Raw genomic sequence first — 329,953 nt, 5'->3', positions numbered from 1 at the left:
GCGTCCTTAGCTCAGCTGGATAGAGTACCTGGCTACGAACCAGGCGGTCGGAGGTTCGAATCCTCCAGGACGCGCCACTTATTAAAGGGTAATGCCCTGATGTTGACGAAAGTCGATATCGAAAACTTGCGCGTCCTTAGCTCAGCTGGATAGAGTACCTGGCTACGAACCAGGCGGTCGGAGGTTCGAATCCTCCAGGACGCGCCACTCATTGAAACAGCCTCGCAATTGCGAGGCTTTTTTGTATCTAGACATCTGAAATATGGCGTAGGGTCACTAGAGCCTATGTTCCTCTTTTTTAAAAGCGAATATGTGCGTATCTAAGCAATTTGCTATCAAGCTTCTGTCGCATCGTGTGAAATCATCCTGATTATCCCTCCTATACACTAACTTCCATTTTTCATTTCAATTACTCTCATGTAGTCACTTTGTTTGTTATTTGTTTATTTATTGTTAATCTTGTTCATCTTTTTGTTTTTGTTGGTTTTTACTGCGTGAGTCCCGATTTGATTTTGAAATCTAAATCGCAGTTTTTATTTATGTCCTCCTTTACTCTGTTCGTAAGGTGATAGCGATTTGAAGTGATTATTTTGTCATGAACTGTGATCTGGGTAGTGAATAAATAATCATTTATCAGGATTACTACAAACCTTCCTTAAACAAAATTGACAAAATTTAACCAATCGAGATAATCCATGGGTCGGGATTTGACACTATTAAAGTCCTGCACGTTGTCAGGATGACAAAGAAAGGAAGCAACATGACTAATATAGGAAGCCTGCTAGTAGATGCGGCCACCCTGATGCTAACGGGGATGGCGGTCGTATTTATTTTCCTCACTATTCTTGTTTATCTCGTTCGGTTAATGTCGAAATTGGTACCAGAAGAAGTACCAGAGCCGATCGCAGCACCAAAAACAAACACTAATATTCAATCAACCTCTTCAGCTGTTAGTCCACAAGTAGTGGCGGCGATCTCGGCTGCGATTCATAAACATCGCGCCTCATTCGCGAAGTAGCCGAACTAGGATTAAAAAGGAGTTTAAGAGCATGTCTAAACCACTAGCTATTACTGATGTGGTCCTTCGTGATGCCCATCAATCACTATTTGCTACGCGTATGCGTATTGAGGATATGCTGCCTATCGCAGCTGAGTTGGATAAGGTTGGTTACTGGTCTCTAGAGACTTGGGGTGGTGCAACATTTGATTCTTGTATTCGATTCTTAGGGGAAGACCCTTGGGAGCGTTTACGTGAACTAAAAAAAGCGATGCCTAATACACCAATGCAAATGCTACTGCGTGGTCAAAACCTTTTAGGATACCGCCATTATGCCGACGACGTAGTAGAAAAGTTTGTTGAACGCGCGCATGCTAACGGCATGGATGTATTCCGTATTTTTGATGCAATGAATGACGTGCGAAACTTCCAGAAAGCCGTGAAAGAAACGGTTGATGTTGGTGCGCATGCTCAAGGTACGTTGTCTTACACAACGAGCCCAGTGCATAACGCAGACACTTGGGTTGACTTGGCAAAACGCCTAGAGGATTTAGGTTGTCATTCGCTGTGTATTAAAGATATGTCTGGCTTACTTAAGCCTTATGAAGCGGAAGAGCTTATCACGCGTATCAAAGCGTCTTGTGATGTGCCATTGGCACTTCATTGTCATGCAACAACGGGGCTGTCTACAGCAACAGCGGTAAAAGCAGTAGAAGCCGGTATTGATATTCTCGATACTGCGATTTCTTCAATGAGTTGTACTTACGGTCATACACCGACTGAAACGGTAGTCGCTATGCTAGAAGGCACCGAGCGAGATACCAATTTGAAACTCGAGCAACTGGAACCTATCGCCGCATATTTCCGTGAGGTACGTAAGAAGTATGCGAAGTGGGAAGGCCAATTAAAAGGAGTCGATTCACGCATCCTGATTGCTCAAGTGCCTGGTGGTATGCTGACCAATATGGAAGGCCAGTTGAAAGAGCAGGGCGCTGCGGATCGCATTGATGAAGTATTAGAAGAGATCCCTCGTGTACGTGAAGATCTTGGTTTCATTCCATTGGTGACTCCAACTTCACAGATCGTCGGTACGCAAGCGGTGATTAACGTTCTTACTGGCGAGCGCTATAAGAGTATTACCAAGGAAACCGCTGGCCTATTGAAAGGTGAGTACGGTCAAGCGCCAGCCGAGTTAAATGCAGAACTGCAAGCGAAAGTGCTTGATGGTAAAGAGCCAATTACCTGTCGTCCTGCCGATTTACTTGAGCCTGAAATGGAGACGCTTACGGTTGATCTGATGGAGAAAGCGAAATCAGAAGGCATTAAGCTAGCAAGTGAGCGTGTTGATGACGTACTCACTTATGCACTTTTCCCTCAAGTTGGGCTTAAGTTCCTTAAGAATCGTGAAAACCCAGAAGCATTTGAGCCTGCACCAACGCTAGAAGCTGCAAAGCCTGCTGTACCTGCGGCTCAACCAGCAACTGGCGGTGTAGAAACTTATAGTGTACGTGTTGACGGGCAGGTGTATGAGGTGGAAGTTGGTCCTCAAGGTGAACTGACATCTGTTGCTCCTTCTAGTGCACCAGCAAAATCGGCTACACCTAGCACACCTTCTAATGCTTCAGCTGAAGCGGTGCCTGCTCCTCTTGCAGGTAACATCTTCAAAGTGAATGTTCAGCCTGGTGCTGAGGTAGCTGAAGGCGATGTATTGCTCATCCTTGAAGCGATGAAAATGGAAACTGAAGTTCGAGCGGCGCGTGGTGGTGTGGTTCAAGAGCTGAACGTTAAAGAAGGCGATGCTGTCACAGTAGGTGCGCCTCTGTTGAGCCTGGCGTAAGGGAGTATCATGGACGGATTGTTAACCCTTTGGGCAGAAACAGGGATCGCTAACTTCGAGTTCGGCCAAATCTGTATGATGCTGGTTGGTTGTACTTTGCTGTTTTTGGCAATTAAAAAAGGATTTGAACCTTTACTGTTATTGCCGATTGGTTTCGGTGCTATTTTGGCGAATATTCCAAATGCTGGCTTTACTGAGCCTGGTGGCTTGCTCTACTACGTTTACTACATTGGGATTGAATCGGGTGTGTTCCCGCTATTGATCTTCATGGGTGTGGGCGCGATGACCGACTTTGGTGCTTTGATCGCAAACCCAAAAACGTTGTGGTTAGGTGCGGCTGCGCAGTTTGGTATTTTTGCAACACTGTTTGGCGCTATTTTGCTCAACTATGTACCTGGCATGGAGTTTTCCATGGCGGATGCATCGTCTATCGCGATCATCGGTGGTGCTGATGGGCCGACAGCGATTTTCTTAGCGAGTAAGCTCTCTCCAGATCTGCTAGGTGCGATTGCAGTCGCGGCATACAGCTATATGGCATTGGTGCCGATTATCCAGCCACCAATCATGAAAGCACTGACAACCAAGGAAGAGCGTCAAATTAAGATGGCTCAGCTTCGTCATGTTGGTAAATGGGAGAAAGTCATCTTCCCGCTTGCTGTATTACTGATGACGATTCTGTTCTTACCTTCAGCTACGCCATTGGTTGGTATGTTCTGTTTGGGTAACTTGATGCGTGAAGCTGGTGTGGTCGATCGTTTATCGAAAACTGCTCAAAATGAATTGATCAACATAGTGACTATCTTTTTAGGTCTTGGTGTTGGTTCTAAGCTGCAAGCTGAGCAGTTCTTGAACCTAGAAACGTTAGGTATCTTGGGGTTAGGCGCAGTTGCATTTAGTATCGGTACTGGTGCGGGCGTCCTGATGGCGAAACTGCTTAACAAGTTCTCGAAAGAAGACATCAACCCACTTATTGGTGCGGCTGGCGTTTCTGCGGTACCAATGGCCGCGCGAGTCGTAAACAAAGTTGGTTTACAAGCTAACCCGCAAAACTTCTTGTTAATGCATGCGATGGGACCAAACGTTGCTGGTGTGCTGGGTTCAGCCGTTGCGGCTGGTATATTGTTAGCACTTGTTGGTTAGACATTATTGAAAATGGAATGATCAACCAATTTACAAAATCACGATTAACTTAGGTTAACAAAATGGTTTATAGTCAAAGGGATGCTTTCGCATCCCTTTTTGTTTTCTTGCAGGGAATGGTTTATGGAACACAAACAGATCGTTATCACTGAGTTTGGTGATGCCAACGTACTCGCGATTCAACATGCTTCTACACCATCACCACAGCCTGGTGAAGTCTTAGTAAAAGTCGCTTTTTCAGGCGTAAATCCTATTGATGTCAAAACTCGAGCTGGGCTCGGTTGGGCGGCAGCGCAGAATAAGGATAATTTACCTTGGGTGCCAGGTTACGACATCTCAGGAAAAGTGATGTCTTGTGGAGAGGGGGTATCACGTTTTAATGAAGGTGATGAGGTGGCTGGATTTATTGGTTTCCCAGTTCGAGGCGGTGGTTACAGTCAATACATATGTGTTCCAGAAACTGAGTTAAGTCATGTTCCTAGCTCTGTCACTTTAGAGGCAGCTGCTGCATTACCGTTGGCGGGACAAACTGCGGCACAAGCTCTCAGTAAGGCTAATGTGAATGAAAACGATCGCGTACTTATCCTCGCTGGAGCCGGTGGTGTTGGACACCTCGCGGTACAAATTGCGATCGCGACGAAAGCGGAAGTCTTTACAACCTGCAGTGAACGAAATCTAGACTACCTTGCGACACTCGGTGCTCATGCAGTGAACTATCAATTTGCACCAGTGTCAGAACGTGTTGAAGATGTTGATGTTTTGATTGATTTAGTAGGCGGAGATGCTGCGTTAGATGCGCTTAAATGCCTGAAAGACAATGCGAGAGTCATCACCGTTCCAACCATAACTGCTGAGCTGATTTGTGAAAAAGCCAAACTCCTAGGCTTTGAGGCTAGTGGCATGTTGGTTGAACCAGACCCTGCGCAGTTAGATACCTTGTTGTACATGGTCGGCGTTGGCTTACTGAAGACTGAAATTCAACAGGTTTATCCTATGAGTGATGTCATTGGTGCTCACCAGCAGGTCGAATCAGGAAGAACCAGAGGCAAGGTGTTGCTTGATATGACATGCTAGAAGCATTTAACACGAGTTTTGAAAGTTTAGCGCTTTGGTTTTCAGATTCAGCATTATGGGTGCTTTTCATGACCGGTTTTCTCAGTGCCACGTTGTTGCCTGGTGGTTCTGAGGCGGGCTTAGTTGCCACTCTCTCATTAAATCAATACTCCGTTTCTTCAATTGTTATGGTCGCTACTATCGGTAATACGCTTGGTGGCTTAACAAATTATTGGCTTGGCTTGTGGATTCCCAACAAAGCACAAGAGGAAAAGCACGGTCATACCGCATTAAAGTGGCTCTCTAAGTATGGCTATTGGGGATTATTTTTTAGCTGGTTACCTGTAATAGGAGACCCGCTGTGTTTAGCCGCAGGGTGGCTAAGAATGAAGTTTCTGCCTTGCGTGATTTTAATATTTTTAGGAAAGGCTGCTAGGTATAGCTTACTTGCGGCCATCTATCTCGGATTATTTTAAGGAAAGTACATGAAGATGTTTTGGGTTGGCGCGTGTTCACTGTTGGTGATCACGGGCTGTGCATCAAATACGCCAGTTTCATCACTGCCGAAAGGGGTAACTTTCGTTGAGTCATCGAAAGCTGAAGAAGGCAAAGTTAAGATTCCATACCAAAAGTATAAACTCGATAATGGTTTAACGGTGATCTTAGCTCCTGAAGATTCTGACCCATTGGTCCATGTGGATGTGACTTACCATGTTGGTTCAGCTCGTGAAGAAGTGGGTAAGTCTGGTTTTGCGCATTTCTTTGAGCACATGATGTTCCAAGGTTCAGAGAACGTTGGTGACCAAGAGCACTTCAGAATCATCACAGAGGCTGGCGGCACGTTAAATGGTACAACAAACCGCGATCGTACTAACTACTTTGAAACTGTCCCTGCTAACCAGCTCGAGAAAATGCTGTGGTTAGAGTCTGACCGTATGGGCTTTTTGTTGGATGCGGTTTCTCAACGCAAATTTGAAATTCAGCGTTCGACTGTAAAAAATGAGCGAGCTCAGCGTTACGATAATCGTCCTTATGGCTTAATTTGGGAGCGCATGTCCGAAGCGCTATATCCTGAAGGTCATCCGTATTCGTGGCAAACCATTGGTTATGTTGAAGATCTTGATCGTGTTGATGTGAACGACCTCAAAGCGTTTTTCTTGCGTTGGTATGGCCCAAACAATGCGACTATCACGATCGGTGGTGACTTAGACGTTGAACAAACTCTAGAGTGGGTAAATAAGTACTTCGGTTCGATTCCTCGTGGTCCTGAGGTTGAAAATGCGCCGAAACAACCTGCAAAACTGCAAGAAGATAAATACATCACTCTAGAAGATCGTATTCAACAACCTATGGTGATGATCGCGTGGCCAACAACCTACAACGGCGAAGAAAGCCAAGCGTCTCTCGATACATTATCGGAAGTATTGGGTGGCGGTACCAACAGCGTGCTCTATCAAGACCTAGTGAAGACTCAAAAAGCGGTCGATGCTGGTTCATTCCATGACTGTGCTGAACTGGCGTGTAACTTTTACGTTTACGCAATGGGTGATTCTGGAGACAAAGGCGACCTATCAAAACTGTACGACGAGCTTTTACAATCACTGAATCAGTTTGCGGAAAAAGGCGTGACAGAAGATCGCCTTGAGCAGTTGAAGGGTAAAGCGGAAGCGGATGCTATTTTTGCTCTAGAAAGCGTTAAAGGTAAAGTGACTCAGTTGGCTTCCAACGAGACATTTTTCGGCGATCCTGATCGTCTTGAGCAACAGCTTGAACAAATCCGTGCAGTTACGCCGACTTCGGTAGAAAAAGCGTATACGGACTTTATCCAAGGTAAGAACAAAGTGACCCTAAGCGTGGTCCCAAAAGGAAAAACAGACCTTGTCGTAAAACCTGCGACCTTTGTGACACCAAAGCGGACGCTGCCAGAATATGAGAAGATTTCCGATGACCAATTGGCGTATCGTCGTGCGACCGATAACTTCGATCGCTCAGTGCAACCGCCAGTAGGAGAACCAGTGAAAGCGACGATGCCAGAGCTGTACGAGTTACATTTCAAGAATGGTTCAGAGCTGCTTGGTGCAGTTAGCGATGAAACGCCGACGGTGATGATGCAATTTAGTCTACCTGCCGGGACACGTTTTGTTGAAAAGGGTAAAGAAGGTCTTGCCCAATTGACCGCTGCGATGTTGCAAGAAGGTACAACGAAACGCAGTGTCGAAGAGATTCAAGCTGAGCTTGATAAACTGGGTAGTGTTATCTCTGTTAATGCCACAGGTTATACAACAAACATCAGTGTTTCTGCTCTTGAAAAGAACTTAGAGCCGACGTTAAAAATTGTCGAAGAGATGTTGCTGTCTCCTGCATTTAATCAAGATGATTTCGAGCGTGTAAAAATGCAAGCGCTAGAAGGCCTGGTATATGAGCACCAAAATCCAAGTTGGATGGCGTCACAAGCGAGTCGCCAGGTGCTCTATGGGGATTCGGTTTTTGCTCGACCAAAAGACGGCACGCAAGCAGGTGTCAGTGCATTAACGTTGGATGATGTCCGTGAATTCTACTCGAAGCATTACACGCCACAAAGTGCGCAAATCGTCGTTGTTGGTGACATTGATCAACAGGAAATTGAACAGCAACTGAAGTTCTGGAAAAACTGGCAGGATGAAGCTGCGCCATTGTATGCACCGCAAAGCATTGCTGCATTAGGTGAGCAAAAGATCCATCTTGTTGATAAACCAGGAGCGCCGCAAAGTGTGGTCATGATGGTTCGTCAAGGTATGCCTTACGACGCAACGGGCGATTTTTACCTAAGCCAACTGGCAAACTTCAACTTAGCTGGGAACTTCAATAGCCGCATTAACCAAAATCTACGTGAAGACAAGGGTTACACATACGGTGCTTACGGCTACTTCTCTGGTAATCCAGAAACAGGCTCGGTGGTTTTCACCGCGCAAGTACGAGCGGATGCAACGGTTGCTTCGATCATTGAGATGGAAAATGAGCTAAATGAATACTCGCAGTCAGGTATTACTGATGAAGAGATGAAATTTATGCGTCAAGCGGTCGGTCAAAAAGATGCACTGAAATATGAAACGCCAACACAAAAAGCGGAGCTCATCAGTGATATTCTTAAGTACAACCTCGATCATGATTACTTGCAGCAAAGAAACGCTATCGTAGAAAAAGTCGATAAGCAGACGTTGAATGCGCTGGCTCAGAAATGGTTTGATCCAAATGACTATCAAATTATCGTCGTTGGTGATGCTAAATCGTTGCGTCCTCAATTAGAAAAGTTGGGGAAAGACGTAGAAGAGCTTGAAATCATTCGATAGAGTACACATTTAATAGCGGAGAAACGTTTCTCCGCTATTCATCTAGATAAGCAACTTTTCGTGGGTTATTTATCTAGATGCATTAACTATCAATAACTTAGCTTACACTTGTGTTATGTAACAAGTGTCCTGCTCCCAATATAAGCGAACCTCATTTTGACTGATTTTGCTGCGCGACTAAAAAAAGTTGCATCAAACCCCGAAGTATTTAAGCAGTTTGGACGCGGTGTTGAGCGAGAAACTTTGCGCTATCGTCAGGATGGACATCTAGCTACAACTCCTCATCCTGAAGGGTTAGGCTCTGCGTTCACAAATCAATGGATCACAACGGATTTTTCGGAATCATTGTTAGAGTTCATTACGCCTGTGTCACATGAAATTCCAGAACTGATGGCACAGCTGAAAGATATCCATCATTTCACTCAAACCAAAATGGGTGAAGAGAAAATGTGGCCACTATCAATGCCTTGCTACGTAGGCTCAGAGGATGATATTCAGTTAGCCCAGTATGGCTCTTCGAATGCAGCGAAAATGAAAACGCTGTACCGAGAAGGCCTAAAGCGTCGCTATGGCAGCCTGATGCAAATTATTTCAGGTGTCCATTTTAACTTCTCGTTTCCTGAAACATTTTGGGATGCGCTCTATGGCGAGCAAGATGAACAAGCCCGCCAAGATGCTAAGTCTGATGCGTACTTTGCGTTGATCCGTAATTACTACCGCTTTGGCTGGATGATTCCCTACTTCTTTGGTGCATCACCAGCGTTATGTGGCTCTTTTATTCAAGGTCGTGAAACCGATCTGCCATTCGAGAAGATTGGCGGGACATTATATTTGCCGAAGTCGACGTCTTTGCGTTTGAGCGATCTTGGCTATACCAATAGTGCTCAAAGTGTGCTGAAAATTGGTTTTAACAGCATTGACCAATACCTCGATGGTTTGAGTGATGCGATTCGCCACCCATCAGAAGAGTTTGCGAAAATTGGGGTAAAAGTGGATGGTGAATACCGCCAGCTTAATTCCAATATCTTACAAATTGAGAATGAACTGTACGCTCCGATTCGTCCAAAACGTGTATCGAAAAGTGGTGAGAAGCCTTCAGATGCGTTACGACGCGGTGGTGTCGAATACATTGAAGTTCGTTCTCTAGATGTTAACCCATTCAGCGCAGTGGGCTTAAATGAAGAGCAAGTACGATTCTTGGATCTCTTCCTTACCTGGGCGGCCTTGTCAGACTCAGACCCTATGGATAACTGTGAATTAGAGTGTTGGCGCGATAACTGGAATAAAGTCATTGTTTCTGGCCGTGAAAAAGGTCTAATGCTGCAAATTGGTTGCCAAGGTGAGCGTCTATCTCTACAAGATTGGGCACACCGAGTTTTCGTCGAGTTACGTCAAATAGCACAGCAAATGGATATGACCGCTGGTGGCAGTGCATACCAAGATGTGTGTAATCAACTCGAGACATGGATTGATAACCCAGAACTAACGATCTCTGGTCAACTATTAGAGCTAACGAAAGAGCTGGGTGGGCTAGGTAAAGTTGGTTGTACTCTTGGTATGAAGTACCGTGATGAAAACCTAGCTCACGGTTATCAGTACTATTCACAAGATACGATGGAAACGGAAGTAGTGTCGTCCGTGGAAAAACAAAAGCAAGCAGAGCAGAGTGACACGCTTTCTTTTGATGATTTTTTGGAAGATTACTTTGCTTACCTGAAGCAGTAATGACTAACTAAGGATTGGTGCGGTTGAACATTAAGTCGTCAGTAGTAGCGGTACTTGGAAGCGTGTTACTTGCAGGTTGTGCTACGGCACCGCCAAAGCTGCAGAATAACTTATGCGAGATATTCCGAGAGAAATCCGGTTGGTACGATGATGCCAAAGATATGGAAGATGAATGGGGGACCCCTATTCATGTCGCTATGGCCATCATTAAACAAGAAAGCAGCTTTCGGCACGATGCAAAACCACCTAAAGATTATTTGCTAGGGTTTATTCCTTGGGGACGAGTCAGCAGTGCGTATGGTTACGCTCAAGCTCAAGACCCTGCTTGGGAAGACTTCCAAGATGCCACAGGTCAGGGTGGCTCTCGTACCAACTTCGATGATTCTATGATGTTTGTCGGTTGGTATACTCATGAAACACGGCGTCAGCTAGGGATTTCATTATGGGATCCCTATAACCAGTATCTGGCTTATCATGAAGGGCGAGGTGGGTATAAGCGAGGTACTTATAATCGAAAGCCTAGTTTAATCAAAGTCGCTCGACGTGTTGAACAAACAGCGAAAACTTATGGCTGGCAGCTGAAGCAATGTCGTCAGGAATTAGAAGACAACAGCAGCTGGTTCTTTTAGCCCACAGTCAGTTCATGTGCTGTAGGGATGAATGACATTTATCCATTACCGAAAGGTACTGGAGTTACAATCAGGAGAGATGTAATGCCTTTACTCGATAGTTTTACCGTGGACCACACTCGTATGAATGCACCCGCTGTACGAGTGGCGAAAACCATGCAGACCCCAAAAGGGGATACGATTACTGTTTTCGACTTACGCTTTACTGCGCCAAACAAAGACATTCTTTCTGAAAAAGGTATTCACACCCTAGAGCACCTTTATGCAGGCTTTATGCGTAGTCACCTAAACGGTGATTCTGTTGAGATCATCGATATTTCGCCTATGGGTTGCCGCACAGGTTTTTACATGAGCCTGATTGGCACACCATCAGAGCAGCAAGTCGCAGATGCTTGGATTGCAGCGATGGAAGATGTGCTGAAGGTAGAAAGTCAGAATAAGATCCCTGAACTTAACGAATACCAATGCGGCACGGCAGCAATGCACTCTTTAAAAGAAGCACAACAGATCGCAAAGAACATTTTGGATGCTGGTGTTTCGGTGAACAAAAATGATGAACTTGCTTTGCCTGAGTCGATGTTAAAAGAGTTGCGCATCGACTAGGTGCTCATTAAGAAGCATATTGCCCCAATAAGTAAAAAAAAGCCTGACATGAGTCAGGCTTTTCTTTTGGTTATTTGGATGTCGATTTTTTCTTCTTCGGATAAACACGAACGAGCTTGATTCGGTTCTCTTCAATCTCAACAAGTTCCATTGGGTGACCCGCTACTCTCACACTTAGATGGCTCTCAGGAATATCTTCCAAGTGTTCTAAAATGAGCCCGTTTAGCGTTCTCGGGCCATCCGTTGGTAAATCCCATTTCAGGCCTTTGTTGATATCTCGGATATTGGTGCTGCCTTCAATAAGAAAGCTTCCGTCACCTTGAGGACTGATTTCATCAGAGAGGCTTGGAGAAATGGACGTCGTGAACTCACCAATGATCTCTTCCAGAATATCTTCAAGAGTGATTAGACCGATGATATCACCGTACTCATCCACGATCAGACCGATACGTTGCTTGTTACGTTGGAATTTCAACATTTGCACGTTCAGTGGTGTGCCTTCTGGGATGTAATAGACCTCATCAGCAGCACGTAATAGCGTTTCTTTGTTGAATTCGTTCTTTTCCAACATCAGACGATAAGCCTCGCGCAAGCGCAGCATGCCAACCACTTCATCAATTTGGTCACGATAGAAAACTATGCGTCCATGTGGCGAGTGGGTTAGCTGACGAACAATGGATTTCCAGTCGTCGTTAATATCGATACCAGTAATTTCATTGCGTGGGACCATAATGTCGTTCACGGTGACGTGCTCAAGATCCAAAATCGACACCAGCATGTCTTGGTGTCGGCGAGGAATCAAACCGCCAGCTTCATTTACCACCGTACGCAGCTCATCGGAGCTAAGATGATCTTCTGCTGAGTGATCCGCTCTTACGCCAAGTAAGCGGATAAAGCCATTAGTAATAAAGTTAACAAGCATCACTAAAGGCGACAGTAACTTCATCAGTATGGTCAATAATATACTGCTCGCGTAGGACACGCGTTCAGGGTAAAGCGCTGCAATTGTTTTAGGGGTAACCTCGGCAAAAACCAGTATAACCATAGTTAGTGCACCGGTTGCGATAGCGACACCTAAATCACCATACAAACGCATACCAATAATGGTCGCGATAGCAGACGCGAGAATATTAACGAGGTTGTTGCCGATAAGAATAAGACCAATCAAACGATCTGGACGGTCTAATAGTCTTTCGACTCGCTTAGCACCCTTATGCCCGTTTTTGGCTAAGTGTTTTAAGCGATAACGATTCAGAGACATCATCCCTGTTTCTGAACCGGAAAAGTAACCTGATATGACGATAAGACACGCGAGTAGCGCAAACAAGATACCCGTAGAGATGTCGTCCAAAACGTTGCTGTTCCTTGTAAGTATTGGGTTATATAACGGTTGAGTAAGTCCGTTAAGTCAAAGAGTTAAGGCGTACTGTATTTTATCTAGCCTAAAATATAAAGGATAGGAGCCCTAGAGCTCCTTAATTCAAGATGATTTCTTTTACAAAGCGACTGCCAAAATATGCCAGAGTCAACAGTGTTGCTCCTGCAACAGCGAACCATGTGACTTTTCTACCACGCCAGCCTTTTTGATAGTGACCCCAAAGCAGTATTGAGTACACCACCCAAGCGATGAAAGAAAGAATGCCCTTATGTGCCTTACCTTGGGCAAACATATCCTGCACAAAGACAAAGCCAGTAATGAGCGTGGCAGTTAACAATAAGTTACCGATCAAAATAATTTTGAAGAGTTGACGCTCCACCATTAATAGAGGCGGCAGGTTTGGGTTAATCGCCAAAGATTTTTTTGCTTTCAGTTTGTGATCCAGCCAAGCCAACTGAAGCGCATAGAGTGCCCCGATAGTTAAAGTCGCGTATGAGAAGAGCGCAAATGAAATATGAATGAGTAGCTTAGGGTCATTCTCTAGGTGCTTTATAAACGTGCTTGGCAAAAATGTGGCAGCAGATAAATTGATGGCAGCAAAGCTATAAACGACAGGCAATAAAAACCACAGTCGGTTTTTCAACATAGCAAGGCTCATGACCAGAGAAATAATAAAACTGATCAAAGAAGCCACGTTGAGAATACTCAGGTTTTGACCTGAACCATCAAAGATCAGATCACTCAAAATCCACGCATGAAAAACAAGCGCACAGGCAGCACTAGCAAACACTGTTTTTGCTTTGATTCCTGACTGTTGTGAGAGTCCGGGTATGATGGTCGCAATCGCCAAGACATAAAGTATGGCGGCCGCGATGGCTATTAAGCTATCCATGAATCCTAAATATTATTGTGCACGATGGAGAAATTATACCTTGCATTACACTTTGGGGCTACGTTATATCCGACATCAATCGTGAGAGATGAGATATTGAAATTAATAAGTTACCGCACCATATATAAATAGAGACAAGAATAGGACAGCGGTACGGGTATGACTCAGACCTTGGCTAATGTATACTCACACTAATTAATCGCCATTTTAGCGAAGAGACAAAGATGTTTGAGAATTTAACGGATCGATTATCCAAAACGCTGAAAAATATCAGTGGTAAAGGTCGTCTGACCGAAGACAACATTAAAGAAACCCTACGTGAAGTCCGAATGGCTCTACTTGAAGCTGACGTTGCGCTTCCGGTCGTTCGTGAATTTGTGAACCGCGTTAAAGAAAAAGCGGTGGGCGTAGAAGTTTCTAAATCTCTGACTCCAGGTCAGGAATTTATCAAGATCGTTCAAACAGAACTTGAAGCCGTAATGGGTGAGTCGAATGAGGCGCTAAACCTTGCTGCTCAACCACCTGCTGTGCTTCTTATGGCTGGTCTACAAGGTGCGGGTAAAACCACATCGGTAGGTAAGTTATCTAAGCTTCTAAAAGAACGTGACAAGAAGAAAGTTTTGGTTGTGTCTGCCGACGTTTACCGTCCTGCGGCAATCAAGCAGCTTGAAACACTGGCATCAGACATCGGTGTTGACTTCTTCCCATCATCACCAGACCAAAAGCCTATTGATATCGCCAATGCAGCGATTGACCATGCGAAGAAAAAATTCTACGACGTATTGATTGTCGATACCGCAGGTCGTTTGGCAATTGATGAAGAGATGATGGGGGAGATCAAAGATCTTCACGCAGCTATCAACCCAGTAGAAACGCTATTTGTTGTTGACGCCATGACGGGTCAAGACGCAGCAAATACAGCAAAAGCCTTTGGCGATGCGCTACCTCTTACCGGTGTAGTTCTAACTAAGGTTGATGGTGATGCTCGTGGTGGTGCGGCACTTTCAGTACGCCATGTCACGGGCAAGCCAATCAAATTCTTGGGTGTCGGTGAAAAAACTGACGCGCTAGAACCGTTCCACCCAGATCGTGTTGCTTCACGTATTCTTGGCATGGGTGACGTTTTGTCTTTGATTGAAGACCTACAACGCAACGTTGACCAAGAAAAGGCAGAAAAGTTAGCGAAGAAGTTCAAAGAGAAGAAAGGTTTCGACCTTGAAGATTTCCGTGAACAGCTAGGCCAGATGCAAAACATGGGCGGCATGATGGGGATGATGGATAAGCTTCCAGGAATGTCCCAGCTACCAGACAATGTAAAAGACAAAGTCGATGACAAGATGTTCAAACAGATGGAAGCGATCATCAGCTCCATGACAATGAAAGAACGTCAACGCCCAGAAATTATCAAGGGCTCGCGCAAGAAGCGTATCGCGGCTGGTTCTGGTGTGCAGGTTCAAGATGTAAACCGCTTACTAAAACAGTTCACCCAAATGCAGAAAATGATGAAAAAGATGCAAAAAGGTGGCATGAAAGGCATGATGCGCAACATGCAAGGCATGATGGGCGGCATGGGTGGTGGCGGTGGCTTCAACCCATTTGGTCGTTAATTAATCGATCACGCATAGATTCAGGGTGTTAGGTACGTCACAAACTTTAAATTCAATTTATGTTGGTGAAAAAGTAACTAAACTCCTTGCATTGCTCCGGGAGAAGAGTAAAATTCCGGAGCTTTATTTTGGCACGAGACCCCAAACTGTTTAATTTCTTGAATGGTTTTTGGGGTTAATTTTATTTTTGAGAAAGCAAAGAGGACGACATGGTAACCATTCGTTTGGCACGTCACGGCGCTAAAAAGCGTCCATTTTATCAAATCGTAGTAGCGGACAGCCGCAACGCTGCAACTGGCCGTTTCATCGAGAAAGTTGGTTTCTTCAACCCAACTGCTAAAGGTCAAGAAGAAGGTCTACGTCTAGACCTAGACCGCGTTAACCACTGGGTTGGTCAAGGCGCGTCAGTATCTGACCGTGTTGCTAAGCTAGTTAAAGACGCTCAAAAAGCGGCTTAATTTTTTACTTGAAAAGTAGAAACTAGTTTATGTCGATGAAAGGTAAAGAAACAATGAGCAACGAAAAGATTGTTGTAGGCAAGTTTGGTGCTACTTACGGCATTCGTGGTTGGCTTAAAGTTTTTTCCTACACAGACAATGCTGAAAGCATTTTCGATTACAGCCCTTGGTACATTAACCAAAAGGGCAAGTGGGTTGAGTACAAAGTAGAAAGCTGGAAGCGCCATAACAAAGGTATGGTGGCTAAGCTGGAAGGCATGGATGTTCGTGAAGACGCGCATCTAATGACGAACTTTGAAATTGCTATTGACCCTGCGGTACTTCCTGAATTGTCAGAAGATGAGTTCTACTGGCGCGAATTGTTTGGGATGCAAGTTGTAACTACTAAAGGTTACGATCTAGGTGTCGTTACTGACATGCTAGAAACTGGCTCAAACGATGTTCTGGTTGTTAAAGCAAATCTTAAAGATGCTTTCGGGCAGAAGGAACGATTAATCCCGTTCCTTGAAGAGCAAGTGATCATTAATGTTGATCGCGAAGCTCAACGGATCGAAGTTGACTGGGATCCTGGATTCTAATCTCCAAAATTACAGAGCGAGATAAACATGTGGGTTGGCGTTATTAGCCTTTTTCCAGAAATGTTCCGTTCTGTTACTGATTTTGGAGTAACAGGTCAAGCGGTTAAAAAAGGTCTTTTGTCGATTGAGACTTGGAATCCTAGAGATTTCACTCACGACAAACATCGCACAGTCGATGACCGACCTTACGGTGGTGGCCCTGGTATGTTAATGATGGTTCAGCCTTTGCGCGATGCCATTTATACCGCGAAAGCAGCCTCACCGGGCAAGACGAAAGTCATCTACCTTTCTCCTCAAGGTCGCAAGCTCGACCAGAAAGGAGTGGAAGAACTGGCAACGAATGAGAACTTGCTTCTGATTTGTGGTCGTTATGAAGGGGTAGATGAGCGCATCATTCAATCTGAAGTCGACGAAGAATGGTCGATTGGTGATTTTGTGATGACGGGTGGTGAGATACCAGCCATGACGTTAATCGACGCTGTCTCTCGGTTTGTTCCGGGTGTACTAGGGGATTTCGCGTCAGCAGAAGAAGACTCTTTTGCAAATGGCTTGTTAGATTGCCCTCACTATACGCGTCCAGAAGTATTGGATGACAAAGAGGTACCAGCGGTACTGATGTCAGGCAATCACAAGGACATTCGTCAATGGCGACTCAAGCAGTCGTTGGGCCGTACTTGGCTAAGAAGACCAGAGCTCCTGGAAAACCTAGCTCTGACTGACGAACAGGAACAATTACTTGCTGAGTTTGTTAATGAGCATAAAGCCATTAAAGAACATAACGCAAAGTAACCTAATTTATTTAGTATCAGTTTATTCTAGGAATTTAAAAAATGAGTAACATCATCAAAGCTCTTGAAGAAGAGCAAATGAAATCAGACCTACCTAAATTTGCACCAGGTGACACTGTTGTAGTTCAAGTTAAGGTAAAAGAAGGTGACCGTGAGCGTCTACAGGCTTTCGAAGGCGTTGTAATCGCAATCCGTAACCGTGGTCTACACTCTGCTTTCACTGTACGTAAGATCTCTAACGGTGAAGGTGTTGAGCGTACGTTCCAAACACACTCTCCAATCGTTGATAGCATCGAAGTTAAACGCCGTGGTGCAGTACGTCGTGCCAAGTTGTACTACCTACGTGAGCGTTCTGGTAAGTCTGCTCGTATCAAAGAGAAACTTGCTAAGAAGTAATGCTATAACTAGCGTTCTCATCTTAAACGGAGTCCTTTTAGGGCTCCGTTTTTTTATTTGTGTAATTAGCTTGCTCGTTTCTTTTCATCCGCCTGCACTGACGTACACTCCACGCCTCTACCTTGCTGTGAATAGATTCCTGATGTCGCTATGGCTTCTCTGAATAACGGGAAATGATGGCCAAAGATTATATAGCACCGAGGTTAAAATTCGTCATTTTGAAGGCGACGAAGGAGCGTGATTCAGAATCTACTAGTCGAGAATGCAATTGTTTAAGTTGTTAGCTTCATCTTTGCTGTTAGTAGATTCTTAATGCCGCTATGGCTCCTCTGAATGACGGGAATTGATGGTCAAAGATTATATAGCACCGAGGTTCAAATTCGTCATTCTGGACAGCGACGAAGGAGCGTGATTCAGATTCCCCAAGAAGGAACCTAGGGTATTCCTTTACCCTAGGTCTCAATTTAATACTGGTCTTCAGACCAACCATCACTATCGGACATATCGGGTGCGCCTGGGATGGTGTTTTCTTCATCTGCCCATTCACCAAAATCAATCATTTGGCATTGTTTACTGCAGAAAGGGCGATGAGGACTTTGTTCTCCCCATTCTACGTCGGCGCCACATTGTGGACATTGAACGATGGTAACTTTAGACATAGTTGAGCGTCCCATTACTAATTGGTGTTAAAGGGTAGTATACCTAAACGAATTAAAGATGGCTTATTCAACGCGCTATTGCTGCTACGAAATTTTATCAAATATAAGCGCAATAAAGCGTTGAATTTTAGATTATGGAGGCGAGGCGTAGTGTCGTCTTAGCTGCACACAGCAAGTTCAAATTCAATATCTTGTGTGCACGCTTGACCGTTTTCAAACGACATAAACTTGATCGCAAAGCGGTTTTTATGGCCTGAAATCATAGGATACACGCCATATTCCATTGGGATGTGAAGTCTTAGAATGTTGGCTTCATCAGCGTCACTTTGGAAGAAACCTGCACGACCGATTTGAGCTTTGAAATGTCCGGTCTCTCTAGTGAGCTTTAACCATAACGAAAGCGCATCAGATAAGGGCTTTAAGCTTGCTTGCCACTGTTGTGCATCACGCTTTTTACGTTCAATAGGTAGATGAAGCCAGTAGTGTAATGCTGGCAGATCAAAACAGCATGAACCACCCGGTAGATTAAAGCGTTGACGGATAGAGCTTAGGAAGCGATCTTCTTTTAATGCTTGGCCAAAACGTTCAGCACCCATTAGTTGGCTATGAACGACATCTATCTCTTGTAGTAGGGTATTTAATGCGTCTTGATCGACACCATCAACATTGAGCCAATGGCGGTACGACAGCCGCTGCTTCTCAAGATCTTTAGCCAGTTCACTTTTCAGTTGGATTTGTTCGAAGATCTCAACCATATCGAATAACGCACGGAAAAACAGTTGATACTGATGATTTTCGCTAAACCCAGAGGCCAAGTGAGCCTGACGCAGCAGAGACTCCACTCTTAGATAAATACGAGTTTTCTCATTTAACGGATGTTCAAATTTGTGCGTGGTCATCGACATAAGCCTTTGTGAGTTTCGTTCCTATTTTCGCAGATTTTTCTTACACATGGCTAGGTACTTTTCGTGCAAATCTGTGATTTGAAGCAAAAGATCAGGGTCACTTGGATTATTCTTAACCACATCGTCTGCAAGCGCGAGCCTTTGCTCTCTTGATGCTTGAGAGGCAAGGATGGCGCGAACTTGATCTTCACTCACATTGTCTCGTTTCATCGTGCGAGATATCTGTGTATTCGGTTCTACATCGACGACAAGAACGCGATCACACAAACTATCTAGCTTGTTTTCTACGAGCAACGGCACCACAAGTAACGCATACTCTGAAGTGACTTGCTGCAAATCTTCGATCATCTTTTCACGAATTATCGGGTGCAACAGTGCGTTGAGCCATGCTTTTTCATCTGAATTCGAAAAGATTTTTTCTCTCAGCTTTGCGCGATCTAAAGTTTGGTCTTCACGAACGATATCGTGACCAAAGTGTTCAATAATCGCGTTTAGGCCGGGAGTACCTGGCTCGACAACTTCTCTTGCGACAATGTCGGCATCGACGATATCGATTTTAAATTGTTGTTTGAACAGATTCGCGACGGTTGTTTTTCCACTAGCGATACCACCTGTTAAACCAATAACCAAAGCCATTTACACTCCTAGAACTGAAGTAAAGTACCAGTTTAAAATCTGGTCGCCCCAAATTAAGCTTATCCAACCAGCAATTGCTAAGTAAGGACCGAAAGGGAAAGCTTTTTCAATTCCCTGCTTTTGCAAGCGTAGTTGAATGATGCCAAATACGATGCCAACCACAGAAGAAAGTAGAATGATCATCGGCAGTGACTGCCAACCTAGCCAAGCTCCTAGTGCCGCTAGTAGTTTAAAATCACCATACCCCATTCCTTCTTTACCGGTAAGTAACTTAAAGCCCCAGTAAACGGACCAGAGACATAGGTAACCAGCAATAGCACCAATGACAGAATCTTGTAGAGTAACAGGACTTATTTCGACTAATGCTAAGGCAATGCCAGCCCAAGTTAATGGTAATGTTAATTGGTCAGGTAACAACATAGTATCGAGATCGATAAATGTTGCGGCGATTAAGATAAAAGTAAAAAAGAGTAGGGCAACGGTAAAGTAACTAAAACCAAAGTAATAAGCTATAAAGCCTGAACAGAACGCGGTGAGCAGTTCAATCAGTGGATAGCGTGCACTAATGGTTGCCTGACAGTTGTGACATTTGCCTTTTAAAAGCAGCCAGCTAATCACAGGAATGTTGTCGCGAATACGTATCGGTGTTGCGCATTTCTGGCAGGAGGAGCGTGGGACGCTCAAGGTCAGCACTTCTTTAGGAGGTTCTATTTTGTATTCAGGAAATGACTCGGCACATTCGCGTCGCCATTCTAGTTCCATGATTTTAGGTAGTCGATAAATAACCACATTGAGGAAGCTACCCACGATCAGACCGAAGATGGTGGCAAACACAACGAATAGCCAAGGGTAGTACTGGAATACTTCCATATTTGTCTCTTGAGCGATGAGTGAAATCAGCAAGATGCTGTTTTAAAGGAGTTAACAGCTCATTCTAGCCCAATACACTCATTAAGTTAAAGATTGGCAAGTACATTGCTGTCACTAATCCGCCAACAACGATACCTAAAAATACGATAATTAGTGGCTCTAGAATTTTACTAAGGTTGTCGACGGTGTTGTCGACTTCAAACTCGTAGATTGTTGCAACTTTATTGAGCATATCGTCAAGTCGACCAGACTCTTCACCGATCATAACCATTTGTAACACCAATTCAGGGAACACATTACAGTTGCGCATGGCTACATACATTGGCATACCTGCGGCGGTATTACGGTAAACTTCTTCTATGGCGAGTTGATAGTGCAAGTTTCCTGATGTTTTTGATGTGGTTTTTAAACTGGTTAGAATTGGAATGCCCGCTGTAAAGCTTGTGGCGAGTGTTCGACTAAATTTGGCGATCGCTGCTTTTGATAATACAGGCCCAAGGACCGGAAATTTAAGCACAGATCGATTGAGCGTTAAGCGAAAAGAATCTGAACGCTTAGAGAGGATTCTCGCCGAGATGAATAAACTAATGGAGCCTAGTGTGATAAACGGACTCCAGTTTTGTGTCCAGGCGGAAAGATCTAATACTTGCCTGGTAAACCAAGGTAAGTCAGCACCAAAACCAACAAACATTTTTTCAAACTCGGGAATGACTTTGGTGAGCATGATAAACGACACGCCCAACGCGACTAGCACAACCATCGCTGGGTAGATCAGTGCTTTGATCACTTTCGCACGGAGTTGTTCATTTTTTTCTCGGTAGGTGGCTAAGCGCTCGAACACTTCTGCTAAGTTACCGGATTGCTCACCTGTGGCGATAAGATCGGTATAGAGTGGGTCAAAGTGTTCACTTGCAGTGCGCATGGCTTTTGACATGGGCGTCCCCGCTTCAACGGCGCGTGTCACGCTCATCAAAATGGATTTCATCTCTGCTTTTTTATGATTTTCTGAGACCAATTTTAAAGCCTGAACTAAGGGTACACCGGTTATCAACATCGTCGAAATCTGACGGGTAAACACCGTGATGTCTCTGCCTTTCACGCGATGGCTGAGTTTAGTGAGAAACGAGATACTGCTTTTCTTTAACTTCTTGATCTTGATGTGCTGTGCGTCTAGACGCTCGCGTACTTCAATTTCTGTCATCGCGAGGGTTTGTCCAGACGTCTTTTTGCCAGAACTGTTGATGCCTTTCCAGCGGAAGTTTTTAAGTTGTGGTGTAGTGCTTTTCATAGAGGTGACTGCTGATTAAAGGATTAAAAATAAAGTACGCGCTGTAGTTCACTAAAACTTGTGATCCCTTGTTTGAGTTTTTCTATGCCCGACATTTGTAACGTGCTCATACCATTTGCGATGGCGAGTTTTTCTAGTTCATGTACTGAGGCGCCTTTAATAAGCGCTTCGGAAAGAAATTCATCAAAGCGCATCACTTCATAAATTCCCGTTCGGCCGGAATAACCATGGGTACACTCATTACATCCATCGGGATTGGCTTTAAAAATGTTGTCGCTTGCTTGAATTCCAAGATGTTGTAGCTGAACGGTAAGCTCTTGTGATTGTTTACAGTGCGAGCACAGTTTACGGGCCAAGCGCTGGGCAATAATCAAATTAAGAGATGAGGCCAAGTTAAAGCTTTCTACGCCCATGTTTGATAAACGAATAACCGTTTCAGCCGCAGAATTGGTATGTAAGGTTGAAAGTACTAAGTGACCGGTTTGCGATGCTTTTATAGCGATTTCGGCGGTGTCTAAGTCACGAATCTCACCGACCATTACCACATCCGGGTCTTGACGTAAGAAAGAGCGCAGGGCTTCGGCAAAACCAAAACCAATCTTAGGCTGAACTTGAACTTGGTTAATGCCCGATAAGTTAATTTCTACTGGGTCTTCTGCCGTGGAAATGTTGATTTCTGGCTTATTGAGGATACTCAGCCCAGTGTACAGAGAAACGGTTTTTCCGCTCCCGGTTGGGCCTGTCATCAGAATCATGCCTTGTGGGCGACGCAGCGCATCCAAGTACAATTGTTTTTGTTGTTCGCTATAACCAAGCTTGTCGATATCCAATGACGCAGAGCTGCTGTCGAGCAGTCGTAGTACAATTTTCTCTCCGAATAGAGTCGGTAGCGTGGATACACGCATATCAATTGCGGTGTCTTGATTCAACTTGAGCTTAATACGCCCATCTTGTGGTAAACGTCGCTCTGCAATATCAAGTTTAGAGAGGATTTTGATACGAGCGGATAAGCGGCGACTTAAGTGGCTTGGTGGCTGCTGTGTTTCAATTAAGATGCCATCACAGCGTAGGCGCACACGGTACATCTTTTCATAAGGCTCAAAGTGGATATCGGATGCGCCTTTGCGCACAGCGTCCAACAGAATTTGGTTGATGTAACGGCTAACAGGAGACTCATCTTGGCTCAAGTCTTCAATGTTGTCGATTTCATCTGCGCCCACATCAACCAGATTGGCTAACTCTTCTTGGTTGATCTCTTTTAACCCGGACTTCTCATGACTCAATGAACGACCATATAAGCGTCGAATTGCCGCGCTGAGTTGACGAAAATCCGCCAACACCAATTCAATCTGTAAACCAGTGGCAAAGCGGAAATCGTCTTCTGCTTGTTGGTTCGTGGGGTCGGCAACGGCTAATAATAACGTTGAAGGTGTACGCTGGAGTGGGAGTGCGTTATGCCGTGTGATTAATTCCCTAAGGCCAAGTTGCTGACAAAGCGAGGCGTACTCGTACTGAGATAACTCGGGCTGATTTAATCCAAAAATAGAATTTAAATGTTCAGTGAGTTCGCGTGATGTAAATAACCCTGAACTGAGCAAAGCTTCCGGCATCGAAATGCCAGAAGCTTTGACTTGCTCAAGCAACGATTCTTCTTGGGAAAAAGCCAATAGTCCTTTTTGACGAAGAATCGTGGAGAGGTTGGTTTGCATTATGGGCAGCTATCAATAGATACTTTTGGGTTAGTATTATTTGTACAGCCCCAGGGTGTGTTTGGTGTCCTAGCATATTCGATGTCACCTGCTGCAGCATTGCCAGTATTAAATACAAATTTGAGTGTAGATTTTGCGTTTGAGGCTGCTCCAGCACCTTCAATTGATGCGGTAATATTGCCAAGGGCGTTCATAGTAGCGTTCCCACCGATGTCTCCTAAGTCGGAAGTAGCTGTGGTGTTGTTCTGAGTATATAAATCAGCATTAGTAAGTAATGACTTTAAAGTACCCACAGCAGAGGTTACAGCTGACTTTGCGACATAGTCTTTATATGCAGGGATTGCGACTGCTGATAACACACCAATAATTGCTACCACAATCATCAATTCAATTAACGTAAAGCCTTGCTGTTTTTTCTGTTTACTGTGTTTCATTTTCTTTCCTTCTTAATGAAATAAATAATGCCCTTGCATTAGCGAAGGATTATGGAGACTTCATAAAGGTTGAAAATGGGGAAGGGATGGGCTCTCGAGTGAGATAAAACTCTTTGGTGAAAAGTTGCATATCGCATGCAGAGTTTTGCGAGTAGTACTATTTTTTTAGTGGATAAAAAGAAAGGGCCAATTGGCCCTTTTAAATGATGAATTACTCACAACTCACTGAGTTAGTTGAAGTAATTTCAGATTTGTTGCTTTTATTATTTGAAGCGCATCGAAAGATCCATCGCTTTTAAATGCTTAGTCAACGCGCCTACCGAAATGTAATCGACACCGGTTTCTGCGTATTCTGCGATGGTCTCTAGCGTAATGTTGCCGGAGTTCTCTAAAGCGGCACGACCTGCGTTAATCGCTACGGCTTCACGCATCATTTCTTTTGTGAAGTTATCGAGCATGATGATGTCGGCACCAGCCTCTATCGCTTGTTTCAACTCTTCTAAGCTTTCCGTTTCTACTTCTACCGGTTTGCCTGGGTTAAGCTCTTTCGCTTTTTGGATGGCTTGAGTGATGCCACCACAAGCAATAATGTGGTTTTCTTTAATGAGGTAAGCGTCGAACACGCCGATGCGATGGTTAAAGCCACCACCACACGTCACGGCGTATTTTAGTGCGCTACGCAGACCAGGAATGGTTTTGCGTGTGTCTAGTAGACGACACTCAGTATGCGCGATTTTTTCAGCGTACTCTGCGGTAACTGTTGCGCAGCCAGACAACGTTTGGATGAAGTTCATTGCGTTACGCTCACCAGTCAACAAGTCACGAGCAGGGCCTGTCAGCGTGCAAAGGGTTTGGTTAGGTTCGACTTTATCTCCGTCCTTTACGTGCCATTCAATGCTGACCTTGCCACCGAGCTGTTTAAAAACTTCATCAGCCCATGCTTGACCACAGAACACACCATGCTCACGAGTAATAATAGTTGCGGTATTAACCGCTTCGGCAGGGATCAAAGATGCAGTAATGTCATTATCTGCGTCGACACTGCCACCTAGATCTTCTTTTAAGGTATCAGCGACAGAGCGAGTGATCTCTAAAGGGAGTTGTTGTTTAAGGTATTCTAGGCGTTCTTGAATGTTGTGTGTGTTCTTCATCGCAAATCTTGTCTTGAAAGGGAGATGGCAACGAATGATACTCTCCGGTGTCAATAATTTCAGCAGTTAATTTGCAAAGTAGAGAGGTTGATATGCGCCCAATTATCGAGAATGGCTGGCTGACACAAGCAAAGCATGTTCCGTCACCATTTTTTGATGCTCGCTCTGATACAAACGACATCTCTCTGCTGGTGGTACACAACATCAGTTTGCCTCCTGGGCAGTTTGGTGGACCGTATATTGAGGACTTCTTCACTGGCAAGCTAGACCCAAATGCACATCCATTTTTTGAAGTTATTCACAAAATGGGCGTTTCTGCACATTGCTTGATTAAAAGAAACGGCGAGGTTGTTCAATTTGTTTCTTTTCTCGATAGAGCATGGCATGCCGGTCAATCCAGTTTCGCGGGCAGGAAGCGTTGTAATGATTATTCCATTGGTATCGAGCTTGAAGGGACAGAATTTACTGCCTACACAGAAGCGCAATATCAATCACTTGCAGAGATCACTGAGGTGATTATGCAATCTTATCCTCAAATCACCCCGCCACGAATTACCGGTCATCAATATATTGCGCCCTTGAGAAAAAGCGATCCTGGTCTAAGCTTTGATTGGGTGAAATACAGACAGCTTATACAGCGTTGATTTGTAGCGAAAGTGTAAATTCAAAAAAGCGAAATAAATAAGGCATACGATCAGGTATGCCTTTTTTTGATACCAGAAATATTAATGATTGTTAAAAGTTAACTACATTTTTACGCTCGCACATGCCGTTTTGGTGAATAAATAGACTGATAATTTTGTCATTTTCTGTATTTCTTTTCCAAAACTGCTAGCACGTCGACTTCCCATTTGTATGCTTTATGTAATTGGTCATACCAATTCTATTGCTGTTTTAACAGTCGATTGTTATCAGAGTGTTGGAAGTAAGCTCGTTCTATGATTTAGGTCAATTTTCGGCTGGACAGTGGCGTTTTAATTATGTTAATTTCTGCACCAACTTAAAATTGGTATTACCAATTACCTGCAAGAGTAGAAGAACAATAAATTATGGCTTATCAAAGGATTCGTCAGCCAAAACTCTCTGATGTTATAGAACAAGAGTTAGAAAGGTTGATAGTGGAAGGAACATTGTCTCCGGGGCAACAACTGCCTCCAGAGCGTGAACTGGCAAAACAGTTCGATGTGTCTCGTCCTTCAGTCCGAGAAGCCATTCAACGCTTGGAAGCGAAGCGTTTGTTGACTCGTCGCCAAGGTGGCGGAACATTCGTAAGTGAGAATATCTGGAAGAGCTTTTCAGATCCCTTGTTGAATTTGTTGTCTAGTCATTCTGAAACCCAGCTTGATGTGCTTGAGTCTCGTCATGCGATGGAAGGAATTTCAGCCTACTTTGCAGCTTTACGTGGTACCGAAGAAGATTTTGCGCGTATTCAAGGTTGCCTTGAGCGCATTAGCCAAGAGCAAGCAAACAACGATATTGAAGCTGAATCTGCGGAAGTAATGCAATTTTTGATCGCTTTGACAGAGGCCGCGCACAACGTGGTTTTGTTGCACATTGTTCGAAGCTTAGCACCTTTGCTTGAGCAAAATATTCTACAAAATTTTAAATTACTACGTCGCCGCCCAGAAGCGGTCGAGAAAGTCAGTAAACACCGAGCCAATATCGTGGATGCGATTGTTTCTGGTCAGCCTGAAAAGGCGCGAGAAATGTCCCACTCGCACTTGGCTTACATCGAAGAAACATTGTTGGATTTGACTCGAGAAGAGTCTCGACGAGAGCGTTCTCTACGTCGAATTCAGCAGGGTAATGACTCGTAAGAGCGTTACTTAAATAAGTAGATCCAACCAACAGAAGGATAGATCGCCATGTCTGATATGAAGCATGACGTAGATGCACTGGAAACTCAAGAATGGCTACAAGCGCTTGAGTCAGTTGTACGTGAAGAAGGTCTAGAGCGTGCTCAATTCCTATTAGAGCAAGTTCTAGATAAAGCACGTCTAGACGGTGTTGATATGCCAACAGGTATCACAACTAACTACATCAACACGATTCCTGCAGACCAAGAACCAGCATACCCAGGTGACACAACACTTGAGCGTCGTATTCGCTCAATTATTCGTTGGAACGCTATCATGATCGTTCTACGTGCATCTAAGAAAGACCTAGAGCTAGGCGGCCACATGGCGTCTTTCCAGTCTTCTGCTGCGTTCTACGAGACATGTTTCAACCACTTCTTCCGTGCACCAAACGAGAAGGATGGTGGCGACCTAGTTTACTACCAAGGTCACATTTCACCAGGTATCTACTCACGTGCATTCGTTGAAGGTCGTCTAACTGAAGAGCAGCTAGACAACTTCCGTCAAGAAGTAGACGGAAAAGGTATTCCTTCATACCCGCACCCTAAACTGATGCCTGAATTCTGGCAGTTCCCGACAGTATCGATGGGCCTAGGTCCAATCGCTTCTATCTACCAAGCTCGTTTCCTTAAGTACCTAGAAGGCCGTGGTCTTAAAGATACTTCAGAGCAGCGCGTTTACGCGTTCCTAGGTGACGGTGAGATGGATGAGCCAGAATCACGTGGTGCTATCTCTTTCGCTGCGCGTGAGAAACTAGACAACCTATGTTTCCTAATCAACTGTAACCTACAGCGTCTAGATGGCCCTGTAATGGGTAACGGTAAGATCATTCAAGAACTTGAAGGTCTGTTCAAAGGTGCTGGTTGGAACGTAGTGAAGGTAATCTGGGGTAACAACTGGGATTCACTACTAGCTAAAGATACGACTGGTAAGCTTCTACAGCTTATGAATGAAACGATCGACGGCGACTACCAAACATTCAAATCAAAAGATGGCGCGTACGTACGTGAGCACTTCTTTGGTAAGTACCCAGAGACAGCTGCACTTGTTGCTGACATGACTGATGACGAAATCTTCGCACTTAAGCGTGGTGGTCACGAGTCTTCTAAGCTATACGCGGCATACAAAAACGCGGCAGAAACTAAAGGTCGTCCAACAGTAATCCTAGCTAAGACTGTTAAAGGTTACGGCATGGGTGAAGCGGCTGAAGGTAAGAACATCGCGCACCAAGTTAAGAAGATGGACATGACTCACGTACTACACCTACGTGACCGTCTAGGTCTTCAAGACATCCTAACTGACGAAGCAGTGAAAGAACTTCCGTACCTGAAACTTGAAGAAGGTTCAAAAGAGTACGAATACCTACACGCTCGTCGTAAAGCGCTACACGGCTACACGCCACAGCGTCTACCAAAATTCACTCAAGAATTCATCGTTCCTGAGCTAGAAGAATTCAAGCCACTACTAGAAGAACAGAAGCGTGATATCTCTTCTACTATGGCATTCGTACGTGCGCTAAACGTTCTACTTAAGAACAAGAACATTGGTAAGAACATCGTTCCTATCATTGCTGACGAAGCACGTACATTCGGTATGGAAGGTCTGTTCCGTCAAATCGGTATCTACAACCCGCACGGCCAAACTTACACACCAGAAGACCGTGGCGTTGTTTCTTACTACAAAGAAGCGACTTCAGGTCAGGTTCTACAAGAAGGTATCAACGAGCTAGGTGCTATGTCTTCATGGGTTGCTGCTGCGACTTCATACTCGACAAACGACCTACCAATGATCCCGTTCTACATCTACTACTCAATGTTCGGCTTCCAACGTGTTGGCGACATGGCGTGGATGGCTGGTGACCAACAAGCACGTGGTTTCCTACTAGGTGCAACTGCGGGTCGTACAACGTTGAACGGTGAAGGTCTACAGCACGAAGACGGCCACTCGCACATTTTGGCGGGTACGGTTCCTAACTGTATTTCTTACGACCCAACATTCGCGTACGAAGTAGCAGTAATCATGCAAGACGGTATCCGTCGCATGTACGGTCCAGAACAAGAAAACGTGTTCTACTACCTAACGCTAATGAACGAAAACTACGCAATGCCAGCAATGCCAGAAGGCGCTGAAGAAGGCATCCGTAAAGGTATCTACAAGCTAGAAACTTACACGGGCGACAAAGCGAAAGTTCAGCTAATGAGCTCTGGTACTATCATGAATGAAGTACGTAAAGCAGCTCAAATCCTAAGCGAAGATTACGGTGTTGCTTCTGATGTTTACTCTGTAACGTCATTCAACGAACTGACTCGCGATGGCCAAGATGCAGAGCGTTTCAACATGCTTCACCCAGAAGCGGAAGCGAAAGTACCTTACATCCAAACAGTAATGGGTACTGAACCTGCTATCGCAGCAACTGACTACATGAAGAACTACGCAGAGCAGGTTCGTGCATACATTCCTGCTGAGTCTTTCAAAGTTCTTGGTACTGATGGCTTCGGTCGTTCAGACAGCCGTGAAAACCTACGTCGTCACTTCGAAGTGAACGCAGGTTACGTAGTAGTAGCAGCGCTAACTGAACTAGCGAAACGTGGCGAAGTTGAGAAATCTGTAGTTGCAGAAGCAATTAAGAAATTCGACATCGACACAGAGAAAACAAACCCGCTATACGCTTAATTAAGAAGGTAGATAAGAAATGGCAATCGAAATTAATGTACCAGACATCGGTGCGGATGAGGTTGAAGTTACTGAGATTCTTGTAAGCGTTGGCGACAAGGTTGAAGAAGAGCAGTCTCTGATCACAGTTGAAGGCGATAAAGCTTCTATGGAAGTTCCTGCTTCTCAAGCGGGTATCGTTAAAGAAATCAAAGTTGCAGAAGGCGACAAGGTTTCTACTGGTTCTCTAATCATGATTTTCGAAGCCGAGGGTGCAGCTGACGCTGCACCTGCTCCTGCGGCAGAAGCAGCTCCAGCAGCAGCTCCAGCTCCAGCAGCAGCGGCAGAACTAAAAGAAGTTCACGTACCAGACATCGGTGGTGATGAAGTAGAAGTTACTGAAATCATGGTTGCCGTTGGCGACAGCATCGAAGAAGAGCAATCTCTTCTAACTGTTGAAGGCGACAAAGCTTCTATGGAAGTTCCAGCGCCATTCGCAGGTACTCTAAAAGAGATCAAAGTTGCAGCAGGCGATAAAGTATCGACTGGCTCACTTATCATGGTGTTCGAAACAGCAGGTTCAGGCGCTCCAGCAGCACCAGCGGCTGCTGAAGCTCCTGCGGCAGCAGCTCCAGCAGCGTCTGCGGCAAAAGAAGTGAACGTTCCAGATATCGGCGGCGACGAAGTTGAAGTTACTGAGATCATGGTTGCTGTTGGCGACACAGTGGAAGAAGAGCAATCTCTAATCACTGTTGAAGGTGACAAAGCTTCTATGGAAGTTCCTGCACCATTCGCTGGCACAGTTAAAGAAATCAAGATTGCAGCTGGCGACAAAGTGTCTACTGGCTCACTAATCATGGTATTCGAAGTGGCGGGTGCAGCACCTGCTCCTGCAGCAGCTCCAGCTCAAGCGGCAGCACCTGCAGCTCCGGCTCCTAAAGCAGAAGCTCCAGCGGCAGCAGCTCCAGCAGCGACTGGCGATTTCAAAGAAAACGATGAGTACGCTCACGCGTCTCCAGTTGTTCGTCGTCTAGCGCGTGAATTTGGCGTTAATCTTTCTAAGGTTAAAGGTTCTGGTCGTAAGAGCCGTATCCTAAAAGAAGACGTTCAAGCTTACGTGAAAGATGCACTTAAGCGTCTTGAGTCTGGCGCAGGTGCAGCAGCATCTGGCAAAGGCGACGGCGCGGCTCTTGGTCTACTACCATGGCCAAAAGTGGACTTCAGCAAGTTTGGTGAGACAGAAGTTCAACCGCTATCTCGCATTAAGAAGATCTCTGGCGCAAACCTACACCGTAACTGGGTAATGATCCCGCACGTTACACAGTGGGATAACGCAGACATCACTGCTCTTGAAGCATTCCGTAAAGAGCAAAACGCGATTGAAGCGAAGAAAGACACTGGCATGAAGATCACACCACTTGTGTTCATCATGAAAGCGGTAGCTAAAGCGCTTGAAGCGTTCCCAGCGTTCAACTCTTCTCTATCAGAAGACGGTGAGAGCCTAATTCTGAAGAAATACGTGAATGTTGGTATCGCGGTAGATACACCAAACGGTCTAGTTGTTCCTGTATTTAAAGACGTGAACAAGAAAGGCATCTACGAGCTATCTGAAGAGCTAATGGTGGTTTCTAAGAAAGCACGTGCTGGTAAGCTAACTGCGGCTGACATGCAAGGTGGCTGTTTCACTATCTCTAGCCTAGGCGGTATCGGCGGTACAGCGTTTACTCCAATCGTAAACGCACCAGAAGTTGGTATCCTAGGTGTGTCTAAGTCAGAAATGAAACCGGTATGGAACGGTAAAGAGTTCGAACCGCGTCTACAACTTCCACTGTCTCTATCATACGACCACCGTGTGATCGATGGTGCTGAAGGTGCGCGCTTCATCACTTACCTAAACTCATGTCTATCTGACATTCGTCGTCTAGTTCTGTAATAGAAATTAGATGAATGAGAGGCGGCAACTTAGCCGCCTCTGCTAATCATAATTACCGACAATTTGGTTATCAGCCTTGCTTCGTTCAGGGTTTTCACAATCGAATTGTTGTCTAGCTCACAGGCTAAATTGATTTACTTTTCACACCATTAACATCTCTGTAAACTGTTAGCGGTCTGAAAATAACTGTTTAAAACAAATCTCTCTTAAACATAAAAAATCGATACCCACTCAGCCTGTTAGGGATAATGACTACAAGAGGTCAAAATGAGCAAAGAAATTAAAGCCCAAGTTGTTGTACTTGGTTCTGGTCCTGCTGGTTACTCCGCTGCATTCCGTTGTGCGGACTTAGGTCTTGAAACTGTACTAGTTGAACGTTACAGCACGCTTGGCGGTGTATGTCTGAACGTGGGTTGTATCCCATCTAAAGCACTGCTTCACGTTTCTAAAGTAATTGAAGAAGCGAAAGCGATGGCTGACCACGGCGTTGTGTTCGGTGAGCCTCAAACAGACATCAGCAAAATCCGCATCTGGAAAGAAAAAGTTGTTAACCAACTAACTGGCGGCCTAAGCGGTATGGCTAAGATGCGTAACGTAACAGTAGTTAACGGTTACGGTAAGTTCACTGGCCCTAACTCTATCCTTGTAGAAGGCGAAGGTGAGCCAACAGTTGTTAACTTTGACAACGCAATCGTTGCGGCTGGTTCTCGTCCAATCAAACTGCCATTTATCCCGCATGAAGACCCACGTATTTGGGACTCTACTGACGCTCTAGAACTAAAAGAAGTGCCAGAAAAACTGCTTATCATGGGCGGTGGTATCATCGGTCTAGAAATGGGTACGGTTTACCACTCTCTAGGTTCTAAAGTTGAAGTTGTTGAAATGTTTGACCAGGTAATTCCTGCAGCAGACAAAGATATCGTGAAAGTATTTACTAAGCGTATCAAAGACAAGTTCAAGCTAATGCTAGAAACGAAAGTAACAGCAGTTGAAGCAAAAGAAGACGGTATCTACGTTTCAATGGAAGGCAAGAAAGCGCCAGCTGAAGCTGAGCGTTACGATGCGGTTCTAGTTGCTATCGGTCGTGTACCAAATGGTAAGCTAATCGACGGTGAAAAAGCGGGTCTAGAAATTGACGAGCGCGGCTTCATCAACGTTGATAAGCAAATGCGTACTAACGTTCCTCACATCTTCGCGATCGGTGATATCGTTGGTCAACCAATGCTTGCTCACAAAGGTGTGCATGAAGGTCACGTAGCTGCTGAAGTTATCTCTGGTAAGAAGCACTACTTCGACCCTAAAGTTATCCCTTCAATTGCGTACACTGAGCCAGAAGTGGCTTGGGTTGGTAAGACTGAAAAAGAAGCGAAAGAAGAAGGCATCAAGTACGAAGTAGCAACATTCCCATGGGCAGCATCAGGTCGTGCAATCGCATCTGACTGTGCAGACGGTATGACTAAGCTAATCTTCGACAAAGAAACTCACCGCGTAATCGGTGGTGCTATCGTTGGTACTAACGGTGGTGAACTACTTGGTGAAATCGGCCTTGCGATCGAGATGGGCTGTGATGCAGAAGATATCGCTCTGACTATCCACGCTCACCCAACTCTACACGAGTCTGTAGGTCTAGCTGCTGAAGTATTTGAAGGTTCAATCACTGACCTGCCAAACAAAAAAGCAGTTAAGAAGAAGTAAGCTTTTTCTGACTGAATGATAGAAGCCGCTGCATTGCAGCGGTTTTTTTATGCTTGTTATATAGGAATATAAATGTGTGCTTAGCAGACAATAAAAAGCCCACCAAACGGTGGGCTGACATATATTACGAGCTAAGCTTTAGTGTTCACGGTTGTAAATGCAAAGCATATCTAAGTATGAATTCACTAGATGTTTCAGCTCCGCTTCACCTTTAGCGCGGTTCGCTTGGACAAACAGTGAGTAACAAATACCGTGGAACAGGTTTGCCAAGTGTTCTGAATCGTGCTGGTCACACACCTCACCGCGTTCAATTGCTTTAATGAACATGTTTTGTACCAGCAACTGGTTAGTACGGTTAGTTGAAACAAACAATGGCCATACTTCATCACGTGTTGAAGCACTCCACTCGAACCATACTTTTAGCCAGTGACAGTCTTGGCTGACAAGCTCGATCATCGCATTAGTAATATTGGCGATGTTTTCACGTGCATGTAAGTCTAGGTCTATGTTATCCGATAGGAAGTTTGAGAACTGACGTACGACGTGATTGAGAACTTCATCCACCAAGTCTTCGCGTGTAGGGAAGTAGTTAAAAACAGTCGCTACAGAAACTTGAGCAATTTCTGCGATATCTGCGTGACCACCACGACCGATGCCGCGGCGCGCAAATACTTCCAATGCGATTTCCATTAACTGTTGCTTACGCTTAATTGGAGAAAGCCTAGTTCTAGGTCTCTTTGCAATTGAGTCCATATCCATTTTCCTTGCCATTTGAGTTGATATTGGGGGTAACCCCCTAATTGATTATTTTAATAGTTGCTTAAAGCAGTGATGAGTGTAATGGTGCATATGCACAAGGTCAACATCTGTAGAACAATTTATATACAGTAATGTCATTATTATTGATAAATTTAGCTATGAACTTTATAAAACTAAGACCTTCTTCCAAGATTTTTTGGCAACAGGATGCGACTTTCAACCCAATGAACGTGGTGATACACTACACGCCGTAAGATTAGGTGATCGTTTGCGTGCGACTTACCTCAACCCACAAATTTAGATTGAGCACAGTATGAAACATACAATAGAAGTCATGATTTCTGAGCAAGAAGTTCAGGAGCGAGTTCGTGAATTAGGCAAACAAATTACAGAGCGTTATCAAGGTAGTGAAGATCTTGTGTTGGTAGGCTTATTGCGTGGCTCATTTGTATTTATGGCAGACTTGGCACGTGCTATCGAACTGACTCACCAAGTTGATTTTATGACTGCGTCAAGCTACGGCAATACGATGGAAAGCTCACGTGACGTTCGTATCTTGAAAGATTTGGATGATGACATCAAAGGTAAAGACATTCTGCTTGTTGAAGACATCATTGACACTGGTAACACACTAAATAAAATCCGTGAGATTCTTTCGCTACGTGAGCCGAAGTCTATCGCTATTTGTACGCTCCTAGATAAGCCATCTCGTCGTGAAGTGAATGTTCCTGTGGATTGGATTGGTTTCGAAATTCCAGATGAATTTGTCGTTGGGGTGGGTATTGATTACGCGCAGAAATACCGCCACTTACCATACATCGGTAAAGTTGTACCTCAAGAATAATCATTGAGAGCAGCATTAAAAATATAAAAAAAACGCCCATCTAAGATGGGCGTTTTTTGTTCAACTTTTAGATATGACTTAGCGACAAAGCAGCTTGTTATCTGTATTTAGAATCGTCGAAAGAGCTTTCTGGTAAGACGCTTCTACGGTTTCCTTAGAGTTAGAACGAATGCCTAAGTACTCTAAGCGACCATCTTCAATTCCGTATACCACACCATGAATTTCAACATCTTGTCCACGCTCCCAAGCGTTTTGCAGGATGGTTGAGTTACCCAAGTTGTACACTTGCTCTGCAACATTAAGCTCGCCTAGTTTATCCGCTCGATCTTGTTGCGGCATTTGATCTAGGTAAGTGCGGTGTTTGAAATAGATATCTCTGATATGTAACAGCCAATTATTAATAAGACCTAGCTTAGGGTTATCAATGGCTGCATTTACGCCACCACATCCATAGTGTCCACAGACAATGATGTGTTTAACCTTAAGAACGTCTACGGCGTACTGGACGACGGATAGACAGTTGAGATCAGTATGGATAACTTGGTTTGCAACATTCCGATGAACAAAGAGTTCACCTGAGTATAGTCCGGTTAGTCGCTCGGCAGGGACGCGGCTATCAGAGCAGCCAATCCAAAGAAAATCAGGCTTTTGCCCCTCAGCGAGTTTTGCGAAGTATTCAGGTCGATCAGATTTGATCTCTTGAGACCATTTCGAATTGTTTTCAAATAACTGTTTTATTTCCGGCATTTTGCAAACTACTTCCCTTAAAAGACAAAATCGCTGCCGCTGTTTGTGTGCACATGCAAGCGATCAGTGTTGTAACTATACACAATGTTACAATTTCGATCTCGTTAAATATTCGTCAGATAGGACTCATCTGACTAGTTTTCATTAAGAAAAAAGTAAAATCTGGTGAAACTATTTGTGGTGTGAATTTAGCCTTAATCTATTTATGGTTTAAATTTTCGCCTAGCTCGTTAAAGTAGTGATATTTTACTTTTTAAAATTGAATGCAGGGAAAATCAGCAGTGTTCGGTAGTCGTTTTGAAGATATCAATTTCAAAGGGGATGTATTTGGCGGGGTAACCACGGCGATTATCTCTCTCCCTCTGGCGTTAGCGTTTGGTGTTGCATCCGGAGCCGGTGCTGAGGCCGGCCTTTGGGGGGCAATAATGGTCGGTTTGTTTGCCTCGTTATTTGGTGGTTCTAATACGTTAATATCAGAACCGACAGGGCCAATGACGGTAATCATGACCGCAGTATTAACCAGTATGATGGCGAAATACCCAGAAACGGGCATGGCTATGACTTTCACGGTTGTCATGATGGCTGGAGCGTTCCAAATCCTATTGGGGACGTTAAAACTGGGTAAATACGTTACCTTGATGCCTTACAGCGTTATTTCTGGGTTTATGTCTGGCATAGGTGTGATTCTTATCATTCTGCAGTTATCGCCTTTGATGGGGCATGCTGCGCCTTCAGGGGGAGTACTCGGAACGTTATCTGCTTTGCCGGAGACCATTTCTAACCTTAAGTTCAGTGAGTTGTTTTTGGGACTACTGACTTTGGGGATTCTTTTTTTCTTCCCTAAGCAATATCGTAAATACGTTCCTGCACAGCTCGTGGCATTGGTCGCGGTGACTTTATTGTCTGTGATTCTCTTTGATACAGAAGATATTCGTCGTATCGGTGAAATTCCTGCTGGGTTACCTTCTCTCGTCGCCCCTTATATTGACACAGATATGTTTGTCGAGATGGTCATTGATGCATTAGTGCTCGGCACGTTAGGTTGTATTGATACTTTGTTAACGGCGGTTATCGGTGACTCATTAACTCGTAAAGAACACGACTCAGATAAAGAGCTGCGAGGTCAAGGGTTAGCTAACATGATCTCTGGCTTGTTTGGTGCGCTGCCGGGGGCGGGAGCTACCATGGGGACGGTAACGAATATCCAAGTTGGGGCTCGTTCGCCATTATCTGGTGTGATTCGCGCACTAATGTTGGCGTTTGTTGTACTGGTTGCTGGTGGGCTAACAGAGCCAATCCCGATGGCTGTGTTAGCAGGCATTGCGGTGTATGTTGGCTTTAACATCCTAGACTGGAGCTTTATTCAGAGGGCACATAAGGTAAGCTTTTCCGGAATGGCGGTGATGTATGGCGTTATGTTGCTTACAGTATTCGTTGATCTTATCGTTGCGGTGGGTTTAGGCGTCTTTATCTCGAACATTATCATCATCGAGCGTTTGAGCCGAGAGCAGGCGCGACAAGTAAAAGCGATCAGCGACGCGGATGAAGATGATGTGCCGCTGACTGACAGCGAGCGTGGTTTGTTGGATCGTGCTAATGGTAAAGTGCTGTTCTTTTATCTTTCCGGTCCGATGATCTTTAGTGTTTCTAAAGCCATTTCACGTCAGCACTCTAGTATTTCGGACTATGACGTGATGATTCTCGATCTTACGGATGTACCAATGATTGATGTAACCGTCGGTTTGGCGTTAGAGAATGCGATTAAGGATGCTCTCGATGCCAATTGTGCCGTGTATTTATTATGCCCGAATGAGCGAACACGAGAACAGCTAGAGAAATTCCATGTGATTGACCTTGTCCCGGATGAAAATATGTACCAATTCCGTTACGAAGCATTGAATGCGGCGGTGGCACATGTTGAGGCAGACCAGTATCAGCGCATAACGGCGTAATCATTCTGACAGTTAAAAACGCAACAGTTTCCTGTTGCGTTTTTTTATGCTCTATTTTGTCTTACTTAGAGATAACCTTTACGAGGTAAGGGTTATATTTCCAATATTATCGAAAGGTTTATTTGTAATCATCGTTATTCAACGATAAACTGATGGACCTCCAGTACGATACCCAAGGCGATTTTGTAGTAAACCGCTGCTGAATATGAGTCGGTATTAGTAATCACAAACAAACGGCAATCAAGACCTTATGTACGCATTAGAAATTGAACAATTGCGCAAGACGTATGCAGGTGGCTTTGAGGCGTTAAAAGGTATAAGTCTCCAAGTGAAAAAGGGTGACTTCTACGCGCTTCTGGGTCCCAATGGTGCAGGAAAATCGACCACGATTGGCATCATTTCCTCCTTAGTGAATAAAACCTCCGGAACGACGAAAGTTTTCGGTTATGACATTGATACCGACCTCGAATTGGCCAAGCAGAATTTAGGCTTGGTGCCACAGGAGTTCAACTTCAACCAGTTTGAAACCGTTGAGCAAATTGTGATGCAGCAAGCTGGCTATTACGGTGTGTCTAAAGTATTAGCCAAAGAAAGAGCAGAAAAATACCTGAAAAAATTGGATTTATGGGAAAAACGCCAAGAGCGTGCTCGTAACCTATCCGGTGGGATGAAGCGTCGTTTAATGATCGCAAGAGCTTTGATGCACGAGCCGCAATTACTCATTTTAGATGAACCAACGGCTGGAGTGGATATTGAACTACGCCGCTCAATGTGGGGGTTTCTGAAAGAGATCAACCAAGAGCAAGGAATTACGATTATTTTAACGACACACTACCTAGAAGAAGCGGAGATGCTGTGTCGAAATATCGGCATTATTAATCGTGGTGAGCTGATTGAAAATACCACCATGAAGGCGTTACTAGGTAAGCTAAGCGTCGAGACATTTATCTTGGATATTGAGTCAGAAGTCGAGGTGCCTGAGCTTGAAGGTGTTAATCGACAAAGTATTGTTGATGGCTCTTTAGAGATAGAACTAGATAAGAGCCAAGGATTGAATTCGGTATTCAGTCAGTTAACAGAGCATGGCATTAAAGTTCTCTCAATGCGTAACAAAGCCAACCGACTTGAAGAGTTGTTTGTCAGCATTGTAAGAGAGGGGAGTAATTAAATGTACGGTTTATATTGGACGGCATTTCGCAGCTTGCTGAGCAAAGAAGTCACTCGTTTTACACGTATTTGGGTGCAAACCTTAGTGCCGCCAGCCATTACGATGACGTTGTACTTCATCATTTTCGGCAATCTTATTGGCTCTCGAATTGGTGAGATGAGCGGCTTTAGTTACATGGAGTACATTGTTCCAGGTTTGATCATGATGTCGGTGATCACTAACTCATACTCGAACGTGGCGTCGTCATTCTTTAGTGCAAAGCTACAGAAGAATATTGAAGAACTGCTGGTGGCACCGGTACCAAACTATGTGATTATTGCTGGCTATGTGATGGGCGGCGTGACTCGAGGTTTGTTGGTCGGTGCAATTGTTACTTGTGTGTCACTTTTGTTCGTTGATTTGCAAGTGGAGCACTGGGGCATTATTGTCGCGACTGTCTTCATGACGTCGGTGGTATTTGCTCTCGGTGGCTTGATCAATGCGGTTTACGCAAAAACGTTTGATGATATTTCGATCATCCCTACGTTTGTATTGACTCCTTTAACTTACTTGGGAGGAGTCTTTTATTCGATCAGTCTGCTGCCTGAATTTTGGCAAGGCGTTTCTAAGATCAACCCAATCGTCTACATGGTGAATGCGTTCCGCTACGGCTTTTTAGGTGTCTCGGATGTGGGCATTGTCACTTCATTTAGTGTACTTGCAGTGTTTGTTGTTGCACTGTATGCCATTGCGCATTATCTAGTAACCAAAGGGATTGGGCTAAGAAGCTAAGCCATTCTCATAAAGCAAAGAGCGGCGATTCACGCTGCTCTTTCGCATGCATAACAATACATACCCATACAATTTTTCGGTTTTTATCATGGTAGGTTTCAATCATTTGTAATAAATGAGTGATCCTATGAATATTGTCCCGCCGCCGCCTTTCTCCTATCAGTTACTTAAGCCCAAATATTGGTCTGTATGGCTGGCATTTGGATCTTTAGCGATTCTTGTTAATGTACTGCCATACGTAGTATTGCGAATCTTAGGTAGAAGCATCGGCTGTATTGCGATGCATGTAATGAAGCGCCGACACAAGATCGCTCTGCGTAATCTCCAGCTGTGTTTCCCTGATTTTACGGATTGGCAATGTAAGGACGTAGTACGAAAAAACTTTCAATATACTGGAATGGCGATCATCGAAACCGGTATCGCTTGGTTTTGGCCAGATTGGCGGATACGTCGGATAACCTCTATTGTTGGAAAAGATCGTTTACTCGCTGAGGAAAAGAATGGACGTGGTGTGTTGGTGGTGTGCAGTCACCATTTAAACTTGGAGATAACCGCTCGTATTTTTAGCCAGTTTGCCCAAGGTTATGGCGTTTATCGCCCAAATTCGAATCCTGCTTATGAGTTTATTCAACATCGAGGTCGAACTCGTTTTGGACATCAAATGATTGATCGAAAAGACGTGAAATCAATGCTCAAAGTTCTGAAAAAGGGTCATCGACTTTGGTATTTGCCCGACCATGATTATGGCGTTAGCCATTCTGTTTTTGCGCCGTTTTTTGCTGTTGAACAAGCGGCGAGTACCGTCGGGTCTAGTGTTCTCATTGATGCAACAAAGTGCGCTGTTATATCTGGCGTTACAGTGAGTAAAAATCACCATTACACGCTGTACATTGGAAAAGACATTAGCGAGCGTTTCGAGAGACGTAATGCGGTTAAAGCGGCAAGCATCTTGAACCAAGAGCTTGAGAAAATGATAAAACGTGATATTCCAGCGTGGATGTGGCTGCACAAGCGGTTTAAAACTCGCCCTGAAGGGTTAGATTGCGTCTATACGTAGAGTATAAAAAAGGTCGACTAAGAGTCGACCTTTTTACTTTTATGACTCAGAGCTTACTCTGCGCTCTCTGAGTTTGTATTGTTAGATTCAGCTTCTTCCTTCGCTTCGACAACCATATCTACCGTTTGGTTATCGATAAGACGAGCCTTGCCTAGGAACGCAGACATCAGAATGACAGCTTGTGTCGTTTCTGGTGTGATCACTTGTAATGTACGAGCATCACGAATGAAGATCTCATCAGGGTGCAGACCTGCAGCTCGAAGTTGGTCGCTTGCATCTTCGATGATCGATGCGTAGTCATCGCGGCCACCGCGAATGGCACTACTGATCCAACGCATTGTACGAGCAAGTACAGGAGCACGTTGACGCTCGTCCAGCGTAAGCAAGCCATTGCGTGAACTCATTGCTAAACCGTCCATTTCACGTACGGTTGGTACACCGATGATTTCAATGTCCATTGCTAGGTCATCAACCATCTTGCGGATAACAGCAAGTTGTTGGAAGTCCTTCTCGCCGAAGCACGCGACATCCGGTTGTACGATGTTAAACAGCTTATTCACAATCGTCGTCACGCCACGGAAATGACCTGGTCGAGACGCGCCTTCGAGAATTGTTGATAGGCCAGGGACATCGACGAAGGTTTGCTTATCCAGACCTTCTGGGTAGATAACTTCTGGTGTTGGCGTAAATACCACATCGACCCCTTCAGAGGTTAACTTGCTTAAGTCTTCCTCTAGCGTGCGTGGGTAATTATTTAAATCGTCAGCACGATCAAACTGCATCGGATTAACAAAGATGCTTACGACAACGATATCAGCGTATTCGCGTGCTTTACGCACTAAAGTTAAGTGGCCTTCGTGAAGGTTGCCCATGGTAGGGACAAACGCCACTTTACGACCTTCACGTTTAAAGGTTTTAAGGTGTTCACGAACTGCTGAGATTTCCGCAAAAGTTTGCATGCATTTATCCTCTAGGCAATGGTATGAGCGTCGTCTGGGAATACACCGTTGGCTACATCTTCAATGTATTTAGTAACGGCTTTGCGCATATCACCTGTTTCAGCAAGAAAGTTTTTGGAGAATTTCGGCATGTAGTTGGCAGAAATACCGAACATATCATGCATTACGAGAATTTGACCATCTGTTACGTTACCTGCACCAATACCGATAACAGGAACGTCAAGCACTTGCGTAATACGTTCAGCAAGCTCAGCTGGTACGCATTCTAGTAAGACGATTTGAGCGCCTGCTTCTTGCAGCGCTAATGCGTCTTTTACCATGCGGTCTGCTTTTTCTTGATCGCGACCTTGGATTTTGTAACCACCAAAAATATTAACAGCTTGAGGAGTTAAACCAAGATGAGCACAAACTGGAACTGATCGTTCAGTGAGCATTTTCACCGTGTCGACAAGCCAGTCACCACCTTCAATTTTTACCATATTGGCACCAGCACGCATCAGTTTAGCCGCATTTTCGCAAGCTTGCTCTGGCGTGGTGTAGCTCATGAATGGCATGTCTGCCATCAACAAACAATTTGGGCTACCAGCACGTACGCAACGAGTATGGTAAGCGATATCATCGACCGTTACTGGCAGAGTATCGTTGTGACCTTGCAAAACCATACCTAGAGAATCACCAACAAGAAGTACTGGCATTTCTTGGCTTTCAAACAGTTGGGCAAAGCTCGCATCATAAGCGGTTGAAGTAGCAAATTTACGACCTTCTTGCTTCCACTTGATTAGGTCGTTGATGGTCATTTTTTTCATGGTTTTATCCTTACTAGGAGTTGGCTATGACTGCCAGATACTGAGGCCGTTTCTATCTACTTGTTCCAGTAGTTCAGAGACCTCGGTCCCATCAGGGAGTTGTAAACTTGGTGCAATTTCCGCAAGAGGGTAGAGTACGAATTCACGCTCTTTCATTCCATAATGAGGAACGATCAGCCTCTCGGAATTAATCACCTCATTGCCATAAAGCACAATGTCGAGGTCCAAGGTTCTTGGTCCCCAGCGTTCGTCTTTACGGACACGCCCTTGTTCTTGCTCTATAGCTTGTGTGCAATTGAGCAATTCAATAGGCGTCAAACTGGTGTTAATAGACACAACCGCATTGATGTAATCCGGTTGGTTTTGTGGCCCCATTGGCGTGCTGCTGTATAGCGAAGAAGCTTGAACAAACTCTGATTTAGGCAGCGTTTTTAATGCTTCAATCGCTTGCTTCGCTTGGCTGACAGGATCCGCCAAGTTACTGCCTACCGCAATGTACGCTGTAATCATGATTTGGGCTTACTCTTTTTCTTGCGATAAGTTTTACGGCGGCGCTGGCCTGTTTTCGGTGATTGACCGTCTAAGTCGGCAGCCATTGCTTGACGCATTTCTCGGCCTGCATTTTGAAAAGTTTCCCACCACTTGGCAAGCTTCTGAGTGTCACCACCTTCAATTTCACCGCGCATTTCAAGAAAATCAAAGCCAGCTCTAAATTTATTGAGCTCCATAAGACGGAATGCACGTTTACCGTTACGTCGTGGAAGACGAAGCTGTAACTGCCAAATCTCGCGAATGGTTGCGGTGTGGCGTCTTGGAATGGCAATTGTGCGAACTTGCTCGTCAAGAATGATGTTGCTCGCTTCCATAATGGCGTCGTAATGGCCTAAGTTGCGCTCTTCCATCAGTTCATCGGCTTTCGCACACAGTGGGTACCACAGCATTGCAGCAAACATAAATGCTGGATTGATGCGTTTCCCATCTTCGATGCGCATGTCGGTAGAATCTAGGACAAGATCCAACATCTGCTCAGTATGAGAGGAGTAATCTTCTGTAAAGTGCGCTGCAATCGTCGGGAATAGTTGCTGGAGTAGGTTGTACTCACGCAGTAGGTGGTAGGTTTCTAAGCCATGACCGGATTGCAATAATTTGAGTGACTCTTCAAAAAGACGCGCTGACGGAATGTCACCGAGCAACGGTGCCATGTGTTCGATTGGCGCTGCGGTGTCTTCTTCAATATCAAAGTCTAGTTTTACCGCGAAACGAACCGCACGCAGCATGCGCACAGGGTCTTCACGGTAGCGTGTTTCTGGATCACCAATCAGTCGAATTAGGCGATCTTCTAAATCTTCAATACCACGTGCGTAGTCGTGAATCGAGTAATCTGCGATGTTGTAGTACATCGAGTTAATCGTGAAATCACGGCGCTCAGCATCTTCATCGATGGTGCCGTAGACGTTGTCACGCAGCAGCATACCCTCTTTTGATTGCTGAGAAATGCTCTTATTCTTTTGCTCTTGGTGGTGACCACGGAATGTCGCAACCTCAATGATGTCTCGGCCAAACATAATATGAGCCAAGCGGAAGCGGCGACCAATCAAACGGCAGTTACGAAATAGCTGTTTGATCTGTTCCGGAGTTGCGTTGGTCGCAATGTCAAAATCTTTTGGTTTTTGTCCAAGCAGTAAGTCTCGAACCCCGCCACCCACAAGAAAAGCATCGAAACCAGCACCATTTAGGCGGTACAGTACCTTCAGCGCATTATCACTGATCTGCTTACGCGAAATGTTGTGCTCTTCACGAGTTATTACATTGAGAGCGAGCTCTGGAATTGTGGCAGGTTCGCTTGGTGTATAGTCGTTTGTATTCATGTGCATCTGGCAATAACTGGGTTTAATCCAATCTTGCTTTGGTTAGTTTTATACGCCTCTAGGGCCTAATTTGCGGCTAATGATAGCCTACACAATGCCATTTGAGAATCACGGTGTGATCTCGATCTCTGCTGGAAGCTGTTCCAAGCGCCAGTTTTCGCAGCCCCAACGAAGAATATCTTCTATGTTGGCCGCCCTTACGGTTTCAGGTATCTCGAAACCTAAAAATGTCATGGCGCGCAATAGAGTAGGTTTTGGTGTATCTATATCAATAGCCGTCGCGTGATTTTGTTTCGACAATTTATTGCCGTTGTTGTCCATCGCCAATGGTAAATGCAAGTAGCTAACTTCAGGCTGACCAAGTATTTGGTACAGGCTAATTTGACGCCCAGTCGGCTCGATTAAGTCTGCACCTCGCACGACTTCTGTGACGCCTTGGTCGATGTCGTCCAATACTACCGCAAGATTATAAGCAAATAATCCATCTCGACGTTTAATAATGAAATCTTCATTAACGAGTTGCTCTGGAATAGTAATGGTTCCCCGCTTTTGGTCGAGGAAATGAGCGACAGGCTTGGTCATTTTTAGGCGAATCGCGCCGTCTTTCAAGTTTTTATCGCGGCAAGTGCCAGGATAAAAACCGCCATGCTCTTTAATTTGCTTACGAGTACATTGGCAATAATAGGCTTCTCCATTTTCGAGCCATTTGTTTATTTGAGCTTGGTAAAGGTCGTGACGTTCGCTCTGGTATACCACTTCTCCATCCCAATGCAGCTGATAGGCCTTGAGTGCCTCTAGGATAAGTTGCGCTGCACCTGGCATTTCTCTTGGTGGGTCTAAGTCCTCAATACGTACTAACCAAGCTCCGTTTTGTGCTTTCGCTTGAAAATAACTGCCAAGAGCGGCAATCAGTGAACCAAAATGCAGTGGACCAGAAGGAGACGGGGCGAATCGACCTACATAGCGTGTCATGCGTGTATCTCGAATTTAGTAAACAAATAGGGTGCGAAGATAGCCAAAACAAAAAGGGAGCCTGAGCTCCCTTCAACAATCATAATGCTGGGTGATTAACCTTGCATTTGCTTCTCTTTGATTTCTGCAAGTGTTTTACAGTCAATACAAAGGTCAGCGGTTGGACGTGCTTCAAGACGGCGAACGCCAATCTCTACGCCACAAGACTCACAGAAGCCAAAATCGTCTTCTTTGATTTTATCCAAAGTCTTTTCAATCTTCTTGATCAAACGGCGTTCGCGGTCACGGTTACGCAGTTCTAGGCTGAACTCTTCCTCTTGAGAGGCGCGGTCAACTGGATCTGGGAAGTTTGCTGCTTCGTCCTGCATGTGGTGAACAGTACGATCCACTTCAGCTCTTAGCTGGTCGCGCCAAGCTGTTAAGATTTTCGTAAAGTGTTCAACCTGCTCTGGTGACATGTACTCTTCACCAGGTTTTTCCTGATATGGCTCCACGCCGGCAATGGCTAGGATGCCTATCGTTTTCTTCTTTGATTCTGGCATACAGCATCTCCTACTTACACCTAGTCAACTGCTACGCAGTCAATTTAAGGCGGGTATCTATAGCAAAAAGAGGCGGTGCAAGCAAATACTGAATCGCAAAGTTATCGTCAATGTGAAGACGACATCATTTTTTCTCTTAATTGATAAAATCAATAGCGGAAATCAGCTTCATTCCAGTATCGCTCAGTTCAGCTTTGTAGCAGAGAACTTCCACTCCAGCGTCTTGTGCTTGTTTGAGTAATAGTGAATATTTCGCGTCTATATGGTGCGCCGCGGATACTTTTTCAATACCTGAATGTAAAACAGTGAATAAAAGTATGGCTCTACTTCCATTTTGTGCCATTTCTGTGAGCTCTCTCAGGTGTTTTTGTCCCCGAGTCGTGACCGCATCTGGGAAGTATCCTTGTCCAGTAGAGTCGGTCTCATCAAGAAGAGTGACGCTTTTCACTTCTATATAGCACTTTGGCTTGTCGTCTGCGCTGAGCAAGATATCAATTCGGCTATTTTCATTGCCGTATTTCACCTCAGTTTGAAGTGTGTCATAACCACAAAGCTCTGAAATGACATTATTTTCAATAGCCTCTACGGCTAATTGATTGGCACGCGCGGTGTTGATACAAATACGGTGGCCTTGTTCGGTCTCACTCAACTCCCAACTATTGGGGTATTTTCGTTTCGGGTTGTCGGAAGTAGAAAACCAAACCTTGTTTCCGGGCGTTGCACAACCCGTCATTGCACCTGTATTTGCGCAGTGGATTGTACGGGTTTCACCAGTATCGAGCTCGATATCGGCAAGAAAGCGTTTATAACGTTTGAGTAGAGTGGCGGACTCTAAAGCGGGTGTGAAATGCATTTGCTTATTTAGACAAAAAATTTTTTATGTACAATGTTGCCACCATTACACCATAAGGTATTTCCTTTGTCACAATTGCCGATTGAAGCCGTGATGCCTGAGTTGCTGACGGCGGTCAAAAATCAACATCAAGTGATCTTAAAAGCGGCGCCTGGTTCCGGTAAGTCGACTTACTTCCCTTTGCAGTTACTCTTAAATCATTCGGTTGCTGGAAAAATCATCATGCTTGAGCCAAGACGACTCGCGGCGCGTAACATTGCCCGTTATCTTGCTGAGCAATTGGGAGAACAAGTTGGTCAACGCGTGGGTTATCGAGTTCGTGGCGAGGCAAAGGTAAGTTCTGCAACGCAGCTGGAGATCGTGACCGAAGGGATCATGACTCGGATGATTCAAACTGACCCAGAACTGGATGGGGTTGATCTACTGATCTTTGATGAGTTTCATGAACGCAGCATTCATGCCGATACCGCTTTGGCATTCAGTTTAGAAGTTCAAGAGGCATTGCGAGACGATCTCAAGCTGGTGGTAATGTCGGCAACGCTTGACCAACAAGCATTACAATCGTTGTTGCCGGAAGCCAGTTACATTGAATCTGAAGGGCGCAGCTTTGATGTGGCAATGCGCTACCAGCCGTTAGGTGTGAACGAGCATTTACCTACGAGTATGGCAAAAACAATAGAAAGTCTTATGAACAAAGAGTCTGGATCTTTGTTAGCTTTCCTACCGGGTGTTGGTGCCATAAAACAAGTTGAAGAGCGGTTGTCTCATTTAGCGGATGATATCGACGTATGCCCACTTTATGGTCAACTGAGCTTTGCAGATCAACAAAAAGCGATTACGCCAGCAGAACAAGGTAAGCGTAAAGTCGTTCTAGCGACCAACATTGCAGAAACTTCACTAACGATTGAAGGCATTCGCCTCGTCGTTGATTCTGGGTTAGAGCGTATTGCCCGCTTTGATTTGAAAAACGGTTTAACACGCTTAGAGCAAACATGCATTGCACAGTCTTCAGCGATTCAGCGTGCAGGACGAGCGGGACGAATAGAAGAGGGCATTTGTGTTCGTCTTTATTCTGAAAACCAGTTCAAGCAGCAACCGCTGGTTCCCCAACCCGAAATTTTGCATTCCGATTTGGCTAGTTTAGTTATGGAGCTTGCCTTTTGGGGAACGGGTGATATCCACGATCTAAAGTGGCTTGATGTTCCCGCTAATGCGTCATTGGAACAAGCGAAGCAGCTATTGGTGTCATTGGGACTACTGACGGAAAAAGGGCAATTAACGTCCGAAGGAAAACAGGCGCATGAACTAGGCGTTGAGCCTCGTGCGGCTGCGATGCTAATTAAAGCGCAATCTTACAGTGATAAGATGTTAAATGCTGCTTTGGCGGCGGTCGCACTGATTGAAGAGCCAGAGAGAAATGCTACCAATATCTCTTATAGCTTGCATCGTTGGCTTGTTGGTACTCATCCAAAAAAGTCGATGTTGTTCAAGCGTGCTCAATCTCTGGCATACAAATTGGATACGGTATTTGACCTGAAAGGCGTGGATGAAGATGCATTACCGCTGGTGTTAAGTTTGGCATTTCCAGATCGCATTGCACAGCAGCGCACAAATCAATTTGGGCGATTTACTTTGGCTAATGGTCATGGTGCAGAATGTCGTCAGGAAGACATGCTAGGTGGCTGTGAGTATTTGGTTGCCGTTGACTTAATGCGTTCTCATTCTAATTCAAGTCAAATTCATTCGGCATGTGAATTGGATGTCAATATATTGCGAACGACCTTTGATACGCTATTTTCGTCTGAAGAAGTAGTGGACTGGGATGAAAAAAGAGGCCGTCTAATAGCTGAGCGACAAACAAAACTCGGTCTGCTGGTCGTTGAACGCGAGCCGTTGCCAAGCCCGGACAAAGAAAAAATGACACAAGCTTTACTCACGTATGTCCGCCGCCAGGGCTTACAGAGTCTAAACTGGACACCGGCAGCGGAGAGCTTGTTAGCTCGGATTCGTTGTGCGGTGGAATGGTTACCTGAGCAGTCATGGCCAATGTTTGATGAAGTCAGTTTGCTGGATTCATTAGGGGAGTGGTTAGAACCATACATGACGTCTGTCAGTTCGGTTAAAGACCTGAGCAAGATAAACTTGGTCGAAGCGCTTAATGCTCGATTAGGTTGGCCACTCAATCAACAACTGGATGAATGGTTACCTGAGCATTACCAACTGCCCACAGGTTCAAAGAAGCGTATCCGTTACCAATATGGCCATGAGCCGATATTATCGGTGCGTATGCAAGAAGTATTTGGGGAGAGTGGTTCCCCAACGGTGGCTCTTGGCCGCAAGCGTTTGGTGCTTGAACTGCTTTCACCGGCACAACGTCCATTGCAAGTAACGTCGGACTTGGCGGCTTTCTGGAACGGAAGCTACAAAGACGTTCAAAAAGAGATGAAAGGGCGCTACCCAAAACACGTTTGGCCAGATGATCCTGCCAATCATGTAGCAACAACGAAAACAAAAAGACAATTGAATAATGACTGACAGCAAGAAGCCTAGCGCGAAAAAAGCGCCAGCGAAGAAAAGTACAACCAATAAAGGAGCCGCAAAACAGACTCGACGTACGCCGAGTAAAAAGCCGACTAACGAGAAACGTTCGTGGTTGAAAGTTCTGTGGTCGTTTAGCTGGAAAGCTGGCGTTGCACTTGCCGCTGTTTTGCTGTTTGTTGGGATTTACTTAGATAGTGTGGTGAAAGAACGCTTTGAAGGCCAGCTGTTTGAGCTGCCAACGGTGGTTTATGCCCGTATCTTGAATCTAAGCCCTGGTGAGAATATCACCATCCAAGAACTGCGCAACGAGCTAGATGTGTTGAATTACCGTAAAGTGAGTCAACCTCGTTACCCAGGCGAATATTCCTCTTCTTCCACTCGGATTGAATTGATTCGTCGTCCATTCGAGTTTGCCGATGGTCCCGAGCCGGATCGTCACATTATGCTGCATTTTTCTGATTCTGGCTTGCAACGTATTCAGTCTTTAGAATCTCGAGGAGACCTTGGTTACTTGCGCCTAGAACCGAAGATGTTGGGCATGCTGGAGAAAGACCGTGATGAACAGCGCCTTTTCTTACGTCGTGATCAGTTCCCTGAAATTTTAGTGGATGCGCTGCTTGCGACCGAAGACCGTGATTTTTATCAACATGACGGGGTGTCACCGCTCGCGATTGCACGTGCATTGGTTGCGAACATTAAGGCCGGTCGTACTGTTCAAGGCGGTAGTACGTTGACTCAGCAACTGGCAAAAAACCTATTTTTGACTCGTGATAAAACACTGTGGCGTAAAGTTCGAGAAGCGTATATCGCGCTAATTTTGGATTACCGTTACAGCAAAGATCGTATCTTAGAAGCCTACCTAAACGAAGTGTACCTAGGTCAAAGTGGAGGTGAAGCGATCCACGGGTTTGGCTTGGCGTCGCGTTACTATTTTGGGCAGCCAATCCAGGAGTTGCGAATCGATCAGCTGGCGATGTTAGTTGGGATGGTAAAAGGACCGTCTTACTACAACCCAATTCGTTACCCTGAGAGAACGAAAGAGCGTCGTGATCTCGTTCTGCGCCTGTTAATGCAGCAAAACATGTTGACTTCAGAGCAGTATGAACAAGCTGTAAGTCGTCCACTCGATACGCAAAGCAAGCCACGTATTGCGAGCCGTCAGCCAGCTTATTTCCAACAATTGAGTATTGAATTAAAAGAAAAAGTTGGGGAGCGATTTAAGGCAGAGACCGGACTGCGCGTATTTACGTCTCTGGACCCAGTATCGCAAAGCAAAATGGAACAAGCTATCGCGAAAAAGATCCCAGAACTAGCTAAACGGGGTGGTAAAGAGTTAGAAGCCGCTGCTGTGGCCGTTGATCGCCATAGTGGTGAAATCCGTGCGATGGTTGGTGGTAAACGTGTCGGTTATGAAGGCTTTAACCGCGCGCTCAATGCCAGTCGTCCGATTGGTTCTTTAGTGAAACCAGCGATTTACTTAACGGCTCTAGAACAACCGGATAAATACAACCTAGGCACGACGCTACACGACACGCCGTTAAGTCTGAAGAGCAGTAAAGGTAACGTGTGGACGCCGCGCAACTACGATAGAAAATATCGTGGTGATGTGCCACTTTACATTGCTTTAGCGAAATCACTTAACGTACCAACCGTGCGCTTAGGTATGGCACTTGGCATTCCTGAAGTCTCCAATACTTTAGAGCGTTTGGGCGTGAACAAAGACGAAATTCGCCCAGTGCCTTCGATGTTTTTGGGTTCGTTTTCTTTGACGCCATTCGAAGTCGCACAGATGTATCAGACTCTGACGAATTCAGGTAAGCGTGCAAAACTGACCGCTCTGCGCTCAGTCATGGATATGGAAGGTAATGTGCTGTATCAATCCTTGCCTCGTTCATCAAGAGCCGTGGATGAACAAGCAGCATGGCTAACGACCTACGCGATGAAACAAGGGGTTGCTCAAGGCACTGGCCGCTTCTTACAAAGCCAGTTTGGTTGGGCTGCATTGGCAGGAAAAACGGGTACCAGTAATGATAACCGCGATAGTTGGTTTGTCGGTGTTGATGGTCGTGAGGTGACGACAATTTGGCTAGGCCGCGACGATAATAAACCCGTGAATCTAACGGGGTCGAGTGGTGCATTACGAGTATACGCAGAGTACTTGAAGCAGCGTATTCCTGAGCGTTTAGAGCTCCCATGGCCAAGAGAAATCACCACATTAGGGTTCAAGCCTACATCTGATGGAGGTTTAGAAATGAACTGCCGTAGTGATTACAAACTGCCGGTTTGGGATAAAACCGGTCAGATAAAGCAACAGTGTGAGAAGAAATCAAACTGGTTAAATAGCATATTTGATTGGTAGCATCGCCAAATCAACAACATTAGCTTGTTTATCTGATTAATTCTTAGTACATATTAGGGCGTGTTAGTACAGTACTGCTAGCACGCCCTACTTGATCAGATATTCAATAAAGGAAGAAGTGAATGTTCAAAAAGCTGTTATCAAGCCCATCGGTTCGCAACTTTGCGCTTTGGGTTAGTACCTTTTTGATGATCACTCCTTCTGTTTCCCTCGCCAACTCTCTAACAAAAACGGATGACTTGGAACCTCGACCAAAGGTGGCGGTTGTGCTCGCTGGTGGCGGAGCGAAAGGGGCGGCACACATTGGAGTTTTAAAAGCATTGGAAGAAATGCAGATTCCTGTGGATATTGTGACCGGTACCAGTATGGGCGCCTATGTGGGTGGGCTTTATGCCACGGGGATGAGTGCTGATGAAATCGAGAGTTTTATCTACACCGTCGATTGGGGCAGCGGTTATCGAGATCGTGTTGACCGTAGCCAACGTAGAGTTCGTGACAAAGAGTATGAAGACCGCTATCAAATTAATACCGACCTCGGCTTAAGATTCGGTGAGGTACGAGCACCAACGGGTGTGGTGCAAGGCCAGAACATGTTGCGAGTATTGCGTGAGACTACAGGGAACTTAGGGCGATTCGATTCTTTTGATGATCTTGCCATTCCCTATCGTTCTGTTGCGACAGATATTCTTGCCCTAGAAGAAGTCGTACTGGGCAATGGTTACCTTGTTGATGCAATGATGGCTAGCATGTCTGTACCAGGAGCGCTTCCTCCTTATAAGCTCAATGGCCATATGCTTGTTGATGGCGGCGTCGTCAATAACATGCCTGTCGATGTGGCTCGCGCCATGGGGGCTGATGTCGTTATTGCCGTCGATATTAGCACCGATTACAAAACCGAAGATGAATTTACGGGGCTGTTTACTGTCGCGGACCAACTCTCTAACTATCTCGTTCGTCGTAGTACACAACAGCAAGTGGACGAGCTTGAACCTCAAGATATCTATATTCGTCCCAATGTGGGCACCATGGAAACCGTCGAGTTCGACAAAATGCCTTGGGCTTTTCAAGCTGGGTACGATATTACCAAGCAGTTAAAAGACAAGCTGAAAGGGTTGCGCTTGTCCAATGCGGACTATCAAAAATACATCGATCGCAAACAAGAAGTTCGTAAAACTTTGATTTATGGCGATCAGCGTGTGGTTGATGACATAGTGATTGTTAATAACACGCACTACAGCGATGTGTTGTTGACGAATCGTATTGAATTAGAAACCGGACGTCGTATTTCAACGGCCGAAATTGAGAAAGCCGTTGAAAACCTCTACGCGTTAGATCGGTTCGAGCTCATCACTTATCACTTTGAAGAGGTTGATGGTGAGACATTGTTGGTTTTTGATGTTAACGAGAAGTCGTGGGGGCCTAATTATCTCAACTTCCGATTTTTTCTTGAAGATGACTTCGATACAGATAGCCAGTACGGCATAGGAATATCGACCAACTTTACCAATTTAAACTCTCATGGCGCGGAGTTGGCGTTCAACGTAGAAATGGGCACGGATAAGCTGATTGAAGCTGAGTTGTATTCCCCTGTTTTATCTAGCCAAGAACTTTTTGTTTCGGGGCGAATTTCCTATGGTAGTGAGAGCCGAAACTTACCTTTAACAGAGCCTCAAGCACCAGATTTAGAGTCAGTAAATGACTTTTTTCCGGTCACTTACGATGATTTTACAACAGAGTTAGCGATAGGTATCCAACCCACATTGTGGCAAGAACTTCGATTTGGCGCTCGCTACTCAACCGGAGATATTGAGCTTTCTACTTTGGCTTCTGCTGGTAAATTGGATTTTGAACGTCGTGGTCTGTTTGCCAATTATCGCCTAGACACACTTGATGATTTCGCATTTCCGACTCGTGGGCTTTTAGTCGATCTCGAATATTTAGTGTCTCATGATCAAAGTCCTCAGGGCGTTAGCCTTTTAGAAACTGACAAAATTATTGAAGATACCGTTTATGAAATCTCTGCACGATTTAAAGGTGCAGTGAGTCATCAGCGTCATACTTTAGTCGGACATGCTGAATATAGTTTTGTAGAGAGTAAAAACTCATCTTTACCGCTTGATCCCAGAGAGTTGGGCGGCTTCTTAAGCCTATCGGGAATCCCAAGAAATAGCCTGATCGGACAGAACTTATTTTTCAGCAGTTTGGTGTACCGATATAAGTGGTTTGATAATGATTTCGGATTGTTTGAAGCTCCAGTCTACCTGGGCGCATCGGTCGAATATGGCGGTGTTTGGTCTGATAATGATCTGAAACTAAACGAAGCGCCGCTTTACAATGCTGGTTCCATCTTCTTTGGTGTTGACTCACCAATAGGACCAATAATGTTGGCATACGGTCGTACCGAGCAAGATTTGGATGCTGTGTATTTGATCGTAGGAACATCGTTTAATTAACCGGGTATGAGAAAGCAAAAACTTGGCATATTTGGTCAAAATTAGCAGAACTTTAGTCGTAAGTTGCTATGTTGGTCAAAATGATAAGATTTTAATTTAAGGTTAAATTTGCTATTATTTTGCCCACAGTTTGGCCTCTACGGCGCTGTTTCTCAATCATAATTGAATGAAAACAAGGGCAATGGAGAGCCAAGTTTCCAAGGATGTTCACTCCTTTACTTTAACAATAGTAATAATAGAGGAGGAACCGCAATGAGAGGAAAAAGTCGTGCTTGAAGCCTACCGTAAACACGTCGAAGAGCGTGCTGCTGAAGGAGTTGTTCCTAAACCGCTAGACGCAGAACAAGTTGCTGGACTTGTAGAACTTCTGAAAAATCCCCCGCAAGGTGAAGAAGAAGTCATTCTTGACCTACTTGAAAACCGTATCCCTCCAGGTGTTGATGAAGCTGCTTATGTAAAAGCGGGTTTCCTAACAGCAGTAGCAAAAGGTGAAGTTAAATCACCATTAGTGAGTCGTGAAAAAGCGGCTGAACTGCTAGGCACTATGCAAGGTGGTTACAACATCGAACCGCTAGTTGAGCTATTGGATGATGAAGCACTGGCAGAGATCGCAGTAAAAGCGCTGTCTCATACGCTGCTGATGTTTGATGCTTTCTATGACGTAGAAGAGAAAGCGAAAGCTGGCAATGCGCATGCACAGAAAGTACTTCAATCATGGGCTGATGCTGAGTGGTTCCTTTCTAAGCCTAAGCTTGAAGAAAAAGTCACTCTAACCGTATTTAAAGTAACAGGTGAAACGAACACGGATGACCTTTCACCTGCACCTGACGCTTGGTCTCGCCCTGATATTCCAGTACACGCACTGGCGATGCTTAAAAACGAGCGTGAAGGAATAAACCCTGATCAACCGGGTACTATTGGCCCGATCAAGCAAATTGAAGAGTTAAAAGACAAAGGTCATCAATTGGTTTACGTTGGTGATGTTGTTGGTACTGGCTCTTCACGTAAATCGGCAACAAACTCAGTGCTTTGGTTTATGGGTGATGATATCCCTTACGTTCCAAACAAACGAGCTGGTGGGTATGTGCTTGGTGGCAAAATTGCCCCTATCTTCTTTAACACAATGGAAGATGCTGGCGCACTACCAATCGAAGTTGACGTAACTAAGCTCAACATGGGCGATGTTATCGATGTTTACCCATATGAAGGTAAAGTTTGCAACCACGAAACTGGTGAGGTTCTAGCTGAGTTCTCGCTAAAAACAGAAGTACTGATTGATGAAGTTCGTGCTGGTGGTCGTATCCCATTGATCATCGGTCGTGGTTTGACAGACAAAGCGCGTCAATCGCTAGGTCTTGAGCCTTCGGATGTATTCCGTAAACCTGGTGAAATCGCAGATTCTGGCAAGGGTTACACGCTTGCACAGAAAATGGTTGGTAAAGCATGTGGCGTAGAAGGCATCCGTCCTGGAACCTACTGTGAGCCGAAGATGACGACAGTAGGCTCGCAAGATACTACTGGCCCTATGACTCGTGATGAACTTAAAGACTTGGCGTGTCTCGGCTTCTCTGCTGATCTTGTCATGCAGTCTTTCTGTCACACATCGGCTTATCCAAAACCAGTAGACGTTAACACTCACCATACACTTCCGGACTTTATTATGAACCGCGGTGGTGTATCTCTTCGTCCTGGTGACGGTATTATCCACTCATGGCTAAACCGTATGCTACTACCGGATACTGTCGGTACGGGTGGTGACTCACATACTCGTTTCCCTCTGGGTATTTCATTCCCAGCTGGCTCGGGCTTGGTTGCCTTTGCAGCTGCGACAGGCGTTATGCCGCTAGACATGCCAGAGTCAATCTTGGTTCGTTTTAAAGGTGAAATGCAACCGGGTATTACACTGCGTGATCTTGTTCATGCCATCCCTTACTACGCGATTCAGCAAGGGCTACTAACGGTAGAAAAAGCGGGCAAGATCAACGAATTTTCTGGCCGTATCCTTGAGATTGAAGGCTTAGAAACGCTAACGGTTGAGCAAGCATTTGAGCTTTCTGATGCATCTGCAGAGCGTTCGGCGGCAGGTTGTACTGTGAAATTGTCCCAAGAGTCGATCGAAGAGTACTTAAACTCTAACATCGTGATGCTGAAGTGGATGATCTCTGAAGGTTACGGTGATCGCCGTACTATCGAGCGCCGCATTACTGCAATGCAAGAGTGGCTAGCAAACCCTGAGCTGATGCAAGCAGATAAAGACGCTGAATACGCACATGTGATTGAAATCGATATGGCTGAAATCAATGAGCCAGTACTATGTGCACCGAATGATCCAGATGACGCTCGTTTGTTGTCTGAAGTACAAGGCACAGCGATTGATGAAGTGTTCATCGGTTCTTGTATGACGAACATCGGTCACTTCCGCGCAGCAGGTAAATTGCTTGATAAGTTCAATGGCCAGTTAGCAACGCGCCTTTGGGTAGCGCCACCAACAAAAATGGATAAAGACCAACTGATTGAAGAAGGCTACTACGGTATCTTCGGACGTGCAGGGGTGCGTATTGAAACGCCAGGGTGTTCACTTTGTATGGGTAACCAAGCGCGTGTTGCAGATAAATCAACAGTAATGTCGACTTCAACGCGTAACTTCCCGAACCGTCTGGGTACTGGTGCGAATGTTTACCTGTCGTCAGCTGAGCTAGCTGCAGTAGGTGCAATTCTAGGTAAGATTCCAACCAAAGAAGAATACCTAGAATACGCGAAGCAAATCGACGCTACGGCAACGGATACGTACCGCTACTTGAACTTCCATAAAATGGATCAATACACCAAGAAAGCGGACGAAGTGATCTTCCAAGAGCCGGCATAATCAGAAATGCACAATTCAAAAGCACCTCACATGAGGTGCTTTTTTTATGGGAGCAATTCGCTATACTCGCACCAAATTGATACGAAATAGGCAATCTCGGTGGAATTTGAATTCATTCGTAACACGTTGATGGGCGAGTACTACGTAAAATGTAGCATGGGACATGAGATTGTAGGGCGCTGGTTGCAAGAAGAAATTGGTAAAGATCCGATGAAGATTGCACAGGTTGAAAAGCTAATTGAGCGGTCATTTTCAGCGCCTTCTCAGGAGCATAACCTTACAGGCACGGAAATTAGCTTGATGATTCAGGGCGACGAAGTTCTTGTACAAGAAAACGCATTAGCCCATGAATATGATGTCGAGATGGAAAGTGAGTTCGACTTCTACAATGCAGAAAGTACAGCAAGTTGTGGGATAGAGGATTTCATGGCACTTATCGAACAGTGGAAAGACTTTTTGAACATTTAATGCACAGTTTTGGGTAACTTCTCTGCCGTTGCTTTAAATTTGTGAAAAGGGCGCACCGATATGGTGCGCCCTTTTTGTTTATAGATATGTAAATTGAGGTTAGTTTTTATTATTCAATAACTTAAAAACTTGGCACGTAGATTGGATTATAAGAAGTGTTTCAGGATGAAAGCTTCGGAGATAACTCAATGAAAATAATCAATGCCATTATTAAGCCGTTTAAATTAGACGATGTACGAGAAGCATTGGCTGATGTCGGTATCGAAGGGATGACAGTATCAGAAGTTAAAGGGTTCGGTCGTCAAAAAGGTCACACGGAATTGTATCGCGGTGCAGAGTATCAAGTCGATTTTCTACCAAAGGTGAAAATTGAAATCGCGACTCACGCAGACAATGTAGATCGCGTTGTTGAAGCAATTACAAAAGCTGCGCAAACCGGAAAAATCGGCGACGGTAAAATTTTTGTTTACGATCTGAACCAAGCGGTGCGTATCCGAACTGGCGAAATGGACGCAGAAGCACTTTAAGAATTCAAAGGATTGGAGATACTTATTATGGAATTAACAACAACAGTAACCGAGTTACGTTACGCACTTGACACCTTTTTCTTCCTCATTTCCGGTGCGTTGGTAATGTGGATGGCAGCAGGCTTTGCGATGCTAGAGGCTGGCCTTGTGCGCTCTAAAAACACAACAGAAATTCTTACGAAGAACATCTGTTTGTACGCCATCGCATGCACGATGTTTCTGATTGTCGGTTATAACATCATGTATGTCGATAATGGAGAAGGAGGCTGGTTACCTTCATTTGGTACGCTAATTGGTACTCAAGGTGAAGGGGCCGACCACTCTTTAGAGTCTGACTTCTTCTTCCAAGTTGTCTTCGTTGCAACTGCTATGTCCGTCGTTTCTGGTGCGGTAGCTGAGCGCATGAAGCTTTGGTCTTTCTTGATTTTCTCTGCGATTTTAACTGCGTTTATCTATCCAATGGAAGGTTACTGGACATGGGGTGGAGGCTTCCTAGCAGAAGCTGGATTTAGTGACTTTGCGGGGTCTGGTATCGTACATATGGCAGGTGCTTCTGCTGCTCTTGCTGGTGTGTTACTGCTTGGCGCGCGTAAGGGTAAGTACGGTAAAAATGGTGAAATCTATCCGATTCCAGGTTCTAACATGCCTTTGGCAACGTTGGGTACTTTTATCCTTTGGTTTGGTTGGTTTGGATTTAACGGTGGTTCTCAGTTGATGGTTTCAGATTTTGAGAATGCTACAGCGGTAGGTCAGATCTTTCTAAACACTAACGCAGCAGCGGCTGCTGGTGCAATTGCGGCGCTATTCGTTTGTAAAACTACTTGGGGTAAAGCCGATTTAACGATGATCCTCAATGGCGCGCTAGCTGGCTTGGTTGCCATCACTGCAGACCCTCTATCGCCATCACCACTGTACGCGGTTGCGATTGGTGCGGTGTCGGGTGCACTAGTAGTATTCAGTATCATTGCTCTAGATAAACTTAAAATTGACGATCCAGTAGGTGCTATCTCAGTTCACGGTGTGTGTGGTTTCTTCGGCCTAATGGTAGTGCCACTGAGCAACGGTGATGCAACGTTTGGTGCACAGCTTTTAGGTGCCGTAGTTATCTTTGCTTGGGTATTTGGTGCTAGCCTAGTTGTGTGGGCAATCTTGAAAGCGACCGTTGGGATTCGCGTTACAGAAGATGAAGAAATGGAAGGTATGGACATGCATGATTGTGGTGTTGGTGCTTACCCAGAGTTTGTTACGGTGAAATAATCATTAGCTTGTAATAAATGGTTACACACTTAACACAATAAAACCTGCTCCAATGAGCAGGTTTTTTAATATTCGTCATTGTCTTCTTATTGAACATACATATAATAACGCAACTGATAAAAGTTATCATTAGCATGGTAAAGGATTAAACAATGAAAAAACTGCTAACTCTTTCAGCACTAACTTGCGCTACTCTAGCTCCAACAGCAATGGCTGCTGAAGAAGTGAACGTCTACTCTTACCGTCAACCTTTCCTAGTTGAACCTATGTTCAATGAGTTCACTAAAGAAACTGGTATCAAAGTAAACGTAAAATTTGCTAAAAAAGGCTTAGCAGAAAAGCTAGCTCAAGAAGGTGAGTACAGCCCTGCTGACGTTATTCTTACGACAGACATCAGCCGTCTAGCTGAACTGACAAACAAAGGTTTAGTTCAGAAAGTCGATAGCAAAATCATTGAAGAAAACGTACCTGCTCAATACCAAGATAAAGAGAATGAGTGGTTTGCTCTAACTCTACGTTCTCGTAGCGTTTATTCATCACGTGATCGCGTAGGTAAACTAGGCGCAGATTTCAACTACGCAGACTTAGCTAAGCCAGAGTTCAAAGGTAAAATTTGTACTCGTAGCGGTAAGCACCCGTACAACGTTTCTCTAGTTTCAGCAATGATTGCTCACAATGGCGAAGCAGAGACCAAAGAGTGGTTAGAAGGCGTGAAAGCAAACCTTGCTCGCAAACCACAAGGCAACGATCGTGCACAAGTTAAAGCGATCAAAGAAGGCCTATGTGATGTTTCTCTAGGTAACAGCTACTACCTAGGTAAAATGGTTAACGACAAAGAGCAAAAAGCTTGGGCTGATGCAGTTTACATCAACTTCCCTAACCAAGAGACTACAGGCACTCACGTGAATATCTCTGGTATGGCGATGGCTAAGTACTCTCCAAACAAAGACAATGCTGTGAAGCTAATGGAATTCCTAACGGGTGACAAAGCGCAGCAAATGTACGCAGAAGTTAACTACGAGTACCCAGTTAAAGAAGGCGTGAAGCGTTCTGAGCTTGTGGAATCTTGGGGTGACTTTAAAGCAGACAAGCTTTCTCTAGACGATATTGCAGCCAACCACGAAGCGGCAATTAAGCTATTAGATGAAGTGAAATTTGACCTTTAATTCCTTGTGGGGGTATAACAGTACCCCCATTTGATTAAAGGATATGAGATGTATTTGCAACAGCATTTGTATTTCATACAGCCTTGCAGTAATTAGGCGATGAAAGATAAACACTCTTTATGGAAAACCAGTAGTGGGGTAATAACTCTGCTACTGGTTTTGCCGATCTTAGCGATCTTCTACACCGCAATTGGTGAAACGGATGATTTGTTTGCTCATTTAATGGCAACGGTCATGCCGACTTATATTTTTAACACGGTTGCGCTAACTGTTGGCGTAATGGTGCTGTCCTTAATTCTTGGTATTCCAAGCGCTTGGATAATGGCCATGTGTAAACTGCCGACCGAAAAATGGTTGCAGTGGGCATTGGTGCTACCTCTTGCAATGCCAGGTTATATCATTGGTTATATTTTTACTGATTGGTTTGATTTTGCAGGCCCGATTCAGATCTTTTTGCGTGATGTAACCGGATGGGGACCTGGCGAGTATTGGTTCCCTGACATTCGTACGTTGCCTGGTGCGACCTTTGTGTTGGCTTTGGTGTTGTATCCTTACGTGTATTTATTGTGCCGGGCTGCGTTTATGGAGCAAAATGTCTCTTTATTGCAAAGCGCGCGTTTGCTCAAGTGCTCTCCATGGGAAAGCTTTTGGCGCATCTCGATGCCGTTAGTAAGACCCTCTATCGCAGTAGGTTTATCATTGGTCGCAATGGAGACCATCGGTGACTTTGGTACGGTAAGTTACTTCGCGGTGAATACGTTAACCACAGCGGTCTACGATACTTGGTTGGGGTACTCTAATCTTAATGCGGCAGCCAAGATTTCTGCCATGATGCTCGTCATTGTAGTACTGCTTCTTAGTGCCGAACGATACAGCCGCCGTAAACAAAAGCTTTTTCAAAGCCAATTTAACAGTCACGAAGATTTTCGTTACGAGTTGACGGGCTGGAAAAAGTGGACCGCACTGGTTTGGTGTTGGGGCTTGGTTTCAGTCGCTTTTATTTTGCCGCTACTACAGCTGATTGATTATGCGATCACTTATTTTGCGCAGAGTTGGACCTCAGAGTTTCGTGAATACGCATGGAATAGCTTAGTTGTGTCTGTTATTGCTGCGATTATTGGTGTTGCTGTCGCACTGATCGTTAACTTTACCCATCGAGTCAGTGGTAAACGAGAAAGCTTGGCATTTATGCGTCTTTCTTCTATGGGCTATGCAGTACCAGGAACGGTACTAGCCATCGGTGTGATGGTCGCTGTGCTGTTTATGGATCATCGTGTCAACGATGTTGCTAAAGCCATGGAGTGGGGAAGGCCGGGACTTATCTTTTCTGGTTCCATGTTCGCACTAGTATTTGCCATGGTTGTGCGCTTTTCCGCGGTAGCGATTGGTAGTATCGAAAGTAATTTAAATAAAATTTCTCCGTCGTTAGATATGGCATCGCGCACTATGGGTTGTAAGCCCAATGCCATGCTGTGGCGCGTGCACTTTCCGCTGGTTAAGCGCGGTGCACTGATTGCGGCTTTATTAGTGTTTATCGAGTCGATGAAAGAGCTTAATGCGGCTTTGTTACTTCGTCCGTTTAACTTTGAAACACTAGCCACATACGTTTATAACTTCGCCTCGGATGAGCATTTAGAATTGGCCGCTTTGCCAGCGGTTCTGTTGGTTCTTGTTGGGTTGATCCCGCTTGTTGTTGTTAACCGTTCACTGGAGCAAAATCACTGATGAGCTGTGCATTATCAATTAAAAACCTAACGTGCCAATATGACGATCAAACTGTACTCGAATCATTGTCTCTTGAGGTAGAACAAGGGCAGATTGTCTGTTTGCTAGGAGCCAGTGGCTGTGGGAAAACAACACTATTAAAGGCCGTTGCGGGATTATTGCCGTTAACGTCAGGCGAAATGAGTCTAAATTGCGTCACAATTGATGATGGGGAAAACTGGTTGCCGCCAGAACAGCGTAATATCGGGATGATTTTCCAAGATTACGCACTTTTTCCTCACTTGACGGTGGAGCAAAACATTGCCTTTGGCTTAAAGCAGTGCTCGACAAAAGAGAAAAATGCCAAAGTTCAAGAGATGTTAGAACTCGTGCATCTTCAAGGTTATGGCGATCGTTATCCTCATCAATTGTCTGGTGGACAGCAGCAGCGTGTTGCGATTGCTCGCTCATTAGCTTACAGCCCAGACTTATTGTTACTTGATGAACCGTTTTCTAATATTGATACGCAAGTTCGCCATGAGTTGATAAGTGAGATCCGTAAGATTTTTAAGGCCCAAGGTGTGACTGCCATTTTTGTTACGCATAGCCGTGAAGAGGCTTTTGCTTTCGCCGATAAAATGGCAGTGATGAACAATGGAGTCATCGAGCAATATGGCACAGCATCTGAGCTTTACTACCAGCCTTCAAGTAAATTTGTCGCTGATTTCTTAGGTGGTGGCAGTTACCTTGCTGCTAAACGGGTTTCGAATTCAGAATATGAAACCCACTTGGGCGTGGTTGAAGCCACGGCTCAACAAGATATTCCAGTACAGGCGGAGTGCTCTTTACTGCTAAGACCGCAGCATGTGCAAATTCAATCCGATGAAGATAGTTCGGTAACCGTATTGGAACAGCATTTTATGGGTGATCACTGCCGTTATGTGATTAACGCGAATGGTGACCGTTTGTTAGCTACAGCTTCGCAAGCATTAAATATAGGTGAGTCCGTCGCGGTGAAAATTGAAACGCAAGGCGTCCTGGCATTTGCTTAACGCTCCTGAGTATCTTTTCTATCTCGTTTACGACTTCCCAACATACAATAAAAAAGCCCGGCTGTGGAGCCGGGCAAGTGCTCTTCTCCTGTTGATGAGCGCCTTTTCAGACAGCGTTGACTCTCATCATAGTGCTCGAAGCGGGCACAAGGTTCAGTTATAAAGACAAGAAGTCTTTAAACTGTTGAAGAACACGTTCCGCAGTGTCCTTATCTTGCATCTCTGCAAAAATTCGTAGCAGTGGCTCAGTGCCAGAGAAGCGAGCGATGATCCAACCGCCGTTCTTGAAGTAGACTTTCGCACCATCTTCATAGCTGACTTTTTCGATTTCAAACTCGAACTCAGGCAACTGCTTTTCAACATAAATCTTGTTGAACAGTACGTCTTTTTGCGCTGGTTTGAACTTGCAATCGCCTTCTGCCATGTAGGCATAGCCGTACTTGCCGTAGATTTCATCCAGCAACTCAGACAGCTTCTTGCCGGTTACTGAAATCATTTCTACCAATAGGCTTGATGCGAATACGCCGTCTTTACCTTTGATGTGGCCGCGAATGGTTAGGCCACCAGAGCTTTCCCCGCCAATCAGTGAGTCATCCGCTTCCATTTGGGAGCTGATGTGCTTAAAGCCTACAGGAACCTCAAAGCATTTCTCGCCATGATCTTCGGCGACTTTATCGAGAAGGTGGGTGGTTGCGATGTTACGTACCACGGAGCCTTTCCAGCCTTTGTATTCAAGTAGGTAGTAGTAAAGCAGCAGTAGCACTTCATTTGGATGAATGAAGTTACCTTTTTCGTCGATAATACCAAGACGGTCCGCATCGCCATCAGTACCGATGCCAATATCGTAACCTTGCTCTTTCACTAGGTGCATCAAACGGTAGAGTGTTGCAGCGCTTGGCGAAGGCATTAACCCACCGAAATCTGGGTTTTTGCCATCGTTAATCACATCAACGTCACAGCGGCCGTTGATTAATACGGTTTGCAGTGCGTTTTTCGCGACACCAAACATTGGGTCGATCAAAACACGTAAATTCGCCTTCTTGATCGCTTCGATGTCGATAAAGTCGATGATTGAGTCAACGAATTCGTTCATCGGATTGATGATTTCAATCAGCTTATCTTCAACCGCTTGTTCAAAGTCGACGCTTTTTACATCGTGCGCAGTGAGCGCGTCTATTTGTGATTCGATTTTTTGGGTGATGATTTCATCTGCGTCACGACCGCCTTCAATGAAGACTTTAATGCCGTTGTAATCGGCAGGGTTGTGTGATGCGGTAATACATGCCGAGTATGCGCAGCCCATTTCTTTCGCTTTAAACATTACGATAGGTGTTGGGACAAATTTGTCGATAAAGCTAACCACAATGCCGTTTGCTGCTAGAACTTCAGCGAACCAACGACCTGCTTTATCGGAAAGAAAACGACGGTCATAGCCAATCACAAAACCGCGATCAGCAACCGATTCGTTATTCGTGATGTTTGCAACTGCTTGAGCGACCAAACGTACATTATCTTTGGTGAACTCCTCACCGATAAATGCACGCCAACCGCCTGTACCAAATTTGATCATGATTCGATCCTCGATAAGAGCGGCATCCCACCGCCTCTTAAATCTTTGCTAGCGAACCGATGCACACATCAAACTCAAGTGCATCGGATAAATCAAAAGGGGAAAAGCTCTCCCTCAAAAGATGATTAACCTAGAGTAACGATAACTTCGTTTACTGAACCTTCCGCTTGAACTGGTACAGAGGCACCATTCACTGCTTCACCGTTCACAGTAATCGACTTAACGCCTTTGCTTACTAAGTCTGGGTTAACGACTTTGATGTTGTACGTTGCACCTAGCCATTGACGAGTCACTTCGAAACCAGGCCAGTTCGTTGGGATACATGGATCGATAGTTAGGCCATCGAAGCCTGTACGCACACCAAGGATAAAGTTGGTAACAGCGAAGTAAGCCCAGCCAGATGTACCTGTTAACCATGGGTGGTTTGCACGACCGTGGTCTTGGTGGTCACGACCCATGATGAACTGCACATAGGAGTACGGTTCTGCGATACGTTTTTCGATGATGTCGTTCTGGTTGTATGGGTTTAGCGCATCGTAGAACTTCATTGCACGATCACCACGACCCAGTTTCGCTTCAGCTACCCAAGCCCATGGGTTTGGATGCGAGAATATCGCACCGTTCTCTTTTACGCCTTGGTAAACACGAGTTACGAAGCCGATATCATCATTCGGTGTTGCAAAAGATGGTGAGTTTAGGTGGAGGCCGTATTCAGAGAATAGGTTCTCATCGACAGCGTCCATCGCTTTTTCGCCGCGCTCTTGAGATACCGCACCAGAAAGTACCGCAAGTGTGTTTGACTCTAGGTGTACACGACCTTCTTTTTGTTGCGCTGTACCGATCTTTTCGCCGTTTTTCGTTAGACCACGGATATACCAGCCGCCTTCTTCGTCCCAAAGGTGTGTTTCACACGCTTCACGCACGTTTGCTGCCATCTCGGTGTATTTTTCAACGTCGGCTTCCTTACCTAGGTATTTCGCTAGGTCGATGAACTCCTGCAGTGCCCAGAAATGTAGGAACGACACCATTGAAGATTCGCCGCCACCTAGGTTCAGACAGTCGTTCCAGTCTGCACGCAGACCTTTACAGATACCGGTTTGACCTACGTATTCAGCCGAGAAGTCTAGCGCGGCTTTCATGTGGTCATAAACCGTTGCATCGCCACCGTCGGCGTAAGGGATCACTTCGTCGAAGAAGCTGTGCTCACCGGTTTCCATCACGTACTTACAGATGGTTGGAACTAGCCATAGGTGATCATCAGAACAGGTGTCTTCGATGCCGTGAATTTTGTCTTCATCAGAAGGTGTTGGAACTACGGTTGGAGATTTAGATGGTTTAACATCCGCTTTTTCTGGATCAAACCAATCTGGATCGAATAGGTGTAGACCGTAGCCCGCTTTTACTTGGCCGCGCAGTAGGTCAACGATACGTTTGCGCGTCATTGCTGGGTTAGCGTGAGGAACTGAGATTGCATCTTGCGCTGTATCGCGGTAACCAAGACCAGTACGGCCTCCCACCTCGATGAATGAAGCAAAGCGAGACCACACCACACACGTTTCCGCTTGGTATAACGTCCAAGCGTTGATCATGGTATCTAGACCTTCGTTTGGTGATTTCACTTGGAACTTGCCACAACGCTCATCCCAGTGTGCTTTGATACCCGCAAATGCGTTGTCGACTTCTGCAAGGTCTTGGTACTTAGCACGCAGACGCTCTCCGTTGCCTTTACCGATACCGAGAATGTAAGCAAAGCGAACTTCTTCACCCGGCTGAATAGTAAATTGCTTATGCAAAGAGCCACAGTGGTTGTAACAAGTTTGCGCTGTATTGAAACACTTACCTTGTTCTACCGCTAACGGGTTTGCTTCGTCACGGTATAGGCCTAGGAAGCTGTCACGTTGGCCGTCGTATGAATCTGGGGCAAATGTTGAAGCTAGGTAGTAGAAGCCTTCGAAATCGTTGGTGTTGTAGTACAGGTCGTACTCGATCACGCCTTCGTTGTAAGCCGTACCTGCCGAGTACAGAGACATCTGATGGTTTTGGTTATCAGATTGAATGTGGCTGAATGAGAACTCAACAAATGAGAATGCACTGATCGTACGTGGTTTGTCAGAGGTGTTTTTAATCACTACATCCCAGATTTCAGCGTCTTCGCCTTTTGGCACGAACAGAGTTTTTGTTGCGGTAATACCGCTGTATTCACATTTGAACTTAGAGTAAGACAAGCCGTGACGAACTTCGTAGTTTGCTTCGTCTAGGCTCTTCGCAACTGGTTGCCAAGAGATTGACCAGTAATCACCTGTCTCATCATCACGCAAGTAAACGTAGTGTCCTGGGCGATCGAATGTCGCATTTGGACGGAATTTAGTAACACGGTTGTATTCTGGAGAGTTGTAGAACGAGTAGCCACCCGCGTTGTGCGAGATAACCGTACAGAACTTCTCAGTACCTAGGTAGTTGGTCCATGGTGCTGGTACGTCAGGGCGAGTGATGACGTATTCGCGATTCTCGTTATCGAAATAGCCGTATTTCATTTGTGTCTTTCCTTTTTACGAAGCTGCATCAGCAGCCAAAATTTAAAAACTCTTCAAGCGTGATGTTTCGACATCAGTTTTGTATTACTTCCACGGTTTACGGTAATTCACTCCCTGCAAATCAAGCAGAGGTAGATGGCCTTTCAAGCGTGATAAATAGTCGGTCCAATCTCGGTGTTGTTTGTCTGTCCAACATGCTTCTGCCATTGCAGTTAAACGAGGGAAGATCATGTAGTCCATGCGAGGTTGGTTATTGATAATTTCGCACCATAATGCTGTTTGAATGCCCCAAATGCGCTTACGTATTGGGTCGTCAGCAGGCACTTCAGCGAGCGGCTCGTAGTTGTAAGCTTTTTCTAGTGGCAGTGGGTTTGCCCAGTCCACGCCCGGTTCTTCAGGTGCGTAGTCTTGGGTCATATCTAGGTAAGTGGTTTGTGCTGGTTGCAGCACCACATCAAAGCCTTGGCGAGCACAGTTCAAGGCCGCTTCTTCGCTTAGCCATGAGTAGATCACCGTATCTTTACTGACTTTGTCGCCGTGTTGAGCTTCTTCCCAGCCCAGCATGCGTTTGCCCAATTTACGAAGTTTGTCTTCGGCATAACGCAAGAAGTGTCCTTGCAAATCTTTGTAGTCGCTGTAACCCAGTTGTTCCATTAGTGCTTGGCATGCTGGGCTTTTTGACCATACGCCGTTAGGTACTTCGTCGGCACCAATATGAACGTAAGGCGCAGGAAAAAGCGCAGAGACTTCTTCTAGCACTTTGTCGATAAATTCATAGCTCCCCGGCAGAGCTGGGTTAATGACGTTGTCGTTGTAATGCTGAATACTGCGGTATTCGGTGGTATCTTCCGCTTCTACCAATAGGTGTGGTAACGACTTGATGGCGGCTCGGCAATGACCAGGTACATCAATTTCAGGAATGATGGTGATGCCGCGTTGCGATGCAAATTCGATAACGTCTTTGATGTCTTCTTGTGTGTAGAAGCCGCCGTAACGTTCATCAAAGTGCGTGTACTGTGGTTCATTGATCTCATCCAATCCGCGCCAAGCACCAATATCGGTCAGTTGAGGCAGTGATTTGATTTCAATTCGCCACCCCTCATCGTCGGTAAGATGCCAATGGAACGTATTGAACTTGTAATGAGCCAGTTGGTTGATCAAGCGTTTGACTTGCTTAACGGAGTGAAAATGACGAGCACAATCCAGCATCATACCGCGGTAACGAAAACGTGGCCTGTCCTTGATTGAACAGCAAACTACTTCCACTGAGTTAGGTTGATCGCCAACTTTGATTAGTTGTAATAACGTTGCACAAGCATGGGTAAAACCAGACGAAGATCCTGCTTCAATTTTGATTGACTCTTCGGCTACTTTCAGTTTGTAAGCGCCTTCATCCAAGGTTGGGTTGCCTTTGAAGATGATCTGACTGCCATTGTCTGATGCGAACTCAAATTGGTGAATGCGCTTAAGCTCATCAAGTAGCCATTCTTTAGCTGAATTGGCCAGGCTTGAATAAACCGCGACGCCAGCATGATGATCAAAGCTAAAATAGTGATCGCTGACCTCAATATGGTTTGGTTTTGGCAGCAAGGGCTGTGCATGGGTTAAACTTGCAGGAATCTCACTGCGTTCACGGTATGGTGAAGCTAATACGATAGGCGTGACATCCACTTGTGCGCGCTGTGGGTTTCCATCAACGACAAAGTTGATCATCGCTTCGTTAAAGCCATCCGAGTAATAACGGAATGGGTTCGAACCAATACTGAATTCACAGTAATAGTGATGGTTGGCAGCCAGTACCACCCCTTCTGGCTTAAGTGTGCAAAAACTACCAATTTGAGTCAGTTGACCATTTGAAACGCTGTCTGGAAGAATGTAACGATCGAAAGCGAAAGTTAAGCTCCAGCTGTTTAGGTCTTGGTCGCTCAAGTTATGAAAGGTGAGGCCAAAGCGGCAGTTTTGTTTCTGCTCAGAAAGGACTACGAGATCAACACGATATTCCATATCTACTCCTACGCCGCACTGAGCGAGTAAAGGTTATGTTCTGGTTTGCCAGCAAACATAATTGCGCCTTCAATCGCGTCAAACTGTGGCTCAACAATCCATTGCTGAACTGGTGGTGAAAGCCAACGTACAATGCGTTCAGCTATGCTGCCCATTAAACAAATACGTGTTGCGCCGCGCTTGTTTAATGCCACGAGAAACATTTCTATATCCGCTGCGGTTTGCTTCAGCATTTCAATGGCCAGTGCATCGCCTTGTTCCGCATGTTGGAAAATAGCCGGAGAAAACTGCCCATAATCACGAGGAAGCGCCTGTTTTGACCACGCCACCACGTTGTCGACCTCATTTTCGAAATGCGTCATAACGTGTTGTGCTAGGGGCGTTTTTTCTCTGATGCCATCTTCAGCTAACAAAACTTGCTGAACTAGGCGTAGCCCCATCACTGCGCCGCCACCTTGATCCGAAATAGGGAACTCACGACCACCGACAACGTGTTGCTCCAATCCGTTAAGGTAGATGCCACAAGAACCGGTTCCCGCAATCATGATTGCGCCATCTTCGCCATTGTGCGCACCAACGCACGCACCGTAGGCATCGGTATTCAGAGTCATACTGGCAAATGGATGAGGAAGAGACATGAAGGCTTGCCAAGATGCTTTGTGCTCTGCGCCAGCAAGGGCTAAGCCGACGTGCATCGACGCGAAATCTTGTTGTGTCAGACCGCCTTGCTCGGTAGCCGAAGTGATGGATTCAAGAATCGAAGCCATTGCTATTTCAGCACCTAGCATGATGTTGGCACTGCCGCTTTTGGCCTCGCCAAGAAAATTACCTTGTGAATCTTTAATCCTGGCTCGACATGACGTGCCGCCACCATCGATACCGACAAAATACATTCCCATGATTATTCTTCCTTCATATTTTTAGAGGTCGCCAACTGAGAAACATGCTGAGCTTGACTCATTATCGCGAGTAAGTACCAAGCGCCATGCGGGATCCACTGTTCGCCCCAGCGCCAGTTTTGTAACACGTCTTCTTTTTGTGCTGGTGGGTTAAATGCAATGTCTTCCTCGTCTTCAAAGCCGCCAGTGATTCCGTTACACACGCCACCTTTTGCGTTGAAGAAACCATATTGAGGGAGGTAATCAGGGTTGTTACGACCATGGCCATCTAGCATGCACATGTCGTATGGGTTTAAGCCTACAATCCAGTTCAATGCATCTTGAGCAAACACAGAAAGTTGTTGCTGTACGTCTTGCGACGCTATATGCGGTTGAGCAAGGTACGCCATGGTCGCGAGTGAGCCCAGTCGAGCATTCTCGCCTTGCCACCAATAGCCAGATTCATTGTTGTGTGCGACAAAAAATGCCTCGCGTTTTGACTCATTTACGCCTTTAACATATTGGCGAGGGTAACCGAATGGGTTGATCACTTTATTCGATATTGTGATCTCAAACTCACACGCTAGGTTGACGATACGTTTTACCGATTCCGCTCGTGCTGAGTCGTCTTCAATTGATAGATATTCGCATAGGGCAATAACTGGTAGACCAGCTTCGGCTGCGTGAAAATATGGACGGCTGCCGTCTTGGTTTGCTGACCAAAAGTGTTGAATCTGCTCGTCGCTCATTTGGCGTGCAACTAAACGTTGCGCCCACAAACGGCTCTCTTCCAAGTAGCGAGTTTCTTTGGTTGCTTTAAACAGTTCTACACAAGCCAGTAGCGCACAGTATTCGTCGATAATGTTTTCTTCCCCATCATTGAGGTACTGCGTATTGTGCTCTTTTAAGTGCCAGTAACCATTTTCGGCAGCGTTGCGGTATTTTTGTTGATCGTATTCACCGTGAACACTTAAACGCGATGCTGCCGCTAGCGCTGCAATGGCGACACCGCCACCTTGTCGAAAGCCTGCTTGATAGTCGTCAAATTTGTGACCAAGTTGAGTTTCGTACGCGCAAATCTCGCGTTGCGCAGTATCTTTGCTCCACTTGTCAAAGACCGTCATGTAGAAAAAGCCTTTTTCGTTTTGCATACGCACAAGAAAGTCTGCACCGAACAGGGCTTCTTCAATCAGACGTGTACGTGTGAAAGCTGCAATGTCTTCGCTTCCTTCAAGCAATGAAACCCCTTTTAGGATGTTCCAAACCACCATTGGGGTTTGTTGAGGATTCAAATAATTCGCGTATGAAAGGTGACTTAAATACTTGCTAACGTCTCCTGATGCGTCGTACCAGCCGCCGTGTACATCAACCTTTTTATTGGAGTTTAGTACTGGAAGTTGTCGATCTTGTTGATCGAAGATCCCGCCGCAACGTTGCGATTTGAAGTAGTGGATCACATCTGACAAAGTTTGATCCAACAGAATGTGTTCGCCAACGATGAAAGAGGAAGAGCGCGTATCTTCTACTTGCAAGAAATAGTCACCTGACGTTGTGAAAGAGGAAAAGTCGATGAGGTAGAAATAGCCCTGATGCCAGTTCGCCACTTTACCTTGTTCTTCAACCGCAAAAGTTGCCACGGTTTGCTCGCTAGTGGCACAAATCAATTGAGCAGTGTAAGAAGACAAGTGTGGTTGTTCGGTCTGGATAATGGCTTTCTTTGGGCCCAGACGTTCATAACCAATGTGGTTAGTCAGTAGCAGCATTCAATGTCTCCGGGAAACGATAAAAACAGGAATGGGCCAGGCTGAACCTGACCCTCGTTATGATTAATCTTCAAATAAGTAACAGCGGACAAAGTGGTTGTCGGACAGTTGAGTGACGCCCGGTAGTCGTTCGCGACATTTGTCGGTAGCGTGTACACAACGTCCAGCAAATGGACAGCCGACAGATTCTGGTGTCCAAAGTGGGATTTCCCCTTTGTTGCCTTTCAGTTTCTCGTGAATAGACTTCGATGGATCTGGAACCGCAGATACCAACAGTTGCGTATATGGGTGTTGAGGATCGTGAATGATTTCTTCAGTATCGCCCCATTCAACCATGTGACCTACGTACATGACCGCGAGATCTTCAGCAATGTAACGCGCTGTTGCGATGTCGTGAGTGATGTAAAGCAGAGACATTTGTTTCTCGAACTTCATCTCTTCCATCAAGTTCAGAACACCGGCACGGATTGATACATCGAGCATCGATGTTGGCTCATCCGCCAATACCACTTCTGCACCAACTGCGATGTTACGAGCTAGGTTTACACGTTGACGCTGACCGCCAGATAGCTGGTGCGGGAACTTTTGCGCCGTTTCTTTTGGTGGAATAAGACCAACTTGTTCAAGTAGGTCGTACACACGCTCTTCCAGTTCTTTCTTGTTGCCCGGTGCTACTTTCTTATGAATCAGCAGCGGGCGCGCAATATGGTGGAAAATGTTGTGTGTTGGGTTTAGCGAGCCGAATGGGTCTTGCCACACCATTTGTACACCTTCACGGTAGGTCATTAAATCGTGACGAGAGGTGATGTCTTGGATATCACGACCTTTGTATTCAATGATGCCATCGGTTGGTGCGTACATTTTTGCAATCATTTTTGCAGTAGTAGACTTACCTGAACCAGATTCACCTACCACTGACAAGCCGCGGCTCTTGTACATTTTGAAAGAGACGTCGTTGATTGCGCGCATCTTAGATTGTTTGATTGAGTTACTGTTTAAAGGGAAGTCCTTAACGACATTTTTACCCTCAATCAGCAGTTCGCCGAATTGTTTGCTCATAATTCTCTCCAGTGTAATTTTTGTTCTTAGCTAGCGTTTTTTTGTTGTTAAACCTTAGCTTGAGCAATGGTGTCGCCGTACAAATGGCAATTTGAGAGGCGACCTGGTTCAATTTGACGTAATTGGGTTGGTACACGTGTACATGCTTCATGTACGCGATCGCAACGAGCTTGGAAGCGGCAGCCTTGTGGAACTTCTAGCAAGTTCAACGGGTTACCTGGAATACCAGTCAATTTGGTCTTTGGTCCAGTTAGTGGAGGGAAAGAGCTACCCAAACCTTTGGTGTAAGGGTGGTAAGGACTTTCCAGAATTTGCTTAGAAGGCGCGACTTCAATCAACTCACCTGAGTACATGATGCCGATACGATCCGAGAACTCGACCATCAATGACAAGTCATGTGTGATGAATAGAATTGAGAAACCAAACTCTTCTTTAAGCGCGTAAATTTTTTGTAGAATTTCACGTTGAACCACTACATCCAATGCGGTAGTCGGTTCGTCCATGATGATCATTTTTGGGTTCAGAGCCAAAGCGATTGCGATTACTAGACGTTGACGCATACCACCAGAGAACTGGTGCGGGTAATCACTCAATCGGCTAGGGTGGATATCAACGATTTCCAGCAGACCTTCAGCGCGTGTTTTTGCTTGAGCGCGAGTCATATTGGTATGACGCATGATGACGTCACAGAACTGCTCTTCCATGGTTAGAACAGGGTTCAAAGCGTTCATCGCACTCTGGAATACCATCGACATTTCACTCCAGCGGAACGCTTGCATGCGATCATCGCTGTACTGAAGGATATCTTCACCGTTGAAGATAACCTCACCACCTGTGATAAACGCTGGCGGCTTATGAAGGCGCATTAGTGAGAAGGCAACAGTGGATTTACCACAGCCAGATTCACCAGCCAGACCGAATACTTCACCGGGTGCAATGTCGAAGCTCACGTTGTTACAGGCGCGGACATCGCCCGCGTCTGTGATGTAGTCTACGCATAGGTTACGGATGGAAATTAGTGGTGCAGTCATGATTATTTATCTCCGCTCCATAGTGCATTTTGTGGTGCCAGTTCAGGCTCACGCTCTTTCTTGTCTTTTGCTGCTAGTTTTTTCCAGCGTTTCATGCCTTTGTGAGAACGAAGTTGAGGGTTCGCAATTTCGTCAACGGCAAAGTTCAACAGAGCAAGACCAGTAACCAGTAATGTTAGGGCAATACAAGGTGCTAGTACTTCCCACCATGCGCCAATCAGCATGGCTGATGAGGTTTGCACGTTGTAAAGCATGATGCCCCAACTGATCGTGTTGGCATCACCCAAACCTAGGAACGAAATGACCGCTTCAGTGTTGATCGCCAGCATTACTGAGCCAATGAAGCTCGCACCGACAATTGGGATAAGGTTTGGTAAAATCTCAACAAAGATGATGCGGAATGAAGACTCTCCCAATACTTCGGCGGCTTTAACGAACTCTTTCTCGCGTAGTGCCATAGTTTGAGAGCGGACAACACGTGCACCCCATGCCCAAGAAGTACCAGCGATAATCAAGGCAATAGTGAGTGGGCCTGCTTCACCGATAAAGGCCGCCAACACGAATAGCAATGGATACTGCGGAATTACTAACATGATGTTCATTGCGGCACTCAATACGTCATCCACTTTGCCGCCGAAGTAACCTGCCGATATACCAATGACTGTTGCTAAGAAGCACACGATGATGCCAGCGCCAAAGCCTACACCCAGTGATACTCGTGCACCGTAAGCCACTTGCGACCAGATATCGCGACCCATTCGGCTAGTACCTAATACGTGGTCGGCCTTTTTAGACATAATCAGTGTACGACGATCGTCTGCTAGGTTTTTAGCGACCCAACCATCAGGATTGTTTTGTGCCTGTTTTACAACAAAGCTTGGGTATTCGTGTGGGTTACCGGTTCGCTTGTCTGGCGCATGCTTTGTAAGTAAAGGAGCGGCAATCGCAACGAACACGAACAGCGTAACAATGCCAAGACCAATGCGAGCAAATGCGTTACCTAAAATAAGTTTGAATAGTTCTTTCATGATTATTTGCCTCCCGTACGTAGGCGAGGGTCTAGAATCATGTACAGCATGTCAGCCATTAAGTTGAAGCACAGCATGAACATCGTCATGATAATTAACTGACCTTGAAGTACTTGGTAGTCACGAGCGTGAATTGCGTTCAATAGAACAGTACCTAGGCCTGGGTAGTTGAAAATCATCTCGATGATTAATTGACCTCCAATGGCCATACCTAAAGACATAGACAGTGCGGTAACACTTGGAAGTAGTGCGTTACGTGCGGCGTAATTAAAGACGACGCGGTTTTCACTCAGCCCTTTACCTTTAGCCATCGTGATATAGTCTTCGGCGAGAAGGTTGATCATGTTGTTACGCATGTTAACTAGGAAGCCACCAATTTGAACGATGGTTGCACAGAATAGAGGTAGTACAGCGTGGTAACCCACGTTCTTGATGAACTCCCAGCTTGTCCAATCAGGAATAGTACCTGGCTTGTAAGCATAGCCAGATGGGAACCATTTCAGGCCAATCGCAAAGGTAAACAGCGCTAACATTGCGATAACCATTTGTGGAATAGCTTGAATGATCAATGTGCCAGGCGTTACGAATGCATCGTACTTACTACCGCGCTTCCAGGCGGCAAAAATACCAAGGACAGAAGCGATGGAGAAAGAAAGTACAACCGCAGTACCAGCTAGAAATAGTGACCAGCCAAATGCACTACCTAGTAAAGAATTAACTGAAAGTGGGTAGAACTGGATTGAGGTGCCCAATTCCCAACTTAGAATGTTTTTAATGTACGAGAAGTACTGAATGTAAATTGGCCCATCAACGAAACCGAGCAGTTCTTTCATTGCTGCGATTCGTTCTGGAGTCACCTGTACTGAAGCATTAGCAAACATCATGGTAACTGGGTCACCAGGCATTGCTCGCGGAATAATAAAGTTTAACGTCGCTGCAACTAAGAGCGCGACAAGATAGAACGACAAACGTCTTAAAAAATAACCCATAACTCACACCTTACTCACCCAGATTTTTTCCCTGTTTCTGGTTTCAGGTCGCTCCTAGCGAAATTTAGAGCGAAAAATCCCCTGACGACGAGCGCCACATATTGGTTTCGTTAACAAGGGATTTTTATAGGCGGCACACGGGATGTATGCCGCTTGAAATGAACTTCTACTTATTTAACTGGTTTTAGGTCCAGTACGTGAAGTAGACGCTCTGGGATACCTGCCCAAATGTTTGGACGGCCCTTAGGGTTTTCTTCGTTCCACCAACCAGTGAAGCGAGTTGTGTTGTATTGGTACATGTACGCGCCAGATAGCACAGGAATAGTTACTTGGTCCTGAGCAATGATCTTCTGAATGCCATGAGCGATCTCTAGCTGTTCTTGCTTATCTGCTGTCTTGTAGAAGCTGTTAAGAAGACCGTCTAGCTTATCGTTTTTGTAGAAGTGCATTGCAAAGCGAGGCATGCCGTCACCAGCTTGTAGCTTCGAGTTGTAGCCACTATCCCAGTACAAGTGTGGATCTGCACCGTGGAAGTAGTTGGTGTAAGCAACGTCGTAAGTACCTTCTAGCATTGCTTGGTTGTATACCGAGAAGTCCGGTGTACGAGCACGAGCTTTAATGCCCACTTCTGCTAGTTGCTCAACGGCTAGTTGTACTGTGTTGTTGAAGTCAGTCCAACCGTTTGGTGATTGAATTAGAAGCTCGAAAGACTTGCCAGATGGTGTATCCACAAAGCCATCTTTGTTTACATCTTTGAAGCCAGCTTTAGCTAGAAGCTTTTTCGCACCTTCCGCGTTGTATGTGTTGTAGCCTTTGTACTTGTTGTGCGTCTCTTCATCAGACCAAGCTTCGAATGCGTAGCCAAGGCCAGATGCGAAGTCGTTCACTGTACCGCCGCCGTAGAAAGCGATATCAATGATAGTTTGACGGTCTAGCGCCATAGAGAACGCACGACGGAAGTCAACGTTAGTTAGTGCTTCGTTTTTCGCAGCGTCTGGGTTTTTGAAGTTCACTACAAATGCTTGAGTACCCGCTGGTGGGTACCAGTAGTGGTGATTCGGACTTGCTGCAGCGTACGTACGGTCGATGTCTGGTACGAATGAAGACGTCCAGTCCATTTCGCCGTTAACGATTTTGCCCAAGAATTGGTCGTTGTTCGCGATTTGTGGCACACGCAGACAATCTACATCTAGGTTGTCAGCATCCCAATAATTCGGGTTCTCACACTGGATATATAGCTGCGGTGTGAAAGTGTCGATTTCAGTAAATGGACCACTGCCTACTGGATTTTCGTTTGTGAATGTTGCTGGATCTTTTACTTTGCTCCATACGTGCTTAGGTACGACTGGTACTTTCGCAATTTCGTAAGGAACGTTTGAGTTTGCTTCGCTTAGACGGAATTTAACTTGGTAGTCGTTAACTTTTTCTACGCCAGTCACCCAAGAGTTGATACCAGATTGGTCTAGCTCTGGCTTCTCTTTAACTAGGTTGAAAGAATAAACAACATCATCAGCGGTAAACGCTTTGCCATCAGACCATTTTACGCCCTTACGGATATCGAAGGTTACGCTCATCAGGTCATCAGCCATGGTAAAGTTTTCTGCTAGACGAAATACAGGCGTGTTACCGTGCATTTCGTTAAAAACAACGAGCGGCTCGTAAATAAAGTCGGTTGTTGTGTGCAGGTTAGTTGCACCCAAGAAAGGGTTAAAGTTACGAACGAAAGTTGTAAACTCTTTAGGGTGGATAGTCAGTTCACTGCGTTCAGCCGCAGTAGCTACCGATGCAAAACCTGTAGTAGCCGTTGCAATAATTGCTGTTGCTAGTGCTGTTTTTTTAATATTGGCAAGCATAGCTGTTCCTTACTATTTGCTTTCATTTCACTAAATGGAATTGAATGTCATCAATTGATAAACACTCTCTAAGACCTACCTCTTGTACATGCCTTACTCATTACAACATTGAGTTTCGCCAAGAGTGGCCTGTAGGCCTTAGGTAGGAGTAAGAAAACACCTTATCCATAAAATAATCAAACTTGATTCCCGTTAAAAACGTTAAAATCTCTGAGCTCTCCGTTATAAACGTTATTTTGGCTAATTTTAACCAGCATTGGGCCAAAAAATAAACGTTGATATGCGTCGCAGTTTATATCCTTGTTAATAATAAGTGTTGGTGATTACTAACCTGCTGGTCCTTTTTAAATATACGTTTCCTGCTTGTTTTCTAGGTTCGGAGATCTCGCTCACATGCAGAAATGGTGTTAATTAATCAGCTAAAAATTAATCTGCCGTTCTGTTGTGATTAAGTTCGCAATCTCTATCAATAGTTCGTCAAAATCCGCTTGTTATCTGAAAAATGGCCTTTTTTATCGACAGTTTTCTTCCGTTTGTTGTCCTTTTTTTATTATATGAATGAAGTTTTTTCGGTTGCTCGAACTTACCTAGTTAAGACAAGTTAAATGGATAAGGTCGTACGTTTTGAAGACCAACAATAGATAGCGTTGTCTAACCGAATGTTCGTTATTGGAAATATGTTAATGAGGTAGGAAGAGGCGGTCTCTTTTATCTCAAGGAAGGGAATACTCGAATAACAAAAAAGCCCAGCATGCACGCTGGGCTAGTTTTTTTGATAAATATTAGCTGGTCAATAGTCGCTGTAGTTTATCTCGTTGTGCTTCTATGTATGCTCTCTCGGGGCTCTGTTCTTTGCAGTGTTCGAGAATGAACTCTATCGAGCTTAGCACCGTTCTCCAACGTGGTGTTTTGGGTAATGTTTCTATACGCATGTATTTATCTAAGGTGCGTGTTTGTAAAGTACTTCGGTCTAGATAAACGCGCCACAAGCCACTTTGCTCTGCAAATGCGAATTTACTTTCACCCGTTACAGATTCCCAATACTCTAAAGCATGTGTCATTGCGTCGACTAGAACTTCCCGCATAAGTTCTTGCTTGTCCTTTTTATTACCGAGTGCTTTGTCTGCAAGGCGCGTAAATTCTCCGCCAAGCTCTTTTAGCTTTTGCAATTGGTCTTTGTCACCATCAAATGCATAACTTGAAAGCACTTCTACGGCGGTTTCTAGATTATGTATGCGAGCGGCACTGGCTCCACCGCCGACATTAAAGATGTACATGATATCTAACCCTGAACCTTCAGGGAGCTTAAGAATGTCTGCTTCGATGTTCTGACGAATATCTTCAATATAGATATCAATCTTGCCACAGTAATGAGGTTGTTTGACGGTTAGATATTTAGGGGCAATCAGCTCATCAGCAGATGAGCGCTTTAGCTGTTCTAAGCTGCGCTTGAATAGCTTACAAGCAGCTTCGTTAGCAAAGCGAATACGCTTGTCTTCACGTAGACAGATGATAGCTTCAGGAGCCGATTCTAGCTGTTCCAACAAACGACCTTGAGTCTCAAGTAAGCTTGCTTCAACGACTGCTCGCTGTCTAAGTTCAGACTCTAGCACTTTGTTTTCCATATGGCGCATTTCTGCTTTACTTGCCGTTAAATGCGCTTGGATACGTGCCGCCAACTCTTGTTTATTAAATGGTTTCGATAAATAGTCGTTGGCTCCTGCTTCAAAACCTCTTACACGATCTTCTGTTTGACTGAGTGCGGTGAGCATAATGATTGGCAACTCGGCATGATCATAGGTTTCACGTAGTTCACTACAAACTTGGTAGCCGCTCATGCCTGGCATCATGATATCCAATAACAGAAGTTCCGGCTTCTCTTGCTCGACGAGCGCTAACGTTTCTGGCCCATCGGAGACGGTACGCACACGATAGCCCTCTAAACGTAAAAAGCTTTCAAGCACGCGTAAGTTTACTGGTTCATCGTCAGCAACATACAGTAACGGGCCGTCTGGGTTCTCTGGAAGTGATAAGTCTTCGCTGTTCTCTACATTAACTTCAGGAATTTGGAAGTGCCCGTGCGCAGCTAGAGTCTGGGTTGCTTGGATTTCTTCTTCACTGGCGAGCGGTAAAGTGAAACTGAAGGTAGTTCCGACCATTGGTTGGCTACTGACGTATAACGAGCCTCCCATTAATTCGATCAATTGCCGGCTAATGGAGAGCCCAAGCCCTGCACCTTGACGATAACGGCTCGCGTCTTGCCCTGCTTGGATAAGTGGTTCAAAAATATGTTCAAGTTGTTCTGCGGGAATTCCTTGTCCAGTATCCACGACTTGTACGCGTACATGATCATCTACCACATTAGCGGAGATAACAATTTTACCTTCTGAGGTGTATTTAATCGCATTGCCAATCAGGTTATATAGCACTTGTTCAAGGCGTTGCGGGTCAGCTGACACTGCTTTTAAATCCGCTGGGACTTGGTTGATGATGCGGATGGTTTTACTTCCAAGTAAATGGCTAGAAAGCTCTAAAACCAATCGTGTTGCACTGCCCAAACTCACTGCTGATTTCTGGATATCCATGCTTCCATAACGCATTTTATGATAATCCAACAAGTCATCGACTAGATTAGCGAGACGCTGACCACTTTTAATGATGATATCAAGCTGATATTTCTGGCTAGCGGGGATCGCGCCATTGGCGCCGGACGCTAAGGTTTCAGCAATCCCGACCATGCCGTGTAACGGTGTACGAAGTTCATGAGAAGTCGTGGCTAAGAATTCATCTTTTAATTTATCGGCCAATTGCAGTTCTTCATTCTGTTTTTGAATGATCTGTATGTTGCTTTCTAGTTCTTCATTTTGCTTCTTAATGGTTTGAATCTTCTCTCGAATAGAGCGTTGCATTCGTTCAAAGCTTAACGCAAGCCGACCAATTTCATCTTTACGAACCGTATTAAAAGACGTGTCATCAAGATCACCTGCAGAGACCTTTTCGGCAACCCAAGTCAATTTCAGCAACGGAGAAGTGATAAAGTTTGATAAATAGTGAGAAGCGATCACCACAAGGATAATGGCGATCAACATAGCGATAACGAATAGTTTTTCGAGTTGATGGATACGAGCGAAAGCTTCGTTTTCTGGTAACTGTACGACGAGCGCCCAAATCACACCACGAGTTTCAATCGGTGCATAAGCCGCGATGATCTCTTCACCTAAACCGTTTGTGTAAGTGCCGACACCAAACGCACCAGAGAGTGCTTTATCGATCACTTCTAAACTGTTCTTAATGTCGTCTTGTTTCGTGTTGATTGTGCGAGGTTGGTGATCATTTCCAACCAGCAAGGTGTTAATGGATGACTCTCGATTAGCGTCTGCGGCTAACTTAGTGATGCCATTATTTGGCAAGCGGAACATGGCATAGCTGTGTAGATAACCTTGCTGAACAATTGGTGCACCTAGCCAAGCGACTGATTTACCCCCTTCCAGCTCGAAGTCAGACACAATCACAGGAGTGTAGTCTTCGTTTACTTTTCGACGTTCAGTCACATCATCGGCGAGACGCTTGAAAGTTTTGCCAAGTGCCGAGTCTTTGTAGGGGCCTGATAACAAGTTCGTTCCGTAGTTATCGTCTTTGTTGATCGAGTAGGTGACGTTACCATTGATGTCGACCAGCAAAATGTCATTAAAATCAGAGCGCTTGAGGAGCTCCAAGTAGGCCCAATGATAGCGTTTATGCAAAAGTCGGTAACGTTCACTTCCTACATAGTTGGATGACTCGGGTAACGTTGAGGTTTTGATTTGGTCTCCGCTGCCCTCGATGTAGCGCTGTTGGGCGTTTTTACGAGACTCTTCAATATCATTGCCTAAACGACTAAAAGCATTGACGAGACCGTAGAATCGGCCACCACTGGCGTAAGCCAACTCTGAGCGCACAAAGCCCATGACTTCGGTTTCTCGTGCCTCAAAGTAGTCGATGATTTGCTGCTGTTTTGTATCTCGAACAGACAGTAAGTGCGAGGTGCTTTGTTCTTGCAGATCTTTACTGTGGGACTGCAAGAAAAAGATCGCAGTAATGGTAAGAGGTGTGATACTGAGCACCAGAAATGCGGTCATCAGTGTACTCTGAAGGCGCTTAAATTTCTGTTTTTTGTAGAATTTAAACATGGATAAGATTACAACTCATAATGGGCAGTTCTAAAACATACTTCGCTGCCGAGGTTCTCGTTAAAAACGGATAAGATGTTCAACTAGATAGAATTAACAAAATTAACGAGTTTTTTTTCTTTGACAAGAAAGTTAGTTGTAAAGCGTGCAGGGTGACGCAGTTTTTCTTATGAGTGTTGAATTTATGAGAAAAAATCGCGCAGGTTTGTGCCTGCGCGGGGGGAAGTTATGATTTTTTCGCGTAGTAGATAGAAAATTTATTGGTCTTATTTAGCGTCTCGCAATTATTAAACGCCCGCTCGATAATTGGTGGGTATTTTAAGAAGCTATTCGCGACAATCACCATTTCGCCGTCTTTGGTTAGATATTGTGGTGCCTGACCCAACAAGGTTTCCGCTGCGTTGTAATTTGTGTCTAAACCACTGTGGAATGGCGGGTTGCTGACGATAAAGCGGTAGTCTTTTGCGGTATCCGAGTATATATCTGATGCAAATACGCGTCCGGATAAACCATTCGCTTCTAATGTGGCTTGGCTAGAAGTGATCGCATAAGCATTAATGTCACACATCTCAATCGCGATCTCTGGATTCGCTTTCGACATAAACGCACCGAGTACACCTGCACCACAACCAAAGTCGAGCACTTTGCCCGACAGCTTAGGTAAGGTTTCAAGCAGCAATCGGCTACCTAAGTCGAACTCGCCATGGCTGAATACGCCAGGTAGGCTCTTAACCGCTAGCGACTGCTCACCGAGCGTAACAGTGTAAGACTTAAACCAATCTGCTTGGTTGAAAGGTTTTGGTTCATTGAGGCAATTACCCCAGTAAAATGAGCAGCGACGAGCAGAGTCGTACTTGTTCACAGGGCCGTATTCTTGGAACATCTTCTCGATGCTCTTGATGCCGGAGCGGTTTTCACCAACGATGACGATTTCGGTGTTAATGCCCAGTTTCGCCATCAACATCGCCAGCAAGTATTCTGCTTCGGCTTTTGCTTTTGGCCAGTATAAAAGGACCATGTCTGCTTTTGTTTCGGCATCAAACACAGAGCCAAAATGACTTTTCACTTTGTCAGAGGTTTGAATTTGGCGGTAGTAGCTATAGTTGGAAGTAAACACTTCAACAGACTCACAATGAGCCACTAACTCAAGAGGAAATAGGTCTTCAACTTCACCAGCGACTAAAACGTGTTTTCCGTTGAAGTATTCAAGTTGGCGCTGAGCTATTTGGCTAGGAGCGATATAAGCAGACATAAATTTGGTTCATCAGAAATAATTTGGGGCAGATTTTCGCACAATCTGCCCCAAGCTTGAAGTGATTAAGCGGTGACTAGCTGTTGTCTTGTTGGTTAAGGAAGTCTTTGAATTCTTCCTCGTAGATATTAAACAGTACCATGGTCACGGCAAAAATAAGTGGGCCGTAGATAAGACCAATCAAACCAAACAGATGCAGACCACCCAGTAATGAGAAGAAAATCATAAGGGTATTCATGCCGGCGCTGCCTTGCATTAGCAACGGACGTAATAGGTTATCTATAGAGCCAACGATAACTACACTCCACACCGTCAAGAAGATAGCCCAAGTCATATCGCCTGTTAAGAACAAGTACGCTGCTGCAGGAATCCAGATTAGCGCGGTTCCTACCACTGGAATGAATGATGCAAAGCCCATCATTGTTCCCCAAAATAACCCAGGGAAACCGGCGAGCCACATACCGATACCGCCAGCCAAACCTTGAGCAATCGCTGTCATGAATGAGCCCATTACGGCTGATTTAGAAACTTGCTCTATCTCTGTCAATATGCGGTCTTCTTGGCTACGTGAGAGTGGCAGGATATGACGAATCGCAGAGATAATTTTGTCGTGGTCACGAAGCAGAAAAAACAGCACAAACAGCATCAGGAAGAAGTTCATTAGGAAGTTGGTTGCGTCTCCTAAAATCTTTGCGCTGATAGCGACTAAGTTAGAGCCAAACGATGTGGCAAATTGCCCAATTTTCTCAGCGATGGCTTTGGGCTCGATTTTATCAAAAGGTAAGTACTCATTAACAATCGCTAAGCCTTTGATAACGAAAGGATGTTGGAATATATCTTGGATACCACCATTGGTAACCCAATTATATGTATTTTGTGAGAAAACAGAGCCTTGCTGAACAATGGCGGCAAACACAAATAAAAGCGGGATAACAATAATAAACGTCAAGACGACACATGACAGCAGTGCCGCCATATTGGGGTGCTTGGGAATTTTCTGCTCAAACCATTCGTGTATCGGAAACATGAGCAAAGAAATGATAAAAGCCATCACAATTGAATTGATATATGGCTCAACCAATAAGTAGCAAGCAAAAGCAGCGGCGAGTAAAGCAACCATTAGTACTCGGTGACTCGACGTTATTTTTACATTATTTGGCATGGTATTAGTCCAACTTACAGGTGACGTTTACGGTTTATGCCTTCAATGATGGCGTGTAACCTTTATTACTTTGCACTCTTAACTCTTTCAAGCTTATGACAATGCCGAATTAGAGCAGGGCGATGTACCTTGCTATAATGACTACAAATCAGTCGGTTATCAATCAAGAGATGAGCTATGGGTTGTTGCAACGGTGATAAAAAGTGTCAAACTGAGAAAAAAGCTAAGCGAATACCGTGGTTTGGCATTGTCGTTGGGGTATTAGCGATATTGGTTATTTTGAATTGGCAATAAAAAAGGACCGTTACGGTCCTTTTCTAAATGCGTTATCGCCGTTTTTAGCGATTACTTCGCTTCTTCTGCAAGAACAGCAAAACAGCGGTCAGCCGCTTCTAGTGTGGCATCAATCTCTTTTGAACCATGAGCGAGTGAAGTAAAGCTCGCTTCAAACGCAGATGGCGCAAGGTAGACACCGTGTTTTAGCATTAAGTGGAAGAAACGCTTGAAGCGTTCTATATCGCACTTCGTTACGTCTTCGTAGCAAGTTACTTTTTCTTGGTCAGTGAAGAAGAAGCCGAACATACCGCCCACTTGGTTAACAACTAGCGGAATACCGTGTTTTTCTGCTAGAGACTTAAAACCTTCAGCAAGTTGTTTCGTTTTAGAAGCTAGGCGCTTTTCGTTGCCTTCTTCTTTTAGAAGGTTCAAACATGCGTAGCCTGCTGCCATTGCGACAGGGTTACCGGAAAGGGTACCAGCTTGGTAAACTGGGCCTGTAGGTGCAACGTATTGCATCACTTCTTTACGGCCACCGAAAGCACCTACTGGCATACCGCCACCAATCACTTTACCCAGTGTCGTTAGGTCGGGTTTGATGTTGTAGTGTGCTTGCGCGCCGCCTAGAGCAACACGGAAGCCTGTCATTACTTCATCAAAAATTAGTAGCGCGCCTTCTTGATCACAGATGTCACGTAGCCCTTCGTGGAAGCCTTCCACTGGTGGAATACAGTTCATGTTGCCTGCTACTGGCTCAACGATGATACAAGCAATTTCGCCTTTGTTAGCAGCAAATAGCTCGCGTACAGAATCTAGGTCGTTGAATGTTGCTGTTAGCGTGTGCTTAGCAAAATCTGCAGGAACGCCAGGAGAGCTTGGTTGGCCTAGAGTTAGTGCACCAGAACCTGCTTTTACTAGCAAGCTGTCAGCATGGCCGTGGTAACAACCTTCAAATTTCATGATCTTGTCGCGACCGGTGAAGCCACGTGCAAGGCGAATCGCGCTCATCGTAGCTTCAGTACCAGAACTTACCATGCGGATTTGCTCCATTGATGGAACAAGCTCAGAAACTAATTCTGCCATCGCGATTTCAAGTTCTGTTGGCGCACCGAAGCTAAGACCGCGTTGCGCTGCATCAATTACTGCTTCGCGGATAACTGCGTGGTTGTGGCCAAGAATCATTGGACCCCAAGAGCCAACGTAATCAATATACGCTTTACCATCGGCATCAAAAATCAGTGGACCGTCTGCTCGTTCGATAAATAGCGGAGAACCGCCAACGCCGTTGAATGCACGAACTGGTGAATTGACACCGCCAGGGATGGTTTGCTGAGCTTTTTGATACAGCTCTGATGATTTGGTCATGGGGTTATCCTCTTTTGATTGCTCGGACCAAGTGGAGCGCATTGTACCTAGCTATAATCAAGTTAGAAACGTTTTGCTTAATTTATGTGTTGTTTCGCAGTGTAATCTTATATATCCGCATCTGTTATAAAGAATCGGCGGCGAATACTTGAACGAGTTTGTCAGGTATTGGATAATCGTCTTAATTAGCACAAATTTGACGTCTTGCTTCAGGCTTGACGCATTACACGAGTGAGAGAGGTCTTCGTGAGCGAAGTAAACGTACCATTATCTTTTTCTGACGCAGCAGCATCTCGCGTTAAAGCATTGATTGCTGAAGAAGAAAACCCAGCATTGAAACTGCGCGTATACATTACTGGCGGCGGCTGCAGCGGCTTCCAATACGGCTTTACTTTTGATGAAAATGTAAACGAAGGCGATACGACAATCGTAAACAGTGGTGTAACACTGGTTGTAGACCCTATGAGTCTGCAATATCTCGTAGGCGGTATTGTTGACTACACAGAAGGGTTGGAAGGAGCGCGCTTCTTCGTAAATAACCCCAATGCAACGACAACATGTGGTTGTGGTGCATCGTTCAGTGTGTAATTAACACCTAACAGGCAGCTAATGGCTGCCTGTGCTTTATGTAGAAGGATGTCACGTAAAGCGCACGCTCGCAGATATGCAGAGAAATAATAAAAAGGACTTTATATGTCTGGACTTTCTTTTGGACGCCGAATTGTCGAGCGCCCTTGGCTAGTATCTCTTATCCTCGTCTTACTTCTTATTGCATGGCTAACCATCGGCCAACTCAAAGCACAAGATGATCATCCTAACTCTTCAACATCCACGAACACGACACCACTTGCAAAGGTGATGTTTGATACTTTTCTTGCCGAACCTACCAGTAAAACCATTGAATTGTATGGACGAACAGCGCCCAATCGTCAAGCGCGTCTTGGCGCCGAAGTTGCCGGTAAAATAGTCAGTCTTAACATAAAGAAAGGCCAAGCGGTCAAACAGGGACAAGTGATCGCAAACATCGATAAGCGCGACCTTGGCATTCAACTTAAACGGGCCCAGGCGATGCTGTTGGTTAAAGAGAAAGAGTTTAATGCAGCTAAATCGCTAAAAAGTCGTGGACTGCAAGGTGAGGTTGCATTTGCGACAGCGCAAGCAGCGTTGGTAGATGCACGTGCGAATTTGAGTAACGTGCAAACGGCTTTAAGAAATACTGAGGTTAAAGCGCCATTTGATGGCATCGTAGATCACCACTTTGTTGAGTTAGGTGATTTTGTCGGGATTGGCGATCCTATTGCGACGGTCATTGATTTGGATACTTTAGTGATTGAAGCCGATGTCAGTGAACGGCATATACAATACCTTAAGGAAGGCCTAGAAGCCGACGTAAGAACCATTAACCAACAGCATCATCAAGGTCGTGTGCGCTACATTGGACGTGTTTCTTCTGCTTCTACTAATACATTTCCAATTGAAATCGAAATTGATAATCAAGACGCAAGAATTCCTGCCGGTATGAGCGCAGAAGTACAGCTGCCTTTGAGTGAAGTGTTGGCAGTAAAGATTACGGCTGCCATGTTAGCACTAGATGAAGAAGGTAACTTAGGTGTCAAGACACTGCGTAATGAGTATGTTGAGTTTGTTCCAATTCAACTCGTTAAGGCCGAGGATGATGGTGTGTGGCTCTCTGGGTTAGGAGAGCGTGCAGACATTATCGTGCTGGGACAAGGTTTTGTGCGAGATGGTGATCAAGTACTGGCCAATAAAGTTGATGACGTAGTTGTTGAAGCGGCTAGTGAGCAGTAAGGAGCACTTATGTACACTCTGATTGATGCTGCGTTATCTCGCGCTCGCACTATGCTGACATTGTTGGTGATGATATTAATTGCTGGTGTCATTACTTACGTCACAATCCCCAAGGAATCGAGCCCTGATATTACCATTCCGATTATTTATGTTTCTGTTGGACATCAAGGCATTTCTCCTGTCGATGCCGAGCGTTTATTGGTTCGCCCAATAGAGCAAGAGTTGCGCTCTATTGAAGGCGTAAAAGAGATGACCTCTGTGGCATCAGAAGGTCATGCTTCGGTGACGCTGGAATTTAGTGTCGGAGTGGATCTTGATAAAGCGATGGCAGATGTGCGTGATGCGGTTGATCTTGCGAAGCCAAAGTTACCAGAGGACAGTGATGAGCCGACGGTAAACGAAGTCACGTTTGCATCTGAAGAGCCTGTTTTGACCGTTGTGCTCTATGGCACCGTACCAGAGCGAACCATTGTTCAGATTGCCAGAACGTTACGTGATCGTTTGGAAAGTTTCCGTCAGGTTCTTGAGGTTGAAATCGCAGGAGATCGCGAAGACATCGTGGAGATAGTTGTCGATCCGCTATTGATGGAAAGCTACGGTCTCGATCAAGCGGACATCTATAATTTAATTGCCTTGAATAACCGAGTTGTGGCTGCGGGGTTTGTCGATACTGGGTATGGACGCTTTTCGGTAAAAGTCCCATCGGTTTTTGATTCACTGAAAGATGTGCTTGAACTACCGATCAAGGTGAATGGCAAAGAGGTGATCACTTTTGGCGATGTGGCGACAGTACGACGTGCATTTCGCGATCCTGAAAGTTTTGCTCGTTTAGATGGCGAATCTGCCATCGTTTTGGACGTAAAAAAACGGGCAGGGGAAAACATCATTGAAACGGTTGAGCTGGTAAAAGAAGTACTGGCTCTGGGACAGAAGCGCGCCGAGTGGCCCGACAATTTGCAAGTTAAATATACTTGGGATCAATCCGACGATGTCAAATTGATGCTCAGTGATCTACAAAACAATATCTTATCCGCAATTATCCTCGTAGTTATCGTCATTATTGCCATATTGGGGGTTAGGACCGCGCTTCTCGTGGGGATTTCTATTCCAGGATCGTTCTTGACTGGGTTGTTGGTGTTATCGGTATTTGGGCTGACGGTCAATATCGTCGTACTGTTTGCTTTAATTATGGCGGTAGGCATGTTGGTGGATGGTGCCATTGTGGTGACAGAGTTTGCAGATCGGCGCATGCAAGAAGGAACGCCACGTAAAGAAGCCTATCGAGATGCAGCAAAGCGAATGGCCTGGCCTATTACCGCATCCACAGCAACCACATTGGCTGCGTTTGCTCCGTTACTTTTCTGGCCAGACATCACTGGTGAGTTCATGAAGTACTTACCACTTACTTTAATTGCTACCTTGGCCGCTTCGCTGATGATGGCTTTATTGTTCGTTCCTGTCATCGGTGGGATCATTGGCAAGCCTCAAGTAGTCAATCAGAAAGCTCAGCGAGAAATGGTGGAGCTGCATAACGGCAACTTTGAAAAAGCGACAGGCATTACCAAGCTTTATTACCAGACTCTGTCGGTAGCGATTCGTCATCCATGGAAAGTCTTACTCAGCGCGATACTGCTAGCGGCAGGTGTCGGCTTCACTTACAACAAAGCTGGCTTGGGTGCAGAGTTTTTCCCTGAGGTGGACCCTGCCTTTTTTACCGTTAAAGTTCGTTCTTATGGTGACCTGTCTATTCACGAAAAAGATGTTGTTATGCGCGAAATCGAGAAGGTGATGCTCGGTCATGACGAGTTTGAAAGTGTCTACACGCGCACAGGATCGAGCGATAATGGGGACGAGATTGGCCAGATTCAAATAACGCCTGTGGATTGGCAGTATCGACGCAAAGTGAAAACCATTATTGAGGAACTAAAAGAGACGACAGACCGCTTTTATGGTGTTGAACTTGAGTATAAATTCCCGGACGCAGGACCGCCTGTCGAGCATGATCTCGTGATTGAAGTGTCATCACGAAATTTGAGTGTTAGTGCGTTAGATGAAGCAGCCAAAAAAGTACGACATTGGGCTGATGGTAATCCTGCACTGACCAACTTGAGTGATACCACTAATAAGGAAGGGATTGATTGGCAAATTGATATCCAGCGAGATGACGCCTCTCGCTTTGCAGCGGATGCTACTTTAGTCGGGAATACCGTCCAGTTTGTTACGAACGGCTTGAAAATAGGCGATTATTTGCCCGATGATGCGGATGAAGAAGTCGATATTTTGGTGCGCTATCCGCAAGATAAGCGCGACATAGGTCGATTTGATCAACTGAGAGTGAAAACGGCAGCTGGTCTGGTTCCGATTACGAATTTTGCTCAAATCAAACCAGATCATAAGCAAGACACTATTCGTCGGGTCGACGGTCATCGAGTTATCAATATTAAAGCGGATATGGTGGAAGGTTACAATTTGGCGCTTGAGTTACCTAAGATTGCCGCTGGAATGGAACAGCTCGACTTACCAGAAGGCATTGAATATAAGATTCGGGGTCAAAATGAAGAGCAGGAAAACTCATCAGCATTCTTGCAAAATGCTTTTATTGTCGCGCTTGGTGTGATGGCTTTGATTTTAATTACGCAGTTTAATAGCTTTTATCAAGCTTTCTTAATCCTTAGTGCAGTGCTGTTTTCTACCGTTGGTGTCTTCGCTGGGTTACTTATTTTCCAAAAGCCATTTGGCATCATTATGTCGGGAATTGGAGTGATTGCGTTGGCTGGTATCGTGGTAAACAACAATATTGTTTTAATCGATACTTATAATCAGATGCGTAAACGTGGCTTAGAAAAATCTGAGGCTATTTTGCGTACGGGGGTGCAGCGTTTAAGACCCGTTTTACTCACGACGGTGACCACCATATTAGGCTTATTGCCAATGGTGTTAGAAATGAACATCGACTTAGTTAATCAGAAAGTGGAGTTTGGCGCACCAAGCACTCAATGGTGGTCTCAGCTTGCGACCGCTGTCGCGGGTGGTTTGGCATTTGCGACTTTGCTAACGTTAGTTCTGACACCGTGTTTGCTTATGCTCGGGAGAGAGCATCACTCTGAACAGTAAGCTTTATCGTGATGATATCGACAAAACAAAAAGGGCAGCGAAGCTGCCCTTTTCAATACCTTGCCTTACTTCATTGCTAACAGTTTGCTGTAGCGTTCAAGCTTGTCCATGCTAACTTTCGCGTTTGCCATGAAAGTTTGTCTCGCTTTGCCTGTCAGGGATTTAGATTGTGGCAAATTCACCGTGCGTGGGTTTTTATGGACACCATTCACAAGGAACTCATAGTGCAAGTGGGGGCCTGTTACACGGCCAGTTCCGCCAAGCGTACCAATGGTTTGACCTTGCTTAACGCGTTGACCAGCTCGCACTGTACGTTTGGTTAAGTGCAGGTACTTGGTAATGTAAGTATTACTATGTTTAATGAAAACGTAGTTACCATTAAATTTGTTGTAAGACGATTTTTGAACGACGCCATCACCAGCCGCCCAAATCGGGGTGCCCACTGGTGCCGCATAGTCCGTGCCTCTATGAGGGCGAACGCGTCCCGTTACTGGATGTAAGCGGCGTGGGTTGAAATTAGATGAAACTCGACGGAAATCCAACGGCGCGCGTAAGAATGCTTTTTTCATTGCACGCCCATTTTCGTCGTAATACTTGCCACTTTTCTGATCCAATATTGCGGTAAAGGTATCGCCTTGGTTTTTAAAGATCGCAGCAATGATTTTTCCACGGCCGATTACTTCACCTTCTACCACTTCCTCTTGGTAAAGTACTCGGAAGCTGTCGTTTTTACGAATATCTAAAGCAAAATCGATGTCCCAACCAAATATGCCAGCCAGTTCCATGATTTGGTTACCATTTAATCCAGAAGATATTCCTGCATTCCAAAAGTTTGATTTGATGGTGGCTTCTGCGTAGTTGTACTGGAAGTCGACTTCTTTCTTATCAACTTCAGAAACGTACTTGCCGTCTTTTAATGTGATACGAAAAGTCTCGAATGCGCTTAGTGTTCTTCTTAGCTGCACCAAGTCGTTATTTTCGTCAAAACCAAATTGCAATCGGTCACCAGGTCGAAGCCGAGTTAACTGTTTTTCCACTTCTTTGTCTGATGAGACCAGTTCATGTAATAGACGAGCAGAAAGTCCTACGCGACTAAATAAGATGGCAGCACTCTCGCCATTTTTTACTTTGTATGTTTCCCAGCGCAGCACGGCAGGAACCGCAGGCGATGAACTATTTAGTGCACTGAGTTCGAGGGAAACTGGCACAGGATAATGTTGACCAACTTTTAATCGGCTCTGCTGCGGGTCTAGGTCTTGCGGATCAGGTAAAAAGAAGAGCGCGAAGATAATCAACGCACTAAAAAAACCGATCAATACTTTGTGCAAGAGTGGAAGTCGGACAAAAATCGAATGCATGAGGTACTTGATTGCTAAATTAAACGGAAAAAGTGACAACTACCTAGTCTAACGTGTTTCAAAATGCATCGCTATTCAAGTAATATGTTCAGCTATTATATTTTTGCCAAATCTGTGGGAGTGAACAAGAATGGCGAGCATTGAAGCTGCACTAGCCGAGATTAAGCGCGGTGTTGAAGAGCTGATTCCAGAAGAAGAGCTAATCGCAAAACTAAAAGAAGACCGTCCTCTACGTATTAAATTGGGCGCTGATCCAACAGCACCTGACATTCACCTAGGCCATACGGTTATTTTCAATAAGCTTCGCTTGTTCCAAGAACTAGGTCATGAAGTGACGTTCCTAATCGGTGACTTCACTGCAATGGTTGGTGACCCAACAGGTAAAAACACTACTCGTCCACCGCTAAGTCGTGAAGACGTATTGCGTAACGCTGAAACGTACAAAGAGCAAGTGTTCAAAATTCTCGATCCTGCAAAGACTAAAATTCAGTTTAACTCTGAGTGGCTGTCTGAACTAGGCGCAGAAGGTATGATTCGCCTTGCGGCAAACCAAACCGTTGCTCGTATGCTAGAGCGTGACGACTTTAAAAAGCGTTACGCGGGTGGTCAGCCAATTGCTATTCATGAGTTCATGTACCCACTTCTACAAGGTTGGGACTCAGTAGCAATGGAAACGGATGTTGAATTAGGTGGTACAGACCAGAAGTTCAACCTTCTAATGGGTCGTGAACTGCAAAAGTCTCACGGTCAAAAACCTCAGGTTGTACTGATGATGCCGCTTCTAGTGGGCCTTGATGGCGAGAAGAAGATGTCTAAGTCAGCAAACAACTACATCGGTATCAGCGAAGCGCCAAGCGAAATGTTTGGTAAAATCATGTCTATTTCTGATGACCTAATGTGGAGCTACTACGAGCTGCTCTCTTTCCGTCCTCTGGAAGAGATTGCTCAATTCAAAGCTGATGTAGAAGCGGGCAAAAACCCTCGTGACATCAAAGTATTGCTAGCAAAAGAAATTATTGCTCGTTTCCACAGTGAAGCCGATGCCGATGCAGCAGAGCAAGAATTCGTAAACCGTTTTGCGAAGAACCAAATTCCTGATGAAATGCCAGAGTTTGACTTTGACGCAGGTCGCCCAGTGAGTAATCTGTTGAAAGAAGCAGGCTTATGTCCATCATCGTCAGATGCGATGCGCATGGTTAAGCAGGGCGCTGTGAAGATTGATGGTGAAAAAATTGCGGACAGCAAATTTGCTCCAGAAGCGGGTACTTACGTGTTCCAAGTAGGCAAACGTAAATTTGCTCGTATTACTATTCAGTAATTCATAATGACTGCAAATGAAAGCGTCCGAAGGGCGCTTTTTTTGTATGAAAATTTAGCAAAAACGGCAAAGTAAAACTTCCATACCTGATGAACTTTGCTACTATACTTGCGCTGCCAATAATGGCAGCGCTATCGGAGATTTACATGAACAATACCGACCATCCTCCCAGTCGTTGGGTGAGTAAGATTAAGGGAGCGAAATAACCCGCTTCGGTATTGGCGATCTCCGCCTTACCTAAGTGGTGAGGCATCTTTTCTAATTTTCTTCTCGTTATTTCCTTCATACATTCTGAATAGACAGTGCATTCGCATTGGTTTTCTCTGTGCATCTTAATTGTTGTCTGACTTTTAGCGTGCAAGAGTGGCTTTTCATGCTTTGTCGATGGTCGTTACCAATGCCAATCGGGAGATTCGCCATGACGGTAATGAACAACACTTTTATTGAAACAACACCAAACTTTTCTGAAGTAGAAATTGGTGCAGCTCGCAATGCATTCTTGCAGTACGAGCAAGAGCAACAAGTCCATTTGCTTACGGTTATGCCGATTGATGAGGCTGTAGGTATTTTACAGCATTGCTCTGTCGGCTATGTGAATAGTCTTATTGCTCAACTTGAGCAAGCAGGTCATGACAAACGCGCACGTCATTATGCTCACCAACTGGGTCTGCATATGTCTGAAGTTGATACACCCGATGGTTATTTATCAACTAGTGTTTTAGGGCATGTAAAACAGCGTATTGGATGGATCATTGCGCTGGCTCTTTTAGGGATAGTGTCAGGCTTGATCATCGCTCAGTATGAGGACACCCTTAGTCAGCTTGTTTTACTTGCAGTGTACATGCCAGTGATTGCAGCTGCTGGTGGTAACACAGGAACACAAGCAGCAACTTTGGTGATTCGTGCTCTTGCTACTGGAGAGTTAAAAAAACGCCAATGGTTAGAAGTTTTGTGGAAAGAGAGCCGAGTCGCTCTATTTATTGCGCTAGCAATCGCTATCGTGATGATTGGACGCATTATGTTATTTAGTGCAGGACAATCAACAGGAGGCTTTGAACTGACCGATATCGCACTGGCAATAGCAGTTGCGCTGTTCATTCAAGTCACCATTTCTACAACATTGGGCGGGCTGTTGCCAATTATTGCACGAGCTTGCAAGTTGGACCCAGCCGTATTGGTGAGTCCAGTTCTTGCGTCTATCGTTGATATTTCAGGAATGTGGATTTACTTTAACGTGGTGAACTATTTCTTAGTTATTTCCTGACTAAAGTTCACAATGTCATTGTAAAAAAGCTGCTCAAAATGTGTAATCGGGGCGATGACAGGTGTGTTGTCGTCCCTTTTTTCTGGGAAGTAGTCTGAAACAAACTGAACAAAAATGGTGTTAGGTTGACCATTTTTATCCAAGCCATATCCAGCCATATTGTAAGTCCCGTAGATAGAGCCACTTTTCGCGATCAGCTGTCCTTTAATTGGAAGTTTTCGCATACTTTGTCGGTACTTTAATGTGCCGGATTCACCTGATTTCGGCATGATGGCAATCAATTTGAGTTCGTTTTCATACTTCCAAATATAGCGCAACATTTCAGCCATCTTGGTCGCTGAGATCCGGTTATTTCGCGAAAGTCCTGAGCCGTCTTCTAGGCGCGCATTACGAATATCAATACCAGTGTTGGCGAAAATGATCTGCTTGATCGCTTCTGTACCGTTAGTAAAACTGCCTGGCTGAACGAAAAATTTAGCACCAAGTGTTTTGGTTAATGTGTCGGCAATTAAGTTGTCAGAGTTTTTGAGCATATCTTCGAGAATGTCTGGTAAGGCTTTTGATTGATGCATTGCGATGAGCTTTCGCTGCTTTTCTGGCGCCGTACCGACCCTAATCTTTCCCGATACCCCAATGTTGAGCTCCTTGAGCAAAGCCGCCAACCTTTGACTGGTGTAACGCTCAGGGTCTTGAACCGCAAATTTCAGTGGCAATGGTTTGTCTCTTTCAACCAAGCACCCTGTTAGCTTGTAGTTGTTATCGGGATTTGCAACTAAACCTAAGTCACAATGACGACTTTTCTTAATGGTTTTAGAAACTGTTTCTACGGTACTTGTGACACGAATAGGTTGATGCTCTGGTACGTAGACCCGCGTTCCACCATCTTTTTGTGTATAGATAGAGGCTTGTACACAGTTGTTATTGAGTGTGATGGTCGATGCCGGAGCGCTGTAGCAAACTCCCAAGATATCCCACGGCCAGCCCACCGCACGGTTATAACCAGTGAATGCGCTGTTATCGAGCCATAGGTCACCGTTAATCCGTTTTAAGCCATTTTTCTTAGCTAGAGTGAGAAGTGATTTTAAGTCGTTGGTTTGGAGTGTTGGGTCGCCGACAAAGTAAATCACTGTATCTGAGTTCGACGTTTCCAGCTTGGTTCGAAACCGGAAGTTATCACCCAGTTCTAGCTTTGCGGCTAATGCGGTGACGATTTTTAATGTACTCGCTGGTGGGAACAGTTGTTCGGTAGGATGAACACCGTCAAGCTCAGCATTTTCACTGAGTTTTTCCGCAACTAAACTGATGCGGGCGCCTTCAGGCAACACCTCTTGATGAGGGTACGCTTGTGAAAAAGCAGAAAGTAATGAAGAGAATATGAGCAAGGGCCAACGTAAACGCATAATGATACTTTCTAAGGTAAGTTATGTGATTGAGTATACGCAAGTCCTTTCAATATGCTAGGTAACTAAAGAAATGCTTCAAATGTCTTCATGAATGAGACACGAGAGAAAGGCGCGCTGCTTAAAATGAAGTATAAAAAATGCCCGCTTAAAGCGGGCATTCGATATTCTAGTCAAAGACCGGAATTAGAAGTCGTAACGTAGACCTAGAGCTAGCTCGTCTTCAGCATCGATCTTAGTTGCAACTGTTTTGCTCGTGTCAGTTGAACCAAACTTGTCACCTGCATCAATCAGGTTGAAGTTGTAAGAAATGTAACCACGGAAGTTAGGCTTGAAGTAGTAAGAAGCATCAACAGCGAAGTTGTTTGCAGAAGTTTCGTTGTTAGTTTCTGCATTGTTATATGATGTTGTAAATACTGTTTGGCCTAGAGTGTAAGCACCCGCTAGCTCGTAACCAGTGTAATCAACTGTGTTACTGTTGTTTGAATCTTCCATTTTCTCGCCGTCAGTGAATACACCAGCGAAGTAAAGATCAGACATTGTGTAAGATGCAGCTAGCATGTACTCGTTAGCTTTGTCTTGATCTGCGTAACCAGCACCTAGCTCAAGACCAGTGTCAGCTAGAGCGTAGATTGCAGATAGAGAGTAACCGTCTTGTTTGTTGTCGTAGTACTCACCAGTGTTTTTGTTTTCCATACGATCAGCGAAGCGGTAGCTTGCTTTTACGCTTAGGTTTTCAAACTGGCCTTTGTAAGCCATCATGTTGTCTGTACGGTCTGATACAGCTAGTTTGTCTGCTGCAGAGTTACCGTGGTAAGCCATGATATCTGTGAAGTCAGTGATAACGCCTAGTGCACCTTCAGTTTTACCGTATGCGAACTCACCGTAAGCACCGCCAAGACCAGCGTAAGCAAGACGAGTTTCTAGATCGCTCTTGTCGTCGCCGTCTACAGTACCGTTTTGAGCAGTCTCAAATTCACCTTCCCAGAAACCAACACCGTATAGGTTGTCATTGATTTCTTGTTTACCAAGGAAGTTTAGACGGATGCGAGATTTGTCTTGAGCGTCGCCATCTTTCATAGATAGACGTGCTTCAGCACGGCCGCCCATTTCTAGAGAAGTACCGTCTTGGTTGTAAAGTTCAGCTGCGTTTACGCCAGTTGCCATAGCTGCTGCAGATACAGAAAGAGCAATTAGAGTCTTTTTCATCTTATTTGTCCTAGTTAGCTGTCCATAATCATTGTTGTATGGGGGAGAGGTGATCTCTCACAAGTTGTTGGTCCAAAATTGGCTAATTGAGCGATATAGTTCGCACTTGTAAGCCATTGATCTAACAACTCGCTGGACATGTTTTACTGCTAAAGTTTCCGTATGAGTTAGTAAAATGATATAAATCCCACTGATGAACACTGTTCAATTGTGCGTTGTTTTTATTTAAATTACTGTTTTTGATTGAAATTATTGGCAATGACATTGGCCTGACATTGATTAGTTTTTATCTTTTTTGAGGTTTTTGGTGTAATGAACAGTGTTGTTTTTCAATAAATTGAGAAGGTGATTCGCCCTAGAACCGCTCTAAAAGTGAGTTATATCATTATGCCGAAAAGGCATAGTCTTGCTGTCTTTCGAATTAAGATGATTTCGTCCGGGAGTTTGTTTACACTAAACGAAATACATCTTTAAGCGCACTACCCAGTCCTATGACAGGGTGGGCTTTTTTTTGTCCAAAGACCCATTTGGGCTTGAGGTTATAAAATGGAAAAAGTTCCAATGACACTACGTGGCGAGCAAAAGCTACGTGCAGAACTCGATCGTCTACTTAAACTACGTCCTCAGATCTCAGAGGCAATTGCTGAAGCTCGTGAGCTAGGTGATTTAAAAGAGAATGCTGAATATCACGCCGCTCGTGAAGAGCAGGGCATTTGTGAAGCACAAATCCGTGACATTGAATACAAACTGTCAGTTGCTCAAGTTATTGATGTAACGAAGATGGAGAACACGGGTAAAGTTATTTTTGGTTCAACCGTAACCTTGATTGATATCGACACCGAAGAAGAAAAAACGTACCAAATCGTTGGTGATGACGAAGCCGATATCAAAGCAGGTCGCATTTCAGTGAGCTCACCTATTGCTCGTGGCCTGATTGGTAAGATGGAAGGCGATGAAGTTGCTATTCAAACTCCGGGTGGCGCGAAAGACTTCGAAATTGACCGAGTAGAATATATCTAAGTCGTTTGGAGTAGCATTACTACTCTGATAAAACGCAAAAAGGTCGCCTCAGGCGACCTTTTTTCTTCAGCAACGTAAGTAGAGTTACTTACGAGGGATTTCGATTTTACGCTCTTCAGACTGGCGGTATAGCACAAGCACTTTACCAATAGTCTGAACTTTTTCAGCGCCCGTCTCACGTACGATAGCGTCGATGATTAGCTGTTTTGTTTCACGATCTTCCGAAGCAACTTTTACTTTGATAAGTTCGTGATGGTTAAGAGCGATTTCAATTTCTGCTAGCACGGCTTCTGTAAGTCCATTTGCGCCCATTAGCACAACAGGTTTTAAACTGTGAGCTAGGCCTTTAAGGTGCTGCTTTTGTTTGGTGCTTAGGTTCATTACGCGGCCAATTTTCTTTAAAATAAGGGTTGAAAAAAGCTATTTTAACGCCATCTATTGCTGAAGACTATAATTTATTGAGTAATAGGTAGCGCCTATTAAAACAATAGCTCCAATTTGTGCCTTGTTGGGATTAAAATGAGTAAACAAAAACATTCGGCTAGTTCTGGTCGTTGGTTGAAAGAACACTTTGATGATAAATACGCGAATGAAGCCCGAAAAAAAGGCTACCGCTCACGTGCTTATTTCAAGATCGATGAGATTCAAACGAAAGATAAATTGTTAAAGCCTGGAATGACAGTCGTCGACTTGGGGGCCGCGCCGGGCGGATGGTCTCAATATGCTGCTAAGATAGTAGGGGACAGTGGTCAGATCATTGCGTGTGACTTGCTTCCTATGGACCCGATTGCTGGCGTTAGCTTTTTACAAGGCGACTTTCGTGATGATGCGGTATTGGAAGCTTTGCTAGAAAGGATCCAACCTTCCATGGTAGACGTAGTAATGTCTGATATGGCGCCTAACATCGCGGGGAACAATTCTGTTGATCAACCTCGCGCTATGTATTTAGTTGAATTAGCTTTAGATATGTGTCGACAAGTTCTAGCGCCTAATGGTAGCTTTGTCGTAAAGGTTTTCCAAGGGGAAGGCTTCGATCAGTATGTGAAAGAAGTCCGAGACATGTTTAAAGCCGTAAAAATTAGAAAACCAGACTCATCGCGAGCTCGCTCTCGAGAGGTCTTCGTCGTAGCCACTGGTTACAAAGGTTAACCATTTTGCTCTCTTGAGAGCGTGTTAACACTATAGCTACAGTTAATGAACTGTAGTACCCTACCTTTAATTACAATTAGTTATCGAGAGGCTTACACCTTGAGTGACATGGCAAAAAATTTAATTCTGTGGCTTGTTATCGCCGTCGTATTGATGTCGGTATTCCAGAGCTTTGGCCCTGGAGAAAGCAATGGCAGAACCGTGGATTACACCACGTTTGTACAGGAAGTTGGCCAAGGCCAGATTCAAGAAGCAACTTTTAAAGACGGTGAAATTAGCTTTGTTCGTCGTGGCGGCGGTGCCAAAATGGTCACTTACATGCCAGTGTATGACCAAAAGCTTCTAGATGACCTAATTAACCAAAACGTGAAAGTACAAGGCACGCCTCCAGAAGAGCAAAGCTTGCTTGGTACTATCTTCATCTCTTGGTTCCCAATGATCTTACTAATTGGTGTATGGATTTTCTTCATGCGTCAAATGCAAGGCGGCGGTGGTAAAGGCGCCATGTCTTTTGGTAAGAGCAAAGCTCGAATGATGAGCGAAGAACAAATCAAGACAACTTTTGCTGACGTTGCTGGTTGTGACGAAGCAAAAGAAGACGTGAAAGAACTGGTGGACTACCTACGCGATCCAAGCCGCTTCCAAAAACTGGGCGGTAAGATTCCAACGGGTGTTCTAATGGTTGGTCCTCCTGGTACGGGTAAAACGCTTCTAGCGAAAGCCATTGCCGGTGAGGCGAAAGTACCATTCTTTACTATCTCTGGTTCTGATTTCGTAGAGATGTTCGTTGGTGTTGGTGCATCTCGTGTGCGTGACATGTTTGAACAAGCAAAGAAAGCCGCACCTTGTATCATCTTTATCGATGAGATCGATGCGGTAGGTCGTCAACGTGGCGCAGGTGTTGGTGGTGGTCATGATGAACGTGAACAAACACTAAACCAAATGCTCGTTGAGATGGATGGTTTCGAAGGTAACGAAGGTATTATCGTTATCGCTGCGACTAACCGTCCGGATGTGTTGGACCCTGCGTTACTGCGTCCTGGTCGTTTTGACCGCCAAGTGGTAGTTGGTCTTCCAGATGTACGTGGCCGTGAACAGATCCTAAAAGTTCACATGCGTAAGGTCCCTCTAGCGGGTGATGTAGAGCCTTCTCTCATCGCGCGTGGTACTCCAGGCTTCTCTGGTGCTGACCTAGCAAACTTAGTTAACGAAGCAGCCCTGTTTGCTGCGCGCGGTAACAAGCGCAACGTTTCTATGGTTGAGTTTGAACTGGCGAAAGACAAAATCATGATGGGTGCTGAGCGCCGTTCAATGGTGATGTCTGAGGAAGTGAAAGAGTCAACCGCATACCACGAAGCGGGTCACGCGATTGTTGGTCGCTTGGTTCCTGAACACGATCCAGTGTACAAAGTGTCTATCATTCCACGCGGTCGCGCGTTGGGTGTGACTATGTACCTACCAGAGCAAGACCGTGTCAGCATGTCTCGCCAGCACCTAGAGTCTATGATCTCTAGCTTGTACGGTGGTCGCCTAGCAGAAGAACTTATCTACGGTGCTGATAAAGTCTCAACAGGCGCGTCAAACGATATTGAACGTGCAACTGATATTGCTCGTAAGATGGTTACTCAATGGGGTTTCTCTGAAAAGCTTGGTCCTCTACTGTATGCAGAAGATGAAGGTGAGGTGTTCCTTGGTCGTAGCGTGACTCAGACTAAGCATGTATCTGACGATACGGCGAAGTTGATTGATGATGAAGTTCGTCAGATCATTGACCGCAACTATGACCGTGCGAAGAAGATTCTTCAAGAGAACATGGATATCATGCATGCGATGAAAGATGCGCTGATGAAGTATGAAACCATTGATGCTCGCCAGATTGATGACTTAATGGAGCGCAAAGCTGAAATTCGTGAGCCTGCGGGCTGGAGTGATAACTCAGCAAGCAAACCAGAAGACAGCGACAAGCCTCAAGCAAAGCAAGAAGTTAAAGAAGAAGCAACGGAGACTGCGAAAGATGCAGAACAGCCTAGCTCTTCTGAAACAACTTCTAACGAAGCGCCTGAAAAGAAAGACTCTGAATAAAGAGTATCGATAATATTAAACCCCGAGTTATCTCGGGGTTTTTGTGTTTATGATGATGATTACAGCAAATAACAAATCCTTGGACCTTTCGCGTCCACATGTCATGGCCATTCTAAATGTGACACCGGATTCCTTTTCGGATGGCGGTAAATACAACTCAATTGAACTTGCTCTTGCTCAAGTTGATAAAATGATAAAGGCTGGTGTAAGTATTGTTGATGTTGGTGGTGAATCAACAAGACCTGGTGCACCGGATGTGTCTTTGGAAGAAGAGCTTAGGCGTGTTGTCCCAGTAATCAAAGCCATTCGTGAAAAATATGATGTATGGATTTCCGTTGACACCAGTAAAGCAGAAGTGATGCGTCAAGCAATTGATGCTGGGGCTGATTTGATCAATGACATCCGCTCGCTGCAAGAGCCAGGTGCTCTGGAAGTCGCAGCAGAAGCAAACCTTCCAATTTGTCTGATGCATATGAAAGGTCAGCCTAGGACCATGCAAGTTGACCCTCATTATGATGATTTAATGGGGGACGTGTCGGCTTTTCTAGAAGAACGTATCGCGGCGTGTGAAGCAGCAGGGATTGATAAATCTCAACTGATTCTCGATCCTGGGTTTGGCTTTGGCAAAACAATCGAACACAATTATCATATGCTTGCTCATCTTGAAAAGTTTCATGAATTCGGCCTGCCTATTTTGGCTGGCATGTCTCGTAAATCCATGATCTTCAAACTGTTAGACAAGCCAGCGGCAGAGTGTACGAACGCAAGTGTCGTTTGCGCTACGATTGCCGCGATGAAAGGCGCGCAGATCATTCGCGTGCATGACTTTGAAGAGACAATCGAAGCGATGAAAGTTGTTGAGATGACGAAAAACAATATTTAAAAATAATAAAGGAAAGTTTATGTCGAATGAAAGACGTTACTTTGGTACTGACGGTGTGCGCGGTAAAGTAGGACAATACCCAATCACTCCAGACTTCGTACTTAAGCTTGGCTGGGCTGCTGGTCGTGTACTAGCGAAACAAGGCACAAAGAAAGTTATCATAGGTAAAGATACACGTATTTCAGGTTATATGCTTGAATCTGCACTAGAGGCTGGCCTTGCAGCTGCGGGACTTAAAGCAACATTTACTGGTCCCATGCCAACTCCAGCTGTGGCATATTTAACTCAGACTTTCCGTGCCGAGGCTGGTATTGTGATTTCTGCATCACATAACCCATATTACGACAACGGCATTAAATTCTTTTCTTCTGAGGGTACTAAGCTACCTGACGATATCGAATTGGCGATCGAAGCTGAGTTAGATAAAGAAATTGAATGTGTGGAGTCTGCTGAGCTTGGTAAAGCAACCCGCCTAAATGATGCAGCTGGTCGTTACATCGAATTCTGTAAGAGTACTTTCCCATCTGAGTTGAGCCTTGCGAACTTTAAGATCGTAGTAGACTGTGCGCACGGTGCAACGTACCACATCGCTCCAAATGTTTTCAAAGAACTTGGGGCAGAAGTTATCGCTATGGGCGTAGAGCCTAACGGCATCAACATTAATGAAAAAGTGGGCGCAACAGACGTACGAGCTCTTCAACAGCGTGTTGTTGAAGAGCAAGCGCACCTTGGTCTCGCATTTGATGGTGATGGTGACCGCATCATTATGGTCGACCACCTAGGTAACAAAGTTGATGGTGACCAAATTGCTTATATCATCGCTCGTGATGCACTTCGTCGTGGTGAGCTAAAGGGTGGTGTTGTTGGTACACTAATGACTAACTTGGGTATGGAAAATGGTTTAAAGCAGCTAGGCATTCCGTTTGTACGTGCTGCTGTTGGTGACCGTTATGTCATGGAGCAACTGCTAGAAAAAGGTTGGAAAATTGGTGCTGAAAACTCAGGCCATGTGATCTTATTAGATAAAGTCACAACCGGCGATGCGATTGTTGCTGCACTTCAAGTACTTGCTTCTGTAATTGGCAGCGATATGTCTTTATATGAACTATCGCAAGGAATGACATTATATCCTCAGGTTTTAGAAAATGTCCGTTTCTCAGGAGAAAGTAACCCTCTTGAAGCTACAGCTGTATTAAACGCTGTCGCTGAAGTAGAGGCGACACTTGGTGATAAAGGGCGTGTACTGCTGCGTAAGTCTGGCACTGAGCCTTTGATCCGCGTTATGGTGGAAGGCGAAGATGGTGAACTAGTTCAACACTCAGCATTGAAAATCGCTGAGGCTGTTAAAGCAAGTTGTTAATCATTGCGTTAAAGCATGTCTTGAATGAAAAGGGCATCTTTTGCCCTTTTTTTGAGCGCTTAACGCATTGGCATTGATTTTTTACTAATTTTCCCTTGTCAGCGTTACTGGCTTTCGCTAGTATTGCTCCGCCTCCCGTTAGGAGGTCGCTAGCCTTGTTCATTATGATTTATTCTTTTGAACGGCGCTGGCTCAACAATTTGGAACATAGGTGGAAAAAATGTTTTCAGTTCTACTTGTGATTTACCTGTTGGCAGCGCTTGGTGTGATTGGCCTTGTGTTGATTCAACAAGGTAAAGGCGCAGATATGGGAGCCTCGTTCGGTGCTGGTGCTTCAAACACAGTGTTTGGTGCTGGCGGCTCAGGTAATTTCTTAACCCGAACAACTGCTATTTTAGCAACCGTATTCTTTATTGTTAGCTTGTTACTTGGTCGTATGTCTACGCACCAGACTGAATCACAATGGGTAGACCCAACGTTAGGTCAACCAGTTGTTGAACAAGTTAAGGATGCAGCGAGTGAAGTTCCTGCCCCTGCGGGTGATGAAATTCCTCAATAAGCTGTAAGGTTTTGATGCCGAGATGGTGAAATTGGTAGACACGCTAGCATGAGGTGCTAGTGCCTTAGGTGTGAGGGTTCGAGTCCCTCTCTCGGCACCATGTATTTACAAACTTGTAAATCACTTGTTTGCGAGTATAATGCTCAGCAAGTCGGACGCGGGGTGGAGCAGCTTGGTAGCTCGTCGGGCTCATAACCCGAAGGTCGTCGGTTCAAATCCGGCCCCCGCAACCAATCTCTTTCCTTAAAAGGAAATCGTAGATTGGCAAGTTTGCGTAGTGCTAACCACACTACGAGTTAAGAAAAGCAATTGTTGGCTATTCTTAACGTATCAGGGTCCAGCAGCATAAAACCCCGACTATCGGGGTTTTTTGTTATCTGAGCTTTTTGAAATAGCTCAGATACTGCTTGGTTTTTTGATTGGGCTCTGAGCCCTTTTTTTGTTTCTGGAGTGGTTAAATGACTGGTTTAGAAAGACAACTTACTGAAATGCTTGACGCGCCAGTAGCGGCATCAGGTTATGAGTTAGTTGGATTAGAATTCATTCGTGCAGGCGCGCACTCAACGTTACGTATCTACATTGACCATGAAAATGGTATTAACGTAGACGACTGTGCAGAAGTTAGCCACCAAGTTAGTGCAGTTTTAGACGTTGAAGATCCAATTTCTGTTGCTTACAGCCTAGAAGTGTCTTCTCCAGGTTTAGAAAGACCACTTTTTAAAGCAGCACATTACGAGCAATTTATTGGTCACGAGGTCAGCATCGTATTGAAAATGGCTGTAGCAAACCGTCGTAAGTGGAAAGGTATTATCCACGGTGTTGATGGCGAAACAGTGACAATTACTGTAGACGGTCAGCAAGAAGAGTTTGCTCTAAGTAACATTTCCAAAGCTAACCTGATCCCTAAATTTTAGTTCCCTAAAAAAGTTTAAGCTTAGAGGCTAAATACAATGAGTAAAGAAATTTTAGCGGTAGCAGAAGCGGTATCGAACGAAAAAGCGGTACCTCGTGAGCGTATCTTTGAGGCTCTTGAGATTGCTCTAGCAACTTCTACAAAGAAAAAATACGAAATCGAAATCGACGTACGTGTTGCCATTGACCGTAAAACCGGTGAGTTTGTCACTTACCGCCGTTGGTTAGTTGTTGATGACGTTGAGAACCCTACAAAAGAGATCTCACTAGAAGCAGCGCAATACGAAGATGACTCAATCGAGCTTGGCGACTACGTAGAAGACGAAATCGAATCAGTAACGTTTGACCGTATTACGACTCAAACTGCTAAACAAGTTATCGTTCAAAAAGTTCGTGAAGCTGAGCGCGCACAAATCGTTGAACAGTTCATCGACAATGAAGGTGATCTAATCACTGGTGTCGTGAAAAAAGTAAACCGTGACACAATCGTGCTTGATCTTGGTAATAACGCTGAAGCGGTAATCCTGCGTGATGACCAACTTCCTCGTGAAAACTTCCGTCCAGGCGACCGCGTACGTGGCCTTCTTTACAAAGTCGCGCCTGAAGCACGTGGTTTCCAATTGTTCATCACTCGTTCTAAGCCAGAAATGTTGGCAGAACTTTTCCGTGTTGAAGTGCCTGAAATCGCAGAAGATATTATCGAGCTGAAAGGCGCTGCACGTGATCCTGGTTCTCGCGCTAAGATCGCTGTCAAAACAAATGACAAACGTATCGACCCTGTAGGTGCGTGTGTTGGTATGCGTGGTGCACGTGTACAAGCTGTTTCTGGCGAACTTGGTGGTGAGCGTATCGATATCGTTCTTTGGGATGATAACCCAGCTCAATTCGTTATCAACGCAATGGCGCCAGCTGATGTTGCTTCTATCATCGTTGATGAGGATGCACACTCAATGGACATCGCAGTTGAAGCTGACAACCTAGCGCAAGCTATTGGTCGTAACGGTCAAAACGTGCGTCTAGCATCTCAACTAACCGGTTGGGAACTGAATGTTATGACAGTTGCTGATCTTCAGAAGAAACACGCTGAAGAATCACAAGCATCTATTGAAAACTTCATGAAGTACCTAGATATTGAAGAAGACTTCGCTCAACTTCTTGTTGAAGAAGGTTTCTCAACGCTAGAAGAAATCGCATACGTGCCAGTTAACGAGCTACTAGAAATCGATGGTTTGAATGAAGAACTAATCGAAGAGCTTCGTGGACGTGCAAAAGATGCACTAACGACGATCGCACTAGCACAAGAAGAGTCTTTTGAAGGTCTAGAACCAGCTGAGGACCTACTTGCACTTGAAGGTCTTGAGCGTGAGATGGCATTTAAATTGGCAGCGAAAGGTGTAGCGACACTGGAAGATCTTGCTGACCAAGGTATTGACGATTTAGAAGGTATCGAAGGCCTGACCGAACAACGTGCAGGTGAGCTAATTATGGCCGCACGTAACATCTGTTGGTTCGGCGAAGAAGCATAATTTTCGGCAAGGAGGAAGCGGCATGACACAATTAACAGTTAAAGCACTGAGTGATGAGATTGGTACGCCAGTCGACCGCTTGATTGAACAACTTGCTGACGCTGGCATTAAAAAGGCGAGCTCTGACAATGTTACTGATGAAGAGAAGCAGAAGCTTCTCTCTCATTTAAAGAAAGAACACGGTGATAAATCAGGTGATTCAGAGCCGACTCGCCTTACGCTTCAGCGTAAAACTCGTAGTACACTTAGTGTGAACGCGGGTGGTGGTAAGAGTAAGAATGTTCAGGTTGAGGTGCGCAAAAAACGTACATACGTGAAGCGCAGCACAATTGAAGATGAAGCGAAACGTGAAGCTGAAGAAGCAGCACAACGAGAAGCAGAAGAAGCAGCAAAACGTGCAGCAGAAGAAGCTGCAAAACGTGAAGCTGAAGAAGCTGCGAAACGTGAAGCTGAAGAAGCAGCAAAACGTGAAGCGGAAGAAAAAGCGAAACGTGAAGCTGAAGAAAAAGCGAAGCGAGACGTAGATACGAATGCACAACGTAATGCTGAAGAAAAAGCAAAGCGTGATGCTGAAGAGAAAATTAAGCAAGAAGCAGCGCGAAAAGAGGCCGACGAGCTTAAACGTCGTCAGGAAGAAGAAGCTAAGCGTAAGGCTGAAGAGGAAAGTCAGCGCAAGCTTGAAGAAGCTCGCGAATTGGCTGAAAAGAATAAAGAGCGTTGGTCTGCTGCAGAAGAGAAAAAGGGTGATATGGAAGATACAGATTACCATGTAACGACTTCACAATACGCACGTGAAGCCGAAGATGAAGCAGATCGCAAAGTAGAAGGCGGTCGTCGTAAGAAGAAAAAAGCAGCTTCGGGTAAAGACGACCAAGCTCGCGGTGGCCGTAACAACCAACGTGGCGGTAGAGGTCGTAAGGGCAAACTTGCTAAGCCGACTTCAATGCAGCACGGGTTTGATAAGTCAGCAACGGTTGCTAAGCAAGACGTTGTAATTGGCGAAACGATCGTTCTATCAGAACTCGCTAACAAGATGTCGGTTAAAGCGACAGAAGTTATCAAAGTAATGATGAAGATGGGCGCTATGGCGACTATCAACCAAGTGATCGACCAAGAAACAGCACAACTTGTTGCTGAAGAAATGGGCCATAAAGTAGTTCTTCGTAAAGAGAACGAACTGGAAGAAGCGGTACTATCTGACCGTGACACTAACGCGGAAGCAGTTCCACGTGCTCCAGTTGTTACTATCATGGGTCACGTTGACCACGGTAAAACGTCAACACTTGACTACATCCGTCGCACACACGTTGCTTCTGGCGAAGCGGGTGGTATTACTCAGCACATTGGTGCGTACCACGTTGAAACAGACAACGGCATGATCACGTTCCTTGATACTCCTGGACACGCAGCGTTTACTGCAATGCGTGCTCGTGGTGCTCAAGCAACAGATATCGTTGTTCTTGTAGTTGCAGCAGACGATGGCGTAATGCCACAAACAGTAGAAGCGATTCAGCACGCGAAAGCGGCAGGCGTTCCTCTAATTGTTGCTGTGAACAAGATCGATAAAGAAGACGCGAACCCAGATAACGTTAAGAACGAGCTTGCTCAATACGACGTTATTCCTGAAGAGTGGGGCGGTGAGAACATGTTCGTTCACATCTCTGCTAAACAGGGTACAAACATCGATGGTCTTCTAGAAGCAATCCTTCTTCAGTCTGAAGTTCTTGAACTTACAGCTGTAGCTGAGGGCATGGCATCTGGTGTTGTTGTTGAATCTCGCCTAGATAAAGGTCGTGGTCCAGTTGCAACAGTACTTGTTCAATCAGGTACACTAAACAAAGGCGACATCGTTCTTTGTGGTCAAGAATACGGCCGTGTTCGTGCAATGCGTGATGAGCTAGGTAAAGAAATTACTTCGGCTGGCCCATCTATCCCTGTAGAGATCCTAGGTCTTTCAGGTGTACCATCTTCAGGTGATGAAGCAACAGTAGTTCGTGACGAGCGTAAAGCGCGTGAAGTAGCTAACTACCGTGCTGGTAAGTTCCGTGAAGTGAAACTTGCTCGTCAGCAGAAATCTAAACTAGAGAACATGTTCTCTAACATGACTGCTGGTGAAGTTGCTGAACTTAACGTTGTACTTAAAGCAGACGTTCAAGGTTCTGTAGAAGCAATCGCTGACTCATTAGTTAAGCTATCTACTGACGAAGTTAAAGTGAACATCGTTGGTTCTGGTGTAGGTGGTATTACGGAAACTGACGTAGTACTAGCGGAAGCTTCAAACGCAATCATCCTTGGCTTTAACGTTCGTGCAGATGCTTCTGCTCGCCGTGCTGTTGAAGCCGCAGCTGTTGACTTACGTTACTACTCAATCATTTACCAATTGATTGATGAAGTGAAACAAGCAATGGGCGGTATGCTTGCTCCAGAATTCAAGCAAGAGATCATTGGTCTTGCTGAAGTTCGTGACGTGTTTAAGTCACCGAAACTGGGCGCTATCGCTGGTTGTATGGTTACAGAAGGTGTGATCAAGCGTAACAACCCAATCCGTGTACTACGTGATAACGTTGTTATTTACGAAGGTGAACTAGAGTCACTACGTCGTTTCAAAGATGACGTTCAAGAAGTTAAGAATGGCTACGAATGTGGTATCGGCGTTAAGAACTACAATGATGTTCGCGTTGGTGACCAAATCGAAGTCTTCGAAATCGTTGAAATTAAACGTACTCTAGACTAATTGACTAAAATTACTAATATTGTCTTTGAAAGATAAGTAGTAATTGGTTGTTGAATACACCATGGGGGGCTGGCTTTGACCAACCCCCCATTCTTTCTATATAAGAGTAAAGATATGTCAAAAGAATTTAGCCGCACGCAGCGCGTTGCACAGCAGCTGCAAAAAGAACTAGCGATGATCCTTCAACGTGAAGTCCGTGACTCTCGCCTTGGCATGGTGACGATCTCAGACGTAGAAGTCTCTCGTGACCTAGCTTACGCAAAAGTATTTGTGACCTTCCTGTGTGTGGGTGAGCAAACACCAGAATCATGTCTAGCAGCGCTACGTGAGCACGAAGTGCACATTCGCATGATGTTAGGTAAGCGTATTCGTCTACGTTTAACGCCAGAAATCCGCTTCCACTATGACAATACGCTTGTTGAAGGTATGCGTATGTCTAACCTAGTGTCTGAAGTCGTTAGTTCAGACAAACAAAAGCAAAAAGATTCTGGTCGTGAGGACGAAGAATAATGGCTCGTCGTCGTAAAGGTCGTCCAATTAATGGCGTTATACTGTTGGACAAACCAACAGGTATCTCTTCCAATGATGCACTGCAAAAAGTAAAGCGAATCTACTTTGCCGAGAAAGCAGGCCACACTGGAGCCTTGGACCCATTAGCGACAGGCATGCTGCCAATTTGCTTGGGTGAAGCGACAAAATTTTCTCAGTTTCTTCTTGATTCTGATAAACGCTACCGCGTGATCGCAAAGCTGGGTGAACGTACCAATACGTCTGACTCGGATGGTGAAGTTGTAGAGACGCGTCCAGTCGATGTTACGTTAGACAAGCTAGAAGCGTGCATCGATCAGTTCCGTGGTGAATCTGATCAAGTGCCTTCCATGTTCTCTGCGTTGAAGTATCAAGGTAAACCCTTGTATGAATACGCTCGTAAAGGCATCGAAGTTCCGCGTGAATCTCGTAAGATCACGGTATATGAGATTGTTCTTCACCGTTTTGAAGGCGATGAAGTAGAGATGGAAGTGCACTGCTCTAAAGGTACCTATATTCGTACTATCGTTGATGATCTGGGCGAAATGTTAGGTTGTGGTGCGCACGTAACTATGCTTCGTCGTACTGGTGTTGCTAAATACCCTTACGAGAATATGGTAACACTTGAGCAACTAAATGAGTTGCTAGAGCAAGCTCTCCGCGAGGAACGAGCGCCTCGAGAACTACTGGACCCACTGCTTTTGCCAATGGATACAGCGGTAGAAGACTTACCAGAAGTCAACTTGGTGCCTGAACTGGCGAATATGGTCCAACATGGGCAGCCCGTTCAAGTATTTGGTGCTCCGACAGAGGGCTCACTTCGCCTTACTATGGGTGAAGAACGCTTGTTTATTGGCGTTGGCGAAATGAACGAAGATGGCAAAATCGCTCCTAAGCGATTGGTCGTGTTCCGAGATGACGTTGCATCCAAGTAAATGATTGAAAATACCGACCTGAGTGTCGGTATTTTTATATTGCACGAGATAGGAAATTTCCCTATAATCCGCGCTTCGCGTAGCGGCTGAATCAGAGATTGGCTGCTACAACTTTAAACCTACTCTTATTAGGAGAGAATTATGTCTCTGAATGCAGAAACTAAAGCAGCAATCGTTGCAGAATACGCACAAGGCGAAGGCGACACTGGTTCACCAGAAGTTCAAGTAGCTCTACTTACAGCTTCTATCAACCACCTACAAGGTCACTTCAAAGCGCACAAAGGCGATCACCACAGCCGTCGTGGTCTTCTACGCATGGTTTCTCGTCGTCGTAAGCTTCTAGATTACCTAAAAGGTAAAAACCTAGCTCGCTACCAAGACCTAATCAAACGTCTAGGCCTACGTCGCTAATCTGCGACTGCATAGCAGTTTGTCTAAAAAGGGGCTTTATGCCCCTTTTTTGTTGCCTAAATTTAGCCAAATTAGACTTATGCCGTTATAATACTGGCGGCTAAACCTTGTAAGAGGTTTTCTCAAAAGCTCATAGCATTACAGTCAACCACGTCGACCAAAAGGTCGCGACTATTCAAAAGGAATTTCCGAGTTTCTTTTTACTAGTCGCGATTCGTAATGCCTTGAGTGTCAATTAACACATCTAAGATTTCTTTAAGCACTAAAGGAAAATTAGAAACAAGGAATAACAATGTTCGAAAAACCAGTTGTTAAAACGTTCCAGTACGGTAACCACACAGTTACTTTAGAAACTGGCGTTATTGCACGTCAAGCTACAGCAGCAGTTATGGTCACAATGGATGATACGTCTGTATTCGTATCTGTTGTAGGTAAAAAAGAAGCCGTTGCAGGTCAAGACTTCTTCCCACTAACGGTTAACTACCAAGAGCGTACTTACGCTGCGGGTAAAATCCCAGGCGGCTTCTTCAAACGTGAAGGTCGTCCTTCTGAAGGCGAAACGCTAACAGCTCGTCTAATCGACCGTCCAATCCGTCCGCTATTCCCAGACGCGTTTAAAAACGAAGTTCAGGTTATCGCGACAGTAATGTCTGTAAACCCAGATGTTCAGCCAGATATCGTTACAATGATCGGTACTTCTGCTGCTCTTGCTATCTCTGGCATTCCATTCAACGGCCCTATCGGTGCGGCGCGTGTTGGTCATATCGATGGTCAGCTTGTACTTAACCCTAGCCAAACTGAACTAGAAACTTCTAAGCTTGACCTTGTTGTTGCAGGTACAGAGTCAGCAGTACTGATGGTTGAGTCAGAAGCGGACAACCTAACTGAAGAAGAAATGCTAGCGGCGGTTGTTTATGGTCATGACCAACAACAAGTTGCTATTCAAGCTATCAACGAATTCAAAGCAGAAGTTGCAACTCCTGCTTGGGATTGGGTTGCTCCTGAAGAGAACACAGCGCTTAAAAATAAGATTGCTGATCTAGCAGAAGCTAAACTTGTTGAAGCCTACCAAATTACTGAGAAAATGGCTCGTTACGACCGCATCCATGAGATCGCTGCGGAAGTAAATGAAGTTCTTCTTGCTGAAGATCCTGAAGCAGATACAAAAGAAATCCACACTATCTTCCATGATCTAGAGAAGACAGTAGTACGTAGCCGTATTATTGCAGGTAACCCTCGTATCGATGGCCGTGAAAAAGACATGGTTCGTGCACTAGATGTACGTACTGGTGTTCTTCCTCGTACTCACGGTAGCGCGCTATTCACTCGTGGTGAAACTCAGGCGATCGTTACGGCAACGCTAGGTACTCAGCGTGATGCTCAAATCATCGATGAGCTAACTGGTGAGCGTAAAGATCACTTCCTACTGCACTACAACTTCCCTCCATACTGTGTAGGTGAAACTGGTTTTGTAGGTTCTCCTAAGCGTCGTGAAATCGGCCACGGTAAACTGGCGAAGCGCGGTATTGCTGCAGTAATGCCTTCTGTTGATGAGTTCCCATACACAGTACGTGTTGTATCGGAAATCACTGAATCTAACGGTTCATCTTCAATGGCTTCAGTATGTGGTACTTCTCTTGCGCTTATGGACGCAGGTGTACCAATCAAAGCATCTGTTGCTGGTATCGCAATGGGTCTTGTTAAAGAAGGTGACGATTTCGTTGTACTTTCTGACATCCTTGGCGATGAAGACCACCTAGGTGACATGGACTTTAAAGTAGCAGGTACTAACACTGGTATCACTGCACTTCAAATGGACATCAAGATCGAAGGCATCACTAAAGAAATCATGCAAATTGCGCTTAACCAAGCTCAAGGCGCACGTAAGCACATCCTATCTGTAATGGATGAAGCAATCTCTGGTGCTCGTGAAGACATCTCTGAATTTGCTCCGCGTATTCACACGATGAAGATCAGCGCTGAGAAGATCAAAGACGTTATCGGTAAAGGTGGTGCAGTTATCCGTGCTCTAACTGAAGAGACTGGTACAACTATCGAAATCGAAGACGACGGTACTATCAAGATTGCGGCAACTGAAGGCACTGCTGCGAAAGAAGCTATCCGCCGTATCGAAGAGATCACTGCTGAAGTTGAAGTGGGCCGTATCTACACAGGTAAAGTTGCACGTCTAGCAGACTTCGGTGCATTCGTAACGGTTCTTCCAGGCAAAGATGGTCTTGTACACATTTCTCAAATCGCAGAAAAACGCGTAGAGAAAGTGTCTGACTACCTGGCTGAAGGTCAAGAAGTTCAAGTTAAAGTTCTTGAAATCGACCGCCAAGGCCGTGTACGTCTAAGCATGAAAGAAGCGGTAGAAAAGCCAGCTGAAGAAGCTGCTGCTGAAGCACCAGCTGCTAAAGACGAGTAAGACAAAATGAGACTTTCAGCCTTTTATTAGATTAAGGGCCTGAAAGCATGTTATAAAAGGGGAGCATTTTCGCTCCCCTTTTTTGGTTTGTTTCGATGTATTAACCTCAAACGAGGTTATCGCCTATATTGCATTAAGAGAAACAAATCTTGAGCGGTCCAAACAGGAGTATCAATTAGTGAAATGGTTTCAAACCGCAATTTTATGTGTTGCTATCGCGCTGACCGGTTGTGCAAATACTTCTCAACAATCAGCACAAAAGTGGTTATATCCACCGATGGCGGTGCCACTTCAGCCTAGTGTTCAACAAGAAGTACAAATCGCGCGTCTCTCGCAGTTGCTACAACGTCCCGACCTTAGTGATGAAGTGCGCGCTAAAATGCATTATGAGCGCGGTAGCTACTACGACAGCGTTGGTTTGCGTGATCTTGCCCGTTTGGACTTTAACCAGTCTTTGCAGTTGAATCCCGCTCAGCCGGACATCTTCAATCTTTTGGGGGTATACTTTACCCAAGTAGGAGAGTTTGATGCGGCATATGAAGCGTTTGACTCGACCATAGAGTTGGCTCCTGATAATACCTATGCTGAGCGCAACCGTGCGATTGCACTGTATTATGGTGGTCGAATCGATCTCGCTTTAGAAGATATGACCAAGCACTATCAAGAAATGCCAACGGATCCTTTTCGTTCATTATGGCTGTACATCATCGAAGCTGAGCAAAATCCAGAGCAAGCAAAAGCCAATCTTCAACAGCGTTATTTACGAGATCGTAGTGAAGAGTGGGGATGGGTTCTTGTTGCCATCATGCTACGAGACGTCTCGGACGAAGACGCGCTTAAAGCAATTATGGATGGAACGAGAGAGAACTATCGCCTAGCTGAACGATTGACGGAAACGTATTTCTATCTTGGAAAGCGTAATCAGCTTGAAGGTGATATCGCAAGTGCCATCTCACTTTATAAGCTCGCGATTTCGTTCAACGTTTATGATTATGTTGAGCATCGCTATTCTTTCTTGGAGCTGGCGCAAATTTACGATCAATTACAGCAAGATAGATTGGCCAAGTTAAAGGCTGCCAAGAAGCTGGAAATTGAATGATTTAGAGCCGCTCGATGAGAGCGGCTTTTTTATGATTGAACTTGATGAGTGACTCATTTAAAATAGTTAGTCTTGCTAACTAAGTGGTGGTGGCTTTTATGGCATTAGAAGAAAGCTTGATTGATTTAGAGCGTTTTTGCGCCAAAGCTTGGCGTGTCTATGCCAAAGAAGATCCATTATCACATCTAAGCTTTAATGAGTTCGATTATTTACGTGTGATTCAGGTTTACCCTGAGGGTGTGCGAATAACCGATCTTGCAGAAGAGCTGCAAGTGACTAAGCCTTCCGCATCGACAATGGTTGTGCGTTTGGAAAAAAAGGGTTTGGTGAAACGCATCGCATGTAATGAGGATGCTCGTGCTAAGCGTGTGTTGCTTACGGAAGAAGTCGCAGAAAAAATGTCTTTGGAACAGGTGGTTTACAAAGATATCTCTGAACAAATGATGCAACAATTGAATCAGCAAGAAGCTGAGCAGTTACAAGCTTTACTTAATAAAGCATTGAGTAATAAGTCATTTTAAACTAAAGCAAAGGCCTCAGCTGTATGGTTTAGTTTTTGTTGTTTCATCTTTCTTTTATTTAATTTAACCATTTAGTTAGTCTTGCTAATTAAATGGTTAGCTTTGCTAACTACTGGTGACAGTCATGCAAAACTCAATTTATAGACAGTTTTGGAAATATACGATTCCAACCGTCGCAGCAATGCTCGTAAACGGTTTGTATCAAATAGTTGATGGCATTTTTATTGGCCGTTATGTTGGCGCTGACGGATTAGCTGGGATCAATGTTGCGTGGCCTATTATCGGTTCGATCCTCGGTATAGGAATGATGATTGGGGTGGGGACTGGCGCGCTGACTTCGATCAAGCAAGGAGAGAACGATCATGAAGGCGCTAAGCGAATCCTAACGACCGGATTGACGTTGTTAGCGGCATTGATGCCGATCGTTGCTACAATATTGTTCTTGTTTTCGGATGAATTTATTCGCTGGCAAGGTGCGGAAGGGCGAGTGTTTGAACTTGCGCTGCAATATTTGCATATTCTGATTGTCGCGTGCGTATTCACGTTGGGTTCTATCGCAGTTCCGTTTTTATTACGCAATGACGACAGCCCGAACTTAGCAACGATTTTGATGGTCATCGGTGCCGTTATTAACATTGTATTAGACTACGTATTTATTGCTTGGTTGGAGTGGGAGTTAACCGGAGCCGCTATTGCCACTGCACTTGCACAATTAGTGGTCACTGTGCTCGGTATTGGTTACTTCTTTACTTCAAAAGCAACATTACGCCTTCGTATCCGCGACTTCAAAGTTCAGGTTGATGCTGCACCAAAGATTATCATGATAGGTACATCAAGTTTCTTTATGTACGCCTACGGCTCTGTGATGGTGGCACTGCACAACGCGTTATTTGCTCAATACGGAAGTGCAATGTTGATCGGAGCGTACGCCATTTTGGGGTACATCGTGACGGTTTACTATCTGATAGCAGAAGGAATTGCGAATGGTATGCAGCCTTTAGTGAGCTTCAACCACGGTGCACGTAATCAGGAGAACATCAGAAAGTTATTAAAGGTCGCGATGGGGACATCTGTGCTTGGTGGGGTGGCGTTCGTTGTTTTGATGAACCTTTTCCCGTACGAACTGGTTGCGGTGTTTAATAATGCTGACCAACAGTTGATTGATAGCACCGTGATCGGGATTCGTTTACACATGTTTGCGTTGTTCTTAGATGGTTTTTTAGTTGTGGCGGCCGCGTACTATCAATCAGTAAACAAAGGCAGCAAAGCTATGTTTGTAACACTAGGCAACATGCTGGTCCAGTTGCCATTCTTATTCATTATGCCGAAACTTTTCGGCGTGACAGGTATTTGGTTAGCTTTCCCATTGTCTAACATTGCATTGAGTTTGGTCGTGATCAGTATGTTGTGGCGAGATGTGAAAAAGCTGCTTAATGAGAGTTCTGTCGAACCAAGGGTGCAAGCCTGCTAACAAAAGCTAACAGATAAAAGCGAGGCTAGGCCTCGCTTTTATCTTTAAGGATTAAATGGTTTTTACTTCTAAGCCCGCTAGTTGATGCCAATAGCCATTGCATTGGCGGCTTTCGAGCTTTTCAGGATTATCGCCGTATTCGTTTGAGCGAAAACGCTCTAACTCTGAAAAAGTGTCGATACCAAGAGGGCTTAACCGGACCACATCAACCAGCCCTTTCATAGTAGGTAAGTCATTGATGAGGTTGTAGCAATACCCTGACTGTGTTTGAATGCCGTTAAGGTTAAAGACTTCTTGCCCTTCTTGGCTGCTGACCTGGATACCCGTAGGGTATTTGATACAGCAGGTTTCGCAATCGTCTTTCGCTCGGTTTTCAGCTCGGGCTGTGAAACAGCGAGCGGAATACGCTAAAGGCAAATAACCGTGGCTAAATACCTCAACTTCAAACTTGTTACGAATACCAAGCTCGTCACACTGAACTAAAGTATCGTTTAACCATTCGCGAGATAGCTCGACAGGCATGCACCAACGCATCATACCTTGCTTCAAAAATAAGTTGAGCGTGTGTGCGTTATAAGTATTGATTGCAGGGCCAACGACGAAAGGCACTTTATGCTCTGATGCCAATTGAACAGCAGATACGTCATTTGCTTCAATCGCGAAGTCACCGTTGTCGATGTACTTCTTCATTATGTTTACTTCACTCGGAGCTTCTAGTAGTGCCATTGTTGATAGCACCACTTGCTTGCCAGATGCAGACAGCTCTTTTGCGATTTCAAGCCAATGCGAAGGCTTTATTTCTCGACGTTTTGAACATACGGTTTCCCCAAGATAGATGATGTCCGCGGAGCTTGATTTCGCTTGTTCATAAAACGCTTCGATATCTTGTTTTGGCCAGAAGTACAATAGCGGGCCAAGCGCGTATTTCATTGAATTATCCATCTTAACCTCTACTGCCATTTGCGGTGATAAGCACCAAGTGTGGTCTGCGTACCTTCAGACACGTTTGCCAATGCGGCATCCCAAGCCGCTTCGACTTGATAAGCTTCTGGGTTTGCTTGGTAACGGTCAATCGCGGCTCGCCATGTTCGAGTGACTTGTTCTACGTAAGCTGGGCTACGTTGGCGACCTTCAATTTTTACAGACGCCACATTTGCAGCAAATAGTTCTGGCAGCATAGAGAGGGTGTTCAAACTGGTTGGTTCTTCCAATGCGTGGTAACGTTTTTTCTCGCCTTCGATTTCTGCTTCGAAACGACCTTTACACAAGGTAGGGTAGCCCGCATTTTCACCAGCGCTGTAGCGATCGATCAAAATGTCGTTAAGGCGGGATTCCAGACCATTTTCTGTTTCTTGCCAGCGAACGTACTTAGCTGGAGAGCATGCTCCCACAGTGTTTGGAGACTCACCTGTCATGTATGACGATAGGTAGCAGCGACCTTCAGACATGATGCAAAGGCTACCAAAAGCAAAGACTTCTAACTCGACATCACTAGTGATGTTGCGTGAAAGCTGTTTGACCTGATGAATCGATAAAACGCGAGGTAATACTACCCGTTTTACGTTGAAGTTTTGTTTGTAAAAATCAATGGCTGCGACGTTGGTCGCTGATGCTTGCACTGAAAGGTGTAGTTCCAGATCGGGATATTTGCGAGCCGCGTACTCCAGCACTGCAATGTCTGCAACAATCAGCGCGTCTACACCCAGTGCCGCTGCATTGTCTACTGCGTTCGTCCAGCGCTCGAAACCATTGGGATGAGCGAAGGTATTCAACGCGACATGAATTTTTTTATTGCGGTCATGAACGTATTGCACCGCTTTTTCTAATTTCTTGCCGTTAAAGTTGAGGCCAGCAAAGTGACGGGCGTTGGTATCATCTTTGAAACCAATGTAGACGGCATCGGCACCGCAATCAATCGCAGTTTTTAACGCAGGCAGGTTACCCGCGGGACACAAGAGTTCCATATGCTCACAATCATCGAGAATAAAAAGGTGTCCGCATTTTATGAAGAATTATGAATAGCGAAATTGACCTAAGTTAGGTTTAGCTCAATAAAGTCGATATTTACCCCTTGCGAGTAAGGGTATCGGGTCGGGGTTAGTTCTTGTGACGACGATTCTGTACAAACAGCTCTTCAATTTCATGTTTTGGCTGCGGGCGATAAAAATGGAATCCTTGAATCGCATTACATTGAAGGTTAGAGAGCAAAGTAGCTTGCTGGTGGGTTTCCACCCCCTCGGCAACGACAGTTAAGTCGAGCGACTTACCCAGATTAATGATGTTTTCAATCACAGTGACTTGTTTCGGTAGTGTGTCGATATCATTAATAAAAGCGCGGTCGATTTTTAGCTCGTCAATAGGGAAACGCGCTAAGTAGGAAAGAGAAGAGTAGCCGGTACCAAAGTCATCGATAGAGAGAGCGAAGCCAAGCTTTTTAATCGCATTCAACATTTGCAGCGTATGTTCGCTATCACTCATCACGGCACTTTCGGTTAGCTCGAAGGTAATGCAGCTTGGATCAAGCTCGGTAGTGCGAAGCAGCTTTTCCATAAAGTCGATCAGCTGTGGGTTGCCAAATTGCTCGGGAGAGAGGTTGATGGCGACACGGCCTGGCAGTATGCCTTGTTGCTTCCAACGTTTTACCGTATTGAAAACATCACGCATCACGACACGTCCAAGGTGTTCGATTAACCCAGCGCGCTCGGCGACAGGAATGAATGAGCCAGGACTAATGTACCCTTCGACTGGATGTTTCCAACGAACGAGCGCTTCTGCGCCGTTGATACTGAAGTCTCGCGCGTTAACCTTAGGTTGATACCACACTTCCAAACCGTTCTGCTGCAATGCTTTTTGCAGTTCGATTTCGAGCCACAAACGCATACGCGCTTCTTTGTTCATTTGATCGTTAAATTTGATCAGACGATTTCTACCACGATCTTTGGCTTCATACATCGCAGTATCGGCATTTTGTAGTAGGATTCGCGCATCTTGTCCGTCTTCAGGGTATCGAACGCTACCAATTGAACAGGCAAGGCGTTTGCTGAAGTGGTGCAAGTCGAAAGGTTGGTTGATCAACGAGATAATGCGATCGGACAAAATTTCAGCCATGCGGGTATTTTCTGGCTCCGGCAGAATGACGCCAAACTCATCGCCACCCAAATGACCAATAATCGCTTGGTTTGGTAGTAACCGTTTAAGACGGGCCGATACCTCTTGAATCACTTTATCGCCAATATGGTGACCAAGTGAGTCATTAATGTTTTTGAAGTTATCGATATCCAAATAGAACACCAGAAGCGGTGTTTGCTTTTTGATCAGCTGTTCCAAACGTTTGGTGAAGCCAAAGCGGTTGTAGAGTTTGGTGAGCGAGTCAATGTGTATGTCTTCATTCGATGCAGAAGACAGGTTTTTGGGCGCATCATCAGCATCTTGGATTAGGATAATTTGAGATTCGCTACCTAATATCGCCGTGGAATCCGCGTGTAGCTGAACTTTCCGTTCAAAGCCGCATCTTGCGCTGGTTAAGCAGACAAAAGGTTTGTCAGAAATTAATGTACTCAATCGATGACTAAATACCTTTTTACTGTTTTCATCGATGAATAAACGACTTAGCTCTTCGCCCAACAATTCATGAGGAGAGTTAAGTCCGAGAAGGCGCGCTGATGCGGGGTTCGCAGAGATGACAATATCATCCTCGATAAGCAGTAAGCCGTCTGGTAGCAGTTGTGTTAACTTCGCAAACTTACTTTCGGACTCTTCTAAGGAGCGAACGAGTATCTGCTTTTCTGAAGTATCGACAGCGTGAAAAACAACAAAGCGAATGTCGTTACCTTCAAAAACTGGCGAAAGACTAAAGTGAAGACTGGTTTCAAGGTCGGTTTCATCGAGCGTGATTTCGGCTTCGACATGTGCCCCTTTGAACGCGCGCTGATAGTATGGTGCAAGCTTCTTATAAAACTGTTCACCCAGCACTTGGCAATCGTTTAAGCCGACGATTTCCTCATGACTTAAACCTGCGATATCGCAGTAACGGTCACTTACCATTCGATAATTGTGTTTTTTATCAAGAATGGCAAAGAAGAAAGGGCTATTTGAGGTTAGCGTGGCAAACCAATGTTTTAATTGCTGGGAAGGCATTAGGGTATTACCGATCTCCAATGAGCCAGATTATTCGTCCGTGTATAAAAAGCGACACCCTGATAAGCCTGCGGCGATCTACCACCAAGCCAAAGTGTTACTTGCCATTAAAGGGCTCGCGGTTTTAGCTGTGCAGTCGACAATCACATGGATACGCTCAGATAACTATAACTTTGAAAATACGGTTGTAAAAGTGTTTATCCACCTGTTCGCATCAATAATACACGTAAGTTCAAAAAAAGAAGCGTTAGTGAGCAATAAACCACCAATCTAAAATAAGCACTTTATTGATACATAACAGTAATCTCATCGCCACGATTGCTTAATATAAGCAACCTAATGACAAAGTAACGGATAATGAACGTGTTAAACAAGATTCGCAGTCAACTAGTAAAGAACGCAGCTAATATTTTGCGTTCTCCAGTCCAGTTATTACCACAGCCAATTCAGCAAAAAGCGTTGCTGGAAGGGCTAAAAATGGTGTTTAAAGAAGCCTTGGAAGATGGTGACTTTGAGTTCCTTGAAGATAAGTGGTTAAAAGTTGCGATTAAAGACTTGAACTTAGCATGGTACATCAGCTATCAAGACGAAAAATTGGTGGTAGCTGAAAAACCAGTTCAGGAAGATGTGAGTTTTAGTGGTAATCTAAACGACCTAGTACTGATTGCTGGTCGTAAAGAAGACCCTGACACACTGTTCTTCCAACGTCGCCTTTCAATTGAAGGTGATACTGAGCTTGGCTTAGAAGTGAAAAACTTAATGGACAGTGTCGACTTAGAGCAGTTACCGAAAGCAATGCAAGTCGCTTTGAATCAATTGGCTGATTTTGTTCAGAAAGGAGTTCAAGCGCCTGCACAACCAACCGGAGTAGCGAATGCTTATTCGAACTGAAGCCCCAGCGGACATTCTTACCATTGACCGCTTATTGAAACACGCCTTCCCGACGGAAGCTGAAGCTGAGCTTGTGATGCGTTTGCGCGAAAACAGCAAATTCACACTTTCCTTAGTCGCGTGTACAGATGAGGGAGAGGTGATAGGCCATGCTTTATTTAGCCCTGTGACCTTAAATGGTGAAGATTTGTCATGGCAAGGGCTAGCGCCATTAGCTGTTCATGAAGATTACCGTCGCCAAGGCATCGCTGCAGAGTTGATCAAAGAAGGTTTTGATTCACTGCGTGATTTTGGCTATCCAGTGTGTGTGGTGTTGGGCGATCCTGATTATTACGCGCGCCAGGGTTTTCAATCATGCGACGAGATGGGCTTCGAATGCGCTTGGGATGTCCCTAAAGGTGCATTTCGAATCGCAGAGTTGGTCGAAGGTCAATGTGCCGGACGCTCCGGACGCATAGACTATGCGCCAGAGTTCTCTGAACTGTAAATGAAAGAAGCCCACGACTAAGTGGGCTTCTTTCTTATTCACTGAAAACTGAGATAGGGAGGTTAGGATGACTGGTTACTTTTCTTTTTGCCCCAGACCTCTATTTTCGCTTTTTTACTTACCCCTAGCAGGCTGAGTTTTGTGCTTCCCCAGCTACTGTAAGTCATTTCAATCTGTTTTAGCTTGGCTTCTTTTGTAACTGGAAGGCTCCAGGCACGAGTCGACAATCCGCTTGCTAGTACGCCCATAGAGGAAAGCTTTTTCTCACTACCATCTGTCATGACGACTTTTAAACCATTAATGTCTACCGTTCCTTGCACACATTTTAGTTTTATTTTACTGAAGCTTCGGTTTCGGAATAGGCTATTTGGTGTCACGGTATCTGTTTCTGTATGAAAGTTAACGGTTTTCGTTGCAATCAGCTCCCACTCATCGCTGTTATTAGCAAAAACACTCATGCTGGTGGCGGCTACCAGTGTGCAAAGTAGTAGCGTATTTAAGAATTTCATAATGTACCTCATATGTCATACCCAATGTGTGGCCGTTGGCAAAACGCTATGTTCAGGAATATCCAAATCATCTCATTGTGTTCAGGTGTTCCTTGAAGTCCTTTAGGTATAATCGCGATAATTTGATAGGATTGCCCTCGTTCAAATAGGTGACGGAAAATGTCAATTAACGAGAAACAGTATTTACGTGAAATGGGGATCAGCACATGGGAGCTGGTACACCCTGAAAGACTGGAAGGCTATCAATCGCCATTATTGGATTTGCAAAGTTCATGTAAACTCCTATTGGTATCGCCAATATGTCCAGAAAACGAGACGGCATTGATGTTTGAGCGCGTATTAAAAAGCATTAAGCTCACGCTTGATGATGCGCTACACCTAGAGCCTGAGCGCTTATCCATGCTGGGTGAACATCAGCTAGAGTGGGTGTGGTTTGCAGGCTGTGATGCTGATCAAAGCATCAAGGCAAAGCACCTGACCTCGCCACTATTACAAGATATTGATGGTAATAACGAACAGCGCCGCGCATTGTGGCAACAAATCTGTTCGTACTCTTAACGGAGCTAATGCGTGACAATTGAAATTACGCCGATGCGTGCAGAGCACCTCGACCAAGTTTGGCAAATCGAGCAGCAAGCACATTCTCACCCTTGGGCCGAATCTTTGGTTCGTGACTTATCCAGTCGCGGTGCTTGCCATCATGTGATGCTGGAAGGCTCTCAAGTGGTTGGTTACTTCTATGGACAGAATATTGTTGGAGAAGTGACGCTATTAAATATTGCAGTAGCGCCTTCTCAACAGGGCAGAGGGCTAGGGCAAAAATTGCTGGACGCGTTTATTGAACACTGTGAACAAGCCAAAGCAGAGAGTGCTTGGTTAGAAGTGCGTGAAAGTAATCACCCAGCTATCCATATTTATGAGCAAGCAGGTTTTAATGAAGTGGACCGTCGTTACAACTATTACCCAGCTAAATCGGGAAATGGTAAGGAAGACGCCATTATCATGAGTTACTTATTTTTGAGTTAGTTTTAGGCCGTTACTAATTACCTCATCAACACTTATGCTTTAAATGCGTATCCGGATTCGAGGCTTTTGAATATGTAATAATAATTTTTTGAATTTTTACATCTCTTTGTGTGGAGCTGGCTTTCCCTTGTTAGTTGCAGGTAAAGGCTGGTGAGCCGAGTAAATTCAGTTCATGTCTTTCCAGTTTGCTAGCACAGCGATAATAAGCGAGAATACCGCACAATATCGAATAGTAGATATGCTTGCCTATTTTGTGAGCATGAAAGTAATTTAGAAGATTAACTAATGTCAAATCCCCTTTTTTTAGGCGAAGTGTCTAAGCGCAGAACGTTCGCTATTATTTCTCACCCGGATGCGGGTAAAACCACCATTACTGAAAAAGTCCTTTTATTCGGAAACGCGATCCAAAAAGCAGGTACGGTTAAAGGTCGTGGTAACGCACAGCACGCAAAATCAGACTGGATGGAAATGGAAAAAGAACGTGGTATCTCGGTAACCACTTCTGTAATGCAGTTCCCTTACAATGACTGTCTGGTAAACCTACTTGATACGCCTGGACATGAAGACTTCTCGGAAGATACATACCGTACGTTAACGGCAGTAGACTCGTGTTTGATGGTTATCGATGCGGCGAAAGGTGTCGAGGATCGTACACGTAAGCTGATGGAAGTAACGCGTCTGCGTGACACGCCAATCGTAACCTTCATGAACAAACTTGACCGTGACGTTCGTGATCCAATGGAAGTATTGGACGAGGTAGAAAACGAGTTGGGCATGATGTGTGCGCCAATTACATGGCCAATCGGCTGTGGTAAAGAATTTAAAGGTGTGTACCACATTCACCGTGATGAAACGATTTTATACGAATCAGGTCACGGTCATGAGATTCAAGAAGTTCGAATCATCAAAGGTCTCGACAACCCAGAGCTTGATGAAAAAGTTGGTGCAGGCCTTGCGGAAAGTGTTCGAGAAGAGCTTGAGCTTGTCATGGGTGCTTGCCCTGAGTTTGATTTGGAAATGTTCTTAACCGGTGATCTTACGCCAGTTTACTTCGGTACTGCATTAGGTAACTTTGGTGTGGATCATATGCTAGACGGTCTAACTGAATGGGCTCCAGCGCCGAAAACTCGTCAAGCGGTTGAACGTGAAGTTGAAGCGACTGAAGAGAAGTTCTCTGGTTTCGTATTTAAGATCCAAGCGAACATGGACCCAAAACACCGCGACCGTATCGCATTCATGCGTATTGTATCGGGCACTTACACGCAAGGTATGAAGATGAACCACGTTCGTCTTGGCAAGCAAGTGAGTATCTCTGATGCAGTAACCTTTATGGCTGGTGACCGTGCACGTGCGGAACACGCTTACGCCGGTGACATCATTGGTCTACACAACCACGGCACTATTCAGATTGGTGATACCTTTACTCAAGGTGAATCACTGAAGTTCTCTGGTATTCCGAACTTCGCTCCGGAACTATTCCGTCGTATTCGCCTGAAAGATCCATTAAAGCAGAAGCAGCTTCTCAAAGGTTTGGTTCAGCTATCAGAAGAAGGTGCGGTACAGGTATTCCGTCCTCTACAGAACAACGATCTGATCGTTGGTGCCGTTGGTGTACTTCAGTTCGATGTTGTTGTGGCTCGTTTGAAATCTGAGTATAACGTTGAAGCGATTTATGAAGGCATTAACGTTGCAACTGCGCGTTGGGTTGAGTGTGGTGATGCGAAGAAACTGGATGAGTTCCAACGCAAGAATCAAGCGAACTTAGCATTGGATGGTGGTGATAACCTAACGTATATCGCTCCAACAATGGTTAACTTAAACTTGGCGAAAGAGCGTTTCCCTGACGTTGATTTCCGTGCGACGCGTGAGCACTAATTTGCGCGGTTAGGGTAAGCCTTAACGCAAACTAGATTTTAAAACGCCCTTGGCTATAAACTTAGCCAAGGGCGTTTTTATATAAGGATAAGATATGAATTGGTTTAAACGTGGGCTAAAGCGTTACGACAACTGGTGTAAAGAGATGGGGTTAACTCCCGATCAGAAACGCAGTTGTGTCCCATATCGAAAAGACCCAGCCCATCAAACTGAAGAGAAGAGTGAAGCCCAACCATCCTCTGATTTTCTGCCCGCAGATACAGATAAAAAGCGTCAAGATGAAGCTCTTTGATACGCACTGCCACTTTGATTTTGATGTGTTTCAAGATGACTTTGCACATCAACTTGAGCTTGCTCAAACGCAAGGCGTCGCAAGAATTTTGATTCCTTCCGTCGGTCCGCAAAACTGGGCTCGTATTCAAACTTTGGCAGAGCAACATGCCAATTTGTATTATGCGCTCGGCTTTCATCCGTATTTTCTTGAAGATAACGTTGAGCAGCACCTTACAGAGCTAGAAGGCTATCTAAATCAAAAAGGGCAGCAGTGCGTGGCAATAGGAGAGTGTGGTTTAGATTTTGCCATTGATGTTGAGCCACAGTTGCAAGAAAAGATACTTGAAGTTCAATTTGAGCTGGCTAGACGCTTCGAACTCCCAGTTATTTTACATAGCCGAAAAGCGCACAATCGCCTCATTCAAATGGTGAAAGCGGCGAATCTCCCTAGAGGTGGTGTGCTACACGCTTTTTCTGGGAGTTATCAGCAAGCCATGGAGTGGGTCAAATTAGGTTTTTTTATCGGTGTAGGAGGAACGATTACCTACCCAAGAGCCAAGAAAACACGCGACGCAATTCAAAAATTACCACTCGAAAACCTAGTAATCGAAACAGACGCACCAGATATGCCTATACTTGGATATCAAGGGGAGTCAAATCACCCAGCCAAACTCATTCACGTCTTTAATGAGCTCGTAGAGTTGCATAACGGCCGAAAGCAATCGATTGCCTCTCAACTGTGGAAAAATAGCAATTTTGCTTTCTCGATATGTGAATAAAATCTAAAGATGTGGTTTGAAATCGAAAACGTTTTCCTGCTTATTGTGAATTAACTCACAAAGCTGGTTGAATCAATCATGAATCTTATAGGAAAGTGTGAGGCTGGCATTACTTTAATTGATTCTGCATGAGTATAATTGCCCCCGCTTTATAGCTCCATTTTGTAACACGCCAATAAATAACTTATAAGGAAGTCATAAACTATGAGCCTGTTTATGAGCCTAATCGGTATGGTAGTGCTTCTTGCGATTGCAGTGGCATTTTCTAACAACCGAAAAGCTATCAACTTTAGAACTGTGGGTGGCGCATTCGCTATCCAATTCGCATTAGGTGCATTTGTTCTGTATGTACCTTGGGGCCGTGATCTACTAAACGGTTTCTCTTCAGGTGTTTCTAACGTTATCAACTACGGTAACGATGGTTCATCATTCCTGTTCGGTGGTCTTGTTTCTGACAAGATGTTCGAAGTATTCGGCGGCGGCGGTTTCATCTTCGCATTCCGTGTTCTTCCTACACTGATCTTCTTCTCTGCACTGATTTCAGTTCTTTACTACATTGGCGTTATGCAATGGGTTATCAAGATTCTTGGTGGCGCACTACAAAAAGCGCTAGGCACTTCGCGTGCGGAATCAATGTCAGCAGCAGCTAACATTTTCGTAGGTCAAACTGAGGCACCTCTAGTTGTTCGTCCATTCGTTCCAAAAATGACTCAATCAGAGCTATTCGCGGTAATGTGTGGTGGTCTAGCTTCTGTTGCTGGTGGTGTACTAGCTGGTTACGCATCTATGGGTGTTCCACTAGAGTACCTAGTTGCGGCATCATTCATGGCAGCACCAGGTGGTCTACTGTTCGCTAAAATCCTTCACCCTGAGACTGACCAGCCTCACGAAAGTATCGAAGAAGCGATGGACGGCGGTGACGACAAACCAGTTAACGTAATCGACGCAGCTGCGGGCGGTGCGGCTTCTGGTCTACAACTTGCGCTTAACGTAGGTGCAATGCTAATCGCATTCGTTGGTCTAATCGCGCTAATCAACGGTATGCTAGGTGGCATCGGTGGTTGGTTCGGCATGCCAGAACTAACACTAGAGCTAATCCTAGGTTACGCGTTCTCTCCACTAGCATTCCTAATCGGTGTTCCATGGGCAGAAGCTGTAACAGCTGGTTCATTCATCGGTCAGAAAATCGTAGTGAACGAATTCGTTGCTTACTTGAACTTCACACCATACCTAGGTGAAAACGCTCAAGTAATCGCGGCAACTGGTGAAGTAATGTCTGAGAAGACAACAGCTATCATCTCATTCGCACTATGTGGTTTCGCGAACCTTTCTTCTATCGCGATTCTACTTGGTGGTCTAGGTAGCCTTGCACCAAACCGTCGTAGTGACATCGCTCGCATGGGTGTTAAAGCAGTTCTTGCAGGTACGTTGTCTAACCTTATGGCAGCGACAATTGCAGGCTTCTGCTTAAGCCTTGCAGCACTATAATTAGAATCGGTTCTTAATATATAGACGCCGTTTTACATCATGCCCTGTAGCAAGAGATTGCTGCGGGGCATTTTTCGTTTTTCGGGCTCCAAAATTTCATCGGGTGTTTGCCTTAGTCGAGGTATTACGCAGTCAATGGAATAGGGGCTAGGAAATTTTGAGATACAAACCGTTTGCGCTCTATTTGGTGCTACAGTTTTGCGGTGAAACTCTATAATGTATTAATCACAGGATAGTGGTTAAGCTTGATTCTTAATCACGTAATGAATATTACATAATCGATGGGCAAATGAATTGCCCTGCAATATCAGATCTAATAGGCGTTTTGCTTTGTGATGTGATATTAAAGACACCGCAATCATAGATTGTTGTGCCATAGGCCAAACTGGTACTGTGCGGTGACAAGGATAGCAATTGGCATATGATAAATTTTCGCTGTATATGCCGAGTCTTCAGGGAACCAAGTCCGTTCATTAATAGACTGTTTAGCCATTTACTCACATTGTCTCGGCTTGTTGATTATAGTTAAAGACGTGATGTAAGGCTGAGTAGTGAATTTTTTGAATATTGATCGGAGATAGAAATGAGCGATTTAAAAGCAGCAGCGCTACGTGCACTTAAACTTATGGACCTAACTACGTTGAATGACGATGACACTGATGCAAAAGTGATCTCACTATGTCATGACGCGAAAACAGCAGTAGGCAACACAGCTGCAATTTGTATTTACCCTCGCTTTATTCCTATTGCTAAGAAGACACTTCGTGAGCAAGGTACGCCAGAGGTTCGTATTGCAACAGTAACGAACTTCCCACATGGTAACGACGACATTGAAATCGCAGTTGCTGAAACAAAAGCGGCGGTTGCTTATGGTGCAGACGAAGTTGACGTAGTTTTTCCTTACCGCGCGCTAATGGCGGGTGATGAGAAAGTAGGCTTCGAACTAGTTAAGCAATGTAAAGAAGCTTGTGGTGACATTCTTCTTAAAGTGATCATCGAAACAGGTGAACTAAAAGAAGAAGCACTAATCAAGAAAGCATCTCAAATCTGTATTGAAGCAGGTGCTGACTTCATTAAAACTTCAACTGGTAAAGTGCCAGTAAACGCAACACCAGAATACGCTCGCATGATGCTTGAAGTTATTCGCGACATGGGTGTTGCAGAAACTGTTGGTTTCAAACCAGCAGGTGGTGTGCGCACTGCTGAAGACGCAGCAGCATACCTAGCAATGGCTGACGAAATCCTAGGTGACAACTGGGTTGATGCTCGTCACTACCGTTTTGGTGCGTCTAGCCTGCTAACCAACCTACTAAATACATTAGAAGTATCGGACGACGTCGCTGATCCAACAGCGTACTAATTCCAATAATACGTCTGAACGGTAGCACCTAAACGGGTGCTACCAAACCTCTTCTATCCTACTACAACCATGGCTCAAAAGAGCTTGGGAGGCACTAATGTATTTACCACAAGAAATCATTCGTAAAAAACGTGACGGCGAAGTCCTAACCGCCGACGAAATCAACTTCTTTATTCAAGGCGTAGCGAACAACACGGTATCTGAAGGTCAGATTGCGGCGTTTGCTATGACGATTTTCTTTAATGAAATGACCATGGATGAGCGCATCGCCTTAACGTGTGCAATGCGTGATTCGGGCATGGTTATCGACTGGAGCCACATGAACTTCGGTGGTCCAATTGTCGACAAACACTCAACCGGTGGTGTGGGTGACGTAACTTCTTTAATGCTTGGCCCAATGGTGGCAGCGTGTGGCGGTTTCGTACCTATGATCTCTGGCCGCGGTCTTGGTCATACAGGCGGTACGCTGGATAAACTTGAATCTATCCCTGGTTACAACATTACGCCGAGCAACGATGTTTTTGGTCAAGTAACCAAAGACGCTGGTGTGGCGATCATCGGTCAAACTGGTGACCTTGCTCCTGCGGATAAGCGTGTTTACGCGACTCGTGATATTACCGCAACGGTAGACAATATCTCCCTGATTACGGCGTCGATCCTTTCTAAGAAACTGGCGGCGGGTCTGGAATCGCTAGTGATGGACGTAAAAGTGGGTTCAGGTGCATTTATGCCAACTTACGAAGCGTCTGAAGAGCTAGCAAAATCAATCGTTGCGGTAGCAAACGGTGCTGGCACTAAGACTACGGCAATTCTTACGGACATGAACCAAGTACTGGCGTCTTCAGCGGGTAACGCAGTAGAAGTTCGTGAAGCGGTTCGTTTCTTAACGGGTGAATACCGTAATCCTCGTCTACTTGAAGTGACCATGGCTTCATGTGCTGAAATGTTAGTACTTGGCAAGCTTGCTGAGAACACAGAAGACGCACGCGCAAAACTGATGGAAGTGCTGGATAACGGCAAAGCGGCTGAGTGCTTCGGCAAGATGGTTGCTGGCTTAGGCGGCCCTGCGGACTTCGTAGAAAACTACGACAACTACTTAGAAAAAGCAGCAATCATTAAGCCAGTTTACGCAACAGAAACGGGCATTGTCTCTGCAATGGATACACGTGCTATCGGCATGGCTGTGGTTGCTATGGGTGGTGGTCGTCGTGTTGCTACTGATGAAATCGACTACGCAGTTGGTTTCGACGAGTTCATCCGCCTAGGTGAGGTCGCAGACAGTGATAAACCTCTTGCGGTCATCCACGCTCGCACTGAAGAGCAATGGGAAGAAGCGGCAAAAGCACTGCGCAGTGCAATCAAAGTAGGTGGTGAATACACGCCAACTCCAGAGGTTTACCGCCAAATTCGTGCAGAAGATATCTAATAGAACAAGTAATTACACAAGGCCTACTCAACCATAATAAAAAGCCGAGTGGGCCTAAGGAACGAGCAATGAAAAGAGCATTTATTTTAGTACTAGACTCATTCGGTATCGGTGCAACTGCCGACGCTAAAGAATTTGGTGATGTAGGTTCAGACACACTAGGTCACATCGCTGACCAATGTGAAAAAGGCTTAGCAGATAACGACAATCGCCAAGGTGTACTTCGCCTTCCAAATCTATCGAAACTTGGTTTGGCAATGGCGCATAAAGAATCGACAGGTCGCTTCGCACCTGGACTAGACGCAGACGCTGAAATCATTGGTGCATACGGTCATGCAGCAGAGCTTTCTTCAGGTAAAGACACGCCGTCTGGTCACTGGGAAATCGCAGGTGTGCCTGTTCTGTTTGACTGGGGTTACTTCACTGACAAAGCAAACAGCTTCCCGAAAGAATTGACTGACCGCATTCTTGAGCGTGCAGGTCTTGACGGTTTCCTAGGTAACTGCCACGCATCTGGTACTCAAGTTCTTGACGATCTTGGTGAAGAGCACATGAAGACTGGCAAACCAATCTTCTACACCTCTGCGGACTCTGTATTCCAAATCGCATGTCACGAAGAGACTTTCGGTCTAGACCGTCTACTAGAGCTTTGCCAAATCGCACGTGAAGAGCTAGAAGATTACAACATTGGTCGTGTTATCGCGCGTCCATTTGTTGGTGCTGGTAAAGGTCAATTTGAGCGTACCGGTAACCGTCGTGACCTTTCTGTTGAGCCACCATCAGCAACGGTTCTACAGAAACTTGTTGAAGAGAAGCAAGGCAACGTGGTTTCTATTGGTAAGATTGCTGATATCTACGCAAACTGCGGCATCACTAAGAAAGTGAAAGCGACAGGTATCCCTGCATTGTTCGAAGCAACGCTAGAGCAAATCAAAGAAGCGGGCGACAACACGATCGTATTCACTAACTTTGTAGACTTCGACTCAGCTTACGGTCACCGTCGTGACGTAGCGGGTTACGCAGCGGCACTTGAGTACTTCGATGGTCGTATCAACGAAGTGCTAGAGATTATGGAAGAAGACGATGTGCTTATCCTAACGGCAGACCACGGCTGTGACCCAACATGGCCAGGTACTGACCATACTCGTGAGCACATCCCAGTATTGGTTTATGGTCAAAAAGTACCAGCTGGTTCTCTTGGCCGCCGCGAAACATTCGCAGATATCGGTCAAACATTGGCAAGTTACTTCGGTACTTCTCCAATGGATTACGGTAAGAACTTCCTATAATTAGTTAGGTTTTTGAAAACTAGGAGCTTGATTGCTCCTAGTTTTATGTTTGCAGTATGTAAATGCTGCTTGTCGGAAATGAGAATACTCTGGCTTATATCGCCTTAAGCGCGGAGCGCTAGAGAAAGGTTAAGGAAAAGAAAATGGCAACTCCACATATCAATGCTGAAATGGGTGCATTTGCAGACGTCGTACTGATGCCTGGTGATCCACTACGTGCAAAATACATCGCAGAGACTTTCCTTGAAGATGTCGTTCAAGTGTGTGACGTTCGTAATATGTTTGGTTACACAGGCACATACAAAGGCCGTAAGATCTCAGTAATGGGCCACGGTATGGGTATCCCATCATGCTCGATTTACGCGACTGAACTAATCAAAGACTTCGGCGTGAAGAAAATCATCCGTGTTGGCAGCTGTGGCGCAGTGAATGAAGACATCAAAGTGCGTGATGTTGTGATCGGCATGGGTGCATGTACTGACTCTAAAGTGAACCGTATCCGCTTTAAAGGTCATGACTTCGCGGCAATCGCAGACTACAACATGGTTCGTGCGGCAGAAGACGCTGCAAAAGCTCGCGGTATTGACGTTAAAGTTGGTAACCTATTCTCAGCAGAGCTTTTCTACACGCCAGATCCAGAAATGTTCGATGTAATGGACAAGTACGGCATTGTTGGTGTTGAAATGGAAGCGGCTGGTATTTACGGTGTTGCGGCAGAATACGGTGCAAAAGCTCTGACAATCTGTACGGTTTCTGATCATATCAAGACTGGTGAACAGACTACATCTGACGAGCGTCAAACGACATTCAACGACATGATGCTAATCGCACTAGATTCAGTATTGCTTGGTGACGAAGAGTAAGCGACGAAGAGTCATTCTATTTTTCGCTCTCAAGAGCTAAAAAACAGCCCACACATTGCGGGCTGTTTTTATATGAGTTGTTAGCGCTACCTAGTTACTTGGTTAGCAGCAGGTTTGGCGCTTTTTTACGACGTATCGGTTGTCGACGTAAAATCAAGATGAACAACATACCACAGACAAAGCTCATTAAGACCATCATGTACATATAACGATCGCTCTTGCGATAGTGGTGGTCAGAAATAGCCGTCACCCGGCCCGTCTCAAAGGTCACGCGAACAAAACCGATAAGCGCACCATCTGCAAAAACTGGTTCAACCAACTGCTGGCGACCAATGGAAGCTGTTGCCAAAGGCGTATCCAGGCCAAGAACTTCGCGTACCGATAATGCCTCTTCACTAGACGCTAAACGTACACCCTGTGCATCGTAGATTGTTGCATCAAACACTAAACGGTCTTGTGCTAGCTGGTTTGTTAGCTGAAGTAATCGTTCTTGATCTTTAGTTAAAATCATCTCACTGGCAGAAAGAGACGCCTGTGAAATCAAAACTTTGGTGAGCGTTTCAAGCTGTTGTGCTTGAATTTTCTCATTACCCTTACTGATCACAACACTGTTTTTTATTGTGATAAACAACATCACACACAGTAGGATTAGTGCCAGAATTCTTAGGGCATTCCTTACTGAGAACAAAGATTCACTCATGCTCTTTACTCATCCATTTAAAATAAAACAAAGACTTGCCTTTTTAGTTTGTTGAGGTAACGTTTTAGCAAAGTCATAAGGGATTATATACATGGACGCGTCAAAAAGCTTGCCTATCAGAAAACATACGACACTTTTAAAACGATTACCCGAGACTCGATTTGCCTCCCAATTAGATAAAGCAAAAGCAAACTGGATCGTATTTGCTGAGTACCTTTCGCCAAGTCACTTCGAAGACATTGATTTCTTCACCGGCTTTTACAACCCGATACTAGAAACGTGGAAAGTTGGCCAATATGAAGTAGCCCTGATGGCCGGAGAGTTGACTCCTCAACATGAAACGATCTTACAAAGTCTCAACCTAGATTACGCCTCGCTTAATGAAGTGCCCGATCTATCAACCCAAGGGTTGATTGTATTTGATATGGATTCAACGGCGATCCAGATAGAGTGTATTGATGAAATCGCGAAACTGGCAGGAGTAGGGGATGAAGTCGCTGAAGTCACTGAACGTGCCATGCAAGGTGAGCTGGATTTTGAGCAAAGTTTACGTCAGCGAGTTGGTAAGCTCAAAGGTGCCGATGAATCAATTCTTGAACAAGTTCGTTCCCAGTTACCATTCATGCCGGACTTTGAAGCGCTAATTGCGACGTTGAAAGCCTTGGGCTGGAAAACAGCGATTGCTTCCGGTGGTTTTACTTACTTCTCTGATTACATCAAAGATAAAGTCGACTTAGATTTTGCTCGCTCCAATCAATTAGAAATTATTGACGGCAAACTCACGGGTAACGTACTTGGTGATGTGGTAACGGCGCAGATGAAGTCTGACATTCTAGTGGAACTGGCGGATGAATATGAAATTGAGCAGCACAACACGGTTGCTGTCGGTGATGGCGCTAATGATCTTGTGATGATGTCGGTGGCAGGATTAGGGATTGCGTATCACGCAAAACCAAAAGTGGAAGCTCAAGCGCAATCAGCGATTCGCTTTGCAGGGTTGGGCGGTGTGCTCTGTATTTTATCTGGCGCATTGGTGAAGCAGCAAAAGGTCAGCTGGAAAGCTAAACCTTAACCATCCATTCAAAAACACCGCCAGAAAGGCGGTGTTTTTTTTCAATTTGGTATGACTTTGAATTTACTCGGTTAACTCCAATCTAATTACTACCTCTTCAGTAATGTCTTCAAATTCACTGTAACCAACGAGCGCCGTCAACTCTTTTTCTAACTTGCTTGCTTGATGTACACCAAATTGGGTTAAGTCACTTAAATCTTGTTGCAGTAATGATGTCATCGGATCGAAAATTGGCGCAGTAGAAAGGCGAATCACGTAAAAGTCACCCATCATTCGCGCTTTCTTTATAAATTGAATCCGCTCTTTTACGCTGTTGAACTCTTGATGAAGCTTTGACTCAATGCCTGTAATTTTATTGCCTACTTTTGCGGCGCTTATGTAGATATCCTGATGTCTGGCTTGAGCACCTTCTACACGTTTTATTGGCTCTGCGATTAATGTGCTTGTCCGGCCTTTAAAGATAGGTTCAAGTGACAACAGTTGATCATGCCCAAGACGGGCAAAAAGCTCAATGTGTTTAGGTAGCGGCAAGTTCACCCCGATAACAGGGGTTTTTATTGAAGATGACGTACTCTTACTGATAAAAATGGGCGTGCTCAGCGTACGCGAGAGCAACATGCAGTGCAGCCTTTCAAGTAGAGCATTACTTGGTAGCGTCTCTTTTTGCGGGATTAGCTTGTCTTGATTGTGCTCGATAATGCTGTTGAAAAAAGCGATTACCTTCATGGTTTGGCTGCTTTCATCAATAACTAGCTGCACGCTACAACCATCTGGGCTTACACGAATTACTCGATATGGCACCGACATTAACGGCAATTTTTTGTCGTAGAGTTGTAATTCTCGAAAGTTGATTCTTACCTCTTGCCCAGAACGTAACATCGTGGGCTCACTTAGCCTAATTCCGAGTCCTCGTTTGGAAAGGTCAACAGTACAACCGCCGGTTCTAGTTTGTCCTGAGTACAACTCTAAAGGTGTTTTAAAACGATAACGAGGCTCTTTACGACGAGACTTTGCATCAAAATAAATGCCCTTTGGATTGCCGATAACTCTTCTCGGATGGCGAAACGCGTTTAATGTATTAGCGGGTAAGCGCGGCTTTTCAGTTAGCAGGTAATCCTGCCCTGACTTTTCGTCAGCAATTTCTTGCAAAATACCAATATGAGTCAGTGATTGAGACGTTTCTGCCAACTCTGGAGAGAATGCTGCTAGGTCTTCCTGTTCTTGCTCTGATAGTTCAAAGATTGAAATTCTAAAGGCGCGCCAACTCTCTCGTTTGCCACCTAAATGCCAAAATAGCTGGCGCTGTTCGCGAGTTGCTTCAGGGCGAAACATCGAATAGAAATAGGTTCGATTCTCGTGCTCGTGAGTAAATGAATAAAGGACATTGGTTGTTCCTTTAACACCAGGCTTAATGAGTGACGCGATGCGTTGCTCGTTGAATAAGGAACCAAACATTTGCTGGTTTCTCTCATCGTGCCAGTATTGCCAAAGCTTTTGATTGTTTGGCGTTAACATTGCTAATTTTAGGTCACTACCATCAAAGAATAGAGGCAAGCTGCTGGTGTGCTTTAGTGCGATGTGCTCATAACCGCGAGTTCGAGCTCGAATAATCTTGTCTTGATTGTCGTGACGAGCCCTTTTAGCAGCACTGTTGAGCGCTTCATCTATCACTCTGGTGACGACATTGGTGTCAGTTAAGCGTATGGTTCTGAGGTATCGAACTGAGTCATTTTCGTAACAGTCATCAACCGCGAGTATGCGGTATGCAAGCGGTTTCTCTATACCTGCAACGTTAGATTTGCTGGCAAATTCAGTAAACGTGACCTGAATAATTTCCCCAAGGTTATATTTAAATGCGCTAGGGACTTTGAACTTTGCGCCAGAGCTAGATAAATCAATGCTTAATCCATGAAGAAGCTGTCCTTTAGAGCGGCAAATTTCAACTTGAGATTGGACTTTCAAGCGTTTTTCTTGGCGCTTTAAATCGTAGCCTAGGTGAACGGGTTCTGCTAAGAACGGGCTTTTAGGATCCGTTAACGATTGCGTTTTTTGCTGAGTAAGGCGCTTGCTCATTACGCGAAAGTTATTTCGCGTGTTGACCAATGCTTCCCACATTCCTTCCGTGTAGCAGCCAAACTTTTTGATGTTTTTATGGTAAGCGTTGAAAGCAACATCATCCAACCAATGTGGAATACCATCCAAAATATACTCGCGACATTCGCCTTGAACGCGACCTCGCAAATCAATGCTTTTTTTGCATGGAGCCATTAAGCGGTTAAGTTCCATTTTAACCAAAATTTTGGCCGAAGGCGGCTCTTCCTCGGTCAGTTGGCCAAGGACAAAGTCAAAGTCATTCGTACCGTAAACGGGAATGAGTCGTTCTGCGAGCGAGAGAATTTCAGATTGCTGCATTATTTCTGTTAGAGTATGTCGTTACTTTAAATTGTATCGGCTAAGCGAAGTAATACTTAAGTATATCAATAGTTCATTTCAGTTCAGGTCTGACTTGGCTGTGCTTAGTCACATTTGTAGAAAAAATTGAGGCATCATGGCGAAAGCAAAACGAGCGTATGTTTGTAATGATTGTGGCGCGGACTTTCCCCGTTGGCAGGGGCAGTGTAACGCATGTGGTGCATGGAATACGATAACAGAAGTACGTATCGCTGCATCGCCAACCGTTGCTCGCAATGAACGCTTAAGCGGCTACGCTGGTTCCGCAACAGAAGCTACGGTTCAAACGCTATCCGAAATTGATCTGCAAGAAGTACCTCGCTTCACCAGTGGGTTTAAAGAGCTTGACCGTGTGTTGGGTGGTGGGGTTGTGCCAGGTGCCGCAATTTTGATTGGTGGTAACCCTGGTGCAGGTAAATCAACACTTCTGTTGCAAACCATGTGTAGTTTATCTGCGCAAATGCCAACGCTTTACGTAACCGGTGAAGAGTCGTTACAGCAGGTGGCAATGCGTGCTTCCCGATTGGGCTTGCCGAAAGATCATTTAAAAATGCTATCGGAAACGAACGTCGACAAAATTTGCCAAATCGCCGAAAAAGAGCAGCCTCGTATAATGGTAATAGACTCGATTCAGGTGATGCACGTTTCTGATGTTCAATCGTCGCCTGGCAGTGTTGCTCAGGTACGTGAATCTGCGACGGCTCTGACACGATACGCAAAACAGAATAATGTTGCGGTATTTATTGTTGGTCACGTAACAAAAGATGGTACCCTTGCGGGCCCCAAAGTTCTTGAACACATTATCGACTGTTCGGTACTACTCGATGGTGGAACGGATAGCCGATTCCGCACTTTGCGTAGTCATAAAAACCGTTTTGGCGCTGTGAATGAGCTTGGTGTCTTTGCAATGACAGGCCAAGGATTGAAAGAAGTGAGTAACCCATCAGCGATCTTCCTTTCTCGTGGTGAAGAAGAAACATCAGGCTCTTCCGTCATGGTGGTTTGGGAAGGCACGCGCCCTCTGCTAGTAGAGATTCAAGCGCTGGTGGATTACTCGCAGTTAGCCAACCCTCGTCGTGTTGCGGTCGGCTTGGAGCAGAACCGCCTATCACTTTTGCTCGCGGTGTTGCATAAGCATGGTGGCTTACAAATGGCAGACCAAGATGTCTTTGTTAATGTGGTTGGCGGTGTTAAGGTGACGGAGACGAGCGCTGATCTTGCTTTAGTTATGGCGCTTTTATCGAGTTTTCGTGACCGTCCACTCCCTAAAGATGTGGTGATTTTTGGTGAGGTAGGGCTTGCGGGCGAAATCCGTCCAGTGCCAAGTGGGCAAGAGCGTTTGAATGAAGCGTTCAAACATGGTTTCAAGAAAGCCATCGTGCCAGCAGCCAACATGCCGAAAGGTGGCATCCCTGGCATGCAAATTCACGGCGTTAAGAAATTGTCGGAAGCGATAGAGGCTTTTGACGAGCTGTAATGCTCATAAGAATGGTATTTGTGCAATCACAAACTGTTCTATCCGTCCTCAATAAAATGCGAATAAAGTACATAAATTGCTGTGTTTGACTATGCTTTGGGGACGGAAATTTCACGTTAAAATTTTTTTTCTTCCATCCGCACGCAAGGGTATCAGTATTGACAGAATGTGATATACTCTGCGCGCACTTTATACCTTATTAACAGAGTAAGACAATGACTGATTTATCAAAATACAGAAACATTGGTATTTTTGCTCACGTAGACGCGGGTAAAACTACCTCTACAGAGCGTATCCTAAAGCTAACTGGTAAGATCCATAAGATCGGTGACACTCACGACGGTTCAACTACTACTGACTTCATGGAGCAGGAAGCTGAGCGTGGTATCACAATCCAGTCTGCAGCAACAACTTGTTTCTGGAACGATCACCGTCTAAACATCATCGATACTCCTGGACACGTTGACTTCACTATCGAAGTTTACCGTTCTCTAAAAGTACTTGACGGTGGTATCGGTGTATTCTGTGGTTCTGGTGGTGTTGAGCCTCAGTCAGAAACTAACTGGCGTTACGCTGACGAATCACACGTATCACGTCTGATCTTCGTTAACAAACTAGACCGTATGGGCGCAGATTTCTACAAAGTTGTAGATCAAGTACAGAACGTACTAGGTGCTACACCTCTAGTTATGACTCTACCTATCGGTATCGAAGAAGATTTCGTAGGTGTTGTAGACGTACTAAGCCAACAAGCTTACGTATGGGATGAGTCTGGCCAACCAGAGAACTACGAAGTTCAAGATATTCCAGCAGACATGGTAGAGAAAGCTGCTGAATACCGTGAAATGCTAATCGAAACTGCTCTAGAGCAAGACGAAGATCTAATGATGGCTTACCTAGAAGAAGGCGAAGAGCCATCTCTAGAAGACATCAAACGTTGTATCCGTAAAGGTACTCGTGATCTAGCATTCTTCCCAACTTACTGTGGTTCAGCGTACAAGAACAAAGGTATCCAACTTATTCTTGACGCGGTAATTGATTACCTACCATCTCCAACAGAAGTTGATCCACAGCCTCTAACTGATTCAGAGACTGGTGAGCCAACTGGTGAAGTTGCGACTGTATCTGCAGACGAGCCACTACGTGCTCTTGCATTTAAGATCATGGATGACCGCTTCGGTGCTCTAACCTTTATCCGCATCTACTCTGGTAAGATGAAGAAAGGTGACACAATCCTTAACTCTGCAACTGGTAAAACAGAGCGTATCGGCCGTATGGTTGAGATGCACGCGGACGAGCGTAACGAGATCGATTCAGCACAAGCTGGTGACATCATCGCTGTAGTTGGTATGAAGAACGTTCAAACTGGTCACACTCTATGTGATCCTAAGCACGAATGTACTCTTGAGCCAATGATCTTCCCAGATCCAGTAATCTCTATCGCAGTTAAGCCTAAAGATAAAGGCGGTTCTGAGAAGATGGGTATTGCGATCGGTAAAATGGTTGCAGAAGATCCATCATTCCAAGTTGAGACTGATGAAGATTCAGGCGAAACTATCCTGAAAGGTATGGGTGAACTTCACCTAGACATCAAGGTAGATATCCTTAAGCGTACTTACGGCGTTGAGCTAGAAGTTGGTGCTCCACAGGTTGCTTACCGTGAAACTATCACTCAAGCAATCGAAGATAGCTACACGCACAAGAAACAGTCTGGTGGTTCTGGTCAGTTCGGTAAGATCGATTACCGCATCAAACCAGGTGAGCCAAACTCTGGCTTCACGTTCAAATCAACAGTTGTTGGTGGTAACGTACCTAAAGAATTCTGGCCTGCAGTTGAGAAAGGCTTTGCGTCAATGATGGAGCACGGTGTTCTAGCTGGCTTCCCTACTCTAGACGTTGAAGTTGAACTATTCGACGGTGGTTTCCACGCAGTTGACTCTTCAGCTATCGCTTACGAAATCGCAGCGAAAGGTGCATTCCGTCAGTCTATGCCTAAAGCTGGCGCGCAACTTCTTGAGCCAATCATGAAAGTTGACGTGTTCACTCCAGAAGATCACGTTGGTGACGTAATCGGTGACCTTAACCGTCGTCGTGGTATGATCAAAGACCAACAAGCAGCGTCTACTGGCGTACGTATCAAGGGTGATGTACCTCTATCAGAAATGTTTGGTTACATCGGTACTCTACGTACTATGACTTCTGGTCGTGGTCAGTTCTCTATGGAGTTCTCACACTACGCACCATGTCCAACAAACGTTGCAGAGCAAGTAATTGCTGACGTTAAAGAGCGTAACGCTAAGAAGTAATTCTTAAGTTAACTCTATAACTTGAAAGCCCCGCTTAGTGCGGGGCTTTTTGTATCTAGCAGTCTTATACGCAGAGCGTTTTTGTTTTATTCCTATTTAGCGTTTGTTTTGACGATTGTTATGATGTCGTTCTAGTGCTGTTGCCTTTTAGGTCAATGGTCTTAAAGTCTGGTACCACTGACTTTTCAAATATTTCTATTTCTTCCTTCAACCATTGCGCAAACAATTGAGCTTTAGGTCTTTTTAAGTAGCCTTTTGGCGCACACAAGTAATACGCAAAGTTGGGCTTGATAGCGATATCTCCAATTCGGACCAATTTGCCAGAACGAAAATATTGATGAGCTAAACTGTGTTTTACTAATGCCACGCCTTGAAGTGATAGTGCAGCCTCAAGCACGAGATGTGATCCACTGTATTTTAAGGTAGGCTTTGCTGCGCAGTGACCCAAGGTTGCTAACCACATATTCCAATCAAGATCAGGCCAAACATCTTCAATCAGCTCAGCTTTGCTTAAATCCTCGATGTTATAGATCCCGTGCTCTTTCTGGTACACCGGATGACAAGCTGGATAAAAAGCTTCGTCCATTAGCCATTGTGATTCTAAATTGGGGTACTTTCCTAAACCGTAACGAACACATAAATCTATCTGGCTATCTTGAAAAGACACCAAATCATTGGTTGGTTCTAATAGCAAGGCGATATCAGGGTGACGCTGACGAAAAGCCGTAATTTTCGGGACTAACCAATGATGAGCGAAAGAGGGGAGTGTTGATATCGAAAGGTGGTTCGGGTTTGGATCTTGATTGACTAATCTAACCCCTTGCTGCAAATGAGCAAACCCTCTTTCTGCCTGACTAAACAGTAGCTCTCCCTCAGGTGTGAGCACGATTTTTCTGTGCTGACGAACAAATAGGTCCGTGCCTAAGAACTCTTCTAAATGACGAATTTGCTGACTAATGGCCGCTGGCGTAACAAACAGTTCTTTTGCTGCCGTTTTAAAGCTTCCTTCCTTTGCTGCAACGAAAAAGTAATACAAGCCCTGTAAGGGAGGCATTCGATCTTTCACATTAGTTTTCCTTAACTCTATGGCAGATTCTATCGTTTGAGGATATCAGCGTAGTCGCTGATTATTAAGTGGTCAACATTGTATAGGGATCTTTGAAATGGAAAACATGACACACACTTGTGAGCGTACTATACCTACTGCCCATCAGAGCGGGTTACAGTTAATTTATTCTAAACTGGCGGCTTGGAGAAGGAACTATAAGACACGTCGTCACTTGAGAGTGTTACCAAAGCACCTTTGGGACGATATTGGGTTAGGTGAAAGGGAGATTAGTTGTGAAGTGAGTAAGCCATTCTGGAGAGAGTAGTTTATGAGTTTGATTCAAGCTCAAAGTTAAGTTGCACTCCCCAATGGTGTTGAGGAGTGCAAGCAAAATTACAAGTCTTCTTCCCACACGACCAATTCATCTTTTGGCCAATTGTGGCCTATCTCATGATACTTTTGTTCGAGCACATGACGTTTAATTTTAAGCGTTGGCGTCAGTACGCCATTTTCTATACTCCAAGGTTCTTTAATCATTAACACACCTTTGATTTGCTCATGAGAGGCGAGTTCTTGATTCATCCTGGCAATAACTTTACGTGTGGTACGTGCGTATCGCTCTCGATCAAAGTTAGGGAAGTCATGTGGCACAACCAAAAGAATCGGAGCGGGTAGCCCTAAACCGATGAGACACATCATCTCTACGCGACTGTACTCGAAAAGCTTTTTCTCGATAGGAACCGGAGAGACAAATTTACCTTTGGCGGTTTTGAAGTTATCTTTTTTACGGCCTTGAATCGTTAGATAACCATCTGAGTCGATAGCGCCGATATCGCCTGTGTGTAGCCAGCCCTCTGAATCAAAAGACTCTTGGGTGGCAATATCATTTTTGTAGTAGCCAGAAAATAGCCCTTTGCCACGCACCATGATTTCATCATCGGCTGCGATTTTTAACTCAATGCCTGGCCCTGCATTACCGACACTACCAATTTTGTCAGCTCTAAATGGGTAGTTGAGCGTGCTGTAGGCAAATGATTCCGTCATCCCCCAAGCCTCTGTGATATCAAGGCCCACTGAGTGGTACCATTCCAACAGCGCTGGCGAGACAGGTGCAGAGCCACAGCCTAATACTCGAGCCTGATCTAAACCTAGACCATCTGCTAGCTTTTTCTTGATCAAAGAATTGACGAATGGGATTTTCAACAGAATATTGAGCTTCTTCTGTGGAAGTTTGTCTTGAATACGTTGCTGGAATAGCGTCCATAATCGTGGGACGGAGATAAACAGAGTTGGTCGGTGCATCTTCACATCTTCGATAAAAGTGTCCAGTGACTCTGGAAATGCTGTTGGCACGCCACCCATAATCGATGAACCGAAGATATAAACACGCTCTGTAATATGAGCGAGCGGTAAATAAGAGAACAATCGGTCGTTTTCTTGGATACCAATATGATTGATCAGTTGCTGAACAGACCAACTGAATGCGCCGTAAGTTAGCATCGCGCCTTTCGGTAACCCTGATGTGCCTGAGGTATACACCAACGACATTAGCTTGTCATCGTAATGCTGCGGACGCTCTTCACTTGGCACTGCATCAGCAATGAGCGCTTGGTATTCGTGCTTACACTTAGGTGCCGTGTCATAAGGTAGAGCGATGCTAATGAGTTCAGGCATAGCATCAATGACTTGCTGAGTTGCTTTGGGATCATCGAGTTTTCCGCCAATGATCGCTTTACTTTCACTATGAGTCACACAGTATTCGATGGTGTCTGCACCGGCGGTAGGAAAGATTGGCACACTGACATAGTCACCAAGCATCATAGCAAGATCGCAAATAAACCATTCTGCACAGTTTTTAGATACTAACGCAACTTTGTCGCCAGGCTTTACACCAAGCGAGCGTAGTGCGCTGACAAGTTTTAAGGCTTGATCTGCAACATCAGAGAATGTGTACTCAACAAACTGTCGGTTAATAATTTGTTTTAGGTAGACCTCATTTGGACGCTCTTGAGCCCATTTGAGGATCATTTCATTTGGTGGTGGGAGAGCGCAACCAGCAGCGCTATTTAGATTCGGCTGATTCATTTTAAGTGACTCCATGTCTTCTCATTGTATTTATAATTGTTAACGCATTGTTAACTTTAGCATGTTAAATCGCGACACGGGAATGCATTTTGATGAAATATGTGGGGAAGATAGCGTTAGTTATGGTTGAAGTCGGAGCGACTCGATCTAAAAAGCAATGTGATTGATGCTACGCAAAAGAGAACAGGCTTTTCAGCTGTTATGTCATACCGACTTCATACTAAGAGCACAGGTAAGCAATTTATTTTATTAATAATATTGCGAAAACATAGAATCTATCCTAATTGTTTATTAACTAGTGGCTTAGTGTTGAAGATAAGTATAAATGTCTCCTAATTTCTTCAAAGCGCCAAACTTAAAGGTATGTCGTGGTTTTGAAGTAGCTATACTAATCTTACTTTGGAAAGTTAGGAGCTTCACCTCAAGCTATTGCCTGAGATTACTTGGGTACGATCATCAGCAAAAGGAAAGATGTGATGTTACGGAAGACTTTACTGGGTACCTATCTTTGTAGTTTATTCATTGCGGGGAATGCATATGGTGCTGAAGGAGATGATATTCCTCAGCGCGCCCAAACGGTTGGTGATGTTATTGAGCGCCCAGGCGTTCTCACACCTAAAGGTAAATGGTCATTTGATTCGTCTTTAAGCTATACACAAAACTCTTCAAACAAAGTATCTGTTGTTGGGTATACAGTCTTACCAACTCTGATTGTTGGGCGAATTGAAGTGAGTGATTCGGATAGGACTACAGTAACCGTTGGATTAACTGCTCGGTACGGTTTAACAAACGCCACAGAGTTAGAAGTTAGAGTGCCGTATGTGTATCGTAATGACCAAGTTTCTACGCGCCCCATTCAAGATGGTTCAAACAGTGAAGTAGTAAACACAACGGTGGATGGCGGAGGGCTTGGTGATGTAGAGTTCGCATTGAGGCACCAGTTTAACTTTGAGTCTGCGCCATACTGGGTAGGTGGCCTTAGAGTAAAGTCGGATACAGGACGATCGCCTTATGATGTTTCTATTGAAGATGGAAGCAACTCATTTAGTGATGTCCCTACAGGTTCGGGTTTTTGGAGTTTTGAGCCTAATTTATCTCTTATTCACCCTGTTGATCCTGCGGTCTTGTTCGCTAGTCTAAGTTATATTTATAACTTAGAGGATACTGTTACAGTTGGCGACACAAAAGCTGATGTTGAACTTGGAGACACTATTTCTCTTTCAGGGGGAATGGGGTTTGCGGTGAATCCTGATCTTTCATTCTCTTTAGGACTTAGCCATAAAACTATTTTAAAAAGCAAAGTAAATGGCAGATCGGCAGATGATGCTAAGTTGCTTCAATTAGATGCATTAACTTTTGGTATAAACTATGCCTTTAGTGAACGCTCATCTATCAATGTTAGTGCTCAAGCTGGTCTTACAGAAGATACTCCCGACTTTCAATTAACAGTACGAGTACCTTTTAATTTGTAAAATGGATATTAGGCCCTTGAGTCTTGGGCCTAATTTATCGTTAGCGCCTAGCGTTCGCATTATAAATTGATTGGATTATATTGGATAAAGTAGGTATATATTCTTAAAATGATGGTGGCCGATTGATATATCGAACTTTCTTTTGGTATGTAATCATAGATATCAGTCGTTTCTAATATCAAAGAAGCTTAACGTGACAATTTTTCAGATAAAAATGGAAATGCTCATTGAAGGTGGTTCAATAAGGCGTCTTCTAATTGTTGGTTTGCTTTGATTTCCCGTATTACCCCATTTACTTGAGCATCAATGTCTACGAGCGTGCTAAGTCCAATAATACTGTTATCTTTCGTGTTTTGAATAATATTGATAATACTTGAATTTATAAAGTCTGAACTTATTATATTAGGATTTTGAGACGAAGGCATTTTGGGTGAATCTATAGAATCATCTCCAATAATATTGCCTTCACCAAATTGTATGATGTTAACAATACCCTGGTTGAAAACATCTCCACTTTGATTTTCACTATTTGCGCTAATGTTTTTTAAATTACCATTTTCAATTACTAAGTTGGCAATATTTGTGTTCAAAATATCATCGCCATTTATAGTCGTAGTAATGCTTAATCCAATATTAATAATATACTCGTCCGTAATTTGGAAACCACCTCGATATTCTTCTAAAGATAAATTTGAAAGAGGAGTAAGTTCTTGCAGGCCAACATCTTTAGCATTCACATTAAAATGAGGTATTAGCATACAAAGCACTAACAAAAATTTATTGTAGTTCATAATGTAGGCCTTTCAGGTTGTTAAGTTCTTAAAGTTATTTAAAACAATGTTATATTAATTTTCACCGGAAACTGGGAGAGTAATGCTAAATACCCCTAAGGAATCTCTAGACACTCCTGTTTTTAATGGTGATCTTTGATATACGGTGAAATTATCATTGGTTATAAAGCTAGACCGTCCCATTTCCGCTTCGTTACGGACCAGTAACACAATTCCTTGGTAATATTTTTCAAACTCATCCAGTTTCATTATCATGGTTCCTCTAGAAGGGTCTCCTAGAATAACTGAGTGATTGTTTATACCTCTGATGACAACAAAATGCATATATCCGTCGAAATTAACGAGAGTAATCCCAGGGACGCCGACTTCTTTAATTTTCTCCAGTCCTACTTGAAAGCCGTCAGAACGTAACCCTATGGAATCCAAGTAAAACTTCATATCCAACAAAGAAAAACCTTTCTCTTTGATTTTTTCTTTATCACCTTTTTCAAACATGCTTTTGAAGATATCTTGTTCAGATGACTCTGTTGCATAATGAAAAGTGAGAAGAGAAGCCAGGGCGGCAGAGCCACAGCTGAAGTCATACTGTTGGCGAAAAACATCACCGAACACTATTTCTTTGTAGCTTTTAACAGGAACAGAGTAATGTGCTCGGTAAGGTAGCAGTTCTAATGAAATGGCTGATGCTGAATAAACGAGCATCAGCCAAATTAAGTTATTTAATACTTTCATATTGTTTACTTGAGTGTCAGGTTAACGACGGTAGAGTTCTGGATTAAAACGTTGTTTCCGCTGTTCTGAATTACGTTGGATATACCCGAACTGTCTGCGAACGCTCCACTTGATAGTATATTGTTACCACTCACGGTGTTTGACGCGACATTATCTGACGAAATACCATTGATATCTGATTCTGCATAAACCAAGTCGAGTTCAACATTTTGTCCACCTCTTGATTCATTCATGATATCCAAGCTAACTTCTCCGCCAGATAATGCAATGTCATCAGCGAGTGCAGTGCAGGCAACTATCATACTCAAAGTACAGATTGCCAAACGCATCGCTTTCTCCTACTAGTCGGTTACTCACCCCCAGTAAACACACTTGCATTAGTTGTAACAGATTGTTGTACAAGTGAATTTGAACCAGCATTTTGACCAACGGTAGTAATACCAGCTGCACCACCAAGACCACCAAGGGTGTTCATGTTTTCAACTCGAACTCGAGTATCATCCGCGTTAGTTGCATAAATAACTGATGCACCTGTAACACCACCCATTAGGCTTGAGCTCGCAACAACCATATCTGTATCCATATGGACTTGATTGAAGCTATCAACATTTGTTGAGCTCGAGTCACTTTGATAGTTACTATTGTCGTTAAAGCTGTTCGAGTTTGTTGTGCTTGAATCAGCGTAGCTACGGTTATCACTCTGGTTACGGTTGTCGCTTTGATTACGATTATCGCTGTTATCGTTAAAGCTACTGTTGATACTAGAGTCACTGTTGTCGTTGTTGCTACGTCTTACAGTAGTACTAGAGTCGCTGTTGTCGTTGTGGCTTCTATTTGTGTTAGTACTTGAGTCACTACTATCACTATTTAGGCTCACATCAAGATCAGCACTGGTACTGTTGTCGTTAGCGTTAGACGTACTATTGTCGTTGTGGCTTTGAGCTGTGTTAGTGCTCGAGTTTGAGTTGTCGCTGTTGTTATTAAAGCTGTCATCAACACCAAGAGTTGCACTGTTGTCAGTGTCGCTGTTGTCGTTGAAGCTATGACCAATACCTAGTGACGCACTATTATCGCTGTTGTCGTTGAAGCTATCACCAACACCGAGAGATGCGCTATTGTCACTGTTATCATTGAAGCTGCCAGATAAACCGATATCGGTATTAGCGCTGTCAGTCCATTGCATGTTGTCGTCTCCATCATCGATCTCATTCGCGATTAGAGAGCCACTAAATAAAATTGCTGACATTGCTAAAGCAAGCCCTGTTTTGTTTAGAGTCATAACGATTACTCCATTTCCTGTTATTCCTGATTAAAAATGACTGCACTTAACTTCTTGCTGCTTCCTTCAAATGTTGTGGGAAGCGATGAAATTATAAGAAAGGATCAGTGAAAGCTGTTCTCATTATTGAGAATGATTCAGGCTGGAAGGGAGTATTTAGGTACGTCTATTTAAAGTATTAAAGAAAAAAATAACATAATCATAATGTTATTTTTTGTATTTACTTTAAGTACTCATCAAGTATGAAATGAAGCCAATATAAAGAAGTAATTTGTTCTATTGCACTGAGCGGAGCAGTCATCCATTTTTTATAAATGGCATTTTATCCAATTATTATCTTTATTATTTAATATTATAAATCATATCCTTATGCTAACACAGGTTGAAAAGTATGGATAAAAACACAACAGGTTCATACTTTTTAAGTCTTTTTCGGTGCTGAAAAGCAATGCGATATCATTCTGAAGTGCTATATTTTCTACTTAAAATGAAGATAAATTCTCTTTGCTGCCTCCAATTAATTTTCTAACGGGGGTTGGTGAAACAGGTAAGTTAATGTGGTGGGACTATGGAAAAGAAGCACTTGATACTGCTAGCTGAGAGTAATTTACAAAGTAACTTAATAAAAAAACAGCTGTCTTCCATTCATGATGTCGATGTAAAGATAATGCAACCAGATGAAGTGGTGTTCAGAAGTCACTCACTCAGTATCGATTTGATGTTTATTGATTACGATTTTATGCGTCAGCTTGAAGTACAAGGAAAGTTACCAGATTTTGATCTATTTGGGTGGTCCTTTATGCTTCACAACGTCCCTTGTGAAAAAGTACAAACGGACTTACTGCATTGGAAGTTGTTAAAAGGAATTTTGCTCCGAAGTGCATCAGTGACACATATATGTGATGGCGCGGAATACGTACTGAAAGGTGGGTTGTGGCTACCAAGAATGTACCTAGAGAAGTTAGTCCTCAATTATCGGCATGCAAATTTGTCCGAAGAACAGCAGCATGATGAGTTAACATGCAGAGAAAAACAGATTCTAGAGCTACTTGTGTACGGCATTTCAAATCAACAAATTGCTTCAAGACTTTTTTTATCTGAAAGTACAGTGAAAAGCCATATATACAAGTTGTACAAAAAACTCGATGTCCATTCTCGTCATGATGCAGTTAAGTTGGTAAGAATGAACAATGGCTTAACCGAGAGAAGTTAAGTCATAATTTGTGATGCTCTTTTTATCGGGGTCTGTTCCGTTTTCACTATCTAATCTAAGCAAGGGCACTCGTATTTGAGTGCCCGTGGTTTATCTAGATTCAATAGTTGGCGTATCAGCAGGCTACATCATGCCCGTGACAAGGCCTGCTGCCACAAAAAACACGATCATCCATAGTACCGAAAGGTTGAGCTTTTTGTGTAGATAGAAACCCGCAATCACTAACGCCATGTCGATGGGAGCAACAACTGCGCTGCTAAATACTGGCTGGTAAAGTGCCGCGAGTAGTAACCCTACTACCGAGGCATTTACACCGTTGATGGCGCCGGAGACCAGCGGTTTGCCTGCCAGTGCTTGCCAGTTCTTAAGAACGCCAAGTAGTAAAAGAAACCCAGGGAGGAATACGCCAAGCGTTGCGATCAGAGCGCCTAAAATTGGCGTATCCGAAAGCTCATAACCGATAAAAGTAGCAAAGGTGAACATTGGCCCCGGTACAGCTTGTGCAGCGGCGTAGCCTGTTAAAAATGCATCTTGGCTGAGCTGGTCGCCAACAATGTTTTGCAGAAGCGGCAGAACCACATGACCGCCACCAAACACTAAGCTACCAGCTTGGAAAAAATCACTAAACAGCCCAAGCAAAGGTAACGTATGAGCCACTAACGGTAAGCCGAGTAAAAGCACCGCAAATAGAGCCAATGCCGCGATAGACGGTTTAAACGACTCGGCTGATGGCGCGGAGTCTTTCTTTAGATATCGCATTCCGACAAAACCTGCTGCGATCAACACGAACATTTGCGTCATGATGCTTGGTGCCACCAGCAACGCAATCGCAGTCGCGATGCACAAACCCGCGGTCAGTTTGCTTTGGCAGAAGTTTTTGTACATGCCCCAAGTCGCATCCGCCACGACGACGACTGCGAGCAGTTTTAGGCCGTGAACGATGTTTTGGAACACTGCGGTGTCGGTGATTTGGCTGCTCACCATCGCCAGCGCCAACATGATGACCACTGAAGGAAGCGTGAATCCGACAAATGCTGCGCATGCGCCACCTAAACCGCCGTGTTTATAGCCTAAAGCAAAGCCAACTTGGCTTGAGCCCGGTCCCGGCAAAAACTGACTGAGCGCGACAATTTGCGCGTACTCGCTGTCATCAAGCCATTTCAGTTTCTCAACAAAGGTTTGGCGAAAATAACCAATATGAGCCGCCGGGCCGCCGAAGCTGAACCAACCCAGCCAGAAAAAAGTTTTGAATATGGTGAACATGTCGAGCCTGTTTATCTAAAAAGCATTGTTGCTAATTTATCGAATGCTCTAAAATGACTCAAATTGATGATTTTAATTTCATCTATGAATGAAATGGGATGAGGATGTTGGAGTGAAAGAGGACATTCAGTGGCGCAACATTGACTTGAACTTATTGGTGACGTTTTCCTACTTGTATCGCTATCGAAGCGTTAGCGTCGCGGCAGAGAAAAGTTACGTTAGCCAGTCGGCGATGAGTCATAGTTTGTCTCGTTTAAGGTTGTTGTTTGACGACCCGCTTTTTGAGCGAAAAGGGCACAAGATGGAGCCCACCGAGCACGCTCACCACATCGCGCCAACTGTGCATCACTTGTTGGATTCTATCGCCAAAGACTTGCTCACTAAGTCTGCCTTCCAACCTGAAAATTACGCGGGTGTATGTCGCATCGGGTTAACGGATTATGCCGAGTTTATCTTTGCTCCTCGGCTTTATGACGAAATACGCCAGCGCGCCCCAGAGGCGCAGATCAGTTTTATTAACGTCAATCGTAGCAACTACGTGGCATTAACTGAGCACGAAAAGCTCGATGTCATTATTGGCAGCATGCCGGTGTTGGATGACAACTTTGAGAGCTTGTACTTGTACACCGAAAAACACGTGTGCATGTGTGATAAACAGGTGTTGAAAGGGGAAACACAGCTGTCTCTGGAAGCGTTCGCGAACATCGAGCAAGCTCTGGTAAGTCCCGATGGGAGCTTAAAGACACAAGTAGACCAAAAGCTCGCAGAACATGGCTTGAGCCGCAAAGTCACCGTGGCGTCGCGCAACTTTCTCACTATTCGGCATCTATTGAAAAAGCGCGATCTCATTGCCATCGTGCCAGAAAAAATGGCGTTGGCGGAGGGCTTTTCGGACGATCTCATTACTGTTAAGCCGCCGATCGCCGTTGCGGATTTTGATATTGCCATGCTGTGGCATTCCAGCCGAAACAATGAAGACAAAGGCATTTGGCTACGCGAGTTGGTTTCTTCGACCATCACCTCTAAATGATAAACATTTGGGGCACTCATGGTGCTTAGAGTGATTTGTTGTTGAACTTCTTACTACCCGCTGAGTTATCGGCGTTACGCCGAAACAGTACTGATTGTGCAAAATGAATATCTTGGGTTAGGGGGGGATGTTCCAGATTTAATTCATAAAAGAGATTAATGGAAAAGGTATCATTGAGTTGTACCACGTAGTTTAAGCTCTGTTTGAACGTATACATGAAGAGGGAGTAAGCGTCCATCTCGGTATTTTTCCACTAGTAAGTTCACTCCCTGAGTTCCCATCAACTCAGAGTGAATACGAATTGTAGACAACGGCGGAAAGGTAAAGCGAGCAGTAGGAATATCATTCATACTAATCAGCGTAATATCCTCTGGTATCTTTAAGCCAAATTCATGGATTGCACGTACTATGCCAATCGCGATGGAGTCTGAATCAATGAATACTGCTTTCGGGAAGTCACCTTTGGCTAGCATCTCTTTCGCTAAGTTATAACCGGACAAACTAGAGCAGGCACAATAGTGTATATCATGTTCTGCGACCACGCCTTTTAGATAGCCATAGTCCAAAAACACATTTTCACGAGTGTCAGCTGCGTCGTGCTTGTCTTGACCGCCAATATAACCGATGCGGCGGTGGCCTCGTTGTACAAAGAAATCAACTACTTGCCTACTGATTCGAATAAGGTCGACATCAACGCAATCATAAGGGCAGGTTGGATCTGAAAAGTTTATGTAGCAAATGCTATCGGCTAGACGTTTAGGTAATTTATCTACTACCTTTTGGTCGACATTTCCGACTAAAAGGACACCTGTTATCTTTTTCGTTTCAACATCAATTTCACTGTTATAGCAATTGGTTAGCGTAATACCTAATTTGTCGCATTGCGTTTCAATCCCATGACGAATTGATAAGTAGTAAGGGTCATTCACCTCTGTTTCTTGTTTGTAGTTATATAAGGCTAAAAAGTGATGTTTTTGCTTAGCTTCTTTGATGCCTTTCTTCGAGCTACTGGTGCGGTACTCCAGTTTTTCTGCAATTTCCAAAATGCGGTATTTGGTTTCTTCTTTAACGCTCAACGTTGGGTCGTTGTTCAAAACCCGCGATACGGTTGCAAGTGAGACGCCTGCTTCAATGGCGATATCTTTTAGCTTTGCCATGTAAATTTCCCGTTGGCACTGCCCAAGTGTGAGCTCAATAATCTGACTATTTTAAACAGCTACTTAGATATGCACAAACCTTTAGTAAGACAGTCCTAAACACTTTAAATCATCATATCAAGCCAAATTGTTTTCATGAAATAGACTCTATTGAGTAATAAATAAAGCCGTAAACGTAAGGATTATATTGCTGTAAAAATACTGAAAAACGCGACTGGTTTGGAAACTTGCTACTTGTGGTAACTCTAGTACTTAATAGGACTCGAGCTGTTTAGAGTTTAATCAAGCAAACGTTTTATTGTTCATGTTTATGTTTTGTGTCTCATTTTATAAACAAATCAATAGGAAAGTATTCAACTCTATTTATAATCTCCGCGCTTTTAAAAGCTGTCTAACAGTATGAAAAATTAGGAAATTATAATGAAAAAAGTATTGCCATTATTGGCTTTAGGTGCAGTGGTTGCTTCAGCATCAGTTCAAGCAAAAGGTAACTGGTATGTTGGTGCTGATTTGGTAAATTCAGATCTTAAAGTTAAAAGCTTGTCAAAAGATCTTTCTGCGACAGGTCTTAGCCTTGCTGTAGGTAAAGAGCTTCAATATTCAGAAAACTTCAAACTAGCTTTTGAAGGTGAGTACATATACTTTGGCGACTTTGAAGAAACATTTTCTTACATGGGGTGGCCGGTTAAATTTAGTGTTGATGCTTCTGCGTTCAATTTCAATGCGAAGCCTAAATACCAATTTGCAGGTACAGGCTTCTATGTTGGTGCGATTGCTGGCCTTGGTGTAATGAGTGTTTCTTATGAAGTGAAATCATCTAGCACTGTTACCGATGATGGTCGTGATGTAGGCTTTAACTACGGTGTTGAGGCTGGTTATGAGTTCGCTTCAGGTTTGGTTGTATCTGGTGGCTACCGTGCTTCTTCGGTAAGTATTGATGCCGAAAACGGTGGCAGCGAAGATTTTGATTTTGACAGCCTGTACGTTGGTGTTGATTACAAGTTTTAAGCTCGCGTAAGCAAAACATAGATACTAAAAAGGAGCCGTTAGGCTCCTTTTTTTATTAGATTATCAATCAACTCATAATGGTGATCTTGTACGCCTGCAAGGTTGCCATATTTGGGTTGGTGGCGGTCATTTTCTTTCGCGTGTTGCCAGCCAATGGTGTGACGCACAAAATGCTCTGCAAACGCGTGGGAAACTTCCAAGCAACCTGCCAGTACGGTATCAACATAACTTTGCATGATTGGGCTCTTTTCGCATGGTGGTAGTGGCTCGTCTTTTACGTAAACCCAAATGTCATGTTCTTGGTTAAAACTCGCATCTGTTTCGATTTGATCTGGCTGAAGTTGAATACGATGATAACCTCGCTCACGGCGGTCGAATTCTGCGAGCGCTTCTTCATTTACTTCGAGTAAAACGCCATTAACCTGTCCATCGCCTTGGTTCACCACTAATGGAGAGAGGCTGTAGCTGTCGTCAATCTTCCCCCAGTAGCGAACCAACCCATGTGCTATGACGGGAATGGCTTCTCCCGTTTGTCCGGTTAACTTACGCGACGCAGAATTAATCAAACTGCCATAGCCAAATATGTACATTGTCGTTGCATCCCTTAACTGATAGTTGTGCCTCTCATGTTTATACCTAACCCGCATCTGAAGCACAACTTTACCTCTTAAGTATAATCTTAATTATAAACATGTATTTTTTATACATGTTTATGGTAGCATCAATATGTAGTTGAGTTAACCAGCATCGAGAGACGCTTGAGGGCAAGATAATGCTGAATATCACCGATAAAAAAGTAGAAGAAAAAATCCCCGCATGGCTGCGATTAGGCTTTCGGCCGTTTTTTCTGTTTGGGTCGATTTACGCCATTGTTGCGATTGCGTTGTGGGTGTGGATGTTCCAAGGCGGACAGCCAAACGCATTAGCCGTGCCTGCATTGTGGTGGCACGTACATGAAATGTTGTTCGGTTTTTCGATGGCCATTGTAGTTGGCTTTGTACTGACCGCGGTACAAAACTGGACTGGCATTAATGGTACCAAGCATTACATGCTTCTGGCTTTATTTGGCTTGTGGTTAGTGCCCCGCATATTGCTTTGGACACCAGCACCGTTATGGTTAACCAGCAGTATCGAAGCGGTATTTTTACTGTTTGTCGCCTATGAGGTGGGCATTCGTGTGTATCGAGCCAAAGGTTGGCGTAATTTGTTTTTCGTTCCACTGTTTCTTTTAGCCATCTTTGCGAACTTTGCAAGCTACGCAACGATAAAAGGTATGCCGCCCTTTAGCTCTTCAGCGGTGTGGCAAGCAATGCTGTGGTGGTTTACCTTGCTGTTGTCAGTGATGGGCGGACGTGTGATTCCATTTTTTACTGCGCGTCGATTTAATTTCGAAAAAGCGCAACCATTGGCTTGGTTAGAGTGGTTCGCGAACTTGCCATTGGTAATGCTATTTGTGCTGAGCTTTTTCCCTGTGACGTTTGCAGAACTAGGTAGTCCTTTGATGCTATTTGCAGGTGTTGCTCAGTTGGTGCGTTTTGTTCGCTGGAAACCTTGGTTAACCCTGAGCGAGCCTTTAGTGTGGTCGCTGCATGCTGCGTATTTGTGTTTACCACTAAGCTTAATTTTGCGAGGCGTCTGGGGAGATGCATTTGCCAGCCATAACCTCATTCACCTGTTTGCGATAGGTGCGTTAGGCGGTTTGATTTTAGCGATGATTACACGGGTGACGATGGGACATACTGGTCGCATGATCTACAAAGGGCCAAACATGAGCCTTGCGTTTGCAGCAATTACCGCGGCAGCTTTGGTTCGCAGTTTCGCCGTGATCTTTGATCCAGCGAACATGATACTGTGGATTGATATCAGCGGCGGATTATGGATTGTTGCGTTTGGGCTATTTGTGTGGCGCTTTGGTGTGATGCTTGTGACCCCTCGTGTGGATGGTCACCCCGGATAAGATTCTAATGTGAGTAGAGAAAAGAGGAGCCGCGTGCTCCTCTTTTGGTTTTTGTTCTTTATAGGTTTAGTGTTTATTCGTCTTCGTCGTCCGCTTTATTCGTGAGCCCCAAGCGTTTAAATAGCCACCACTCTAGACCAAAAATGACAATTAAGGCGATGCAGAACCAGGTGAATGCCATGGTGGATTCCACGCCTGGCATTCCACCAACATTGATACCGAGTAAACCTGTTAAGAAGCTGGTTGGTAGAAAAATCGTTGCTACCAAAGTAAACAGGTAACTGTTTTTATTGGTTTTCTCATCACGATGATGTTTGATCTCTTCTTGGAAAAGCGCCACTTCTCCAAGATAAAACTCAAGTGTTTCATTTATGCGCGTAATATTATTGTGTGCGAAGCGATATTGATGAGGTCTCAAAGCAATCAATTCTGATTCTGACTCCACAAGATCACGGATAGCGTACTGCTGAGGGCGAATAAAACGCTTGATAGAAATCAGTGCTTTTTGAGTCGCCATATGTTTGTACGTCGACTCATCATTCACGTCGAACTGGTTTAGTGTTTCTTCAATCGTATCAAGGTAAATGTCTATTTTACTGTTTAATCCTTCAATGATCTGATGAAGTAAACTGGCAAGACTTTTTGGGCCTTTGTGTTCCGCTAATGCTTGGCGAATCTCCATGATCGCGCGTGATGGAATTTTACGAGTTGAAATGAGTGCGCCTTGAAAGTAGAGAATTCGAATACTAAGCATATCTTCTGGTGATGCATTGCCGTTCATATTGACGCCTCGTAAAATCAACATGAAGTTCTCGTCATCCAAAGGATGGAAAGATGGTCGACTTTCGTCGGCTAATAGATGATCAACCGTAGCTCGAGGTACTTGGTTTTGCTCCAGCCAACCACGAATATCAGGATGCAGCCGTTCGCAATGGTACCAATGCTTAGCTTGAATTTGCTCTGCCGTGGTGGATTGTTGAGTTGCTTCTGGGGTTGAGAAGTCCCAATGTTCAATCATAAAACCCATTTTCTTTTCCTTGTTTGAGCCGATACCAAAATAACCTCAAGATACTTCTTTCGCGAGAATTGCATTGCCATACAGAGGCAATGCTCTGAGTACGGTACTCTGAAGTCATTGATGCATTATTTTTCAAATGAGTATGATTGTATTTAATGCCAAATGTCTATGAATAGTTGTTCTTATTTGCAATCGAGTGGAGCGCACCAAGGTGTTGTGCTTAAACAACAAAACAAAAAGCCTGCAACTAAGCAGGCTTTATTGTGGGGGGAGGGAGGGGAGCTGTTAGCCAACTTGAGAAAGATTAACCACTTTCTGTTGTAGCTTTTTCTTTAAATAGTCCGTTAAGGCCTGTTTTTCTTCCTCGTTCATGTAAAGACCAAGCTTAGTACGGCGCCATAAAATGTCTTCATCGGTCATTGCCATTTCATGGTTCATTAAGTAATCGATCTCACGTTGGTAAACACCACCGGCTTGTGTCGAGAACGTTTGTCCTAAGTCAGCTTCACTTGTTGTACCTTCCATTAAGTTCCACGTTTGGGTACCAAACTGAGTGACATAACGAAGAATCAATGCTTCTGGCGCCCAAGTGTATTTAGCATGAATTTGTTTCGCTAATTGTTCACGACTACAGCTGAAGTTACCACCAGGAAGGGTTTGGTTGGCCGTCCAGTCTTTACCCATTTCAGGTAGGAACGGAGCAAGTTTCTTCATTGCTGCTTCACCTAACTTACGGTAGGTCGTTAACTTACCACCAAAAACAGAAAGCAGAGGTGCATGGTCGTATTCCGCATCGAGCTCTAGCGTGTAGTCTCGTGTGATTGCTTGCGGAGAGTCAGATTCATCGTCACATAAAGGACGAACACCGCTGTATGTCCAAACTACATCTTCGCGAGTCAACTGGTGGACAAAGTGTTGGTTTACGATATCAATGAGGTAATCGACTTCGTCATCTGAGATCGACACTTCACGTGGGTCACCTTTGTATTCCACATCTGTTGTACCAATGATTGAGAACTTATCTAAGTAAGGAATCATAAATACGATGCGATTGTCTTTGTTTTGAAGAATGTAGGCTTGCGGTTCGTTGTGGATACGAGGAACAACGATGTGCGAGCCTTTGATTAAGCGAATGTTACGAGGAGAGGCTTGCTCTAATCCATCATCAAAGAACTGTTTTACCCAAGGCCCCGCAGCATTGACTAACGCTTTCGCTTTACGTTCGAAACGTTGGTCTGTCATCACATCGTGAATAGTAACATGCCAGATACCACCTTCACGGTGTGCTTTTTCCACGCGGCAGTAGTTACGCACTTCAGCATGGTTTTCGCGAGCCGCAAGAACGTTCAGTAATACTAAACGTGCATCATCAACCCAACAGTCAGAGTATTCGAAACCCGTTTTCATCTCTGGTTTTAGCAAGCCAGATTTCGCAAGGTTGACGGTTTTACTGCCTTGCAGCGTCGTACGTTTACCCAAGTTATCGTAAAGGAAAAGGCCACAACGAATCATCCAAGCTGGGCGTAGGAATGGGCGATGCGGTAAACGGAAACGCATTGGTAATGCGACGTGTGGTGCTTTACGAAGAATAACCTCACGCTCTGCGAGCGCTTCCGAAACTAAACGAAATTCGTAGTGTTCAAGGTAGCGTAAACCGCCGTGTATCAGTTTAGAACTTGCTGAAGAAGTCGCAGATGCGAAGTCATGTGCTTCATATAAGCCAACACTCAAACCTCGGCCAGCTGCGTCTGCTGCAATACCAGCTCCGTTAATGCCGCCACCGATTACGATCAAGTCTAAGGTAGTGGATGAGCTAGTAGTGGAAGCATTATTTTGTATACTCATAAATTTGACCTCTTGGTGAGCGAACGAGCATTTTAGAACATAATGTAATCCTAGCTCAGGTTTCGTTTGTGATCATCTATTATTTTCGTTTGTGAGCGTTTTGTGTGATTTAGACACAAAAAAAACCTCTGTCTAATTAAGACAGAGGTCATTTGAGGGGGAGTTATACGATTGACGTTACTCGTTTTCGGAGTTTGATTCGTTAGCTTCAACCACTTCAAGTGGGATAGAAGCTTCCTTCAAAATTGACAAGATTTCTTCTGGTGGCTGCTTATTGGTAAAGATCATGTTGAGCTGTGCAATATTGCCTAGTTTCACCATAGCATTGCGCCCGAACTTGGTGTGGTCTACGGCAAGAAATACACTACGGCTATTGTCAATGATCGCTTGTTTGACCCGGACTTCGTGGTAATCAAAGTCTAATAGCGAGCCATCGAAGTCGATACCGCTAATGCCGAGAATACCAAAGTCGAGACGGAACTGTTTAACGAAATCGAGGGTAGCCTCGCCAACAATACCGCCGTCTCTGCTGCGGACTTCTCCACCCGCTAAGATGACTTTGATTTCAGGGTTAGGGAAAAGAATGGTCGCAACATTGATGTTGTTGGTGACAACACGCAACTGTTTATGGTTTTTATTGAGCGCTCGCGCAACTGCTTCTGGTGTGGTGCCGATATCGATGAATAGTGTGGCACCATCTGGAATGTGTTTGACTACCTCGTCTGCAATGACATCTTTTTCATTGAAGTTGAGCGCTTTACGCGTGTTGTAAGATGTGTTTTCAGAACTGAGAGGAATAGTGGCTCCACCGTGATAACGACGAATTTTGTTGTCATCGGCGAGTTCATTGAGATCGCGTCGGATGGTTTGTGGGCTGACATTGAATCTTTCTACTAACTCATCCGTGCTGACATAGCCTTGTTTTTTCACCAGCTCAACAATCTGCTGGTGTCGAGGTATTTGCTTCACTTACCACTCCCTTGTGCATTGGTAACGGCCAATGCTTCAAATTCGAAGCTCTATTGTGCTCGAATTTGCTCGTTGTGAGAAGTAAGCGAGTTCAGGAATCGGGGATAAAGCGCAAAAAGAGCGCACAAATGGCGCTCTTTTTTTCTTATGGAGATGAGATTAATCTTCTTCGTCGTGAAGTTCAGACCAGGTTTGTGCACATTTCACTGCACGTTTCCAGCCCTTGTAACGACGATTGCGTTTTTCTTCATCATCGTGTGGCTCAAAGGTGCGATCAAGTACCGCTTTATTCTGCAACTCATCAATGCTATCCCAGTAACCAACTGCAAGGCCGGCAAGGTAGGCTGCACCAAGAGCGGTAACCTCAGTTACTTGAGGGCGGTGTACTTCTGTGTTCAATACATCGGATTGGAATTGCATTAGGAAGTTGTTCGCTACTGCACCACCATCGACGCGAAGGTTCGCAAGCTTAATGCCTGAGTCAGCTTGCATCGCATCCAGTACGTCACGAGTTTGATAAGCGATGCCTTCCAATGTTGCACGGATGATATGGTTTGAATTCACACCGCGAGTAAGGCCGACAATCGTGCCACGTGCGTAGGCATCCCAGTATGGAGCGCCTAAACCAGTAAATGCAGGCACGACATAAACGCCGTTTGATGTATCCACTTTTGTCGCGAAGTATTCAGAGTCTTCTGCACCGTTTAGGATTTTCAATTCATCGCGTAGCCATTGGATAGAAGCTCCACCCATGAATACGGCGCCTTCAAGTGCATAAGCTGGTTCGCCTGCAGGACCACAAGCCAAAGTAGTTAGAAGGCCATGTGTCGAAGTGACTTTTTCTTGGCCAGTATTCATTAGCAAGAAACAACCCGTACCGTAAGTGTTTTTCGCTTGACCCGCTTCAACACACATTTGGCCGTAAAGCGCCGCTTGTTGGTCACCTGCGATTCCAGAAATAGGAATACGAGTACCGCCTTTACCACCGATGTTGGTTTTACCGTAAATTTCCGATGAGCGCTTCACTTCTGGCATCATAGATGCTGGGATGCCAAGCTCATCTAACATTTTTTGATCCCAACATAGATCGTTGATGTTAAACAGCATGGTACGCGATGCGTTAGTGTAGTCGGTTACGTGAACGCGACCTTGAGTCATCTTCCAAACTAACCAAGTATCGACAGTACCAAACAACAGCTTACCTGCTTCTGCGTCTTCTCGTGCGCCTTCAACATTGTCCAGAATCCATTTAACTTTGGTACCGGAGAAGTAAGGGTCAAGCACCAAACCAGTGTTGTCACGTACATAGTTTTCGAGACCGCGTGCTTTTAAATCTTCACAGATATCAGCAGTACGGCGACATTGCCATACAATCGCATTGTAAACGGGTTTACCTGTTTCTTTGTTCCAGACGATAGTCGTTTCACGCTGGTTAGTAATACCGATAGCCGCTAATTGGTCGCTACGGATGCCAGACTTAGCTAGAGCTTCTACTAAGGTAGAGCTTTGTGTTGCCCAGATCTCCATTGGATCATGTTCAACCCAACCAGCTTCTGGATAAATCTGAGTAAATTCGCGTTGCGCGACGCTTACGATGTTCGCATCATGATCAAGAATCACTGCGCGAGAGCTTGTTGTACCTTGGTCTAGGGCAACAATGTATTTTTGCTCAGTCATGGTAAGAATCCTTTTGTTTCGTTATTTATATTTTAGTAAATGTTCGAGTTACGTCAGTTTTAAGCTCTAGCTTCTTCTGTTTCTTCTTCCGTCTCACATTGGTTTGGAATCGTGCAACCGTGACCTTGTTGTGGAAGGTAAGCGGCAATCGCTTTTGGATACAACCAACCACCAAAACACGCACCTGCAATCGGAGCAAGTAAAGGCACGATAAAGTAAGGAATGTCTTTAGCACCTGTCAGAGCGTAATCCCAACCAGCGAAGTAAGCGAACAGCTTTGGTCCAAAGTCACGAGCAGGGTTCATCGCAAAGCCTGTTAGTGGGCCAAGTGAACCACCGATGACGGCAATCAAAATACCGATCAATAGAGGGTTCATTGCGCCACGTGCCGCGCCGTTATTTTCATCGCCCAGAGCCAGAATCGCAAACATCAGCACAGCAGTGATAACGAATTCCACAGCAAAAGCACCAAAGAAAGAGAGGGAGGCATGCGGATAGGTTGAGAAGATACCAGCAGTTGCTAGTGCATCTTGGCTGCTGCGAACGAAGTTATGAGCGATTTCGTAGTCGGTGAAAAGGTTGCTGTATAAGCTGTATACCAATGCAGCAGAACAGAATGCCCCAAGCATTTGAGCGATAATGTATGGCACCACTTTCGCCTTATCAAAACCATGGAACATAGCAAGTGCGATGGTAACGGCAGGGTTGATGTGTGCACCAGAGACGCCAGCCGTACAGTAAATAGCGATGGCGACACCGAAGCCCCATACAATACTGATTTCCCATTGTCCAAATGATGCGCCTGTTAGAACTAAGGCTGCAACACAGCCTACGCCGAAGAAAATAAGTAGTCCTGTACCGATAAACTCGGCCAAACATTCTCCAAGCAGAGAGGGGTGTTTGTTCGTTGTCATGTTAAAAGTCCTTTGATCATTTTTGCCTGTCTAGCACGATACTATTGTGCATATATAAACGTTTACGAAAACAAACGAGCGTTAAAAGTGAGCGTTTGAGCATAAATTTGTTAATCAAAGTCTTCGTTTTTGTTAAATGGCGCATCTTTTAACCGGAAAAGAACACAACGAAAATAATTTATTTGTCACGAGGCCAGTGTTGAGAGCGCTCAAATTACCGATGTGAAAAAGAATGCACAACTGGTAAGAGGAGTTTTGTGAAGCTGCTACGTGCTTGGAGACTTATTGCACAGAACTTGTGTAGCAATTAACCCTAAAGGAGTAGCGGAATGTCAAATGTATCAAGGGATAGCAGTGATATAAAAAATACGCTGTCATGTTTGGACTTTTAGAAAAAATCGTCATCCCATTGGTACCAATAGGATGAGTTGAGAAGAGAATAAACGCTGTTAATGTCTTGTGTTTGTGAATCATTGCTTCGGCTTGTATTCAAATAAAAATTGTTTTTTTTATTTCGTTTGATGCTAAACGTGATCGTTTTTCAGCTTTTTAGTTATTAGTTGGTTCGGAGCGAGTAGGGCAGGCGTAAATCGCCCTTTTTACGGTTAGTTTATGTTCTAATTCGAGCCTTTGTTTCAAAGGTTTCGAATTGGAATGCTCAAGTGAGAGGTTTGAATATCAGTTTCATATTAACGAATCTTGAGTAAAGTTGAACGATGATCTAATTAATGCTCATATAATTTACTGTATTTACTTATATTTAATCCATGTGCAACATTTGTCACAGAAATAAAATCCTAACTCCATACAATTCATGAACTTTCGAACGAAGATTTATTTTGTTTCGTTCGCTCCTTTTGTGTTTTTACCATCGCATACAAAATAATGAGGTTCCTATGTTTGGAATATTCAAACCTAAGGCGCACATTGATCGTCTGTCCCCTGGCAGCATCGATAGCACCTACTCTCGCCTCCGTTGGCAACTCTTTATCGGTATCTTTGTTGGCTACGCCGGTTACTATCTAGTTCGTAAAAACTTCAGTTTGGCGATGCCTTATCTTATCGAGCAAGGCTTTAGCCGCGGAGACTTAGGTGTCGCCTTGGCAGCTGTTTCCATTGCATATGGTCTCTCTAAGTTTCTAATGGGCAGCGTTTCAGACCGCTCCAACCCTCGCTATTTCCTTAGTGGCGGCCTATTGATGTCTGCATTAGTGATGTTTTGCTTTGGCTTTATGCCATGGGCGACTGGTAGCGTCACTGCGATGTTCATTTTGCTTTTCTTAAACGGTTGGTTCCAAGGGATGGGGTGGCCTGCTTGTGGCCGAACCATGGTGCACTGGTGGTCACGTAAAGAGCGTGGTGAGATCGTTTCGGTTTGGAACGTGGCGCACAACGTGGGTGGTGGCTTGATTGGTCCACTATTTATTCTTGGCCTGTGGGCATTTAACGATGATTGGCGCACTGCATTTTATGTTCCTGCATTTTTCGCCACGTTGGTTGCTGTGTTTGTTTGGATGACGGTTCGCGATACCCCTCAGTCTTGTGGTCTGCCTCCTATTGAAGAATACAAAGACGATTACCCAGATGACTATGACAAGTCCCATGAACAAGAAATGACAGCGAAGGAAATCTTCTTCAAATACGTCTTCAACAACAAACTTCTTTGGTCGATTGCAATTGCAAACGCATTTGTTTACCTAATTCGTTACGGCGTACTGGACTGGGCACCTGTTTACCTAAAAGAAGCGAAGGATTTCTCGGTAGATAAATCGTCATGGGCTTATTTCTTATACGAATGGGCTGGCATTCCAGGAACACTATTGTGTGGTTGGATCTCTGACAAATTGTTCAAAGGTCGTCGTGCACCTGCTGGTATCTTATTTATGGTGCTAGTGACAGTTGCAGTGATGGTTTATTGGTTTAACCCTGCGGGCAACCCAACAGTAGATATGATGGCGCTTATTGCAATTGGCTTCCTAATCTATGGTCCGGTTATGCTGATCGGTTTGTACGCACTTGAACTCGCTCCGAAGAAAGCCGCAGGTACTGCCGCTGGTCTTACTGGTTTGTTTGGATACCTGGGTGGGGCAGTTGCCGCAAACGCGATTTTGGGCTACACCGTAGACCACTTTGGCTGGGATGGTGGCTTTATCATCTTAGTGGGTTCTTGTATTACTTCTATCGTGTGTTTGATGTACGCCTTCTTAGGTGAACGTGCGCACCACGAGCAAAAAGAGCGCGAGAAGGAAGCGCTAGCGTAATATTTATTTAAAGAGGCAGTGGAATACTGCCTCTTCGCTTTATCAAGGAAATAACAATGAAAACAAAGTCAGTATGTCTTACTTTTTTAGCACTTAGCCTCTCTGCTGGTGCGATTGCGAAGCCGCTTGTCATTGCGCACCGTGGCGCATCGGGCTACTTGCCTGAGCACACGCTAGAAGCCAAAGCACTTGCTTACGCAATGAAACCTGACTACATAGAGCAAGATGTGGTAATGACGAAAGACGACCAGTTGGTCGTGTTGCATGACCATTATCTCGATCGCGTAACGGATGTTGCGGAGCGTTTTCCTGATCGTGCACGTAAAGATGGTCGTTATTACGCGATTGATTTCACTCTGGCGGAAATCAAATCCTTGCGAGTTACCGAAGGGTTCAACATCGATGAGAAAGGCAACAAAGTAGCGGGCTATCCAACCCGATTCCCTATGTGGAAATCTGACTTCACCGTGCCGACGTTTGCTGAAGAGATTGAGCTGATCCAAGGCTTAAACAAAACGCTGGGTTATGACATCGGTATTTACCCAGAAATTAAAGCGCCTTGGTTCCATCGTCATGAAGGTAAGGACATTTCTAAAGCAGTACTTAAAGTCTTGAAGCAGTACGGTTACGGCTCTCAAGACGACAAAGTCTACCTTCAGTGTTTTGATGCGAATGAACTTCAACGCATCAACAGTGAACTCATGCCTGCAATGGACATGGACTTAAAGCTCGTTCAGCTTATGGCTTACACGGACTGGAACGAAACTATGGTGTACAAAGGCGACAAGGCAACACCATACAGTTATGACTGGATGTTCGAAGCCGACGGAATGAAGAAAGTAGCGAGTTACGCGGAAGGAATTGGACCTTGGAAGCCGATGCTGGTGGATGATAAGTCAACCAAAGACAATATCATCATCAAGCCGTTGATGAAGGCTGCAAAAGACGCTGGCTTGCAAGTGCATCCATACACGTTCCGCGCCGATCCAGGACGCATTCCAGCGTACACTGACAGCTTTGAAGGCATGATGGATGTGTACTACAACCAAGTAAAAGTGGATGGTTTGTTTACTGATTTCCCAGATAAAGCGGTCAGCTTTTTAAATCAGTAATCACGCATTTTGCTGTAAGCTAAAAAATCCCCCAACAGTTTCCTGCTGGGGGATTTTTCGTAGGGCTAATTCACGAATGAATTAGTTGTTTTTATGCAGTTCGCTGTTCAGTTCAACCGCGCTCTTGTTTGCAAGACACTCGATTTGACCTGTTACAGAGTTACGACGGAACAGTAGGTCAGAAACACCAGCAAGATCGCGGGCTTTCACAACTTCTACTTCTTGGCCTGCAGAATCTAGCATGCGCACTTTAGAACCAGCAGTTACGTACAGACCTGATTCGATAGTACAACGGTCACCCATTGGGAAGCCAAGACCTGCGTTCGCGCCTAGTAGAGAGTTTTCACCGATAGAAACCACAACTTTACCGCCGCCAGATAGCGTACCCATGATAGATGCGCCGCCGCCGATGTCAGAGCCGTTACCAACCACTACGCCAGCAGAGATACGACCTTCAACCATGCTCACGCCTGTTGTACCCGCGTTGAAGTTGATGAAGCCTTCGTGCATTACCGTTGTGCCTTCGCCAACGTGTGCGCCAAGACGTACGCGAGAAGTGTCAGCGATACGAACGCCAGTTGGTACCACGTAGTCCACCATTTTAGGGAACTTGTCTACGCAATCTACGCTTAGTGCACGACCCGCTAGGCGAGCTTCGATTTGACGCTCTGCTAGTTCAGGTAGGTCGATTGGACCTTCATTAGTCCATGCGATGTTGTGTAGTAGACCGAAGATACCGTCTAGTACCGTACCGTGTGGTTGAACTAGGCGATTAGAGATAAGTTGAAGTTTTAGGAAACCTTCAGCAACGCTTTGTGGCTGCTCGTCAGTTGCAAGGATAACCAGTACAAGTGGTTGTGCTGATTCTGCTGCTTTTGCTGCGAAAGAAGCGTTTGCCGCATCGCCGTTTGCTTCAAATGCTGCTGCCAGTTCTGCGCTTTGTGCTGCAGAGATCTCGATAGCTTGGTTGCCTTGCTCATAACCTGCTACTGCTGCTAGTGCGTTAACAAGCGCTTCGCTTGGGTTAAGAACTGGGTTTGGGAAAAACGCTTCGATGATTTTGCCGTCGCGGTTTTTAGTTGCCGTACCAAAGGCTAGAGAGAAGAAAGCCATAGTTGATCTCCATGTGTTGAGTCTTGTGTCTCGTCTGTTCACTGACAAGAAATAATTAAGTTGTCGGTCATCATAAAGAGAGTGTTGGGGAGTTTAAAGAGGGGAAATGGAGAAAGTCCGTAGATGGATACCTTTTGTCTTTTTAGAGATATGTTTGTCTGATGAGAAATGTGTCGCAAAAGCCTTATCAGGCCGATTTTGGGCAGAGACACAGTGAAGTGGGAGAAGGGAGCATCGCAAAAAAATAAGGGGAGGACCGAAGTCACTCCCCCTACACTGGGTTTGTTGGATTTACTGACTTTGGATAGTAAAGCGATAAATCGACTTAGAGGCTTAGCTCACCGACCTCTACTGCAAGTGCAACCGTTGCCCCTACCATTGGATTGTTGCCCATACCGATGAAGCCCATCATCGCTACGTGTGCTGGTACTGAAGAGCTACCCGCGAATTGCGCATCGGCGTGCATGCGACCCAAGGTATCTGTCATGCCGTAAGAGGCAGGACCTGCCGCCACGTTGTCTGGGTGTAGAGTACGACCAGTACCACCACCTGATGCCACAGAGAAGTAAGGCATGCCTTCACGGTTACGTTCTGCTTTGTAGATGCCTGCTACAGGGTGTTGGAAGCGAGTCGGGTTGGTTGAGTTACCAGTGATGCTCACATCCACTTGTTCTTTATGCATGATAGCCACGCCTTCACGCACATCGTCTGCACCGTAGCAAAGGATCTCACCACGTGGACCTTGGGAGAAACGGCGACGTTCTACTTCCACTAACTCACCAGTTTGGTAGTTGTACTGAGTGCGTACGTAAGTGAAACCATTGATGCGTGAGATTAGGTAAGCGGCGTCTTTACCCAAGCCATTTAGGATAACTTTCAACGGATTTTTTCGTGACTTGTTCACGTTCAATGCGATTTTGATAGCGCCTTCTGCCGCTGCGAATGACTCATGGCCCGCAAGGAAAGCGAAACAGCCACTTTCTTCATTCAATAGACGAGCCGCCAATGCACCGTGACCGATACCCACTCGGCGTTGTTCTGCGACGCTGCCTGGTTTTGTGCAGGCTTGAAGGCCTTCACCGATGATGTTTGCAGCTTCTTCAGCTGTTTTTGCTACGCGGAAAATCGCCAAAGCAGTGCCTAGCGTGTAGGCATCGGCAGCGCTTTCAAACGCGATAGGTTGAGTGTCCATCACTAGTGCTTTAGGGTCGATACCACGATCCATACAGTATTGGTAAGCCTCTTCCAGAGAAGAAAGTTGCATTTCGTCTAATGTGCGACGTACAGATTCAGTAATTGGAGTGTTCATAATCTCTTTCCTCTTGGTGGCAATTATTGTTGGCGTGGGTTGATGGTAGTTACGGCTTCGTCAAAACGACCGTAAGTCCCCGTCGCTTTGTCTGCGGCTTCTGCAGCAGATACGCCTTCGTTGATGGCTTTCATCATCTTGCCTAGGTTGAGATATTGGTAACCAATCACTTCTTTGTTTTCGTCTAGCGCGAGTTTTGTTACATAGCCTTCAGCCAACTCCATGTAACGCACGCCTTTTGCTTTGGTTGAGTAGCTAGTACCCACTTGGCTGCGTTGAGTTTGACCAAGATCTTCCAATGCCGCACCAATTTCTAAGCCGCCTTCAGAGAAAGCAGATTGCGTACGACCGTAAACAAATTGAAGGAAGATTTCGCGCATCGCGACGTTAATAGCATCACATACCAAGTCGGTATTCAGTGCTTCAAGAATGGTTTTGCCTGTTAGGATTTCTGCGGCCATCGCTGCTGATTGAGTCATGCCTGAACAGCCGATCGTTTCGATCAAAGCTTCTTCGATGATGCCGTTTTTGACGTTAAGGGTCAGTTTTGCTGCGCCTTGTTGAGGAGCACAAGCGCCAACTCCGTGGCTAAGACCAGAAATCGCGATAACGTCTTTTGGATTGATCATTGCGCCTTCAACAGGGATCGGTGCAGATGCATGAAGCTCGCCGCGTTGAATCGGGCACATTGATTGGATTTCGTGTGAATATTGCATAATGTTTTCCCAGTGTACGATATCCAGCCTATTTGTCAGTCTCAACGGCGTTGACTGCTCTTATTCGCTCCATCAAATAGAAAACTATGTTCAGGAGGTTCATGCGTTTGTCGCCTTGTTGAGTTAACAACTATTTTGGATATCTTTTTAATTTTTGAGAAAACAGGTGCGGGGTTGGAGAAGAGTTGAATTGCTCACTACAGAACTCTCGCTTTCACAACATAAGCGAAAGCACTTCCAACAGGGCTGACCTGTTTTCGTTTCTGTAGGAGTCATTAGCTTTAACAGCGGTTCGAATCTTTCGATTCCGGTGGCACCCCATCACCGGACCCATTTAGACTAGATCTAAGTCACACTAATCCGCAACATGAAATTTAGAGCAATTTGGGATATTAAATCGGTTCTTTATATTCTCAGAGATATATGGAGATAAACGGAAGGAATAAAAAAACGCCGCATAATGCGACGTTTTTTCTAAACAAATAAGAGGCTTATGCAGCGTCTTCTTGCTCGCTATCTTCTTCAACAGCTTCAAGCTTCTTTGCTTTTTTTGGTGCAGGTTTACGTTTTGCACCAAGAGCGTAAAGCACTTCTTCTTTGTTTTGCGCAAGGAACATTGCAAGATCTTCTTGCTTACCTTCGTCTTCTAGAAGTTCACTTTTACCCAGCAGTGAGAATAACTCGTCTGCCATATCCAGCATTTTGTCGTATGCGTCAGCTTCCGCTTTAGAGGTAAAAGTCATTTTCTCTTCTCCATTGCGTTCTACCACGTACTTGACGATTACAGCCATGGTTGGTCCCCTAATTTGGTGTATTGATACTGGCTTTTTATACAGTTTTTGACCAATCAAGTCTAGCGACAAGCCTCAGAATGAGAGACACGTACAACTAACTGACTAGCATTTAAACTATCTTGGTTTCACTTTGCGGATTTGTCCGCCAAAGGAAGGTTTGTTGGTCGCTCCCAATCTTGGCAAAATTCGATAAACGTTTTGAGCAATGGGCTTTGATATTTCTCTTTATGAACCAGTAACCAGAAGCGACGTTTCATATCTAAAGGCATGTCGAGCAGTTTTACGCGGCCGTCACGAATAGCAGGTTCTGCAGACAAACGTGACAAACAGCCCAAGCCTAACCCTGCCGATACTGAGTTGATCAACGCTTCGGTGGTATTGAGCTGAAAAGCTTCATGCCAATGTTCCAAGCGCGGCGCGACAACGCGCATAAAAAATTCGCGTGAACCAGAGCCTGCCTCTCGCAATATCCATTCACTGTTTTCTAGCTCGGTTAAGTTTACTGGCCCTTCGTGCGCGGCTGGGGAATTGGGCGCGCAAATCACGCACATTTCATCTTCGCTAAACTGGGTAGACTGCAATTCAGGGTGAAGTGTTTTGCCTTCAATGAGGGCTATGTCTAACTCGTAATCGGTCAGCATGTCGCAGATTTGTGCGGAGTTAGAAATGAACAGACTTTGAGAACGATGGTTCGTTTGCTGACGAAATTCGCTAAGCAAATAGGGCGCGACTTGGTTGCCAATGGTGTCGCTGGCACCAATGCGAAGTTGGCCCGATAGCGCTTGGTCACCATCGAAAATGCTCTCGATGTCCTTGGCTCGGTTGAGTAATTCATCCGCCAGTGGCAGTAGTTTTTGACCTTCTTGGTTCAAAATCAGTCGGTTATTAACACGATCAAATAAGTGATGGCCGATCTGCTTTTCTAATTCTGAGAGTGCCATGCTCACTGCGGCTTTCGATAAAAAGAGACTATCAGAAGCCGCTGTGAGCGTTTTGTGCTGCGTGATCGTCGTAAACACTTTCAGTTGTTTAAGAGAAATGTGACTTGCCATACCCCACCGTTAAGTAATTCTGAACGTTTGTTTTAAATAATTAGATATATCGGAACGAAGTGCAAGCGTATTATACGTCTCATCAAGAGTGAGTCTGGTTGAGGTCATCATGATTCAAAGAACAAAAGCAAAAGTAATGGGAGCGCCAACTCCAATGGCGGGTTTGGCTCTTGGTATTGCAAGCTTGGGCTGGAGTTGGGAAAACTTCGCCGAATTACATGGCTACGGACAGTGGATTAGTGCGGGTATCGCGAGCATATTGTTGGCTATATTGGCAACCAAGTTTTTGCTACATAATCATCTATTGAGACAAGATCTTGCTCATCCGGTTGTGGGCAGCGTGGTTCCGACATTTGCGATGGGCACTATGGTGGTATCGAACTCTCTCGGCCATTTTTACCCATTAGCTGGCGATGCGCTTTGGCTGATTGCGGTGGTTTTGCACATCGTATTCTTGGTGAGCTTTGTTTACCATCGCGCCAAAGATTTTGAATTGCACCACATGGTTCCTAGTTGGTTTGTACCGCCTGTGGGTATCATCGTTGCGGATGTGTCTTTCTCTGGCAACCCTATGTTAGCACCAGTGGCACAAGGTGCATTGATGTTTGGTATGGTGGCGTACGCGATCATGTTGCCGATGATGATTTACCGTTTCATGTTTACCCATGAAATTCCGGATGCAGCAAAACCAACCATGGCAATTATGGCGGCGCCAGCAAGTCTATCATTGGCAGGGTACTTAACGGTCACTGCGACACCATCACCAGTGATCATCGCTATGCTATTTGGTATCGCGGTATTGATGACAGCCATCATATATCTCGCGTTCTTTAAATTGCTTAGACTGCCATTTAGCCCAGGCTATGCAGCGTTTACCTTCCCGATGGTGATCGGTGCGACGGCGCTGTTTAAAATGGCGAATTGGATGGAGTTGCAAGGATTGGCTGCGCACTATGTTCAACAAGTGCGAGGCTTAGCTGGTCTTGAGTTGATTGTGGCAACATTTGTTGTCTCTTATGTGGCTTTACAATACATCAACAACTTATTGATTCAGCCACGCTTGATGCACGCTCATCACGCTTAAATAGCAGATAGGAAAAAGCCTCTTGGTCTTACAACCAAGAGGCTTTTTTATTTCAATCGGCGTCGATGTTGGACACTAGCCTTTTTTGTAAAATCGCGACATCTCATCCAGAGAATGACGAATGATATCGACAGGAATTTTCTGTTCTTTCTCGACTTTTAACTGGCGATTCAGTTGCTGAGAGTGCCCGCCAGGGTTGACCACAAGCATCAGTTCTTTGCCGACCAATGCATAGTTGTAGTAGCTGCCTGCAATATACCAATCGCGAGAGGCAGAGCTATCAAACAAGTTATGACCAACGCTGTATGAACTCGTTGTGCCTTGAACGTCAAACAGCGTATTCATCATGGTTGGCACGACGTCAAAATGGGTCGTGCGGTAATCAACTTGCTCTGGCTGACGATTTGGCATGTACACGTAAAGAGGCACATGTACTTGAACGTCACTGTAGTTACCCGTGTGGCCCCAATAGTTCATCTTATGGTCGTTAAACTCTTCACCATGATCTGATGAAATCACCACAATGGTGTTGTCTAAGTCGACATTTTTCAGCACATCACCAATCAAGCTGTCGATGTAGTACAACGAGTTCTTGTATCGATTGTGGTAAAGCGAAGCGTCAAAATCGTTGTTGAGCAAAATGTGGTCAACGCGTTCCCAGTATGGTTTGAATTTCGCAAATTCAGGTTCAGGAAACACCGTGCCGTGGGCGGCATCGTAGAACAGAAAACCAAAGTACGGCTTGTCGCTGTCCTGCTTTTGGAACTCGATGAACTTGTCTGTTATCTGCTGATCGCGCTCGACAGTTGTTTCTCCAGTTTGTTTCAGGGTCAAGTCCGACACTTTTTTGAATACCGTGCGAGAAAGTGGCGGGCTGGTGAGCGGTGCTGAGCCAAAAATGCCCATGCGGTAGCCTTCTGCTTGCAGCGTATCCATAAACACAGGAGAGCGTTGACTTGCGTAAAAGCTTTCCCAGTAGGTCGCTGGCAAGCTGTAAAACAGGCTGAAAATACCCGCTTGAGTTGAGTTGCCGCCGCTCATATGTTGTGTGAAATTCACCGTTTTTTCGGCGAACTTGCTGACATTTGGCATGACTTCCGGCGTCGCATCACTGTAGCGCCACGCGTCAACCAAGATAAACAAAACATTGGGCTGTTTCTCTTTGCTTTGCACTTGAATCGGCGCAAGCGGGTAGTTGAGTGAGCTACGTTCAATGTTGGTTAACTCTACGCGGTTCTTCGATGCAATGTTCTCATCCACTAGGTCGTGTTTGTAAATAAATTTACGAGCCGTCAGCGGGTAGTAAAGTGGCCAGTTATTCGAAAACTGACTGACTTCATCGTCGTAAAGTGCGTTTTTGTACGCATGAATCATCTGCGTGCTAAGCAATACAGCAAACCAGACGCTGATCAAAACGAACTTAGCTCGGCTTTGTGCCAGTTGATTACTTACCCAAACGGTACAAGCGAGCCCGATCACCAGAACGGCAATTTCACTGATGAAGATTAGCCAACTCATCCACGAAATATCGAAGACATCATCACCACCTTCGAAAAACATACGGATTAATAGAGCGTTGATGTGAAGTTTGTATTGCTGAAAAACGAGAATATCGACTTTAAACATAATCAATAGACAGATCGCGATAGCGATCACGATGCCTTTGAATACTCGAGTCGGTAGAAAAGAGAGCAATAAACTCAACAACATAAATGGAAGAGCGATCAAGCCCAGCCAGCCATATTGAGTCGAAACCAAATAGTAACCTTGCAACAAGGTTAGCGGTTCATTCTGATTGTTAGACAACACAAAAGGATAACAAGCGATCGACAGGTACACTGCAAAGCAAGCAAAAAAAGCAATCAGCCAAGCGCTGTTGGAAGACAGTTTGCGAAACATACTTTTTGTTTGTTTATAAATTATGGGTAGAGGGAGTATAAAACAGTGTTTTTTATTATGGAATAGTTGCGACGAATGTCACATTTTGTATGGAAGTGTCAGACTTGATTGACATGTGAAAATTCAGAAGATTCATACTCTATTTGAGTGATATATAACCTTTTGTTTTTTCCGAACGCGAGATCACTGCGGGTTTAAATGGGGCTGTGCTAAGCTAGCTAACAGTTTCAATCGGCGCTCGGTATTCCCAATTTGTTTACTGTTTATCACTCCAACCAAGTTGACGTTCTTAAATCACTCCTTGTCGAACTGATTCGAATCAGTCCGCTGGAAAACCCGTTCGAAAAAGAACAAATTCTGGTTCAAAGTCCGGGCATGTCCCAGTGGCTAAAAATGGAATTGGCCAAAGAGTTTGGTGTTGCCGCGAACATTGATTTTCCGCTTCCTGCTACCTTCATTTGGGAAATGTTTACGCAGGTGTTGCCAGACGTGCCAAAACGCAGTGCGTTTAACAAAGAAGCGATGACTTGGAAGTTGATGCATCTGCTGCCGGGGCTTCTCAACCAAGACGTGTTTTCGCCGTTAGCGCAGTACCTCAAAGATGACAGTGATCACTCTAAGCTGTATCAACTGGCTGAGAAAATTGCCGATATTTTCGATGGTTACTTGGTGTATCGTCCGGAGTGGATCGCAAGTTGGGAAGCAGGGCAGAGTGTGCCAGAGCTGGAAGATGAGCATCCGTGGCAGCCGATCTTATGGCAAGCGTTGTATGATCACACTGTGTCATTAGGACAGTCTCCATATCACCGTGCCAACCTTTATGAGCACTTTATCGACACGTTAGAGAGTTTTAACGGCAATTTTGACCATTTACCCAAGCGTTTGTTTGTTTTTGGCATTTCTTCGTTGCCGCCTCGCTATATGGATGCGCTAAAAGCAATTGGTGAACACATCGACGTGCATCTGATGTTCACCAACCCGTGTCGTTATTACTGGGGTGAAGTTCGAGATCGCAAATATCTGGCTCGTTTGGCGGCGAAACATCGTCAGCACGTTGTGTGGCAGGACGATCACTCGGAAGTGCAAGGTGAAACTGAGCAACTGAAAGGATCACTGGAAGATAATGTGATCGATGAGCTGCACACCGATGTGGTCGGAAACAGTCTGTTGGCATCCATGGGTAAACTCGGGCGCGACAATATGTATCTGTTGTCTCAGCTGGAATCTCATGAAATCGAAGCCTTTGTTGATGTTGAGCGCGACAGTCTGCTCCATCAATTGCAAGCGGATATTCTCAATCTTGAAGAACATCAAGATGATCAACAGATTGAAAACAGTCATCACAAACAAGTGGTTAGCTTGGGTGATAAATCACTGAGCCTACACGCTTGTCACAGCCCGATGCGCGAAGTTGAAGTGCTGCATGATCAACTGTTGGCGATGTTCGATGCTGACCCAACGTTAAAACCGCGCGATATTATCGTGATGGTCGCGGACATCAACGCTTACAGCTCTGCGATTCAGGCGGTCTTTGGTAACGCGCCGGGTGAGCGTTTTATTCCATATTCGATTTCTGACCGAACCGCCGATCAAGAGAGCCCAATTCTGGCTGCATTTATGCAGTTGGTGAACTTACCCAATACGCGCTGTTTGGCATCAGAACTACTCGAACTTCTGGAAACTCCAGCGATATTAAAGCGTTTTGAACTCAGCGAAGATGATTTCTTACAAGCCAAACAATGGGTTGAGGAATCGGGAATTCGCTGGGGGTTGGATGCCAATACCGGACGCGAATTTGAACTGCCGGAAACTCGTCAAAACACATGGCAATTTGGTATTCAACGCATGTTGCTTGGCTACGCGATGCCAGAATCCGCTGGTTTGTTTGAAACCGAGCAAGGCAGTTTGTCTCCGTACAACGAAGTGCAAGGCATGGGCGCAGAGCTGGCGGGCAAGTTGGCACACTTTATCCAACAAATTAGCACTTATCGAAGCAAACTTTCTCATGTTCAGACTATTGATGGTTGGCGAGAGACTTTAGTTTTACTGCTGGATGACTTCTTCTCAGTTGAGTTAGAAGGCGAAATGGCGCTCAAATCCATTCGCGATACGCTCAGCCAACTCAAAGAGCAATTAGCTGATGCTGCATTTGATGATGCGTTATCGCCGTCGATCATCAGCCAATACCTTCAAAACAAATTATCTGGCACACGAGTCAGCCAGCGCTTCCTTGCTGGTCAAGTGAACTTTTGTACCCTGATGCCGATGCGCTCTATTCCGTTTAGAACCGTTTGTCTACTGGGGATGAATGACGGCGTGTACCCACGCTCCATGCCGCCAGAAGGCTTTGACTTGATGACAGGAAGAACCAAACCGGGCGACCGTTCGCGCCGAGATGATGACCGTTACCTATTCCTCGAAGCGATGTTGTCTGCACAGCAAACGCTCTACATCAGTTATGTTGGCCGTTCAATCCAAGACAACACCGAGCGAGTGCCTTCGGTTCTGGTTTCTGAGCTGATGGAATACTGTCACCAAAACTATTGTCTAAGTGGTGATGAAGCGTTGCCCGTTGATGAGTCTGGCGACAACTTATTAAATGCGTTAGTGAATACCCACGCCATGGTGCCGTTTAGCCCAAGTGCGTTCCAAGGCATGCACGCCAGCTACGCGAAAGAGTGGATTCCAGCGGCATTGACTCAAAGTAGTCAATCGCAAGGCTATGTTCGTCGTGATTTTAATCGGGCATTAGACGACTATCTGTTAGGAGCGACGTTCCCACTTGAGCTCGACTTAGTCGAGTTGCAACGTTTCTGGCGCTTACCTGTGCAGTATTTTTTCAATCGTCGTTTAAAAGTAATCTTTGAACCGCCGCTACCGGTGATGGAAGACGACGAACCCTTTGTTTTAGGTGGTTTGGAAAGCTATCAAATGCGTGATGAGCTGTTAGAAACCTTGCTTGAAACGACATTGATGCAGCCAGAGAAAAAAACAGAGGTGCTTAAACACTTTATGAGTCAACAGCGCGCGCAAGGCAAACTGCCGGTGGGGGCGTTTGGTGATATCGAATTTGAAACTAACCGAGTTCAGGCGGAAGAGCTGGTGGATAAACTGGCGTTTTTATCTGGTGCGCCTCAAGACGATTTGGAAATCGACCTGACGTTTGATTCCTTGTTTGAGCGAAATGAAGGCGAAGAGAAAAACGTTCGCCTAACAGGTTGGCTAACTCAATGCTACCAATCCGGTTTGATTCGCTATCGAAGCGGTAAGATTCGATCGCAGGATTACCTTGCAGCGTGGATCGATCACCTTGCCATGTCGGCGTCGGGTCATGCTAAGAAAACCCACATCATTGGTTACGATCGTAAAGAAGGCGCGCTGCATTTGATCTACCCAGAAATTGCCGATGTGCAGTATGCCAAACAGCTACTGACTGAATTGGTTCGCTTGTTCTTCGAAGGCATGACTAAGCCTATGCCTTATTTCCCGAAAACGGCGTTGGCTTGTGTTGAAGCGGGCTTTAGCCGCGGTCAGTGGGTCGATGACGAAGAGAAATCTTTGAAGAAAATGGCTGACGCATTCAATGATGGCTTCATGAGCCCGGGCGAAGGCAGTAATGCGTACATCTCTCGAATTTGGCCTGCTTGGAATGATGAGTTGGCCTCAGAAGTTCGTTTGCTGACAGCATTAGTACTGCAAGGTGCGCGCTTAGCGGTTCAAGACGCTGATGATGTAAAAGCGTGATAAAGAAAGTTGGATAAAGAGAAGGAAGAGTAGGGTGGCCGTCAGAAAATCATTATTTTTTGTAGGGCGTTCGCTGTACGGCCACAAGGTCAGAGGGACCATGATACTTTTGTTTAATTCATTTGAGTTGTGTCGCCAAAAAGGTTTGGCTTATCTCGTGGGGCGCATACTAACGGTACGTCTTATGGATAACCGTGAGAAAGATCTCACAAAGCTCTAAATTATCCAACTTGTTAAACATATTAATAGAATTTTTAACTATAGATCACATTTATTAGGTGATACGTCCTAGTAAATAATCCGGAGAGATTCAGCGTTATGGATCAAATGTCAGGTGCAGAGTGTCCTCTACATACGTTAGACCGCACAGAGCAACCTCAACCAACGCCACTAGAACCGATGACGTTTCCTCTGCATGGTGCGAGGTTAATCGAGGCATCAGCAGGTACAGGTAAAACCTTCACTATTGCAGGTTTATATCTGCGCCTTTTGCTTGGTCACGGCAGCGCGGAAACTCGACATCGCGTACCGCTTACGGTCGACCAAATCCTGGTCGTAACCTTTACCGAAGCGGCAACTGCGGAATTACGCGATCGTATCAGGGCAAGGATCCATGACGCGCGAATCGCGTTTGCGCGTGGACAGAGTTCCGATCCGGTGATCCAACCTTTGCTTAATGAGTTTGACGATCACAAGCAAGCCGCAGAAATTTTATTGCAGGCAGAGCGTCAGATGGACGAGGCGGCGGTCTACACCATTCACGGTTTTTGCCAACGTATGCTAACGCAAAATGCGTTTGAATCTGGCAGCCGATTTAATAACGAGTTTGTGACCGATGAAAGTCACCTAAAAGCGCAAGTTGTAGCCGATTACTGGCGTCGCAATTTCTACCCGTTGCCATTTACCGTGGCTGGAGAAATTCGCCAGCTATGGGGCTCTCCATCTGCGTTGTTGTCTGACATCAGCAATTACTTAACTGGTGCGCCGTTAAGCCTTTCTGTTCCAGCAATGAAAGGCAGTTTGGCTGATCTTCATACTGAAAATTTGAAAAAAATTGATGAACTAAAAGCACAGTGGCGAGAAAGCCAAGATGACTTCTTAACGCTGATTTCAGATTCAGATATTAACAAACGCAGCTACACCAAAAAGTCTCTGCCGACGTGGTTGGAGGCGGTAAACGCTTGGGCAGCAACGGAAACCACAGGTTACGATTATCCAGACAAGCTGGAGAAATTCGCGCAAAACGTCTTGTTGGAAAAAACACCGAAAGGCAGTGCGCCGCAGCATGCGGTATTTGAAGCCATTGAAACATTTCTTGCCAATCCAATCAGCTTAAAAGCGCCACTGCTTGTTCATGCGATTGAGCATTGTCGTGTGATGCTGGCCAACGCGAAAAATCAAAAACAGTGGCTCTCTTTCGATGACTTGCTGACGCAACTCTCTGCTTCTATCGATACGGACGAAAGCGAGCTTTTAGCGGCGCGTATTCGTACTTTGTATCCTGTCGCAATGATTGACGAGTTCCAAGATACCGACCCGCTTCAATACAGTATTTTCAGCCGTATTTATCTGAACAACCCGGAATGTGGTTTGTTTATGATCGGGGACCCCAAGCAGGCGATTTATGGCTTTCGTGGCGCAGACATTTTCACTTATATCAAAGCGCGTAACCAAGTAAGTGCCCACTACACGTTAGGAACCAACTGGCGTTCTAGCGCAGATATGGTGCAGGCGGTAAACCAAGTATTTGCTTTGCCAGACAGTCCATTTATCTATGATTCGGATATTCCGTTCTTACCTGTTAAGTACAGTCCCAATGCCGAAAAACGCATTTGGACTATGGGTGGCCAAAAGCAACCGGCGCTGACTTATTGGTTGCAAGAAGCGGACGATAAACCGCTACCAAAAGGCGAGTATTTGACTCGAATGGCAGAGGCGACTGCAAGCCAAATCCAAACTATTTTGACGCAGGCTCAACAGGGGAAAGCGTGTCTGGTGAATGGCGAAAAACAGAAAGCGGTTCAAGCGGGCGATATTGCGGTGTTGGTTCGAACAGGTAGTGAAGGTCGAATGATCAAACAAGCGCTGGCTGAACAAGGCATTGCCAGCGTGTACCTGTCTAACCGAGACAGTGTGTTTACCAGTTCAGTGGCGCAGGATCTACAGCGTCTGCTGCAAGCGGTGCTGACTCCAGAAAATGACCGTGCGCTGCGTGCAAGTCTTGCTTCTGAGCTGTTTGCCCTCGACGCAGCAAGTTTGGATGCACTTAATAACGATGAAGTGGTGTGGGAAAACGCCGTAAACGAATTCAAAGAATATCGCAAACTTTGGATTCAACGTGGTGTGCTGCCGATGTTGCGCGCGGTGATCAGCAAACGCCATATTGCCGAGCGATTACTAGAAGAAGGTGCGAGTTCACAGGGTGAAAATGGTGAGCGAGTACTTACCGATTTAATGCACATTGGTGAACTGCTTCAACACGCCAGTAATGAACTGGATAGCGACCACGGTCTGCTGCGTTGGCTCGCTCAGTCTATCAGTGATGCGGAAAACGGTTTGGGTGGCAGTGATGACCAAATCCAACGTTTAGAATCGGAACGTAACTTAGTGCAGATCGTAACTATTCACAAATCAAAAGGCTTGGAGTATGACCTCGTATTTCTGCCGTTTGTGTTCAGCTATCGAGAAGCCAGTGAAGCCAAATATTACGATGCAGCCAATGACCGCACGGTACTGGATATCACTGGCAACGATGCGTCCATGAAGCAAGCGGACAAAGAGCGTTTGGCGGAAGACTTACGCTTGATATACGTGGCACTAACGCGTGCTGTGTATGCGTGTTTTATTGGAGCCTCGCCTTTGCGCAATGGTCGTTCGACCAAAGAGCCAACTGGCGTACACCGCAGTGCGATTGGCTATTTGATTCAGAATGGTCAAGAAGGTGGCATCAACGATTTGCACCAAGGTTTAACAAAGCAACAAGACGAGCTTGATTGTGTCGTCGTGGCCGATCCGCCGCAGAAACTCGAAGAGAAGTACGTAGCGCCACAAGAAGAAGTACACGATCTTAGTGCGAAAGAACTGCAAAACCCTATCGACAGAAACTGGCGCATCACCAGTTACTCTGGCTTGGTCAAGCAAGGCTCTCATCACGCCGAGCATGATGCCACGATTGAGATTACGGGTTTCGATATCGACTCATCTGAAGAACAAGATGAAGCGGATTTGGTGGAGCCAGAGCGTTCTATTTTTACCTTCCCTCGTGGTGCGCGTCCGGGTACGTTCCTGCACAGCCTGTTTGAGGAAATTGAATTTACTCAGCCAGCCACGACGGAAGAGAATACACAAATCATCCTTGGCTTGATGGAAAGCGAACAGCTCGATGAAGAGTGGTTGCCCATTTTACAGCAATTGATTGATACCGTACTCGCAACGCCGTTGGATGGTAAGTCTTTGCTGCTGAATCAAAAAGCACCGTCGCAACGTTTGGTGGAGATGGAATTTTTGCTGCCGATTGAAGTTTTGTCTGCACCGGCGTTAAACCGAGTCATTCAACGTCACGATCCGTTGTCGGCGAAAGCGGGGGATTTAGGTTTCCAAACCGTGCAAGGCATGCTCAAAGGTTTTATCGACTTGGTGTTTGAACATCAAGGTAAATACTACGTGCTTGACTGGAAATCGAATCATCTTGGCGACGATGTAACGAGCTACCATGGTGAGGCTCTGAAATCGGCCATGGCGGATCACCGCTACGATTTGCAGTATCAGATTTATGCGTTAGCACTGCATCGTTTCCTACGCAGCCGATTGGCGAATTATCAATATGATCATCACTTCGGTGGCGTGTATTACTTGTTCTTGCGCGGCATGGATGGGCAGAGTGACCACGGCATTTTTGCCGCGAAACCAACCTTAGACTTCTTACAAGAGATGGATCGTTTGATTGATGGTCAAGTACTTGAAACGCGCTCAACTCAAGCCGGACAGATGGAGCTACTTTAATGACGACAAATCACAATCTTCATTCTGACCAAGATAGCCTATTGGTAGTGTTGGAACGCTTGGCGCACAAAGGTGCTATTCGTCAGCTCGACTACCAATTCGCCTGTTTTATTGATTCTCAAACGCATGATGAACAGTCGGACAGCCAAGCACTGGCGTTTATCGCGGGTGTTGTCAGTAGTGAGCTTGGTAAAGGACATATCTGTCTGTCTCTGTGCGATGCACAAGGGCAATCTACGGATTTAGCCAGTAAGCTAGGGCTGTTTGGTGAGTCGGCATTGGCGCTTAACACACAGTTGCAAGGCATAGACTGGATTCAAGTATTACAAAATTCCAGCGTGGTCGGCGCGCAAGGAGAAGCCTTGCCTTTAATGTTCGATGGTGAGCGTCTGTATCTGCATCGCTATTGGCATTATGAAGTGACACTGGCGGAAAAGCTCAATCAGTTGGGCGCCGCAGTTAACTTGCAACCACAAGAGTTTGCGCGATTATCGGAGTTGCTCAACCATCTGTTCGCACGCCAATACCATTTTCTGTTTAACGCGTTGGGCAAAGCAGTAGAAGCGGGAAGCAGCAATCAAGTGTTGCGTCAGCAATTGGTGTGTGACCACCTTGATGTGGTCGCAAGCGAATCGTTGGATTGGCACGCCATTGATTCCGTGCTTAGCAATGCGCGCAAGGTTCAGGATTTACAAACACTGGATGAACTCGTGCCACTCTCGGCTTGCGTGAACTGGCAAAAAGTTGCGGCGGCGGTTGCGTTAACTCGTCGATTTGCTGTGATTTCTGGTGGCCCTGGTACGGGTAAAACGACGACAGTAACCAAATTGCTTGCTGCTTTGATTGAACAGGCGACGCACGAGAAAAATCTAACCATCAAGCTGGTGGCCCCGACGGGGAAAGCGGCGGCGCGATTAACCGAGTCCATTGGTAAAGCAGTGCAAGAGCTGCCAGTTTCTCCGGAGCTAAAAGCCAAAATACCGACTGAATCAAGCACCTTGCATCGATTGCTTGGCGCGATTCCTAATAGCGCAGAATTTCGTCACAACAAGCAAAATCCACTGCATTTGGATATTTTAGTTATCGACGAAGCGTCGATGGTTGATTTACCAATGATGTATAAAGTGGTTGATGCCTTACCGAAACATGCGCGGCTGATTTTGCTAGGTGATAAAGATCAACTTGCTTCAGTTGAAGCAGGGGCTGTGTTGGGTGATATCTGTTCGTTCCATGCATTGGGTTATGGCAAAGAGCAGGCGTCAGCCATCGCAAAACTGACAGGTTTCGATACTTTAGCGCATACGAGTAACAGTGCATCTAGCATTGCTGATAGTTTATGTATGCTGCAAAAGAGCTACCGATTTGATGCTCGCTCAGGCATTGGTCAGTTGGCAAAAGCGGTTAACTCCGGTTCTGCTGCGAGCGTAGATAACGTCTGGGCGAGTGACTTTTCTGACATCGAACATTTCGCGCTAAGTAGTCAACATTACAACCAAATGATGCAGACGTTGGTGCAGGAATACGGTCGTTACCTCAAACGCATTGGACAACAGGAAACTGATCCTAAAACCGGAGAGCTAGAGTCGCTAACGCACAAAGCCAAAGCGGTGTTAGATACCTTCAACCAATGCCGATTGCTGTGCGCGATCCGTGAAGGTGACTTTGGTGTGGCTGGGCTAAACCAGCGCATCGAGAAAGCGCTCGCGGCGCGCAAGTTCATTCAAGTTCAGGATGAAATTTGGTATCACGGCAGACCCGTTATGGTTACGCGTAATGATCACGGTTTAGGTTTGTATAACGGTGATATTGGTATTTGCATGCGAGATGACACTGAAGAAGAACCGCGTTTGAAAGTCTTTTTTGAGTTACCTGACGGCAGTGTGAAATCGGTCTTGCCAAGCCGAGTACCTGAACATGAAACGGCTTACGCCATGACGATCCATAAATCGCAAGGCAGTGAATTTGATTACACCCTGATGATTTTGCCACCAGACTTTAGCCCGATATTAACCCGTGAGTTGATTTACACAGGCATTACCCGCGCGAAAAAGCGTTTAGCTCTTTACGCCGAACTCAATGTTCTGAAGCGAGGCATTAAGGTGAAAACGATTCGTGCGAGTGGGCTAGTACAGCGGCTTACCAACTGATTATGGACTTAGTTTATAGTCAGTTTTACCTTTGTTACATGTCAAACTTGGTGATGAGTTGTGTTTTAACAATTTTCTTTCTGAAAGAAAAGTCATTTCAATTGATGTTTTTGAATCTGAAACGTTAACATTATACGCAATTATGGGCATAAGGATCTGAATGAAATGAATACAACTTACTTTAACAGCGTTAATAGGTATAGCTACATATATAGTGTTAAGCCTGGTGATACTCTTACGAGAATTATATGGAAGTTTTATCATTTTAAGTTTGGAACAGATGGCTATAATTTTGCTCTTGCTCAAATAAAAAAAGACAACCCTAAAATTTCAGACCCTAATTCGATTAAATCTGGTCAATCTATTTACTTGAGAAAGTTGAACGTTTCAAATACCAAGCAATCTGAGTTTTCTTCTAAAATTGCCATTTCAGATCATGATCAAGCGCAATTTGAATCAACGATGAAATCTATGTCGCAAAACGAAAAGGAAGCATTTTGGGCTCTTTCTTGGCTTGATGATAATTGGGGGCCTGCGAGCGCAGGTATCGGTGCTACTTTTGCGTCCATGGGGGCTTTATTAGGAGATAGTGAAAAAGGAAATGTTGCAGAGCTAAAAAAGCTTGATGGTTTATATAGAGATTATAAATCAGGAACGTTTTCGAAAGGGCAGTATGATTATCGCAGGAAAAAACTATTAGAGAATGTAGCAAAAAATCTTGGACCAACTGAGAAGCTTCTCTTTAATGGTAAGAAAGCTCGAGAGGCTATGAGGATATCTAGAAACGGCGGGGTTATGACTACTGCGGCGCTTAAGAAGAATACAGATAGGTTAGCAAAGTTATCAAAAGTAGCAGCTAAAGGCGGCACTGTATTAACTGCAGTTAATATTGGTATTGCCTGCGATCAGATAGCTAGAGCAGACTCTAACGCAAAGAAAAACGAAATATTGGTGGAAACTGCAGCAAGTACAGTCGTTGGTTTAGCTGGCGGGGCCGTTATATCTCTGGTAGTTATGGCTACTCCAGTTGGTTGGATAGGCGCTATCGCTTTAGGGGTTGTCTCTGCCAGTGCTAGTTATGCGTCTGGTAAAGTTGTTGCTGATAAATACAAAGAGTTATATAGCAATATAGACTTAGTTGGTAAGACCAAGGTCGGTGAAGTTTGCAGTTATTAGAAGTTTCTTTTATTACATTTTTTGTTGCAGGTGCTTTGTTAGTTTTTTGGTACCTGATAGTAGGTATTTTGCTTATTGTTATCACGCCGCAAAAAGTAAAGCACTATGCGTATACTAGTGAGCACTATACAGATATTGAGCTTGCTTTAGTTTCTGGATTTCACTTTGGGGCCTTAATACATGGATTAGCTCTTGTTGCCGCAGTTGCATTTCCTAAGTTGGCCAAAAAAAGAAAGCTAACAGATATTCGTAGAGTTTGCCCAAAGTGGTTCATAAGTATTGGGCTAGTGTACTGGACTATTTTAATCTTTATCGTAGTCACTATTTTTGCATCTTTGTTAGCTATGATTTTGTTTTGAATTGATTACGTACGTAAAAGAAGACCGAGCTTATGGCTCGGTCTTCTTTTATGCATGTTTTGCAAACGCATTGGTAAAAGACACGCTGCGTATTTTGTATTGCTGTTGATAAGCAAGAATAAAATCTCGGATAGCGTCATTTACGGGGAAAACACAGTGGACGTCTAGGCCTTCTAAAAACTGATTGTCAGCCATATCCCAGAAGCTTTGAAGCGAATTACAAATGATTGTTCTCATAACAGTGCTCGTCTCGGCTTATTTAAAGTCAGATTAACAACTGTCCTTGGTGTGCAATACGGAGCTAACTAGTTTTTCAATTGCCCAGTATTTTAGGGTGAAGGCTAATTACATCACCTAGATCCATTCGTATTGGTTAAAAACCAATCACTAGCGAGCAGAGTATAGCCAACCAAATGTATATTTAAAAGATAAAATTGGAACAAAAATCAAGCAATGGTTTGCGCATTTCTAAGTTGGGTTTACATGATGACCCGCTAGTCCGGAGTAGGGTTTATGTGTGGCCTTACTCCTAAACAAACTCGTTCCTAAACAAGCTCGATGTGCAGGGTTGAGCGTTAATGAACTAAATCCTGCCCTTTGAGGTTAGTTGGTATAGTGGAACGTTAAGTTTCGCTCCCTGATTTAAGGTTAAGCTATAAATCTAACGCTAAGATTTTGGACTTACGCTGGAAGTTATATAACCCTTGTTTGGCTCCAGGCAAATAGTCGACACTGACTTCGTAAAAACCTTGCTCTCTGAACCAATGCAAACTGTGTGTCGTGAGGACAAAAATCTGATCAATGGTTTCGGATTTAGAACGATGTTTCATGTAGTTGAGCAGTAACAAACCTCGGTTTCCATCACGATAGTCAGGGTGAATCGCTACGCAAGCCATCTCAGCTTTACGCTCTTCTGGATACGGATAAAGAGCAGCGCAGCCAATAATCAAGCCGTCTTTCTCGATGATGGTAAATTTTCCAATCTCTTGCTCTAGCTGCTCTCGAGAGCGCCTAACCAGTACACCTTGTTCTTCTAACGGGCGAATGAGGTCTAAGATACCGCCAATATCGTCAATATTAGCTTGCCTCACTTGTTCAGCACTCGCCATAACAACTTGGGTTCCGATGCCGTCGAAAGAGAACAACTCCTGAATTAAGGCGCCATCTACTTTATAACTGATCAAGTGGCTACGAGGTACTCCGGCACGGCAAGCTGCAATAGAGCCTTTAAGAAAGCGCAGTGTCCCAGTGTTGTAATCTAGGTCAGGAGACGTATTTTCAGAGAGTGTTTTGATGACATGCTCCGCCTCAATTGGCAGTAACTCGGCGACAGCATTGCCGTTGTCATCAATGACACCTTGTTCGGAGCAAAAACCAATCAACTTATCCGCACCCAGCTTTATCGCCAGTTGTGTCGCGACTTCCTCAGAAAGTAAGTTAAAACACTCGCCAGTCACAGAGCTCGCAATGGGGCCAAGTAGCACAATAGAGCCTTGGTCGAGCGTGCGATTAATCGCGTCGGTGTCAATGCGGCGAATACGTCCACTATGGCAATAGTCCACACCATCATCAACGCCGAGTGGTTGGGCAATGATGTAGTTTCCGCTAACGACATTGAGCTGGGTACCTGCCATCGGAGTATTGTTGAGGCTCATTGATAGGCGCGCAGTAATCGCAAGCTGAAGTTGTCCGGCAGCTTGCATAACAACAGATAAAGCCGATTCATCCGTAATGCGGATATTTTTGTGGTAAGGCGTAGTGAGGTCTTGTTTTTCTAGCAGCTGATTAATTTGAGGACGTGCACCATACACCACAACGACTTTGATTCCGAGGCTGTGCATGAGTGCGATATCATTAATAATATTGCCAAAATTTTTGTGTGCGACGGCTTCTCCGCCCAGCATGATCACCATGGTTTTTCCGCGGTGAGCATTGACATAAGGTGTTGATTGACGGAATCCTTTTACGAGAGCAGTACTACGAATTTTCACTACAGCCATTCCTTTGTTTAATTATGTTAAAATAATGCCTTTTTATTCATTGAGTGGCAAGGTGAAATTTTGGAATAAAGCACAAACATATTGAGGTAGGTTCTTGGTCCCGTTAAAAGGGAAGGTTACAATGGGTGCGTCTTTCCTCAATACGTGAACCTCATGTCTTCTGCTGTTAATAAGAATGCTGCGATCACTGCTTCAAATTTGTCAAAAACGTCATCTAAATCAATGCTTCGTAAGTGGCTAGAGCGTTCTCTCATGCTTATAGCGATAGTTGGAACCGTTGTCGTGTGCATGCTGTATAGTGATTTGATTACTCGAACCATTAATCCGCCCATTCCCAAATCGATAATTTATGGTCGCTGGGTTGAGCAAGATGTTGCGCCTTATGCTCGTGAAGAATTTGTGTTGAGTGAGCGCGGTGTTACCGTAAATGGTTCTACAGTGGCGACCAGTTTTGAATTCGATGGGGATTCGTTTTCGTATCGAGTGGGTTCAAATGAGCGGCACTTCAATTTTGTGGGTAAGCAGCATGCAGAAATGAAGCTGGATGCTAATGCACATTATCTACCTGTATTCCATTTAGAGGGGCGTGCAAGGATTGCGGTAAGATAGTCGTTTTTATTATTGTCTCTTAAGCTGACAGCTTTTTCGTCTGTGAGTCACATGGATGATCACAATTTCATCTCTCAATCAGTAAATCTTACTTTCAAACATAATCCGGACAATTCCGTAATTCTTCCGCTGCTATCATGTTGTATTAACTGAATGAATTCACAACGAGTAAACGGATTGGCTTAGCGTTGAAACATTTGTCGTTGCTTTTCAATTGCACCGTATGCATTTGTTTGCCATCCTTTTGCTATTCTCTTTTACGGAAAAGACACGTGTTAAAAAAACTCCTTCCTATTATCTCTTTGAGCCTACTCTTTGGCTGTGCTCAACAAAATGATCGTGCTCAGCAATATCTTGATGGTGAGTTTCCTCAGATCCTCAATCAAGTGGATGTGGTTGAGTCTAACAAACCACGCGATTTTACTGAATTTAACAAGCAAGCTGAGCAAGTGGTGATAAAGTCACCATCCATGGCTAAGATATACCAACCGCTATATCAACGATTAAGTGAGTGGGCGCAACAGAGCGGAGATACCAGTGCGTTGAGTGCGTTTGGCATTCAAGCCGCGCAATTGGGTGGTGGTGATAAAAAAGGTAATGTGCTGTTTACCGGATACTTTTCTCCCGTGATGGAGCTGCGTCATACACCAAACGACATTTTTAAGTACCCAGTTTATGGCAAGCCAAACTGCTCATCAGATTGTCCGACTCGTGCGGAGATCTACAACGGGGCATTAGATGGCCAAGGTTTAGTGCTAGGTTATGCGCCTAACCGTATTGACCCGTTTATGATGGAAGTGCAGGGCAGTGGCTATGTGCATTTTGAAGATGATGATACGTTGGAGTACTTCGCGTACGCAGGGAAAAATAATAAAGCTTACGTTAGTATTGGCCGCATTTTGATTGAACGTGGTGAAGTGCCGCGTGAAAAAATGTCTCTCAAAGCGATTAAAGAGTGGGTAATGGACAACGACGACGCAACAGTACGCGAGTTGTTGGAGCAAAACCCTTCTTACGTTTTCTTTGCGCCAAAATCGGAAGCGCCAGTAACGGGGTCGGCTGGTATTCCTTTGTTGCCAATGGCCGCGGTCGCGGGTGACCGTTCTATCTTACCAATGGGCACACCAATCTTGGCGGAAGTACCATTGCTGAATGCGGATGGTACGTGGAGCGGTGCTCATCAACTGCGAATGCTGATCGTTTTAGACACTGGTGGTGCGGTAAAACAGAACCATTTGGATCTGTATCATGGCATTGGTGCGAGAGCAGGAACGGAAGCAGGGCACTACAAGCATTTTGGTCGAGTTTGGAAACTTGGGCTGGAAAACTCACCAACTCAAGCGCCTTGGGCTTTGCCGCCAGAAAAGCTACAATAGCCATCCAAGAAAGAGGAACCGCCTCTTATCTAGACATTTCATCAAAGAGTGCGTATAAATCGCACTCTTTGTTTTTCTATCGATCATCTGGACTTCAATATGCGTGAACTCGATACCCCAGCATCTGACAGCTACAATCAACGCTTTGGCGGCACTCGTCGTCTTTATGGCAACAGTGAAGTGGACATTCTTCGCGCTGCACACGTTTGTGTTATTGGTATTGGTGGCGTGGGTTCATGGGCGGTCGAAGCGCTGGCCCGTACTGGGATCGGTGAGTTGACTCTGATTGATATGGATGATGTTTGTGTCACGAATATTAACCGCCAAATTCATGCGATGACGGGCACCGTTGGCCAAAGCAAAATTGAAGTGATGGCCGAGCGTGTCAAATTGATCAACCCAGAGTGTAAAGTCAATCTGATTGATGATTTCATCACGCCAGACAATCAACATGAGTACTTAAGCAAAGAGTTTGATTACGTGCTAGATGCGATTGACAGCGTAAAAGCGAAGGCGTCTTTGTTGGCGTATTGCCGCAGCAACAAGATCAAAGTGATCACCACGGGGGGCGCTGGTGGTCAGGTTGACCCAACGCAGATCATGGTCGCTGACTTAACGAAAACGATCCAAGATCCTCTAGCGAAGAAAATCAAAGACACCTTGCGTCGTCATCATAACTTCCCTAAGAATCCGGCTCGTAAGTTTGGTATTGATTGCGTGTTTTCAACCGAGCAGCTGAAGTACCCTCAAGCAGACGGTTCAGTGTGTGGTGTGAAGTCGACAGCGGAAGGTCCAAAACGTATGGATTGCGCTAGCGGTTTTGGTGCGGCGACTGTCGTAACTGCAACGTTTGGCTTTGTCGCGGTATCGCGAATCGTTGAGAAGTTGATTTCAAAATATAAGCAGTAAACTAGAAGAAGAGCGCATCATGACAGATTTTCCCGTTTCTCCATTTGGTACAGATATCACCAGCGAAGACATTGTAGCGACTATGCAGCAATTTCAAGGCTGGGAAGATCGTTACCGTCAGGTGATTCAGTGGGGTAAAAAGCTGCCACAAATGCCAGAAGAGCTGAAATCAGAACAAGTTACCGTTTCGGGTTGTGAAAGCTTGGTGTGGTTAGTGAGCCAAGAGCAAGATGGCGTTTGGCATTTTTGTGCGGACTCCGATGCGCGTATCGTCCGTGGATTGATTGCCTTGGTAATGGCAGCTTATGACGGTAAAACGGCCGATCAAATTCAAGCATTTGATATTGATGCTTATTTTGATCAGCTGGGGCTTGTCTCCCATTTAAGCCCGTCACGTGGTAATGGCTTGAAAGCTATTGTAGAGCAGATTAAGCAAGTCGCCGTGTAACGAGTTATTTTTCCAACTCTTAAAAAACGCCGAATAGCCTAGCTGTTTGGCGTTTTTTGTATCTGAGTTGAGATATTTTTTGCATATGGATAAAAAGTATGCAAATGGTCGACTATTTTAGCGTTAATTAACCATTCTATTGATCCTGGTTCATTATATTGCCCACTTGGTTTTTATAAACTCAATTGTATTTAAAATTTGTCTATATTAGATAATAGACATATGCCCCATCCGCTCCTATTCCCCAATGTGGAAACACACTTGGAAGCGATTGGGTTACTTAGATACAAATGCTAGGAACCTCCCTATATGCAATTCACCTTGGAACATGCGCAAGACGTGTTATCCGGAATGCCAGACCCCACTTTTATTCTGAGTGAAGATGGTATCTATATTGATGTTTTTGGAGGAACAGATAAAAAAGCCTATCACGATGGAAGCAATTTGATAGGTGAGACGCTGCACAGCGTACTCGAGAAAGATAAAGCTGACTGGTTTATCGAGCAGATCAATCGATCACTGAAACAAGACAGTATTGTGACGGTCGAGTACAAGATGTGCGCCGACAGCATTCAGGGAATAGATGCTAACAGTGGGCCAAGAGGCGACCTATACTACGAAGGCAAGATCTGCCCACTCGCTATAAAATACCGAGGTCGTCGCGTTGTCCTTATTCTTACACGCAACATCTCCAATCGCCACCGAGTTGAAACCCTTCTTCGCCATCAAAGCCAAATTGATGCTCTTACCAACATCTACAATCGACGTGTCTTTTTCGAAAAGCTCACAGAAGAGGTCATTAAAGCTCAAGAGCCGAACTATCACTCCGCGTTGTTATTGTTTGATTTGGACTTTTTTAAAGTCATCAATGATAAACGTGGTCATGATGCGGGGGATTATGTCTTAGAGACCTTAACTGATTTGGTTTCTCACTTACTCGTCAAAGACGAAATTTTTGCAAGAGTCGGAGGGGAGGAGTTTGCGATTATTTTGCCAGAAACTTCTCTGTCGGCGGCGAAAGAGGTAGGAGAGGAAGTACGTTCCCACATTCAAAATTGTCAGTTCGAATTTGAAAAGATTGAAATTCCGGTCACGGTGAGTGTAGGCGTGGTGGAAATAGGCAGAAATGAAACCACCAAACGTTTGTATGCGCATGCAGATAAAGCGCTTTATGCTGCGAAAAGAAATGGCAGAAATTGCGTGGCGACTCTGGATAGGCAGATGGAGTAACCTTGTTGGTTACTCCAAATCAAACTGTTGGCGTTATAGCATGTCGACGGCTTTTTCTACGGCGGCGATGAGTCTATCCACATCTTCAGCCGTGTTATAAATACCAAAAGAAACGCGTACCGTGCCTTTAACGTTTAGCGCATCCATCAATGGGTGAGCGCAGTGGTGTCCTGCTCGTACCGCAATGCCTTGTTGATCGAGCAGCGTCGCCATGTCTTGGTGATGAACGCCGTCCATGACGAACGTCAGTACAGAGGCATTCGGTTGATAGCCTAGAATATGGATGTCATCCAAAGCGCTTAGTGCTTGGTAGGCCTTATCCTGAAGCACATGGAGATGAGTCTCTACTTCGTGATGGTCAAAACCTTGGTACCACTCAATGGCTTTCGCTAGAGCAATCGCGCCCGCAACGTTTGGTGTGCCCGCTTCAAATTTACCAGGAAGTGCAGAAAACGTCGTTTTTTCGAAAGAAACGCGTTCAACCATTTTACCGCCGCCGTGCCATGGTGGCATGGCTTCCAAAAGTTCAAGCTTGCCGTATAAAACCCCAATGCCTGCTGGTGCATAAAGTTTGTGACCTGAGAAAACGTAGAAATCGATATCTGATGCCGATAAATCAAGTTGCTCATGTACGATGCCTTGCGCGCCATCAACTACAACAACCGCGCCAACGTTGTGCGCCAGTTCAGTGATTTTTTCGATAGGTTGGCGTGTGCCTGTTACGTTGGTTATTTGTGCGCAAGCAACAATTTTACAGCGGTCAGACAGAAGCGCCTCAAATGCACTGATGTCGAACTGGCAATCTGATGTCATCGGAACTTTAATGACTTTAGCACCCGTTTGCTCTGCCACGATTTGCCAGGGCACGATGTTGGCGTGGTGCTCCATCTCGCTAATTAAGATCTCATCACCTGGTTGTAACGTGCTACGGGCGTAGGTTTGAGCAATTAAGTTCAGTGCTTCGGTTGCGCCCCGTGTCCAAATGATCTCTTTAGAGCTGTTTGCACCAATAAAGCTTGCCACTCGTTCTCGTGCCGCTTCAAATTGGCTGGTGGCATTAGCCGTTAAACTGTGGCTGCCACGGTGAACATTGGCATTTTGCGCACTGTAGTAATGACTGATGACATCAATCACACATTGCGGTTTTTGCGTTGTCGCTGCGCTATCTAGATACACTAAGGGCGTATCGTTGACGGATTGGTTTAGAGCAGGAAATTGCTCGCGTACAGCATTTACGTCAAACATTATTCTTCACCAAGCTTGTGGTAGTGCAGAGTAGGCAGAGGGATCATTGGTTCAGCAACTGACCATGCGTGTTTTTTACCTGAGAGTTGAATGATTACTTCCATCGCGAACTCTAAAGCTGTACCCGGACCTTGACTAGTGATCAGGTTGTGGTTGATATCAAAGGTCACGCGTTTGCTGCGCCACTTCTCTTCCGGGATATGTGACTGAAAGCTCGGGTGACAGGTCATCAGTGATTGTGGGAAAAGATCATGGTGTTGCAATACCAACGCCGGTGCTGCGCAGATAGCAGCGACCAATTTTCCCTCGTAGATGTGCTGCTTAAGGATTTCTATCATCACCGTGCTATCACGAAAAATTTCTGCACCACCAACACCACCAGAAAGCGCTATGGCGTCAAACTCATCATCAGCAATATCGACCAGTTTACAATCGGCTGTTAGTGTGACTCCGCGAGAAGCTTTCATCGTCAATGAGCCATCAAAAGCAGCACTCGCTACCGTAACGTCATAACCCGCGCGAACCATCATGTCGATAACGGTGACGGCTTCCATTTCTTCGGTGCCCGGAGCGATTGGCACTAAGATTTTCTTACTCATTGTTCTGTCCAGCTTTGTTCTATTTGTTTGATGCGTTGGTAAAGTTTTAAATTCTCAGGCGTATTGATGCGATGTTTCTCGGCAGCCTTTAACAAGTATCCGGTTATAAAATCAATTTCCGTTCGACGCTGATGGAATACGTCTTGTCTCATTGAAGAATAGTTCTCAGCTGTGGCGTTCACCACTTGCATTACCGTATCGAAAAGAGAGCGAAACTCGATAGCAATACCTTCTTTACTCATTACTTCAACCAGTTCTTGAGTGATGCTTTCGAGTTGTATCTTAAACTCGGGCTTCGCAAGTTCACCATTCTTACACTGGAGAATCGCAGTCAGTGGGTTAATCGCGCAGTTGATCGCTAACTTAGTCCATAACGCAGATTGGATGTGTGGATTCCAAATGGCCTCTGGAAGGGCATTATGCATAACATCTTTCAGAAAAGTGCACTGCATTCCTTTGTCATTATAACCACCCGCTTGCGTTGTTCCGTGACCGGTATGCAATACGTGTTGGTTATCTGGTTTGTATGCGCCGTGCGTTGTTGTTGCGAGCACTATCGGATTGTTTGGCACAACCTTCTCCAAGGCAGAGGCAGTACCCATACCATTGTGCATCAGCATGATAATCGTGTCTGTATTGATATGAGGGAGCAAAGGCTGAATGGCGTCTTCCACTTGCCAAGCTTTTACCGTGATCAAAATGAGGTCCGCTTGATTTACGGAGGAAATATCTTGATTACTGAATACGATTGCGGGTGTGTCATCCAACTGAAGTGGTTGTTGTCTCTCTGAACTTCTTCCCCACAATGAAACATTGTGCCCGGCAAGCTTAAATTTTGTTGCCCAGAGTGAGCCCACCGCACCTGGACCGAGGATAAGGATATTCACCAAACGCTCTCATTAAAAAGGTTTGCTGCAAGGATAATGAGGGAAAAAAGGAAAGCAAATAAAAATGGCGCCGAAAGGCGCCATTTTTGAGCAAACTTAGTGGTTCAATTAGAACTTGTAAGTTACAGCTAGGTAGTGGCTTACACCAGTCGATTCTAGCTCAACACCTGGAGCAACTTGTAGACCGTCTTTTACGCCATATACTTCTTTGTATGCTTTCAGGCCGTAACCAACCGCGAAGCGATCTGAGTGCCAGTAAATGCCGTTGAACATTGCACCACCGTTTGACGCGGTAGTACCAAATTTGTTACCAGCATCATCATCCATACCGAATTGGTAATCAATGTAACCTTGGTAAGAAATGAATGAGCCATTGTCGAAGAAGTAGAATGGTTTGAACCAGTTAGTCGAGATTTGGAAACCGTTCCAACCTTTGTTGTTGCCATCGTAAGTGCTGTACAGGTTTAGGCCGATTTTACCTAACCAAGGAACCATTACATCAGAACCTAAACCGATTTTCTGGTTGTTTACACCACCGTTGTTACCGCCCCATTCCATTAGAGATGCAATGTATAGCTCTTGAACTGGACCGAAAGATAGGTCTTTACCAGTTACGGCATCTAGAGACATACGTGGTGCAAATTTCATGAACATCTTGTCAGGAGCGCCGTTCTCAATTGACTTATCTTGGTTATCTTTAGTCGCTAGGTTAAATACGTCTACGTAACCGTATAGGTCGAAAATACCAGAGCGACCGCCAAATTCCATTTCTAGGTAATCGTGAGCGTTGTCGTCAGCGCCTTTAACTCGTGGCATTTCATCAATTGAGTACATGTAGTTGAACTGCATCCACTTGTAATCGTTTTTGTGGATATCGCCGTCAGAGTAATCTGCCGCCATAACTGGAGCTGAAGTAGCCGCTAGAAGGCTAAGAGCTAAAAGTGATTTACGCATAAGGGGACTCTCTATGTTTGTAATGATTCAGAACACGCAATCTATGCTGCGCTTTCCAATTGGCGGGAATAATAGCGATAAAAATCCCAAATGAAAGTGATAAAGGGTGCAAAACTGAACGTTTTTGGTGAGTTGTGTCACGAAATTATCTTTATTTACGGAACTTTTTGTTTGTTGCATTTGATTGCAATAAATGTGTGATTTGGATCGTTTGCGTAAGCGATTTTATGACTTTTTAAGCCAGTCGATTAACCAACATAAATCGTTAGTGATCGGAGTGATAAGGGATTCGTATGTATCCGTGAATCAAAGAGGACGTTTGAATGAAAGAAGTCATGTTATTCCCACTCACTTCAGTTGTACTCCCTGAAGGTAAAATGAATCTGCGCATTTTTGAGCCACGATATAAGCGAATGGTAAAGGAATGCAGCCTACAAAATGTGGGCTTTGGAGTTTGCCTAGTAGGAAGCGAAGGTGACCCTAAAGACGTGGGTAACGTTTCATCTATCGGAACTTTGGTCAGGATCGTTGATTTTGAAACACTCAGTGATGGCCTTCTTGGTATTACAGTTGCTGGTGAGCAACGCTTTGTTGTCAAACGCGTCCGTGCAGATGCGGATGGCTTACGTCATGCAGAGGTTGAATGGTTAGACAATTGGCAACATCTAGACAACTCACCAGATTTCTTCTTTTTAAGCCAGCAGTTATCCCATGTTTATGAAGAGTTTCCTCAACTTGGAAGCCTCTACCAGCATCGTTTTTACGATGACTCTGCTTGGGTTACTCAGCGTTGGCTTGAGTTACTACCCCTAGACTGCAATCTGTTCGAACAGCTAGTCGGCGCAGAGGACTGTATTCCTGCGTTGCAATTTCTGACAGAAGCCATAGAAGCCCCGACTAACAAAGAGGCAAGGATATGAAAGGATTTAATAAAGCTGCGCTAACTATTGTTGCGACATTAGGACTGGCGGCGTGTGGCTCCGACAGTGACACTATCGAGTATTCCAATTTACAAGCAGTGCACGCGTCTTCTGATGCGCCGCTCGCAAATGTGTGGATCAACGATAAACCATCATTAACGAATGTTGATTATGGTGTGGGATCTGGCTACGTTAAATTGCGAGAGGGGATGAATTCGATTCAGGTCGATGTTCAGCTCCCAGGTAATGAAACCGCGACCGTAATACCTAAAACAGAACTAGATCTTGATTCCGACCTCAATTATAACGTGTTCGTTGTTGGCGATGCCGATGGTTCGCCAAACCCAGTTGAGCCTTTAGTTGTGACTCGCAGCTCCGATTCAATGGCTGATGCCAATAGTTTAGATGTTCAAGTTGTTCATGCAGCTTCAGGCGTTCCTGCTGTTGATCTTTATGTCACTGAGCCAGGTGCTGCTCTTGCTAGCGCGACTCCAATAACTAACCTTGCTTACAAAGCTTCTACCGACGTATTGAACATCCCAGCTGGTGAGTATCAAGTTCGACTTGCCGTAGGAGACAGCGTTGCTTTTGACTCGGGCAAAGTATCTCTTGCGGCTAACTCCAACTTGACGATTGCCGCTATCGGCACAGGAGATTCGAATAGCACGTCACCTGTCAAACTCTTGGTGTTGGACGGTTCGGGCTCTTCTATAATTGAAGATATGGGCAGCCAAGCTGAAGTAAGAGTCGGACACCTTGTCGATGGAGCGCCAGTCGTCGATGTTAACGTTAACGGGGCGGCCTTCGCTCCTCTTGCCGACTTAGCGTTCAAAGAGATTCGTGGTTATTTGGATCTTGCTGCTGGCGCTTACGATATTGACGTTTACGTGGATGGCACAACAACCAATCCGATCATAGATGTTGACGGGTTAATGGTTGCAGGTGGAATGGATTACAGTGTTTATGCAGTCGGTGTTGTTAGCCCAGCGATTGATATCGAAGCTCTGGTTGTTGAAGATATGAGACGCGCTGTGGCGACTAGCGCGACGTTGAATGTGACACACGCGGCGGCTAATCCTATAGCGGAAATGGTGGATATTTACCTCACTACGAGTGCAGGAATAGATGGAAGTGATCCAACTATTGCTAATTTTGCGTATAAAAATAGCGTACAAGGATTATATGTCGCTGAAGGTACATATTATGTAACGGTAACAGTGGCTGGTAACCCAAGTATTGTTGCGGTTGACTCAGCACCAGTCAATGTAATGAACGGTGTTGTGTACCAAGTCGTTGCCATTGATGATGGGAACAACGGTGGTTTCAACTTGTTGGTCGATGACGTGACCGATTAGGACGAATGGGAGGAGGAGACTCCTCTCACAAATTAAGGCCGATTATGATGAGTGATAGCCCGAAAAAACTGGGGCGCAGTGATTGGAACGATTACATGGATAAAGTGAAGGATCGAGACAAAGATGCGTTCGCTTTTGTATTCCGTTTTTACGCACCCAAGCTGAAGCAATTCGCTTACAAACATGTTGGTAATGAGCAAGTTGCTATGGAGATGGTGCAAGAGACCATGGCGACAGTTTGGCAGAAAGCGCACCTCTATGATGGTGAAAAGAGCGCGTTATCGACTTGGATATATACCATAATCCGAAACCTTTGTTTTGATCTGCTGAGAAAACAGAAAGGTAAGGAATTACACATTCATTCTGATGACATTTGGCCGTCAGAGTATTATCCACCAGATCTTGTTGATCACTATTCACCAGAACAAGATATGTTGAAAGAACAGGTGGTTAAGTTTTTAGATATATTACCGAAAAACCAGAGAGATGTTTTACAAGCGGTATATCTTGAAGAGTTACCTCATCAACAGGTCGCGGAATTATTTGATATACCCCTCGGTACCGTAAAATCCAGGCTGAGGCTTGCAGTAGAAAAGCTAAGGCATTCAATGCATACGGAGCAACTATGAACAAACACCCAGATAACAGCTTGTTAGAAGCATACGCTTCGGGAAGCATTGATGCAGTTTCTGGTCTTGTGGTCGCAACCCATTTAGAAACATGCACCAAGTGCCGAGCTTATGTGAACCAAGTCGAAGCAAGTCAAGCGAACATCGTAAGTGACATACCTTCTGAGTATGTTTCTGAATTTGACGACATGTTCAATGACATCATCAATGCGGAGCCAGCGACTGATAATATCGTGATCCGCGACTCTGCTGCTGTTAATGTGGCAGGAAAAAGTTTCGCTCTTCCTAAAACTCTAGCGCGTTTCTCTGACCTCGTAGGGTCATGGAGAAGTTACGGAGGCAAGGTTTTCAGTGCTCAGATTGACCTAGGGGAAGACGCTCGTGTCAGCTTAATGTACATCGGGGAAGATGTGCAAATTCCTCAACATACGCACAAAGGCCTGGAGTCTACATTGATCCTACATGGTGGATTTAGTGACGAGGATGGCCAATATGAAGAGGGCGATTTGATGATTAGAGACGCATCAGTGAAGCACAGCCCTTACACTAAGGCCGGAGAAGACTGCTTGTGTTTAACCGTATTGACTGAGCCGATGATCTTTACTCAAGGCGTGGCACGTATATTTAATATGTTTGGTAAAGGGTTATACCCATAGACCTCTTATCTTATATCTCGCAAAACAAAAACCACCGAATTCGGTGGTTTTTTATATGTTTCGTTAATGCTTGTGACGTGCTTTTTCCAATAGAGCATCAAAGTAATGTCGTAGCGAGTACAACATAATCAAGCTTGGCACGACCATGACAGCGGTAAGCACGAAGAATGTGCTCCAATCATTGAGATAATCCACTAGCTCGCCACTGAAAGAAGCAAGAGTCGTCCGTCCGAAGTTTCCTAGAGAGGCAAGCAGCGCATACTGAGTTGCCGAAAATGCTTGCCCGGTTAGAATCGTCAAAAATGAAACAAAAGCGACAGTTGAGAAAGCAGTCGTAAAGTTATCGACAATAATCGTGGCTAAGTACAAGTGCTCGTTTGGGCCTACCGAAGCAATCCAAGCAAACATCAAGTTACTGGCAGACATCGCAATACCGCCGATCATTAATCCACGTACAATACCAAACCTAACGTTGAACATGCTTCCGACAAAAGTAAAGAAGATGGTGGCTCCCCAACCGATCAGTTTGGAGTAATAGCCAATTTGTTCATTGCTAAAACCAATATCTTTATAAAACGCGATCGACATCCTGCCCAAAAACGCTTCGCCAATTTTAAATAGGAAAACGAACAGCAACAGAGTAATCGCGACACGGACGCCATTGCGATTAAAGAAATCAAGGAAAGGTTCTACAACAGTCACGGTAAACCAAGCTACGACTTTTGAACCAACCACTTCTTTGTGGCGTTGTTCAGCGGCAGACTGAAGTTGTTCGCGTTGAGTCTTCGGTTCACCGACTAAAATCGTAAAGACCATTAGAATGCCGACTATCACCGCCATCCCGTAGTACACACCATTCCAACCGACACTGTCAGCATTAACAAACGCTAAATAACCCGGTAGTGAATAACCTGTCCACCAGCCAATGACCGCCATTGCAGAAGCTTGAGGCAGTTTAGACTCTTCTGACTTTGGGAAAGTATCAATACGAAAAGCATCAATTGCGATGTCTTGTGTCGCTGAAGCCGTTGCAATGCACAAGGCGAGTAGTGACGCAAACACCAAGTTTTCCGCTGGATTAACGCCGGCAATAAATAGGGTAGCGACGAGTACGATACTTTGGCAAAAGAAAATCCAGCTACGTCTTTGCCCCAGCAGTCTAAAGAGGACTGGCAGCTTCACGCGGTCAACCAGAGGTGCCCACAGAAAGTTGATCGCATAGACCGCAAAAACGCTACCAAAATAGCCAATTGCGGAGAGGGTCAAGCCGGCATCTTTTAGCCAACCTGACATGTTTGAACCGATAAGAACCCACGGAAAGCCGCTAGAGCAGCCCAGCATGAAAACCCACATGAGTCGTTTATCGAGGTAACTTTTTACCGTTTCCAACCAAGTGATGGAAGGTAATGAAGACATAAATCAATCCAATAAAATGAAGCCGTTGAAAGAGAAAGCCCTTCGATTATTCAAAGGGCTTATCGTTTTGGCTATTTAAGTAGTGTAGCTTTGGTGATGACGATTTGCGTCTCTGGTACATCACGCATTCGGCCTACCGTCGTGGTCGGCTGCTGAGCCATTTTCTGGATAACGTCGAACCCCTCAGTAACCTCACCAAATACAGCATAACCTGGTGGTCGAGCGCCATAGTTGAGAAAGTCATTGTCGACTAAGTTGACGAAAAACTGACGAGTTGCAGAGTTTGGTGCATTGGTTCGTGCCATGGCGATGGTAGCACGGTCATTGTTTAGACCATTATTTCCTTCGTTTTTGATTGGCGCGTATGTTTTCACCATCTGCATATCTTGGTTAAAGCCGCCACCTTGTGCCATGAAGCCTGGGATAATACGATGAAAAATAGTACCCTCGTAGCTCCCATCTTCTACATATTTTAGAAAATTAGCGACAGTGATAGGTGCTTTCTCTTCGTTTAACTCAACCGTAAATGAACCAAGTGTCGTTTCAAACGCTACTTTTGGTCCAGCCCAAACGCTGCAGCTGAGTAGTGCTAAAGACAGAATCGCTTTGCGTAACATTAGAAACGCTCCTGCATGTATTGACGAAGCTCAGGGTCATTGGCAATCTCTTTAAGCGTCAATGTCACCACATCATTCAATGTCTCTTCAATATCGGCATCAGAAGCACTCAATGTGCCAGATCGCTTTGCTGTACCTGTATAAGTTTTGACTAGCTTGCCCTCAGGTGTCTCTGCTGTGATTTCCAGCACAACTTTAGCATCCATCTCATTTTCCATCACCGAATGCTTCACGTTGACCAACGCTTCTTGAACGCTCAATTCAATCGCGTTGTTGCTGTTTAGATCCGCATGGAAACCTTGAGATGAGAATTGCTTCTCTAATGCTTCTTCTAACGCAATACGTAAATTCTGTTTAGCATGAAGAGGAAGAATGTTCGAACGGCCGTTATCCACCAACGCCACGTACTGCGCTGCACGTACATCTTTGCTGGTCAAACTGTAAGTCTTGCCTTGAACAATTGGATTGGTGCTCAATGTGCTTTCTGGCATCAGGTTCAGCTGAGGTTGTTGAGGGGCTGAACACGCAGCAAGCAACGCAACCGAAGCCGCAAGTACCAATTTTCTCATTTTATTATTCCTTTTAACTATTTTGCTAAAGCTTATTTTGCGCTTAATTTAGCAGGATTTTTTGTAGCCTGTAAAATCACAAACTTATTGTTGGAAGCGATAAGTTTCACATTTTTATCGCCAAACAGACGTTTGAGTTTTGCGTCGTACCCGAGGTGACGATTTCCGATAACCAGTAAACGGCCATTTTCACTTAATACTTGTTTAGCATCGCAGAACATTTGCCAAGCAATATGATCGGTGATTGCCTGTTGTTGATGAAACGGTGGATTACACATAACCATAGAGCTGCTGCTGTGTTTAAAACCGTCCAAGCAATTGTTCGCTATGCACTGTATGTCTCTATTTTCACCAAGGTTGTCGCGTAGGTTCTGTTTTGCTGATTCAAGCGCCATAAAACTTTCATCAACACATGTTAGCCGAGCATTTGGATTCAACTGACCAAATTTAACAGACAGAACACCATTGCCGCAGCCGAGGTCGATGACATTGTCTATCGAAGGGTCTTGAGGCAGGTGCTGCAGCATAAAGCGTGCACCTAAATCTAAACTTTCTCCTGAATAGACATTTGGCATGTTCTTGAGTTCGATATCTTCGCCATCAACGCGCCAAGTCGTGAAAGGCATTACTTCAATCGGAGGCTCAACTGTTGCTTGAGAAAACACCAATCTGTGCTTTTTCCAGGCCAAAGATGTTTTTGTTTCGCCTAAGTATTTTTCAAACAGTTTTAGCGTCGAAGTATGAATGTCTTTCGCTTTATTGACTGCAATGACGGGGCAGGAAGCCGGTAGCGCCTTTCTTAATTGGCTTAGTATCCACACTAGATGGCGGTTACTTTTGGGCAGTTGCAGCAAGACGAGATCAATATTGGCAGGAACGAGGTCCATCGTGGTGGCAAACGCTACTTTATTGCACTGGTTTTGCTCGAGATTTTGCTGTGCACCTTTATGTGAGATGAATGAATCACTCATTAGCGTTACATGGTGCTTTTCCGAAAACCAGCAGGAGAGGGCACCAAAGCTGTCATTAATCACGAGGATGTTTTGATTGTCTGGCAAAGCAAGCTCTTCAACATGATTAATAAGATACTCATCACCGGCATCCCACGCTTGTAGCGTTTCGTTACTTCGTTTTGGGAAACGATGAAGTGTTAAGCTTCGCTCGTGAAGGTTCAGTTCGGTTTTCATAGCTAAATGTAAGTTGATTTAGAAATTAAGTGTTATTGTCGCAAATGATGACGTGTCGAGATACAAAAAGCTGTCAAATTTTACGAGTTCAGTGATGGCTGCTCTCTAGGCATGTTCATGGAGTCGAGCGCCTTGAGACAATATGTCTACAAAGTGCGTCAATAATGAGAGTGACGTTTGAGTGATGCATGTCTGCTTTACTTAGGTATATACTTATGGAATTCGCATCAATGAGGAACGAATATGATCCAAGAAATCATAGAGAAGAAACTACACAGTGAGCTGCAACCCAGCTATCTCAAAGTCATTAATGAGAGCTACATGCATAATGTGCCACCAGGCTCAGAGAGTCATTTCAAAGTGATTGTTGTGAGTGATTCGTTCGCGGGACAGCGTTTGATTGGGCGCCATCGTCAAGTTCATCAAATTTTGGCAGATGAACTGGATAACCACATTCATGCATTAGCTATTCATACATACACTGATGAAGAGTGGAAGCGTGAACAAGATGGCGCCCCTGATAGCCCGATGTGTATGGGTGGCGGTCACTAAAAACGCAAGATATAAAGGTGCAGAGAAAGGTGGCTTAAGGCCATCTTTTTTCGTTTTACATTCTTTAGGGACGTTAACGTGGCACAAATTCTGGTTAAAAAATGTGTTAACAGTGTTTCAACAAATGAATGGAAATTGCAGAATATTTCAGGCGATGAATATCACTTTTCCATAAGATATGTATGGAATATGGCATTTGTGCGATGGGTCAAAGTTATGACTATTCTTTGACCTTTTAGACCTGATTCTACCGAAATAACCCCTCTATTCTAATGATTGATCATGGCATCAAGTTCCTAAAAAATGCTAGACTACGGCACCTGATAAATCTCGCGTATTCCTTGTGACGAGATTTTTAATAGGATGTTGCGATTTTGATGTTTAAAACAACATCAAAACCGGACACTGATGTCGTGTCTAAAAGTTACGCAATCAAAAGAATCTTTTTCCCGATAAAAGTAGTGCAAGTGCGTATGATTACAATAAAGAAGGGCTTGGATCTTCCTATCGCAGGAACTCCATCCCAGGTGATTAATGATGGTAAGACCATCAAAAAAGTCGCCTTGCTTGGCGAAGAGTACGTTGGCATGCGACCTACCATGCATGTCCGCGTTGGTGATGAAGTGAAAAAAGCGCAAGTTCTTTTTGAAGATAAAAAGAACCCAGGCGTGAAATTTACTGCACCAGCAGCCGGTAAAGTGATCGAAGTTAACCGTGGCGCTAAACGTGTCCTTCAATCTGTAGTGATTGAAGTGGCAGGTGAAGAGCAGGTGACATTTGATAAGTTCGAAGCCGCTCAACTTTCAGGTCTAGATCGTGAAGTGATCAAGACTCAGTTGGTTGACTCTGGCTTATGGACCGCTTTACGTACTCGTCCGTTTAGCAAGGTTCCTGCAATCGAGTCTTCTACTAAGGCTATTTTCGTAACTGCAATGGATACTAATCCACTAGCAGCTAAGCCTGAGTTGATCATTAATGAGCAACAAGAAGCATTCATTGCTGGTCTAGACATTCTTTCAGCCCTGACAGAAGGCAAGGTTTACGTATGTAAATCTGGCACTAGCTTGCCACGTTCTTCACAGTCTAACGTAGAAGAACACGTCTTCGATGGCCCTCACCCAGCAGGTCTTGCGGGCACCCACATGCATTTCCTATACCCAGTAAATGCAGAGAATGTGGCATGGAGCATCAACTACCAAGACGTTATCGCGTTCGGTAAGCTGTTCCTAACTGGTGAGCTATGCACAGATCGTGTTGTGTCTCTAGCTGGCCCAGTTGTGAATAACCCTCGTCTAGTTCGTACCGTAATGGGTGCAAGCTTAGATGACCTAACAGATAACGAGCTGATGCCTGGCGAAGTTCGTGTGATCTCTGGTTCAGTACTAACAGGTACACATGCAACTGGTCCACACGCATACCTTGGCCGTTACCATCAACAGGTTTCTGTATTACGTGAAGGCCGTGAAAAAGAACTATTTGGCTGGGCAATGCCTGGTAAGAATAAGTTCTCGGTAACTCGCTCTTTCCTTGGTCACGTATTCAAAGGTCAGTTGTTCAATATGACAACGACGACCAATGGTAGTGATCGTTCAATGGTTCCAATTGGCAACTACGAACGCGTAATGCCTCTAGATATGGAGCCTACTTTGCTGCTTCGTGATCTATGTGCCGGCGACACAGACAGTGCTCAAGCACTGGGTGCGCTTGAACTGGATGAAGAAGATCTAGCATTGTGTACCTTTGTATGTCCAGGTAAGTACGAGTACGGTACGTTACTTCGTGAATGCCTAGATACTATCGAGAAGGAAGGGTAATTTTCATGGCTCTTAAAAAGTTTCTTGAAGACATCGAGCATCATTTTGAGCCTGGTGGCAAACACGAAAAATGGTTTGCCCTGTACGAAGCTGTAGCAACAGTTTTTTACACCCCAGGTATTGTAACAAATAAAAGCTCGCACGTTCGTGATAGCGTTGACCTAAAACGTATCATGATCATGGTTTGGTTTGCGGTATTCCCAGCAATGTTCTGGGGTATGTACAACGCAGGTGGCCAAGCTATTGCAGCACTTAACCACATGTACGCTGGTGACCAACTAGCGACAGTTATCGCAGGTAACTGGCACTACTGGCTAACAGAAATGCTTGGCGGCACTATCGGTGCGGAAGCGGGTGTTGGCAGTAAGATGCTACTAGGTGCGACTTACTTCCTGCCAATCTACGCAACAGTATTTATTGTTGGTGGCTTCTGGGAAGTGTTGTTCTGTATGGTGCGTAAACACGAAGTTAACGAAGGTTTCTTTGTAACTTCTATCTTATTCGCACTTATCGTTCCACCAACGCTACCTCTATGGCAAGCGGCACTAGGTATCACATTTGGTGTTGTTGTAGCAAAAGAGATCTTCGGTGGTACAGGTCGTAACTTCCTTAACCCTGCACTTGCAGGTCGTGCATTTCTATTCTTCGCTTACCCAGCACAAATTTCGGGTGACGTAGTATGGACTGCAGCTGACGGCTTCTCTGGTGCAACTGCTCTTAGCCAATGGGCTCAAGGTGGTAACGGTGCTCTAGTTAACACAGTAACTGGCGCTCCTATCACTTGGATGGACGCGTTCATCGGTAACATCCCTGGCTCTATTGGTGAAGTATCGACTCTAGCTCTAATGATCGGTGCAGCGATGATCGTTTACATGCGAATCGCTTCATGGCGCATCATTGCGGGTGTGATGATCGGTATGATCGCAGTATCGACTCTGTTTAACGTGATCGGTTCTGACACTAATCCAATGTTTAATATGCCATGGCACTGGCACCTAGTTCTAGGTGGTTTTGCATTCGGTATGTTCTTCATGGCAACGGACCCAGTATCAGCGTCATTTACTAGCAAAGGTAAATGGTGGTACGGCATCCTGATTGGTGCAATGTGTGTGATGATCCGTGTAGTTAACCCAGCGTACCCAGAAGGTATGATGCTGGCGATTCTATTCGCGAACCTATTCGCACCTCTGTTCGACCATGTAGTGATTGAGAAGAACATCAAGCGGAGACTAGCACGCTATGGCAAGTAATAACGACAGCATTAAAAAGACGCTGGGTGTTGTTATCGGGTTGAGCCTTGTTTGTTCAATCATCGTATCAACAGCAGCAGTAGGTCTGCGTGATAAGCAAAAAGCTAACGCTGTCCTAGATAAGCAATCAAAGATCGTTGAAGTTGCAGGCATTGACGCAAACGGTAAGAAAGTACCAGAGCTATTTGCTGAGTACATCGAACCTCGTCTAGTAGACCTTGAAACAGGTAACTTTACTGAGGGTAATGCATCTACGTACGATCAACGTGAAGCATCAAAAGATGCAGAACGTTCAATCGCATTGACACCAGAAGAAGACGTAGCTGATATCCGTCGTCGCGCGAATACAGCAGTGGTGTACCTTGTAAAAGATCAAGATGAAGTCCAAAAAGTTATCCTGCCTATGCACGGTAAAGGACTATGGTCGATGATGTATGCCTTTGTAGCCGTTGAAACTGATGGTAACACTGTGTCTGCTATTACTTACTACGAGCAAGGTGAAACTCCTGGACTTGGTGGTGAAGTAGAGAACCCTTCATGGCGCGATCAATTCATTGGCAAGAAATTGTACAATGAAGATCACCAGCCAGCGATTAAGGTCGTGAAAGGCGGCGCACCGCAAGGTTCTGAGCACGGTGTTGATGGCCTATCAGGAGCGACGCTCACTAGTAATGGTGTTCAACACACATTTGACTTCTGGTTAGGTGATATGGGCTTTGGTCCTTTCCTAGCAAAAGTTCGTGACGGAGAACTTAACTAATGTCTAGTGCACAAAACGTTAAAAAGAGCATCCTAGCGCCAGTGTTGGATAACAACCCAATCGCGCTACAAGTTCTTGGTGTATGTTCTGCTCTTGCAGTAACAACTAAACTAGAAACAGCTTTTGTAATGACACTAGCGGTAACATTTGTAACTGCGTTGTCTAACTTCTCTGTTTCATTGATCCGTAACCACATTCCTAACAGTGTGCGTATCATCGTTCAGATGGCAATCATCGCATCGTTAGTAATCGTGGTAGACCAAGTGCTAAAAGCTTACCTATACGATATCTCTAAACAGCTATCTGTATTCGTTGGTCTGATTATCACTAACTGTATCGTAATGGGTCGTGCTGAAGCATTCGCAATGAAGTCTGCGCCAGTACCATCTCTTATTGACGGTATTGGTAACGGTCTAGGTTACGGCTTCGTTCTTATCACTGTAGGTTTCTTCCGTGAGCTATTTGGCTCAGGCAAACTATTTGGTCTAGAAGTTCTACCTCTAGTGAGCAACGGTGGTTGGTACCAGCCTAACGGCCTAATGCTACTAGCACCATCAGCATTCTTCCTAATCGGCTTCCTTATCTGGGTAATCCGTATTCTGAAACCAGAACAAGTAGAAGCGAAGGAGTAAGGACGTCATGGAACATTACATTAGTCTGTTAGTTAAATCGATTTTCATCGAAAACATGGCTCTGTCTTTCTTCCTAGGTATGTGTACTTTCCTTGCCGTATCTAAGAAGGTTAAGACCTCTTTCGGCCTAGGTGTTGCAGTTGTGGTAGTTCTGACTATCGCTGTTCCTGTGAACAACCTGGTATACAACCTAGTTCTGAGAGAGAACGCGTTAGTTGAGGGCGTGGACCTTAGCTTCCTAAACTTCATCACCTTTATCGGTGTAATTGCAGCACTTGTACAGATTCTAGAGATGGTCCTAGACCGTTTCTTCCCACCTTTGTACAACGCGCTAGGCATCTTCCTACCGCTGATCACAGTAAACTGTGCAATCTTCGGTGGTGTATCTTTCATGGTACAACGTGACTACAACTTTGCTGAATCGATCGTTTACGGTTTCGGCTCTGGTGTGGGCTGGATGCTAGCAATCGTTGCTCTTGCAGGTATCCGTGAGAAGATGAAGTACTCTGACGTACCTCCAGGTCTACGTGGTCTTGGTATCACATTTATCACTGTAGGTCTTATGGCGTTAGGCTTTATGTCTTTCTCTGGTGTTCAACTGTAAGTCGGGTAAACCGCAACAATTAAGGAATAGTCAATGGACATTATTCTTGGTGTAGTGATGTTTACTCTGATCGTACTAGCACTAGTACTAGTGATTCTTTTCGCTAAGTCTAAGCTTGTACCAACAGGTGACATTACAATTTCTGTGAACGATGACCCTTCTCTGGCGATCGTTACACAACCAGGTGGTAAGCTACTATCTGCGTTAGCTGGTGCTGGCGTATTCGTATCTTCTGCTTGTGGTGGCGGTGGCTCATGTGGTCAGTGTCGCGTAAAAGTTAAATCAGGTGGTGGCGACATCCTACCAACCGAGCTTGACCATATTACTAAAGGTGAAGCGCGTGAAGGTGAGCGTCTAGCGTGTCAGGTTGCAATGAAAACTGACATGGATATCGAGCTTCCTGAAGAAATCTTCGGCGTTAAGAAGTGGGAATGTACTGTTATCTCTAACGATAACAAAGCGACATTCATCAAAGAGCTTAAGCTACAAATTCCAGATGGCGAATCAGTACCTTTCCGTGCTGGTGGTTACATCCAGATTGAAGCTCCTGCTCACCACGTGAAATACGCAGACTACGATATTCCTGAGGAATACCGTGAAGACTGGGAGAAGTTCAACCTTTTCCGTTACGAGTCTAAAGTTAATGAAGAGACCATTCGTGCATACTCTATGGCTAACTACCCAGAAGAGCACGGTATCATCATGCTTAACGTTCGTATCGCAACTCCGCCGCCGAACAACCCAGACGTACCACCAGGCATCATGTCTTCGTACATCTGGTCTCTAAAAGAAGGCGACAAGTGTACTATTTCTGGTCCATTTGGTGAGTTCTTTGCGAAAGATACAGATGCAGAAATGGTATTCGTTGGTGGTGGTGCTGGTATGGCTCCAATGCGCTCACACATCTTCGACCAACTTAAGCGTCTGCACTCTAAGCGTAAGATGTCTTTCTGGTACGGCGCACGTTCTAAGCGTGAAATGTTCTACGTAGAAGACTTCGATATGCTACAAGCTGAGAATGACAACTTCGTATGGCACTGTGCACTGTCTGATCCACTTCCAGAAGATAACTGGGATGGTTACACTGGCTTTATTCACAACGTTCTTTACGAGAACTACCTACGTGATCACGAAGCGCCAGAAGACTGTGAATACTACATGTGTGGTCCACCTATGATGAACGCTGCTGTAATCGGCATGCTAAAAGATCTAGGTGTAGAGGATGAAAACATCCTACTAGATGACTTCGGTGGTTAATTCCTCCAAGTGATTGAATCTATGGCTAGCTCTCCAAGAGAGCTAGCCATTATTTTTTATAGACATAAAACTGATACTCAACAGTTGATATAGGTAATCGGATTGAAAGGATTGATCCTATTTCCCATATCAATTCAACAACATTGGGAGTTAACAAGTGAAAAAGTGGCTTGTTGCATTTGCTTCTCTATTGATTTTGGCTGGCTGTGAGCAGCCTGCCGATCAAATTCATTTAAGTGGCCCTACCATGGGGACTTCTTACAACATCAAGTATATCGAGCAAGATGGTATTCCAACGCCAAAAGCGATGCAGACAGAAATTGATCGCTTATTGGAAGAGGTTAATGACCAAATGTCGACCTATCGTGACGACTCAGAGTTAAGTCGTTTTAATCAGCATCAAACGAGCGAGCCATTTACAGTTTCGACACAAACTGCAACGGTAGTGAAAGAAGCAATTCGCCTTAACGGTCTTACTTTAGGTGCATTGGATGTGACGGTCGGCCCTCTAGTTAACCTGTGGGGGTTTGGTCCAGAAGCTCGTCCAGATGTAGTTCCAACCGATGAAGAACTCGCTGCTCGCAAAGCAAATACCGGTATTCACCACCTATCTGTTGATGGTAATACACTGTCCAAAGACCTTCCTAACTTGTACGTCGACCTATCGACGATTGCGAAAGGTTGGGGGGTTGACGTGGTTGCTGACTACCTTCAATCTGAAGGGGTACAGAACTTTATGGTCGAAGTTGGCGGTGAAATGCGTCTCAAAGGTGTCAATCGTGAAGGTGTGCCTTGGCGTATCGCAATTGAAAAACCGACCGTTGATGAACGTTCAATTCAAGAAATTATTGAACCAGGCGACATGGCAATTGCAACAAGTGGTGACTATCGTAATTACTTTGAGAGTAATGGTGTGAGATACTCTCATATTATTAATCCACGAACAGGCAAACCAATTCATCATAAAGTGGTGTCTGTAACGGTATTAGATAAATCGTCGATGACTGCTGATGGTCTTGCAACTGGTCTTATGGTGCTAGGTGAAGACAAAGGCATGGCAATTGCGAACGAAAATAATATTCCTGTTTTCATGATTGTGAAAACGGAAGATGGTTTTAAAGAGTTGGCTTCGGAAGCATACAAGCCATTCATGAAGAAATAACAACAGAAGTGAGCATGTTTTTATGAATACATTTCTAATTACCTTTGCTGTGTTTGTCGCGGTAATCACTGCAATGGCTGTCGGATACATTTTCCAAAAGAAAGTCGTGAAAGGTAGCTGTGGTGGCTTAGGGGCAGTTGGCATCGAAAAAGTGTGTAATTGTCCAGAACCCTGCGATGCGCGTAAAAAACGTGAAGCGCGCGAGGCTGCGCGTGCTGAGAAATTGGCGGCGTGGGAAAAAGATAGAATTGCTTAGTATTGGTTAATCGTACTAAGAAAGTGATAAAGCTCAGCGTTCTGCTGAGCTTTATTTTTAGGCAGCTAACCAAAGCTCAGATGTCCGAGAAAGAGCCCAATACCGTGTTTTGTTGTTTCTTTCTCTCATGTTACAGAGCAAGACCACACTGATAGTCATTAGGACGAAGAAATGATTTGGTTACGTCCGTTCTCTTTGGCCATGTAAAGTCGCTCATCCGCCACTTTTATTTGTTGTTCCAGCTCCCCCTCGATGTTGCTTACACCAATACTCGCGGTCACAAGAATGTTTTTGTCCAAATAAGTTATTGGCGTTTTTTCTATGCGCTGTCTCATTTGTTCTAAGCGTGTTAGAAAGCCGTCATAGTCGCCACTGGCTTGAATACAAAACTCCTCGCCACCAAGCCTAGCGACAATATCATTTGGAAAATAGATTTTTAGAATATTCGCTATCATGACTAACACTGCATCGCCGCCCTCATGTCCGTGTGTATCATTTACTTGCTTAAAGAAATCGATATCAAGCATCGCGATGTTTCTTTGAGCGTTTTCTACATGGGGTTGCTCAAACAGAAAGCGGCGGTTCCATAAGCCCGTTAGCGCATCTTGATTTGCCATTTTAAACAGTTCAGATGTTGCGTCTTTGATATCTAACAGTTGGTGAATACGGCAAAAAAATTCTTCTTGATTAAATGGCTTGTATAAAAAGTCATTGGCCCCTGCTTTTAGAAACCTAGCCGTCATGGTCTTAGAGTTACTACCCGACAAGCCGAGAATGGCTAATTGATTTTTATCCCACTTCCGACGTAATTCACGCACCATAGTAATGCCATCTTTAACGGGCATATCATGGTCGGTTAAAACGAGAGTGATATCTGGATTTTGCTCGACAAGCTCTAGGGCTTTTTGCCCATTGTCAGCTTCCAACGTCTGAATATATTGATGCTCCAAAAGTTGGGCAATGTGTCTTCTTACGGTGTGTGAATCATCAACGACTAAACATTTGTGTTGTTGATTGTTGGTTAGTCGCTTGAGGAGTGGTAATAGATAGGAAACGGACGCCATGCTGTCTTTCAAAATATAGTCGAGGACACCTTTTGCAAGCATCTTTTCGCGAGTGTCTTCTTGAAATCGAGCCGTTAAAACAATGACACGATGACCATGTTCCAAAACGAGGTCAATAATCTCGCCATCTTGAGCATCCGGTAAACAATAGTCTAAAACCGCACAGAAGAGGTCCTGTGCTGAAGATAACAAGTTCTTTGCCTCCGCGTAGCTTTCCGCTGCGATGACCTCATAACCAGCTTGGCTTATTGTTTGGCAAAGAAAGTTTTTAAATGCACGACTATCTTCAACAACCAGAATCTTATTACTCAAGCGCAGTCCCCAAAATTAATTGTTTAAAATCAATGATAACTAAAATTAAACTTATCGCCATCAAAAAACACATGTCAACCAAAAGTAGAACAACTACTCAAATGTTTGACACGCATCCGTTAACATCACATCATTATTCCTGTCTTAGTTATATAATTATGTTTAGCTAACGTAGGGAGAAAGTAGTATGGAAATGCATCAACATGGTATGGCTGAGCTATTTCAACAACTGGGCCTCGGTAGCTCTCCTCAAGAAATGAAAGATTTTATTAATCAACATCGACACAAAAGAGATTCTGCGCCTTTACATGAAGCTAGCTTTTGGACGATGTCACAGGCGAACTTTCTAAAACAAGCCATCGAAGAAGATGCAGATTGGGCCGAATTAGTCGATCAATTGGACGTAATGCTTCGAGATTGACGTTCGCTTAAACACGCCCATTTCTCTTGAGGTAGATTTGATTTATACTGTTTTTTTGAACAGTGCTTTGATGGCTATGTCAGATCGAATTAGAAAAATTATTCATGTCGATATGGATTGTTTTTAAACTCGCAGGTGTTAATTTTTGGAAAAACTTGTAAGTTAAATGATGCCTACTACATTTAAACCTTAGGGCGACAATGTTTGGGTGAAAATGTATGCATCGCATTTGCAATAAGTTACATAACGGTCATTGGATTTATCTTTATGATGACGATGTTCCTATTCTTCTGCCTTGTCTCTATTGTCGATACACGCATGTGACTGGCCTTTCGGTCATCCATGAAAAAAAACGTGTTGAAGTCACTGGTGTCTTTGAGTTCTTACTCAAAGAGGTGGAAATTGGAGATTATGCTCAATACGAACGTGGTCAACAACTTGGTCTGTTCTTAGAGTGGGTAGAGGAATACGGCCACCCTTCAGTTACCCTTGCTTGGCACACAGCCCTTCCAGCCGAGTTTATTAATGAATACATTAATGAATACCTAATTGTAAAACTGCAAAAAAGTGAAGTGGTCGTCAACAAGGCTATAAACTCTCTGCGTAGCTATTACAATTGGCTGGCCCATTTTTTTGATAATAACTATAAGAAAGTATTTGTGTTTGCTGAATATAGGGCGTTAGCAAGATCGAACAACAAATCTACCCTCATTGTTAAATACCTTCTTCCGGCAACAAGGGAGCTTCTTTATAGGCATACTGATAGTTTGTTAGAGGAAATCGTTCTTAGAAATGGTGGTGAACTCGGCTGTCGAACCTCCGAAAATCAAGGGTTTTACCTAGATGATTTTCAGGCTGATGGCAAAAAGCGCGAGGGCTTGCGGAGTTTATTTAATAAACTGAAAGAATCACCGGATAAAGAAGAGTTTGAGTATCACCTTCCATCATTTGTTGCGAAATACGGTTCCGCTCGAACACTCTATATATCTCGTGCACATCTGTTATTGATGGAGCGCTACTATAATACAGAACGTCCAGAATCAGTTTCGAATCATTTACTTGTTTCTAATTCAACTAATCACACGAAAGGCGAAGTGATTAGCAAAAGGTATGGAAGTGCCACTTTTTCTAAGACACTCAAAAAGCTGTTGAAGGTGATGAGTGAAAGTCCAGAGGCTTACACAGGTTACCAGACGTTAGATGAGGCAAATGTTTACCATCATTTAAGGCATTCGTTTGGGACTGATATATTTTATGACTTATGTGTTGCTGCCAAAAAGAATTACGAGTCAATTACGACAGAGTCCAGAGTTTACATTGAAACTGCTCGGCGTCTTGGTCACAAGGTTGGTGGTAAGCATGCGAATCAAACGACAAAAATTTATATCCATGCCTGTGGGGAGCGAGCGGCGTTGCTGAGGGAGCTTGTTAATGCATAGTGATGAAGTCGCCACTCATGGGCAACTATTAACAAGCTCCGAAATCGAGGGGTTCCTCTCAGATGATCTTAAACAAAAGAGACTTATTGCTTCATTAGAGCAGCCGTTTAGTGCGACGTCTCTTCTTATAGCGAAATCTAGTGGTGCTTCTTATACATTAACAATGACGGATTGGTCTCAACCAGACAAGGTGTTGTTATACAAGGCGATGATTGCTGCTTATAACTTTGCTTTTTTTAGCCAAGAAGCTTCGCTTAGTGCAAAAGACACTTTTGCTTCGTCGGCACGCCCTTTTGTTGAGTGGTTGAATGTACACACTATTGATAATCGTTATGAAATTTTAAAACAGTATGAGTCTGATCGTATGGATGCTGTGGGGAACCATGGTGGCAGAAGCCCGTTAATAAAACTAATGATAGTCGTAACTTATGCGATTGACTCGGTGGCTTTTCGAGACGAAGTTAGCGCTAGTGATTATGGCTTTATACGAGAGCTGAGAAGAACCAAAATAAGCCCAAACTTAAACAAAACGCAAAAATCAATCGCTAGTTATTTCGGCGAGCTGGACTGGTTAAGAAGGGATGATATTGGTATCGGTAAGGATCTTTACTCTGCGCTTGCCTCGCCTAAGTTAACGGTAAAATCACTCAGCTTGACAGCAGCAACCATTATTTTGGAGTTAAATAATTATAAATCAGCCCTAAAACTCTTGGTTCAAAAGGCTCAACCCAAGTTGTCGAAGTTGATTGAGACCGACTTCTCATCTTTATCAAAGTCGAGAAAAGCTCAATGCATTGGTAATATCCTTTATCACATTATCAGTGAGTATCATCAAAATAGTGATAACTCTGAATTATCGAAGGCCGCTTTAGATGTATTGTTGTTATCTAATGCTACCAATGAAAAGGCCTATTTATTGCTGTTAGGTGCATTAACATCTCCAGAGGCGTGCGATGAGCTATTTCTTAATAAGAGATGCAATAAGAAAAAAATAGAAGTTAATTTTTGCGTGCGAAATATCACAACTCTTGCTACGGGAAACTTATTCTCACTCAAGGTATTACGTTCATTGTTTCATGATGAGAGCCAAGTAGTTACTGCTGTCGAAAATATGATGTTTGGCTGGTTAATGGCCAGTTTGACAGTTCAGCCTTACGATATAGAAAAATTGACCCACTCATCTTTTAGAAAGATGATCGTGGGTGGGCGAGTTACTTCGATTGAATGTGAGTACTTCAAAGGTCGAGCAAAAGTATTCCACACGACTCGTTCTCTTTCTGTTAGAGAAACCGAAGGCCAAGCATTGATGACTTACATTGAAGCGGTGCCAGAGGGGACTTCATTTTACATTCATCCCACTTTGATTATCAGTAATGGAATGCGATCAATAACTGGTTCGCTAAGGCATTTACTTCAATGTCATGGTATGAAGACTTCTCTACTTGCAACGCATAGAAAGAAGAATACCCCCCTAATTATACCTTCTGCATATTGTGCATTGGTTAAAAGCGGTATTCATCCAGAGAATGTTATTGAAAATGCCAAATTGATCTCAATTGAAGAGAGGATTGATTTGGTCATAAACTCTGAGTCACCTTGCCGTAATGGCTTGTTCGGACTTCAGGCAATTAAAAATAGCGCTGTTTATGCGTTTAGCGATCCTTACACGTACCATTATCTGGTTAATCGTAACTCCCATACTAATAAAACTGAAAAAATCAGTTATCTCACGGAGGATAATGAGGAGTGGATGAATAGTGCTGGACGTATTACTCGTGAAGTGATGTTCGACTTGATCCAAAATGTGTTCTATTTGGACTTTAATCCAAAACAGATAGTAGAAATGGAAGCCTTTAACAGCGAATTCATGGTTGTATCGGAGAACATTTCATACAGAACGGAAGAGATGAATGCAAGGATGCGACTTGTTACAGGGCAAGCCCGAGGAAGGGTTAATGAGGTTGGAGTACTTGCTTTAAGTGATAAAATTGATGATGAGCCTCTTTCTCCTATTTATGTCTTAGATAGTCCGTTAACCGTGCTTAGAATGCACAACTACCTTCATGAGTTTAAGAAGCATTATAAAAAACTACTCGCAACCAACCCTGACTTTCTTTTTAAAACGGTAATGCCAACGGTGGAATGGATCGAAGGTACATTAGGAAAAATGAGCAAATGTTCTCAGAAAAACGGCAGAGAGCAATTTGATGAGATGATTAAGCATGGTGTGGTGATGAGTGTGTTCCACTCACTATAATAAGGGGATGAAATGGCAGTAACAGTATTCAACAATCCTATTGATTCCTTTTGGCACGACCAGAATGAGAAATTGTTGGCTAATCAGTTTTTCAAGAGTGAACAGGGGGACTATTATTGCGATAAGTGGGACTTTGTCGAATATAACAGAGTCACGACAATCGACTTTTCAGTCTTCGATTTGCCATTTTTTAACCTTAAGTCTTCCGCCACCCTTAAACTTGCTGAAAGGGAATATTCGTTAAGTAGTAAAGAATACGCAAAACTGCTCTGTGGAGCTGTGCTGACATTTAAAAATACACGAGCTTTAATACCTGCGTACCAAATGGCAATGCATCTTTTGGCCTTTCTTAATGAGCATCACGAAGTAACCCTTGGAGCTTCTTTACTTGATTCCTTCTGGACTTCGTTCATGGCGAGGTCAGTCAATCAAAATGGCTTTTTTAATCGAGTGTCAGCGCCTTCGTATAGAGGTTCAATTGCCCCTATATCACTTTCTAACTTGCGAAACTATCTGACAGCTTTAGGTGTTAAAGGGGTGATTGAACAGAAGTTAACAAACAAGAAAATTGAAAAAAGTCTGGATCGGGTGTGTCAATCGCAATACAGCATGACGTTGACTGAGTATAAAAAAGGAGGCAGTTTCAACTTCTTAGGGCTAGAGATGGGACAGTATTATGTGGATTATCTGAACCATGTTTACCAGAATAATTTTCTTTATACCTCAACGTGTAAAAGGGCTTTGAGTGCAGTGTTAGAGAAAGCTGGTATTGCTAACATTAAGGAGACCCGTACAAAAAATCGACTCTTTAATGTCATCCTCGCAGGCTTGCAGGGGGACGAATTGTCTTCTGCTCAGTCTGAAACGAAGGGTATTGATCACTCATACTTAAAGTTGATGACAGAAAATGCACTTTTAACCGAGTACAGTAAACACTTCGATTCTGTTAGTTCATTGAAGGATGATAATATTGAATCGCTGGCGATTGAGCTTGGGTTAAGCGCTCGATTTGATGCGGTTGAAGTAATTCGTGTCCTGATGTTGCAAAAGTATTTGGGCTTGCAGGGACATAAATCACCAGATGAAGTTTGGAATGGATATTTGTCTTCATTAGACAAATCATTTTTAGACAAGCAGTCGTTAGACGCTGTCAGCGTGGATGATGTTTATGCCAAGATGCAATCAATAGTGAGTCAGCAAAGGTTGACAGAAGAGGAGTGTTTAACCTCAATTCAGCAGTGGGTCAAGGGGTTGATATCAACCTCGGCAAATAGGACTTATGAAGAGCTTAAAGTAATATTAGATACTCAACTTCACTCTATGACGACGCTTGTGGTCGCTTGGACAGGGTATAGACATTCCGAGTATGGGTTTCCCTTGAGCGCCATACGGACAGAACCGAATTTGGATATTTTAGATAATGCTCATGTTCCCTTTCGCTTTAAATTGAAATGGCTTGTTCCCAAGACCAATGGCAAAACAAAAATTGATAGGGAAGTGACCTCTCAGTGTTATCAAGTGGCTGCACAGTTAAATGAACTGTTTGAACATAAGCATGATGAACCCTGTCTTTATGCACTGACATCCCCAAAAACTAAAAAAGAAAATGTACAGCAATCGAGTTCGTTCATTGACACCCGAGTTAAGGCAAACTGGGCCGAGTTTATCAACTATCAACCCTTTAATGATGTCATACGCTTAAATGACTTGTTAGAAAAGAGTATAGAGTTGACGTCTTCAGAAAAAAAGGAAGTAGAAGCTTTATCGCTGAAATACACAGTTGGAAGCGCGCGATATCGACACTTGTTATCTTCTGCAAAGGAGGTGAAGAGGGACTGGCTTCGTTTATCTGTGACATCCTTTCAGGGGTCTCAAGCTCAACGTAGATTTAAACAATCTATCGTGGCGTACGCTCAAAGGGGTTATGTTGAAAATGATGAGCACCAAGCAGTTATCGACAGGTATTTATCGAGTGAAACAAAGGCGCTGCTTCAGTCTGGCACAGTTAGTCTAGAAGATATTAAAACAATGCGAGATATAAACACTGAGCTACTAGAGGGAGTGCGTTACCCATCGCCTCACGCTATTCGCCATATATGGGCTGAAGCAGTATTAACTCGTTATCAGGGTGATGTCGGTGCAGTCATACGTCACCAATTTTGCCACTTGGATAACTCGTTTTTCAATGCATACTTGAGAGATAAGGACGCAAGGGGGCTTATGGCATCTGCAAAGCAACGCTACTTAAACTCAATTGTTGAGCTGCTAATTCTTGAATCGGAGCAGCTTTCTGAGAAACACTTAGGTGGGTTCTCTCGCTTTGTACGTAAAGTCACTCAACTGACCAAGGTTAAAACGGAGAACGAGTCACTAGCGTTGCGAGAAAGGATTGCAGGCCGAATTATAGATATCCAGCCGAGTCGGTTTGCCGTGTGCATTCCCCGTATTGGTGGAGAGAGTCGTGCCAAGTGCGCCAAAATGGGGAGCTTGAATCCACAGGATGCAAGACTCGAGTTTTGCTTGGATTGTATCCATGCGTGGATTACAGAGGGGCATATTCGAGGTATTTGGCAAACTATTCAGCCAATGGTTAAAGAGGCGATGCAACCAAAGGGGATCGGGTTTTTACTGGAAGCCCATCTTCCTGCTTTGACATCTAGTTGGAGGCGAATCAAAGAGCTTCGAAATAGTAGAAATGGGGATAATGTTGATAGGATATTGTCAGCGATAGAAGACGCGATTGACTCCATTAAGGGAAAAATGAAAGTGGAGGCAGAGTTGTATGGCTACGAATGAGTTGGATGAATTATTTTCCACTGATTTTCTAGATTCGTTGGATGACGACTCAATGGTTGAGAAAGAAACTTCGTTGCCCGCTTGGGTAGTTGATGACATAGATCATACAACCAACAGAGCCTACCATGCGATCTTAGAGTTGAAGGCACAGGCTGAGACAGCAATTGATTATTTTGGAGAAGTGGAAACCCCAAAAACGCCGAAATTTTACCAGTTGAAAAAGTCGAATGTTGCAAAAAAGGTGGGTGTGTCAGCCCAGAGTATTTTTAACACATCTTCTTTCAGTCTTCATATTCGAAAGTTCTTTGATGACGTTAACGTAGCGCTTCTAGAGCGGCATCAAGCCGAACAGAAAAAGCAATTCAATCGAAAAAAAAGAACTGGTCTGAGGATAAAAAGGAAAGAACAGATTGTGGAGAGTCATCAGAGCCTTGAAAAAAAATACAATGATCTTAAGGCACTCAAAACCGAGGAGGTTCTGAACCTTTCAATCGAGAGGATGCCTATCGATCTTAGAGCTAAACTGGGTCTGTAAAAATACATACTCACAACCGAGTGCACTTCTCAAATTGCTAAGTTTTAGGTGTGATAATTCATTGACACTGAACCTCACATATGGGAATGGCGGGGGAAATAATGGCAAGTGGACAGCAAAAAGCGCAGCAAAACCTAGAAGCATTTGAGGTCTGGAAGGAAACTCTAACCGATGATGAGTTTAGGCAAATCATATTCAGAGATCAGCTCAATCGTAACGAAGTAGCTAAAGGGGTTGGTTGTGGAAAATCCGCGCTAAATCAAAATCCTGCGCTTAAAAATTCGCTCAAAGATTTAGAGGATGAACTGCGCAATAGAGGTGTCCTGCCATCTCTAACTGACTCTGCCAAGAGGAGTATTGACAAGCCTAAGGCCTACGATAATACAGCGAATCGTAAGCTGCTCGATTCAAAGCGGGTATCTTCATTGGAAGCTGAGAACATTGAATTGAAAGCTAAAGTTAGCGAGTTAGAACAACGACTAGAGCGCTTTGGTGAGCTATCGGAAACTCTATCTGAGATGGGGTTAATGCCACGATGAATACAGCAATACATGAAGATCAGATGCGCGTGACCAGCATCCCCTATAGTGCTAAGAGATGTGTGATATTTAGTGGTGTACCGCTGGCAAAAGACTCCTACAAAACCAATAGTGGTAAGTACTACGTCACCATCAAAGTCGATCCTGATAGCATCCCTGTACCTCCCGCACTCGGACAGCATTGGTCAGTTAGGGGCTTTCGCTCAATAAAAGATGTTAAAACAGGTGATTACGTGATGCAGCAGCACACATATGAGTCACCTAATTCTGTTGAATGCACCTTACCTGAAACGGGGGAACAACTGATAAGTTTTATCGCTAGAGAAAGTGACTTCAAAGGCATTGGCGAAAGCAAAGCTAGAGCGCTCTGGCAGCTCTTAGGTAAAGATTTCCACACTACATTGAAAAATGATACGCCTGAATCCAGAGAGCGCTTGACATCGATTTTGAGTGCAGACTCTATCGATGCGCTATTTCAGGGATATGCCAAATACAAAAATTTAGCACATTGTAACTGGATGAGTGAGCACCACATCCCCGCCAGTGTGCAGCAACGGCTGCTCAAACATCATGGAGAAGCCTCCATCGATATTATCAAGAGTAACCCTTACACCCTCATTGGCTTTGGTCTTTCATTCGGTGCCGTTGAAGACATTATTAAGGCAACGGATTTTAAGAGCAATTTGACACAGGCTGATCCAAGGAGGCTGAGCGCTGCTCTGGAAATAGCGATTCGAAAGGAAATTGAAAAAGGTCACACCTACACCACTCATGCGAATGTACGCCCTTATCTCAACAAGCTGCTGAAAGACAAAACACTGGTCACTCAGGCGTTCCAATCAGGTCATGATAAAGTCCAGTACATTTTAAATCCCGACACAGGAGCCTACCATCCAACGGCGCAACTTCTAATGGAGAGCGTTGTTGCAAAGCGGCTCAAAACACTGGTTAAGTGCAATAACCTGTATGACGAAAACGCTAATGCCGCCTACTGCTCGGCTATTTCAGAACTTCCCTATGAATTAACCTCAAAGCAAATTGAAGCCGTAACAACGTGTCTAGACAATTCGGTAAGCTGTATTATAGGCGGTGCAGGAACAGGTAAGACTACGGTACTTAGAACGGCACTCAGAGCTTACTATCAACTCGGCTTTGAAATACACGCCGTTGCACTCAGTGGTCGTGCTGCAATGAGGCTCCATGAGTCCATCGGTTTTGTTACCTCAACCATTGCCAAATTGCTGCGTGAAAGCCCTATTGAACCCAGTGTAGATAAACCAAATCACCTACTGGTGATTGATGAGGCAAGCATGATTGATTTACCAACCATGTATCGCCTTGTCACTCACATTCACCCTTCAGTACGATTGATATTCACTGGCGATCCCGATCAGCTCCCACCGATTGGCTGCGGCAAAGTGCTAGCAGATATCGTTGAAGCAAAAACGGTCGCCAATACCATGCTAGATATTGTCAAGAGACAAGAAGGTTCAACGGGCATTCCTGAATACTCCAAGCTCATCAATCAAGGTGTGGTGCCTGACCAATTAAGCATGGGTTCTATACACTTTCACGAAACCAGTAAAGAAGACATAGCCAAAGTCTGTTGCGAGCTTTACAAGCAGCACCCTGAAAATAGTCGTGTAATGGCTCCAACTAAAGCACTTGTTAAGGACATCAATCAGCTAATACAAGAAGCTGTCAACCCGAGCAAAGATGCTCTGGAATTCCAAATCAATGGAGATAAATTCTTTTTGCCACTTCGCTTGAATGATGCGGTTCTATTCACGCAAAATCATTATGAGATAGGCGTCCAAAATGGCTCTCTTGGTACACTTATCAGCGTAAAATCCACTGGCGAAAGCTATGGTGAAGTGGAACTTGATACTGGTGAGAAGGTCGAGGTGACGCAATCTGTCCTAGATTGCATGGAGCTGGGCTATGCAATCACCTTGCACAAAGCTCAAGGGTCACAATTCCCGCGCATCATCATTGCCCTGCAAAAAGGCAGGATACTTGATAGAGCTTGGCTCTATACGGCGATTACGAGGGCAGAAAGTGAAATTCATATTGTTGGCAGTAGTGATGATATGAGGAGGTTCACCGAAGCACCTAGTCACTCTCATAAGCGAAACAGTTACCTGAAAGAGCTGTTGAGGTAGCGACTTCAACCCTTTACTAGGGCTGATAAATGAAAATGTTGAGTACAATAAAGTCAGTTCTTTTTCGTAAGTGTAGGGACGATATCGGTGATAGATAGAAACTCATTTTTGATAGAGTGTGTTTGTTCTACCCGCTATCCGACATAACTAAGATTTGTGAGAGGAACTAAAATCTGCCTCGCTAATGCAACGTAAGCGATTTACACAAAAATCGAAGTATATTAAACTTGTTTCGTTACCACTTTGGTAATTCTCCAGCCTACTGAACCGAAGTAGCTTATTACATTGTGTGATGAGGCTGCCTGTGGCAAGCACAGGCACTCAGTGGAGATTTTGCCGATGAGACAGAAAATTGTTGATGTACGTCAGTACACTCGATTTCGTCTAGGCAAGCTTGAGGTAGTGTGTAAACACCGCCGCTCGCTGCCAAGACGATAAGTTGATTGAATACCTCAGTGGTAACCACTATGACTCCATCATACAGCGGTAATGTTCCTCGTCTTGACTCTTTATAAATATAGACCTGAATCTCTCCAAGTAAGCTTGAGGTTCAACTTCAACCATCAAACCAATGTTCGTTGGATCGGAGTGTGAACTCCTATTAATGTAGCGATAAAAAGCTTTATGCCCTTGTTCTGGTTCATTTTCTGCTAATTCATTTATGATGTCAGATAGCTTGTCTCTCTTGTGTACAAAACCGAAGTAATACTCAATTATGTTTCGCATGACATTAGGTAAAACGACAGGGTTGGCACTACCTTCAATGACGTCTTTGATTATTTGCCATAAAGACTGATAATCATTTTTTAGTTCGCCTTTATTCATCGGTTGCACATTAGTGTATTGCTTTTTATTTAAGCGATATAGTGAGTATTTATCACTGAATCTATCATTGCCTTTTCTGTCTTTACCTTGTGGGGCCAGTTTCAATAATTCTTGATAGAAAAACAAGCTGTGGGTTAGCACTATGACCTTTTTGAACCGATTTCCTTTAATGATTTTGGTGTGGATCAGAGAAGCTATGTCATAGATATAGTTTTGAGAGAGACTAGAAATCGGGTCATCAATAACGATCAGTTTTTCTTTATCAGCAATGTCTGAATCTTTACTCATACTGCCGTTGCATTTCTCGATAAAGTACAAGAAGGTTATCAGTGTTTTTTCTCCTTCACTGAGGGACTTAAATACTTCTTTCCCTTTAGTGGTATTTTCCCCTCGGCTAAGTACAAAGTAATTTTGTTGCTCTGGGTCAGTTGATGAGACAATTTCAAAGCTCGTTAGACCTAGGCTCTTCAAATTTACATTAATTCTTTCAATGGTATCGTCAATATTTGACGTTTTTGATCGAAGGTAACTGATTCTGCTAGCAACTTTTTGACCAACCTGCTTTACTCTTTTTAAATCTGCATTTAGTTGTTTGATTTCACTACCTTTTTCATCTTTCAAACGCTTCTCCAATGAAAAAATAGAATCAGTATGATATCTAACTGAGTCCCACATCCTGTCTTGAATGTCTTTCTTGCTTTCCTTGAATTTTCTTGCCTTTGTTATTATCACTTTAACGGCTGCATTGATCTCTTCGGATATACTCATCAAAGGGGCAGATTTATCCTTATAGTCAATGATTTCAATAGATAAGCTTGGTTTTTCTATCTTGGATTTAATCAAGTCTAGGTTGTCTTGATAGACACGCTCTAGCAGAGCAATAACTGGGTCAATCTTATGTAAGCTTGGGTCATATAACGAGCAATTGATAAACGCATCTTTGATGGAAGCGATATAGTTAGTGACCGAATCGCCATAAGACTTCGAGATAGCCTCTACTTTTTTCACGTTGGAATCATATGTTTTGTCAAATAATGCAGCAAGCTCAGAGCGAAAGGTATCATCTATCGTATCTTTTTGACAAAAAGGGCATTTTGTTTGTTCTTCTGCTAAGTAGTTGTCTTTACCATTCTTAACCCAATTTTGGTTGTTGAGTTCAGTGATAAACTCTGTGAGTTGACTACTTGATGATCCTATAATTGGTTCATTAAGCATGGTTGTGTCTTCAATGCTTAAGCTTGGTGGGGAAGGTAGCTCAATTAGTGTCGGGAGTGCTTTATCAGATTGAGTTAAGGAGTCATACTCAGCTTCAAGGCTTTCTATAGAGTCTTGGGATACCCCTTTTTGAGACTTTACTTGGTTGTAAAAATTACTTTTAGGTCTTTTAAACCCTTCAAGAAACGGCGCAAGGGATGTTTTCTCGATTATATGCTTTTGCTTGAATACTTCTTCGATTGCAGAATCTGTCGCCTTTCCTTGAGCTGTTTCGGCTTCTGATATTTTTACCTTGATCCCGTTGTACAATTCTAAGAGCTTTTCCCTCAATTTCGACTTTTCAGCAATTCTGGTTTCAAGATCTGCATTGTCTTTACTCAATGTGAATACACCTTCCTGCATTGAGCTGTTTACAAAGTTTTGCTCGACAAAGGCTTGATTGTATACGATAGGGGTGAAGCGCCCTTCGACATTAAGACTGCAACTATCGAACTTTTCTCTATCATACAAGAAATTAGAAATTGTGGACTTACCTGCTCCATTTAAGCCAAAAATCAACGTATTCTGCTTGGATATATCGATTATCTGTGGTTTGGTCGGGTGGTAACTAGTAACCCCTTTTATGGTTATAGAATCGCTCACTTTTCCCTCGCTAGTTTGACTAAATACACCAATGTTTAATAGCTAACTTAAGCTCTAAATACGCAATTGATAACATAGTCATACATGAGAAAAACTTGGTCAAGTGGTGCCTGTAGATAAGGTGAATTGGAACCAAACAAACTATATGGTCTTCCGGCAGTACATAAGTAGCGTATGAATACATACTCAACCTGAATAAATTGGGGCTGAAGAAAGTTAGATTCAACTCGAAAAATAGAGGCGATCTCTTTATCGAGTCCGCAGTCTTACAGACTAAACCTTTGAGTATTGACCACCATTGACCATGCGTGGTCAATGGTGGTCAATAGCGGTCAACAGCACTGAGATGAGATGTTTGATATTGTGTAGCTGATATTGCAAAAGTTGCGACGTTGCCATCACTCATTCAAATACAACTCTGCCATTCCATCCAAACGGCTTTTCACTTCTTTCCAGTTGGGCATCACACTCGTCAATAAACGCCAGAATCTGTCACTGTGATTGTGCTCAGCGATGTGGCAAAGCTCATGCAATATCACGTAATCAATACATTCCTTGGGTGCTTTGATGAGGTGTGGGTTTAGCATCAAAGTGCCCTTAGCGGAGCAGCTCCCCCATTGTTTACTCATGGGTAAAACTCGAAAGCTAGGTATTCCAGCAACCCATGTAGCTTGAGGCAGTAGCTCAGACAAACGTTCATGGAAAATGCGTTCAGCGCGAACCTTGTACCAGTTGCGCACTAAAGCTTTAACCATGGCTGTCTTGTCGTTGTTAAACCGAGTCAAGGTAACAAGTAGCTTGCCGCGAGTCATTTTTACAGTTGGCAAGGCATTAATATCTTCCACTATTTTCAGGACATAACGGCGGCCAAGGTAGAACTGCATTTCACCACTGACATAGTTCTTTGACTGCACATACTCAAGGTGACCACGAAACTCTTTCAGCGCATCATAAATCCACTTGGCACGCTTCATTACTGCTTGGTGTATATCTTCTCGCTCCGCATCTTCTGGAGATGAGACGACCACTTCACAGCTTGGGTGAACTTTAATAGTTATCTTGCGCCTTTTTCCTTCAGAAAAAGACTTACGAACTACTTCATAGCTAACAGCTTCATCCCCATAGACAAAACTGTACTCCTCTTTATTGCGTTCAGTAGATGAAACCGAAGTCATTAATGATGTCCTGTAACGCCGAGGCGAGTGATTTTTATAACATCAGTGATAATAGCTTGAGTCTTATCCATACCAATCGCTTTGAACAATAAAGGTATCAACTGGCGTCGAATTTGATTTTCAATTTCTTGAGGGTTGATCGAGTACTCGGCTACGGCAGCAGTAACGACTTCGTCAATACTAAGTGCGTAATCAAAACTGTCATCTTCAGGTAACGTCGCTTCCCCTAAGTGATGAGGGAATAAGCCATAGAATGCCTGTACATGTCGCTTAATCTTAGGGTCGAGTTCAGCGAAACGGTCAGTTGGAATGCCATCGACTTTGCGTTCTTTCACTTGCTCTTCAAAATCAGCGAAAAGCAGGTATTGCTTTACCGGAGCATCAAACATTTCTTTCGCTTGTTGGATAGCTTTCTTAAGAAGATTAGAGAAATACTCTTGAGCATATGGATCATCAGCCAAATCTTGTTCAATCATTTTAGTTACACGACCTGTGATAGCATCCTTCTTGTTGCGAGCTTCATTGTCCGTCAACTCTTCAGGCTTAACGTTCTTACCCATATTACCGACAAGGTATGCACCTTTTGACTCTTGGATTTCGACGCCACCAATGTGTTTATCCAACATGGTGCGAATGCTCTCAGCGTACTCATCGTAATCAATGGTCTCTTCCGCATCTTCACGAACCTGCTTGCGGAGTTCAGACATAGATTTCAAAGTCTTTTTGTACAAATCGCGTTCATCATCGAAGCTCTTGTCCTCGAAGTAAGTAGCAGATTGCAGTGCCACCTTTAAACAATTTGAAAATGCCGTAAGAGTCGAATAAAAATCTTCACGCTTTTTCTGATTCAGATCGGTCAGTTGTCCGTCAATGGTATCGATTTTAGGAGCGAGCACTTGGCGCAGGGCGGGGCCATCTTGCTTATTGGGAACAGCAGAAAAAATATCCCACAACTCGTTATATAGTCCGGGTAATTTCTTGTATTCGGTATCCATTCGGCTATAGAGACCTTTTAAGTCCTCAATATCGAAACCTCCCTGAGTTCGCTCAGCAAGATCTTGATAGTCAGCAATGGTTGCGTCTAACTCTTTTAAGATGCCACGATAATCAATAAGGTAGCCAAACTCTTTTCTCTGATGCAAACGGTTCACACGAGCAATCGCTTGGATAAGGTTGTGCTGCTTAAGTGGTTTGTCGATATATAGCACCGTATTCTTTGGTTCATCAAAGCCCGTCAAAAGCTTATCAACCACAATCATGAGGTCTGGGCCATCGTTTTTTTCAAACTCATCGACAATGCGCTTGGTATATTTTTTTCATCCTCTTTGCCGACGTTGTCCTTCCACCAATTTTGCACCACACTTTTGCTTTCCCCATCGACGCTATCGTGCCCCTCACGCGTATCGGGTGGGGACATAGCAACAACTGAGGTGACTTTACCTATTTGGTCGAGAAGCTTCTTATACTGGATTGCAGACGCTTTTGAGTCACATGCTAATTGGCCCTTTAAGCCTTGTTGTTTGAAATTTTGGAAATGATCAGAGATGTCATGGGCGATCAGTTCGATGCGACCTTCGGTTTGATAGATTTGACCTTTCTGAGCGAACTTCTTCTTCAAGTCAGTGCGTTGCTTTTCTGTAAGTTTGTCGGTGATACGATCAAACCATGCATCCAAGGCTTTATCATTGGTACTGAGATCAGGTACTCGCTCTTCATACAGTAGTGGTGTGACCGTTTTGTCTTCGACAGCTTGCTGCATGGTGTAAGAGTGGATGATTGTACCGAACTTGCTTTCTGTTTTGTCGTCTTGCAGAAGCGGTGTACCTGTAAAGCCAATGTAAGCAGCTTTCGGCAGGGCTTGCTGCATACGAATATTGTTCTCACCATTTTGGCTACGGTGTCCTTCATCAACCAGCACGATCATATCTGGACTGTCGTTGTAACATTCTGGAAGTTCTATTGCTGTGCCAAATTTATTGATGATTGAAAAAATGATGCGCTGATTGCCCTGACCGATTTGCTTAGCGAGGCGGTGGCCTGTAGTTGCCTTTGCTGATTCACGATCTTTTTCAGATAGCGCCCCTCCGGAGGCAAATGTTTTAGAGAGCTGATCTTCCAAATCGACACGGTCGGTAACGACCACAACACGGCATTTAGCTAGCTCTTTTATCCAAATCAGAGCCTTAGATAAGAACACCATGGTAAAAGACTTACCAGAACCTGTGGTATGCCATATCACCCCTCCGTTACGTGCGCCTTTCTCGTCAAATGAAGTAACACGTTCAATCAAGGCTTTGATGCCAAACACCTGTTGATAACGGGCAATGATTTTCCCCACCTTTTTATCAAATAGGGTGAAAAGCTGAGTCATCTCCAGTAAGCGATCATGACGTAATAGAGAAACTAATAGGCGATCTTGATCAGTCACGACTAAATCACCGCCCGCAATTAAGGAGAGGTACTCATCACGTACCTTGGCTGGGCGATGGTCAAACAATTTGTCGAGTTCTGGGGCTGAAAGCGGTTTGTTTTTTAGTCGTGCAAAAGTGGCATCGGTGATCTCTTCCTCTTTCCACTTTGCCCAAAACTTACTGGGTGTGCCACAGGTGCCATATCGCCCATCATGTCCATTGACCGACATCAGTAATTGGCTATAGGCAAATAAATGAGGGATCTCATCGGTTTTCTGGTTACGGATATTTTGTGAGATCCCTTCCGTGATTGTCGGTTTGCCCTCACGGGATGAGTCTGGGCGTTTCGCCTCCACCACAACCCAAGGTAGACCATTCACAAAACAGATAATGTCTGGAATTCGATGGTCTGTGCCGTGAGTATTTTCGACTTTAAACTCTTCGGTGAAGTGGAATTGATTATTCGTTGGTGTTTCCCAGTCAATAATCTGAATGGTTGGGTTCGCCTTTTTGCCATCGACAAACTCGGTTACACCAATACCATAGGTCAGCGCGTCATAGAGCTTTTCGTTAGCCGCTTTAAGCCCTTCATTCATGGCTGGGTTGGCAAGCTCTTCAACGATTTTATCGATAGCGGCTACCGATAGATGATGCTCTCTACCCATAAATGGATAGGTTTTGGATTTGAGTACATCGCGCAAGACATTAGGCAAAATGACCGTAGAGAGGTTGCCACGCTTAACAACACATTCACTCGGTGGAATGAATTGATAGCCAAGATTGGTCAGTAAAGTTAACGCTGGGATTTTAGCGCTTTGTTCTTCACGGAAATTAGGTGTAAGCACTGACATTATTCATTCCTATCGAAATGGAGAACTAACATTAAAAATATAGTTATAATTTTTTTTCTAAATAATTGACTAAAAAACCAAAGTATTCTCTATGTTGATTTTTACTATTTCGAGCCAGTACATTATTCAGTAATTTTTGAATGTCAGCTCGGTTTCTTGTACCTTTCTTAGTATTAAGTATGTTTTGGATAACTTTTAAAGCCGCTTTTCTATTCGAAACTAAGCGTGATTCATTTAAATTTAAAACTGTATCTAATTGAAGGTGAAATTCTGGATCGTTTGACTTGATCTTGCCGCCTTCGTGGTAATCAATTTTGGTATTAATATTTGGTCTTGCATGGCTTGGAGACAACTTTAACGTCTCATTAGCCTTTTTCTTATCGCAAGTATATGTATCTTTAGATTGACCTTCATTACCGTTGCAACATGCTAGTAGGTTATCGTATTCCAATTGAAGTTGAGGATGATGTTGTCGACTTGCCCAGTGTTCTACCCTCATTGCTTCAGCTTTTATCCTTTTCATACAATAAGCACATACATGCCCTTGTTCTGCGAGTAAGGACTTGACTAAGTCACTTCTCACTCTTTCAGGCATTGCTTTGTATGTTGCTGTATTTTCACGTCGATACATCCTAAGACTATTTGGCTGAGCTGATTTCTGAATTAAATACATGTCTCATTCCCCCCAATCAGCTAAATCAATAGATAGTTTGGCACTAACAAGTTCAGGTATCTCTCCTTCTAATAGTTCTTCCAACTCTTCAATTTTCTTACTAGCATCTTCATATTGCTTATTAGATATGAGGTTATTGATATTTTCTAAAAACTCTTCAACCTCTTTATTGCGACTTATCTGTGATGAAGTCGTACGGTCTCTCATTACTTCATTTAGAATATCGTTGCTAGTCAATCCGTAAGTTTGTGCTGGATGCTCTACGAAATATTGGTTGTTTCCTTCTTTTTTGATCAACAGAACCTGAGATGGCTTCATATCACCGATAACAAGTGGGGAGTGGGTCGTAACAATAAATTGTATATTCGGAAACGCCTCAGCTAAGTTCTGTAGAACAAGCTGCTGCCACTGAGGGTGTAAGTGCATATCAACCTCGTCGATAAGCACAATACCGTGTGTATCAACAACAGCCCTTGTATCAAGGTTAGGGTTAAGGTTTACAGCTCTGTATGCAATATCGGCAACCATTCCAATCATATTACGTACACCATCACTCAGGTGGGACACTGGAATATCGCCTTGTTCTTTATGAGTAGCGATGATTTCTTCTGCATTGGCACTGTAACGAATGTTACTCCAGCCACTATTGGCTAAACAGATATTAATAGCTTGTCTGACCGCTTCTAGTAATCGTCCACGTACAGTCGATCCTTTTACGATAGCACCTTCTAAACCTGCCTCTTCAATTATGCGCATCTTACGTTCATGATCAGCTATTGTTTCTTTCTTCAGCCAATAGCTAAACTTTTCATACTTAGAAGCAGGGTCTAAACAATCTGTATATACGTCTAGTCGACTTGAACCATGTTTAGAAAAGTTTAGGTTCATCTTATTTGAAGGCCATAGCCTCTCTGTACCATAGTAACTAAATAACGGTAAAGTGACTGAGGCATTTTCCCTAACGAGGGATTGTAAGTTTGCAGCGTAACTTTTAGGTTCAGATGGGCTAGTTGTTCCACCTTTTAAAGTGTTTCTTACTCTTGCCCATGACTCTGGAAAATCATGCCATTCATCGGAGTAAGTGTTGATAGTGATAGATGTGGGCATTTGGTATTCCATATTGAAGCCATCATCTTCAGTTTCTCCTAAAAGGTGCTTAGCCTTATGAATATCAGAGTCTGATATATTTTTGTTACTTGCCGTTCCAAACCCACCGATGAACTGAGCGTATGCCAACATAATCGCATCAAGGAGCGACGATTTACCAAACCCGTTTAATCCAACTAATACGTTGATGCTAGGTTGAAAATCGCACTCAAATTGCTTGAAGCCTCGGAAGTTTTTTAAAGTTAATTTCTTTAATTTCATATCATTATGAACCCGTTAAATTTATCCCTTGCTTAAATGTAGTTCATACCCTTTCATCAGGAAGGAGGAGAGACTCAATTAAGCGGCTTCAGCCTTGTCGACTTTTACTCTTCTCTTGCCTGTCAATAATTGCTGCATCAATGCTTTTTTCTCTTGCTTAAAGTGAGTAAGCTTGGCTTGAAGCACTTCGATTTCTTTGTCGGCGGCGGTTAGTACTGAGGCGATTTTTTGTTGTTCATTAATGCTAGGAAGTAATACGTTACAATGATTTATCTCGCCTAAATTAATTTTTTTAGGGAAAGCAACGTGAATCGTTCTCTTATACAACTCTCGATGAAACTCATGTGAGTTGATGTAATAGCCCATATACGCAGAGTCAAACTTTGATTTATTTGCCTTGATTAAAGCCAAACTCACATAAAAAGAAGCGCAAACATCCCAATTTAAGTGTTTGGCAGTGCCAATATCACCAATTCGTGTCATTAAAATATCATCGCGTTCCAACTTGACACGTTTGTTTTCTTTTTCAAATACATCTTCTGTGATGAATTTAGTATTAGAAAAATCATCACGAGTTAAGTGTTCAACGCTATAGAATGGAATACCTTTTTCGACATATTTTGGTGTTGAGTGTGTACCATCATAAATAGACGTAATTTTACCAAGCTCTACCTCTTCCCACTCCCCTTCAAACGCTTCACCCGTTTCAGGATCAACCAAACGCTTCTTACCCGTCAAAAGCTGCTGCATTAGGTTTTTTTTCTGCTGCTTGCTGGTTTCTATTAGCTTTTCTGTGGTAGAAATCGCTTGATCCCATGTTGAGAGTATTTGGGCGATTTTTTGTTGTTCTGGAAGTGGAGGTGTATTAATAATCAACTCTCCACAATCAGGAACTCGCATGTGAGCTACTGTTCCACCGTTACTAAAATCTTCGATTTGCTTTTGGCAGTAACCACTCATTAGTGAATAGAATAAATAACGATTATCTGACCTTTCAGGGTTAGAACGATACATCATGGTTCGCTGTCCCAGAAAAATACCTTGAGCATTTTCTAGAATACCAGCTTCTCCTACTGGAGCTTCGCGAGTAAAAATAATATCCCCATCTTTTGGTGCACCACGCCGAATCCATTGCTTATAGGTGTCTTCTTCTACATACCGAACATTATTTGTATCAACACGGCCATTTCGAACATTTGTGGTTCTAATCATTTTAAAAGGTGTAACATGTTCAACGTGCTTAGCTGTCTTGTTTACACAGTCAATGATTGATTCACAAAGGTCTTTTATGGGATTTCTCTCCCAACCATTAGGCACCATAACCCAACTCCTCTAGATAGCCCGCCATTTCAGCTTCTAAATCAGCCAACTCATTCTGTAATGCTAAACGTTCAGTTCGCACCGCAACTAAATCTATCTCTTCTTCTTCCTCAAACGTGTCGACGTAACGAGGAATATTGAGGTTGTAGTCGTTCTCAGCAATCTCTTCGAGCGTTGCTAGGTATGAGTATTTGTCGGTGGTTTGACGCGCCTTATAGGTATCTACAATCTTTTGAATGTTCTCAGGCGTTAGTTGGTTCTGGTTCTTACCTGATTTGAATTCACGAGAGGCATCAATAAACAATACCTTGTTATCGTTTTTCTGCTTTTTGAAGATCAGGATGGCGGCTGGGATACCTGTACCAAAGAACAGTTTCTCAGGTAAACCAATCACGGCATCTAGCAAGTTTTCATCAATTAGTTGTTTACGAATTTTACCTTCTGATGATGCCCGGAATAGCACGCCGTGAGGTACAACGACCCCCATACGACCAGTCTGTGGTTTTAACGTCTCAATCATATGCGAGATAAACGCATAGTCACCTTTAGTTTTTGGTGGAAGACCACGGCGGAAGCGACCAAAGTGATCATTACTTGCAATGTCGTATCCCCATTTATCTAAGGAAAATGGAGGGTTAGCGGTAACCACATCAAAGTGCAGTAATCCACCTTCCTGATCTTGTAGCTTAGGGTTACGAATTGTGTCCCCCCACTCAATACGGTGGTTATCTTCACCATGCAGGAACATGTTCATCTTCGCCAGTGACCAAGTTGAACCAATTGCCTCCTGACCAAACAAAGCATACTGCTTCGAACCGCCAAAGTTCTTTTGAATTTGCTTACCACACTTCATCAATAGTGAGCCAGAACCACATGCAGGGTCACAAATGGTGTCACCTTGTTGTGGTTCAAGGATGATAGAAAGTAAATCAGAGACTTCTGGTGGTGTATAGAACTCGCCAGCCGATTTGCCACTACTTGCCGCGAAGTGTTTGATTAGATACTCGTAGGCATTACCTATCACATCTAATGAGCCAACACGGCTAGGGCGAAGGTTTAACGTCTCTTTACCAAAATCTTCCAGTAAGTGGCGAAGGATTTCGTTCTTTTGCTTTTCATCACCAAGTTTATCGGTGTTAAAGCTGATGTCTTGGAACACGCCTTTTAACTTGGTGCCGTTGACTTCTTCGATAGCGTGCAGAGCTTGGTCGATACGTGATCCGTTACCTGCTTCATGACGAGCTTCGTATAGATCCCAAAAAGTTGCGCCTGTTGGGACTTTAAAAGACTGGCTCTCCATCATTGCTGCGATCAGCTCTGGTTCATCCCCGTATTCAACCGTTAGTTCGGCTACTTTATCTCTATGTACATCGGAAATGTACTTTAAGAACAACATGGTTAGGATAAAGTCTTTGTAAATCGACGGATCAACGGTGCCTCGGAAAGTATCACAGGCAGCCCAGACGGCTTTGTTTATTGCATCTTGACTGATATTAGTATGGGGCATTTACTACTTGCTCTTGAATAATGGTGAATATCAAATCGAAACCAACATTAGCTAATGTTTACAATCAGAGATTCAGTGACTTAGCAAAAAGGAGTTTCATTGTTATTTATGTTTGTTGCTACAATTCTATCACTAAAGAAGAGGAAAAATACGTAACGAACACGTATTTTTCCTTGGCAATATTCGTACTTTAGGTGGCGGTGTTGTAGTTGGATAAACGCATGGTTCAAAGGCAGGGGAAGGAATGGGAAGCAGAGGTGAGCGGACATGCTCACCCCTTACTTTGATTAAGCGCTCTTGAGCTGAACATTACCTTGTTTTTGAATGTTTTTTGGCGTCCTTCCTTTAGGTAAGCAAGGAATAGTGAAGGCCTCATTAATATTACCAGCAGCAGGAAGTTGGATTTTGTTTCCATCCGCATCTTTTTTGTATCGTGCAACCCTTCGCACGCTAATTTTGTTTCCTGTAACCGCAATACCAAGATTCATGTTCCACCCCTTGAAAATTGCAGATAATTTGCACAACAGTGAGTACGAGGTGGACTCATGAACGAGTGACTGAAGATAGTTCCGTACCTGATACTCAATATCATCCTCCGACTCCAAACCCAATGATGAAATGATACGAGTAAGATAAGTTTCTGGTGTCATAGGCAAAGTCTCATTAAGTGAAGTTTCTTTGAGTTTTTGCGTAATCAGATAGTGTGCAAACGCATAAATTGCTTCAGAAACTTGGCTCTCCAGTCGATGGCGCTTTACTACAGTTGCAACAAAATGCACCGATAACGCTAGCTCTTCATTTTCTTCCACATATGCCAGAATCTCAGCGGGTTGAAAGGATGTGCCTTGAGTTCCCCTAAACGCATAAGGGTTAGAACTTTTCTCAAATGCTTTTGCTAACATCGCTACTCGTGACAGTACGTTCGCGTTGACCTTAACCCCCGCCATTTCTAAAACCTGAGATCTAGATCTCAGGTTGCCTACATCGATGTGCGCGAAGGACAGATCGTCAGTGACTCCATAGGTTACGGGCGCAATAAATCCAGCCCCTGATTCATAGGATGCTTCTAGACGATGATGTCCGTTCAAAATTTCTCCCTCATCAGAGAAAATGAGTGGTTCACCAGTAAGGCACCATTGGCCTTTCGCCATAGCCTCCGCGTATTTCCTGATCTTTGCCTTGCTCAATTTTCTATTTTTATTGTTGTCATTTATGGCTCCGCGCCGAGAAAACTTCAACATGTCTCTGGCTAACTGGGGTGTGATGTAAATGACCGTGTGTTTTAGACTCGTTTCTACTTGTTTTACCCCGGAGTAGTAGCGTGCGTTGGACTTAAAAATATCTTTAAGTTGTTCGGACGATAGAACAGAGCTGGAATTAGCTAAAAGTTTTTTAGAACTTGCTAAATAACTAGAGCTTTCTTTGTCATCATATCTATCTACCAACGTGTCAACTATCGATGTTTCTAATTCCTGATCTGATATTTCATCAAATGCGTTTTCTTTGTTATCTGCCATTTGCGACCTCTCTGTATTACTTGTGGCAATATAATGACTAGGCATTCACCTGCCTTAGATAATTACCATTATTGATCCGACATGCTTGTCGGATCAAATTTTAATTTTGTTTTAGACTGCGCTTTTCAGATAACTGGATGAAAAAACTTGATACTTTCGGATAAAAAAATCAGTGGGATGTTGCTTTCTTCGGAAGGACGAACGCAAAAAACATTAATTGCAACTATGCCTGTGTTTGAAGTCGCCGCTTTTTTTTCGGTAGGAAACTTATTGCCTGAATTAAAATGGGCAGCCGATGCCGCTGTTAATGCTAAAAACGCTGACAAGGTTCAAGAAATTCAAGCTGAGCTAGAGAGTATCCTGTTTGATAAATCGGTATGCATGCCGTTGTCCCTAACATTCGCGGTTATCGGAAAGCCACACCTTCATCATGCAGCTCGTTCTCTGCCCACACTGAGTTACAACCCCTCGGATACTCATATTGTGGGGAACGTTTTAGTGCTGGTAGCAATCTGTAAGATTCTGGGCTTAAAAACGTTTTTGTTTAGCTCAAGGCTAAGTGTTAAAGAGGCTAATCAGAAGAGCGAGCTTAGACAGCGCCTAGCTATGGAAAACGTGGAGATACGAGTTGTATTTGATGACGAGAAGGGCTTGGAAGCCAGTCATGCTATCGCCCTGTTTAAAAAAAGTAGCATTTTTGACTCATCCTTGAACCTGCCTCATCTGAGTGAAGGAAGAAATTTACTACCGAATGATGACTTCCCACTAAAAGATTATATAAATCAGCTAATAAAAGAAGCGAATATTGAACGTTATGGTGGTGTTAACTTTAATTCTAAGCATGTAAAAGTATCAGAGAGCAGCATCACCACACAGTATATATTGTTCAAATTAATTGTTGGTGCCGTGGCTGGGGTAGGAACGCAAGAGTACAGTAAGATGTCGAAAGACGTTACTTTATCGAGTGGTGATAGTCTTTCATCTATATTGTCAGAAGGTTATGTAAGTAATATTGCCAGCTTCTTAGCCGCTTGGCTTGAACCATTGAAGGAAGCGTTTGTGCATAATCGCTCTGGTTACCATTTATCTCCTCAAGTTTGGCAAGCAATAGGCCTCACAATCCATCAATTAGTGAGCAATGGCGCGTCACTAACGGACTTAAGTAACGCAGGTAGAGAGCTAGGCCAGCTAGACTACAGCAAGAACGCTACTCACTGGAAAAAGTGCTCGGTAATGGAGTTGGACGCTAAAGGCAGTATTTACAAAAATGCGGCGAATTCGACTCGACAGTTTCGGATAGGGCTATCCGAGTATTTTCTCTCATTGCTAGCAGTGTGAGCTGAGCAATAACTTGGATGCATGTAAGCTTCCGACTGGAGGTAACCTTTTAAAATCATGAAGAATATGATTAGTGCTTTGCGGTAAGATAAAAGCGTCTCACCATACTATAGGAGTATTCTCGGCTTATTAGCTTAAGGAGAACAAACAATGAGCAGACTTAATAAACTACTTCAAGTTCAGTCAGATAAAATTATTTGCGATCTAATCAATCAACATAATGTCTCTGAATTGACTTCAGAACTAGGTCTCTCCTCGGAAAAGTTACAAGGTTATTGTCTTTTGACGAACTGTGAACCTTGCCCTTTTGAAGGCGTTATCGAATTGATCTTTAAGTTAGAAAGCGGTCGAACTTTGGGGAGTGTATAGCTATCAAAAATCAAAATATAACAACCATTTGGCAAGCACATTAAAATAAAATCCGAAGGAGAATAAATGAAACAACTAGTTTTGCTTACATTGTTTAGCTTTGCTGCCATGTCAGCTCTAGCTAATGACGAGAGTTATCCTAACTCATGCTTGACCACTGATGGTTTATATACAGCATTTGTTAGTAAGGGAACGATTTTTGTGCGTTCAAAGTTTAGTGATATTGCTGAGGAATATGATGTAAGGGCTACAGATAGCAAGTACATTGCAGGGGCTGTGTACGGAGGAGAAGGAATAAAAGGCCATAAACTTGTGCGTTTAATTAGAAGAGATTCTTTTTCGGTGAATTCCTCAAAGCGTGAGTTTGAAGATACCCTAGAGTTAGTAAATATCACTCGCGGCCTAGGGATTACTTATAACTATTCCATGAAATGTCAATAGACTATCTGCATTTTCTTTCATTGCTAGCGGTGTGAGCTGAGCAATCACATGTGGGATGTGTGTAGTTTTACAGCTTTAAAATAAGAGCCTGTTATATAAGAGCTTCCGATTAGTATTATCCCATATTTGATAGTGATCTCATGGGCAGGCATATTTGTTCTATCTATGTTCACCTTCAAGCAGTCCTTGCACGAAATCAACCAATCGCTAGATAACTCTGGTTCTGACGATTTTATAGATAAAGTTAGCTCACACCCTTTTTCACCAAGGCTGGCATTTACTACATGAAACAAGTTCATTCTGTCTTCAGAGTTTAATTTATCAATATACCGAACAAATTCCTCCACTTTAGGCTCCTTCTTAAAATTCAGTAAGTATCAATTACGCTTCACTACCTAACTCAATCATATCATTGGTTTGTCATTTCTATATAGATGCTAACAGGTACAAAAGTTTACTAGCATTCTAGTTATATGAGATTTGCAGCCTAGCATTTGCAGTGATTAGTTTGAGCCACTATGCCACTAACTAGTAGTGAGCTGTGTGAGCGTTAGGAGTGACTTTATTAATCTTACTTCACCATCGATGTCTTAGGTGTCCTTTTGGAATATGGATACTGAAGGAGTGCCTCTTGCAAAGCCGTGAGGGAAGAGATTGATAAAGCTGTTTGCTTGGTTTTCTAATAGTTTTGTAAGAACCCCTCTCGATAGCTGTTTGGATATACAGTATAATCAAGAGGTATATTTGCGGAATTTTGTTTTTTTGTAACGAATTTTTGAGCAATGGGAAGCAAATGGAAACGTTGGGTACTTAGTTGTCTGTGTTTGTGGTGTAAAGATAATGCAAAGAAAAATCATACACATAGATCTCGATTGCTACTATGCAGCTATTGAAGCAAGAGATAACCCTGAGCTACGCAATATTCCTATGGCTATCGGTGGGAAAAATGGTCGTGGAGTGATCTCTACATGTAATTATGAAGCTAGAGCCTTTGGTGTACGCTCTGCTATGCCAACATCAAAGGCGTTGCAACTGTGTCCAAATCTAACAGTTGTTGCAGGGGATATGGAAAAATATCGTCAGGTTTCTAAGCAAATTCATGAGATATTTGGTCGTTATACATCAGTGATAGAACCTCTTTCCCTTGATGAGGCTTATTTAGATGTTTCGGACTCACAACTATTTATGGGGTCAGCGACATTAATCGCAGAGGATATTCGCCGAACAATTGAACGTGAGTTAAAAATTACAGCGTCAGCGGGAGTGTCCCCTTTAAAGTTTGTATCAAAAGTTGCGTCTGATGTTAACAAGCCCAACGGTATATGCGTTGTTACGCCTAGTGAAATTCAGAGTTTTATTGATGTTTTAGATCTTGGCAAAATCAATGGTGTTGGAAAGGTTACGTTAGAGAAACTAAACAATTTGGGGCTGTTCAAAGGTAAAGACGTCAAAGAGCTTGATAAGAGCACCTTGATTAGCCAGTTTGGGAAATTCGGCAATACTCTCTGGGAGCGCTGCAATGGTATCGATGATAGACCCGTAGTGGTTGAGAGGGTTAGGAAGTCTGTTGGTGTCGAACGGACTTTCTTGGCCGATATACATACTCTTGATGAATGTATAGAGGCAATTTGTTCACTTTATTCTGAACTAGAGTTCAGGTTGAAGAAGGTACTTGTAGGCAAAACGATTTCTCGTTTAGGCATCAAATTAAAGTTCAGTGACTTTCAACAAACGACTGTTGAACATAAACATAACGAATTAGAAAGAGACTTTTTTATCAGATTATGCGAAGAGGCTTTATCAAGATCAAATGGACGGGGTATTAGATTGGTTGGTTTAAGTGTTGGTATTGAACCAACTGTACCAAATGAGCTAAATCGACAGATGAGTCTTCCGTTGTAAATTTGTAAGTGATATCGCAATAAGAGCGGTTAATTTTGCCAGAATTTTTTGTAAGGCATTTTTGTAAGTGATCGTTTTAAAGAAATGATATATTTTTCATAGTCATTCACTCACTCACACAGTCAAGACTACATTTTTCACCCGTTAGTTTTACGTTGCTGCCGTAGAGATGAGAGATAACCCCAGTTACCGTGGCATTGCACTCGCTGTTGGCGGACATGAAAAGCAGCGTGGAGTGATTAGCACCTGTAATTATGATGCGCGTAAATATGGTGTTCGCAGTGCAATGTCAACGGCGCGCGCGCTGCAACTCTGTCCTCATTTGTTGGTTGTGCCCGGTAGAATGCATGTATATAAGCAAGTCTCTCAGCAGATTCGTGCTATTTTTGAGCGTTATACGCCTATCATTGAACCTCTCTCATTGGATGAAGCATACCTCGATGTCACGGACTCGACAGCTTGCCGTGGCTCCGCTACGTTGATCGCAGAGTCAATTCGCCGCGATATCTGGAGTGAACTTGGGTTGACGGCATCGGCGGGCATTGCTCCGATAAAGTTTCTTGCCAAGGTCGCGTCAGACATGAACAAGCCCAACGGTCAGTTTGTGATTCCGCCAGAGAAAGTCCAAGAGGTTATCGATAGTCTTCCGCTAGAGAACATTCCTGGTGTGGGGAAGGTGAGTCTTGAGAAGCTCCACCAAGCCGGTTTTTATCGATGTGAGGACATTAAAAACAGTGACTATCGAGAGTTGTTGAGGCAGTTTGGTCGTCAGGGTGCCTCCTTATGGCAGCGAAGCCATGGAATTGATAATCGAGAAGTCGTTGTTGAGCGCGAGAGAAAGTCCGTCGGTGTGGAAAGGACATTCAGCCAGAACATCGCAACCTATGATGAATGTTGGCAAGTGATTGAGGAGAAACTTTATCCTGAACTCGAGAAACGTTTAGAGCGTGCAAGCCCAGATAAGTCGATTATTAAACAAGGTATTAAAGTCAAATTTGCCGACTTTCAACTGACAACAATTGAGCACATCCATCCGCAATTAGAGCTTGAGGACTTCAAGATCTTGCTAAGAGATATTCTTAAACGCCAAAATGGACGGGAAATTCGCCTTTTAGGCTTGAACGTGATGCTCAAGCCCGAAGACCAAGCGCGTCAATTGAGCTTTTTTTAGGCCCTTACCGTTTCTACCTGCGTTAATACCTGCTCAAAACTTACATTTGCCATTGCACCATAACCTGCTAGCTTTGAGGCTTTTAGCTGGCTAATCAAAGGAGTGCTGATTCCGCACAAGAAGCGAGCAACGGCATCATTACTGATGGCCGATGGGGAAAGCTGAATAAACTCCCGCGCCCATATCGATACTTGAGATTGTTCAATATCTTCAGGTTCTGGTGCTGTGAATGTGGCGACGTGACCACGACACACGGAGCAGTGACCACATTGCTTTGGTGCATCGTGATCCGCAAAGTAGTTCGCCAATTGTGAGCTCAAACAGTGCTCGGACTGGAACAAGTGCAGCATGGTGTGGATTCTTTCGATATCTTTGCTTTCTTTGGATTGGAACAGTTCATACAGTTGTTGGATTAAAACATCCGAGCTCTGTTTGGTTGGCATAACTGAGTACACGTCCGTCAGTTGTTTGCTCTCTAGTTCTATCCAGCCGTTCTGGTGAAAATAGTCGAGCGCTGCGACAACTCGGCTGCGTTCCGATTGATAGTTCATCCATAGCGCTTCTAGATCAACTTGGCACCACACTTTGGCTTTTTGTGAGCAGGAAAAAATAGCCTCCACAAATTGACGTCGCTCGCCTTGAAATTGATTCACAATAAATTGCTGATCGTGCAAAAACTTAAAACGATATTCCGCAAAGTAACTGTACTTTGCTTCAATGACGTTATGTAGCTCCAAATAAACCAACAAGGTTTTGAGTGGCAATTGGCGGATATTACTTTCACGCGACAAACGCAGTGGCACTACCTCCCATTGTGGAGCATGTTCTTTCGCTTGCTCGACTACATAGTTAATTGACGTAAATTCTGGTGTGTCGCCATAGACAAAGTTCTCCAACACCGTTAAGCCGGACGTATTGCCTAGCAGAATGCACTCAGAGCGTTGCCCGTCCCTGCCTGCACGTCCAATCTCTTGTGCGTAGTTCTCGATTGATTTGGGTAAGTCGAAGTGAATGACGCGGCGAATATCAGATTTATCGACCCCCATACCAAATGCAATCGTTGCAACAATACAGTCAATTTGGCCATCCATGAACTGCTGTTGGATTTGTTCACGAACGTCGCTTTTCATGCCAGCGTGGTATGCGTGAGCGTTAATGCCAATATGGATTAATGACTTTGCTACTCGTTCTGCTGTTTGCTGCTGCGTCACGTATACGATGGTCGGAAGCTTAGGTGAAGAGGCGATGATCTCACTGAGCTGTTCTTGTTTCTTTGTTTCCTCACACGGGATCACCGAGATATCCAGATTAGAGCGGTAGAAGCCTGTAACGGTAATATGTTCACTGGCAATATCGAACTTTTTTTGCATGTCTTCAATAACTGCAGGCGTTGCCGTTGCGGTGAGAAGTAAAGACTGTGGGATGTTCAGTTCACGTTGATATTGCGGTAGTTTGAGATAATCTGGACGAAAGTTATGCCCCCATTCGGAAATACAGTGCGCTTCATCAATGACCATCAAAGAAATCGGTACTTGGCGAATGAATTCACGAAAACGCTCATTTTTTAGCCGCTCAACAGAAATCATCAAGATTTTGATTTGTCCATTCTTCACGCCAGCCATGACCTGTTGTGCTTCTTCTCTACTTTGACTGCTATCGATAGAAGCGGCAGCGATTCCTTTACTTTGTAAAAAGCTCAGTTGATCCTTCATTAACGCCAACAACGGAGAGATCACCAACGTAAGGTTGGGTAATATGGTTGCAGGTAGTTGATAACAGAGTGACTTCCCCGAGCCTGTAGGAAAGATTGCCGCAGCAGAGTAACCATTCATAACGGCTTCAATAACAGGTTGCTGACCTTGGCGTAATGAGCCAAAACCAAATACGGATTGAAGTGTTTGATGCAGCGAGTCACTTTGCATAATAGGGAAACCTTTCTTTGATGGTAAACTTGGCTACATTAACACACCCCGAATACTAAACGCGCGTCCTAAAAGTATGAACAAAGCCGACTTAGTCCAAATTATCATCCAACATCTGGAAGAAAAACTTCAAGTTGCCCATGCATCGGCTCAGCGAGCTATCGATGCCGCGACAGATGAAGAAACTGTTCCCGAGCACAAGTACGATACATTGGCACTTGAAGCCGCGTATCTTGCTCATGGACAAGCCATGCGAATCCAAGATAGTGAAGAGGAATTGCGTCAATATCGTTCTTTAGTGACTCGCGACTTTAAGAATGCGCCTGTTGGTGTTGGTGCTTACGTTGTTCTCGCAGATGAGAATTTGATCGAAAAGCACTTCTTTGTAGGCCCTTGCTCTGGTGGTTTGACTGTTCAATATCAGGCTCAGGAAGTCTTTGTCTTAACAGCTAAATCTCCTCTGGGTCGAGCGTTGTTCGGAAAAGAAGAAGGTGATGAGGTTGACGTAAAAATAGGAGATAAAACAACTTGTTACGAAGTCGTGACGATTTGCTGACATCTCATGTATCACTCAGTGTTATGTTTAACACGAGTAATGTTAAATAAAAGAGAATGACATGAAAAAGCTTTTTACACTCTCATTGCTGATGGTCAGTGCTACTGGTTATGCAGCGCAGTGTCGTGTGGACATCAATAATGAAGTCCGTATGGATGGGCAAAGCTTGGAAATTCGCCAAACGACAGGTGATAAAGCTGTCGTGGATGAGGATAACAACCTCTTCATCAAAGGTGAGCTAATTGAACTCAATTCTGACCAGAAAGCGGCAATTGAAGACTATCGCGAAAAAATGAACGCGTATATTCCACAAGCAAAGCAATTGGCGAGTGATGGTTTAGCGCTTGCGAATGATATTATTGATGATGTTGCGGAAAGCCTCGATGCACCTGGTGCGTTTGATAATGTAAAAGTCGCAGTAAAGGACTTTTTCGCTGATGTTGAATCACGTTACTACAAAGATGGTGATTTCATCCTGCCGGCGGAGAGTTTTGAGTCTATGACACAAGGGTGGACTAAAGACTTTGCAAAAGCACAAGAGATCTTCAATAAAGAGTTTTTAGCCAGTTCGTTGGATGCTTTATCGAAAAAAATGAAGGAAGAGGGAGGGATAAACCTCACTGCATTATCGGAGAGTATGGCTGAACTCAGCGCGAAAGTAGAAGAGCGTTTAGCCGAGCATTCGAAAGAGGTAGAACAACAAGCAGAAGACTTGTGCGATTCGCTGGATGACATGGCAGGGCAAGAAGACGATCTGTTGAAGAAAATCCCTGAGCTAAAAGATTACCGAGTATTTACGATTTAATTACTCATTAAAAAGCAAAAACTCGATGAGATAAAGAAAGAGAGCACTATTGTGCTCTCTTTGCGTTTTACTCGCTTATTCTTTGATAGCTTATTGCGCATTCATCTCGGTGAGTTTATCGCCGACAGGTTTTGAGAAGTTAAAGCCATCATGCTGATCCCAGTTGATAGACCATGTCATTACTCCTGCATAATTCGGGTAATGGTACGCTGGTTTAACGGTGCCACATGAAGTGCCTTTGGTTAAACAATCTAGTGCGTTGATAATATTCTGTGTTGGAGCCTGCCCTGAATTTGCCGAGCTAGGACCTGAAGGTAAACCGATTGCGACTTGATCATCGCGCAATGGTGCAAATTGAGTGCCGTCGGCCAACTCAAAACCTTCGATAAGCATTTTAGATTGCGCTACCATCATATCCACAGAGCCTTCTGGTGCACTGCCTGGCAGGTATGGGTTTGGCAAACCGCCGTTGTTATATAACTGGACGTGAAGCAAGTCGAGCGTGCTGCGTGTCTCGTTTATCACAGGAATGTAAGCTCCCCAAATACCGCTGTAAGCCACATAGCCGCCTTGAACATAAGGGTGCTCAGGCGCCATGGTTAGGTACATATCTCCACCCATGTTTTGCTCTATTTGAAGCAAAGCACGACCAAGGCGAGCTTGAATTTGCGAGCCATGAACTAAGTTAGAACCACTCTCTAAATCCACATCTAGACCATCAAAGCCCCACTCAGCGATAAGACCTGTTAGGCTAGAGACAAAGTTGGCTTCATCTTGGTCGGTATTCAGCGTAATCGTGCCTTCTGCGCCGCCAAGAGAGAGAACAAACTTCTTACCTTTAGCTTGAAGCGCTGCCATGTCCTGCTTGAATTGTGTTGGATCGAGTGCTGGACAATCGCTGTAAATATCGCCTGAATATAGATTAAAGTGCACAGTGCCATCACTGTTGCGATCATTTTCAGCAAAGGCAATATCAATCACATCCCAAGCATCTGCCATATCTGCTAGACGAATTGGACAGCCCGCACCATTTACAAAATTGTGCCAGTAACCGATGAGTTTATGGCGTTTCTCTACTTGCTCAACCACCGTTATTGCTGCGGCGTCAGACAGTGCATTGCTTCCTGACAAATCCACAGCTTGGGCGCTAACTGTAAAGTTACCAAGTGCAGTTGGTGTCCAGTTGGCTGTGTAAGGTGCTGTGGTATCGGTTGCAACAATAGAGCCGTTGATCATGAAATCAACGTGTTTAATGCCTGAAGTTAAAGACGTTGCATCGGCGCTTAATGCGAGACTTTTGCCTAATCCGACGGTTTGACCGCTGCTTGGTGAAGTCAGAGAGACGACCAAATCTTTATCGCTGACTTCCACACCAACCAGGGACTCTGACGTGTTGTTATCATTATCGGTTGCGACGGCTTTAAGCTGGTTAGCGCCAATAAGTGTGGCGTTCCAAGTAACGGAATATGGCGCTTGAGTGGTGACCCCTAAGCTGGTGTTGTTCGCAAAAAACTCAACTTGCGTGACTGTGCCATCAGCATCGCTTGCGTTTGCCGTGATTTCGTTATTGCTGCCAGCGAGCACGACTTGTCCATCCGTTGGTGCCGTAATGGTAACTTGCGGTGGTGTCGAACAAGCACCTAGGCCACTCCAAGCATCTTGCCAGTATAGCCCTTCACCAGGCTCGTAAGCCCATGTCGCATCCGAGGAGCACCAACCAGCAACATCACAACGATATTTTTGGTTGAAGTGAGAAATCAGGTCGCCAGCTTGATAACTTGTGCCTGCCACATAAGGTACTGCATCTGCACATCCGCCCGTTCCGGTTTCTGAATTACTAATAACCAGCGCTACTTCTTGGCTCATCGTTGCGAGGTTTGTATCATCAGTCGCTTGTGCTTTGAACGAGTATGTACCTGGACTAGCGGTCCATTGATATTCGTAAGGTGCGCTAGTATCAATGGCGACAGATTGATTGTTTACGAAGAACTCAACTTGTGTGACCACACCATCAATATCGTCAGCTTGAGCGGCTACGGTTAGGTTATCGCCTACATTAAGCACTTCTGTGCCTACTGGGCTTGTCAATGAAATGCTTGGTGGCGGTAATTCGACTTGTGGTTGAACTTGGATAGAAATCGTCGTGGTGCTAACAGCTCCCTCATTATCTGTCGCAATTGCGGTCAATTGCGAGATCCCTTCAATAGCTGTCCAAGAAGCTTCGAATGGTGCTTGAGTTACCACAGCAACGGTTTGGTTGCCTGCAACAAACTCAATTTGTGTGATTTGGCCATCTTCGTCAGTTGCGTTGGCTAACAAAGTGATCGCACTGCCTTCGGGAATTTGTGCGTTGTTTATTGGAGAGGAGAACGACACCGTTGGTGATAAATTGTTGCTTCCACCATCACATTGCCCTAACGCTTTCCATGCTTCCCAAGATCCTGAGTTGGTCACGGGATCATTGCCTTGCGTCCAATATGCAGCCTCATAAGCGGCTCCTTGCGTTTTTACTAAAGCGCCCGATGTATAAGTCGCAGTGCTGTCCCAGTCGGGTAAACTTTGACAGTTATAGGCTTGAGCTTGGTAGCTGGCGCTGAGTGCTACAACCATCGCTCCGTGAAGTAGGGTGACCTTCATTTTCCTCTCCTTGAATCATGGGTATAAATGAGAACAGAGTAATAACTAGCTGATAAATAGACATTAGGGGAAAAAAGCGAAGCACAATATTCTGCTTTTCGACACAGTATCACGAGGAACAGTTCGTCCCTTACACCAGAGCTCATTATTTTTCGGCTCACTTCACGGCAGAAGGATTGGTAAAATTCAGCCACGTAAAACGAACAACAGTCGCGAGGCTTTTGAGCGATGAATATGAGATGTACGTTAAAATTTACAAGCTGAATGACTACAAATTGTTTCAACTGTCGAGGATTTAACCGAGGTGCTCTTGTTGAATAGTGAATATTGCTATAGTGTACTAGTTAGCTAGTTCAATGATATTTTTGTGTGAGTAGTATGACACAGCAAACCTCTTCTCAGCCTCGCGAGCATTTTGGCTCTCGTCTCGGGTTCATCTTAGCTGCCGCAGGTGCCGCAGTTGGCCTTGGCAATATTTGGGGCTTCCCAACTCAAGCAGCCAGTAATGGTGGCGGTGCTTTCCTGTTAGTTTATTTGGTGATGATTCTTATCGTCGCATTTCCGATGCTGGTGGTTGAAATGGCGATTGGTCGCCATGGTCAAGCCAACCCTGTAGACAGTATGCGTGCAATCACAGATAACCCTACCGGTAAAAAGCTCGGCGGCATTGTGGGTTGGATTGGTTTAAGCGTACCAAGCGCTGTCTTAGCGTTTTATTCAATTGTTGGTGGTTGGTTGATCTGCTTTTTACTGGGTGCAATCACAGATCTAATGGGGTTAGAAGCTGCAACTCAATGGCTAAAGGGCTTTAGTGTTGAACGTAACTTGTTCGGAACCATTACTTTTTATGTACTGACGATTCTCATCGTACAAGGTGGCGTAAAACAAGGTATTGAGAAGTGGTCCACACGTTTGATGCCAGCATTGTTTGTTTTGTTTGCTCTGCTATTTGCTTACATCATGACGCAAAACGGTGCGATGGAAGGGCTAAAGCATTACTTGGTACCGGATTTCGAAAAGGTATGGGACCGCAAGTTGATTCTTGCTGCAATGGGGCAGGGCTTCTTCTCGCTTACGATCGGTGGCTGTTCAATGCTGATTTATGGCTCTTACTTGAGTAAGAAAGAGAACCTACCAAAGATGGCGATGAACGTGACCATGGTAGATACTGCCGTTGCTTTCATTGCAGGGTTAGTGGTGATGCCAGCGATGTTTGTAGCAATGCAAAAGGGCGTTCAAATCTATGCAGAAGATGGCTCTCTCTTAAGCTCAGATACGTTAGTGTTTACAGTATTGCCACTAATGTTTGATAGTTTAGGTTTGCTTGGTCAATTATTCTCTATTGTGTTCTTCTTATTGCTGACGATTGCGGCGCTAACGTCTTCCATTTCAATGTTAGAGTGTCCAGTGGCTTTAGTGAGTGAGCGCTTCAATACTAAGCGCAGCGCAACGAGCTGGGTTTTAGGTGGTCTCATTGCCTTGTTCAGTGTGGTGATTGTTTATAACTTTGGCGCTCTGTTTGGTATGGTCGCGACGGTTGCTACTCAGTATCTACAACCAACCGCTGCGCTCTTATTCTGCTTATTTGGTGGTTGGGTATGGAATCGCAACTCAAAAATCAAAGAGCTTGAGCAAGGTTGCCCGGAGTTTACGCAAGGTTGGTTTGGTAAGTTATGGCCTGCGTATGTGAAGTTTGTATGTCCAATTCTTGTGGCGACAGTCATCTGGGCTTCATTTGGCTAACCGAGACGCCTATCGAATAAAAGAAAAGGGCTTGATGGTAACTCATCAAGCCCTTTTTCATATTGGTTATTCTCGTTTCGGTTATCCGCCAAGAATGGTGTTGATTAACGGAATTGTCCTGCTTCTGGAAGAAAGTCAAAACCAGCAGAAGCCAGTTTTGTCTCAAGTGCTGTGCGTTCGATATCGAAGAAAGCCACCAGTTTATCTAAGTCACCACCGAAGTCGTCGCGTAGCTTCATATTTACAATGCTCATCAGCATGACAGGATCCATGGATTCAAAGTTCGCTAGATTCATTACTTATCCTCAAAATCTGAAATCAGTAGGTTTGCCGCAGCAAATGCCGCTTTTTCACGCACTTCTTTAGGCAGGGACTCATCCGCTGCAACATCGTTCAGTGCTTTAACTGCACATGAAATTGCTTGGGGAATATAAGCTTGATCGCCACTACCAATCTGAGCATAAAGCTCACGAACCAGTTCACAACAGCCGTATACTTGCATGTTTTCTTTCCACTAAATGATAACTTATCTCAATATACACACAGCGGATTTGAAACTCAAAGTACAGAGTTGTTTTGGCTCAAATTGAAGGTTTGCTTGAGCGAGATTTAATCACTGCATTTGTGCTTCTAACTGCTGGGTGACTTCTGGTGAAAGTTGAAGTTGTTTTGCTAGTTCTTGCAGATACGCTTTTTCCATAAAGTTTTGTTCATCAGCGACGATCAAAGACGCCAGGTAAATTTCTGACGCTTGTTGAGGAGAGGTCGCCTGATTAGCAATTTCAGCAGGATCAAGCGGTTTGTTTAACTCTTGCTGAACGAGGTGACGAACGTGCTCATCTGCGCCCATATCCGCGAGAGCTTGTTCAATGCGCGCCATTTCCTCTTCATCAACGTGACCATCAGCTTTTGCAGCTCCAATCATTGCTTTTAAAATTAAGACACTGTGTTTACTGTCATCGGGGTCAAAGGTTTCTTGAACACCTTGACCGGATTGCTTGGCTTGCCAGTCGTTATACACTTTGTAGGCCAAGGCTCCAAGCGCAGCTGCGCCACCGACTTTTAATGCGCTTGACCCTACTTTTTTAGTCATTTTTTTACTTTTCTTTGAGCCCATCAGCATACCGATGAGGCCTCCGCCTACAGCACCTGCTCCTAGCGTTTTTAGGCTACTTGAATTTGATGAGGATTTGATGTTGTTGGTTTGTTTGCCCAATGCATCTGCACCTTGCTTAAGTAAATCTGATTTGAGTGCTTGGTTTAGAAGACTTTTTAAATCCATAACTGACCTCCTTTAGATGATGAAATCAGTTTAATAGCAAGAAGCTGAACCAAAGATTAACAAAGTGAATAGTTCGAAAAAGGTGGAGGGGGGCGTTGAGCTGTAATAAAAAGGGCTGACCGAAGCCAACCCTTTTTAACTATTTGAAACTACTTCAAATGCGAACTCGTCGAGTGCTTACTTTAGTTGAGCTTTTACGTGCTCAACAATGTCAGTCATTGCGACTGCTGTTTTCTCACCAGTAGCACGGTTCTTGTATTCGAAGTTGCCTTCTTTCATTGAGCGGTCACCGATAATAATGGTATGCGGTACACCAATAAGCTCCATGTCAGAGAACATTACGCCTGGGCGTTCTTTACGGTCGTCAAATAGCACTTCGATGCCCATTGCTGTTAGCTCAGCGTACAATTTCTCAGCGGCTTCTTTCACTTCTTCTGACTTGTGCATGTTCATTGGAACGATCGCTACCTGGAATGGTGCGATTGCATCTGGCCAGATGATGCCGTATTTGTCGTGGTTTTGTTCAATAGCAGCCGCTACTACGCGAGTGATACCGATACCGTAACAACCCATTTCTAGGATGACGTTCTTACCATCAGGACCCAGTACACCACAGTTCATCGCTGCGGAGTAAGCGTTACCTAGTTGGAAGATATGGCCAACTTCGATACCACGCTTAAGCTGGATAATGCCCTTGCCACATGGGCTTGGGTCACCTTCCACAACGTTACGTAGGTCTTCAACTTGGCCAAGCTCTACATCACGACCCCAGTTAATACCGAAGTAGTGTTTGCCATCGATGTTCGCGCCCGCACCGAAGTCGCTCATTACCGCAACGCTGCGGTCAACAATGAACGGCAGTTTAAGGCCAACAGGGCCAAGTGAACCTGGGCCTGCACCGATAAGCGCACGAATTTCTTCTTCAGATGCCATTTCCAGTGGAGCTGCAACCTGAGGAAGGTTTTCTGCTTTCACTTCGTTCAGTTCATGATCACCACGAATAATAAGCGCGATGATTGGCGCATCAACTTCGTCAGATGCTTTCACAAACAGTGTTTTCACTGTTTTTTCAATTGGTAGTTCGAACTGCTCAACCAATTCAGCGATTGTTTTCGCGTTTGGCGTATCAACCAACGTCATTTCTTGTGTTGGTGCCGCAGCCTCAGAGGCTGGAGCTAGTGCTTCTGCTTTTTCAATGTTTGCCGCGTAATCTGACTCGCTAGAAAATGCGATGATATCTTCGCCGCTTTCAGCCAGTACGTGGAACTCTTGAGAGCCGCTACCACCAATAGCACCGCTATCTGCAAGTACAGGACGGTAATCCAGACCCATGCGATCGAATGCTTTACAGTAAGCATCGTGCATTGCGTCGTATGACTTTTGTAGGCCGTCTTTATCAATGTCAAAGCTGTACGCATCCATCATTGAGAATTCACGTGAACGCATTACACCGAAGCGTGGACGACGTTCGTCACGGAATTTGGTTTGGATTTGGTACAGGTTTAGCGGAAGCTGTTTGTAAGAGCTCACTTCATTGCGAACAAGGCTAGTGATCACTTCTTCAGCGGTTGGGCTAAGTACAAACGGACGAACATGACGGTCAGTAAAGCGAAGTAGCTCAGGACCCATCTTTTCGCTGCGGCCTGTCTCTTCCCATAGTTCAAACGGCTGAACAACGGGCATCAAAGTTTCGACTGCGCCTGCATTGTCGATTTCTTGACGAACGATGTTTTCGACTTTACGCAGTACACGTAGACCAGTAGGTAGCCAGGTGTATAAACCTGAAGCCAGCTTACGGATCATACCTGCACGTAGCATGAGCTGGTGGCTCACTACTTCTGCGTCGTTTGGAGTCTCCTTCAGAGTAGAAAGAAGATAATTACTGGTACGCATTAAATTTATCCGTTTATTTAAGTTAGATACTCAAGCTTGAATAAGCAGGAGTATGGGAGTTCCCTAAAGGGAAATTTGTTAGCCGTCTATAATATCAGCCAATTGCGTTTGTCAAAAGCTTTCAATAGCGGTAACCGTTATTAAGTTGCTTGTTGCTGTGAACTTTACGTTCAAGTCGAACAAATTTACCGCATATTCTTTGTCGTCCGGCTTGTTTTTCTTATATGCAGGGCGAGGATCTTGTGCCAGAACTTGTTCAATGACTGATCTTACATAGTCAGTATCGGATCGATTTTCTATCGTTGCTAATGCTTGAGCAGAAAAGGTGACTTGTGACTTTTCTGGTTCTTGGTCTGCGTATCCGCCTTGTGCTTCCGAAATAGAATCCGAATAGGGAATATAAGGCTTAATATCCACAATCGGTGTCCCATCCACGAGATCTACACTGCCTAAATCAAGATAGATTTGATCGCCTTGCTTAGTGACTCCTTTCACTTCAACGGCTGACATTCCGATTCCGTTTGGACGGAAAGTCGAGCGCGAGGCAAAGACACCAATTCGTTCATTGCCGCCTAATCGTGGCGGACGTACAGTTGGTTTCCAACCAGCTTCCAGGTTCTGATCAAATAGAAACAACAACCAAACGTGAGAAAACTGTTCTAGCCCACGCACTGCTTCAGGGCTATTTGCTGCACCTAACAGTTTTACGCGTGCTTTAGCCTCTGGTACTAAGCGTGGTTGGCGCGGAACTGCAAACTTTTCTTTGTACGGTGTCTCAATGACGCCGATGGGTTCGATGGAATACATGGTGGACATCTTTAAGAATTCATTGAGATGAAAAGTATCACAAATTTCTCTTGCTTTTCTTGTTGATAATGATTATTAATTAAAATGTTATAACATAACAATTTAATTGAAAGGAAAAGTATTATGAAACCAGGAATCCACCCTGAATATCGTCCTGTGGTGTTCCACGACACCAGTGTAGATAAGTACTTTGTCGTTGGTTCTACGTTGAAAACGGAGAGAACCATCGAATGGAAAGATGGCAAAACTTACCCTTACTTTACGTTAGATGTGTCGTCAGCTTCTCACCCGTACTACACCGGTAAACAGCGCGTTGTACAAACCGAAGGTCGAATTGCGAACTTCAACCGTCGTTTTGGTCAATTTAAGAGCGAAAAGGAATAAATCATGAAGGTAGTAAAATCATTAAAAAGTGCAAAAAGTCGTCATCCGGATTGTCAGATTGTAAAACGGAGAGGGCGTCTTTATGTCATTTGTAAAACGAACCCGAGATTCAAAGCTGTGCAAAAGTAATCAGCCAGCATATATCTAACTTATGGTTTTGTTTAATTGATAATGTTGAGTTAATTATCTTACATGGATGAAATATCTACATTTTTATTCAATGTTGGTTATAAATGCCTCTATTCGTCACAGTTTGTAACATTTAGGGCTTTTATTTGACCTTCTACTCAAGTACCCTTCGCACGCTTTTTGACATTTTTGTCACATTTGCATAGGAATAAAAACAAGGAGGGAACAGATGAGTTCATCTGATTCAATTAAACAAAACTCGCCTAAGAAGCCGCTGTTTACGCGCTTTTTGGATACTGTCGAATATTTGGGGAACTTATTACCCCACCCGATCACACTATTTGCCATTTTCTGTTTAGCCATTCTGGTGATGTCGGGTATTGCAGGATACTTCGAAGTTTCCGTAGTTGATCCTCGTCCTGAGGGTGCAAAAGGTCGTGCCGCGGATGGCATGATTCATGTCGTTAGCTTGCTTAACGCTGATGGCCTTGAACTAATCGTTACCAATCTAGTGAAAAACTTTGTCGGCTTTGCACCTTTGGGTACGGTATTGGTTGCGATGTTGGGTGTTGCTATTGCTGAATACTCAGGCTTGCTATCTGCAGCAATGCGTGGCTTAGTCATGGGTGCATCTCAACGCATGGTAACAGTGACGGTCGTTTTCGCGGGTATCATTTCAAATACGGCATCAGAGCTTGGCTATGTGGTACTTATTCCACTGGCTGCAATGCTGTTCCATTCTTTAGGTCGTCATCCACTTGCCGGTCTTGCTGCGGCGTTCGCTGGTGTATCTGGTGGTTACTCAGCAAACCTACTTATTGGTACGGTTGACCCGCTGTTGTCAGGCATTACTGAAACGGCGGCGCAAATGATTGACCCAACTTACACTGTTGGTCCAGAAGTTAACTGGTACTTCATGTTTGTGTCGACATTCTTCATTGCAATCACAGGTGCGTTTGTTACTGAAAAAATTGTTGAGCCAAAGCTTGGCAAATACAGTGAAGAAGAAGCCTCAGAAGATTTGTCGAACGACAAAATGGGTGGCTTAACAGACATTGAGAAGAAAGGCCTAAAACTAGCAGGTGTTGCTGTACTGGTTGTTTCAGCGCTGCTTGCTTGGACGGTTGTTCCAGAAGACGGCATTCTACGTTCTGATGCAGGTACAATTGCAGGTTCACCATTCCTGAAAAGTATCGTGGCATTCATATTTGTGTTCTTTGCTATTCCAGGCTTTGTGTTTGGTAAAGTTGTTGGCACGATGAAGACGGATCGCGATGTAATTGATGCAATGGCGAAATCTATGTCTTCTATGGGCATGTACATTGTATTAGTTTTCTTTGCGGCTCAGTTCGTTGCTTTCTTTAAATGGACTAACTTCGGTCAGGTATTCGCGGTTGCTGGCGCTAGCTTCCTGCAAGAAATTGGCTTAACTGGCCCAATGTTGTTCTTTGCCTTCATCCTGATGTGTGGATTTATCAACCTAATGATTGGTTCGGCATCGGCACAGTGGGCAGTAACGGCTCCGATTTTTGTTCCTATGTTGATGCTTGTTGGTTATGCACCGGAAACGATTCAGGCTGCTTACCGAATTGGTGACTCGACGACAAACATCATTACTCCAATGATGAGCTACTTTGGTTTGATTCTTGCCGTAGCGACTCGTTACATGAAGAACTTAGGTATCGGTACGCTGATCGCGACCATGCTACCTTACTCAATCTGCTTCATTGTAGGTTGGAGTGTGCTGTTCTACCTATGGGTATTCGTATTTGGTTTACCAGTAGGCCCTGGCGCAGCAACATACTACACACCGTAGAAAACGGTTACCTCACACAGCTCCATTATAAAAAAGCCTGCGAACGTCGCAGGCTTTTTTATCGATTGAGACTGTGTACGCAGGCTTACCTGATTATAGATGTCGGTTTATAGCTGAAAACGCATCAACAAAGGGCGATAAAAGTGCTGAGTGAGCCAGCATAAGCTTTTCCAAATTATGCGTTTGTACCAAGGTAAGTGCGCAATATAAACATAGCTAAATTCAATTTCTGGCCGGGCTTTTCTGTTGCGTTTAAAAGCCGGAGCACCTGAGCTCATATTAAAGCGACGCTGGAATATCACTGCGTGGCGGATGGTATAGGCCGATATTCGACGATACAATGCGAGGCGTTGTGGCTTATTGGTATCGTAGCCAAAAATTGGGCAAGTCATATCATTATCAATTTCTACAATGCCTAACGTAGCCAGCATCTCTTCTTGATAAAACAGTCCCACTAACTGTACTAATTTGTTCTGGCTCGCCTGTTTTAAATATTGGGTTGAAAACTGTATGTTATTGAGGCTGTATTTATCAAGGTAAAGCATGTCATATAACTCTTTGGCACGCTGAAACTCTTCATCAGTGGTCAGTGGCCTAAACTGCCAATCTTTATCATTAAGCAGTTTGAAGTCTTTCGTTAAATCTCGGTTGAAGCTGAACGCTTGCCAATCATCAAGTAAATACACTTGTCGTGTTACCAAGCTTTGCCATTTTGGCTGCTTCAATCGCTGAATTAAGTGTAAATGCTGACGCTGGTTGAGGGAGCGAAGCACCAAGGGAAAGGTGGGGTATTGATCGAGTGCGACGCGACGCAGTTCATCGAGATTTAAGGCTGCCCATTGTTCGCTATACATATTGGTGGACAAGCACTGATTGTTGAGCGTTTGGACTTGATCCAATCCAGCCAGTGATAAGATTGGTTTAGTCATATTAATAAGTAACTTACATACCCATCGAACAGCCACATTTTTGACTTTGTGAAGCTCTTCTTCGGCGTAGCCACTAAGCAGTGTCATAGGGGACACGGCATAACAGTTGTTTGGTATTTTTGGTGTTACGGAGTAGGGAATGGCAACATCATCGATATAGTAGCAACCAAAGCTTGCTGTGCATTCATCAATGGGATTCGACTGCATAAGAGTGAAAAAAGTTTTATGCCATTCTTGAGAGGAAAGTGTCATGAGTTCAATGCCTCTCCATTCCACTCAATATCAACGGTAGAAGCGTCGCTCCACTTCGTCTTGTTCTGCCTAGCTAACCGGAGTAATTCAAACATACTCCGGATTTGGCTCCCGGCCGGTAAGTTATGCTGTTGCATCACATTCACTCCAGACCACCAATCTTGCCAAGTTCGAGCCTTGAACAGGGATAATCCACCTGCCGCGATGAGTGTTATTGGACCTAAATGATGCAATCGCTGCTTGGAAGGACTGGTAAATTCCATATTAGGAAGCAGTTGGTTGCATCGAGACGAGAGTAGGTGCAAACCACTGGTGGCTCTTGGGTTACATTCAATCACGTAGAGTTCATCTTGTGATTTGATGAAGTCAAACGACACTTGCCCATGATAAGTATGACGTTTACCAAAAGCTGCGATAAATGTATCTAGTCGTTCGCACGAGATCGGCTGAAAAGCACTGGCGGCCGAGCCGTTTACACAGTATTTCGGCACATAAGCTTGGTGTGCTTTAAGGTCACCATGTTCAAAAATGGCATAGTTACACACCGGAGTCCCATGGATTTTTTGTTGCTGAACCCAAGGGTAAAGGGGCGATATCGTGGCGGCAGAAATAGACTGAGTTGTCACATCTCTTATGACTTGCCCGCCAAACCGAGAGTAAACGGGCTTTAGAACGGTTCTCTTATTAATTTCAATCTCACTTTTATCAGCGACCAAACGAGTTTTTGGAAGTGTGATTTCTGGCAAACTTTGAAGCTGTTCAAAGACGGTCAACTTGTTGTGCAGGGCATTGAGTAGTCCCACATTGGGCAGAAAAAAATCTACTTCTGGGCATTGTTTGGCAACATGAGCCAAGTAATACACTTCTTCACAAGTGGGTATCACCATATCAATACGCATCTGAGTAATGATTTTTAGGGTCTGCTGTTGATAGGTGGGAAACGCAAATCGAGGCGAAGCGGTGGGGATATAAGACTCGATGCCTCGCAAAAACGATCCTAGAGGTTTTTTTAGCGAATCGGTGAGAGTTACGTCATGTCCATGATGCATACACATGGTTGCCCACTCTAGTGCAACTGGTGATCGGGCTCCGGTGATTAAGACCCGCATATGTTCACCACACGTCGTTGTTTATTCATTGGCGTCCAAATAGGCGCAGGGCGGTAACTAAATCTGACAGGATCAAGCCGCAATTGGTCAAACAACTTTATCAAGGCTTGATGTATAACCCGATGGTGGTGAACATCCGCTTCAATTTGAATGGCTTGTGACCCTGTTTGGGTGATTCGGTAATCCACGCGACTTTGGGCGGATAGTGTTATAGCGCGGTAGATGAGATCTGGTAACACCGTCACTGGGACGTGGTTTGCGTTTAGCGTGAGGCGATCACCACATCGTCCGGCAATTGCGCCAAGAGGTTCAAATACGCCATTATCCTGTTTATTCTCAATAATATCGTCGAGCTGATAACGAATAATTGGCTGAGTTTTACGACGAAAATCGGTAATGATTGGGCTGTAATGAGTACGTTCGGTATTCAGCCAATGTTTTTCGATGTAAACAACATCTTGATTCCAGCGCATTTGTCCATGCTGATCCGTACATGCAAGAAAACCTTCAGTACATTGATAGACTTCATGGAGTTCGCTGTCGAACCGTTGAGAAATAAAGTGACGGTCACTCTCGGTTAGGACTTCTGCACCAGAAATGATCCGCTGTGGTTGAATTGCGGGTTGACCAAATTGACCGCTGAACTGGGCGCAGAGCTGAAGAGCTTGCGCACTACCAACCAAAAGCGTGGGTTGGAACTCATCCAGCTCTTTTATCCATTCTTGGTAAGGTTTGGTTAAATCGGCATAAAAAAATGTTACAGGCCCTTTCGCGACGGATTTATACAGTGGGCTGTTGGCGCGCAAGGCTAGAGCAATTCGGTGTTTTTGCCATAGGTTGGGCAACAGGCGAGCCAATATATTGCCAGCCCATAGTTGTGTTTCCTGTTTGTCAGCAAGAAACAACCCGCGCATGCCTGATGTGCCCGAAGAAAGCCCAACAGTAACATCGCCAACTTTCGAAGCGGCGAAGTTGCGTGACTGTTCTGCGTCGAGTGCTTGTTGCATTAGCTGTTCAGCATCTAAGCCTTTCGTATTCAACTCCGAGAGGTTCTCCATTATGGTTTGCTTATTCATGATAGGGAAATCACTGAGTGGTGCACCTTGAAGTGAGCGGTAATACGGTGAATGACGGCATACCCAATCCAAGTGTTGCGTTAAGTGTTGTTGCTGCCATGTTTCGACTTGTTCCCTTGAGCCGAAGGCGCGGTAGCGGGTTCGCCAGAATTCTGAGATAAGCGTTCTCACTTCATCCATCCTTCTTTGATTAGCTGCTGGATAGTTTCCTGACAATGTGAAGGCACGAAGCGAACAAAGTGGTGGGTTTGTTGGTAGCAACTTCTCAACTCGGAGAGGGTGTTTTTATAGGCTTTTGTATCATCGCAAAGCATGTTCGCCAGCCAATGTTGATCGATATTTTCACTCAAGCTCTCGATTAACCAGCATGCATCGGCGAGTAAGAACAGCCAACTTTGGTCTCTTTTAACTAGCAAGCCCACTTGGCCAGCTGCATGGCCTGGCAAGCTAACCATATAAATAAATCCATCGTCGAACATGTCTTTACAGAGCAAATTAACACCTTGGCACTGAGGAAGAATTTGGCTGATTGGTACAGAAAAATCACTATGAATGAATAAGTTAGGTTCAAGCTGTGGAGGAAGTAGAGCTTTTAGGTATCCTTTTCTTACGCCTCCAATTCGACCACTTTTAGTAATTGCATCTACCCCTTTTTGTTGGCAATGCAATTGAGAGTGGGAAAACTCAGACACGGCAGCAATGTGATCAGCATGGAAGTGGGAGAGCACTAAGTGTTCAATATCATGAGGTTTGAGACTTTCTTTTGCTAACTGCGCAACAATTCCGTGTTCTTTTTTATAGCGACAAGGTGTTGTCCAAGCATAAAAACGTTCAGGGAAGGGACGAGTCGCGCTAAAAAAATGCTCGTGATATCCCGTGTCAAACAGGATGTTGCCTTGTGTTGGGTGCTGAATTAACGCAACGGCTGCCGGAAATGCTCTAGGCTTGATACCAGAACCTGGTTTGACAACAAAGCCTGGGTGTACGCAGTGTCCAGCCTCAAAGATTTTTATTTTTAGACCAGTTTGCATACTGCTGTATTCCTTCTTGAATTGAAAAAAGCGGTTGGTAATTCAGTGTTTGTTTAGCCTTGCTGATATCCAGAGTTTGATGATAGTTAAACAATCCTGCGCTGTATGAGGTGAGCCTTGGTTCTGGCTGATGTGGTAAGTGCCTTCGTATTTGCTCACTGAGCTTTAATAATGGTGATACCACACCGTATGGTAATGATTGTAACGTTACTTTTAGGTTTAACCCCTCACATAAAGCTTGCAGAACAGTCTCAATTGGCATTGGTTCGTTGTTGGAAATGTTGAACACATCACCATGCTGAAGTCGGTCTGCCTGAGTGCAAGCGAGCATCGCTGCATGGGCAACGTTGTCGACATAGGTCAGATCAACCACAGGATTTCTACCCGATGGCAGAAGCAGAGTGTTGTTTTTTATCGCCTTAAGCACTCTTGGGATAATCGCGCGATCATTGGGTCCAAAAATGCCACGCGGTCTTAAAATGATCGCTTTACTTCGACCTTTTACGGCTTCAATTTCTGATAGATATTTTGTGTGTGCGTAATCATTACACCAGTATGAAGCTATGGCGTCGGTTTCTCTAATATTCCAACGGTCTTGATGGTCAAAGTAGACGCTGGTGGACGAAATATGGATAAAACGCGAGATTTGATGCGTATTAGCCGCATTGACGAGGTTTTTGGTGGCATCTACATTGGCTTGATAAAACGCCTGCCACTTTCCCCATGGGCTTGAGAGAGCGGCACAATGGATGACTGCATCCATACCTTGGCATACCGCATGAACTGCTGAGTGGTCTCTTAAATCGACTATATGGGGGATAACATCGAATTGCTCGGCGAGTTGTTTAGCGATGACTGTATTTCGTGCTATAAAATGCAGTTCATGCTGCTGGTGAAACATTCTCAGAATTGCGCTACCCAACATCCCGCTGCCACCAGTGACCAATATCTTCATAGTTTTAGCACTCCCATCCCTAGCGACAACCCTGCGGCGGTGCCAGCTAATAACACATGTTTTCCTGCGGTTTCTGGCTGATTACGCAGCCAGTGTAAGTTAATTGGGAGTGAGGCGGCGACTTGGTTTCCCAAAGTCGAAAAGTGATTAACGGTTTTCTCTGTTGGTAGCCCGGTGAGTGAAGGCAGTTTTTTTAATCCATGCGCGCTGGCTTGATGAGGAAGAAAATAATCAATATCGCCGAGTGTTACCGGAGAGGCGTCAAACCCTTTTTTTAGAAACGCTGGTAAGGCTTTACGCACATGTTTAAAGAGTGCTTTGCCCTCCATCTCAAACTGGCAACTTTTTAAATAGGCTTGATGCTCGGAGGTATGCGGATTGATATGACTACCTCCGCCCTTAATTTGACAAAATGAATACCCGGTATGATGCGTTTCAAAGTGACTGGTGAGCAATCCATCATCGTTGTGTTCTTCGAGCAAAAATGCGGCGGCACCGTCCGCGAATAAGGTTGCAACTTCTGGTTTGAGCGTAAAATTTCGATTCAGTGTGATGCCAGTGGCGAGTTCGCTGGTGACAATAAGAATCCGACGGTACCGTTTTGCTAAGAATAGACTCTGAGCAAGATCAAGCGCAGAGAGAAAGGATAAACAGGTGCTGTTCAAATCAAAGCTTTCTAGCCATGTTGGAGCGTCTAACGCGGCGAGAACCGCTGAAGCGTCGTAGGGTAGAGACTGGTGGTGTGTACCGCTAGCGTAGATAAGGAGATCAACGGAGCTTAAGGTATGTGTGTTTCCTAAACACTGCTCTATTGCCTGCACCGCCATGTAAATAGCGGTCTCTTTTGTATTGGCTACATGACGATATTCAACGTCGAATTTATTTCGGCAGGTCCCTGGCGCTAATTTTAGGAAGTGATCCATCTCTCGATCAGACCATTGATTCGTTGGCAGGTAGCTTCCACTGGAAACGATGTTAAAGCCCATTATTCTCTATACACTTATTAAAAACGTCGTTCAAAATAAACCACGTTGCATATTGAAGCTATGGTGAGCGAGATGAAAAATAAACAGAACAAAACAAATGGGAGTAAGAGCACGCTTTGGGTGCAATGCTGAGAATGAATTTTCAGGAATGAGCCAGGCTTTTATTTGCTGGCTCAATTTGAATAGAGTGAGGGTTACTTCTTAAATTTCGCCAAAATACGATCCAAATGGTTTGCAAATTCGCGTCGATCGGTTTGAGAAAGCGCGGCGGGCCCACCTGTCTGAATTCCGCTTGAACGCATGGTTTCCATAAAGTCGCGGATATTTAGGCGAGCTTTGATGGTGTCTTTTGTATAGAGCTCGCCACGAGAACTGAGGGCTTGAGCGCCTTTAGAGATAACCTCATCTGCAAGCGGAATATCTGACGTGATCACCAAATCGTTGGCTTCTACACGCTTGACGATTTCGTTGTCTGCGATGTCAAATCCCGCAGGGACTTGTAGCGAATGGATGTTGTCTCTTTTCGGCACAGGGACAACGTGGTTAGCGACAAACGTACATTCAATCCCCGTACGCTCGGCGGCACGCACAATGGTTTCGCGAATAACTTTTGGACACGCGTCTGCATCTACCCATAACTTCATGATGATTTCTCACTTAGCTTGGCTTCTAGCTCTTCAATACGAGCCACTAATTTTTTCACCGTGCTTTCTAGCGCTGCAAGACGATCATTATCGGTGTGCGCTTGTGCTGCGACTTCAACCTTGGGAACACGCTGAGCACTTTTCCAACTTTTTATTGCGGTGATTAATGCAGGCATTGGGACGGGCGTTTTCAAGCGTGCTTTCACTAACGCTACGGTTGGTTCTTTTCCTTGTTGTTGCAGTTGTTCCATTACCGCTTCTAATTCTTTAGTAACGTCTTGAGTTAACATTTTTAATCCTTAACAACGATATATCTATCATCATACGTTGAGTGCGCTAATTTGGCGAATGGCATTTTGGAGAGTGTAGTGTGAGAGATCTCTTACATAGGTTGTGAGAGAAAACGATTTCGTAAGCGGGAAAAGAGAAGATAAAGAGCTTAAGTTTATGATAAATAATGATTTAACAACTTGTTAACCAATGTGAGAGCCAAATATTTATCTTGGATAGATTGTCTATTTTTGGAAAAGGCGTAAATTGAGAGTTGTCAGCAGGAAGCAGACATGGAACAGGAAAGCACCAAGGATTTGGTTATCGTCAGGAAGACGATTTGGTTGGTCAGGATGATTAATCAAGCATGGAGCGTAGGACATTGTAAGGATACGATCATCAATAGGATGTTGATGACTAAGGATAGACAATGGACCCTCTAGGATTGAGGTTATGGACAGCATCAGGAAGATGCAAGGGACACCGCTCAAGGAACAAGTGACGTGTGCTAACGAGGAATGTTAGCAGTCAGGATGATAAGGACACCGCTAGGACGGCGACGTAAGGAATAAGCTGACGGAATCAGCCACTATTATGGATGATGCATGGAGCACTTTTAGTAGCCGGACTGCTGCGAGTAAGACCATGACCCCGATACTTATGTGTCGGGGTCTTTCTTATATAAAAACGATATCCAGTGTTCTCATTGAATTAAGCATCTCGATGTTGCTTGGGGATATCAATATCACAAAATATATAAATTCCTAATAACACTTAATAAAAAACAACTCAGATCAATATCCTTTCCAACCAGTTGGTTTAACTTTCGGCTTCTCTACAAGGTGTTATGCCCGCAATCATTGAGCATGTTCAGCTCATCGAGTTTGTGATCTGCGGATAGATTAAGTTTGTTGTAATCAAGGAACAGATGTGGCCATAGTAACCAGAAGAATGCTTCTTCTACCCTACAATGAGTCGTTGCAACTAGAATTCGTCATGCTGAATTGCTGTGCGAAAAACCGTGCTGAATTGAATGGTCCGTATACAGTTGCGTCTGCCAAACAGATGTTTGAGAAAATACTGGATGATGAGAACATTTATAGTATGGCAGTGCTAGAGAGCACCAGTCGTGACTATATGGGGCACGTGTTCATTGCTAATCTCGATTCCGAACCTGAATTAGGGTTTATTTTTGATAAATCATATTGGGGTAAAGGGTTAGCAACAGAAGCACTAAAAGCATTTTTCCCCAAAGCGTGCCGTGAGTTGGGCTTGAATAAGGTGAAAGCTAACGTGAATAGCAATCATCAAGCTTCTATGGCGGTACTGAAAAAGCTGGGATTTGTTAAAACAAAAGAAAGTAAGGATGTATATGGTCCTTACTTTGAAATGGAATTTACAAGCGATGCGGTGGTAGGTGAAAGTTCTGCGGCCTGAAACCGACCATGGTTAACTCTCCTTGGTAGCAATCGTCACCAAGAGATGAAAACTCAAATTGATACACCGTATGCCAACGCCAGACTCCGTCTGGCGTTTTTAGTTTATGGGCACCAAAGGCGATGCTGATTAATTGGAGATCCAATTGCTCACATTTACGCGTGATGGCCGCTTTTGCGAGTTCGGCTTGGCGACGCTGTTGCCAAAACAGGTAACAGAAAAAGCAGAGCCCTAAAATTGCTAAAAGATCACCAATCATTCCTGAACCTTTCTTAGCTTTTTGTTGCTTGTTGTAAGCTTACTAGCGCATTTGCTAGTTCCTCTGATGGGTTTGAATGCAGCAAAGGCAATAACACCATTCTTAACTCTGGCAGCATCACTAAATCGGCAAATAACTGATTAAATAGGGATTGATTACCGGTTTGAGCTAAATGCAGCAAAAACTGTTCCGCTACCTTTTCATTGGCGAGTAAGTGCCAAGCGCGGCCCGCCACACCAATCAATACCTCCTGATGGCTTAAACGAGGGCTATGCAATATCGCATCTAATACTGGAGAGGCGACTTCTGTTGGTGCACCAGCAAGGGCTCGGATAAGTGCTGAAAGTAGGAAGAGATCAGGTTCGCTACTTGCGATTTCTTGCTGTGCCTTTTCTGCGATACGTTCTGCTAAACGCTCTTGTAGCTCTACATGCTCAAGCGCACCTAATAGGGCATAAAGTGGCTCATTTGGTAGGTGGTTCAACGCTTTGCGTATCATTACTCCGTTTTGCTCTTTGTTCAGGCGAGCGGCTATGTCTGTGATACCTTGCAGACCTACAGTTTGCCAATTATCCCAGCCTAAACCTCCAGAGAAGTAATGCTGGGTATGCTCGTAATATTGGCTGGTAGGAAGATTGAGGTTTGCGCGGACCTGGCTATGAAACACGGCCATTTTATCTTCGGAAGGTTTGAAAGTGTATGGGTTGTTAGACAGCTTTTGCTGTTGCTCTTCAGTGATATCATCATTGAGGCGTGTTCCCATAGCCTCCACTACGTATTTAATGAAATTGCCGATATCCGCTTGCTTTAACAAACCGCGCTCGTCCAATTCAAACTTTAGAAACCAAATCCAAGGTTGCTTTTGTTCATTCCAGTACGCGATGGCAAGGTGTGCTTTACGTTGCATTGGAAATGGGTAAGGTGCTTGACCTTTTTCTACATCGGTAAACTCTTTCTTAGCGATGGTTTTGATACGGCGACCAAGATCGAAGATTTGATAATCACAGTGGCTGTTGTTCAACAGTTGAGTGAGGGTTTGAATGTTTTCCATTAAATACGACGTCCTAACGTTCTTTTCACAAGAAATGGTATCATTCTCGGCTAATTCAAGGTTCGAGATAGAATTAATGGTAACAAATACTCAATTGGTCGACTTACTTCACCAACTTGAAGCGCAGCTTAGAGAGCATAACTTATGGCAATATACTATGCCTTCAGAGCAAGCCTTACAAAGTACAGAGCCATTTGCGATTGATACATTGCACCCTCATGAGTGGTTGCAGTGGATCTTTATAGCCAGAATGCACTCACTAGTGAAAAACAATCAACCACTGCCAAGAGGGTTTTCTCTCGAGCCCTATTTTTCAGAAGCGTGGAAGCAGGAACCGCAGTTCGCCGAGCTGCTTGTTACAATCCGAACCATTGACGAACTGTGTAAGTAAACGAATGCTAGAACAAGAACTAACGCGATCTTCAGAACCAGTTGAGCTGGAGATCGTTTATCAGGATGAATATTTTGTAGCGGTCAATAAGCCTGCAGGCATGTTAGTGCATCGCAGTTGGTTAGATAAACACGAAACTCAGTTTGTCATGCAAACTTTGCGCGACCAAATTGGTCAGCATGTGTTCCCATTGCATCGTCTGGATCGTCCAACATCTGGTGTGCTTGTGTTTGCGTTGTCGAGTGAAGTCGCATCACAAGTCATGCCGATGTTTGCTGAACATAAAATGGAAAAGACATACCACGCAATAGTACGCGGTTGGATTGAGGAAGAGGGCGTCTTGGATTACGCACTCAAAGTGGAGTTAGACAAGATTGCTGATAAGTTCGCTTCACAAGAAAAAGAAGCGCAAGAAGCGGTGACGGAATATAAGCCGTTGGCTAAAGTGGAGGTTCCCTATTCGACGGGTAAATTTCCTACAACGCGTTATTGCTTAGTTGAGATGAAACCTAAAACGGGGCGTAAGCACCAACTTCGTCGTCATATGGCACATCTACGCCATCCGATCGTGGGTGATACAACGCACGGGGATGGAAAGCACAACAAGCTGTATCGCACAGAGTTTGATTCTCATCGTTTGCTACTGCATGCTTCAGAGTTACGGTTTGTCCATCCATTTACCGATCAAGAGATTGTCATGACGGCCAATCTTGATGAAACTTGGCAGCAATTGTTTACTCGATTTGAGTGGGATGAACCGATAATCGGCGCAGTTAGATCTAGATAATGATTGAGTACAAATAAAAAGGGTTAGCATCAATGCTAACCCTTTTTAATATTTAAGACTTAACGTTTTACTTTAGTTTTTCAAGATCCGCTTCGATCTCTGCGATCTTGCTCGAAACGACTTTTTCTAAATGACGAAGGTCTGAAAGAATTTTCTCTTTTACATCAACCTCAGGTTGTTTCGTTGGCTTAGTGATTTTATTCAGTTCATCAATGACTAATGTGAGGTTACGGTTGATTTCCGTTACTTCTTTATATTTGTGACTGCCACTGTCCACAAGAACATTTTTGATTTGGCGCGGGTATTTGAATTTAACGCTTTTAGCGAACAGTTCGCCTTTTTGCTTGTGGAAATAGATCTTGAGTACGTCTTTGTGTGCTTCTTGGCGTAGGGAATAACGTTCAATCTGCTTAGGGTCGTGAATACCCAAACCAGTGAGGTGGGGATACATAGGCTACCTCTATTACATCGAATTGATATTGATATAACTGTAGCAGCCTATGTATGAGCTAGATAGCTGATATTTAGCCAAAATGCTTAACTTGTGGGCAAGATCGCTCTCGCCCTGAACCGAAAAGATTGGCAGGTTTGATCTAAGCTGCGACCTCATCAGATAACTTTTCGATCAATCTCTCTCTTAGCTCATCCTGTTGTTCTTCACTTAATCTTCCCCCTGCATCACTGGTTAAAATAAACAAGTCTTCTGCTCGCTCACCAATGGTGGTGATTTTTGCACCATGAAGGTTGATATTTAAATCAGCAAACGTACGGCCTACTTTGGCCAACAGCCCTGGTGTGTCTAGCGCGACAAACTCCATTAAAGTGTGTTTTTTACCTTTGGTTGGTAAGAAGTCGACTTTGGTTTTCACGTTAAAGTGCTGAAGTTTGTTCGGAGTACGGCGCGTTTTAATCTTGGTTGGTCGGCCTGCCTCCAGTACATGAGTGAGGTGTTTAATCACCGCGGCGTGACGAGACTCATCGATCGCTTCGCCATGTTGATCGAGTACCATAAAGGTATCAATCACGTGCCCATCTTTGCTGGTCATGATTTGCGCGTCGTGTACATTAAAATTACGCCTATCTAACTCCGCCACGACTGTCGCAAATAAAGCAGGCTGGTCTTTCGTATATACAAACACCTCAGTGCCGCCACGAGTGGCTTTTTTACTGATCAACACCAAAGGCTTAGTCGGATCTTCCATGCGAAGTAAGTGTTCGCAGTGCCACGCGATTTGCGTATGGGTATGACGAAGGAAGTAGTCAGCTTTGAAGCGTTGCCACAATACTTCAATTTCGCGCGCGGCAAACCCCTCTTTGCGCAGCATTGCGGAGGCCATTTGTTGATTGTGGCGAATTCGCTCACGCACATCGACAGGGTTCTCTAGGCCTCTACGTAAAGCACGTTGTGTGGAGTAATACAGCTCCGCAAGTAAAGTTCGTTTCCAAGCATTCCAAAGTTCTGGGTTGGTTGCACAAATATCTGCAACTGTCAGGCATACAAGATAATCGAGAGATTCTTCGTCTCTGACTTTTTTGGCAAACTCGGTAATGACATCAGGATCATAAATATCTCGGCGCTGTGCGGTGACAGACATTAATAGATGATGTCTTACCAACCAAGCGACAAGTTTCGCTTCGGGCTTCGATAAACCATGCTCAATGCAGAAGTCGTACGCTTCTCCTTCACCGATAATCGAGTGATCGCCGCCACGACCTTTCCCGATATCGTGGAAAATAGCGGCAATAATCAGCAGCTCTTTCTTTTGCATCCGAGGGTAGACGTCACAGCAAATAGGGTGCTTCGCATGATTTTCTGGGTCACTAAAAGTGTTGATGTGTTTAAGTAAGCGAATACTGTGTTCATCAACGGTGTAGGCATGGAATAAGTCAAACTGCATTTGACCAACAATCTGACTCCATTGCGGTAAATAGGCCGCCATAACCCCTAATCGGTGCATGAGGCTGAATGCTTTGTGCAGAGCATTAGGGTGACGACATAACGCCATGAACTTTTCACGTGCAGCAGGAATAGTGTGCAAAAACTTGTTGAGCCGACGGCGAGCGGTGCGCAGTTGACGCAGCGTTGGTGGGCTCACCCCTTCAATAGTTGAGTCGTTAGCAATATGTAAGAACATATCCAGAATAGTTTCTGGGCGAGCTTGGAACAATGCGGGTTTCCGCGCTTCAATTAAAGAACCGCGACGTTGAAAGTCCGTATCGAGAATCTCGGCACTTTCTGTTGCCCCACCATTAATGATCGCTTGGTCAAAGAGTTTGAGTAGCATTTTATTGAGCTCTGCCACACGACGAAGCGTGCGGTAGAACTCTTTCATCATCATTTCTACGCCTCGATTGCCTTCTCCGACGTAGCCTAGATTTTCCGCAACTTGAGCTTGATGGGCAAAGGTCAAGCGGTTGTCATAGCGGCGAAGCTCCATGTGCAGAGCGAAACGTACTCGCCAAAGGAAGTCCTGACATTCAACCAATTCTCGGTATTCTGCGTCAGTTAAAAATCCGTATCGGCTCATTTCCAACAATGAAGTAGCACCAAAGTGACGTCGAGCGACCCAGCTTAATGTATGAATATCGCGTAGCCCGCCAGGGGTTGATTTAATGTCCGGTTCCAAGTTGTAGGTCGTGTCGTGGTAACGTGCATGGCGTTCGCGCTGCTCTTGAATTTTAGCGCGGTAAAACGTCTCACTTGGCCAGAAGGAGTCTGATAACACGACTTTCTTCAGTGCCTGAAAGGTGTCCTCGCTTCCACACAGCAGTCGCGCTTCTTGCAGGTTTGTCGCGACCGTTAGATCGGCTTTACCAATTTCAGCACATTCAGTAACGGTGCGAACAGCGTGTCCGACCTCGAGTTTTAAATCCCACAACAGCGTAATGAATTCGCTGATTTTTGCTTCTAACGCGGTTGGCAGTTTATTGTTCGACAGAATCAAAATATCGATATCGGAGAGTGGATGCAGCTCACCGCGTCCGTAGCCACCAACGGCAACCAGGGAAATGTTGTAAATATCCTTGAAACCAAAATGTTGCCACAAACGATTGAGAAGCAGATCCATATATTCAGCTCTGGCTAAAACCAAGCTTGTTACCGGATGATGATTGAGAAACTCTTGGTTTTGATTAGAGCTAAACTTCTCTAATTCTCGTTTGAGTTCACCGATATTGATTTGTTCATCGGAAAAGGAAAGAGGGGACTGAAGTGTCATATTTGCCATCCGTGCAAGCTAATCTAATAACAATCTAACAAATTTGCGGCAGATAAAAAATATCCCCGCCGAAGCAGGGATATAGTAAACAACGAGTGGTCGTCAGCTTTACGCGTTTTTCATTAGGCGAGGAATCGTATCGTCGCTACGAAGCGTCAGTACTTCACAACCTTCTTTTGTTACAACAATGGTATGTTCCCATTGCGCAGAGTTCTTGCCGTCGCCCGTGTAAACAGTCCAGTCATCTTGTGCATCAACAGAGCAACCAAATTTACCTGCGTTAATCATCGGCTCAATAGTAAAGCACATGCCTTCTTTTAATACGCGGCGGTCTTTGTTCTTGTAATGAACCACTTGTGGTTCTTCATGGAACTCATCGCCGATACCGTGGCCACAGAAGTCTTTCACAATAGAAAACTTGTTGCGAGGATTGTTCTTGTTATTCTCTTTGATGTACTTCTCGATAGCTGTACCGATGTCACCAACCGTTGAACCTGGCTTAACGGTACGCATACCAACGTACAGTGCTTCTTGAGCTACCATGCACAGACGTTTGTTTGCAGGCGAAACATCACCGACTAGGAACATCTTAGAAGTGTCACCATGGTAACCCTGAGGACGCACGCTCAGATCGGCATTCTCATCATTTGGAACGATTACGGTAATATCAACGTTTAAGATGTCACCATCTTTTAGTACCGCCGGCTTCATTTGGCCGTTGCTACCGATTTCGTCTTTTTCCGCTGGAATACCGTGGCATACGATATGGTTGATTGAAGTACAGATCGACTTAGGGAAACCATGGTAATCAAGCGGAGCAGAGTATGCGCCTTTTTCTAGAGCGTACTCATGACAGATTTTGTTTAACTCTTCTGTCGTCACACCAACTTTGATGTGTGGTTCGATCATTTCTAGAATCTCTGCGGCTAGCTTGCCCGCAATGCGCATGCGTTCTATTTCTTCAGCAGTTTTAATCTTGATTGACATTGGCTTTCTCTACTTATTCCTAAGCACGTAAACGTGCGAATGGCCGCATTCTATCAGACATCGGGGCGTTAACCCAAGTTAGATAGGAATATGCATCATTCTTAATTCGATCATATGTTTAAAGTTTTGCTTATAAATAGGAGAAAGTGGCTCGGTGAAGAAATAATTTTTACTAGCCACAGTGAGCTAAAATATGGTATAAAGCGCGCCGGAATAGAGGACTGTTCTCTTCGTTTAGCAAAGTTAAGCGGCGAAGCAAGCTTCATCCGAATAACCTTTTATCTTTAAATCACACACATTCCGTCACATATTCCGGGGTGCTGAGCAGAAGCTTGGTCGGAGTTATGGGGAATGTGGAGGCCTAACCCCATAGAGGATTTTAAAATGGCAACTGTATCAATGCGCGATATGCTAAAAGCTGGTGTTCACTTCGGTCACCAGACTCGTTACTGGAACCCAAAAATGAAGCCATTCATCTTTGGCGCTCGTAACAAAGTTCATATCATCAACCTAGAAAAAACTGTACCAATGTTCAACGACGCTCTAGCTGAACTAGCTAAAGTTGGCGAGAAGAAAGGTAAGGTTCTATTCGTAGGTACTAAGCGCGCTGCATCTGAAGCTGTTAAAGAAGCTGCAATCGCAAGCAACCAGTTTTACGTAAACAACCGCTGGTTAGGCGGTATGCTTACAAACTACAAAACAGTTCGTCAGTCTATCAAGCGTCTAAAAGAACTAGAGACTCAATCTCAAGACGGTACTTTTGACAAACTAACTAAGAAAGAAGCTCTAATGCGTACTCGCGAAATGGAGAAGCTAGAGAAATCTCTTGGTGGTATCAAAGACATGGGCGGCCTACCAGACGCTCTATTCGTAATCGACGCTGATCACGAACACATTGCAATTAAAGAAGCTAACAACCTAGGTATTCCAGTATACGCTGTGGTAGATACTAACTCTAACCCAGACGGCGTTGACTACGTAATCCCAGGTAACGACGACGCGATCCGCGCTGTACAGCTATACCTGAACGCTGCTGCTTCAGCAGTATCTGAAGGTCGTAACAAAGACGTAGCTGCAGTTGCTGAAAAAGACGGTTTCGTAGAAGCTGAATAATAGCGGCTCTGTGTCACACTTGGTCTATGTGAAACCTTTGTGTAGCATAAACTAAGTTATAGTTAGCAATGGGGGCCGACAATGTTAGGCCCCTGTTTTTTACCTTATTTCGAATCAAACGAGGAAGACAGAATGGCAACTGTAACTGCTGCTCTAGTTAAAGAACTTCGCGAGCGTACTGGCGCTGGCATGATGGAATGTAAGAAAGCGCTTGTAGAAGCAAACGCTGACATCGAACTAGCAATTGAAAACATGCGTAAATCTGGCGCAGCGAAAGCAGCTAAGAAAGCTGGTAACGTTGCAGCTGAAGGCGCAATCATCATCAAAGAAGAAAACGGCGTTGCTGTTCTTCTTGAAGTTAACTGCCAAACTGACTTCGTTGCTAAAGACGGTAACTTCACTGCATTCGCAGAAGAAGTTGCAGCTGCAGCTCTAGCTTCAAAAGCTTCTGTTGAAGAACTACAAGCACAATTCGAAGACGCACGTGTAGCTCTAGTAGCTAAAATCGGTGAAAACATCACTATCCGTCGCGTAGAATACGTTCAAGGCACTGCAATCGCTTCTTACCGTCACGGTGAGAAAATCGGTGTTGTTGTTGCTGGTGAAGGCGACGCAGAAACTCTTAAGCACGTTGCAATGCACGTTGCTGCTTCTAAGCCTGAGTTCGTTAACCCAGAAGACGTACCAGCTGACGTAGTAGAAAAAGAGAAAGCTGTTCAAGTTGAAATCGCAATGAACGAAGGCAAGCCTGCTGAAATCGCTGAGAAGATGGTTGTTGGCCGCATGAAGAAATTCACTGGCGAGATCTCTCTAACAGGTCAAGCTTTCATCATGGAGCCTAAGAAAACTGTAGGCGAAATGCTGAAAGAAAAAGGCGCTTCAGTTTCTACGTTCGTTCGCCTAGAAGTAGGTGAAGGTATCGAGAAGAAAGAAGAAATGAGCTTCGCTGAAGAAGTTGCAGCAGCTCAAAAAGGTTAATCCTTAGAGACTGTATAAAGATTAGACCGTAGCCAAGGCTGCGGTCTTTTTATGAGCAGTGAACGATTAGCCGTGATGAATAGCCATAACTGAAGTTGTGTCTATTCATGACTGTTAATCAACAACTCTCTTTGGAAGGTAAACTCCATGACTACGAACCCTAAACCAGCGTATCAACGTATTCTATTAAAACTGAGTGGTGAAGCTCTTCAAGGTGAAGACGGTTTTGGTATTGATCCTGCGGTCCTTGATCGTATGGCACAAGAAGTTAAAGAACTGGTTGAACTGGGTGTTCAGGTTGGTGTAGTTATCGGTGGCGGTAACTTGTTCCGTGGTGCAGGCCTAGCTGAAGCTGGTATGAACCGCGTAGTTGGTGACCACATGGGTATGCTTGCTACAGTAATGAATGGCCTAGCGATGCGTGATGCTCTTCACCGTGCATACGTAAATGCGCGCGTTATGTCTGCAATCCCTCTAAAAGGCGTATGTGACGACTATAATTGGGCTGATGCGATCCGTGAGCTTCGCCAAGGCCGAGTTGTCATCTTCTCTGCTGGTACTGGTAACCCGTTCTTTACAACGGATTCTGCTGCTTGTTTACGTGGTATCGAAATTGAAGCGGATGTTGTACTAAAAGCGACGAAAGTTGATGGTGTATTTACTGCTGACCCTGTAGCAAACCCAGACGCAGAGCTGTATGATAAGCTATCTTATGCAGAAGTTCTGGATAAAGAGCTGAAAGTTATGGACTTGGCGGCGTTTACGCTAGCTCGTGACCACAAAATGCCAATCCGCGTATTTAATATGAACAAGCCAGGCGCACTACGTCGCGTGGTAATGGGCGAAGCAGAAGGCACGCTCATCAACGAATAAGCTTGGCTTAAGGTGCCACTCCAAAGCGTTAGGGTGGTGCTTGCTTTGCTCAACCGTTTTAGGCTTTCTTCAGGAAAGATGACATTTTTAAGGTGAAACTGTGATTAACGAAATCAAAAAAGACGCGCAAGAGCGCATGGATAAAAGCGTTGAAGCGCTTAAGAACAACCTTTCTAAAATTCGTACAGGTCGTGCACACCCAAGCCTACTATCTGGTATTTCTGTAGAATACTACGGTGCAGCAACACCTCTAAACCAAGTAGCAAACGTTATTGCTGAAGATGCACGTACACTTGCAATCACGGTTTTTGATAAAGAGCTGACGCCGAAAGTAGAAAAAGCGATCATGACGTCTGACCTTGGTCTAAACCCTATGTCAGCTGGCACTATCATCCGCGTTCCACTTCCACCGCTAACGGAAGAACGTCGTAAAGACCTAGTTAAGATCGTTCGTGGTGAAGCTGAAGGTGGTCGTGTTGCTGTTCGTAACATCCGTCGTGACGCAAACAACGATCTTAAAGCGCTTCTAAAAGATAAAGAAATCTCTGAAGATGAAGATCGTAAAGCACAAGACGAAATTCAAAAGCTAACTGACGTTGCAGTTAAGAAGATCGATGAAGTTCTTGCTGCAAAAGAAAAAGAGTTGATGGAAGTTTAATACTCCCACACACATCACTGTTGGAAAACGCTGTGCTCACAGCTCAGCGTTTTTTTATGTTAGTCTATCCAACTGATGGAACTCAATTAACTCCCTATGCAAAATTCTCAAGCCTTCTCTGATTCCCTTCCTAAGCATATTGCCATCATTATGGACGGTAATGGCCGTTGGGCTAAGTCCAAAGGAAAACCTCGCGTATTTGGTCATAAAAAAGGCGTTAGTGCCGTTCGTAAGACCGTGGCTGCTGCTTCAAAACTAGGCATTAGAGCCATGACGCTGTTTGCTTTTAGTAGTGAAAACTGGCGTCGTCCGGAGGAAGAAGTGGGTCTTTTGATGGAACTGTTTATCACGGTCCTGTCTAGTGAAGTAAAAAAACTACACAAAAATAACTTACGGTTGCGCGTGATCGGTGATACCAGTCGATTTAGTGAGCGTCTACAAAAGAAAATTGTAGAAGCAGAAAACCTAACGGCAGATAACACGGGTATGGTGATCAACATTGCAGCCAACTATGGCGGTAAATGGGACATCACAGAAGCTGCTAAAACGTTAGCGCTAAAAGCACGTAACGGTGAAATTCGTGTAGAGGATATCAATGAGCAGCTAATCACTGAGCATTTGACCATGGCAGACCTACCGGAAGTGGATCTTTTAATTCGCACCAGTGGAGAGTGCCGCATCAGCAACTTTATGTTGTGGCAAATGGCTTATGCAGAAATGTACTTTACACCAGAGTACTGGCCAGAATTCGATGAAGACAGTTTGGTAGAAGCTGTGACTTGGTTTATCAACCGAGAACGTCGTTTTGGCTGTACAGGTGAACAAATAAAGGCATTGATGGCAGCTCAATAAGGACTAGTTAGTTTGAAACAGAGAATAATAACAGCACTAATTTTAGCTCCCCTGGTTATTTTAGGCATTTTTAAATTACCGCTAATGGGCTTTATTGCCGCTTTAACTGCAATAACGCTATTAGGTTTTTGGGAGTGGACTCAGTTTACAGGAAGCAACTCTCGCATTGCTGCCCTTGTGCCGGCAATCATTATTACCGGACTTAGTTTTCTATACATCTCGCCTGATGCATATAGCCTCAATCACTTAACGACACCTCATTATGTCGTCTTGGGTATTGGTTTTGTTTGGTGGATTATTGCTAGCTTAATGGCGATTACTTACCCCAAAACGACGAAATCTTGGCAAAGTAATTTTGTTTTACGTCATGTATTTGGTTTTCTGACATTAATCCCATTCCTTTGGAGTGTGATTATTCTCAGAGCGTATGACATCACTGTAGATCCATACCACGGCGCAAAGCTTGTGTTGTACGTTTGTTTCTTGGTATGGGCTGCAGATAGCGGCGCCTACTTTGCAGGCAAAAGCTTAGGCAAACGTAAGATGGCTCCTCATGTAAGCCCCAATAAAACTATTGAAGGGCTAATTGGTGGCATTATCACGGCATTAATCGTAGCGTGGGCATTTGCTGATTGGTTCGACATCCAGTTCACTAGCCCTGTCCATATGGTGCTGATTACGCTGGTTACTGTCGTTATTTCAGTGCTTGGTGATCTGGTTGAAAGTATGTTCAAACGTGTCTCAGGCATTAAAGACAGCAGTAACATTATCCCAGGGCACGGTGGTGTGCTAGATCGTATCGACAGCCTAACCGCAGCATTCCCAGTTTTTGCTCTTCTTTACTACGTATTCTAATTTATCAGGAGCGGCGTCGTCGCTCCTGAGCTTTCTAACGGTCTTACAACATGCAAAAGTTAACGATTCTTGGTGCTACTGGATCAATTGGTGCAAGCACGCTTAAAGTGGTCGAACAAAACCCAGATCTGTTTTCTGTCGTTGCCTTAGCGGCAAGCACTAACGTTGAAAAGATGATCGGTCTATGTTGTCAGTGGCAACCTAAATATGCGGTCATGGCAGATAAAGCTGCGGCGTCTCAACTTCAAGCTGAGCTACACTTGGTTTCGCCAGGTACCGAAGTGCTAGGTGGTACTGATGCGCTATGTCATATAGCTTCGCTGGACGAGGTCGACAGTGTAATGGCTGCTATTGTAGGAGCCGCTGGCTTATTGCCTACCATGGCTGCCGTGAAAGCAGGTAAGCGAGTCTTGTTGGCAAATAAAGAAGCACTTGTAATGTCAGGCCAGCTATTTATTGATGCTGTAGAAGAATTTGGCGCAGAGCTACTTCCCGTCGACAGTGAACACAACGCCATTTTCCAATGTTTACCACAGCAAGTACAAACCAATCTAGGTCGTTGCAATTTACAAGAACATGGCATTTCTCATATTTTGTTGACTGGATCTGGTGGTCCTTTCCGTTACACTGACATCGCAGAACTGGAGCAGGTGACACCCGCTCAGGCGATTGCTCATCCAAACTGGTCGATGGGGCCAAAAATTTCTGTTGACTCTGCCACGATGATGAATAAAGGCCTTGAGTATATCGAAGCTAAGTGGCTATTTAATGCTGCTCGCGAACAACTGAAGGTGGTTATTCACCCTCAATCGGTAATTCATTCTATGGTTCAGTATCGTGATGGTTCGGTCTTGGCACAAATGGGAGAAGCGGATATGGCGACGCCAATTGCGCTCACCATGTCATACCCGTCAAGAGTGGAAGCTGGGGTTAAGCCGCTAGACTTCACGAAAGTTGGTGAGCTGACGTTTTTGCAGCCTGATTTTGCTCGTTACCCATGTTTAAAACTCGCAATTGATGCCTGTTATGAAGGTCAACACGCAACAACAGCATTGAACGCAGCTAATGAAGTCGCTGTTGATGCATTTTTAAATAACAGACTAGGTTTTACCGATATTGCTCGCATCAATGAGTCTGTGTTGAATAAAATCAACGCAAGCTGCAAAGCTGAGAATGCGAATAGCTTGGAAAGCTTGCTCGAGCTAGATAGAATGGCACGAACTATTGCCCTAGAAACCATACGCGAGCGTAGCTGATGACTGGTATATTGTGGAATCTCATTTCTTTTATCGTCGCACTGGGCATTCTTGTTGCCGTGCACGAATTTGGGCATTTTTGGGTTGCTCGCCGTTGCGGCGTTAAAGTTGAAAAGTTTTCAATCGGTTTCGGCAAGTCTATTTGGAGTAAAGTAGGCAAAGACGGAACGGAGTACAGCATCTCAATGATCCCTCTCGGCGGCTATGTGAAAATGGTTGATAGCCGTGTCGATGAGGTGCCAGAACATGAGAAGCACCTAGCGTTTGATAAGAAGCCGTTATGGAAGCGAACCTCTATTGTTGCGGCTGGCCCCATCTTTAATTTTCTTTTCGCAATTTTTGCCTATTGGCTGGTATTTCTAATTGGTATCCCGGCTGTTAAGCCTGTAATTGGTGAAGTTACGCCCAATTCGATTGTTGCGGAAGCTGGAATTGAATCTGGAATGGAACTTAAATCGATATCTGGTATCAAAACTCCGGATTGGGAATCAGTAAATATGGGATTGATTTCTCATATTGGCGATGATTTGATGACGGTAACACTAACGTCAGCGAATGAAGTTGGTTCAGAAGTAACGAAAACGCTCGATTTACGTGAGTGGAAGTTCGACCCAGAAACTCAGTCAGCGATGCAGTCGTTAGGTTTTACTCCGTATACACCGGAGGTGTATCGAGTTATCGAGCAGGTCTCGCAAGGTGGAGCGGCGGAAAAAGCTGGTGTGCTTCCAGGTGATGAGGTTGTCGCAATTGGTCAACAACGCGTAACCGAATGGAAGCAAGTGGTTGAAGCGGTTCGTTCTAATCCTGATACACCGCTTGAATTGACGGTGTTACGTCAGGGTTATGAGCAAACATTGACGCTGACGCCCGGTAGCCGTGAGCTAGCTAACAAAGAAGTCGTTGGTTTTGCAGGTATTGCACCTAAAGTCGCAGAATGGCCAGAAAGTTATCGCTTCGATCTTCAGTTTGGTGTATTCGAGTCAATAGGTAAAGCAGTAGACAAAACTGGCCAAGTCATTGGTTTGACAATCAGCATGCTTAAGAAGCTGATTGTTGGAGACGTTGGTCTGAATAATCTGAGTGGACCAATATCAATAGCCAAAGGCGCAGGCGCGACAGCAGATTATGGTTTGGTCTACTTTTTAGGTTTTCTCGCTCTAATTAGTGTTAACCTAGGTATTATTAATCTCGTTCCTTTACCAATGTTGGATGGCGGTCATTTGTTGTTTTTTGCAATTGAAGCAGTCATTCGACGTCCTGTTCCTGAGAAAGTGCAGGAAATGGGCTTTAGAATTGGTGGTGCGATCATCTTCTCGCTCATGGCGTTAGCGCTATTTAATGATTTTACTCGTCTGTGATAGTTCAGAGACAAAAGCAGTAGCAAGGAATAATTAGAACAAGTATGGCGATTAAGCGAATTCTATTTGCAAGTTTACTGGCGACCAGTGTATCTGCAAATGGAGCAGAGAACTTCGTAGTTCAAGATATTGAAATCGATGGATTGCAGCGTGTAGCACTGGGTGCTGCATTGTTGAAAATGCCTGTACGTGTCGGTGATACCATTGGCCAAGGCGATGTTGCAGAAATTATCCGCGCCCTGTATGCATCTGGTAACTTTGAAGATGTGAAAGTGTTGCGTGACGGTGGTGTTCTGATGGTTCAAGTCAAAGAACGTCCTACCATTGCAAGCATCTCTTTTTCAGGTAACAAAGCAATCAAGGACGAGCAGCTACAAGAAAACCTGAACGCGTCTGGCGTTCGTGAAGGTGAAGCGCTTGACCGCACCACGCTAAGCAACATTGAAAAAGGCTTAGAAGACTTTTACTACAGCGTAGGTAAATACAACGCAACAGTAAAAGCGGTGGTTACTCCACTACCACGTAATCGTTCTGACCTTAAGTTTGTCTTTACTGAAGGTGTGTCGGCAAAAATTCAGCAAATCAACTTTATCGGTAATGAAGTGTTCAGTGATGAAGAGCTGCTTTCTCGCTTTAACTTAAATGTTGATGTGCCGTGGTGGAATTTCCTTTCTGATGAAAAGTATCAAAAGCAAGTCCTTGCAGGTGATATTGAAGCACTCAAATCATTCTACCTGGATCGTGGTTACTTAAAATTTAACGTTGATTCGACACAAGTTGCAATCTCTCCTGACAAGAAAGGGGTATACATTACTCTTGGTCTAGAAGAGGGCGAGGTTTACACCGTTAAGGACGTGAAGTTCCGTGGTGATTTGATTGGCGAGGAAGCGACGTTCGAAAGACTTGTGCCATTTGAAGACAATGAGACATACAACGGCTCGTTGGTGACTTCAATGGAAGAAGGGATTAAGCGTGTGCTTGGTGAGTCCGGTTATGCTTATCCTCAAGTGAATACCATTCCTGAGTTTGACGACGAGAATCAAGAAGTTTCTTTGGTCGTTAACGTAGATCCGGGTAACCGAATTTATGTTCGTGACATTCGCTTCACGGGTAATAACTCAACCAAAGATGAAGTCCTTCGTCGTGAAATGCGTCAGATGGAAGGCAGTTGGTTGAACTCGAAATCGATTGAAACGGGTAAAACTCGTCTAAATCGGTTGGGCTACTTTGAAAATGTTGAAGTACAGACGGTTCGAGTTCCTGGTAGTGATGATCAAGTTGACCTAGTTTACTCTGTCAAAGAAGCAAACTCTGGTAGCGTTAACTTCGGTGTTGGCTACGGCACAGAATCGGGTGTGAGCTTCCAGGTTGGCCTGCAACAAGATAACTTCATTGGTAGTGGTAACCGTGTTGGTATCAACGCGATGATGAATGACTACCAGAAAAACATCAGTCTTGATTACCGTGATCCGTACTGGAACTTAGACGGTGTAAGCTTGGGTGGTAAGGTTTTCTATAACGAATTTGAAGCGAAAGAAGCCAATATCGTTGACTATACCAACGAAAGTTATGGCGCGAGCTTAACGTGGGGCTTCCCATTCGATGAGTTGAACCGTTTTGAATTCGGTGTCGGTTATACGCACAACAAGATCGGTAACTTATCGCCTTACTTGCAGGTAGAGCAGTTCTTACGAGCACAAGCAGACAACATTGATTCTAGTGGAGCGTTGAACACAAACGACTTCGACTTCAATATCTCTTGGACACGTAATAACTTAAACCGTGGTTACTTCCCAACGGCAGGTAACCATCAGCGTGCATTCTATAAAATGACCGTACCTGGCTCTGACGTTCAATACTTCAAAATGCAGTACGATGTTCGCCAGTATGTGCCATTGACTAAAAAGCACGAGTTTACCCTCTTGTTCCGTGGCCGCTTAGGTTACGGTAATGGTTACGGTCAAACGGATGGTAACGATAACTTGTTCCCATTCTACGAAAACTACTACGCAGGTGGCTTTACATCGCTTCGTGGCTTTGGCTCAAACTCTGTTGGTCCTAAAGCGGTTTACCGTGATACATCTGGTTCAAACAATGGCGCAGATACAGCAACAGATGACTCTGTTGGTGGTAACGCCGTAGCGCTAGCAAGTGTTGAGTTGATTGTCCCAACACCATTTGCATCAGAAGAAGTACAAAACCAAATTCGTACCAGTATCTTCTTTGATATGGCAAGTGTTTGGGATACGGAGTTTGACTACCGCGATTCAGGTGCGGAATATGGTGACCGTTACTACTACGATTACTCAGATCCAACCAACTACCGCTCTTCTTACGGTGCGGCGTTGCAGTGGATGTCTCCAATGGGGCCACTAGTATTCTCACTAGCGAAACCAATTAAGAAATTTGATGGCGATGATGAAGAGTTCTTCACATTCACTATCGGTAGAACTTTCTAAAGAGGAAAATATTTTGAATAAAATGATCAAAGCGGCTGGGATTGGCCTTCTTGTACTGAGCTCTTCAATGTTTGCAAATGCGGCAGAAGCTGCACAGAAAATTGCTTACGTAAATACAGCTCAAGTTTTTCAAGCTCTTCCTCAACGTGAAGTTGTACTACAAAAAATGCAGAAAGACTTCAAAAGCAAAGCTGATGAACTAAAGTCAATCCAAGCACAAGCTAAAACAAAGATTGAGAAGCTACAACGTGACGGCGAGCTTTTGGGTCAAGACGAAGTTGAAAAGCTACGTATCGATATCGCGAAGCTCGACAGCGAGTACAAAGTGAAAGCACAAGCACTTGAAAAAGCAAGTGCGCGTCGTGAAGCTGAAGAAAAAGCGAAGCTTTTCAAAACGATTCAAGATGCAGTTAAGAAAGTCGCAGACAAAAATGGTTACGATCTTGTGATTGATATCTCTGCTTTGCAGTACGGCAAGCCAGAATACAATATCTCTGAAGACGTAATTAAAGCTCTAAAATAAGAAGTTATGAAGACATTAACATTAGCCGAATTGGCGACAATTACCGGGGGTGAGCTGTTTGGTGACGAGTCTCTCGTTGTAAGCCGTGTTGCTCCAATGGATAAAGCACAAGAAGGTGACGTAACCTTCTTGTCTAACCCAAAATACGCAAAACACCTTTCTGAGTGCCAAGCTACCGTTGTTATGGTAAAGGCTGAGCATAAAGATCAATGCGTTGGAAATGCGCTAGTGGTTTCAGACCCTTATGTCGCATTTGCTCGTGTGGTCCAAGCGATGGATACCACACCAAAACCGGCAGACGATATTGCACCAAGTGCTGTGATTGCCGCTGACGTTAAGATGGGTGAGAACGTTACAATCGGCGCTAACGCTGTGATTGAAACGGGCGTGGAACTCGGCGACAACGTAAGTGTTGGTGCTGGTTGTTTTATCGGTAAGAACGCCAAGCTAGGGAATAACACCAAGCTTTGGGCTAATGTCACTATCTACCATGAAGTGTCATTGGGTGATGACTGTCTCGTTCAATCGGGTACCGTCATTGGCTCTGATGGCTTCGGTTACGCGAATGACAAAGGCGAGTGGATTAAAATTCCTCAGCTTGGTTCAGTGCGTATCGGTAACCGCGTTGAGATTGGTGCTTGTACTACGATTGACCGCGGTGCACTCGAAGATACTATCATTGAAGACAATGTCATTCTGGATAACCAACTTCAAATCGCGCACAACGTGCAGATCGGATATGGTACCGTGATGCCTGGTGGTACTATTGTCGCGGGCAGTACAAAAATTGGTAAGTACTGCCAGATTGGCGGCGCGTCTGTTCTGAATGGCCATATCACTATCGCAGATGGTGTGGCGATTACAGGTATGGGCATGGTAATGCGCAGTATCGAAGAAAAAGGCCTTTACTCATCAGGTATTCCACTACAAACGAACAGAGAGTGGCGTAAAACTGCAACTCGAGTTCACCGTATTGATGAGATGAATAAGCGCCTGAAAGCGGTTGAAAAACAGCTGGAACAGAAAGAAGAAATTTAGAACAAGTTATCTTTCGCTCTGTATTTAACGTGAAAGCTAACAGGCTCTAGTTCCATATTCTGTACGAAGACTCGCGAAATGCGGGTCTTTTTCTTCTATAATGACGCGCTCTAAGTAGATTTAACTCCAAGATGGTGCGTATTTTGCTAGTATATTGCAAAGCGATTCGGCTTTACGACCTGTTGCCACGTTTGCCATCTTGGCGGCAAAAAATTGATATAGGAAGACGACTTTGACTACTGAAAAGAAAACGATGAACATCTCTGAAATTCAAGAGCTACTACCTCATCGCTACCCATTCTTATTGATCGACCGAGTGATAGACTTCCAAGAAGAGAAGTACCTTCACGCGATTAAAAACGTGTCGGTTAACGAACCTCAGTTCACAGGTCACTTTCCTCAACTACCAGTATTCCCAGGTGTTTTGATTTTAGAAGCAATGGCTCAGGCAACAGGCTTACTTGCATTTAAATCATTTGGTGCACCAACAGAAAATGAACTGTACTACTTTGCAAGCGTAGACGGCGCGAAATTCCGTAAACCAGTGGTTCCGGGCGACCAATTGGTTATTGAGGTAGAATTTCTGAAAGAACGTCGCGGCATTGCTGCATTTAGCGGTGTAGCAAAAGTTGACGGCGAAGTGGTATGTTCTGCAGAACTGAAGTGTGCTCGTCGAGAGTTTTAATATGATTCATGAAACCGCTAAAATCCACCCGGCAGCGGTGGTAGAAGAGGGCGCCAAAATTGGTGCTAACGTAACAGTAGGTCCTTTTACGTACATCACCTCTACGGTTGAAATTGGTGAAGGCACAGAAGTGATGTCTCACGTTGTGATCAAAGGTCACACAACTATTGGCAAAGATAACCGTATTTTCCCACATGCTGTCATTGGTGAAGAAAACCAAGACAAAAAATACGGTGGTGAAGACACAACTGTGGTTATCGGTGACCGTAACGTCATTCGTGAAGCGGTCCAAGTTCACCGCGGCACAGTGCAAGACAAAGCAACCACGATCATTGGTGATGACAACTTATTGTGTGTGAATGCACACGTTGCGCATGATGTTGTTATTGGTAACCACACTCATATCGGTAATAACTCGATTCTTGGTGGTCACGTTACTGTTGATGACTATGCCGGTGTGATGGCACTGTCTGCGATTCATCCGTTTTGTACAGTGGGCGCTTACGCATACATTGGCGGCTGTTCAGCTGTGGTGCAAGATGTCCCAGCTTATGTACTCGCGCAAGGTAACCACGCTACTCCATTCGGCTTGAACCTTGTTGGCTTGAAGCGTAATGGCTTTGAGAAACCAGAGATTCGTGCGCTACAAAAAGCGTATAAAGAAATCTACCGTTCAGGTAAGACGCTAGAAGAAGTGAAGCCTATTCTGGCTGAAATGGCTCAAGAGTGGCCGGCTGTGAAGCGTTTCTCAGATATTCTGGAAACGACGGAACGTGGCATTATTCGTTAATTGGCGAATGAACCAATAAATAAAAAGATCGTGACCAAATTTGAGGTTACGATCTTTTTGTGTTTTATGGATAAGGCAAACCGTTATCCATAGCGCACAGGAAAAATAGCGAAGTAGATATGGAAAGACCATTACGTATTGGCATCATTGCCGGAGAATTGTCTGGCGATACGCTAGGTGAAGGCTTTATCAAAGCAGTAAAGCAACAATATCCAGACGCAGAGTTCGTAGGCATTGGTGGTCCGAAAATGATAGCCCAAGGTTGCGAGTCTCTGTTTGATATGGAAGAGCTTGCGGTGATGGGATTAGTCGAGGTTTTAGGCCGCTTACCGAGACTTCTTAAAGTGAAAGCTGAGCTCGTTCAGTATTTTACTCAGAATCCGCCTGATGTTTTCATCGGGATCGATGCTCCTGACTTCAACTTACGCCTGGAGCTTGACCTCAAGCAAGCGGGCATTAAAACCGTTCATTACGTGAGTCCGTCTGTTTGGGCTTGGCGTCAGAAGCGCATCTTTAAAATAGAAGCGGCAACGAACTTGGTGCTAGCATTTCTTCCGTTTGAGAAAGCGTTCTACGACAAATTTAATGTACCTTGCGAGTTCATTGGTCATACCTTGGCTGATGCCATCCCACTAGAATCAGAACAAGCGCCTGCACGTGAGTTGCTTGGTTTAGAACAAGATAAAAAGTGGCTTGCTGTCCTGCCAGGCAGTCGTGGTAGCGAGTTAAAAATGCTCTCAGAGCCATTTATTGAAACCTGCAAGTTACTCCATAAAAAATTTCCAGAACTGGGGTTTGTTGTCGCGCTTGTTAATCAAAAACGCCGTGAGCAGTTTGAACAAGCATGGAAAGAGCTAGCGCCAGAGTTGGACTTCAAGTTAGTTGATGACACCGCACGCAACGTCATCACCGCATCCGATGCCGTGATGTTGGCCTCCGGTACCGTAGCGTTGGAGTGTATGCTTCTCAAGCGTCCAATGGTGGTGGGTTATCGTGTGAATGCATTTACTGCTTTCTTAGCTAAACGTCTATTGAAAACGAAGTATGTGTCATTGCCGAATATCTTGGCGGATGATGAGCTCGTCAAAGAATATCTACAAGATGAGTGCACACCAGACAATTTGTTTACTGAGGTTTCTCGCTTATTGGAAAGCGACAATAAACCGATGTTAGATAAGTTTACGGAAATGCATCATTGGATCCGTAAAGATGCGGATCAACAAGCCGCAAACGCGGTTCTAAAACTGATTGAAAAATAGAGATTTATCATGGCTGTTAAACCAAAAGCGACCAAAACCAAAGTTGAACTCCCTCCGTTTGAATATCCGCAAGGTTACCAGCTTGTGGCCGGAGTCGACGAGGTAGGACGTGGCCCTTTGGTGGGAGACGTCGTCACCGCTGCGGTTATCCTTGATCCTCACAATCCTATTGAAGGGTTGAACGATTCGAAAAAATTGACCGAAAAGAAACGCATGGCGTTGCTTCCTGAAATCAAAGAAAAAGCATTGGCGTGGGCGGTCGGGCGTTGTTCTCCTGAAGAAATCGATCAACTGAATATTTTGCAGGCGACTATGGTTGCGATGCAGCGTGCAGTGGCGGGGTTACAGGTTCAACCTGATTTGGTGTTGATTGATGGTAACCGTTGTCCGGAGCTGCCAATGGATGCTCAAGCTGTAGTAAAAGGCGATCTACGTGTTGCCGAAATCAGTGCGGCGTCAATTATTGCCAAAGTCGTGCGTGACCAAGAGATGGAAGAGTTGGATAAACTTCATCCACAATTTGGCTTCGCGAAGCACAAAGGTTACCCAACTAAAGCGCACTTTGAAGCGATTGAGCAACACGGAGTGATCAGTGAACACCGCAAGAGTTTCAAGCCAGTAAAAAAAGCGTTAGGCATAGAATAATCAAACGATCTAATTGGTGTTATAAACCCAACCTCTTTAGGTTAGAATCCCCAACAAAATAGAGTTACACGGTACCTGTTAATGTCAGATCCCAAATTCATCCACCTGCGTGTTCATAGTGACTTCTCGATGGTGGATGGCCTCAACAAAGTTCCGCCAATCGTAAAGAAAGTTGCTGAGCTCGGTATGCCCGCAATGGCGTTGACCGACTTTACCAACCTATGTGGTTTGGTGAAGTTTTACGGTACGGCGCATGGCAGTGGTGTTAAACCGATCATTGGTGCTGACTTTAAAATGCAGTCGGACGAGTTTGGTGAAGAGCTGACACAAGTGACTTTGCTTGCGGCGGATAATGTAGGTTATAAGAACCTGACGTTATTGATATCAAAAGCGTACTTACGTGGACATGTTCAACACCACCCTGTGATTGATAAAGCCTGGTTGGCTGAAATGTCTGAAGGCTTGATTGTATTATCCGGCGGTAAAAGCGGGGAAATTGGTCGCGGCCTTTTGAAAGGCAACCGTCAAATAGTGCAGGGGTGTGTTGATTTTTATAAACAGCATTTTCCAGATCGCTTTTATCTTGAGCTACTTCGTACCGGTCGTCCAGATGAAGAAACTTATCTTCACTTTGCGGTTGAATTGGCAGAGCAGCAAGACTTGCCAGTAGTGGCGACCAATGAAGTTGTATTCCTGAGTCCAGACCTATTTGATGCTCATGAAATACGCGTAGCGATTCACGATGGTTACACATTAGAAGATCCGCGTAGGCCAAAAAACTACAGTCCGCAGCAATATCTTCGTACAGAAGAAGAAATGTGTGAGCTGTTTGCTGATATTCCTGAAGCGTTAGAAAACAGTGTCGAGATAGCGAAGCGTTGTAACGTGACTGTGCGCTTAGGTGAGTACTTCCTACCAGCTTTCCCAACCGAAGGGATGAAAGAGACTGAGTTCCTAGTCATGAAATCCCGAGAGGGGTTGGAAGAGCGTTTAGAGTTCCTATTTCCAGATGAGGAAGAGAGAAAACGTCGCCGCCCTGAATATGATGAACGTCTTCAGATAGAGCTAGATGTTATCAACCAAATGGGATTTCCTGGTTACTTCTTGATCGTAATGGAGTTCATCCAGTGGTCAAAAGATAATGGAATTCCTGTCGGTCCTGGACGTGGTTCCGGTGCTGGTTCTTTGGTGGCTTACGCACTAAAAATCACCGATCTGGATCCACTAGAATACGACTTGCTGTTCGAACGTTTCTTGAACCCAGAACGTGTTTCAATGCCCGATTTCGACGTCGATTTCTGTATGGATAAACGTGACCAGGTTATTGACCACGTTGCGGAAATGTACGGTCGTGACGCGGTGTCTCAGATCATCACGTTTGGTACCATGGCGGCAAAAGCGGTAATCCGTGACGTTGGCCGCGTATTGGGCCACCCATTTGGTTTTGTTGATCGTATTTCAAAGCTGATCCCGCCCGATCCAGGTATGACGCTAGATAAAGCGTTTAAAGCTGAACCTGCACTACCTGAATTGTATGAGGCCGATGAGGAAGTTAAAGAACTCATCGACATGTGTCATATTTTGGAAGGCTGTACGCGAAACGCCGGTAAACACGCTGGTGGTGTTGTAATTTCACCTACAACAATTACCGATTTTGCGCCAATTTATGCAGACGCTGAAGGTCACTTTCCGGTTACTCAATTTGATAAAAACGATGTTGAGACCGCTGGCCTAGTTAAGTTTGACTTCTTAGGTTTACGTACCTTAACCATTATTGACTGGGCGTTAGGGCTGATTAACCCACGCCTAGAGCGAGAAGGTAAAGAACCGGTTCAAATTGAATCCATACCGTTAGAAGACCCCGCCTCTTTCCGTTTGTTGCAAAACTCTGAAACGACAGCAGTATTCCAGCTTGAATCTCGAGGCATGAAAGAGCTGATCAAACGACTTCAGCCAGACTGTTTCGAAGACATCATCGCATTGGTAGCACTCTTCCGTCCGGGTCCTTTGCAATCGGGCATGGTAGATAACTTTATCGACCGTAAACATGGTCGAGAAGCGATCTCTTATCCAGATGAAAAGTGGCAACACGAGTCGCTAAAAGAGACGCTAGATCCAACCTACGGCATCATCCTGTACCAAGAGCAGGTAATGCAGATTGCGCAGATCTTAGCAGGTTACACGCTAGGTGGTGCGGACATGCTTCGTCGTGCAATGGGTAAGAAAAAGCCAGAAGAGATGGCAAAACAACGTGCTATCTTTGAAGAAGGTGCGATAAAGAACGGTATCGATGGCGAGTTGGCGATGAAAATCTTCGACTTGGTAGAGAAGTTCGCCGGTTATGGTTTTAACAAATCGCACTCTGCTGCTTATGCATTGGTTTCTTATCAGACTCTTTGGCTGAAAACACATTACCCTGCCGAATTTATGGCTGCGGTAATGACAGCCGATATGGATAACACGGAAAAAGTCGTTGGCTTGGTCGATGAGTGTTTCCGTATGAAGCTTACCGTGCTGCCACCAGACATCAACTCTGGCCTATATCGCTTTAATGTTGATGAAAATGGCGCAATTGTTTACGGTATTGGTGCGATAAAAGGGGTAGGTGAAGGTCCTATCGATGCTATTCTTGAGGCGAGAAATAAAGGTGGTCACTTTAAAGACCTATTTGATTTCTGTGCTCGAGTTGATCTAAAACGCGTCAATAAACGAGTGATAGAGAAGCTGATCTACGCGGGTGCGTTAGATCGACTAGGTCCACACCGCGCGGCGATGATGGCGTCACTCAATGATGCGGTAAAAGCGGCAAGTCAACATCACCAAGCCGAGGCGTTTGGTCAAACGGATATGTTTGGTGTGCTAACGGATGCGCCTGAAGAAGTAGAGCACAAGTATACGCAAGTTCCGCCTTGGCCAGAAAAAGTGTGGTTAGAGGGCGAGCGTGATACCCTAGGTCTATATTTGACAGGGCACCCAATTAACGCCTACGTAAAGGAACTAAACAAATACACCAGTTGTCGACTAAAAGACGCAACGCCTACGCGTCGCGACCAATCTGTCACGGTGGCTGGTTTGGTTATTGCCGCTCGCGTAATGACGACTAAGCGTGGTACACGAATTGGCATTATGACACTGGATGACCGAAGTGGTCGCATGGAAGTGATGTTGTTCTCAGATGCACTGGATCGATACGCTGAACTTCTCGAAAAAGACAGAATTTTGGTCGTTTCTGGACAGGTCAGCTTTGATGACTTCAACGGTGGCCTTAAAATGTCGGCGCGTGAAGTTATGGATCTCGGCAGTGCGCGCGAGAAATACGCTCGTGGTTTGTCGGTATCGATCGATGCAACTCAGATCAACGATCAGTTTTTTGAGCAGTTCAGCCGTATTTTAGAACCGCACAAAGCCGGAACCGTACCCGTCAATGTATACTACCAGCGTGCCGACGCCAGAGCGCGGTTAACATTGGGCACCGAGTGGCGAGTAACGCCAAGTGATACATTACTCGACGATTTAAAACAGTTACTTGGCAAAAGCCAGGTAGAACTCGAATTTAACTAAAAATTCAGCGCAATATGTTAGACGCTGAGTAAACAAGGATTCATAGATGAGCCTAAACTTTCTTGAATTTGAAAAGCCAATTGCAGAACTAGAAGCGAAAATTGAAGCATTACGTGATGTCTCTCGTCACGGTGGTGATTCTGCAATTGACCTGGATAAAGAAATCGAACAGCTTGAGAAGAAAAGCTTAGAGCTGAAGAAAAAAACCTTCAGCGACCTAGGCGCATGGGAAACAGCTCAACTGGCTCGTCACCCATTACGTCCTTACACACTGGATTACATCCAACACGCTTTTGAGGAATTTGATGAATTAGCGGGTGACCGCGCGTTTGCAGACGACAAAGCGATTGTGGGTGGCATGGCTCGCCTTGAAGGCCGTCCTGTGATGATCATTGGTCACCAAAAAGGTCGGGAAACCAAAGAGAAAGTGAAACGTAACTTTGGTATGCCAAAACCAGAAGGTTACCGTAAAGCGCTACGTTTGATGGAAATGGCTGAGCGTTTCAACATGCCGATCATCACATTTATCGATACGGCTGGCGCGTACCCAGGTGTGGGCGCAGAAGAGCGTGGTCAATCTGAAGCTATCGCGAAAAACTTAAAAGTGATGTCTGGTCTTAAAGTGCCAGTAATCTGTAACGTTGTTGGTGAAGGTGGTTCTGGCGGCGCACTAGCAATTGGTGTAGGTGACTACGTGAACATGCTTCAGTACTCTACATACTCAGTAATCTCTCCTGAAGGTTGTGCTTCAATCTTATGGCGTGATTCTGACAAAGCACCGCAAGCTGCAGAAGCGATGGGTCTAACTGCTCCGCGTCTTAAAGAGCTTGAACTGATCGACGAAATCATTGAAGAGCCACTAGGCGGCGCTCATCGCGATCATGTTCAAATGGCAGCGAATATGAAAGCGACACTACTTCGTCAGCTAGAAGATCTAGAACAATTGGATGAAGAGACGCTACGTGAGCGTCGTTACCAGCGTCTAATGAGCTACGGTTACTGTTAATTTCGGTGATTGCTATTAAGCGTTAGCTGATATCTCAAGTGATAACAGTTAAAATAGAAAGGGTTGGATGAGAGTCCAGCCCTTTTTTTGTACCTATCGGATCGCTTATGGAATCGCTTTACCCGCATTTTGCTCAAGTTCTCGGCCGCTACTATCAATCAGGCACTAAGGTTGTCTTGGCGTTTAGCGGAGGAGTGGATTCACGTCTTTTACTCGAATTACTCAGTCGCTATCAACAAGCGCATTCGATAGAGTGCCACGCCGTATATGTGCACCATGGTTTGAGCTCGAATGCCGATGATTGGGCCGATAAATGCTTACTTTGGGCAAAACAAGTGGGTATATCATGCTCGATTGAGCGAGTGAGCTTAGACATCAGCAATGGTGAAAGTATTGAACTTCTTGCTCGTGAAGCTCGCTATCAAGCCTTAACTAAGTACATTCAAGAAGGCGATATACTGTTGACCGGCCAACATGCTGATGATCAACTAGAGACTTTTCTCCTTGCTCTTAAGCGAGGCAGCGGGCCAAAAGGGTTATCTTCGATGGCGGAGAGTATGCCGTTCTCTGGCGGAACCCTAGTTCGACCATTGCTTACTATCAAGCGGAAGAGCATCGAAGACGCGGCTACTAAATTAGGCTTGGAGTGGGTGGAAGACGAAAGCAACCAAGATACTCGTTATGATCGTAACTTTCTTCGTCATTGTGTTATTCCTGAATTGTCTGGTCGCTGGCCGAGTATCCATCAAGCGGTTCAGCGCAGTGCAAGCTTATGTGCTCAACAAGAAGCGCTATTGGATGAACTATTGAGCGCGGTGTTTGAACACGCTTTACAAACGGATCTAAGTTTAAGTATTGAAGAACTGGCTAAGCACAGTGAATTAGCGCGTGCGCGCTTGATTCGTATGTGGCTGGCTAAGCTTAATACTAGTATGCCGACCCAGGTACAACTCAATCTCATCTGGAATGAAGTCGCATTAGCTCAGCAAGATGCCAACCCCAAACTACAACTTAAACAAGGTGAAGTGCGCCGTTTTCGAAATTGTCTCTATTGGGTAACGGAAACGGCTGACGTCACTGAGTGGCAAAGTACGATTCAAGTTGATGCGACTTTGTCGCTGCCAGAGCGGCTAGGGGAGCTGACCTTAACGACGAGTTCTAGCAACGCAACGATTGCGCTTCCGAGTCAGCCAGAATTGCTTCGCGTGACCTTTAATCCGGAAGGCTTATCAGCGCATCCAACCACGCGTAATCACAGTCGAAAACTGAAGAAGTTGTTCCAAGAATACAATGTGCCAAGCTGGCTGCGTCGTCAAATTCCGATTTTGATGTATCAAGACCGAGTCGTTGCTGTGGCAGATCTGTTCGTTGATCAGGCATTTAATGGTCAAGATTGTGAACTTATTTGGCGCAGGTAATGAAAATTCATGCCACAATGTCGATTATAAAATATAAAAATCCTTAAATAATAATTGATTAGGTGAAGCAATGAAGAAAACAATCATGGGTGCAATGGTGGCGTTAACCATGTTCAGTGGGCAAGCTCTAGCTGCGGGAGATGTCGCAGCAGGTCAAGCAAAGTCGGGAGTATGCGCGGCGTGTCATGGCGCTGATGGTATTGCTGTCATTCCGGGTTACCCAAATCTGAAAGGGCAAAATGAGCAATATATTATCAGTTCAATTAAAGCTTATAAAAATAAAGAGCGAACAGGTGGGCTTGCTGCTGTGATGCAAGCTCAAGCTTCATTGTTGTCTGATGAAGACATCGCTAACCTAGCGGCTTACTACGCAAGTTTGAAGTAAACGCGAGTCTGAAGTAAAGCTTGGACGATTGGGCATTGAGCAGTCCTCATTGGGTTTTATCAACTCACGATATTCGCTATGTTAATTTGCTCAGCCTGGATTTTCGCTGGTGGATCAGAGACAAACATTGAATGTTGCGAAACGCTAAACGATAATAAGCGCAATCGATTGAAGCTTAAGGGATGAACATGAAAAAAATTGAAGCGATTATCAAGCCATTTAAACTGGATGATGTTCGAGAAGCGCTAGCTGAAGTTGGCATTACAGGGATGACCGTCTCTGAAGTGAAAGGCTTTGGTCGCCAAAAAGGTCACACCGAGCTTTACCGTGGTGCAGAGTACATGGTGGACTTTCTACCTAAAGTGAAGCTCGAAATCGTTGTAACGGAAGATGTGGCTGATAAATGCGTAGAGACAATCATTGAAACCGCGCAAACTGGTAAGATTGGTGATGGTAAAATATTCGTCACTGATATTGAGCGTGTGGTTCGTATTCGTACTGGTGAAGAAGACGAAGACGCGATCTAAGGTTTCTTGTCACCTGTTTCGTATTTATTATGCTAAAAGGGAGCCAAGTGGCTCCTTTTTTGTTGTTTGCTTATTAGTGAAATCATTTAACCCGAGATTGGTTGTTCTAGATTTCGGGTGCCTACATTCAGGTTTGTCGTATGTTTAAGCGTTTTTTTCTGGCGTTAGCTTTTCTCGTAATAGCGGTATTGGTTGTCTTCCAGGTTATTTTCACCGTACCAGATCAGCCGCAAATTATTACTCAAACAGGTACCGAGCTGACACAAGATATCAGGTGCATCGAATTTAGCGATTCAAAAGCTCTCGATCATGACGGCAAAATCAATGTGCTTGTCTGGAATATCTACAAACAGAACCGGGCTAACTGGCAACGTGCACTCGATGAGTTTTCTGCTGATAAGCAGTTACTGTTATTGCAAGAAGCCAGCATGACACCATCATTTAAACAGTGGTTGGTGGATGGTCGCTGGGTTAGTAATCAAGTGAGTGCTTTTAAGGCGCTGGGTAGCGGTGCCGGTGTAATTAGTATTGCTCAAGGGCAACCAGAAAAAGCCTGCGCTTACACCTCTAAAGAGCCGTGGCTTCGCTTACCTAAGTCTGCATTATATAGCCAGTATCACTTGAGTAATGGCGAGAAACTCGCAGTGGTGAATGTACATGCGATTAACTTCACCGTAGGTACAAAAGAGTATGTATCGCAGTTAACGGCGCTTGAAATGCTTTTAAAGCATCATGTGGGGCCAATTCTATTTGCTGGAGACTTCAATAGCTGGAGTGAATCTCGCGTTAATGCGATGAGGCAGGCCTTAAAGGCTGCGGACTTACAAGAGGTGACGTTCTTGCCGGATCATCGAGTCCAATTTATAACAGGGTTACCACTGGACCATGTGTTTTACCGAGGTCTGACGCTTAAGTACGCAAAAGCGCCGCAGAGCGACGCTTCCGATCATAACCCATTGTTATTGTCATTTACGTTAAATAACTAGCTTAGGTTACCACAATATAAAGTGCCCAAATAACGTAGAAGAATACCCATGGCAGGCTTGCTATCACCAAAGCTTGGCCACGTTCAAACTCCGTCCACGTCAGTACAACGCCGTAGCCGAGCACAATGTACCAAGGCAGAAGCAAAGGTAACGAGCTAGCGAAATGAGACCATTCGTTAGTAAGAGGCAGCTTTAATAGACCATTGAGGCTATTTAAATCGGCAGCGTAAGTCATTACCTGACCATGCTTGAGTAGCAAGCTCGCGTAGCTTGCTACATCGCCCAATACTGCTGGGAATAAGATAGCACACGATGCGGCAAACCATTTCCAGTAACCGTATTGTTGTTTGCTTGCCTTTGTTGCAAGAAAGAACCAAAGCGCGAGCAATATTAAGGTGGCAAAGCGGTTGAATACATCATTGATGATCGCGCTTGCCATTAGCGTGTTTGGTTCTAATAGTTCTATCTGCTTCGGGTCGATTTGCTGAAATTGCGCAGCAAGTTGATCACTGAGCCACGTGAAATCGACATTCGAAAAGTAAGCACCCCAGAATAAAAACGGACTAAGCATCAGGAAGATGAACGGTTGCCATCCCCATCCGCCGCGTTGATAAAGCGCGAGAAAACAAGATGTTGGAGAACGAAAAATGTCCAACAGCATCACAAGTGGATTGCTTGATGGGTTCATACACTTACCTTCGTTACGTCAACGTACAACTTAAGCTTTTGACCTGGTTGTAAGTATTTTTTCTTGTGTAGCGAGTTCCATTTCACGATGTCGTTCGTTTTTACTTTGAACTTGCTTGCAATGCCGCTAATGGTGTCGCCAGAGCGAACGTTGTAGAAAACGGTACGGATCACAGAACCTTTGTCTGAGTCCTTCCATATCACTAGCTTTTGACCCACACGCAATGGATCTTTAGGGCTCATACCATTCCATTTAGCTAACGATTTATACGACACTTTATTGTTACGTGCGATTGACCACAAACTTTCTCCAGACTGAACGACATGGGTGAGCTTGAGTTGACCACGAGCACGAGATTGAGTCTTGTTTAATCGGTTTTGTGCCGTTAATGCGTATTTTGCATCGTCTTTTGTTGATGTCGGAATCAACAGGTATTGACCAATACGAATATTGTTATTCGATAGGCCGTTGGCACGTCGAATGACTTTCGTGGTTGTGCCGTATTTATTAGCTAGCACGCTTAAAGAGTCACCAGATTTCACCTTGTAGCGAGCGACCTTCATCCCTTTACCGCGATTTTTCTCCACCTTGGTGAGAAAAGTCTCTTTTTTCTCTACGGGAATCAAAAGTTGGTGCGGCCCCTCAGGCGCTGTCGACCACTGGTTGTATGCTGGGTTGTAACTCTGCAACTCTTTTACGCTAATGCCGGCATAATCTGCGGCAATAGCCAGATCTAACTGCTCTTCTGGATCAACAAGCGTTAGAACAGGCTTGTTTGGAATTGCAGGAATATTAAGTCCGTACTTGTCTTGGTTTGCGATAACGTCAGCCAAGGCCAATAGCTTAGGAACGTAACTGCTGGTCTCTTTTGGTAAGTCTAATGAGAAGAAATCGATAGGTTTACCGAGCTTTTTATTCTTACGAATTGCGCTAGAAACTCGGCCTCCACCGCTGTTATAAGCGGCGATTGCATGTTCCCAGTTACCATCAAAACGCTCGTTTAGTTGTACTAGGTAGTCCAGCGCTGCATCCGTTGCTGCTGCCACATCTCTGCGACCGTCATACCAGTAGTTTTGCTCTAATCCCATCATTTTTCCGGTGCCTGGGACAAATTGCCACAACCCAGCCGCGCTACCATGTGAGTAGGCAAAGGCATCGAATGAACTTTCCACTACAGGAAGTAATGCAAGCTCCATTGGGAGTCCGCGCTCTTCGATACGTTTTGTGATCATGTATAGAAAAGGAGTCGCACGCTTAGATACCGTGTAAAGGTGATTTGGGTGCTTTAAATACCACGTACGGTAGTAGTCCACTTTCTTGTGGTTTGGGATATCCATGTCCAGCTGCATGGCGATACGTTGCCACACATCTTCTTGTTCTTGGGGGGAGAGAACTTTAGGCGCGTCGTTAGCGGATTTTTTTGCTAGTGACGATTTATTGCCCGGTTGAGCTTTTACTGCATTTTGCTTTGCAGTCTGCTCAGATTTATTGGTTTCTGGTGTAGAAGACGTTGAATCTGACTGAGTCAATTGACAGCCAGATAATAACAACGCCAACGCCCAAGTATACTTCAAACGCATGGATTCAGCCTATTTAGGGCCTGTTTATCTTCACCTGCCTGTCGCGCAACGTAATGTGCGTGGCAGTCGCAAGATAATAGACATCTTTTAAACACTAACTAATTTATAGAGGCAAAGAGCTTCTAATTATGCAATGGGGAGAAATTCAAATAGATTTATATCAACCCCAAACGTAAGAGAAGCGCCAGTGGCGCTTCTCGAAAAATCAGTCCCTGATAATACTGGGGTCTTGCAAACTTACAAGCAGAAAATGGTTAAAATTCGTTCTTCCACTCGCGTAAAGCAGTAAAAACCGAGCATGGATCGCTATTTTTAATGCGACTAGCAACAGATTGAACCACGTCAGGGTTAGAGGTTCGCAAGAACGGATTAATCCACTTTTCTTTGCGTATTGTTGTTGGAAGTGTCGGAATGTTGAGTGCTCGCAGTCGGTTTACATCGTCGCGATATTGGCGAAGTTGCTCATTGTCAGGTTCAACCGCTAGAGCAAACGCCACGTTACTCGCGGTGTATTCATGCGCGCAGAAGACTTGAGTTTCTTCTGGTAGAGACGTTAGTTTGCTCAGTGATTCAAACATTTGCTCAGGCGTACCTTCAAAAATACGACCGCAGCCAGCAGAAAAGAGCACATCACCGCAAAACAGTTTTCCGTCTCCAACGTAACCGATATGGCCCAAAGTATGGCCTGGTAACCCAAGTACTAAGAAAATCTCACCAAACAACTCCAGTTTGTCGCCTTCTTCCATTGGTGTTGTTAGGGTTGGAATTGGCTCTGATTTTGGGCCCACAACGGCGACTTCGGGAAAGGCACGCACTAAGTCTGGAACGCCACCAATGTGATCGTTGTGGTGGTGCGTAATTAAAATCGCTTCTAAAGTTAATTCGTTAGCCTGCAGAAATTCTAATACTGGCTTCGCATCGCCCGGATCAACGACTGCGCAGCGCTTATCGTTATTTTGTATCAGCCAGATGTAATTATCATTAAATGCGGGTATGCTTTTGATCTCTAACACGATTCGTTCTCCGTCACCCATTTTAGTCAGGTGGTTAATGAAACCAGCACTCAGCAACAAAACTATACCACACCCGTCGACTTGGTCAGCAATGAACAACGGTCCGTGGGTGCTTGAGTCAATCCAGACCCGACTTGATGAATGGTGCCCGAAACTCTTCGGCTACCATATGCTCAAACTGGGCGGGTTGAGCTGTGAGCTAACCAGCTGTAATTGTAACATTCAACACCAAGTCAACGTAGATATCCAGAACCCGTTGCATAATGTGATTGCAGATGGTTACGAATTGCCCTTTTTGGAAAAAAGCTTTGATGTTGTGATACTCGCTCATCAGCTCGACTATGCAAGCGATCCACACCGTTTGTTGCGTGAAGTCGATAGAGTGATGATGGATGATGGCTATGTAATTATTACTGGATTCAACCCATTAAGCTTGACTGGATTAGCGAGTTTGCTTCCATGGCGTAAACATAATTTGCCTTGGAGTGGACGAATGTTTACGTCGAACCGCATCAAAGATTGGTTAGGGTTACTTAATTATCAAGTGATTCATTGTGATCGTTATGCGCTGTTTCCGATGAAACGTTACCGTACGATGTGGACATGGTTGGAAAATAGTCTTGGTGATTGGGCATCACCCGCTGGGAGTTTGTATTACATAGTCGCACGGAAACGGACATACCCTCTCAAGCCTATCAAACCGCATTGGCGCTTGAAGAAAAAGCTCACACCACTTGGGGTGATGAATCGAGAGGGTAACACTATGAGGAAAGAATCTCGCTAAGAGGGTTGGTAACCTGTATCTTCCTCAGTTGGGTTTTCTGCAGCAGTCCGGGCTAGCTCATCACACATTTCGTTCTCACGATGGCCCGCGTGGCCTTTTACCCAATGCCATTCAACTTGATGGCGTGCGGTTTCTTTGTCTAGAGCTTGCCATAAATCGGCATTCTTCACGGGTTTTTTATCCGCTGTTTTCCAACCACGCTTCTTCCAGTTATGGATCCACTGAGTAATACCTTGGCGCACATATTGGCTGTCAGTCGTTAAAGTGACTTTACAAGGTTGTTTTAACGTCTGTAGCGCGACGACAGCCGCCAACATTTCCATGCGGTTGTTGGTAGTTAACGTATAGCCTTTGGAAAGTGTCTTTTCTACGTCTTTGTAACGCAATACTATGCCGTAACCACCTGGTCCTGGGTTACCTAAACAAGAACCGTCAGTGAAAATCTCAACGTGTTTGGTCATATTTTTTGGTACTATTAGCCGAAACATTTAATAAAGCATAGTCTGACATACATAACCTTATGAATACCAGCAGCAATTCTGAATATAACCGCATTGTCGTTCTCGATACCGAAACCACAGGTATGAACCGCGAGGGTGGTCCTCACTACATGGGACACCGCATTATTGAAATCGGTGCCGTGGAGATCATCAACCGTAAGCTGACTGGTCGTCACTTCCACGTTTATTTAAAACCCGATCGTGAAATCCAACCAGAAGCGGTTGAAGTTCACGGTATTACGGATGAATTCTTGGTTGATAAACCGGAATACGCGAGCGTGCACCAAGAGTTTCTTGAGTTTATTAAAGGCGCAGAACTTGTTGCCCACAACGCGCCCTTCGATACCGGCTTTATGGATTACGAGTTTGGCATGCTCGATCCTAACATCGGCAAAACGGACGACTACTGCAAGGTGACCGATACTCTTGCTATGGCGAAGAAAATCTTCCCTGGTAAGCGAAACAACCTTGATATCTTATGTGAACGTTACGGTATTGATAACTCGCACCGTACACTCCACGGAGCTTTGCTCGATGCGGAGATTCTAGCCGACGTTTACCTCTTTATGACGGGTGGTCAAACGAGTCTAGAATTTAACGCGAATAAACAAGAGGGTGGGGTAGAAACCATTCGTCGTATTGAAGGAAGAAAAGCGCTAAAGGTTTTGCGCGCAAGTGCCGATGAACTAGAAGCTCACCAAAAAAGATTAGAGTTGGTGAACGACTGTATTTGGCATCAATAGGAGAAGCTATGTTGAGGGCTTTGTTGGTCGCGTTTTTAGCGATATGGAGTAGTCTCTCGAGTGCTGCGAGTGAATCTACAATGTCTTTATTAGACAATCGCTTTCGAGTTGATCCAACCATCGAGCAGATCACGTTTTTGGTTTATCGTGAGCAAAGTTCTCAGCCAGTTGCTTTAGTCCGTCCTGACGGAAAAAAATACTATGCTTGGGGCTCTTACGACAATGTACGTTGGTATCAAGAAGCCTCACTCGATATTATTTCCGTTGATAACCCTATGCCAGGTCCATGGCAGGCTGTGGGGAAAGTTACGCCTAAAAATAACATCCGCTTAATTTCTCACCTAAAGCTCAGTACGGATCTGTTCCCAAACCGATTATATAATGGGGAAGTGCTTAAGTTTACAGCTCGCCTGACCTCCGACGGCAAACCTCTTGTATTGCGCGACTTCCTTGATCGCGTGAATCTGCGCGTGACATTTACCAAGTTTGTCGAAAATGAAGATGAGCTGATCAAAGAAGCTCGTCCAGTGTCGATGGTTGTGGGTGAGTTTTCTGATGACGGCCGCGGCTTGGATGAAAAAGCAGGGGATGGTGTGTTTACGGTTCAGCTCCCAATAGACGTTGAGCCTGGTAAGTACCGCGCGCGCATCACGTCTGGCAATGGCGTATTCTTACGAGCGCAAGAACAAGTCATCTTGGTTTATCCGAACCCAATTTCTCGTACTTTTATTCAGGCTCGTAATCCCGATAAGCCACACCAATTAGTGGTGAGTGGCGAGCAAGGTATGATTGCACCAGGCTCCATTGCAGTCACAGTGAAAAAGGACGCTCCCGATGGTTTCATTAGTTACAGCCAAGGACAGGTCTCTAAAGATGGAATGAGAGTTACGTTGGACCTCAATAACGATGCTGAGCTTGGTAAGTACGCATGGCGCGGCGAGATCTTTGCCACTGATTTTGCAACCCAGCGTCCGTTGGTGTTTCCTATTCCAGAGCAAACCTTCAGTGTTGTTGATGAAGTTGATCTAGAAGCTGCTCGAATTGCAAAAGAAGCTGAATTAGCCGAGCAGCGCCGTATTGAAATGGAAAAGCAAATTATCGCTGAGCGGGAGGCTGAGCGTAAGCGCAGCATGATTATTATCGCGGTGGGTAACGTGATAATGCTGCTGATTGTGATCATTGCATGGATAGTCTGGCGCAAAATTAAAGCGAAGCGCGATGCCATGCCAGAGATGCAATTAGAAGTACCAAAGAAATAGTAGTAACACACACATAAAGCGAGAAACGGAGCCAATCGGCTCCGTTTTTTCAGTTTAAGTTTGAGACAGAGTTTGATGCTTCTCATGGTCATTAATCATTTTATTTTAAAGTAACACCATGATTTAACGTTGATTAATCATAATAAAGCTCGCATGATACTCTTTACGTTTCGACTTGATTTTAGTGCGTATCGACGGAGTGAGTTATGACAATTGGAGAGTTAGGACTAGAACATTTACCACGACAAAAGGCCTTGGTTGAGTCAGCTTATGATGCCTTTTGTTCTGAAAAAGACGTTGTTGCCGCGGTATTGCTTGGCTCCTTGTCATCAGGACAAGGTGACCGTATTTCGGACGCTGATGTTGTTGTATTTACTCAAAACAACTTCCATAAAGCCTCAGAGCCTTGCTTTACCCAGTTTGAAGCTAATAAAGATATTTTTTATCGCCTTGAGGGAGAGCACAACGAAAATGCGTGTTTCAAAAAATACATTTTTAATGACCTAACCAGTGCAGAGATTCATTGTTTAGATCTCTGTGAGCCCTTCAAACTTTCTAAGCCATTTAAGACTTTATTTGATAAAGCTGATGTGATTGGGGGCATGGTTACTGATGAACCTGCGCCAAAGCATGAAGATTTCCCAGTTTATACCAGTGGTGATCAAGGCCTGATCTGGGAACTCTTTGATTGTATTAAGTGGTTGAGCAGAGATAACCATGAGCTTGCTAAGTCCTATTTGAAAAAACTCTCTGAGAAACTCTAATTTGAGAGTCATCTCCGTTCCTCCCACTGAAGTTAGCTAGGCGGTTAGGTTATGAAATACAAAAAGCGTCAGAAGTATAAATACACTCTCCATTCTGAAGAAAAGATTGAGACTCAAATTTCAGTGAGTAACGCGTATGACAGCCCTTTTCTTAGTTTGTCCAAACAAGGCGTGTTAACGATTAAAAAGGGCTATGCATGGGATGGAGCGAGTGGGCCAGCGTTAGACACAAAAAACATTATGAAAGCTTCTTTAGTGCATGATGCTCTTTACCAACTCATGAGGGAAGAGGTGTTGCCACAAAGTGCTCGAAAGCATGCGGATACGTTGTTGAGAGAAACATGTTTAGAAAAAGGAATGTCTAGCTTCAGAGCAACTTATATCTATTATGGCGTCAGAGTTGTCGGTGGCTTCTTTTCTAGACCTGATACTTTGTGTGCTTAATGGGAACATCTTTCCAACGTTTAACTGTTTATTTATACAGTTTAGTTATGTAAGCTCCAAGGTGATACAAAGGAGTAGTACATAATGACAATAAGATATGAAGAGCATGTGCCAAGCCCGAAAGAATACTGTGATATGCGTGTCAAAGCCGGGCTATCACCCAAATCGTTGAAAGCTGCTGAAATTGGTCTACCCAATTCGTTATATGGCGTATCTGTTCGGGATGAAGGAAAGCTCATTGCAATGGGTCGGGTTGTTGGTGACGGGGCGTGTAACTTTGAAATTGTCGACGTTGCCGTTGATTCTGATTATCAAGGCAACGGTTTAGGTAGAAAAGTCATGGAATACATCGACGGTTATCTTTCATCTGTTGCACTTGAAGGCTCTTACGTTTCTATGATTGCTGACGAACCGGTCTTTTACGAAAAGCTTGGTTATAGGCTGGTGGCTCCTAAAAGCCAAGGGATGACAAAAAAGTTTAAGCCAAAGGCGTAACACGTATTCAGCTGTGAAGATAAGCACTAGAAAACAGGAGTTTAATTTCCTGTTTTCTATATTAAATTTCTATTTAAGCCACTTCTGGAATTGGTTTGGGTGGCTGCTCTAAATCAGGCTCTTTTTGAACAGTAGGAATTTGTCCCTCACCCACAGCACTGATGTAACAGCCACTAAGTTTAATGGCAAGGTACATATCAGCTCGCAGTAAGATGCCTCCTTCACTGGTGCTGATACCAGTAAGCTCACACCATTGACGAAGACGTCGTTTCCTTCCTGCGAGGATTAAGCGTACGCCTCTCTTTTTCAAAGTATTGTGAATATCTGCCAGTGTTGCCATCACACTGAGATCCAAGTGAGTAAAGCTCGACACGGCGTCGATGACAACGCAACTTGCGTCTTTGTGATGCTCTGCCTGCTCTAACACTCTACGTTTAAAGTAAGGAGCATTGAAGTAAGTTAGCGGTGAGTTAAAGCGGTAAATCACCATTCCAGGAATAGGCGAAGCTTTTCCTGAGTCGTCGATGGTCCGAATGGTGCCTTTTTCATCCAAGCCAAGTAGCTGATCACTCGGCCGCATGACAATACGTAAAAATTGAAACAGCCCTAGCAATACCGCCAAAGTGATCCCCGGTATTACACCCACGATCAACACAGAAATAAAAGTAATGATGGCCAGATAAAATGCATCTTTGTCACGAGATTTTAATTTCCAAATTGCTTTAAGATCGAGCAGCGATAGGGACGCAATGATCAATACAACACCAAGTGAAGCGATAGGGATGAACTGTAAAGGCTCGTAAATAAATACCGCAATAATGGCAATGGTGATTGCGGCGACAATCGAAACTAATTGAGATTTACCGCCATTTGCATCATTGACGGCTGTGCGTGAGTCAGCGCCGCTTATTGCGAAACCTTGTGAAAACGCTGAGGCAATGTTGGCAAAACCCAACGCCTGAAACTCTTTATTTGCATCAATATCATAACCGTTTTTAGCCGCGAAACTGCGGGCGGTGAGCATCATGCTAACAAAACTGACAATCGCAAGGTTGAGCGCCGGGACTACTAGTTCACGAACTTCACCTAGCTCAAATTCCGGTGTTTGAAACTGAGGGAAGCCACCTTGAGTGAGTCCGACAACCGATACGCCCATCTCTTGTAAATGGAAAAACCAAACTGACGCAGTAGTTACGAGGATCGCCAGCATGGCAGCAGGCCAAGTTGGTCGGTAGCGTTTGGTGAGCAAATAAACGACAACCGTCACGATACTCAGAGTTACAGTAGGCCAATGAAGATCGGTTAATCGTTGTGGAGCTTCCCATAAACGTTCCAGTAAATAACGTTGCTCGTATTTCAAACCGACTACTTTCGCAAACTGACCAACGATAATTGTGAGAGCAACACCGTTGAGTAGACCCAAAAGAATCGGACGAGAAAGGAAATCTGCAAACACTCCTAGCTTGAAACGACTTGCCAGTACACACCAAATCCCCGTCATCGCTGTCATGGTCATAACCAACTGCCAATGTTTTGTGGGGTCACCTGCGGCAAGTGGTGTCACAACAGCAGCGATCACTGCACAGGTTGCTGCATCGGGTCCGACAATGAGTTGTCGAGATGTGCCCATCATGGCGTAAACCAACATTGGCAGTACACACGAATACAGACCGACAATTGCGGATACACCAGTTAACTGTGCATAAGCTATGGCAACTGGCAGTGCAACCGCGACAACTGAAAAGGCGGCTCTAAAGTCGTTAACAAACCATTCTTTTTGATAATGCTTAAGCTGAACAAGCCCTGGGAACCACTGTGCGAGTAATATTTTAGCCAACGGATTTACCATATATGTGAGTGAGTTACTTAAAGTATACACCGCTTAGTTGGAACGTCTGAGAGTTAGTTATCACTGGAAATCGGGGGAAAGATTGGAGTGCGTGGCTTTTATTGCGATTGCGCAGGGGCTTCGTGGTGTGAGGTGTTATGAACGCTATTCTGGTAGCAATAAAAAACGGGAGCTGATACTCCCGTTTGTGGTCTCAGATTCTAGAGTTACGCGACGCTATCCATCTGAGGGTATAGCGGCTTTGCGGCGAGCAATTCCGGCTCGAAGTCGTCAACGTTGATTGTGTCTAGACGATGCTGTTCCGCTTCTCTGAGTAGATCGGCTTCTTCTTGCGTGATAAAGCCTTGCTCTAGCCCTTCCTGAGCAATCATATCCAAACGTAAGAATGGGCGACGCTTACCTTGCGCTTTACATACTTTGTCAAACACAGGCTCAGCTTGAAGAATGACTGATAGTGCAAGCTCAATCTTACCTGCTGCGTTGTGCTCGGTCGGTTCAAGGTATTGACCGCGACCAATGCGTGAGCGCGTTGCACTTGGCGTTTGTAGAATGCGTGCCACTTTGCTGTCTAGTTTATCGCTTGGCGCTTTGCGTACACGACCGAATGGCATGATTAACACGCGCAGTGCACGACCAATCACTTTGTTCGGGAAGTTTGCTAAGAATTCGTCTACCGCCACTTCCGCTTGTTTCAAACTGTCTTGTAGACCCCAGTGTACTAATGGTAAATCTTCGACTGGGCGGCCATCTTGCTCAAAACGTTTCAACGTCGCAGAGCTTAAATATAGCTGGCTTAGAATGTCACCAAGACGCGCTGATAGACGCTCTTTACGCTTCAAAGAGCCACCTAGCACTGCCATTGAGATATCCGATAGCAGAGCAAGGTTTGCACTGTAACGGTTCAATTGTTGGTAGTAACGCTTGGTTGCATCTTTGGTTGGTGATGAAGAGCCCAGACCGTCGCTCAAACCAAACCAGATACTGCGCACTAGGTTACTCATTGTAAAGCTCACGTGACCAGCAAGCGCTTTATCAAACTTCTCGACAGCATTACTTGCTTCAGAATACGCCGCGTTCATTTCTTCAAGAACGTACGGATGGCAACGGATTGCGCCTTGGCCAAAGATGATCATTGAGCGTGTTAGAATGTTAGCACCCTCAACCGTTACTGCGATTGGCGCACCTTGGTAACCACGAGCTAGGAAGTTAGAAGGTCCCATACAGATACCTTTACCGCCTACGATGTCCATTGCATCGATGATGCTTTGCTGGCCGCGGTGCGTACAGTGATACTTCACGATAGCTGAGATTACTGAAGGCTTTTCACCTAAGTCGATACCCGCAACGGTTAAGTTGCTTGCTGCATCCATCACGTAAGCATTACCACCCAAGCGTGCTAATGGTTCTTCAACCCCTTCCATATGGCCGATAGGCTGTTTGAACTGACGACGAATACGTGAGTAAGCACCGGTTGCCATTGCCGCAGTTTTGATGCCACCTGTTGAGTTTGAAGGTAGCGTGATACCACGTCCAACCGACAGACACTCAACCAGCATACGCCAACCTTGGCCCGCCATTTTTTCGCCACCGATAATGAAATCGATAGGAACAAAGATGTCTTTACCGCGCGTTGGACCATTTTGGAATGGCACATTGAGCGGGAAGTGTCGGTTACCAATCTCAACACCTTTGACATCAGTTGGAATAAGCGCACAAGTGATGCCAAGATCTTCTTTGTCACCAAGTAAACCTTCAGGGTCGCGAAGTTTAAATGCTAAGCCTAGTACGGTTGCGACTGGCGCTAGGGTGATGTAGCGCTTGTTCCAAGTCAGGCGCATACCCAGTACTTCTTTTCCTTCCCATTCGCCTTTGCAGACCACACCGTAATCTGGAATAGAGCCTGCGTCAGAACCCGCTTCTGGGCTCGTTAAGGCGAAACAAGGGATTTCCTTACCTTCAGCTAAACGCGGTAAGTAATGATTTTTTTGATCTTCAGTACCGTAGTGTTGCAGTAGCTCACCAGGGCCTAAAGAGTTAGGAACACCAACGGTAGACGATAGAACGCCAGAAACACCCGTTAATTTTTGTAGCACCAAAGATTGCGCGTATGCTGAGAATTCCAGACCACCGTACTTTTTCTTAATGATCATGGCGAAGAACTTATGATCTTTCAGGTATTGCCAAACTTCTGGCGGTAAGTCCGCGAGTTCATGGGTCACTTGGAAATCACTCACCATGGCGCACACTTCATTCACAGGGCCTTCTAAAAAGGCTTGTTCTTCCGCACTTAACTTAGGTGCTTGAATCGCGTGTAGCTTTTGCCACTCTGGTTTGCCTTTAAATAGTTCGGCTTCCCACCAGACGGTACCTGCGTCTAACGCTTCTTTTTCGGTTTGAGACATAGCTGGCAGCACTTTCTTGAAAAGCACTAACGCTTTGCGGCTAATTAAAGACTGACGTACGCCAGGAACCGCGAGCACAGCTGCGGCGAGAACGTAAATCGCCCAACCAATAACGCCGACAGTTCCTGCTACTGTAAGAGCCAGCATGGCCGCGGTGAGTAAGCTAATAGATTTCACGAGAGACATGCGGTGGTAGAGCGTAATGCCTAGCACGATCGCCATCGTGATGATTGAGAGCAAGATGTCCATATATATTTTCCTTTTCAGACTTTATAAGTTTTGTACGTCTGCATGTTAGGTAAGAGGTCTAACCAGTTGGTTTAAGTGTAATCAAAATATTAAGGAAATGTAAAACATAAGATTGGATAAAAAGTGATCTAAGTAGAGTTAAAATTCTAAAGTTGAGATTTGAGTGATGTTTTCATGAGCAAGTTGACAAGTTTATTACCATCACTAATCTAAATCTGTTGGTTCACTATCGACACTAATTCTCGTTTGTGGGTAAACTCAGAGTAATCAAACCCGAGTTCAGGTTTATGAAATGTCCGATACCAAATTGGTATCAGAACAATTTGCTCAGTGAGTCAAGAGCTGACTGAAGCCGAAATAATAAAGAGAACGTCTTATGTACCATGATCTGATTAGAAGTGAATTAAACGAAGCTGCTGAAGTGCTCAACAAATTTTTAAGCGATGACCATAACATTGCGCAAATCGAAGCAGCGGCGAAAATGATTGCTGACTCATTCAAGCAAGATGGTAAAGTATTGTCGTGTGGTAACGGTGGTTCTCACTGTGATTCAATGCACTTTGCCGAAGAGCTAACAGGCCGTTACCGAGAAAATCGTCCTGGCTATGCTGGTATTGCTATTTCAGATCCAAGCCACCTTTCTTGTGTGAGTAATGACTTTGGTTATGACTTCGTGTTTTCACGCTATGTAGAAGCGGTTGGTCGAAAAGGTGACGTACTGTTTGGTCTGTCGACGTCAGGTAACTCAGGTAACATCCTGAAAGCGATTGAAGCAGCACAAGCGAAAGGCATGAAGACGATTGCGCTAACAGGTAAAGATGGCGGCAAAATGGCAGGCCTTGCAGATATTGAAATCCGCGTGCCACACTTTGGTTATGCAGACCGCATTCAGGAAATTCATATTAAGATTATTCATATCATCATTCAGTTGATCGAAAAAGAGATGGAATAATCGTTTACGGCCACCGTTTCGAGCTGTGTTGTTAGGGAGTTTTTTAAACCATGTGTGAATTGCTCGGTATGAGCGCTAATGTTCCAACGGATATTTGTTTCAGTTTTACTGGGCTCATTCAGCGTGGAGGTCGAACCGGCCCACACCGTGACGGATGGGGGATCACCTTCTACGAAGGGAAGGGCTTTCGAACCTTCAAAGATCCCAAGCCAAGTTGTGAGTCTAAAATAGCAGAGTTGGTACAAAATTATCCCATCAAAAGTCGTGCGGTCGTTAGTCATATCCGACAGGCGAATCGTGGTGGTGTTAATTTAGAAAATACTCATCCCTTTACACGTGAGCTGTGGGGTAGGTATTGGACGTTTGCGCATAACGGTCAGCTCTCTGGCTATCAAGACTTACATACAGGTCGACATCGACCTGTCGGTGAAACAGATAGTGAACTGGCATTTTGCTGGTTATTGAAGCAAATGGAAGATCGATACCCTGAGCCACCAAAGGATATGGAGTCGGTATTCTTATATGTTGCTAAATGTTGTGATGAGCTAAGAGAGAAGGGTGTATTTAACATGCTTCTGAGTGATGGTGAGTATGTAATGACGTATTGCACCAATCATTTGTATTGGATCACAAGACGCGCACCGTTTGGAAAAGCTGCTTTGCTTGATGAAGATGTGGAAATTAACTTCCAAGAAGAAACCACGCCACATGACATCGTTTCTGTGATCGCAACTCAACCTTTGACGGGCAACGAAGCTTGGCAGCGTATGAGACCTGGCGAATACGGCTTGTTTCACCTAGGTGAACTAGTCAAAAATAATGCCTCTGAACTGGTAAATGTGCCTTTTGCGGCGGCTAAGCCGGGCAATCAAGCGCCAACCGAACCGTTAGAGTGATGGTCTCTTACTCTGAATATAAAAATAAAGCTCGCTTAATCGCGAGCTTTATTTTTATGCGTTTTAAACCGAGGGCGGATACGGATGAGCATTCTTACTTTCTAGAGTGCTGGTAGTAGAGTCCTAGTCTCGCTAAGGCTTGCTGTAAAGACGTAACTGATAGAAATTTCTCATAAAACACCTCGTCAGTCTGAACGGTGAAGAACGAACCAGATTCAGAATCTACTTTCCGAGTGTTATGTTACTCAAGTGGTTATGGGGTTTTTTAGAATGTTGAGTTTTAGGTTTCTAGTCTCACCATGGTTTTCTTGAATCAAGTTTATAAGTATTAAAACAACCAAGAGCAGCCCTCAGGCTGCTCTTTTGTGCTTGGAGTTTATTATTCAGGGCTACTCATCTGAGGCGTACCCATGTACGCCAAGCTCTGCGCCATCTAAATAGGCTTTACCATCCTTCATGATCAACCGCTCGTCTACCAGCCACTTAGCCACCATAGGGTAGATTCGGTGCTCCTGCGCCTGAACACGTGCCGCAAGTACACTAGCATCATCGTCTTCGAACACAGGAACTTTTGCTTGCAGTATGACAGGGCCACCATCAAGCTCTTCCGTTACAAAGTGCACACTCGTACCATGTTCTTTATCGCCAGCATCAATTGCTCTCTGGTGTGTGTGTAGCCCAGGATATTTTGGTAGAAGAGAAGGGTGGATATTGATCATCTTACCCATGTAATGAGAAACAAATGCGCTGCTCAGAATGCGCATGTAACCAGCAAGAATAATCACGTCTGGTTGGTATTCATCTATTTGACTCATTAGCTCTGCATCAAAGCTTTCACGCGAGCTGAATGCTTTAGGGTCGACAAAGTGACCGTCCACATCAAACTTTTTTGCACGTTCTAAACCAAAAGCATCTGCTTTGTTAGAGAACACGGCTGCCACTCGTACGTTTGGCATGCTGTCTTCGCAAGCTTCCAAGATAGCTTGCAGGTTACTTCCGTTACCCGAGATGAGGACCACAAAGTTTTTTAGGGTATGGTTTTTCATGATGTCGAGAGCGCCTTGGTATTGTAGGTTGGAGTTATGTAGCTTCTAAACTACCTACGAATAGAATGGTTTTTAGTGTTCTAGATAGCAAAATGAGGACCTAGTCATCTAGTGTCCTCATTCTTCTTATCTTTTGAGCTCGATTTGCAAATTATTGGATTTCAACTTGCTCTTCGTTCGCGTCTGCTTGTGCGATTTTACCAATCACCCACGCGTTTTCGCCTTCTTCTTTAAGAAGAGCAACTGCTGCGTCTGCCTGGTCTTTCGGTAGTGCGACGATTAGACCTACACCACAGTTGAATGTGCGGTACATTTCGTGTGTGTCGACGTTGCCTTTCTCTTGTAGCCACTTGAAGATAACTGGCCATTCCCAACTGTTACCATCGATAACTGCTTTCGTGCCTTCAGGCAGTACGCGTGGGATGTTTTCCCAGAAACCACCACCAGTGATATGAGAAATCGCATGGATGTCGTGTTTCTCAATCATCTTAAGTGCTGACTTGATGTAAATTTTTGTTGGTTCCAGTAGGTGCTCACCAATAGTGCGGCCTGCTAGCTCTTCGCTCTTATCTGCACCAGATACTTCTAGGATCTTACGGATAAGGGAGTAACCGTTTGAGTGTGGGCCGCTTGAGCCAACAGCGATAAGTGCATCACCAGCAGCGACTTTCGTGCCGTCAATCACGTCTTCTTTTTCTACTACGCCAACACAGAAACCAGCTACGTCGTAGTCTTCGCCTTCATACATGCCCGGCATCTCCGCAGTTTCGCCACCAATTAGGGCACAACCTGCTTGAACACACCCTTCTGCGATACCTGAAACAACATCCGCTGCGGTATCAACGTCTAGTTTGCCTGTTGCGTAGTAATCTAGGAAAAACAGTGGCTCTGCGCCTTGCACGATAAGATCATTTACACACATTGCCACTAGGTCGATGCCGATCGTGTCGTGCTTGTTCATATCCAGTGCTAGGCGAAGTTTTGTGCCAACGCCATCAGTACCGGAAACCAGTACAGGTTGTTTGTATTTAGTTGGCAATTCGCATAGCGCGCCAAAACCACCGATACCACCCATAACTTCAGGGCGACGAGTACGTTTTACCGCACCCTTAATACGATCCACAAGCGCGTTGCCTGCATCAATATCTACACCAGCGTCTTTATAGCTAAGAGAAGAGTTGTTACCACTCACAGGGAAGTCCTCGGTATTAAGTTGGATATGAAAACGGCGCTATTCTAACAGTGCTTAAACATAGATGGCAAACGTTTGCGTCTGTTTTTTTCTTTAGTGATTTATCCTGATATCCCTGTGAAAATCATGTATAATCTGAAGGTTTGTTTAAATATTGCCAACTATAGCCGGAGATGGACATGAAAGTTGTTGAAGTAAAGCACCCTCTAGTAAAACATAAAATTGGTCTAATGAGAGAAGGTGACATCAGCACAAAACGTTTTCGTGAGTTAGCGACTGAGGTCGGTAGCCTACTTACTTACGAAGCAACGTCAGACTTTGAAACAGAAAAAGTGACCATTGATGGTTGGAACGGTCCGGTAGAAGTAGATCAGATTAAAGGTAAAAAAGTAACCGTAGTGCCAATCCTACGTGCAGGTCTAGGCATGATGGATGGAGTTCTTGAGCACATGCCAAGCGCACGTATCAGTGTTGTGGGTATTTACCGTGATGAAGAAACGCTTGAGCCAGTTCCTTACTTCAACAAGCTTGCTTCAAACATCGAGGAGCGTATTGCGCTTGTTGTTGACCCAATGCTTGCAACAGGTGGTTCTATGATTGCTACGATCGATCTCCTAAAAGAGAAAGGTTGTAACCAAATCAAAGTGCTGGTACTTGTTGCTGCACCAGAAGGTATTGAAGCGCTAGAAAAAGCACACCCAGATGTTGAGCTATACACTGCGGCAATCGATGAGAAGCTTAATGACAAAGGCTACATCGTTCCGGGTCTAGGCGATGCAGGTGATAAGATCTTCGGTACTAAGTAATTCTTTGATGTATTACTATGACTGAACAGAAAAAGGCTTGGTGAAAACCAAGCCTTTTTTGTATCTACAAGAGGAGAAGAGTAAGACACGCCACCTAATAAAGCGGCGCAAACGAACTATTTCGCGCTTTCTTCTTCCATTTGTGCGTTATCCACAACGTGGTTTTCACCTAAATCGTTTGGTAGCACAAGGTTAAGAATAATTGCCACGATACCGCATAGGCTCACACCCTGTAGACTGAACTCACCAATACCGAAAGCCATACCACCAATGCCAAACACAAGTGTTACGGCAACAATCACTAGGTTACGAGACTTATGTAAATCAACGTTATTCTTGATCAGTGTGTTGAGGCCTACCGTTGCGATGGAGCCGAACAGCAGAATCATGATGCCGCCCATAACAGGAACTGGAATCGTTTGAAGAACCGCACCTAGCTTACCTACCAATGCAAGTACGATTGCGGTGATTGCTGCCCAAGTCATGATCACAGGGTTAAATGCTTTGGTTAGCATTACCGCTCCTGTTACTTCACTGTAAGTGGTGTTTGGTGGAGCACCCACCATCGAAGCTGCGATAGTTGCCACCCCGTCACCTGCGATTGTGCGGTGAAGGCCTGGTTTTTTCAGGTAGTTTTTACCTGTAACGTTTGAGATAGCAAGCATGTCACCTACGTGCTCAACCGCAGGTGCGATAGCGACAGGAATCATGAACAAAATTGCGTTGATATTGAACTCTGGCGCGGTGAAGTTTGGCATGGCTAGCCAAGCCGCTTGTTCTACGGGAGTGAAATCAACCACACCGTAGAATAGAGAAACAGAGTAACCAGCAAGAATACCACCAACAATAGGAACGAGCTTTAAAAAGCCTTTTGCAAAAACGCTAAGTACAATGGTTGTGAGCAGTGAGACCGCCGAGATAATGATCGCAGCATCACCATTAACTAGCTGTGCAGCTCCATCACCAGTTTTACCTACCGCCATGTTCACTGCTGTTGGGGCAAGGCCAAGGCCGATAACCATGATCACAGGGCCAACGACAACAGGCGGGAGAATTTTATGGATAAATCCAACACCGCGCACTTTGATCATCGCCCCTAGAGCCACATAAACTAAGCCCGCTGCCATCAAGCCGCCCATCGTTGCACCGATACCCCAAGTTTGGATACCGAACATAATAGGAGCAATAAACGCAAAAGAAGAGGCAAGGAAGATGGGAACAGAACGTTTAGTCATTAATTGGAAGAGGAGAGTACCGACACCGGCACCAAAGAGGGCTACGTTTGGATCAAGGCCAGTTAGGAGCGGCACAAGCACCAAAGCACCAAAAGCGACAAAGAGCATTTGAGCGCCTTGTAACGCGTTTTTCATAATAATTCCCTATTTTCAAGATACGCAGACAAATCCGGCGAATACTATCATCCTGCAATCGTTTGCAATGTTGCATAGATCAAACTTTCGATTGAATTTTTCTCATAAATAGCACTTTTGAGAGTTGCTTGCTTGCAAATTGTCCTCTTTTACGTGTCTTGCGTGAAGATGAAAAATGGACAGCCTAACTTGTTGAGATAGCTTAATAAGCAATGAGTTTATTATAAAAAATAGCACTGAAGCGCTGGTTGAGGCCCGAGTTAACAAAGCTGGTCATAATACAGACAATTTACTCAGTACTTGCCTTGCTCAAGATTTGATAGTTGCTTATTATTCGGGTTCTTGTTCAGAGGATTATAAAAACTATGCGCTATTTAGCTCTCTTACTGATAGGTTGGTTGTCCCTACCAGTATATGCATTAACTCAGGTGGATATCTATCGTGCCGAAGTGGTTATCGACAGTGAGCAGAACGACGGTGAGTCTTTGGCTCGTCAACAAGGTATGCAGGATGTGATTGTTCGAGCGACCGGTTCTCAATCCTCTTTAAGCAATCCAGTGATTAAAAAGGCACTCAGCTCAAGTGCGCGTTACATTTCTCAACTGAGCTATGGGCAGGTTGATGGAAAAGCGAGCCTAAAAATGTTGTTTAACAACGACCAAATCAGCTCTCTTTTAACACAAGCACAATTGCCATCTTGGTCGCCAAATCGTGCCAATATTTTAGTTTGGATGGTTGAAGAACGGGGTTACGATCGTAACATTGCGTGGGAACATTCTGAATCTTCAAATGTTGCAGCACTTCGTAGCGCAGCGAAATTAAGAGGCCTACCAATCACTATCCCGGTTGGGGATTTTGATGATGTGACCGGTGTTAATGTCTCTGATCTTTGGGGCGGCTTTATTGAGCCAATTGGTCAAGCCAGCCAGCGCTACCCAGCTGACGCCGTTTTGGTTGTACGAGCTCAAGGTGAACAAATTCGTTGGACACTCTACGACCAGTCGCCAACGAGAATTGTAGAAGCGCAACGTTCTCCGCGTAGCGGGTCTGCATCAGGTGCTAATGCTATTGCAGAAATGGTGGATGGCATCGCAGACTACTATGCAAGTAAGAGTGCAGTTGTGGTTTCAGGAAAGTCTTCAAAAGCGCTAGCAGTGAAAGTCCTTAATGTAACCTCTGCCACGGACTTCTTCCGTTTAGAGAATGCGTTAAAACAACTTAATTCGGTTGCGGGTACAGAGATTAAGCGTGTTCAAGGGGACGAGTTAACGCTCAACATCCACCTTTTGGCATCACAACAAGCTTTTGAGAAAGAAGCTTCTTCTATTTCTCAATTAATGGTTTTTGAAGATCCTTTAGGTGAAGTTGATGCCCCAGCTTCAACTCAAGAAGAAGAGCCATTGGTTCAGAGTAATGAAGCAAAAGACGCCGCGACGCCAAAAGAAGCGCAGCCTGAAGTACCAGTAAATGTTGTGGCAGAAGCAAGTGACGAAACACAACCAACTCAGCCGATGATTGTGGAGCCTGTCCGAGAACAGTATGACTTGATCTACGAGTGGCGCTCGGCATCGTAATCGCCTTGGTAGCGTTCCAGGCGTGAAACGCAAGGATCAAAGACCAATGTGGTAAGCATAAAAAAGAGTCGCAATAGCGACTCTTTTTGTTTTCTAAATTCGTATTCGAACCAATGATCAGTGATTGACTGCGATTGGCGTTATTTATTGAATTTCGCTTTTTCTTCTTTTTCTACTTGAGAGAGGCGTTTCAACTTAAGACCTAGCTCTTTGCCTCTCGCTCTAGCAAACAAAATATTGCCAGCGAAACCGAGTGAAGTCAGTATCAGTTCCACTGCCGCAAGCCAGCGTTCACCCCCATCCACATAAAGGATGGTCAGCGCATGCAAGAAATACAGCATAAGAACAAAGTTAGCCCAAGCATGAGTGTAAGGCTTACCAGCTAAAATACCAGGCAACGGAAGTAGTAGCGGAATACACCAAGCAATAGCAAGTGTTGTGCTGCTGAGGTGAGGATGAGGGGATAACGCAAGCTGCCAAATAGCGACCCAGGCTAATAAGGCTAAGTTGCCAAATAAAGCCAGGTAACGATAGGTTTTAGCCTGTGTACCGAGTGGTGTTTGGTCTAAAGAGTCAGACATCGATTAACTATCCTTGATTTTACTAACAGACTTTTAGTTTTAACGCTGCAGTTGCCAGCCTTTTGCCTAATTGTTGTGCCAGGCGAATCTCTTCACTGCTTAGGGTTGCCTCATGGCCTACACTGCTGGCGCCATACGGAGTGCCTCCGGACTGCGTAGTGTGTAACTCTGGCTCGGAATAAGGAATGCCCAAAACCATCATCCCGTGATGCAATAAAGGGGTCATCATGCTTTGTAACGTTGTTTCTTGACCACCATGCATCGAGGACGAAGAGGTAAAGACACAAGCAGGCTTATCGATTAAGTCACCACTGACCCATAAAGATGTAGTCTGATCCCAGAAGTGCTTTAAAGGCGCAGCCATGTTGCCAAACCAGACGGGACTGCCAAACGCTAGACCGTCGCACGTTTTCAGTTCCTCTAGAGTAACAATTGGATCAGAAGGGGAGTGTGAGTGAGGTGACAATTCTTCAACTGTACGCAAAATTACTTGGCATTGAGGAGTCGATTCGACTCCTCTTGCTATTTGTCTTGCCAGTTGTTTTGTCGAGCCATGACGGCTGAAATACAAAATAAGGATCTGGCAATCCATTTATAAAATATCCAACACTTGCTCTGGTGGGCGACCAATTTTTGCTTTGCCGTTAGCAACGACTACCGGACGCTCAAACAACTTTGGATTTTTCGCCATTGCTTCGAATAATTGCTCATCGCTGACGGAGTCTTCGCCTAAGCCAAGCTCTTTATATTCACTTTCTTTAGTGCGCATCATTTCACGTACAGATGAAAAGCCAAGCTGGGCGTACAGCGCTTTTAGTTCATCCACGTTAAGTGGTGTGTCTAGGTATTTGACGACTTCCGGTGTAACACCATTTTGCTCAAGCAGTTCAAGTGTTTGACGGCTCTTTGAGCAACGAGGGTTGTGATAAATCACGACTGACATGGTTTTCTCCATTTCGTTATTGTAATGCCATGAATCGATCTCTTTGGATCATGAGTTGGTCGATACGGGCATCGTATCGCGCTTGCTCTAAGCTGCCCAACTTGGCCATTTTACTTGCTTCACTATAATATTGAATCGCTTTATTCCAATTTGCTCGCAATGCCAAAATTTCTGCTCGAGCAGCCAACTCTTCATCGCTACGCCCCAGCGCGTGGTAGCTCTTCGATATTAGGTGCCAGCCATTTGTATCTTCAGGATAGTCATGAGTGTATCTTTGAAGAACTCGCGTGGCTTGATCGTTTTTATTGTCCTCAAGTAGCGCATTGGCGTAGTTAATGGTCAATACTTTACTTTGAGGGTTACGAGATAACGCTTTGCGGAGCATCTCGGTCGCTTTTTCTGGCTGCTTCTTCTCGATATATAAATCCGTCATAGCGTCCAAGTAAAACGGGTTACTTGGGTCTTGTTCCAGTAACTTTTTCAAAATTGGTTCCGCTTGAGATAAGCGTTTATTGTCTAAATGCACGAGTGCTCGACCATAATCAAAAGCAGGTGTAATGTCCGCAGAGGCTTTCTTTTGGGTTCTCTCAAACCAGCTCAGGGCGGCTTGTCCATCAATGCCAGCGTAACGAGCCACAATGCGTGCGCGAGCTAGATGATAGTCTATTGAAGGCACAACACGCATTGGAGGATAGGTTCTTGCTCGCGCACGGCTATCGGTAATTCGATCTTCAGGCAGAGGGTGAGTCAGGAGCATTGGTGGCGGTTTACTCGCATAACGATACTCATCAGCAAGACGGCCAAAAAACCTTGGCATTGCTTGAACATCAAAACCGGCTTTTGCTAGTGTCGAAATACCAAAGCGATCCGCTTCTTTTTCGTTTGCACGAGTGTAGTTGATTTGACTTTGCATGTTGCCCGCGGTTGCTGCTGTAATTGCAGCCATCCCCGCTTCGGGTGAGGCAATTGAAAGCAGTAGTGCCCCCGCAAGTGCGGCTAATGTGGCCGGAGAGCGGCGTGCTTGTTCTTCCATACTCCGAGCAAGATGACGTTGTGTGACGTGCGCTATCTCGTGAGCGACAACAGAGGCCAGCTCACTTTCTGAACGAGCATGAAGAAACAACCCAGAATGCAGCGCTACATAGCCACCAAAAAACGCGAATGCGTTGATATTACGGTCGCGAATCATAAAGAAATGGAACGGCGTTTTTACATCATTCGCATTGGCCACTAATTTGTGCCCAAGAGAGTCAATATATTCATTGATGACAGGGTCATTAACGATAGGTTTACTGGCTCTGAGCATACGCATATAGGCGTCGCCATAAATCAACTCTTGGTCTATTGAAAGCGTGCCACCAGCAGCTGTGCCAATGTCTGGCAAGTCAATGCTATTGGCATAAGTTGTCGGCGAACTGATGGCAGCAGCAAGACATAAGCAAACTAGCGAGCGAGTGCGTTTTAACATACGTTTAAAAGGTTCTCCAAAATACATAAGCATGTGGTTACAGGTCGAGAGCCTATTAACAGCGCCACATACGTTTTGGTTATCCGTGAGGATATAAGCTAACAGTAAGACCGGAAATAAATGAATTGGTTTCGTAAATTATTTTATATCCGAGCTATTTCAGCATGTGGTTAAATCATGTCAGAAGTGCTAGCACCAGCTCAAAAAGCCGTTACAATACAACCCTATCATAAGTGCAGAGCAATACAATGGAATCCATGTTACTTGATTTGCGTGAGCAACGTTGTCCTATGGCACTGTTACTTGCAAAGCGTCATGCTGCTGAGGTCTTTCAAGGAGAAGCAAAGCAGTATCATCAACTTGTCATTCAAGTGGTGGACAACAGCTCTAAACGAGACATTGTGAACTATCTTAGTGCCCAAGGGTACTCTGTTGATTGCCAATCTACATCAGAGCACTACACATTGACTGTCTTCAATAAGGAATCCTCATAAGATGTTTGAAATGGTTAGTCGTTGGTATAAACGACGTTTCTCTGACCCTCACGCAGTAAGTCTCGTCGCGATCTTGCTGTTTGGCTTTATCACCATTTACTTCTTTGGACACTTGATTGCGCCATTACTTGTCGCGATCGTTTTGGCTTATCTACTTGAATGGCCAGTTGTCAAAATGTGTCGTATGGGCGTGCCGCGCACTTTGTCGGTTATTATCGTGATCTTGGTCTTTGTCGGGTTAATGTTAATTGCGTTGTTTGGCTTGGTTCCGACGATTTGGACTCAGGTCGGTAATCTAATTAACGATATTCCGAACATGTACAACGGGCTACAAAAGTTTATTGTCACATTGCCAGAGCGCCATCCTGAACTAGCCAATTTAGAAATAGTAGAAACCGTGGTGACGAACGCCAAAAACCAAGCACTGGGGCTGGGTGAAAGTGTCGTCAAAGGGTCGCTTGCTTCATTAGTTAGCATTGCAACGCTAGCGGTATATTTGATCTTAGTGCCACTCCTTATCTTCTTTTTGCTTAAAGACAAAGAAGAAATGCTGCGAATCGCAAGTGGTATTCTGCCGAAAAACCGTAAATTGGCGAATAAAGTTTGGCATGAAATGAACGAGCAGATATCAAATTACATTCGCGGTAAAGTGTTAGAGATTTTAATCGTGGGCGGTGTGAGCTACGTGACTTTTGCCCTTTTAGATCTTCGTTACTCGGCGTTGCTTGCCGTAGCTGTTGGTCTGTCGGTTTTGATTCCTTATATCGGTGCGGCGGCTGTTACTGTACCTGTTGCTATCGTTGGTTTGTTCCAATGGGGTTTAACGCCTCCGTTTTATTGGTTGTTGCTTGCTTACGGTATTATCCAGGCGCTGGATGGTAATGTGTTGGTTCCTGTTCTGTTTTCCGAGGCAGTAAACTTACACCCAGTTGCTATCATTGTGGCTGTATTAGTCTTTGGTGGGCTGTGGGGTTTTTGGGGGGTGTTCTTCGCCATTCCTTTAGCGACATTAGTCAAAGCCGTATGGCATGCATTACCAAGCACGGAAGAAAACGAACCTGTCGAACAAGAGTAGTTGTTACCAAAGGTACGATGGTTACAAGAAAGCCCAGCAGTTTGCTGGGCTTTTTGTTTGTAGAAAAACAATAGCGTTTAAGCGTTTTCGTTTAAGTAGTTTAATACGACTTCGTGGTGATCTTTGGTTTTGAACTTGTTGAACACATGTTCGATCAAGCCTTCTTCATTGATCAGAAAGCTAATGCGGTGAAGACCGTCGTATACTTTACCCATGAATTTCTTTTCGCCCCAAACGCCGAACTGGTCAGCAACGGCATGGTCTTCATCAGAAAGCAGAGTGAAGTTTAAATCATCGCGCTCGATGAACTTGCCTAGACGCTTTACAGGGTCGATGCTTACGCCGAGTACTACCACGTTATGTGCATCGAGTTCAGCTTTGATGTCACGAAGGCCTTTTGCTTGTGTAGTACAACCCGGCGTCATCGCCTTAGGGTAAAAGTAGAAAAGTACTTTCTTGCCTTTAAAGTCTTCAAGAGAAACGGTATTTCCGTCTTGGTCGAGCAAAGAGAAGGCTGGCGCTGGCGAGCCTGCTGTCAGCGTATTCATTTTGATTTCCTTTACTTTATAGTGTGTTTTTAATGAAATTCAGAGAACCTTGTACGTTGAGCGACTTACAAAGTTCATCGAAGTCTTCTTGTAACTGCATCAAATTAAAATCCGCGCTTACAGATGCAGTAATCGCAATGTGAAACTGGTCAGAATCGAGTTGAATTTTCGACTTGCTGATGGTTTGCGCGCTAAGAGAGTCTAAACCAATCTGCTGATCAGCGAAGAACTTAGTAAATTTTTCAGTTAACCCAGGGCGGTCTTCAGACTCAATAAACACTTCCATGGTGTAGCTGTTATCGAGCAGTTCGTGCGCCGCTGTGCGTTTCATGATCGTAATAAGGTCATGTTCTTGGCCAAGCAGGGGCAATTGTGTTTCAACTCGAGTCACGCTGCTGGCGTTCCCAGTCAGGAGCATGATCAGCGTAAATTCGCTGCCAAAGATAGCGATACGGCTATCGACTATGTTACAACCAGCTTGAGTAACGAGCTGTACGACTTGGTTACAAATGCCTGGACGGTCCGTTCCAACTGCTGTAAGTACCAGATGTTGCTTCATAAATGAGCTTCTTGTCCTTTCTTCAATAGAGAGATGTTAGCACAGATATTGCGAAGAAATATCGAGCCAGTTCTTTTTTAGTCCATAAAAAAGCAGTCGGAGCTTGAGGGGAGTGGTGGGAAATAAACAGTAAATGCAGGCTATAGGATAAACAAAACGTTTGCATGATGTGCTTGCCTATTGTCTGGCCGTTTTATTCACTTAGATCTGACTTGGCTAACAAGACCAAAGAGTATATTTTCCTTGCTTGTGCTCTTCAGTATTTTCCAAATCACTGATAGATTCTAAAGTCACTCGAAAGCCCAACACGATTATCAATATTGCCGTTAATCAAACCAAATAGAGCAATTAAGTTGCTAGACCTCTAACAACTGATAATTATTCATTCATTTGTACTTTGTAAGCGAGTTTACGCTCTTGTGTTTTTCAATCGCATTACAGTACCATGCAGAAAGAGTTAAATGAGGGAGATAAACATGTTTTCAGGAAGTATCGTAGCGCTGATTACGCCATTCAAAGCAGATGGCGAAGTAGACTTTGACGGTCTGCAAAAGCTAGTAGAGTACCACGTTGAAGCGGGTACAGACGGTATTGTGGCAGTAGGCACAACAGGTGAGTCAGCGACACTGACCATTGAAGAGCATGTGAAGGTCGTTAATAAAACTGTTGAGTTTGCCGACGGTCGCATCCCTGTGATTGCTGGCACGGGTGCAAATGCAACCCATGAGGCAGTAACATTTAGCAAATTACTGGCTGATTCTGGTATTGCTGGCTTCCTGAGTGTGACACCGTATTACAACAAACCAACTCAAGAGGGTTTGTTTTTACATTACAAGGCAATTGCCGAAGCGAGTGACGTGCCTCTAATTTTGTACAACGTACCAGGCCGTACTGCTGTTGATATGCAGCCAGAAACAGTGGCACGCTTGTCAAAGCTTGATAATATCGTGGCTCTAAAAGATGCAACGGGCGATTTGGAACGAATTGCAATTCATCGTGAACTTTGTGGCGAAGATTTTATCTTACTAAGTGGCGATGATGCGACAGGGCTGGATTTTGTGAAACTTGGCGGCAATGGTGTTATCTCGGTAACGAACAATATTGCAGCTAAAGACATGGCAGACATGTTCCATTTGGCAAGTGAAGGTAAGTACGAAGAAGCAGAAGCGATTAACCAACGCTTGATGACTCTACACAAAAACCTTTTCATCGAAGCAAGCCCTATCCCAGTAAAATGGGCAGCGCAAAAGCTTGGTTTGATTGAAGAAGGTGGTTTGCGTCTTCCTTTAACTACGCTTTCTGAAAAATCGCAGCCGATCGTCGAGCAGTCGCTAACAGACGCCCATATTTATTAAGATTGAGCTATTAAGATTGAGTTACTAGGATTGAAGTTCATACTGGGGGCCAAAGCGCCCTCGGTGTTTTAGGAGTATAGATGAAGCTTTCAAGCCAGTTAGTGTTAAGTTCATTAGCTGTATTCGTATTGACTGCCTGTTCAGGTGGTGCCAATCAACGTCGTCAAGCAAAAGATGACTTCGAGTATTTGAACTCCCCAAATTTGGGTGAGTGGAATGTCCCAAAGGGTGCACAGCCTCAGTTTTACCCTAACTACGAGATCCCTCAGGGTAACTACGCTGGTGGTGTCGGTAAAGATGTCGACATTCGTCCACCTCAACAAGTCCTAGAGCTTATTCCCGGTGCACGTTTGGACCGCAGTAGTGATGGTGAAGTGACACTTTGGCTGCTTCGTAAAGATGAACTAGATAAAGTTTGGCAAACGGTGCAAAACATGGTCGCGGCCAACGAGATTCCAGTTGAAAGTCAAACAGACTCTCGCATCGAGACAGGATGGGTGACTTGGGATTCGCCAGATGAAGAGCTAGAAATTGGCAGCCGATATGAAATCGTACGCGCTGAAGCAAATGGTCGACACGGCTTTAAGGTGAGCCTTATTGACTGGCGTGAAGGCAATCAAGTGAAAGAAGTAACGGCGACCAACCGTGAGCGCTACAATGTGTTCATGACGAACTTGGTCACCGCTCGCTACGATCAAGAAGTGCGTGAAGAAGCACAGCGTAAAGCGCAAGAATTGGTTAAACAGATCCCAATCACAATGGGTAAAGACCGCAGCGGACTTCCTGTGATTATCGCGCGTGCGCAATACAACATGCTTTGGCAACGTCTGCCTAATATTCTACCTAAGATGGGCTTTAAGATTGAAGAGCGTAGCCAGTCTCAGGGCACAATCACTGCGAAATATGCGTCTCCGGATGATGAATTCTGGAACGATATCGGCGTTAAACCAGTGGAGTTAGCCGCTGGTAAGTACACATTCTTACTTGGTGATTTAGGCAACCGTACGTCTATCAATATCACCGACTCCTCTGGCAAGCCAGTGGAAGAAGAGTTTTTGAAATCACTAGCGCCTGTATTGGCTGCAACAGTGAAGCAGTAAACAAAGCGAGCTTAACGCGGCGTGTTTACTTAATGATAGAAAAGGGACCTAGTGGTCCCTTTTTTGATGTTTAGATTAAATGTGTCGAGATGAAGCTGGTGAGTAACTAACGAGGCTCGTTTTTGTTTTTATCTTCTTCAGCGTAGCGCTGTTTATCCAATGTGTTCAGCTTATCTAAATCGTTCTTACGGCTTTTATCCATCTGACCAAACTTCATTTTTGCGGTATATTTGAGTGCGGCAATATTACCAATGACCACGCTCAACACTACAATAATAATGACCCAAGGATTGGTTAGTATTTCTATCATAGAGCCTCCGGCGGCGTGATATTGTGAATAAATTTGGCAACGACGTTATCCAAATTATTCAGTATGACGTCAATCCCTGCAATGTTGTCGGTCTGATTTTGTTTAATCAACTGGCTTCTGAGTACATCAAGCGTCAACTGCTCGAGGCATTGCTGCCCGACAGCGCGGTGACTAATGTGCCAAGGCTCAATCGAAACGCCACCTAAATCATGCTGATAAGGAAAGAAGAAACCGAACCGACCAAGGTTGGCTTTTAACCATTGGTAGAACGCCTGCTGGTGGCCTTCAATATACTCCCAAGGTTCCAACTTGAGTTTTGTGTCAGCAGGCAATAAATTGCGCGCATAGACATCAAAATCACAACCCCAATGATGACGACTTCCTCCGGGCAATGCCGACCAGCGCAAAATGGCCATCAATTTCTCTTCGTCATTTAACTCTGCTTTATTCAAAGGGCGGGAGTTGATATCGAGAATTGGCAACTCACCAGAAAACTTCCCGTTCCAGATGGCTTTTTGGCGATTAAAGTCACGAAAACCACTGGCGATTTCCATTTTGAAACCTGCTTCTGTTGCCGCTTCAATCATCTTTAGCAGATCGTCAGCCACTTCAGGGTGGAGTAGAAACGCTTTTTGCCCCACTAGTGTGGATTGAAGATGAGAATCAGTGATTCCGGTGAGTTGCTCTGGTGTCATTGTGTTCTCGCTGATTACTTCGCCAATAGGTGTTTCAACGTGTTTTCGTACATGTCCGTCAACTTTTCAAGATCGTCGACTTTCACACACTCGTTCACTTTATGAATCGTAGCGTTAACAGGGCCTAACTCTACGACTTGACCTCCCATTCGAGCAATAAAACGACCATCAGAAGTACCGCCAGTTGTAAGTAGCGCTGGCTTCGTATCATTGACTTCGGCCACAGCAGCTACAACTGCGTCTAGCAGTGCGCCCGTATCGGTCAGGAATGGGTCACCGTTGAATGTCCATTTTAGGTCGTAGTCCAGCCCATGCTTGTCCAATGTTTCGGTAACACGCTGAACAATTGCGTCATTGTTAAGCTCAGTACTAAAACGTAGGTTGAACTGAACATGGAACTCGCCAGGAATAACGTTAGACGCACCAGTGCCAGCCGATACATTCGGGATCTGGAAACTAGTCGGTGGGAAGTAATCATTCCCTTTGTCCCATTCTGTCGTCGCGAGTTCATGAATCGCGAGTAGAGACTCGTGCACTGGATTGCTGGCTAGGTGAGGGTAGGCCACGTGGCCTTGTGTTCCTTTTACCGTTAAATCACCAGTGATGGATCCACGGCGTCCATTTTTCACTACATCGCCAACCACTTCGGTGCTGGATGGTTCACCAACAATACACATATCGATGTTCTCACCACGTTCCATCAACGTTTCTACAACGCGAACGGTACCGTTGATAAATGGCCCTTCTTCATCCGACGTAATTAAGAAGCCAATTGAGCCTTTGTGGTCTGGGTTTTCTTCAATGAAGCGTTCGACAGCAACGACCATAGCAGCTAGCGACCCTTTCATGTCAGCTGCGCCGCGGCCATGCAAGTAACCATCAATAATGGTCGGTTCAAACGGATGTGTATTCCAGTGTTCCAATTTGCCAGCTGGTACCACATCGGTGTGGCCAGCAAACGCAAATAGCGGCACTTCTGAACCACGTCGAGCCCAGAAGTTCGTGGTGTCTTCAAATACCATCACTTCAATTTCAAACCCGAGTGCTTTTAAGCGCTCGATCATCAAATCCTGACAACCTGCGTCTTCCGGCGTTACGGACTGTCTACTGATCAGATCTTTAGCAAGTGCCAATACTGGACTGTCTGTCATCCTTGAGTATTCCTTTATTTAAGAGTTGAAAATGCTAGCGTATTGATCAGCTTTAAAACCGATATGAAGTTGATCATTCACTTTTAAAATTGGGCGTTTAATCATCGCAGGGTTTTCTACCAAAAGAGCGATGGCGTTTTCCTCGTTAAGTGTGTCTTTCTGCTCTTGCGCTAATTGGCGGTAGGTTGTGCCACGTTTATTGAGCACCTGTTCCCAACCTAAAGCGCGACAAAATTCACTTACCATTTCTGCATCAATGCCTTGCTTACGGTAGTCATGGAAGTCGTAAGCAATATCCTCGGCTTCTAACCATTTCTTGGCTTTTTTGATCGTATCGCAGTTGGGAATACCAAACATGGTAATCGACATAGTCTTTCCTTTTTCTTTGTTCTATTTTTCACTGGCGCGGTTAAGACGCACTTAAGTGATTTGGGCTGTTAAAGCATCCTATCAAGAAGCAATCAAACTGACAAAATGCGGTGGAAAATATTTTCAGATAGATTGAGATAACTAATGTCACATAACTTATTTACGATGAATGCGCTATAAATCGAATAAAAATTCGTCTAAATCAAATGGAAAAGTCGAGTTATTGATCAAACGCAACACCTCGCTGAGCAAAAACGAAATAATGAATCAGCACAATTTTAGGAGGTGTCAATGGAATTGAGTCCTGTTTTTGCAAGGCGGCTATATTTGGCCTTGTTGGTGGAAAACCTAGAAAGGCCGAATGTGCCAAAGTTGATCGAAAAAACGGGGTGGCCTCGTCGTACTATTCAAGATGTACTCAAGGCGTTACCTGGGATCGGCATTGAACTCATATTCGTTCAAGATGGCCGACGTCATAATGACGGCTATTATCAACTTTCAGATTGGGGGCCTTTTGATAGCCAATGGGTTCTAGAGCGGGAGAGAGATATCGCTAGCAGTCTTGGATTTCGTGCATAAGCCAGCAATTGCTGGCTTTTTTCATATTCAGGCCTCATCCATTGCAGCGGTAGGCGGAACCCAGCACGCTAAATGAAGTGATAAAATCTTGTGGGGAAACCATAAAAACGGTGTCCGCATCGATAGCCGCTGCATTGTTTTTTAAATCGTTCATCGCGCCTTGCATCATCGCGTCATTAGTCATGAAAATGTAGTTATACCAATGGCCTTCACTTCCGGTGACTTCGCCTTTGTATTCGCATCGCTCAGGGTCGAATTGCGCGTCAATGCGAATATGAACATCTTGACTTTGAGCATGAGTAAGGTGAGAAGGCATCGTGCAACCCGTTAGAAGCACGACAAAAAGTCCAAGTAACAGGCGTTTCATTAGCTATTTCCCCAATACTATGTAAGCAGCAAAGCCAATCCAGCTCAGGACAAGTAGTGTCCAAGGCAGTTTGCTTGATGAATGGTTTGGCGCATCGTCGGTGATATTGTCTTGTTCGATAATCTCTTCATGCTGACGTTGTTTTTCACGTTGCTGTTTTTTCTTCGCTTTATCGGCTTGGCGGTTGCGCTCTTTTTGTTGTTTCTTATATTGCGCGATGCCTTTTTCGATACCTTGAGCGATGAGCTTGGTTTGCTCTTTGGTTTGCCCCGGTTTCTGCGTAGATTTGGCAATTCTCATCGCTTCGGCTTGAGTTTCTTGAGAAGGCACAGGGGTGGCAGGAGTTCTTTTTTTCATGTTTCTCATCAACGTCGCTGTAAATCTTTGTTTAGTTTACCTGTGTAAGGTGCTGAAATGAACTTCAGTTCTCATCTTTGTTGGCTTGCAACTCTGAAACGATAGGTTAAAGTGACGTTTTTATCACATAAAGAAGAAGATGTTGTGCGCTATTCGTTTGACCAATATGACGCCCATGGATTTTTAAAGGCGCCGATCATTTTATGGGTGGGATGGATGTTTCTTGTGCGTTCATGGGTGGTGTTTGCCATGGCTGGTGTAAGTCGTGATAGTGGCAGTAAGCTACTCGCTATTGTTTACCCAGATTCAAGTACGTTGTATTTAGGTTTGGCGATGGGCATTCCAAGTTTGCTTCTTATGTGGTTAATGGGGCTTCGTCATCCCCACAGAGGATGGGTAAACAGAATTACTCGCTATGGTCGCGAGATCACTTTGATCTTGTGCGGTATTCAACTTGCTCAGACCATGTATCATGTGTACCTAGAACATGGAGTGTTTAATTGGGCAAACGCCCTTACCATTACCTTATTAGCTTGGTTTATGATCTATCTTCTAAATGGAAGATGGGTAAAAGACTGTTTTCATGTGCCACAATTAGCGCACGATGAACAGCAGCATTCAAAGAATTAAAAACAATAACTTCCCACTCTGGGGCAAAGTAATAGAGGAAACCTCAATGTCACAAGCTCAAACGGCGATCGTGCCAGAAGCCGGGCCATTTGCACTGTACACTCAACTCAAAGTGAACCAAAACCGTGAAAACGTATTAGAAAAACTGAAAGCACTGCCAAAGTTGGTGGAAGAGTTAAACATTACCCAGCCGGGTGCAACGCTGACGCTTTCTATCGCATTCACAAAATCGTTTTGGGAACACCTTAATGTAGACGCGCCAGAAGAGCTTATTGATTTTACTCAACTTGGCGAAGGTGACATCGTTGCTCCAGCAACAGACGTAGATGTACTGATTCACTGTCACTCGACTCGTCACGACTTGCATTTTTACGTGTTGCGTAAGTTCCTAGAAGAGACGGCACAAGATGTCACCATTGTGGACGAAACATATGGGTACCGTTACCTTGATGCTCGTGATATGACAGACTTCATTGATGGCACAGAAAACCCGAAAGGGGAGGCTCGCGCTGATGTGGCTCTAGTAAAAGAGGGCCCATTTGCTGGAGGCAGTTATGTTATGGTTCAGCGCTTTGAACATAACCTTGCCGCTTGGAATCGATTGAATGTCAAAGCGCAAGAAAAAGTGATTGGTCGTACCAAGCCAGACTCTATCGAGCTAGAAGACGTTCCTGCTGCATCACACGTTGGTCGCGTTGATATTAAAGAAGAAGGAAAAGGTCTCAAGATTGTCCGTCATAGCTTGCCATACGGGACGGTAACAGGGCCTCATGGCCTGCTGTTTATTTCTTACTGCAATACACTTCATAACATTAAAGTGATGCTAGAAAGTATGTACGGCGTGACCGATGGTAAAACAGACCAAATGCTTCGTTTCACAAAAGCGGTAACTGGTGCGTACTTCTTCGCTCCTTCACAAGAAATGCTCGCAGAGCTAGCCATCAAGTAAGTTCTCAGACTTTATTTCTTAAGCCCTCCAATGGAGGGCTTTTGTTTTCTATTTCTATTCCAATCTCTTTTCAAAAAACACTAAACTTTTCTGTTACTTGGTCGATAAGTACTCAAAGCCTTAATTTTAGGACTCTTTATTCGTGGCGATCACCGTTAATACCAATGTTGCAGCACTTGTCGCACAACGTCATTTGACCAGTGCAACTGACATGCTGAACCAATCCATGGAGCGTTTGTCTTCAGGGAAACGTATTAACAGCGCAAAAGATGACGCGGCGGGTCTGCAAATCTCCAACCGTCTACAATCGCAAATGCGTGGTTTGGATGTCGCGGTACGTAACGCGAATGACGGCATTTCTATAATGCAAACCGCCGAAGGGGCGATGAATGAAGTGACTAACATTATGCAACGTATGCGTGATTTGTCGCTTCAATCAGCTAACGGTTCAAACAGCAAAGCGGAGCGCACTGCACTGCAAGAAGAAGTCTCTGCTTTAAATGATGAGTTAAGTCGTATTGCAGAAACCACATCTTTTGGTGGACGTAAATTGCTGAATGGCACATTCGGTACATCGTCTTTTCAAATCGGTGCAACGGCTGGTGAAGCGGTACAAATTGGCCTGCGGACCATGCAGCCGGAATCTTTAGGTAGCTTTTCAATGAGCTCATATCAAAGAGTCAGTTCAGATTGGACGGTTCAAAACGGAAATAATGAAATTGTTATCAGCTACCGTGATAACAATTTTGAAGAGCAGGAGATCCGTATTGAAGCTAAAGCTGGCGACGATATAGAAGAACTCGCGACTTACATTAACGGGCAGACCGATAAAGTGAAAGCGTCTGTTAATGAAGAGGGGCAACTGCAGTTACTCATGTCCCACAAGGACGCCATAAAATACCCTGGACCAACCTTCAGTGGTGGCCTGGCTGATGAGTTAGAACTTGGCAAGTATGTCACCGTAAATAGAACGGTAGATAGTATTGATATTAGCACGGTCGGTGGCGCTCAGATGGCGGTCGGCATTTTAGATGATGCTTTGAAAACGGTAGATGGCAGTCGTGCGGAGTTAGGCGCGTATCAAAACCGCTTTAATCACGCGATCAATAATCTCGATAACATCCACGAAAACTTAGCCGCTTCCAACAGTCGTATCCAAGACACTGACTATGCCAAAGAAACTACGCAAATGGTGAAGCAACAGATTTTACAACAGGTCAGTACTTCTATTCTGGCGCAAGCAAAACAAGCGCCAAACCTAGCATTGACCTTGCTTGGCTGATGAACGGCCTTGCCCGAATTTAACGCAAAACCTGCCTGTATCGACAATTCGAAAAGAAGCTTTAGCGAAAAATGAAAGTTTTTTTGCTTTTTTATCCGCTTTGTCACGATTACCCCTCCAAACGAATTATTTTCAAAAAAATCCAAAATTTTCTCTAAAGAAAACAGGGCATGCGCCGTTAATAAAAGTAACTTTGAGAGAACTACTTGGTTTTCCGAGACGTCGGAAACCGCTACACCGGAAAATCAATTGGAGAAATCACCA

General features: G+C 44.6%; 286 protein-coding genes, 4 tRNA genes, 1 pseudogene and 1 riboswitch. Of the genes and pseudogenes, 167 read left to right on the top strand and 124 right to left on the bottom strand.

Annotation, left to right across the window (positions count from 1 at the left end):
• The 11 genes from R7P36_RS09250 (at nt 1) to luxS (ending at nt 11,313) form a co-directional block, all read left to right on the top strand.
• Nucleotides 1-77, top strand: a tRNA-Arg gene (locus R7P36_RS09250).
• A 53-nt stretch (nt 78-130) separates the two neighbouring features.
• A tRNA-Arg gene (locus R7P36_RS09245) sits at nt 131-207 on the top strand.
• Between the two features lie 553 nt (nt 208-760).
• Nucleotides 761-1,018 carry an oxaloacetate decarboxylase subunit gamma gene (locus tag R7P36_RS09240; RefSeq protein ID WP_005379932.1) on the top strand — a complete coding sequence of 86 codons (258 nt, stop codon included), beginning with the start codon at nt 761-763 and terminating at the stop codon, nt 1,016-1,018.
• A gap of 31 nt (nt 1,019-1,049) precedes the next feature.
• Entirely contained in the window at nt 1,050-2,834 is a 1,785-nt protein-coding gene (gene oadA, locus R7P36_RS09235; RefSeq protein WP_213899249.1) for a sodium-extruding oxaloacetate decarboxylase subunit alpha, read from the top strand.
• Between the two features lie 9 nt (nt 2,835-2,843).
• The gene (locus tag R7P36_RS09230; protein WP_005379935.1) at nt 2,844-3,974 is read left to right on the top strand and encodes a sodium ion-translocating decarboxylase subunit beta; all 1,131 of its coding nucleotides are present in this window, start codon (nt 2,844-2,846) and stop codon (nt 3,972-3,974) included.
• A gap of 123 nt (nt 3,975-4,097) precedes the next feature.
• The gene (locus R7P36_RS09225; protein WP_137282360.1) at nt 4,098-5,048 is read left to right on the top strand and encodes an NADP-dependent oxidoreductase; all 951 of its coding nucleotides are present in this window, start codon (nt 4,098-4,100) and stop codon (nt 5,046-5,048) included.
• Nucleotides 5,042-5,503, top strand: coding sequence for a YqaA family protein (locus R7P36_RS09220; protein WP_005379938.1), 462 nt, complete (start codon nt 5,042-5,044; stop codon nt 5,501-5,503). Before R7P36_RS09225 ends, R7P36_RS09220 begins: the two co-directional genes overlap by 7 nt.
• 9 nt (nt 5,504-5,512) lie before the next feature.
• Nucleotides 5,513-8,356: a M16 family metallopeptidase gene (locus tag R7P36_RS09215; RefSeq protein ID WP_213899250.1), complete on the top strand. Its 2,844-nt coding sequence runs from the start codon at nt 5,513-5,515 to the stop codon at nt 8,354-8,356.
• A 156-nt stretch (nt 8,357-8,512) separates the two neighbouring features.
• Complete coding sequence (gene gshA, locus R7P36_RS09210; RefSeq protein ID WP_213899251.1) at nt 8,513-10,081, top strand: glutamate--cysteine ligase; 1,569 nt, start codon at nt 8,513-8,515, stop codon at nt 10,079-10,081.
• A 23-nt stretch (nt 10,082-10,104) separates the two neighbouring features.
• Complete coding sequence (locus R7P36_RS09205) at nt 10,105-10,710, top strand: hypothetical protein (protein WP_213899252.1); 606 nt, start codon at nt 10,105-10,107, stop codon at nt 10,708-10,710.
• Between the two features lie 84 nt (nt 10,711-10,794).
• On the top strand, nt 10,795-11,313 hold the full coding sequence (gene luxS / locus R7P36_RS09200) for an S-ribosylhomocysteine lyase (protein ID WP_213899253.1): 519 nt from the start codon (nt 10,795-10,797) through the stop codon (nt 11,311-11,313).
• A gap of 70 nt (nt 11,314-11,383) precedes the next feature.
• Here luxS and R7P36_RS09195 read toward each other — a convergent pair whose 3' ends face one another.
• Together R7P36_RS09195 and R7P36_RS09190 are read right to left on the bottom strand one after the other, a co-directional pair.
• Nucleotides 11,384-12,664, bottom strand: a complete 1,281-nt coding sequence (locus R7P36_RS09195) for an HlyC/CorC family transporter (protein WP_213899254.1) — start codon at nt 12,662-12,664, stop codon at nt 11,384-11,386.
• A 124-nt stretch (nt 12,665-12,788) separates the two neighbouring features.
• The gene (locus tag R7P36_RS09190) at nt 12,789-13,583 is read right to left on the bottom strand and encodes an inner membrane protein YpjD (RefSeq protein ID WP_005379950.1); all 795 of its coding nucleotides are present in this window, start codon (nt 13,581-13,583) and stop codon (nt 12,789-12,791) included.
• A gap of 224 nt (nt 13,584-13,807) precedes the next feature.
• Here R7P36_RS09190 and ffh point away from each other — a divergent pair, with 224 nt between their 5' ends.
• The 5 genes from ffh to rplS all read left to right on the top strand — a co-directional run bounded on the left by ffh (nt 13,808) and on the right by rplS (nt 17,410).
• On the top strand, nt 13,808-15,190 hold the full coding sequence (gene ffh, locus R7P36_RS09185; protein ID WP_005385423.1) for a signal recognition particle protein: 1,383 nt from the start codon (nt 13,808-13,810) through the stop codon (nt 15,188-15,190).
• A gap of 209 nt (nt 15,191-15,399) precedes the next feature.
• A complete protein-coding gene (gene rpsP / locus R7P36_RS09180) occupies nt 15,400-15,648 on the top strand; it encodes a 30S ribosomal protein S16 (protein ID WP_005379962.1) in 249 nt (82 codons plus the stop codon).
• Between the two features lie 29 nt (nt 15,649-15,677).
• Nucleotides 15,678-16,226, top strand: a complete 549-nt coding sequence (gene rimM / locus R7P36_RS09175; RefSeq protein ID WP_005379964.1) for a ribosome maturation factor RimM — start codon at nt 15,678-15,680, stop codon at nt 16,224-16,226.
• Between the two features lie 27 nt (nt 16,227-16,253).
• The gene (gene trmD / locus R7P36_RS09170) at nt 16,254-17,015 is read left to right on the top strand and encodes a tRNA (guanosine(37)-N1)-methyltransferase TrmD (RefSeq protein ID WP_033905595.1); all 762 of its coding nucleotides are present in this window, start codon (nt 16,254-16,256) and stop codon (nt 17,013-17,015) included.
• Nucleotides 17,016-17,056: 41 nt separating this feature from the next.
• Complete coding sequence (gene rplS, locus R7P36_RS09165) at nt 17,057-17,410, top strand: 50S ribosomal protein L19 (protein ID WP_005379971.1); 354 nt, start codon at nt 17,057-17,059, stop codon at nt 17,408-17,410.
• A 464-nt stretch (nt 17,411-17,874) separates the two neighbouring features.
• On the opposite strand, the gene yacG is transcribed toward rplS, so the two are convergent.
• From yacG to nadC, 8 genes are all read right to left on the bottom strand, one after another.
• Entirely contained in the window at nt 17,875-18,069 is a 195-nt protein-coding gene (yacG, locus tag R7P36_RS09160; RefSeq protein ID WP_017635922.1) for a DNA gyrase inhibitor YacG, read from the bottom strand.
• A 158-nt stretch (nt 18,070-18,227) separates the two neighbouring features.
• On the bottom strand, nt 18,228-18,968 hold the full coding sequence (gene zapD, locus R7P36_RS09155; RefSeq protein WP_005373086.1) for a cell division protein ZapD: 741 nt from the start codon (nt 18,966-18,968) through the stop codon (nt 18,228-18,230).
• Nucleotides 18,969-18,995: 27 nt separating this feature from the next.
• Nucleotides 18,996-19,610 (bottom strand): dephospho-CoA kinase, encoded by a 615-nt coding sequence (gene coaE / locus R7P36_RS09150; RefSeq protein WP_017635920.1) that lies wholly within the window; start codon nt 19,608-19,610, stop codon nt 18,996-18,998.
• A complete protein-coding gene (locus R7P36_RS09145) occupies nt 19,611-20,480 on the bottom strand; it encodes a prepilin peptidase (protein WP_017635919.1) in 870 nt (289 codons plus the stop codon).
• A gap of 64 nt (nt 20,481-20,544) precedes the next feature.
• Nucleotides 20,545-21,768 (bottom strand): type II secretion system F family protein, encoded by a 1,224-nt coding sequence (locus R7P36_RS09140; RefSeq protein WP_213899255.1) that lies wholly within the window; start codon nt 21,766-21,768, stop codon nt 20,545-20,547.
• 23 nt (nt 21,769-21,791) lie between these two features.
• Nucleotides 21,792-23,477: a type IV-A pilus assembly ATPase PilB gene (pilB, locus tag R7P36_RS09135; RefSeq protein ID WP_115386281.1), complete on the bottom strand. Its 1,686-nt coding sequence runs from the start codon at nt 23,475-23,477 to the stop codon at nt 21,792-21,794.
• Nucleotides 23,477-23,911, bottom strand: coding sequence for a type IV pilin protein (locus tag R7P36_RS09130; RefSeq protein WP_029803401.1), 435 nt, complete (start codon nt 23,909-23,911; stop codon nt 23,477-23,479). The genes pilB and R7P36_RS09130 overlap by 1 nt, the downstream gene beginning before the upstream one ends.
• Nucleotides 23,912-24,174: 263 nt before the next feature.
• Nucleotides 24,175-25,062 carry a carboxylating nicotinate-nucleotide diphosphorylase gene (nadC, locus tag R7P36_RS09125; protein WP_047102656.1) on the bottom strand — a complete coding sequence of 296 codons (888 nt, stop codon included), beginning with the start codon at nt 25,060-25,062 and terminating at the stop codon, nt 24,175-24,177.
• A 92-nt stretch (nt 25,063-25,154) separates the two neighbouring features.
• Here nadC and ampD point away from each other — a divergent pair, with 92 nt between their 5' ends.
• From ampD to lpdA, 5 genes are all read left to right on the top strand, one after another.
• Nucleotides 25,155-25,706 (top strand): 1,6-anhydro-N-acetylmuramyl-L-alanine amidase AmpD, encoded by a 552-nt coding sequence (ampD, locus tag R7P36_RS09120; protein WP_213899256.1) that lies wholly within the window; start codon nt 25,155-25,157, stop codon nt 25,704-25,706.
• Nucleotides 25,707-26,111: 405 nt separating this feature from the next.
• Nucleotides 26,112-26,879 (top strand): pyruvate dehydrogenase complex transcriptional repressor PdhR, encoded by a 768-nt coding sequence (pdhR, locus tag R7P36_RS09115; protein WP_005379989.1) that lies wholly within the window; start codon nt 26,112-26,114, stop codon nt 26,877-26,879.
• Between the two features lie 48 nt (nt 26,880-26,927).
• Nucleotides 26,928-29,591: a pyruvate dehydrogenase (acetyl-transferring), homodimeric type gene (gene aceE / locus R7P36_RS09110; RefSeq protein WP_005386612.1), complete on the top strand. Its 2,664-nt coding sequence runs from the start codon at nt 26,928-26,930 to the stop codon at nt 29,589-29,591.
• A 19-nt stretch (nt 29,592-29,610) separates the two neighbouring features.
• On the top strand, nt 29,611-31,503 hold the full coding sequence (aceF, locus tag R7P36_RS09105) for a pyruvate dehydrogenase complex dihydrolipoyllysine-residue acetyltransferase (RefSeq protein ID WP_132936923.1): 1,893 nt from the start codon (nt 29,611-29,613) through the stop codon (nt 31,501-31,503).
• A gap of 267 nt (nt 31,504-31,770) precedes the next feature.
• The gene (gene lpdA / locus R7P36_RS09100; RefSeq protein ID WP_005379993.1) at nt 31,771-33,198 is read left to right on the top strand and encodes a dihydrolipoyl dehydrogenase; all 1,428 of its coding nucleotides are present in this window, start codon (nt 31,771-31,773) and stop codon (nt 33,196-33,198) included.
• 138 nt (nt 33,199-33,336) lie between these two features.
• Here lpdA and opaR read toward each other — a convergent pair whose 3' ends face one another.
• Entirely contained in the window at nt 33,337-33,951 is a 615-nt protein-coding gene (gene opaR / locus R7P36_RS09095; RefSeq protein ID WP_005379994.1) for a transcriptional regulator OpaR, read from the bottom strand.
• A 319-nt stretch (nt 33,952-34,270) separates the two neighbouring features.
• Between opaR and hpt the strand changes: the two genes are divergently transcribed.
• Nucleotides 34,271-34,801, top strand: coding sequence for a hypoxanthine phosphoribosyltransferase (gene hpt, locus R7P36_RS09090; RefSeq protein WP_005379995.1), 531 nt, complete (start codon nt 34,271-34,273; stop codon nt 34,799-34,801).
• 78 nt (nt 34,802-34,879) lie between these two features.
• On the opposite strand, the gene can is transcribed toward hpt, so the two are convergent.
• Nucleotides 34,880-35,548: a carbonate dehydratase gene (gene can, locus R7P36_RS09085; protein WP_005379996.1), complete on the bottom strand. Its 669-nt coding sequence runs from the start codon at nt 35,546-35,548 to the stop codon at nt 34,880-34,882.
• 281 nt (nt 35,549-35,829) lie between these two features.
• Here can and R7P36_RS09080 point away from each other — a divergent pair, with 281 nt between their 5' ends.
• From R7P36_RS09080 to R7P36_RS09065, 4 genes are all read left to right on the top strand, one after another.
• A complete protein-coding gene (locus R7P36_RS09080) occupies nt 35,830-37,500 on the top strand; it encodes a SulP family inorganic anion transporter (RefSeq protein WP_213899258.1) in 1,671 nt (556 codons plus the stop codon).
• Nucleotides 37,501-37,750: 250 nt separating this feature from the next.
• The gene (locus tag R7P36_RS09075) at nt 37,751-38,668 is read left to right on the top strand and encodes an ABC transporter ATP-binding protein (RefSeq protein WP_005380000.1); all 918 of its coding nucleotides are present in this window, start codon (nt 37,751-37,753) and stop codon (nt 38,666-38,668) included.
• The gene (locus R7P36_RS09070; RefSeq protein WP_005386598.1) at nt 38,669-39,439 is read left to right on the top strand and encodes an ABC transporter permease; all 771 of its coding nucleotides are present in this window, start codon (nt 38,669-38,671) and stop codon (nt 39,437-39,439) included.
• Nucleotides 39,440-39,566: 127 nt separating this feature from the next.
• Nucleotides 39,567-40,496: a Kdo(2)-lipid IV(A) acyltransferase gene (locus R7P36_RS09065; protein ID WP_025768188.1), complete on the top strand. Its 930-nt coding sequence runs from the start codon at nt 39,567-39,569 to the stop codon at nt 40,494-40,496.
• 53 nt (nt 40,497-40,549) lie between these two features.
• On the opposite strand, the gene panC is transcribed toward R7P36_RS09065, so the two are convergent.
• From panC to sfsA, 7 genes are all read right to left on the bottom strand, one after another.
• On the bottom strand, nt 40,550-41,455 hold the full coding sequence (gene panC / locus R7P36_RS09060) for a pantoate--beta-alanine ligase (protein WP_005380005.1): 906 nt from the start codon (nt 41,453-41,455) through the stop codon (nt 40,550-40,552).
• Nucleotides 41,456-41,466: 11 nt separating this feature from the next.
• Nucleotides 41,467-42,261, bottom strand: coding sequence for a 3-methyl-2-oxobutanoate hydroxymethyltransferase (gene panB / locus R7P36_RS09055; protein WP_005386592.1), 795 nt, complete (start codon nt 42,259-42,261; stop codon nt 41,467-41,469).
• A gap of 24 nt (nt 42,262-42,285) precedes the next feature.
• Nucleotides 42,286-42,771, bottom strand: a complete 486-nt coding sequence (folK, locus tag R7P36_RS09050) for a 2-amino-4-hydroxy-6-hydroxymethyldihydropteridine diphosphokinase (RefSeq protein ID WP_017635910.1) — start codon at nt 42,769-42,771, stop codon at nt 42,286-42,288.
• A complete protein-coding gene (gene pcnB, locus R7P36_RS09045) occupies nt 42,768-44,135 on the bottom strand; it encodes a polynucleotide adenylyltransferase PcnB (protein WP_213899259.1) in 1,368 nt (455 codons plus the stop codon). Before pcnB ends, folK begins: the two co-directional genes overlap by 4 nt.
• Before the next feature lie 102 nt (nt 44,136-44,237).
• On the bottom strand, nt 44,238-45,101 hold the full coding sequence (gene gluQRS, locus R7P36_RS09040) for a tRNA glutamyl-Q(34) synthetase GluQRS (RefSeq protein ID WP_005386586.1): 864 nt from the start codon (nt 45,099-45,101) through the stop codon (nt 44,238-44,240).
• A 95-nt stretch (nt 45,102-45,196) separates the two neighbouring features.
• Nucleotides 45,197-45,643 carry an RNA polymerase-binding protein DksA gene (gene dksA / locus R7P36_RS09035; protein WP_005386584.1) on the bottom strand — a complete coding sequence of 149 codons (447 nt, stop codon included), beginning with the start codon at nt 45,641-45,643 and terminating at the stop codon, nt 45,197-45,199.
• A 136-nt stretch (nt 45,644-45,779) separates the two neighbouring features.
• Nucleotides 45,780-46,496: a DNA/RNA nuclease SfsA gene (gene sfsA / locus R7P36_RS09030; protein WP_213876183.1), complete on the bottom strand. Its 717-nt coding sequence runs from the start codon at nt 46,494-46,496 to the stop codon at nt 45,780-45,782.
• Between the two features lie 66 nt (nt 46,497-46,562).
• On the opposite strand from sfsA, the gene hrpB reads away from it, so the two are divergent.
• The 10 genes from hrpB (at nt 46,563) to R7P36_RS08980 (ending at nt 62,889) form a co-directional block, all read left to right on the top strand.
• Nucleotides 46,563-49,031 carry an ATP-dependent helicase HrpB gene (hrpB, locus tag R7P36_RS09025; protein ID WP_213899260.1) on the top strand — a complete coding sequence of 823 codons (2,469 nt, stop codon included), beginning with the start codon at nt 46,563-46,565 and terminating at the stop codon, nt 49,029-49,031.
• A complete protein-coding gene (gene mrcB / locus R7P36_RS09020; RefSeq protein WP_017820402.1) occupies nt 49,024-51,396 on the top strand; it encodes a penicillin-binding protein 1B in 2,373 nt (790 codons plus the stop codon). The genes hrpB and mrcB overlap by 8 nt, the downstream gene beginning before the upstream one ends.
• 122 nt (nt 51,397-51,518) lie before the next feature.
• Nucleotides 51,519-53,849 carry a patatin-like phospholipase family protein gene (locus R7P36_RS09015; protein ID WP_005380018.1) on the top strand — a complete coding sequence of 777 codons (2,331 nt, stop codon included), beginning with the start codon at nt 51,519-51,521 and terminating at the stop codon, nt 53,847-53,849.
• A gap of 268 nt (nt 53,850-54,117) precedes the next feature.
• Nucleotides 54,118-56,715 (top strand): bifunctional aconitate hydratase 2/2-methylisocitrate dehydratase, encoded by a 2,598-nt coding sequence (acnB, locus tag R7P36_RS09010; RefSeq protein ID WP_005380009.1) that lies wholly within the window; start codon nt 54,118-54,120, stop codon nt 56,713-56,715.
• Nucleotides 56,716-56,814: 99 nt separating this feature from the next.
• Nucleotides 56,815-57,183: a YacL family protein gene (locus tag R7P36_RS09005; RefSeq protein ID WP_017635908.1), complete on the top strand. Its 369-nt coding sequence runs from the start codon at nt 56,815-56,817 to the stop codon at nt 57,181-57,183.
• 188 nt (nt 57,184-57,371) lie between these two features.
• A complete protein-coding gene (locus R7P36_RS09000; protein ID WP_005386570.1) occupies nt 57,372-57,710 on the top strand; it encodes a P-II family nitrogen regulator in 339 nt (112 codons plus the stop codon).
• Nucleotides 57,711-57,737: 27 nt separating this feature from the next.
• A complete protein-coding gene (locus R7P36_RS08995) occupies nt 57,738-58,967 on the top strand; it encodes an ammonium transporter (protein ID WP_005386568.1) in 1,230 nt (409 codons plus the stop codon).
• Nucleotides 58,968-59,119: 152 nt separating this feature from the next.
• The gene (locus R7P36_RS08990) at nt 59,120-60,133 is read left to right on the top strand and encodes a Fe(3+) ABC transporter substrate-binding protein (protein WP_005386566.1); all 1,014 of its coding nucleotides are present in this window, start codon (nt 59,120-59,122) and stop codon (nt 60,131-60,133) included.
• 99 nt (nt 60,134-60,232) lie between these two features.
• A complete protein-coding gene (locus tag R7P36_RS08985; RefSeq protein WP_025768193.1) occupies nt 60,233-61,858 on the top strand; it encodes an ABC transporter permease in 1,626 nt (541 codons plus the stop codon).
• On the top strand, nt 61,858-62,889 hold the full coding sequence (locus R7P36_RS08980) for an ABC transporter ATP-binding protein (protein ID WP_005380055.1): 1,032 nt from the start codon (nt 61,858-61,860) through the stop codon (nt 62,887-62,889). The genes R7P36_RS08985 and R7P36_RS08980 overlap by 1 nt, the downstream gene beginning before the upstream one ends.
• A 157-nt stretch (nt 62,890-63,046) precedes the next feature.
• Here the strand turns inward: R7P36_RS08980 and R7P36_RS08975 are convergent, their stop codons facing one another.
• The 14 genes from R7P36_RS08975 to hemL all read right to left on the bottom strand — a co-directional run bounded on the left by R7P36_RS08975 (nt 63,047) and on the right by hemL (nt 85,822).
• Nucleotides 63,047-64,459, bottom strand: coding sequence for a phosphoglucomutase/phosphomannomutase family protein (locus R7P36_RS08975; protein WP_025768194.1), 1,413 nt, complete (start codon nt 64,457-64,459; stop codon nt 63,047-63,049).
• Nucleotides 64,460-64,584: 125 nt separating this feature from the next.
• Nucleotides 64,585-66,993, bottom strand: a complete 2,409-nt coding sequence (locus R7P36_RS08970; protein ID WP_054579083.1) for a GH36-type glycosyl hydrolase domain-containing protein — start codon at nt 66,991-66,993, stop codon at nt 64,585-64,587.
• Nucleotides 66,994-67,077: 84 nt separating this feature from the next.
• Nucleotides 67,078-68,997 carry a beta-N-acetylhexosaminidase gene (locus tag R7P36_RS08965; protein ID WP_213899261.1) on the bottom strand — a complete coding sequence of 640 codons (1,920 nt, stop codon included), beginning with the start codon at nt 68,995-68,997 and terminating at the stop codon, nt 67,078-67,080.
• A gap of 8 nt (nt 68,998-69,005) precedes the next feature.
• Entirely contained in the window at nt 69,006-69,896 is an 891-nt protein-coding gene (locus R7P36_RS08960) for an N-acetylglucosamine kinase (RefSeq protein ID WP_005380046.1), read from the bottom strand.
• Nucleotides 69,897-69,898: 2 nt separating this feature from the next.
• Nucleotides 69,899-71,638, bottom strand: a complete 1,740-nt coding sequence (locus tag R7P36_RS08955; protein ID WP_213899263.1) for a glycoside hydrolase family 9 protein — start codon at nt 71,636-71,638, stop codon at nt 69,899-69,901.
• Between the two features lie 63 nt (nt 71,639-71,701).
• Nucleotides 71,702-72,697 carry an ABC transporter ATP-binding protein gene (locus tag R7P36_RS08950; protein WP_005380041.1) on the bottom strand — a complete coding sequence of 332 codons (996 nt, stop codon included), beginning with the start codon at nt 72,695-72,697 and terminating at the stop codon, nt 71,702-71,704.
• Nucleotides 72,698-72,744: 47 nt separating this feature from the next.
• Nucleotides 72,745-73,728, bottom strand: coding sequence for an ABC transporter ATP-binding protein (locus R7P36_RS08945; protein ID WP_005386550.1), 984 nt, complete (start codon nt 73,726-73,728; stop codon nt 72,745-72,747).
• A gap of 2 nt (nt 73,729-73,730) precedes the next feature.
• Entirely contained in the window at nt 73,731-74,756 is a 1,026-nt protein-coding gene (locus R7P36_RS08940; RefSeq protein ID WP_025768199.1) for an ABC transporter permease, read from the bottom strand.
• Between the two features lie 2 nt (nt 74,757-74,758).
• Entirely contained in the window at nt 74,759-75,745 is a 987-nt protein-coding gene (locus R7P36_RS08935) for an ABC transporter permease (RefSeq protein WP_213899264.1), read from the bottom strand.
• A 170-nt stretch (nt 75,746-75,915) separates the two neighbouring features.
• Nucleotides 75,916-77,598, bottom strand: coding sequence for an ABC transporter substrate-binding protein (locus R7P36_RS08930; protein WP_005380037.1), 1,683 nt, complete (start codon nt 77,596-77,598; stop codon nt 75,916-75,918).
• A gap of 782 nt (nt 77,599-78,380) precedes the next feature.
• A complete protein-coding gene (locus R7P36_RS08925; RefSeq protein ID WP_005380036.1) occupies nt 78,381-81,767 on the bottom strand; it encodes a response regulator in 3,387 nt (1,128 codons plus the stop codon).
• 226 nt (nt 81,768-81,993) lie between these two features.
• Nucleotides 81,994-83,019 (bottom strand): 16S rRNA (guanine(1207)-N(2))-methyltransferase RsmC, encoded by a 1,026-nt coding sequence (gene rsmC / locus R7P36_RS08920; RefSeq protein ID WP_213899265.1) that lies wholly within the window; start codon nt 83,017-83,019, stop codon nt 81,994-81,996.
• Nucleotides 83,020-83,095: 76 nt separating this feature from the next.
• Complete coding sequence (locus R7P36_RS08915) at nt 83,096-84,181, bottom strand: AI-2E family transporter (RefSeq protein WP_031779035.1); 1,086 nt, start codon at nt 84,179-84,181, stop codon at nt 83,096-83,098.
• 345 nt (nt 84,182-84,526) lie between these two features.
• Complete coding sequence (gene hemL, locus R7P36_RS08910; RefSeq protein ID WP_053304106.1) at nt 84,527-85,822, bottom strand: glutamate-1-semialdehyde 2,1-aminomutase; 1,296 nt, start codon at nt 85,820-85,822, stop codon at nt 84,527-84,529.
• Nucleotides 85,823-86,068: 246 nt separating this feature from the next.
• Between hemL and erpA the strand changes: the two genes are divergently transcribed.
• The 3 genes from erpA to vmeK all read left to right on the top strand — a co-directional run bounded on the left by erpA (nt 86,069) and on the right by vmeK (nt 90,745).
• Nucleotides 86,069-86,410, top strand: a complete 342-nt coding sequence (gene erpA, locus R7P36_RS08905) for an iron-sulfur cluster insertion protein ErpA (RefSeq protein WP_005380031.1) — start codon at nt 86,069-86,071, stop codon at nt 86,408-86,410.
• A 105-nt stretch (nt 86,411-86,515) separates the two neighbouring features.
• The gene (locus R7P36_RS08900; RefSeq protein WP_213899266.1) at nt 86,516-87,631 is read left to right on the top strand and encodes an efflux RND transporter periplasmic adaptor subunit; all 1,116 of its coding nucleotides are present in this window, start codon (nt 86,516-86,518) and stop codon (nt 87,629-87,631) included.
• Between the two features lie 9 nt (nt 87,632-87,640).
• Entirely contained in the window at nt 87,641-90,745 is a 3,105-nt protein-coding gene (gene vmeK / locus R7P36_RS08895) for a multidrug efflux RND transporter permease subunit VmeK (RefSeq protein ID WP_017820415.1), read from the top strand.
• A 65-nt stretch (nt 90,746-90,810) separates the two neighbouring features.
• Here vmeK and R7P36_RS08890 read toward each other — a convergent pair whose 3' ends face one another.
• On the bottom strand, nt 90,811-92,103 hold the full coding sequence (locus tag R7P36_RS08890; RefSeq protein WP_033905576.1) for a peptidoglycan DD-metalloendopeptidase family protein: 1,293 nt from the start codon (nt 92,101-92,103) through the stop codon (nt 90,811-90,813).
• Nucleotides 92,104-92,233: 130 nt separating this feature from the next.
• Between R7P36_RS08890 and tyrS the strand changes: the two genes are divergently transcribed.
• Nucleotides 92,234-93,421 carry a tyrosine--tRNA ligase gene (gene tyrS / locus R7P36_RS08885; RefSeq protein ID WP_017820416.1) on the top strand — a complete coding sequence of 396 codons (1,188 nt, stop codon included), beginning with the start codon at nt 92,234-92,236 and terminating at the stop codon, nt 93,419-93,421.
• Nucleotides 93,422-93,839: 418 nt separating this feature from the next.
• On the top strand, nt 93,840-94,685 hold the full coding sequence (locus tag R7P36_RS08880; protein ID WP_213899267.1) for a magnesium transporter: 846 nt from the start codon (nt 93,840-93,842) through the stop codon (nt 94,683-94,685).
• Here the strand turns inward: R7P36_RS08880 and dacB are convergent.
• Both dacB and R7P36_RS08870 read right to left on the bottom strand, forming a co-directional pair.
• Nucleotides 94,664-96,085 (bottom strand): serine-type D-Ala-D-Ala carboxypeptidase, encoded by a 1,422-nt coding sequence (gene dacB / locus R7P36_RS08875; RefSeq protein WP_213899268.1) that lies wholly within the window; start codon nt 96,083-96,085, stop codon nt 94,664-94,666. The genes R7P36_RS08880 and dacB overlap by 22 nt on opposite strands.
• Before the next feature lie 186 nt (nt 96,086-96,271).
• The gene (locus R7P36_RS08870; protein ID WP_005380064.1) at nt 96,272-97,294 is read right to left on the bottom strand and encodes a porin; all 1,023 of its coding nucleotides are present in this window, start codon (nt 97,292-97,294) and stop codon (nt 96,272-96,274) included.
• A 546-nt stretch (nt 97,295-97,840) separates the two neighbouring features.
• On the opposite strand from R7P36_RS08870, the gene greA reads away from it, so the two are divergent.
• Nucleotides 97,841-98,314: a transcription elongation factor GreA gene (gene greA / locus R7P36_RS08865; RefSeq protein ID WP_005380065.1), complete on the top strand. Its 474-nt coding sequence runs from the start codon at nt 97,841-97,843 to the stop codon at nt 98,312-98,314.
• An 84-nt stretch (nt 98,315-98,398) separates the two neighbouring features.
• Here greA and yhbY read toward each other — a convergent pair whose 3' ends face one another.
• On the bottom strand, nt 98,399-98,695 hold the full coding sequence (yhbY, locus tag R7P36_RS08860) for a ribosome assembly RNA-binding protein YhbY (protein WP_005380066.1): 297 nt from the start codon (nt 98,693-98,695) through the stop codon (nt 98,399-98,401).
• A 138-nt stretch (nt 98,696-98,833) separates the two neighbouring features.
• Between yhbY and rlmE the strand changes: the two genes are divergently transcribed.
• The 17 genes from rlmE (at nt 98,834) to R7P36_RS08775 (ending at nt 116,912) form a co-directional block, all read left to right on the top strand.
• Complete coding sequence (gene rlmE / locus R7P36_RS08855) at nt 98,834-99,463, top strand: 23S rRNA (uridine(2552)-2'-O)-methyltransferase RlmE (protein WP_005388985.1); 630 nt, start codon at nt 98,834-98,836, stop codon at nt 99,461-99,463.
• 108 nt (nt 99,464-99,571) lie between these two features.
• Nucleotides 99,572-101,545 (top strand): ATP-dependent zinc metalloprotease FtsH, encoded by a 1,974-nt coding sequence (gene ftsH, locus R7P36_RS08850; protein WP_017635895.1) that lies wholly within the window; start codon nt 99,572-99,574, stop codon nt 101,543-101,545.
• Between the two features lie 52 nt (nt 101,546-101,597).
• On the top strand, nt 101,598-102,428 hold the full coding sequence (folP, locus tag R7P36_RS08845; RefSeq protein WP_017820419.1) for a dihydropteroate synthase: 831 nt from the start codon (nt 101,598-101,600) through the stop codon (nt 102,426-102,428).
• A gap of 19 nt (nt 102,429-102,447) precedes the next feature.
• The gene (gene glmM / locus R7P36_RS08840; protein ID WP_005388992.1) at nt 102,448-103,788 is read left to right on the top strand and encodes a phosphoglucosamine mutase; all 1,341 of its coding nucleotides are present in this window, start codon (nt 102,448-102,450) and stop codon (nt 103,786-103,788) included.
• 220 nt (nt 103,789-104,008) lie between these two features.
• Entirely contained in the window at nt 104,009-104,347 is a 339-nt protein-coding gene (secG, locus tag R7P36_RS08835; RefSeq protein ID WP_005380080.1) for a preprotein translocase subunit SecG, read from the top strand.
• A gap of 16 nt (nt 104,348-104,363) precedes the next feature.
• A tRNA-Leu gene (locus tag R7P36_RS08830) sits at nt 104,364-104,447 on the top strand.
• A 56-nt stretch (nt 104,448-104,503) separates the two neighbouring features.
• Nucleotides 104,504-104,580, top strand: a tRNA-Met gene (locus R7P36_RS08825).
• A 225-nt stretch (nt 104,581-104,805) separates the two neighbouring features.
• Complete coding sequence (gene rimP / locus R7P36_RS08820; RefSeq protein WP_005386424.1) at nt 104,806-105,261, top strand: ribosome maturation factor RimP; 456 nt, start codon at nt 104,806-104,808, stop codon at nt 105,259-105,261.
• Between the two features lie 36 nt (nt 105,262-105,297).
• Nucleotides 105,298-106,785: a transcription termination factor NusA gene (gene nusA / locus R7P36_RS08815; RefSeq protein ID WP_213899269.1), complete on the top strand. Its 1,488-nt coding sequence runs from the start codon at nt 105,298-105,300 to the stop codon at nt 106,783-106,785.
• A gap of 22 nt (nt 106,786-106,807) precedes the next feature.
• Nucleotides 106,808-109,519: a translation initiation factor IF-2 gene (gene infB / locus R7P36_RS08810; RefSeq protein WP_005380086.1), complete on the top strand. Its 2,712-nt coding sequence runs from the start codon at nt 106,808-106,810 to the stop codon at nt 109,517-109,519.
• A gap of 114 nt (nt 109,520-109,633) precedes the next feature.
• On the top strand, nt 109,634-110,029 hold the full coding sequence (gene rbfA, locus R7P36_RS08805; RefSeq protein WP_005380087.1) for a 30S ribosome-binding factor RbfA: 396 nt from the start codon (nt 109,634-109,636) through the stop codon (nt 110,027-110,029).
• On the top strand, nt 110,029-110,982 hold the full coding sequence (gene truB / locus R7P36_RS08800) for a tRNA pseudouridine(55) synthase TruB (protein ID WP_213899271.1): 954 nt from the start codon (nt 110,029-110,031) through the stop codon (nt 110,980-110,982). Before rbfA ends, truB begins: the two co-directional genes overlap by 1 nt.
• 141 nt (nt 110,983-111,123) lie before the next feature.
• On the top strand, nt 111,124-111,393 hold the full coding sequence (gene rpsO, locus R7P36_RS08795) for a 30S ribosomal protein S15 (RefSeq protein ID WP_005380094.1): 270 nt from the start codon (nt 111,124-111,126) through the stop codon (nt 111,391-111,393).
• A gap of 292 nt (nt 111,394-111,685) precedes the next feature.
• A complete protein-coding gene (gene pnp / locus R7P36_RS08790) occupies nt 111,686-113,821 on the top strand; it encodes a polyribonucleotide nucleotidyltransferase (RefSeq protein WP_005380098.1) in 2,136 nt (711 codons plus the stop codon).
• Between the two features lie 178 nt (nt 113,822-113,999).
• Nucleotides 114,000-114,920, top strand: a complete 921-nt coding sequence (nlpI, locus tag R7P36_RS08785; RefSeq protein ID WP_005380101.1) for a lipoprotein NlpI — start codon at nt 114,000-114,002, stop codon at nt 114,918-114,920.
• A 98-nt stretch (nt 114,921-115,018) separates the two neighbouring features.
• Nucleotides 115,019-115,441: a MarR family winged helix-turn-helix transcriptional regulator gene (locus R7P36_RS08780; RefSeq protein WP_005394653.1), complete on the top strand. Its 423-nt coding sequence runs from the start codon at nt 115,019-115,021 to the stop codon at nt 115,439-115,441.
• 124 nt (nt 115,442-115,565) lie between these two features.
• Nucleotides 115,566-116,912 (top strand): MATE family efflux transporter, encoded by a 1,347-nt coding sequence (locus R7P36_RS08775; RefSeq protein WP_017635889.1) that lies wholly within the window; start codon nt 115,566-115,568, stop codon nt 116,910-116,912.
• Nucleotides 116,913-116,963: 51 nt separating this feature from the next.
• Here R7P36_RS08775 and R7P36_RS08770 read toward each other — a convergent pair whose 3' ends face one another.
• From R7P36_RS08770 to R7P36_RS08760, 3 genes are all read right to left on the bottom strand, one after another.
• Nucleotides 116,964-117,842 carry a U32 family peptidase gene (locus R7P36_RS08770; RefSeq protein WP_213899296.1) on the bottom strand — a complete coding sequence of 293 codons (879 nt, stop codon included), beginning with the start codon at nt 117,840-117,842 and terminating at the stop codon, nt 116,964-116,966.
• A gap of 20 nt (nt 117,843-117,862) precedes the next feature.
• Nucleotides 117,863-118,876 (bottom strand): ubiquinone anaerobic biosynthesis protein UbiU, encoded by a 1,014-nt coding sequence (locus tag R7P36_RS08765; RefSeq protein WP_005386427.1) that lies wholly within the window; start codon nt 118,874-118,876, stop codon nt 117,863-117,865.
• A gap of 133 nt (nt 118,877-119,009) precedes the next feature.
• Entirely contained in the window at nt 119,010-121,049 is a 2,040-nt protein-coding gene (locus R7P36_RS08760) for a bifunctional diguanylate cyclase/phosphodiesterase (RefSeq protein ID WP_005380112.1), read from the bottom strand.
• A gap of 363 nt (nt 121,050-121,412) precedes the next feature.
• Here R7P36_RS08760 and R7P36_RS08755 point away from each other — a divergent pair, with 363 nt between their 5' ends.
• A complete protein-coding gene (locus R7P36_RS08755) occupies nt 121,413-121,940 on the top strand; it encodes a ubiquinone anaerobic biosynthesis accessory factor UbiT (protein WP_005394645.1) in 528 nt (175 codons plus the stop codon).
• Nucleotides 121,924-122,427: a GNAT family N-acetyltransferase gene (locus tag R7P36_RS08750; RefSeq protein WP_017820425.1), complete on the top strand. Its 504-nt coding sequence runs from the start codon at nt 121,924-121,926 to the stop codon at nt 122,425-122,427. Before R7P36_RS08755 ends, R7P36_RS08750 begins: the two co-directional genes overlap by 17 nt.
• Nucleotides 122,428-122,489: 62 nt before the next feature.
• On the opposite strand, the gene R7P36_RS08745 is transcribed toward R7P36_RS08750, so the two are convergent.
• Nucleotides 122,490-122,936, bottom strand: a complete 447-nt coding sequence (locus R7P36_RS08745) for a hypothetical protein (protein WP_213899272.1) — start codon at nt 122,934-122,936, stop codon at nt 122,490-122,492.
• Between the two features lie 159 nt (nt 122,937-123,095).
• Here R7P36_RS08745 and R7P36_RS08740 point away from each other — a divergent pair, with 159 nt between their 5' ends.
• The 6 genes from R7P36_RS08740 (at nt 123,096) to R7P36_RS08715 (ending at nt 128,377) form a co-directional block, all read left to right on the top strand.
• On the top strand, nt 123,096-123,494 hold the full coding sequence (locus R7P36_RS08740) for a DNA polymerase III subunit psi (RefSeq protein ID WP_213899273.1): 399 nt from the start codon (nt 123,096-123,098) through the stop codon (nt 123,492-123,494).
• A gap of 12 nt (nt 123,495-123,506) precedes the next feature.
• Nucleotides 123,507-123,962 carry a ribosomal protein S18-alanine N-acetyltransferase gene (gene rimI / locus R7P36_RS08735; RefSeq protein WP_005386430.1) on the top strand — a complete coding sequence of 152 codons (456 nt, stop codon included), beginning with the start codon at nt 123,507-123,509 and terminating at the stop codon, nt 123,960-123,962.
• 285 nt (nt 123,963-124,247) lie between these two features.
• A complete protein-coding gene (gene prfC / locus R7P36_RS08730) occupies nt 124,248-125,837 on the top strand; it encodes a peptide chain release factor 3 (RefSeq protein WP_005380123.1) in 1,590 nt (529 codons plus the stop codon).
• Between the two features lie 94 nt (nt 125,838-125,931).
• Nucleotides 125,932-126,129: a DUF5363 family protein gene (locus R7P36_RS08725; RefSeq protein WP_005380125.1), complete on the top strand. Its 198-nt coding sequence runs from the start codon at nt 125,932-125,934 to the stop codon at nt 126,127-126,129.
• Entirely contained in the window at nt 126,116-126,889 is a 774-nt protein-coding gene (locus R7P36_RS08720) for a TatD family hydrolase (RefSeq protein WP_064354270.1), read from the top strand. The genes R7P36_RS08725 and R7P36_RS08720 overlap by 14 nt, the downstream gene beginning before the upstream one ends.
• A 204-nt stretch (nt 126,890-127,093) precedes the next feature.
• A complete protein-coding gene (locus R7P36_RS08715; protein ID WP_005380131.1) occupies nt 127,094-128,377 on the top strand; it encodes a NupC/NupG family nucleoside CNT transporter in 1,284 nt (427 codons plus the stop codon).
• 358 nt (nt 128,378-128,735) lie between these two features.
• Here the strand turns inward: R7P36_RS08715 and R7P36_RS08710 are convergent, their stop codons facing one another.
• The gene (locus tag R7P36_RS08710; protein ID WP_005391675.1) at nt 128,736-128,870 is read right to left on the bottom strand and encodes a hypothetical protein; all 135 of its coding nucleotides are present in this window, start codon (nt 128,868-128,870) and stop codon (nt 128,736-128,738) included.
• A 90-nt stretch (nt 128,871-128,960) separates the two neighbouring features.
• Between R7P36_RS08710 and deoC the strand changes: the two genes are divergently transcribed.
• The 4 genes from deoC (at nt 128,961) to deoD (ending at nt 133,315) form a co-directional block, all read left to right on the top strand.
• Nucleotides 128,961-129,737 (top strand): deoxyribose-phosphate aldolase, encoded by a 777-nt coding sequence (gene deoC, locus R7P36_RS08705; protein ID WP_005380133.1) that lies wholly within the window; start codon nt 128,961-128,963, stop codon nt 129,735-129,737.
• Between the two features lie 97 nt (nt 129,738-129,834).
• Nucleotides 129,835-131,163 (top strand): thymidine phosphorylase, encoded by a 1,329-nt coding sequence (gene deoA, locus R7P36_RS08700; protein WP_025768209.1) that lies wholly within the window; start codon nt 129,835-129,837, stop codon nt 131,161-131,163.
• 68 nt (nt 131,164-131,231) lie between these two features.
• Nucleotides 131,232-132,452, top strand: a complete 1,221-nt coding sequence (locus tag R7P36_RS08695) for a phosphopentomutase (protein WP_005380135.1) — start codon at nt 131,232-131,234, stop codon at nt 132,450-132,452.
• A 143-nt stretch (nt 132,453-132,595) separates the two neighbouring features.
• Nucleotides 132,596-133,315 (top strand): purine-nucleoside phosphorylase, encoded by a 720-nt coding sequence (gene deoD, locus R7P36_RS08690; RefSeq protein ID WP_005380140.1) that lies wholly within the window; start codon nt 132,596-132,598, stop codon nt 133,313-133,315.
• Between the two features lie 94 nt (nt 133,316-133,409).
• On the opposite strand, the gene R7P36_RS08685 is transcribed toward deoD, so the two are convergent.
• Nucleotides 133,410-134,015: a YtjB family periplasmic protein gene (locus tag R7P36_RS08685; protein ID WP_005391677.1), complete on the bottom strand. Its 606-nt coding sequence runs from the start codon at nt 134,013-134,015 to the stop codon at nt 133,410-133,412.
• A gap of 91 nt (nt 134,016-134,106) precedes the next feature.
• Here R7P36_RS08685 and serB point away from each other — a divergent pair, with 91 nt between their 5' ends.
• Complete coding sequence (gene serB / locus R7P36_RS08680) at nt 134,107-135,087, top strand: phosphoserine phosphatase (protein WP_005386439.1); 981 nt, start codon at nt 134,107-134,109, stop codon at nt 135,085-135,087.
• Nucleotides 135,088-135,150: 63 nt separating this feature from the next.
• Here the strand turns inward: serB and R7P36_RS08675 are convergent, their stop codons facing one another.
• Complete coding sequence (locus tag R7P36_RS08675; protein WP_213899274.1) at nt 135,151-137,499, bottom strand: PilZ domain-containing protein; 2,349 nt, start codon at nt 137,497-137,499, stop codon at nt 135,151-135,153.
• 136 nt (nt 137,500-137,635) lie between these two features.
• Between R7P36_RS08675 and radA the strand changes: the two genes are divergently transcribed.
• On the top strand, nt 137,636-139,015 hold the full coding sequence (gene radA / locus R7P36_RS08670; protein WP_005386443.1) for a DNA repair protein RadA: 1,380 nt from the start codon (nt 137,636-137,638) through the stop codon (nt 139,013-139,015).
• Nucleotides 139,016-139,230: 215 nt separating this feature from the next.
• Nucleotides 139,231-141,321 (top strand): elongation factor G, encoded by a 2,091-nt coding sequence (fusA, locus tag R7P36_RS08665; RefSeq protein ID WP_005386444.1) that lies wholly within the window; start codon nt 139,231-139,233, stop codon nt 141,319-141,321.
• Nucleotides 141,322-141,439: 118 nt separating this feature from the next.
• Here the strand turns inward: fusA and R7P36_RS08660 are convergent, their stop codons facing one another.
• Nucleotides 141,440-142,387 carry a LysR substrate-binding domain-containing protein gene (locus R7P36_RS08660; RefSeq protein WP_054579100.1) on the bottom strand — a complete coding sequence of 316 codons (948 nt, stop codon included), beginning with the start codon at nt 142,385-142,387 and terminating at the stop codon, nt 141,440-141,442.
• Between the two features lie 97 nt (nt 142,388-142,484).
• Between R7P36_RS08660 and R7P36_RS08655 the strand changes: the two genes are divergently transcribed.
• Nucleotides 142,485-142,694: a DUF1127 domain-containing protein gene (locus tag R7P36_RS08655; protein WP_318122102.1), complete on the top strand. Its 210-nt coding sequence runs from the start codon at nt 142,485-142,487 to the stop codon at nt 142,692-142,694.
• Nucleotides 142,695-142,762: 68 nt separating this feature from the next.
• Here the strand turns inward: R7P36_RS08655 and R7P36_RS08650 are convergent, their stop codons facing one another.
• Nucleotides 142,763-144,454, bottom strand: a complete 1,692-nt coding sequence (locus R7P36_RS08650) for an AMP-binding protein (RefSeq protein ID WP_031779037.1) — start codon at nt 144,452-144,454, stop codon at nt 142,763-142,765.
• Between the two features lie 476 nt (nt 144,455-144,930).
• Here R7P36_RS08650 and R7P36_RS08645 point away from each other — a divergent pair, with 476 nt between their 5' ends.
• A complete protein-coding gene (locus R7P36_RS08645) occupies nt 144,931-145,926 on the top strand; it encodes a transporter (protein WP_005380160.1) in 996 nt (331 codons plus the stop codon).
• A 224-nt stretch (nt 145,927-146,150) separates the two neighbouring features.
• On the opposite strand, the gene R7P36_RS08640 is transcribed toward R7P36_RS08645, so the two are convergent.
• The 4 genes from R7P36_RS08640 to R7P36_RS08625 are packed head-to-tail and all read right to left on the bottom strand — an operon-like array spanning nt 146,151 to nt 148,728.
• Nucleotides 146,151-146,717, bottom strand: a complete 567-nt coding sequence (locus R7P36_RS08640) for a hypothetical protein (RefSeq protein WP_025768212.1) — start codon at nt 146,715-146,717, stop codon at nt 146,151-146,153.
• A gap of 54 nt (nt 146,718-146,771) precedes the next feature.
• Complete coding sequence (locus tag R7P36_RS08635) at nt 146,772-147,449, bottom strand: C39 family peptidase (RefSeq protein WP_005380165.1); 678 nt, start codon at nt 147,447-147,449, stop codon at nt 146,772-146,774.
• Nucleotides 147,450-147,454: 5 nt separating this feature from the next.
• On the bottom strand, nt 147,455-147,778 hold the full coding sequence (locus R7P36_RS08630) for a hypothetical protein (RefSeq protein WP_005380167.1): 324 nt from the start codon (nt 147,776-147,778) through the stop codon (nt 147,455-147,457).
• A 20-nt stretch (nt 147,779-147,798) separates the two neighbouring features.
• Nucleotides 147,799-148,728 carry a hypothetical protein gene (locus tag R7P36_RS08625; RefSeq protein ID WP_005391691.1) on the bottom strand — a complete coding sequence of 310 codons (930 nt, stop codon included), beginning with the start codon at nt 148,726-148,728 and terminating at the stop codon, nt 147,799-147,801.
• Nucleotides 148,729-149,296: 568 nt separating this feature from the next.
• On the opposite strand from R7P36_RS08625, the gene R7P36_RS08620 reads away from it, so the two are divergent.
• Entirely contained in the window at nt 149,297-149,941 is a 645-nt protein-coding gene (locus R7P36_RS08620) for a helix-turn-helix transcriptional regulator (RefSeq protein WP_005380169.1), read from the top strand.
• A gap of 123 nt (nt 149,942-150,064) precedes the next feature.
• On the opposite strand, the gene chrA is transcribed toward R7P36_RS08620, so the two are convergent.
• Nucleotides 150,065-151,204, bottom strand: coding sequence for a chromate efflux transporter (chrA, locus tag R7P36_RS08615; RefSeq protein WP_054577566.1), 1,140 nt, complete (start codon nt 151,202-151,204; stop codon nt 150,065-150,067).
• Nucleotides 151,205-151,316: 112 nt separating this feature from the next.
• Here chrA and R7P36_RS08610 point away from each other — a divergent pair, with 112 nt between their 5' ends.
• Nucleotides 151,317-152,234, top strand: a complete 918-nt coding sequence (locus R7P36_RS08610; protein ID WP_115386440.1) for a LysR family transcriptional regulator — start codon at nt 151,317-151,319, stop codon at nt 152,232-152,234.
• Between the two features lie 170 nt (nt 152,235-152,404).
• On the opposite strand, the gene ebgR is transcribed toward R7P36_RS08610, so the two are convergent.
• The gene (gene ebgR, locus R7P36_RS08605) at nt 152,405-153,391 is read right to left on the bottom strand and encodes a transcriptional regulator EbgR (RefSeq protein ID WP_025768213.1); all 987 of its coding nucleotides are present in this window, start codon (nt 153,389-153,391) and stop codon (nt 152,405-152,407) included.
• A 420-nt stretch (nt 153,392-153,811) separates the two neighbouring features.
• On the opposite strand from ebgR, the gene R7P36_RS08600 reads away from it, so the two are divergent.
• Nucleotides 153,812-154,399, top strand: coding sequence for an outer membrane beta-barrel protein (locus R7P36_RS08600; RefSeq protein ID WP_017820436.1), 588 nt, complete (start codon nt 153,812-153,814; stop codon nt 154,397-154,399).
• 38 nt (nt 154,400-154,437) lie between these two features.
• Here the strand turns inward: R7P36_RS08600 and R7P36_RS08595 are convergent, their stop codons facing one another.
• Nucleotides 154,438-154,989 (bottom strand): gamma-glutamylcyclotransferase family protein, encoded by a 552-nt coding sequence (locus tag R7P36_RS08595; RefSeq protein WP_025768214.1) that lies wholly within the window; start codon nt 154,987-154,989, stop codon nt 154,438-154,440.
• Between the two features lie 182 nt (nt 154,990-155,171).
• Between R7P36_RS08595 and R7P36_RS08590 the strand changes: the two genes are divergently transcribed.
• Nucleotides 155,172-156,356: an NnrS family protein gene (locus R7P36_RS08590; RefSeq protein WP_005391701.1), complete on the top strand. Its 1,185-nt coding sequence runs from the start codon at nt 155,172-155,174 to the stop codon at nt 156,354-156,356.
• A 73-nt stretch (nt 156,357-156,429) separates the two neighbouring features.
• Here the strand turns inward: R7P36_RS08590 and R7P36_RS08585 are convergent, their stop codons facing one another.
• The 5 genes from R7P36_RS08585 to R7P36_RS08565 form a co-directional block, all read right to left on the bottom strand.
• Complete coding sequence (locus R7P36_RS08585; protein WP_005391702.1) at nt 156,430-157,383, bottom strand: CorA family divalent cation transporter; 954 nt, start codon at nt 157,381-157,383, stop codon at nt 156,430-156,432.
• 276 nt (nt 157,384-157,659) lie between these two features.
• Complete coding sequence (gene glpD / locus R7P36_RS08580) at nt 157,660-159,219, bottom strand: glycerol-3-phosphate dehydrogenase (protein ID WP_005391703.1); 1,560 nt, start codon at nt 159,217-159,219, stop codon at nt 157,660-157,662.
• A 177-nt stretch (nt 159,220-159,396) separates the two neighbouring features.
• Entirely contained in the window at nt 159,397-160,188 is a 792-nt protein-coding gene (locus R7P36_RS08575) for a DeoR/GlpR family transcriptional regulator (protein ID WP_005380192.1), read from the bottom strand.
• 159 nt (nt 160,189-160,347) lie between these two features.
• A complete protein-coding gene (gene glpK, locus R7P36_RS08570) occupies nt 160,348-161,865 on the bottom strand; it encodes a glycerol kinase GlpK (protein ID WP_005380193.1) in 1,518 nt (505 codons plus the stop codon).
• Nucleotides 161,866-161,924: 59 nt separating this feature from the next.
• Entirely contained in the window at nt 161,925-162,779 is an 855-nt protein-coding gene (locus R7P36_RS08565) for an MIP/aquaporin family protein (RefSeq protein ID WP_005380195.1), read from the bottom strand.
• A gap of 896 nt (nt 162,780-163,675) precedes the next feature.
• Here R7P36_RS08565 and glpT point away from each other — a divergent pair.
• Complete coding sequence (glpT, locus tag R7P36_RS08560; protein WP_005380199.1) at nt 163,676-165,040, top strand: glycerol-3-phosphate transporter; 1,365 nt, start codon at nt 163,676-163,678, stop codon at nt 165,038-165,040.
• Nucleotides 165,041-165,096: 56 nt separating this feature from the next.
• Complete coding sequence (gene glpQ / locus R7P36_RS08555; protein WP_005380201.1) at nt 165,097-166,152, top strand: glycerophosphodiester phosphodiesterase; 1,056 nt, start codon at nt 165,097-165,099, stop codon at nt 166,150-166,152.
• A gap of 81 nt (nt 166,153-166,233) precedes the next feature.
• On the opposite strand, the gene dapD is transcribed toward glpQ, so the two are convergent.
• From dapD to R7P36_RS08530, 5 genes are all read right to left on the bottom strand, one after another.
• Nucleotides 166,234-167,265, bottom strand: a complete 1,032-nt coding sequence (gene dapD, locus R7P36_RS08550) for a 2,3,4,5-tetrahydropyridine-2,6-dicarboxylate N-succinyltransferase (protein WP_005391708.1) — start codon at nt 167,263-167,265, stop codon at nt 166,234-166,236.
• Between the two features lie 325 nt (nt 167,266-167,590).
• Nucleotides 167,591-168,574 carry a GGGtGRT protein gene (locus tag R7P36_RS08545; protein ID WP_005391709.1) on the bottom strand — a complete coding sequence of 328 codons (984 nt, stop codon included), beginning with the start codon at nt 168,572-168,574 and terminating at the stop codon, nt 167,591-167,593.
• A gap of 23 nt (nt 168,575-168,597) precedes the next feature.
• A complete protein-coding gene (locus R7P36_RS08540; RefSeq protein ID WP_005391710.1) occupies nt 168,598-169,290 on the bottom strand; it encodes an iron-sulfur cluster assembly scaffold protein in 693 nt (230 codons plus the stop codon).
• Nucleotides 169,291-169,549: 259 nt separating this feature from the next.
• A riboswitch (Fluoride riboswitch) is annotated at nt 169,550-169,625 on the bottom strand.
• A 156-nt stretch (nt 169,626-169,781) separates the two neighbouring features.
• Nucleotides 169,782-170,081: a YebG family protein gene (locus R7P36_RS08535; protein WP_005380208.1), complete on the bottom strand. Its 300-nt coding sequence runs from the start codon at nt 170,079-170,081 to the stop codon at nt 169,782-169,784.
• 128 nt (nt 170,082-170,209) lie between these two features.
• A complete protein-coding gene (locus R7P36_RS08530) occupies nt 170,210-171,136 on the bottom strand; it encodes a LysR substrate-binding domain-containing protein (protein WP_017636009.1) in 927 nt (308 codons plus the stop codon).
• 109 nt (nt 171,137-171,245) lie between these two features.
• Between R7P36_RS08530 and R7P36_RS08525 the strand changes: the two genes are divergently transcribed.
• Nucleotides 171,246-172,220, top strand: coding sequence for a TDT family transporter (locus R7P36_RS08525; protein ID WP_017636010.1), 975 nt, complete (start codon nt 171,246-171,248; stop codon nt 172,218-172,220).
• Nucleotides 172,221-172,295: 75 nt separating this feature from the next.
• On the opposite strand, the gene R7P36_RS08520 is transcribed toward R7P36_RS08525, so the two are convergent.
• Nucleotides 172,296-174,119, bottom strand: coding sequence for a DUF3413 domain-containing protein (locus R7P36_RS08520; protein ID WP_033905554.1), 1,824 nt, complete (start codon nt 174,117-174,119; stop codon nt 172,296-172,298).
• Nucleotides 174,120-174,371: 252 nt separating this feature from the next.
• Between R7P36_RS08520 and recC the strand changes: the two genes are divergently transcribed.
• The 5 genes from recC to R7P36_RS08495 all read left to right on the top strand — a co-directional run bounded on the left by recC (nt 174,372) and on the right by R7P36_RS08495 (nt 185,547).
• Nucleotides 174,372-177,863: an exodeoxyribonuclease V subunit gamma gene (gene recC, locus R7P36_RS08515; protein WP_054574838.1), complete on the top strand. Its 3,492-nt coding sequence runs from the start codon at nt 174,372-174,374 to the stop codon at nt 177,861-177,863.
• A 327-nt stretch (nt 177,864-178,190) separates the two neighbouring features.
• Entirely contained in the window at nt 178,191-181,865 is a 3,675-nt protein-coding gene (gene recB, locus R7P36_RS08510) for an exodeoxyribonuclease V subunit beta (protein WP_213899297.1), read from the top strand.
• Nucleotides 181,865-184,012, top strand: coding sequence for an exodeoxyribonuclease V subunit alpha (gene recD, locus R7P36_RS08505; RefSeq protein WP_213899275.1), 2,148 nt, complete (start codon nt 181,865-181,867; stop codon nt 184,010-184,012). Before recB ends, recD begins: the two co-directional genes overlap by 1 nt.
• Before the next feature lie 165 nt (nt 184,013-184,177).
• On the top strand, nt 184,178-185,188 hold the full coding sequence (locus R7P36_RS08500) for a LysM peptidoglycan-binding domain-containing protein (RefSeq protein WP_054574840.1): 1,011 nt from the start codon (nt 184,178-184,180) through the stop codon (nt 185,186-185,188).
• Nucleotides 185,176-185,547, top strand: a complete 372-nt coding sequence (locus R7P36_RS08495; protein WP_031780957.1) for a hypothetical protein — start codon at nt 185,176-185,178, stop codon at nt 185,545-185,547. Before R7P36_RS08500 ends, R7P36_RS08495 begins: the two co-directional genes overlap by 13 nt.
• 48 nt (nt 185,548-185,595) lie before the next feature.
• Here the strand turns inward: R7P36_RS08495 and R7P36_RS08490 are convergent, their stop codons facing one another.
• The gene (locus R7P36_RS08490; RefSeq protein WP_005380230.1) at nt 185,596-185,784 is read right to left on the bottom strand and encodes a hypothetical protein; all 189 of its coding nucleotides are present in this window, start codon (nt 185,782-185,784) and stop codon (nt 185,596-185,598) included.
• A 416-nt stretch (nt 185,785-186,200) separates the two neighbouring features.
• Nucleotides 186,201-187,538: an amino-acid N-acetyltransferase gene (gene argA / locus R7P36_RS08485; RefSeq protein ID WP_012841478.1), complete on the bottom strand. Its 1,338-nt coding sequence runs from the start codon at nt 187,536-187,538 to the stop codon at nt 186,201-186,203.
• A gap of 162 nt (nt 187,539-187,700) precedes the next feature.
• Between argA and R7P36_RS08480 the strand changes: the two genes are divergently transcribed.
• The 5 genes from R7P36_RS08480 to R7P36_RS08460 all read left to right on the top strand — a co-directional run bounded on the left by R7P36_RS08480 (nt 187,701) and on the right by R7P36_RS08460 (nt 192,119).
• On the top strand, nt 187,701-188,156 hold the full coding sequence (locus R7P36_RS08480; protein WP_213874860.1) for a DUF2850 domain-containing protein: 456 nt from the start codon (nt 187,701-187,703) through the stop codon (nt 188,154-188,156).
• Between the two features lie 272 nt (nt 188,157-188,428).
• Nucleotides 188,429-189,532 carry a murein transglycosylase A gene (gene mltA, locus R7P36_RS08475; protein WP_213899276.1) on the top strand — a complete coding sequence of 368 codons (1,104 nt, stop codon included), beginning with the start codon at nt 188,429-188,431 and terminating at the stop codon, nt 189,530-189,532.
• Between the two features lie 99 nt (nt 189,533-189,631).
• Complete coding sequence (tcdA, locus tag R7P36_RS08470) at nt 189,632-190,441, top strand: tRNA cyclic N6-threonylcarbamoyladenosine(37) synthase TcdA (protein WP_005391724.1); 810 nt, start codon at nt 189,632-189,634, stop codon at nt 190,439-190,441.
• Nucleotides 190,442-190,460: 19 nt separating this feature from the next.
• Nucleotides 190,461-190,889: a cysteine desulfurase sulfur acceptor subunit CsdE gene (gene csdE, locus R7P36_RS08465; protein ID WP_054728416.1), complete on the top strand. Its 429-nt coding sequence runs from the start codon at nt 190,461-190,463 to the stop codon at nt 190,887-190,889.
• Between the two features lie 309 nt (nt 190,890-191,198).
• Nucleotides 191,199-192,119 (top strand): GGDEF domain-containing protein, encoded by a 921-nt coding sequence (locus R7P36_RS08460; protein ID WP_213899277.1) that lies wholly within the window; start codon nt 191,199-191,201, stop codon nt 192,117-192,119.
• Nucleotides 192,120-192,152: 33 nt separating this feature from the next.
• Here R7P36_RS08460 and csdA read toward each other — a convergent pair whose 3' ends face one another.
• The 4 genes from csdA to R7P36_RS08440 form a co-directional block, all read right to left on the bottom strand.
• The gene (gene csdA / locus R7P36_RS08455) at nt 192,153-193,364 is read right to left on the bottom strand and encodes a cysteine desulfurase CsdA (protein ID WP_054728421.1); all 1,212 of its coding nucleotides are present in this window, start codon (nt 193,362-193,364) and stop codon (nt 192,153-192,155) included.
• Nucleotides 193,364-193,963: a DJ-1 family glyoxalase III gene (locus tag R7P36_RS08450; protein ID WP_006742560.1), complete on the bottom strand. Its 600-nt coding sequence runs from the start codon at nt 193,961-193,963 to the stop codon at nt 193,364-193,366. Before R7P36_RS08450 ends, csdA begins: the two co-directional genes overlap by 1 nt.
• On the bottom strand, nt 193,960-194,850 hold the full coding sequence (panE, locus tag R7P36_RS08445; RefSeq protein WP_053306735.1) for a 2-dehydropantoate 2-reductase: 891 nt from the start codon (nt 194,848-194,850) through the stop codon (nt 193,960-193,962). The genes R7P36_RS08450 and panE overlap by 4 nt, the downstream gene beginning before the upstream one ends.
• 108 nt (nt 194,851-194,958) lie before the next feature.
• Complete coding sequence (locus R7P36_RS08440; RefSeq protein WP_005391741.1) at nt 194,959-195,804, bottom strand: outer membrane protein OmpK; 846 nt, start codon at nt 195,802-195,804, stop codon at nt 194,959-194,961.
• Nucleotides 195,805-196,127: 323 nt separating this feature from the next.
• Here R7P36_RS08440 and R7P36_RS08435 point away from each other — a divergent pair, with 323 nt between their 5' ends.
• Genes R7P36_RS08435 through R7P36_RS08420 form a run of 4 tightly spaced genes read left to right on the top strand, consistent with a single transcriptional unit; the run spans nt 196,128 to nt 199,364 of the window.
• Nucleotides 196,128-196,724 carry an LON peptidase substrate-binding domain-containing protein gene (locus tag R7P36_RS08435; protein ID WP_017636020.1) on the top strand — a complete coding sequence of 199 codons (597 nt, stop codon included), beginning with the start codon at nt 196,128-196,130 and terminating at the stop codon, nt 196,722-196,724.
• Nucleotides 196,721-198,079: a DUF4397 domain-containing protein gene (locus R7P36_RS08430; RefSeq protein ID WP_213899278.1), complete on the top strand. Its 1,359-nt coding sequence runs from the start codon at nt 196,721-196,723 to the stop codon at nt 198,077-198,079. Before R7P36_RS08435 ends, R7P36_RS08430 begins: the two co-directional genes overlap by 4 nt.
• 44 nt (nt 198,080-198,123) lie before the next feature.
• The gene (locus R7P36_RS08425) at nt 198,124-198,708 is read left to right on the top strand and encodes an RNA polymerase sigma factor (RefSeq protein ID WP_017636022.1); all 585 of its coding nucleotides are present in this window, start codon (nt 198,124-198,126) and stop codon (nt 198,706-198,708) included.
• Complete coding sequence (locus R7P36_RS08420; protein ID WP_005380256.1) at nt 198,705-199,364, top strand: ChrR family anti-sigma-E factor; 660 nt, start codon at nt 198,705-198,707, stop codon at nt 199,362-199,364. The genes R7P36_RS08425 and R7P36_RS08420 overlap by 4 nt, the downstream gene beginning before the upstream one ends.
• A 63-nt stretch (nt 199,365-199,427) precedes the next feature.
• Here R7P36_RS08420 and R7P36_RS08415 read toward each other — a convergent pair whose 3' ends face one another.
• The 4 genes from R7P36_RS08415 to R7P36_RS08400 form a co-directional block, all read right to left on the bottom strand.
• Nucleotides 199,428-200,780, bottom strand: coding sequence for an AmpG family muropeptide MFS transporter (locus tag R7P36_RS08415; protein WP_005380257.1), 1,353 nt, complete (start codon nt 200,778-200,780; stop codon nt 199,428-199,430).
• A 71-nt stretch (nt 200,781-200,851) separates the two neighbouring features.
• Nucleotides 200,852-201,397, bottom strand: a complete 546-nt coding sequence (locus R7P36_RS08410) for a peptidylprolyl isomerase (RefSeq protein WP_005380258.1) — start codon at nt 201,395-201,397, stop codon at nt 200,852-200,854.
• Nucleotides 201,397-201,966 carry a YajG family lipoprotein gene (locus R7P36_RS08405; RefSeq protein ID WP_005380259.1) on the bottom strand — a complete coding sequence of 190 codons (570 nt, stop codon included), beginning with the start codon at nt 201,964-201,966 and terminating at the stop codon, nt 201,397-201,399. The genes R7P36_RS08410 and R7P36_RS08405 overlap by 1 nt, the downstream gene beginning before the upstream one ends.
• 32 nt (nt 201,967-201,998) lie before the next feature.
• Nucleotides 201,999-203,153 (bottom strand): methyltransferase, encoded by a 1,155-nt coding sequence (locus R7P36_RS08400; protein WP_005385302.1) that lies wholly within the window; start codon nt 203,151-203,153, stop codon nt 201,999-202,001.
• Between the two features lie 243 nt (nt 203,154-203,396).
• Between R7P36_RS08400 and bolA the strand changes: the two genes are divergently transcribed.
• The 9 genes from bolA (at nt 203,397) to nqrM (ending at nt 211,440) form a co-directional block, all read left to right on the top strand.
• Entirely contained in the window at nt 203,397-203,705 is a 309-nt protein-coding gene (gene bolA, locus R7P36_RS08395; protein WP_005380262.1) for a transcriptional regulator BolA, read from the top strand.
• A 473-nt stretch (nt 203,706-204,178) separates the two neighbouring features.
• On the top strand, nt 204,179-205,519 hold the full coding sequence (locus R7P36_RS08390; protein WP_005380264.1) for a Na(+)-translocating NADH-quinone reductase subunit A: 1,341 nt from the start codon (nt 204,179-204,181) through the stop codon (nt 205,517-205,519).
• A gap of 5 nt (nt 205,520-205,524) precedes the next feature.
• Nucleotides 205,525-206,769 (top strand): NADH:ubiquinone reductase (Na(+)-transporting) subunit B, encoded by a 1,245-nt coding sequence (locus R7P36_RS08385; protein WP_005380265.1) that lies wholly within the window; start codon nt 205,525-205,527, stop codon nt 206,767-206,769.
• Nucleotides 206,759-207,529, top strand: coding sequence for a Na(+)-translocating NADH-quinone reductase subunit C (locus tag R7P36_RS08380; protein WP_005380267.1), 771 nt, complete (start codon nt 206,759-206,761; stop codon nt 207,527-207,529). The genes R7P36_RS08385 and R7P36_RS08380 overlap by 11 nt, the downstream gene beginning before the upstream one ends.
• Nucleotides 207,529-208,161, top strand: a complete 633-nt coding sequence (locus tag R7P36_RS08375) for an NADH:ubiquinone reductase (Na(+)-transporting) subunit D (RefSeq protein ID WP_005380269.1) — start codon at nt 207,529-207,531, stop codon at nt 208,159-208,161. The genes R7P36_RS08380 and R7P36_RS08375 overlap by 1 nt, the downstream gene beginning before the upstream one ends.
• A 7-nt stretch (nt 208,162-208,168) precedes the next feature.
• Entirely contained in the window at nt 208,169-208,765 is a 597-nt protein-coding gene (nqrE, locus tag R7P36_RS08370; protein WP_005380270.1) for an NADH:ubiquinone reductase (Na(+)-transporting) subunit E, read from the top strand.
• Nucleotides 208,766-208,798: 33 nt separating this feature from the next.
• A complete protein-coding gene (gene nqrF, locus R7P36_RS08365) occupies nt 208,799-210,022 on the top strand; it encodes an NADH:ubiquinone reductase (Na(+)-transporting) subunit F (RefSeq protein ID WP_005380271.1) in 1,224 nt (407 codons plus the stop codon).
• Between the two features lie 157 nt (nt 210,023-210,179).
• Nucleotides 210,180-211,184, top strand: a complete 1,005-nt coding sequence (locus R7P36_RS08360) for an FAD:protein FMN transferase (protein ID WP_005380272.1) — start codon at nt 210,180-210,182, stop codon at nt 211,182-211,184.
• A gap of 22 nt (nt 211,185-211,206) precedes the next feature.
• A complete protein-coding gene (nqrM, locus tag R7P36_RS08355; protein WP_005380273.1) occupies nt 211,207-211,440 on the top strand; it encodes a (Na+)-NQR maturation NqrM in 234 nt (77 codons plus the stop codon).
• Nucleotides 211,441-211,598: 158 nt separating this feature from the next.
• On the opposite strand, the gene R7P36_RS08350 is transcribed toward nqrM, so the two are convergent.
• Nucleotides 211,599-212,816, bottom strand: a complete 1,218-nt coding sequence (locus R7P36_RS08350; protein ID WP_005380276.1) for a response regulator — start codon at nt 212,814-212,816, stop codon at nt 211,599-211,601.
• A gap of 187 nt (nt 212,817-213,003) precedes the next feature.
• Between R7P36_RS08350 and R7P36_RS08345 the strand changes: the two genes are divergently transcribed.
• From R7P36_RS08345 to R7P36_RS08315, 7 genes are all read left to right on the top strand, one after another.
• The gene (locus R7P36_RS08345; RefSeq protein WP_005380277.1) at nt 213,004-213,237 is read left to right on the top strand and encodes a DUF2789 domain-containing protein; all 234 of its coding nucleotides are present in this window, start codon (nt 213,004-213,006) and stop codon (nt 213,235-213,237) included.
• Nucleotides 213,238-213,455: 218 nt separating this feature from the next.
• The gene (locus tag R7P36_RS08340) at nt 213,456-214,676 is read left to right on the top strand and encodes a site-specific integrase (RefSeq protein WP_167415400.1); all 1,221 of its coding nucleotides are present in this window, start codon (nt 213,456-213,458) and stop codon (nt 214,674-214,676) included.
• Complete coding sequence (locus tag R7P36_RS08335; RefSeq protein WP_167415399.1) at nt 214,669-216,933, top strand: hypothetical protein; 2,265 nt, start codon at nt 214,669-214,671, stop codon at nt 216,931-216,933. Before R7P36_RS08340 ends, R7P36_RS08335 begins: the two co-directional genes overlap by 8 nt.
• 12 nt (nt 216,934-216,945) lie before the next feature.
• Nucleotides 216,946-219,729 carry a hypothetical protein gene (locus R7P36_RS08330; RefSeq protein WP_167414971.1) on the top strand — a complete coding sequence of 928 codons (2,784 nt, stop codon included), beginning with the start codon at nt 216,946-216,948 and terminating at the stop codon, nt 219,727-219,729.
• Nucleotides 219,716-220,264: a hypothetical protein gene (locus R7P36_RS08325; RefSeq protein WP_080527676.1), complete on the top strand. Its 549-nt coding sequence runs from the start codon at nt 219,716-219,718 to the stop codon at nt 220,262-220,264. The genes R7P36_RS08330 and R7P36_RS08325 overlap by 14 nt, the downstream gene beginning before the upstream one ends.
• Before the next feature lie 101 nt (nt 220,265-220,365).
• Nucleotides 220,366-220,803: a VPA1267 family protein gene (locus R7P36_RS08320; protein WP_167414972.1), complete on the top strand. Its 438-nt coding sequence runs from the start codon at nt 220,366-220,368 to the stop codon at nt 220,801-220,803.
• Complete coding sequence (locus R7P36_RS08315; protein ID WP_318122100.1) at nt 220,800-222,965, top strand: ATP-dependent RecD-like DNA helicase; 2,166 nt, start codon at nt 220,800-220,802, stop codon at nt 222,963-222,965. Before R7P36_RS08320 ends, R7P36_RS08315 begins: the two co-directional genes overlap by 4 nt.
• A 465-nt stretch (nt 222,966-223,430) precedes the next feature.
• On the opposite strand, the gene R7P36_RS08310 is transcribed toward R7P36_RS08315, so the two are convergent.
• The 8 genes and pseudogenes from R7P36_RS08310 to R7P36_RS08275 form a co-directional block, all read right to left on the bottom strand.
• Nucleotides 223,431-225,647, bottom strand: a complete 2,217-nt coding sequence (locus R7P36_RS08310; protein ID WP_025625498.1) for an AAA family ATPase — start codon at nt 225,645-225,647, stop codon at nt 223,431-223,433.
• Nucleotides 225,648-226,045: 398 nt separating this feature from the next.
• On the bottom strand, nt 226,046-226,822 hold the full coding sequence (locus R7P36_RS08305) for a M48 family metallopeptidase (RefSeq protein WP_167414975.1): 777 nt from the start codon (nt 226,820-226,822) through the stop codon (nt 226,046-226,048).
• Nucleotides 226,822-230,084, bottom strand: a pseudogene (locus R7P36_RS08300) (type I restriction endonuclease subunit R). Before R7P36_RS08300 ends, R7P36_RS08305 begins: the two are co-directional and overlap by 1 nt.
• Before the next feature lie 43 nt (nt 230,085-230,127).
• Complete coding sequence (locus tag R7P36_RS08295; RefSeq protein ID WP_167414977.1) at nt 230,128-230,757, bottom strand: retron system putative HNH endonuclease; 630 nt, start codon at nt 230,755-230,757, stop codon at nt 230,128-230,130.
• Nucleotides 230,758-230,760: 3 nt separating this feature from the next.
• Nucleotides 230,761-232,125 (bottom strand): AAA family ATPase, encoded by a 1,365-nt coding sequence (locus R7P36_RS08290; protein WP_167414978.1) that lies wholly within the window; start codon nt 232,123-232,125, stop codon nt 230,761-230,763.
• 78 nt (nt 232,126-232,203) lie between these two features.
• The gene (locus R7P36_RS08285) at nt 232,204-233,445 is read right to left on the bottom strand and encodes a restriction endonuclease subunit S (RefSeq protein ID WP_258660601.1); all 1,242 of its coding nucleotides are present in this window, start codon (nt 233,443-233,445) and stop codon (nt 232,204-232,206) included.
• Nucleotides 233,435-234,952 (bottom strand): type I restriction-modification system subunit M, encoded by a 1,518-nt coding sequence (locus R7P36_RS08280; RefSeq protein WP_115386208.1) that lies wholly within the window; start codon nt 234,950-234,952, stop codon nt 233,435-233,437. Before R7P36_RS08280 ends, R7P36_RS08285 begins: the two co-directional genes overlap by 11 nt.
• 287 nt (nt 234,953-235,239) lie before the next feature.
• The gene (locus R7P36_RS08275) at nt 235,240-236,469 is read right to left on the bottom strand and encodes a chromosome partitioning protein ParB (protein WP_115386436.1); all 1,230 of its coding nucleotides are present in this window, start codon (nt 236,467-236,469) and stop codon (nt 235,240-235,242) included.
• Between the two features lie 225 nt (nt 236,470-236,694).
• Here R7P36_RS08275 and R7P36_RS08270 point away from each other — a divergent pair, with 225 nt between their 5' ends.
• The 5 genes from R7P36_RS08270 (at nt 236,695) to dinB (R7P36_RS08250) (ending at nt 241,690) form a co-directional block, all read left to right on the top strand.
• On the top strand, nt 236,695-237,807 hold the full coding sequence (locus R7P36_RS08270; protein WP_374045186.1) for a hypothetical protein: 1,113 nt from the start codon (nt 236,695-236,697) through the stop codon (nt 237,805-237,807).
• Nucleotides 237,808-237,957: 150 nt separating this feature from the next.
• The gene (locus tag R7P36_RS08265; protein ID WP_042780757.1) at nt 237,958-238,176 is read left to right on the top strand and encodes a hypothetical protein; all 219 of its coding nucleotides are present in this window, start codon (nt 237,958-237,960) and stop codon (nt 238,174-238,176) included.
• 66 nt (nt 238,177-238,242) lie between these two features.
• Nucleotides 238,243-238,617 (top strand): hypothetical protein, encoded by a 375-nt coding sequence (locus R7P36_RS08260; RefSeq protein WP_053306639.1) that lies wholly within the window; start codon nt 238,243-238,245, stop codon nt 238,615-238,617.
• 840 nt (nt 238,618-239,457) lie between these two features.
• Nucleotides 239,458-240,519, top strand: coding sequence for a DNA polymerase IV (gene dinB, locus R7P36_RS08255; protein WP_130361090.1), 1,062 nt, complete (start codon nt 239,458-239,460; stop codon nt 240,517-240,519).
• A gap of 169 nt (nt 240,520-240,688) precedes the next feature.
• Complete coding sequence (gene dinB, locus R7P36_RS08250) at nt 240,689-241,690, top strand: DNA polymerase IV (protein WP_242612560.1); 1,002 nt, start codon at nt 240,689-240,691, stop codon at nt 241,688-241,690.
• Here the strand turns inward: dinB (R7P36_RS08250) and R7P36_RS08245 are convergent.
• Nucleotides 241,687-243,612, bottom strand: coding sequence for an ATP-dependent DNA helicase RecQ (locus tag R7P36_RS08245; RefSeq protein ID WP_205390983.1), 1,926 nt, complete (start codon nt 243,610-243,612; stop codon nt 241,687-241,689). The two genes, dinB (R7P36_RS08250) and R7P36_RS08245, sit on opposite strands and share 4 nt — an antisense overlap.
• A gap of 76 nt (nt 243,613-243,688) precedes the next feature.
• On the opposite strand from R7P36_RS08245, the gene R7P36_RS08240 reads away from it, so the two are divergent.
• Nucleotides 243,689-244,168, top strand: coding sequence for a GreA/GreB family elongation factor (locus R7P36_RS08240; RefSeq protein ID WP_053306727.1), 480 nt, complete (start codon nt 243,689-243,691; stop codon nt 244,166-244,168).
• 61 nt (nt 244,169-244,229) lie between these two features.
• Entirely contained in the window at nt 244,230-244,973 is a 744-nt protein-coding gene (locus R7P36_RS08235; protein WP_053306726.1) for a YggN family protein, read from the top strand.
• A 90-nt stretch (nt 244,974-245,063) separates the two neighbouring features.
• Here the strand turns inward: R7P36_RS08235 and R7P36_RS08230 are convergent, their stop codons facing one another.
• Nucleotides 245,064-247,610 carry an Ig-like domain-containing protein gene (locus R7P36_RS08230; protein ID WP_053304077.1) on the bottom strand — a complete coding sequence of 849 codons (2,547 nt, stop codon included), beginning with the start codon at nt 247,608-247,610 and terminating at the stop codon, nt 245,064-245,066.
• Between the two features lie 378 nt (nt 247,611-247,988).
• Between R7P36_RS08230 and R7P36_RS08225 the strand changes: the two genes are divergently transcribed.
• Complete coding sequence (locus R7P36_RS08225) at nt 247,989-249,353, top strand: sodium-dependent transporter (RefSeq protein ID WP_033905531.1); 1,365 nt, start codon at nt 247,989-247,991, stop codon at nt 249,351-249,353.
• A gap of 104 nt (nt 249,354-249,457) precedes the next feature.
• Here the strand turns inward: R7P36_RS08225 and R7P36_RS08220 are convergent, their stop codons facing one another.
• The 5 genes from R7P36_RS08220 to tsaA form a co-directional block, all read right to left on the bottom strand.
• Nucleotides 249,458-249,649: a DUF4250 domain-containing protein gene (locus R7P36_RS08220; protein ID WP_005380289.1), complete on the bottom strand. Its 192-nt coding sequence runs from the start codon at nt 249,647-249,649 to the stop codon at nt 249,458-249,460.
• Nucleotides 249,649-249,855 carry a YaeP family protein gene (locus R7P36_RS08215; protein WP_005391765.1) on the bottom strand — a complete coding sequence of 69 codons (207 nt, stop codon included), beginning with the start codon at nt 249,853-249,855 and terminating at the stop codon, nt 249,649-249,651. Before R7P36_RS08215 ends, R7P36_RS08220 begins: the two co-directional genes overlap by 1 nt.
• A 111-nt stretch (nt 249,856-249,966) precedes the next feature.
• Nucleotides 249,967-250,635 (bottom strand): tellurite resistance TerB family protein, encoded by a 669-nt coding sequence (locus R7P36_RS08210; protein ID WP_017820764.1) that lies wholly within the window; start codon nt 250,633-250,635, stop codon nt 249,967-249,969.
• 177 nt (nt 250,636-250,812) lie between these two features.
• Nucleotides 250,813-252,528, bottom strand: a complete 1,716-nt coding sequence (locus R7P36_RS08205) for a proline--tRNA ligase (protein WP_005380292.1) — start codon at nt 252,526-252,528, stop codon at nt 250,813-250,815.
• Between the two features lie 111 nt (nt 252,529-252,639).
• Nucleotides 252,640-253,335: a tRNA (N6-threonylcarbamoyladenosine(37)-N6)-methyltransferase TrmO gene (gene tsaA / locus R7P36_RS08200; protein WP_005380294.1), complete on the bottom strand. Its 696-nt coding sequence runs from the start codon at nt 253,333-253,335 to the stop codon at nt 252,640-252,642.
• Nucleotides 253,336-253,458: 123 nt separating this feature from the next.
• Between tsaA and R7P36_RS08195 the strand changes: the two genes are divergently transcribed.
• From R7P36_RS08195 to R7P36_RS08185, 3 genes are all read left to right on the top strand, one after another.
• Nucleotides 253,459-253,719 (top strand): type B 50S ribosomal protein L31, encoded by a 261-nt coding sequence (locus R7P36_RS08195; RefSeq protein WP_005380295.1) that lies wholly within the window; start codon nt 253,459-253,461, stop codon nt 253,717-253,719.
• Nucleotides 253,720-253,722: 3 nt separating this feature from the next.
• Nucleotides 253,723-253,848 (top strand): type B 50S ribosomal protein L36, encoded by a 126-nt coding sequence (ykgO, locus tag R7P36_RS08190; RefSeq protein ID WP_005380299.1) that lies wholly within the window; start codon nt 253,723-253,725, stop codon nt 253,846-253,848.
• A gap of 229 nt (nt 253,849-254,077) precedes the next feature.
• Nucleotides 254,078-255,664: an AbgT family transporter gene (locus R7P36_RS08185; protein WP_005380301.1), complete on the top strand. Its 1,587-nt coding sequence runs from the start codon at nt 254,078-254,080 to the stop codon at nt 255,662-255,664.
• A gap of 107 nt (nt 255,665-255,771) precedes the next feature.
• Here R7P36_RS08185 and R7P36_RS08180 read toward each other — a convergent pair whose 3' ends face one another.
• From R7P36_RS08180 to R7P36_RS08145, 8 genes are all read right to left on the bottom strand, one after another.
• Nucleotides 255,772-256,845 carry a hypothetical protein gene (locus R7P36_RS08180; protein WP_132936892.1) on the bottom strand — a complete coding sequence of 358 codons (1,074 nt, stop codon included), beginning with the start codon at nt 256,843-256,845 and terminating at the stop codon, nt 255,772-255,774.
• Nucleotides 256,842-257,954 carry an ATP-grasp domain-containing protein gene (locus R7P36_RS08175; RefSeq protein WP_213899280.1) on the bottom strand — a complete coding sequence of 371 codons (1,113 nt, stop codon included), beginning with the start codon at nt 257,952-257,954 and terminating at the stop codon, nt 256,842-256,844. Before R7P36_RS08175 ends, R7P36_RS08180 begins: the two co-directional genes overlap by 4 nt.
• Nucleotides 257,942-259,210 (bottom strand): F390 synthetase-related protein, encoded by a 1,269-nt coding sequence (locus tag R7P36_RS08170; protein WP_213899281.1) that lies wholly within the window; start codon nt 259,208-259,210, stop codon nt 257,942-257,944. Before R7P36_RS08170 ends, R7P36_RS08175 begins: the two co-directional genes overlap by 13 nt.
• Nucleotides 259,198-260,061: an MBL fold metallo-hydrolase gene (locus tag R7P36_RS08165; protein WP_005380307.1), complete on the bottom strand. Its 864-nt coding sequence runs from the start codon at nt 260,059-260,061 to the stop codon at nt 259,198-259,200. The genes R7P36_RS08170 and R7P36_RS08165 overlap by 13 nt, the downstream gene beginning before the upstream one ends.
• Nucleotides 260,030-261,016, bottom strand: a complete 987-nt coding sequence (locus R7P36_RS08160) for an NAD-dependent epimerase/dehydratase family protein (protein WP_005380308.1) — start codon at nt 261,014-261,016, stop codon at nt 260,030-260,032. The genes R7P36_RS08165 and R7P36_RS08160 overlap by 32 nt, the downstream gene beginning before the upstream one ends.
• Nucleotides 261,013-262,002, bottom strand: coding sequence for a ketoacyl-ACP synthase III (locus R7P36_RS08155; RefSeq protein ID WP_005385334.1), 990 nt, complete (start codon nt 262,000-262,002; stop codon nt 261,013-261,015). The genes R7P36_RS08160 and R7P36_RS08155 overlap by 4 nt, the downstream gene beginning before the upstream one ends.
• A gap of 194 nt (nt 262,003-262,196) precedes the next feature.
• Entirely contained in the window at nt 262,197-262,646 is a 450-nt protein-coding gene (locus tag R7P36_RS08150; protein WP_005380310.1) for a YaiI/YqxD family protein, read from the bottom strand.
• The gene (locus R7P36_RS08145) at nt 262,643-262,936 is read right to left on the bottom strand and encodes a hypothetical protein (RefSeq protein ID WP_012841496.1); all 294 of its coding nucleotides are present in this window, start codon (nt 262,934-262,936) and stop codon (nt 262,643-262,645) included. Before R7P36_RS08145 ends, R7P36_RS08150 begins: the two co-directional genes overlap by 4 nt.
• 931 nt (nt 262,937-263,867) lie before the next feature.
• Between R7P36_RS08145 and R7P36_RS08140 the strand changes: the two genes are divergently transcribed.
• On the top strand, nt 263,868-264,353 hold the full coding sequence (locus tag R7P36_RS08140) for a GNAT family N-acetyltransferase (protein ID WP_025768243.1): 486 nt from the start codon (nt 263,868-263,870) through the stop codon (nt 264,351-264,353).
• Here the strand turns inward: R7P36_RS08140 and R7P36_RS08135 are convergent.
• Both R7P36_RS08135 and R7P36_RS08130 read right to left on the bottom strand, forming a co-directional pair.
• A complete protein-coding gene (locus tag R7P36_RS08135) occupies nt 264,313-264,612 on the bottom strand; it encodes a DUF3301 domain-containing protein (RefSeq protein ID WP_005380315.1) in 300 nt (99 codons plus the stop codon). The two genes, R7P36_RS08140 and R7P36_RS08135, sit on opposite strands and share 41 nt — an antisense overlap.
• Before the next feature lie 13 nt (nt 264,613-264,625).
• Nucleotides 264,626-265,663, bottom strand: coding sequence for a DUF3549 family protein (locus tag R7P36_RS08130; protein WP_318122097.1), 1,038 nt, complete (start codon nt 265,661-265,663; stop codon nt 264,626-264,628).
• A 76-nt stretch (nt 265,664-265,739) separates the two neighbouring features.
• Between R7P36_RS08130 and R7P36_RS08125 the strand changes: the two genes are divergently transcribed.
• Both R7P36_RS08125 and truC read left to right on the top strand, forming a co-directional pair.
• Entirely contained in the window at nt 265,740-266,054 is a 315-nt protein-coding gene (locus R7P36_RS08125) for a YqcC family protein (RefSeq protein ID WP_005380318.1), read from the top strand.
• Nucleotides 266,055-266,058: 4 nt separating this feature from the next.
• The gene (gene truC / locus R7P36_RS08120) at nt 266,059-266,841 is read left to right on the top strand and encodes a tRNA pseudouridine(65) synthase TruC (RefSeq protein ID WP_033905516.1); all 783 of its coding nucleotides are present in this window, start codon (nt 266,059-266,061) and stop codon (nt 266,839-266,841) included.
• A gap of 67 nt (nt 266,842-266,908) precedes the next feature.
• On the opposite strand, the gene R7P36_RS08115 is transcribed toward truC, so the two are convergent.
• The 3 genes from R7P36_RS08115 to map all read right to left on the bottom strand — a co-directional run bounded on the left by R7P36_RS08115 (nt 266,909) and on the right by map (nt 271,046).
• On the bottom strand, nt 266,909-267,292 hold the full coding sequence (locus R7P36_RS08115; protein WP_005380322.1) for a DUF3461 family protein: 384 nt from the start codon (nt 267,290-267,292) through the stop codon (nt 266,909-266,911).
• Nucleotides 267,293-267,434: 142 nt separating this feature from the next.
• Nucleotides 267,435-270,059, bottom strand: a complete 2,625-nt coding sequence (gene glnD / locus R7P36_RS08110; RefSeq protein WP_005380324.1) for a bifunctional uridylyltransferase/uridylyl-removing protein GlnD — start codon at nt 270,057-270,059, stop codon at nt 267,435-267,437.
• A 108-nt stretch (nt 270,060-270,167) separates the two neighbouring features.
• Nucleotides 270,168-271,046, bottom strand: a complete 879-nt coding sequence (map, locus tag R7P36_RS08105) for a type I methionyl aminopeptidase (protein ID WP_005380326.1) — start codon at nt 271,044-271,046, stop codon at nt 270,168-270,170.
• 384 nt (nt 271,047-271,430) lie between these two features.
• On the opposite strand from map, the gene rpsB reads away from it, so the two are divergent.
• The 21 genes from rpsB (at nt 271,431) to R7P36_RS08000 (ending at nt 294,271) form a co-directional block, all read left to right on the top strand.
• Nucleotides 271,431-272,159, top strand: a complete 729-nt coding sequence (rpsB, locus tag R7P36_RS08100) for a 30S ribosomal protein S2 (protein ID WP_005380327.1) — start codon at nt 271,431-271,433, stop codon at nt 272,157-272,159.
• Nucleotides 272,160-272,291: 132 nt separating this feature from the next.
• Nucleotides 272,292-273,137: a translation elongation factor Ts gene (gene tsf, locus R7P36_RS08095; RefSeq protein WP_005380328.1), complete on the top strand. Its 846-nt coding sequence runs from the start codon at nt 272,292-272,294 to the stop codon at nt 273,135-273,137.
• A gap of 147 nt (nt 273,138-273,284) precedes the next feature.
• Nucleotides 273,285-274,010, top strand: a complete 726-nt coding sequence (pyrH, locus tag R7P36_RS08090) for a UMP kinase (protein WP_005380329.1) — start codon at nt 273,285-273,287, stop codon at nt 274,008-274,010.
• 100 nt (nt 274,011-274,110) lie between these two features.
• Nucleotides 274,111-274,668 (top strand): ribosome recycling factor, encoded by a 558-nt coding sequence (frr, locus tag R7P36_RS08085; protein ID WP_005380330.1) that lies wholly within the window; start codon nt 274,111-274,113, stop codon nt 274,666-274,668.
• 96 nt (nt 274,669-274,764) lie between these two features.
• The gene (locus R7P36_RS08080; RefSeq protein WP_005380331.1) at nt 274,765-275,520 is read left to right on the top strand and encodes an isoprenyl transferase; all 756 of its coding nucleotides are present in this window, start codon (nt 274,765-274,767) and stop codon (nt 275,518-275,520) included.
• Between the two features lie 12 nt (nt 275,521-275,532).
• Complete coding sequence (locus R7P36_RS08075) at nt 275,533-276,375, top strand: phosphatidate cytidylyltransferase (protein ID WP_005385351.1); 843 nt, start codon at nt 275,533-275,535, stop codon at nt 276,373-276,375.
• Between the two features lie 50 nt (nt 276,376-276,425).
• Nucleotides 276,426-277,631: a 1-deoxy-D-xylulose-5-phosphate reductoisomerase gene (ispC, locus tag R7P36_RS08070; RefSeq protein WP_017636039.1), complete on the top strand. Its 1,206-nt coding sequence runs from the start codon at nt 276,426-276,428 to the stop codon at nt 277,629-277,631.
• Nucleotides 277,631-278,989 carry a sigma E protease regulator RseP gene (rseP, locus tag R7P36_RS08065; RefSeq protein ID WP_017820751.1) on the top strand — a complete coding sequence of 453 codons (1,359 nt, stop codon included), beginning with the start codon at nt 277,631-277,633 and terminating at the stop codon, nt 278,987-278,989. The genes ispC and rseP overlap by 1 nt, the downstream gene beginning before the upstream one ends.
• Nucleotides 278,990-279,033: 44 nt before the next feature.
• A complete protein-coding gene (gene bamA, locus R7P36_RS08060) occupies nt 279,034-281,448 on the top strand; it encodes an outer membrane protein assembly factor BamA (protein ID WP_005391802.1) in 2,415 nt (804 codons plus the stop codon).
• A 13-nt stretch (nt 281,449-281,461) separates the two neighbouring features.
• Nucleotides 281,462-281,971, top strand: a complete 510-nt coding sequence (locus R7P36_RS08055) for an OmpH family outer membrane protein (RefSeq protein ID WP_005391804.1) — start codon at nt 281,462-281,464, stop codon at nt 281,969-281,971.
• A 6-nt stretch (nt 281,972-281,977) separates the two neighbouring features.
• Complete coding sequence (lpxD, locus tag R7P36_RS08050; RefSeq protein WP_005380347.1) at nt 281,978-283,009, top strand: UDP-3-O-(3-hydroxymyristoyl)glucosamine N-acyltransferase; 1,032 nt, start codon at nt 281,978-281,980, stop codon at nt 283,007-283,009.
• Nucleotides 283,010-283,241: 232 nt separating this feature from the next.
• Nucleotides 283,242-283,694, top strand: coding sequence for a 3-hydroxyacyl-ACP dehydratase FabZ (gene fabZ / locus R7P36_RS08045; RefSeq protein ID WP_005380349.1), 453 nt, complete (start codon nt 283,242-283,244; stop codon nt 283,692-283,694).
• 1 nt (nt 283,695) lies between these two features.
• Nucleotides 283,696-284,484 (top strand): acyl-ACP--UDP-N-acetylglucosamine O-acyltransferase, encoded by a 789-nt coding sequence (gene lpxA, locus R7P36_RS08040; protein WP_005380357.1) that lies wholly within the window; start codon nt 283,696-283,698, stop codon nt 284,482-284,484.
• 119 nt (nt 284,485-284,603) lie between these two features.
• Nucleotides 284,604-285,743 (top strand): lipid-A-disaccharide synthase, encoded by a 1,140-nt coding sequence (gene lpxB / locus R7P36_RS08035; RefSeq protein ID WP_017636041.1) that lies wholly within the window; start codon nt 284,604-284,606, stop codon nt 285,741-285,743.
• A gap of 9 nt (nt 285,744-285,752) precedes the next feature.
• Nucleotides 285,753-286,388, top strand: coding sequence for a ribonuclease HII (gene rnhB / locus R7P36_RS08030; protein WP_085570097.1), 636 nt, complete (start codon nt 285,753-285,755; stop codon nt 286,386-286,388).
• Between the two features lie 81 nt (nt 286,389-286,469).
• A complete protein-coding gene (gene dnaE, locus R7P36_RS08025; RefSeq protein ID WP_006741668.1) occupies nt 286,470-289,949 on the top strand; it encodes a DNA polymerase III subunit alpha in 3,480 nt (1,159 codons plus the stop codon).
• A 46-nt stretch (nt 289,950-289,995) separates the two neighbouring features.
• Nucleotides 289,996-290,955, top strand: coding sequence for an acetyl-CoA carboxylase carboxyl transferase subunit alpha (gene accA, locus R7P36_RS08020; protein WP_005380365.1), 960 nt, complete (start codon nt 289,996-289,998; stop codon nt 290,953-290,955).
• 107 nt (nt 290,956-291,062) lie between these two features.
• Nucleotides 291,063-292,373 (top strand): tRNA lysidine(34) synthetase TilS, encoded by a 1,311-nt coding sequence (tilS, locus tag R7P36_RS08015; RefSeq protein WP_213899282.1) that lies wholly within the window; start codon nt 291,063-291,065, stop codon nt 292,371-292,373.
• Between the two features lie 70 nt (nt 292,374-292,443).
• The gene (locus R7P36_RS08010) at nt 292,444-292,758 is read left to right on the top strand and encodes a c-type cytochrome (protein WP_033905507.1); all 315 of its coding nucleotides are present in this window, start codon (nt 292,444-292,446) and stop codon (nt 292,756-292,758) included.
• Between the two features lie 188 nt (nt 292,759-292,946).
• Nucleotides 292,947-293,285, top strand: coding sequence for a nitrogen regulatory protein P-II (glnB, locus tag R7P36_RS08005; RefSeq protein ID WP_005380372.1), 339 nt, complete (start codon nt 292,947-292,949; stop codon nt 293,283-293,285).
• A 140-nt stretch (nt 293,286-293,425) separates the two neighbouring features.
• The gene (locus R7P36_RS08000) at nt 293,426-294,271 is read left to right on the top strand and encodes an endonuclease/exonuclease/phosphatase family protein (protein ID WP_213899283.1); all 846 of its coding nucleotides are present in this window, start codon (nt 293,426-293,428) and stop codon (nt 294,269-294,271) included.
• Between the two features lies 1 nt (nt 294,272).
• Here R7P36_RS08000 and R7P36_RS07995 read toward each other — a convergent pair whose 3' ends face one another.
• The 3 genes from R7P36_RS07995 to gloB form a co-directional block, all read right to left on the bottom strand.
• Nucleotides 294,273-294,959: a YIP1 family protein gene (locus R7P36_RS07995; RefSeq protein WP_033905504.1), complete on the bottom strand. Its 687-nt coding sequence runs from the start codon at nt 294,957-294,959 to the stop codon at nt 294,273-294,275.
• Nucleotides 294,956-296,539 carry a LysM peptidoglycan-binding domain-containing protein gene (locus R7P36_RS07990; RefSeq protein ID WP_005391819.1) on the bottom strand — a complete coding sequence of 528 codons (1,584 nt, stop codon included), beginning with the start codon at nt 296,537-296,539 and terminating at the stop codon, nt 294,956-294,958. Before R7P36_RS07990 ends, R7P36_RS07995 begins: the two co-directional genes overlap by 4 nt.
• Nucleotides 296,540-296,793: 254 nt before the next feature.
• Nucleotides 296,794-297,552, bottom strand: a complete 759-nt coding sequence (gloB, locus tag R7P36_RS07985; protein WP_053304147.1) for a hydroxyacylglutathione hydrolase — start codon at nt 297,550-297,552, stop codon at nt 296,794-296,796.
• Nucleotides 297,553-297,589: 37 nt separating this feature from the next.
• Between gloB and R7P36_RS07980 the strand changes: the two genes are divergently transcribed.
• Nucleotides 297,590-298,336: a class I SAM-dependent methyltransferase gene (locus tag R7P36_RS07980; RefSeq protein WP_017636046.1), complete on the top strand. Its 747-nt coding sequence runs from the start codon at nt 297,590-297,592 to the stop codon at nt 298,334-298,336.
• On the opposite strand, the gene rnhA is transcribed toward R7P36_RS07980, so the two are convergent.
• On the bottom strand, nt 298,333-298,797 hold the full coding sequence (gene rnhA, locus R7P36_RS07975; protein WP_005380384.1) for a ribonuclease HI: 465 nt from the start codon (nt 298,795-298,797) through the stop codon (nt 298,333-298,335). The genes R7P36_RS07980 and rnhA overlap by 4 nt on opposite strands.
• A gap of 59 nt (nt 298,798-298,856) precedes the next feature.
• Here rnhA and dnaQ point away from each other — a divergent pair, with 59 nt between their 5' ends.
• The 5 genes from dnaQ (at nt 298,857) to R7P36_RS07950 (ending at nt 302,541) form a co-directional block, all read left to right on the top strand.
• Complete coding sequence (gene dnaQ / locus R7P36_RS07970) at nt 298,857-299,579, top strand: DNA polymerase III subunit epsilon (RefSeq protein ID WP_005380385.1); 723 nt, start codon at nt 298,857-298,859, stop codon at nt 299,577-299,579.
• 8 nt (nt 299,580-299,587) lie between these two features.
• Nucleotides 299,588-300,838: a TIGR03503 family protein gene (locus R7P36_RS07965; RefSeq protein ID WP_213899284.1), complete on the top strand. Its 1,251-nt coding sequence runs from the start codon at nt 299,588-299,590 to the stop codon at nt 300,836-300,838.
• A 206-nt stretch (nt 300,839-301,044) separates the two neighbouring features.
• Entirely contained in the window at nt 301,045-301,602 is a 558-nt protein-coding gene (locus tag R7P36_RS07960; RefSeq protein WP_053304069.1) for a nucleotidyltransferase domain-containing protein, read from the top strand.
• 51 nt (nt 301,603-301,653) lie between these two features.
• Nucleotides 301,654-302,046: a DUF1353 domain-containing protein gene (locus R7P36_RS07955; RefSeq protein ID WP_033905503.1), complete on the top strand. Its 393-nt coding sequence runs from the start codon at nt 301,654-301,656 to the stop codon at nt 302,044-302,046.
• 84 nt (nt 302,047-302,130) lie between these two features.
• A complete protein-coding gene (locus tag R7P36_RS07950; RefSeq protein ID WP_017633770.1) occupies nt 302,131-302,541 on the top strand; it encodes a GNAT family N-acetyltransferase in 411 nt (136 codons plus the stop codon).
• Between the two features lie 73 nt (nt 302,542-302,614).
• On the opposite strand, the gene R7P36_RS07945 is transcribed toward R7P36_RS07950, so the two are convergent.
• The gene (locus R7P36_RS07945; RefSeq protein ID WP_005380390.1) at nt 302,615-304,390 is read right to left on the bottom strand and encodes a SulP family inorganic anion transporter; all 1,776 of its coding nucleotides are present in this window, start codon (nt 304,388-304,390) and stop codon (nt 302,615-302,617) included.
• Nucleotides 304,391-304,596: 206 nt separating this feature from the next.
• Nucleotides 304,597-307,041: an acyl-CoA dehydrogenase FadE gene (gene fadE / locus R7P36_RS07940; RefSeq protein ID WP_213899285.1), complete on the bottom strand. Its 2,445-nt coding sequence runs from the start codon at nt 307,039-307,041 to the stop codon at nt 304,597-304,599.
• A gap of 376 nt (nt 307,042-307,417) precedes the next feature.
• Between fadE and lpcA the strand changes: the two genes are divergently transcribed.
• Complete coding sequence (lpcA, locus tag R7P36_RS07935; protein WP_005380392.1) at nt 307,418-307,993, top strand: D-sedoheptulose 7-phosphate isomerase; 576 nt, start codon at nt 307,418-307,420, stop codon at nt 307,991-307,993.
• 50 nt (nt 307,994-308,043) lie between these two features.
• Nucleotides 308,044-308,889, top strand: a complete 846-nt coding sequence (locus R7P36_RS07930) for a class II glutamine amidotransferase (protein ID WP_318122096.1) — start codon at nt 308,044-308,046, stop codon at nt 308,887-308,889.
• 389 nt (nt 308,890-309,278) lie between these two features.
• Here the strand turns inward: R7P36_RS07930 and purN are convergent, their stop codons facing one another.
• Complete coding sequence (purN, locus tag R7P36_RS07925; protein ID WP_213899287.1) at nt 309,279-309,935, bottom strand: phosphoribosylglycinamide formyltransferase; 657 nt, start codon at nt 309,933-309,935, stop codon at nt 309,279-309,281.
• A 151-nt stretch (nt 309,936-310,086) separates the two neighbouring features.
• Nucleotides 310,087-311,127 carry a phosphoribosylformylglycinamidine cyclo-ligase gene (purM, locus tag R7P36_RS07920; RefSeq protein WP_213899288.1) on the bottom strand — a complete coding sequence of 347 codons (1,041 nt, stop codon included), beginning with the start codon at nt 311,125-311,127 and terminating at the stop codon, nt 310,087-310,089.
• 179 nt (nt 311,128-311,306) lie between these two features.
• On the opposite strand from purM, the gene upp reads away from it, so the two are divergent.
• A complete protein-coding gene (upp, locus tag R7P36_RS07915; protein WP_005380401.1) occupies nt 311,307-311,933 on the top strand; it encodes a uracil phosphoribosyltransferase in 627 nt (208 codons plus the stop codon).
• A 116-nt stretch (nt 311,934-312,049) separates the two neighbouring features.
• Here upp and R7P36_RS07910 read toward each other — a convergent pair whose 3' ends face one another.
• Complete coding sequence (locus tag R7P36_RS07910) at nt 312,050-313,303, bottom strand: uracil-xanthine permease family protein (RefSeq protein WP_005389855.1); 1,254 nt, start codon at nt 313,301-313,303, stop codon at nt 312,050-312,052.
• A 365-nt stretch (nt 313,304-313,668) separates the two neighbouring features.
• Between R7P36_RS07910 and R7P36_RS07905 the strand changes: the two genes are divergently transcribed.
• Nucleotides 313,669-314,877, top strand: coding sequence for a DUF2066 domain-containing protein (locus R7P36_RS07905; protein WP_053349809.1), 1,209 nt, complete (start codon nt 313,669-313,671; stop codon nt 314,875-314,877).
• A 140-nt stretch (nt 314,878-315,017) separates the two neighbouring features.
• On the opposite strand, the gene R7P36_RS07900 is transcribed toward R7P36_RS07905, so the two are convergent.
• From R7P36_RS07900 to R7P36_RS07885, 4 genes are read right to left on the bottom strand one after another with little or no spacing between them, the layout of a single operon-like run.
• On the bottom strand, nt 315,018-315,458 hold the full coding sequence (locus tag R7P36_RS07900; RefSeq protein ID WP_005380407.1) for a DUF2069 domain-containing protein: 441 nt from the start codon (nt 315,456-315,458) through the stop codon (nt 315,018-315,020).
• A 22-nt stretch (nt 315,459-315,480) separates the two neighbouring features.
• The gene (wrbA, locus tag R7P36_RS07895; RefSeq protein ID WP_017820823.1) at nt 315,481-316,050 is read right to left on the bottom strand and encodes an NAD(P)H:quinone oxidoreductase; all 570 of its coding nucleotides are present in this window, start codon (nt 316,048-316,050) and stop codon (nt 315,481-315,483) included.
• Complete coding sequence (arsC, locus tag R7P36_RS07890; RefSeq protein ID WP_005380410.1) at nt 316,051-316,401, bottom strand: arsenate reductase (glutaredoxin); 351 nt, start codon at nt 316,399-316,401, stop codon at nt 316,051-316,053.
• 16 nt (nt 316,402-316,417) lie between these two features.
• Complete coding sequence (locus tag R7P36_RS07885; RefSeq protein ID WP_213899289.1) at nt 316,418-317,869, bottom strand: tetratricopeptide repeat protein; 1,452 nt, start codon at nt 317,867-317,869, stop codon at nt 316,418-316,420.
• Between the two features lie 257 nt (nt 317,870-318,126).
• On the opposite strand from R7P36_RS07885, the gene R7P36_RS07880 reads away from it, so the two are divergent.
• Together R7P36_RS07880 and R7P36_RS07875 are read left to right on the top strand one after the other, a co-directional pair.
• Nucleotides 318,127-318,363, top strand: coding sequence for a sulfurtransferase TusA family protein (locus R7P36_RS07880; protein WP_165439040.1), 237 nt, complete (start codon nt 318,127-318,129; stop codon nt 318,361-318,363).
• A gap of 1 nt (nt 318,364) precedes the next feature.
• Complete coding sequence (locus tag R7P36_RS07875) at nt 318,365-319,438, top strand: AI-2E family transporter (protein WP_005389843.1); 1,074 nt, start codon at nt 318,365-318,367, stop codon at nt 319,436-319,438.
• A gap of 77 nt (nt 319,439-319,515) precedes the next feature.
• Here the strand turns inward: R7P36_RS07875 and bcp are convergent, their stop codons facing one another.
• The gene (gene bcp, locus R7P36_RS07870) at nt 319,516-319,986 is read right to left on the bottom strand and encodes a thioredoxin-dependent thiol peroxidase (protein ID WP_213899290.1); all 471 of its coding nucleotides are present in this window, start codon (nt 319,984-319,986) and stop codon (nt 319,516-319,518) included.
• Between the two features lie 16 nt (nt 319,987-320,002).
• Complete coding sequence (locus R7P36_RS07865; protein ID WP_005380420.1) at nt 320,003-320,545, bottom strand: glycine cleavage system protein R; 543 nt, start codon at nt 320,543-320,545, stop codon at nt 320,003-320,005.
• Between the two features lie 476 nt (nt 320,546-321,021).
• On the opposite strand from R7P36_RS07865, the gene dapA reads away from it, so the two are divergent.
• Nucleotides 321,022-321,900 (top strand): 4-hydroxy-tetrahydrodipicolinate synthase, encoded by an 879-nt coding sequence (dapA, locus tag R7P36_RS07860; protein WP_047102853.1) that lies wholly within the window; start codon nt 321,022-321,024, stop codon nt 321,898-321,900.
• Between the two features lie 80 nt (nt 321,901-321,980).
• Nucleotides 321,981-323,000 (top strand): outer membrane protein assembly factor BamC, encoded by a 1,020-nt coding sequence (gene bamC / locus R7P36_RS07855; protein WP_017820821.1) that lies wholly within the window; start codon nt 321,981-321,983, stop codon nt 322,998-323,000.
• A gap of 106 nt (nt 323,001-323,106) precedes the next feature.
• On the opposite strand, the gene R7P36_RS07850 is transcribed toward bamC, so the two are convergent.
• The 4 genes from R7P36_RS07850 to R7P36_RS07835 are packed head-to-tail and all read right to left on the bottom strand — an operon-like array spanning nt 323,107 to nt 325,525.
• Nucleotides 323,107-323,310, bottom strand: a complete 204-nt coding sequence (locus R7P36_RS07850; protein WP_005380425.1) for a DUF2897 family protein — start codon at nt 323,308-323,310, stop codon at nt 323,107-323,109.
• Nucleotides 323,307-324,005 carry a M15 family metallopeptidase gene (locus tag R7P36_RS07845; RefSeq protein WP_213899291.1) on the bottom strand — a complete coding sequence of 233 codons (699 nt, stop codon included), beginning with the start codon at nt 324,003-324,005 and terminating at the stop codon, nt 323,307-323,309. The genes R7P36_RS07850 and R7P36_RS07845 overlap by 4 nt, the downstream gene beginning before the upstream one ends.
• Nucleotides 324,006-324,019: 14 nt before the next feature.
• Nucleotides 324,020-325,156, bottom strand: a complete 1,137-nt coding sequence (gene dapE / locus R7P36_RS07840; protein ID WP_213899292.1) for a succinyl-diaminopimelate desuccinylase — start codon at nt 325,154-325,156, stop codon at nt 324,020-324,022.
• A gap of 18 nt (nt 325,157-325,174) precedes the next feature.
• Nucleotides 325,175-325,525, bottom strand: coding sequence for an ArsC family reductase (locus R7P36_RS07835; RefSeq protein ID WP_005380431.1), 351 nt, complete (start codon nt 325,523-325,525; stop codon nt 325,175-325,177).
• A 291-nt stretch (nt 325,526-325,816) separates the two neighbouring features.
• On the opposite strand from R7P36_RS07835, the gene R7P36_RS07830 reads away from it, so the two are divergent.
• Nucleotides 325,817-326,104 (top strand): winged helix-turn-helix domain-containing protein, encoded by a 288-nt coding sequence (locus R7P36_RS07830; RefSeq protein WP_005380433.1) that lies wholly within the window; start codon nt 325,817-325,819, stop codon nt 326,102-326,104.
• A gap of 34 nt (nt 326,105-326,138) precedes the next feature.
• Here R7P36_RS07830 and R7P36_RS07825 read toward each other — a convergent pair whose 3' ends face one another.
• Both R7P36_RS07825 and R7P36_RS07820 read right to left on the bottom strand, forming a co-directional pair.
• A complete protein-coding gene (locus R7P36_RS07825; protein WP_005380435.1) occupies nt 326,139-326,471 on the bottom strand; it encodes a DUF4156 domain-containing protein in 333 nt (110 codons plus the stop codon).
• Nucleotides 326,472-326,474: 3 nt separating this feature from the next.
• On the bottom strand, nt 326,475-326,828 hold the full coding sequence (locus R7P36_RS07820; protein WP_005380437.1) for a DUF2956 domain-containing protein: 354 nt from the start codon (nt 326,826-326,828) through the stop codon (nt 326,475-326,477).
• Nucleotides 326,829-326,972: 144 nt separating this feature from the next.
• Here R7P36_RS07820 and R7P36_RS07815 point away from each other — a divergent pair, with 144 nt between their 5' ends.
• The 4 genes from R7P36_RS07815 to R7P36_RS07800 form a co-directional block, all read left to right on the top strand.
• Nucleotides 326,973-327,458, top strand: a complete 486-nt coding sequence (locus tag R7P36_RS07815) for a DUF2919 domain-containing protein (RefSeq protein WP_213899298.1) — start codon at nt 326,973-326,975, stop codon at nt 327,456-327,458.
• 46 nt (nt 327,459-327,504) lie between these two features.
• Nucleotides 327,505-328,407, top strand: coding sequence for a Dyp-type peroxidase (locus tag R7P36_RS07810; RefSeq protein ID WP_213899293.1), 903 nt, complete (start codon nt 327,505-327,507; stop codon nt 328,405-328,407).
• A 142-nt stretch (nt 328,408-328,549) separates the two neighbouring features.
• A complete protein-coding gene (locus R7P36_RS07805) occupies nt 328,550-329,689 on the top strand; it encodes a flagellin (protein ID WP_005380443.1) in 1,140 nt (379 codons plus the stop codon).
• A partial coding sequence (locus R7P36_RS07800; protein ID WP_318099276.1) for a hypothetical protein occupies nt 329,682-329,953 on the top strand: 272 nt, incomplete at its 3' end. The genes R7P36_RS07805 and R7P36_RS07800, both read left to right, overlap by 8 nt.

The sequence above is a fragment of the Vibrio sp. 397 genome (assembly GCF_033339395.1).
Classification (GTDB): domain Bacteria; phylum Pseudomonadota; class Gammaproteobacteria; order Enterobacterales; family Vibrionaceae; genus Vibrio; species Vibrio alginolyticus.
Note: the sequence above shows the minus strand (reverse complement) of the source record. Positions and strands in the feature narration are given on the sequence as shown.

Excerpts from the sequence above, each read along its gene's own strand:
- ebgR (WP_025768213.1), bottom strand. The coding sequence starts at position 153,391 with ATGGCAAAGCTAAAAGATATCGCCATTGAAGCAGGCGTCTCACTTGCA.
- zapD (WP_005373086.1), bottom strand. The coding sequence starts at position 18,968 with ATGACCACGCACAAATTTGAACATCCGTTAAATGAGAAAACTCGTATT.
- dacB (WP_213899268.1), bottom strand. The coding sequence starts at position 96,085 with ATGCGTTTACGTTGGCCCTTGCTCATATTCTCTTCATTACTTTCTGCT.
- R7P36_RS08165 (WP_005380307.1), bottom strand. The coding sequence starts at position 260,061 with ATGCAAACTGGTCTAAAAATAAAAATCTTTGAGGCTGGACACTGCGTA.
- R7P36_RS07820 (WP_005380437.1), bottom strand. The coding sequence starts at position 326,828 with ATGAAAAAAAGAACTCCTGCCACCCCTGTGCCTTCTCAAGAAACTCAA.
- purN (WP_213899287.1), bottom strand. The coding sequence starts at position 309,935 with ATGAAAAACCATACCCTAAAAAACTTTGTGGTCCTCATCTCGGGTAAC.
- R7P36_RS08265 (WP_042780757.1), top strand. The coding sequence starts at position 237,958 with ATGAGCAGACTTAATAAACTACTTCAAGTTCAGTCAGATAAAATTATT.
- yacG (WP_017635922.1), bottom strand. The coding sequence starts at position 18,069 with ATGTCTAAAGTTACCATCGTTCAATGTCCACAATGTGGCGCCGACGTA.
- rsmC (WP_213899265.1), bottom strand. The coding sequence starts at position 83,019 with ATGTCTGCTTATATCGCTCCTAGCCAAATAGCTCAGCGCCAACTTGAA.
- R7P36_RS08260 (WP_053306639.1), top strand. The coding sequence starts at position 238,243 with ATGAAACAACTAGTTTTGCTTACATTGTTTAGCTTTGCTGCCATGTCA.
- R7P36_RS08205 (WP_005380292.1), bottom strand. The coding sequence starts at position 252,528 with ATGCGTACCAGTAATTATCTTCTTTCTACTCTGAAGGAGACTCCAAAC.
- R7P36_RS09225 (WP_137282360.1), top strand. The coding sequence starts at position 4,098 with ATGGAACACAAACAGATCGTTATCACTGAGTTTGGTGATGCCAACGTA.
- R7P36_RS07945 (WP_005380390.1), bottom strand. The coding sequence starts at position 304,390 with ATGGTAAATCCGTTGGCTAAAATATTACTCGCACAGTGGTTCCCAGGG.
- R7P36_RS08585 (WP_005391702.1), bottom strand. The coding sequence starts at position 157,383 with ATGGGTTTTATGATTGAACATTGGGACTTCTCAACCCCAGAAGCAACT.
- R7P36_RS09215 (WP_213899250.1), top strand. The coding sequence starts at position 5,513 with ATGAAGATGTTTTGGGTTGGCGCGTGTTCACTGTTGGTGATCACGGGC.
- pdhR (WP_005379989.1), top strand. The coding sequence starts at position 26,112 with ATGGCTTATCAAAGGATTCGTCAGCCAAAACTCTCTGATGTTATAGAA.
- R7P36_RS08720 (WP_064354270.1), top strand. The coding sequence starts at position 126,116 with ATGAAGCTCTTTGATACGCACTGCCACTTTGATTTTGATGTGTTTCAA.
- R7P36_RS08970 (WP_054579083.1), bottom strand. The coding sequence starts at position 66,993 with ATGAAATACGGCTATTTCGATAACGAGAATCGCGAATACGTCATCACT.
- R7P36_RS08645 (WP_005380160.1), top strand. The coding sequence starts at position 144,931 with ATGTTACGGAAGACTTTACTGGGTACCTATCTTTGTAGTTTATTCATT.
- R7P36_RS09130 (WP_029803401.1), bottom strand. The coding sequence starts at position 23,911 with ATGAAACACAGTAAACAGAAAAAACAGCAAGGCTTTACGTTAATTGAA.
- R7P36_RS08185 (WP_005380301.1), top strand. The coding sequence starts at position 254,078 with ATGAGTTCATCTGATTCAATTAAACAAAACTCGCCTAAGAAGCCGCTG.
- bolA (WP_005380262.1), top strand. The coding sequence starts at position 203,397 with ATGATCCAAGAAATCATAGAGAAGAAACTACACAGTGAGCTGCAACCC.
- fadE (WP_213899285.1), bottom strand. The coding sequence starts at position 307,041 with ATGGACATCTTGCTCTCAATCATCACGATGGCGATCGTGCTAGGCATT.
- R7P36_RS08890 (WP_033905576.1), bottom strand. The coding sequence starts at position 92,103 with ATGCATTCGATTTTTGTCCGACTTCCACTCTTGCACAAAGTATTGATC.
- R7P36_RS08490 (WP_005380230.1), bottom strand. The coding sequence starts at position 185,784 with ATGAGAACAATCATTTGTAATTCGCTTCAAAGCTTCTGGGATATGGCT.
- dinB (WP_130361090.1), top strand. The coding sequence starts at position 239,458 with ATGCAAAGAAAAATCATACACATAGATCTCGATTGCTACTATGCAGCT.
- glmM (WP_005388992.1), top strand. The coding sequence starts at position 102,448 with ATGTCGAATGAAAGACGTTACTTTGGTACTGACGGTGTGCGCGGTAAA.
- R7P36_RS08990 (WP_005386566.1), top strand. The coding sequence starts at position 59,120 with ATGAAAAAACTGCTAACTCTTTCAGCACTAACTTGCGCTACTCTAGCT.
- R7P36_RS08430 (WP_213899278.1), top strand. The coding sequence starts at position 196,721 with ATGAAAGGATTTAATAAAGCTGCGCTAACTATTGTTGCGACATTAGGA.
- ffh (WP_005385423.1), top strand. The coding sequence starts at position 13,808 with ATGTTTGAGAATTTAACGGATCGATTATCCAAAACGCTGAAAAATATC.
- serB (WP_005386439.1), top strand. The coding sequence starts at position 134,107 with ATGGACGCGTCAAAAAGCTTGCCTATCAGAAAACATACGACACTTTTA.
- ykgO (WP_005380299.1), top strand. The coding sequence starts at position 253,723 with ATGAAGGTAGTAAAATCATTAAAAAGTGCAAAAAGTCGTCATCCGGAT.
- nadC (WP_047102656.1), bottom strand. The coding sequence starts at position 25,062 with ATGAAGAACACACACAACATTCAAGAACGCCTAGAATACCTTAAACAA.
- R7P36_RS08170 (WP_213899281.1), bottom strand. The coding sequence starts at position 259,210 with ATGGATGAAGTGAGAACGCTTATCTCAGAATTCTGGCGAACCCGCTAC.
- R7P36_RS08640 (WP_025768212.1), bottom strand. The coding sequence starts at position 146,717 with ATGAACTACAATAAATTTTTGTTAGTGCTTTGTATGCTAATACCTCAT.
- vmeK (WP_017820415.1), top strand. The coding sequence starts at position 87,641 with ATGTACACTCTGATTGATGCTGCGTTATCTCGCGCTCGCACTATGCTG.
- mrcB (WP_017820402.1), top strand. The coding sequence starts at position 49,024 with ATGACTGACAGCAAGAAGCCTAGCGCGAAAAAAGCGCCAGCGAAGAAA.
- folP (WP_017820419.1), top strand. The coding sequence starts at position 101,598 with ATGATGATTACAGCAAATAACAAATCCTTGGACCTTTCGCGTCCACAT.
- rlmE (WP_005388985.1), top strand. The coding sequence starts at position 98,834 with ATGAGTAAACAAAAACATTCGGCTAGTTCTGGTCGTTGGTTGAAAGAA.
- folK (WP_017635910.1), bottom strand. The coding sequence starts at position 42,771 with ATGATTACAGCGTACATTGCGGTAGGCAGTAACTTGGCGGATCCTGTC.
- greA (WP_005380065.1), top strand. The coding sequence starts at position 97,841 with ATGGAAAAAGTTCCAATGACACTACGTGGCGAGCAAAAGCTACGTGCA.
- R7P36_RS08925 (WP_005380036.1), bottom strand. The coding sequence starts at position 81,767 with ATGTTTAAATTCTACAAAAAACAGAAATTTAAGCGCCTTCAGAGTACA.
- deoC (WP_005380133.1), top strand. The coding sequence starts at position 128,961 with ATGAGCGATTTAAAAGCAGCAGCGCTACGTGCACTTAAACTTATGGAC.
- R7P36_RS08520 (WP_033905554.1), bottom strand. The coding sequence starts at position 174,119 with ATGTTTCGCAAACTGTCTTCCAACAGCGCTTGGCTGATTGCTTTTTTT.
- R7P36_RS08435 (WP_017636020.1), top strand. The coding sequence starts at position 196,128 with ATGAAAGAAGTCATGTTATTCCCACTCACTTCAGTTGTACTCCCTGAA.
- R7P36_RS08545 (WP_005391709.1), bottom strand. The coding sequence starts at position 168,574 with ATGAACACTCCAATTACTGAATCTGTACGTCGCACATTAGACGAAATG.
- aceF (WP_132936923.1), top strand. The coding sequence starts at position 29,611 with ATGGCAATCGAAATTAATGTACCAGACATCGGTGCGGATGAGGTTGAA.
- R7P36_RS08285 (WP_258660601.1), bottom strand. The coding sequence starts at position 233,445 with ATGGTGCCTAATGGTTGGGAGAGAAATCCCATAAAAGACCTTTGTGAA.
- R7P36_RS08335 (WP_167415399.1), top strand. The coding sequence starts at position 214,669 with ATGCATAGTGATGAAGTCGCCACTCATGGGCAACTATTAACAAGCTCC.
- R7P36_RS08715 (WP_005380131.1), top strand. The coding sequence starts at position 127,094 with ATGAGCCTGTTTATGAGCCTAATCGGTATGGTAGTGCTTCTTGCGATT.
- tsaA (WP_005380294.1), bottom strand. The coding sequence starts at position 253,335 with ATGTATTCCATCGAACCCATCGGCGTCATTGAGACACCGTACAAAGAA.
- nqrF (WP_005380271.1), top strand. The coding sequence starts at position 208,799 with ATGGACATTATTCTTGGTGTAGTGATGTTTACTCTGATCGTACTAGCA.
- R7P36_RS08695 (WP_005380135.1), top strand. The coding sequence starts at position 131,232 with ATGAAAAGAGCATTTATTTTAGTACTAGACTCATTCGGTATCGGTGCA.
- R7P36_RS08985 (WP_025768193.1), top strand. The coding sequence starts at position 60,233 with ATGAAAGATAAACACTCTTTATGGAAAACCAGTAGTGGGGTAATAACT.
- R7P36_RS08625 (WP_005391691.1), bottom strand. The coding sequence starts at position 148,728 with ATGACTCTAAACAAAACAGGGCTTGCTTTAGCAATGTCAGCAATTTTA.
- R7P36_RS08400 (WP_005385302.1), bottom strand. The coding sequence starts at position 203,153 with ATGAAAACCGAACTGAACCTTCACGAGCGAAGCTTAACACTTCATCGT.
- R7P36_RS08440 (WP_005391741.1), bottom strand. The coding sequence starts at position 195,804 with ATGCGTAAATCACTTTTAGCTCTTAGCCTTCTAGCGGCTACTTCAGCT.
- R7P36_RS08385 (WP_005380265.1), top strand. The coding sequence starts at position 205,525 with ATGGCTCTTAAAAAGTTTCTTGAAGACATCGAGCATCATTTTGAGCCT.
- R7P36_RS07880 (WP_165439040.1), top strand. The coding sequence starts at position 318,127 with ATGTTACTTGATTTGCGTGAGCAACGTTGTCCTATGGCACTGTTACTT.
- radA (WP_005386443.1), top strand. The coding sequence starts at position 137,636 with ATGGCGAAAGCAAAACGAGCGTATGTTTGTAATGATTGTGGCGCGGAC.
- R7P36_RS08955 (WP_213899263.1), bottom strand. The coding sequence starts at position 71,638 with ATGCTGCTACTGACTAACCACATTGGTTATGAACGTCTGGGCCCAAAG.
- R7P36_RS07835 (WP_005380431.1), bottom strand. The coding sequence starts at position 325,525 with ATGTCGATTACCATGTTTGGTATTCCCAACTGCGATACGATCAAAAAA.
- R7P36_RS08145 (WP_012841496.1), bottom strand. The coding sequence starts at position 262,936 with ATGTTAACTCAAGACGTTACTAAAGAATTAGAAGCGGTAATGGAACAA.
- R7P36_RS07885 (WP_213899289.1), bottom strand. The coding sequence starts at position 317,869 with ATGTTAAAACGCACTCGCTCGCTAGTTTGCTTATGTCTTGCTGCTGCC.
- R7P36_RS08935 (WP_213899264.1), bottom strand. The coding sequence starts at position 75,745 with ATGGGTTATTTTTTAAGACGTTTGTCGTTCTATCTTGTCGCGCTCTTA.
- R7P36_RS08945 (WP_005386550.1), bottom strand. The coding sequence starts at position 73,728 with ATGACTGCACCACTAATTTCCATCCGTAACCTATGCGTAGACTACATC.
- sfsA (WP_213876183.1), bottom strand. The coding sequence starts at position 46,496 with ATGCATTTCACACCCGCTTTAGAGTCCGCCACTCTACTCAAACGTTAT.
- R7P36_RS08530 (WP_017636009.1), bottom strand. The coding sequence starts at position 171,136 with ATGGCAAGTCACATTTCTCTTAAACAACTGAAAGTGTTTACGACGATC.
- R7P36_RS07910 (WP_005389855.1), bottom strand. The coding sequence starts at position 313,303 with ATGAAAAACGCGTTACAAGGCGCTCAAATGCTCTTTGTCGCTTTTGGT.
- R7P36_RS08770 (WP_213899296.1), bottom strand. The coding sequence starts at position 117,842 with ATGAAATACGCGCTTGGCCCGCTATTGTACTTCTGGCCAAAACAAGAT.
- dapE (WP_213899292.1), bottom strand. The coding sequence starts at position 325,156 with ATGACAGACAGTCCAGTATTGGCACTTGCTAAAGATCTGATCAGTAGA.
- rpsB (WP_005380327.1), top strand. The coding sequence starts at position 271,431 with ATGGCAACTGTATCAATGCGCGATATGCTAAAAGCTGGTGTTCACTTC.
- rseP (WP_017820751.1), top strand. The coding sequence starts at position 277,631 with ATGACTGGTATATTGTGGAATCTCATTTCTTTTATCGTCGCACTGGGC.
- opaR (WP_005379994.1), bottom strand. The coding sequence starts at position 33,951 with ATGGACTCAATTGCAAAGAGACCTAGAACTAGGCTTTCTCCAATTAAG.
- lpxA (WP_005380357.1), top strand. The coding sequence starts at position 283,696 with ATGATTCATGAAACCGCTAAAATCCACCCGGCAGCGGTGGTAGAAGAG.
- glpK (WP_005380193.1), bottom strand. The coding sequence starts at position 161,865 with ATGACTGAGCAAAAATACATTGTTGCCCTAGACCAAGGTACAACAAGC.
- R7P36_RS07930 (WP_318122096.1), top strand. The coding sequence starts at position 308,044 with ATGTGTGAATTGCTCGGTATGAGCGCTAATGTTCCAACGGATATTTGT.
- rbfA (WP_005380087.1), top strand. The coding sequence starts at position 109,634 with ATGTCAAAAGAATTTAGCCGCACGCAGCGCGTTGCACAGCAGCTGCAA.
- accA (WP_005380365.1), top strand. The coding sequence starts at position 289,996 with ATGAGCCTAAACTTTCTTGAATTTGAAAAGCCAATTGCAGAACTAGAA.
- R7P36_RS08960 (WP_005380046.1), bottom strand. The coding sequence starts at position 69,896 with ATGGGAATGTATTTTGTCGGTATCGATGGTGGCGGCACGTCATGTCGA.
- R7P36_RS08235 (WP_053306726.1), top strand. The coding sequence starts at position 244,230 with ATGAAAAAGCTTTTTACACTCTCATTGCTGATGGTCAGTGCTACTGGT.
- R7P36_RS08535 (WP_005380208.1), bottom strand. The coding sequence starts at position 170,081 with ATGGCTGTAATCGTCAAGTACGTGGTAGAACGCAATGGAGAAGAGAAA.
- R7P36_RS08635 (WP_005380165.1), bottom strand. The coding sequence starts at position 147,449 with ATGAAAGTATTAAATAACTTAATTTGGCTGATGCTCGTTTATTCAGCA.
- R7P36_RS08675 (WP_213899274.1), bottom strand. The coding sequence starts at position 137,499 with ATGCAGCAATCTGAAATTCTCTCGCTCGCAGAACGACTCATTCCCGTT.
- R7P36_RS08125 (WP_005380318.1), top strand. The coding sequence starts at position 265,740 with ATGGTAACAAATACTCAATTGGTCGACTTACTTCACCAACTTGAAGCG.
- R7P36_RS08240 (WP_053306727.1), top strand. The coding sequence starts at position 243,689 with ATGAACAAAGCCGACTTAGTCCAAATTATCATCCAACATCTGGAAGAA.
- R7P36_RS09070 (WP_005386598.1), top strand. The coding sequence starts at position 38,669 with ATGTACGGTTTATATTGGACGGCATTTCGCAGCTTGCTGAGCAAAGAA.
- R7P36_RS08900 (WP_213899266.1), top strand. The coding sequence starts at position 86,516 with ATGTCTGGACTTTCTTTTGGACGCCGAATTGTCGAGCGCCCTTGGCTA.
- deoD (WP_005380140.1), top strand. The coding sequence starts at position 132,596 with ATGGCAACTCCACATATCAATGCTGAAATGGGTGCATTTGCAGACGTC.
- R7P36_RS08295 (WP_167414977.1), bottom strand. The coding sequence starts at position 230,757 with ATGTATTTAATTCAGAAATCAGCTCAGCCAAATAGTCTTAGGATGTAT.
- tcdA (WP_005391724.1), top strand. The coding sequence starts at position 189,632 with ATGCGTGAACTCGATACCCCAGCATCTGACAGCTACAATCAACGCTTT.
- R7P36_RS08230 (WP_053304077.1), bottom strand. The coding sequence starts at position 247,610 with ATGAAGGTCACCCTACTTCACGGAGCGATGGTTGTAGCACTCAGCGCC.
- R7P36_RS08340 (WP_167415400.1), top strand. The coding sequence starts at position 213,456 with ATGCATCGCATTTGCAATAAGTTACATAACGGTCATTGGATTTATCTT.
- R7P36_RS08390 (WP_005380264.1), top strand. The coding sequence starts at position 204,179 with ATGATTACAATAAAGAAGGGCTTGGATCTTCCTATCGCAGGAACTCCA.
- R7P36_RS08410 (WP_005380258.1), bottom strand. The coding sequence starts at position 201,397 with ATGTTACGCAAAGCGATTCTGTCTTTAGCACTACTCAGCTGCAGCGTT.
- R7P36_RS07810 (WP_213899293.1), top strand. The coding sequence starts at position 327,505 with ATGTCACAAGCTCAAACGGCGATCGTGCCAGAAGCCGGGCCATTTGCA.
- R7P36_RS08225 (WP_033905531.1), top strand. The coding sequence starts at position 247,989 with ATGACACAGCAAACCTCTTCTCAGCCTCGCGAGCATTTTGGCTCTCGT.
- R7P36_RS08375 (WP_005380269.1), top strand. The coding sequence starts at position 207,529 with ATGTCTAGTGCACAAAACGTTAAAAAGAGCATCCTAGCGCCAGTGTTG.
- bcp (WP_213899290.1), bottom strand. The coding sequence starts at position 319,986 with ATGAATACGCTGACAGCAGGCTCGCCAGCGCCAGCCTTCTCTTTGCTC.
- luxS (WP_213899253.1), top strand. The coding sequence starts at position 10,795 with ATGCCTTTACTCGATAGTTTTACCGTGGACCACACTCGTATGAATGCA.
- tsf (WP_005380328.1), top strand. The coding sequence starts at position 272,292 with ATGGCAACTGTAACTGCTGCTCTAGTTAAAGAACTTCGCGAGCGTACT.
- lpcA (WP_005380392.1), top strand. The coding sequence starts at position 307,418 with ATGTACCATGATCTGATTAGAAGTGAATTAAACGAAGCTGCTGAAGTG.
- R7P36_RS08140 (WP_025768243.1), top strand. The coding sequence starts at position 263,868 with ATGCTTCTTCTACCCTACAATGAGTCGTTGCAACTAGAATTCGTCATG.
- chrA (WP_054577566.1), bottom strand. The coding sequence starts at position 151,204 with ATGTTCACCATATTCAAAACTTTTTTCTGGCTGGGTTGGTTCAGCTTC.
- R7P36_RS07980 (WP_017636046.1), top strand. The coding sequence starts at position 297,590 with ATGAAACCAGCACTCAGCAACAAAACTATACCACACCCGTCGACTTGG.
- R7P36_RS08765 (WP_005386427.1), bottom strand. The coding sequence starts at position 118,876 with ATGGAACTCTTGTGTCCCGCGGGTAACCTGCCTGCGTTAAAAACTGCG.
- R7P36_RS08500 (WP_054574840.1), top strand. The coding sequence starts at position 184,178 with ATGAATACAACTTACTTTAACAGCGTTAATAGGTATAGCTACATATAT.
- R7P36_RS08880 (WP_213899267.1), top strand. The coding sequence starts at position 93,840 with ATGACGGTAATGAACAACACTTTTATTGAAACAACACCAAACTTTTCT.
- R7P36_RS08775 (WP_017635889.1), top strand. The coding sequence starts at position 115,566 with ATGCAAAACTCAATTTATAGACAGTTTTGGAAATATACGATTCCAACC.
- R7P36_RS08415 (WP_005380257.1), bottom strand. The coding sequence starts at position 200,780 with ATGTCTTCATTACCTTCCATCACTTGGTTGGAAACGGTAAAAAGTTAC.
- R7P36_RS08215 (WP_005391765.1), bottom strand. The coding sequence starts at position 249,855 with ATGCAAGTATACGGCTGTTGTGAACTGGTTCGTGAGCTTTATGCTCAG.
- wrbA (WP_017820823.1), bottom strand. The coding sequence starts at position 316,050 with ATGGATTGCCAGATCCTTATTTTGTATTTCAGCCGTCATGGCTCGACA.
- R7P36_RS09065 (WP_025768188.1), top strand. The coding sequence starts at position 39,567 with ATGAATATTGTCCCGCCGCCGCCTTTCTCCTATCAGTTACTTAAGCCC.
- R7P36_RS07995 (WP_033905504.1), bottom strand. The coding sequence starts at position 294,959 with ATGAACCCATCAAGCAATCCACTTGTGATGCTGTTGGACATTTTTCGT.
- R7P36_RS08740 (WP_213899273.1), top strand. The coding sequence starts at position 123,096 with ATGTCAATTAACGAGAAACAGTATTTACGTGAAATGGGGATCAGCACA.
- R7P36_RS08425 (WP_017636022.1), top strand. The coding sequence starts at position 198,124 with ATGATGAGTGATAGCCCGAAAAAACTGGGGCGCAGTGATTGGAACGAT.
- secG (WP_005380080.1), top strand. The coding sequence starts at position 104,009 with ATGTTTTCAGTTCTACTTGTGATTTACCTGTTGGCAGCGCTTGGTGTG.
- R7P36_RS09220 (WP_005379938.1), top strand. The coding sequence starts at position 5,042 with ATGCTAGAAGCATTTAACACGAGTTTTGAAAGTTTAGCGCTTTGGTTT.
- R7P36_RS08710 (WP_005391675.1), bottom strand. The coding sequence starts at position 128,870 with ATGGCTAAACAGTCTATTAATGAACGGACTTGGTTCCCTGAAGACTCG.
- R7P36_RS08345 (WP_005380277.1), top strand. The coding sequence starts at position 213,004 with ATGGAAATGCATCAACATGGTATGGCTGAGCTATTTCAACAACTGGGC.
- R7P36_RS09075 (WP_005380000.1), top strand. The coding sequence starts at position 37,751 with ATGTACGCATTAGAAATTGAACAATTGCGCAAGACGTATGCAGGTGGC.
- oadA (WP_213899249.1), top strand. The coding sequence starts at position 1,050 with ATGTCTAAACCACTAGCTATTACTGATGTGGTCCTTCGTGATGCCCAT.
- nusA (WP_213899269.1), top strand. The coding sequence starts at position 105,298 with ATGAGTAAAGAAATTTTAGCGGTAGCAGAAGCGGTATCGAACGAAAAA.
- R7P36_RS07845 (WP_213899291.1), bottom strand. The coding sequence starts at position 324,005 with ATGACACCAGAGCAACTCACCGGAATCACTGATTCTCATCTTCAATCC.
- aceE (WP_005386612.1), top strand. The coding sequence starts at position 26,928 with ATGTCTGATATGAAGCATGACGTAGATGCACTGGAAACTCAAGAATGG.
- R7P36_RS09015 (WP_005380018.1), top strand. The coding sequence starts at position 51,519 with ATGTTCAAAAAGCTGTTATCAAGCCCATCGGTTCGCAACTTTGCGCTT.
- rnhB (WP_085570097.1), top strand. The coding sequence starts at position 285,753 with ATGGCTGTTAAACCAAAAGCGACCAAAACCAAAGTTGAACTCCCTCCG.
- R7P36_RS08000 (WP_213899283.1), top strand. The coding sequence starts at position 293,426 with ATGTTTAAGCGTTTTTTTCTGGCGTTAGCTTTTCTCGTAATAGCGGTA.
- R7P36_RS07965 (WP_213899284.1), top strand. The coding sequence starts at position 299,588 with ATGTTGAGGGCTTTGTTGGTCGCGTTTTTAGCGATATGGAGTAGTCTC.
- R7P36_RS08290 (WP_167414978.1), bottom strand. The coding sequence starts at position 232,125 with ATGAAATTAAAGAAATTAACTTTAAAAAACTTCCGAGGCTTCAAGCAA.
- dnaE (WP_006741668.1), top strand. The coding sequence starts at position 286,470 with ATGTCAGATCCCAAATTCATCCACCTGCGTGTTCATAGTGACTTCTCG.
- R7P36_RS08330 (WP_167414971.1), top strand. The coding sequence starts at position 216,946 with ATGGCAGTAACAGTATTCAACAATCCTATTGATTCCTTTTGGCACGAC.
- R7P36_RS08325 (WP_080527676.1), top strand. The coding sequence starts at position 219,716 with ATGGCTACGAATGAGTTGGATGAATTATTTTCCACTGATTTTCTAGAT.
- glnD (WP_005380324.1), bottom strand. The coding sequence starts at position 270,059 with ATGACACTTCAGTCCCCTCTTTCCTTTTCCGATGAACAAATCAATATC.
- R7P36_RS08940 (WP_025768199.1), bottom strand. The coding sequence starts at position 74,756 with ATGAAAGAACTATTCAAACTTATTTTAGGTAACGCATTTGCTCGCATT.
- R7P36_RS08270 (WP_374045186.1), top strand. The coding sequence starts at position 236,695 with ATGCCTGTGTTTGAAGTCGCCGCTTTTTTTTCGGTAGGAAACTTATTG.
- gluQRS (WP_005386586.1), bottom strand. The coding sequence starts at position 45,101 with ATGACACGCTATGTAGGTCGATTCGCCCCGTCTCCTTCTGGTCCACTG.
- ampD (WP_213899256.1), top strand. The coding sequence starts at position 25,155 with ATGCGCCCAATTATCGAGAATGGCTGGCTGACACAAGCAAAGCATGTT.
- rnhA (WP_005380384.1), bottom strand. The coding sequence starts at position 298,797 with ATGACCAAACACGTTGAGATTTTCACTGACGGTTCTTGTTTAGGTAAC.
- R7P36_RS07990 (WP_005391819.1), bottom strand. The coding sequence starts at position 296,539 with ATGCGTTTGAAGTATACTTGGGCGTTGGCGTTGTTATTATCTGGCTGT.
- R7P36_RS08915 (WP_031779035.1), bottom strand. The coding sequence starts at position 84,181 with ATGCCAAATAATGTAAAAATAACGTCGAGTCACCGAGTACTAATGGTT.
- R7P36_RS08450 (WP_006742560.1), bottom strand. The coding sequence starts at position 193,963 with ATGAGTAAGAAAATCTTAGTGCCAATCGCTCCGGGCACCGAAGAAATG.
- nqrE (WP_005380270.1), top strand. The coding sequence starts at position 208,169 with ATGGAACATTACATTAGTCTGTTAGTTAAATCGATTTTCATCGAAAAC.
- R7P36_RS08655 (WP_318122102.1), top strand. The coding sequence starts at position 142,485 with ATGGAAAACATGACACACACTTGTGAGCGTACTATACCTACTGCCCAT.
- R7P36_RS08540 (WP_005391710.1), bottom strand. The coding sequence starts at position 169,290 with ATGCAATATTCACACGAAATCCAATCAATGTGCCCGATTCAACGCGGC.
- R7P36_RS07875 (WP_005389843.1), top strand. The coding sequence starts at position 318,365 with ATGTTTGAAATGGTTAGTCGTTGGTATAAACGACGTTTCTCTGACCCT.
- R7P36_RS08080 (WP_005380331.1), top strand. The coding sequence starts at position 274,765 with ATGCAAAATTCTCAAGCCTTCTCTGATTCCCTTCCTAAGCATATTGCC.
- R7P36_RS08685 (WP_005391677.1), bottom strand. The coding sequence starts at position 134,015 with ATGAGTGAATCTTTGTTCTCAGTAAGGAATGCCCTAAGAATTCTGGCA.
- hemL (WP_053304106.1), bottom strand. The coding sequence starts at position 85,822 with ATGACCAAATCATCAGAGCTGTATCAAAAAGCTCAGCAAACCATCCCT.
- R7P36_RS08320 (WP_167414972.1), top strand. The coding sequence starts at position 220,366 with ATGGCAAGTGGACAGCAAAAAGCGCAGCAAAACCTAGAAGCATTTGAG.
- R7P36_RS08315 (WP_318122100.1), top strand. The coding sequence starts at position 220,800 with ATGAATACAGCAATACATGAAGATCAGATGCGCGTGACCAGCATCCCC.
- deoA (WP_025768209.1), top strand. The coding sequence starts at position 129,835 with ATGTATTTACCACAAGAAATCATTCGTAAAAAACGTGACGGCGAAGTC.
- R7P36_RS08565 (WP_005380195.1), bottom strand. The coding sequence starts at position 162,779 with ATGACAACGAACAAACACCCCTCTCTGCTTGGAGAATGTTTGGCCGAG.
- glpD (WP_005391703.1), bottom strand. The coding sequence starts at position 159,219 with ATGAGTATACAAAATAATGCTTCCACTACTAGCTCATCCACTACCTTA.
- R7P36_RS08150 (WP_005380310.1), bottom strand. The coding sequence starts at position 262,646 with ATGAAGTTATGGGTAGATGCAGACGCGTGTCCAAAAGTTATTCGCGAA.
- R7P36_RS08460 (WP_213899277.1), top strand. The coding sequence starts at position 191,199 with ATGCAATTCACCTTGGAACATGCGCAAGACGTGTTATCCGGAATGCCA.
- R7P36_RS07960 (WP_053304069.1), top strand. The coding sequence starts at position 301,045 with ATGACAATTGGAGAGTTAGGACTAGAACATTTACCACGACAAAAGGCC.
- truB (WP_213899271.1), top strand. The coding sequence starts at position 110,029 with ATGGCTCGTCGTCGTAAAGGTCGTCCAATTAATGGCGTTATACTGTTG.
- R7P36_RS08995 (WP_005386568.1), top strand. The coding sequence starts at position 57,738 with ATGGAATTAACAACAACAGTAACCGAGTTACGTTACGCACTTGACACC.
- rpsO (WP_005380094.1), top strand. The coding sequence starts at position 111,124 with ATGTCTCTGAATGCAGAAACTAAAGCAGCAATCGTTGCAGAATACGCA.
- R7P36_RS08210 (WP_017820764.1), bottom strand. The coding sequence starts at position 250,635 with ATGGATTTAAAAAGTCTTCTAAACCAAGCACTCAAATCAGATTTACTT.
- R7P36_RS08620 (WP_005380169.1), top strand. The coding sequence starts at position 149,297 with ATGGAAAAGAAGCACTTGATACTGCTAGCTGAGAGTAATTTACAAAGT.
- R7P36_RS08930 (WP_005380037.1), bottom strand. The coding sequence starts at position 77,598 with ATGCTTGCCAATATTAAAAAAACAGCACTAGCAACAGCAATTATTGCA.
- R7P36_RS08595 (WP_025768214.1), bottom strand. The coding sequence starts at position 154,989 with ATGTACATATTTGGCTATGGCAGTTTGATTAATTCTGCGTCGCGTAAG.
- R7P36_RS08980 (WP_005380055.1), top strand. The coding sequence starts at position 61,858 with ATGAGCTGTGCATTATCAATTAAAAACCTAACGTGCCAATATGACGAT.
- map (WP_005380326.1), bottom strand. The coding sequence starts at position 271,046 with ATGTCAATCAAGATTAAAACTGCTGAAGAAATAGAACGCATGCGCATT.
- recB (WP_213899297.1), top strand. The coding sequence starts at position 178,191 with ATGTCAGGTGCAGAGTGTCCTCTACATACGTTAGACCGCACAGAGCAA.
- pnp (WP_005380098.1), top strand. The coding sequence starts at position 111,686 with ATGTTCGAAAAACCAGTTGTTAAAACGTTCCAGTACGGTAACCACACA.
- R7P36_RS07900 (WP_005380407.1), bottom strand. The coding sequence starts at position 315,458 with ATGTCTGACTCTTTAGACCAAACACCACTCGGTACACAGGCTAAAACC.
- glpQ (WP_005380201.1), top strand. The coding sequence starts at position 165,097 with ATGAAAACAAAGTCAGTATGTCTTACTTTTTTAGCACTTAGCCTCTCT.
- R7P36_RS08600 (WP_017820436.1), top strand. The coding sequence starts at position 153,812 with ATGAAAAAAGTATTGCCATTATTGGCTTTAGGTGCAGTGGTTGCTTCA.
- R7P36_RS08195 (WP_005380295.1), top strand. The coding sequence starts at position 253,459 with ATGAAACCAGGAATCCACCCTGAATATCGTCCTGTGGTGTTCCACGAC.
- R7P36_RS08160 (WP_005380308.1), bottom strand. The coding sequence starts at position 261,016 with ATGAAGATATTGGTCACTGGTGGCAGCGGGATGTTGGGTAGCGCAATT.
- csdE (WP_054728416.1), top strand. The coding sequence starts at position 190,461 with ATGACAGATTTTCCCGTTTCTCCATTTGGTACAGATATCACCAGCGAA.
- tyrS (WP_017820416.1), top strand. The coding sequence starts at position 92,234 with ATGGCGAGCATTGAAGCTGCACTAGCCGAGATTAAGCGCGGTGTTGAA.
- R7P36_RS08130 (WP_318122097.1), bottom strand. The coding sequence starts at position 265,663 with ATGGAAAACATTCAAACCCTCACTCAACTGTTGAACAACAGCCACTGT.
- lpxB (WP_017636041.1), top strand. The coding sequence starts at position 284,604 with ATGGAAAGACCATTACGTATTGGCATCATTGCCGGAGAATTGTCTGGC.
- panB (WP_005386592.1), bottom strand. The coding sequence starts at position 42,261 with ATGAAAAAAATGACCATCAACGACCTAATCAAGTGGAAGCAAGAAGGT.
- R7P36_RS09145 (WP_017635919.1), bottom strand. The coding sequence starts at position 20,480 with ATGGAAGTATTCCAGTACTACCCTTGGCTATTCGTTGTGTTTGCCACC.
- R7P36_RS08420 (WP_005380256.1), top strand. The coding sequence starts at position 198,705 with ATGAACAAACACCCAGATAACAGCTTGTTAGAAGCATACGCTTCGGGA.
- hpt (WP_005379995.1), top strand. The coding sequence starts at position 34,271 with ATGAAACATACAATAGAAGTCATGATTTCTGAGCAAGAAGTTCAGGAG.
- R7P36_RS08950 (WP_005380041.1), bottom strand. The coding sequence starts at position 72,697 with ATGAGCAAACAATTCGGCGAACTGCTGATTGAGGGTAAAAATGTCGTT.
- R7P36_RS09140 (WP_213899255.1), bottom strand. The coding sequence starts at position 21,768 with ATGAAAAGCACTACACCACAACTTAAAAACTTCCGCTGGAAAGGCATC.
- pyrH (WP_005380329.1), top strand. The coding sequence starts at position 273,285 with ATGACTACGAACCCTAAACCAGCGTATCAACGTATTCTATTAAAACTG.
- coaE (WP_017635920.1), bottom strand. The coding sequence starts at position 19,610 with ATGGCTTTGGTTATTGGTTTAACAGGTGGTATCGCTAGTGGAAAAACA.
- R7P36_RS09000 (WP_005386570.1), top strand. The coding sequence starts at position 57,372 with ATGAAAATAATCAATGCCATTATTAAGCCGTTTAAATTAGACGATGTA.
- R7P36_RS07950 (WP_017633770.1), top strand. The coding sequence starts at position 302,131 with ATGACAATAAGATATGAAGAGCATGTGCCAAGCCCGAAAGAATACTGT.
- R7P36_RS08135 (WP_005380315.1), bottom strand. The coding sequence starts at position 264,612 with ATGATTGGTGATCTTTTAGCAATTTTAGGGCTCTGCTTTTTCTGTTAC.
- R7P36_RS07865 (WP_005380420.1), bottom strand. The coding sequence starts at position 320,545 with ATGAAGCAACATCTGGTACTTACAGCAGTTGGAACGGACCGTCCAGGC.
- R7P36_RS08115 (WP_005380322.1), bottom strand. The coding sequence starts at position 267,292 with ATGTATCCCCACCTCACTGGTTTGGGTATTCACGACCCTAAGCAGATT.
- dapA (WP_047102853.1), top strand. The coding sequence starts at position 321,022 with ATGTTTTCAGGAAGTATCGTAGCGCTGATTACGCCATTCAAAGCAGAT.
- R7P36_RS08305 (WP_167414975.1), bottom strand. The coding sequence starts at position 226,822 with ATGACTTCGGTTTCATCTACTGAACGCAATAAAGAGGAGTACAGTTTT.
- arsC (WP_005380410.1), bottom strand. The coding sequence starts at position 316,401 with ATGTCAGTCGTGATTTATCACAACCCTCGTTGCTCAAAGAGCCGTCAA.
- R7P36_RS08975 (WP_025768194.1), bottom strand. The coding sequence starts at position 64,459 with ATGATCAAATTTGGTACAGGCGGTTGGCGTGCATTTATCGGTGAGGAG.
- R7P36_RS08405 (WP_005380259.1), bottom strand. The coding sequence starts at position 201,966 with ATGAGAAAATTGGTACTTGCGGCTTCGGTTGCGTTGCTTGCTGCGTGT.
- dnaQ (WP_005380385.1), top strand. The coding sequence starts at position 298,857 with ATGAATACCAGCAGCAATTCTGAATATAACCGCATTGTCGTTCTCGAT.
- truC (WP_033905516.1), top strand. The coding sequence starts at position 266,059 with ATGCTAGAACAAGAACTAACGCGATCTTCAGAACCAGTTGAGCTGGAG.
- R7P36_RS07825 (WP_005380435.1), bottom strand. The coding sequence starts at position 326,471 with ATGAAACGCCTGTTACTTGGACTTTTTGTCGTGCTTCTAACGGGTTGC.
- R7P36_RS08750 (WP_017820425.1), top strand. The coding sequence starts at position 121,924 with ATGCTTATTCGAACTGAAGCCCCAGCGGACATTCTTACCATTGACCGC.
- R7P36_RS08480 (WP_213874860.1), top strand. The coding sequence starts at position 187,701 with ATGTCTTCTGCTGTTAATAAGAATGCTGCGATCACTGCTTCAAATTTG.
- yhbY (WP_005380066.1), bottom strand. The coding sequence starts at position 98,695 with ATGAACCTAAGCACCAAACAAAAGCAGCACCTTAAAGGCCTAGCTCAC.
- R7P36_RS08010 (WP_033905507.1), top strand. The coding sequence starts at position 292,444 with ATGAAGAAAACAATCATGGGTGCAATGGTGGCGTTAACCATGTTCAGT.
- ispC (WP_017636039.1), top strand. The coding sequence starts at position 276,426 with ATGCAAAAGTTAACGATTCTTGGTGCTACTGGATCAATTGGTGCAAGC.
- R7P36_RS08760 (WP_005380112.1), bottom strand. The coding sequence starts at position 121,049 with ATGCCTTCCCAGCAATTAAAACATTGGTTTGCCACGCTAACCTCAAAT.
- R7P36_RS08965 (WP_213899261.1), bottom strand. The coding sequence starts at position 68,997 with ATGGAATATCGTGTTGATCTCGTAGTCCTTTCTGAGCAGAAACAAAAC.
- R7P36_RS07955 (WP_033905503.1), top strand. The coding sequence starts at position 301,654 with ATGAAATACAAAAAGCGTCAGAAGTATAAATACACTCTCCATTCTGAA.
- trmD (WP_033905595.1), top strand. The coding sequence starts at position 16,254 with ATGTGGGTTGGCGTTATTAGCCTTTTTCCAGAAATGTTCCGTTCTGTT.
- upp (WP_005380401.1), top strand. The coding sequence starts at position 311,307 with ATGAAAGTTGTTGAAGTAAAGCACCCTCTAGTAAAACATAAAATTGGT.
- R7P36_RS08725 (WP_005380125.1), top strand. The coding sequence starts at position 125,932 with ATGAATTGGTTTAAACGTGGGCTAAAGCGTTACGACAACTGGTGTAAA.
- glpT (WP_005380199.1), top strand. The coding sequence starts at position 163,676 with ATGTTTGGAATATTCAAACCTAAGGCGCACATTGATCGTCTGTCCCCT.
- pcnB (WP_213899259.1), bottom strand. The coding sequence starts at position 44,135 with ATGCACATGAATACAAACGACTATACACCAAGCGAACCTGCCACAATT.
- prfC (WP_005380123.1), top strand. The coding sequence starts at position 124,248 with ATGTCAAATCCCCTTTTTTTAGGCGAAGTGTCTAAGCGCAGAACGTTC.
- R7P36_RS08175 (WP_213899280.1), bottom strand. The coding sequence starts at position 257,954 with ATGCGGGTCTTAATCACCGGAGCCCGATCACCAGTTGCACTAGAGTGG.
- rpsP (WP_005379962.1), top strand. The coding sequence starts at position 15,400 with ATGGTAACCATTCGTTTGGCACGTCACGGCGCTAAAAAGCGTCCATTT.
- R7P36_RS09240 (WP_005379932.1), top strand. The coding sequence starts at position 761 with ATGACTAATATAGGAAGCCTGCTAGTAGATGCGGCCACCCTGATGCTA.
- R7P36_RS08180 (WP_132936892.1), bottom strand. The coding sequence starts at position 256,845 with ATGACACTTTCCTCTCAAGAATGGCATAAAACTTTTTTCACTCTTATG.
- glnB (WP_005380372.1), top strand. The coding sequence starts at position 292,947 with ATGAAAAAAATTGAAGCGATTATCAAGCCATTTAAACTGGATGATGTT.
- recD (WP_213899275.1), top strand. The coding sequence starts at position 181,865 with ATGACGACAAATCACAATCTTCATTCTGACCAAGATAGCCTATTGGTA.
- R7P36_RS07905 (WP_053349809.1), top strand. The coding sequence starts at position 313,669 with ATGCGCTATTTAGCTCTCTTACTGATAGGTTGGTTGTCCCTACCAGTA.
- bamC (WP_017820821.1), top strand. The coding sequence starts at position 321,981 with ATGAAGCTTTCAAGCCAGTTAGTGTTAAGTTCATTAGCTGTATTCGTA.
- panC (WP_005380005.1), bottom strand. The coding sequence starts at position 41,455 with ATGCAAACTTTTGCGGAAATCTCAGCAGTTCGTGAACACCTTAAAACC.
- R7P36_RS08780 (WP_005394653.1), top strand. The coding sequence starts at position 115,019 with ATGGCATTAGAAGAAAGCTTGATTGATTTAGAGCGTTTTTGCGCCAAA.
- bamA (WP_005391802.1), top strand. The coding sequence starts at position 279,034 with ATGGCGATTAAGCGAATTCTATTTGCAAGTTTACTGGCGACCAGTGTA.
- tilS (WP_213899282.1), top strand. The coding sequence starts at position 291,063 with ATGGAATCGCTTTACCCGCATTTTGCTCAAGTTCTCGGCCGCTACTAT.
- rimM (WP_005379964.1), top strand. The coding sequence starts at position 15,678 with ATGTCGATGAAAGGTAAAGAAACAATGAGCAACGAAAAGATTGTTGTA.
- R7P36_RS07850 (WP_005380425.1), bottom strand. The coding sequence starts at position 323,310 with ATGATAGAAATACTAACCAATCCTTGGGTCATTATTATTGTAGTGTTG.
- csdA (WP_054728421.1), bottom strand. The coding sequence starts at position 193,364 with ATGTTTGACGTAAATGCTGTACGCGAGCAATTTCCTGCTCTAAACCAA.
- R7P36_RS07830 (WP_005380433.1), top strand. The coding sequence starts at position 325,817 with ATGGAATTGAGTCCTGTTTTTGCAAGGCGGCTATATTTGGCCTTGTTG.
- infB (WP_005380086.1), top strand. The coding sequence starts at position 106,808 with ATGACACAATTAACAGTTAAAGCACTGAGTGATGAGATTGGTACGCCA.
- R7P36_RS08220 (WP_005380289.1), bottom strand. The coding sequence starts at position 249,649 with ATGAATCTAGCGAACTTTGAATCCATGGATCCTGTCATGCTGATGAGC.
- R7P36_RS08155 (WP_005385334.1), bottom strand. The coding sequence starts at position 262,002 with ATGGGCTTTAACATCGTTTCCAGTGGAAGCTACCTGCCAACGAATCAA.
- R7P36_RS08870 (WP_005380064.1), bottom strand. The coding sequence starts at position 97,294 with ATGAAAAAGACTCTAATTGCTCTTTCTGTATCTGCAGCAGCTATGGCA.
- R7P36_RS08280 (WP_115386208.1), bottom strand. The coding sequence starts at position 234,952 with ATGCCCCATACTAATATCAGTCAAGATGCAATAAACAAAGCCGTCTGG.
- can (WP_005379996.1), bottom strand. The coding sequence starts at position 35,548 with ATGCCGGAAATAAAACAGTTATTTGAAAACAATTCGAAATGGTCTCAA.
- R7P36_RS08745 (WP_213899272.1), bottom strand. The coding sequence starts at position 122,936 with ATGAAATTCTTAAATACGCTACTACTTTGCACACTGGTAGCCGCCACC.
- R7P36_RS08525 (WP_017636010.1), top strand. The coding sequence starts at position 171,246 with ATGATTCAAAGAACAAAAGCAAAAGTAATGGGAGCGCCAACTCCAATG.
- R7P36_RS08245 (WP_205390983.1), bottom strand. The coding sequence starts at position 243,612 with ATGCAAAGTGACTCGCTGCATCAAACACTTCAATCCGTATTTGGTTTT.
- R7P36_RS09190 (WP_005379950.1), bottom strand. The coding sequence starts at position 13,583 with ATGGATAGCTTAATAGCCATCGCGGCCGCCATACTTTATGTCTTGGCG.
- lpdA (WP_005379993.1), top strand. The coding sequence starts at position 31,771 with ATGAGCAAAGAAATTAAAGCCCAAGTTGTTGTACTTGGTTCTGGTCCT.
- R7P36_RS08650 (WP_031779037.1), bottom strand. The coding sequence starts at position 144,454 with ATGAATCAGCCGAATCTAAATAGCGCTGCTGGTTGCGCTCTCCCACCA.
- nqrM (WP_005380273.1), top strand. The coding sequence starts at position 211,207 with ATGAATACATTTCTAATTACCTTTGCTGTGTTTGTCGCGGTAATCACT.
- fusA (WP_005386444.1), top strand. The coding sequence starts at position 139,231 with ATGACTGATTTATCAAAATACAGAAACATTGGTATTTTTGCTCACGTA.
- dksA (WP_005386584.1), bottom strand. The coding sequence starts at position 45,643 with ATGCCAGAATCAAAGAAGAAAACGATAGGCATCCTAGCCATTGCCGGC.
- R7P36_RS09230 (WP_005379935.1), top strand. The coding sequence starts at position 2,844 with ATGGACGGATTGTTAACCCTTTGGGCAGAAACAGGGATCGCTAACTTC.
- dapD (WP_005391708.1), bottom strand. The coding sequence starts at position 167,265 with ATGGCTTTCTTCTCTCTAGCCTTTGGTACGGCAACTAAAAACCGCGAC.
- R7P36_RS08380 (WP_005380267.1), top strand. The coding sequence starts at position 206,759 with ATGGCAAGTAATAACGACAGCATTAAAAAGACGCTGGGTGTTGTTATC.
- lpxD (WP_005380347.1), top strand. The coding sequence starts at position 281,978 with ATGAAGACATTAACATTAGCCGAATTGGCGACAATTACCGGGGGTGAG.
- R7P36_RS08590 (WP_005391701.1), top strand. The coding sequence starts at position 155,172 with ATGCTGAATATCACCGATAAAAAAGTAGAAGAAAAAATCCCCGCATGG.
- ftsH (WP_017635895.1), top strand. The coding sequence starts at position 99,572 with ATGGCAAAAAATTTAATTCTGTGGCTTGTTATCGCCGTCGTATTGATG.
- dinB (WP_242612560.1), top strand. The coding sequence starts at position 240,689 with ATGAGAGATAACCCCAGTTACCGTGGCATTGCACTCGCTGTTGGCGGA.
- rplS (WP_005379971.1), top strand. The coding sequence starts at position 17,057 with ATGAGTAACATCATCAAAGCTCTTGAAGAAGAGCAAATGAAATCAGAC.
- pilB (WP_115386281.1), bottom strand. The coding sequence starts at position 23,477 with ATGCAAACCAACCTCTCCACGATTCTTCGTCAAAAAGGACTATTGGCT.
- rimP (WP_005386424.1), top strand. The coding sequence starts at position 104,806 with ATGACTGGTTTAGAAAGACAACTTACTGAAATGCTTGACGCGCCAGTA.
- R7P36_RS08275 (WP_115386436.1), bottom strand. The coding sequence starts at position 236,469 with ATGGCAGATAACAAAGAAAACGCATTTGATGAAATATCAGATCAGGAA.
- R7P36_RS08630 (WP_005380167.1), bottom strand. The coding sequence starts at position 147,778 with ATGCGTTTGGCAATCTGTACTTTGAGTATGATAGTTGCCTGCACTGCA.